At 67.4% G+C, this 457,186-nt stretch carries 428 protein-coding genes, 6 tRNA genes, 3 rRNA genes and 3 pseudogenes (2 of these 440 only partly in view); 289 read left to right on the plus strand and 151 right to left on the minus strand.

What is annotated here, in order from left to right; all coding sequences use genetic code 11:
• The 5 genes from ABV606_RS08760 to groL all read left to right on the plus strand — a co-directional run.
• Positions 1–94 carry the end of a DUF3263 domain-containing protein gene (locus tag ABV606_RS08760; protein ID WP_340309591.1) on the plus strand. The gene continues 194 nt to the left of window position 1, outside the view, so only the last 94 of its 288 coding nucleotides appear in the window; its start codon lies beyond the left edge, outside the window; its stop codon occupies positions 92–94.
• Positions 95–123: 29 nt separating this feature from the next.
• Positions 124–681, plus strand: coding sequence for a LytR C-terminal domain-containing protein (locus ABV606_RS08765; protein WP_353987411.1), 558 nt, complete (start codon positions 124–126; stop codon positions 679–681).
• 185 nt (positions 682–866) lie between these two features.
• Entirely contained in the window at positions 867–1,070 is a 204-nt protein-coding gene (locus tag ABV606_RS08770; protein ID WP_281488536.1) for a cold-shock protein, read from the plus strand.
• A gap of 67 nt (positions 1,071–1,137) precedes the next feature.
• Positions 1,138–2,172, plus strand: coding sequence for a DUF3048 domain-containing protein (locus ABV606_RS08775; protein WP_353987412.1), 1,035 nt, complete (start codon positions 1,138–1,140; stop codon positions 2,170–2,172).
• A 106-nt stretch (positions 2,173–2,278) separates the two neighbouring features.
• Positions 2,279–3,901: a chaperonin GroEL gene (gene groL / locus ABV606_RS08780; RefSeq protein ID WP_281488538.1), complete on the plus strand. Its 1,623-nt coding sequence runs from the start codon at positions 2,279–2,281 to the stop codon at positions 3,899–3,901.
• Between the two features lie 167 nt (positions 3,902–4,068).
• Here the strand turns inward: groL and ABV606_RS08785 are convergent, their stop codons facing one another.
• The 3 genes from ABV606_RS08785 to ABV606_RS08795 all read right to left on the minus strand — a co-directional run bounded on the left by ABV606_RS08785 (position 4,069) and on the right by ABV606_RS08795 (position 6,910).
• Positions 4,069–4,359: a WXG100 family type VII secretion target gene (locus tag ABV606_RS08785; RefSeq protein ID WP_353987413.1), complete on the minus strand. Its 291-nt coding sequence runs from the start codon at positions 4,357–4,359 to the stop codon at positions 4,069–4,071.
• 101 nt (positions 4,360–4,460) lie between these two features.
• Complete coding sequence (locus ABV606_RS08790) at positions 4,461–6,197, minus strand: sensor histidine kinase (protein ID WP_353987414.1); 1,737 nt, start codon at positions 6,195–6,197, stop codon at positions 4,461–4,463.
• Positions 6,198–6,220: 23 nt separating this feature from the next.
• Positions 6,221–6,910 carry a response regulator transcription factor gene (locus tag ABV606_RS08795; RefSeq protein ID WP_281488541.1) on the minus strand — a complete coding sequence of 230 codons (690 nt, stop codon included), beginning with the start codon at positions 6,908–6,910 and terminating at the stop codon, positions 6,221–6,223.
• A 247-nt stretch (positions 6,911–7,157) separates the two neighbouring features.
• On the opposite strand from ABV606_RS08795, the gene ABV606_RS08800 reads away from it, so the two are divergent.
• The 3 genes from ABV606_RS08800 to ABV606_RS08810 are packed head-to-tail and all read left to right on the plus strand — an operon-like array spanning position 7,158 to position 10,108.
• Positions 7,158–8,381: an NAD(P)/FAD-dependent oxidoreductase gene (locus ABV606_RS08800; protein ID WP_281488542.1), complete on the plus strand. Its 1,224-nt coding sequence runs from the start codon at positions 7,158–7,160 to the stop codon at positions 8,379–8,381.
• A complete protein-coding gene (folP, locus tag ABV606_RS08805) occupies positions 8,374–9,312 on the plus strand; it encodes a dihydropteroate synthase (protein ID WP_353987415.1) in 939 nt (312 codons plus the stop codon). Before ABV606_RS08800 ends, folP begins: the two co-directional genes overlap by 8 nt.
• Positions 9,305–10,108 (plus strand): pyrimidine reductase family protein, encoded by an 804-nt coding sequence (locus ABV606_RS08810; RefSeq protein ID WP_353987416.1) that lies wholly within the window; start codon positions 9,305–9,307, stop codon positions 10,106–10,108. The genes folP and ABV606_RS08810 overlap by 8 nt, the downstream gene beginning before the upstream one ends.
• A gap of 523 nt (positions 10,109–10,631) precedes the next feature.
• Here ABV606_RS08810 and ABV606_RS08815 read toward each other — a convergent pair.
• The 3 genes from ABV606_RS08815 to ABV606_RS08825 form a co-directional block, all read right to left on the minus strand.
• Positions 10,632–12,263, minus strand: a complete 1,632-nt coding sequence (locus ABV606_RS08815; protein ID WP_281488545.1) for a DNA repair helicase XPB — start codon at positions 12,261–12,263, stop codon at positions 10,632–10,634.
• A 157-nt stretch (positions 12,264–12,420) separates the two neighbouring features.
• Entirely contained in the window at positions 12,421–14,298 is a 1,878-nt protein-coding gene (locus tag ABV606_RS08820) for a helicase-associated domain-containing protein (protein WP_353987417.1), read from the minus strand.
• Entirely contained in the window at positions 14,285–14,545 is a 261-nt protein-coding gene (locus ABV606_RS08825) for a hypothetical protein (RefSeq protein ID WP_281488548.1), read from the minus strand. The genes ABV606_RS08820 and ABV606_RS08825 overlap by 14 nt, the downstream gene beginning before the upstream one ends.
• 73 nt (positions 14,546–14,618) lie before the next feature.
• Between ABV606_RS08825 and ABV606_RS08830 the strand changes: the two genes are divergently transcribed.
• Together ABV606_RS08830 and ABV606_RS08835 are read left to right on the plus strand one after the other, a co-directional pair.
• Entirely contained in the window at positions 14,619–14,999 is a 381-nt protein-coding gene (locus tag ABV606_RS08830) for a cold-shock protein (protein ID WP_281488549.1), read from the plus strand.
• A complete protein-coding gene (locus ABV606_RS08835; RefSeq protein ID WP_353987418.1) occupies positions 14,992–15,678 on the plus strand; it encodes a DUF3027 domain-containing protein in 687 nt (228 codons plus the stop codon). Before ABV606_RS08830 ends, ABV606_RS08835 begins: the two co-directional genes overlap by 8 nt.
• 125 nt (positions 15,679–15,803) lie before the next feature.
• On the opposite strand, the gene serC is transcribed toward ABV606_RS08835, so the two are convergent.
• Complete coding sequence (gene serC / locus ABV606_RS08840; RefSeq protein WP_353987419.1) at positions 15,804–16,919, minus strand: phosphoserine transaminase; 1,116 nt, start codon at positions 16,917–16,919, stop codon at positions 15,804–15,806.
• A gap of 128 nt (positions 16,920–17,047) precedes the next feature.
• Here serC and ABV606_RS08845 point away from each other — a divergent pair, with 128 nt between their 5' ends.
• From ABV606_RS08845 to ABV606_RS08855, 3 genes are all read left to right on the plus strand, one after another.
• Entirely contained in the window at positions 17,048–17,740 is a 693-nt protein-coding gene (locus tag ABV606_RS08845) for a metal-dependent transcriptional regulator (protein WP_281488552.1), read from the plus strand.
• Positions 17,741–18,118: 378 nt separating this feature from the next.
• Positions 18,119–18,751, plus strand: a complete 633-nt coding sequence (locus ABV606_RS08850) for a C40 family peptidase (RefSeq protein ID WP_353987420.1) — start codon at positions 18,119–18,121, stop codon at positions 18,749–18,751.
• A 376-nt stretch (positions 18,752–19,127) separates the two neighbouring features.
• Positions 19,128–19,625, plus strand: coding sequence for an HNH endonuclease (locus ABV606_RS08855; RefSeq protein ID WP_353987421.1), 498 nt, complete (start codon positions 19,128–19,130; stop codon positions 19,623–19,625).
• A 93-nt stretch (positions 19,626–19,718) separates the two neighbouring features.
• Here the strand turns inward: ABV606_RS08855 and ABV606_RS08860 are convergent, their stop codons facing one another.
• The 3 genes from ABV606_RS08860 to ABV606_RS08870 form a co-directional block, all read right to left on the minus strand.
• Complete coding sequence (locus ABV606_RS08860; RefSeq protein WP_281488555.1) at positions 19,719–20,996, minus strand: TRAP transporter large permease; 1,278 nt, start codon at positions 20,994–20,996, stop codon at positions 19,719–19,721.
• On the minus strand, positions 20,993–21,670 hold the full coding sequence (locus ABV606_RS08865; RefSeq protein WP_353987422.1) for a TRAP transporter small permease: 678 nt from the start codon (positions 21,668–21,670) through the stop codon (positions 20,993–20,995). The genes ABV606_RS08860 and ABV606_RS08865 overlap by 4 nt, the downstream gene beginning before the upstream one ends.
• A gap of 150 nt (positions 21,671–21,820) precedes the next feature.
• On the minus strand, positions 21,821–22,315 hold the full coding sequence (locus ABV606_RS08870; protein ID WP_353987423.1) for an Lrp/AsnC family transcriptional regulator: 495 nt from the start codon (positions 22,313–22,315) through the stop codon (positions 21,821–21,823).
• A 79-nt stretch (positions 22,316–22,394) separates the two neighbouring features.
• On the opposite strand from ABV606_RS08870, the gene ABV606_RS08875 reads away from it, so the two are divergent.
• The 3 genes from ABV606_RS08875 to ABV606_RS08885 all read left to right on the plus strand — a co-directional run bounded on the left by ABV606_RS08875 (position 22,395) and on the right by ABV606_RS08885 (position 28,228).
• Positions 22,395–25,376 carry an aminotransferase gene (locus tag ABV606_RS08875; protein WP_353987424.1) on the plus strand — a complete coding sequence of 994 codons (2,982 nt, stop codon included), beginning with the start codon at positions 22,395–22,397 and terminating at the stop codon, positions 25,374–25,376.
• Positions 25,377–25,564: 188 nt separating this feature from the next.
• A complete protein-coding gene (dctP, locus tag ABV606_RS08880; protein ID WP_281488559.1) occupies positions 25,565–26,584 on the plus strand; it encodes a TRAP transporter substrate-binding protein DctP in 1,020 nt (339 codons plus the stop codon).
• 237 nt (positions 26,585–26,821) lie between these two features.
• Positions 26,822–28,228, plus strand: coding sequence for an NAD(P)/FAD-dependent oxidoreductase (locus ABV606_RS08885; RefSeq protein ID WP_353987425.1), 1,407 nt, complete (start codon positions 26,822–26,824; stop codon positions 28,226–28,228).
• 471 nt (positions 28,229–28,699) lie between these two features.
• Here the strand turns inward: ABV606_RS08885 and ABV606_RS08890 are convergent, their stop codons facing one another.
• Positions 28,700–31,696, minus strand: coding sequence for an FAD-binding and (Fe-S)-binding domain-containing protein (locus tag ABV606_RS08890; RefSeq protein WP_435414919.1), 2,997 nt, complete (start codon positions 31,694–31,696; stop codon positions 28,700–28,702).
• Between the two features lie 40 nt (positions 31,697–31,736).
• Entirely contained in the window at positions 31,737–32,465 is a 729-nt protein-coding gene (locus ABV606_RS08895; RefSeq protein ID WP_353987426.1) for a GntR family transcriptional regulator, read from the minus strand.
• A 168-nt stretch (positions 32,466–32,633) separates the two neighbouring features.
• On the opposite strand from ABV606_RS08895, the gene ABV606_RS08900 reads away from it, so the two are divergent.
• The 3 genes from ABV606_RS08900 to ABV606_RS08910 are packed head-to-tail and all read left to right on the plus strand — an operon-like array spanning position 32,634 to position 35,346.
• Positions 32,634–34,088 carry an APC family permease gene (locus ABV606_RS08900; protein WP_353987427.1) on the plus strand — a complete coding sequence of 485 codons (1,455 nt, stop codon included), beginning with the start codon at positions 32,634–32,636 and terminating at the stop codon, positions 34,086–34,088.
• Positions 34,085–34,732: an urea carboxylase-associated family protein gene (locus ABV606_RS08905; RefSeq protein ID WP_353987428.1), complete on the plus strand. Its 648-nt coding sequence runs from the start codon at positions 34,085–34,087 to the stop codon at positions 34,730–34,732. Before ABV606_RS08900 ends, ABV606_RS08905 begins: the two co-directional genes overlap by 4 nt.
• Positions 34,729–35,346: an isochorismatase family cysteine hydrolase gene (locus ABV606_RS08910; RefSeq protein WP_353987429.1), complete on the plus strand. Its 618-nt coding sequence runs from the start codon at positions 34,729–34,731 to the stop codon at positions 35,344–35,346. Before ABV606_RS08905 ends, ABV606_RS08910 begins: the two co-directional genes overlap by 4 nt.
• A gap of 22 nt (positions 35,347–35,368) precedes the next feature.
• On the opposite strand, the gene ABV606_RS08915 is transcribed toward ABV606_RS08910, so the two are convergent.
• Complete coding sequence (locus tag ABV606_RS08915; RefSeq protein WP_353987430.1) at positions 35,369–36,295, minus strand: LysR family transcriptional regulator; 927 nt, start codon at positions 36,293–36,295, stop codon at positions 35,369–35,371.
• Between the two features lie 83 nt (positions 36,296–36,378).
• Between ABV606_RS08915 and ABV606_RS08920 the strand changes: the two genes are divergently transcribed.
• Positions 36,379–36,450 (plus strand) — tRNA-Arg (locus tag ABV606_RS08920).
• A gap of 148 nt (positions 36,451–36,598) precedes the next feature.
• On the opposite strand, the gene ABV606_RS08925 is transcribed toward ABV606_RS08920, so the two are convergent.
• Positions 36,599–37,225 (minus strand): SDR family NAD(P)-dependent oxidoreductase, encoded by a 627-nt coding sequence (locus ABV606_RS08925; RefSeq protein ID WP_353987431.1) that lies wholly within the window; start codon positions 37,223–37,225, stop codon positions 36,599–36,601.
• 493 nt (positions 37,226–37,718) lie between these two features.
• Between ABV606_RS08925 and ABV606_RS08930 the strand changes: the two genes are divergently transcribed.
• Entirely contained in the window at positions 37,719–38,480 is a 762-nt protein-coding gene (locus ABV606_RS08930) for a hypothetical protein (RefSeq protein WP_353987432.1), read from the plus strand.
• A gap of 18 nt (positions 38,481–38,498) precedes the next feature.
• Here the strand turns inward: ABV606_RS08930 and ABV606_RS08935 are convergent, their stop codons facing one another.
• Both ABV606_RS08935 and ABV606_RS08940 read right to left on the minus strand, forming a co-directional pair.
• Complete coding sequence (locus ABV606_RS08935) at positions 38,499–39,413, minus strand: alpha/beta fold hydrolase (protein WP_353987433.1); 915 nt, start codon at positions 39,411–39,413, stop codon at positions 38,499–38,501.
• Between the two features lie 4 nt (positions 39,414–39,417).
• A complete protein-coding gene (locus tag ABV606_RS08940; RefSeq protein ID WP_353987434.1) occupies positions 39,418–40,551 on the minus strand; it encodes a glycosyltransferase in 1,134 nt (377 codons plus the stop codon).
• A 262-nt stretch (positions 40,552–40,813) separates the two neighbouring features.
• Here ABV606_RS08940 and ABV606_RS08945 point away from each other — a divergent pair, with 262 nt between their 5' ends.
• Positions 40,814–44,725 (plus strand): AAA family ATPase, encoded by a 3,912-nt coding sequence (locus tag ABV606_RS08945; RefSeq protein WP_435415549.1) that lies wholly within the window; start codon positions 40,814–40,816, stop codon positions 44,723–44,725.
• Positions 44,726–45,063: 338 nt separating this feature from the next.
• Here ABV606_RS08945 and mscL read toward each other — a convergent pair whose 3' ends face one another.
• From mscL to ABV606_RS08960, 3 genes are read right to left on the minus strand one after another with little or no spacing between them, the layout of a single operon-like run.
• Positions 45,064–45,495, minus strand: coding sequence for a large conductance mechanosensitive channel protein MscL (gene mscL, locus ABV606_RS08950; RefSeq protein ID WP_281488572.1), 432 nt, complete (start codon positions 45,493–45,495; stop codon positions 45,064–45,066).
• A 38-nt stretch (positions 45,496–45,533) separates the two neighbouring features.
• Positions 45,534–45,827: an FmdB family zinc ribbon protein gene (locus tag ABV606_RS08955; protein ID WP_353987436.1), complete on the minus strand. Its 294-nt coding sequence runs from the start codon at positions 45,825–45,827 to the stop codon at positions 45,534–45,536.
• A gap of 16 nt (positions 45,828–45,843) precedes the next feature.
• Positions 45,844–46,422, minus strand: coding sequence for a 5-formyltetrahydrofolate cyclo-ligase (locus ABV606_RS08960; RefSeq protein ID WP_281488574.1), 579 nt, complete (start codon positions 46,420–46,422; stop codon positions 45,844–45,846).
• A gap of 42 nt (positions 46,423–46,464) precedes the next feature.
• Between ABV606_RS08960 and galU the strand changes: the two genes are divergently transcribed.
• The 4 genes from galU to ABV606_RS08980 all read left to right on the plus strand — a co-directional run bounded on the left by galU (position 46,465) and on the right by ABV606_RS08980 (position 49,531).
• Complete coding sequence (galU, locus tag ABV606_RS08965) at positions 46,465–47,544, plus strand: UTP--glucose-1-phosphate uridylyltransferase GalU (RefSeq protein WP_353987437.1); 1,080 nt, start codon at positions 46,465–46,467, stop codon at positions 47,542–47,544.
• A 109-nt stretch (positions 47,545–47,653) separates the two neighbouring features.
• On the plus strand, positions 47,654–48,307 hold the full coding sequence (locus tag ABV606_RS08970; protein ID WP_353987438.1) for a GNAT family N-acetyltransferase: 654 nt from the start codon (positions 47,654–47,656) through the stop codon (positions 48,305–48,307).
• Between the two features lie 82 nt (positions 48,308–48,389).
• Positions 48,390–49,361 carry a hypothetical protein gene (locus ABV606_RS08975; protein ID WP_353987439.1) on the plus strand — a complete coding sequence of 324 codons (972 nt, stop codon included), beginning with the start codon at positions 48,390–48,392 and terminating at the stop codon, positions 49,359–49,361.
• A 47-nt stretch (positions 49,362–49,408) separates the two neighbouring features.
• On the plus strand, positions 49,409–49,531 hold the full coding sequence (locus ABV606_RS08980) for a hypothetical protein (protein ID WP_281488578.1): 123 nt from the start codon (positions 49,409–49,411) through the stop codon (positions 49,529–49,531).
• 42 nt (positions 49,532–49,573) lie between these two features.
• Here the strand turns inward: ABV606_RS08980 and ABV606_RS08985 are convergent, their stop codons facing one another.
• Entirely contained in the window at positions 49,574–49,984 is a 411-nt protein-coding gene (locus ABV606_RS08985; protein ID WP_281488582.1) for an arsenate reductase ArsC, read from the minus strand.
• Positions 49,985–50,411: 427 nt separating this feature from the next.
• Here ABV606_RS08985 and ABV606_RS08990 point away from each other — a divergent pair, with 427 nt between their 5' ends.
• Complete coding sequence (locus tag ABV606_RS08990) at positions 50,412–50,762, plus strand: metalloregulator ArsR/SmtB family transcription factor (RefSeq protein WP_281488583.1); 351 nt, start codon at positions 50,412–50,414, stop codon at positions 50,760–50,762.
• 2 nt (positions 50,763–50,764) lie between these two features.
• Positions 50,765–51,514: an MIP/aquaporin family protein gene (locus ABV606_RS08995; protein WP_353987440.1), complete on the plus strand. Its 750-nt coding sequence runs from the start codon at positions 50,765–50,767 to the stop codon at positions 51,512–51,514.
• Between the two features lie 109 nt (positions 51,515–51,623).
• Here ABV606_RS08995 and ABV606_RS09000 read toward each other — a convergent pair.
• The 4 genes from ABV606_RS09000 to ABV606_RS09015 all read right to left on the minus strand — a co-directional run bounded on the left by ABV606_RS09000 (position 51,624) and on the right by ABV606_RS09015 (position 53,908).
• A tRNA-Ala gene (locus tag ABV606_RS09000) sits at positions 51,624–51,696 on the minus strand.
• A gap of 128 nt (positions 51,697–51,824) precedes the next feature.
• Positions 51,825–52,403 (minus strand): TetR/AcrR family transcriptional regulator, encoded by a 579-nt coding sequence (locus tag ABV606_RS09005; protein WP_281489381.1) that lies wholly within the window; start codon positions 52,401–52,403, stop codon positions 51,825–51,827.
• Positions 52,396–53,214, minus strand: a complete 819-nt coding sequence (locus tag ABV606_RS09010; protein WP_281489380.1) for an alpha/beta fold hydrolase — start codon at positions 53,212–53,214, stop codon at positions 52,396–52,398. The genes ABV606_RS09005 and ABV606_RS09010 overlap by 8 nt, the downstream gene beginning before the upstream one ends.
• 40 nt (positions 53,215–53,254) lie before the next feature.
• A complete protein-coding gene (locus ABV606_RS09015; protein ID WP_281489379.1) occupies positions 53,255–53,908 on the minus strand; it encodes an IMPACT family protein in 654 nt (217 codons plus the stop codon).
• 148 nt (positions 53,909–54,056) lie between these two features.
• Here ABV606_RS09015 and ABV606_RS09020 point away from each other — a divergent pair, with 148 nt between their 5' ends.
• Complete coding sequence (locus ABV606_RS09020; protein ID WP_281489378.1) at positions 54,057–54,725, plus strand: hypothetical protein; 669 nt, start codon at positions 54,057–54,059, stop codon at positions 54,723–54,725.
• A gap of 114 nt (positions 54,726–54,839) precedes the next feature.
• On the opposite strand, the gene ABV606_RS09025 is transcribed toward ABV606_RS09020, so the two are convergent.
• From ABV606_RS09025 to ABV606_RS09040, 4 genes are all read right to left on the minus strand, one after another.
• Positions 54,840–55,373, minus strand: coding sequence for a sugar O-acetyltransferase (locus ABV606_RS09025; RefSeq protein WP_281489390.1), 534 nt, complete (start codon positions 55,371–55,373; stop codon positions 54,840–54,842).
• A gap of 120 nt (positions 55,374–55,493) precedes the next feature.
• A complete protein-coding gene (locus tag ABV606_RS09030) occupies positions 55,494–56,084 on the minus strand; it encodes an NADPH-dependent FMN reductase (RefSeq protein ID WP_435414928.1) in 591 nt (196 codons plus the stop codon).
• A 119-nt stretch (positions 56,085–56,203) separates the two neighbouring features.
• Positions 56,204–57,475: an MFS transporter gene (locus ABV606_RS09035; RefSeq protein WP_353987441.1), complete on the minus strand. Its 1,272-nt coding sequence runs from the start codon at positions 57,473–57,475 to the stop codon at positions 56,204–56,206.
• 169 nt (positions 57,476–57,644) lie between these two features.
• On the minus strand, positions 57,645–58,610 hold the full coding sequence (locus tag ABV606_RS09040; RefSeq protein WP_353987442.1) for a DUF4349 domain-containing protein: 966 nt from the start codon (positions 58,608–58,610) through the stop codon (positions 57,645–57,647).
• A 110-nt stretch (positions 58,611–58,720) separates the two neighbouring features.
• Between ABV606_RS09040 and ABV606_RS09045 the strand changes: the two genes are divergently transcribed.
• Positions 58,721–59,509 (plus strand): alpha/beta fold hydrolase, encoded by a 789-nt coding sequence (locus tag ABV606_RS09045; protein WP_353987443.1) that lies wholly within the window; start codon positions 58,721–58,723, stop codon positions 59,507–59,509.
• Positions 59,510–59,562: 53 nt separating this feature from the next.
• Here the strand turns inward: ABV606_RS09045 and ABV606_RS09050 are convergent, their stop codons facing one another.
• Positions 59,563–60,771: an MFS transporter gene (locus tag ABV606_RS09050; RefSeq protein WP_353988806.1), complete on the minus strand. Its 1,209-nt coding sequence runs from the start codon at positions 60,769–60,771 to the stop codon at positions 59,563–59,565.
• Positions 60,772–61,168: 397 nt separating this feature from the next.
• On the opposite strand from ABV606_RS09050, the gene nrdH reads away from it, so the two are divergent.
• The 5 genes from nrdH (at position 61,169) to ABV606_RS09075 (ending at position 65,666) form a co-directional block, all read left to right on the plus strand.
• Positions 61,169–61,402, plus strand: a complete 234-nt coding sequence (gene nrdH / locus ABV606_RS09055) for a glutaredoxin-like protein NrdH (protein WP_281489374.1) — start codon at positions 61,169–61,171, stop codon at positions 61,400–61,402.
• 19 nt (positions 61,403–61,421) lie between these two features.
• Entirely contained in the window at positions 61,422–61,838 is a 417-nt protein-coding gene (nrdI, locus tag ABV606_RS09060) for a class Ib ribonucleoside-diphosphate reductase assembly flavoprotein NrdI (RefSeq protein WP_281489373.1), read from the plus strand.
• Positions 61,808–63,970 carry a class 1b ribonucleoside-diphosphate reductase subunit alpha gene (nrdE, locus tag ABV606_RS09065; protein WP_422785390.1) on the plus strand — a complete coding sequence of 721 codons (2,163 nt, stop codon included), beginning with the start codon at positions 61,808–61,810 and terminating at the stop codon, positions 63,968–63,970. Before nrdI ends, nrdE begins: the two co-directional genes overlap by 31 nt.
• An 86-nt stretch (positions 63,971–64,056) precedes the next feature.
• Positions 64,057–65,070, plus strand: coding sequence for a class 1b ribonucleoside-diphosphate reductase subunit beta (nrdF, locus tag ABV606_RS09070; RefSeq protein ID WP_281489387.1), 1,014 nt, complete (start codon positions 64,057–64,059; stop codon positions 65,068–65,070).
• A 101-nt stretch (positions 65,071–65,171) separates the two neighbouring features.
• A complete protein-coding gene (locus tag ABV606_RS09075; RefSeq protein ID WP_353987444.1) occupies positions 65,172–65,666 on the plus strand; it encodes a nucleoside deaminase in 495 nt (164 codons plus the stop codon).
• A 43-nt stretch (positions 65,667–65,709) separates the two neighbouring features.
• Here the strand turns inward: ABV606_RS09075 and ABV606_RS09080 are convergent, their stop codons facing one another.
• A complete protein-coding gene (locus ABV606_RS09080; RefSeq protein ID WP_353987445.1) occupies positions 65,710–66,522 on the minus strand; it encodes a nitrilase-related carbon-nitrogen hydrolase in 813 nt (270 codons plus the stop codon).
• Positions 66,519–67,856, minus strand: coding sequence for a histidinol dehydrogenase (hisD, locus tag ABV606_RS09085; RefSeq protein WP_353987446.1), 1,338 nt, complete (start codon positions 67,854–67,856; stop codon positions 66,519–66,521). Before hisD ends, ABV606_RS09080 begins: the two co-directional genes overlap by 4 nt.
• A gap of 71 nt (positions 67,857–67,927) precedes the next feature.
• Here hisD and ABV606_RS09090 point away from each other — a divergent pair, with 71 nt between their 5' ends.
• A complete protein-coding gene (locus ABV606_RS09090) occupies positions 67,928–68,851 on the plus strand; it encodes a LysR family transcriptional regulator (RefSeq protein WP_281489368.1) in 924 nt (307 codons plus the stop codon).
• A 178-nt stretch (positions 68,852–69,029) separates the two neighbouring features.
• Positions 69,030–70,496 (plus strand): purine-cytosine permease family protein, encoded by a 1,467-nt coding sequence (locus tag ABV606_RS09095; protein ID WP_353987447.1) that lies wholly within the window; start codon positions 69,030–69,032, stop codon positions 70,494–70,496.
• Between the two features lie 89 nt (positions 70,497–70,585).
• On the opposite strand, the gene ABV606_RS09100 is transcribed toward ABV606_RS09095, so the two are convergent.
• The 5 genes from ABV606_RS09100 to ABV606_RS09120 form a co-directional block, all read right to left on the minus strand.
• Positions 70,586–72,232, minus strand: coding sequence for a DUF5671 domain-containing protein (locus ABV606_RS09100; protein ID WP_353987448.1), 1,647 nt, complete (start codon positions 72,230–72,232; stop codon positions 70,586–70,588).
• Positions 72,232–72,753, minus strand: coding sequence for a hypothetical protein (locus tag ABV606_RS09105; RefSeq protein ID WP_353987449.1), 522 nt, complete (start codon positions 72,751–72,753; stop codon positions 72,232–72,234). The genes ABV606_RS09100 and ABV606_RS09105 overlap by 1 nt, the downstream gene beginning before the upstream one ends.
• Before the next feature lie 61 nt (positions 72,754–72,814).
• Positions 72,815–73,420, minus strand: a complete 606-nt coding sequence (locus tag ABV606_RS09110; protein ID WP_353987450.1) for a DNA-3-methyladenine glycosylase I — start codon at positions 73,418–73,420, stop codon at positions 72,815–72,817.
• Complete coding sequence (locus ABV606_RS09115; RefSeq protein ID WP_353987451.1) at positions 73,417–74,058, minus strand: methylated-DNA--[protein]-cysteine S-methyltransferase; 642 nt, start codon at positions 74,056–74,058, stop codon at positions 73,417–73,419. The genes ABV606_RS09110 and ABV606_RS09115 overlap by 4 nt, the downstream gene beginning before the upstream one ends.
• 5 nt (positions 74,059–74,063) lie before the next feature.
• Positions 74,064–74,564 carry an RNA polymerase sigma factor gene (locus tag ABV606_RS09120; protein ID WP_353987452.1) on the minus strand — a complete coding sequence of 167 codons (501 nt, stop codon included), beginning with the start codon at positions 74,562–74,564 and terminating at the stop codon, positions 74,064–74,066.
• 264 nt (positions 74,565–74,828) lie between these two features.
• On the opposite strand from ABV606_RS09120, the gene ABV606_RS09125 reads away from it, so the two are divergent.
• From ABV606_RS09125 to ABV606_RS09150, 6 genes are all read left to right on the plus strand, one after another.
• The gene (locus ABV606_RS09125; RefSeq protein WP_353987453.1) at positions 74,829–75,605 is read left to right on the plus strand and encodes an NUDIX domain-containing protein; all 777 of its coding nucleotides are present in this window, start codon (positions 74,829–74,831) and stop codon (positions 75,603–75,605) included.
• An 82-nt stretch (positions 75,606–75,687) separates the two neighbouring features.
• On the plus strand, positions 75,688–77,115 hold the full coding sequence (locus tag ABV606_RS09130; protein WP_353987454.1) for a phytoene desaturase family protein: 1,428 nt from the start codon (positions 75,688–75,690) through the stop codon (positions 77,113–77,115).
• A gap of 24 nt (positions 77,116–77,139) precedes the next feature.
• The gene (locus tag ABV606_RS09135; protein ID WP_353987455.1) at positions 77,140–78,618 is read left to right on the plus strand and encodes a lipase maturation factor family protein; all 1,479 of its coding nucleotides are present in this window, start codon (positions 77,140–77,142) and stop codon (positions 78,616–78,618) included.
• A 156-nt stretch (positions 78,619–78,774) separates the two neighbouring features.
• Positions 78,775–79,686, plus strand: coding sequence for an ABC transporter substrate-binding protein (locus tag ABV606_RS09140; RefSeq protein ID WP_353987456.1), 912 nt, complete (start codon positions 78,775–78,777; stop codon positions 79,684–79,686).
• A gap of 97 nt (positions 79,687–79,783) precedes the next feature.
• Positions 79,784–80,821 (plus strand): amino acid ABC transporter permease, encoded by a 1,038-nt coding sequence (locus ABV606_RS09145; protein WP_353987457.1) that lies wholly within the window; start codon positions 79,784–79,786, stop codon positions 80,819–80,821.
• 5 nt (positions 80,822–80,826) lie between these two features.
• Positions 80,827–81,639 (plus strand): amino acid ABC transporter ATP-binding protein, encoded by an 813-nt coding sequence (locus tag ABV606_RS09150; RefSeq protein WP_435415552.1) that lies wholly within the window; start codon positions 80,827–80,829, stop codon positions 81,637–81,639.
• A 21-nt stretch (positions 81,640–81,660) separates the two neighbouring features.
• Here ABV606_RS09150 and hrpA read toward each other — a convergent pair whose 3' ends face one another.
• Positions 81,661–85,590 carry an ATP-dependent RNA helicase HrpA gene (gene hrpA, locus ABV606_RS09155; RefSeq protein ID WP_353987458.1) on the minus strand — a complete coding sequence of 1,310 codons (3,930 nt, stop codon included), beginning with the start codon at positions 85,588–85,590 and terminating at the stop codon, positions 81,661–81,663.
• A 113-nt stretch (positions 85,591–85,703) separates the two neighbouring features.
• Here hrpA and nhaA point away from each other — a divergent pair, with 113 nt between their 5' ends.
• Positions 85,704–87,044 (plus strand): Na+/H+ antiporter NhaA, encoded by a 1,341-nt coding sequence (gene nhaA / locus ABV606_RS09160; protein WP_353987459.1) that lies wholly within the window; start codon positions 85,704–85,706, stop codon positions 87,042–87,044.
• A gap of 24 nt (positions 87,045–87,068) precedes the next feature.
• On the opposite strand, the gene ABV606_RS09165 is transcribed toward nhaA, so the two are convergent.
• Positions 87,069–87,518: a VOC family protein gene (locus tag ABV606_RS09165; RefSeq protein ID WP_353987460.1), complete on the minus strand. Its 450-nt coding sequence runs from the start codon at positions 87,516–87,518 to the stop codon at positions 87,069–87,071.
• A 247-nt stretch (positions 87,519–87,765) separates the two neighbouring features.
• Between ABV606_RS09165 and ABV606_RS09170 the strand changes: the two genes are divergently transcribed.
• From ABV606_RS09170 to ABV606_RS09210, 9 genes are all read left to right on the plus strand, one after another.
• Positions 87,766–88,509 carry a GntR family transcriptional regulator gene (locus tag ABV606_RS09170; RefSeq protein WP_353987461.1) on the plus strand — a complete coding sequence of 248 codons (744 nt, stop codon included), beginning with the start codon at positions 87,766–87,768 and terminating at the stop codon, positions 88,507–88,509.
• Positions 88,506–90,008 carry an MmgE/PrpD family protein gene (locus ABV606_RS09175; protein ID WP_353987462.1) on the plus strand — a complete coding sequence of 501 codons (1,503 nt, stop codon included), beginning with the start codon at positions 88,506–88,508 and terminating at the stop codon, positions 90,006–90,008. The genes ABV606_RS09170 and ABV606_RS09175 overlap by 4 nt, the downstream gene beginning before the upstream one ends.
• A complete protein-coding gene (gene prpB / locus ABV606_RS09180) occupies positions 90,008–90,910 on the plus strand; it encodes a methylisocitrate lyase (RefSeq protein ID WP_353987463.1) in 903 nt (300 codons plus the stop codon). Before ABV606_RS09175 ends, prpB begins: the two co-directional genes overlap by 1 nt.
• Positions 90,911–91,038: 128 nt before the next feature.
• Complete coding sequence (locus tag ABV606_RS09185; RefSeq protein WP_281489344.1) at positions 91,039–92,157, plus strand: bifunctional 2-methylcitrate synthase/citrate synthase; 1,119 nt, start codon at positions 91,039–91,041, stop codon at positions 92,155–92,157.
• Positions 92,158–92,161: 4 nt separating this feature from the next.
• Positions 92,162–92,992, plus strand: a complete 831-nt coding sequence (locus ABV606_RS09190) for an aldo/keto reductase (protein ID WP_353987464.1) — start codon at positions 92,162–92,164, stop codon at positions 92,990–92,992.
• On the plus strand, positions 92,989–93,777 hold the full coding sequence (locus ABV606_RS09195; protein ID WP_353987465.1) for a sulfite exporter TauE/SafE family protein: 789 nt from the start codon (positions 92,989–92,991) through the stop codon (positions 93,775–93,777). The genes ABV606_RS09190 and ABV606_RS09195 overlap by 4 nt, the downstream gene beginning before the upstream one ends.
• 49 nt (positions 93,778–93,826) lie before the next feature.
• Positions 93,827–95,782 (plus strand): thioredoxin domain-containing protein, encoded by a 1,956-nt coding sequence (locus ABV606_RS09200; RefSeq protein ID WP_353987466.1) that lies wholly within the window; start codon positions 93,827–93,829, stop codon positions 95,780–95,782.
• A gap of 108 nt (positions 95,783–95,890) precedes the next feature.
• Positions 95,891–96,949: a serine hydrolase domain-containing protein gene (locus tag ABV606_RS09205; RefSeq protein WP_353987467.1), complete on the plus strand. Its 1,059-nt coding sequence runs from the start codon at positions 95,891–95,893 to the stop codon at positions 96,947–96,949.
• An 81-nt stretch (positions 96,950–97,030) separates the two neighbouring features.
• Complete coding sequence (locus tag ABV606_RS09210) at positions 97,031–97,324, plus strand: zf-TFIIB domain-containing protein (RefSeq protein WP_353987468.1); 294 nt, start codon at positions 97,031–97,033, stop codon at positions 97,322–97,324.
• Positions 97,325–97,623: 299 nt separating this feature from the next.
• On the opposite strand, the gene ABV606_RS09215 is transcribed toward ABV606_RS09210, so the two are convergent.
• The gene (locus ABV606_RS09215; RefSeq protein ID WP_353987469.1) at positions 97,624–99,312 is read right to left on the minus strand and encodes a dolichyl-phosphate-mannose--protein mannosyltransferase; all 1,689 of its coding nucleotides are present in this window, start codon (positions 99,310–99,312) and stop codon (positions 97,624–97,626) included.
• Positions 99,313–99,403: 91 nt separating this feature from the next.
• On the opposite strand from ABV606_RS09215, the gene rsmI reads away from it, so the two are divergent.
• The 5 genes from rsmI (at position 99,404) to ABV606_RS09240 (ending at position 104,414) form a co-directional block, all read left to right on the plus strand.
• The gene (gene rsmI / locus ABV606_RS09220) at positions 99,404–100,219 is read left to right on the plus strand and encodes a 16S rRNA (cytidine(1402)-2'-O)-methyltransferase (protein ID WP_353987470.1); all 816 of its coding nucleotides are present in this window, start codon (positions 99,404–99,406) and stop codon (positions 100,217–100,219) included.
• A 109-nt stretch (positions 100,220–100,328) separates the two neighbouring features.
• Positions 100,329–101,903 (plus strand): methionine--tRNA ligase, encoded by a 1,575-nt coding sequence (gene metG / locus ABV606_RS09225; RefSeq protein ID WP_281489337.1) that lies wholly within the window; start codon positions 100,329–100,331, stop codon positions 101,901–101,903.
• A complete protein-coding gene (locus ABV606_RS09230) occupies positions 101,903–102,841 on the plus strand; it encodes a TatD family hydrolase (RefSeq protein ID WP_353987471.1) in 939 nt (312 codons plus the stop codon). The genes metG and ABV606_RS09230 overlap by 1 nt, the downstream gene beginning before the upstream one ends.
• Entirely contained in the window at positions 102,811–103,686 is an 876-nt protein-coding gene (gene rsmA / locus ABV606_RS09235; RefSeq protein WP_353987472.1) for a 16S rRNA (adenine(1518)-N(6)/adenine(1519)-N(6))-dimethyltransferase RsmA, read from the plus strand. The genes ABV606_RS09230 and rsmA overlap by 31 nt, the downstream gene beginning before the upstream one ends.
• A gap of 149 nt (positions 103,687–103,835) precedes the next feature.
• Positions 103,836–104,414 carry a DUF4287 domain-containing protein gene (locus ABV606_RS09240; RefSeq protein ID WP_353987473.1) on the plus strand — a complete coding sequence of 193 codons (579 nt, stop codon included), beginning with the start codon at positions 103,836–103,838 and terminating at the stop codon, positions 104,412–104,414.
• Between the two features lie 81 nt (positions 104,415–104,495).
• On the opposite strand, the gene ABV606_RS09245 is transcribed toward ABV606_RS09240, so the two are convergent.
• Complete coding sequence (locus ABV606_RS09245; RefSeq protein WP_353987474.1) at positions 104,496–105,449, minus strand: LLM class F420-dependent oxidoreductase; 954 nt, start codon at positions 105,447–105,449, stop codon at positions 104,496–104,498.
• Positions 105,450–105,689: 240 nt separating this feature from the next.
• Here ABV606_RS09245 and ABV606_RS09250 point away from each other — a divergent pair, with 240 nt between their 5' ends.
• On the plus strand, positions 105,690–106,628 hold the full coding sequence (locus tag ABV606_RS09250; RefSeq protein WP_281489331.1) for a 4-(cytidine 5'-diphospho)-2-C-methyl-D-erythritol kinase: 939 nt from the start codon (positions 105,690–105,692) through the stop codon (positions 106,626–106,628).
• 186 nt (positions 106,629–106,814) lie between these two features.
• Here the strand turns inward: ABV606_RS09250 and ABV606_RS09255 are convergent, their stop codons facing one another.
• On the minus strand, positions 106,815–107,498 hold the full coding sequence (locus ABV606_RS09255; protein ID WP_353987475.1) for a hypothetical protein: 684 nt from the start codon (positions 107,496–107,498) through the stop codon (positions 106,815–106,817).
• 429 nt (positions 107,499–107,927) lie between these two features.
• On the opposite strand from ABV606_RS09255, the gene ABV606_RS09260 reads away from it, so the two are divergent.
• On the plus strand, positions 107,928–109,787 hold the full coding sequence (locus ABV606_RS09260) for an ABC-F family ATP-binding cassette domain-containing protein (RefSeq protein WP_353987476.1): 1,860 nt from the start codon (positions 107,928–107,930) through the stop codon (positions 109,785–109,787).
• Positions 109,788–109,866: 79 nt separating this feature from the next.
• On the opposite strand, the gene ABV606_RS09265 is transcribed toward ABV606_RS09260, so the two are convergent.
• Both ABV606_RS09265 and ABV606_RS09270 read right to left on the minus strand, forming a co-directional pair.
• Positions 109,867–110,604: a VIT1/CCC1 transporter family protein gene (locus ABV606_RS09265; RefSeq protein ID WP_353987477.1), complete on the minus strand. Its 738-nt coding sequence runs from the start codon at positions 110,602–110,604 to the stop codon at positions 109,867–109,869.
• Between the two features lie 113 nt (positions 110,605–110,717).
• The gene (locus tag ABV606_RS09270) at positions 110,718–111,215 is read right to left on the minus strand and encodes a MarR family winged helix-turn-helix transcriptional regulator (RefSeq protein ID WP_353987478.1); all 498 of its coding nucleotides are present in this window, start codon (positions 111,213–111,215) and stop codon (positions 110,718–110,720) included.
• A 157-nt stretch (positions 111,216–111,372) separates the two neighbouring features.
• Between ABV606_RS09270 and ABV606_RS09275 the strand changes: the two genes are divergently transcribed.
• A tRNA-Gln gene (locus tag ABV606_RS09275) sits at positions 111,373–111,444 on the plus strand.
• Positions 111,445–111,786: 342 nt separating this feature from the next.
• Here the strand turns inward: ABV606_RS09275 and ABV606_RS09280 are convergent.
• A pseudogene (locus tag ABV606_RS09280) lies at positions 111,787–112,146 on the minus strand (biotin/lipoyl-containing protein); the annotation flags it as partial.
• Positions 112,147–112,269: 123 nt separating this feature from the next.
• On the opposite strand from ABV606_RS09280, the gene ABV606_RS09285 reads away from it, so the two are divergent.
• Positions 112,270–113,700 carry an MFS transporter gene (locus ABV606_RS09285; RefSeq protein ID WP_353987479.1) on the plus strand — a complete coding sequence of 477 codons (1,431 nt, stop codon included), beginning with the start codon at positions 112,270–112,272 and terminating at the stop codon, positions 113,698–113,700.
• 402 nt (positions 113,701–114,102) lie between these two features.
• Here ABV606_RS09285 and ABV606_RS09290 read toward each other — a convergent pair whose 3' ends face one another.
• Positions 114,103–114,393: a metal-sensitive transcriptional regulator gene (locus tag ABV606_RS09290; RefSeq protein ID WP_353987480.1), complete on the minus strand. Its 291-nt coding sequence runs from the start codon at positions 114,391–114,393 to the stop codon at positions 114,103–114,105.
• Positions 114,394–114,442: 49 nt separating this feature from the next.
• Positions 114,443–114,769: a hypothetical protein gene (locus ABV606_RS09295; RefSeq protein ID WP_353988842.1), complete on the minus strand. Its 327-nt coding sequence runs from the start codon at positions 114,767–114,769 to the stop codon at positions 114,443–114,445.
• On the opposite strand from ABV606_RS09295, the gene ABV606_RS09300 reads away from it, so the two are divergent.
• Complete coding sequence (locus ABV606_RS09300) at positions 114,698–116,788, plus strand: heavy metal translocating P-type ATPase (RefSeq protein ID WP_353987481.1); 2,091 nt, start codon at positions 114,698–114,700, stop codon at positions 116,786–116,788. The two genes, ABV606_RS09295 and ABV606_RS09300, sit on opposite strands and share 72 nt — an antisense overlap.
• 298 nt (positions 116,789–117,086) lie before the next feature.
• Here ABV606_RS09300 and ABV606_RS09305 read toward each other — a convergent pair whose 3' ends face one another.
• The 9 genes from ABV606_RS09305 to ABV606_RS09355 form a co-directional block, all read right to left on the minus strand.
• A complete protein-coding gene (locus ABV606_RS09305; protein ID WP_353987482.1) occupies positions 117,087–117,389 on the minus strand; it encodes a metal-sensitive transcriptional regulator in 303 nt (100 codons plus the stop codon).
• A gap of 506 nt (positions 117,390–117,895) precedes the next feature.
• Positions 117,896–119,953, minus strand: a complete 2,058-nt coding sequence (locus tag ABV606_RS12150) for an FAD-dependent oxidoreductase (RefSeq protein ID WP_435414946.1) — start codon at positions 119,951–119,953, stop codon at positions 117,896–117,898.
• A gap of 19 nt (positions 119,954–119,972) precedes the next feature.
• Positions 119,973–120,323 carry a metal-sensitive transcriptional regulator gene (locus ABV606_RS09325; protein WP_353987483.1) on the minus strand — a complete coding sequence of 117 codons (351 nt, stop codon included), beginning with the start codon at positions 120,321–120,323 and terminating at the stop codon, positions 119,973–119,975.
• Positions 120,324–120,392: 69 nt separating this feature from the next.
• Entirely contained in the window at positions 120,393–120,668 is a 276-nt protein-coding gene (locus ABV606_RS09330; RefSeq protein ID WP_353987484.1) for a YHS domain-containing protein, read from the minus strand.
• 47 nt (positions 120,669–120,715) lie between these two features.
• On the minus strand, positions 120,716–122,983 hold the full coding sequence (locus tag ABV606_RS09335) for a heavy metal translocating P-type ATPase (RefSeq protein WP_353987485.1): 2,268 nt from the start codon (positions 122,981–122,983) through the stop codon (positions 120,716–120,718).
• 51 nt (positions 122,984–123,034) lie between these two features.
• Complete coding sequence (locus tag ABV606_RS09340; protein ID WP_353987486.1) at positions 123,035–123,991, minus strand: heavy-metal-associated domain-containing protein; 957 nt, start codon at positions 123,989–123,991, stop codon at positions 123,035–123,037.
• Positions 123,988–124,200 (minus strand): heavy-metal-associated domain-containing protein, encoded by a 213-nt coding sequence (locus ABV606_RS09345; protein WP_353987487.1) that lies wholly within the window; start codon positions 124,198–124,200, stop codon positions 123,988–123,990. The genes ABV606_RS09340 and ABV606_RS09345 overlap by 4 nt, the downstream gene beginning before the upstream one ends.
• Positions 124,201–124,745: 545 nt before the next feature.
• Positions 124,746–125,678: an alpha/beta hydrolase family protein gene (locus tag ABV606_RS09350; RefSeq protein ID WP_353987488.1), complete on the minus strand. Its 933-nt coding sequence runs from the start codon at positions 125,676–125,678 to the stop codon at positions 124,746–124,748.
• 39 nt (positions 125,679–125,717) lie between these two features.
• On the minus strand, positions 125,718–126,251 hold the full coding sequence (locus tag ABV606_RS09355; protein ID WP_353987489.1) for a winged helix-turn-helix transcriptional regulator: 534 nt from the start codon (positions 126,249–126,251) through the stop codon (positions 125,718–125,720).
• Between the two features lie 56 nt (positions 126,252–126,307).
• On the opposite strand from ABV606_RS09355, the gene ABV606_RS09360 reads away from it, so the two are divergent.
• Together ABV606_RS09360 and ABV606_RS09365 are read left to right on the plus strand one after the other, a co-directional pair.
• Positions 126,308–127,192 (plus strand): thioesterase family protein, encoded by an 885-nt coding sequence (locus ABV606_RS09360; RefSeq protein ID WP_353987490.1) that lies wholly within the window; start codon positions 126,308–126,310, stop codon positions 127,190–127,192.
• 121 nt (positions 127,193–127,313) lie between these two features.
• Positions 127,314–127,970 (plus strand): 4a-hydroxytetrahydrobiopterin dehydratase, encoded by a 657-nt coding sequence (locus ABV606_RS09365; protein WP_353987491.1) that lies wholly within the window; start codon positions 127,314–127,316, stop codon positions 127,968–127,970.
• A 336-nt stretch (positions 127,971–128,306) separates the two neighbouring features.
• On the opposite strand, the gene ABV606_RS09370 is transcribed toward ABV606_RS09365, so the two are convergent.
• Entirely contained in the window at positions 128,307–128,615 is a 309-nt protein-coding gene (locus ABV606_RS09370; RefSeq protein WP_353988810.1) for a winged helix-turn-helix domain-containing protein, read from the minus strand.
• Between the two features lie 577 nt (positions 128,616–129,192).
• On the minus strand, positions 129,193–130,170 hold the full coding sequence (locus ABV606_RS09375; RefSeq protein WP_353987492.1) for an NAD(P)-dependent alcohol dehydrogenase: 978 nt from the start codon (positions 130,168–130,170) through the stop codon (positions 129,193–129,195).
• Positions 130,171–130,318: 148 nt separating this feature from the next.
• Here ABV606_RS09375 and ABV606_RS09380 point away from each other — a divergent pair, with 148 nt between their 5' ends.
• From ABV606_RS09380 to ABV606_RS09400, 5 genes are all read left to right on the plus strand, one after another.
• Positions 130,319–131,002: a DUF2306 domain-containing protein gene (locus tag ABV606_RS09380; protein WP_353987493.1), complete on the plus strand. Its 684-nt coding sequence runs from the start codon at positions 130,319–130,321 to the stop codon at positions 131,000–131,002.
• Positions 131,003–131,037: 35 nt separating this feature from the next.
• Positions 131,038–132,162, plus strand: coding sequence for a sensor histidine kinase (locus ABV606_RS09385; RefSeq protein WP_353987494.1), 1,125 nt, complete (start codon positions 131,038–131,040; stop codon positions 132,160–132,162).
• Positions 132,159–132,821, plus strand: coding sequence for a response regulator transcription factor (locus ABV606_RS09390; protein ID WP_353987495.1), 663 nt, complete (start codon positions 132,159–132,161; stop codon positions 132,819–132,821). The genes ABV606_RS09385 and ABV606_RS09390 overlap by 4 nt, the downstream gene beginning before the upstream one ends.
• 188 nt (positions 132,822–133,009) lie before the next feature.
• Positions 133,010–134,443 (plus strand): bifunctional UDP-N-acetylglucosamine diphosphorylase/glucosamine-1-phosphate N-acetyltransferase GlmU, encoded by a 1,434-nt coding sequence (gene glmU, locus ABV606_RS09395; RefSeq protein WP_353987496.1) that lies wholly within the window; start codon positions 133,010–133,012, stop codon positions 134,441–134,443.
• A 38-nt stretch (positions 134,444–134,481) separates the two neighbouring features.
• Positions 134,482–135,459 carry a ribose-phosphate diphosphokinase gene (locus tag ABV606_RS09400; protein WP_281489321.1) on the plus strand — a complete coding sequence of 326 codons (978 nt, stop codon included), beginning with the start codon at positions 134,482–134,484 and terminating at the stop codon, positions 135,457–135,459.
• A gap of 254 nt (positions 135,460–135,713) precedes the next feature.
• Here ABV606_RS09400 and gndA read toward each other — a convergent pair whose 3' ends face one another.
• On the minus strand, positions 135,714–137,177 hold the full coding sequence (gene gndA / locus ABV606_RS09405; RefSeq protein ID WP_353987497.1) for an NADP-dependent phosphogluconate dehydrogenase: 1,464 nt from the start codon (positions 137,175–137,177) through the stop codon (positions 135,714–135,716).
• A gap of 239 nt (positions 137,178–137,416) precedes the next feature.
• On the opposite strand from gndA, the gene ABV606_RS09410 reads away from it, so the two are divergent.
• The 4 genes from ABV606_RS09410 (at position 137,417) to ABV606_RS09425 (ending at position 141,408) form a co-directional block, all read left to right on the plus strand.
• Complete coding sequence (locus tag ABV606_RS09410; protein ID WP_353987498.1) at positions 137,417–137,941, plus strand: gluconokinase; 525 nt, start codon at positions 137,417–137,419, stop codon at positions 137,939–137,941.
• A 136-nt stretch (positions 137,942–138,077) separates the two neighbouring features.
• Positions 138,078–139,478, plus strand: a complete 1,401-nt coding sequence (locus ABV606_RS09415; protein WP_353987499.1) for a GntP family permease — start codon at positions 138,078–138,080, stop codon at positions 139,476–139,478.
• Between the two features lie 10 nt (positions 139,479–139,488).
• Complete coding sequence (locus tag ABV606_RS09420; protein ID WP_353987500.1) at positions 139,489–140,262, plus strand: glucose 1-dehydrogenase; 774 nt, start codon at positions 139,489–139,491, stop codon at positions 140,260–140,262.
• Positions 140,263–140,346: 84 nt separating this feature from the next.
• Positions 140,347–141,408, plus strand: a complete 1,062-nt coding sequence (locus ABV606_RS09425; RefSeq protein WP_353987501.1) for an L-idonate 5-dehydrogenase — start codon at positions 140,347–140,349, stop codon at positions 141,406–141,408.
• Positions 141,409–141,470: 62 nt separating this feature from the next.
• On the opposite strand, the gene ABV606_RS09430 is transcribed toward ABV606_RS09425, so the two are convergent.
• Positions 141,471–142,184: a FadR/GntR family transcriptional regulator gene (locus tag ABV606_RS09430; protein WP_281489315.1), complete on the minus strand. Its 714-nt coding sequence runs from the start codon at positions 142,182–142,184 to the stop codon at positions 141,471–141,473.
• Positions 142,185–142,401: 217 nt separating this feature from the next.
• Between ABV606_RS09430 and ABV606_RS09435 the strand changes: the two genes are divergently transcribed.
• From ABV606_RS09435 to ABV606_RS09495, 13 genes are all read left to right on the plus strand, one after another.
• Complete coding sequence (locus tag ABV606_RS09435) at positions 142,402–143,013, plus strand: 50S ribosomal protein L25/general stress protein Ctc (RefSeq protein ID WP_353987502.1); 612 nt, start codon at positions 142,402–142,404, stop codon at positions 143,011–143,013.
• A gap of 56 nt (positions 143,014–143,069) precedes the next feature.
• Positions 143,070–143,660 carry an aminoacyl-tRNA hydrolase gene (gene pth, locus ABV606_RS09440; protein ID WP_353987503.1) on the plus strand — a complete coding sequence of 197 codons (591 nt, stop codon included), beginning with the start codon at positions 143,070–143,072 and terminating at the stop codon, positions 143,658–143,660.
• 80 nt (positions 143,661–143,740) lie between these two features.
• Positions 143,741–147,373 carry a transcription-repair coupling factor gene (mfd, locus tag ABV606_RS09445; protein WP_353987504.1) on the plus strand — a complete coding sequence of 1,211 codons (3,633 nt, stop codon included), beginning with the start codon at positions 143,741–143,743 and terminating at the stop codon, positions 147,371–147,373.
• Positions 147,370–148,050 (plus strand): MazG family protein, encoded by a 681-nt coding sequence (locus tag ABV606_RS09450; RefSeq protein ID WP_353987505.1) that lies wholly within the window; start codon positions 147,370–147,372, stop codon positions 148,048–148,050. The genes mfd and ABV606_RS09450 overlap by 4 nt, the downstream gene beginning before the upstream one ends.
• Positions 148,051–148,413: 363 nt before the next feature.
• Entirely contained in the window at positions 148,414–149,649 is a 1,236-nt protein-coding gene (gene hisS / locus ABV606_RS09455) for a histidine--tRNA ligase (protein ID WP_353987506.1), read from the plus strand.
• 140 nt (positions 149,650–149,789) lie between these two features.
• Complete coding sequence (gene eno, locus ABV606_RS09460) at positions 149,790–151,070, plus strand: phosphopyruvate hydratase (protein WP_353987507.1); 1,281 nt, start codon at positions 149,790–149,792, stop codon at positions 151,068–151,070.
• Between the two features lie 9 nt (positions 151,071–151,079).
• A complete protein-coding gene (locus tag ABV606_RS09465) occupies positions 151,080–151,583 on the plus strand; it encodes an FtsB family cell division protein (protein WP_281489308.1) in 504 nt (167 codons plus the stop codon).
• Complete coding sequence (locus ABV606_RS09470; RefSeq protein ID WP_353987508.1) at positions 151,580–152,086, plus strand: DUF501 domain-containing protein; 507 nt, start codon at positions 151,580–151,582, stop codon at positions 152,084–152,086. The genes ABV606_RS09465 and ABV606_RS09470 overlap by 4 nt, the downstream gene beginning before the upstream one ends.
• A 77-nt stretch (positions 152,087–152,163) precedes the next feature.
• Complete coding sequence (locus ABV606_RS09475) at positions 152,164–153,423, plus strand: S8 family peptidase (protein WP_353987509.1); 1,260 nt, start codon at positions 152,164–152,166, stop codon at positions 153,421–153,423.
• Between the two features lie 37 nt (positions 153,424–153,460).
• Positions 153,461–154,783 carry an NAD(P)/FAD-dependent oxidoreductase gene (locus ABV606_RS09480; RefSeq protein WP_281489305.1) on the plus strand — a complete coding sequence of 441 codons (1,323 nt, stop codon included), beginning with the start codon at positions 153,461–153,463 and terminating at the stop codon, positions 154,781–154,783.
• A gap of 135 nt (positions 154,784–154,918) precedes the next feature.
• Complete coding sequence (locus ABV606_RS09485; RefSeq protein WP_353987510.1) at positions 154,919–155,449, plus strand: flavodoxin family protein; 531 nt, start codon at positions 154,919–154,921, stop codon at positions 155,447–155,449.
• The gene (locus ABV606_RS09490; protein WP_353987511.1) at positions 155,446–155,907 is read left to right on the plus strand and encodes a hypothetical protein; all 462 of its coding nucleotides are present in this window, start codon (positions 155,446–155,448) and stop codon (positions 155,905–155,907) included. The genes ABV606_RS09485 and ABV606_RS09490 overlap by 4 nt, the downstream gene beginning before the upstream one ends.
• A gap of 82 nt (positions 155,908–155,989) precedes the next feature.
• The gene (locus tag ABV606_RS09495; RefSeq protein WP_281489302.1) at positions 155,990–156,412 is read left to right on the plus strand and encodes a pyridoxamine 5'-phosphate oxidase family protein; all 423 of its coding nucleotides are present in this window, start codon (positions 155,990–155,992) and stop codon (positions 156,410–156,412) included.
• Between the two features lie 69 nt (positions 156,413–156,481).
• Here the strand turns inward: ABV606_RS09495 and ABV606_RS09500 are convergent.
• Together ABV606_RS09500 and ABV606_RS09505 are read right to left on the minus strand one after the other, a co-directional pair.
• Positions 156,482–156,554 (minus strand) — tRNA-Leu (locus ABV606_RS09500).
• Positions 156,555–156,566: 12 nt separating this feature from the next.
• Entirely contained in the window at positions 156,567–158,693 is a 2,127-nt protein-coding gene (locus ABV606_RS09505; protein ID WP_353987512.1) for a hypothetical protein, read from the minus strand.
• Positions 158,694–158,927: 234 nt separating this feature from the next.
• Between ABV606_RS09505 and ABV606_RS09510 the strand changes: the two genes are divergently transcribed.
• Together ABV606_RS09510 and ABV606_RS09515 are read left to right on the plus strand one after the other, a co-directional pair.
• A complete protein-coding gene (locus ABV606_RS09510) occupies positions 158,928–159,494 on the plus strand; it encodes a LemA family protein (RefSeq protein ID WP_281489300.1) in 567 nt (188 codons plus the stop codon).
• 15 nt (positions 159,495–159,509) lie between these two features.
• On the plus strand, positions 159,510–160,397 hold the full coding sequence (locus ABV606_RS09515) for a M48 family metalloprotease (RefSeq protein ID WP_281489299.1): 888 nt from the start codon (positions 159,510–159,512) through the stop codon (positions 160,395–160,397).
• Positions 160,398–160,513: 116 nt separating this feature from the next.
• Here the strand turns inward: ABV606_RS09515 and ABV606_RS09520 are convergent, their stop codons facing one another.
• Positions 160,514–161,716, minus strand: a complete 1,203-nt coding sequence (locus ABV606_RS09520) for a winged helix-turn-helix domain-containing protein (RefSeq protein WP_353987513.1) — start codon at positions 161,714–161,716, stop codon at positions 160,514–160,516.
• 62 nt (positions 161,717–161,778) lie between these two features.
• Here ABV606_RS09520 and ABV606_RS09525 point away from each other — a divergent pair, with 62 nt between their 5' ends.
• Entirely contained in the window at positions 161,779–162,918 is a 1,140-nt protein-coding gene (locus ABV606_RS09525; protein WP_281489297.1) for an AI-2E family transporter, read from the plus strand.
• Positions 162,911–164,170, plus strand: coding sequence for a threonine ammonia-lyase (ilvA, locus tag ABV606_RS09530; protein WP_281489296.1), 1,260 nt, complete (start codon positions 162,911–162,913; stop codon positions 164,168–164,170). Before ABV606_RS09525 ends, ilvA begins: the two co-directional genes overlap by 8 nt.
• A gap of 103 nt (positions 164,171–164,273) precedes the next feature.
• Here ilvA and greA read toward each other — a convergent pair whose 3' ends face one another.
• Complete coding sequence (gene greA, locus ABV606_RS09535) at positions 164,274–164,759, minus strand: transcription elongation factor GreA (RefSeq protein WP_281489295.1); 486 nt, start codon at positions 164,757–164,759, stop codon at positions 164,274–164,276.
• A gap of 59 nt (positions 164,760–164,818) precedes the next feature.
• Positions 164,819–165,226 carry a DUF4307 domain-containing protein gene (locus ABV606_RS09540; protein WP_281489294.1) on the minus strand — a complete coding sequence of 136 codons (408 nt, stop codon included), beginning with the start codon at positions 165,224–165,226 and terminating at the stop codon, positions 164,819–164,821.
• Positions 165,227–165,282: 56 nt separating this feature from the next.
• On the opposite strand from ABV606_RS09540, the gene mca reads away from it, so the two are divergent.
• Together mca and ABV606_RS09550 are read left to right on the plus strand one after the other, a co-directional pair.
• Complete coding sequence (gene mca / locus ABV606_RS09545; protein WP_353987514.1) at positions 165,283–166,164, plus strand: mycothiol conjugate amidase Mca; 882 nt, start codon at positions 165,283–165,285, stop codon at positions 166,162–166,164.
• A complete protein-coding gene (locus ABV606_RS09550) occupies positions 166,161–166,451 on the plus strand; it encodes a hypothetical protein (RefSeq protein WP_353987515.1) in 291 nt (96 codons plus the stop codon). Before mca ends, ABV606_RS09550 begins: the two co-directional genes overlap by 4 nt.
• Before the next feature lie 104 nt (positions 166,452–166,555).
• Here the strand turns inward: ABV606_RS09550 and trhA are convergent, their stop codons facing one another.
• Entirely contained in the window at positions 166,556–167,254 is a 699-nt protein-coding gene (trhA, locus tag ABV606_RS09555) for a PAQR family membrane homeostasis protein TrhA (protein ID WP_353987516.1), read from the minus strand.
• Positions 167,255–167,375: 121 nt separating this feature from the next.
• Between trhA and ABV606_RS09560 the strand changes: the two genes are divergently transcribed.
• Positions 167,376–168,161 carry an isoprenyl transferase gene (locus ABV606_RS09560; RefSeq protein WP_281489291.1) on the plus strand — a complete coding sequence of 262 codons (786 nt, stop codon included), beginning with the start codon at positions 167,376–167,378 and terminating at the stop codon, positions 168,159–168,161.
• 252 nt (positions 168,162–168,413) lie between these two features.
• Positions 168,414–169,772, plus strand: a complete 1,359-nt coding sequence (locus tag ABV606_RS09565; RefSeq protein ID WP_353987517.1) for a PhoH family protein — start codon at positions 168,414–168,416, stop codon at positions 169,770–169,772.
• A gap of 175 nt (positions 169,773–169,947) precedes the next feature.
• Here the strand turns inward: ABV606_RS09565 and ABV606_RS09570 are convergent, their stop codons facing one another.
• The 5 genes from ABV606_RS09570 to xseA all read right to left on the minus strand — a co-directional run bounded on the left by ABV606_RS09570 (position 169,948) and on the right by xseA (position 174,318).
• Positions 169,948–171,351, minus strand: coding sequence for a class II fumarate hydratase (locus ABV606_RS09570; protein ID WP_281489289.1), 1,404 nt, complete (start codon positions 171,349–171,351; stop codon positions 169,948–169,950).
• Positions 171,348–172,037, minus strand: a complete 690-nt coding sequence (locus tag ABV606_RS09575; RefSeq protein WP_281489288.1) for a carbonic anhydrase — start codon at positions 172,035–172,037, stop codon at positions 171,348–171,350. The genes ABV606_RS09570 and ABV606_RS09575 overlap by 4 nt, the downstream gene beginning before the upstream one ends.
• Before the next feature lie 167 nt (positions 172,038–172,204).
• Positions 172,205–172,867, minus strand: a complete 663-nt coding sequence (locus tag ABV606_RS09580) for a DUF4245 family protein (protein WP_281489287.1) — start codon at positions 172,865–172,867, stop codon at positions 172,205–172,207.
• A 4-nt stretch (positions 172,868–172,871) separates the two neighbouring features.
• On the minus strand, positions 172,872–173,117 hold the full coding sequence (locus tag ABV606_RS09585; protein ID WP_281489286.1) for an exodeoxyribonuclease VII small subunit: 246 nt from the start codon (positions 173,115–173,117) through the stop codon (positions 172,872–172,874).
• On the minus strand, positions 173,092–174,318 hold the full coding sequence (xseA, locus tag ABV606_RS09590) for an exodeoxyribonuclease VII large subunit (RefSeq protein WP_353987518.1): 1,227 nt from the start codon (positions 174,316–174,318) through the stop codon (positions 173,092–173,094). Before xseA ends, ABV606_RS09585 begins: the two co-directional genes overlap by 26 nt.
• A 36-nt stretch (positions 174,319–174,354) precedes the next feature.
• Between xseA and ABV606_RS09595 the strand changes: the two genes are divergently transcribed.
• Both ABV606_RS09595 and ABV606_RS09600 read left to right on the plus strand, forming a co-directional pair.
• A complete protein-coding gene (locus ABV606_RS09595) occupies positions 174,355–175,449 on the plus strand; it encodes a 4-hydroxy-3-methylbut-2-enyl diphosphate reductase (RefSeq protein WP_281489384.1) in 1,095 nt (364 codons plus the stop codon).
• Positions 175,446–176,075 carry a DUF6264 family protein gene (locus ABV606_RS09600; RefSeq protein WP_353987519.1) on the plus strand — a complete coding sequence of 210 codons (630 nt, stop codon included), beginning with the start codon at positions 175,446–175,448 and terminating at the stop codon, positions 176,073–176,075. Before ABV606_RS09595 ends, ABV606_RS09600 begins: the two co-directional genes overlap by 4 nt.
• Before the next feature lie 94 nt (positions 176,076–176,169).
• On the opposite strand, the gene fbaA is transcribed toward ABV606_RS09600, so the two are convergent.
• Positions 176,170–177,192: a class II fructose-bisphosphate aldolase gene (fbaA, locus tag ABV606_RS09605; RefSeq protein ID WP_281489283.1), complete on the minus strand. Its 1,023-nt coding sequence runs from the start codon at positions 177,190–177,192 to the stop codon at positions 176,170–176,172.
• A gap of 225 nt (positions 177,193–177,417) precedes the next feature.
• Between fbaA and glpX the strand changes: the two genes are divergently transcribed.
• Positions 177,418–178,398, plus strand: a complete 981-nt coding sequence (gene glpX / locus ABV606_RS09610) for a class II fructose-bisphosphatase (RefSeq protein ID WP_281489282.1) — start codon at positions 177,418–177,420, stop codon at positions 178,396–178,398.
• On the opposite strand, the gene rmuC is transcribed toward glpX, so the two are convergent.
• Positions 178,333–179,721, minus strand: coding sequence for a DNA recombination protein RmuC (rmuC, locus tag ABV606_RS09615; RefSeq protein ID WP_353987520.1), 1,389 nt, complete (start codon positions 179,719–179,721; stop codon positions 178,333–178,335). The genes glpX and rmuC overlap by 66 nt on opposite strands.
• Positions 179,722–179,867: 146 nt before the next feature.
• Between rmuC and ABV606_RS09620 the strand changes: the two genes are divergently transcribed.
• Complete coding sequence (locus ABV606_RS09620) at positions 179,868–181,397, plus strand: CoA-acylating methylmalonate-semialdehyde dehydrogenase (RefSeq protein WP_353987521.1); 1,530 nt, start codon at positions 179,868–179,870, stop codon at positions 181,395–181,397.
• Positions 181,398–181,429: 32 nt separating this feature from the next.
• On the opposite strand, the gene ABV606_RS09625 is transcribed toward ABV606_RS09620, so the two are convergent.
• Positions 181,430–182,011 carry a 3'-5' exonuclease gene (locus ABV606_RS09625; protein ID WP_353987522.1) on the minus strand — a complete coding sequence of 194 codons (582 nt, stop codon included), beginning with the start codon at positions 182,009–182,011 and terminating at the stop codon, positions 181,430–181,432.
• Between the two features lie 153 nt (positions 182,012–182,164).
• Between ABV606_RS09625 and ychF the strand changes: the two genes are divergently transcribed.
• From ychF to ABV606_RS09690, 13 genes are all read left to right on the plus strand, one after another.
• Positions 182,165–183,238 (plus strand): redox-regulated ATPase YchF, encoded by a 1,074-nt coding sequence (ychF, locus tag ABV606_RS09630; RefSeq protein ID WP_353987523.1) that lies wholly within the window; start codon positions 182,165–182,167, stop codon positions 183,236–183,238.
• Between the two features lie 72 nt (positions 183,239–183,310).
• Positions 183,311–183,613 carry a hypothetical protein gene (locus ABV606_RS09635; protein WP_353987524.1) on the plus strand — a complete coding sequence of 101 codons (303 nt, stop codon included), beginning with the start codon at positions 183,311–183,313 and terminating at the stop codon, positions 183,611–183,613.
• Positions 183,614–183,754: 141 nt separating this feature from the next.
• Complete coding sequence (locus ABV606_RS09640; RefSeq protein WP_353987525.1) at positions 183,755–184,096, plus strand: hypothetical protein; 342 nt, start codon at positions 183,755–183,757, stop codon at positions 184,094–184,096.
• Between the two features lie 77 nt (positions 184,097–184,173).
• Positions 184,174–184,536, plus strand: a complete 363-nt coding sequence (locus tag ABV606_RS09645) for a zinc ribbon domain-containing protein YjdM (RefSeq protein ID WP_353987526.1) — start codon at positions 184,174–184,176, stop codon at positions 184,534–184,536.
• A gap of 150 nt (positions 184,537–184,686) precedes the next feature.
• Positions 184,687–185,148 carry a phage tail protein gene (locus tag ABV606_RS09650; RefSeq protein ID WP_353987527.1) on the plus strand — a complete coding sequence of 154 codons (462 nt, stop codon included), beginning with the start codon at positions 184,687–184,689 and terminating at the stop codon, positions 185,146–185,148.
• A gap of 104 nt (positions 185,149–185,252) precedes the next feature.
• A complete protein-coding gene (locus tag ABV606_RS09655) occupies positions 185,253–185,840 on the plus strand; it encodes a dihydrofolate reductase family protein (RefSeq protein ID WP_353988811.1) in 588 nt (195 codons plus the stop codon).
• 75 nt (positions 185,841–185,915) lie between these two features.
• Complete coding sequence (locus ABV606_RS09660) at positions 185,916–186,560, plus strand: DUF1345 domain-containing protein (protein WP_353987528.1); 645 nt, start codon at positions 185,916–185,918, stop codon at positions 186,558–186,560.
• Positions 186,561–186,715: 155 nt separating this feature from the next.
• Positions 186,716–187,195 carry a DUF2975 domain-containing protein gene (locus ABV606_RS09665; protein WP_353987529.1) on the plus strand — a complete coding sequence of 160 codons (480 nt, stop codon included), beginning with the start codon at positions 186,716–186,718 and terminating at the stop codon, positions 187,193–187,195.
• Positions 187,195–187,416, plus strand: a complete 222-nt coding sequence (locus tag ABV606_RS09670) for a helix-turn-helix domain-containing protein (protein ID WP_281489395.1) — start codon at positions 187,195–187,197, stop codon at positions 187,414–187,416. Before ABV606_RS09665 ends, ABV606_RS09670 begins: the two co-directional genes overlap by 1 nt.
• Before the next feature lie 47 nt (positions 187,417–187,463).
• Positions 187,464–188,045 carry a GNAT family N-acetyltransferase gene (locus tag ABV606_RS09675; protein ID WP_353987530.1) on the plus strand — a complete coding sequence of 194 codons (582 nt, stop codon included), beginning with the start codon at positions 187,464–187,466 and terminating at the stop codon, positions 188,043–188,045.
• Between the two features lie 91 nt (positions 188,046–188,136).
• Positions 188,137–189,204 (plus strand): mechanosensitive ion channel family protein, encoded by a 1,068-nt coding sequence (locus ABV606_RS09680; protein ID WP_353987531.1) that lies wholly within the window; start codon positions 188,137–188,139, stop codon positions 189,202–189,204.
• Between the two features lie 63 nt (positions 189,205–189,267).
• The gene (locus ABV606_RS09685) at positions 189,268–190,236 is read left to right on the plus strand and encodes a TIGR03885 family FMN-dependent LLM class oxidoreductase (RefSeq protein ID WP_353987532.1); all 969 of its coding nucleotides are present in this window, start codon (positions 189,268–189,270) and stop codon (positions 190,234–190,236) included.
• Positions 190,237–190,364: 128 nt separating this feature from the next.
• Positions 190,365–192,041, plus strand: a complete 1,677-nt coding sequence (locus ABV606_RS09690) for an alpha-amylase family protein (protein ID WP_353987533.1) — start codon at positions 190,365–190,367, stop codon at positions 192,039–192,041.
• 64 nt (positions 192,042–192,105) lie between these two features.
• On the opposite strand, the gene ABV606_RS09695 is transcribed toward ABV606_RS09690, so the two are convergent.
• Positions 192,106–192,540: a cupin domain-containing protein gene (locus ABV606_RS09695; RefSeq protein WP_281489400.1), complete on the minus strand. Its 435-nt coding sequence runs from the start codon at positions 192,538–192,540 to the stop codon at positions 192,106–192,108.
• 46 nt (positions 192,541–192,586) lie between these two features.
• The gene (locus ABV606_RS09700) at positions 192,587–193,435 is read right to left on the minus strand and encodes a fumarylacetoacetate hydrolase family protein (protein WP_353987534.1); all 849 of its coding nucleotides are present in this window, start codon (positions 193,433–193,435) and stop codon (positions 192,587–192,589) included.
• Positions 193,436–193,565: 130 nt separating this feature from the next.
• Between ABV606_RS09700 and ABV606_RS09705 the strand changes: the two genes are divergently transcribed.
• Complete coding sequence (locus ABV606_RS09705; protein WP_281489402.1) at positions 193,566–194,375, plus strand: IclR family transcriptional regulator; 810 nt, start codon at positions 193,566–193,568, stop codon at positions 194,373–194,375.
• Positions 194,376–194,461: 86 nt separating this feature from the next.
• Here ABV606_RS09705 and ABV606_RS09710 read toward each other — a convergent pair whose 3' ends face one another.
• Complete coding sequence (locus ABV606_RS09710; RefSeq protein WP_435415555.1) at positions 194,462–196,771, minus strand: transketolase-like TK C-terminal-containing protein; 2,310 nt, start codon at positions 196,769–196,771, stop codon at positions 194,462–194,464.
• A gap of 161 nt (positions 196,772–196,932) precedes the next feature.
• On the opposite strand from ABV606_RS09710, the gene ABV606_RS09715 reads away from it, so the two are divergent.
• The 5 genes from ABV606_RS09715 (at position 196,933) to ABV606_RS09735 (ending at position 200,644) form a co-directional block, all read left to right on the plus strand.
• Positions 196,933–197,412: an Lrp/AsnC family transcriptional regulator gene (locus ABV606_RS09715; protein ID WP_281489403.1), complete on the plus strand. Its 480-nt coding sequence runs from the start codon at positions 196,933–196,935 to the stop codon at positions 197,410–197,412.
• A gap of 127 nt (positions 197,413–197,539) precedes the next feature.
• Positions 197,540–198,652: an SDR family oxidoreductase gene (locus ABV606_RS09720; RefSeq protein WP_353987536.1), complete on the plus strand. Its 1,113-nt coding sequence runs from the start codon at positions 197,540–197,542 to the stop codon at positions 198,650–198,652.
• A complete protein-coding gene (locus ABV606_RS09725) occupies positions 198,652–199,527 on the plus strand; it encodes a hypothetical protein (protein WP_353987537.1) in 876 nt (291 codons plus the stop codon). The genes ABV606_RS09720 and ABV606_RS09725 overlap by 1 nt, the downstream gene beginning before the upstream one ends.
• A complete protein-coding gene (locus ABV606_RS09730) occupies positions 199,527–199,868 on the plus strand; it encodes a cupin domain-containing protein (RefSeq protein ID WP_353987538.1) in 342 nt (113 codons plus the stop codon). Before ABV606_RS09725 ends, ABV606_RS09730 begins: the two co-directional genes overlap by 1 nt.
• On the plus strand, positions 199,865–200,644 hold the full coding sequence (locus tag ABV606_RS09735) for an SDR family NAD(P)-dependent oxidoreductase (protein ID WP_353987539.1): 780 nt from the start codon (positions 199,865–199,867) through the stop codon (positions 200,642–200,644). Before ABV606_RS09730 ends, ABV606_RS09735 begins: the two co-directional genes overlap by 4 nt.
• Positions 200,645–200,748: 104 nt before the next feature.
• On the opposite strand, the gene ABV606_RS09740 is transcribed toward ABV606_RS09735, so the two are convergent.
• The 4 genes from ABV606_RS09740 to ABV606_RS09755 all read right to left on the minus strand — a co-directional run bounded on the left by ABV606_RS09740 (position 200,749) and on the right by ABV606_RS09755 (position 204,195).
• Positions 200,749–202,362, minus strand: a complete 1,614-nt coding sequence (locus ABV606_RS09740) for an FAD-dependent oxidoreductase (protein WP_353987540.1) — start codon at positions 202,360–202,362, stop codon at positions 200,749–200,751.
• A gap of 4 nt (positions 202,363–202,366) precedes the next feature.
• Positions 202,367–202,708, minus strand: a complete 342-nt coding sequence (locus tag ABV606_RS09745) for a hypothetical protein (protein WP_353987541.1) — start codon at positions 202,706–202,708, stop codon at positions 202,367–202,369.
• Between the two features lie 59 nt (positions 202,709–202,767).
• Positions 202,768–203,313, minus strand: a complete 546-nt coding sequence (locus ABV606_RS09750) for a nuclear transport factor 2 family protein (RefSeq protein WP_353987542.1) — start codon at positions 203,311–203,313, stop codon at positions 202,768–202,770.
• 120 nt (positions 203,314–203,433) lie between these two features.
• Positions 203,434–204,195 (minus strand): IclR family transcriptional regulator, encoded by a 762-nt coding sequence (locus tag ABV606_RS09755; RefSeq protein WP_340309601.1) that lies wholly within the window; start codon positions 204,193–204,195, stop codon positions 203,434–203,436.
• Between the two features lie 84 nt (positions 204,196–204,279).
• Between ABV606_RS09755 and ABV606_RS09760 the strand changes: the two genes are divergently transcribed.
• The 6 genes from ABV606_RS09760 (at position 204,280) to ABV606_RS09785 (ending at position 209,590) form a co-directional block, all read left to right on the plus strand.
• Complete coding sequence (locus ABV606_RS09760) at positions 204,280–204,747, plus strand: cupin domain-containing protein (protein ID WP_353987543.1); 468 nt, start codon at positions 204,280–204,282, stop codon at positions 204,745–204,747.
• Positions 204,748–204,785: 38 nt separating this feature from the next.
• A complete protein-coding gene (dctP, locus tag ABV606_RS09765; RefSeq protein WP_353987544.1) occupies positions 204,786–205,907 on the plus strand; it encodes a TRAP transporter substrate-binding protein DctP in 1,122 nt (373 codons plus the stop codon).
• A gap of 70 nt (positions 205,908–205,977) precedes the next feature.
• The gene (locus tag ABV606_RS09770; RefSeq protein WP_353987545.1) at positions 205,978–206,529 is read left to right on the plus strand and encodes a TRAP transporter small permease; all 552 of its coding nucleotides are present in this window, start codon (positions 205,978–205,980) and stop codon (positions 206,527–206,529) included.
• A complete protein-coding gene (locus ABV606_RS09775) occupies positions 206,519–207,958 on the plus strand; it encodes a TRAP transporter large permease (RefSeq protein ID WP_353987546.1) in 1,440 nt (479 codons plus the stop codon). The genes ABV606_RS09770 and ABV606_RS09775 overlap by 11 nt, the downstream gene beginning before the upstream one ends.
• Positions 207,959–207,960: 2 nt before the next feature.
• Positions 207,961–208,764, plus strand: coding sequence for an SDR family NAD(P)-dependent oxidoreductase (locus ABV606_RS09780; RefSeq protein WP_353987547.1), 804 nt, complete (start codon positions 207,961–207,963; stop codon positions 208,762–208,764).
• Between the two features lie 49 nt (positions 208,765–208,813).
• The gene (locus ABV606_RS09785; protein WP_353987548.1) at positions 208,814–209,590 is read left to right on the plus strand and encodes an SDR family NAD(P)-dependent oxidoreductase; all 777 of its coding nucleotides are present in this window, start codon (positions 208,814–208,816) and stop codon (positions 209,588–209,590) included.
• Positions 209,591–209,632: 42 nt separating this feature from the next.
• Here the strand turns inward: ABV606_RS09785 and ABV606_RS09790 are convergent, their stop codons facing one another.
• Positions 209,633–210,388 carry an alpha/beta hydrolase family protein gene (locus tag ABV606_RS09790; RefSeq protein ID WP_353987549.1) on the minus strand — a complete coding sequence of 252 codons (756 nt, stop codon included), beginning with the start codon at positions 210,386–210,388 and terminating at the stop codon, positions 209,633–209,635.
• The gene (locus tag ABV606_RS09795; RefSeq protein WP_353987550.1) at positions 210,385–210,780 is read right to left on the minus strand and encodes a VOC family protein; all 396 of its coding nucleotides are present in this window, start codon (positions 210,778–210,780) and stop codon (positions 210,385–210,387) included. The genes ABV606_RS09790 and ABV606_RS09795 overlap by 4 nt, the downstream gene beginning before the upstream one ends.
• Positions 210,781–210,961: 181 nt before the next feature.
• Between ABV606_RS09795 and ABV606_RS09800 the strand changes: the two genes are divergently transcribed.
• The 17 genes from ABV606_RS09800 (at position 210,962) to gcvP (ending at position 229,283) form a co-directional block, all read left to right on the plus strand.
• A complete protein-coding gene (locus ABV606_RS09800) occupies positions 210,962–211,519 on the plus strand; it encodes an Hsp20/alpha crystallin family protein (RefSeq protein ID WP_353987551.1) in 558 nt (185 codons plus the stop codon).
• Between the two features lie 163 nt (positions 211,520–211,682).
• Complete coding sequence (locus ABV606_RS09805) at positions 211,683–212,693, plus strand: hypothetical protein (RefSeq protein ID WP_353987552.1); 1,011 nt, start codon at positions 211,683–211,685, stop codon at positions 212,691–212,693.
• A gap of 67 nt (positions 212,694–212,760) precedes the next feature.
• The gene (locus ABV606_RS09810) at positions 212,761–213,258 is read left to right on the plus strand and encodes a hypothetical protein (protein WP_353987553.1); all 498 of its coding nucleotides are present in this window, start codon (positions 212,761–212,763) and stop codon (positions 213,256–213,258) included.
• 278 nt (positions 213,259–213,536) lie between these two features.
• Positions 213,537–214,997 carry a dihydropyrimidinase gene (gene hydA / locus ABV606_RS09815; protein ID WP_353987554.1) on the plus strand — a complete coding sequence of 487 codons (1,461 nt, stop codon included), beginning with the start codon at positions 213,537–213,539 and terminating at the stop codon, positions 214,995–214,997.
• A gap of 100 nt (positions 214,998–215,097) precedes the next feature.
• Positions 215,098–216,099, plus strand: a complete 1,002-nt coding sequence (locus ABV606_RS09820; protein ID WP_353987555.1) for an LLM class flavin-dependent oxidoreductase — start codon at positions 215,098–215,100, stop codon at positions 216,097–216,099.
• Between the two features lie 26 nt (positions 216,100–216,125).
• The gene (locus tag ABV606_RS09825) at positions 216,126–216,923 is read left to right on the plus strand and encodes an IclR family transcriptional regulator (RefSeq protein ID WP_353987556.1); all 798 of its coding nucleotides are present in this window, start codon (positions 216,126–216,128) and stop codon (positions 216,921–216,923) included.
• 281 nt (positions 216,924–217,204) lie between these two features.
• Positions 217,205–218,149, plus strand: a complete 945-nt coding sequence (locus ABV606_RS09830; RefSeq protein WP_353987557.1) for an ABC transporter permease — start codon at positions 217,205–217,207, stop codon at positions 218,147–218,149.
• The gene (locus ABV606_RS09835; protein WP_353987558.1) at positions 218,149–218,961 is read left to right on the plus strand and encodes an ABC transporter ATP-binding protein; all 813 of its coding nucleotides are present in this window, start codon (positions 218,149–218,151) and stop codon (positions 218,959–218,961) included. Before ABV606_RS09830 ends, ABV606_RS09835 begins: the two co-directional genes overlap by 1 nt.
• Positions 218,961–219,773 (plus strand): ABC transporter permease, encoded by an 813-nt coding sequence (locus tag ABV606_RS09840; RefSeq protein WP_281489427.1) that lies wholly within the window; start codon positions 218,961–218,963, stop codon positions 219,771–219,773. Before ABV606_RS09835 ends, ABV606_RS09840 begins: the two co-directional genes overlap by 1 nt.
• A gap of 88 nt (positions 219,774–219,861) precedes the next feature.
• Positions 219,862–221,004 carry an ABC transporter substrate-binding protein gene (locus ABV606_RS09845; protein ID WP_353987559.1) on the plus strand — a complete coding sequence of 381 codons (1,143 nt, stop codon included), beginning with the start codon at positions 219,862–219,864 and terminating at the stop codon, positions 221,002–221,004.
• A gap of 76 nt (positions 221,005–221,080) precedes the next feature.
• On the plus strand, positions 221,081–221,914 hold the full coding sequence (locus ABV606_RS09850; protein ID WP_353987561.1) for a nitrilase-related carbon-nitrogen hydrolase: 834 nt from the start codon (positions 221,081–221,083) through the stop codon (positions 221,912–221,914).
• Positions 221,915–221,928: 14 nt separating this feature from the next.
• The gene (locus ABV606_RS09855) at positions 221,929–222,498 is read left to right on the plus strand and encodes an amino acid synthesis family protein (RefSeq protein ID WP_353987562.1); all 570 of its coding nucleotides are present in this window, start codon (positions 221,929–221,931) and stop codon (positions 222,496–222,498) included.
• Positions 222,495–223,886: an aminotransferase class III-fold pyridoxal phosphate-dependent enzyme gene (locus tag ABV606_RS09860; RefSeq protein ID WP_353987564.1), complete on the plus strand. Its 1,392-nt coding sequence runs from the start codon at positions 222,495–222,497 to the stop codon at positions 223,884–223,886. Before ABV606_RS09855 ends, ABV606_RS09860 begins: the two co-directional genes overlap by 4 nt.
• Before the next feature lie 14 nt (positions 223,887–223,900).
• On the plus strand, positions 223,901–224,728 hold the full coding sequence (locus ABV606_RS09865) for a nitrilase-related carbon-nitrogen hydrolase (RefSeq protein ID WP_353987566.1): 828 nt from the start codon (positions 223,901–223,903) through the stop codon (positions 224,726–224,728).
• 142 nt (positions 224,729–224,870) lie between these two features.
• A complete protein-coding gene (gene gcvT, locus ABV606_RS09870; RefSeq protein WP_353987568.1) occupies positions 224,871–225,983 on the plus strand; it encodes a glycine cleavage system aminomethyltransferase GcvT in 1,113 nt (370 codons plus the stop codon).
• The gene (gene gcvH / locus ABV606_RS09875) at positions 225,980–226,363 is read left to right on the plus strand and encodes a glycine cleavage system protein GcvH (protein WP_353987570.1); all 384 of its coding nucleotides are present in this window, start codon (positions 225,980–225,982) and stop codon (positions 226,361–226,363) included. The genes gcvT and gcvH overlap by 4 nt, the downstream gene beginning before the upstream one ends.
• A 4-nt stretch (positions 226,364–226,367) precedes the next feature.
• A complete protein-coding gene (gene gcvP, locus ABV606_RS09880) occupies positions 226,368–229,283 on the plus strand; it encodes an aminomethyl-transferring glycine dehydrogenase (protein ID WP_353988812.1) in 2,916 nt (971 codons plus the stop codon).
• Between the two features lie 55 nt (positions 229,284–229,338).
• On the opposite strand, the gene ABV606_RS09885 is transcribed toward gcvP, so the two are convergent.
• Positions 229,339–230,151, minus strand: coding sequence for a CPBP family intramembrane glutamic endopeptidase (locus tag ABV606_RS09885; protein WP_353987572.1), 813 nt, complete (start codon positions 230,149–230,151; stop codon positions 229,339–229,341).
• A gap of 252 nt (positions 230,152–230,403) precedes the next feature.
• Between ABV606_RS09885 and ABV606_RS09890 the strand changes: the two genes are divergently transcribed.
• The 3 genes from ABV606_RS09890 to ABV606_RS09900 all read left to right on the plus strand — a co-directional run bounded on the left by ABV606_RS09890 (position 230,404) and on the right by ABV606_RS09900 (position 235,213).
• On the plus strand, positions 230,404–232,269 hold the full coding sequence (locus ABV606_RS09890) for an ABC transporter family substrate-binding protein (RefSeq protein ID WP_353987574.1): 1,866 nt from the start codon (positions 230,404–230,406) through the stop codon (positions 232,267–232,269).
• 201 nt (positions 232,270–232,470) lie between these two features.
• The gene (locus ABV606_RS09895) at positions 232,471–234,009 is read left to right on the plus strand and encodes an ABC transporter permease (RefSeq protein WP_281489437.1); all 1,539 of its coding nucleotides are present in this window, start codon (positions 232,471–232,473) and stop codon (positions 234,007–234,009) included.
• Between the two features lie 61 nt (positions 234,010–234,070).
• On the plus strand, positions 234,071–235,213 hold the full coding sequence (locus ABV606_RS09900; protein WP_281489475.1) for an ABC transporter permease: 1,143 nt from the start codon (positions 234,071–234,073) through the stop codon (positions 235,211–235,213).
• 26 nt (positions 235,214–235,239) lie between these two features.
• On the opposite strand, the gene ABV606_RS09905 is transcribed toward ABV606_RS09900, so the two are convergent.
• Positions 235,240–235,899 carry a PH domain-containing protein gene (locus ABV606_RS09905; RefSeq protein ID WP_353987575.1) on the minus strand — a complete coding sequence of 220 codons (660 nt, stop codon included), beginning with the start codon at positions 235,897–235,899 and terminating at the stop codon, positions 235,240–235,242.
• Positions 235,900–235,946: 47 nt separating this feature from the next.
• Between ABV606_RS09905 and ABV606_RS09910 the strand changes: the two genes are divergently transcribed.
• The 8 genes from ABV606_RS09910 (at position 235,947) to ABV606_RS09945 (ending at position 246,480) form a co-directional block, all read left to right on the plus strand.
• Positions 235,947–237,755 carry an ABC transporter ATP-binding protein gene (locus tag ABV606_RS09910; protein ID WP_353987576.1) on the plus strand — a complete coding sequence of 603 codons (1,809 nt, stop codon included), beginning with the start codon at positions 235,947–235,949 and terminating at the stop codon, positions 237,753–237,755.
• Between the two features lie 97 nt (positions 237,756–237,852).
• Entirely contained in the window at positions 237,853–239,802 is a 1,950-nt protein-coding gene (locus ABV606_RS09915) for an ABC transporter substrate-binding protein (RefSeq protein WP_353987577.1), read from the plus strand.
• Positions 239,803–239,857: 55 nt separating this feature from the next.
• Complete coding sequence (typA, locus tag ABV606_RS09920; RefSeq protein WP_353987579.1) at positions 239,858–241,765, plus strand: translational GTPase TypA; 1,908 nt, start codon at positions 239,858–239,860, stop codon at positions 241,763–241,765.
• 100 nt (positions 241,766–241,865) lie between these two features.
• The gene (locus ABV606_RS09925) at positions 241,866–242,351 is read left to right on the plus strand and encodes a hypothetical protein (protein WP_281489442.1); all 486 of its coding nucleotides are present in this window, start codon (positions 241,866–241,868) and stop codon (positions 242,349–242,351) included.
• Between the two features lie 8 nt (positions 242,352–242,359).
• Entirely contained in the window at positions 242,360–243,556 is a 1,197-nt protein-coding gene (locus ABV606_RS09930) for a PIG-L family deacetylase (RefSeq protein WP_281489443.1), read from the plus strand.
• Positions 243,557–243,596: 40 nt separating this feature from the next.
• Entirely contained in the window at positions 243,597–243,917 is a 321-nt protein-coding gene (fdxA, locus tag ABV606_RS09935; RefSeq protein ID WP_281489444.1) for a ferredoxin, read from the plus strand.
• Entirely contained in the window at positions 243,917–245,107 is a 1,191-nt protein-coding gene (gene dapC / locus ABV606_RS09940) for a succinyldiaminopimelate transaminase (RefSeq protein ID WP_353987581.1), read from the plus strand. The genes fdxA and dapC overlap by 1 nt, the downstream gene beginning before the upstream one ends.
• 74 nt (positions 245,108–245,181) lie before the next feature.
• Positions 245,182–246,480, plus strand: a complete 1,299-nt coding sequence (locus ABV606_RS09945; RefSeq protein ID WP_353987583.1) for a citrate synthase — start codon at positions 245,182–245,184, stop codon at positions 246,478–246,480.
• A gap of 33 nt (positions 246,481–246,513) precedes the next feature.
• On the opposite strand, the gene ABV606_RS09950 is transcribed toward ABV606_RS09945, so the two are convergent.
• On the minus strand, positions 246,514–247,587 hold the full coding sequence (locus ABV606_RS09950) for a DapH/DapD/GlmU-related protein (RefSeq protein WP_353987584.1): 1,074 nt from the start codon (positions 247,585–247,587) through the stop codon (positions 246,514–246,516).
• A 32-nt stretch (positions 247,588–247,619) separates the two neighbouring features.
• On the opposite strand from ABV606_RS09950, the gene dapE reads away from it, so the two are divergent.
• The 3 genes from dapE to ABV606_RS09965 all read left to right on the plus strand — a co-directional run bounded on the left by dapE (position 247,620) and on the right by ABV606_RS09965 (position 250,277).
• Positions 247,620–248,696, plus strand: coding sequence for a succinyl-diaminopimelate desuccinylase (gene dapE / locus ABV606_RS09955; protein ID WP_353987586.1), 1,077 nt, complete (start codon positions 247,620–247,622; stop codon positions 248,694–248,696).
• Positions 248,697–248,827: 131 nt separating this feature from the next.
• Positions 248,828–249,973 (plus strand): hypothetical protein, encoded by a 1,146-nt coding sequence (locus ABV606_RS09960; protein ID WP_353987587.1) that lies wholly within the window; start codon positions 248,828–248,830, stop codon positions 249,971–249,973.
• Positions 249,974–250,106: 133 nt separating this feature from the next.
• On the plus strand, positions 250,107–250,277 hold the full coding sequence (locus tag ABV606_RS09965; protein WP_281489451.1) for a DUF3117 domain-containing protein: 171 nt from the start codon (positions 250,107–250,109) through the stop codon (positions 250,275–250,277).
• A gap of 172 nt (positions 250,278–250,449) precedes the next feature.
• On the opposite strand, the gene ABV606_RS09970 is transcribed toward ABV606_RS09965, so the two are convergent.
• Positions 250,450–251,082, minus strand: a complete 633-nt coding sequence (locus ABV606_RS09970) for an O-methyltransferase (protein WP_353987589.1) — start codon at positions 251,080–251,082, stop codon at positions 250,450–250,452.
• Between the two features lie 64 nt (positions 251,083–251,146).
• Here ABV606_RS09970 and ABV606_RS09975 point away from each other — a divergent pair, with 64 nt between their 5' ends.
• The gene (locus tag ABV606_RS09975; RefSeq protein WP_353987590.1) at positions 251,147–251,515 is read left to right on the plus strand and encodes a sec-independent translocase; all 369 of its coding nucleotides are present in this window, start codon (positions 251,147–251,149) and stop codon (positions 251,513–251,515) included.
• A 90-nt stretch (positions 251,516–251,605) separates the two neighbouring features.
• Here ABV606_RS09975 and ABV606_RS09980 read toward each other — a convergent pair whose 3' ends face one another.
• The 3 genes from ABV606_RS09980 to ABV606_RS09990 are packed head-to-tail and all read right to left on the minus strand — an operon-like array spanning position 251,606 to position 254,632.
• Complete coding sequence (locus ABV606_RS09980) at positions 251,606–252,766, minus strand: Mrp/NBP35 family ATP-binding protein (RefSeq protein WP_353987591.1); 1,161 nt, start codon at positions 252,764–252,766, stop codon at positions 251,606–251,608.
• Positions 252,763–253,287 (minus strand): DUF1003 domain-containing protein, encoded by a 525-nt coding sequence (locus tag ABV606_RS09985; RefSeq protein WP_353988813.1) that lies wholly within the window; start codon positions 253,285–253,287, stop codon positions 252,763–252,765. Before ABV606_RS09985 ends, ABV606_RS09980 begins: the two co-directional genes overlap by 4 nt.
• Positions 253,288–253,315: 28 nt before the next feature.
• Entirely contained in the window at positions 253,316–254,632 is a 1,317-nt protein-coding gene (locus tag ABV606_RS09990) for a magnesium transporter MgtE N-terminal domain-containing protein (protein WP_353987593.1), read from the minus strand.
• A 108-nt stretch (positions 254,633–254,740) separates the two neighbouring features.
• On the opposite strand from ABV606_RS09990, the gene ABV606_RS09995 reads away from it, so the two are divergent.
• Positions 254,741–255,235, plus strand: a complete 495-nt coding sequence (locus tag ABV606_RS09995) for a general stress protein (protein ID WP_353987595.1) — start codon at positions 254,741–254,743, stop codon at positions 255,233–255,235.
• A 16-nt stretch (positions 255,236–255,251) separates the two neighbouring features.
• Here ABV606_RS09995 and ABV606_RS10000 read toward each other — a convergent pair whose 3' ends face one another.
• Together ABV606_RS10000 and ABV606_RS10005 are read right to left on the minus strand one after the other, a co-directional pair.
• Positions 255,252–256,847 carry an aminopeptidase P family protein gene (locus ABV606_RS10000; RefSeq protein WP_353987596.1) on the minus strand — a complete coding sequence of 532 codons (1,596 nt, stop codon included), beginning with the start codon at positions 256,845–256,847 and terminating at the stop codon, positions 255,252–255,254.
• On the minus strand, positions 256,840–257,880 hold the full coding sequence (locus tag ABV606_RS10005; RefSeq protein WP_353987597.1) for an endonuclease/exonuclease/phosphatase family protein: 1,041 nt from the start codon (positions 257,878–257,880) through the stop codon (positions 256,840–256,842). The genes ABV606_RS10000 and ABV606_RS10005 overlap by 8 nt, the downstream gene beginning before the upstream one ends.
• Positions 257,881–257,985: 105 nt before the next feature.
• Between ABV606_RS10005 and ABV606_RS10010 the strand changes: the two genes are divergently transcribed.
• Positions 257,986–258,837 carry a PHP domain-containing protein gene (locus ABV606_RS10010; RefSeq protein WP_353987599.1) on the plus strand — a complete coding sequence of 284 codons (852 nt, stop codon included), beginning with the start codon at positions 257,986–257,988 and terminating at the stop codon, positions 258,835–258,837.
• A 193-nt stretch (positions 258,838–259,030) separates the two neighbouring features.
• Here the strand turns inward: ABV606_RS10010 and ABV606_RS10015 are convergent, their stop codons facing one another.
• Complete coding sequence (locus ABV606_RS10015; RefSeq protein WP_353987600.1) at positions 259,031–260,482, minus strand: DEAD/DEAH box helicase; 1,452 nt, start codon at positions 260,480–260,482, stop codon at positions 259,031–259,033.
• Positions 260,483–260,599: 117 nt separating this feature from the next.
• Between ABV606_RS10015 and ABV606_RS10020 the strand changes: the two genes are divergently transcribed.
• Positions 260,600–261,310 carry a ferritin-like fold-containing protein gene (locus ABV606_RS10020; RefSeq protein WP_353988814.1) on the plus strand — a complete coding sequence of 237 codons (711 nt, stop codon included), beginning with the start codon at positions 260,600–260,602 and terminating at the stop codon, positions 261,308–261,310.
• A gap of 90 nt (positions 261,311–261,400) precedes the next feature.
• Here the strand turns inward: ABV606_RS10020 and ABV606_RS10025 are convergent, their stop codons facing one another.
• The gene (locus ABV606_RS10025) at positions 261,401–261,688 is read right to left on the minus strand and encodes a hypothetical protein (protein WP_281489461.1); all 288 of its coding nucleotides are present in this window, start codon (positions 261,686–261,688) and stop codon (positions 261,401–261,403) included.
• Between the two features lie 10 nt (positions 261,689–261,698).
• Positions 261,699–261,923 carry a DUF3107 domain-containing protein gene (locus ABV606_RS10030; protein ID WP_281489462.1) on the minus strand — a complete coding sequence of 75 codons (225 nt, stop codon included), beginning with the start codon at positions 261,921–261,923 and terminating at the stop codon, positions 261,699–261,701.
• Between the two features lie 111 nt (positions 261,924–262,034).
• On the opposite strand from ABV606_RS10030, the gene ABV606_RS10035 reads away from it, so the two are divergent.
• Both ABV606_RS10035 and ABV606_RS10040 read left to right on the plus strand, forming a co-directional pair.
• Entirely contained in the window at positions 262,035–265,379 is a 3,345-nt protein-coding gene (locus ABV606_RS10035; RefSeq protein ID WP_353987601.1) for an ATP-dependent DNA helicase, read from the plus strand.
• The gene (locus tag ABV606_RS10040) at positions 265,372–268,668 is read left to right on the plus strand and encodes an ATP-dependent helicase (RefSeq protein WP_353987602.1); all 3,297 of its coding nucleotides are present in this window, start codon (positions 265,372–265,374) and stop codon (positions 268,666–268,668) included. The genes ABV606_RS10035 and ABV606_RS10040 overlap by 8 nt, the downstream gene beginning before the upstream one ends.
• A gap of 7 nt (positions 268,669–268,675) precedes the next feature.
• On the opposite strand, the gene ABV606_RS10045 is transcribed toward ABV606_RS10040, so the two are convergent.
• A complete protein-coding gene (locus ABV606_RS10045) occupies positions 268,676–269,674 on the minus strand; it encodes a phosphotransferase (protein WP_281489465.1) in 999 nt (332 codons plus the stop codon).
• 78 nt (positions 269,675–269,752) lie between these two features.
• On the opposite strand from ABV606_RS10045, the gene nudC reads away from it, so the two are divergent.
• Together nudC and ABV606_RS10055 are read left to right on the plus strand one after the other, a co-directional pair.
• Complete coding sequence (nudC, locus tag ABV606_RS10050) at positions 269,753–270,697, plus strand: NAD(+) diphosphatase (RefSeq protein WP_281489466.1); 945 nt, start codon at positions 269,753–269,755, stop codon at positions 270,695–270,697.
• Complete coding sequence (locus tag ABV606_RS10055; protein WP_353987604.1) at positions 270,694–272,439, plus strand: ATP-dependent helicase; 1,746 nt, start codon at positions 270,694–270,696, stop codon at positions 272,437–272,439. Before nudC ends, ABV606_RS10055 begins: the two co-directional genes overlap by 4 nt.
• A 4-nt stretch (positions 272,440–272,443) precedes the next feature.
• On the opposite strand, the pseudogene ABV606_RS10060 reads toward ABV606_RS10055, so the two are convergent.
• Together ABV606_RS10060 and ABV606_RS10065 are read right to left on the minus strand one after the other, a co-directional pair.
• A pseudogene (locus tag ABV606_RS10060) lies at positions 272,444–273,229 on the minus strand (TOMM precursor leader peptide-binding protein); the annotation flags it as partial.
• Positions 273,230–273,368: 139 nt separating this feature from the next.
• Positions 273,369–274,706 (minus strand): zinc-dependent metalloprotease, encoded by a 1,338-nt coding sequence (locus ABV606_RS10065; protein ID WP_281489468.1) that lies wholly within the window; start codon positions 274,704–274,706, stop codon positions 273,369–273,371.
• Between the two features lie 127 nt (positions 274,707–274,833).
• On the opposite strand from ABV606_RS10065, the gene ABV606_RS10070 reads away from it, so the two are divergent.
• From ABV606_RS10070 to ABV606_RS10080, 3 genes are all read left to right on the plus strand, one after another.
• Positions 274,834–275,937: a YlbL family protein gene (locus ABV606_RS10070; protein ID WP_353987605.1), complete on the plus strand. Its 1,104-nt coding sequence runs from the start codon at positions 274,834–274,836 to the stop codon at positions 275,935–275,937.
• Positions 275,938–276,034: 97 nt separating this feature from the next.
• Positions 276,035–278,947: a UPF0182 family membrane protein gene (locus ABV606_RS10075; RefSeq protein WP_353987607.1), complete on the plus strand. Its 2,913-nt coding sequence runs from the start codon at positions 276,035–276,037 to the stop codon at positions 278,945–278,947.
• A gap of 160 nt (positions 278,948–279,107) precedes the next feature.
• Positions 279,108–279,184 (plus strand) — tRNA-Met (locus tag ABV606_RS10080).
• 60 nt (positions 279,185–279,244) lie between these two features.
• On the opposite strand, the gene ABV606_RS10085 is transcribed toward ABV606_RS10080, so the two are convergent.
• The 4 genes from ABV606_RS10085 to ABV606_RS10100 form a co-directional block, all read right to left on the minus strand.
• Positions 279,245–280,465 (minus strand): IS481 family transposase, encoded by a 1,221-nt coding sequence (locus ABV606_RS10085; protein WP_353987608.1) that lies wholly within the window; start codon positions 280,463–280,465, stop codon positions 279,245–279,247.
• A 184-nt stretch (positions 280,466–280,649) separates the two neighbouring features.
• Complete coding sequence (locus ABV606_RS10090) at positions 280,650–281,960, minus strand: wax ester/triacylglycerol synthase domain-containing protein (protein ID WP_353987610.1); 1,311 nt, start codon at positions 281,958–281,960, stop codon at positions 280,650–280,652.
• A 17-nt stretch (positions 281,961–281,977) separates the two neighbouring features.
• Entirely contained in the window at positions 281,978–283,678 is a 1,701-nt protein-coding gene (locus ABV606_RS10095; protein ID WP_281489479.1) for an ABC1 kinase family protein, read from the minus strand.
• 37 nt (positions 283,679–283,715) lie between these two features.
• Positions 283,716–284,288, minus strand: a complete 573-nt coding sequence (locus ABV606_RS10100) for a PadR family transcriptional regulator (protein WP_353987611.1) — start codon at positions 284,286–284,288, stop codon at positions 283,716–283,718.
• A gap of 223 nt (positions 284,289–284,511) precedes the next feature.
• On the opposite strand from ABV606_RS10100, the gene rlmC reads away from it, so the two are divergent.
• The 5 genes from rlmC (at position 284,512) to ABV606_RS10125 (ending at position 292,109) form a co-directional block, all read left to right on the plus strand.
• Entirely contained in the window at positions 284,512–285,651 is a 1,140-nt protein-coding gene (gene rlmC / locus ABV606_RS10105) for a 23S rRNA (uracil(747)-C(5))-methyltransferase RlmC (protein WP_353987613.1), read from the plus strand.
• An 85-nt stretch (positions 285,652–285,736) separates the two neighbouring features.
• Positions 285,737–286,969, plus strand: a complete 1,233-nt coding sequence (locus ABV606_RS10110; RefSeq protein ID WP_353987615.1) for an exonuclease SbcCD subunit D — start codon at positions 285,737–285,739, stop codon at positions 286,967–286,969.
• Positions 286,966–290,247 (plus strand): SMC family ATPase, encoded by a 3,282-nt coding sequence (locus ABV606_RS10115; RefSeq protein WP_353987616.1) that lies wholly within the window; start codon positions 286,966–286,968, stop codon positions 290,245–290,247. The genes ABV606_RS10110 and ABV606_RS10115 overlap by 4 nt, the downstream gene beginning before the upstream one ends.
• Before the next feature lie 21 nt (positions 290,248–290,268).
• The gene (locus ABV606_RS10120) at positions 290,269–290,784 is read left to right on the plus strand and encodes a glutathione peroxidase (RefSeq protein WP_353987618.1); all 516 of its coding nucleotides are present in this window, start codon (positions 290,269–290,271) and stop codon (positions 290,782–290,784) included.
• A gap of 38 nt (positions 290,785–290,822) precedes the next feature.
• On the plus strand, positions 290,823–292,109 hold the full coding sequence (locus ABV606_RS10125) for a M18 family aminopeptidase (protein ID WP_353988815.1): 1,287 nt from the start codon (positions 290,823–290,825) through the stop codon (positions 292,107–292,109).
• Positions 292,110–292,147: 38 nt separating this feature from the next.
• On the opposite strand, the gene ABV606_RS10130 is transcribed toward ABV606_RS10125, so the two are convergent.
• Positions 292,148–293,098 carry an aldo/keto reductase gene (locus ABV606_RS10130; RefSeq protein ID WP_353987620.1) on the minus strand — a complete coding sequence of 317 codons (951 nt, stop codon included), beginning with the start codon at positions 293,096–293,098 and terminating at the stop codon, positions 292,148–292,150.
• A gap of 196 nt (positions 293,099–293,294) precedes the next feature.
• Between ABV606_RS10130 and ABV606_RS10135 the strand changes: the two genes are divergently transcribed.
• The 3 genes from ABV606_RS10135 (at position 293,295) to ABV606_RS10145 (ending at position 296,371) form a co-directional block, all read left to right on the plus strand.
• Positions 293,295–294,443, plus strand: a complete 1,149-nt coding sequence (locus ABV606_RS10135) for an inorganic phosphate transporter (protein ID WP_353987621.1) — start codon at positions 293,295–293,297, stop codon at positions 294,441–294,443.
• Entirely contained in the window at positions 294,440–294,631 is a 192-nt protein-coding gene (locus ABV606_RS10140; protein ID WP_281489487.1) for a hypothetical protein, read from the plus strand. The genes ABV606_RS10135 and ABV606_RS10140 overlap by 4 nt, the downstream gene beginning before the upstream one ends.
• 195 nt (positions 294,632–294,826) lie before the next feature.
• Positions 294,827–296,371: an aspartate ammonia-lyase gene (locus ABV606_RS10145; RefSeq protein ID WP_281489488.1), complete on the plus strand. Its 1,545-nt coding sequence runs from the start codon at positions 294,827–294,829 to the stop codon at positions 296,369–296,371.
• A 161-nt stretch (positions 296,372–296,532) separates the two neighbouring features.
• Here ABV606_RS10145 and ABV606_RS10150 read toward each other — a convergent pair whose 3' ends face one another.
• The 3 genes from ABV606_RS10150 to ABV606_RS10160 all read right to left on the minus strand — a co-directional run bounded on the left by ABV606_RS10150 (position 296,533) and on the right by ABV606_RS10160 (position 298,257).
• Complete coding sequence (locus tag ABV606_RS10150; RefSeq protein WP_281489489.1) at positions 296,533–296,691, minus strand: hypothetical protein; 159 nt, start codon at positions 296,689–296,691, stop codon at positions 296,533–296,535.
• A 149-nt stretch (positions 296,692–296,840) separates the two neighbouring features.
• Positions 296,841–297,725, minus strand: coding sequence for a non-homologous end-joining DNA ligase (ligD, locus tag ABV606_RS10155; protein WP_353987624.1), 885 nt, complete (start codon positions 297,723–297,725; stop codon positions 296,841–296,843).
• Positions 297,726–297,771: 46 nt separating this feature from the next.
• On the minus strand, positions 297,772–298,257 hold the full coding sequence (locus ABV606_RS10160) for a DUF6328 family protein (RefSeq protein WP_281489490.1): 486 nt from the start codon (positions 298,255–298,257) through the stop codon (positions 297,772–297,774).
• 40 nt (positions 298,258–298,297) lie between these two features.
• Here ABV606_RS10160 and ABV606_RS10165 point away from each other — a divergent pair, with 40 nt between their 5' ends.
• From ABV606_RS10165 to ABV606_RS10175, 3 genes are all read left to right on the plus strand, one after another.
• Entirely contained in the window at positions 298,298–299,494 is a 1,197-nt protein-coding gene (locus ABV606_RS10165; RefSeq protein ID WP_353987626.1) for a PrsW family intramembrane metalloprotease, read from the plus strand.
• A 219-nt stretch (positions 299,495–299,713) separates the two neighbouring features.
• Positions 299,714–301,906 (plus strand): HelD family protein, encoded by a 2,193-nt coding sequence (locus tag ABV606_RS10170; RefSeq protein WP_353987627.1) that lies wholly within the window; start codon positions 299,714–299,716, stop codon positions 301,904–301,906.
• 46 nt (positions 301,907–301,952) lie between these two features.
• Positions 301,953–302,867: an NADP-dependent oxidoreductase gene (locus ABV606_RS10175; RefSeq protein WP_353987629.1), complete on the plus strand. Its 915-nt coding sequence runs from the start codon at positions 301,953–301,955 to the stop codon at positions 302,865–302,867.
• Between the two features lie 320 nt (positions 302,868–303,187).
• On the opposite strand, the gene ABV606_RS10180 is transcribed toward ABV606_RS10175, so the two are convergent.
• Together ABV606_RS10180 and ABV606_RS10185 are read right to left on the minus strand one after the other, a co-directional pair.
• On the minus strand, positions 303,188–303,979 hold the full coding sequence (locus tag ABV606_RS10180; protein WP_353987630.1) for an SDR family NAD(P)-dependent oxidoreductase: 792 nt from the start codon (positions 303,977–303,979) through the stop codon (positions 303,188–303,190).
• Positions 303,980–304,050: 71 nt separating this feature from the next.
• The gene (locus tag ABV606_RS10185) at positions 304,051–304,950 is read right to left on the minus strand and encodes an SDR family oxidoreductase (RefSeq protein WP_353987631.1); all 900 of its coding nucleotides are present in this window, start codon (positions 304,948–304,950) and stop codon (positions 304,051–304,053) included.
• Between the two features lie 216 nt (positions 304,951–305,166).
• Between ABV606_RS10185 and rpsO the strand changes: the two genes are divergently transcribed.
• Positions 305,167–305,436: a 30S ribosomal protein S15 gene (gene rpsO / locus ABV606_RS10190; RefSeq protein WP_281489496.1), complete on the plus strand. Its 270-nt coding sequence runs from the start codon at positions 305,167–305,169 to the stop codon at positions 305,434–305,436.
• A gap of 145 nt (positions 305,437–305,581) precedes the next feature.
• Here rpsO and ABV606_RS10195 read toward each other — a convergent pair whose 3' ends face one another.
• Complete coding sequence (locus ABV606_RS10195; RefSeq protein ID WP_281489557.1) at positions 305,582–306,751, minus strand: hypothetical protein; 1,170 nt, start codon at positions 306,749–306,751, stop codon at positions 305,582–305,584.
• Between the two features lie 290 nt (positions 306,752–307,041).
• On the opposite strand from ABV606_RS10195, the gene ABV606_RS10200 reads away from it, so the two are divergent.
• Both ABV606_RS10200 and ABV606_RS10205 read left to right on the plus strand, forming a co-directional pair.
• Positions 307,042–308,169 (plus strand): LLM class flavin-dependent oxidoreductase, encoded by a 1,128-nt coding sequence (locus ABV606_RS10200; RefSeq protein WP_353988816.1) that lies wholly within the window; start codon positions 307,042–307,044, stop codon positions 308,167–308,169.
• 26 nt (positions 308,170–308,195) lie between these two features.
• Complete coding sequence (locus tag ABV606_RS10205) at positions 308,196–308,828, plus strand: FMN reductase (protein WP_281489497.1); 633 nt, start codon at positions 308,196–308,198, stop codon at positions 308,826–308,828.
• Between the two features lie 115 nt (positions 308,829–308,943).
• Here the strand turns inward: ABV606_RS10205 and ABV606_RS10210 are convergent, their stop codons facing one another.
• Positions 308,944–309,150, minus strand: coding sequence for a dodecin family protein (locus ABV606_RS10210; RefSeq protein ID WP_281489498.1), 207 nt, complete (start codon positions 309,148–309,150; stop codon positions 308,944–308,946).
• 487 nt (positions 309,151–309,637) lie between these two features.
• On the opposite strand from ABV606_RS10210, the gene ABV606_RS10215 reads away from it, so the two are divergent.
• Positions 309,638–311,899, plus strand: coding sequence for a polyribonucleotide nucleotidyltransferase (locus ABV606_RS10215; protein ID WP_353987633.1), 2,262 nt, complete (start codon positions 309,638–309,640; stop codon positions 311,897–311,899).
• 220 nt (positions 311,900–312,119) lie between these two features.
• Entirely contained in the window at positions 312,120–312,302 is a 183-nt protein-coding gene (locus ABV606_RS10220; RefSeq protein WP_281489500.1) for a hypothetical protein, read from the plus strand.
• A 63-nt stretch (positions 312,303–312,365) separates the two neighbouring features.
• Here the strand turns inward: ABV606_RS10220 and ABV606_RS10225 are convergent, their stop codons facing one another.
• On the minus strand, positions 312,366–312,953 hold the full coding sequence (locus tag ABV606_RS10225) for a TetR/AcrR family transcriptional regulator (protein WP_353987634.1): 588 nt from the start codon (positions 312,951–312,953) through the stop codon (positions 312,366–312,368).
• A 219-nt stretch (positions 312,954–313,172) separates the two neighbouring features.
• Here ABV606_RS10225 and ABV606_RS10230 point away from each other — a divergent pair, with 219 nt between their 5' ends.
• Both ABV606_RS10230 and ABV606_RS10235 read left to right on the plus strand, forming a co-directional pair.
• Positions 313,173–314,528, plus strand: coding sequence for a M16 family metallopeptidase (locus tag ABV606_RS10230; protein ID WP_353987635.1), 1,356 nt, complete (start codon positions 313,173–313,175; stop codon positions 314,526–314,528).
• Between the two features lie 55 nt (positions 314,529–314,583).
• On the plus strand, positions 314,584–315,186 hold the full coding sequence (locus ABV606_RS10235; RefSeq protein ID WP_281489503.1) for a histidine phosphatase family protein: 603 nt from the start codon (positions 314,584–314,586) through the stop codon (positions 315,184–315,186).
• 31 nt (positions 315,187–315,217) lie between these two features.
• On the opposite strand, the gene ABV606_RS10240 is transcribed toward ABV606_RS10235, so the two are convergent.
• Positions 315,218–315,700, minus strand: a complete 483-nt coding sequence (locus ABV606_RS10240; RefSeq protein WP_340309603.1) for a GNAT family N-acetyltransferase — start codon at positions 315,698–315,700, stop codon at positions 315,218–315,220.
• Positions 315,701–315,740: 40 nt separating this feature from the next.
• Between ABV606_RS10240 and dapB the strand changes: the two genes are divergently transcribed.
• Complete coding sequence (dapB, locus tag ABV606_RS10245) at positions 315,741–316,493, plus strand: 4-hydroxy-tetrahydrodipicolinate reductase (RefSeq protein ID WP_353987637.1); 753 nt, start codon at positions 315,741–315,743, stop codon at positions 316,491–316,493.
• Positions 316,490–316,942, plus strand: a complete 453-nt coding sequence (locus ABV606_RS10250) for a hypothetical protein (protein WP_353987638.1) — start codon at positions 316,490–316,492, stop codon at positions 316,940–316,942. The genes dapB and ABV606_RS10250 overlap by 4 nt, the downstream gene beginning before the upstream one ends.
• Positions 316,943–317,053: 111 nt before the next feature.
• On the opposite strand, the gene ABV606_RS10255 is transcribed toward ABV606_RS10250, so the two are convergent.
• On the minus strand, positions 317,054–317,482 hold the full coding sequence (locus ABV606_RS10255) for an OsmC family peroxiredoxin (RefSeq protein ID WP_281489507.1): 429 nt from the start codon (positions 317,480–317,482) through the stop codon (positions 317,054–317,056).
• A gap of 106 nt (positions 317,483–317,588) precedes the next feature.
• On the opposite strand from ABV606_RS10255, the gene ABV606_RS10260 reads away from it, so the two are divergent.
• Complete coding sequence (locus tag ABV606_RS10260) at positions 317,589–318,440, plus strand: thymidylate synthase (protein WP_353987640.1); 852 nt, start codon at positions 317,589–317,591, stop codon at positions 318,438–318,440.
• 1 nt (position 318,441) lies between these two features.
• Positions 318,442–318,936: a dihydrofolate reductase gene (locus ABV606_RS10265; RefSeq protein ID WP_353987642.1), complete on the plus strand. Its 495-nt coding sequence runs from the start codon at positions 318,442–318,444 to the stop codon at positions 318,934–318,936.
• An 82-nt stretch (positions 318,937–319,018) separates the two neighbouring features.
• Here ABV606_RS10265 and ABV606_RS10270 read toward each other — a convergent pair whose 3' ends face one another.
• Positions 319,019–320,707, minus strand: coding sequence for a SulP family inorganic anion transporter (locus ABV606_RS10270; protein ID WP_353987643.1), 1,689 nt, complete (start codon positions 320,705–320,707; stop codon positions 319,019–319,021).
• On the minus strand, positions 320,704–321,048 hold the full coding sequence (locus ABV606_RS10275) for an ArsR/SmtB family transcription factor (protein WP_353987645.1): 345 nt from the start codon (positions 321,046–321,048) through the stop codon (positions 320,704–320,706). Before ABV606_RS10275 ends, ABV606_RS10270 begins: the two co-directional genes overlap by 4 nt.
• A gap of 137 nt (positions 321,049–321,185) precedes the next feature.
• Here ABV606_RS10275 and ABV606_RS10280 point away from each other — a divergent pair, with 137 nt between their 5' ends.
• The 13 genes from ABV606_RS10280 to dapF all read left to right on the plus strand — a co-directional run bounded on the left by ABV606_RS10280 (position 321,186) and on the right by dapF (position 335,113).
• Positions 321,186–321,854 (plus strand): DedA family protein, encoded by a 669-nt coding sequence (locus tag ABV606_RS10280; RefSeq protein WP_281489512.1) that lies wholly within the window; start codon positions 321,186–321,188, stop codon positions 321,852–321,854.
• Positions 321,855–321,864: 10 nt separating this feature from the next.
• Positions 321,865–322,842, plus strand: coding sequence for a 4-hydroxy-tetrahydrodipicolinate synthase (dapA, locus tag ABV606_RS10285; protein WP_281489513.1), 978 nt, complete (start codon positions 321,865–321,867; stop codon positions 322,840–322,842).
• A gap of 53 nt (positions 322,843–322,895) precedes the next feature.
• Positions 322,896–324,572, plus strand: a complete 1,677-nt coding sequence (locus tag ABV606_RS10290; protein WP_353987646.1) for a ribonuclease J — start codon at positions 322,896–322,898, stop codon at positions 324,570–324,572.
• A 125-nt stretch (positions 324,573–324,697) separates the two neighbouring features.
• Positions 324,698–327,502 (plus strand): FtsK/SpoIIIE family DNA translocase, encoded by a 2,805-nt coding sequence (locus ABV606_RS10295; RefSeq protein ID WP_353987647.1) that lies wholly within the window; start codon positions 324,698–324,700, stop codon positions 327,500–327,502.
• 1 nt (position 327,503) lies between these two features.
• Complete coding sequence (pgsA, locus tag ABV606_RS10300; RefSeq protein ID WP_281489516.1) at positions 327,504–328,142, plus strand: CDP-diacylglycerol--glycerol-3-phosphate 3-phosphatidyltransferase; 639 nt, start codon at positions 327,504–327,506, stop codon at positions 328,140–328,142.
• A 12-nt stretch (positions 328,143–328,154) separates the two neighbouring features.
• Entirely contained in the window at positions 328,155–328,712 is a 558-nt protein-coding gene (locus ABV606_RS10305; protein ID WP_422785394.1) for a CinA family protein, read from the plus strand.
• 163 nt (positions 328,713–328,875) lie between these two features.
• On the plus strand, positions 328,876–329,184 hold the full coding sequence (locus ABV606_RS10310; protein WP_281489517.1) for a helix-turn-helix domain-containing protein: 309 nt from the start codon (positions 328,876–328,878) through the stop codon (positions 329,182–329,184).
• A gap of 23 nt (positions 329,185–329,207) precedes the next feature.
• Positions 329,208–329,435 (plus strand): DUF3046 domain-containing protein, encoded by a 228-nt coding sequence (locus ABV606_RS10315; RefSeq protein ID WP_353987649.1) that lies wholly within the window; start codon positions 329,208–329,210, stop codon positions 329,433–329,435.
• 362 nt (positions 329,436–329,797) lie between these two features.
• Positions 329,798–330,874, plus strand: coding sequence for a recombinase RecA (gene recA, locus ABV606_RS10320; protein WP_281489519.1), 1,077 nt, complete (start codon positions 329,798–329,800; stop codon positions 330,872–330,874).
• A 316-nt stretch (positions 330,875–331,190) separates the two neighbouring features.
• A complete protein-coding gene (locus ABV606_RS10325) occupies positions 331,191–331,670 on the plus strand; it encodes a regulatory protein RecX (RefSeq protein WP_353988817.1) in 480 nt (159 codons plus the stop codon).
• A 101-nt stretch (positions 331,671–331,771) separates the two neighbouring features.
• On the plus strand, positions 331,772–333,313 hold the full coding sequence (miaB, locus tag ABV606_RS10330; protein WP_353987650.1) for a tRNA (N6-isopentenyl adenosine(37)-C2)-methylthiotransferase MiaB: 1,542 nt from the start codon (positions 331,772–331,774) through the stop codon (positions 333,311–333,313).
• A 2-nt stretch (positions 333,314–333,315) separates the two neighbouring features.
• A complete protein-coding gene (gene miaA / locus ABV606_RS10335) occupies positions 333,316–334,221 on the plus strand; it encodes a tRNA (adenosine(37)-N6)-dimethylallyltransferase MiaA (RefSeq protein ID WP_353987651.1) in 906 nt (301 codons plus the stop codon).
• 10 nt (positions 334,222–334,231) lie between these two features.
• Positions 334,232–335,113, plus strand: coding sequence for a diaminopimelate epimerase (gene dapF, locus ABV606_RS10340; RefSeq protein WP_353987652.1), 882 nt, complete (start codon positions 334,232–334,234; stop codon positions 335,111–335,113).
• 124 nt (positions 335,114–335,237) lie between these two features.
• Here dapF and ABV606_RS10345 read toward each other — a convergent pair whose 3' ends face one another.
• Positions 335,238–335,846, minus strand: a complete 609-nt coding sequence (locus ABV606_RS10345; protein ID WP_353987653.1) for a class I SAM-dependent methyltransferase — start codon at positions 335,844–335,846, stop codon at positions 335,238–335,240.
• A 41-nt stretch (positions 335,847–335,887) separates the two neighbouring features.
• Here ABV606_RS10345 and hflX point away from each other — a divergent pair, with 41 nt between their 5' ends.
• A complete protein-coding gene (hflX, locus tag ABV606_RS10350; RefSeq protein ID WP_435415008.1) occupies positions 335,888–337,471 on the plus strand; it encodes a GTPase HflX in 1,584 nt (527 codons plus the stop codon).
• Between the two features lie 74 nt (positions 337,472–337,545).
• Here hflX and lexA read toward each other — a convergent pair whose 3' ends face one another.
• Positions 337,546–338,214, minus strand: a complete 669-nt coding sequence (gene lexA / locus ABV606_RS10355) for a transcriptional repressor LexA (RefSeq protein WP_281489525.1) — start codon at positions 338,212–338,214, stop codon at positions 337,546–337,548.
• A 299-nt stretch (positions 338,215–338,513) separates the two neighbouring features.
• Here lexA and ABV606_RS10360 point away from each other — a divergent pair, with 299 nt between their 5' ends.
• The 9 genes from ABV606_RS10360 to ABV606_RS10400 all read left to right on the plus strand — a co-directional run bounded on the left by ABV606_RS10360 (position 338,514) and on the right by ABV606_RS10400 (position 345,758).
• Positions 338,514–338,864 (plus strand): LysM peptidoglycan-binding domain-containing protein, encoded by a 351-nt coding sequence (locus ABV606_RS10360; protein WP_353987655.1) that lies wholly within the window; start codon positions 338,514–338,516, stop codon positions 338,862–338,864.
• A gap of 52 nt (positions 338,865–338,916) precedes the next feature.
• Entirely contained in the window at positions 338,917–339,993 is a 1,077-nt protein-coding gene (locus ABV606_RS10365; RefSeq protein ID WP_353987657.1) for a histidinol-phosphate transaminase, read from the plus strand.
• Complete coding sequence (hisB, locus tag ABV606_RS10370; RefSeq protein ID WP_353987658.1) at positions 339,990–340,598, plus strand: imidazoleglycerol-phosphate dehydratase HisB; 609 nt, start codon at positions 339,990–339,992, stop codon at positions 340,596–340,598. The genes ABV606_RS10365 and hisB overlap by 4 nt, the downstream gene beginning before the upstream one ends.
• A gap of 2 nt (positions 340,599–340,600) precedes the next feature.
• Positions 340,601–341,233 (plus strand): imidazole glycerol phosphate synthase subunit HisH, encoded by a 633-nt coding sequence (gene hisH, locus ABV606_RS10375; protein WP_353987660.1) that lies wholly within the window; start codon positions 340,601–340,603, stop codon positions 341,231–341,233.
• Positions 341,234–341,334: 101 nt separating this feature from the next.
• On the plus strand, positions 341,335–342,084 hold the full coding sequence (gene priA, locus ABV606_RS10380; protein WP_353987661.1) for a bifunctional 1-(5-phosphoribosyl)-5-((5-phosphoribosylamino)methylideneamino)imidazole-4-carboxamide isomerase/phosphoribosylanthranilate isomerase PriA: 750 nt from the start codon (positions 341,335–341,337) through the stop codon (positions 342,082–342,084).
• Between the two features lie 50 nt (positions 342,085–342,134).
• Complete coding sequence (locus ABV606_RS10385; protein ID WP_353987662.1) at positions 342,135–342,899, plus strand: SseB family protein; 765 nt, start codon at positions 342,135–342,137, stop codon at positions 342,897–342,899.
• Positions 342,900–343,066: 167 nt separating this feature from the next.
• Complete coding sequence (locus ABV606_RS10390; RefSeq protein WP_281489532.1) at positions 343,067–344,083, plus strand: ABC transporter substrate-binding protein; 1,017 nt, start codon at positions 343,067–343,069, stop codon at positions 344,081–344,083.
• A gap of 11 nt (positions 344,084–344,094) precedes the next feature.
• Positions 344,095–344,934 (plus strand): ABC transporter permease, encoded by an 840-nt coding sequence (locus tag ABV606_RS10395; protein WP_353987663.1) that lies wholly within the window; start codon positions 344,095–344,097, stop codon positions 344,932–344,934.
• Positions 344,931–345,758 (plus strand): ABC transporter ATP-binding protein, encoded by an 828-nt coding sequence (locus ABV606_RS10400; protein WP_353987664.1) that lies wholly within the window; start codon positions 344,931–344,933, stop codon positions 345,756–345,758. Before ABV606_RS10395 ends, ABV606_RS10400 begins: the two co-directional genes overlap by 4 nt.
• A 32-nt stretch (positions 345,759–345,790) precedes the next feature.
• Here ABV606_RS10400 and ABV606_RS10405 read toward each other — a convergent pair whose 3' ends face one another.
• Positions 345,791–346,132 carry a DUF1844 domain-containing protein gene (locus ABV606_RS10405; protein ID WP_281489535.1) on the minus strand — a complete coding sequence of 114 codons (342 nt, stop codon included), beginning with the start codon at positions 346,130–346,132 and terminating at the stop codon, positions 345,791–345,793.
• A gap of 239 nt (positions 346,133–346,371) precedes the next feature.
• Here ABV606_RS10405 and infC point away from each other — a divergent pair, with 239 nt between their 5' ends.
• From infC to rplT, 3 genes are read left to right on the plus strand one after another with little or no spacing between them, the layout of a single operon-like run.
• Positions 346,372–346,959, plus strand: coding sequence for a translation initiation factor IF-3 (infC, locus tag ABV606_RS10410; protein ID WP_281489561.1), 588 nt, complete (start codon positions 346,372–346,374; stop codon positions 346,957–346,959).
• Positions 346,952–347,146 carry a 50S ribosomal protein L35 gene (gene rpmI, locus ABV606_RS10415; RefSeq protein WP_281489536.1) on the plus strand — a complete coding sequence of 65 codons (195 nt, stop codon included), beginning with the start codon at positions 346,952–346,954 and terminating at the stop codon, positions 347,144–347,146. Before infC ends, rpmI begins: the two co-directional genes overlap by 8 nt.
• 26 nt (positions 347,147–347,172) lie before the next feature.
• On the plus strand, positions 347,173–347,559 hold the full coding sequence (gene rplT, locus ABV606_RS10420; RefSeq protein WP_281489537.1) for a 50S ribosomal protein L20: 387 nt from the start codon (positions 347,173–347,175) through the stop codon (positions 347,557–347,559).
• 101 nt (positions 347,560–347,660) lie between these two features.
• Here rplT and ABV606_RS10425 read toward each other — a convergent pair whose 3' ends face one another.
• Positions 347,661–347,885: a hypothetical protein gene (locus ABV606_RS10425; RefSeq protein WP_353987666.1), complete on the minus strand. Its 225-nt coding sequence runs from the start codon at positions 347,883–347,885 to the stop codon at positions 347,661–347,663.
• Between the two features lie 181 nt (positions 347,886–348,066).
• Between ABV606_RS10425 and ABV606_RS10430 the strand changes: the two genes are divergently transcribed.
• From ABV606_RS10430 to ABV606_RS10500, 15 genes are all read left to right on the plus strand, one after another.
• Positions 348,067–348,873: a TrmH family RNA methyltransferase gene (locus ABV606_RS10430; protein ID WP_353987668.1), complete on the plus strand. Its 807-nt coding sequence runs from the start codon at positions 348,067–348,069 to the stop codon at positions 348,871–348,873.
• A 263-nt stretch (positions 348,874–349,136) separates the two neighbouring features.
• Entirely contained in the window at positions 349,137–349,874 is a 738-nt protein-coding gene (locus tag ABV606_RS10435) for an amino acid ABC transporter ATP-binding protein (RefSeq protein WP_353987670.1), read from the plus strand.
• Positions 349,875–349,974: 100 nt separating this feature from the next.
• The gene (locus tag ABV606_RS10440; RefSeq protein WP_281489541.1) at positions 349,975–350,850 is read left to right on the plus strand and encodes a glutamate ABC transporter substrate-binding protein; all 876 of its coding nucleotides are present in this window, start codon (positions 349,975–349,977) and stop codon (positions 350,848–350,850) included.
• An 85-nt stretch (positions 350,851–350,935) separates the two neighbouring features.
• Positions 350,936–351,583 (plus strand): amino acid ABC transporter permease, encoded by a 648-nt coding sequence (locus ABV606_RS10445; protein WP_353987672.1) that lies wholly within the window; start codon positions 350,936–350,938, stop codon positions 351,581–351,583.
• On the plus strand, positions 351,580–352,515 hold the full coding sequence (locus tag ABV606_RS10450; RefSeq protein WP_281489543.1) for an amino acid ABC transporter permease: 936 nt from the start codon (positions 351,580–351,582) through the stop codon (positions 352,513–352,515). Before ABV606_RS10445 ends, ABV606_RS10450 begins: the two co-directional genes overlap by 4 nt.
• Before the next feature lie 114 nt (positions 352,516–352,629).
• The gene (gene pheS, locus ABV606_RS10455) at positions 352,630–353,667 is read left to right on the plus strand and encodes a phenylalanine--tRNA ligase subunit alpha (RefSeq protein ID WP_353987674.1); all 1,038 of its coding nucleotides are present in this window, start codon (positions 352,630–352,632) and stop codon (positions 353,665–353,667) included.
• Positions 353,667–356,165, plus strand: a complete 2,499-nt coding sequence (gene pheT / locus ABV606_RS10460; RefSeq protein WP_353987676.1) for a phenylalanine--tRNA ligase subunit beta — start codon at positions 353,667–353,669, stop codon at positions 356,163–356,165. The genes pheS and pheT overlap by 1 nt, the downstream gene beginning before the upstream one ends.
• Positions 356,166–356,772: 607 nt before the next feature.
• Positions 356,773–357,816 carry an N-acetyl-gamma-glutamyl-phosphate reductase gene (gene argC / locus ABV606_RS10465; RefSeq protein ID WP_353987678.1) on the plus strand — a complete coding sequence of 348 codons (1,044 nt, stop codon included), beginning with the start codon at positions 356,773–356,775 and terminating at the stop codon, positions 357,814–357,816.
• Complete coding sequence (gene argJ / locus ABV606_RS10470; RefSeq protein ID WP_281489547.1) at positions 357,813–358,964, plus strand: bifunctional glutamate N-acetyltransferase/amino-acid acetyltransferase ArgJ; 1,152 nt, start codon at positions 357,813–357,815, stop codon at positions 358,962–358,964. Before argC ends, argJ begins: the two co-directional genes overlap by 4 nt.
• Positions 358,961–359,878: an acetylglutamate kinase gene (argB, locus tag ABV606_RS10475; RefSeq protein ID WP_353987680.1), complete on the plus strand. Its 918-nt coding sequence runs from the start codon at positions 358,961–358,963 to the stop codon at positions 359,876–359,878. Before argJ ends, argB begins: the two co-directional genes overlap by 4 nt.
• Positions 359,875–361,116 (plus strand): acetylornithine transaminase, encoded by a 1,242-nt coding sequence (locus ABV606_RS10480; RefSeq protein ID WP_353987682.1) that lies wholly within the window; start codon positions 359,875–359,877, stop codon positions 361,114–361,116. The genes argB and ABV606_RS10480 overlap by 4 nt, the downstream gene beginning before the upstream one ends.
• On the plus strand, positions 361,113–362,054 hold the full coding sequence (argF, locus tag ABV606_RS10485) for an ornithine carbamoyltransferase (protein ID WP_353987684.1): 942 nt from the start codon (positions 361,113–361,115) through the stop codon (positions 362,052–362,054). Before ABV606_RS10480 ends, argF begins: the two co-directional genes overlap by 4 nt.
• 109 nt (positions 362,055–362,163) lie before the next feature.
• The gene (locus ABV606_RS10490; protein ID WP_353987686.1) at positions 362,164–363,363 is read left to right on the plus strand and encodes an argininosuccinate synthase; all 1,200 of its coding nucleotides are present in this window, start codon (positions 362,164–362,166) and stop codon (positions 363,361–363,363) included.
• Positions 363,363–364,772, plus strand: a complete 1,410-nt coding sequence (gene argH, locus ABV606_RS10495) for an argininosuccinate lyase (protein ID WP_281489552.1) — start codon at positions 363,363–363,365, stop codon at positions 364,770–364,772. Before ABV606_RS10490 ends, argH begins: the two co-directional genes overlap by 1 nt.
• Positions 364,769–365,395: a DNA-3-methyladenine glycosylase gene (locus ABV606_RS10500; protein WP_435415019.1), complete on the plus strand. Its 627-nt coding sequence runs from the start codon at positions 364,769–364,771 to the stop codon at positions 365,393–365,395. Before argH ends, ABV606_RS10500 begins: the two co-directional genes overlap by 4 nt.
• Positions 365,396–365,448: 53 nt before the next feature.
• Here ABV606_RS10500 and ABV606_RS10505 read toward each other — a convergent pair whose 3' ends face one another.
• Both ABV606_RS10505 and ABV606_RS10510 read right to left on the minus strand, forming a co-directional pair.
• Positions 365,449–366,030 (minus strand): hypothetical protein, encoded by a 582-nt coding sequence (locus tag ABV606_RS10505; protein ID WP_281489553.1) that lies wholly within the window; start codon positions 366,028–366,030, stop codon positions 365,449–365,451.
• On the minus strand, positions 366,027–366,638 hold the full coding sequence (locus tag ABV606_RS10510; RefSeq protein WP_353987687.1) for a DNA-binding protein: 612 nt from the start codon (positions 366,636–366,638) through the stop codon (positions 366,027–366,029). The genes ABV606_RS10505 and ABV606_RS10510 overlap by 4 nt, the downstream gene beginning before the upstream one ends.
• Positions 366,639–366,814: 176 nt before the next feature.
• On the opposite strand from ABV606_RS10510, the gene tyrS reads away from it, so the two are divergent.
• From tyrS to rrf, 4 genes are all read left to right on the plus strand, one after another.
• Entirely contained in the window at positions 366,815–368,122 is a 1,308-nt protein-coding gene (tyrS, locus tag ABV606_RS10515; RefSeq protein WP_353987688.1) for a tyrosine--tRNA ligase, read from the plus strand.
• A gap of 484 nt (positions 368,123–368,606) precedes the next feature.
• Positions 368,607–370,130 (plus strand): 16S ribosomal RNA (locus ABV606_RS10520).
• Positions 370,131–370,542: 412 nt separating this feature from the next.
• Positions 370,543–373,655, plus strand: a 23S ribosomal RNA gene (locus tag ABV606_RS10525).
• Between the two features lie 128 nt (positions 373,656–373,783).
• Positions 373,784–373,900: ribosomal RNA gene (gene rrf, locus ABV606_RS10530) — 5S ribosomal RNA — on the plus strand.
• The 16S, 23S and 5S rRNA genes sit together here, the layout of an rRNA operon.
• A gap of 138 nt (positions 373,901–374,038) precedes the next feature.
• On the opposite strand, the gene ABV606_RS10535 is transcribed toward rrf, so the two are convergent.
• Positions 374,039–375,124, minus strand: a complete 1,086-nt coding sequence (locus ABV606_RS10535) for a hypothetical protein (protein ID WP_353987689.1) — start codon at positions 375,122–375,124, stop codon at positions 374,039–374,041.
• Positions 375,125–375,130: 6 nt separating this feature from the next.
• Between ABV606_RS10535 and ABV606_RS10540 the strand changes: the two genes are divergently transcribed.
• The 8 genes from ABV606_RS10540 (at position 375,131) to ABV606_RS10575 (ending at position 383,424) form a co-directional block, all read left to right on the plus strand.
• Positions 375,131–375,874 (plus strand): hypothetical protein, encoded by a 744-nt coding sequence (locus tag ABV606_RS10540; RefSeq protein ID WP_353987690.1) that lies wholly within the window; start codon positions 375,131–375,133, stop codon positions 375,872–375,874.
• 112 nt (positions 375,875–375,986) lie between these two features.
• Entirely contained in the window at positions 375,987–376,979 is a 993-nt protein-coding gene (locus tag ABV606_RS10545; RefSeq protein ID WP_353988820.1) for an HAD-IIA family hydrolase, read from the plus strand.
• A 100-nt stretch (positions 376,980–377,079) separates the two neighbouring features.
• Entirely contained in the window at positions 377,080–377,301 is a 222-nt protein-coding gene (locus ABV606_RS10550; protein WP_281488083.1) for a hypothetical protein, read from the plus strand.
• Complete coding sequence (locus ABV606_RS10555; RefSeq protein ID WP_353987691.1) at positions 377,298–378,176, plus strand: TlyA family RNA methyltransferase; 879 nt, start codon at positions 377,298–377,300, stop codon at positions 378,174–378,176. The genes ABV606_RS10550 and ABV606_RS10555 overlap by 4 nt, the downstream gene beginning before the upstream one ends.
• Positions 378,177–378,246: 70 nt before the next feature.
• Positions 378,247–379,269 (plus strand): NAD kinase, encoded by a 1,023-nt coding sequence (locus tag ABV606_RS10560; protein WP_353987692.1) that lies wholly within the window; start codon positions 378,247–378,249, stop codon positions 379,267–379,269.
• Positions 379,266–380,990: a DNA repair protein RecN gene (gene recN, locus ABV606_RS10565; protein WP_353987693.1), complete on the plus strand. Its 1,725-nt coding sequence runs from the start codon at positions 379,266–379,268 to the stop codon at positions 380,988–380,990. Before ABV606_RS10560 ends, recN begins: the two co-directional genes overlap by 4 nt.
• A gap of 125 nt (positions 380,991–381,115) precedes the next feature.
• On the plus strand, positions 381,116–381,373 hold the full coding sequence (locus tag ABV606_RS10570; protein ID WP_353987694.1) for a hypothetical protein: 258 nt from the start codon (positions 381,116–381,118) through the stop codon (positions 381,371–381,373).
• A gap of 287 nt (positions 381,374–381,660) precedes the next feature.
• Positions 381,661–383,424, plus strand: coding sequence for a CTP synthase (locus ABV606_RS10575; RefSeq protein ID WP_353987695.1), 1,764 nt, complete (start codon positions 381,661–381,663; stop codon positions 383,422–383,424).
• Between the two features lie 49 nt (positions 383,425–383,473).
• Here the strand turns inward: ABV606_RS10575 and ABV606_RS10580 are convergent, their stop codons facing one another.
• Both ABV606_RS10580 and ABV606_RS10585 read right to left on the minus strand, forming a co-directional pair.
• Positions 383,474–384,811 (minus strand): M20 family metallo-hydrolase, encoded by a 1,338-nt coding sequence (locus ABV606_RS10580; protein ID WP_353987696.1) that lies wholly within the window; start codon positions 384,809–384,811, stop codon positions 383,474–383,476.
• A 9-nt stretch (positions 384,812–384,820) separates the two neighbouring features.
• The gene (locus tag ABV606_RS10585; protein ID WP_353987697.1) at positions 384,821–385,744 is read right to left on the minus strand and encodes a cyclase family protein; all 924 of its coding nucleotides are present in this window, start codon (positions 385,742–385,744) and stop codon (positions 384,821–384,823) included.
• A 215-nt stretch (positions 385,745–385,959) separates the two neighbouring features.
• On the opposite strand from ABV606_RS10585, the gene ABV606_RS10590 reads away from it, so the two are divergent.
• Together ABV606_RS10590 and xerD are read left to right on the plus strand one after the other, a co-directional pair.
• Positions 385,960–386,781 carry an NUDIX hydrolase gene (locus ABV606_RS10590; RefSeq protein WP_353987698.1) on the plus strand — a complete coding sequence of 274 codons (822 nt, stop codon included), beginning with the start codon at positions 385,960–385,962 and terminating at the stop codon, positions 386,779–386,781.
• 109 nt (positions 386,782–386,890) lie between these two features.
• The gene (gene xerD, locus ABV606_RS10595; RefSeq protein WP_353988821.1) at positions 386,891–387,868 is read left to right on the plus strand and encodes a site-specific tyrosine recombinase XerD; all 978 of its coding nucleotides are present in this window, start codon (positions 386,891–386,893) and stop codon (positions 387,866–387,868) included.
• A 52-nt stretch (positions 387,869–387,920) separates the two neighbouring features.
• Here the strand turns inward: xerD and ABV606_RS10600 are convergent, their stop codons facing one another.
• Entirely contained in the window at positions 387,921–388,979 is a 1,059-nt protein-coding gene (locus tag ABV606_RS10600; RefSeq protein ID WP_353987699.1) for an alpha/beta hydrolase, read from the minus strand.
• Between the two features lie 203 nt (positions 388,980–389,182).
• Here ABV606_RS10600 and ABV606_RS10605 point away from each other — a divergent pair, with 203 nt between their 5' ends.
• From ABV606_RS10605 to ABV606_RS10650, 10 genes and pseudogenes are all read left to right on the plus strand, one after another.
• Positions 389,183–389,800 carry a helix-turn-helix domain-containing protein gene (locus tag ABV606_RS10605; RefSeq protein ID WP_353987700.1) on the plus strand — a complete coding sequence of 206 codons (618 nt, stop codon included), beginning with the start codon at positions 389,183–389,185 and terminating at the stop codon, positions 389,798–389,800.
• Between the two features lie 106 nt (positions 389,801–389,906).
• A complete protein-coding gene (locus ABV606_RS10610) occupies positions 389,907–390,857 on the plus strand; it encodes a ParA family protein (RefSeq protein WP_435415026.1) in 951 nt (316 codons plus the stop codon).
• A gap of 73 nt (positions 390,858–390,930) precedes the next feature.
• Positions 390,931–391,809: a segregation and condensation protein A gene (locus ABV606_RS10615; RefSeq protein WP_435415561.1), complete on the plus strand. Its 879-nt coding sequence runs from the start codon at positions 390,931–390,933 to the stop codon at positions 391,807–391,809.
• The gene (gene scpB / locus ABV606_RS10620) at positions 391,799–392,548 is read left to right on the plus strand and encodes an SMC-Scp complex subunit ScpB (RefSeq protein ID WP_353987702.1); all 750 of its coding nucleotides are present in this window, start codon (positions 391,799–391,801) and stop codon (positions 392,546–392,548) included. The genes ABV606_RS10615 and scpB overlap by 11 nt, the downstream gene beginning before the upstream one ends.
• Positions 392,549–392,742: 194 nt before the next feature.
• Positions 392,743–393,441, plus strand: a pseudogene (locus ABV606_RS10625) (pseudouridine synthase); the annotation flags it as partial.
• 368 nt (positions 393,442–393,809) lie between these two features.
• The gene (locus tag ABV606_RS10630) at positions 393,810–394,901 is read left to right on the plus strand and encodes a prephenate dehydrogenase (RefSeq protein ID WP_353987703.1); all 1,092 of its coding nucleotides are present in this window, start codon (positions 393,810–393,812) and stop codon (positions 394,899–394,901) included.
• A 65-nt stretch (positions 394,902–394,966) separates the two neighbouring features.
• Positions 394,967–395,638, plus strand: a complete 672-nt coding sequence (gene cmk / locus ABV606_RS10635) for a (d)CMP kinase (protein ID WP_353988823.1) — start codon at positions 394,967–394,969, stop codon at positions 395,636–395,638.
• Positions 395,639–395,683: 45 nt separating this feature from the next.
• Positions 395,684–397,336, plus strand: a complete 1,653-nt coding sequence (gene der, locus ABV606_RS10640; RefSeq protein ID WP_353987704.1) for a ribosome biogenesis GTPase Der — start codon at positions 395,684–395,686, stop codon at positions 397,334–397,336.
• A 110-nt stretch (positions 397,337–397,446) separates the two neighbouring features.
• A complete protein-coding gene (locus ABV606_RS10645; RefSeq protein WP_353987705.1) occupies positions 397,447–397,941 on the plus strand; it encodes an NUDIX domain-containing protein in 495 nt (164 codons plus the stop codon).
• Between the two features lie 90 nt (positions 397,942–398,031).
• A tRNA-Pro gene (locus ABV606_RS10650) sits at positions 398,032–398,105 on the plus strand.
• Between the two features lie 63 nt (positions 398,106–398,168).
• Here the strand turns inward: ABV606_RS10650 and ABV606_RS10655 are convergent.
• Positions 398,169–399,389, minus strand: a complete 1,221-nt coding sequence (locus ABV606_RS10655; protein WP_353987608.1) for an IS481 family transposase — start codon at positions 399,387–399,389, stop codon at positions 398,169–398,171.
• Positions 399,390–399,937: 548 nt separating this feature from the next.
• Between ABV606_RS10655 and ABV606_RS10660 the strand changes: the two genes are divergently transcribed.
• From ABV606_RS10660 to ABV606_RS10705, 10 genes are all read left to right on the plus strand, one after another.
• Positions 399,938–401,614: an Eco57I restriction-modification methylase domain-containing protein gene (locus ABV606_RS10660; RefSeq protein ID WP_353987706.1), complete on the plus strand. Its 1,677-nt coding sequence runs from the start codon at positions 399,938–399,940 to the stop codon at positions 401,612–401,614.
• On the plus strand, positions 401,607–402,500 hold the full coding sequence (locus ABV606_RS10665) for a hypothetical protein (RefSeq protein ID WP_353987707.1): 894 nt from the start codon (positions 401,607–401,609) through the stop codon (positions 402,498–402,500). Before ABV606_RS10660 ends, ABV606_RS10665 begins: the two co-directional genes overlap by 8 nt.
• A 103-nt stretch (positions 402,501–402,603) precedes the next feature.
• Positions 402,604–403,764: a DUF262 domain-containing protein gene (locus tag ABV606_RS10670; protein ID WP_353987708.1), complete on the plus strand. Its 1,161-nt coding sequence runs from the start codon at positions 402,604–402,606 to the stop codon at positions 403,762–403,764.
• A gap of 260 nt (positions 403,765–404,024) precedes the next feature.
• Positions 404,025–405,065, plus strand: coding sequence for a hypothetical protein (locus ABV606_RS10675; protein ID WP_353987709.1), 1,041 nt, complete (start codon positions 404,025–404,027; stop codon positions 405,063–405,065).
• A gap of 252 nt (positions 405,066–405,317) precedes the next feature.
• Positions 405,318–406,793 carry an APC family permease gene (locus ABV606_RS10680; RefSeq protein ID WP_353987710.1) on the plus strand — a complete coding sequence of 492 codons (1,476 nt, stop codon included), beginning with the start codon at positions 405,318–405,320 and terminating at the stop codon, positions 406,791–406,793.
• Between the two features lie 131 nt (positions 406,794–406,924).
• Positions 406,925–408,547: a N,N-dimethylformamidase beta subunit family domain-containing protein gene (locus ABV606_RS10685; RefSeq protein ID WP_353987711.1), complete on the plus strand. Its 1,623-nt coding sequence runs from the start codon at positions 406,925–406,927 to the stop codon at positions 408,545–408,547.
• 70 nt (positions 408,548–408,617) lie between these two features.
• Positions 408,618–411,137, plus strand: a complete 2,520-nt coding sequence (locus tag ABV606_RS10690) for a CehA/McbA family metallohydrolase (protein WP_353987712.1) — start codon at positions 408,618–408,620, stop codon at positions 411,135–411,137.
• 15 nt (positions 411,138–411,152) lie between these two features.
• Positions 411,153–412,601, plus strand: a complete 1,449-nt coding sequence (locus ABV606_RS10695; RefSeq protein ID WP_353987713.1) for an amidase — start codon at positions 411,153–411,155, stop codon at positions 412,599–412,601.
• Positions 412,598–412,960, plus strand: a complete 363-nt coding sequence (locus ABV606_RS10700) for a cupin domain-containing protein (RefSeq protein ID WP_353987714.1) — start codon at positions 412,598–412,600, stop codon at positions 412,958–412,960. The genes ABV606_RS10695 and ABV606_RS10700 overlap by 4 nt, the downstream gene beginning before the upstream one ends.
• A 168-nt stretch (positions 412,961–413,128) precedes the next feature.
• Positions 413,129–413,662: a DUF2306 domain-containing protein gene (locus ABV606_RS10705; RefSeq protein ID WP_353987715.1), complete on the plus strand. Its 534-nt coding sequence runs from the start codon at positions 413,129–413,131 to the stop codon at positions 413,660–413,662.
• A gap of 84 nt (positions 413,663–413,746) precedes the next feature.
• Here the strand turns inward: ABV606_RS10705 and ABV606_RS10710 are convergent, their stop codons facing one another.
• Both ABV606_RS10710 and ABV606_RS10715 read right to left on the minus strand, forming a co-directional pair.
• Complete coding sequence (locus ABV606_RS10710) at positions 413,747–414,322, minus strand: helix-turn-helix domain-containing protein (protein ID WP_281488054.1); 576 nt, start codon at positions 414,320–414,322, stop codon at positions 413,747–413,749.
• A gap of 119 nt (positions 414,323–414,441) precedes the next feature.
• A complete protein-coding gene (locus ABV606_RS10715) occupies positions 414,442–414,810 on the minus strand; it encodes a cytoplasmic protein (protein WP_353987716.1) in 369 nt (122 codons plus the stop codon).
• 439 nt (positions 414,811–415,249) lie between these two features.
• On the opposite strand from ABV606_RS10715, the gene ABV606_RS10720 reads away from it, so the two are divergent.
• Complete coding sequence (locus tag ABV606_RS10720; protein ID WP_353987717.1) at positions 415,250–416,590, plus strand: InlB B-repeat-containing protein; 1,341 nt, start codon at positions 415,250–415,252, stop codon at positions 416,588–416,590.
• A gap of 51 nt (positions 416,591–416,641) precedes the next feature.
• On the opposite strand, the gene ABV606_RS10725 is transcribed toward ABV606_RS10720, so the two are convergent.
• From ABV606_RS10725 to ABV606_RS10740, 4 genes are all read right to left on the minus strand, one after another.
• The gene (locus tag ABV606_RS10725) at positions 416,642–417,121 is read right to left on the minus strand and encodes a VOC family protein (protein ID WP_353987718.1); all 480 of its coding nucleotides are present in this window, start codon (positions 417,119–417,121) and stop codon (positions 416,642–416,644) included.
• Between the two features lie 58 nt (positions 417,122–417,179).
• Positions 417,180–418,148, minus strand: coding sequence for a VOC family protein (locus ABV606_RS10730; protein WP_353987719.1), 969 nt, complete (start codon positions 418,146–418,148; stop codon positions 417,180–417,182).
• Positions 418,149–418,242: 94 nt separating this feature from the next.
• Positions 418,243–420,708, minus strand: a complete 2,466-nt coding sequence (locus ABV606_RS10735) for a UvrD-helicase domain-containing protein (protein WP_353987720.1) — start codon at positions 420,706–420,708, stop codon at positions 418,243–418,245.
• Positions 420,709–421,213: 505 nt separating this feature from the next.
• Positions 421,214–421,501 carry a metal-sensitive transcriptional regulator gene (locus ABV606_RS10740; RefSeq protein ID WP_353987721.1) on the minus strand — a complete coding sequence of 96 codons (288 nt, stop codon included), beginning with the start codon at positions 421,499–421,501 and terminating at the stop codon, positions 421,214–421,216.
• A 124-nt stretch (positions 421,502–421,625) separates the two neighbouring features.
• Here ABV606_RS10740 and ABV606_RS10745 point away from each other — a divergent pair, with 124 nt between their 5' ends.
• From ABV606_RS10745 to ABV606_RS10755, 3 genes are all read left to right on the plus strand, one after another.
• A complete protein-coding gene (locus tag ABV606_RS10745) occupies positions 421,626–421,817 on the plus strand; it encodes a hypothetical protein (RefSeq protein ID WP_281488049.1) in 192 nt (63 codons plus the stop codon).
• A 79-nt stretch (positions 421,818–421,896) separates the two neighbouring features.
• Positions 421,897–423,309: an MBL fold metallo-hydrolase gene (locus ABV606_RS10750; protein ID WP_353987722.1), complete on the plus strand. Its 1,413-nt coding sequence runs from the start codon at positions 421,897–421,899 to the stop codon at positions 423,307–423,309.
• A gap of 95 nt (positions 423,310–423,404) precedes the next feature.
• The gene (locus ABV606_RS10755) at positions 423,405–424,076 is read left to right on the plus strand and encodes an NUDIX hydrolase (protein WP_435415037.1); all 672 of its coding nucleotides are present in this window, start codon (positions 423,405–423,407) and stop codon (positions 424,074–424,076) included.
• Positions 424,077–424,099: 23 nt separating this feature from the next.
• On the opposite strand, the gene ABV606_RS10760 is transcribed toward ABV606_RS10755, so the two are convergent.
• Both ABV606_RS10760 and ABV606_RS10765 read right to left on the minus strand, forming a co-directional pair.
• Positions 424,100–424,474: a hypothetical protein gene (locus ABV606_RS10760; protein WP_353987723.1), complete on the minus strand. Its 375-nt coding sequence runs from the start codon at positions 424,472–424,474 to the stop codon at positions 424,100–424,102.
• Positions 424,475–424,531: 57 nt separating this feature from the next.
• Positions 424,532–425,314, minus strand: coding sequence for a nuclease-related domain-containing protein (locus tag ABV606_RS10765; protein ID WP_353987724.1), 783 nt, complete (start codon positions 425,312–425,314; stop codon positions 424,532–424,534).
• 161 nt (positions 425,315–425,475) lie between these two features.
• Between ABV606_RS10765 and ABV606_RS10770 the strand changes: the two genes are divergently transcribed.
• Entirely contained in the window at positions 425,476–426,276 is an 801-nt protein-coding gene (locus tag ABV606_RS10770; RefSeq protein ID WP_353988825.1) for a MerR family transcriptional regulator, read from the plus strand.
• 90 nt (positions 426,277–426,366) lie between these two features.
• Here ABV606_RS10770 and ABV606_RS10775 read toward each other — a convergent pair whose 3' ends face one another.
• Together ABV606_RS10775 and ABV606_RS10780 are read right to left on the minus strand one after the other, a co-directional pair.
• Positions 426,367–427,263, minus strand: coding sequence for a TIGR01777 family oxidoreductase (locus ABV606_RS10775; protein ID WP_353987725.1), 897 nt, complete (start codon positions 427,261–427,263; stop codon positions 426,367–426,369).
• Positions 427,264–427,297: 34 nt separating this feature from the next.
• Positions 427,298–427,792 (minus strand): pyrimidine dimer DNA glycosylase/endonuclease V, encoded by a 495-nt coding sequence (locus tag ABV606_RS10780; RefSeq protein WP_353987726.1) that lies wholly within the window; start codon positions 427,790–427,792, stop codon positions 427,298–427,300.
• Positions 427,793–427,952: 160 nt separating this feature from the next.
• Here ABV606_RS10780 and ABV606_RS10785 point away from each other — a divergent pair, with 160 nt between their 5' ends.
• Entirely contained in the window at positions 427,953–428,111 is a 159-nt protein-coding gene (locus ABV606_RS10785; protein ID WP_281488043.1) for a hypothetical protein, read from the plus strand.
• 86 nt (positions 428,112–428,197) lie between these two features.
• Positions 428,198–428,701, plus strand: a complete 504-nt coding sequence (locus tag ABV606_RS10790) for an SRPBCC family protein (protein ID WP_353987727.1) — start codon at positions 428,198–428,200, stop codon at positions 428,699–428,701.
• Positions 428,702–428,720: 19 nt separating this feature from the next.
• Here ABV606_RS10790 and ABV606_RS10795 read toward each other — a convergent pair whose 3' ends face one another.
• The 8 genes from ABV606_RS10795 to ABV606_RS10830 form a co-directional block, all read right to left on the minus strand.
• The gene (locus ABV606_RS10795) at positions 428,721–429,116 is read right to left on the minus strand and encodes a (deoxy)nucleoside triphosphate pyrophosphohydrolase (RefSeq protein WP_353987728.1); all 396 of its coding nucleotides are present in this window, start codon (positions 429,114–429,116) and stop codon (positions 428,721–428,723) included.
• A gap of 68 nt (positions 429,117–429,184) precedes the next feature.
• Positions 429,185–430,228: an LLM class flavin-dependent oxidoreductase gene (locus ABV606_RS10800; protein WP_353987729.1), complete on the minus strand. Its 1,044-nt coding sequence runs from the start codon at positions 430,226–430,228 to the stop codon at positions 429,185–429,187.
• A 9-nt stretch (positions 430,229–430,237) separates the two neighbouring features.
• Entirely contained in the window at positions 430,238–430,474 is a 237-nt protein-coding gene (locus ABV606_RS10805; RefSeq protein ID WP_281488039.1) for a tautomerase family protein, read from the minus strand.
• 10 nt (positions 430,475–430,484) lie between these two features.
• A complete protein-coding gene (locus ABV606_RS10810) occupies positions 430,485–431,975 on the minus strand; it encodes an aldehyde dehydrogenase (RefSeq protein ID WP_353987730.1) in 1,491 nt (496 codons plus the stop codon).
• Complete coding sequence (locus ABV606_RS10815) at positions 431,972–432,805, minus strand: alpha/beta fold hydrolase (RefSeq protein ID WP_353987731.1); 834 nt, start codon at positions 432,803–432,805, stop codon at positions 431,972–431,974. The genes ABV606_RS10810 and ABV606_RS10815 overlap by 4 nt, the downstream gene beginning before the upstream one ends.
• Before the next feature lie 14 nt (positions 432,806–432,819).
• The gene (locus tag ABV606_RS10820) at positions 432,820–433,371 is read right to left on the minus strand and encodes an amino acid synthesis family protein (protein ID WP_353987732.1); all 552 of its coding nucleotides are present in this window, start codon (positions 433,369–433,371) and stop codon (positions 432,820–432,822) included.
• On the minus strand, positions 433,368–434,042 hold the full coding sequence (locus tag ABV606_RS10825; protein WP_353987733.1) for an amino acid synthesis family protein: 675 nt from the start codon (positions 434,040–434,042) through the stop codon (positions 433,368–433,370). Before ABV606_RS10825 ends, ABV606_RS10820 begins: the two co-directional genes overlap by 4 nt.
• 81 nt (positions 434,043–434,123) lie before the next feature.
• Positions 434,124–434,834: a GntR family transcriptional regulator gene (locus ABV606_RS10830; RefSeq protein ID WP_353987734.1), complete on the minus strand. Its 711-nt coding sequence runs from the start codon at positions 434,832–434,834 to the stop codon at positions 434,124–434,126.
• A 117-nt stretch (positions 434,835–434,951) separates the two neighbouring features.
• Here ABV606_RS10830 and ABV606_RS10835 point away from each other — a divergent pair, with 117 nt between their 5' ends.
• From ABV606_RS10835 to ABV606_RS10845, 3 genes are read left to right on the plus strand one after another with little or no spacing between them, the layout of a single operon-like run.
• Positions 434,952–435,914 carry a flavin reductase gene (locus ABV606_RS10835; protein ID WP_353987735.1) on the plus strand — a complete coding sequence of 321 codons (963 nt, stop codon included), beginning with the start codon at positions 434,952–434,954 and terminating at the stop codon, positions 435,912–435,914.
• Between the two features lie 47 nt (positions 435,915–435,961).
• Positions 435,962–437,380, plus strand: a complete 1,419-nt coding sequence (locus tag ABV606_RS10840) for a purine-cytosine permease family protein (RefSeq protein WP_353987736.1) — start codon at positions 435,962–435,964, stop codon at positions 437,378–437,380.
• Positions 437,377–437,985 (plus strand): cysteine hydrolase family protein, encoded by a 609-nt coding sequence (locus tag ABV606_RS10845; RefSeq protein WP_353987737.1) that lies wholly within the window; start codon positions 437,377–437,379, stop codon positions 437,983–437,985. The genes ABV606_RS10840 and ABV606_RS10845 overlap by 4 nt, the downstream gene beginning before the upstream one ends.
• Here the strand turns inward: ABV606_RS10845 and ABV606_RS10850 are convergent.
• Positions 437,961–439,397 (minus strand): FAD-binding oxidoreductase, encoded by a 1,437-nt coding sequence (locus ABV606_RS10850; protein ID WP_353987738.1) that lies wholly within the window; start codon positions 439,395–439,397, stop codon positions 437,961–437,963. The two genes, ABV606_RS10845 and ABV606_RS10850, sit on opposite strands and share 25 nt — an antisense overlap.
• Before the next feature lie 153 nt (positions 439,398–439,550).
• On the opposite strand from ABV606_RS10850, the gene ABV606_RS10855 reads away from it, so the two are divergent.
• Positions 439,551–440,159, plus strand: coding sequence for a CueP family metal-binding protein (locus ABV606_RS10855; RefSeq protein WP_353987739.1), 609 nt, complete (start codon positions 439,551–439,553; stop codon positions 440,157–440,159).
• Positions 440,160–440,183: 24 nt separating this feature from the next.
• Here ABV606_RS10855 and ABV606_RS10860 read toward each other — a convergent pair whose 3' ends face one another.
• A complete protein-coding gene (locus ABV606_RS10860) occupies positions 440,184–441,167 on the minus strand; it encodes a diaminopimelate dehydrogenase (protein WP_353987740.1) in 984 nt (327 codons plus the stop codon).
• A gap of 122 nt (positions 441,168–441,289) precedes the next feature.
• On the opposite strand from ABV606_RS10860, the gene ABV606_RS10865 reads away from it, so the two are divergent.
• The 4 genes from ABV606_RS10865 to ABV606_RS10880 are packed head-to-tail and all read left to right on the plus strand — an operon-like array spanning position 441,290 to position 445,674.
• The gene (locus ABV606_RS10865) at positions 441,290–442,399 is read left to right on the plus strand and encodes an ABC transporter substrate-binding protein (RefSeq protein ID WP_353987741.1); all 1,110 of its coding nucleotides are present in this window, start codon (positions 441,290–441,292) and stop codon (positions 442,397–442,399) included.
• Positions 442,400–442,407: 8 nt separating this feature from the next.
• Positions 442,408–443,370, plus strand: a complete 963-nt coding sequence (locus tag ABV606_RS10870) for an ABC transporter ATP-binding protein (protein ID WP_353987742.1) — start codon at positions 442,408–442,410, stop codon at positions 443,368–443,370.
• Positions 443,367–444,263, plus strand: coding sequence for an ABC transporter permease (locus ABV606_RS10875; RefSeq protein ID WP_353987743.1), 897 nt, complete (start codon positions 443,367–443,369; stop codon positions 444,261–444,263). The genes ABV606_RS10870 and ABV606_RS10875 overlap by 4 nt, the downstream gene beginning before the upstream one ends.
• A 52-nt stretch (positions 444,264–444,315) precedes the next feature.
• Positions 444,316–445,674 carry an NtaA/DmoA family FMN-dependent monooxygenase gene (locus ABV606_RS10880; RefSeq protein WP_353987744.1) on the plus strand — a complete coding sequence of 453 codons (1,359 nt, stop codon included), beginning with the start codon at positions 444,316–444,318 and terminating at the stop codon, positions 445,672–445,674.
• Positions 445,675–445,812: 138 nt separating this feature from the next.
• On the opposite strand, the gene ABV606_RS10885 is transcribed toward ABV606_RS10880, so the two are convergent.
• Entirely contained in the window at positions 445,813–446,385 is a 573-nt protein-coding gene (locus tag ABV606_RS10885) for a PadR family transcriptional regulator (protein ID WP_353987745.1), read from the minus strand.
• A gap of 155 nt (positions 446,386–446,540) precedes the next feature.
• On the opposite strand from ABV606_RS10885, the gene ABV606_RS10890 reads away from it, so the two are divergent.
• Positions 446,541–447,035, plus strand: a complete 495-nt coding sequence (locus ABV606_RS10890) for a flavin reductase family protein (protein WP_353987746.1) — start codon at positions 446,541–446,543, stop codon at positions 447,033–447,035.
• Between the two features lie 78 nt (positions 447,036–447,113).
• Here the strand turns inward: ABV606_RS10890 and ABV606_RS10895 are convergent, their stop codons facing one another.
• Positions 447,114–447,611 (minus strand): pyridoxamine 5'-phosphate oxidase family protein, encoded by a 498-nt coding sequence (locus ABV606_RS10895; RefSeq protein ID WP_353987747.1) that lies wholly within the window; start codon positions 447,609–447,611, stop codon positions 447,114–447,116.
• A 249-nt stretch (positions 447,612–447,860) separates the two neighbouring features.
• Here ABV606_RS10895 and ABV606_RS10900 point away from each other — a divergent pair, with 249 nt between their 5' ends.
• Positions 447,861–448,271 carry a sensory rhodopsin transducer gene (locus ABV606_RS10900; RefSeq protein ID WP_353987748.1) on the plus strand — a complete coding sequence of 137 codons (411 nt, stop codon included), beginning with the start codon at positions 447,861–447,863 and terminating at the stop codon, positions 448,269–448,271.
• A gap of 91 nt (positions 448,272–448,362) precedes the next feature.
• On the opposite strand, the gene ABV606_RS10905 is transcribed toward ABV606_RS10900, so the two are convergent.
• The 4 genes from ABV606_RS10905 to ABV606_RS10920 form a co-directional block, all read right to left on the minus strand.
• Positions 448,363–448,566, minus strand: a complete 204-nt coding sequence (locus tag ABV606_RS10905; RefSeq protein ID WP_281488020.1) for a cold-shock protein — start codon at positions 448,564–448,566, stop codon at positions 448,363–448,365.
• The gene (locus tag ABV606_RS10910) at positions 448,548–448,910 is read right to left on the minus strand and encodes a hypothetical protein (protein WP_353987749.1); all 363 of its coding nucleotides are present in this window, start codon (positions 448,908–448,910) and stop codon (positions 448,548–448,550) included. Before ABV606_RS10910 ends, ABV606_RS10905 begins: the two co-directional genes overlap by 19 nt.
• Before the next feature lie 21 nt (positions 448,911–448,931).
• Positions 448,932–450,020 (minus strand): fatty acid desaturase family protein, encoded by a 1,089-nt coding sequence (locus tag ABV606_RS10915; RefSeq protein ID WP_435415564.1) that lies wholly within the window; start codon positions 450,018–450,020, stop codon positions 448,932–448,934.
• A gap of 199 nt (positions 450,021–450,219) precedes the next feature.
• On the minus strand, positions 450,220–450,951 hold the full coding sequence (locus ABV606_RS10920) for a hypothetical protein (RefSeq protein ID WP_353987751.1): 732 nt from the start codon (positions 450,949–450,951) through the stop codon (positions 450,220–450,222).
• Between the two features lie 317 nt (positions 450,952–451,268).
• On the opposite strand from ABV606_RS10920, the gene ABV606_RS10925 reads away from it, so the two are divergent.
• The 9 genes from ABV606_RS10925 to ABV606_RS10965 form a co-directional block, all read left to right on the plus strand.
• Positions 451,269–451,757, plus strand: a complete 489-nt coding sequence (locus ABV606_RS10925; protein ID WP_281488018.1) for a VOC family protein — start codon at positions 451,269–451,271, stop codon at positions 451,755–451,757.
• Between the two features lie 54 nt (positions 451,758–451,811).
• Positions 451,812–452,105: a DUF503 domain-containing protein gene (locus tag ABV606_RS10930; protein WP_281488140.1), complete on the plus strand. Its 294-nt coding sequence runs from the start codon at positions 451,812–451,814 to the stop codon at positions 452,103–452,105.
• Positions 452,106–452,186: 81 nt separating this feature from the next.
• Entirely contained in the window at positions 452,187–452,702 is a 516-nt protein-coding gene (locus tag ABV606_RS10935; RefSeq protein WP_353987752.1) for a VOC family protein, read from the plus strand.
• Between the two features lie 154 nt (positions 452,703–452,856).
• Positions 452,857–453,498 (plus strand): hypothetical protein, encoded by a 642-nt coding sequence (locus tag ABV606_RS10940; RefSeq protein WP_353987753.1) that lies wholly within the window; start codon positions 452,857–452,859, stop codon positions 453,496–453,498.
• 115 nt (positions 453,499–453,613) lie between these two features.
• The gene (locus ABV606_RS10945) at positions 453,614–454,255 is read left to right on the plus strand and encodes a copper chaperone PCu(A)C (RefSeq protein WP_353987754.1); all 642 of its coding nucleotides are present in this window, start codon (positions 453,614–453,616) and stop codon (positions 454,253–454,255) included.
• Positions 454,255–455,478 carry a Dyp-type peroxidase gene (locus ABV606_RS10950; RefSeq protein ID WP_353987755.1) on the plus strand — a complete coding sequence of 408 codons (1,224 nt, stop codon included), beginning with the start codon at positions 454,255–454,257 and terminating at the stop codon, positions 455,476–455,478. The genes ABV606_RS10945 and ABV606_RS10950 overlap by 1 nt, the downstream gene beginning before the upstream one ends.
• 290 nt (positions 455,479–455,768) lie before the next feature.
• On the plus strand, positions 455,769–456,308 hold the full coding sequence (locus tag ABV606_RS10955; protein WP_353987756.1) for an FHA domain-containing protein: 540 nt from the start codon (positions 455,769–455,771) through the stop codon (positions 456,306–456,308).
• Positions 456,308–457,018: a transcriptional regulator FtsR gene (gene ftsR, locus ABV606_RS10960; RefSeq protein ID WP_281488013.1), complete on the plus strand. Its 711-nt coding sequence runs from the start codon at positions 456,308–456,310 to the stop codon at positions 457,016–457,018. Before ABV606_RS10955 ends, ftsR begins: the two co-directional genes overlap by 1 nt.
• A gap of 122 nt (positions 457,019–457,140) precedes the next feature.
• Positions 457,141–457,186 carry the 5' end (the start) of a MerR family transcriptional regulator gene (locus ABV606_RS10965; protein ID WP_281488012.1) on the plus strand. 506 nt of this gene lie beyond the right edge of the window, so only the first 46 of its 552 coding nucleotides appear in the window; the start codon lies at positions 457,141–457,143; the stop codon falls past the right edge of the window.

Here is a 457,186-nt window from a genome sequence, read left to right on the forward strand (position 1 = left end):
GGCTGCGGTCAGGTTCGACCCGCAGTTGGTGGGGCGTCTGCATCGTGCACGCGAGCGCCGCCTGCGTGCCCACGCCGAGCGCCGGCTCGGCTGAACCTGCCACGTCCCGACACCGAAAGACCCATGACCCAGTTCCCTCGCGATCGCTTCGATGACCTGCCCCGCGTTGCGCGGGTCGGCGCTCACCGGGCACAGCCGCGCCGCGGCCGCGGTTGGGTCACGTTCGCGTGGTGGGTGCTTGCGGTCATCGCACTCACGCTCGCGGGCCTCTTCGCGCTGTCGCGGCTGAGCGATCAGGTGTCCTTCGAATTCCCCGTCATCGGGCAGACCCAGGCGCCGGCGGAACCCACACCGACGGAACCAGAGGTGCAGCCCGTCACCGACCCGTCCACGCTCGGGCCCGACGTCTCGATCACCGTGCTCAACGGCACCGGCACCACCGGTCTGGCGGGCGCGGTCGGCGACCGGCTGACGGCCGAGGGCTGGCCGATCGGCAGCCGCACCAATGCGGCTCAGACCGATGTCGAGACGACCACCGTCTACTACGGGACGCCCGCCGACGAAGCGCTCGCACGGGGCCTCGTCCTCGCGCTCGGTTTCGGGGATGTGGCGCAGTCGGACGCATTCCCGGGGGCCACGGTGACCATCGTGCTCGGCGCGGATTCGGTTCCTGACGCATAGGCCGCGCGACCGAACTTCTGAAAAATCCTTCTCCTTTACCACAGTCGTCGCTAGCATCTGGTGTTGGTCGCTCTTCCACTGCGCAGTGCTGCGCGCCCGCGCCGCGGAAGACCGCAGATTACTGCGGCGCAACCCGGCACACGCACACGCAGGCGCCGTATCGAACAGCACCAAGGAGTAACAGCATGGCCAATGGAACCGTGAAGTGGTTCAACGCTGAAAAGGGCTACGGTTTCATCACGGTCGACGGCGGGGGACAGGACGTGTTCGTCCACTACTCCGCCATCGACATGAACGGGTACAAGGTGCTCGAAGAGGGCCAGCAGGTCACCTTCGAGGTCGGAACCGGCAGCAAGGGACCGCAGGCAGAATCCGTTCGCATCGCGTGACGAGCTGATCCGAGGCTCGCCCAGACCAACGCCGTCCGGTACGCCGGGCGGCGTTAGTCTTGCCGTCGTGCAAGGATTTCGTCGTCGCGCGAGTCTGCTCGTTCCCACCGTCATCCTCGCGGCGGCGCTCGTGGGCTGCAGCTCCGCTGAACCCGCGGTGGAAGAGCCCGAGCCGACGTGGCACTCCGACTATGAGGCGCCGCCGCCCGTGTCGATCGCGCCGCTGACCGGCGTAGCCGTCGAGGGCTCAGGAGCTGGGGGGCCGTCGCTGGCCGCGAAGATCGACAACCACCCGGCTGCGCGGCCGCAGATCGGACTGGCACAGACCGACATCGTGTTCGAGGAGCTCGTCGAGGGCGGGTTGACCCGCTATGTGGCGGTCTGGCAGTCCCACCTGCCGCCGGTGATCGGGCCAGTGCGCTCGATCCGGCCCATGGACCCCGACATCATCTCTCCGCTCGGCGGCATGGTCGCCTACTCGGGCGGGCAGGAGCGCTTCGTCGCGATGATGAAGCAGGCCCCCGTCTACAACGCCATCCACGGCCAGTCCGACACTGCGTCGACCTTCTACCGCGCAAGCGATCGCCGCGCCCCGCACAATGTGCTCGTCAAGGCGCCCGAACTCGTGGCGCAGCACGCCGAGCTGCCGCCGCCCGCGCAGTACTTCGCGTTCGCTGCCGATGCGGCATCGTCGACCGCCGCCAAGGAAGGCACTCCGACCGCCGGCATCGCGCTGGTGTTCGGCAGTCTCGGGGCGCCTTCCTGGACCTGGGATGCTGCGGCATCCGTTTGGACCCGCTCGATGACGGGCGGCGCTCCCGACACCGACGAGACCGGCGCACCGCTCACCGCTAAGAACGTCGTGGTGGTGCGCGTGCCCGTGACCGTGAGTCAGGACATCCCGAAGACCGAATCCATCGGCTCGGGCGAGGCGTGGGTCTCGAGCGGTGGAGCCACCGTGCATGCCACTTGGCACAAGGGCTCGGCGACGGAGCCCATCCGCCTCATCGATGACCACGGTGTGACCGTGCGGCTCGCCCCGGGCAACACCTGGGTCGAGCTCGTGCCGACCGCCGGCTCCGCCACCTTCACCGCCCCGTAGGCCGCTTGCACTCGCATGTGCTGAGTGCTAAGAATGTGTTGGCACTCCATTGCGTCGAGTGCCAAATCACTGCTTTGGGAACGTCCGGGAGGGACGAGAAACACACATGGCGAAGATCATTGCTTTTGACGAAGAGGCCCGTCGCGGCCTCGAGCGCGGCCTCAACACCCTGGCCGACGCTGTGAAGGTCACGCTCGGCCCCCGCGGTCGCAACGTCGTACTCGAGAAGAAGTGGGGCGCCCCCACCATCACGAACGACGGTGTGTCGATCGCCAAGGAGATCGAGCTCGACGACCCGTACGAGAAGATCGGCGCCGAGCTCGTCAAGGAGGTCGCGAAGAAGACCGACGACGTCGCCGGTGACGGCACCACCACCTCGGTCGTGCTCGCCCAGGCGCTCGTGCGCGAGGGCCTTCGCAACGTGGCCGCCGGTGCCGACCCGATCGCTCTCCGCCGCGGCATCGAGAAGGCCGTTCAGGCCGTCTCCGAAGAGCTGCTCTCCTCGGCCAAGGAGGTCGAGACCAAGGAGGAAATCGCTGCCACCGCTTCGATCTCGGCCGCTGACAGCACCATCGGTGAGCTCATCGCCGAGGCGCTCGACAAGGTCGGCAAGGAGGGTGTGGTCACCGTCGAGGAGTCGAACACCTTCGGCACCGAGCTCGAGCTGACCGAGGGAATGCGGTTCGACAAGGGCTTCCTCTCGGCCTACTTCGTCACCGACCCCGAGCGTCAGGAGACGGTCTTCGAAGACCCGTACATCCTGATCGTCAACTCGAAGATCTCGAACATCAAGGACCTTCTGCCGATCGTCGACAAGGTGATCCAGAGCGGCAAGCAGCTGCTGATCATCGCTGAGGACGTCGACGGTGAGGCGCTTGCGACGCTCGTCGTGAACAAGATCCGCGGCATCTTCAAGTCTGCTGCCGTCAAGGCTCCCGGCTTCGGCGACCGCCGCAAGGCCATGCTTCAGGACATCGCGATCCTCACCGGTGGTCAGGTCATCAGCGAAGAGGTCGGCCTCAAGCTCGAGAACGCCACGCTCGACCTGCTGGGCCGCGCCCGCAAGGTGGTCATCACCAAGGACGAGACCACCATCGTCGAGGGTGCCGGCAACACCGACCAGATCGAGGGGCGCGTCAAGCAGATCCGCCAGGAGATCGAGAACACCGACAGCGACTACGACCGCGAGAAGCTGCAGGAGCGTCTGGCGAAGCTCGCCGGCGGTGTTGCAGTCATCAAGGCCGGTGCCGCCACCGAGGTGGAGCTCAAGGAGCGCAAGCACCGCATTGAGGACGCCGTGCGCAACGCCAAGGCAGCGGTTGAGGAGGGCATCGTCGCCGGTGGTGGCGTCGCGCTCATCCAGGCCGGCCAGAAGGCCTTCGACAACCTCGCGCTCGAGGGCGACGAGGCGACCGGTGCGAACATCGTTCGCGTCGCGATCGACGCGCCGCTGAAGCAGATCGCACTGAACGCCGGTCTCGAGCCGGGCGTCGTGGTCGACAAGGTGCGCAACCTCCCCGTGGGTCAGGGCCTCGACGCCGCGACCGGGCAGTACGGTGACATGCTCGCCGCAGGCATCGCCGACCCGGTGAAGGTGACCCGCTCGGCGCTGCTCAACGCGGCTTCGATCGCCGGTCTGTTCCTCACCACCGAGGCTGTCGTGGCCGACAAGCCGGAGAAGAACGCGGCCCCCATGGGCGGCGACCCGACGGGTGGCATGGACTTCTAGTCCGCATCGTTCGCTCTACGGCGAAACAACGCCTGAGGGGCGGCTCCGCAAGGAGCCGCCCCTCTCGTCGTTCCAGCATCCGTGCCTCGTTCCAGCATCCGTGCCGCGTTTCAGCTTCCGTGCCGCTTGTTCACTGATGGGCGGATGCTGACGTCGCACGCCGCGCGCTACTGGCGGAAGAGCGCGGCGTTCGCGGACTCGGCCTCGGCGTACTGCCGGCCCGCGGCTGCGAGTGCCGCCTGTAGCGCCTGAGCGTTCTGCTCCACCAATTGCTGCGTCTGGCGCCAACCGGCCACCGCCTGCTGAAACGCCGCTGCGGCCTGCCCCGTCCACGACCCGTTCAGCCCGCTCAGCTGGGCCATCAGAGTCGCCGAATCCGCTTGAATCCGTTCGACGACCGCGAGCGCCGACTGCTGGGTCATGAGCACTTCATCGCTGTCCACCTGGAACCGGGACATTGCTTCGCCTCCTCCTGCGGCTGCAGCCGCTGACAGCAAGCCCGGCCGCTCCGAGCTCGCCGCCAGAGACTAGGCAGCGTCACCGACTGGGCGGATCCCTGTCACTCAGGGGAGGAGACGGAAGGCGGAGGCGCGTCGTTGTTGAGGGGTGCTTCGACAGCTTGGGCGCGCTGGCCTCCCGACGCGCTGCCGGGGGCGGCAGCATCCGTTCGTTGGTGTGCTGAAGCCAATGGCAGCCACACCTGGATAGTGGCCCCTCCGCCGGGAGTGTCGACCACATCGACTGTGCCCCCGTGGTTCTTCACGATCGCTGCGACGATGGCCAGGCCGAGGCCGGTCCCACCCGTCTCGCGTGCCCGCGAGGTGTCGGCCCGCCAGAAGCGCTGGAAGATCTTCTCCCGGATCTGAGGCGGGATCCCTTCGCCGTGATCGACGACGGCGAGCATGGCCATGCCGCGCTGCTCATCCACGCGCACGGCGATCTCGATCGGGCTGCCCTCCGGCGTGAAGCGGATCGCATTGCCGATGAGGTTCGTCACCACCTGACGGATCTTGTTCTCCTCGGCCCACACCACGGCCGGTACATCTCCGGGGTCCGGTGTGGCGATCACGGCGCCCACGGCGGCGGGCGGTGCCGGTCGCGGCCTCCGGCGGAGCTTCGCGAGCGTCGCACCCGCGCGCCCGATCGCGCCCGTGGCAGGCGCGGGTGCGGGTACGCCAGGCTGGCCGGCTGCGGCCGGCTGTCGCGGTGCGGGCGGCTCGACCACCACGGTCACCGCACGGTCGGGGGCATAGGCTGCCGTATCGAGGGCCGCGTCGTTGGCGATCGGCACGAGGTCGACAGGCGCGAGCTGCAGCGGCTTCGCCTCGTCGAGCCGCGCGAGCGCGAGCAGGTCTTCGACGAGCTCACCCATGCGCACCGCTTCCTTCTCGATGCGCTCCATCGCCTGTGCGACGTCTTCTGGCGAGCGCAGCGCGCCCATCCGGTACAGCTCTGCGTAGCCGCGCACCGAGACCAGCGGGGTCCGCAGCTCGTGGCTGGCATCGCCGATGAAGCGGCGCATCTGCTCGATGGTTCGTGCCCGGTCCTTGAACGCGCTGTCGATGCGGCTGAGCATGGCGTTCAGCGACCGATTGAGCCGGCCCACTTCGGTGTTCGGAGGCGTAGCCCCGCTGATCCGCTGGTCGAAGTCACCGTCGGCGAAGCGAGCGGCGGTCGCCTCCACCTGCCTCAGCGGCGCGAACGTCGTCGTGACGAGCAGTCGTGTGAGGGCGGCGGCGAGCACCACCACATTGATGCCGAAGAAGAAGAAGATGGCGCCGAACTGCGAGATGATGCCGTTGGTCTCGCGCAGGTTCATGCCCACCACGAAGATCACGTAGTCGGCCGTGAGCTGGGCCGGCACGATGGTCGAGACGACTCGCCACTGCCCGCTGCCGTCGGTGCTTCCCAGGGTGAACGGCGCACCGGATGCCGCCGTGACGCCGCCGAGTGTCAGCCCGCTGACATCGGGGGTCTGCGCGGCCGCGTCGCGGTTGTCGCAGAGCAGCTTGCCGTCAGGGGTGACGATGGCGGTGTAGTACGACTCGGTGATACCAGACGTCGTCTCGCAGCGGAGCGCTCCGCTTGCCGATAGCTCGAACGTCACGCGGGTCTGGAACTGCGTCGAGGAGCTCGTCAGCTTCTTGTCGACCTCGTCGACGAGATACGCGCGCAGCACGCTGATCGTGCCGGTTCCTGCGACGAGCAGTCCGAACGTGACGAGCAGCACAGTGACACCGGTGACCTTGGTGCGCAGCGAGATGCCGCTCCACCACCTGGTGAGCCGGGCGTGCATGGGGATGGGGCGACCCTTCCGGGTCAGGCCTTGACCTTGAGCATGTATCCGAAGCCGCGCTTGGTCTGGATGAGCGGTTCGCTCGAGAACTGGTCGAGCTTGCGGCGCAGGTACGAGATGTAGCTCTCGACGATCCCGGCATCCCCGTTGAAGTCGTATTCCCACACGTGGTCGAGGATCTGCGCCTTCGACAGCACGCGGTTCGGGTTCAGCATCAGATAGCGCAGAAGCTTGAACTCGGTGGGGCTCAACTCCACGGCGGTGTCTCCGACGACCACCTCGTGCGTGTCCTGATCCATGGTGAGCTCGCCGGCACGGATGACGGCCTCTTCGTCGCCCTGCATGGTGCGACGAAGGATCGCCTTGATGCGCGCCACGATCTCATCGAGGCTGAACGGCTTGGTCACGTAGTCATCGCCACCGACGGTGAGTCCCGTGATCTTGTCCTCGGTGTCGTCCTTGGCCGTGAGGAAGAGCACGGGCGAGGTGTACCCCGAGGCGCGAAGGCGCTTCGTCACGCCGAACCCGTTGATGTCCGGCAGCATCACGTCGAGGATGATGAGGTCGGGCTCTTCTTCGATCACGGCAGAGATCGCTTGTGCGCCGTTGGCGACAGCCCGAACGTTGAACCCCGCGAAACGCAGGCTCGTGGTCAGCAGGTCACGGATGTTCGGTTCGTCGTCGACGACGAGAATCTTTGGCCCCTCGGTCATATGCGCCATTCTCTGCGAGTTTCCTGGATTGCCGCTGAGCGTTATCGGAACGCGCCGGATGCGTCAGCCGCATCCGTTCTGTCCACTCTGACCCCGATCGTGCGAACTGACTGCCCTTGAGGTCGACTCCGCTCTCGACAGCGAACATGAGGAGTCATAGAGTCAGCACCAAGCGCCTCGCCGCGAGTGAAGGCGCTGGTCGCGACCCGAGCGGCAGCGACCTCGGTTCGCGCGTGGGGAGCACGGCATGGGAACTGATCGCTTCGTCATCGTGGGAGGCGGTCTCGCCGCCGTGAACGCCGCTGAGACCCTTCGCGACGAGGGGTTCGACGGCGACATCGTCATCATCGGGGCGGAGAAGCACCTGCCCTACGAGCGACCACCGCTCTCGAAGGGGTACTTGCTCGGACAGGAGCCACGCGAGAAGGCGTTCCCGCACTCAGCAGCCTGGTACGCCGAGCACGACGTCGACGTAGTCTCCGAGGCCCGGGCAGTGCGGCTCGACGTCGGCGCGAATCGGCTCACCTTGGCTGACGACGAGAAGGTCTCGTACGACAGACTCCTCATCGCCACCGGCGCAGACCCTCGACGCATCGGGATTCCCGGGGTCCACGCGCGAGGCGTGCACTACCTGCGCTCGATCGACGACAGCGAGCATCTCCGCGACGCCCTCAAATCAGGCGATCACCGAGTGGTGCTGATCGGTTCCGGCTGGATCGGGCTCGAGCTCGCGGCCGCCGCCCGCACGTACGGCAACGAGGTGACGGTGGTCGGTCGCGACAAAGTGCCGCTCGACGGCCCGCTCGGAACGGATCTCGGCACCATGTTCTTGCGACTTCACCAGGAGCACGGCGTGGTCTTCGAGCTGGAGTCCGAGCCGCAGGAGTTCGCCGAGGCCGACGGTCAGGTCACCGGCGTCGTCGTTGACGGACGCACGATTCCGGCGGATGTGGTGATCGTCGGGGTCGGCGTGGTGCCCAATGTGGAGCTTGCCGAGCACGGGGGGATCGAGGTCAAGAACGGCATCGTGGTCGACGAGCACATGCGCACCAGCGATCCCGATGTGTTCGCTGCAGGTGACGTCGCGAGCGCCTACCACCCGGTCATCGGGCAGCACATGCGCAACGAGCACTGGGCCAACGCCATCGACACCGGCAAGACGGCCGCGAAGTCCATGCTCGGCATCCGGGCGTCGCACGACGGCATCCCGTATTTCTTCACCGATCAATACGATCTCGGCATGGAGTACTCGGGGTATCCGCCATTGACGAAGGATGCTGAGGTGATCGTCCGCGGCGATCGCGAGAAGCGCGAGTTCGTCGCGTTCTGGCTTGCTGACGACCGGGTCGTCGCCGGTATGAACGTGAACGTCTGGGACGTCAACGAGCAGGTGCAGGAACTGATCCGCTCAGCGCGCGCAGTCGACCGCACCCGACTGCAGGATCCCTCGGTAGCGCTCGCCGATGTCTGAGCCGGGCGCACTCGTGAGCGTGCCGACCGGCGGGTTCATGCTGCCGGAGCTGCGCGAGCCGGTGCGCATCATCGGTGCACGCCGCTTCGACTTCGACCGGCAGGTCGCCGTGATGGCGATCGTCAACCGTACGCCGGATTCGTTCTACGACCAGGGAGCGAACTTCGCGCTCGACGATGCGGTTCGGGCGTCGCTGCGCGCCGTGGAAGAGGGCGCGGACTGGGTCGACATCGGGGGAGTGCCGTTCGCCCCGGGTGCCCCGCTCGCGGCTGACGACGAGCTCGCGCGCGTGCTGCCGGTGGTCGAGAGGGTGGCCGCGGCATCCGATGTCGTCATCTCGGTCGACACGTTCCACGCCGCGGTTGCGGAACGCGTCATCGCGGCGGGCGCCGCGGTGGTGAACGACACCACCGGAGTCAGCGACCCTGAGATGCTACGGGTCGTCGCCGACAGCGACGCCACGCTCGTCATCGTGCACAGCCTTGCGCGGCCGCGCTCCTGGTTCCCGCGACCGCAGTACGGTGACATCGCTCGCGAGGTGCGCGAGTTCTTGCAGCAGCGGATCGAGGCGGCGCTCGACGCCGGCATCCCCGAGTCGCGCATTGTGATCGACCCCGGGCACGACCTGAACAAGAACACCCTGCACTCGCTCGAACTCACGAGGCGTCTGGGCGAGATCACCGCGATCGGGCTGCCCACCATGGTGGCGCTGTCGAACAAGGACTTCATCGGCGAGACGCTCGACGCGCCCAAGCAGGATCGGCTCGAGGGGTCGCTGGCAGCGGCGGTGCTGTGCATCGCGCATGGCGCGCGCATCGTGCGCGTGCATGAGGTGCACCAGACCGTCGCGGCCGTGCGGATGACCGAGGCTGTGCTCGGGTTTCGCGAGCCCGCCTACCTCAAGCACAACATGGGCGATCGCAATGAGTGACGCCCGACCGGATGCCGGGAGCACCGATGCCGAGCGAGACGACCGCATCTCGCCCCTCGGCGACTCGGGTGCGCCGCTCACCGATGAGCAGTTGCTCGATGCATATCGCGTGGGGGATCGCTCGACCACGTGGCTGCGCGCGAACTTCGTGACGAGCCTCGATGGGGCCGTCACACGTCAGGGGCGCTCGGGCGGGCTCGGCGACGCGGCGGACCGGCGGGTGTTCGCGCTGCTTCGAAGGCTCGCCGACGTGGTCCTCGTCGGTGCAGGCACCGTGCGAGTCGAGGGCTACGCGGGCGAGCTGGTCGACGGGCGTGCAGCGCAGTGGCGTGAGGCGCACGATCTGTCGCGGCATCCGGCCTTCGCGATCGTCTCTCGAGCGCTCGATCTCGATCCGGCCGGGGCTGTGTTCGAGCGCTCGCCCGTGCGGCCCATCATCGTGACGCACAGCGCGGATGCCGCCGACCCCGCGTGGCAGCGTCGGAAAGACGCGCTCGCCGACGTGGCCCACGTGCTCGTCTGCGGCCACGAGGGGCTCGATGCCGCCGAGGTGCGACGGAGCCTCGCTGAGCGGGGGCTGCCGCAGATCCACTGCGAGGGCGGTCCTTCGCTGTTCGGCTCGCTCGTCGCGCAGGGCGCCGTCGACGAACTGTGCCTCACGGTCTCGCCCACCCTCGAAGCCGGCACCGCCGGGCGCATCACCCACTCGGAGGCGGCTCGACCCACCGGCATGCGGCTCGCGAGCGTGCTGCGGGGCGGCGACACCCTGCTGCTGCGCAGCGTGCGCCACGGCTGAACCCGGCATCCGCTCCGCGTGCGGTTGGTGCGGCATCCGCCCCGCGTGCGGCTGAGCCCGTATCCGTCCCGCCGCGCGGCTGCTGAGCCGGCATCCGCCCCGCCGCGCGGCTGCTGAGCGGGGCATCCGTCCCGCGTGACTGCTGCGCCGGGCACCCGCCCCGCGTGACTGCTGCGCCGGGTATCCGTCTCGCCCCGCGGCTGCTGAGCCCGGCATCCGCCCTCCAACCCCACCGAGATGCCAGTTTCTGCTGCAATTTCGGCGAAACAGCAGCAGAAATTGGCATCTCGGCGAAGACAAGAGGGCGCCGGGGAGTCGCGGGAAGAGCGGGGAAGGGGCGGAGAGCGGGGCCGGGGGCGGAGAGCGCGGAGGGCGGAGAGGGGAGAGGCGAGGGGAGAGCGGGGAGGGCGCGGAGAGGGCCCGGAGAGAGCGGGGAGGGCGCGGAGAGGAGCGGGGAAGGGGCGGAGAACGGAGAGGGGGCGGAGAGCGGCGAGGGCGCAGAAAGGTGCCAACGCTCGCGCGGCTAGAGGTCGTGGGCGTCGATGATCTCGTAGCTGTAGCCCTGTTCGGCGAGGAAGCGCTGGCGGTTCTGCGCGTAGTCCTGGTCGACGGTGTCGCGGGCCACGAGGGTGTAGAAGTGCGCCGGCAGTCCGCTCTCCTTCGGCCGCAACAGCCGCCCGAGCCGCTGCGCCTCCTCCTGCCGTGAGCCGAACGACCCCGACACCTGGATGGCGACGGTCGCCTCGGGCAGGTCGACTGAGAAGTTCGCGACCTTCGACACCACGAGCACCTTCAGCTCGCCCTCGCGGAACGCATTGAACAGTCGCTCCCGCTCGTCGACGGGCGTGCTGCCGGTGAGCTGCGGTGCGTCGAGTGCCTCGCCGAGCTCGGCCAGTTGATCGAGGTACTGCCCGATCACCAGGATGCGCTCGCCCTCATGCTTTGCGAGCAACTGCTTCACGACGTCGAGCTTCGCCGGGGTGCTGGCGGCGATGCGGTAGCGATCATCGTCGGCGGATGCCGCGTACTCGAGCCGCTCGTCATCACTCAGGTCGATGCGCACCTCGTGGCAGAGCGCCGGCGAGATGAAGCCCTGGGCCTCGATCTCCTTCCACGGCGCATCGAATCGCTTCGGTCCGATCAGCGAGAACACATCGCCCTCGCGGCCGTCCTCGCGCACGAGCGTCGCGGTGAGCCCGAGTCGGCGGCGCGCCTGTAAGTCGGCGGTGAGCTTGAACACGGGAGCGGGCAGCAGGTGCACCTCGTCGTACACGATGAGTCCCCAGTCCTTGGCATCGAGCAGCGCAAGATGCGCGTAGGCGCCCTTCCGTTTGGCCGTGAGGATCTGATACGTCGCGATGGTCACAGGCCTGATCTGCTTGACCTGCCCTGAGTACTCGCCGATCTCGTCTTCGGTGAGCGAGGTGCGCTTCAGCAGTTCGTCGCGCCATTGCCGGGCCGAGACGGTGTTCGTCACGAGGATGAGCGTCGTCGTATCGGCTTCGGCCATCGCGCCCGCACCGACCAGGGTCTTGCCGGCGCCGCAGGGCAGCACGACCACTCCCGAGCCATGCTGGAAGAAGTTGTCGATGGCTTGCTGCTGGTAGCCGCGCAGCGCCCAGCCGTCTTCAGCAAGGTCGATGTCGTGCGGCGTGCCCGGCGTGTATCCGGCGAGATCCTCCGCGGGCCAGCCGAGCTTGAGCAGCTGCTGCTTCACTTCGCCGCGCGCCCACGGCTGCAGCACGAAGGTGTGCTCGTCGCGTCGCTCGAAGAGCAAGGAGGCGACCGCCTTGGCGCGCGTGACCTCGCGGAGCGCTGCGGCATCCGTTGCGGTCAGCGTCAGCACTCCTTCGGCATCGCGCTCGATGACCAGCCGTCCGTAGCGGTCGATGGTCTCGGCGATGTCGATCGCCACGGTCTGCGGCACGGGGAACTTGCTGTACCGCTCGAGCGTGCCGAGCAGTTGCTCGGCGGTGTGCCCAGCGGCACGCGCGTTCCAGAGTCCGAGGCGCGTAATGCGGTACGTGTGCACGTGCTCAGGGGCGCGTTCGAGCTCTGCGAATACGGCGAGCTCGTGGCGGGCGTCGGCGGCGTCGGGGTGCGCGACTTCGAGCAGCACTGTGCGGTCGCTCTGCACGATCAAGGGGCCGGTCATTGGGCAGCCAGTCTACGCGGCAGGTCCTGCGTACTGCTGCGGTGCTCGACCAGACCGCGACACTACGCGAATCACCACTCGCCACCGCAGCCAGTCCACAATTGCGTAGTCTCGGCGGGGTCAGAGCGCGGGGCGATGGTGCACGGGCCGATGGGGTTCAGGAGCGCTCGGTGACCGCGGTGATGTGCGAGAGCGGCAGAGTGCGCTCGACATCCGCCGTGCGGTCGCGAGCCCGCAGCCGTCCGCCGGCGAGCCCGGTCGGCTGCAGCGCATACTCGACCTCGTCACCGTGGGGCATGCGTACGGTCACCGAGACCTCGGCCTTGGCGCGGATCGCGAGCTCGAGCTGTCGGGCCAGCCACGCCTGCTCGGCCGCATGCGGGCTGCGCGCCTCGCTCTCGCGGAGCCTTGCGATCAGTTCCCCGATGGGGTCGGATGCTGTCGGCTCCACCGCCGAGCCGCGGTGCCGCTCGGGGCGCACCGGCGGTTTGACGAGTTTCTCACCGCGCTCGAACGCCACCGGATAGCGTGCATCGCTCAACGCCCAGTACACCGCCGCGGGGGCGGCCCGGCTGAGCAGTCGGTGCGTGCCGGTCCGCTGCAGCCGCAGTGCCACGAGTGACTGGTCGACCTCTATCGCCGCGAGCAGGGCTGCATCATCGCTCCGCACATATGCGAGCGCGGCCCGGTGCCCTTCACGCTGCTCGGAGGTCTCGCCGACTCGCACCGACCCGTATCGGCGTGCCGTCTCATCGACGAGGTACGCGAGCGGTTGCGGCACGCCGGTGAGCGACAGTCGCTCCAGCGTGGCGCGGATGCTGTCGGCGCTGCCGCCCGCCGCCAGCGCCCGCGTCACGCTCTCGCGATTCACGCGATAGGTCGCCGCGATGCCCGGTGCCACCACGTCGGCGATGGCGCGCAACTCGGCCTCGAGATCGGGGCGCAGCGGACCCGGCGCGATGACGGTCAGGTCGTGCTGCACATAGACGCCCTCGATCGGTGCGGGGAATGCGCTCTCGATCGCACGCGCGGCCGCCTGCGCTCCCTCGAGCGCGAGCGCTGCGGCAGGCCGGGTGAGCATGCCGCCGCCCGAGAAGCCGAGTGCGTCGGCGAGTTCCGCGTCGTGCGCGAGGCGCGTTCTCGTGGGCTTGTCAGCCGCCGGGTACAGCCAGCGCAGATGGGCCAGCGTGCCGATCCTCCACGCCTGGCGCGCGCGCTCGCGCAATCCCTTCCGCGTGGCGGGGCTTTGGCTGTCGAGCCACGTGCCGGCCAGTCGCGCCCAGCGCTCCGGGCCCGACGCTCTCAGCCAGTCGTGCGCCTCGGTCGAGGGCGCCCACCCCGCGGCGGTTCGCTCCACCAGCGCACCCGCGAGAGCGAGCCGACGCAAGAGTTCGATGCGCTCGATCGGCACCGCGGCCGCTTCTGCCAGGCGCTTCGCGTCGGGCAGCGCGATGCCACCGCGAGCCAGGGGGCGGGCGGGTTGCCGGGCGAGCTCCCAGAGCAGTTCGGTGAGCGCGACGACGACGCCCGTGGCTCGCTCGATCGCGAGTCGCTCAGCAGCATCCCGCTCTGCTGCGTTCACGGGTGCGAGCGGAATAGGAGGATGCGGTGCTCGGAGCGCATCGAGAGTCAGCCCGTGCGCGGCGAGGTCTGCCAGTGCGGAGCGCACCGGATCGGGAACGCTGAAATCGCCGCCGTGCCGCTCGACGAGCGCAAGGTCGAGCGCGCGCGCGATCGCGTCGTCGCCGGCCTCGCCTTCGACCGCTGACTCGCCCTCGATCAGTGCCGCTCCTTCAAGCCCTGCCCCGCCACTGCGCTGGGCGACCGCCGCCAGCGCGGCGAGGGCGAAGCGATCGAGGCCGGCGAGTGCCTCCCGCACCGATTCCGGCGTGAGCAGAGCTTCGGCCAGATCGAAGAAGTCGCGGATGCCGGTGGCATCGACGCGGCGCGATGTCAACAGCCCGCGCAGCGCCTCGTCGTCGGAGGCTCTGAGCTGCGCGGCGAGCGTCAGTGCCGACGGGCTAGCGTCCGGCATCCCTCGAGGCCTTGCCGCGCCGCCGCGCGCTGAGGATCAGCAGTGCGACGATGAGCACGAACCCGATCGGAAGCCCGACGTAGGGGATCCATGCGACGATCGGCCAGAAGCCGCTGCCGAGATCGGCGTGCGTGAGCGTGCCGACGATCATGGCGACGAAGCACAGCAGTGCGACTCCGATCACCACCGCGACGAGCGTCGAGAAGACGCGTTCGAGCCGGCTCGGATTGTCGTCGCGCTGTGCCACGAGATCAAGGATAGGCGCAGGGGGCAACGGCTAGGCTTGGTGCTGATTTCCATCACATCAAGGAGTGCCAGAGATGCCTACCGGCAGGGTCAAGTTCTACGACGAGGAGAAGGGCTTCGGCTTCATCGCTTCGGATGACGGCCAGGAGGTCTTTCTGCATGCATCCGCGCTGCCGGCCGGTGTGACCGTGAAGAGCGGCACGCGGCTCGAGTTCGGCATCGCCGATGGCAAGCGGGGCGCTCAGGCGCTCTCCGTCCGAGTGCTCGAGGCGCCTCCAAGCCTGACGAAGATGAAGCGCAAGCCGGCCGACGACATGGCGATCATCGTCGAAGACCTGGTCAAGCTGCTCGACGGCATCGGCGCGGCGCTGCGCCGCGGCCGCTACCCGGAGGGCGCTCAGGCGCACAAGGTCGCAGCGGTGCTGCGTCGGGTTGCGGACGATCTGGATGCGTGACCCGGTCGATATCGCGCGCGCAGCTCTCTTCGAGATCACCCCGCAGGAGACCGTCGGTGGTGTCATCGCCCGCGAAGACGGCGACGATGGCCTGATCACCGTTCGCTTCGCCAATGCCTTGCCCGGCTACCCCGGGTGGCACTGGGAGGTGAGCCTCGCCGCGGTCGGCGACGAGGCACCGACGGTGCTCGAGGCCGAACTGTTGCCTGGCGACAGCGCGCTTCTCGCGCCCGAGTGGGTGCCCTGGTCCGAACGGCTCGAGGAGTGGCGTGCTGCGCAGGCCGCTGCCGAAGAGGCCAAGCAGGCGGATGCTGAGGGTGACGGCCCGCTCGACTCCGACGGTGCCGAGCACGACGATGACCACGACGAGGACGACGACGACTTCGGCGACGACCCGTTCGATGGGGTGGACATCGACGAGCACCACGATGCTCATGGGGACACGGACGACGACGCTGATTCCGATGATGACTCGGATGACGACGACTCGGGCGACTCCGATGACGATTTCGACGACGAGGACGACTCGGACGACGACGAGGACGACTTCGACGACGACGAGGACGACTTCGACGACGACGACGAGGACGACCATGAGGAGGACGACCTCGACGACGAAGACGCCTCTGATGAGGACGACGATGAGTCGGACGATGACGACGACGGCGACGAGGCCTGATCACCCGGGCCCTGGATGACGCGCGTAATCCGACTGTTCAACGATTAGGGAGCGACGTTCCCTCTGTGGGGCGAACTCGGCTTGCTTGCGTCTGACGAACTTCCGCTGAGCCGTGCACCGCGGAGTCAGCCGAGGCGTTCGACGACGTACTCGATGGCGCCGATGAGCGTGCGCACGTCGGCCGGGTCGATCGCGGTGAAGGTTGCGATGCGCAGTTGGTTGCGGCCGAGCTTGCGGTAGGGCTCGGTGTCGACGATGCCGTTGGCGCGCAGCGTCGAGGCGATAGCCGCGGCGTCGATGGCATCGTCGAAGTCGATGGTCACGACCACCTGGGAGCGGTGCTGGGGGTTCGACACGAACGGACGGGCGTAGTCGACCGCATCCGCCCATTCGTACAGCGCGTTCGACGACTCGCGCGTGCGAGCATCCGCCCAGCTCAGACCGCCCTCGGTGTTGATCCAGTCGATCTGGTTCTCCATGAGCAGCAGCGTGGCAAGCGCGGGGGTGTTGAGCGTCTGGTTCTTGCGCGAGTTGTCGACAGCCTGCTGCAGGCTGAGGAACTCGGGAATGTAGCGATCGGATGCCGCGATGCGTTCGATCCGCTCGATCGCCGCCGGCGAGACCAGCGCGAACCAGAGCCCGCCGTCGGAGGCGAAGTTCTTCTGCGGGGCGAAGTAGTAGACGTCGGCCTCGGCCGCGTCGAAGTCGATGCCGCCAGCGGCGCTCGTCGCGTCGATCACGGTGAGCGCGCCGGCATCCGCGTGCACGCGCTTCACCGGTGCCATGACACCCGTCGAGGTCTCGTTGTGGGGCCAGGCGTAGACATCGACGCCCTCGACGATCTCGACCTCGGCGCGCGAGCCCACCTCGGCCTTGACGACGTGCGGTGCTTCCAGCCACGGCGCGGCGGCGGCCTTCGCGAACTTGCTGCTGAACTCGCCGAACGCAAGATTCTCGGCCCGACGCTCGATCAGGCCGAACGCGGCGGCGTCCCAGAACGCGGTCGCCCCGCCATTGCCGAGCACGACCTCGTAGCCCGCCGGCAGACGGAAGAGCTGAGCGAGACCTTCACGCACCCGGCCGACGACGTCCTTGACCGGGGCCTGACGGTGTGAGGTGCCGAGCACATCGGCATTCGCCGTGAGGAAGGCGACTTGGTCGGCCCGCACCTTCGACGGCCCGCAGCCGAAGCGTCCATCGCGGGGGAGGTGTTCTGCCGGAATCTGAAGGGGCGTCGCCATGCAGCGATTCTACGGCGCGCACAAGGCCCGGCCCATCTCACGCCACCTCCGCCGCTGTGCCGTCCGGCCCGGGATGTGGCGCCCGACAACTAGGCTGGATGGCATTGAGGATCGACCGGGGAGGATTGATGACGGATCTCGTCGACACGACTGAGATGTACCTGCGCACGATTCTCGACCTCGAAGAAGAAGGAATCATCCCGCTGCGGGCGCGCATCTCCGAGCGCCTCGGCCATTCGGGGCCGACCGTCTCGCAGACGGTAGCCCGCATGGAGCGGGACGGGCTCGTCGTCGTGCAGGGAGACCGGCACCTGAGCCTGACCGGTGAAGGACGCCAGCGCGCCACGAGCGTGATGCGCAAGCATCGCCTGGCTGAGCGGCTCCTCGCCGATGTGATCGGGCTCGACTGGGCATACGTGCACGATGAGGCCTGCCGCTGGGAGCACGTGATGAGCGAGCAAGTGGAGCGCCGACTGCTCGACCTGCTCGGCAACCCGAGCGAGTCGCCGTACGGGAATCCGATTCCCGCGCTCGATGAATTCGCCGAAGACCCATCGAGCCGGTTCCTGGAGGGCGTGGAGAACCTGCTCTCGCGCGTCGCCGCCCAACCCGAAGCTTCTACCGCAGTGATAAAACGGCTCGGTGAGCCGGTGCAGGTCGACCCCGAACTGCTCCAGCAGTTGTATCAAGCCGGCGTCCGCCCGGGCTCCGAGGCGACGATCGCCGCGTCGGGCACCTATGTCGCCGTGCAGGTGGACGGCTTCGGCCCAGGCCTCGATCTGCCGAACGAGGTCGCGGCCCACATCTACGTCGCACTCTAGAGCGAGCGTTCTGTCTACCCCTTGGTAACGCGGTGTTTCGACCCCCGTTACCTGTGAATCTCCTGCAATTCGTTGCCGTTTCGTTACTTTCTCGGGGTTTCGCCTGTTTTCGGCCAGTCGCCCTCCGCTACGGTGATCAGGTCTTTCGCGCCATTCCCCGGCGAAGGATGTCGGTCTGCGGCGTTTCGTGTTCCCGTCCCGCAGCCCGAGAATCCACCACTCTGAGACGGGCAGTCACGGGCTGACGAAGCGCAGGAGGTCACACTCTTGACGACCAGCACCCGCCGCGCGACCCGAGCGCGAACCACTGAACCCCAGAAGACAACCCGAACCGCAATCACTCGAACGCTCCGTCAGAACATCGCGAGCGTCGCAGTGATGGGACTCGCGGTCCCCGGTCTCTTCGCGACCGCAGTGCTGCCCGCGTACGCCACCACAGTCGACGAGCGGGGCGACACGAGCGCCGCGCGCGTTGTCGAGCACGAGCCGCAGACGCTCGACGTCTCCGAAGCCACTCTCGCGTCGATCTCCGCCACTGATCGCGACGGCTACTCGATCACCCTGCCGCCGCCGCCGCCGCCCGTCGTGACTCGGGCCGCCACCCCTGGCGCGGCCAAGAGCGGGATGTCGGTGGGACAGGCGCTCGCGAACCCGCCGTACCCCAACTTCAGCCTCGACTCGGTCGTCGCGGTCGCCCAGCAGTACATCGGAGTGCCGTACCGCTTCGGAGGCGCCGACCCGTCGGGCTTCGACTGCTCGGGTCTCGTCATGTACGTGTACGCGCAGCACGGCATCTCGCTGCCGCACTCGGTGCGGGCGCAGGCCTCCCTCGGCACTCGCATCTCGCGCGAGGACGCTCGCCCCGGCGACATCGTCGTGCTCGGCGATCTGTCGCACAACGGAATCTGGCTCGGCAACGGCATGATCCTGGACGCGCCGTACGCGGGGAAGACCGTGACGTCGCGCCCGCTCTGGACCGACAACTACTTCATCATCCGCGTGGGCATCTGACACCGTCAGCACAGCCGGCCGTTGTCAGGTGAGGTGCTCGCGCGCCTCGCCTGTCGCTTTGGGGGTGAAGCCCCCTCGAGGTCGTTGAGCGTCGCCCGTGGGGCTTCACGGGCGACGTGCCGTACTCTGGTGCATTGGAGCACTCGAAGCACTTCGGGAGGTCGGATGAACCGGCGAGCGCTGACTCAAACCGTGGGTCGCTGCGCGCGCGGGCTCATACGCCGCGGCAGCTGGACGTGCGTGCGATTGGGCGCGCACTCGACTCGGGCATCGTTCTTGTGACGATGCCCTTTTTTGTTGCCACCGGGTGCCTGGAGAGCTCCGTACAGCATGTCGAATGCCTGCAAGCCGTGCAGGCCGTTTCGAGGGGAGCCTGATGCGCACCTTGGTCCTCAACGCCGGTTATGAGCCGCTGTCTGTCGTGTCGTTCAAGCGCGCGCTGCTCCTGGTCATGAACGAGAAGGCGACTGTGCTCTCGAGTGATGCCGAGCACCCCGTCGTCGGGGCGTCGTGCTCATGGGAGCGACCCTCGGTCATCCTGCTTCGCCGCTATGTGCGTCTACCGCAGGCGCGCTCGGTCGCAGTGTCACGTCGCGGCGTGCTGAGGAGAGATGGACATCGCTGTGCGTACTGCGGAGGCGGCGCCACCACAATCGATCACGTCGTTCCGCGGTCACGAGGGGGCGGCGACAGCTGGGAGAACCTCGTCGCCTGCTGTCTGAAGTGCAACAACGTCAAGGGCGACCGCACACCGGCGGAGATGGGGTGGAGGCTGCGCGTCAACCCGAGGCCGCCCTTCGGCACGTCCTGGCTGATGAGCGGAGTCGAGCGCGCAGAGCCCGACTGGGAAGCGTACCTGGGCACGGCGGCGTAGCGCCGGGAAGCCCGATGCACGCCACCGTAGCGCCAGGAAGCGGGACCCAGGCCGCCGTGCCGGTCGCCATCGCAACCCCGGCCCTTGTCGTCGCTACATGCCGCCTGGCAGCCAGGTGGAGAACGCCGGCACGTAGGTGATCAGCATGAGCAGCCCGACCATCGTCAGGTAGAACGGCAAGAAGGCCTTCACGAGCTCGCCCATGCGCACCCCGGTGATCGCCGTCACCGTGTAGAGCGTGCTGCCGAGCGGCGGGGTGATCGACCCGATCGTCACGTTCAGCACGATGATGATGCCGAAATGCACCGGATCGACGCCCATTCCGACCGCGATCGGCGCGAGCACGGGCGTCATGATGATCATCAGGCTCATCGCATCGACCACGGCGCCGAGCAGCAGGAGCAGCAGATTGATGATGAGCAGCAGGATGAGGGGGTTCTCGGAGATCGACTCGAGCAGTCCGCTCAGCTGCTGCGGCAAGCGCTCGTAGGCCACGATGATGCTGAACACGGCTGCGGCCGCGAGGATCACCATGAGCATGCCCGAGGTGAGCGCGGCATCCACGATGATCTTGGGCAGATCGCGCCAGGTGATCTGCTTGAAGATGAACATCGAGACGATCAGCGCGCAGATGACGAAGATCGCGCTGAGCTCCGTGGGCGTGAACACGCCCATGCGCAGGCCGACGAGCAGCAGCACCGGCATGAGGATCGCGGGGAGCGCCTGCCAGAAGCTCGCAGCCATCTCACCGAGCCGCGCTCGGCGGTCTCGTGCGCGGGGATGGTTGAGCACGCTCGCGAGCACGCGCACCGCGATCGTGAGCGCGACAGCGATCAGCAGTGCCGGCACCACACCGCCCAGGAACAGCTTGCCGATCGAGACGTCAGCGAGCACGCCGTAGAGGATCAGACCGATGCTCGGGGGCAGAATCGGTGAAATGGTGCTCGAGACAACGGTGAGCGCCGACGCATAGGCGTTCGAGTACCCGTGCTTGCGCATGATGGGGACGAGCACCTTCGAGTCGATGGCCGCATCCGCCTGGGCAGATCCCGACATCCCGCCGATGAAGAGGCTGTTGAGCACGTTCACCTGCGCGAGCCCGCCGCGGAAGTGCCCGACCAGTGTCGCGGCGAAGCCCATGAGCCGCTCGGCGATGCCGCCGCCGGCCATGATGCTGCCCGCGAGGATGAACATCGGGATCGCGAGCAGCGGGAACGACTCGAGGCCGCTCGTCATCCGCTGAACGATGACGTTGAGCCCGGTGGGCTCGTTCAGAATGTAGATGAGCGAGATCGCGAGCAGTGCGAGGAATACCGGTACGCGCAGTGCCAAGAGCACGAGCAGCACCGCGAGCAGGATGATGAGGGTCAACGGTCGCTCCCTTCATCGGAATCCGCGGCTTCGGTGGGGCTGCTGGCAGACCGTCTCGGGGTGTCGCCCCGCGTGCGGCCCCCCGCGAGCTCGGAGTCGACTCGGCGTAGCGCCCGGGTATCCGGGTCTTCGATCTCCTCCGACTCGATCGGGCTCGCATAGCGCCGGTAGCGAGGGTCGCGCACGCCGAGCAGCGCCCGCACCAGGAATACCGCCGAGTGCACCATCATGAGCGCGAGACTGATCAGCACGGCGAGTGTCACGAACGATTTCGACATGCCGGTTGCGGGCAGGGCCGTGAAGCGTCCGGTGAGGAAGTACTCGGCGGCCGCCCACAGCAGCACGCCGAGGATCACGAGTGTGATCGCCTCGACGACCACATCGAAGATCGCGATGGTGCGGGGCTTCACCCGGTTCACCAGGAAGTCGATGTTGATGTGCACTCCGCGCCTGGCGACACCGGCAGCAGCCAGATAGACGAGCCAGACCACGCAGATCAGGGCCACTTCTGAGGCGCCGGTGATCGGGCTGTTGAAGCCGTAGCGCATCACTACGTCGGCTGAGATGATGAGTGCCGTGGCGGCGAGCAGCACGCCGGGTACGTACTCTTCGACCACGAGCAGGAGACGCGGGATGCGCCGCTCGCGACGGAACAGGGGATAGGTCTTGGGCACGGGACTTCCTTCACGGCATCGTGATCGCCGGTATCCCTCGCGCGGAGGGTCGGCCGGATCAGCCTGACGGCCGACGCAGGTTAGATGACTCAGAACACCATAGTTGTATCGATTCGAGAATGAGAATCGGCGCTCAGTGTCGTTTTCTGATTATCTCGTGCCCCATTGGAAGCGGTGGGTATGGATTGCGTAGTACTGGAAGGTCTCGGTGCGAGCGACGCCCGAAACCCGCTTCACCTTGCGCGTGATGACGTCGAAGAGCGCGCTGGAGTCTTCGGCGATGACCTCCACGAGCAGGTCGAACGACCCCGAGCTCGCGACCACGTAGATGACATCGTCGATCGCGTCGAGGGCCGCGGCGACCTCGGTGACGTCTCCGTCGCCATTCACCTCGATGCCGATGAGGGCCATGCTGCGGTACCCGAGCTTCAAGGGGTCGGTCACGCCGACGATCTGCAGCACGCCGCGCTCCTGCAGGCGGACGACGCGCCGGCGAGCCCCGCCCGGAGTGAGCCCCACCAGCTCGCCGAGTTCGGCATAGCCGAGGCGGCCATCCTCTTGCAGCGCGGTGATGAGCGTGCGGTCGATGTCGTCGAGGCGCTCGTCACGGGAGCTCTCGGGGGTGTGGGCAGCGCCGTTGTTCATGTGGTTCCCATTTGATTTATCATCGAACTGATGAGTGCTGTCACTTTTCATTACTCATCGCTCCTGTCTTGTACCGAATATGCATCACGCGCGCGATTGGGATGAATTGACCACAGTGTTCGACTTCTTCGAGGGCCGCACGCTCGTACGCCCAGACGTCTCCACGGCCGAGGCTGAGCTGATCGCCGCCGAGCTCTTCGGAGTCTCCGGTGAGGCACGGGAGCTCGGTAGCAATCAGGACCGCAACTTCAAGATCGATAGCCCCGGGCCCCAGGGCGTCATCAGCGTGCTGCTGAAGTTCGACAATAGTGCGTTCTCGGAACAGGAGATTCGAGCGCAACACCAGGTGTTGCAGCGGCTCGCCGAGCGAGGCATGAAGGTGCCGGTTCCGGTCGCGAGTCGCACGGGCGACACCGTCTGCGCGTGGACCACTGAAGACGGCCGCGAATTGCGAGTACGCATGCTCACCTTCATCGAGGGTGCATCACTCGTCGATCAGGGGTACCTCTCGCGCGCGGTCATCGAGCGGCTCGGAGCGCTCTCCGGCACGGTGGTGCACGAGCTCGCCGGCCACCGCGACGAAGCGCTCGAGCGCACGCTGCAGTGGGACCTCCGAAACGCCACTCGGGTCATCGAGCGCTTGCTTCCCGATGTGGCGGACCCCCTGCGCCGCGGCCGCCTCGAAGCGGTCGGCAGCGCGGCATCCGCCCGTCTGGAACTCGTCGACGATCGGTTGCCGGTGCAGGCGATCCACGGAGATCTGACGGACGACAACGTGATCGGCACCCGGGATGCCGCGGGCCGCATCGTGCCCGACGGCATTATCGACTTCGGCGACCTCGCCTACGGCTGGCGCGTGGCCGAACTGGCGGTGACCGTGGCCTCGATCCTGCACCACCGGTCCGACGAGCCCTTGGCGGTCTTCGACGCGGTGCGTGCGTTCGACCGCATCGTGCCGCTGAGCGATGAGGAGATCGGCGCGCTCTGGCCGCTCGTGGTGCTGCGCGGCGCCGTGCTGGTCGTCAGCGGCGAGCACCAGGTGCGCCTGGAGGCCTCGAACGAGTACGCGCTCGAGCGCATGGAGCACGAGTGGACGGTCTTCGAGGCGGCCGCAGGGATCGATTGGGACGAGGCCGAGGCGGCGATCCGAGCGGCGCTTGGTCGTGAGCCGAAGCATCCGCTCGCAGCGGGGCCGTTCCACCCGATGCTGCCGGCGTTGCACTCCGCGGGTCACCGCGTCATCGACCTGAGCGTGACGAGCCCGCTTCTGCACGAGGGCAGATGGCGGCAGCCGGATGCCGAGGAGCATCTCGCTCGCGCTGCGCTCTCCGAGTCGCCTGCCGCCGTGTTCGCCTACGGCCAGCACCGCTTGACGCGAAGCGATCGACCGGCGGCCGCAGAGCCCGCCACATTCGCGCTCGTCACGGAGGTGTTCCTGCGGCAGGAAGCCGTGCTCGAGGCTCCGTTCGACGGAGTGCTCCGAGCGGTCGGGGGCGGTGTCGAGCTGGCCGGTGACGCGGGCGTCGTCCGGATCGAGGGTGACGTCGCTGTCGACGAGACAGCCCTGGCTGACGGCGGAGTCATGGTGGCCAAGGGCCAAGGCTTCGGCACGCTGGCTCCAGTGGATGGCCTCGCGCGGGCGACGATCTCGTGGGCGCGCGCCGACGGCATCCGTGTGCAGGCCTTCGTCGTGCCGAGCAGGGCTGCTGCGTGGGCGCACCTCACGGGCGACCCGGCGGAGCTCCTCGGCATCGACCGGGTGGCAGGGTTCGACCCGGTCGCCGAGCATGAGCGCCGCGAGCGCGTGTTCTCGAGTGCCCAGGAGCGCTACTACGAGCGGCCCCCGCAGATCGAGCGCGGGTGGCGCGAATGGCTGGTCGACACCGACGGCCGGGCGTACCTCGACATGGTGAACAACGTCTCGGGTGTAGGGCACGGGCATCCGCGCCTCGCCGAAGCGGTCAACCGCCAGTTGCTCACGCTCAACACGAACTCGCGATTCCTCTACCGCTCGCTCGCTGATTTCACCGAGCGACTCCTCGAGCACTCGCCCGACCCCTCGCTCGACACCGTGCTGCTCGTCAACAGCGGCACCGAGGCGGTCGACTTGGCGATGCGGCTCGCGCAGCTGCACACCGGGCGGCGCGACATCATGGCGATGCGCGAGGCCTACCACGGCTGGTCGATGGCGGCGGATGCCGTCTCCACCTCGGCGTACGACAACCCGAACGCGCTGCTGAACCGCCCTGACTGGGTGCACGTGACTGACGTGGCGAACACGTACCGCGGGAAGTACCGGGGGGCAGACGCCGGGGAGCGCTACCTCGAAGACTTCCGCGCGCAACTCGCGGAGCTCGACGCCTCGGGCGTGCAGCTCGGAGGTTTCATCTGCGAATCGATCCTGGGCAACGCCGGGGGTGTGCTGCTTCCCGAGGGCTACCTCGACGCCGTGTACCGCGAGATCCGTGCCCGCGGCGGGGTCTGCATCGCCGACGAGGTTCAGGTGGGGTACGGACGTCTGGGCGACCACTTCTGGGGCGTCCAGCAGCAGGGTGTGGTGCCCGATGTGATCGCGATCGCCAAGGCGATGGGCAATGCCTACCCCCTGGGCGCCGTGATCACCCGCCGTGAGATCGCGGAGTCGCTTGCCCGCGAGGGGCACTTCTTCTCGTCGGCCGGAGGCAGCCCGGCGAGCGCCATGGCAGGCCTCGCCGTGCTCGACGTCATGCGCGACGAGGGGCTGCAGCAGAACGCGTCCGAGGTCGGCGCCTACCTGATCGGTGAAGTCGAGCGCCTGGCGCGGCACCAGCCGATGATCGGCGCGGTGCATGGCATGGGGCTCTATGTGGGCATCGAGCTCGTGCGCGATCGCGACACACTCGAGCCTGCCAAGGAGGAGACCGCGCGCATCTGCGAGCGGCTGCTCGAGCTCGGCGTCATCATGCAGGCCACTTCAGAACGGCAGAACGTGCTGAAGGTGAAGCCGCCGCTGTGCCTCGACCGCGAGAGCGTCGACCACTTCGTGGCCATGCTCGACCGGGTGCTCACCGAGGGCTGGTAGATCGCGCGATCCCGGCGCGGGCTGCGCTCGGATTGGTAGGCCAACCGTCTCGGCGCTGCATAAACATCACGATTTGCGTATTTGTCGCTACGAATCGTCATCGAATGTCTCGAAATGGTACTGTTCAGTAATCACAGCCTGTCCCGCGCCGCGTCCATCGGCCGGGCAATCCACCCACAGGAGAATCAATGAAGATGATGAAGCGCGCCGCTGTCGCGGTCTCGCTGGTCGCGGCGGGCGGTCTGCTCGCCGGATGTGCAGCGGGGTCGCCGAGCGGCAACGGTGACGGCGACGCAGCGGAGAGCATGACCATCCGCGTCTCGCACGTCGAGCCCTCCGACAGCATCACGCACAAGGCCCTCGAGGAGGTCGCGGAGCGCGTTTCAGAGCGGACCGACGGCAACCTCGTGCTCGAGATCTACCCCGACGGACAGCTCGGCACGACGACCGACATCCTGGAGCAGTCGGCTTCGGGCGAGACCATCATCGGCTACGTGGATGCCGCCTCGCTCGCCGCCCTCGGCGCGAAGCAGATGGACATCCTCGGCGGTCCGTTCCTCTTCGAGAGCACCGAGCAGGCGCAGACCTTCCACGAGTCCGACATGTTCGCGGGCATGGTGGATGAGCTCGCCGAGAACGCCGACGTGCGCGTGCTGGCGCTCAACTACTTCCTCGGCACTCGCAACATCCTCGGCGCCGACGGCTACCCCGAGCCCAGCGACCTCGAGGGCGTCAAGCTGCGCACGCCGCCGATCGAGACCTGGACCCGCACGTTCGAGCTCGTGGGCGCAGTGCCGACCACGGTCGAGTACACCGAGGCATACAGTGCGCTTGAGCAGGGCGTCGTGAGCGCCGCGGAGAGCGACATCAACTCGTTCCCCTCGACCAAGTGGTACGAGGCCGTCAAGCACCTCACCCTGACGCACCACTTCCAGCTCTTCCTCGGCTTCGCCATGAACGAGCAGGCGTTCCAGGACCTTTCTGACGAGTACCGCCAGGTGCTCATCGAGGAGTTCAGCCAGGGCGGCATCGACAGCACCCAGGTGAACATCGACAACGAGGCCGCGAGCATCGCCCTCCTCGAGGAGAACGGCGTGACCGTGCACGAGGCGAACCTCGCTGCGTACCGCGACGCGACCGCACCGTTCTACGACGGCTACGAAGCGGGCTTCCTCGAGAAGGTCCGCGAAGCCGCCGGCATGAAGTAGACCTTCGGGAGACATCCCTCAGGTCAAGGGCACCCGGTGGTCATTCCGCCGGGTGCCCTTTCCATCTGCACACCTCCTCGCAATACAGTCGGAGCATCATGAACCGCTTCCTCACGTTCGGCTAGCGCAGCCGGCGTATCCGCCCGCCCCGTCGACGGGTGCCACGGATCCGCCGGGACGACCGCCGCGCTGTGCCGCGGCATCCGAACGCATCGATGAGTGAAAGACGAGAAATTCATGACTGATCTGACTGCCCGCCCCCGAGTGAACGGCGATGTGTCGTTCTGGTTCGCCGAGACCGCACCGGGCGCTCGCCGTGAGAGGCTGGATCGCGACTTGCAAGCCGGCGTCGTCTTCGTCGGCGCCGGGTACACGAGCCTCTGGGGTGCGTACTACCTCAAGCAGGCGAAGCCCGAGCTCGACATCGTGATCCTCGAGCGGGAGACCGCAGGGTTCGGAGCTTCGAGCCGCAACGGCGGCTGGCTGTCGTACGGTCTTCCGGGTCAGGCGAGCCGCTACGCGAAGAGCCACGGCAAGCAGAGCGTCGTCGACTTCCAGCGCGAGATCTTCGGGACCATCGACGAGGTGCTTCGTGTGGCCGCTGTCGAGGGGATCGACGCCGATCTCGCGAAGGACGGTGAGATCGCGATCGCGACGAACGCGGCTCAGCGTGCGCGGCTTCGCGCGGAGTTCGAAGGAGCGGCCGAGTGGGGCTTCGGGGCCGACGACCTGCGCTGGGTCGAAGGTCGCGAACTCGACGACTTCGCCCGGCTCGAGGGCGGCACAGCCGGCCTCTGGTCGCCGCACTGCGCTCGCGTGCAACCCGCGAAGCTCGCGCGCGGCCTCGCGGACGCCGTCGAACGCATGGGCGTGCGCATCTACGAGAACACCGGTGTGAGCGAGATCCGGCCGCGCGAGGCCGTGACGGTCGACGGTCACACGGTGCGCGCCGACTACATCGTGCGCGGCACCGAGGGCTTCACGCCGTCGCTCAAGGGTCAGAAGCGCGACTGGCTGCCGAAGCTCAGCAGCATGATCGTGACCGAGCCGCTCGGAGACCGCGTCATCGACGAGATCTTCTGGTCGAGCAGCGTCATGGTGCGCGATGCCGCCCACTTCTTCTGCTACATCCACAAGACCGCGGAGAACCGCATCGCGCTGGGCGGTCCGGGCGTTCCCTACCTCTGGGGTTCACGGACCGACGACCACGGCAAGACGGCGGAGCGCTCAGTGCGCGAACTGCACCAGGCGCTGCTTCGGCTGTTCCCGATGCTCGGCGACGCGCGCATCGACCACACGTGGACGGGAGTGCTCGGCATCCCGCGCGACTGGTCGGCGACGGTGTCGGTCGATCATGAGCAGGGTGTTGCAGTCGCCGGCGGGTACGTCGGAGACGGCGTGAGCAGCACGAACCTCGCGGGTCGCACGCTTCGCGACTTGATCCTGCGCGAAGACACAGAGCTGACGCGGATGCCGTGGGTGAACAAGCGCATCCGCAAGTGGGAGCCCGAGCCGCTTCGCTGGGTGGCGCTGAACGGCATGTACAGCATCTACTCGCTGGCCGATCGGCTCGAGGCCCGCAGCGACTCCGCTCGCACGTCGTTCCTGGCGACCGCCGCGAACATCGTGACCGGCCGGCACTAGGCCGCGCCGCGCTTGTACGGGAGGCCCGGGTCGTTCACGCGACCCGGGCCTTTCCCGTTGGTATGCTCTCTGGCCCGCCGGGCCACGCGCGCACGCCCGCCCACCCAAGCGCTTGCGCCAGCTGCGGACGGTTGCGCCGCATGCTCCTGGCGCAACCGTCTCCAAGTGGCGCAGACGCGGCCGCGCGGAGGCGCGGGCGGATGCCGACGGCAACCGCGCTCGGTCTGGCGGGTGTGCGCGCCACTTCCGCGTTGTCCGCGCCACGTTCTGGTGGCGCGGAAGCGATCAAGTGGCGCGCACATCAGGCCTCGGGGGGATTTCGGGCGGCGCGGATGTCTGGCGGGACGGCTGCCTGCGGGGTGGGCGTCTCGCAGGGCGGATTTCTGGCGGAGCGGATGCCCGGCGCGGCGCGGCGCATGCCCGGCGGGGCGGAGGCCTCGACGAGAGCTGAGAGTGCGGTGGCGGCCGCCGCTACGGCTTCGCGAGGGCGGCGGCGAGCACCTGCGCGAGGTGCTCCCCGTCGCGGTCGGCGAGCTGATCGGCCTGCGTGCGGCACGAGAAGCCGTCGGCGAGCAGCCGGGCCCCGGCGTCCGACCGCAGTGCTGGCAGCATCGCGTTCTCGGCGACCTTCACCGACACGTCGTAGTGCCCCTGCTCCATGCCGAAGTTGCCTGCGAGCCCGCAGCATCCGGCGAGCTCGGTCACCTCGGCGCCGAGCGAGGCAAGCAGCCCGCGATCCGTCGCGTACCCCATCACGGCGTGGTGGTGGCAGTGCGGCTGCGCGACGAAGCGCTCGCCCTCCAGCGACGGAGGCTGCCACGCGGGCTCCTGCTTCGCGCGCTCCGCGAGCAGCTCGGCGAGGGTGACCGTCGCCTTCGCGACGCTGCGCGCTCGCTCGTCGCCCGGCAGCAGCTCAAGCAGGTCGGAGCGCAGCACCGCGGTGCACGAGGGCTCGAGCCCGAGGATCGGCATGCCGGCATCCGCGTACGGGTGCAGTTCCTTGACCAGCGCGGTCAGCTTGCGACGCGCTGCGTCGAGCTGTCCGGTCGTGATCCAGGTGAGTCCGCAGCAGACGGATGCCTGCGGCAGCACCGGGTCGTACCCCGCGTTGCGCAGCACCGCGACCGCAGACTCGGCGATCGCCGGCGAGAAGCAGTCGGAGAACGAGTCGACCCAGAGCAGCACCTTTCGGCCGGTCGCGACGCCCCCGTCGGCGGCACCCGCCGCCACGGCACCCGCCGCCACGGCACTCGCCGCCACGGCACTCGCCGCAGCGACGCCCGGCGACCCGCCCCCCGCGAGGCGAGCGGTGTCGCCCCAGGCGGCCGCCCCGGCATCCGCCCGCAGCTCCTTCGCCCGACTGGTGAAGCGCCCGCCGGCGAACTTCGGGATCGACCGGCGCGTGTCCATGCCGCCGAGCTTGAGCACGAGCCTCTGGATGGGGCGCGGCGACAGCACCGCGTTCACCAGCGGAGCGATCGGCGCGACGAGGCGTGCCCAGCGCGGCAGCCAGCCGAGCACATAGTGCGTGATCGGGCGGACGCGGCCCTTGAACTTGTTGTGCAGCACTTCCGACTTGTAGGCGGCCATGTCGACACCGGCCGGGCAGTCGCTCGAGCAGGCCTTGCACGAGAGGCAGAGCTCAAGCGCGTCGCGCACCTCTTCGGAGCGCCAGGCGTCCTTGACGAAGCTGCCGTTGACCATCTCCTGCAGCACGCGCGCGCGGCCGCGGGTGGAGTCCTTCTCGTCCGCGGTCGCGATGTACGAGGGGCACATGAACCCGCCGGCCGCCGTGTTGTCGACCCGGCACTTGCCGACCCCGACGCAGCGGTGCACCGCGTTCGTGAACGACCCCTTGTCGTGCCCGTAGGCGAACCCGTTGACCCGGGCGATATTGAGCGCGGCCGGCCGCCGAAGGTCGGCGTCGAGCGGATGCGGATCGACCAGCACGCCAGGGTTCAGCACGTTCTCCGGGTCGAAGAGGTGCTTGAACCCCTTGAACGAGGCGATCGCCGCGTCGCTGTACATGTAGGGGAGCAGCTCGCTGCGAGCCCGCCCGTCGCCGTGCTCGCCCGAGAGCGACCCGCCGTACGACGCGATGAGCTTCGCAGCATCCACCATCATCGCTCGCAGCGTGTCGCCGTTCTCGTCGAGCGGGATGTCGAGCCGCACGTGGATGCAGCCGTCGCCGAAGTGCCCGTAGGGCATGCCTTCGATTCCGTAGCCCTCGAGCATCGCGTCGAAGTCGCGCAGGTAGGCGCCGAGCTGCTCGGGCGGCACGGCTGCGTCTTCGAAGCCGGGCCATGCCTGGTTGCCCGACTGGGTGCGCCCGGCGAGCCCGGCCCCATCTTCGCGGATGCGCCAGATCGCCCGCTGCGCCTGGCCGGGAGGCAGCAACGCCGAGTCGACCGCTCCGGATGCCGCGACCAGCCGGCGGGCGCGCTGCTCGGTGTCGCGCTCGTCCTCGCCCGAGAGCTCAACGAGCAGCCAACCCGCCCCATCCGGCAGGGCCTCGACGGCGCCGTCGCCGCGAGCGCGGCGCACCGCGTCGACCAGGCGGGCATCGAGACCCTCGATGGCACCGGGGGAGTGCTCGAGCAGCACGGGCACGGCATCCGCTGCCTCATACATCGACCGGTAGCCGAGCACGACGAGCAGTGGCGCCTTCGGCACGTCGACCAGTCGCACCGTCGCGCCCAGCACGATCGCGCAGGTGCCCTCAGTGCCGACGAGCGCACGCGCGAGGTTGTGACCGCGCTCCGGAAGCAGGTGCTCGAGCCCATACCCCGACACCTGTCGCTCGAACCGTCCGAGCTCGGTGCGGAACGTGGCGAGGTTCGCGCGGGTGAACTCCTCGAGCCCTGGAACGACGCCGAGATCGTCGGATGCCGTGAACCGCCGCCCCATGCCGTCGATCACGTCGAGGTCGATCACATTGTCGGAGGTGCGCCCGAACGAGAGCGAGTGCGCACCGCAGGCGTTGTTGCCGATCATGCCTCCGACCGACGCGCGAGCCCATGTCGACGGGTCTGGGCCGAAGCGGAGGCTGTGCGGAGCAGCTGCGCGTTGCAGCGCTCCCATGATCACCCCGGGCTCGACACGCGCGGTGCGCGCTGTCGGGTCGAGATCCAGGATGCGGTTGAACGCTCGCGAGGTGTCGAGCACGATGCCGGGTCCGATCGAGTTGCCCGCGATCGAGGTGCCGCCGCCGCGCATCGTGAGCGGCGTTCCCGTCTCGCGGGCGATGGCCAGTGACGCGACGATGTCGTCGGCGGTCTCGGGGAACACCACGACGTCGGGCACGACCCGGTAGTTGGATGCGTCGGTCGAGTACTCCGCGCGGCGGCGCTTGGCGTCGTCGACCGTGCCGCGCAGTTCGCGCTGCAGGCGAGCGACGAGATCGCGGCGGGCGCCCTCGGCATCCGTTGCGGCCTCGCCTTTCGAAGGAGTGGGCGCCGTCATCGTCATGAGTAGCATGCTACGCGATCGGATGCCGCGGCTCCAGCGTCTATCGCAGGCGGTCGGCCCAGCCCTCATCGACCGGCTCGCCGGTGCGAGCCGCGACCTGGTGCATGAGCATGGTGCCCGTCGAGGCGAGGTGCTCGCGCATATGGGATGCGGCGGCATCCGCGTCGCCCGAGCGGATCGCCTCGACGATCGGGGTGTGTTGGGCGTGCACGTCCTCGAGTGTGCGTTCGCGGGCGAGCGTCGTCGCACCCCGGGCCTCGGTGCGATTGCGCAAGGTCTCGACCAGATCGGCAGCTTGCTGGTTGCCGGCGAGCTGCAGGATCGCCTCGTGCAGCTCATGGTCGCGTCGCCTGAACTCGGCCTGATCGCCGGATGCGAGTGCCTCGTCGAGAGCCGTGAGCGACTCATCGAGCCGCGCGCGGCCCTTCGCGTCGGTCGCGCGTGCCGCAAGCGCCGTCATGGGCACCTCGACCAGCAGCCGCAGTTCGAACACCTCTCGGATGTCGTCGACGCGCACACCGCGCACGCGGAAGCCCTGGTTGCGCTCGATCTGCAGCATCCCGGCATCCGCGAGCCGCAGCACGGCTTCGCGCACCGGAGTGCGGGAGACACCGTATTGCTCGGCCAGCTGATAGATGGAGTGCGCCGATCCGTGCGCGAGCTCGCCGCTCACGATCGCGTCGCGCAGAAGCTCATGGATGCGGTCTGAGGTGCGTGGGCGAGGCGGCATGCGGCTCCCGTGGTCGAGTTGCGCCGGCGGTTGCGGCACCAGCGGCATGCTACGCGAAACCGAGCGAACGTCGCGGAACGCCGAGTGCTGGCAGCGCGCGACGGCGGCACAGCAGCGACCTCCGCGTCACTCGCGATTAGCGGAACCGATCGCCCGATTCGCGAATGGTGCTCGTCACTTCTGGGAGCGTCGGGCACGATGGCCGCCATGGCAGACCTCAGACCCGCAACGCAGACGTTGCGTCCCAACTCGATCGGCCTCGCCGCGATCGTGTTCCTCATCATCGCGACCGTCGCGCCCATGTCGGGCACGATCGGAGCCCTCCCACTCGCCTTCGGCCTCGGCACGGGGTCCGGCACCGCCGCCGCCTTCGCCGTGGTCGCCGTCGTGCTCGTGCTCTTCACGGTCGGCTACATGGCCATGAGCCGCCACATCGCGAACGCGGGCGGCTTCTACGTGTACATCGGCAAGGGCTTGGGCATGCGGATGGGCAGGGCCGCCGGGTATGTGGCGTTCCTCTCTTACAACGTCTTCCAGGTGGCCATCTGGGGCACCTTCGGTTTCTTCTGCAACATCTTCACCGCCGAGTACTTCGGCTTCGAACTTCCGTGGATCGTCTGGGTGCTCGCCGGCATCGCGATCATGGGCACCCTCGGGTACTTCGACATCGACGTCAGTGCCAAGGTGCTCGGCGTCGCGGTGGTGCTCGAAGTGGCGATCATCCTCGCCATGGACTTCGCGATCCTCTTCCAGGGCGGTGCGAGCGGCATCAATCTCGCCCCGTTCTCGCCGGGTGAGTTCCTGTCGAGCAACACGGCGATCGGCCTGATGTTCGCGTTCCTGCTCTTCATCGGCTTCGAGGCGACGGCGATCTATGCCGAGGAGGCGCGCGAGCCTCGCAAGACCATCCCGCGCGCGGCCATCACCGCGGTGCTCATCATCGCCGGCTTCTACATGCTCACCTCGTGGTCGCTCGCGATGGCGTGGGGCGTCGAGGAGGCGGCCGGCGTCGCGCTCGAAGACCCGGGCAACTTCATCTTCGGAGCTGCCGCGATCTATCTCGGCGAGTGGAGCGTCGCCGTCATGCTCGTGCTCTTCATCGTGAGCACCTTCGCGACGAACCTCGGCTTCCACAATGCGATTGCGCGCTACCAGTTCTCGCTTGCCCGGGATGGCTGGGCGCCGCGTGTGCTCGAACGCATCCACCCCAAGCACCGCTCGCCGTTCATGGGCAGCATCGTGCAGACGATCATCGCCGCCGTGATGGTGCTGGCGTTCTTCGTTGCAGGTGCGCACCCGTATGAGCAGATGTTCACCTGGCTCATCTCGCTGGGTGCGCTCGGTCTCATCGCGCTGATGGCGTTCACCTCGCTCGCCGTCATCGCCTACTTCCGCCGCACCCGGCGTGAGCGCAGCGTGTGGGTCACTGTCATAGCCCCGGCAATCGCTGCGGTGGCGCTCGCCGCTGAAGCGGTGCTGCTGGTCGCGAATTGGGGTCTCCAGACGATGGATGCCGGTGGGCTCGTGCCCTACCTGCCGCTGCTCCTGCTGGCGGCTGCGGCAATCGGGTTCGCCTGGAAGCACGGTGCGGCCCCGGCCTGGGCGGCCGATGAGCGCGGGGATGCTGCAGAGGCGCCGGAGGCCACGGAGGCGGTGCGATGAGTGCACAGGCTGCGCCCGGCGAGGGGCGAGTGACCGGCGTCCCTGAGGTCATCGATATCCCTCCGGCTACGGGCCGCGCGGTGACGCTCGCCGCGGGTGATGTGCTGCGCGTGATCGATGTGGAGGGCAGCCAGGTCGCCGACCTCGTCGTATATGCCGCGAGCGCTCCCCATGACGGCTTCTCGCAGGGCTTCACGCGATTGCTGCTCGATCGTGTCGATGTGCGCCCCGGGGACAGCCTGCTCACAGCCGCCGGCGAGCCGTTGCTCACGCTCGTGGGAGACACGGTCGGTGTGCACGACATCCTCTTCCCGCCGTGCAATCGCATGATGTACGAGCGGGTCTTCGGGATCCCCGGCAAGACGGGATGCCGCGAGCACCTGACCGAGGCCCTCGCGCCGCACGGTATCGGCTTCGACCGGGTCACCGACCCGTTCAACGTCTTCATGAATACGCGCATCGGCGATGACAAGCGGATGACGATCCTGCTGCCCACCAGCCGCGCCGGCGACTACGTCGACCTGCGGGCCGATCAGGACGTGATCGTGGCAGTCTCCGCGTGCGCAGCCGATGCCAACGACTGCAACGCCGGTGAGCTCACCGGAATCCGCCTCGAAGTGACGAGAGGGAAGGGCGCTTCATGACCCCCTGGGAAATCGACCCGGCACGCTCGGCTGTGCTCGTGATCGATATGCAGAGAGACTTCGTCGAGGAGGGGCGCGCGATGGAGGTGCCGGCGGCGCGAGGAGCCATCCCCGGCATCCGTGCCGTCTGCGACGCTGCACGCTCGGCGGGTGCACCGGTCATTTACACCCAACACGTGCTGCTCGACGACTTCGACGTGTCGCCGCTCGAGACGGCGTACAACCCGAAGCTGCGGCAGTTGGGCATGCGCGAGGGGACCGACGGCGTCGAGATCGTCGACGAGCTCGCTCCGATGCCCGGCGAAGTAGTCATCGCCAAGCACCGCTACGACGCCTTCCACAACACCCGGCTCGACTCGGTGCTGCGGTCGATCCGCGGGCTGAACGGCATCGACACGGTGATCATCACGGGCACGCTCACCGAGGTGTGCTGCGAGTCGACGGCGCGCAGCGCATTCATGCGCGACTACAAGGTCGCGTTCGTCTCCGACGCGACGGGTGCGCTGCTCGAGGGAGCTCAGAAAGCAACGGAGGCCGTGGTCGCGACGTTCTTCGGCCGAGTGCTGACTTCGGCGCAGGTGATCGACGAACTGGCGGCTGCGCGCGTCGGCTGAGGCTCACGCCATGCGCCGAGACTCACTTCTCGGGTGCTGGCCGCACTGCGCCCGGCACCACCGCGTGGTGCTCGATGGCGAGCTGGTCGGCGAGATGGCAGAACGCTTCTACCGCAGGGCGGCCGTCGTCGGCCCGGCGTGCCACCGCGACCGACGAGTAGCTGGCGTCGTGGAGCGGCACGAATGTCACGCCCGGATGCCGGTGATACCGCGCCGACGTCGCGGGCACCGTGTCGACCACTCGCAGATAGGCCACCGCCGCGAGACCCTCGCTGATCGACCGCATCTCGGCGCGAGGGCGCCCGGCACCCTGCCATGGGTCGCCACAGGTCCAGAAGCTGCGCCACGGGTCGGGCACTCCGGTTCCGGCGAGCACGAACGGCTGCTCGGCCAGATCCGCGACCGAGATCGCGTCGGCGTCGGCGAGTTCGTGCCGCGCTGGCAGCGCCGCGAGCCGCGGCTCGTCGAAGAGGGGAGTGAACGCGACGTCGTCTCGGTCGCACAGTGGGTGGAGGATCGCCACGTCGACGACCCCGTCGAGCAACTCGTCGAATTGGCGTGTCATCGACAGCTCGTGGAACACGAGCTCAATGCCGGGCGCAGCGCTGCGGTAGGCATCGACGAGCAGCGGAGTGAACTCGCCGGCGCCTGCGCCGAACATGCCCACCCGCAAGACCCCGGAGTGCCCATCGGCGATGGAGCGCACATCCTCCTGCAGCACCGCCAGATTCGCGAGCACCGTGCGCGCGTGCTCCAGGAACCGAGTGCCGGCCTCGGTGGGAGTGGAGCCGGCTGGGGTGCGGTCGAACAGGCGGACTCCGAGCTCGCGCTCGAGTTGCGCGATCTGCTGGCTGAACGCCGACTGCGTGATGTAGGCGGCCTGCGCCGCCCGACCGAAGTGCCGATGCTCGTCCAGCAGCACCGCGTAGCGCAACTGCCTGATCTCCATCACCGCAGCCTAGTGATTCCCGTACTTGCTGCATATGGTCCCGGAACGGCCCGGCGGTGCCTCCACTAGACTCATGCGAGTCCGCCTCTGTAGCTCAATGGAAGAGCAGTTCCGTCCTAAGGAAAGGGTTGGGGGTTCGAGTCCCTCCAGGGGCACTCATGTGATGAGTCGGGACATAGGTCTCGGCTGAGTCGCGACATGTGTCACGTTCAAGAGCCCAGGCCATTGGCTGGGCTCTCGTTGTTGGTCGTTGCGAGTAGGTCAAGTCACAGCCTCAGTCGAGACCGCGGAACTCGCCCCGCACTAGACCCGGGTGGATTCAGCCCCGTCTGTGTCAGCCGGTTCCAGGGTCGAAACCTCCAGCTTCGGGCGGTTGGCCGCGCGGAGTCGGCCGGTGAGCGCACTGCGCAGGCCGCGCGTGATGAGGGTGAACCAGTTGAGCCCGTTGTCCCCTTCTCCGTACAGGTTGACGAGGTCGCCGAACCCTTGCTCCAGGAAGATCGGTAGCGCCATCCGCGAGCCGTGGAAGGTCCCGATGACGTTCGTTCGGACCACCCTGGTGAAGTCATCGATCGGGGTGCTCGCGGTCGGTCCGTAGACTCCGGAGATGCCGGCGTTGTTGACCCAGATGGACAAGCTCCCGCGGGCGCGGGCATGATCTCGTAGCGCTTCCACGTCTGCGAGAACGGTGATGTCGCAGGTCACACCGGTGACGTCGAGGCCTTCGGCTCGCAGGGTGTCGATGGCCGCGTTGACGTGAGTTTCGTCGCGTGAGGACACGACCACGGTGGCGCCGCTTCGACCGAGTACGCGCGCCATCGCTAGGCCAAGGCCGCGGGTGGAGCCGGTGATCACGGCGACCCGGCCTGCGAGCTGAGATCCTCTCGGGTCGACGTCCCCAGCTGACGGCGATGTGGCAATGCCGGACATCGCACCTCCCGCCGCGCAGATCCAAGAATCGTGGCTCGATCGCCCGTATGCCGACCCTAGGCTCGGCGGCCTCCTGGCGTGCAGGACTTTGGGCCCGCAGCAGCGGCGCTCGCCGGCCGATGCGAGGACGTTCTCCTCTCGCGTCTCGGAGTCCGTGCCGCGAGTGCTTCCATCTACGAGGTCGAAGGCCGCGAACGAGAAGCGTCCTCATCCGAACCCGACCCGTCATCGCGCGGCAACCTGCCCGTCACTGCATTCCGCAACCGGTGATCTCGCCCCGCACCAATTCGCGGAATGTCTGCTCGACCTTCGAAGTTCGGCGATTGACAGTGCTTCGGCGCTAGAGGCGTCTGCTTGACAGGCTAATGACATTAGCCATAGTCTCCACGCTGCGGGAGGGAGCCTTCCGCCCAGTGACAGCAGCGCTCGCCATGAGGGGAGCCTGGCGTTCGGCGCGTGGCGCCCGTCGCGAGCAAAGGAGCCGACTGAAGAGATGTCCACCACGATCGCCTCACCGCGTACCCACGACCGTGCCTTGCCCTACACCGTCCGTCGAGTGGTCGCGATGCTGCTCCTTCGCACCGTGCTGTTCGCGCTGTTCCAGGCGATCATCGCTGGGGCTCTCGCTCTCGGCGGCGCCGACGATCCTCTCGCGGCGTCGGCCGCGTGGTGGCCGCTGGCGGCATCCGCTGCGAACCTCGTGAACCTGGGTGTGCTGGCTCGGCTCGCTCGACTGGAGGGCTGCGCCCTGCGCTCCATCTACGTGCCCCAGCGCGCGACCTGGAAGCGCGACGTGCTCACGGCACTCGGCGCGGTCGTCATCGCCGCGCCGGTCTCCATGGCGCCCAACCTGGGGCTGGCCACGCTGCTCTTCGGCGACCCGCAGGTCGCGCTCGACATGTTCGTGCAGCCGCTGCCCCTGTGGGCCGCCATCGCCAGTGTCGTGCTGTTTCCCATCACGATCGCCCTGACTGAACTGCCTACCTACTACTGGTACGTCCAGCCCCGACTGACCGCGCTGGCCGGTTCGGCCTGGGTCGGTGTGATCGCGGCGGCGTTCTTCCACGCAGTGCAGCACGCGGCGCTGCCGTTCATCCTCGACCCTTCCTTCCTGCTGTGGCGAGCGCTGATGTTCCTGCCCTTCGCGCTCCTCGTCGCCCTGGTGATCCGCTGGCGGCCGAGCGTGCTGCCGTATCTCCTGGTGGTCCACTTCGCGATCGATATGCCCGTAGCGCTCATGGTCTTGAGCGCCTGACGCCGCGACTCACCAGCCCTAGCGGCCGCCTTCGGCCTCGACGCGTGGCGAGCCCTGCTCGGCAATGGCGGCAGACAGCCACTCGAGCACCTCTGCGCCGTGCGAATCGAGCAGGGAGATGTGGCCGTCGTCCTGCGTCACGGTGAGGCTCGCGCCCGGCACAGCCGTCGCCAGCCAGCGGGCGGCGTGTGCGGGCACATTGGTGTCGGCCTCGCCGTGCCAGATGCCGAGTGGGCCGCCGGCAGCGGTGGGCCTGAAGCCCCACGGTCCCGCAACCAGTTGCAGATCCCGCAGCGCACCGGCCGTGCCCTGCCGAAGCGCATCCCGCAGGAACGCGGCGAACGGCTCCGCCGCGCCTGGCCGGTCAGCAACGGCGCGGTCGGCCGGCGGCATGCCCTTGCCGGTGGCGGCGATCATCTTTGCCGGGTTCTTGGTGCCCCAGCGCATGAAGGCCAGGCCGGCGCGAGTGAGCCCCGGCATCCTGGTCGACATCGTGATGATGCGGCTCACATCGGGTGAGCGGCCCTCGGTGATGCCCGGCACGTCGGCGGGCCCCACACCCGAGACGATCAACGTCGCTGAGACACGGTCGGCGCACACCATGCGCGCGGCGAGCGCCGAGGCTGCGCCGATCGAATAGCCGCACAACCCGAACCGCTCGATGCCCAGCACTGACGCAGCGTCAGCCACATCGCTGCCCCAATCGAGCAGCGTTCGACCCGCCTGGGGAGTGGAACCGCCGATCCCGGGCCGATCGAGGGCGATGAGCCGGATGCCGGCCGAGCGCGCGTGAGCATCGAGACCGAAGAACCGGGTCTCAAGCTTGCTGCTCGGGGCGCCGTGCGTGTGGAACACCGGATGCCCCTGCGGGTCTCCGAGGTCGAGGTAGGTCAAGAGCCGGCCATCGGGCAGCGTCAGCGTCGCTTCGGTCACGTGCTTAACGTAGCGACCAGAAAGCCTCGATGCGGTCGGCCGCGACTGACGCGCCGCGCTGTCTGCGCAGACGTTCGCCTGTCAGCGCTGCCGCCTGAACCACCGAGGTGTCGCCGAGCATATGGAGCACTGTCGCCCGGATCAGCTCTGGCGCTGCCCTGCGGGGCAGCGTCCGTCCGACACCTGCCGCCTGCACGATGCGACCGACCATCCGCTGGTCTGAGATGAGGTTCATCGGCAGCACCAGCACCGGGATGCCGTGGGCGAGCGCCTTCAGCGTGGTGGAGTGACCGCCATGGCCGATCACGAGATCGACCTCTGGCAGCAGCTCCGCGTGCGGTGCGCGCCCGAGCACCTGCACGCTCGAGCCGCCCCACAGCTCGCTCTCGATCTCGGCGCCCCCTGTCGTGACAATGGCGCGAACGGGGGAGTCGGCGAGCGCCGCGATGATGCGCCGGTACGCGTCGGCCTGGCCGCGGATCCAGGCAGAGCTCAAGCTCACGAGCATGACCGGCATCGCTCCTGCTTCGCGCGGTGCCGGTGGCGCGCCGATCTCGGTCGTCCCCGTCCATTCGAACCGGATCCCCTTGAGATCGCGGCTGAAGTCGCGGCGTGACGCAGGGTCGAGCTCGGGGTCGGTGGCCAGCAGTCGCGCGTCGGCTCTTGCCCAGAGCGAGACTGCCCGAAGGCGAAGCAGCCGGGATGCCAGATCGATGGGGCCGCGCATGAACCACCGCTGCCAGAACGCGCCGAACGAGTGGAAGAGCGCCGCTGTTGGAACGCCGCTGCCCAGCGCTTCGCGCAGCGACGAGAGCATCGCGCAGTCGACCACGACCGCGTCGGGGCGGCGACTGTCGAGCAGCGAGCGCACATCCTCGGCCACGTGCGGGCCGATCGTCAAATGGCGAAGCGCGGCGAGTTGCCCGATCGAGCCGCCCGGATCGGTCAAGTCGTCATGCGCGAGAGCGGCGAGAGGCACTCGCTCGACCGACGCCTCGAGCGCACCGGAGTCGCGCGGCCGCACGCCCGCGAGCGTCACCTCATGCCCCCGACCGGCGAGCTCATTGGCGATCGCCAGCGCCGGTGGCACGTTCCCGCCCGCGTCTGCACTGATCATCAGCACGCGCCTGGGCGACATGCGCACAGTGTAAAGAGAGGCCGCGGAGCCGCACAGGTGTGCCCGGCGTCTTCCACCGCGCTGCGCCGACTCGCTAAACCGCGCAAACCCGTGCTGCCTGCCTGGAAATCGATGGCCTGGCGCTTACAGTGGCTGCGTGTGGCGCGCCGAGAGAACTCCCGATGAACCTGCGGCGGGCGATGCCGCGACGGAGGTCGAACACATGCACCCACGCGACGATGGCCGCGTGCCCGACACGTCAGACGAAGGCGACCGAGAGCCGATGACGGATGCCGGCCGAACCCGAGCGCCGTGGGCGCCGCCGCCTGGCCCCGCGAGTGCCGACTCAGCGCCGCGCCTCGTGGAACCTCACGAGCATGTGAGCGCGCAACCCGTCGGCTTGTCGAGTGACGCTGACGGAGCGCCGTCCGAACTCCAACTCCGCACTGACGAGTTCCTCGACGAACCCGAGCCGCAGCCCACCGAACGCGAACGCTGGCTCCAGCAGCTCGCAGGCCTTGGCGGGCGCAACCCGCTGCTGCACTTCGATGACGCTCCCGGCACCCGCATCGAATTGAGCGTCACGCACCCCGGCGGTCTCGCCCAGTTCATCACCGGGCAGACGACACTGCTCTCCAGCCTCATCCGAGACGAGGTGGCTCTTCGCGGAGCGAAACTCGCCGCCGACGCGATCGTGACGAAGGGCGCAGAGCTCATCGCCGCCCGCGGAATCGACGCCGTTCACCTCGGGATCGCCATCGCCGAGTGGCAGCACCAGGGCGTCGACTATCGCGCACCGGTGCTCATCCGACCCCTCGCCATCCGTCGGCACGGTCGCGACTTCGATGTGCGCCTCCGCGGTGAGGCGGTGCTCAACCCCGCCTTCGCGCGCGCCATGCGCGAGCACTTCGGCATCGTGCTCGACGCCGCGGCCTTCGTGCGCCTTGCACACGACGACGGCACCTTCAAGCCGAACGCCGTGATCGATCGCCTTCGCGGCCTCACCAGCCACCTCGAGTGGTTCAACGTGCGGCCGCGCCTCGTGGTCTCGTGCTTCGTCGAGGTCGCCGAGCCCATGCGCGCGGATGCCGCCGGTCACCACCACCCCGTGCTCGACGCGCTCGCCGGAGACGCCGACGCGCGCAACATCATCGCGGGCTCCCGCGCCTCCTCGGCCATTCTGAGTGCCGACGAGCGCGAACCTGCGACCGATGTGCTGCTGCTCGACGCCGATGCCGAGCAGGAGCAGGTCATCGCCGAGATCGCCGCGGGCAACTCGGTCGTGGTGAAGACGCTCCCCGGCACCGGTGGAACGCAGACCATCGTCAACGCGCTCGGCGAACTCGTGCGTCGTGACAAGCGAGTGCTCGTCGTGAGCCCTCGCCGCGCCACCGTCGACGACATCGCAGCGCGCTTCGACAGCATCGGTCTTCCGGGCGTCGCTGTCGCGCCGCGGAGCCTCCGCCGCGACATCGTCCGCAGCATCAGCCGAAACGAGAAGGCCAGACAGCCGCAGATGAGCGAGGTCGACGAGGCACTGGTGCGCCTGCGCACGGTGCTTCTCGACTATCGCCGTGCGCTCAGCCGGCCCGACCCGGTGCTCGGCATCAGCGTGCTCGACTGCGTCACGGAGCTGAGCCGGCTCGCCCTGCTCCCTGCGCCGCCCTCGACGACCTCTCGACTCAGTCGCCGGGCGGTCGAGCGGCTCGCGGAAGGCCGCCAGCAGGTGGCCGAGACCATGGTGGCCGCGGCATCCCTCGGGGAATTCAAGTACGGTCCGGGCGACTCGCCCTGGTACGGCGCGCAGTTCACAACTGGCGACGAAGCAGCCAGAGCCCACGCGCTGGCCGGGTCGCTGCACCGCGAATCGCTGCCGAGGCTGCTCGACCGCGCCGGCGCGGTGATCGGCGCCACTCGCATGCGACCGTTCGAGAGCATCGCGGAGCTCGGCATCTACCTTCGGCTGCTCACCGATCTGCGCGAGACGCTCGACAAGTTCCAGCCCACGGTGTTCGACCGTCCTCTCACCGAGCTGATCGCCGCTACCGCGCCGCGCCGCGAGGCGCCCGAGATGCCGGGCACCAGCCGGCGCCGGCTCAAGAAGCTCGCTCGTGAGTACCAGCGGCCGGGCGTGTACATCGCCGATCTGCACTCGGCGTTGACCCGCATCCAGCAGCAGCGAGTGCTGTGGCAGCGCTACGTGGCGAGCGGCACCACGCCTGAAGTCCCCACCGGGATCGCCGACCTGCAGGTGGCGTACCAGCAGGTGGTGCAAGACCTCGCGCTCCTCGACGGGCCGCTCGGTTACCGGGAGGGCGACCAGCTCGCCGAACTGCCGCTCGAGCAGTTGCGCGAACGCCTCGAAGAGCTCGCGGCCGAGTCGGATGTGCTCAACAACCTGCAAGAGCGCACCGAGCTCATGACGACGCTGCGCGACCTCGAACTCGACCCGCTCATCGACGACCTCGCCGCTCGCCACGTGCCCGACTCGCAGGTGGCAGCCGAACTCGAGCTCGCGTGGTGGCAGTCCGCGCTCGAGTCGCTGCTCGAGGCCGACCGCGCACTGCTCGGCGCGAACACGCCCGTGCTCGACCGGCTCGAAGCCGACTTCCGTCTGGTCGACGAGGCGCATGCCGCCGGCAGCGCCCAATTGCTCGGGTGGCGTCTCGCCGAGGACTGGAAGCTTGGAATCGCCGACTGGGTCGACGAGGCCGAACTGCTCAAGCGACTGCTGCGCCGCGGCGAGCTCACCGCATTCGACCTGCAGACGAATGCTCCGCATCTGTCTCGCGCGGTCGCCCCCGTGTGGCTGGCGAGCCCGTACGAGGTGCACGACATCGCCGACACGATGCCCTTCGACACCGTGATCCTGGTCGATGCGGGAGCGATCACGCTCGCTGAGGCGATCGGCGCGATCCGCCGCGCCCGCCAGGTCGTCGCGTTCGGCGACCCGGTCACCCAGACACCCGCGCCGTTCACCCTCGCGCTCGAGCAGCAGGGAACAGCGGATGCCGAGGCATCCGTCTCGCAGTCCGGCTCACCGATGCACGCCCAGCACGCCCAGCACGCCGCGGAGGGCGACCTCGACGCACTCGGCAGCGGCGAGTCCGCAACTGACGCCGCGGCCGAATTGCACGCCGATTCCGCGCTGGCACGGCTCGGCCAGGTGCTGCCCACGCTCTCGCTGACGCGCAGCTATCGCGCCGGGGGCGAAGACCTTGCCGAACTGGTGAACCGACGCTTCTACGCCGGGCGCATACAATCGCTGCCCTGGGCCGGAAGCTTCCTCGGGCACGGCAGCCTGACGCTCGACTACCTCGACGACGGCACGGGCCTGCCAGATCCCGACAGCGGAGCGGTCGAGAGCGTCGACGCCGAAGTGGATCACGTGGTCGATCTCGTGCTGCACCACGCCGCCACGAAACCGAACGAGTCGCTCATGGTGATCACCGCGAGCGACCGCCACGCGTGGCGAGTGCAGCAGGCGTTGCTCTCAGCGGTCGCCGAACGCAACGACCTGATCGAGTTCGTGCTCGGCGATCGCCCCGAGCCCTTCCAGGTGCTCACGGTCGAGCAGGCCGTCGCGCAGAGTCGTGACCGCGTGATCTTCTCGATCGGCTACGGGCGCACGCCGCACGGTCGCGTGCTCAGTGACTTCGGCGCACTAGGCGAGCCCGGGGGAGAGCGGCTGCTCGCCATCGCCATGACTCGCGCTCGACGTCACCTGAAGATCGTCACGTGCTTCAAGCCCGATGACATCGAAGAGGGCCGCATGCGCCACGGCGCGATCGCGCTCGCGGAGATCTTGAACGAGGTCAGCGCCCGCTCCGCCGAAGAGCCGCTGCCCGACGACCGTGACCCATTGTTGGTCGACCTCGCGCGCCGGCTCGAGAAGCGCGGACTCACCGTCGCGCTCGGTCACCGCGGAAAGCTGGGGCTGGTCGCCGCGCATGGCGGTCGTTGCATCGCAATCGACACCGACTCCGAACTGCACAAGCACACGCTTCGAGAGTCGCTGCGGCTGCGCCCTGAGATGCTGCGTCGCCTCGGCTGGCACTACGCGCGAGTGCATTCCTTCGAGCTCTTCAGTGATCCGGATGCCGTCGCCGATCGCATCAGCGAGACGGTCGGTGCGCCGGCGCTCCAGCCAGCAGCGCCGACGAGTCAGACGGCCGGCGTCTCTTCGCCGGAATGAACAGCACGAACACGGTCTAAGCGATGCCCGCGCACGATGCTCCTCAATCCGGTGACTCGCCGATGCCTGAGTCGCCGGGCTCGCGACCGGAGTCGGACGACTCCGCGAGCCCCCAAGTCAATCGGTCGCGCAAGCCGAGACGCGTGCGCACGGAACCGCCGCCCGGATCGGACCCGTCGCCACTGCCCGAGCCGTCGCGTCACCGCGACGATGAGAACGACGCTCGCCTGCGCGGTGACAAACCTCCGCACTGGGGTTGAACTGGCGGCATCCGTCGAGGTGCCCGGCCGTCACGCGGACGGACGCTGACTGCGTCGGAGCTGGACGCCGAGTAGCAGTCAGCCCTGCCGGCCGTCCCCGCCGGTGCGGCTTGCGAGCAGGTCGCGGATCTCGGTGAGCAACTGCAGCTCGCTCGGCGGGACCTCTTCGTCGGTCGCGCCGGCCTTGCGCTTGGCATCCGCAGCGGCTTTCAAGTGGTTGATCGGCATGACCAGCACGAAGTACACCACCGCAGCGACGAGGAGGAACTGGATCACCGCTGCGACGACCGCTCCGAAGGCGAGATCGGCGGTGCCGCCGTCGGTGGTCGGGATCGAGACGACCCACATGGTCTTCAGGCTCTCGGCATTGAACAGGGCGCCGATCGCCGGGTTGAAGATGCCCTCGACCAGGGCGTTCACGATAGCGGTGAACGCGGCGCCGATGACAACGGCGACCGCGAGGTCGATCACGTTGCCGCGCATGATGAACTCTTTGAACCCTGCGAACACGTCTCCTCCTTCAGATCGTGCGCGGGGAGCCCGCGCGATCAGCTTGCAGCGCTGGCGCTGCTCGATGCGCCTGAGGCCGACTTCGACGAACTCGAACTCGAGCTCGAGCCCGAGCTCGATCCGGAGTCCGACGACTTCGACGACGAGCCCGTCGTGGCACGAGAGTCGGTGCGGTAGAAGCCCGAGCCGTTGAACGTGACCCCGACAGTGTTGTACAGCTTGCGCAGCCGGCCCTGGCAGCTCGGGCAGACGGTGAGCGAGTCATCCGTCATCGACTGCTGGATGTCGAACGAGTTGGCGCACTCGGTGCAGCGGTACGAGTAGGTGGGCACTGGATTCCTCGGCAGTTCAGAACGTGATGATTTCCGATGGCGTGACGACCCCGTCGACCGCTTGGTCGTGCAACTCGGTCGGCACGCGCTCGACAACCTCGTTGTCGAATACCACAGCATAAGACGGGGGACGCTGATCCATCGATCCGAGCGTCTTGTCGAAGTACCCGCGACCCCAGCCCATGCGCATTCCGGAGCGATCGATCGCGGCGGCGGGCACGATGATGAGATCGACCTCGTTGATCGCCATCGGGCTCAGCACCTCGGTCGTCGGTGCAGGCATGCCGAAGATGTCGGCATCCTCCACCCCGTCGTCGAAGGGCGCCCAATCGAGCAGCCCATCATTGCGCGAGATGGGCAGCAGCACGCGGATGCCGTGCTCCGACGCCCACCGCAGAAACGGCCTCGTGTCGGGCTCGTCGGATGCCGAGAGATAGGCCGACGCGTGCTTCACGCCGAGCCGGGTGCTCAGGTCGATGAGGTTCCGAGTGATCCCAGCGGTCGCCTGCTCGCGTTCGCGGGCGGTCATGATTCGACGCCGCTCACGCAGCTCGGCCCGGAGTGCGCGCTTCGCGTGACTCGGATCTTGCGACATGAACCCGAGTCTATTCGCGGCACCCCCTATACCCTGTACCGCATGGTGTTCCAGATAACGAAAGCCGTGATCCCCGCCGCCGGCCTGGGCACGCGATTCCTGCCCGCCACCAAGGCCATGCCCAAGGAGATGCTGCCCGTCGTCGACAAGCCCGCGATCCAGTACGTGGTCGAGGAAGCGGTTTCTGCCGGACTCCACGATGTGCTCATGATCACGGGCCGCAACAAGAACGCGCTCGAGAACCACTTCGACCGTCAGGGAGAGCTCGAGGCGCGCCTTCAGCACAAGGGCGACACTGAGCGCCTGGCTCAGGTCGAATGGGCGAGTCACCTCGCTGATATGCACTACGTGCGTCAGGGCGACCCGCTGGGGCTTGGTCACGCGGTGCTGCGGGCGAAGATGCACGTCGGTCGCGAGATGTTCGCCGTGCTCCTCGGCGACGACATCATCGACCCTCGCGACGTGCTGCTGAGTCGCATGATCGAGGTGGCGGCGGAGAAGCACGCCACCGTGGTGGCGCTGCTCGAGGTCGACCCATCGGTGGCGCACATGTACGGCGTCGCGACCGTCGAGCCGAGCGACGCCGATGACGTCGTGCGCATCACGGGGCTCGTCGAGAAGCCCCCGGCCGGTACAGCGCCGTCGAACCTCGCTGTGATCGGACGCTATGTGCTTCGCCCAGAGGTCTTCGACGTGCTCGAGCAGACTCCTGCCGGCAAGGGCGGCGAGATCCAATTGACCGATGCTCTCCAGGCCATGTCGACCGCGCCGGATTGGACCGGCGGCGTCTACGGCGTCGTCTTCAGGGGCCGTCGCTACGACACGGGCGACAAGCTCGACTACATCAAGGCGATCGTGCAGCTCGCCGCCGACCGCGATGATCTCGGCGGTGAGTTCCGCTCGTGGCTCAAGGAGTTCACGGGACGAATCGGCGACCGCGTCACCGAGCCGGTCTCCTCGCAGACCGGTGCCATCCCGGTGCAGCGGCTCTCGACCCACACCGGCGCGATCCCCGTGCAACGGAACGGTGGATCACGGCCGGATGCCGGGGGTGCCGCGGCTTCGCCGATCAGCGCCGACGAAGCCGACCAGTCCTCGGTCGAAGCGGCGCTCACGGATTAGGCTTCGACCACCAGGATTCGCCGAACGCGGTCACCGCCGCCAGACCCGTGCGGCGGTGACCGCCGACGCAGGCTTCGAGTGACGGAGGGAACCGGGCACGATGGCCGTGATGCCGCCCCTGGCGCCGACGTTGAGCGACGGAGACATCACCATCCGGCAGATCCGCTTGCGTGACGCGCGGGTGCTCGAGCGCGAGTTGCGGGCGAACCGGCACTGGCTGCGCAAGTGGGAGGCGAGCACGCCCGGCGGTGGCACGGTCGTCGACGCGCGTGCCGGCATCCGATCGCTGCTGTCGAACGCGCGGGCCGGCTCGGGACTGCCATTCGTGGTTGAGTACCGGGGCGAGGTCGTCGGGCAGCTGAACGTGTCGCAGATCACCTACGGGTCGCTGTCGACCGCGACGATCGGCTACTGGGTCGCAGAGCGAGTCGCGGGCCGCGGCATCACTCCCACCGCGGTGGCTCTGGCCACGGATCATTGCTTCGCCTCGGGCATCCACCGGATGGAGATCTGCATCCGGCCCGAGAACGCCGCGAGCCTGCGGGTGGTCGACAAGCTCGGGTTCCGCTATGAGGGGTTGCGGCGGCGCTATATCCACATCGACGGCGATTGGCGTGACCACTTCTGCTTCGCGCTCACGGCCGAAGAAGTGCCCTCGGGTGTGCTGCGCCGCTGGCGCGAGGATCGTGCGCCGGCCGACGCCTCGGCAGTCCCAGAAGCAGATCGCGCCGCGGCGGCGACGCCACTGCCTCGCGGCCTCTGACAGGCTGCGGAACGGCGGCGAACTATCCTCGGTTCCCGCGTGCCGTCACCTTCTCGGGGCGGGCTGGTCGTAGCGTAGGCGCATGGACCAGACCGGCTTCGGCACAGCCGTCATGCTCGCCATCGCGGCGGTGCTGTGGCTCGTGTATCTCATGCCGAGTTGGGTGCGCCGGCGCGAGTATCTCGCAACCGAGCGGAACGCGGTGCGCCTTCAGCAGACCCTTCGAGTGATGGCCGAGACCGCTGAGACTCCGGCGCAGGTGCACACCGAGGCGCAGCTTCGCGACATCGCTGAACAGGAGCGCCAACTTCGTCGCCTCGAGAAGCAGCGGCGTGAGCTTGCGAAGGCGCGCGAGGCCGAAGCGGCGGCGGCTGCCGCGCGAACGCTCTCCTCATTGCAGCCGGATGCCGCCGCATCCGCGGCGCGCCGCCGTTCGCGTGCGACGCGAGCCGTGGTCTCGCTGGTGATGCTTGTGTCGCTGGTCGTCGGTGGCGCGCAGAGTGTCAGCGCTGCCGCTGCCGGTACCCTCTCGGCCGGTGCGCTCCTGGTGCTCGCGGTCTCGACCGGTGTATTCCTCGGAGGAATGGCGGCGCATTCCCGCCTCACCGCGGTGAACCGGGCTCGCACAGCCCGGGCCCGTTCGACGCAGGCCGCGTTCGGCGACCGTCCCGCCCCGCGCGTCTACGACGCGGGCGAGGAATCGGTCGACGAGTCGCTTCGCCCCGCCCGCGAGTGGACCCCCGTGCCGCTGCCGAAGCCCCTATACCTCTCGAAGCCCCAGGTCGAGACCCCCGCCATGGCGGAGCGCGACCTCGTGGCCGAGGTGAAGGCCGAAGTGCGTGCCGCCGTGCAGGCCGAGGTCGAGGCGCAAGTGCGCGCCGAGGCGGAGCAGCGCCAGGCCGACCTCGTCGCGGCGCACGCCGAGCCCGAAGTCGTGCCGATCAACGATGCGGCCCGCAGCCGATTCGCGCGCATGGGCGTGATCGATGACATCGAGCGCCCGGTCACCGACATCGACGCGGCGCTCCGTCGACGTCGCGCGTCGGCCGGCTGACGCCGCACGCAGTTCTCACGCGTCGAAGGTCGGCGTACCGTTGCCGTATGGGCAGCGATGCCGAATACGAGACGGATGCCGGCGACCCGGCGTGCTGGCTCGATCTCGTCTGCCCCGCATGCGGACGGGTGATCGAGGAGTATCCGCACGAGTGCCTCGCCGCGCGCTGAGCCCTGGCAGATGCGGCCGCGCCCAGGAACCCCTGCCGTCTCCTAGACGCCGCTGGGCAGGAGCTCCGACAGAAGCTGCTGAACTCGCTGCTTGATGTCGTCGCGCACTTGACGGACGATCGCGATGTCCTTGCCGGCAGGGTCGGTCAGGTCCCAGTCCTCGTAGCGCTTGCCGGGGAAGATCGGGCAAGTGTCGCCGCAACCCATGGTGATGACGACGTCGGAATCCAGAACTGCCTCGGTGGTGAGGATCTTGGGCGAGTTGTTCGCGATGTCGATGCCCTCTTCCGCCATGGCCTCCACCGCTACCGGGTTGAGCTGCTCCTTCGGCTCAGACCCGGCCGACAGCACTTCCACCCTCCCGTTTGAGAGCTCGCGCATGTACCCGGCGGCCATCTGCGACCGGCCGGCGTTGTGCACGCAGACGAATAGCACGGTAGGTCTGTCAGTCATCTCGTCCTCGTCTCACTCGACCCCAGAAGCATAGACGGCCGTCTATGGAGCGTCGGCGGAACAGGAGCGGAGTTCATGCACCGTTCATCTTGCGGTCTGGGCGCAGAACCGAGCGCGGTTCGGGGCACCGAGCCAGTCCGGCGATCGGAGCGACGCACGTAGGCGCCGCTCTCAGCAACAAGCCGGAGCGGGGGCGGTCAGAGGCGCCGGCGAGCGTGTGATGACCACTCTCGGCTTGCGGCGATTCCTCTTGATCTGTCGCGCTAAGGAGCTGGCAACGAGTTGCGCGTGCTCCTGGCGGTGGATTGCGATCCAAGCATCCGCGTTGATCCCGAACATCGGGGCATCCTCTCCATCGACGGTGATCGATGCTCCGAGTATCCAACGCTATATCGACGTCTGTCAATGCATGAGCTAACATTTTCACGTGGCCGTTCAGAATCTCCTTCCCGTGATCGATGTCGTCGCCTGCTGCGCTCCGCTGACTCGCGAGACGTTGAGCGCGGAGCAGGCCGAGGACCTCGCGCGATCGTTGAAAGCGCTTGCAGATCCTGCCCGTCTGCGGCTGATCTCAATGGTCGCCGCTTCGAAGGACTCCGAAGCGTGCGTCTGCGACCTCACCGAACCGCTCGGCCTCAGCCAGCCGACGGTGTCACACCACTTGAAGGTGCTCACGGATGCCGGGTATCTGACCCGCAGCCAACGCGGCACATGGGCTTACTACCGTCTCGTTCCGGGGGCCCTCGACTCGATCTCGCGGTTGCTGGTCAACGCGTGACGGTGGCGCTGCTCCGTCGACTGTCTTCAGAGTTCCTCGGGAGCGCGCTGCTCACTGCGATCGTGGTCGGTTCCGGCATCGCTGCGCAGACGCTGTCGCCGGCGGATGCCGGGCTGCAACTGCTTGAGAACGCGCTGGCCACGGCGCTGGGGCTGTTCGTGCTGATATCGGTGTTCGCTGGGGTGAGTGGAGCGCACTTCAATCCTGTCGTCTCGCTCGCCGACACGGCGTTCGGGCTCAGGCCGTGGCGCGACACTCTTGCGTACATCCCGGCGCAGACAGCGGGTTGCATCGCCGGGGCGATTCTCGCGAACGCCATGTTCGAAAGGTCGGCCATCGCGTGGAGTGGCAACGACCGGCTCACTGAAGCCCACTTCCTCGCCGAAGTCGTCGCCACGGCGGGTCTCGTGATGGTGATCTTCGCGCTGGCTCGTTCCGGGAAGTCGGCGTTCACCGCTCCCGCGGTGGCGGCGTACATCGGCGCCGCCTATTTCTTCACGAGTTCGACCAGCTTCGCCAATCCCGCCATCACCGTCGGCCGGATGTTCACCGACACGTTCGCGGGGATCGCGCCGGCCTCCGCCCCCGGTTTCATCGGCGCCCAGTTCCTCGGGGGTCTGCTCGGCTATGCGCTGGTCCGGTTCTTGTTTCCGAAGCGCCATCCGCACGAGCAGGTGCAGCGCCGCATCGAAGCGCCCGCCGTATCCAGGCAGGGAAGCGATGCCGAGGAACCGCTGACTGCGCGAGCCTGAATCCCTCACAACTGAAGACCTGACAACAAGAGCCCGGACGATGGCCGGGCTCTTGAACGTGACACATGTCGCGACTCAGCCGAGACCTATGTCCCGACTCATCACACGGTGGACCTAAGGGGATTCGAACCCCTGACCTCCTCGTTGCGAACGAGGCGCGCTACCAACTGCGCCATAGGCCCTTGAACGGAGATCTACGTTACCACCATCGGCTGAGCCGCTCGGCACGCGGCAGCTGAGGGCGCGGCGCAGAGCGCGGTCGTCGAGCGGACCCGGGCGCACGCGCCGCGTACCCTCACTCGCGCTCGTCCTAGCGGCTCGCTCGCGCACCCCACTGGTCGAGCATGTCGTCGAGCCCCGCGACGAGCCGTTCGAAGCTGCGGTCGACGTCGTGCGGCATCCCGAATCCACCGGCCGCTTCGAGGGCGACGAAGCCGTGCAGAGAAGCCCGCACCGCGCGAACGGCGTCGATCGCGTCGTCGCCCGTGAGCCCGTACCCGCTGAGCGCGCCGATCACGATCTCGACGGCGCGCGCGCCCGCGTCGACGGCTGCGGCGTCATCGGCGTCTGCAGCGCGCAGTGTCGCCGAGTACCGGCCGGGATGCCGGCGCGCCCAGTTGCGGTACGCGTTGGCGAGGGCGCGCAGCGCATCACCACGCGCCACCCCGACCGCGGAGGCAGACAGTGCGTCGGCGAGTTGGCCCTTCGCCTGCGCCTCGATGGCGCGGTGCAGTGCGTCGAGCCCGTCGACGTGCTTGTACAGGCTGGGGACTCGCACCGAGAGGCGCGCGGCAAGCGCGGCAAGGGTGATGCGCTCGAGGCCCAGTTCGTCGGCCAGATCTTGGGCAGCGTCGACGACGCGTTGCCGGGTGAGTCCCGCCCTAGGCATGGTCGGTGACGCGATTTGCGAACTCGACGAGCAGTGGCCCCACGAGGTCGGGGCGCTGTGAGTGCGGGTAGTGGCCGGCATCCGGGATCATGGCGACGTCTCCGCGCAGGGCGTCGGCGACCCACGTGGCCTCTTCGTGCGGGGAGGCGAAATCAGGGTCGAGGTCTCCCATGACGACGAGCGTCGGCGTCTTGACCCGGGGGAGCGCCGCCTCGGCCGGTGCGTGACTCGTGAGCATGGTCTGCGAGATCGCCCGGGCATGACCAGGACGACGGATGCCGTTGATCACCGCCGCCGCGTAGGTGGCGAAGTCGCTCGGCTTCGCGCCGGCGTTGAGCTTGGGGTAGTAACTCTTCCAGGTGGCTGCGACGAAGGAAGGGCGGGTGAAGAACCGCATGACCGCCTTGGTGGCTGCGCTCACCTTGCCATCGCGCACGAACGGTCCCAGCAGGGCGAGCGCCGAGACCGACTCGGGGCGCTGAGCAGCCACGAGTGCACCGATCGCCGCGCCCATGGAGTTGCCGACGATGAGGGCGGGCCCGCCGAGCCGGTCGATGAGTGCGGCCACGTCTGCCGCGTTCGCCTCGTCGTCGTAGCTCTCGAAGGTGGTGTCGCTGTCACCGTGCCCCCTGAGGTCGACGGTCGCGACCCGGTAGCCGGCCGCGACCAATTGAGGCGTGAGGTGGCGGTAGCTCGAGCGCAGGTCGGCCATGCCTGGCACGCACACGACGAGGGGGCCTTCGCCCTCGACTTGATACGCGATGCTGCCGCCGGCCGTTTCGAGTCGCTGCAGGGCTGGAGTGTTGGTCATAGCCCAGAGGCTAATGCCATTAGCCTGTGATGCGCAAGCCTCAATCTCCACCCTCTTCGTCGACCCATTCGTTCCCTTGAGGAACGAGGATGCCGCCGCCGCCCGTCGCGGCCGCCACCAGCGAGGCGAGCTCGTCCTCGTCTCCCGCAAGGCTCAGCGTGACTGCGGCTCCATACTGCGCGCCCAGCACGTCGATGTCGCGGGAGCGCAACTCCGCTTCGACCCGTCCGGCATCGGCGTGAGGCAGTTCCAGTGCGAAGCGCGAGCGCAGCACTCGCCGCACGAAGCCCGGCGCGGTGCTCGCCTGTTCGATGGCTGAGCTCACGGCATCCGAGTACGCCCGTGTCAGGCCGCCCGTGCCCAGGAGCACGCCGCCGAAGTACCGTGTGACCACGGCGACGCAGTCGACCAGCGCGGCGCCGGTGAGCGTGTCGAGCATCGGCGCTCCTGCCGTGCCCGACGGCTCGCCGTCGTCGTTGGAGCGTCGCACCTGGTTGGTCTGGTCGGCACCGACCACGAACGCGGTGCAGTGGTGTCTTGCATCGGGGTAGCGCTTTCGCACCCGCTGGATCGCGTCGCGGGCGGCTTCCTCGGTGTCGACGCGCTCCAGCCGCGTGATGAATCGGCTTCGGCGCACTTCGATCTCGGTGTCGACGTGGGCGCCCACGCCTCCTCGCAACGTCCACCCGGCCATGCGTCCATTGTCCGCCATGCGCTCCCGCGGCGATCAGCCTCGCGAATCGTGGGATGCGGCGTGCCGACATCCATGCCGCGCGAGGCTGCATGCCGTCATCCGAGATCCGCGCGACAATGGGAGGGATCGTGAGCAGAAGGGAGTGGCGGTGGCCTGGTTCCCGTGGCGTCGGCGGTTGAAGCGCAACCGGCTGTTCAAGCCCTATGACACCCGGAATCTGCCCGAGCCCGAGCTTCCCACCCTCGAGACGGCGTTCGAGGACGGCTTGCTCCTGGCCGAGTACGCAACCCGCATGGCGGTCAAGAACCGCATCATCGTCGACACGATCCAGGGCGGCGACCACTTCGATATCGATCGGTTCCTGCCGGTCGCGCGCGAGCAGTATCTCGAGATGGCGAGTGAGTCGGAGTTCGCGGCCGACCGCATCGAAGAGGCGGTCAGCAAGGCGAAGCTTCGCGAGGGCGACGCGCGCCACGCGCACGACTATCGCGTCGATGACGTGCGGCCGCTCGCGCTCCGCGCGCGATCGTCGCGCAAGCTCGCCGAGACACTGCGGGAACGCGCCGACGACGAGGAAGCGCTTCGCGACGTGATCGAGCAGGCGAGGGCCGACGCTTGGCGCGACGTGCGGGCCGCACTGAACACCGTGCTCGACTCAGTGGCGGGGATCGTGGCGTGGAACGACGACTACGAAGCGGAGCGCCCCGCCCGAGTTCGACGCCTGGTCGACGAGGATCTCGCGAAGCTGAAGCGCGAGGTGCGGCGCCGCTCGGATGCCAAGCGCGACCCGTTCGCGCGCCACGCGGCGCAGGGGTGACGTCGGCGGTGCTGCCTGGTCGGGCTCAGAGCGCCGGCGCCCAGCACGCCGTACTCAGAACGCCGCGCTCAACACGCACTCAGTGCAAGGCGTCACAGCCCAATCAGTGAGCGCCTAGAGCGACCGCACCACTCGAGCTGGGCTTCCTACAGCGACGACGTTCGCAGGAATGTCGCGCGTGACCACCGACCCCGCACCGATCACCGAGTTGTCGCCGATCGTGACGCCGGCCAGCACGATCGCGCCGCCCCCGATCCAGACGTTGTCCCCGATGGTGATCGGCTCGGCCGATTCCCACCCGGCGGCGCGCACCGCCGGGTCGAGCGGATGCGTGGGCGTCAGCAACTGCACGCTCGGACCGAGCTGACACCGCTCGCCGATGGTGATCGGCGCCACATCGAGCGCGGTGAGGTTGTAGTTCGCGAAGGTGCCGGCACCCACGAAGAGCCTGCTGCCGTAGTCCACATACAGCGGCGGCCGGATCTGGGCCCCCTCGCCGAGTGCACCGAGCAGCGACGCGAGCGTCTCCCTTGCTCGCACGGCATCCGACACGAACTCCTCCGCGTAGCGCCTCGTGAGGGTGATCGCCCGCTGCGTGGCCTCCGCGAACGCCGGCTCGTCGGCGATGTAGTGATCGCCGGCCAGCATCCGTTCGTAGTTGCTGCGCCGGTCGGCGGCATCCGGGAGTATCGCGCTCGAATCGCTCACCGCATCACCGTAACGGGCGCTGCGCGACGTGACGGCGCTGGCCTGCTCGAACGCCCGCCCTCAACCGCGCGGCACAACGGTCAGTACGCGCACGATGAAATCGTAGAACGACTCCATGAACCCCCTGAGGAATGCCTCGGTGCCCTCGTTCGTGATCTCGCCGTCGTCGGTGATCAGCCCCTCGGTCATGTGAATGTACGCCTCAGGCGCGTTCATCTGCGGCGAATCGCAGAACGACAGCACGCTCTTCAGGTTCTGCTGCGCCACAGCGGTTCCGATGAGGCCGGGAGACGCGCCGATGACGGCCGACGGCTTGCGCGCCAGAGCGTTCTCGCCCCACGGCCGGCTCGCCCAGTCGATGGCATTCTTCAGGCCGCCCGGAATCGCGCGGTTGTACTCGGGCGTGACGAAGAGGATCGCGTCTGACTTCGAGATGGCCTGCTTGAACTCGCGAGCCACCGGAGGGTAGTCGGGGTCGTAGTCCTGGCTGTACAACGGCAGTTCGCGAATCGGGATCTCGTGGAACTCGAGCTCCGGTGGCGCCACCTTGAAGAGTGCTCTCGAGAGCCGCCGATTGATCGACGTGCTCGACAGGCTTCCCACGAAGTACCCCACGGTGTACGGCGGTTCGTGTTCGATGATCGACGCCACGATGTTCTCCCTCAGTCCTGTGGATGGGTATCAATCCACCATCCGTTGGGGGCTAGGGGTTTTCCAGGGGAGGATGCCGGGAGTTTGCCGCATCCGACGTGCTTGCGAGTGCCTCCGGCTCAGGGGCGAGGGTCGACGGCGTCGTAGTGCCGGAACGTCGGCTGCAGTCGCATCGCGAGGGCGATCAGCGCGATGATCAGGAGGCCGCCGAGCAGCGGTGGGAACCACAGCACGGTGAGAGCGGTCAACACGCCGATGTACAGATCGCCTACGCGGGGGCCGCCGGCGACGACCACCGTGAAGATGCCCTGGAGCCGGCCCCGCATGTTGTCGGGCACGGCGGTCTGCAGCATCGTCGTGCGGAAGATCGCGCTGACGTTGTCAGTCGCTCCCGACAGGGCCATCATCACGGATGCCGCGACCAGCGCGGTCGCGTCGACTCCTCCGCCGCGGGGCGCACCGCCCTGCATCACCGCGATCGCGACGACGACGCCGAACCCCGCGATGCTCGTGCCGTATCCGGTGATCGCCCACCCGATCGCGATGCCATGGCGGCGGATCGTCCCCAGCCGGCCGGAGACGAGGCTCGACAGCAGCGCGCCCACGGCCCCGGCTGCGGTGAGCACCCCGACCGTGACCGCTCCTCCGCCGATGGCGAGCACCCCCACCGCAGGGAACAGCGCGTGGGGTCGGCCGAACGTCATGGCGATGATGTCGACGATGAACGACATGCGGATGTTCGGTGCATGCCGCAGGAAGCGCAGCCCCTCGCGGATCGACTCGAGCCCGGGCTTGTGCCTCGCGCCCTCGGGCACGACCGCGGGCAACGTCACGATTCCTGCGAAGGCCGCAGTGAAGAGCAGCACGTCGACGGTGTAGGTCCAGGCGAAGCCTGCGGTGGCCACCAGCACACCCGCGAGCGCCGGGCCGACAGTCACCATCACCCCGAACGATGCGCCCTGCAGCGCGGATGCTGCGGGGAGCAGGCGCGCGGGCAGCAGCCGCGGAAGGATCGCCTGGCGAACCGTTCCAATGACCGTTGCGGCCACGGACGTGAGTGCGGTGAGCACGTAGAACGGCCAGATCTCAGTGGTCTCGAGCCACGCGGCGGCGGCGATGCCGGCGGTCGAGAGCCACGCGACGATCGCGCCGATGAGCGCGAGACGTCGCCGATCCATCGCATCGGCGAGCATGCCGCCGTAGAGACCCGCGATGATCATCGGCACGAGCGCCACCGTGCCGACCATGCCCACGGCGAACGTCGACCCGGTCAACTCGTAGATGTGCAGGCCGACCGCCACGACCGTCATCTGGCTGCCGATGCCCGCGATCGCATTCCCCACCCACAGGCGCGCGAACGCCGGGCTCTCTCGCAGCGGCGCGAGATCCATGAGGTGCGTGCGGGCAGAGCGAGAGATGGGTGTGCCTATCGACGAGGAAGCAGCAGTGCGGACCCCGAGCGTAGGTCCCGATCGCCAATCGTATCGGCGGCGCTGCTCGTCGCAGTCGTGCTGGCCAGTGCGTCCTGCTCAGCGGGTCGAGGGGCGGATGCCGACCGCCTCACTCGCCCGCGCGCGACTCGGGTTCGGAATCGGCGGACGCCTCGTGCGGCGCCGGCGCCCGCGGGTCGGCGCGCTGCGCGACAGCATCCTGCGCACCCGCGCTGCGGTCCCGTCTGATTGCCGAGCGCACCACGAGCAGCACGATGAGCGCGATCAGCGCGATGAGCAGTAGCCACGGCAGGGCGACGCCAAGGGCGACAAGAGCCGCCGAGAAGAATGCGACCAGCGCGTTCCATCCGGTCATGAGACCCGACCAGAAATCGTCAGGTCGGGTCGGATCCGACTCCGATGGTGCGATCAACGAGAGTCGTATGGTCGAGAGCGACACCTGATCGCTGTAGTACCGCCGCTGCGCCTGCATGCTCTCGAGTTCCGACTGCCGCTGCGACAGCGCGGTCTCCACCTCGATGAGCGTCTTCGTGTCGGTCGTGCGCTCGAGCATCGCGAGCAGCCGGTCGACAGATGCCTCGAGGGCGGTGATGCGCGCGTCGAGATCGCGTGTCACGAGCGTCACGTCTTCGCTCGACAGCGAAACTTCGCGCGCCTCGCCGAGCGATTTGAGGTCGTCGAGCACCGCATCGAGCTTCGAGGCCGGAACCCGAAGGCTCAGTGTCGCGCTCGCCGGTGAGCCGGGCACCGCGGCGCGTTCGGTTCGCGCGTCGATGCGGCCTCCGGCATCCGTGACGATGTCAGTGGCGTCGGATGCCGCGCGGTCGGGGTCTTCGACGACCACTGTCATGGTTCCTGTCGTGATGACCTCGCGGTCGGCCGCGTCGGGTGCCGGTTTCGCCGGCGCGTCGGAGTCTGAACCGGCCTCGCCGCGGCCGTCTTCCCCGACGAAGTCAGGAGCGGAGGGAACCGGGGCCTCCATGTCGGTCGGGGCCACCGTGCCTGACGGCGCTGTGCAGGCTGTCAGGGTGAGCGCTGCGAAGAGCAGCGCCGCTGCAGCAGCGGTTCTTCTCATACCGCCACGGTAGAGGCGCGGTGCGGTGTGCCACCACCCAACGTTCCGGGGCGGCGGTTCGTCGTCACCTGCCGCTCGGGCGCGTCGGACCCCTGCGATACTGTGCGGACATGAGCTTGTTCGCCCACTGGATGCTGCAGCGGAGGGCGCCGCTCCTGCATGTCGCGGGCGATCGCGGCACCGGTCCGCCGGTGATCCTGGTGCACGGCATCGCGTCGTCGTCGGTCACCTTCGAATTCGTCGTGCCCCTCATCGCTGACGACCATCGGGTCATCAGCATCGACTTGCTGGGGTTCGGCGGTTCGCCCGCACCTGCAGACGCCCAGTACACGATCGAGGAGCACGTCGCCTCCCTCGATCGCACGATTCGTGAGCTGCAGTTGGATGAGCCGTTCGTCTTGGTCGGCCACTCGCTCGGCTGCCTCATCGCTGCAAGGTACGCCGCGACGCGGAAGCGGAATGTGTCGCGTCTGGTGCTGGTCGCTCCGCCGATCTACTTGACCCCGGATGCCGTGCCCGACCCGCTCGAGCGGGCAGCGATGGGCGGCTACATGCGTGCGTACGAGTTCCTTCGCACGAACAAGCAGTTCACCATGCGTGCGGCGGCAGCGCTCGGCCGGCTCACGCCGATCAAGAACGTGCTCGAAGTGACTGAGCAGAACTGGACCGCGTTCGTGCGCTCGCTCGAGCACGTGATCGAATCGCAGACCGCAGTGGCCGACATCGCCGCCGTGGATGCACCCATCCATATCGTGTACGGCACGCTCGACCCATTCCTCACGCCCGCCGGGCTCCGTATCGTCGAGCAGATGCGCCATGTCGAGACGCATCGCGTCGACGCGGTCGACCACGTCATCCGAAAGCGCATGGCGCGGGTCGTCGCCACGGCGATCGGCTGATCGCCAGACGCGCCACTCGGGCCGCGATCATCACAGCGGGGAACGGCGTCCGTTCAACTGGGCTGGACCGGCACCGGCTCAGTGTCCGGGATCGGACCGGCATCCCTGCCACGGAGGTCCGGGTGCCAGCGCACGAAGATCACCGGGAAGAGCACCCCGAGCAGGGCGAACGCTGCGCCGACGATGAACGCTCCCTGAGGGCCTTGCGCATCGATCATGAACCCGGCGAACGCAGAGCCGATCGCCGCCCCGATGAGCTGGCCGGTGCCGACCCAGCCGTACGCCTCGGCGGTGTCGCTGAACTTCACGCTCGACGACACGATGGCGAACATCACCGCGAGGGCAGGCGCCATGCCGAAGCCCGAGATGAGCAGCATGACCGCCAGCCACCAGAAGTCGAGAATGAGCGCGGCAAGGGCCACACCGACGAACACCAGCAGCATGCGCCTGGCGAGCGCCCACGGCCCGATGGGCAAGTGCCCGAATGCCAAGCCGCCGAAGACAGAGCCGATCGACCAGATCGCCAGAATGATGCCCGCTTGCGGGCCACCATGGCCGTATACCGCCACCACGCCGGCTTCGACGCCCGCCGCCGAAGCGATGAGCAGGAAGCCGACGATGGTCGAGAGCAGCACGGGCCGTCTCGCGAGCACCTTGCCGATGGCCCGGCGGGCTCGCGGAATCCGCACTCGACCGACGACCGGTGAGGTGAGGAACCAGATCGTGCCGCCGACCAGGAACACCCCCGCGACCAGAATCGCCACAACGGTCGACACCTGCACCGCGATGAACGTGGTGACGACAGGACCGATGACCCAGATGATCTCCTGCGCCGAGGCGTCGAGCGAGAACAGTGGCGTCAGTTGCCTCGAGTTCACCATCTTCGGGTAGATGGTGCGCACCGCGGATTGGATCGGGGGAGTGCTGAGGCCGCCGATGAACCCGACCAGCATGTACGCCGTGACTGGCAGCACCATCAGGGCGATCACGAGATATGAGGCGAGCGAGACCACCATGGTGAGGGCGACGACGGGACGGATGCCCCATCGCCCCATCCAGCGGCTCGTGAGCGGACCCGCGATCGCCTGGCCGACACTCGTCGCGGCCAGCACCAGGCCGGCTGCACCGTACGAGTCGTGCACGCGCTCGACGTGCAGCAGATAGGCGAGCGCGATCATTCCTGCTGGGAAGCGCGCTGTGAGCTGCGAGGCGATCAGCCGGGCCACTCCCGGCGTGCTCAACACTTCGCGATAGCTCACGATTGCTCAGTCTAGAAGCGGAACGCGACACGCCGGAGGGGCAGATTCGCAGACCTCTGAGCCGCGATCCGTCGGCTTCTTCACGCAGGACATCGAGATGTCGGTGGTTCCCCACAGGATGTGGGGAGAAAGGTGGGGGAAACGCGGCGTTTCCTGTTCAGAGGCCTGTGGACAAGCTGTGCATAATCACATAGTTGTAATTACTGCATGTAGTGATGGGCTCAAATGAGAGCCACTACATGTAGTATTGATTACGTCGAGAGGGCCCTATGCGGGCCGGCTCGGAATCACACGAAAACCGGGGGAGATGCTCCGCTACGAGCATCAGCAGGGGCAGGCCGAGAAGGCCCACGCAGACCGCAGAAACGCAGAGTCGTTGAAACAACAAGGGGAGAAACGAATGGCGATCACCGTCTACACCAAGCCGTCGTGCGTGCAGTGCACTGCAACATACCGTGCGCTCGACAGCAAGGGCATCGAGTATGAAGTGCTCGACGTCTCGACCGACGAGCACGCCCTCGAAGCGGTGAAGTCGCTCGGCTACATGCAGGCTCCCGTGGTCATCACCGAAGACGACCACTGGTCAGGCTTCCGCCCCGACAAGATCAACGAGCTGGCCGCTCGCCTGGCATAACGCGAAAAGGGCGCACGAGTTGGCCGAGCTGGTCTACTTCTCAAGCGTCTCAGGCAACACCGAGCGATTCGTCAGGGCACTGGGGCGGGATGCCGTGCGCATCCCCCTCATGCCTTCTGATGAGCCGCTCACGGTGACCGAGCCCTATGTGCTCGTGCTTCCGACCTATGGCGGAGGGCACCAGCGCGGCGCGGTTCCCAAACAGGTGATCAGATTCCTCAACGATGAGCACAACCGGTCACTGATTCGCGGCGTGATCGCCGCCGGCAACACCAACTTCGGAGCAGCCTTCTGCCTTGCCGGTGACATCGTCGCGGCGAAGTGCCATGTGCCGCTTCTGTACCGAGTCGAGTTGTTCGGCACCCCCGACGACATCGACGCAGTCAACGCTGGATTGGATGAATTTTGGAAACAGCAGTTGCAGACCTCCCGGTAGTGTCCGCTCCCGCGAAGGTCGATGGGCTCGACTACCACGCGCTGAACGCGATGCTCAACCTCTACGACATCGACGGCAAGATCCAGTTCGACAAGGACCGGGAGGCGGCGAAGCAGTACTTCCTGCAGCACGTCAACCAGAACACGGTCTTCTTCCACTCGCTCAAGGAGAAGCTCGACTACCTGGTCGAGAACGAGTACTACGAGAAGGCGGTGCTCGACCGCTACTCGTTCGAGTTCATCGAGAAGCTCTATGACTTCGCGTACTCGAAGAAGTTCCGGTTCAAGACCTTCCTCGGCGCGTTCAAGTACTACACCTCGTACACGCTGAAGACCTTCGACGGAAAGCGCTATCTCGAGCGCTTCGAAGACCGCGTCGTCATGACGGCTCTCGGCCTCGCAGAGGGCGACGAGCAGATGGCGCACAACCTCGTCGACGAGATCATCGAGGGCCGCTTCCAGCCGGCCACGCCGACCTTCCTCAACACGGGCAAGGCGCAGCGCGGCGAGCTCGTGAGCTGCTTCCTGCTGCGCATCGAAGACAACATGGAGTCGATCGCCCGCGGCATCAACTCCTCGCTGCAGCTGTCGAAGCGCGGCGGCGGCGTGGCGCTGCTGCTCTCGAACATCCGCGAGGCGGGTGCGCCGATCAAGCAGATCGAGAACCAGTCCAGCGGCATCATCCCCGTCATGAAGCTGCTCGAAGACTCGTTCAGCTACGCGAACCAGCTCGGTGCGCGACAGGGCGCGGGCGCGGTGTACCTCTCGGCGCACCACCCCGACATCCTTCGCTTCCTCGACACGAAGCGCGAGAACGCCGACGAGAAGATCCGCATCAAGACCCTCTCGCTGGGTGTGGTGATCCCCGACATCACGTTCGAGCTGGCGAAGAACAACGAAGACATGTACCTCTTCTCGCCATACGACGTCGAGAAGGTGTACGGCGTGCCCTTCGGCGACATCTCGGTTTCCGAGAAGTACCGCGAGATGGTCGATGATGCGCGCATCAAGAAGACGAAGATCAACGCTCGCGACTTCTTCCAGACGCTCGCCGAGATCCAGTTCGAGTCCGGTTACCCGTACATCATGTTCGAGGACACGGTGAACCGTGCGAACCCGATCAAGGGTCGCATCAACATGTCGAACCTGTGCTCGGAGATCCTGCAGGTCAACTCGCCGACCACGTACAACGTCGACCTGTCCTATGACCAGATCGGCAAGGACATCTCCTGCAACCTCGGCTCGATGAACATCGCGCTGTCGATGGACTCGCCCGACTTCGCCCGCACGGTCGAGACCGCCATCCGCGGACTGACCGCGGTGTCGGACCAGAGCCACATCTCATCGGTGCGGTCGATCGAAGACGGCAATGACAAGTCGCACGCCATCGGGCTCGGCCAGATGAACCTGCACGGCTACCTCGCGCGCGAGCGCATCTTCTACGGTTCGGAAGAGGGCATCGACTTCACGAACATGTACTTCTACACGGTGCTGTTCCACGCGCTGAAGGCGTCGAACACCATCGCGAAGGAACGGGGAGTCGCGTTCGAGGGCTTCGAGGACTCGAAGTATGCCAGCGGCGAGTTCTTCGACAAGTACATCGACCAGGTTTGGGAGCCGGCTACGGAGCGCGTGCGTGAGCTCTTCGCGAACTCGAGCGCGAAGCTTCCCACGCAGGACGACTGGCGTGAACTGAAGGCGTCGATCCAGCAGTACGGCATCTACAACCAGAACCTGCAGGCCGTGCCGCCGACCGGTTCCATCTCGTACATCAACAACTCGACTTCGTCGATCCACCCGATCGCGTCGAAGATCGAGATCCGCAAGGAAGGCAAGATCGGCCGCGTCTACTACCCGGCGCCGTTCATGACGAACGACAACCTGGAGTACTACCAGGACGCGTACGAGATCGGCTACGAGAAGATCATCGACACCTACGCCGCGGCCACGCAGCATGTCGATCAGGGTCTGTCGCTGACGCTGTTCTTCAAGGACACCGCGACCACGCGCGACATCAACAAGGCCCAGATCTACGCCTGGCGCAAGGGCATCAAGACGATCTACTACATCCGCATGCGTCAGATGGCGCTCGAGGGCACCGAGGTGGAGGGCTGCGTCTCCTGCATGCTCTGAGCTGCAGCATCCGACCAGCCCATCACGGCGCATCCGATACGACGTACTGAACCAGACGTACTGAGAACACAGGACAGATCATGACTATGACTGACAAGGTCAACGCGGCGGCCAACGACCCGGCTCACCAGGGCAAGGTGCGGCTGATCAGCCACGTCAACGCGATCAACTGGAACCGCATCCAGGATGACAAGGACCTCGAGGTGTGGGACCGCCTCACGGCGAACTTCTGGCTGCCCGAGAAGGTGCCGCTCTCGAACGACGTGCAGTCGTGGGCGACGCTCAACGAGGCCGAGAAGAAGATGACCATGCGGGTGTTCACCGGGCTGACGCTGCTCGACACCATTCAGGGCACCGTCGGCGCGGTCAGCCTCATTCCCGATGCATTGACCCCTCACGAGGAAGCGGTGTACACCAACATCGCCTTCATGGAGTCGGTGCACGCGAAGAGCTACTCGTCGATCTTCTCGACCCTCGCGTCGACGCCTGAGATCGACGCGGCGTTCCGCTGGTCGCTCGAGAACGATGCGCTGCAGCGCAAGGCGAACATCATCATGGACTACTACCGTGGCGATGACCCGCACAAGCGCAAGGTCGCCTCGACCATCCTCGAGTCGTTCCTGTTCTACTCGGGCTTCTACCTGCCCATGTACTGGTCGGCGCACGCCAAGCTCACGAACACGGCTGACCTCATCCGCCTGATCATCCGTGACGAGGCCGTGCACGGCTACTACGTCGGGTACAAATACCAGCGCGGGCTCGAGCAGGTCGACGAGGCGAAGCGTGAGGAGCTGAAGGACTACACGTTCAGCCTGCTGTACGACCTGTACGAGAACGAGGTCAAGTACACGCAAGACCTGTACGACGAGGTCGGGCTCACCGAAGACGTCAAGAAGTTCCTGCACTACAACGCGAACAAGGCCCTCATGAACCTCGGCTACGAGCCGATGTTCCCGAAGACCGTCACCGACGTGAACCCGGCGATCCTCTCGGCGCTCTCACCGAACGCCGACGAGAACCATGACTTCTTCTCGGGCTCAGGTTCGTCGTACGTCATCGGCAAGGCCGAGAACACCGAAGACGAGGACTGGGACTTCTAGGCGCTTCGGTCTTCCGATGGGCGCGTGCTCGTTCGACAGTGAGAATTCGACGGGGGTGGTGATCGCTGCCCCCGTCGATCAATTTGAGGGGTGGTCAGCGGATGCCTGATATCAAGTTCGACGACGTCTCCTACCACGAGTCGCTGATGCTGTCGCGCTGTGTCGAACTGGCGCGGGAGGCGCTCGAGTACGGTGACGAGCCGTTCGGTTCGGTGCTGACGGATGCCGAAGGCGCAGTGCTTTTCGAAGACCGCAACCGGATCTCGGGCGGCGATCGCACACGGCATCCGGAGTTCGAGATCGCGCGGTGGGCCGCGGCCAATCTGACTCCCGAGCAACGCGCGACAGCCGTCGTCTACACGTCGGGGGAGCACTGCGCGATGTGCAGCGCTGCTCACGCCTGGGTGGGACTCGGCCGCATCGTCTTCGCCACGAGTACCGCCCAGCTTGGCGAGTGGCGAGCGGCCCTCGGCGCTGCGCCCCCACCCGTCGCGGCGCTGCCGATCAGCGCGGTCGCACCTGGTGTGCCGACGACCGGCCCGGCCGCGGCATTCGCCGACGAGGTGCGCGCGCTGCACGAGGCGTACGCCCGCTAGTCCCACAGTCATCGCCGCGAGATCGACGCGGCGATAACTGGTGTCAGAGTCGGTACAGCTGAGGGCGTCTGTCTCCCAGCGCATCGTTGTAGTCGCTGATTCGGCGGTCGCGATCGATCGCGATCTCGGCGTCGATGCAGTCGTCCGACACCCGTTCGCCCGCTGGCCACCCGTCGGCCCCGATCACGGTGCTGCCCCGGGTCCAATCGTTTCCCCGCTCGACCCCGCTGCGGTCGCAGCACGCGATTGCGACTCGAGACGAGCGAGCTGACGCCATTGCTTGGATCACTTCGGGAGGGTGCTCGCCGTTTGGGCGAGGTACCGGTGGCCAGTTGGTGGGCACGGCGATGATGTCGGCGCCCTGCAATGCCAGCATCCGGGGCAACTCCGGGAACTCCATGTCGTAGCAGATCAGGATGCCGAGCCTCCCGAAAGCTGTGTCGACGACCGGTGGTGGCGCACTGCCGGGCGTAAAGGACTCGTGCTCTACACCCCAGAGGTGCGTCTTGCGATAGACCGTCAATACTCCGCCGCCGTTCACTACGGCCGCGGAGTTGTAGATCGTCTCGCCGTCTGATTCGGCGAAACCGACGACCACGGTCATCTTCCCTGCTGCTGCACTCCAGCGCGCGAACGCAGGGTCATGCGCAGTCATCGCGACAGAGTGCACTTCTTCGGCATCTCGCAAGTAGTAGCCGCTCGTCGCAAGCTCCGGGAGCACAAGCAAGTCGACATCGGCCGCGCTAGCTCTGGCGATGGCCTCATCGATTATCGCCAGATTGGACCGAAGGTCGCCCACCCGAGGGGCGAGTTCATGGCAACGAACGCGCACGTTCGGCAAAACGTCGGCGGTCATCGGTCTACCGACGCCGGCTCGCGCAGGCGTTGCAGACGCATCGCGGCGGTCGCGCTGTGCGCGGCCATCCCTTCTGAATCCGAAATAGTTCGCACCGCGGGCGCGAGCAAGTGCGTCGCCTCGGGCGAGATGCGCTGGTACGTCAAAGGCTTCAGGAAACGCGACACGGAAAGACCCGCGCTGTGCTTCGCGCCGCCGGCGGTGGGAAGCACGTGGTTCGTGCCGGCCATTCCCTTGTCGGAGTATGCAACCGTGCTCCATGGCCCGAGGAAGATCGAGCCATAGTTCGAGAGACGGTCGTGGTACCAGTCGTCGTCCGAGGTGTGCACCTCGAGGTGCTCGGGAGCAAGGTCATCCATCAGCGTGGCAGCGATCTCACGGTTGTTCGCGATAGTGACGGATCCGTAGTCGCGCCACGCAGCTCCGGCGATATCAGCGGTAGCGAGTGTGGACAACTGCCGGTCGATCTCGGCGATGACTTCGCGACCGAGTGACTCAGAGGTCGTTATGAGGGCTGCCGGCGAGTTCGGCCCGTGCTCGGCCTGCCCCAGCAGGTCAGCCGCCACGAGTGCCGCATCGGCAGTCTCGTCTGCGATCACGGCGACTTCTGATGGGCCAGCCAGGAGGTCGATCGCGACCGTGCCGAAAAGCTGTCGCTTCGCCTCAGCCACATATGCGTTGCCCGCGCCGACCAGCATGTCGACTGGGAGATCACCCAGCAGGCCGAACGCCATTGCGGCGAGCGCCTGTACACCTCCCAAGACGAACACTCGATCGACGCCTGAAAGGTGAGCGGCGTAGAGCACCGCGTCGTTGGCGGAGCCGTCCGGTTGTGGCGGGGTGCACGCGATCACGGTCGGAACACCGGCCGTCTTCGCCACGCCAACGGTCATGAACGCGCTGGCGGTCAGAGGAAAGCGGCCAGCTGGCAGGTAGGCACCGACGCGCTTGACTGGTATGTATCTCGCGCCCGCGAACAAGCCCGGGGCGAGTTCTGTCTCGAAATCGGTCAGAGCGCTGCGCTGCTGAGCAGCGAAGTCGCGCGTGCGCTGCGAGCCGAGCTCAATCGCCTCGCGAAGATCAGACGGGAGCCGGCTTCCACTGGACGCGATGATCTCGGGTTCCAGTTCGACGTCCCGGGAGGTCCAACGGTCCAGTTCTGCGGCATAGCGGAGCACGGCGTCGAAGCCTTGACGTTCGATGGTGCTCAGCATTTCCGAGACCTTGGCGATGACGGCCGGATCGCGCTGGGCTGCCGGCGCGCTGACGCGAGGCGTCTTCAGGTGGACGAAGGACCCCTGGAGGGCCTGCAGGACGGCGGGTGTGTAGCGCATTCCGTGAGTCTAGGTACCGCGGAGACCTCGTACAAGACCAGCACAACCTTGGAATCTCATAGGATCAGCCTATGACAATCGCCCAGCTTCGCGCCTTCTTCCTAGCTGCTCGTCTCGGCTCGTTCACCGCGGCGGCGCGCGAATTGGGCGCAACGCAGCCAACGATCTCCGAACTCGTGCGGAAGCTCGAGACGGAGCAGGGTCTCATGCTGTTCGCCCGAGGCGGTCGACGTCTGGTGTTGACCCCGGCCGGAGAGCAACTCTTGCCGTGGGCCCAGCGCGTCGTCGATGGGGTGGACGGCGCGCACGAGTCGCTGCTTGCGCTCCGCGGGCTCACAGGCGGAGTCGCCTCGCTCGGCGTGCTCCGAAACGCTGCGTACTACTTCCTCGCTGACCTCGCGGAACGCTTCCACCGTGACTATCCCGGCGTGCGCACGAGGCTCATCGGCCAGAACTCCTTCGAAGTCGCCGAAGGCGTTCGCTCGGGTGAGCTCGAGGCCGGATTGGTGGTGCTCCCGATCAACGATGATGGGCTCGACGTCACGCCGCTGCTTCGCGACGAGGTGCTGTGGGTCAGTGCTGACAAGAGTCGGTGTGCAGCGCCCATGTCGATGGAGCGGATCGCGGAACGCGAGTTGATCTTGTACGACGCTCACTACGGGTGGAACGATCCCACCCGACGCCAGTTGGCGGAGCGTGCGCAGCTTCACGGACTCCGGCTCGATCCTCTGATTGAAGTCGAGAACGTTGAATCGGCACTCGGGCTGGTGGCCCGGGGGATCGGCGACACCATCGTCTCCAAAGCAGTTACTCTCGGTGCCGCCTTTCCCTCCGATGAAGTGCACACGGCCCCGATGGAAGAGCCGCTCTACGACACCATTGCCCTCGTCAAGCGAGCCAATGCCACGCTGTCGCCCGTGACCGAAGAGCTTGTCCGTCTCGCAACGTCGATGCTCTTGGCTCCCCATCAAGCCGGAGAGGCGGTCAGTCCCTGACCACACCTCGGAACGGCATAGGTAAACCCACTGGCAACCATAGGAATGCATCGGCTTGTGCCTACCAGTACGAGTCGAATACGGTCGGGCATTCAGAGCCGCTCGCTTGAGCGGCTGACCAGACACACCGCGTGCCGCAACGAAGAAGTGTGCCGCGATTGTCCACCGCAGGAGCGAGATGAACGAGAAGATGCCGTCGGTTGAGCAAGTGGCTCCGGTCACTGCCGCGATCGAAACCCGATCCATCGACTGGGTACCGATGAGCGAGCGCACTGGAAAGCCGTGGTCGCTGTTCCCGCTGTGGTTCATGTCGAATGCGAACGTTACGACGCTCGCGACTGGAATGCTCGGGGCGGCTCTCGGTGCCACACTGCTCTCGTCCGTGACGGCGATCATCCTGGGCGTCGCTGTTGGCACAATCTTCACGGCGTTCCACTCGGCGCAGGGGCCGCAGTTGGGTCTCCCGCAGATGATTCAATCCCGAGCGCAGTTCGGCTACCGGGGCGTGATCTTCATCTGCGCGATCGTGGTGTTCAGCCTCGTCGGCTTCAACATGTTCAACCAGATGCTTGGAGCGGAAGCTCTCACCATGACCACTGGGGTCGAGGCTGACGGCCTGTGGTACTTCCTCATCAGCGGCGTGGCGCTCGTGCTCGCGATCTTCGGATATCACTGGATCCATACGACCCAGAAGTGGCTCACGCTGCTCTTCCTCCTGACGTTTGGAGTGTTCACCGTAGCCGCGCTGGCTACCTTCCGTCTCGACGCAGCCCAGCTCTCCTTCGAGGGGTCGAACCTCACCGGCTTCCTCGTGCAGTTTGGTGGCGCGGCGGCCTATGCGCTCGGCTGGGCCCCATACGTCTCGGACTACTCGCGCTACCTGCCTGCGGACACCAAGCCTGCACGTGCTGTGTTCTACACCTACGGCGGGGTATTCGTCGGGGCGACATGGCTCATGGGGCTCGGCGCGTTCATCGCCGCACTCTTCACCAACTCGGCGCCGCTCGAAGGCGTCCGCGATGCCGCAGACGCGATCCTGCCGGGAGCTGGCTACTGGCTTCTGCTCGCGGCGCTGCCGGCGCTGATCGCTGTCATCACCGTGAACATCTATGCCGCGGCTCTCGAGCTGATCACCATTGTCGATTCCGTACGACCACTGAAGCCGACCCGAAGGGCACGCGTGGTGGCAAGCAGTGTGATCGCGGCCTCGGCCTTCATCGGGTCGCTCCTGAGTACGGGCGAGTTCCTCGACAACTTCGGCAGCTTCCTCGTGATCTTGCTCTATGTGCTCGTGCCGTGGACCTCGGTCAACCTCGTCGACTACTTCTTCGTGAGGAAGGGGCACTACTCGATCCGCGACATCTTCACCCCGGCGGGTCTCTACGGCAGTTGGGGATGGCGTGCGCTCGTGGCGTATGCGATCGGCATCGTGGCCATGGTGCCCTTCGTCGTCACCACTTGGTATGTAGGGCCCATCGCCGAGGCGCTCGGAGGGGCAGACCTGGCGCTATTCGTTGGGCTCGCAGCATCCGCGGTGGCCTACATCGTTCTTGCTCGCTCCTTGGACCTCGCCCGTGAGCGCGCCGTCATCGCGGAGCAGGCGGAGACGGGCGAGCCGGTTGCGATGGTGGACCCAGCGGGCTGACCCAGGCGCAGAGTAGCGGTCGGTGCGGGCTGTCCGCACCGACCGCTACCGGTTGCCAGTCGAGACCGCGACGTCGCGGGCCCTTGTCGTCAGCGCTCGTCGCTTCGTACGCGGGTGGCCACGGGGATGACCTCGATCGAGGCGTCGGCGCCGACCACCACAAGCACGTGCTCGCCGACGACGCCTTCCAGGGCCGCCACGAGCTGGGTTGCGTCGGCGAGGATGCCGGGTTCGGGTGAGTCGAGCCGGTTCCAGACCGTGACGCCGGCTCCGGTTGCTGCTCGGATGGCCTCGACCTCGCCGCGCGATGCCCCCGCCGTGACCAGCGTGACGTGGCCGATGGCGCGGCTCACTGGGATCTCTTCCGAGACCGCGGGCCGCGTTCGCCGCCAGACTGTGAAGTGATGTCCGGCGACGAGTCCGGTCGCGAGCAGCAGACCGAACGGCGCGCGGATGCGGTCCAGCAGATTGGCGGGCACCGCTGAGTCGAAGAAGAACTCGAAGATCCGGAAGCCGATCACCAACAGCGCGATGAGCGCGACCACTGCGCTGATGCCGAAGATGACGATCAAGTACACGCGGCGACCGGGTGTCGCAGGATCTGCGCCTCGCCAGAAGAACCACCATGTGGGAGCCCCGACGACGAGCGAGCTGATTCCGCCGAGCAACAGCGTGCGGGTGTCGCTGCCCGCGAGCACCGGGGTCAGCGCACCCAGGGTGGCGTTGACGACCACGCCGATTCCGGATGCCGCGAATGCCAGCGCGACGCCTGAGGCGATGAGCGCCGCGGTGTGCCGCGCAGCCGACGATCGACTTGCCAGGGCTGCTTGGTGATAGACCCAGAGCAGAGCGCCGATGAGGACCGCCGCAATGGCCGGCCCGAGTGGTTCGAGCAACACTCGCAGTGGATCGGTGTGATCGAACGCGAGCCTCAGCAGCACGAACAAGACGAGCGCAGCGCCGCCAAGGGCCAGCACTCCGGCGACGAGAACCCCGAGGGCGATGACGGCGACGTCTGAGAAGGTCGTGCGGAGACGCTCGGCACCCGCGCGTCGCCAATGCCACCACCAGATGACGACGCCGCCCGCCGCCCAGATCGCCGACTGCAGCACCGGGCGCCACCACGGGTCACCGACGGTCATGGCCGACGACCCGAGGATCACCTGGTCGAACAGGCCGCCGAGGGCAGCGATGCCTGCCCCGATCGCGATGCTCAGGCCGAAGGCGAAGCCGATCACGTCGGCGACCCCTGCCAGCCGCGTCGGGCCCTTGAGGGGGTGACGCAGCATCCAACGGTGCCAGCCCCACACCAGCGCCCACACGAGTCCCGTGGCGAACCGTTCACCGCGCCAATCCCCGCTGAGCGACGAGGCCGCGGCATCGAGCAGCGCGGTCGATGAGGTGATCAGGGCGACGGTGGACATGCCCGCGAGGTACAGCCCCCACGCGACCGATGAACGCTCTTGCGGCTCGGCCAGGCGCTTCCACGTGAACACCCAAAGGAGCACAGCGAGCGGGCCGGCGATCAGCGTGAAGGCGAGTGACAGCGCGAGCCCGGAGGGATCGCCGCCCGCGATGACGTCGCGTTCGCCGAGTAGTCGAGCGAGCAGGCCGCTCAGACCGATCGCGGCGGTGGTCACCAGGGCGAACAGCAGGATGTAGACGATGATCCGGCGAACGGTGCCCTGCACCCGACCGGTCACTGAAGCCGGAGCGTACGGCTCAGTCGTGGCCATCAGCGCACCTCCGACCCTGGGCACGCCATGAGTTGCCAGGGGGCCGAGTCGATCAGCCACTCGCCGTCGACCTTCGTCAAGTCGAACACCTCGTCGACCTCGTACTCAGACGGGCCGAACGGGCCGCTCTCGAACGAGGTCACGATCGAGACTTTGACATCGGCTGTCGAACCGCGCTCAGTCGTGGAGACGAGCCTCACGCGGATGCCGTCGGTCGGCGGTTCGCCCCCGAAGTCATCGCAGCGCTCCAGCGCGCTCTCGGTCAAGTACATCGCCGCCTCGGCCTCATCGCCTGAGATGGCGGCAGCGGAGTATCGCTGCACCACGCCCTCGGGTGTCGAAGCGTCGAGATCTTGCGGCTCGCCGCGGGTGAAGACCACGATGAGAGCAATCAGCACGAGCGCTCCGATGATCGACAGCACGATCATCAAGCTGCGGTCTCGCTTCGGCGCCTCGGGCTTCGAGGCATCCTGATCACTAGATCGGGATCCTGAGGAATCGTCTGAAGCGGCTGTGCTCATGGTCACATGATCGCATGCGCGATGCGTCGGCGCGCATCATTCTCTGGGCGGTGCACGCCCGTCATTCTGCGGGCCACACGCCCGAAGTCCCCCGACGGTGGCTCGCGACGAGGTGGGTATCGACGATTCCGATCGCCTCCATGAGCGCGAACATCGTCGTCGGACCGACGAACACGAAGCCCTTCGCGCGCAAGGCCTTGGCGAGGGCGACCGACTCAGGAGACTGGGTCGGTATGTCGGTGAGCACTTCAGGTTCCGGCGTCACCGCCGGTTGGAACGACCACACGAGTTCCGCCAAACCGCCCTCATCGCGAAGCCGGATGGTTGCGGCAGCGTTGCTGATCGTGGCGCGGATCTTGCGCAGATTGCGCACGATGCCGGCATCCGCCATGAGCCGTTCGACCTGGGCGTCCGTGTACTGGGCGACGACCTCGGGGTCGAAGCCGTGGAATGCCGCACGAAACGCCGGTCGCTTGCGAAGGATCGTCACCCACGAGAGTCCCGATTGGAACGCTTCGAGGCTGAGCCGCTCGAACACACCCTGCTCGTCGCGCACCGGCATGCCCCACTCCGTGTCGTAATACTCGCGGAGCAGCGGATCGGTCGCCGCCCACGCCGGCCGGGCGAGCCCGTCGTCGCCGATCACCACCCCGATCGCCGAGGTCACGCCGCTTGCTCCAGTTGCAGCAGCGCGGTCTTCGCTTCGAGCCCGCCGATGTAGCCGCCCAGGCTGCCGTCGGTGCGGAGCACCCGGTGGCACGGAACGACCACCGGCAGCGGGTTCGTGGCGCAAGCCGTGCCGACGGCTCTGACGGCCCCCGGGTTCCCGAGCACAGCGGCGACCTGCTTGTACGACTCGGTGTGCCCGTACGGGATGTGCGGGAGATGCTGCTGCACGAGCGCACGGAACCCGCTCGACAGCGCGTGGTCGAGTCTCACATCGAAGGCCCTGCGCTGCCCTGCGAAGTACTCCTCCAGTTGGCGCGCCACGTCGTCGAGGCGACTCGGCGCACGCAGTACGCGGGGGCTCACGCGCTCCGCGAGGTGTGCGAGCACGGCATCGAAGCCCTCCCGCTCGAAGGCGACCCGCACGAGCCCCCGCTCGGTGGCCGCGAGCAGCAGCGGACCCACCGGCGTATCGATGATGCGGTACGCGACGTCCAGCAAGCCCTGCTCGTCGGCGGCGTCGGCCAGACGAGCGTGCAGCAGTGCGAGCTGCTGAGGGGCGGCATCCGTCGCTCGATGCAGTTCATCGCTCACTTCATCGCGCGGGCGGCTACGAGTGTTCGATTCGGGCGTGGTCATGCGCCTCACCCCTCCTGTTCGTTCCGGTAGCTCCGGCGCAGATTCTTGATGCCATCGGATGCCGCACGCCGCGCCGCGTCGGCGGTGCCGCCCATGAGCTCAGCGATCTCCCGGTACGGCAGTCCCGCGAAATATCGATAGGCGACGGCATGTCGCTGACGCTCGGGCAGGGCGCGCACGGCGCGCCAGACGTCTTGCCGCTCGGCGTCCGAAGTCGCCGCGGCATCCGGCATCCACCCATCCGGAGCTGCATCCGGCAGGTCGCCGAGCGCAACTGCTCGTCGTCCCCGTGCACGGATCTCATCGATGGCCTTGCGCTTCGCGATGGTGACGAGCCACGCCTCCACGTTCGCGTCGTCGGGCAATTCCGGCCACGCTCGCATGGCGGCGATGAACGTCTCGGTCCACGCGTCGTCGGCATCGGCATGACCATCCAGCACGGCACGGCACACGCGAAGCACCATCGCGCCGTGCTCAGCAACGACCTGCTCGAACGGCAGCTTCATGCTGCTGACCGTGCTCTGCGCCGTGGGGAAGTCATCCTGAAGTCCATCGAATACGAAGACGCGCCGACCCGCAGGATTGTGAGATCGCCGATGCAACGAGTGTCGCAGGCCGATGAGGCGGGCGTCGCCGCAGCATGCCCCCGCGCCGTCGATGCGAGCGCGACTAGGTTGGAATGAGCGTGTTGCGGGCCCGCCGTCACGTGGGCGCCGCACCACGGGCAGTGCCTCAGAAACGCGTTGCGTCACGAAGGAGCGTGCGGAGCAATGACCAGACTCGCAGCGACGGTGGTGCTGCTGCGAGACGGCGTGCACGGACTCGAGGTGCTCATGATCGAGCGGCCGCACCGAGGATGGTTCGCCGGCGCGTGGGTGTTCCCGGGAGGGAAGGTCGACCCTGATGACAGGCCTGAGTTCTTGCGCCCGCCCCGCGGAGTCAGCGACGCGCCAGCCGTCGACGCACGAGCTGGCGAAGCCGGCGTCTACGCGCCCGACCGAGCGGGAGACACGCTCGTCGACACTCGGCAGTTCGCGGCGGACGACGCACTTGAAGAAGCGGCCGCGCGCCGTGCCGCAGTGCGCGAGGTGCGCGAGGAGACCGCGCTCGCCGTCGACCCCGCATCGCTGGTCGTCACCGCCCGATGGGAGCCTCCGGCTGATGCGGTGCCGAGGTTCCGCACCTGGTTCTATCTCGCGGAGTCGCCGCACGACGAGATCGCGCTCGCCGAGGCCGAGGCGATCGCCTACCGCTGGTTGACCCCCGCAGCCGCGCTCGATCAGCACGCCGACGGCCGGCTCCTGCTGGTGCAGCCGACGTGGGTGACCCTCCATCGGCTGCGCGAGCACGACACCGTCGCCGAAGCGCTCGCTGCTGCTCGGGTCGCGCAGTTCCGCGACCACTCCACACGCCACACTCCCGACGACACCGTCATGCTGTGGCGCCCCGACGTGGCCTTCGACGACGCCTCGCTGCTGCATGCTGACGGGCCGAGGCATCGGCTCGACATCAGCCGCTTGCCATGGGTGTACACCTGCACTGAGTGATGCAACTGAGTGATGCAACCGAGTGATGCAAAGCGATGCCTGCGACGAAACCGAGTGAAGGACGGATGAAGAGGAGCGCGCGATGACCGATGTGCTCGTGGTCGGCAGTGGCCCGAACGGCTTGGCAGCAGCTGTCACCGCTGCGCGAGCCGGTCTGAGCGTGCACGTCATCGAGGCGGCCGACACCATCGGCGGGGGCACCCGCACGCTCGAGCTCACGCTGCCGGGGTTCCGCCACGACCTCTGCTCGGCCGTGCACCCGGCGGGCCTCGCTTCGCGGTTCTTCAAGTCCATCGGTCTCGATCGCAGCGTCGACTGGATCATCCCCGACGCTTCATACGCCCACCCACTTCCGCACGGGCGTGCGGCAATCGCTTGGCGCGATCTCGAACGCACGGTCGAGAGCCTTGGCCGCGACGGTCCAGCCTGGCGACGCCTGCTGATGCCACTGGTCGCAGACATCAACGGTGTGGTCGACTTCACCGGTTCGCAACTGCTCCGGATGCCGCGGCATCCGGTCACCGCATTCCGCTACGGCCTGCGCAGCCTCGAACAGGGCACACGCCTGTGGAACTCGCGCTTCACCGAACCCGACGCCCCCGCGCTGCTCACGGGCGTCATGGCGCACGCGGCAGGCGGCATGCCCTCGCTCGCCTCCGCGGGAGCGGGCCTGCTGCTCGCCGCGCACGCGCACGCGGGCGGCTGGGGATTCCCCGTCGGCGGGTCGCAAGCGATCGCCGATGCCATGGCGGCCGACATTATCGCCCACGGCGGCACGATCGAGACCGGCCGGCGCATCGACTCGCTGCGCGAGCTGCCGCGGGCCCGCGCGACACTGCTCGACACCTCTCCGCGGCTGCTGCTCACCGGCGACCTGCCGAGCAGTTACCGACGCGCGATCACTCGCTACCGGTACGGGCCCGGGCTCGCCAAGGTCGATTTCGCGTTGAGCGCACCGGTTCCTTGGGCGAACAGCGAGATCGCCGAATCGCCCACGGTGCACCTCGGCGGGCTGCGTCACGAGATGGCCGCGGCCGAGAATGCAGTGGTCAACGGACGGATGCCGGCCAAGCCGTACGTGCTGGTCACCCAGCCGAGCCTGCTCGACCCGTCTCGCGCGCCGGCGGGCCAGCACACGCTCTGGGCGTACACCCATGTGCCGTCGGGCTCGCACTTCGACGCGACGGAGACCATCACCGCGACGATCGAGCGCTACGCGCCCGGGTTCCGCGACGTGATCCTCGCCTCCAGCTCGCAGAGCGCCGCCGAACTCGCCGCGCGCAATCCGAACGACATCGGCGGTGACATCTCCGGTGGCGCGATCACCCTGTGGCAGCTCGCGAAGCGCCCGGTGCTCTCACCGACGCCGTGGCGAACCCCGGTCGACGGCGTCTACCTCTGCTCGGCGGCGACCCCGCCCGGGCCGGCGGTGCACGGCATGAACGGCTGGTACGCCGCGCGGCTCGCGCTGCGCGACCGCTTCGGTCTCGAACCGCCACTCGACGTCTGACTTCCGCGGCGTACCGTGGGCCGCGTGGAGTGGCTCGAGTGGTTCGACGCGCACGACTTCGAGTTCGCGCGGCAGGTGGTGCAGCGGGGCACCGCGGCGCTGTACCTCATCGCGTTCCTCACCACTGTGCAGCAGTTTCCCGCGCTCCTCGGCGAGAAAGGGCTACTGCCCGCGACCGAACTGCTCAAGCATCCGCGGTACCTTCGCTCGCCCACGATCTTCAAGCACTGGCGCTACACCGACCGACGGCTCATCGCCCTGTGCATCGTGGGCATCGCGATCGCGGTCGCCCTCATCGCCGGCTTCCCGCAACTCGGCCCGCCCTGGGTGCCCCTCATCGCCTTTCTCGCGATGTGGGGCATCTACCTCTCGATCTTCTCGATCGGCCAGACGTTCTACGGCTTCGGCTGGGAGATGCTGCTCATCGAGATGGGCTTCACCGTCGCGTTCCTCGGCTCCGACCAGGTGCCCCCTCCCACGACGATCCTGCTGCTCATCTGCTGGCTCGTGTTCCGCCTCGAGTTCGGCGCGGGCATGATCAAGATGCGCGGCGACCGCGCATGGCGGAACCTCACCGCCATGTATTACCACCACGAGACGCAGCCCATGCCCGGGCCGCTCAGCCGGCAGGCACACCTGCTGCCGAAGTGGTTCCACCGCGTCGAGGCGGCCGGGAACCACGCGGTGCAGCTCGTCGTGCCGTTCCTGCTCTTCGTGCCGTATCCCGTCGGCAGCATCGCGGCGGCGCTGATCATCCTCACTCAGTTGTGGCTCGTCTTTACAGGAAACTTCGCGTGGCTGAACTGGGCGACCATCGTGCTCGCCTTCGCCGCCGTCAACGACCGGGCGGTGCACGCGGTGCTGCCCTTCATCCCCACCGACCTCGGCACCGATCCGAGTCGCTTCGACGAGCCCGGGCTCACCGGCCACGCGCCGGTGTGGTGGTTCGTGATCGTCATCGCGGCGACCGTCCTGCTGGTCGTCGTCGCCTACCCACCGCTCATGAACCTCGTCTCCAGGCGTCAGCTGATGAACGCGAGCTTCAATCGTTGGCAGCTCGGCAATGCGTACGGCGCCTTCGGCAGCGTGACCCGCGCGCGCATCGAGTACGTCATCGAGGCGACGAACGATGATCCGTCCGATCCAGGTGCCGAATGGCACGAGTACGAGTTCCTCGGCAAACCCGGAGACGTGCGCCGGATGCCGCCGCAATGGGCGCCGTTCCACCTCCGGCTCGACTGGCTCATGTGGTTCCTGCCGCTCGGGCGAGGCCGCGAACCGTGGTTCGACATGCTGCTCATTCGCTTGCTGGAAGCCGACGAACCCACGCTTCGCCTGCTCCGCAAGGCGCCATTCGGCCGCGAGAAGCCTCGCGCGATCCGCGTGCTCGCCTACCGCTATCGCTTCTCCACTCACGAGCAGTACCGTCGCACCGGGCAGCGCTGGATGCGCGTGCTGGAGGGCGTTCTCGTCAGGCCCATCTCGTTTCACAGCGGCGCGTGAACAGTGATGGATGCCGCTGCACCCGCCGCGACTCGTGATGCACTTGTGAGCCTGGTTCTCCTCCACATGGCCGCAACCCGGGTCTAGACTCACGGCAAAGCGGCTGGGGCCGCTACCGCCGGCGGCCGTGGGGCCGCTCGTCACGAAGGAGTGGCAATGCGTTGGAACCGTGGACTTCTTGCTGGAACGGCGATCGTCGCGCTCGCGCTCACGGGGTGCGCCGGTAACGGGGGAGAGCCGACGCCATCCGGCACGACCGGTCCGGGAGGGAACGGCAACGGCTCGAACGTCGAGGTCGATGACGCCGCGGCAGCGCTGCTGCCGGACGACATCGCGTCGGCTGGGAAGCTCATCATCGGCGTCGATCCCAACTACGCGCCCAATGAGTACAAAGACGAAGCGGGCGCCCCCATCGGGTGGGCGATCGAGTTGACCGACGCGATGGCCGCCAAGCTCGGTCTCACCACTGACTACCGGCCATCCGGCTTCGACCGCATCCTCCCCAGCATCACGGGCGGCAGTTACGACCTCGGCATGTCGTCGTTCACCGACACTGCAGAGCGCGAGCAGCAGGTCGACTTCGTGAACTACTACGAGGCCGGCATTCAATGGGCGCAACCGATCGGCGGCAACGTGAACCCCGACGACGCCTGCGGTCTCACCGTGTCGGTGCAGGCCACCACGTACGAAGAGACGGAGGAACTTCCTGCGAAGTCGAAGGCCTGCGTCGACGCGGGCAAGGAGCCGATCAACATCCTGAAGTTCGAGACGCAGGACGAGGCGACGAACGCGCTGGCCCTCGGCAGGGCGGATGCCATGAGCGCCGACTCTCCCATCACCCAGTACGCGGTGAGCCAGGTCAGCGACAAGATCGAGCTCGCCGGTGACGCGTTCGACGTTGCGCCCTACGGCATGGCGGTCGACAAGGGCAGCGAACTGGCGAAGGCCGTGCAGGCGGCCCTGCAGTCACTCGTCGACGACGGCACGTACGAGAAGATCCTCAAGGAGTGGGGCGTCGAGGCCGGCGGCATCTCAGAGATCACGATCAACGCCGCGACCGCGGGCTGAGGCGATGGCCGCAGACCGTGACCGAGCCGGTGCCTCTCGAGCGCCGGCTCCAACGCCGCCCGAGCCTTCCGCGACGGCTTCGTCGCGTCCGGTCGGAGTGACCGAGGAGTCAGAGGCGATCCGCGCGGTGCGCCTCCGGCATCCCTGGCGCGTACTGGCAGCGATCGTGCTTGTACTGCTGCTCGCTCTCTTCGTGCTCGACGCGGCCAACCGGCCGGCGTTCGGCTGGGCGGCGTTCGCGCAGTACCTCTTCGACCCGCGCATCATGCAGGCGGCGCTGAACACGCTTGCCTTGACCGTGTACTCCATGGTGGCCGGAGTCTTGATCGGCGTGCTGCTGGCGATCATGCGGCTCTCGCCGAACCCGGTGGTGAAGTCGGTGGCGTGGCTCTACCTATGGGTGTTCCGCGGCACACCGGTGTACGTGCAGCTGGTGTTCTGGGGCCTGCTCGCCACCATCTACGCCACCATCGACATCGGCATCCCGTTCACCGCGCCGTGGATCCAGTTCGAGACGCGCGACACGATCGATGTGTTCTGGCTGGCGGTGATCGGACTCGCGCTCAACGAAGCCGCCTACATGGCGGAGATCGTGCGTGCGGGCATCATGTCGGTCGACCAGGGGCAGAACGAGGCGGCGACCGCGCTCGGTATGTCGTGGACGAAGACCATGCGCCGCGTGGTGCTTCCGCAAGCGATGCGCATCATCATCCCTCCCACGGGCAACGAGGTCATCTCGATGCTCAAGACCACATCGCTCGTGGCGGCCGTGCCCTACAGCTTCGACCTGTACGGACGTGCTCGCGACATCTCGGCGGCAACGTTCGACCCGATCCCGCTGCTTCTGGTCGCATCGGCCTGGTATCTCGCGTTCACCTCCGTGCTCATGGTGGGCCAGTACTTCCTCGAGAAGCGGTTCTCGCGCGGCATCGGCATGGAACGACAGACCAGGCGCGGTTCGGATGCCGGGCGATCCGGCGCGGTCACCACCGCGACCGGGCCGGTTCCCGGCGTCACGACCACAGCAGGAGCGTCGAGCGCGTCGGGCTCCGGCTCGGTTGAGACCGACCACAACGAGCCCGAGAGGCGACCGGTCGACCCCGGCCAGACGCCGACAGGGAAGGAGTCTGGGTGACTGCGATGCCGACCTCCGAAGAACGACGAAGCGACCAGGCCGCGTCGCGCGCGCGCACCGGGCTCATGGTTGAGGCGCGCGGCGTCTCCAAGAGCTTCGGCACGAACCAGGTGCTGCGCAGCATCACCCTCGACGTCAAGCGCGGCGAGGTCATGTGCATGATCGGGCCGAGCGGTTCCGGAAAATCGACGTTCCTGCGTTGCATCAACCATCTCGAGAACGTCGACGCCGGCCGACTGCGCGTCGACGGCCGCCTCGTCGGCTACGAGGAGCGCGGTGACAAGCTCTACGAGTTGAAGCCGAAGGTCGCGGCAAGGCAGCGACGCGACATCGGCATGGTCTTCCAGCGGTTCAACCTCTTTCCCCACATGACAGCGCTCGAGAACGTGATCGAGGCGCCGATGCTGGTGAAGGGCGAGCGCAAGGCGGTCGCCGTCGAGCGAGCCAGAACCCTGCTCGAGCGCGTGGGCCTCACCGGTAAGGCCGACGCGTATCCGGCGCACCTGAGCGGTGGCCAGCAGCAGCGCGTGGCGATCGCCCGCGCGCTCGCGATGGAGCCGAAGCTGATGCTCTTCGACGAGCCGACGTCTGCGCTCGACCCCGAGCTCGTGGGCGAAGTGCTCGACGTCATGAAGCAGCTGGCGGCATCCGGCATGACGATGATCGTCGTCACGCACGAGATGGGGTTCGCCCGAGAGGTCGCCGACTCGCTTGTCTTCATGGACGGGGGAGTCGTCGTCGAGTCGGGCGACCCACGCGAGGTGATCGCCAACCCGCAGCACGAGCGCACCAAGGCGTTCCTCGGCAAGGTGCTGTAACAGCGCTTGCCCGCGGGTCTCCTACTTCAGCGCCTTCTGGATGCGCTGCAGTGAGGCGGGTTCGGCGGTGCCGAGCTGCTGGGCGAAGAGGCTGACGCGGAGTTCTTCGAGCAGCCAGCGGACGTGCACGAGATGCGGGGCAGCATCCGGTGCCAGTGGCAGTGTGCCGCCCGCCTTTGTGTAGGCGGCGGTCGCGGCGGCGACCTCGTTCATCCAGCCGCGGTCGCGGGCGATGTCGGTTGCGAGCTTCTCCAGGCGCGAGACGACGGCCTGCAGATAGCGCGGAAGGTGCCGCAGCTGGGCGAGGCCGGTGCGTGACACGAAGCCGGGGAAGATGAGTGCGGCGAGCTGCTCGCGGGCGTCGGCCACCGCGGGCAGCACGCTCATATTCGTGGCCGACTTCAACGCCTTCTCGGCCTCGCGGTGGGCGGCGAGTGTGCGTGCGGTGAGCGAGACGGCGGCGTAGAGATGGTCGACGAGGCCGGCGGAGGCTTCGCGTCGCAGCGCCTCGAACTCCTCGGCGGTGAACAGCATCCTGTTCGGATGCCGCGCACGCAGCGCCTGGTCGAGGCAGGCGTCGAGGCAGTCATCGAGCAGCGCTTGCACGTTCTGGTACGGGCTCGTCGCGAGGGTGAGCTTCTCGTGCTGCGAGAGGTGGTCGCGCACGTACCCGAGCGGCGACGGGATCGTGAGGGCCAGGAGACGGCGGATGCCGCGGGGCAACTCACGCGCCTGATCTTCGGGTGTGGTCAGCAGCGTGATCGATACGCTGCCGCCGCGATCGATGAGCGCGGGATACGCGCGGATCACTCCGCCGCCACTGCGAGTGTCGACGACCTTCGGCAGCTCGCCAAAATCCCACGCGGTGATGCCGTCGCGCTCGATCGAGTTGGGCACCGCTCGCTCGGTGACCGCTGCGACCGAGTCGCGCGCCCGTGACTTCAGCTTCTGCTGCAGCGACTCGAGGCTCTTGCTGCGGGCCAGCACGCGCCCTCGGTCGTCGGTCACCGCGAAGCCGGGCCGCAGGTGCGGAGGCAGCCGGTCGAGGTCGAAGTCGTCGGGGGAGACCGGCGTGAAGGTCTGCCGCTGGATCTCGCGGGCGAGGAACTCGGTGATGCCGGCATCCGACAGGTCGGCACCTGCCGGCACTGCCTCGAGCAGCCGCCGCGCCCAATCGGAGGCGGGCACGACATTGCGGCGGATCGCCTTCGGCAGCGTCTTCAGCAGCGCGGTCACGAGTTCCTCGCGAAGGCCCGGCACGAGCCAGTCGAAACCTTGGGGCTTCACGCGCGACAGCAGCGGCAGCGGTACCTTCACCGTCACGCCATCGTCGTCGGCGCCGGGCTCGAAGCGGTAGCCGATGCCGAGCTTCTGGTCGCCTTGCGTCCACGACGTCGGGTACGCCTGGGAGTCGACGGCGGTATCGGCGGCGAGGTCGTCTTCGGTCATGGTGAGCAGGTTCGGCTGCTCGCGCGATGCGCCGCGCCACCACTTCTCGAAGCCGCGCACCGTCGCGACGTCAGCGGGGATGCGCCGGTCATAGAACTCGAACACCCCTTCGTCGTCGAAGAGGATGTCGCGGCGTCGCGTGCGCTCCTCCAACTGCTCGAGCCGTGAGCGCAGCGCCCGATTCTTGCGGTCGAACTCGAAGAGCTTGCGGTTCAGCCGCGAGACGTCCCAATCGCCCTCGACGAGCCCGTGGCGAATGAACAGCTCGCGGGCATGCTCAGGATCCACGCGGGCGTACTGCGCTCGCCGTCGCTGCACGATCGGCACCCCGTAGAGCGTCGCCCGCTCCCACGCGATCGCAGCCCCCTGCTTCTTCTCCCAGTGCGGCTCCGAATACGTGCGCTTGACGAGGTCGCCCGCGAGTTGCTCGGCCCACGCCGGTTCGATCGCGGCGACGGTGCGCGCGAACAACCGGCTCGTCTCCACGAGTTCGGCTGCCATCACGGCCTGCGGTTGCTTCTTTGAGAGGCCCGAGCCTGGGAAGATGAGGAATCGGTGGTTTCGTGCGCCGACGTAGTCCTTCTTCTGCGCGTCGCGAAGGCCGATGTGGCTCAGCAGACCGGCGAGCAACGAGCGATGGATGGCGTCGGCCGCCACAGGCGCGCGCGTAGGCGCGTCGGCGACGGCAGCGGCGACAGCGGCGACTGCGGCATCCGCGCCGCCCCCCTTCTTCTCCGACTCGACGTGGAGCCCGAGTTGCTTCGCCGCGCGCGTGAGCTGCCGCACGACGTCTTCCCACTCGCGGAACCGCAAGAAGTTGATGAACTCCGCACGGCACAGTCGGCGCAGGGCGCTGCCCGACAGCATCCGCTCCTGCTCCTTGAGGTAGTTCCAGAGGTTGAGCAGCGTGATGAAGTCGCTCGTCGGGTCGGTGAACCGGGCGTGCAACTGGTCGGCCTGCGGGCGCTTCTCGAGCGGGCGCTCACGCGGGTCTTGGATAGACAGCGCCGCGACGATCGCGATCACCTCGCGCGTGTGCCCCTGCCGACCGCTCTCGATCACCATGCGCGCGAAGCGGGGGTCGATGGCGAGTTGCGTGAGCTGTCGGCCCACGCGCGTGATCGCACCGTCTCGGTCGATCGCCCCGAGTTCGCGCAGCAGATCGAGCCCGTCCTTGATGCCGCGCGAGTCGGGCGGCTGCAGGAACGGGAATCGTTCGATCTCGCCGAGACCGAGCGCGATCATCTGCAGGATCACCGCCGCGAGGTTCGTGCGGAGGATCTCCGGTTCAGTGAACTCCGGGCGCCGCTCGTAGTCGGCCTCCGAGTAGAGGCGGATGGCGATGCCATCGCTGGTGCGGCCAGAGCGGCCCGAGCGCTGGTTGGCCGAGGCCTGCGAGATCGGCTCGATCGGGAGCCGCTGCACCTTCGACCGCGGGGAGTACCGCGAGATGCGCGCGGTGCCCGCGTCGATCACGTACTTGATGCCGGGCACCGTGAGGCTCGTCTCGGCGACATTGGTGGCCAGCACGACGCGGCGACGGATGCCGGGAGCCCGTCCCGGCTCGAACACGCGGTGCTGATCGGCTGCGCTCAGCCGCCCGTAGAGGGGCAGCACCTCGGTGCCATCGAGGGGTGAGCGAGGCTGGATCGCGCCGCGGATCGCGTCTTCAGCGTCACGAATCTCGTTCTCGCCGCTGAGGAACACGAGCACATCGCCGGGCTCTTCGCGGACGAGTTCTTCGAGCCCGGCGATGATGCCGTCCATGAGGTCGATCGGCTCGCGTGCGACCGAAGGGCTCGGGTTGCGGCGCTTGGTGCGCTCCGGCTCCGAAGGGCCGTCTGCGAACGCGTCATCGACGTCGTCGCTATCGTCGGTGTCGACGGCATCCGGGTCGAGAGGGCGATAGCGGATCTCGACCGGGTAGGTGCGTCCCGACACCTCGACGATCGGAGCCGGCCTGCCCTCGGCATCCGCGAAGTGCTTCGCGAAGCTCTCGGGATCGATCGTCGCCGAGGTGATGATGACCTTGAGATCGGGCCGCTTGGGGAGGATGCGCTTGAGGTAGCCGAGCAAGAAGTCGATCGTGAGGCTGCGCTCGTGCGCCTCATCGATGATGATCGTGTCGTATCGCTTGAGCAGTCGATCGCGGTGGATCTCGTTGAGCAGGATGCCGTCGGTCATCAGCTTGATGCGAGTCTTGGCCGACACCTGGTCGGTGAATCGCACCTGGTAGCCGACGAGGTCGCCGAGCTCTGAGCCGAGTTCCTCGGCGACGCGTTCGGCGATCGTGCGCGCTGCGATGCGCCTGGGTTGGGTGTGCCCGATCATCGTGCGCCCGAGCTCGAGGCAGATCTTCGGCAACTGCGTGGTCTTGCCCGATCCGGTCGCTCCCGCGACGATGACGACCTGATGATCGGCGATCGCCTTGGCGATGTCGTCGCGCCGCTGGCTGACCGGCAGTTCAGCGGGGTACGAGATCGCGAGGAGCGGGGCAGACATGAGCCCTCCATCCTACGCCGCGGGTCATCTCGCGCACTGCGTGACGTACGCTGGTGGTGGCGCGTCGGGAAGCCTGGTCGACATTTCGTACTGTCGACCGCACCGGAGCCATCGTGACCTCACAGCATTCTCGCCATTCAGCAGAAACCCCGCAGTTCCCTCGCCGTGGGAGCTACGCCGAGGCGGTGCGCATCGGCGCGCTGCTCCGCAAGGAGACCGTCGGCGGCGGTCTGCTGGTGCTCATGGCGGCGATCGCGATCATCTGGGCGAACTCGCCGTGGGCGGAGGGCTACTTCTGGCTGCGCGACCTCGAGTTCGGGTATGAGCCATGGCACTTGCGTCTCAGTCTCGGAGCGTGGGCCGCCGACGGCTTGCTGGCGATCTTCTTCTTCCTGGTCGGGTTGGAGCTCAAGCGCGAACTCGTCGCCGGCGACCTGCGCCGATTCAGCACAGCGATCGTGCCGGTCGTCGCCGCGATCGGCGGCGTCGTGGTACCCGCCGCGTTCTACATCGCGATCGTCGCGCCGGATGCTGAGCTCGCCAAGGGCTGGGCCATTCCCACGGCCACCGACATCGCTTTCGCCGTCGCGGTGCTCGCGATCATCGGCTCGCACCTGCCCAGCGCGCTCCGGATCTTCCTGCTCACGCTTGCCGTCGTCGACGACCTCATGGCGATCGGCATCATCGCGGTCTTCTACACCGAGTCGATCGAGCTGGCTCCGCTCCTCCTCGCGCTGCTCACCATCGCCCTCTACGCGGTGCTGGCGCAGCGCTACCGGCAGTTCTTCCATCTCCGGCCGGTCGCAGCATGGGCGGTGCTGCTCCCAATCGGCGTCGTGGCCTGGGCGTTCGTGCATGCCGCCGGAATCCACGCGACGATCGCGGGAGTGCTGCTGGGCTTCACCATCCCAGTGCTGCACCGCCGCCGCGACGCCGTCGGTGAAGGCGAGCCCGGTCTCGCCGAAGTGTTCGAGCACCGCTTCCGCCCGTTGTCGGCGGGTTTCGCGGTTCCGGTCTTCGCGTTCTTCTCCGCCGGTGTCGCGCTCGGTGGCCCCGAGGGCTTCATCGCCGCGCTGACCGACCCGGTCACGATCGGGATCGTGGCAGGGCTGGTCGTCGGCAAGCCGATCGGCATCGTGCTCGCCACCTGGGTCATCACACGGGCCCGCGGCATCCGTCTGGATCCGGCGCTCAAGTGGATCGACATCACAGGCGTGGGCCTGCTCGCCGGCATCGGATTCACAGTGTCGCTGCTCATCACCGAGCTGAGCTTCCCGGGCGCGAATCCGCACCATGACCACGCCAAGGTCGCGATTCTCGTCGCCTCTTTGATCGCGGCGATCCTCGCGTCGATCCTGCTGTCGATCCGCAATCGTCGCTACCGCCGGATCGCGCTGGAGGAAGCGGTCGACGACGACGGCGACGGCATCCCCGACGTCTACCAGGACCGCTGAGCCGGCGCGCAGCCCCGGGCAGACTCAGCCGTCGCCGTCGCCGGCCTGCTCCTCGAGGAAGGCCTCGGGGCCGACCTCGGCAGCGCGAGGGTCCATCCAGAGGGCGCTGAAGAGGTTGCCGTCGGGGTCCTCGAAGCTGCGCGAGTACATGAACCCCATGTCCTGCGCTTCGCGGTGCTCTCGCCCGCCTGAAGCCATCGCCTTGCTTAGGAGCTGGTCGACCGCCTCGCGCGAGTCGTAGCTGAGAGCCGTCTCGACCTGCAGGCTCTGGCTCGGATCGGCGATCGGCTTGTCGGTGAACGTCGCGAAGAAATCGCGAGTGAGCACCATGAGGTAGATGTGCTCATCGACCACCACGCAAGCCGCGTTCTCGTCGGTGAAGTCGGGGTTGATGCGCCAGCCGAGACCGGTGAAGAAGCTCTTGGCGCGCTCCAGATCGCTGGTGGGCAGGTTGACGAAGATCTGCGTCGCCATGGTGTCTCCTTCGACATCGGGCGCCCGCGATGAGTGCGACGATCTCGCGGGCATCTGGTGGGTTGCTGGAGCTGTGCCGCGCCACCAATGCTTGCAGACCACCAGCGTCATGTCAGCCCCGAGTTCTGTATACAAAGTGGCCGCTAGTGTTGCCGTTTCCACGAGTTTGGCTAGTCTGTGTATACATTCGGCTCGGTTGGCATGGAATTGCACGGGGCGGATGCCGGAACCCAGCGAAGGAGGCGCCATGCGAGCGAGCGACCGCGCCTACCGAACGCTGCGCGACGAGATCGTACGGTGGGAATTGCGGCCCGGCACAGTACTGGCCGAAGTGGAGCAGGCCGCCCGGCTGGGCGTGAGCCGCACGCCCCTTCGTGAGGCGCTCTCCCGGCTCGCCGCCGACGGGCTCGTCGCCGCGCACGCCGGTCGTGGACTCGTTGTCACCGCGATGTCGGCTGACGACATCCGGAACCTCTTCGAGGTGCGGCGAGCGCTCGACGAGCAAGCCGCGAGACTCGCCGCCCAGCGCGCGGATGACGAGGTCTTCAGCGAACTGGAGTCCGCATTCGAACGGGCTCCAGAGCTGCTGCGCGGCGACGACCCGGATCGCGACGCGTATTACGAGTTGGTCGCGCGGTTCGACGCAGCGCTCGACGACGCCGTGCAGAACCCCTATCTCGTCGGCGCGATGAAGCAGCTCCGGACGCATTTGGTGCGAATCCGCCGTCTGGCCATCGACGATCTGCCGAGACTGCGGGCAGGCGCCGCCGAGCACCTCCTCATCGTCCGCGCCATCCGCGCCGGCGATGGCGAACTCGCCGCCCACGCCACCCACGTGCACCTGCACAATGCGCTGCAGCACGCCCTCGCCCACGCCGTACCCCCTGAGACCCCGGCCGCGAAGGATGCAGGCACGGCCCGCGTGCCCGAGCAAGCACCGGCTGGCCCGTATGCAACTGAGCGCCACCGAACCGAGAGGATCGCCCTGTGAAGAACCACGACGTACGCGTCTACCGAAGCGAAGAGCACCTGCCCCGCGAGGAGCAGCTCGCGTGGAAGCTCGCTGAGGTCGCTGCCGAGCAGCTCGATCCCGCGCCCGAGGTGACCGACATGGTCATCAACCGCGTGATCGACAACGCGGCAGTCGCCGTCGCGTCGCTCGGCCGTGCGCCGGTGCTCGCGGCGCGCGATCAGGCGGAGCAGGCCGGCGCCACCCGCGGTCGAGGGGCGACGGTATTCGGCTCCGCTGCGCTGGTGAGCCCCGAGTGGGCCGCATGGGCGAACGGCGTCGCGGTACGCGAACTCGACTACCACGACACCTTCCTCGCCGCCGACTACTCGCACCCTGCCGACAACATCCCCGCGATCCTCGCCGTCGCCCAGCACACGGGCCGCGACGGCGGCGCGCTGCTGCGCGGCATCGTCACCGGCTACGAGCTCCAGGTCGACCTGGTGAGGTCGATCTGCCTGCACAAGCACAAGATCGACCACGTCGCACATCTCGGCCCGTCAGCGGCCGGCGGCATCGGCACACTCCTCGGCCTCGAAGCAGAGACGATCTATCAGGCCATCGGCCAAGCGCTCCACACGACCACCGCGACCAGGCAGTCGCGCAAGGGCGAGATCTCGACCTGGAAGGCGCACGCGCCCGCGTTCGCCGGGAAGATGGCCGTCGAGGCGGTCGACCGCGCCATGCGCGGTCAGACCAGCCCGAGCCCGATCTATGAGGGTGAAGACGGCGTGATCGCGTGGTTGCTTGACGGTCCCGAGGCGCGCTACCAGGTGCCACTTCCTGAACGAGGCGAGCAGCGCCGCGCGATTCTCGACACCTACACCAAGGAGCACTCTGCCGAGTACCAGGCGCAAGCACTGATCGACCTGGCACGACGGCTCGGCAACGCCCGGCCCGAGCTGCGCGACCCGGCGAACATCGAGCGCATCGTGCTGCATACGAGCCACCACACCCACTACGTGATCGGCTCGGGAGCGAACGACCCGCAGAAGTACGACCCCGACGCCAGCCGCGAGACCCTCGACCACTCGATCCCGTACATCTTCGCCGTCGCACTTCAAGACGGCGCCTGGCACCACGTCGCCTCCTACGCCCCCGAGCGTGCTGCCCGCCCCGACACCGTCGAGCTGTGGCGCAAGATCATCACGCAGGAAGACGCGGAATGGACGCGCCGCTACCACTCGACCGACCCTGCCGAGAAGGCGTTCGGCGGCCGAGTCGAGATCGATCTCGTCGACGGCACACGCGTCGTCGACGAGATCGCCGTCGCCGACGCTCATCCGCTCGGCGCACGCCCCTTCGCCCGCGAGCAGTACATCGCGAAGTTCCGGATGCTGGCTGACGGCGTGCTCGCCGACCCCGAGATCGAGCGGTTCCTCGATGCCGCGCAGCGGCTGCCGGAGCTGACAGCATCCGAATTGCTCGAACTCAATGTCATGGGCGACGTGCCCTCGGCCGGTACGAAGGGGATCTTCTGATGCTGTACGCGACCACGAGTGCCGCCGAGAAGCGGGCGGCGTTCCGCGAGCGGCTCGGATCGGGCGAACTGCTGCAGGTGCCAGGAGCGTTCAACCCGCTGAGCGCGCGCCTCATCGAGGAGAAGGGGTTCGACGGCGTCTACATCTCGGGCGCAGTGCTGGCCGCCGACCTGGGTCTGCCCGACATCGGGCTCACCACGCTGAGTGAGGTCGCCGGCCGCAGCACCCAGATCGCTCGCATGACGAACCTGCCCGCGCTCGTCGACGCCGACACAGGATTCGGCGAGCCGATGAACGTCGCGCGCACCGTGCAGGAACTCGAAGACGCCGGCGTCGCCGGGCTGCACATCGAGGACCAGGTGAACCCGAAGCGCTGCGGGCATCTCGACGGCAAGCAGGTCGTGGATGCCGATACGGCCGTCAAGCGCATCCGCGCCGCCGCCGACGCGCGCCGCGACCCGAACCTGCTCATCATGGCCCGCACCGACATCCGCGGGGTCGACGGCATGGACGCGGCGATCGATCGGGCCAAGCGCTTGGTCGACGCTGGTGCCGACGCGGTCTTCCCGGAGGCGATGCGCGACCTCGGCGAGTTCGAGGCGATGTGCGAGTCGCTCGACGTGCCGGTGCTCGCGAACATGACGGAGTTCGGCAAGAGCGAGCTCTTCACGGCCCAGCAGTTGCAGGATGCCGGCATCCGCATCGTCATCTACCCCGTCACGTTGCTGCGAAGCGCCATGGGCGCCGCCGAGCGCACCCTCGATCTGATCGCCGCAGAAGGCACGCAGGCCTCCGCCGTCGCTGACATGCAGACCCGGGCGCGGCTCTATGAACTGCTCGACTACAGCGGCTACAACGCGTTCGACTCGGGCATCTTCAACTTCACTGTGCCCGGCCGCTGACCCGTGGCCCTGCGGCACTGAGCCGCGACCCCATGGCGCCATCGGGTTCACGAAGCACTGAAGCCGCGCGCCACACGGGACGGCCGACCGCAGCAGACTTGAACACACGAGTATCACGAAGGAGTGAGATGAGCGACGACATCCGAAAGGGACTGGCCGGCGTCGTGGTCGACGAGACCGCGATCTCGAAGGTGAACCCAGAGACGAACTCGCTGCTGTACCGGGGCTACCCGGTGCAGGAGCTTGCCGCGAACTGCACGTTCGAGGAGGTCGCCTACCTGCTCTGGCACGGCGAGCTGCCGACGCCGGTGCAGCTGGAGGAGTTCCAGCAGCTCGAGCGCGCGCAGCGGCATCTCGACGCTGCCGTGAAGAACGTCATCGACGAGCTGCCGGTGACCGCGCACCCCATGGATGTGCTCCGCACCGCCGTCAGCGTGATCGGTGCGCGAGACGAGACCGTGCCGTCGATGGCCTCGCCAGACGACCGCGAGGCGAACGTGCGACGGGCCATCACCCTGTTCGCGAAGATTCCGGCGATCGTCGCGTACGACCAGCGCCGTCGCCGCGACGAAGACCTGGTCGAGCCCCGCGAAGACCTCTCGTACTCGGCGAACTTCTTGCACATGACGTTCGGCGAAGTGCCCGAGATGGTCGTGGTCGACGCGTTCGACGTATCCATGATCCTGTACGCCGAGCACTCGTTCAACGCGTCGACGTTCACGGCGCGGGTGGTGACCTCGACGCTGAGCGATCTGTACAGCGCGGTCGTCGCCGCGGTCGGAGCGCTCAAGGGTCCGTTGCACGGCGGCGCGAACGAGGCCGTGATGCACGTGTTCCAGCAGATCGGCACCGCTGACCGGGCCGAACCGTGGCTCGAGAACGCCCTCGCGACCAAGCAGAAGATCATGGGCTTCGGGCACCGCGTGTACAAGAACGGAGACTCGCGCGTGCCGACCATGAAGGCGGCACTCGACACCCTCATCACCCATTTCGATCGGCCCGACCTCGCCGAGCTCTACGACGCCCTCGAGCACGCGATGGTCAGCCGCAAGAACATCAAGCCCAACCTCGACTACCCGTCGGGACCGGCGTACCATCTCATGGGTTTCGATACATTGATGTTCACGCCGCTCTTCGCGGCGAGCCGGGTGACCGGGTGGACAGCGCACATCATCGAACAACTGGAATCGAACGCGCTGATCCGCCCACTGAGTGCCTACACCGGCCAAGACGAAAGGCATGTGTGACCGGATGACCCGCGTTCCCGTCATCAGACTCAACGACGGGAATGCCATCCCGCAAATCGGTTTCGGCGTCTACAAAGTGGATGCCGGCAACGCCGAACGAGTGGTCAGCGAAGCACTCGAAGCGGGCTATCGCCACTTCGACACTGCGGCGCTGTATGGCAACGAGGCTGAGGTCGGCCGGGCGCTGCGCGCGTCCGGAATCCCTCGCGAAGAGCTCTTCGTCACGACGAAGCAGTGGTTTGACCGTCAGGAGCCGGCGGAGGCGGAGCGCGCCATCGCCGAGAGCATGGAGAAGCTCGACCTCGGTTATATCGATCTCTATCTGCTGCACTGGCCGGCCCCGAAGCGCGACCGCTATGTGGGCGCCTGGCAGGCGCTCGAACGGTTCAAGCTCGACGGGCTCACCCGCTCGATCGGCGTGTCGAACTTTCTCGTGCCGCATCTCGAGCGGCTCGCGCGCGAGAGCGCCACTGTGCCCGCGGTGAACCAGATCGAGTTGCATCCGGCGTACCAGCAGCGTGATGTCGTCGCGTACTGCCGGGCGAACGGCATTGCGGTCGAGGCATGGGGCCCGCTCGGGCAGGGCAAGTACGACCTCTTCGGTGAGGAGCCGGTGGTCGTCGCCGCGAAGGCGCACGGCGTGACCCCGGCACAGGTGGTGCTGCGCTGGCACCTGCAACTGGGGAACATCCCGTTGCCGAAGTCGGGCAACCCCTCGCGCATGCGCGAGAACATCGACGTGCTCGGCTTCGACCTCACGCTCGCCGAGATCGACGCGATCACCGCGCTCGAGCGTGGCGGCCGCGGCGGCCCGCACCCCGACGAGCAGAATTGAGCGCGGCAGTGCGCGGCCGCTGGTGGCGGCTGGCGATCGTCGGGCTGCTCGCCGGTTTCTTCTCCGGACTCTTCGGAGTGGGCGGCGGAGTGATCATCGTGCCGTTGCTGCTGATGCTCGCGAACTTCGAGCAGCGGCGAGCAAGCGGCACCTCGCTGACCGCGATCCTGCCGACCGCGATCGCCGGTGCCATCGGGTACGCAGTGCAAGGCGAGGTCGACTGGATCGCAGCGGGATGCCTCGCCGGCGGCGCCATCGTCGGCTCGCTCATCGGCTCCTGGTTGCTGCACAAGGTTCCCCAGGGCGTGCTGCGCTGGCTGTTCATCGTGTTCCTCGTCGCCATGGCGATCCGGATGTTCCTGCTGGTGCCCGACCGCGGCGCGGTGCTCGAACTCGGGGTGGGGACGGTGGTCGCGCTCATCGGGCTGGGGCTTGTCACCGGCATCCTGTCTGGACTTCTCGGTGTCGGGGGAGGCGTGGTCGTCGTGCCGATGCTCATGGTGCTGTTCGGCATGGGCGACCTCGTGGCCAAGGGCACCTCGCTGTTGATGATGATTCCCACCTCGATCACGGGCACGCTCGCGAACGTGCGCCGCGGCAACAGCGACGTGCGTGCGGCGGCGGTGATCGGTCTGCTCGCGGTGCCGGCATCGCTCGGAGGCGTCGCCGTGGCCGCGGCGGTGCCGCCACAACTCGGCGCTGTGCTCTTCGCCGCGCTGCTGGTCTTCACCGCGGTGCAGCTCGCGGTGCGCGCCGTACGCCAACGCCGCCGAGGCCGCGACTGAGCTCAAACCGCACCCGGGGCCGCAGCCCTGCCAAGCGTAGGGTGGGCGCATGGCCGAGCGACTCGCGGATGCGCTGAGCCCGTACCTGCGCGCACACGCTGACAATCCGGTCGACTGGTGGCCCTGGGGCGAGCACGCGTTCGCCGAGGCGGCCCGCCGCGATGTGCCGGTACTGGTCTCGATCGGCTATTCCACGTGCCACTGGTGCCATGTGATGGCTCGCGAGAGCTTCAGCGACCCGATACTCGCCGAGTGGCTCAACGCACGCTTCGTCGCCGTGAAGGTCGACCGCGAGGAGCATCCCGACGTCGACAGCAGCTACCTCGCCGCTGCCTCCGCGTTCACTCGCAACCTCGGGTGGCCCCTCACCGCCTTCGCGACCCCTCGTGGCCGCGTCTTCTTCGCCGGCACGTACTTCCCGCCCTCGCCGGTCGCCGGCCAGCCCTCGTTCCGCCAAGTGCTCGAAGCCGTTGACGAGGCATGGCGTGAGCGCCGCGCCGAGACGAGCCGCATCGCCGATCAGGTGGCGGATGCCGTCGCTTCCGCGTCGATGCCCGCTCCCGGCCCATTGCCCACCGCCTCCGAATTCGACCGAGCCGTCGCGGCGCTGCTTCGCGACGAGGACCGCGAGTTCGGCGGATTCGGCGGTGCTCCCAAGTTCCCGGTGGCGAGCGTGCTGCAGACGCTGCTCGACCGCGCATCGCTCGGAGACCGCACCGCCGGTGACTTGGCAGGGCGCACGCTCGATGCCATGGCGGCATCCGCGCTGCGAGATCCCGTCGAGGGGGGATTCTTTCGGTACGCGACGCTGCGCAATTGGCGAGATCCTCACTACGAGCGGATGCTGACCGATAACGCGCTGCTGCTCACCGCGTACGCGCGCGCCGGCCGTCGCGAGATCGCCGCCGGCATCGCATCCTTCCTCGACGGTGTGCTGCGCGTGCCCGGCGGCTTCGGCGCCGCGCAAGACAGCGAGAGCATCGTCGACGGTCGACGCGTCGAAGGCGGCTACTACCTCAGCACGAACCGCGATCGGCTCGAACCTCCCGCGGTCGACGACAAGGTGCTCACCGGCTGGAACGGCCTGGCGATCGGCGCGCTCGCCGAAGCCGGCTCTCTGCTCGGCGAGCGGAGCTGGGTCGACTGGGCGACGGATGCCGCAGACCTCCTGCTCGAGCGCCACCGCCGCTCCGACGGCACCTTGCTGCGTGCAACGGCGGGGGAGCGCGTGTCGCCCGCGCCCGCGACGCTCGAGGACTACGGCATGCTCGCCGATGGCTTGCTACGTCTCGCCTGCGCCAGCGGTGAAGTGCGCTTCGCGACGGCGGCCCGCGAGTTGCTCGACGCCTGCCTCGTGAGCCATTCGAGCGAGGTCGGCTCTCAGATCGCGGCCGGCGACTCGACTGCCCCGAGTTCCGCCGACGGCGAGCCGAGGGCCGCCGTTCGCGAGCCGAGCCCCGGCCGCGCCGAGCCGGATGCCGCTCCGCCGGTGTTCGTGGCGCCCGGTGACGGTGATCCCGTACTCACCGGCAGCGGCCTCGCCGTAGGCGCTGACCCGAGCGAGGGCGCATACCCCAGCGGCTTGAGCGCCGCGGCATCCGCGTCGTACCTGCTCTTCCTGCTCGACGGTGATCGCCGATGGCTCGAGGCGGCTCAACGGGCGATGGCACCGCTCGGCAAGTTCGCGATCGAGCAGCCGATCGCCTTCGGCACATCGCTCGGCGTCATGAGCGCGCTGGATGCCGGCGCAGTGCAGCTCGTAGTCGTCTCCGACGATCGCGAAGCCCCCCTCGCCGAAGCCGCTCGTCGTTGGCGGCGTTCCGGGGCACTGTCGATCGTGGTGACCGAGGAGCAGGCGAGTGCGTTCGGGGCGGCGGGTTTCGAACTGTTCGCTGCCAAGTCGTTGATCAACGGCGACCCGGCTGCCTACCTATGCCGTGAGTTCGTATGCCGACTGCCAGTCACCGAAACCGCAGAGCTCACCGCCCAACTGGCCGAGTTCTGACGGAGACGAATACAGCCTGCGCTCGCGTGCCCGACGCGCTCGTCGGCTATCGGTTCCTATCGTGGGAGTCGCCGCAGGAGCTGCGGCGACTGAAACCGAGGCGGCATTGTGACCATCAACCCCTCCGCACGCGACGAGCGCGGCGCGGCTGACAGTGACGTCGCCTCGCTCGCTGCCGCGCTCGACGAGTCCGCGCGAGAGAGCGGGCTGCACGGCGCGGTCTCGGTCGATGTGGACGGCGAGTTCGTGCTCGCCGCCGGCTATGGGCTCGCCGATCGCCGGTGCGGTGTTCCGAACACCCCCGACACACGTTTCGCGACCGCGAGTGCCACCAAGTCGTTCACGGCGCTCGCTGTCATGTCGCTCGTGAGCGACGGCACGCTCGGGCTGGATGTGCCGGTACGCAGCATCCTGGGCGAAGATCTGCCCCTGGTCGACGACCGAGTGACGGTCGAGCACCTGCTCACCCACAGATCCGGCATCGGCGATTACATCGACGAATCCGAACTCGGCGACATCGGCGACTATCTGATCACCGTGCCGATGCACGAGCTCTTGACCACCGAGGGTTTCGTGCCGATGCTCGAGGGGCACGAGCAGAAGACGGCTCCAGGTGAACGGTTCGCCTACAACAATGGCGGGTACGTGCTGCTCGCCCTCGTGGCCGAGCGTGCGAGCGGGTCTGCGTTTCACGACCTCGTGACCGAACGCGTCTTCGGCCCTGCAGGGCTCCTGAAGACCTCGTTCCTACGCATCGATGAACTCCCCGGTGATGCCGCGATCGGCTACCTCGGCGTCGACTCCGACCGCACGAACGTGTTCCACCTTCCGATGCGCGGCAACGGCGACGGCGGCGCGTACACGACGGTTGGCGATCTCTCAGTGTTCTGGCGCGCGTTCATCGATGGACGAATCGTGGATGCCGCGACGCGCGACCTCATGATCACTCCGACCCACGTCGGTGGCGAGCTGCGCCTGCGATACGGCACCGGGTTCTGGCTCGACACTGAGGGCCCTGGCCTGGTGCTGGACGGATACGACGCAGGAGTGTCGATCCGGTCACGGTTCGATCCGACCACGCGAATGACGGTGACGATCGTGTCGAACACCTCCGAAGGCGCATGGCCGGTGGTCCGCCGCTACCGCGAGTTCCGTGAGGCGCACTGACATCCGAGCGTCGGCCTGGGCAAAGCGGATCCACAGTTCGGCTTTCTAGTCTGGGACGCCACCGCTCTTCGAGGAGGAACCATGCAGTGCCCCGTAGACCAGTCGACGCTCGTGATGAGCGAACGCAATGGCATCGAGATCGACTATTGCCCGCAATGCCGAGGCGTGTGGCTCGACCGCGGTGAGCTCGACAAGATCATCGATCGCGCTGGCGCGTTCTCGCAGAATGTGCCGCAGCAGGGCATGCCGCAGCAGGGCATGCCGCCCGCGCAGCCGTACAGGGAACAGCCGTACGACGACCGTCGCGGCCATCAGGGCGATCGGTATCCCTACCGCAAGAAGAAGGAGAACTGGCTCAGCGACCTCTTCGACTGAGCCCTCGCTGGGTTCCCGCTGGCCACCGGCGGCTTAGGAGTGACCGGTGGATGAGATCGAGTCCCGGCTACCTGCCTGCTTGCCGCAACGAAATGACGTCGGTGTCGAACCCGTAGAAGTGCACCCCGGCGCTGACACCCCCACGATCCACCGTGATGCAGCGGTCCGTTGTGGCGTCGAGATGACGTTTTCTGCACGAGGAATCGAGATTCGACGACCGAAAACGTCATCTCGGCGGGGGTGCTGTGACGCGCAGGATGCTGCGACGCGAAGGGATGCTGCCGCGCGAGTCGCGCGGCTCAGCGCCAGCCGGGCAGCCAGTAGTGCAGCCTGGTGAACTCCACCCAAACCGGCATCGCGGTCCACAGCGGCCAGAAGAACGCGCTCACCAGTACCGCGAAGACCAGGAAGACCGCGACGACGCCGATGCCGCTCTGTCGCCGCCACGCGGCATCCGTCGAACGTCCGAGCACGAGGCCGAGCACCATCGCGAGCGCGAGCACCAAGAACGGCTCGAACACGATCGTGTAGAACTGGAACACCGTGCGCTCGGGGTAGAGCAGCCACGGCAGATATCCCGCCGCGAGTCCGAGCAGGATCGCGCCCGCCTGGCCACACGGGCTGGTCAGGGCGCGTTCCGGGTCGGCGACGTGGCCCGCGTTGGACAAGCCGCCCAAGCCACCCACGCCGCCCACGCCACTAAGGCGAACGAGCCGTCGTCGAGCGAACAGCAGCACCACGAGTGCGAGCACCGCAGCGACCGACGCCCACCAGATGATCGGGTTCGCAATGCCCGTGATGGCGCTGGCGCACTGGTCGAAACGGCACCCCGCATCGCCCATCCCTGAGGTGCGGTAGTACATGCCCGTGGGTCGAATCAGCAGCAGCCACGTCCACGCGAACGCTTGGTAGCCATGCGGGCGCGTTTCGCCGACGTGGTAGTCGTAGACCGCGCTCTGGTAGTGCCAGAAGCTCTGCCAGTCGAGCGGCACCCATGCGAGCGCTCCGGTCCACGGCTCGCCGACGGCTCCCGCCCAGTGACGGCTATAGCCCCCGTCGGTGACGAACCAGCCGGTGAAGCTGACGAGGTACACCGCTAGAGCCACCGGCACTGTGAGCACGAAGCTCACGGGCCCCTGCTTGAGCACCGTTCCCGACGCCCAGAAGCTGATGCCCGCACGCCGCCGGTCGATGGCGTCGGCGATCAGGGAGCCGACCGCGAAGAAGGCGAGCACGTAGAGGCCTGACCACTTCACCGCCGATGCGGCGCCGAGCAGCACTCCCATGGCGATCAACCAGGGCCGCCACCACAGCGCGGGACCCCACTCCAACCCTCGTTTCGCGTCTTGTCGCGACGCTGCCCACTCCCGCAGCCTTCGCCCTGCCCACCGCCGGTCGAGCAGCCAGCAGATGAACCCCGCGAGCACGAACACGGCGAGCAGTCCGTCGAGCAGCCCGACCCTGCTCATCACGATCGCGTTGCCGTCGATGGCGAGCAGCCCGCCGGCGAGCGCGGTCACCGCAGTCGAGCGGAACATGACGTGCGCGGCAACCATGACCAGCGCGACGAGCACGACCCCCGCAACAGCAGTCGAGAAACGCCAACCGACCGGGTCGGCTGCACCGAACGCCGCGAGGCCGAGCGCGATGATCCACTTTCCCAGCGGCGGGTGCACGACGAAGCTCGCGTCGGTCGAGTAGCCGTTGGGGTCGCCGGCTGCCCAGGCGGCGTTGGCGCCTTCGGGCCACCTCGACTCGTATCCGAGGTTGAAGAGCGTCCAGGCATCCTTCACGTAGTAGGTCTCGTCGAAGACGAGCTCGTGAGGGTGACCAAGATTCCAGAAGCGCAGCACGGACGCCGTCAGCAGCACGAGCGCGGGAGCGCCGACCCGCCAGGCTCGCCGTGCCCCGGCGCTGCGGCCGAGCCACGCGTCGATTCGGCTGCCGTGCGGCGTCGCAGCCGACACCGCTGCTCCACCCGCCGACACGGTGCCATGCTATCCGCGGCCGGGTGCGCATCAGCGGCTGCCGACGACTGCGTGTGCCGATCCGGCCACGGTTCGGTGCTTGGATTGGGGCGTGATCATCCTCGCGGCGACCCCGATCGGCAACCTGGGCGACGCCTCGCGTCGGCTCATCGAGACCCTCGAGCGCGCCGAAGTGATCGCGGCTGAAGACACCCGCACCGCCGCGCATCTGCTGCGCGCGCTGGCGGTCGAGAACCGTCCCAAGCTGCTCGCCCTGCACGAGCACAACGAGCTCGAACGCGCCGCCGAGATCGTGCAGCTCGCCCGCGAGACCGATGTGGTCGTGCTGACGGATGCCGGCATGCCCGCGATCAGCGACCCCGGCTATCCTTTGGTCGCCGAGGCGGCCCGCGCCGGCGTCACCGTCACTGCGATCCCCGGGCCGTCTGCGGTGCTCACCGCGCTCGCAGTGAGCGGGCTGCCCACCGACCGCTTCACCTTCGAAGGGTTCATCCCGCGCAAGGGCCGCGCCCGCTGGTTCGCCGCGCTCGCCACCGAGCAGCGCACCATGGTGTTCTTCGAGTCACCGCACCGTGTCGGCGAGTCATTGCGCGACCTTGCGGCCGCCTTCGGCGCCGAACGCCGGGTCGCGGTGTGCCGCGAGCTGACCAAGCTGCACGAGGAGGTCGTGCGCGGCACCGCAGAAGAAGTGGCACAGCGCTTCGCCGAGGGGGCGCGCGGCGAGTTCTGCATCGTCGTCGAGGGTGCCGCCGAGACGGCGGCCGACGCCGACGCGTCGCTCGAGCAAGTGCTGGAGCTGGTGGCCTCCGGCATCCGCCTCAAGGAAGCATCGGCCGAGGTCGCTGCTGCTACAGGTCTATCGCGGCGCGACCTGTACGAGGCCGCCCTGGCCAGACGCTCCCGCTGAGCCACACCGGACCGAATGCGCGGCAGGGCCCGCAGCACTCCGCCTCACCGGCCAGACGCTCGCGCTGACCCCCGTCATCGCAGCACGCCCGAACCGTAGGATGGGGGGCATGTCTTCTGGCGAGTCCTTCTACATCGCGACGCCGATCTTCTATGTGAACGACGTGCCCCACATCGGGCACGCGTACACCGAGGTCGCCGCCGATGTGCTCGCCCGCTGGCACCGGCAGCGGGGAGACGACACCTGGCTGCTGACCGGCACCGACGAGCACGGCCAGAAGATCCTGCGCACCGCCGTGGCCAACAACACCACCCCGAAGGCGTGGGCCGATGAGCTCGTCGAGAGCGCGTGGAAGCCGCTGCTGAAGACCATCGACATCGCGAACGACGACTTCATCCGCACCACGGAGGAGCGACACGAAGAGGGCGTCAAGCGCTTCATGCAGAAGCTCTACGACGACGGCTTCATCTACCAGGGCGAATTCGAGGGCCACTACTGTGTCGGCTGCGAGGAGTACAAGCAGCCCAGCGACCTGATCGAGGGCACCGGCGAGTACGCGGGGCAGCAGGTGTGCGCCATCCACTCGAAGCCCGTCGAGGTGCTGAAGGAGACCAACTACTTCTTCCGCATGAGCGACTTCGAGAAGCCGCTCCTCGACCTCTACGAGCAGCGACCCGATTTCGTGCAGCCGGAGAGCGTGCGCAACGAGATCGTGCAGTTCGTGAAGCAGGGCCTGCGCGACCTGTCGATCTCGCGCGCGAGCTTCGACTGGGGCATCCAGGTTCCCTGGGACGACAAGCACGTCGTCTACGTGTGGTTCGACGCGCTGCTCAACTACATCACCGCGATCGGGTACGGCGTCGACGACGAGCAGTTCGAGCGGCGCTGGCCGGCCGTGCAGCTCATCGGCAAGGACATCGCGCGGTTCCACGCGGTCATCTGGCCCGCGATGCTCATGGCGGCTGGACTGCCGGTGCCTCAGCGCGTGTTCGGCCACGGCTGGCTGCTGGTCGGCGGCGAGAAGATGTCGAAGTCGAAGCTCACGGGCATCGCGCCGCAGCAGATCACCGACACCTTCGGTTCAGACGCCTTCCGCTACTACTTCATGCGCGCCATCCACTTCGGGCAAGACGGCTCGTTCAGCTGGGAAGACCTCGCCGCCCGCTATCAGGCAGAGCTGGCCAACGGCTTCGGCAATCTGGCCTCCCGCGTCATCGCCATGGTCGGCCGATACTTCGACGGCAAGGTGCCCGCCATCGGCGAGCGCACCCCGGCCGACGATGAGATCCGTCGCATCGCCCAGGAGGCGACGGATGCCGCCGACAAGGCGATCGATCAGTTCATGATCCACGAGGCGCTCGCTGAGATCTGGAAGCTCGTGGATGCGCTCAACGGCTACATCACCGAGCAGGAGCCCTGGGTGCTCGCGAAGAACGAGGAGACCCGCGACCGTCTCGCGACCGTGCTCGCGACTGCGGTGCACGGGCTCGGCGCGCTCGCCGTGCTGCTGTCGCCCGTGATCCCGAACGCGACCCAGAAGCTGTGGTCGGCGCTCGGCGGCGAGGGTGAGGTGCGCGAGGTGCGGATCACCGACGCGCCGCTGTGGTTCGGCAGCGGCACGATCACCCCGCTCGAGGGCACGCTCTTCCCGCGCATCGAGCACGAGGCATCCGGAGCCGCCTGATGGGTCCGAGCAACGTCGAGGGCCGGCAGATCGAGGAGAGCGCCGGCGCGCGGGCCGCGAAGTACGGTCACTTCCCCCCGATGCCCGAACCGCTCACGGTGGGCGTGTACGACAACCACACGCACCTCGATCCCGAGGTGGGCACCACGCAGCCGGGGCCCGAGGGCGAACCGCCGCTCGACTACCTCGAGCAGTTGGATCGCGCGTCGGCGGTCGGTGTGAGGGGCGTCGTGCAGGTCGGCACCGACGTCGAGACCTCGCGGTGGAGCGCCGAGGTCGCAGCTCGAGAGCCGAGGGTGCTGGCCGCGGTGGCGATCCACCCGAACGCGACGCCTGAGCTCGAGGCGGGACGCAAGCTCGACGAGCACATCGAGCAGATCTACGAACTCGCCGGGATGCCGCGCGTGCGCGCCGTCGGAGAGACCGGGCTCGACTACTTCCGCACCGGCGAAGACGGTCGCGACGCGCAGCGCCGTTCGTTCGAGCAGCACATTGACATCGCGAAGCAGCGGGGGATCGCACTGCAGATCCATGACCGCGACGCGCACCGCGACATCGTCGACGTGCTGAAGCGCGTGGGCGCGCCCGAGCGGGTCGTGCTGCACTGCTTCAGCGGAGACGCGGAGTTCGCGCAACTGTGCGTCGACCAGGGCTGGTACCTGTCGTTCGCCGGCACCGTGACGTTCAAGAACGCTCAGAATCTGCGCGACGCGCTCGAGATCACGCCGCGCAGCCGTGTGCTGATCGAGACGGATGCGCCGTACCTCACACCAATGCCGCACCGCGGCAAGCTCAACGGCCCCTACTTGCTCCCGCACACGCTGCGGTTCATGGCCGACTTCCTCGGCACCGACGCGTCGATGCTCGCAGCGCAGATCGCGTCGAACACCGAGCTCGTCTACGGCAGTTGGAGCGACGAACCGGTGCAGGCACGGTGACCCTGCTCGGCCCCGCCGAGATCCGCGATCTCGCCGATCTGCTCGGCCTGCAGCCGACGAAGAAGCTTGGCCAGAACTTCGTGCACGACGCGAACACCGTGCGGCGCATCGTCAGCGCCGCGGGGGTCGCTTCCGGCGAGACGGTGGTGGAGATCGGGCCAGGCCTCGGCTCACTCACGCTCGGGCTGCTCGAGGCCGGGGCATCCGTCGTCGCGGTGGAGATCGACGCGCGACTCGCGGAGCAGTTGCCGATCACCGTCGGCCAGCTCGCGCCGGGGGAGCAAGGGGCCGATCGGCTCACCGTCATCAACGCCGACGCGATGCGCGTCACCGCACTGCCCGGCGAACCCCGCGCGCTCGTCGCCAATCTGCCCTACAACATCTCGGTGCCCGTGCTGCTGCACTTCCTTGAGCACTTCCGTTCGCTCGAGCGCGGTCTCGTGATGGTGCAGGCGGAGGTCGGCTACCGCATCGCCGCCGAGCCGGGTTCGAAGGTGTTCGGAGCGCCCAGCCTCAAAGCCGCCTGGTACGGAAAGTGGAAGACCGCAGGGCTCGTGAGCCGGCACGTGTTCTGGCCGGTGCCGAACGTCGACTCGGTGCTCGTCGGATTCGAACGGCACACTCCTCCGGGCAGCGAGACCGAGCGGCTGGAGACGTTCGCCCTGGTGGATGCCGCGTTCCAGCAGCGCCGCAAGATGCTCCGCCAATCCCTGTCGGGCGTGCTCGGGTCTGCCGCTGCGGCGTCTACCCGGCTCGAGGCCGCTGGGCTTGCGCCGACCTCGCGGGGTGAGGAGCTCGGCATCCGCGAGTTCCTGGCGATCGTTCGCGCGGGGGACGCGGCCTGATTCGGTCGGGCGTTCGGTTGCGCTCACTCAATCTCCGATGAGTGGATGGCTCACTGGCGGGCTGACTGGCTGACTGACTGACTCGGAGCGCGCGGAACGCGAAGAGCGGCAGAGCGCCGCCGCGGATGCCGCGGTGCCACACTTGGGGCATGGCTGCCGTGAACGACCACACCAAGGGCGTCGGCGACGACGCGATGCACCAGGCCACTGGGCGGCATCCGGATGAGTGGTTCAGCGACCTCGATGCGGCCGGCGCCACGAACTGGACCCATTCCGAGATTGCTCGCTGGCTCGTCGACCATCACGGCGTCGATGGCTGGTGGTCGCAGAGCATCACCGTGCGGTACGAGCAGGCGCGCGGCATGCGCCTGCCGGGGCAGCAGGGCGACGGCACGTTCTCGGTGAGCAAGAGCAAGACCGTGCCGGGCGATGCCGAGACCGTGCTCGCCGCGGCGGTCGAGGTGTTCGGGGTGCTGTACGGAGGGCCGCCGGCATCCACGAATCCGACGGCGAACTACCCGACAGCCAGGTGGAAGCTCGACGGCGGTGAGTCAGTGCTGGTGCGGCTCGCGCCGAAGCCGGCAGACAAGGCATCTGCAGGTACGACGTCCGCCGACAAGACCGCTGTGACGCTCACCCATTCGGGCATCGTCTCGGCCGAGCACCTCGAGACGGCCAAACCGGCGCTGGAGTCGGGGCTGGAGCGCTTGCTCGATCGGCTGTCGTAGCGCCTGGGGCCCGCCTGTCGCCCAGAGAAAGTGGGGCTCGGCGAGTGCAGGTCAGTGGTCGCGTGTAGCGAGGCTCGCCGTTCAAAGCCCGAGCTGCGGCGCGAGGGCCTCGAGAGCGGCTAGCGCCGACGCCGGCTCGCTGCGCATCGGCAGCGGCTGGACCGCCACGTGGTCGGCGCCGGCGTCGAAGTGCTTGCGAAGCCTTGCAGCGACGGATGCTGGATCTCGCTGCAGCGCGAGGGCGTCCACGACCGCGTCGGTTCCGCCGTGTTCGAGCGACTGCTCGTCGAACCCCGTGCGCACGAGGTTCGCGCGGTAGTTGTCGAGAGCGAGGTAGCGCTCGACGGCGGGCCGGGCGATCGAGCGCGCGCCGTCGGCATCCGTCGAGATGACGACCTTGTGCTCCGGCGCGAGCAGAGGTCCGGCCCCGAGCTCCTGGCGAGCGAACCGTGTGTGCTCCGGCGTGGTGAAGTACGGGTGCGCGCCGGCTGACCGCTCACCGGCGAGACGCAGCATGCGAGGGCCGAGGGCCGCGAGCATCCGCCGGTGCTTCGGGATGCCGAGCTCGTCGAGCCGGTCGAGGTAGGCGACGATCGCTTGGTACGGCGTGCGGTACTCGCCGGTCGTCTCGGGGTGGCCCGCCCCGATGCCGAGCACGAAGCGGCCGGGAAATCTTGTTTCGATCCGTTGGAACGACTCGGCAACCCGCTCGGCCGGCGAGTTCCAGATGTTGACGACTCCGGTCGCGATCGTCAGACGCTCGGTGGCCTCGAGTGCGCGTTCGACGTCTTCGAGCCCGGCGCCCGGTGAGCCTCCGATCCACAGAGTGCCGAAGCCGAGCCGCTCGAGACGACGGACGAACGCGGGCGGGGTGTCGGCGTGCGAGGTGCGCCACACGCCCCACCTGCCGAGGGGAACACGCGTCGTCGCTGTGCGCTCTGGGTGAGTAGGAGCTTCAGGGAGGGGCAGTGCGGCATCCGAACCGCCGTGGTCGGTTACGTCGGTCAGGGCGCTACCGTCTTCGGCTTCGCGCATTGGTCGTCTCCTTCGTCGATCGAGGCGGTCGATGCGCCAGCGTGCGACAGCCGCCCGAGATGGCGCCGAGCCCGCTTCGCTGCAGCCGGGCCGCGAGCACCATCGAAGCCACTGTGTCACGTCCGACCGCCTCGGCACGAGGCGCAAGGCCGGGCTCGGCGATGGCGGGGAGACGACCCGCGGTGGCCGTCGGCATCCGTGGGTGGCGAGGTGGGTGGGGCGCTCGGCTAGGTTTGAACCATGTCGCACCGCGCTGCCGCCAAGACCAAGGTGCATGTGCGGGCCCCGGGCAAGATCAACGTGTTCCTCAAGGTCGGTCGGCTGCAGGACGACGGGTACCACGATGTCGCGAGCGCGTATCAGGCCGTCTCGCTCTTCGAAGACGTGCGCGCGTACCAGGCCGACGACTTCTCGGTGAGCGTCACAGGGAGCGTCGACCTCGACGGTGTCCCGACGGACGAGACCAACATCGCCGTCCAGGCTGCGAAGCTGCTCGCCCGTGAGACGGGCCATCAAGGCGGAGTGCATCTCGAGATCGAGAAGCATGTGCCGGCTGCGGGCGGCATGGGCGGTGGATCGGCGGATGCCGCGGCTGCACTGCTTGCGTGCGACCACCTCTGGGGCACGGCGCTGCCTCGCGAGCGCATGCTCGAACTCGCTGCAGAGCTCGGCGCCGACGTGCCGTTCGCGCTCACGGGAGGCACTGCGATCGGTACCGGCCGGGGCGACAAACTCAGCCCGGCGCTCGCCCAGGGCCACTCGCATTGGGTGCTGGTTCTTCCCGACTCAGGGTTGTCGACGCCCGAGGTCTACCACGAGCTCGACCGCCACCGGCAGCGCAACGGCTCGACGTTGCTGCCAGTGACCGACAGGCCCGAGGTCGACCCGAAGGTGCTGCAAGCGCTGAGAGCCGGGGACCCTCACATGCTCGCCGAGTCGATGCACAACGACCTCCAGGCAGCCGCGTTGCAGCTTGAGCCTGCACTGATCGACATCCTCGAACTGGGTGAGGCGAACGGCGCACTCACCGGCATCGTCTCGGGATCGGGGCCGACCATTGCATTCCTGGCGGCGGATGTCGACAGCGCCCTCGACCTGCAGGTCGCCCTCAGCGCCGCTCGCCTCGACGTCGTGCGCGTCTCGGGCCCCGTGCACGGCGCCCGCGTGCTCGCCGAGTAGCCCCCGCATCCGCCCGGCAGCCACCCCGCCTCCGCCCGGCAGCCACCCCGCCTCCGCCCGGCAGCCACCCCGCCTCCGCCCAGCCCCCGCATCCGCCGAGCCAGAAACAATTCGCCGAGACTACGCAAATCACCACTGGCCCGGCCGCCGAATGGTGATTTGCGTAGTATCGGCGCGGCCGCGGTACTACTCGACGACGCGACGTCCAGCGAGGCGGCGGCGGATGCGGTCGATTGTCTGTCGCGGCGACCCACGAAGGTCGTCCGCGCTGACATAGATCACGCTCCAGCCTTCATCCTCGATGCGTTCGCGCCGTCCGATGTCCCGTCGGAACTGGGCACGCTCGCGATGCAGATCGCTCTGGTACTCGATGCCCACCTTCCACTCGGCGAAGGCGAGGTCGATCATGGCGACGAAGACGCCGCGCCCATCGCGGAGCACGTAGTTCGGCACGGGTTCAGGCAGGCCCGCTCGTACGATGAGCAGCCGCAGCTCGGTCTCTTTCGGTGAGAGTGATCCATAACGGATCAGCGGCAGCGCTTGTCGCAGTCTGCGGATGCCGCGGCGCCCGATGCGAGAACTGACAGCCCGCGCAAGTTGCTCATGTGAGGCGAGAGGCGTCACCCCGTCATACGGTTCTGTCCCCGTGATGAGAAAGTCGCCGGCCGCCACCAACTCATCGACCGTGAGCAGGCCCGCCAAGTCGCACCAGGTGGCCACCGGTGCCGTGACGCGCACGCCGGCGATCTCGACGAGCACAGCGTCGTCGAGGTGGTGCCCGATGACGCCCGCCGCTCGTGGGTATCCAGAAGTAGTCGGTGCCGCGACGTGAAGCCGGTTGTCGCGCTCCCACCGAGCAGGTAGCGGCATCCCATGGAGGCGCGCGGCGGTTGTGTGGCTCAAGAACTGAGATGGCGGCATCCGTGCCGCATACGCCTGTGCCTGGGTGACAACGGTGACGTCAAGCGAGCGCGGGATTCGTGCGCCGTGGAAAGGCCGGTGCAAGTCCGCGGCGCGAAGACGGCTGTCGGTGACTCCGGCATCCGTCGCCTGCCGCCTTGAGAACGGGCCGTGGCGCAGTGGCGAGGGTAACGGGGTCGGGGCAGGCATCCGCCGATCATCCGCCGTCACATCGTTGCATCGACCCGGCTGTCCACAGGCTCGGCCCGCGAGACTACGCAAATGACGGCTTGGGCCACGTCGAGATGGTCATTTGCGCAGTCTCAGCGCGTGCACGGGGCCCGGATGCGCGAACGCACTCGGCGAACGGCCACCCGCGCTCGACTAGCCTCGAAGATCGTGGCTCACCTCCTTGGCGCTGAAGCGCTCCATCTCGAATTCCCGACCCGAGTCGTGTTCGATTCGGTCACGATCGGGCTCGACGAGGGTGACCGCATCGGCGTCGTCGGGCGCAACGGCGACGGCAAGTCGACGCTGTTGAAACTGCTGGCGGGTCGCATCGAACCGGATGCCGGGCGCGTCACGGTGCGCGGCGGCATCCGCATCGGCATGCTCGACCAGTCCGACACCCTCGACCCGCACCTCACCGTCGGCGAGGCCATCGTCGGCGATCTCGCGGACCACGAATGGGCTGGCGACCCGCGCGCTCGCGACGTCATCTCCGGCCTCGCCAGCGACATCGACTGGGACGCCCGCGTCGGCGATCTTTCTGGAGGCCAGCAGCGCCGAGTCGCGCTCGCAGCGCTGCTCATCGGGGATTGGGACGTGCTCTTCCTCGACGAGCCCACCAACCACCTCGACGTCGAGGGCATCGCGTGGCTTGCCGACCACGTCAACCGCCGCTGGCCCGCGAACCAGGGCGCGCTCGTGGTCGTCACGCACGACCGGTGGTTCCTCGACGCGGTCTCGACCGACACCTGGGAGGTGCACGACCGCATCATCGAGCCCTTCGAAGGCGGGTATGCGGCGTATGTGCTGCAACGTGTCGAACGCGACCGGCAGGCCGCGGCATCCGAAGCTCGACGTCAGAATCTCATGCGCAAGGAGCTCGCCTGGCTGCGTCGCGGTGCGCCCGCGCGCACGAGCAAGCCGAAGTTCCGCATCGACGCGGCCAACGCTCTCATCGCCAACGAACCGCCGCCGCGCGACACCGTCTCGCTGCAGTCCATGGCCATGCAGCGCCTGGGCAAAGACGTCGTCGACGTGCTCGATGCGGGCGTGCGCTACGGAGACCGCGAGGTGCTGCGCGACATCACCTGGCGCATCGCACCGGGGGAGCGCACGGGCATCCTCGGGGTGAACGGCGCCGGCAAGTCGACGCTGCTCGGGCTCATCGACGGCTCGATCGAACCGACGAGCGGACGCGTCAAGCACGGCAAGACGGTGAAGATCGCGACGCTCGACCAGCGTCTGGCGGAGCTTGCCGAAGTGCAGCACGATCCGGTGCGCACGGTCATCGGGCGACTGCGCACCAGCTACGTCGCAGGGGGCAAGGAGCTGACCCCCGGGCAACTCCTCGAGAGGCTCGGGTTCTCGAGCGCGCAACTGAGCACGCCGGTCAAGGACCTCAGCGGGGGTCAGAAGCGCAGGCTGCAGCTCTTGCTGATTCTGCTCGACGAGCCGAACGTGCTCATCCTCGACGAGCCGACCAACGACCTCGACACCGACATGCTCGCGGCCATGGAAGACCTGCTCGACGGGTTCCCCGGAACCCTCATCGTCGTCAGCCACGACCGCTACCTGCTCGAGCGAGTCACCGATCAGCAGTACGGCATCTTCGACCGCACGCTGCGCCACTTGCCGGGCGGGGTCGACGAGTACCTGGCGCTTCGGGCCGGGCGTACCGGCGGCAGCGCGTCGATTCGGCCGACGTCAGACGCACAGGAGCGAGCGGATGCCGGGGGTGCGCGCACAGCCTCCGCCACACCCGCCAGCGCAGCGCCCGCCTTAGCCACCGCATCCTCCCCGACGCTCAGCGGCGCCGAGCGTCGCAACGCGGAGAAGGAGGTCTCTTCGATCGACCGCAAGCTGACGAAGCTCAACGCGGAACTCGAACGGCTGCACGCTGACTTCGCCGCGCATAACCAGAGCGACTACTCGGGCCTCGGTCGGCTGCAGCGGGAGCAGCAGCAACTTGAGCAGCAGATCGAAGAGCTCGAGATGCGCTGGCTCGAGCTCTCGGAATCGCTCGAGGGTTAGCTCGAGGGCGCAGCGGCCTGAGGCGCGGGTTGCGAAGGCGCGCTCAAACCGAGTGCGGGCCGCCAGTCCGACCTGACCGCTAGCCGACGGCCACGCCGAAGAGCAGCCCGATCAGGTAGGTGGCCGCCATGGTCGCCGACCCCATCAGCACGTTCCGCATGATCGCGGGCAGCGCCGGTGCGCCGCCCAGACGCGCGCTGATCAGGCCGGTGAGCAGCAGGCCGATCACGACTGCCGCCGCGGTGGCGATGATCGGGCTGCCGATGGGCAGCAGGATCATCCCGAACGGGATCAGGGCCCCGACGGTGAAGGCCAAGAACGACGACAGCGCAGCGACCCAGGGGTTGGTGAATTCCTGAGGGTCGATGCCGAGCTCGACTTCGGCGTGGGCGGCCAGAGCGTCGTGGGCGGTGAGTTCCTCGGCGACCTGCTGCGCGAGGTCGGCCGAGAGCCCCCGCTGCCGGTACAAGCCGGCGAGCTCTGCCAACTCCTCCTCCGGCATCTCCTTCAGCTCGCGGATCTCCTTGGCGATGAGCGCCTTCTCCGTATCGCGCTGCGTGCTCACCGAGACGTACTCGCCTCCCGCCATCGAGAACGCTCCTGCGGCGACGGCAGCGATGCCGGCGGTCGCGATGGCGGCGATGTTCCCCGGCGCCGCAGCGGCGACACCGACGACGACGCCCGCGACCGACACGATGCCGTCATTGGCGCCGAGCACGCCGGCGCGCAGCCAGTTGAGACGCTGCCCGACGGCCTGGTCGTGCGGTTCATGCAGGTGTGCGATGGCCGCCTCGACCTCTTGGTCGTCGTCACGCATGAGCGTTCCACCTTTCTTGCGAGCGGCCATTGTGTCCGCCTCGGATGCCGTGAGCGACTCTCACGCGATTGGAGCCCGCACGCGCGGCTTCGCCAGCCAGGTCCTGGTGGGTGTCAGTCATCGTCGAAGTCGAGGCTCAACTTGCGGAGCAGGCCGGCGAGCCGCTCCTGCTCCGCGGGGGAGAGTGCCTCAAGCAGTTGGCGCTCTGACACCATCAGAGCGGTGATCGCGGCATCCACACGCTCTCGTCCGAGCGCGGTCATCTGCACCAGCACGCCGCGCCCGTCCCGCGGGTCATGGTGACGTTCGACCAGCCCCCGCGTCACCAATCTGTCGATGCGGTTCGTCATGGTGCCGCTCGATACGAGCGTCTGCAGCAGCAAGGCTTTGGGGCTCAACTGGTAGGGCGCGCCTGCACGGCGCAGCGCCGAAAGCACATCGAATTCCCACAGCTCCAGCTCGGAATCGGAGAACGCGGTCTTGCGCGCCCTGTCGAGGTGGCGAGCGAGGCGCCCGACACGGCTGAGCACCTGCAGCGGCGAGAAGTCGAGATCCGGGCGCTCCCGATCCCACGCGTCGACGATCCGATCGACCTCGTCGTGAGCTGGCATCCCCCCATTATCGTGGTCGGGCGCGTCTTGCCGCCTGTTCCTTCGGCGCAGGCGTGCGGCCTTCTTGCGCGGTGCGGTCGCCGCACTCGAGCGATCGACGTAACCGCACAGCGCAGCCAGCCTGATCTGGCAGACTTGACGGGCGCGTTCTGCGCGGTCCGCCTTGGTGTAACGGCAGCACGACAGCCTTTGGAGCTGTTAGGTCCAGGTTCGAATCCTGGGGGCGGAGCCCAGAGGGATTCTCTTAACTGAAGGCACTGAATAATCGAAACTCATTGCCGGCTAAAGAGCATTCCTGATGCCAAAGTGCTTGAGGTAACCGACCAACACTGAGGTTCGCGTAGATGCCGACATTGCCTTCCTCAGCTCCTCGGCGCACTGAAGTTGAGAGGCCTGCTGGCGCCGCGGCCGACTGATTCAGCGTGCGAGCTCGTCTAGAGACCCAGACCCTCCACGGCCGGGAGCGCGTCGAAGCGTGAGATAGAACGCGCCAAACCCGATCACCAGCACGAACGCCGCTACCCCGAAGATGAGCCGGTGTGCCCATCGTCGCGCCCACGGGCCAAGGTCACGCTCTCGCTGAGGTGGCAGCCTCAGCTTCTATGGCGGCAGCCGGTGCAGGCTCCACCCACGCGTTGGTAGCTGCCACCCGCGCGGCAGGTTCGGGCAGCGCCGGGAGCTCCCCTGCATCGGGGCCGTCGCCGATAATCACGAGCGCGGTGCCTACCTCGACCGTCTCGTCCTCTCGGATGAGGATCGCTTCGATGACACCCGCGAGAGGCGACGGGATCTCGGTGTCGACCTTGTCCGTCAAGACTTCGAGCAGCGGCTCGTCGATCTCAACGCGGTCGCCGGCGCTCTTCAGCCAGCCGGTGACCGTGCCCTCAGTGACACTCTCTCCGAGTGTGGGGAGGATGACCGGCTCGCCCATGTTCTTTGTCTCCCTCGCCATCGTGGCAACGCGGTCTAGCGCCGAAGGCTAGACCCGTACCCCCTATGGGTATAACGTATACCCCGGCCGGGTACGCCGGCAAACGTCTCAGGAGGAAATGACATGTCTACCCACCCACCTACATCGCTAGCGAAGCGGTGGCTCGGCCTGGTGCTAATCGCCACGGCGCAGTTCGTCGTCATCATGGACACTTCGATAATCGGTGTCGCTCTGCCCGAAATTCAACGGGATCTCGGCTTCACGCCAGAGTCCTTGTCATGGGTGTTCAACGCCTATGTGGTCGCCTTCGGCGGGTTGCTCCTGCTAGGAGGTCGACTCTCGGACGTATTTGGCGCTCGCAAGATCTTTGTGCTGGGATGGCTCGTCCTGATCGCGGGATCGATTCTGGCGGGAGCGGCCAGCAACGTCGGACTCGAGATCGCGGGCCGCGCTGTCCAAGGGGCCGGGTCCGCCCTGATCGCGCCAGCAGCTCTTACTCTGCTGATGATGCTCTTCGGCGGCACGTCCGACCTCCCCAAGGCCTTCGCCGTTTACGGTGCAGCGGCGCCCATCGGCGGCACGGCGGGAGTCTTTCTCGGCGGCGTGCTGACCGAGTATGCAAGCTGGCCGTGGGTGTTCTACGTCACCATCCCCATCGCGGTCTTCGTACTCGCGTTCTCCGCAACGGCGCTTCCCCGCACCACCCGAAAGGTGTCCGGGTCGATCGACATCGTCGGCGCCCTCACGGTGACAGTGGGTCTCGCCGCAGTTGTCTATGCCGTTGTTAATGCCCCTGAGGTTGGTTGGCTCGCTGTGCCCACGCTGAGCGTGCTGGCCGCGGGCATCGTTCTGCTTGTGATCTTCTTTATCATCCAGGCACGAAGCCGCAATCCGCTGCTCCGCCTTGGCCTGCTTCGCGCGCCCCTGCTTGGGGCCGCCAACGGTGCGCAGCTCCTGCTGGGTGCGGCATGGGTGTCGATGTGGTTCTTCCTGAACCTGTACCTCCAGCAGGTTCTCGGCGCGACTGCCTTCGCTGCCGGCGCCGCGCTCCTCCCGATGACCGGCCTAGTCGTTCTCGTCATGGTCGCGGTGGCGCCACGGCTTCAGGCGAGATTCGGTGCGAAGTCGCTGATTGTCAGTGGCCTCGTCCTCCTGGCGGCCGGACTCGTGTGGCTTTCGTTCGTTCGCCCCGACGGCAACTACGCAGTCGACGTTCTGCCCGCATCGCTTCTGGCCGCTCTCGGGATGTCGCTGGCATTTGTCCCTTCGCTCGGCACTGCTGTCAACGCGGCACCGCCCGCCGAGACGGGCGTTGCCTCGGGCTTGGTGAGTACCAGCTACCAGATCGGATCCGCCCTCGGACTCGCGGTGCTGACGGCAATCGTTTACGGCATCGCCGGCACGGAGCCCTCCACGGTTGAGCTGACCCAGGGCTACTCTGCAGCCTTCATTGGCGCAGCGATCGTGGCCCTGGCCGGAGCTGTAATCACCGCCTTCGCGATGACTAAGCCGAGGGCATCCACCCCAGTCTCCGACGAATCGATCTCGGTATAGCGCGCCGCAAGAGCCGGATAATGGCGGACCCAATTTAGGCGATCGCCGAGGCGGGGTTTGCCGGATCCATTGTGCAGAGCGATGCATGATGGATCCGGCAATCAGGGCCATCGCCGGGGCAGCGGACTGGCCGGCGATTTCGCTGCTAGCAGTGCGGCGGCTGCGCGTAGTGCCCGGCCGAACCGACCTGCATCACTTCGACAACCGAGCGGCCACCGACGTTCACGGTCGATCCGGTAACGCCGTCGGGAATCACCGACGGCACGAAACCCGGGCAGGTGAGCACGGCCGCACATCATTCCGGTAGACACTCATCTCAGTCTTCACCGCAGTGGAGCCAGCAACAGCCTGGGCTGCGTGAGGATGTCGTGCTGCGTTACGGTGAATGGTTGGTACCTACCGCTAGGAACGCACGAGCCGGGCGATCGCCGCGGACGCCTCACGGACCTTCTCGTCTGCGACGTCCCCGCCCTCGCGGGTAGCCTCGGCGACGCAATGAGACAGGTGGTCATCAAGCAGATGGAGGGCGACGGTCTCGAGCGCCTTCGTCGCCGCAGACACTTGGGTGAGGATATCGATGCAGTACACGTCCTCGTCGACCATGCGCTGGATCCCTCTGACCTGTCCCTCCGCGCGACGCAAACGCTTCAGCAGTTCGTCTTTGTCGTTGACGTAGCCATGAACGTGAGCCATCGGGAATCTCCTAAAGCGGGGGTATTAATAATACCCTGAGGGGGTATTGTTAGCAACAAAGCATTGTCGGTTGTGCATATACCCCCATTGGGTATACGTTGGCCGCATGAATGATGCGCACCGGAACCACGACCCTGAGAACGGTTCCCGCGATCTCACTAACACGCACGACCTTCGTGGGGAAGCCCATGCCAACCATGAGAGTCATGCGGTGGAACATCACTCGGCCCGCGGTCATGACATTCATGCCCCCACACAGGAACGCCACGCGGGCATTGACGACGAAGCGCCGAAGAATGGGTCTGTGCATGAGCGGCGTGACGCTCATGGCGCTTCCGAGCATGCCGGCCATGGTCACGGCGGTCACGGCGGTCACGGCCACGTCGCCCAGTTCCGCCGACTGTTCTGGATCATGCTGGCGTTATCGATCCCGGTGGTTGGATTCAGCCCGATGTTCGCAGACATCGTCGGGTACGAGTTGCCCGAACTCGCGGGCATCAGATGGATCTCGCCAATTCTCGGAACGATCATCTACGTGTGGGGCGGCCGACCGTTCCTGAGTGGTGCGGTCACCGAACTGAGAGCCCGTAAACCCGGGATGATGCTGCTGATCGGCCTCGCGATCACCGTCGGCTTCTTGGCCTCTTGGGGCGCGACCCTTGGCCTTCTCGACCATGAGCTCGACTTCTGGTGGGAACTCGCGCTCCTCATCGTGATCATGCTGCTCGGGCATTGGCTCGAGATGCGTTCTCTAGCACAGACTGCCTCCGCCCTGGACTCGCTCGCTGCCTTGCTGCCGGATGAGGCGGAGCGGATCGATGGCGACGAAATCGTCAAAGTCTCCCCGGCAGAGCTGCGTGTCGAAGACCTCGTGATTGTGCGTCCCGGTGGCCGGGTCCCCGCAGACGGTGAGATCGTGGAAGGCACTGCCGACGTTGACGAGTCGATGGTTACAGGCGAGTCCCGACCGGTGAGCCGAGGGCCCGGAGACCACGTCGTGGCTGGCACGGTATCGACCGACACCGCACTGCGCATCCGCATCACCGCTGTAGGCGACGACACGGCCCTCGCCGGCATCCAGCGGCTGGTCGCAGACGCGCAAGCGTCGTCATCCAAGGCGCAACGGCTTGCGGACCGAGCTGCCGGCTGGCTGTTCTGGTTCGCGCTGGGCGCCGGGGGAGTAACGTTCCTCGTCTGGACGTGGCTCGGGAACTTCGACGCTGGCGTTGTGCGCACCGTTACGGTGCTGGTGATCGCCTGCCCGCATGCGCTTGGACTCGCTATCCCGCTCGTGGTGTCCATCGCGACTGAACGCGCAGCAAAGGGTGGCGTCCTGATCAAGGACCGACTCGCGCTCGAGAGCATGCGCAATGTCACCTCCGTCCTCTTCGATAAGACCGGAACCCTCACCAAGGGCGAGCCGGTTGTCTCTGCGGTCGCCCCCGTCGACGGCTGGAGCGAAGACGACATCGTTAGCCTGGCGGCTGCCGCCGAAGGAGACAGCGAACATCCCCTCGCCAAAGCGATCGTCGGTGCGGCTCACATCCGTGGTCTCCCCGTTCCGCGCGCCTCCGGCTTCGAATCCGCTCCTGCAGAGGGCGTCGTCGCCACGGTCGACGGGCGACGGATCAGCGTTGGCGGCCCGCACCTGCTCGCCCGGGAGGGTGCTGAACCCCTCCCCGGTAGCGAATTATGGAAGAGCGAAGGCGCCATCATCCTGCATGTCCTCGAAGACGGGGCGGTCATCGGGGCGTTGAAACTCGCCGACGAGGTCCGTGCCGAGTCCCGGCAAGCCGTGGACGCACTGCACAACCTCGGGATTGAGGTTGTCATGATCACCGGTGACGCTGAAGCGGTCGCAAACAAGGTGGCGGACGACCTCGGTATTGACCTGGTGCTCGCCGGAGTGCGGCCGGAGAACAAGTCGGCCAAGGTGGCCGAGCTGCAGAAGCAGGGCCGCAAGGTGGCGATGGTCGGAGACGGTGTCAACGACGCCCCCGCCCTTGCCCAAGCCGATGTTGGAATCGCGATCGGCGCTGGAACCGATGTAGCAATCGCCTCAGCGGGTGTCATCCTCGCATCCAGCGACCCCCGCTCAGTGCTGTCGATTATTGAACTCTCCAACGCCAGCTATCGGAAGATGAAGCAAAACCTTTGGTGGGCCACCGGGTACAACCTCATCGCCGTTCCGCTTGCTGCCGGAGTACTTGCGTCGATCGGCTTCGTCCTGCCGATGGCGGTTGGGGCGCTCCTGATGTCGGCCTCAACGATCGTTGTAGCGCTGAACGCCCAACTTCTGCGCCGGCTGGATTTGCGGCCGGAAACGAGCGCCCGCGCCGTGCTTAGCCGGGAGCGCAGCGAACGCCGTCAACTTGTCGGAGCCTCGGTGGGGTAACGGTGAAACAGTGTGAGTGGGCGTGTCTGTTTGATACGTCTCCTGAGGATTGTGCGACCTCACCGAGCCGCTGAGCCACAGCCAGCCGATCGTGTCGCACCCTTCGGAAAATCCTCATCGACGCCGACTCGCCCGCTCGAAGCGGAGTTTCGAAAGCTGCATGCCCAACAAATAGCGCGCCTGTCGACCGTTCGTGAGCTATTGCTGGACGACCCGTTCGAAGCGCGGGTTCAAACTCGGGCTGGATGCCTTGCCGCCCCGGACGAAGCACTAGCGCGACTGGCCGCCGTCTAGCCGGTCAGGAACGAACGAGGCGGGCGATCGCGTCACTGGCTTCTTTGATCTTCAGCTCTGCGTCGGGGCCGCCCAGACGGGCGGCGTCCACCACACAGTGCTTGAGATGGTCATCGAGAAGGCCCAGGGCAACAGCCTGGAGGGCGTTGGTGAGCGCGCTGATCTGTGTGAGGATGTCGATGCAGTATTTCTCCTCATCAACCATCCGATAGACCCCTCGAGCCTGACCTTCGACCCGACGGAGCCGTTGAAGGTACTTTTCCTTGTCCGTGATGTACCCATGCGGCTGCTCGTGCGTGACGGTCATTCCAATTCCTTTGTTCTAGCGACCCAGACGGCCCGGGTGCACACTTGGCGTTCGGGATCGACGCGATGCAACAGCTCGTTGACTGCGCCCCCGACCGTGGATGAAGACCTCAAGATTGCACCCACCGATATCGGCAGGCGAATCCGACTGGAGCGAGGACGCCCGCAGCCAGTGGCACGGAGGTGAAGTTGTATTCGGCCCAGCACGGGCTCTGCTTCATCTTCAGGTAAGCAGCATGTGCCCGCTCGATCACAGGCAGCCCGAGCGTCGATCAGAGTTGACCATGATGACCCCAATGGACGCAGCCGCGAGGTCAGTCGCGGCGCCAATCGGGATGCGGCGTCCCGCTCATGCGTCGACATAGCACCAGGGTATACCCGGTTAGGGTATGCCAGCTAGTCGGCGATGATGCGCGGCGTTGGCGCAGGCGAACACGGTGGGGGAAGCGCGCTGGCCCAAAGCAAGACTGGGCGTTGGGTTCAATCCCTCTGTCCCATGCCCGCGTATCAGTCAGCGTTCCCCGGCGTGAGCCCGGCGAGCAGGTTGAACGCCCCCGTGAGGATATTGAGTGCGACAATGCCGACGACATCGGCGACTTCGCGGTCGCTGTAGCCGTGGGCACGGAGGTTGTCGATTTGCTCGTCGGTGATGGACATCGGCTCTCGATAAACCTGGAGGCCCAGGACAATGATCGCTGCCAAGGAGGCATCGGCAGACGACCCCGCGTGGGCCAATTCGATCCCCTCGTCGCTGATGCCGAGCGAGCGAGCGGCGGCGACGTGCGACTGAAGGCAAAGGCGGCATCCCTGTTGGGCCTGAACGGCGATTGAGATGCGTTCGCTGATCTTTCGATCGAGCTTGGCGCGCCTCATGGAACGGCTGAGTTGCAGGTATCCGCCGAGCACTGCCGGCGAGTGCGCCATCGTGGACACCATGTCGCCAACGTGAGCGTGCCGGCCTACCAGCTCGCCGAGCAGGTCGCGCGAGGCACCCACAGCGGTCTCGGGAGTGAGTCGGGAAAGGCGCGGCATGGTGACTCCTTCGCGTTTCGAAAGTGTTTGTCTAGGACGGGGGCCTGTATCGGGGCTCCGTGAGAACGGCATGCTGGGGCTTGGAGGACGCCGGTGATCGCGCGATCCGTCACATGCTCGTTGGTCAGGCGGTAGAAGACGATCTACCCATTGGCTGCAGGAGACGACGATCCTTGTCGGGCTCGGCGCGCAAGCCGGCGGGCCACCGTGCGAGGTGGTTCGTCGACGATGTCGGCGAGGTGATTCACTGACATCTCTGTCTCCCGTAACGCGAGCATGATCTTCATCCGGACCGGATTGGCAAGATCGCCGAAGACGTCGACGGTGCCGGCCTCTAGGAATAGGCCTCATGGAGGCGCTGTCCCCACTGATACACCGCCCCGACTGCATCAATGCCACTTGCCCGACCACGGCGTCCCCGTGCTCGTGCAATACGATGAATTCTTCGCCGCTACGGTCGATAGGCGTGTCCGGGTATCCGGTGTAGCCCACTCCGGCGATCATCCGTCCGTAGATCATGGCCATGTAGGCGCTGCGGGGCCGGTACGGGCCCGGGTCTTCGCCTCGATCGAGCGAGTGGAGCAACATTCGAGCGGCGTGCGTTCCCTGAGCGGCCCCGTCGTCCCAGTGGTCGATGCGCCAGGTTCCGAGGTGGTGGTCGTGATGGACAGCTACGCCACCCGCCGCGTACACGCCTTCGAGGCCGTGGGCGTGGAGCCGGTCATCAACGTCGACACCTTCGCCTTTGCGCCAGGGCGCGGGTGCGACAGGTGTGGTGCCGAGTGCGATGATAACGAGGTCGACGATCAGGTCGGTTCCGTCGTCGAGAGTGACGACGGTCGCATCTGGTATGGGATGAATCTCGCTGATGACACGGCCGAAGAACGTGCTCACCCGGGACTGGTGATGCGCTGCGATGCGCTCGGCAACGGACCTGCCGAACGTGGCGACACCGGGTATCTTGCTGCGAGCGATGAGGCTGACCTCGTGACCCTGTGCCTGCAGCGCCGACGCGGTCTCGGACGCGGTCAGCCCAGCGCCATAGATCGCGACACGCGCGTTTCTGCCGCATGCGAGGATCGCCTCCCTGAGTTGCATTGCGTCGGCGAGCGAGTGCAGGGCGACTAGAGTTCCAGCCCGCGCGGCCTGTTGCGCGCCCGGGACGTTGGCCTCGAGCCCGCGCGCTTGGCTTCCGGTCGCGACGACGAGCGAGTCGTAGGCGATAGTCGTACCCGAGGCCAGGTGGACCGTTCGGCTCTCGAAATCGACGTGTTCGGCTGTGTCGGCGATGAAGTCGGCTTGCGGCATGGGCAGCCGGATGAGCTCAGGAGAGGATGAGCCGTACGCGACGCCTTTGATGAGCATGCGCGTGTATGGAGTCTCGTCCGTCTGTCCGACGATGGTGGCCTTGATGCCTTCCTGACCGGCAAGGGCGCGGGCGGCGGCGGTGCCTGCCGCTCCGGCGCCGAGTATCACGGCATGGTGTGAGGTCATGTGTTGCGTTCTCCAGTTTCGGGTGGTTGCTGCGGCCATCCGGTTGCTGCTACTGACGTTAGGAGCGCACCAATCTGGCGATCGCGTCGGACGCTTCGGCGATCGTGAGGTTGCTGACCGGCTGGCCGGTAGCGGCGGCCTCGAGGACGCAGCGGCGAAGGTGGTCTTCCAACAGGCCGAGCGCGACGCTTTCGAGGGCCTTGGTGATGGCGGAAATCTGCGTGAGGATGTCGGTGCAGTAACGCTCTTCGTCGATCATTCTGTCAACGCCACGGACCTGACCTTCGAGACGTCTGAGCCGGTTGCGGTACTTGTTCTTATCGGTGATGTATTCGTGGCCCGCCGAGTGGCGCTGACTGGTCGGGCATGCATCAACTTGTGCCTCGGCGGTCGGGGGAAGCATGGTCATCCATTCCGTTCCCGTCATTGGGGGTTCGCGGCTCGCGAGCACGAGCCGCGAACCCCCACGTCCGTGTGGTTATGCCATGTTGGCGGCGTATTTGGCAGGGTCGGCGTCGAAGGCGGGCCCGCATCCGGCGCAGCAGAAGTAGTAGCGCTCGCCCTCGTAATCGCGATACAGGCCAACCGCCTCGGCTGCCGTCTTGCTCACGGGGTTGCCGACCATAACCGGGCAGGTGGTCATGTCGGCACTCGCGCTGGCGCCCATCAGGTTCTCGCGGCCGTTCCCTGCCGCGGGAGGGTTGGCGGCACTGGTGCTGCAACAGCTGGAGGTTGCCTCGAGGTCGTTCGTCATGCTGGTGATTCCCTTCGTGTTTTGGTGATGTGGGGTTGGTCGCGTTATTACGTTGCGACGCTCCTGAACCCGCGCAGGCGCAGGCTGTTGCCGACAACGAAGACGCTGGATAGCGCCATCGCCGCCCCGGCAAGCATGGGGTTGAGCATTCCGAGCGCCGCGACCGGGATCGCTGCGACGTTGTAGGCGAACGCCCAAAACAGGTTGCTCTTGATAGTTCCGAGGGTCTTACGGGAGAGGCGAATCGCGTCGACCGCGCTACGCAGGTCGCCGCGAACCAGAGTGATGTCGGATGCCTCGATGGCGACGTCGGCGCCGGTGCCCATGGCGAGACCCAGGTCCGCCTGGGCCAGAGCGGGGGCGTCGTTGACGCCGTCGCCGATCATCGCGACGGTCTTCCCCTCGCGCTGTAGCCGAGTGACGACGTCGACCTTGTCCTGTGGGAGAACTTCGGCGATGACCTCCTCGATGCCTACTTCGATGGCGATCCGCCGGGCGACGGCTTCGTTGTCACCGGTGAGGAGGATCGGGGTGAGACCAATCTCCTTGAACTGGGCGATCGCGGCGGCGCTGGTCGGCTTCACCGTGTCGGCGACGACGAGGATGCCCCGTGCCTGCCCGTCCCAGGCCACCGCGACGACCGTCTTGCCCTCGCCTTCGGCACGCGCCTTGGTCGAGGCGAGCTCACGGCTCAGCTGCAGGGACCATTCGGCCAGCAGCGAGTCCCGACCCACCACTACGGCGTGGCCATCGACAACGCCCTGAACACCCTTGCCTTCGATGTTCGCGAAGCCCTCAGGCGTCGGCAGTGTTCCGACTTGCTGCGTGGCCCCCTTGGCGATCGCCTGCGCGATCGGGTGCTCCGAGGCATCCTCCAACGCTCCGGCCAGCCGCAACAACTCGGTACGATCGGTGCCGGCCTCGACGACCACGTCAACGAGAGTCATCTTGCCGGTGGTGACGGTGCCGGTCTTGTCCAGAACGACGGTGTCGACCTTGCGAGTGGATTCCAGCACTTCAGGGCCCTTTATGAGCACGCCCATCTGAGCTCCACGTCCGGTACCAACGAGCAGCGCCGTCGGTGTGGCCAGACCTAGCGCGCAGGGGCAAGCGATCACGAGGACCGCTACCGCAGCGGTGAACGCGGCAGCCACGGGGAATCCGGCACCCAGCCAGCCGCCGAGCGCAAGCGTTGCGATCACGATCACGATCGGCACGAACACACCTGAGATCCGGTCAGCGAGGCGCTGAACTTCGGCCTTACCGGTCTGGGCGTCCTCGACGAGCTTGGCCATCTGCGCCAACTGCGTGTCCGCCCCGATCCGGGTCGCACGCACCACGAGCCGGCCGCCGACATTCGTGGTGGCCCCGGTGACGGCATCGCCCTCGGAGACTTCGACCGGCACAGCCTCGCCGGTGAGCATAGAGGCGTCGACTGCGGATGTCCCGGAAGCCACGACACCGTCGGTGGCGATCTTCTCTCCCGGGCGCACGATGAACTCATCACCGACCTGCAGGTCCTCGACGGGAAGTTTCGTCTCGACCCCACCGCGCAGGACCGAAACCTCTTTCGCCCCGAGCTCGAGCAGTGCACGCAAGGCTGCGCCAGCCTGCTTCTTGGACCGCTTCTCGAAGTATCGGCCGGCGAGGATGAACATCGTCACACCGGCGCCCACCTCGAGGTAGATGTTCGCGGCGCCATCGGAGGGGGCCAAGGCGAACTCGAAGGGGTGCGTCATGCCCGGGGTTCCGGCGGTGCCGAAGAACAGCGCATACAGCGACCAGAGAAAAGCCGCGGAGGTACCCATCGAAATGAGGGTGTCCATCGTCGCGGCGCCGTGCTTCAGGTTTGTCCACGCTGCCTTGTGGAACGGCCACGCCGCCCACAAAATCACGGGCGCGGCCAGCGCGAGCGAAGCCCACTGCCAGTAAGTGAACTGCAGCGCGGGGATCATCGCCATGGCGATCACAGGCACCGTAAGCACGACCGAACCGATCAGCCGATGGCGCAGCGACAGCAGCTCCGGGTCCGCGTCGTCCTGGTCACGGGAGGCTGCGCCGTCGTTCTTCCCGCCCTTGGTGGCGGGCATCGCGGCGGTGTATCCGGTCTTTTCGACCTCGGCGATCAACAGCGCCGGGTCGTACCCTTCCGGCACGGTGACCTTCGCTTTCTCGGTCGCGTAGTTCACCGTGGCGGTGACCCCATCGAGCTTGTTCAGCTTCTTCTCGATCCGCATCGCGCAGGAGGCGCAGGTCATCCCGCCGATCTCCAGCTCGACGCCTGTGCCCACACTCGGGGGCGCTGATGTGCTCATCTCTTGTTCCTTCTGTTAGCTGTTAGCTGCAGGACAGGCGCGACCTGACGGTCAGTGCCCCTCCGAATGCGATGCGCTCTCGGCGCCCGTGGTGTGGTCGCTGTGGACGGCGTCGAGAACGAACTCGGCAGTGTGGACCTCGCCGTTGACCTTGAAGTCCAGGTAGAGCAGGTAGCGGCCGGCAGTCGGTGCCTCAGCGGCGAACACGATTTCCGGCCCGGTCGTGTCGTTGGCCTCGGGCGTTTCACCCTCGGCGTGCACATGCAGAAAGCCGAGGTCGCCCTCACGCAACGCAATCAGGTGACCGAACGCACCCAGGTACGGCTCCACGGTGGTGACCGGTTCACCGTCACGAGTGATCGCGATTCGGAGTTCGCTTGACGATCCCGCCACCATTTCTCCGTCCAGTGCAACCGTGAAACCGTCGACCTGATCGACGTGAGTCGGTTGCGGCGCCACGGGAGCGAACTGCCCGGCCACCTGTACGGTGCGACTGAGGGAGAGACCGGATGCCTCGGCATTCGCCGGCGTGAAATCTGCAAACACGCGGTAGCTGCCGGCTGCCGCCCATTCCCATGGCATCGACCATGTGCCCGATGGCTCGTCCAACTCGGGGTGAACGTGACGGAACTGCCTGCCATCCGACCGCACCACGATCAGATGTAGATCCTTATCATGCGCGGTTTTGTACTCCGTGACTGGGGCGCCCGAGGCATCCTGGATCTGGAACTTGATCTCGCCGACTTCACCGACGGCCGCAGGCGCCTCAATCGGCGACAGCAGGTATCCGTGGGCGCCGACAGCGAGGCCCTTCACAGGGTCCGAGGCAGCAGGTGCCGATGCGGTGCCCCCCGAATTGTGACCCTCTTCATGACCGTTCATCTCGCTCCCTTTCGTCCACGCTGCAAGGGCGCTGTCGGGTACGACGGCCCCGGCGATCCCAAACGCACCGCCGAACGCCACCACGAGCCCGAGGCCATAGATGGCAAGACGCGCGCCGGTATTCATGCCGCCCGCACCGCCGAGTAGCCCGCTTCCTCCACAGCGGCGAGAACCCGGGCATCGTCGACCGCATCAGAGCCGGTGACAGTGAGCTTGCCCGTCTGCGCACTCACCTGGACGTCCTCGACCCCAGGGATCTGGCCGACCTCTTCACGGATCGACATTTCGCAGTGCCCGCAGGTCATGCCCGTCACCTGGTAGTCGTTTTTAGCCATCTCGCATCCTCTTTCCGTTCGAATATACCCCTACCGGGTACGCGTAGGAGCGTATACCCGCTGGGGGTACTTTGCAACAGGCAATCTTCCGCTTTCCTGTCAGCAGACGAAGGCTGGCTGGTTCCCCAGTCGCCGCCCGCGCCACAGCTTCGGATCGTTGGGTTGCGCTAGCGTCCGGCGCAGCAGAGCGTCAACCAGTCGAGGGGGCGGTCGAAACTGATCTCGCGCCCGTCGATCCCGAACACCCAACCGCGTCGCGCGCGGTCAACGTGCCACCTGAGTCGCCCGGGTTTAGTGGAGGGTAAGTCCTGTTCGCGGATCTGCCGGCAGTTTCCTCATCCGCGCAATGCGCACCCAGAGCGCCATTTCGAGCGGTCTAGCGGCAGATCGGTCGGACAACGCGGACTTCGGGGTGCCCATGTCTGCGCACACCTGCGTCTGTGACATCCCCTGCGAGAGCGCCAGAGCGACCGCGTCGCGCTTGAATTCGTTCAGACGATGGTGGTCCAGAAGTCAGCCACAGCCTCAGCGCTCCCAGAGGGCCGTCACCGCACGCGGTACCGACGTGGGATGCCGAGAGAACTCCCGTTCAGAACCGAGACGGTCCTGGCTTCCAACCATTCCAAGACGGGGGGCCATAGAGCTTTCCCAGCGCGACGGAAGAATCCCAGGTGGCCAATAGCGGGAACACCACCGTCTTCGGGAGAATAAGTGCGACGTTCCAGACTTGCACTGGGCAAGCGGCTGAACAGCGCATCGATCTGTCGAGGCGTAGCCCAGAGATCGTCAGTGAAGCCGATCGCCAAGACATCGGTGTTCACCTTCGCGGCGCTCTCTGCCGCACCCAAACTCGGGTCGTCGAAGAAGTAGAAGGGCAAACGGGACCATTTACTCCACTCAAGCATTACGGCCCCGGGTATGTCTTCACCTATACCCAGTCGGCGGCCCGGCACCATTCCCATCGCCACGGAAAAGGCCGGTCCGACAACACGCAAAATCAGTCCGACTCGCAATCGTTCCTTCCGGTCCTCAATGGCCCGTGTTACCCCTGCGTGGGAGGCGATAGAGACGAATCCCTGCAAGCCCTTGGTCCCGTTATTAAGAGCCAGCGCCTGGCCTCCAACGCTGTGTCCCACGGCAAAGTGCGGGATCTGGGGGAGGCGCTCAGCCATCCACGCGGCCACAGCCGGGACGTCCTGATACATCCAGTCCCGCATCTTCAGGCCCCGGTTGGCTCTTGGAGTACCCGAGGCGCCGGTGCCACGGTAGTCATATGTTAAAACGGCAAAGCCGTGCCCCACTAGATACTCAGCAAAGCTCGTGTAGAGCCAGGCGCCCACAGCCGTGGCGGGATGGATTGTCACAGCGGCCACAGCTGGCTCAGCGGGCAGCCGCAAAGTCGCCGCCACCGCACCGGCACCAATCACAGGAATGCTGACGCGCTCACCGGTGGCGCTGGCCGTGCGGTTGTCTGCCATGGAGAGCAATGTATGTCAGCTTTGCCAGACTAGGCAGGTTTAGAGTCCCGTCGGATGATCCGAGGGCTGATCCGGAGGCGTGGGGTTCAGTGCAACGGTAATGTCTCCGAGGCTCACCTCGTGTCCATATTCGCATCTAACTTCGGCCCGCACTCTGGCTCCGCAACCGGAATGGCGGAGGGTCACCGGGCCTTCGCCAGCGTCGCTGAGGTACTTGTCCCCCCATTGCATCAGGGCAATAGCGGCTGGTAGGAGGTCCACTCCCATCTGGGTAAGGCGGTATTCGTGCCGGGTGCGGCGGCCCGGCTCTCTGTACGGGTGGCGCTCCAACAGTCCTGAGGCCACGAGTTCCCTCAGCCGCTCGGACGTGACAGCATCAGTGATGCCCACCCTCGCTGCAAAGTCATCAAACCGGCGCGTCCCGTAGTAGGCCTCGCGCATCATGAGGAGGCTCGTGCGCTTGCCCACGACTCCAAGTGCCCGTTCCATCGAACAGGAGCCTTTTCTGACGAAATCTCGCGCGTCGGCGCCTAGCTCGATGCCTTCTACATCGCCCTGCTCATCGCTGCTCATGGCTCAATGCTAAACCTGACTTGACATTGCTATAGTCAGCCTTCTAGTTTCTGGCTATGCCTTCAAATAGTCAGCATCTGGATCTGGCGGGCGTGACCGCTGTCAACCCGAAGGAAGGCGGCGAAGCACGCGCCAGCGGCACACGTGAAGGTGTTTCGCTGGCCTGTCATGGTGGAAGCGGCACGGCGCCTTCAGTTTCATTCGACCCCTCGGCACGGACCTGGGCCGGCATTCAGGGCGGAGTGGCGATCGGGGCCATGCTGGAAGCGGCAGGCGGCTTTCTCAACGGACGTATACCGGTTGCCGCCACTACTCATTTTCACGCCCCGATCAGTCCTGGATCGGCGCAGCTAAGTGTCTCTGTCCAAGCAAAGTCCCGCACCCTTTCCAGCGCCAAGGTAACGCTCAACCAAGCGCGCCCGGGCGCGACCATGACCGCTCTCTTCACGGATCCGGGTTCGAGACCGGAAGCGTTGCATTGGCTGCAGACAGGCCCCACGCAGGAAGAGCTTCGACGGCCGCCGGAGTCCCTCCCTGCCTTCCCGGCACCGGTCGATGTCGTGCCGATCTCCAGACACTTCGATATCCGACCGCTAGGTTCTGGCCGGCCGCTCGCCGGAGGTGCAACGCCGCATCTTCGGGCATGGATCCGCTACGCCGCCGGCAGCCACCCCACCAGCAGCATTCCAGTCGTATTGGATGCGCTTTTCCCCTCCATCTACGCCACAAGAAAGCATCCGCAACCTATGCCGACTGCCGAAATGACAATCCATTTCGCGCAGCCGACCCAGGTGACCGAATGGCTCCTGATCGACCAACGCACGGCATGGTCCTGGCCTGGTCTCTGCGTGGATGACTGCGAGCTCTGGACCTCGGACGGGAACCTCGTTGCGCACGCACGGCAGACCCGCCGAATGCTTGAAGATCGGCCCGCGCGATGAAACCCAACGGCCGGTGCGGGCAGTGCCATCGCCCCGTGGCCAAGCGTTGGGGGGGCTTCCTCCGGAACCCGCTTGCTCGGCGAGCTCACCCTGCAACTTGAAAATCCGGGGTAGAAAAACCATGGCAGCAACCGATGTTTTGAACCGGCAGCAAATCCAAGCAAATCTCATCCAGTTGCCGGAATGGCGGTATGGGCTGGGAGCTTTGCGGACCGTATTCAAGTGCGAATCCTCCGCGGGTGCCTTGAACTTGCTTTCTACCATTGGCGAGCTGGCCGAGGAGTCCGGCCACCACCCCGATGTGGACTGGCGGTACGACACCTTGTTCGTCACGCTCACTTCACACGACGCTGGAGACAGGGTGACGGCGAGAGACGTGGCGCTGGCCCGCTGGATATCGAGGCAGGCCCAAGTCAGTGGTGCCACACCTCTCCCGGCACTCTTGCGCACAGTTGAAATAGCCATCGACACAGATGCCCCGGAAGCTATTTCAGAAGTTTGGCGAACGGCACTGGCCTACAAGAGGCATGAAGACGGAAGCTTGACCGACCCCTATGGCAGAGGCCCGGCCATCTGGTTTCAAGAGTCCCAAAGCCCCAATTTGAATCGGTTCCACTTGGATGTCACGGTTCCCTTCAGCGAAAGCGCCTCGACTCTGGATGCCCTGGCCTCTGTTGGCGCGACTCTCAATGACGAACACGCACCCATGTGGGTGGTCGCTACTGATGCCCAAGGCAACCGGCTGTGCATCAGCACTGAAGCAGGCCGCGACGACTGATTGGGTGAATTCCACTCTGTACAGCCCGAGTCGCGCAGATGGCAGTACCGCCCGTCAGCGTTGCGTTGCCGCTGTCGCCACGGTCGAGGCGGCACAGACGGTGATCTTCACCTTCCGCATGATTCCAGGCCTCAGCGGCCCCCCCGGCAGGAGAATCTTCCTGGTCTGTGGGAAGGGTCCAGAGGAGCAGAGCAAGATTCTTGGCCGCGTCGGGGATTCAAGAGCATCCATCGCCCGTTCTTGAACTGCACGACCGGCGGCGGTGATCCTTTGATCGTGCTGGTCAACGGTGAAGCGCTGATCGGACGATCCAGCCTGTCGACGCTGCGCGGCGTGTCATAGCCCGCCGATCAGCGCGCGAAGCGCTGACAGGTGGGTTTCCAGGGCGGCGCGTCCTGTGGGTGTCAGGCTCAGCCAAGTGCGCGGCCGCTTTCCGACATACCCCTTCTTGGCGTCGATATACCCGACGCTCTCAAGTACCGCGATCTGCTTGCTCAGAACGGAATCACTCACGCTGATGGCGTCTCGGACGACGGAGAACTCTGCGTCGTCTACCCGCGCAAGTGCCGCCATGATGCTCAGCCGAACGGGGGAGTTCAGGTGCTCATCCAAGCCGTGCCGGGGGTGGGTGCCGTCCGTGCTCATCGTGTGGCCCGCATGAAGCTGACGATGATGAGCGGCGTCGCAGTTAGAGCCGCATATGGCAGCCAGATCCACCAGGCACGCGAGTCAATGACTTGTGCGAGTGCGACACCGACACCAAAGAGGCCCGCACTCAGTGCAAAGCCGATCGAGTACCGCCTTGCCCAGCCACGGCTGGAAGCAGTGCGTCTGCGCCCGTGCCATAGCGAGGCGCCCACCAGGCAGCCGCTCAGGAGGGTCGTTGCTGCAATGTCCAGCCAGAGTTCCTCGAGTGGGTACACGTAGACCACAACGAGAAGGTAAGCCGCCAAGAGCGCCGCTATCGTTGCTGCGAATCGGCCGCTGAAGTGGTTGGCGGCGCGAACGATGCGACCTCCGCCGGTGTCGCCGGCGACAGCGGCACGAAGTTGTTCTTGGAGCGGTCCATTTGCGTCTTCGGAACGGTCGTGAGTCATGCTTCCCCTGCTTGTCAAATCGAGTTTCTTGACACTCGCCAGAGGCAAGTACTTTCCATATGGAAACTATATGCCAGCAAGGATGCTGGATGTCAAGCGGCGAGCGGCACTCCGGTTCCGGACGTCTAGCGTGTCGTGATGCGCAGCACGACGTTGCCCTTCTTGCGGCCGGTGTCGACGTAGCGGTGCGCTTCCGAAACGTCAGCGAGGTCGAAGCTGCGGTCGATGACCGCCTGGTAGCGGCCTGACTCGGCGAGGCTGACGATGTGGGCGAGATCCTCGGCACGGTACTTGCCGACGTTCGGGGTCACGAGCTTGCCGCTCTTGCGGCTCTGCCTGCCTGAAGCCAGCAGGGTCTTCAGGTCGCCAACCACCAGCAGCAGCGCGCCGCCCGGGTTGATCAACGAACCGACCCGATCGAATGAGGCGTTGCCGACGCAGTCGACGATGACGTCGTAGGTCTTCTGCTCGCGGGTGAAGTCGTCCCGGGTGTAGTCGATGACTCGGTCCGCCCCGAGCGAGCGCACGAGCTCCGCGTTTGCTCCGCTCGTGACACCGGTGACGTGTGCACCAAGATTCTTCGCGAGTTGCACCATTGCGCTGCCCACGGCGCCCGACGCGCCGTTCACGAGCACGGTGTCACCGGGCTTGACCGCGACCTGGTTCAGGAATCCGCGTGCGGTGATGCCGCCGAACGGAAGGGTCACGGCCTGCTCGAACGTCATATTGGACGGAGCTCGAGTGATAGCAGCATCGCGCGGCACGCACACGTACTCGCCGTGACCGCCGAAACCGCCTCCCATCATGGCGATCACCCTGTCGCCGGGTGCGAATGCCGTCACGTCGGCGCCGACAGCCTCGACGATGCCCGCGGCATCCATACCGAGGATCCGATGGCGCGGACGGAAGAGCCCTAACCCGAACGCGGCGAGCAGGCCGAGCCCCGCAGGCACGTCGCGGCTGCGCGCGCGATGATCGGCGGCGCTCACCGTGCTCGCGTGAACCCTGATCAGCACCTCGTCGGCTTTCGGGGTGGGCTTGCGGGTCGGCTCGACATGGACGACTTCGGGCGGACCGAAGCGGCGGTACACAGCTGCTGTCATAGTGGCGTTCGTTGTCATGGCTCGATGCTCGCGGCTCAGCCGTCACTTGGCATCGGCAATCAGGCCGGATGCGATCAGCCGAAAGTACGGTCTCTGCCTCGTCCCGTCGCCCGATGTCACGGCCCGACAATCCGGCGAGCATCGCAGCATGACGTTGAACTTTGCGCCCAGCCCTCGTGGCATCCGTCGGGCATCTGATCGGGCGGTGCGACACCGTGCATGGCTCGCGGTTACGGGCCTCATCCTGCTCAGCCTCATTCCGGTGATCGCAGGGATGCTCCGGCTCTCTCAACTGACGCTCGGCGCTCCGATCACCCCCGAGAGCGTTCGCTTCGTCGCCTCGCCGGTTCCGGTCATCGCTCATATTCTCGGCGCGACGGTCTACTCCCTGCTCGGCGCCTTCCAGTTCGTGCCCGCGTTGCGGAGCAAGCGGAGCTGGCATCGCGTCGCGGGCTTGGCGCTGATCCCCGCCGGCTTCGTCACGGCGCTCTCGGGTCTATGGATGGCAGTCTTCTACTCGTCCTCGACGGGCGACGGAGGGCTGCTCATGGTGGCCCGGCTCGTGTTCGGTTCCGCCATGGTCGCGAGTCTCGTCGTCGGCGTCTGCGCCCTCATGCGTCGCGACTTCGCCGCACACGGCCCTTGGATGACGCGCGCTTACGCCATCGGCGTCGCCGCCGGGACTCAAGCGCTCATCCTCGGCGCTTGGATCATCTTCATCGGGCCGCTCGACGGCCTCACCAACGCGCTGCTTCACGGCGCAGCGTGGGTGATCAACGCTAGCGCGGCGGAGTTCCTCGTGGTTCGCCGAGCGCGTCGTCCCCTCGCGTGAGCCCCGGCACGCTGATGCGCTCCTATCATGAGCACGTGACGGGTCTCCTGCGCCTTGCGTGGAACGCGCCAGGCGCAGCACCGAGACCGCCTCGGCGGGTGTGGCGCGACTGGGCGGTGCTGCTGCTGGTCGTGGCGGCCGCAGCGCTCGAGGCGGCATTCCGCAGCGACCTCGCTCACCCGCTCACGGCAGCGCTCCTGGCGCTCGCCGCGGCGCCGACCCTGCTGTGGCGACGGACGCGCCCGCTTCTCATGCTGGTGATCAGCTTCTCGGTCATGGCTTCCGCGATGCTGCTGCTCGACGGCGCCGTCCTCTACACCAGCGTGTTCGCCATCCTCAACCTATACGCGTTGGTCAGGTGGGGCAGTGGCCGGGCCCTGATCATCGGCGCAGGCATCATTCTCGGCAATCTCGTCGCTTCCGCCCTCATCGAAAGGTCTCTCGGAGATCTCGTGGGAGAGATCGCGTTCACGGTGATCGTCGTTTCCCTGGGTCTTGCCGTCCGGTTCAGAGCGAGCATCCGGCGGCGAGAGCTCGACCGCGTGAAGGCGCTGGAGCGCGAGATGCTCGCCCGAGATCTGCACGACACCGTTGCCCACCACGTGTCGGCGATCGCGATCCGTGCCCAGGCGGGTTTGGCGACCGCCGCGCTGAATCCCGACGCCGCGACCGACGCCCTCCTGGTGATCGAAGCGGAGGCCTCGAAGACCCTCGCCGAGATGCGCGGAATCGTCGGGGTCCTGCGCCAGGGCACGGAACCCGAACTCGCACCAGGCCGCACGCTCATCGACATCGCGGACCTTGCGAGCGCTGATCACGCTGCGCCACGCGTCGATGTGCAGGTCACGGGCGCGCTTGACAGCATCCCGCCCACTGTCGCCGCGGCTGTGTATCGTCTGGCACAGGAGTCGGTCACCAATGCGCGACGCCACTCGCGGAACGCCACGCTCATCGACGTCAGGGTCGAGGCCGACTCGGGAGGCGTGAGGCTCACCGTGGCGAATGACGGTGACGTGGCGCCCGCGGCCGCGCCCGGCTACGGCATCATAGGGATGATTGAACGCGCCTCACTGCTCGGAGGCACTTGCCATTCCGGTCGTGCGCCGGGTGGGGGGTGGGTCGTCACGGCGGTGCTTCCTCGTGTTGGATGGGCCACATGAGCATCCGCGTCCTCATCGCCGACGACCAAGAGCTCGTGCGCACCGGACTCCGGATGATCCTCGACGCCCAGCCCGATATCGAGGTGGTCGGGGAGGCGGTCGACGGGCTTCAAGCGGTGGCCCTCGCCCGCAGTCTGCGTCCCGACGTATGCCTGTTCGATATTCGGATGCCGGGCCAGGACGGCATCGAGGCCACTCGCGCCGTCGCGGGGTCGGGCGTCGAGCACCCGATGAACGTGGTGATCATCACCACCTTCGATCTCGACGAGTACGTATACGCGGCACTGCGGGCGGGCGCCAAGGGCTTCCTGCTGAAGGACGCCGGCTCGGCCCTGCTCGCTCAGGCCGTGCGTGCCGCGGCCAGCGGTGACGCTCTCATCGCCCCCAACATCACCGTGCGCCTGATCGAGGCCTTCGCCGGAACCGCTCCCGACCGACCGCTGCAGCAGCCAGCCGAGCCCCTCACGGATCGCGAGGAGCAGGTGCTCGCGAACGTCGCACAGGGGCTCAGCAACACTGAGATCGCCGCCAAGATGTACATCACCCTCAGCACCGTGAAGACGCACCTGACGAGCGTGATGAACAAGCTCGGGGCGCGCAACCGGGTCGAGGTCGCCATCTGGGCGCATCAGACGAAGCGCGTACCGGCGCGATCTTGACCGCGCGAGAACGGCACCCGCCTCCAGAACCCGGCTCGGAGCGGCCGCAGAACGACTCACGTTAACCTGGGGGATAGCCTTGCTCAGGCGAATCTGGCGCCGTCGTCAGCAGCGATGGCGCCGGTTCCAGATCGCCCGCCGAGCATCAGTCGGCGACCTCTGACTCCAACGCCACCCACGGAGACCCCATGACAGACAGCAACCTGGCCATCATCGTTCTCGCCGCGGGGCAGGGCACACGCATGAAGTCCGCGCGGCCGAAGGTGCTGCATCAGATCGCCGGCGTGCCGCTGCTCGGGCACGTGCTCGCGACGGCGTGGGCGCTCGAGCCGGCGCACGTGCTGGCGGTCGTGCGTCACGAGCGTGACGCGGTCGCCGGGGCCATCGAAGAGCTCGCGCCGGGAACGACCATCGTCGACCAGGACGAGCTGCCGGGCACCGGGCGCGCTGTCGAGCAGGCTGTCGAGGCGCTCCCCGCCGACTTCGACGGCGATGTCGTGGTCGTCAGCGGTGATGTGCCCCTGCTCGACGCTGAGACGCTCACCGAGCTCATCCGCACGCACCGCGAGGCATCGGCATCCGCCACCGTGCTGTCGGCGATCCTCGACGACGCGACGGGCTATGGCCGCGTCATCCGCGGCGATGACGGCGCCCTCGATCGCATCGTTGAGCAGAAGGATGCCGCGGCCGACGAGCTCGTCGTGACCGAGGTCAACTCCGGCACCTACGTCTTCGGCTGCGGGGCGCTGCGCCGCGTGCTGCCCGGCATCGGCACTGACAACGCGCAGGGCGAGAAGTACCTCACCGACGCCATCGGACTGCTGCGTCGCGAGGGTGGCGCGGTCGCCGCCGTTCCCGTGGCCGAGCCATGGATCGTGGGGGGCGTCAACGACCGCGTGCAACTCGGCGAGGCGGCGCTGCGGCTGAACCAGCTCATCGTGCGCGGATGGCAGCGCGCGGGTGTCACGGTGCACGACCCCGCCACCACGTGGATCGATCTCAAGTCGCGCCTGGCGGAAGACGTCGAGCTGTTGCCGGGCACGCAGATCAAGGGCGCGACGGTCGTCGAGCGCGGCGCTCAGATCGGCCCTGACACAACGCTCGTCGACTGCGAAGTGGGCGCGGATGCCGTCATCAAGCGCACCGACGCGACGCTCGCCGTCATCGGCGCCGGCGCGTCGGTCGGCCCGTTCGCCTATCTGCGACCGGGCACCGAACTCGGGGAGCACGGGAAGATCGGCACCTTCGTCGAGACGAAGAACTCGAAGATCGGCGTCGGCAGCAAGATTCCGCACCTGAGCTACGTGGGCGATACCGAAGTCGGCGTGCAGTCGAACCTCGGCGCGGGCACGATCACCGCGAACTATAACGGCGTCGAGAAGCAGCGCACCGTCGTCGGTTCGCACGTGCGCACGGGGTCGCACAACGTGTTCGTCGCCCCCGTTAGAATCGGTGACGGAGCGTATACGGGAGCGGGAACCGTGGTGCGAAAAGACGTCGCGCCAGGGGAGCTTGCGATCAACGTTGCTCCGCAACGGAACATGGCCGGCTGGGTCGAGGCCAACCGGGCGGGCACCGCGGCTGCCGCAGCCGCGGCTGCGGCGCGGTCTGACGACAGCTAGCTGCAACGCCGGAGGCGCACCGGCAGAAAGCGGGATACGTGTCCGGCATCAAGGTCAGCGGAGAGAAGCGGCTGGTTCTGGTCAGCGGCCGAGCCCACCCCGAGCTCGCTGAAGACATCGCCCGCGAATTGGGCTCCGAACTGGTTCCTACCGACACCCGCACCTTCGCCAATGGCGAGATCTACGCTCGCTTCGATGAGAGCGTGCGAGGCTGCGACGCCTTTGTCATCCAGTCGCACAGCTCGCCGATCAACGAGTGGCTCATGGAGCAGCTCATCATGGTCGACGCCCTCAAGCGCGCCTCGGCGAAGCGCATCACCGTGGTCGCCCCCAGCTACCCCTATTCGAGGCAGGACAAGAAGGGTCGCGGCCGTGAGCCGATCTCGGCCCGCCTCGTCGCCGACCTCTTCAAGGCCGCCGGCGCCGACCGCATCATGAGCGTCGACCTGCACGCCGCGCAGATCCAGGGCTTCTTCGACGGCCCGGTCGATCACCTCTTCGCCATGCCGGTGCTGCTCGATCACTTCAAGAAGAAGCTCGACCCTGAAACGCTGACCGTCGTATCGCCCGACATGGGGCGCGTGCGCGTGGCCGATATGTGGAGCGACAAGCTCGGCGCGCCGCTCGCCATCATCCACAAGCGCCGCGACCCGATGGTGGCGAACCAGGTGTCGGTGCACGAGATCGTGGGCGACGTCTCGGGGCGCGTCTGCTTGCTCGTCGACGACATGATCGACACGGGCCGCACCATCGTCAAGGCGGCCGAGGCGTTGAAGAAGAATGGCGCGCTCGGCGTCGTGGTGGCATGCACCCACGCCATCTTCAGCGACCCCGCCAGCGAGATCCTGCAGAGCGACTTCATCGACGAGGTCGTCGTCACCGACACGCTGCCGTTGCCCGAGCACAAGCGCTGGGATCGCCTCACCGTGCTCTCGATCGCCCCGCTCATCGCTCGCGCCATCCGCGAGGTGTTCGAGGACGGCTCGGTCACCTCGCTCTTCGACGGCGCGGCCTGAGGCCGGAGTCCGGCTCGCGAGCGCCGGACCCGCCCGGACCCTCAAGATCACGTAACCGTCGACTGACGTAGCGCTCGAACTGAGCGGATGTCGGTGCCCACCGTCGGCATCCCGGCATCCCGGCATCCCGGCATCCCCGCCTGCCAGCAGCCGCTCAGTCGTAGCGCCGCGTCTGCTTGGCCGTATCGGCATCCAATGCGCAGACGACGAAGGGGCCCCGCGAAGGGCCCCTCGGTCGATCGTCGCGGTGCGGCTCAATGAGAGTCGGTCTCCTCGACCTCGCTCCGGTCACCCGACCACAGCGTGTGGAAGGTGCCGTCGCGGTCGACGCGCTTGTAGGTGTGAGCGCCGAAGAAGTCGCGCTGCCCCTGCACGAGGGCCGCGGGCAGCCGTTCGGCGCGCAACCCGTCGTAGTAGGCGAGCGACGACGAGAAGGCGGGCGTCGGCACGCCGGCAGCAACCGCGTGGATGACGACGCGCCGCCAGGCTTCCTGCGTGCGAGACACCGCATCGGCGAAGTACGGCGCCGCGACGAGCACCTCGAGGTCGGGATGCTCGGCATACGATTCGGCGATCCGGTTCAGGAACTGCGCGCGGATGATGCAGCCCGCGCGCCAGATCTTCGCGATGTCGCCCTTCTTGATGTCCCAGCCGTATTCGTCGGCACCGGCGATGATCGCGTCGAAGCCCTGCGAGTAGGCGATGATCTTCGAGGCGTACAGCGCCTGACGCACGTCTTCGATGAAGGCGTCGCGGTCGGAGCTCGAGACCGCCGGCGGCGCGCTCGGGCCGGGCAGGTCGGATGCCGCGGCGCGCTGCCGGGGGTGGGCCGAGAGGCTGCGGGCGAACACTGCTTCCGCGATGCCGGAGACCGGCACACCGAGGTCGAGCGAGGTCTGCACCGTCCAGACTCCCGTGCCCTTCGACCCCGCCTGGTCGAGCACGATGTCGATGAAGGGCTTGCCGGTCGCGGCGTCGACCTGACGCAGCACCTCGGCGGTGATCTCGATGAGGTAGCTCTCGAGTTCGCCCTTGTTCCACTCCTCGAAGACGCCGCCGATCTCTGCAGGAGTCATTCCCGCCGCCTTGCGGAGGAGGTCATACGCCTCGGCGATGAGTTGCATGTCGGCGTACTCGATGCCGTTGTGGATCATCTTGACGAAGTGTCCGGCGCCGTCGGTGCCCACGTGGGTCACGCACGGCTCGCCCTCGGCGACAGCGGCGATCGACTTGAGGATCGGCCCGAGGGTGTGCCACGCCTCCTCGGAGCCTCCCGGCATGATCGAGGGCCCGTTCAGGGCGCCCTCTTCTCCGCCCGAGATCCCCGCGCCCACGAAGTTGATGCCGGTCTCGCGCACGGCCTTCTCACGTCGGATGGTGTCGGTGAACAGGGCGTTGCCGCCGTCGACGATGATGTCGCCGGGCTCGAAGACCTCGACCAGCTGGTCGATCACGGCATCCGTCGCCTTGCCCGCCTTGACCATGATGATCGCGGTTCTCGGCGTCGAGAGCGACTGCGCGAACTCCTCGATGGTCTTTGCTGCGATGAAGCCGGCTTCCGGGTGGGCCTCGACGACCTCCTCGGTGCGCGACCAGGTGCGGTTGTAGACGGCGACCTTGTTGCCTTCGCGGCTCGCGAGGTTGCGGGCGAGGTTCGACCCCATGACGGCCAGGCCGACAACGCCGATGTTCGCCTTGGCTTCGGAGGCAGTTGACACGTGGGCTCCTTGAAAGAGGGTGGAAGTGGGGGATGACCGCTCTCCAGGCTACTGGTTCGCGTCGCATCGAGACGGTGCCGCGACAGGTCAGGAGGCCGTCGGTGGAGGTCTCAAGGGGTCGCCCCGATGTAGGCGTACGCACTGCTCTTGAGGACACGCTAAAGTCTGATATTTGAGTTGTTCACCTCGCATACATCAGACGTATTGTCGCGTGTGAGTCGAGAAATCCGGAGAGACGAATGGTCGATCAGTCCACATCGGAGCCGCTGGCGCTCGTGGTCATGGGCGTGCAGGGCAGTGGCAAGTCGACGATCGGTCGTCTGCTGGCGGAGCGGCTCGGTGCGGCCTTCATCGACGGAGACGATCTGCACACTCCGGCTGCCAAGGCGAAGATGGCGTCCGGCGCGCCCCTCGACGACGACGACCGCCGGCCGTGGCTGCAGCTGATTGCGGCCAAGATGGCCGAGTCCGTCGAGGCGGGCGCTCCTATCGTCGTCGCATGCTCGGCCCTGAAACGCAGCTATCGCGACCTCATGCGCGAGCGCGTGCCCTCTCTGGGCTTCGCGCACCTCGACGGTGATAAGCACCTCATCGCGCAGCGCCTGACGCAGCGCGATCACGAGTACATGCCTCCCACCTTGCTCGACTCGCAGTTCCAGACGCTCGAGCCGCTCGGCGACGACGAGAGCGGAACGACCATCTCGCTGGTGCGCAGCCCCGACGAGATCGTCGACGCACTCGCCGAATCCTTCGGCGGCCGCTGACGCCGAACCCGCTCGCACCGCGTTCGGGAGCACCGCTGCGCGCGCCAGAAGCCGACCAGCAGCACCGGACGACACCGAGCCCACTGACCACATCCGACACCCGACCACCTGAACAACCTGCACACGAAGGACGACGATGACCGATCTGGAGATGAACTGGGTGCTCGAAGCGCCCGCGCTATTGGGGATCGCCGCAGCTGGCATAGCGCTCCTGCTGCTGATGATCATGAAGTTCAAGATCCACGCGTTCTTGGCGCTCATCATCGTGAGCCTGCTCACGGCGGTTGCAACCGGCATCCCTGTGACGAGCATCGTCTCGACCCTCACAGGCGGTTTCGGCGGCACGCTCGGTTCAGTGGCGCTACTGGTCGGTCTCGGCGCGATGCTCGGACGGATGCTGGAGACCAGCGGCGGCGCGCAAGTGCTCACCGACGCGCTGATCGCCCGCTTCGGTGAGAAGCGTGCGCCTCTGGCGCTCTCGATCGCCTCGCTCATGTTCGGGTTCCCGATCTTCTTCGACGCGGGTCTCGTCGTCATGCTGCCGATCATCTTCTCGGTGGCGCGCCGCTTGGGCGGATCGTTCCTCGGCTATGCGTTCCCCGCCGCCGTCGCCTTCTCGGTGATGCACATCTTCGTGCCGCCGCACCCCGGGCCCGTCGCCGCCACCGGACTGCTCGGTGCGGATGTCGGCCTGGTGCTCGTGCTCGGCCTCCTGGTCGCGCTGCCCTCGTGGTACTTCGTCGGTCACCTCTTCGGCCGCTGGGTCGGACGTCGCTACCAGATTCCGGTGCCCTCGCTGCTACGCGGCTCGAACGGTGACTTCGCCGAGTTCGCCTCGAAGCCCTCACTCGGTACCGTCGTGTTCCTGCTGCTCCTTCCGCTCGGGCTCATCTTCCTCAACACCGGACTGAACATGCTCGCGACCGCGGGAGTGGTCTCTCTCGAAGACACCTGGGTGCAGGTGCTCCGGCTGATCGGCGAGACCCCGGTCGCGCTGCTCATCACCGTCGTCTTCAGCATGTGGCTGCTGGGCTGGAAGAAGCGCAAGGGCTCGCGTCTCATCGAGACGGTCGTCGACAGCGCCCTGGGTCCCGTGTGCTCGATCATCCTCATCACCGGTGCCGGTGGCATGTACGGTGGCGTCCTCCGGGCGAGCGGCATCGGCGGAGCGATCGCCGACTCGCTCGACGCCGTGGGTCTGCCCGTCATCGTCGCCGGGTTCGTGATCGCCGCGGTGGTGCGCGTCGCCCAGGGGTCAGCGACCGTCGCGCTGACCACTGCCGCAGCCCTCGTGCAGCCGGTGGTCATGGGCAACCCCGACTTCAACGCCGTGGAGCTCGCCGCCATCGTGCTCTCACTCGCCGCCGGCTCGGTGTTCGCGGGGCACGTGAACGACTCGGGATTCTGGCTCGTCAGCCGCTTCTTCGAGATGGACACCAAGACCACTCTGAAGACGTGGACCGTCGGCCAGGCGTTGATCGGCGTCATCGGCTTCGTGCTGTCGTTCGCCATCTACCTGATCGCCTCGACCTTCTAAGGAGCGCGACATGAGCACTTCGCTGTTCGATATCAGCGGCCGCGTGGCGCTGGTCACTGGATCCAGCCGCGGGATCGGCCGTGCGATCGCCGAGGGACTCCTGGATGCCGGAGCAGTCGTCGTGCTCAACGGCCTCGACCCGCAGCGGCTCCTCGACACCCACCGCGAACTCGTCGGCCGCTACGGCGCCGAACGGGTCCACGCGCGGGCGTTCGACGTGACCGACGGGGCGTCCACGGCTGAAGCTGTCGATTGGGTCGAGCGCGAGGTGGGCCCGCTCGACATCCTGGTCAACAACGCCGGCATCCAGCACAGGGTGCCGCTGCTCGAGCTCGAGCAGGCCGACTGGGAACGCGTCGTGAGCACGAACCTCACGAGCGCGTTCCTCGTCGGCCGCGAGGCGGCCCGACACATGATCGCCCGCAGGCGCGGCAAGATCGTCAACATCGCGTCGGTGCAGGCCGACCTGGCACGGCCGACCATCGCCCCGTACACCGCGTCGAAGGGCGGCATCCGCAACCTCACTCGTGCCATGACCGCGGAGTGGGCGCAGCACGGGCTGCAGATCAACGCGATCGCACCCGGCTACATCCACACCGAGATGACCCAGAAGCTGGTCGATGACCCGCAGTTCAACGAGTGGATCCTCGGCCGCACCCCGGCGCATCGCTGGGGGACGACGGCAGACATCGTGGGTCCGCTCCTGTGGCTCGCGAGCGACGCTGCCGGATTCGTCAATGGCCAGGTCGTCTTCGTCGACGGCGGTATGACCGTCGTCGTCTGACGGAGAGCACTCAAGCCGGCCACCGGAGCACTCAAGCGGCCACGCGCGGCCATCGCGCTCGGCGATCGAGACCAAGGAACGACCATGACTACCACCCCCACCACCCCATCGGTCCCCGCCGAGACGCTCGCGGTCGTCGCGCACGCAGCGGGCGATCTTCGTGTCGACTCCGTCCCGGTCGCGGAACCCGCGGCCCACGAGGCGCTGGTCCAGATCGCCTATGGCGGGGTCTGCGGGTCGGATCTGCACTACTGGCAGCACGGCGCCGCGGGCGAGTCGATCCTCAAAGCACCGATGGTGCTCGGCCATGAGGTGGTGGGCACGGTCGTGAGGGCCGCCGCAGACGGCAGCGGCCCCGCATCCGGAACCGCGGTCGCAGTGCACCCGGCCACCCCGGACCCCGGCGACGGCGCACGCTACCCGCACGACCGGCCCAACCTCTCGCCGGGCTGCACCTACCTGGGCTCCGCGGCGCGGTTCCCGCACACCGAGGGTGCGTTCCTGAAGGTTGCCGCACTGCCGGCACGGATGCTTCGCCCCCTTCCGGCGCAGTTGTCGCTGCGCGCGGCGGCGCTCGTCGAACCGGCTTCGGTCGCATGGCACGCCGTGTCGCGAGCGGGCGACCTGGCGGGGAAGCGAGTGCTCGTGATCGGGTCGGGGCCGATCGGATCACTCATCGTCGCAGTGGCGAAACGCGCGGGGGCGGCTGAGATCGTGGCCACCGATGTGCAGGAACTGCCTCGCCGCATCGCCGAGCAGGTCGGCGCCACGCGAACGATCGATGCCGCCGACCAAGCGGGGATCGACGCGGTCGAGGCCGATGTGGTGTTCGAGTCGTCGGGCAACCGGTTCGGGCTCGCCTCGGCCTTCCGCGGCGCGATGCGCGGCGGGCGCGTGGTGATGGTCGGACTGCTGCCCTCGGGAGAGCAGCCGGCGCTCATCTCGCTCGCGATCACGCGGGAGCTCGAGCTGCTCGGCTCGTTCCGGTTCAACGATGAGATCGACGACGTGATCACGGCGCTCGCCGACGGCTCGCTGTACGTGGAGCCGATCGTCACGCACGAGTTCCCAGCCGAGCGCGCGCTCGAAGCGTTCGAGGTGGCGCGCGACGCGTCGCGGTCGGGGAAAGTGCTCCTGGCCTTCTGAGCCGTTCCTGCGGTGCTCGCCGGCAGGGGAGCGGCTGGGGCCGCGGCGACTGGAAGCGGCGGCTAGAAGTACAGGCGAGGCGTCGCGCTCCACACCGACTCGACCTCGGCGATCGTGCGGCGCATGATCAAGTCCATCGCCTCGCGGGCCCGCATCGGGTGTCCGCCCTGAATCGCATCGGCGACATCGACGTGCAACTGGAGCGCGTCCTCGTGAGGGTGCGTGGGCATGAGCCCGAGTTCCGTGCGGCCCGTCAGCACTGCGCCGATCGCCTCGTCGAGCTTCGCGAACATCTCGTTGCCCGAGGCTCGCAGCACGAGACGGTGGTAATGGATGTCGAGCTCGAGGAACGCGTCGAGATCGCCCGCGCGGCCGATCGACCGCATCCGTGCGGCGACGGCCATGAGCTCCGCTGAGATGTCCTGCGGGGCGACACTCGCGGCCAACTCGGCCGCCATGGGTTCTATCGCCGAGCGCAGTTCGGTGAGCGACCGCAGCTGCGCGCCCTGGCCCGAGCCGGCGAGCCTCCACCCGATCAACTGCGGATCGAACACGTTCCACTCAGCCATGGGCAGCACTCGCACGCCCACGCGCTTGACCGACTCCACGAGCCCGATCGACTGCAGCACCCGGATCGCTTCGCGCACGACAGAACGGCTCACCCCGAGCTCCCGCTCGAGCGACTCGGCCCTCATGACCGTGCCTGCGGCGAGCTCTCCCTCCGCGATGCGGCGCCCGAGGCTGTCGACTACGCGGTTGTGGAGGCTCGAGGGCATAGCGGCCAGGATATCGGCGCCCACGCCGATGGCAGGCGCTCCAGGCATCCGGTAGACTCGCGGACGACCTCGGCGAGGGATGCTGTCGGCATCCGTGATCGACGCGGTGAGTGGGCACGAGTCTTCCTCACGCTGTCTTGCGTTCGAGTTGAACAAGCACCGGGCCCCGTCGGGCCCATCATCAGGGCAGTGCGCCCCAACAAGGAGTCAAAGAGAAATGTCTGACGACAACAAGCTCGCAGCGAGCGTTCGCAACTCGTTCGGCAAGGGCGCGGCGCGCAAGATCCGCGCCGCCGGCCGGATCCCCGCGGTCATCTACGGCCACGGCACCGAGCCGCAGCACGTCGAGCTCCCCGGTCACCAGACCATGCTCGCGGTGCGCAAGGCGAACGCCGTGCTCGAGCTCGACATCGAGGGCAAGTCGCAGCTCACGCTCGTCAAGGACGTGCAGCGCGACCCGGTGCGCCAGATCATCGAGCACGTCGACCTCATCGTCGTCAAGAAGGGTGAGCGGGTTCACGTCGAGGTGCCCGTGCACATCCAGGGTGAGTCGTTCAGCGGCACCATCCACGTCACCGAGGTCGCCACGATCCGCCTCGAGGCCGAGGCCACGCACATCCCCGAGAACGTCGTGGTGAACATTCAGGGCGCGGAGGAGGGCACTCAGTTCCTCGCAAAGGACGTCGAGCTGCCCCAGGGTGCCACCCTCATCGACGACCCTGAGCTGCTGCTCGTGCACGTCATGGTTCCCGCTGCGCCTGCAGAAGAGACCGCCGAAGCGGCCGAGGCGCCGGCAGCGGCCGCTCCTGCCGCAGAGGCCTCGGAGTAATCCGCCTCTTCGCAACGCTCTCCGAGCGCCTCTCGAAGCGCTCCGAGCGCATGCGCATGACTGACGAATCGCCATGGCTGATAGCCGGGCTCGGCAACCCCGGGCCCGGCTACGCCGGCAATCGCCACAACGTCGGCCACATGGTCGCCGCCGAACTCGCCTCGCGGGTCGGCGGCGCCTTCCGGTCGCACAAGGCCAACGCGATGGTGGTGGAGGGGCGCGCCGTTCCGGGCGGCCCGAAGCTGATCGTGGCCACCCCGAACACCTTCATGAACGTGTCGGGAACCCCCGTCGCCTCGCTGCTGCGCTTCTTCAAGCTGGCGCCCGAGCGGCTCATCGTCATCCATGACGACCTCGATCTGCCGTTCGACACCGTGCGCCTCAAGCACGGCGGCGGCCACGGCGGGCAGAACGGCTTGCGCGACATCATTCGCGCCGTCGGAACGCCGGAGTTCACACGAGTGCGAGTGGGCATCGGTCGCCCTCCGGGCCGCCAGGCGCCCGCCGACTATGTGCTGAGCGACTTCTCGAGCGTCGAACGGCGCACGCTTCCCAATGTGATCGCAGATGCGGCGGATGCCGTCGAGCACATCACTGCTCGCGGACTCCTCGACGCGCAGCAACGGTTCCACGCGCCCCGCGAGTGACCGCCGGGTTTCGCCCGGGCTCCGTCGTCGCGGCCGTACTCCCCGGCATCCGTTCAAGCGGGCCGACCTAGAATCGACCGGTGATGCTCGAACGGATGATTCCGGCCCTTTCGCATGCCCAGACGTTCGAATCAGCCCTCGGGAGGGCTGAGCGCGATGCTGACTTCTCGCTCGTCGACGGGCTGCGAGCGCCTCTCATCGCGGGCCTGATGCAGCGGCGCGCCGGCAAGGCGCTGCTCGTCATCACGGCGACCAGCAGAGAGGCCGAATCGCTCGCGCGCGGGCTCAACTCCTACCTGCCCGCGGCGACGGTCGTCGAGTTCCCCGCGTGGGAGACGCTGCCCCACGAGAGGCTGAGCCCGAGCGCCGAGACCGTCGGGCTCCGCATCGCCGCGCTGCGCGCCCTCAAGCGGTGGGAAGGCGTGAACGCCGGCACGGGTGAGAGCGACCGGCACCCGTTCGTGCTCGTTGCGTCTGTGCGCGCCGCGCTGCAGCCGCTCGCCCCCGACCTCGCCGCGCTCGAGCCGGTGGAGCTCGCCGCCGGCGGCCGCGGCCACGATCTCACCGCAATCGCCGAGCGCTTGGTCGACCTCGCCTACAGCCGGGTCGACATGGTGACGCGCCGAGGCGAGTTCGCGGTGCGCGGCGGCATTCTCGACGTCTTCGCCCCGACGGCATCGCATCCGGTGCGAATCGACTTCTTCGGCGACGAGGTGGAGCAGATCCGCGAGTTCTCGGTCGCCGACCAACGATCCGCAGCCGAGCCGATCGAGCGAGTCGAGCTGCAGCCGAGCCGTGAACTGCTGCTGACGGGTGCCGTGAAGCAGCGCGCCCGCGAGATGCAGCACGAGTTCCCCAGCATCAGCCAGCTCTTGGCGAAGATCAGCGAGGGCATCCCCGTCGAAGGCATGGAGTCACTTGCGCCCGCGCTCATCGAGAAGCTCGTGCCGATCACCGAGTACCTCCCGGGCGACGCCGCGGTCGCGGTGGTCAGCCCCGAGCGAGTCGCCACGCGCGCTCAGCACCTCGCCGAGACGAACCGCGAGTTCCTCATGGCCGCCTGGGATGCCGCGACCGCCGGCGCAGAGGCTCCGATCGACCTCGCACGAGAACTGCGGTCAGGGCTCGACAGCGGCGACTTCCTGTCGCTCCGCGAGCTGCGCGAGAAGGCAGGGAAGCGCTCGTGGTGGACCTTCAGCGCCTTCGACACGGGGGAGGCCCTCAGCGACGAGGAAGCGGTCGAATCCGCCGGCGACTATGTGCGCGTCGAGGCCACGGCGGTGCCGAGCTTCGCCGGCAACATCGAGGGAGCGGTCGCGCATGTGACCGAGCGCCTGCGCGAAGGATGGAGCATCGCGGTCGCCGCCGAGGGAGTCGGCCTCGTCGAGCGCGCGGCCGATGTGCTCGCCGAGCACGAGCTCGCCGGGCGCATCGTCGACGAGTTCCCAGACGAACCTGAGCCTGGCGTCGCCTACCTCGTTCGTGCCGCGGTCGAGGCGGGTTTCGAGCTGCACGACACTCGACTCGCCGTACTGAGCGAGGCCGAGTTCTACGGCAGGACCGCCGGCTACTCGGGCCGGCAGGTGAAGAAGCTCGCAAGCCGCCGGAAGAACGTCGTCGATCCGCTGCAACTGCGCGCGGGCGACTACGTGGTGCACCAGACGCACGGCATCGGAAAGTTCATCGAACTCACGCAACGCGAGGTCTCGAGCGGCGGCCGGAACGCGGTGAAGTCGACGCGCGAGTACCTCGTGCTCGAGTACGCTCCGTCGAAGCGCGGCCACGCCGGCGACCGGCTGTTCGTGCCGATGGACCAGCTCGACCTGCTCACCCGGTACGTCGGCGGCGAGTCGCCGAGCCTGTCGAAGATGGGTGGCAGCGACTGGTCGGCGGCGAAGAGCAAGGCCCGCAAGGCCGTGCGCGACATCGCGGTGGAGCTCGTGAAGCTCTATTCCGCTCGCATGGCGTCGAAGGGCCACGCCTTCTCGCCCGATACCCCGTGGCAGCGTGAACTGGAAGAGGCGTTCCCCTTCGCCGAGACTCCAGACCAGCTGCAGACCATCGACGAGGTCAAGGCCGACATGGAGCGCTCCGTGCCCATGGACCGACTCCTCTCCGGAGACGTCGGCTACGGCAAGACCGAGGTCGCCGTGCGCGCCGCGTTCAAAGCCATCCAGGACGGCAAGCAGGTGGCGATGGTCGTGCCGACGACACTGCTCGTGAAGCAGCACCTCGAGACGTTCACCGAGCGCTTCGCGGGCTTTCCGGTGCACCTGCGTCCTCTCAGCCGGTTCCAGACCGACAAGGAGGCGAAGGAGACCATCGAGGGGCTCGCCGACGGCTCGGTCGACATGGTCATCGGCACGCATCGCGTCATCAGCGAGGGGGTGCGGTTCAAGGACATCGGGCTCGTCATCATCGATGAGGAGCAGCGCTTCGGCGTCGAGCACAAAGACGCGCTCAAGAAGCTCAAGACCAATGTCGACGTGCTCGCGATGAGTGCGACGCCGATTCCGCGCACGCTCGAGATGGCGGTCACCGGCATCCGCGAGATGTCGACGCTCGCCACACCGCCGGAAGACCGGCATCCGATCCTCACCTTCGTCGGTCCGCGCTCCGACAAGCAGATCGCCGCCGCCATCCGGCGCGAGCTGCTGCGCGAGGGTCAGATCTTCTTCGTGCACAACCGGGTGTCGAGCATCAACCGGGTCGCGGCCGAGATCGCGGAGCTCGTGCCGGAGGCGCGCATCGCAGTCGCGCACGGCAAGCTCAGCGAGTCCCAGCTCGAGCGAGTGATCGACGACTTCTGGGAACGCCGCTTCGATGTGCTCGTCACGACCACGATCGTCGAGACGGGTCTCGATATCGCGAACGCGAACACGCTGATCATCGACCGCGCCGACAAGTACGGGCTGAGTCAGCTGCACCAGCTCCGGGGACGCGTGGGCCGCGGACGCGAGCGCGCCTACGCCTACTTCCTCTACGACGCCGACAAGCCGCTCAGCGAGACGGCGCACGAGCGGCTCTCGACCATCGCGTCGAACAACGAGCTCGGCGCGGGCATGCAGATCGCGATGAAGGACCTCGAGATCCGCGGCGCGGGCAACCTGCTCGGCGGCGAGCAGTCGGGGCACATCGCGGGCGTCGGCTTCGACCTCTACCTGCGCATGATCGGCGAGGCCGTGAGCACCTTCCGCGGTGATGTCGCCGAAGGTCAGACCGAGCTGCGGCTCGAGCTGCCCGTCGAGGCGCACATCCCCGAGGAGTACATCGAGAGCGAGCGGCTGCGTCTCGAGGCGTATCAGAAGCTCGCAACGGCGGCTGCGCCGGCATCCGCTCCCGACGCCATCGACCGAGTCATCGAAGAGCTCGACGATCGCTATGGCGTTCTCCCCGAACCCGTGCAGCGGCTCATCTCGCTCTCCCGTCTGCGCAGGCACGCGCAGCAGGCCGGTCTCGGCGAGGTCGTCGTCATGGGCCAGAACCTCCGCATCGCGCCGGCCGACCTGCCAGACTCCCTGCAGGTGCGGCTGCAGCGCATGTATCCCGGCGCGAAGCACTTCGCCCAGGCGAGGGCCATCAGCATCCCGCTGCCGAAGGCCGGCGGCGCGGTGCTCGCCGACGGTGCCCTGGTCGAGTGGACCGCGAGTCTGCTCGAGGCGATCTTCCCGGTTGAGCGGGCGGATGCCGAGAAGAAGGAAGAGGTGTCATGACACAAGACCGGGTGACACCGCTCGACAGCCTCTTGCTGCAGTTCCCTCGCATGCTCGACCCAGAGGGCGGCTGCGTATGGAACCGGCAGCAGACCCATCGCTCACTCGTGCCCTACCTGATCGAGGAGGTGTACGAGCTCGTCGAGGCGATCGAGACGGGCGACCGCGACGGCATGCTCGAGGAGCTGGGTGATGTGCTGTACCAGCTCGTGTTCCACGCAGAGCTCGCGGCGTCCGAGCCGGGGGAGGGCTTCGACCTGCAAGACGTGGCGCGAGCGGTGACAGACAAGATGGTGCGCCGGCATCCGCATGTGTTCGCCGATGTGTCGGCGCCCACGGTCGAACGGGTGCTCGAGGTCTGGAACGAGGCCAAGTCGGCCGAGAAGCGCGAGCGCCGCAGCGTGCTCGAGGGAGTGCCGCGGGCGCTTCCTGCCCTGGCGCTCGCCGACAAGCTCTTGGGCCGGGCCGCGCGAGTGGGCATCGACCCGGTGCGCTCGCCGTCAGAGCGGCTCGGAACGGATGCCGCGGCACCGACCGCCGAAGCCGAGCTCGGCGACGCGCTGCTCGCCCTCGTCGCGACCGCCCGTGAGCGCGGTCTCGACGCCGAGCAGGTGCTGCGCGATCGCTTGCGCGAGCTCGAGGCGGAGATCGCCGGCGCCGAGTCGCCCACGACCTGAAGGCCGGCGCCTGAACAGTCGACGCCTGAGCAGCCTGTCGTGCGGTCGGCTCCGGGTTCAGGATGAACCGGGAGTCACCCGCCCGGTCAGGGTCCGGGCGGGTGACGTGCAAGCGTGTCGCCGCAACCCGAATGCCAGGCGACACGGCCGGTGAACCGGCGCGGCATGTCCCGTGGATTACCCGATCCGACAGGTGCCGTGAGCGATCGGCGCATGTCCGATCGAGGGAAGACTATCTGGCTGCGGCAGCGATTGGGGCCAATGTTGCGGACGCCACGCCGGTGAGCGCTCCACGGTCGCGCCCGATCCCCGCCCGCTAGGGCGGAATTCGGTCGGCGCTCTTACGGTGCGAGAATACGAGCCGTGGCAACTCAGGTGAACCCTCCCCGCGGCATGCGCGACTTCCTGCCGGCCGACAAGGCCCGTCGCGAACGCGTGCTGGCCGTCATCCGCGCGGTATTCCGCTCGCACGGCTTCGATGAGATCGAGACGCCCGTGGTCGAAGACAGCGAGCGCCTGCATTCGGGTCTCGGAGGCGACAACGAGAAGCTCGCGTTCGGCGTCATGCGCCGCGCCCTCACCACCGATGACCTCCGGGCGGCCGGCGACCCGCTCGAATTGATCGACCTCGGTCTGCGGTTCGACCTCACGGTTCCGCTCGCGCGCTTCTACGCCAGCCACCGGGCAGAGCTGCCGCCGGTGTTCCGCGCGATTCAGATCGCCCCGGTGTGGCGCGCTGAACGCCCGCAGAAGGGCCGCTTCCGCCAGTTCATGCAGTGCGACATCGACATCATCGGCGAGGCAGGCCCGCTCGCCGAGATCGAGTTGCTCTCCGCCGCGGCCGACGCGCTCGACGCGCTCGGGCTCGCGGGATGCTCGTTCCGCGTCAACGATCGCCGCATCCTCGCCGGCATGCTCAACCACTGGGGCGTTCCGGCCGAGCAGCACGAGCGCGCGCTCATCACGATCGACAAGCTCGACAAGATCGGGCCCGAGGGCGTCGCTGCCGAACTCGCGGAGTCGGGAATCGGCGCCGACGGACTGGCAGACGCGCTCACGGCGTCAGGCTGGCAGCTGCTCGACGATCCGCCCGCCTGGCTCGACCGCGACGCGTACGCCGAACTGCTGGCGCTTCGCGACGCGGTGCCCGGCGCCGACATGGTGTTCGATCCCACGCTGGTACGCGGCATGGGGTACTACACGGGCACGATCTACGAGATCGCCCATCCCGCGCTCGGCTACTCGCTCGGCGGCGGCGGCCGCTACGACGGCATGATCGGGCGCTTCCTCGGTTCAGAGGTGCCTGCGGCGGGAATCTCGCTGGGATTCGAGCGCCTGGTCGACCTCGTCGAGCTCGAGGAGGGCGCGCACCAGGCGTCGGTGGCGCTCCTGCACGACGCGGATGCCGCGGCATCCGACCTGGTCGCGCTCAAGCGCGAGCTGCTGCAGTCGGGCCGCGCTCAGCGAGTGCGAGTGGAGCGCCGCCCCAAGAACACGAAGGCGACCCTCGACCGGCTCACGGCGGAGGGCTTCACGCACTTCGCGTTCGTGCGCGCCGACTCGACGCTCGACACGCTCGAGCTGCGGAGCCTGGGCTAGCCGTCGACGCCCTCGGCCGCACGTAGCGCTCGAAGGGCGACGGCTCGACGCGCGCACCCTCGGTAGGATGATCGGCGGACGCGCCACCCGTCTGCCTGAGCCCGAAAGCATCCCGCACGCATTCTGAAGGAGACCATCCCGTGTCGTTGATCGAGGCCGTAGACGCCCGCGAGATCCTTGACTCCCGCGGCAACCCGACCGTCGAGGTCGATGTGCTGCTCAGTGACGGCACCGTCGGCCGTGCCGCCGTGCCGTCGGGCGCCTCCACCGGCGCCTTCGAGGCCTATGAACTGCGAGACGGCGATTCCGAGCGCTACCTCGGCAAGGGCGTGCGGAAGGCCGTCGACGCGGTGCTCGACCAGCTCGGTCCGGCGATCGAGGGCTTCGAAGCCAGCGAGCAGCGGCTGATCGACCAGGCTCTCATCGAGGCCGATGGCAGCGACAACAAGAAGAATGTCGGCGCCAACGCCATCTTGGGCGTCTCGCTCGCCGTGGCGAAGGCCGCCGCTGACAGCGCCGATCTGCCGCTCTTCCGTTACCTCGGCGGGCCCAACGCGCACGTGCTGCCCGTGCCGCAGCTCAACGTCATCAACGGTGGCGCGCACGCCGACACGAACGTCGACATCCAGGAGTTCTTCCTCGTGCCGCTGGGCGCTGAGACGTTCAGCGAATCGCTTCGCTGGGGGGTCGAGACCTACCACGCGCTCAAGGCCGGGCTGAAGTCGAAGGGCTTGACGACCGGGCTCGGCGACGAGGGCGGCTTCGCCCCGGACCTTCCGAGCAACCGCGCCGCGCTCGATCTGCTCATGGAGGCGATCGATACGGCGGGCTTCCGGGCCGGCACCGACATCGCCGTGGGCCTCGACGTCGCCTCGACCGAGTTCTTCCACGACGGCGTCTATCGCTTCGAGGGCAAGGACCTCAGCGCCGCCGACCTCATCGGCTACTACGGACAGTTGCTCGACGACTACCCCCTCGTGACGATCGAGGACCCGCTCGCCGAAGACGACTGGGAAGGCTACGAGCAGCTCACGCGAGAGCTCGGCCGGGCCGTGCAGCTCGTCGGCGACGACCTCTTCGTCACGAACCCCAAGCGTCTCGCGCAAGGCATCGAGCGTCACGTCGCGAACTCGATCCTCGTGAAGGTGAATCAGATCGGTACCCTCACCGAGACGCTGGATGCGGTCGCGCTCGCGCAGCGCAGCGGCTACACCGCCGTGCTGTCGCACCGCTCGGGTGAGACCGAAGACACCACCATCGCCGACCTCGCCGTCGCCACCAATGCCGGCCAGATCAAGACTGGCGCCCCCGCTCGCTCGGAGCGTGTGGCGAAGTACAACCAGCTGCTGCGCATCGAGGAGGAACTGGCGGATGCCGCGGTATTCGCGGGTCGCAGCGCCTTCCCTCGATTCCGCGCTTAGCCTCGACGTATGTCGCGTCGCCCCACCTCCAGACGGTTCTCCGTCTCAGTGCCAGGCGCCGACACGCCGGCGGGAGCGTGGCTGCGCGGCATCCGGCTGCCGGGCTTCGCCGTCAGCATGCTGTTCCTGCTGGTCGCCGCGATCATCGTGCTCGCGCCGAGCCTGCGGCTGCTCATCGAGCAGCAGCAGGATCTCGCGGCGCTGCGTGAAGCGGTCGCGAAGCAGCAGGCAGAGGTCGAGCACCTGGAGGAAGAGCTCGCCCGCTGGGACGACCCGGCATACCTCGAGGCGCAGGCGCGTTCGCGGCTGTACTACGTGTATCCGGGCGAGATCAGCTACCTGGTGATCGATGACGGCCAGACGCCGGTGACCGCCGACGGGCTTCCGATCAGCGACGAGATCCAGACCACCGAGGTCGATTGGCTGCGCATGCTGACCACGTCGATCTTCACCGCAGCCACGACCATCGCCCCGCCGGCCGAGCTCGCCCCGCCGACGCAAGGAGCACCATGACGACCCCGCCGTTCGACCCGCCGACGCCCGACGACATCCGCATCGTGTCGCATCAGCTCGGCAGGCCTACTCGAGACGTGATCGGCATTCCGGCGCGCTGCGCCTGCGGTGCGCCGACCGTCGTCGCGACGAAGCCGCGGCTGAGCGACGGCACGCCCTTCCCGACGCTCTACTACATGAGCCACCCAGCGGCGACGGCTTCGATGTCGCGGCTCGAAGCGAGCGGCATGATGCCCGAACTCACGGCCATGCTCACCGGAGAACTCGGCGAAGCGTATCGACGCGCGCATGAGCAGTACCTCGCCGATCGCGAGTCGATCGAGGTCGTCGAGGAGCTCGACGGCGTGTCAGCGGGCGGAATGCCCGACCGCGTGAAGTGCCTGCACGCCCTCGCCGCGCACTCGCTCGCCGCAGGTCCGGGCGTCAACCCCATCGGCGACCTCGCCCTCGAGCGCGCCGATTGGAGCCCGGCGGTCTGCGAGTGCGTCCCCTACGAGGACTGAGCGGCGTGGAGCGACTCGGCCGAGCCAACAGCACTGCATGGCGTGCACGGCGCCGGATGCCGTCAGGTCGGCCTGGCATGCGCGCCGGCACTCGACGGGTCGCCGCCGCGCTCGTGGCCGCCGCTGCATCCGTCGTGCTGATCGCGCCGCCCGCGCACGCCGATCAGGTGCGAGAGATGGAGTACTGGCTCCATGAGTACGGCATCACGCAGGCCTGGAACACCACGCGCGGCGCGGGTGTCACCATCGCCGTGATCGACTCCGGCATCGACAGTTCGCACCCCGACCTCGCCGGTGCTGTCGTCGGCGGTGCCGACTTCTCAGGGTTCGGCGCGCCCGACGGGCAACGCCCGGTCGGCTCCGGCGGAGGACGCGCTCACGCCACGATGGTGGCCTCGCTGGCGGCAGGTCGGGGCTCGGCCCCGGGCGTCGGGGTGATCGGGGTCGCGCCTCAGGCATCGCTGCTGTCCATCTCTGTGGGCTTCGGAGAAGGCACCCGCAATTCCGACGACCAGATCGCGGATGCCGTGCGCTGGGCCGCCGACAACGGCGCTGATGTCATCAACATGTCGCTCACGCGCAACACGCTCGACTGGCCCACCAGTTGGGACGACGCCTTCCTCTACGCGATGGAGCGTGACGTGGTCATCGTCGCGGCCGCCGGCAATAGGGGCTCCGGCACGGTCGAGGTTGGCGCGCCGGCCACCATGCCGGGAGTGCTGACCGTTGCAGGCCTGAGCCGCTCGGGCACGGCCAGCTTCGATGCGTCTTCGCAGGGCATCACCATCGGCGTGGCGGCCCCTGCGGAAGATCTCGTGGGCGCAGCGCCGGACGGCTCGCACGTCACGTGGCAGGGTTCCAGTGGCGCGACTCCCATCGTCGCCGGGGTCGTCGCGCTGGTCATGGCGGCGCATCCCGAGTTGAGCGCGGGAGCGGTCATCGACCGCATCACTCAGACCGCGAGGGATGCCGGCGCCCCCGGGCCCGATCCGCTCTACGGCAACGGGATCCTCGACGCGGCAGCGGCGGTTCGCGGCACGGTCGAGTCGAGCGGCGTCGAACCCGCTGAGCAGCTGCGCGAGTGGATCCGGCTGCACCGGCGGGCGCCCGTTGAGGAGGAGCCTGCGACCACGCCGCAGCCGGTCGTGCCCGCGCCCGAGGTCGAACCCGCGCCGGTGCCGCAGGCGCGGGGCCCGGTGGGTGAACTGCTCCCGACCGTGAACGAGCTGCGGCTCGTCGGCATCCCACTGCTCGTGCTCGGCGGATTCTCGGCCGCGGCCATCGCGCTGGGAGTGGGTGCAGCCCGGCACGTCAGGAGGCAACGCGCAGGGGAGTAAGCTATTGGGGTCCATTGCGTGAGGAGACGTTGTCAGCGTGCCTAGAATCCTGATCGTCGGCGGAGGTTACGCCGGCTTCTACACCGCGTTCAAGCTCGAGAAGCTGTTGCGTGACGGTGAAGCCGAAGTGGTCATGGTCGATCCCCGGCCATACATGACCTACCAGCCGTTCCTCCCCGAGGTCGCCGCCGGTTCCATCGAGCCCCGACACGCTGTCGTCTCGCAGCGCCGCCACCTCAAGAAGACGCAGGTCATCACGGCCAAGGTCACGAACGTCGACCACGCCACGAAGACCGCGACGATCGAGCCCGAGCACGAGCCGGCCTATGAGCTGCAGTACGACGTCGTTGTCGTCACCGCCGGCGCCGTCTCTCGCACGTTCCCGATCCCCGGTGTCGCCGACGAGGCGATCGGCCTGAAGAACATCGAAGAGGCCGTCGCGATCCGCGACCGCGTGCTCACGAACTTCGACAAGGCCGCACAGCTGCCGCCCGGACCGGAGCGCGACCGCCTGCTCACCTTCGTCGTCGTCGGCGGCGGGTTCGCGGGCATCGAGATCTTCGCCGAGCTGCGCTCGTTCGCGAGCTCCTTGCTCAACCGCTACCCCGAGCTCAACTTCTCCGACACCCACTTCCACCTCATCGAGGCGATGGGCCGCATCATGCCCGAGGTGTCGCTCGAGACGAGCAAGTGGGTCATCAAGAACCTCGACCAGCGCGGCGCGACCATCCACCTCGACACGCAGCTCTCCTCGGCTGTCGGCGGCCGGTGCGAGCTCTCGACCGGCCAGGTCATCGAGACCGACCTCATCGTGTGGACCGCGGGTGTCATGGCGAACCCGCAGATCACGCGGAACACCACCCTCCCTGTGGAGGAGCGCGGCCGCATCCAGACCCGCGCCGACCTTCGCGTGGGCACCAAGGACGAGATCGTTCCGGATGCCTGGGCAGCCGGTGACGTGTCGGCAGTGCCCGACCTGAGCGGCGGTGGCGTCGGCGGCTTCTGCGTGCCGAACGCCCAGCACGCGGTGCGCCAGGGCAAGCTGCTCGCGCGCAACATCGTGGCGGTGCTGCGCGGCGAGGAGCCGCGGGACTACTTCCACAAGAACATGGGCGCCGTCGCCGGACTCGGCATCGGTCACGGAGTCTTCCAGTCCGGCAAGCTGGCCATCAAGGGCTGGATCGCCTGGCTCATGCACCGCGGATACCACGGTCTCGCGATTCCCATGTGGGAGCGCAAGCTGCGGGTGTTCTCGGGCTGGTGGAACAACTTCTGGCTCGGCCGCGACAACGTGTCGCTCGAAGCGGTGCAGCAGCCGCGGGCCGCGTTCGAAGAGTTCGCCTCGCGCCCCAAGGTGTGAACCCGCGCGCCTGAGCGCAACGAGCTTCGAGAGCGTCCGGCGCCCTGCCGGAGCAGCGACGCAGCATGCCGTAGGACCTGAGTCCTAGTGGTTCCTCTCCTCGACCGTGATGATGGTCGCGGAAAGGAGACCGCCATGACCGCTGTCGTGCTCTACGAGTCGATGTTCGGAAACACCAGGCGGATCGCTGAAGCGATCGCCGAGGGACTGGCTCCGGTCACCGCGGTGACCGTCGAGCCGTGCTCGCGAGGCGGGGGAGCGGACGCCGACCTCGTCGTGCTGGGGGCACCGACGCACGCGCACACGCTTCCTCGACCGGAGTCGCGGAAGGAGGCCGCGCGGTGGGCTGACGACCCCGAGCAGCACCTGACGCTCGAGCCGGAGGCGACGGCATCCGGCGTCCGCGAGTGGCTCGAGCAGTTGACGACGCCGCCCGAGGCGTGGGCCGCGTTCGGCACCCGTGTGGACATCCCCCGGATGTTCGCCGGGGATGCGTCGGCCGGCATCCAGCGCAGGCTCCGTCGTCTCGGTTCCGATCCGATCGCCGAATCGGAGTGCTTCGTGGTCACCACGAAGAACACCCTCGTCGACGGCGAACTGGAGCGCGCTCGGGAATGGGGGCGCTCTCTCGGCGAGCACGTCTTCGCTCCACTCGGGGCGGAATGACCTCGACGCGCCCGGCGCGAGTAGCGCTGCTCTGGGTTGAAGGCTTCGTCGCCGTCACGGCCCTCGCCGGGGGCGCGGCGCTCGCGGTCGGCTCGCTCATGCCCGAGCTCGACCTGGTCATCACCCCGCCTGCCGAGTACCTCGACGGCTCGCCGTTCACGAGCTATCTCCTGCCCGGTCTCGCGCTCGGCCTCGTGCTCGGAGGAGTCCACGCGCTCGCCTTCGTGCTGCTGCTCCGACGTCGCCCCGCCGCCCTGTTCGCGGGCGCGGCGGCCGGGTACGCAGCGTTGATCTGGATCTTCGTGCAGATGACCGTGATCCCGTTCAGCGTGTTGCAGGCGGTCTACTTCGCTGCGGGCGCCATCGAACTCGGGCTCGTGCTGCTCGTGCTCGGACTGCTGCCGATCGGCTCCTCACGGCGTCGAAGTGAGCGCAGCGAGAGCAGCGCGAACGCTTGATTGCTGCTCGTGCGCCGGTCGTCCGCCGGTCGTGAGCCATTCCGGCATCGCGCTTCGGGGCGAGCGGCTACACAATGGGCGCATGGACTACGCGGAAGAGCGGCCGCCATCCCGTGCCCTGTCGCCTGAGGAGTGCTGGGAGCGCATCAAGGCCGCACCGTACGGCCGTATCGCTGCGGTCGCAGGCGGACAGCTCGACATCTTTCCGGTGAATCACGGAGTCGACGACGACGGCAGCATCGTGTTCCGCACGGCGGCCGGCACGAAACTGCTTGAACTCACGATCCACCAGCAAGTGGCCTTCGAGATCGACGGCTACACCGACGCCGACGCGTTCAGCGTGGTGGTGAAAGGAACGGCGACCGAGTTCGACAAGCAGCGCGAGGTCTACGCCGCCGAACGGCTCGGCATCACGCCGTGGGCGCCCGAGGAGAAGGATCGCTGGGTGCGGATCATGCCGAGCGAGATCAGCGGCCGAGAGTTCCTGCGCGCGCCGCGAATGTGAGCCGCGACTGTGAGCCGCGACTGTGAGTTCGGTCGGGTTCGCGCCCTCGCGGCGCAAGCTCGACTCCTGTGTCCCGACTGGGATTCGAACCCAGACTGAGGCGATTTTAAGTCGCCTGCCTCTGCCGTTGGGCTACCGGGACTCGCCTGCGAGCCTAGCGGCGGCTCTCTGGCGCCACATACCGCTGCCACAGCCAGGCGGCGAGCACGCACGCCGCGAACCCGACCGGAATCGCGAACGCCGCGACGATCAGCGTTGTCGAACCGGCCATGAGCACGACGGCTGCGAGCAGCACGACCACGAAGGTCGTCACCGCCCATGCCAGGGGCGACCAGGCGAACACGATGCGCCCGGGCAATGCTCTGATCGGCAGCGTCAGCAGCACCGCCGAGCCGAATCCTGCGAGGCAGACCGTAGCGAGGAACTCGCTCAGCGCCGAAGCCCAGAAGCCATCCACTCGCCCCATCGCCGAGTGCGCGATCCACGCGGCGGTGGCGAGTGCCGCCAGCGCGACGAGCTGCGTCAGGGCGATCGCAGCACGCCGTGCGCGCGGGATCTGAAGCGGGATGGTGGTGGCGATCAGCACACCGAGCACGATCGGCGGATGGACGTCGAACATCCTGGAGGCGAGCGTCGCGAGCGCCGCGAGGGCGAGGTACGCGGGCACGAAGCGCTGCCACGTGGCGACGCGAAGCGCGCGCGAGGCGAGGCGTGATGCCAGCGCGACCCCCACGAGATTCAGCACGACGATTCCCGCCCCGATCGCGCCGAGCAGCCGCACATAGCGGGACTCCGGCAGCAGACCGGTCGAGAGGGCTGCCAGGATCGCGGCTCCGAGCACGGCGCCGCCGACCACGATCGCGGGGCGCACGAGCGGACCGTCCTCGCCGGCGGATGCCGCAAGCGGCCGGTTGCGGCCGAAGAACCGCACGCGGGGCCTGCTGCTGCCCGCAGCGAGCAGCATCGCCATGCGCAGGGGCAGCGCGACGAAGACGACGAACACCAGCCCGAGGAACGGGGCGATCGCCCAATTGCCGCGCTCGAAGGCCTCGACCGGTGTCGGAATGTTCCAGCCGAACCCGGTCGGGGTGCCCCAGGTGAGCAGCGGCGGAGTCTCGCCGCGGTCGGGGGCAGGCACGGGCCCGGGGAAGAAAGGATCGGCCGAGGGAGCGGAGGTCGGCCCCTCATCCGGTGACGGCGTCGGATCCACGGCCTCGGGGTCCAACGTCTCCGAGGGCGGCGGCGACGGCGTGCTCGGGAGTGGGGGTTGGGCGCTCGCTGGTGCACGTCCGTAGTGCACCTCGAAGGGCAGGTTCGAAGGGCCGGGATTGCCGGCGGCATCCCATTGCAGCGCGTGCACGAGCCAGGTGCCTCTCGGCACATCGGTTCCCTGGCACGACCACGCGCCGCCTGCCACGAGCGCGGTGCACACCGGGGCGCTCACACCTGATACGAAGACCGAGACCGTCGCGTTGTTCTCTCCGGTGCCCGCATACGTCGTCGGCTGGGTCGTGATGCGCTGACCAGCAGCCGGCGAGGTGACCGTCGGCGCCGGGGGATTGTCGGTGTCGATCGTCAGTGTTCGCGACTGTGGGTGCGACCACCGTGGTGAGGCTCCAGGTGCTCCTTGCTCCACGCTGACGGTGTAGCTGCCGCTGGGAAGCCTGGAGCCATCGCCCGCCATGAGCAGGCAGGTCCAGCTGCCGCCCGAGTCGACCCGTCCGCAGTCGACGGCGGCGCTGGCCGGCCCGGTCGCGGTGGCGCGCACGAGCGCAGACGGGTAGCCGACCCCTTTCACGATACCGATGCCGAGCGCCGGCCCTGAGATGACGGGAGGTCCGAGCACCAGCAGTCGCGTGGTCCACGACTCCAGCGAGTCGCCGTCACGGAACTCGGTCACACGCAATGTCAGTTCGCCGTTGGGCAGCGGCGTCGCGCATGACCAGCGCCCATCGACGGGCGATGCGGATGCCGTGCAGCCCGCTTGCGGCGGCTGCCCCGCCCGCACGATGTCCACGACGATCGTGCTGCCCGCGGTCGCCGTGCCCGAGGCGGTCACCGAGCCGACGGGCAAGAAGCCGTCGGCCGCGGGTGTCGGCGAGAGCGTCACCTCGCCAAGGGCAGTGGCTGCCGAGTCGCCCTGTTCTCCCGGCGATGCCGCGGCAGGAGCGGACAGCGAGAGCGCGATCATCGCCATGAGCGCCACGACCGCCACGCGGGCGACCCGCGTCGCCGTCGCCTCGCGGCGAGCGGTGCGAGGGGCAGCGGACAGGGGGTGCACAGTACGGTCTACCCTAGGCGAGCGTCGACGAATCCAGGCGGCTCTTTCCGGCGCGGGTGCCGTGTCGGAGCGCCGATCGACCGGGGCGCCTGGACTGAACGACGCGCGAGGCGGCGCCACTGCCTCTTGCCCCGTATTCTCGGGCCGTCGGGAGGGTGAGCAAATTTCGGCTCGGGCCTTCGAGAGTGCTCAGAACCCAGCGGATCCAAGGGCTCGCTCCCGTATCATGCCGGTATGGAAACCCTCATCGTCATCGGCGTGATCGTGCTGCTGGTCGTGATCGTCGGCATCTACCTCTGGGCGACGTACAACTCGCTCGTCACGCTCAACGTGCGCGTCGATGAGGCATGGAGCGACATCACCGTGCAGCTCAAGCGCCGCGCGGACCTGATCCCGAACCTCATCGACACCGTGAAGGGATATGCCGCTCATGAGAAAGCCGTCTTCGAGTCGGTGACCCAGGCGCGCGCCGAGACGCTTTCCGCCCACGGGCCGGCCGAGGCATCCGTCGCCGAGAATCACATGCAGCAGGCGCTGAAATCGATCTTCGCGGTCGCCGAGGCGTACCCCCAGTTGCAGGCGAGCCAGAACTTCCTGCAACTGCAGGCCGAACTGGTCGACACCGAAGACAAGATCCAGGCCTCGCGCCGGTTCTACAACGGCGGCGTGCGCGAGCTCAACACCAAGATCAAGCTCTTCCCCAACACGCTGTTCGTTCGGGGGCTGGGCTTCACGGAGCGCGAGTTCTTCGAGGTGGGCGACACCGCCGCGATCGCGGAGCCTCCGCGCGTTCAGTTCTAGTCGGCGGGACGCTGAATGTACCGCGCGATCGCACGGAACAAACGCAATACCGTCTTCATCATCCTGGTCTTCCTGCTGATCATCGGCGGGCTCGGGTTCTTCGCGAACTGGTACTACGGCGATGGCAGTTGGACGATCTTCATCGGAACGATCGTCGGTTCGCTCGCCTACGTGGTGCTGCAGTACTTCGCAGCGGGTCGGCAGGCGGTGGCCATCTCGGGCGGTCGCGAGATCACGAAGGCGGACGAGCCGCGGCTGTATCGCACCGTCGAGAACCTCGCGATCACGAACGGCATGCCCATGCCGAAGGTCTATGTGATCGACGATCCCGCGCCGAACGCGTTCGCCACGGGCCGTGATCCGGAGCACGCCATCGTCGCGGCCACCACCGGGCTGCTCGAGATCATGACCGACTCCGAGCTCGAGGGCGTCATGGCTCACGAGATGGGTCACGTCAAGAACTACGACATCCGCGTCTCGATGATCGTCTTCGGTCTCGTGGTCGTCATCGGTTTCCTCGCCGACATCCTGCTTCGCATGTCGTTCTTCGCCGGGGGCAACCGCAACAACAACAACGCGAACCCGATCATCCTCGTGCTCGGCATCGCCGCGATGCTCATCGCGCCGCTCGTCGCCGGGCTGGTGCAGGCAGCGGTGTCGCGCGAGCGCGAGTACCTGGCCGACGCCACCGGGGCTCTGACCACGCGGCATCCCGAAGCGCTCGCGAGCGCGCTCCACAAGCTGGGGGAGTACGGCAGGCCGATGCGTCGACAGAACACCTCCATGGCGCACATGTGGATCTCAGACCCCACGAAGCCCGGAATCATCGATCGCATGTTCTCGACCCACCCGCCGATTCCCGACCGCATCCGCCGACTTCTCGGCAGCGCAGACCGCTTCTGAGACCGCTTCGCGCCGCCGACGGCTTCTGAGACAGCTCGCGGTTCCGAACGGTTCTGAAACCGGTCTGCGTCGCCGATCGGCCATCACGCTGTGACGAGTGCCGGCTCGGTCAGTCGCTAGCGCAGTGCGGATGCCGCCGCTTCGAGTTCCGCCGAGAGGTCGCCGCGCCCGGAGAACTGCACGCGCTCGAGCCCCTGCCAGCGCATCGCCTGGTCCAGCAGCGGCACGATGCGCTCCACCTCCGCCGTGGCACCCGACTCGCGCCACGCCGACTGCACGAGCAGTGTCTTCCCCTTGCGATCGCTCTTGAGGTCGATGCGCCCCACGAGTCGATCGTCGAGCAGCACCGGCAGCGTGTAGTAGCCGTGCACACGTTTGTGGGCCGGCGTGTAGATCTCGATGCGGTAGTGGAAATCGAAGAGCCGCTCGGCGCGACGCCTGAACCACACGACCGGGTCGAATGGTGAGAGCAGCGCGGCCGCAGTGATCTTGCGCGGCCGTCTCGCGTCGGCGTGAAGGTAGGCGAGGTCGCGCCAGCCGTCCACGGCGACCGGCACCAGCACGCCTCCATCGACGAGCTCGCGGATCGCGGTCATCGTGTCGTCGCGCCGCATGCGGAAGTAATCGGCGAGGTCGGATGCCGTCGCGATGCCGTATGCGCGGGCAGCGCGCTCGACGAGCTGCCGCTTGGCATCGGCTGCCGGAACCTCGAGGTCGAGCACCTCGCGCGGAAGCACTTGGTGCGGCAGCGCATACACGCGCTCGAACCGTTGGCGGCCGGCGGTGGTCACCTCGCCCCGGCGGAACAGATGCTCCATCGCGATCTTCACGTCGGACCACCCCCACCACGGCCCGCGGGAGACGTTCGCGTCGTGCTCGATCTCACTCACGCGAAGGGGGCCCTTCTCGGCAAGCTCATCGAGCAGCCGGTGAGCGAGCGGGCGGTTCGCCTCGAACCACTCCCGCTCCTCTTCGCCGCGGTACCGCTCCATGCGCCAGCGCAGCAGCGGCCACGTCGACACCGGGATCACGGCCGCTTCGTGCGCCACGTACTCCACATGACCCTTGCCGGGCGACAGCGCGAGCTCGTCGAGCAGCGCCCGGTCATACGAACCCAGGCGAGCGAGCGGCGGCAGGTAGTGGCTGCGCTCGAAGACATTCACCGAGTCGAGCTGCAGCAGCCCGAGCTTCTCGATCGTCGATCGAAGACGACGTGCCGTCACAGGCCCGCCCGGCATCAAGCCGAAGCCTTGTGCGGCCACGGCAATGCGCCGGGCGAGAGCAGGCGACACCGAATCGGTCGCGAGGAGGCGAGTCACGTGCCCGATGCTAGCCAGGGCTACCGACATGCTCTCGGGTTGCGCGCCAATACACTGAAGAGGTGGCATTCCGGAAGCGCATCGCGACGACTGAGCGGTCGCGCGCGGAGATCGTGAGCGACTCCCTGCCCATCGGCATGCACATCGCCGGCGCGTGGGCTTGGCGCATCCTCGCGATGCTCGCCGTGCTCGGTGTGGTCGTCTTCCTCGTCATGCAGCTCAGGCTGCTCGTGATCCCGCTCATGGTGGCCGTGCTCATCGCGGCGCTGCTCGTCCCGTTCTGCAACTGGCTGCAGTCGCACCGCTGGCCCAAGGGCCTCGCGGTCGCCGTCTCCGAACTCGGATTGATCGCGGTCGTGGCGGCGTTGGTGTACCTCGTGATCACGCAGGTCGCGGAGGGTGTGCCGTCGCTGCAGACCAAGGCGCTCGAGCGCTACGACGACCTCAAGACCTGGTTGCTCGAGTCGCCGCTGCATCTCACCGAGGCCGACATCAACGGGTATGTGCAGGCGGCGGTCGAGTCCATTCAGCGCGACAGCCAGTTCATCATCTCGGGGGCGACGTCACTCGGGGCGAGCGCCGGGCATTTCATCACCGGCGCACTGCTCGCCCTGTTCGCGACGCTGTTCATGCTGATCGACGGTCGAAGCATCTGGCACTGGGTCGTCAGGGTTTTCCCGCGCCGCGCGCGCCCGGCGATCATGGGCGGAGGCCAGGCCGGCTGGGTCACGCTCACCAACTTCGTGAAGGTGCAGATCTTCGTCGCCTTCGTCGATGCCGTCGGCATCGGCATCGGGGCAGCCATCCTGCAGCTTCCGCTCGTGATCCCGATCGCGGTGGCGGTGTTCCTCGGCTCGTTCGTGCCCATCATCGGTGCCCTCGTCTCGGGCGCGCTGGCCGTGCTCGTGGCGCTCCTCTACTACGACATCTGGATCGCGCTCATCATGCTCGGGATCGTGCTGCTCGTGCAGCAGATCGAGGGGCACGTGCTGCAACCGCTGATCATGGGCTCGGCGGTCAAGGTGCACCCGCTCGCCGTCGTGCTGGCGGTCGCGGGCGGCGGCATGCTCGCCGGCATCCCTGGCACCCTGTTCGCGGTGCCAGTCATCGCGACCCTCAACGTCATCGTGAAGTACATCGCCTCCGGGCAGTGGCGCACGAACCCCCATCCGCAACTGAAGGATGTGATCGCGGATGCATGAGCACGCGGCGCCCGCTGATGCCGCGACGGTCTTCGCCGGGCCTTCGCTCGCCGAGTTCGAGGCGGCCCGTGAAGTCGTCTCGCGGGCGGCCGACCCGACCCCCATGGAGAGCTCGCGCTACCTCGCCGAGGTGCTCGGCCACCCGGTCTCGCTGAAGTGCGAGAACCTGCAGCGCACGGGGTCGTACAAGATCCGCGGCGCGTACAACCGCATGGCGCGGCTGAGCGACGAGGAGCGCGCGAGGGGAGTGGTCGCGGCATCCGCTGGAAACCACGCCCAGGGCGTCGCCTTCGCAGCGCGCGAACTCGGCATCAAGGCGACGATCTTCATGCCCGTCGGCGTCGCCCTGCCGAAGCTGCAGGCGACCCGCGCCTATGGCGCGGAGGTGGTGCTGAGCGGGCACACCGTCGACCAGCCGCTTCGTGCCGCTGCCGAGTTCGCAGCCTCCACCGGCGCCGTGCTGATCCCGCCGTTCGACCACTACGACGTCGTGATGGGGCAGGGCACGCTCGGTCTCGAGATCCTCGATCAGGTACCGGACGTCGCGACCATCGTCGTGCCGATCGGCGGTGGCGGGCTCATCGCCGGCATCGCGAGCGCGGTCAAGCAGCGCGCGGCCGCCGAGGGCAAGCGCATCAAGGTGATCGGCGTGCAGGCTGAGAACGCCGCGCCCTATCCGCTGTCACTCGAACGCGGTGAACCGGTGGACATCGAGATCACTCCCACCATCGCCGATGGCATCGCGGTGTCGAAGCCGGGCGCGCTGAACTTCGAGATCGTGCGCCAGGCCGTCGACGACGTGGTGACCGTCGATGACGACGAGATCGCGAAGGCGCTCCTCGTGCTGATCGAGCGCGCGAAGCTCGTGGTCGAACCCGCGGGTGCCGTGGGCGTGGCGGCGATCCTCAGCGGCAAGATCGACGCGACCGGCCCGACGGTCGCCGTGCTGAGCGGCGGCAACATCGACCCGCTCATGCTCGAGCGCATCGTGAGTCATGGGCTCGCCGCGTCGGAACGGTACCTGAAGCTTCGGATCCCGCTGCCCGACCGCCCAGGACAGCTCGCAAGGACGGCCGAGATCGTCGCCGAGCAGAACGCGAACGTCGTCGAAGTGCTGCACACCAGGCATGGCGGCGGCCTGCAGATCAGCCAGGTCGAACTTGAACTGCACATCGAGACGCGCGGGCCGGAGCACGCCGAGCGGGTGCTCGCGGCCCTGCGGTCTGCGGGCTATTCACCGCGATCGGTGTGACCGCCGCGGCGGATCATTTAGCGATCAGCGATCAGCGATGGCCGTGCGAGCCGAGGCGCCAAGCCTGCAGTCGGCTAACTGCCCGCGGCGCAACGGAGACGCATCAGCCCGCGAAGCTCTCGACCTTCAAGACCTTGACGGTGATCTCTTTGCCATTCGGCGCGATGTAGCTGGTGGTGTCGCCGGCCTTGCGGCCCATGATTGCCGCACCTAGCGGGCTCTGCTCGCTGTACACGTCGAGGTCGCTGTCGCCCGCGATCTCGCGGCTGCCGAGCACGAACGTCGACTCGTCGCCGAGAATCTCAGCGGTGATCAGGGTGCCCGGGGCGACTGTGCCGTCGCTGGCCGGGGGCTCGCCGACCGTCGCAGTGCGAAGCAGCTCGGTCAGCTGACGGATGCGGGCCTCCATCTTGCCCTGCTCGTCCTTGGCCGCGTGATAGCCGCCGTTCTCCTTGAGGTCGCCTTCTTCGCGCGCAGCCTCGATGCGCTTCGCGATCTCGGTGCGGCCTTCGCCGCTGAGCTGCGCGAGCTCTGCACTCAGCCGGTCGTACGCCTCCTGGGTCAGCCAGGTGACCGAAGTGTCAGACATACTGCTCCTCATACGAAATGAGACCGGCCGTTCGGCCGGTCCCTGGTGAATGCCACATTCTACTGCGACCAGCAGTGGTGGATCAACCCTGTCGTCGCCGGCTGCATGACGCGCACCGTCTCGCTGAACGCCCTGACATGCCGGTCGGATGCCGGGATGTCGACGATCTTCCAGCCGACGATGTTCTTCGACTCGCTGAGCGCCTGCACAGCGCACTGCACCGGCGTACCGGGTTCGACGGTCAGCTGCCAGCGCACTTCGACCTCGTTCGCGCTCTCGTCCACCGAGTAGCCGGTCGTCCGCGAGTCGATCTCGGCGCCGGGGGAGAGGAGCCCTGCCCATACGACCCACGCGACGAAGACGAGAGCCACGGCGCCGCCGAAGACCCACAGCATCCGTCGATCCCGTTGCGCCCTTTCGGGCGTTCGGCCGTACCGTTCTTGCAGCCGCGACGCCTGGTCAGTCACGCACACTCCTCGCGATTAGTCTTGAACAAGGCTATTCCGACTGGCTGAGGAGTTCTGTGACCCTGCGATTGCTCGCCATCCACGCGCATCCCGACGACGAGTCGAGCAAGGGCGCGGCGACGAGCGCGTACTATGCGAGCCGCGGAGCGCGGGTCATCGTGGTGAGCTGCACCGGGGGCGAGCGCGGGAGCGTCCTCAACGAGCAGTTGGGCGACCAGGCCAGAGCGCAGGCCGAGCGCGACATGGGCGGGCTGCGCCGGGAGGAGATGCGGGCAGCCCAAGAGGCTCTCGGGATCGAGCACCGATGGCTCGGCTACGAAGACAGCGGGCTGCCGGGACCAGACGAACCGCTTCCGCCCGGATCGTTCGCCACTGTGCCGGTCGAGCTCTCCGCCGAGCCGCTGGTGCGCCTGGTGCGCGAGGTGCGCCCCCACGTGATCGTCAGCTATGACGAGAACGGCGGCTACCCGCATCCGGACCACATCCGCACCCACGAGGTGGCGATGGCGGCGTGGAACCTCTCGGGCGACAGCAGTGCCTACCCCGAGGCGGGCGAGCCCTGGGAGATCAAGAAGTTCTACTACGACCGCGCATTCAATCCTTCGCGCGCTCGCGCGGTGTACGACCTGATGCTCGAGCGCGAGCCGGATTCGCCGCTCACGTCAGAGCTGCACCGCATCATCGAGTGGATCGGCGACCGGGTCGACACGGCCACGACGCGCGTACCGTGCGGCGAGTTCTTCGAGGCGAGGGATGCTGCGCTCCGGGCGCACGCGAGCCAGGTGTCGCCCGAGAGCCCCTTCTTCTTCTGGCCGAACCATCTGCTGCGCGAGGCGTGGCCGACCGAGGACTACGAGCTCGCGCACTCGCGCGTGCACTCCGACCTGCCCGAGACCGACCTGTTCGCGGGCATCGATGACGAGGAGGAGCAGGCATGAGCCCGCTCACTGCGACCGTGCTGTTCGCCGAGGTGCGAGAAGAAGACGTCACTCCGGGTGTGATCGGCTTCCTCGTCACCTTCGCGGTCATGGCGGCCGTCGTCCTGCTCATCGTCGACATGGCGCGCCGAGTGCGTCGCACCAACCAGCGCGCCGAGATCCGTGAGAGGCTCCGCGCCGAGTACGAGGCGGAGCAGGCGGGTGAGGCAGGCTCGCTCGCAGGGGACGATGAGCTCGGCGGTGCGGATGCCGCGGCATCCGACGACGAGCCGCCGACGCGTCCCTAGTACCGAGCTTCAGCGGCTTCAGCGGCTTCAGCGGCTTCAGCGCCTTCAGCGGCTTCAGCGCCCTCAGGGGTGCGCGACTATGGGTCGCGCAGTTGCGCGGTTGCCTACTGGAACAGCGGCGGATGGATCGCGATCAGCAGAATCGCGGTCCAGTGGCAGAGGAACGCCAGCACCGTGAAGATGTGGAAGATCTCGTGGAAGCCGAAGACGCCCGGCACGGGGTTCGGACGCTTCAGCGCGTACACCACGGCACCGACCGAGTACAGCAGACCACCGGCGATGACGAGCACCATCATGGCGACATTCGCGAGCATGAGGTCGTAGAGGTACATGACCGCTGCCCAGCCGAGCAGAAGGTACAGCGGCACGTAGATCCAGCGGGGCGCGTTGAGCCAGAACATGCGGAACCCGATGCCGAGCAGGGCGCCTGTCCATACGGCGACGAGCAGCACGATGCCCTTACCCGGAGGCAGCGCCAGCAGTGCGATGGGCGTGTACGTGCCCGCGATGAGCAGCATGATGTTCGCGTGGTCGATGCGCTTCAGAATGCGCTTCGCCGGCGGCTTCCAATCGAAGCGGTGATACGTCGCTGACAAGCCGAACAGCAGCAGCGATGTCGCGAAGAACACCGCCGATCCCCACTTTGCGGCAGCTCCGTCGGCCAGCACGACGAGTACGACGCCGCAGGCGACGACCACGGGCAGGATGCCGGCGTGGACCCAGCCGCGCCACGTCGGCTTCACCTCCGTCGGTGGTTCCGCGTGATGCTCGACCGAATCGTCGAGCAGGGGGAGCTTGGGCATTTCGGGCCCCTCAACGCGCTCGTCGAGCCCGGAGGGGGAGGTCGATTCCGGTCGCGCCATTTCGCCATGATACGAGCGGTGTGCAACGGCAAGCTGTGAGCGATTCCGATAACGTGGCACCGTGCAGAATCGCAGGTCGGCTGTGGGTCGCGGTTTCCTTTACGGCCTGTACTCCCGCCGCCTCCGCCGGGAACTCGCCGGATTGAGGCTGCCGCGCCACGTCGCGATGATCATCGACGGCAACCGGCGGTGGGCGAAGCAGCGACTGCTCGAGACCGCCGCGCATGGGCACCGCGCCGGCGCCGAGAAGGTGCGCGAATTCCTGTCGTGGTGCGATGAGCTCGGCATCAAGGTGGCGACGCTCTATCTGTTGTCGAGCGACAATCTGTCGCACCGCGATCCCGAGGAACTGCGCCAGCTCTTCGACATCATCGGCGACCTCGCCGACGAGTTGTCGCGCACGCGCGACTGGCGGATCAAGCATGTCGGCCGGGCAGAGGGTCTCCCGACACCCCTGGTCGAGGCGCTCGAGGCGGCCGAGGCTCGCACCGCCGGCAACCGCGGGCTCCACGTGAACCTGGCGGTCGGCTACGGCGGCAGGCGCGAGATCTCGGATGCCGTGCACAGCATCATCGACGAGCACAGCGCTCAGGGGGGCACCCTCGATGACCTCGGCGAACTCCTCACCCCGGAGAACATCGGCGAGCACCTCTACACGAGCGGCCAGCCGGAGCTCGATCTGATCATCCGCACCTCCGGCGAGCAACGGCTGAGCGACTTCATGCTGTGGCAGAGCGCCCACAGCGAGCTGTACTTCATGGAGGCGCTCGGTCCTGACCTGCGCGAGATCGACTTCCTCCGGGCGCTGCGCGACTACGGCGGCCGCGACCGGCGCTACGGGTCGTAGTTCCGGGGCGTCGCGCCGCGGCATCCGGCACGCCTCTCCGCTCGGCGCGCTTGGCGTGCTCGGCTCCGCATCGTGCCGTTCACCTGACCGTCACCGTTCAGCGGTGTGTCGCGCAGGGACGAGCGCGGTCGCGCCACGTAGTTTCAAGCCATCAGGCACCGCGCCTGGTCGGGACGGCCACACGATCGTTCCGCGACCGACGGCCGTCACGAGACTGGATCCGGGTGGATCGCGCCCGGGGATGGAGTGGCCATGGTCGACACCAACACCCCCCAACGGCAGACGGGAACGGCGGGGAAGCCGAACGCCCGTACGACCGAGCGAACCTATGTGCTCGATACTTCGGTGCTGCTGAGCGATCCCGATGCGATGTTCCGCTTCGCGGAGCACGCGGTCGTGCTGCCGGTCGTCGTGATCGCCGAACTCGAGGGCAAGCGGCACGACCCGGAGCTCGGGTACTTCGCCAGGCGCGCCCTGCGTAATCTCGATGAGCTGCGCGTGCAGCACGAACGGCTCGACTTCCCGATTCCGGTCGGCGAGCTCGGCGGTTCGATCCGGGTGGAACTGAACCACTCGAACCAGGCGGTGCTGCCGAGCGGATTGCAGCTCGGCGACAACGACTCGCGCATCCTGGCCGTCGCCATGAACCTCGCCGGAGACGGCCTCGCCGTGACCGTGGTGTCGAAAGACATGCCGATGCGTGTCAAGGCAGCGTCGATCGGGCTCGCCGCCGAGGAGTACCGGGCCGAGCAGGCAGTCGACTCCGGGTGGACGGGGCAGGCGGAACTCTCGCTCAGCGGCGACGAGATGGCCGACCTGTACGAGCACGAACGACTCGAGGTGCCCGCAGCCGCCGAGCTGCCGGCCAACACGGGGCTCGTGCTGCAGTCCGAGCGCGGCTCGGCGCTCGGCCGCGTCGCGCACGGCGGCGCGATCTCGCTCGTGCGAGGTGATCGCGACGTGTTCGGGCTGCACGGACGGTCGGCTGAGCAGCGGCTCGCGATCGACCTGCTGCTCGACCCCGAGATCGGCATCCTCTCCATCGGCGGTCGCGCTGGCACTGGCAAGTCGGCGCTTGCGCTCTGCGCAGGGCTCGAGGCAGTGCTTGAGCGCCAGCAGCACCGCAAGATCATGGTCTTCCGGCCGCTGTACGCGGTCGGGGGGCAAGAACTCGGCTACCTGCCCGGAGACCATGCCGAGAAGATGAACCCGTGGGCACAAGCCGTGTTCGACACGCTCGGGGCGGTGGTCAGCGAGAACGTACTGGATGAGGTCGTGGAGCGCGGCATCCTCGAGGTGCTGCCGCTCACGCACATCCGCGGACGCTCGCTGCACGACGCGTTCGTGATCGTCGACGAGGCGCAATCGCTCGAACGCAACGTGCTGCTGACGATGCTCAGCCGAATCGGGCAGAACTCGCGCGTGGTGCTCACGCACGATGTCGCGCAGCGCGACAACCTGCGCGTCGGGCGCCACGACGGCATCCACTCGGTGATCGAAGCGCTCAAGGGGCACCCGCTCTTCGCACACATCACGCTCACCAGGTCTGAGCGCAGCGCGATCGCCGCCCTCGTCACCGACCTGCTCGAAGGCGGTGCCCCAGCCCGCTGACTCCTGGCACGAGCCGCGAGACTACGCGAATGACCAGCAGCCCCGTTGCGGAGTGCTCATTTGCGTAGTCTCGCGGGCCAGTGGGGGTGAAACGAGACGAGGGGCGGATGCTGTGGCATCCGCCCCTCGTCTGGGGTGAGGTCAGCTGTGGTGTGAGGTCAGCTGGGGTGTGAGGTCAGCTGGGGTGCGTCATGCTCAGCACATCGAGTGCCGAGTCGAGCTGCTCCTCGGTGATCTCGCCGCGCTCGACGAAGCCGAGCTCGATCGTCGCCTCGCGAACGGTGATGCCCTTCGCGACCGAGTGCTTCGCGATCTTCGCGGCGTTCTCGTAGCCGATGATCTTGTTCAGCGGCGTCACGATCGACGGCGACGACTCGGCCATGGCGCGGGCGCGGTCGAGGTTCGCCTCGAGGCCCTTCACGGTCTTGTCAGCGAGCACGCGGCTCGAGTTCGCGAGCAGACGGATCGACTCGAGCAGCGCGGTGCCCATGACCGGGATCGCGACGTTGAGTTCGAACGAACCCGAGGCGCCCGCCCAGGCGATGGTCGCGTCGTTGCCGATGACTCGTGCGCACACCATGAGCACTGCCTCGGGGACGACCGGGTTCACTTTGCCGGGCATGATCGACGAGCCGGGCTGCAGGTCGGGGATGTGCAGCTCGGCGAGGCCGGTGTTCGGTCCCGAGCCCATCCAGCGGAGGTCGTTGTTGATCTTCGTGAGCGAGACCGCGATGGTGCGGAGCGCGCCGGATGCCTCGACCAGGCCGTCGCGAGCACCCTGCGCCTCGAAGTGGTCCTCGGCCTCGGTGATGGGCAGGCCCGAGTTCTCTGCCAGCACCGCGATCACCTTCTGCGGGAAGCCGAGCGGCGTGTTGATGCCGGTGCCGGTCGCCGTGCCACCGAGGGGCACCTCGGCCACGCGGGCGATGGTGCTCTGCACGCGCTCGATGCCCAGTCGCACCTGGCGCGCGTAGCCGCCGAACTCCTGGCCGAGGGTGACCGGAGTGGCGTCCATGAGGTGGGTGCGGCCGGCCTTGACCGCGTCTTTCCAGAGCTCGGCCTTCTCTTCGAAGGACTCTGCGAGGTGCTCGAGCGCGGGAACCAGGTCGCGCAGCAGTGCGTCGGTGACGGCCACGTGCACCGAGGTGGGGAACACGTCGTTCGACGACTGCGAGGCGTTCACGTGGTCGTTCGGGTGCACGGTCGCGCCGGCGATCTCGGTCGCGAGCGTCGACAGCACCTCGTTCATGTTCATGTTCGACGAGGTGCCCGAACCGGTCTGGTAGGTGTCGACCGGGAACTGGTCGTGGTGCGATCCGTTGATGATGGTGTCGGCTGCGGCGACGATCGCCTTCGACACCTCGGGCTTGATGATGCCGAGCTCGCCGTTCACGATCGCGGCGGCCCGCTTCACGCGTGCCAGCGCGACGATCTGGGCGGGCTCGAGCCCGCTGCCCGAGATCGGGAAGTTCTCGACGGCACGCTGGGTCTGTGCGCGATACAGCGCGGAGGCCGGAACCCGGACCTCGCCCATGGTGTCGTGCTCGATGCGGTACTCGGTCTGCGCCGAAGTGCTCACTGCTCTGCTTCCTTCTCCTGCTCAGGGGTTGACGCGTCGATCTCGCCGACGACGAAGTGGGGGACCGCGCGACCCTCGACCAGCCGGTAGTTCACGGCTGCCACGGCCAGCGTACCGGCGGCGACTGCATCGGCGATCAATGGCGATCGCTCGAGCAGTTCGCGCACCGTGTCCTTCAGGTGCTCCCTGCCGACCTCCTGCGCGTCGACGCGTGCGACCGGGAGCGCTGAGTTCTTCGCGACTCGACGTACGGCGGGAACGATCGGGTCGATGAGCTGCGCGATGTGCGGGGGCAGCGGTGCCGCATCCGCACCGGCCGAAGCGATCGCCGCAGCGACCGCGCCGCACTGGTCGTGGCCGAGCACGATGATGAGCGGCACCTTGAGGATCGCGACGGCGTACTCGATCGAGCCGAGCACTGAGTCGCCGAGCACCTGGCCGGCGTTCCTGATGACGAAGAGATCGCCGAGACCGAGGTCGAAGATGATCTCGGCCGCGAGGCGCGAGTCGCTGCAGCCGAAGAGCGCGGCGATGGGCTCCTGCTTGTTGCCGAGCTCGTCACGTCGTTCGGAGTCCTGGTGCGGATGCCGCGGCTTGCCGCTCACGAATCGGTCGTTGCCGCTGAGCAACTCGTTCCATGCTGCTGCCGGCGTCATCGTCGTCTGTGTCGCGGTCTTCGCGGCCATCAGGCTCCTTCGATGTTGGTGTGGGGTCGAACGCTGGTGCTCTGTTGCTTGGTGCTTTGTCGAGCTCTCGGTGCTGGTGCTGGTGCTAGTGCTGGTGCCTGGTGCTGAGTGTGCGGTGCTCCGTGTCAGTGCCGGCCCAGCGACGCGCTGCCGAACCGGCGGGCGTGTCAGCCGCTGAGTTGGCGGCCCGCTTGCTCAGCGATCGCCTTGAACTCGCCGTCTGAAGCCGTGCCGTTCAATACGAGCGGGCCCGAATCGGTCTCGGTCCACATGACGTACTCGAAGTTGCCGGTGTCGCGCTGGCCGCGACGGTCGATCACGGTCCACTCGAGGCCCGCGATCCTCTCGGTGCCGGTGGCGAGCGTCTTGCCGATCGTCGCCGCGAGCCACGTCTCGTCTTCGCCAATGGTCTGTTGCACAGCGATGTAGTCGTCATCGGCGGTGATGAGCCCCAGGTACCAGATGCGCGCGTCGCGGTTGCTGCCCTGCACGAGCTCGGCTCGGTTCGCGCTCCACCCCGGCGGTGTCTCGGGAACGACCAGGGCAGGGGGAGCATCGGGCAGTGCTTCGACCGCGGGCGAGGCCGCAGCCGCGACAGCCTGGTAGTCGACCGATGGGTGATGCGCGACATTCGGTCGCGCAACCACCAGCACGAGGACCAGCACGATGCCGAACGAGGCGAGTGTCGCCGCGATGAGGTTGCGCGGCGTCTGAGCTGCGCGGTGGAGGCGCGACCGCTCTGCCTTGCGCGCGGCAGTCTCCTCGGGGGTCTCCGGCCTGCCGAGCTCGGCGACGATGTTCGGCTGTTGCGGACGCTGCTTGGCGCTCACTGGTTCACTCGGCGGCGCGCGCCGCGTCGAGACGCTCCTTGGCGCCGATCAGCCATTCCTCGCAGCGGTTGGCGAGTGCCTCGCCGCGCTCCCAGAGCGACAGGGACTGCTCGAGCGTGGCGGAGCCCTGCTCGAGTTCGGTGACGACGCGCACGAGCTCGTCGCGCGCATCTTCGTAGCTCAGCTCTGCCACGTCACGGTCGTCGGTTGCCACGCGGTCAATCCTAACGATCGGCGCTGTCAACGGCATCGACGGTCGCGTGCAGCCTGCCGTCGCTCACGGTGACGCGCAGCGCAGTGCCGACCGGGGCCTCGGCGACATGGCGGAGCGCGCGGCCGTCCGGACCCTGCACAATGGCGTAGCCGCGCTCCAGAGTGCGTTTCGGACTGAGCGCTCTGAGATGGGAACGCAGATCGGCCAACTGCTGGGCAGCACGGTCGACGCGATAGTCGATGAGCTCGGTTCCTCGGGCCACCAGCCGGATGAGCTCCTCGGCTCGCGAGTCGACCAGCCAGGTGTGGGATGCGAGGGCCGGTCGTGACCGCAGCTGCCCGATGCGGTCGATCTCGTGGCCGACGAATGAGGTGACGCGCGAACGCATCCTGGCGCGCGCCTGCTGCATGCGCGAGAGCTCCTCGGCGACATCGGGCACGACGCGCTTCGCGGCATCGGTCGGAGTCGACGCGCGCAGATCGGCGACCTCGTCGAGCAGCGGCCGGTCGGCTTCGTGCCCGATCGCCGACACGATCGGCGTCGTCGCTTCCGCCGCTGCCCGCACCACCGTCTCATCGCTGAAGCCGAGCAGGTTCTGGAAGTCGCCTCCGCCGCGGGCCACGATGATGACGTCGACCTCCGGGTCTGCATCGAGTCTCCGGATCGCGGATGCCACCTCGCTCACGCAGCGGTCTCCCTGCACCGCCGCGTGCACGACGCGGAACTGCACGGAGGGCCAGCGGAGGTGGGCATTCCGCAGCACATCCTTCTCGGCATCCGAGTCCTTGCCGGTGATGAGCCCGATGAGGTTCGGCAGGAAGGGGAGCGGGCGCTTGCGGGCCGGGTCGAAGAGACCCTCCGACTGCAATTGCCGCTTCAAGCGTTCGATGCGCTCGAGCAGGTCGCCCAGCCCGACGTGTCGCAATTGCAGCACCTGCATCGTGAGCGAGCCGCCCTTGACCCACCAATTGGGCTTGACGAGTGCGATCACCCGGTCGCCCTGCTTGAAGTCTTCCGTGAGCTTCGCGCGGGTCGACGACCAGAGCGTGAACGAGACCGTCGCATCGGCCTCGAGGTCTTTGAGCTTGCCGTAGACGTTGCCGCCCGAGACGCCCCACTGCGTCAACTCGCCTTCGACCCACGCGGTGCCGAGCCTGTCGATCCAGCCCTTGATCTGGTTCGAGAGGAACCCGACGGACCATGGCTGCTCGAAGGTCGATGGCACTGGTGCGGACAACGGCTCTCCTCATGCGCTCAGGTGCCCATGCCTAGGATGGTGGGCGTGAGCCAGATCACCAACGGCAACGCCGTCAGCCTCGGAACACCGCGGATTCCCGCGGTGCGTAACAGGCTACGCGACGAGCCGGTCGGCGCCCCGAAGCGGGTGCTTCTCGCCGCCCCGCGCGGCTATTGTGCAGGAGTCGATCGAGCGGTCATCGCCGTCGAGAAGGCGCTGGAGCAATACGGTGCGCCGGTGTACGTGCGCAAGCAGATCGTGCACAACATCCACGTCGTGTCGACGCTCGAGCAGCAGGGCGCGATCTTCGTCGACGAGGTCGACGAGGTGCCCGAGGGCGCGAACGTGGTGTTCAGTGCGCACGGCGTCTCACCGATGGTCGTGCAGTCGGCATCCGATCGGGGATTGCATGCCATCGACGCGACGTGCCCCCTCGTGACGAAGGTGCACCGTGAGGCGGTGCGCTTCGCCAAGCAGGACTATGAGATTCTGCTGATCGGGCACGCCGGGCATGAAGAGGTCGAGGGCACGATGGGCCACGCGCCCGAGCGCACGACCCTCGTGAACAACCCTGACGAAGCCGACACCGTCGAGGTCAAGAACCCCGACCACCTGGTGTGGCTGTCGCAGACCACGCTCAGCGTCGACGAGACGATGGAGACGGTTCGCCGTCTGCGGAAGCGCTTCCCGAAGCTGCAGGACCCACCGAGCGATGACATCTGCTACGCGACCCAGAACCGCCAGGTGGCGATCAAGAAGGTCGCCCGCGATGCCGACTTGGTGATCGTGGTCGGCTCGGCCAATAGCTCGAACAGCGTGCGCCTGGTGGAAGTGGCGCTCGACCACGGCGCGAAGGCGGCGTATCGCATCGACTATGCGCACGAGATCCAGCAGGAGTGGCTCGACGGTGTCGCAACCGTGGGTGTCACGAGCGGCGCCTCGGTGCCTGAAGTGCTCGTGCAGGAAGTGCTTCGTGATCTCGCGGATGCCGGCTACGTCGACGTCGAGCCGGTCGTCACCGCTGAGGAAGACCTGATGTTCTCGCTGCCGAAGGAGCTTCGCAAGACGAAGAGCGGCGCGACCGATGAACGCGGTCTCGGCGGCCGCGTACGCGACAAGCAACTCTCGTGAGCGAGCAGCGGTCGGAAGGCAACGAGCCCGACGACGCGGCTCGGCGACCGGAGTTCGGCGCGTTCGCCACTCCTGACGAACAGGCTCGCCGACGGGGCACAGCCGACCAGCATGAGAAGGATGCTGGAGGGCACGCGCGTCCCACTCCGCCCGCGGGCTCGAAGTCAGCGTGGCGCGCGGCCACTCCCGCGAAGCAACCGGCGCCGCCGCTGTCGGGCATGGTGCCTCTCGCACCGAACGAGCGCAGCGAGCGCAACCGCCGAGCGGATCGCTTCGTCGCCTACGTGCTGCTCGCCCTCGGCTTCCTCAACGTAGTGAGTTCTGCGCCCGCCTACCTCGCGCTGCAATCGACGCTGAACATGGCGTACGAACAGCTCGGTGCCGGCCCGTTCGATAACCCGGAACTGGCTTCGGCCATGGGTGTCGCGATCGTCATCGTGCAAGCGGTCATCTGGGTGGCGACCTTCGCGCTCACCCTCACCCGCATCCGTGCCGGGCGTCTCGCCTGGTGGGTGCCTGTCGTCGGCGCATTCGTCGCGTTCATCGCGCTCGCCGTGATGCTGACAGTCGTCATGGCGACGGATGTGCCCTCGATGACGCCAGCACCCTCACCACCCGCCGGATGACGGTATCGGTCACCGGCCGATCGACCGCTCGGAGCGGAGCCAGGGGCCTGGGGCGCGTTCGCTCACGCCCCAGCGCCGGTGGAGGAGTCGTCCGTCAGATCTTCTGGCCGGCTGAACCGAGCTGGCGTGTGGCCTCGGCGACGCGTGCTGCCATGGCCTTCTCGGCGAGCTTGCCCCATGAGCGAGGGTCGTACACCTTCTTGTTGCCCACCTCGCCATCGACCTTGAGCACGCCGTCATAGTTGCGGAACATCGTGTCGGCGATCGAGCGCGTGAACGCGTACTGCGTGTCGGTGTCGATGTTCATCTTGATGACGCCGTTCGCGACCGCCTCGGCGACCTCGGCGTCGCTCGAACCCGAGCCGCCGTGGAACACGAGGTCGAGCGGCTTCGGGCCGGTGCCGTACTTCTCTGCGAGGCCGTCTTGGATCTCCTTGAGGAGCGAGGGACGGAGCTTCACGTTGCCCGGCTTGTAGACGCCGTGGACGTTGCCGAACGTCAGCGCGGCCATGTACCGGCCCTGCTCGCCGAAGCCGAGCGCCTCGACGGTCTCGATCGCGTCGTCGAGGGTGGTGTACAGGTGTTCGTTGATGGCATGGCTGACGCCGTCTTCCTCACCGCCGACGACACCGATCTCGACTTCGAGCACGGCGTTGATCGCGCGGGTGCGCTTCAGCATGTCCTTGGCGATGTCGAGGTTCTCCTTGAGCGGCACCGCGGATCCGTCCCACATGTGGGACTGGAAGATCGGGTTGCGACCGGCGCGCACCTCTTCTTCGGAAGCGGCGATGAGCGGCATGACGAAGCCGTCGAGCGCGTCCTTGGGGCAGTGGTCGGTGTGCAGCGCCACGGTGATCGGGTAGTTCTTCGCGACTTCGGTCACGAACGCGGCGAAGGCCAGCGCGCCTGACGCGCGCGCCTTCACGCTCTGGCCCGCGAAGTAGTCGGCGCCACCGGTCGTCACCTGGATGATGCCGTCGGATTCGGCCTCGGCGAGGCCCTGCAGCGCGGCGTTGATGGTCTGCGACGACGAGACGTTGACGGCCGGGAATGCGAATCCGGTGCGCTTCGCCTTGTCGAGCATCTCCGCGTACTGATCGGGCGTGGCGATAGGCATGGGTTCTCCTTCGGCGTCGAGGGGATGACGCCTTCGAGTCTATTGATGCGCAGCGACAACGCCACGCCGTGGTGCCGACCTTGCCGGAGACGCCCGGATGCCGCCTCGATGCCAGCCCGCCGCCCGCGACCGATCCGGTGGTTCGCTAGGCTGAACGGACGCTGCCTACCACCTGGCGAACGCCAGCCAGCGGCCCCGAGACCGACCCAGCAGGAGGACGCACAGGTGAGCGCTGCTTCATTGGAACAGCCCGATCGCAACTTGGCCCTGGAGCTCGTGAGGGCCACCGAGGCCGCGGCAATCCGCGCCTGGCCCTTCATCGGTCGGGGCGACAAGATCGCCGCCGATGGGGCCGCAGTCGACGCGATGCGCAAGTTCCTCGGGACTGTCGACTTCGACGGGCTCGTCGTCATCGGCGAGGGCGAGAAGGACGAGGCGCCGATGCTCTTCAACGGCGAGCACGTCGGCACCGGCCGCGGGCCCGCATGCGACATCGCGGTCGACCCGATCGACGGGACCTCCCTCACTGCCGCCGGTCGGCAGAACGCGATCTCGATGCTCGCGGTATCCGACCGCGGAACCATGCTCGACGCGTCCGCGGTGTTCTACATGGAGAAGATCGTGACCGGCGCCGAAGGACGAGGCGTGGTCGATATCCGCAAGCCCATCGGCGAGAACCTGCGGGCACTCGCGAAAGCGCAGGGCCGCGACGTGGCCGATCTGAATGTGGCGGTGCTCGACCGTCCGCGGCACGCGCAGTTGATCGACGAGATCCGCAGCGCGGGAGCGGCGACGCTGCTCATGCTCGATGGCGACGTGGCGGGCGGCATCAACGCGGCGCGGTATGGAACGCGCATTGACATGTGCGTCGGGGTGGGCGGCAGCCCCGAGGGCGTCGCGACCGCAGCGGCGATCAAGGCGCTGGGCGGCTTCATTCAGGGTCGGCTGGCTCCCACCGACGACGACGAGAAGCAGCGCGGCATCGATGCCGGCCTGAAGTTCGACCACGTGTACGAGGGTGAGGAACTCGTCCGTGGCGACAACACGTTCTTCGTGGCCACGGGCGTTACCGACGGCGAGCTCGTCGCCGGAGTGCGGCGCAAGGGCCCGGTCATCCACACCGAGAGCGTCGTGCTGCGCTCACGCTCGGGCACGATCCGCCGCATCGGTGCCGACCACCTCGTCTCCAAGTGGCTCGACGAGTGACTCGATTTCGCTGAGTTCATTGAGCTCGGTGAGTTCCGTGAGTTCCGTGAGCTCGCCGGCCGTGAGCCTTCTCGGGGATTCCTGGATCACCGACGCCTCCTCGATCAGCTTCGTCTGGTCGATGCCGGGGAACTGCCGGGCGGTCACGAGTACGCGGGTCTCCAGCGAGTTCGCGAACTTGTTGTAGCTGTCGACGGTGCGCTCGATCGCGCGCCGAAGCCCGTCTGCATGACCGGCGAGGGTGCCGAGTCGCTGGTACAGCGTGTTGCCGAGATCGAAGAGCTTCTTCGCCTCGTCGGTCACGGCCTGCTGCTGCCAGGTGAATGCCACGGTCTTGAGCACCGCCCAGAGGTTGACCGGTGATGCGAGTGCTACGCGTTTGCCGAACGCGTAGTCGAGCAGTGCCGGATCGGCCTCGAGCGCGGCTGAGAGCAGCGACTCGCTGGGGATGAAAGCGATGACGAACTCGGGGCTCGCCGAGAGGCCTTCCCAGTAGGTCTTCTTCGACAGTGCGTCGACGTGGGCGCGCAGCGCTTTCACATGGCGGTCGATGAGTTGCTTGCGGCGGGCGCCTTCCTCGCCAGAAGCGGTGACCGGAATCTGGCTCGCCTCGAGGTAGTGCTCGAGCGGCACCTTCGCGTCGATGGCGATCGCCTTGTGCCCGGGCAGCCGCACGACCATGTCGGGACGGCCGGCTCCGGCATCCGTGGTGATGCTGTGCTGCGTGTCGAAGTCGACGTACTGCGTGAGGCCCGCCGCCTCGACGACGCGCCGCAATTGCGTCTCGCCCCAGACCCCTCGCGTGCTGTTCGAGCGCAGCGCGCTCGCCAGGTATTCCGTCGTCGCGCGCAACTGCTCGTCGGCGAGCTGCGACTGCTTCAGCTGCTCTGACAGCGAGCCGTACTGTTCCGAGCGTTGAGTCTCGAGGTCGGCGACCTTTCGCTGCATGTGCTGCAGCGTGTCGCGCACCGGCGCGAGGGCTTGGAGCACCTTGCTCTCCGCGCGCTCGCGCTCGGCCTGTGCCGCTTGCTCGGCGCGGTGGCGCTCGATGAGCTCACGCTGCTGCTGCTGCAGTTCGGCGACCTGCCGGCTGAGCGCGTCAGCGGTCGCCTGCACGGAGGCGAGCTCGGTCTCGAGCGCTGAGCGGGAGCGTTGCTCCTCGGCGCGCACGGTGGTCAGCTCCACCTCGTGTCGAGCGCGAAGCACGTCGAGATTCTCGCCGCGCGCATCGTCGCCCGCGCGGCGGCGCAGCATGAGCACGGCGAGCAGGCCGCCGAGCACGACACCGATGACAAGGCCGAGGAGCAGTGCGAGAACGTCCATGCCAGCAGTGTCGCAGCGGCATCCGACATTCCTGGCCGACCCGCTGAGGAGCCTGCCTCGGCAAAGACGGAGCTCCAGGAATGCCGTTGCCGACCAGGGGGAAACTCCATCTGCCGCAGCCGCGGCGCGCGCGTATCGTGGGCGCCATGAGCATCCTTGAACGCGAGGACAGCCCTGGCCTCGTCACCACCACCCTTGACCACTGGGTCGCCGGCGCGCCCTTCAGCGGCGAATCGACGCGCACCGCCCGTGTGTACAACCCGGCGCTGGGCACGGTGGCCCGTAACGTGCGGCTCGCGAATGCCGACGACGTCGACGCCGCTGTGCAGGCGGCCCGAACGGCCTTCCCGCAGTGGGCCGGAACGTCGTGGGCCAAGCGCCAGCAGGTGATGTTCGCATTCCGCGAGCTGCTCAACCAGCGCAAGGAAGAGCTCGCCGCGATCCTCACCGCAGAGCACGGCAAGGTGCTCGCCGACGCGCTCGGTGAGGTCGCCCGCGGGCTGGAGGTGGTCGAGTTCGCCTGCGGCATGGCAACGCACGCGAAGGGCGAGTTCAGCGAGAACGTGTCGACAGGCGTCGACGTCTACTCCCTCCGTCAGCCGCTCGGGGTCGTGGGCATCATCAGCCCGTTCAACTTTCCGGCGATGGTGCCGCTGTGGTTCTTCCCGATCGCGATCGCCGCTGGCAACACGGTCGTGCTGAAGCCGAGCGAGAAGGACCCCTCAGCCGCGAACTGGATGGCGTCCCTCATGCGCGAGGCGGGCCTGCCGGACAGCGTGCTCAATGTGGTGCACGGCGACAAGGTCGCAGTCGACGCGCTGCTCCAGCATCCTGACGTCGCGAGCATCTCGTTCGTCGGCTCCACCCCGATCGCCAAGTACATCTACGAGACCGCGTCGGCGCACGGCAAGCGCGTGCAGGCCCTTGGTGGGGCGAAGAACCACATGCTGGTGCTGCCCGACGCTGATCTCGAGCTCACCGCCGATGCCGCCGTGAACGCGGGCTTCGGCTCGGCGGGGGAGCGCTGCATGGCCATCAGCGTCGTCGTGGCGGTGGAGCCGGTCGCCGACGAGCTGATCGAGAAGATCTCCGACCGGATGCGGTCGCTCACCGTCGGCGACGGCACGCGCGGTTGCGATATGGGCCCCCTCATCACCCGCGAGCATCGCGACAAGGTGGCGGCGTACCTCGAAGTCGCGGCTGAAGACGGGGCCGCCGTCGTGGTCGACGGCCGACGCGTCGAGGCCGATGGCGACGCTGACGGATTCTGGCTCGGGCCAACCCTCATCGACAACGTGCCGACCACATCGCGCGTGTACCAGGACGAGATCTTCGGACCGGTGCTCTCCGTGGTCCGTGTCGACTCATACGACGAAGGGCTCGAGCTGATCAACGCGAGCCGCTACGGCAATGGCACAGCGATCTTCACGAACGACGGTGGCGCTGCGAGACGCTTCCAGCGCGAGGTGCAAGTGGGCATGATCGGCATCAACGTCCCGATTCCAGTGCCAGTGGGCCACTTCTCATTCGGAGGGTGGAAGGACTCGCTGTTCGGCAGCGCCAAGGCGTACGGCCCCGAAGCGGTGAACTTCTTCACGCGGGAGAAAGCAGTCACCAGTCGATGGCTCGACCCATCGCACGGCGGCATCAACCTCGGCTTCCCGCAGAACGGCTGAGCCGGCCGCTGTCCGCGCTCGCCGCGCCTTCGTCAGGCGGCGGCCGCCACCATGAGTTGCGAGAGTCGGAGACCCGCCAGTTCGGCAAGGGTCTCCATCGATCCGGCCCCGTGCCGTGCCGCAGCGTGGACGACGATCGATGCGCACGCGAGCGCGTCTTCGAGCGCATCGTGATGGCTGAAGTCTTCGAACCCGGCAGCCATGGCAACCACCGGCAACCGGTACGAGTCGAGGTGATAGGTCTTTCGCGCGAGTTGCAGCGAGCACGCATAACGGAGCAGCGGCACCTCGGCACCGACTGCCGAGCACGCGGCGCCGAGCACCTTCATGTCGAAGCCCGCGTTGTGTGCGACGACGGTGTCGTCGCCGATGAAATCGAGGAGCAGCGGCAACTGGTCGAGCCAGCCTGCGGCTGACGACACATCGGCAGCAGTGATTCCGTGGATGCGGGTGTTCCACTCGGAGAAGACGTCGTACCCCAGGGGCGGCTTGATCAACCAGCCGGCCCGTTCCACGATCTCTCCGTCGCGCACCCGCACCAGTCCCACCGAGCACGCCGAGGCCGAGTGATTGTTCGCGGTTTCGAAGTCGATGGCGGTGAAGTCGAGTGGCACGACCTGATCGTTTCACGCCCCTGCGACACCGGGTGTCCGGCGCACCGGCACCGGCGCATCCCTGCGGCGCAGCATCCTGCTCAGCGATCACAGCCCGGGTGCACGCGTCGCTCCAAGCGGTCGCGCCGCACCCGCACGGTACCCTTGACCTCCGTGGCTCTCACTATCGGCATCGTCGGCCTGCCCAACGTCGGCAAGTCCACCCTCTTCAACGCGCTCACCAAGAACACCGTGCTCGCGGCGAACTATCCGTTCGCCACGATCGAGCCGAACGTGGGCGTGGTGAACCTGCCCGATGAGCGGCTCACCAAGCTCGCCGAGATCTTCGGCAGCGAGCGGATCCTGCCCGCGCCGGTGTCGTTCGTCGACATCGCCGGCATCGTGAAGGGCGCGAGCGAGGGAGAAGGGCTCGGCAACAAGTTCCTCGCGAACATCCGCGAAGCCGACGCGATCGCGCAGGTTATCCGGGGCTTCAGCGACAGCGATGTGGTGCACGTCGACGGCGCGGTCAACCCCGCCAGCGACATGGAGACGATCAACACCGAGCTGATCCTCGCCGACCTGCAGACGCTCGAGAAGGCGATCACGCGCTACGAGAAAGAGGTGCGCGGCAAGAAGCTCGATCCGGTGGTGCTCGACACGGCACAGCGCGCCGTCGAGGAGCTCAATGCCGGGCGACTGCTCTCGGCATCCGGCCTCGACATCGAGCCGATCCGCGAACTCGGTCTGCTCACCGCCAAGCCGGTCATCTTCGTCTTCAATGTCGATGAGGCGGTGCTCACGGATGCCGCGAAGAAGGCTGAACTGGAGGCGCTCGTCGCGCCGGCGAAGGCCGTGTTCCTCGACGCGAAGCTCGAGAGCGAGCTGATCGACCTCGACGACGCGGATGCCGCCGAGCTGCTCGCCTCGACCGGTCAGGACGAGAGCGGGCTCGACCAGCTCGCCCGTGTCGGCTTCGACACCCTGGGCCTGCAGACGTACCTCACCGCCGGGCCGAAGGAGGCCCGCGCCTGGACCATCGGCAAGGGATGGAAGGCACCGCAGGCCGCAGGCGTCATCCACACCGATTTCGAGCGCGGCTTCATCAAGGCCGAGGTGATCTCGTTCGACGACCTCGTCGATGCCGGGTCAGTGGCAGAGGCCCGGGCTCGCGGCAAGGCGCGCATGGAAGGCAAGGACTACGTCATGCAGGACGGCGACGTCGTGGAGTTCAGATTCAACGTGTAGTCCTGTTCGCTTCACTTCTGCCAAAGTGGCGATGTGGAGCTTCGTGAAGCACGACGTTTGAGCCTGTCAGCAATGATGCTGCCAGCGATCGTCATTCTGCTGGTGACGTGGTTGCTCATGTGTCTGGCTCAGAGCCTTCCGACGCTGTGTGCGCTCGCGAATCCGTGTCCTGCGCCCGATGTCCGCGTCGCCCCTGCGTTGCTGTTCGGCGGTCTCATGATCGTGCCGACGTTGGGTTTGATCCTCACTGCTCGGGCCGGGCAGTCGTGGGGGTGGGTGCGCACCCTCTTACACATCGTGCTCGTGGGGCTGGCGGTTGTCGGACTCGGTGCCGTGCTCTTCTCGGGCGGGTTCACTGTCCCGCTCGTGCTCTAGGGTCGCCGATCGAGGGGCTGTGATGCCTATCCGTGACGTAATGCGGTGGAGTTCCGCTTCCTGTTTGACCACTGACGGGTATGGAGACCCGCCCCGAAGAGTCATTGATCTGTTGCCGGGGGCTCCAATAGCGTTCGTTGCATGGAGACCACCGGACGCGATCGACGACCGACTGCCGTAGCAGCCGGAGTGGCGCTCGCATTGGCCGCGTGCGCCGGACTGTCACTCGCCGTCGGCGACGCAATCGGGTTCGTCAGCCCGAGTGCAGAAGCGGGCTTCACTCTCCTGTTCGTCGCCGGTTGGGTACTCCTCATCGCGGCCATAGTCGTTGGCGTCGCCGTTTTGGTGCGTGTCATCCGTGCCGTCGCCTTCGGTCGCCGGCCGCCCCTGTTGGAAACCGCGTTCGTGGTCGCGACGGTCGCCATCATCGCTGCCGTGGTGGTGACCCACCCGCTGATTGGGAGCGGCTCGGGCGCTGGGTAGTGACGAGCGCACTGGATCGGATGGCGGCACAGGCGAATCGTCGACTTGGTACCGTTCTTCGATGGAGTTCCGGTTGGATGTCTGACGTATTGTCTCCTTGCCCTCAGTGCAAGGAGACCTTCACCTATGAGCAAGGCGCGCTTCTCGTGTGCCCGATGTGCGGTCACGAGTGGTCGGCGGATGCCTCCGCTGACGGGGAAGCGGAGGCATCTCGGATAGTGCGCGACTCGGTCGGCAACGTGCTTGTCGACGGTGACACCGTGACCATCTCGAAGGACCTCAAGGTCAAGGGCGCCGGCGGCGGCGTCGTCAAAGTCGGCACGAAGGTGCGCGGCATCCGGCTGATCGACGACGGCGTCGGCGATCACGACATCGACGCGACCGTTCCGGGATTCGGCCGCATGCAACTCAAGTCGAGCGTGGTGAAGAAGGTTCTCTGACGGCCGTGCCGGTGACCGCATCTTCGAGACGGACGGGTGCGAAGGCATCGGCGAAGGGGCCCCACTCGATGACCGGGCATCCGGGCGCTGTGCGATCGGGCAGAGAGGTCTAGCGTTGTAGCGAACGTCCTTCAGAGCCGAGGAGCGCCAATGCCGTATGTCGTCGACTTCGAGAACGTCAGCACGGTCGGCCTCGAATCGTCGCCGTTCGCTGACGCGCTGGCCGGTGTTCGCGCGAACGAGGCGCGGTACTACAGGAACAAGTTCGACCACACGTTCACGACCGAACCTGCGAGCGAATCGCCCGAGATCGTCGAGCGCGTCGCGCACGTTCTCAAGCAGGAGCGGGGCATCGAGATCGGGTCGCCGGCGCTGGAGACCTCCGATTTCGAGGTGGACGGCACGATGATGTCGTACGTCTTCTATGAGTCCGGCCTCTCGATCAATGTCATGTACGGGCTCGAAGATGGGCAGAAGCGCGCCGTTGGGTTCAAGCTCGCCGAGGGCATGGAGGTTCCGGAGGAGCTTGCAGCGTTCAAGTTCGCACGCCAGAAGTCGAAGCTCGCCGGAGTGATTCGCGGGTCGTACTTCGTGATCAAGGGCGAGTACTGACTGTCGAAGCTGGGGCGGCATGCGACCGAGAAGGGACGGGTCGCGGGCGGTCAGGAAGGGAGTGAACAGTGGCGAATGGTGATCCTGTGCAGGGCCAACCACTGATGGTCGACTTCATCACTACGCTCGACGGCTACGCGTCGGGGGAGGGATGGCCGGGGTTCTGGGGGCTCGAAGGCCCCGAGTACCTCGAGTGGCTCGCGGGGCAGGACGACGACGAATACATCACGCTCATGGGCGCCAACACCTATCGGCTGATGCTGAACCTGGGCGAGGATGCCGAGGCATCCCCCGATGCGTACTCGGCCGATGAGGCAGCCAGCCTCACCGGGCTCGCTGCGATGCCGAAGGTCGTGTTCTCGTCGACCCTCCAGCCGCCGCTTGCCTGGCCGAACACCCAGCTCGTGAGTCGGGATGCTGTCGAGGCGGTGGCCGAGATGAAGCGCACCGGCGAGAAGCCTCTGCGAACGCTCGGCAGCCTCACGCTCTGCCGCTCGCTCATGGAAGCGAGGCTCGTTGACCGGTTCCGCGTGGTCATGTTCCCGGTGATCACGGGCCGCACCGGCGAAGAGCGGATCTACGACGGCTACTCCGACTTCCTTCTCGACATGGTCGAGAGCCGGACGTTCGATGGCCGCCTGCAGCTGGTCGAGTACATTCCGACTCGTCTCGACGGGCCGCTGAAGCGCTAGGCAGAGGGCTCACAAGCCGCTCGCGGCCGGATAACTGGCGTCGCGGCATGTACCGCGCGCGCATACGATGCGGATATGGCTGATCTGGCGGCGCATCGGCAGGCGCGGGTGCGCATGTCGATCTCCGTCGCACTCGGCCTCATCGCGGCAGCGCTCCTCTGGTGGGCGTTCGGACCGGCCGTTGCAGTCGTGGGCGGTTGGGGCACCCTCGCGCTCACCAACTCGACCTGGGTGCTCCTCGTCGTCTGGCCGATGGATGCCGCGTCGACGAGTGCTCACGCGACCGCCGAAGACCCGGGGCGACGAGTCGCACGGCTCATCGCGATCATCGGCAGCCTCGTCAGCCTCGTCGCAGTCGGTGTCGTCGTGCTGCAGGCGCGCGTCGCGGCGCCGATGGAGGGGTACCTGCTCGCGGGGATCGCGGCACTCGGCGTCGCGGCATCCTGGGTGCTCATCCAGGTCGACTACATGCTGCGCTACGCCCGCGAGTACTACACCGAGCCCATCGGAGGGATCTCGTTCAACCAACGTGAAAGCCCTGAGTACACCGACTTCGCCTACTTCGCGGTCGGACTCGGCATGACCTACCAGGTGGCCGACACGAACGTGACGGCCAATCGCATCCGTCGCATCGTCATCGCGCAGACCCTCACCGCCTACCTCTTCGGCGCTGTGATCCTCGCCACCGTCATCAATCTGGTCACCAGTCTGGGGCGCTGATCGAGGCGCTACCGGCCATACGAGCGAGTGATGCTCGAACACTCCGGCCGGTGGCAGAGGTGGCTGGGGAGTCGTCTCCGCCGGACTGCCTTCTTACCGAATTTCGATATATGTTTATTGAATACCGACAAGCTCAGCAGGAGCCCAGTGGAAAAATGACGAACCTCGCAATCGTGCTGGCCAAGGTGTTCATCGCGGTGCTGTTCGTGATCGCGGTGGCAGCTCAAGTCGTCGTCGTGCCGATCGCGGCCGCAGAGGCCGCTGAGGCGGGCGATGGCATCGAGTGGATGCACATGCCCTTCCTGGTGCTCGGCATCCTGTTCGTCGCCTGTGCTGAGGTCGTGCTCTGGTGCATCTGGCGACTGCTGTCGATGGTGCGACGCGATGCGATCTTCAGTGCGCGGGCGTTCAAGTTCGTGGACGCGATCATCGTCGCCCTGCTGCTGGCCGGTGCGCTCATCGCGACGGTGCTGCTGGTGCGCAGATTCACCGGCAACGCCGGCCCTCCCGGGCTCTTCCTGCTCGCGTTCGGGGCTGGGATCGCGTGCGCCGCGCTCGCGCTCGTCGTGTTCGTGCTGCGCGGCCTCCTGCTCAAGGCGGCCGATCAGGCGCAGTACCTAACCGAGGTCGTCTGATGGCGATCGTCGTCGACCTCGACGTCGAGCTCGCGAAACGCAAGATGTCGGTCACAGAACTCGCGGATGCCGTCGGCATCACGATCGCGAACATCTCGGTGCTCAAGAACTCCCGAGCCAAAGCCGTACGCTTCACGACATTGGACGCCATCTGTCGCGTACTCGGGTGCCAGCCGGGCGACATCCTCCGCTGGGTGCCCGACGACGAGCCGGCCGGCTGAGGCGCTGCTCCTGGTGCGCCGTCGATCTCCCGACGTACCGTGGAGCGGTGGACATCGAGGTGCACGCAGCCACCCACGACCGGTTCGACGATCTCGCGTTGATGCTCGGCCCGAAGAAGAACGCCGATGCGTCGGTGTGCTGGTGCTTGAGCCACCGCATCCCCGCGAAGCTGAACCAAGCGCTTCGCGGCAGCGAGCGCGGCGGCTTCGTTCGGCAGCTCACACGTCAGCCAGTGGCCCCGGGCGTGCTCGCCTACGTCGACGGTGAAGTCGCGGGCTGGGCGGCGGTCGCGCCTCGCGCCGACCTGCCCATCGCACGCTCTACGAAGATCCCACGCATCGACGACCTTCCCGTCTGGTCGGTGTGGTGCATTCGAGTGCGCCCCGGATTTCGCGGCAGGGGTGTCTCTCACGCCGCGCTCGCCGGAGCCGTCGAGTACGCGCGGTCGAACGGAGCGCCGGCCGTCGAGGGCTATCCGGTCGATAATCGCGGCGCGAAGGTCGACTTGACCATGGCCTTCGTCGGCACACGAGCCACCTTCGAACGAGCGGGCTTCGTCGAAGCGGCGAAGACGGATGCCGTCGCCGGCGGGTTCCCGCGAGTGCTCATGCGCCGCGCGTTCGCGTAGAGCCCGCCGAGTGCATCGGGCTCCGCGCATCGACTAGCCTGGGTGGCCGCCCTCTGGCGTGCAGGGGAGGGCGCACGAACGAGAGGAGACCATGCCGTTCTCAGGCCTCGACCCGTGGCTCAACACCTTGATCGTGATGTCGATCGCGGTCGTCACCGCCGTCGCAGCAGCGATCGCGGCAAGAATCGTCGTCGCAGGCCTTGCCCGGCGGCATCCCGCGCTCCGCGCCGCCTACCAGCGAGTGAGACCGCGCCTGGACCTCTTGCTGCTGCTCATCGCGGTCTGGATCGCAGGCGGCATGACGGCGCCGGCGAAGCAGAGCTGGTGGCCGGCGATCTCGCACGCCTTCTTGATCGCCTGCGTGATCACCGGGGCTTGGTTGCTGGCCGGGCTCGTATCGATCGGGCTCGAACGCCTCACGCATCGCTACACCGCTGTTGTCGGCGCGCAGGGGCGGCGCATGCGCACGCAGCTCACGGTGATCAAGCGGCTCGTCATCGTCATCATCGCCGTGCTGGCGATGGGGGCCGTGCTGTTCAGCTTCCCAGAGGTGCGCGCGATCGGCACGAGCGTGCTCGCATCCGCGGGCATTGTGAGCATCATCGCGGGCCTCGCAGCGCAATCGACCCTCGGCAACCTGATCGCCGGCATCCAACTCGCATTCAGCGACGCAATCCGAGTCGGCGACGTGGTCGTCGTCGAAGACGAATGGGGCACGATCGGCGAGATCACGCTCAGCTATGTCGTCGTGCACGTGTGGGACGAGCGCAGGCTCGTGCTGCCGTGCACCTACTTCACGACCCAACCGTTCGAGTCATGGACGCGACGCTCCGACCTCATCCTCGGCACGATCGAGTTCGACCTCGACTGGCGCGTGCCACTGGAAGCGTTCCGCGAGGAGTTCAACCGCGTGATCGACGCGAGCGAGCTCTGGGATCGCCGCGCCTCGAGCCTCGTGATCACAGACGCGACCGGCGGCCATGTGCGGGTGCGCGCCCTGATCTCGGCCAGGAACTCCGACGAGCAGTGGAGCCTGCGCTGCCTTGTGCGCGAGGCGATGGTCGAATGGGTGCGGCGTGAGCACCCCGAAGCCCTGCCGGTCAGCAGGGTGGAACTCACGGCGACGCCAGCGGTGCGCGCCGAGGAGGCCTCCGCCTGAGAGAGCCCCGACGGTCGGCGGCCGTCGGGTTGCGGTGCTCGCGGCATCCTTCACTCTGGAACCATGACTCGCATCGGGTTCCATGCCTCGCACGAGCAGATCTCCCCGCGCCAGTTGCTGACTGATGTGCAATCAGCAGAACGGGCCGGGTTCGACGCAGCGATGTGCTCCGACCACTTCGCGCCGTGGAGCGAGCGCCAAGGGCACTCGGGCAACGCCTGGGTATGGCTGGCGGCAGCCTTGGCGACGACGTCGTTTCGCATCGGCACGCTCGCGATTCCGGGGGAGCGCTACCACCCCGCGGTGCTCGCGCATCAACTCGCGACCCTCGCTCAGATGTTCCCGGGGCGCACTTGGGCGGCGCTCGGGAGCGGCGAAGCGATGAATGAGCACATCACCGGCAAGGGCTGGCCGCCGAAGCAGCAGCGCGAACGGCGCCTTGAGCAATCGGTCGATGTGATCAAGCGCTTGCTCGCGGGCGAGGAGGTCACCCGCGAGGGGACGGATGTCGGCGTGAAGGTCGACCGGGCAAAGCTCTGGGATCTGCCCGACGAGGTTCCCCCGCTCATCGCGCCGGCGATCTCTCCCGAATCAGCTGCCCGGGCCGCATCCTGGGCGGACGGGCTCATCACGGTCAGCCAGCCAGTGGACACGCTGCGGCGAGTCATCGACGCATACCGGGATGCCGGCGGGCGCGGGCCCGTGGCCCTGCAGGTGCATCTGTCGTGGGCGCCGACGCGGCATGAGGCCGAAGCGATCGCGTTCGATCAGTGGCGCAGCAACGTCTTCGCCGAACCGGTTCCGTCGGACACCGATTCGACGGCAGCCTTCGACGCGATGGCGCAGCACGTCGGCATGGGGGCGGTGCATGAAGTGGTGCGCATCTCGGAGTCGACCGGTGAGCATGTGCACTGGCTCGTCGAGTATGCGGAGCTCGGCTTCGACACCCTGTACCTGCATCACGTCGGTCAACAGCAGCAGGCGTTCATCGAGACGTTCGCCGAGCACGTGCTGCCTGCGTTGCAGAGCTGAAGCGGCGCGGCTTTGACTCTGGGCGCTCGCCGACGCCGAGCGCTGAAGTGACGACCCGAACGATCGCGACCCGAACGATCGCGAACCGGACGATTTCGAACCGAACAACGAGGAGACGAGCACCCGACATGCGCGTGACCCAGACCAGCGACCTGTGGTGGAAGAGCGCCATCATCTACTGCCTCGACATCGAGACGTACCTCGACACCAATGGCGATGGCGTCGGCGACCTCGGCGGCCTCGCCCGGCGCATCGACTATCTCGCGGAACTCGGCGTCAACTGCCTGTGGCTCATGCCCTTCTATCCGAGCCCAGATCGCGACGACGGGTACGACGTGATGGATTTCTATGGTGTCGACCAGCGCCTCGGCAACCACGGTGAGTTCGTGGAGGTCGTGCGCACCGCGCATGATCGCGGCATCCGAGTCATCATCGATCTGATCGTCAATCACACGTCTGACCAGCATCCGTGGTTCAAGGAGTCACGGAAGAGCCGCGACAACCCGTACCGCGACTTCTACGTCTGGCGGGCCACTGAGCCGCCTGACACGAGCGAACAGGTCGTCTTCCCAGATCAGGAGGATTCGATCTGGACGAAGGACGATCGCACAGGCGAGTGGTACCTGCACCACTTCTACAGCCACCAGCCGGACCTCAACGTCGCGAACCCAGCTGTTCGAGACGAGATACTCCGCACCATCGGGTTCTGGCTCGAGCTCGGGGTCGACGGGTTCCGCGTCGACGCAGTGCCGTTCTTCACTCACGACATCGAGACCGAGTCAGGCGACACGGTGCCCGCGAACCCGCACGAGTTGCTGAAGGAGGTGCGCTCCTTCCTCGGCCGCCGCAAGGGAGGCACGATGCTGCTCGGCGAGGTGAATCTGCCGCACGATCAGCAGTACGAGTACTTCGGCAAGGATGCGGGCGACGAGCTCACGATGATGTTCGACTTCATCGGCATGCAGGCCACGTATCTCTCGCTCGCGCGAGGTGAGGCAGCGCCGCTGGTGAACGCGCTGCTCGCCCGCCCCGAGGTGCACCCGACGTGCCAGTGGGCGAACTTCTTACGGAACCACGACGAGCTGACGCTCGACAAGCTCACCGACGAGGAGCGGCAAGAGGTGTTCGACGCGTTCGGCCCTGATCCCGCGATGCAGGTGTTCGGGCGGGGGCTGAAGCGGCGGCTGCCCACGATGCTCGGCGGTGACCCTCGCCGAATCCGCATGGCCTATAGCCTCATGTTCTCGCTGCCGGGCACCCCGACGATCTATTACGGCGAAGAGATCGGAATGGGAGAGGACCTCGAGGCGGAGGGGCGCATGGCTGTGCGCACTCCGATGCAATGGAGCGCCGGCCCGAACGGTGGCTTCTCGACGGCGCCCTCCCGGAAGCTGATCCAGCGCCCGGTGCCCGACGGCTATGGACCGCCCCACGTGAATGCCGCCGACCAGCGCCACGATCGCGACTCGCTCTGGACATTCATGCGCACGCTCATCGGAGCCCGACGCCGCTGCGCAGAACTCGGCTGGGGCGAGTTCTCGGTGATCGAGCAGCCGAATCCGGCTGTACTCGCGCATCGGTGCGACCTCGATGGGTCGAGCGTGATCGCGGTGCACAACTTCGCGGCCGAACCTGCGGTCGTCACGCTCGAACTCGACGGAGATCCTGAAGCCGAACTGGAGATCTCCGACCTGCTGGAACGCGACGGTCTGACACCGGCAGAGGGCCGACTCGAACTCGCGCTCGAGGGGTACGGCTACAAGTGGCTCCGCGTCCGCCGGGAAGGTGAGCTGGCCGTTCCGTGAGCGCAGCGAACGTCGGGCGAAAGAACGCCTGCGGTCCTCGCTCAGCGGTCAGCGCCAGGCGACCTCAGTCGACCCACTCGATGTCGATATCGGCGACGTCTTGGTTCTCGAGGTTGACCACGATGTTGTCGGGGGTGCGGGTGGTCATCCAGATGAGCTCTTCGCTGTGGCTGAGGTTGCCTTCGATGTGGGGCACGAACGGCGGCACATAGACGAAGTCGCCTTCGCTCATGTAGACGATGTTCTCGTAGCGGTCGCCGAAGCGGATGAACCCATTGCCTTTGAACACGTACCCGCCGGTCTCGGCCTCGCCGTGGTGGTGGGGGTCGGAGATCTCGCCGGGGCCGGTGTAGACCTTGCCGAACCAGAGGTTCTCGACCTCGGTGTTCTCGACGCTGACGCCGGAGATGCGGCGGGCGTTGAGGGTCTGGCCGGGTGCTTCGGGCAGTTGGTCCTTGCGCTGCACCGAGAGCTTCTTGAGTGCTTGCTGTTCAGGCATTGGTGACTCCATTTCTTGGGCGTCCGGGTGGGTTTGCAGGGGGCAGTCAGCGCTCGCCGACGACCGGGTTCGAGAGCACCCCGAGGCCATCGACTTCGACCTCGACGACATCGCCGTGCTTGAGGAACAACTTCGGCTCGCGACCGTCGCCCACACCGCCGGGGGTGCCCGTCGCGATCACGTCGCCGGCGTTCAGTTGCGTCCACTCTGAGCAGTAGGCGATCAGGGCTGCGACGTCGAACACCAGCTGATCGAGTGACGACTGCTGCACCGTCTCGCCATTCACCCGCGTGCTGATTCGGCGGTTGCCGAGTGGTCCTGTCTCGTCTGCGGTGACGATCGCGGGCCCGAGGCTTCCGCTTCGCGGAAAGTTCTTGCCCGGGCCGAACTGGTGAGTGTGGCGCTGATAGTCGCGCATCGAGCCGTCGTTCATCATCGTGTAGCCGAGCACGTGCTGCATTGCGTCTTCGGGCGCGATGTTGCGGCCGCCCTTGCCGATCACAACCGCGAGCTCGCCCTCGTAATCGAACTGGTCGCTGGCTCGGGGTGCGACGAGCGGCGCTCCGCCTCCCACGAGCGAGTCGTTGAATCGGGTGAACACCACGGGCTTCTCGGGCATTGGGCGGTTCATCTCCCGCACGTGGTCCGCGTAGTTCAAGCCGATGCAGATGATCTTCTCGGCATCCGTCACTGGTGGCAGGAAGAGGATCTCACCGACGGCGACGACCGACGCGCCGCGGGCGTCGTCCAGCACGCGCTCAAGGTCGCCCTCACGAAGCACCTGCCCGAGGGTGCGGTCGCGCGCGGCACTCGCGGAGCAGACGAGGCGCACCCCATCGCCCTCGAGCACGCCCCAGCAGGGGCGCCCGTCGTACTCGAACGAGGCGAGCTTCATCGCTTCTCCCTATTACGTGACCCGCCTGATGCGTGCTGGTCGGTGAACAAGACTGCGGGCAGACCCGGTTGAACGTCAGTCTCCAGCCGGTCTCCCGGAACATGGAAGCACGCGCGGGTATTGTCCCGGTATGAGGGACAACGCGGATGCCGCCACCGCACATGCCTCACGCTTGACCGGCGTCGAGGTCGGTCTGCGGGTATTCGAACTACTCGTCGCCCGCGATCGCATCACCGTGGGAGAGGTGGCGCGCACCCTCGGGATCAGCAGGTCGTCGGCGCACCGCCACCTCGCCACATTGGAGAGCCGAGGCTACGCGTCGCTCTCGTCGACCGGGCGGGGGTACATCGCCGGGCCGGCGCTCTTCGAGCTCGCCGGCATCCGGGGTGTCGATCGCGCCACGAAGGCCCGGTACCGGCCGGTGCTGCAAGACGCGCATGACGCGACCGATGGCGAGGCCGTGCACATCGCAGTGCTCGTCGGCGACCAGGTGCTGGCTGTCGACGGCCGCCGTTCTCAGTTCGAAGACGACATCGGTCCGCGGGTGGGCATGACGGCCACGGCGCATGCGATGGCCGCAGGCAAGCTGCTGCTCGCCGCGTGCAACGATCAGCAAGTCGCCGCGATCCTTCCGAACGACCCATTGCCCACGCGAGCGCCGGCGACGATCCGTTCCAGGCGCGAGCTGTTCGCCGACCTCGAGCGCATCCGCAAGCGCGGCTTCGCGATCACGCATGGAGAGTCGGAGCCCGGCGTGAACTCGGTGGCAGTGCCGCTCGACGGCAGCTCGTGGCGCGATCGTTCGGCGCTGGTCGTCTCCGTACCGCTCACGCGCGGTTCCGAGGAACGCCTGCTCGCCTTGGCGCGAGCCGCGTCCGAAGTGGTGGCGCGACACCGAGACGCAGGCACCGTGCAGCCCTGGCAGTTCCACCGCCCCTGAGTTGGCGTCCCCTGGGCTCGAACTGCTCGCGTGAGAGCCGCGGCCCGTGCGGGCTGGACCGCCTTCGTCTCGGCACCGAGCGTCGATCAGAGCCGAACAAGATCGAGAGCCGCCCCGGCGATGTCTGCGGCCCCGATGCCATGCCATGCGTACACCGAGTCGAGATCACCGGACTGTCCGAACTTCGACACCCCGAGATGCCTCGCCTCGCTCTTCGCCACCGAGCCGAGGAACGCAAGGGTGTGCGGATGCCCATCGAGCACCGTCACCAGCGGTGCCGGCACAGCAGCGGGGAACAGTTGCTCGATGATCCAGCTCGGCGCGTCGTCGAGCCCTGCTCGGGCCTGGGCCGCGCGGAACAGCTTGTCGGCGCTGGTCACGACGACGACCTCGGCTCGGATGCCGGACAGCAGCAGCATCGATGCGGCCTCCAGGGCTTCGGGCACCATCGCGCCCATCGCCGCAATGCGCACGTGCGGATCGGCCGCAGGGCGGAGCACATACCCCCCGGCAACCACGTGCTTTCGGCGCTGGGCCCGCCCGGCAGCATCAGTCGGCAGCTCTGCGAGCGCCTGGTCGACGGGGCGGGTCGACAATCTCAGATAGGTGGACGTCCCGTCCTGCCTGCCGAGACGACTGATCGCATCGAGCAGCAGCCATTCGACTTCGATCGCGAACGCCGGCTCGACGCTCACGCATTCCGGCTGCTCGAGCCCGATCGACGGGGTCTTGATCGACTGGTGCGCGCCGCCCTCTGGCGCGAGTGTGACACCTGACGGCGTACCGACGAGGATCGACTGGCCGCCCGCGTAGATGCCGTATGACCAGGGCTCGAGAGCGCGCTCGACGAACGGGTCGTAGATCGTTCCGATCGGAATCAGCGGCTGGCCGTCGCGACTCCATGTCGCGCCGAGCTCTCCGAGCAGGCTCACGAGATTGACTTCAGCGATACCCAGTTCGATGTGCTGCCCCTCCGGCGCCTCGCGCCAGTGCAGCATCGTCTGGCCATCGCCGTCGAACCAGTCCTTCCGAGGGGCGGGGGCCCACACGCCGACCTTGTTGATCCAGCCCGCGAGGTTCGTGCTCGAGCTCACGTCGGGGCTCACGGTCACCACACGACGCGCGAGCTCGGGCGCGCTACGCGACAGGTCGAGCAGCGCGCGCCCGAGCGCCGCCTGGGTCGCGGCGGTGCCTCGTGGAGTGTGGCCGAAGTCGACCGGCGGCTCGAACGGTGTGGCCGCCGCTTCCGGGTCGGTGCGGTGCAACCGGGTCGCGACTTCAGCGCTGAGTCGGCCTGCAGCGCTCGACGTGTCGAATCTCGACCACGGAGAGTCGGCATCCTCGCCGAGTTCAACCGCGAACTGCCGGTACTCCTCCTCGGTGAGCAGCGCTGAGTGATTCTGGGGATGACCCGCCGTCGGAAGCAGATAGCCCTTCACGGTGTACGCGAGGATCACCGTCGGAACTGTGTCATCGATCCGCTCGAAGGCTCGGCGGAGTGCGACGAAGTCGTGACCCCCGAGATTGCCGATCGCGCTCGTGAGGGCTGCATCATCGAGACCGTCGATGAGGGCGTGGATAGCCTCAGCATGCGGCCCCATGCCGGGCAGTTTGGCTCGTAGCTCGGTCGCGGGCAGGCGAAGCATCCGCTGGTATTCGGCATTCGACATGGCGATGATCCGTTCGCGCAGGCGCTCGCCGCCCGGTCGTGCGAACAATGCCTCGAGCTCCTCGCCGAACTTCACGGTCAGCACTTGCCAGCCGGCGGCTGCGAACACGCGCTCGAAGCGCTCTGCCGCGATCTGCGGAACGATGCGGTCGAGCGACTGGCGATTGATGTCGACGATCCAGACCACTTCGCCGAGTTCGCGCACCATCGGATCGAAGACCGCCTCCCACACGGCGCCCTCGTCGAGTTCAGCGTCACCGACGAGCGAGTAATGGCGCACGCGGGTGTGCGAGCCAGTGAAGCGCTCCGTCTGTCGCTTGGCGATCGCTGCCCAGATGGGGGCTGTCGCCCCGATGCCGACCGAGCCGGTTGAGAAGTCGGCCGGCACGGGATCCTTCCGACGGCTGGGGTAGCTCTGCAAGCCACCGAACTGCCGCAGGGTCTCGAGCTGAGGCGCCTCGAGCTGGCCGAGGAGGTAGCTGATGGCGTGCATCACAGGGCTCGCGTGCGGCTTCACAGATACGCGATCGCCGCGTCGGAGGTGCTCGAACCAGAGGGCGGCCATGATCGTCGCGATCGAGGCAGAGGACGCCTGATGGCCACCCACCTTGAGCCCTGAAGGATTGGGACGGCGACGATTGGCGTGGTGGACGATCGAGGTAGCCAGCCAGATCACGCGACGCTCAATGCAGCGCAGGGTCGAGGTGAGTTCGTCGTTCGCCGTCATGGCGGCGGGCGACGCCAGTGTCGCGTGGTCGATCACGGTAGCTCCTTCATTGCAGATTGCGTTGATTGCACTCCAGCGATCAGTCAAAGCGCAAGCTAGGCTCCGATGACTGATCATTTTGCTCAGTTCGCTCAGGTGAGGTCGTCCAAGGAGGTAGCAGAATGGTGAGTCCCGACAGCGGGATGAGCGACCGTGCGGATCGGATAGACCGTCGGCTGCTGGCGGCGATGCTCCGTCATCCCTTGGCCTCGCAATCCGGGCTCGCGGATGCCGTCGGCGTCTCGCGGAACACTGTGCGCGCCCGCTTGGAGCGTTACTGGCGAGGCCGCGGTCTTCGTGGTCTCGACCGGGCGGTCGACCCGGCGTTCCTCGGCTTCCCGCTGCGCGCGTTCGTCTTCACCACCGTCGAGCAGCGACGGCTCGCCAGCGTGTCCACGGCGCTCGCCGACATTCCTGAAGTGCTCGAGGTCAATGGCATCTCCGGCGATGTCGACCTCATCGTCGACGTGGTGGCGCGTGATGCCGACGACCTGTATCGGGTCGCCGGTGCGATCCTCGGCATCCCGGGCGTCGAACGCACGAGCACTGCGCTGGTCATGCGCCCGCTGGTGCCGTACCGGGTGAAGCAGTTGCTCGACTAGGGAACTGCCGCGGCATCCCGCACTCCGGGAAGATCAGCACTCAATCCCGATAGGCGGGAGGGCGCATGTAACCTGCTTGCACTCGAACACCCGGCGCTGACGCCGGACCGCGCTATGGAGGCGAAGCTTGACTGAGATCCGAGATGCACTGGTCGTCGGCGTGAGCGGCATCGCGGGAAGCGCGGTGGCGAACCACCTGCACCGCGAGGGGGTGCCGGTCGTGGGTCTTTCGCGAGGGCGAGTGCACGGTCTCACGGATGTCGACCAGCGTCGCGCCGATCTCGAAGACCGCGCCTCGATCGCCGAGGCGCTCGGCGACAGGTCGCCCTCGCACGTGTACATCACGGTGTGGAAGCGGCACAATACCGAGGCCGAGAACATCCGCGTCAATGGGCTCATGATCCGGAACCTCATGGACGTGCTCGGAGAGCGCGGGGGAGTGGAGCACGTTTCGCTGCTGACCGGTCTCAAGCACTACATCGGGTCGCCGAATCAGCAGGGCGAGATCGCTCCGTCATCCGACACCCCGTTCGACGAGCGCGCGCCGCGCCTGCCAGTCGAGAACTTCTACTATGCGCAAGAGGATGCCGTCTTCGACGCTGCCGAGCGCCAGGGCTTCACCTGGAGCGTCCACCGCTCCCACACCATCGTCGGGGCCTCCGTCGGGAACGCGATGAATATGTTCCTCACCATCGCCGTCTACGCCGCGATCTGCCGGGAGTTGGGCAAGCCCTTCATCTTCCCCGGTTCGGAAGTCCGCTGGAACGCACTCGGCGACGTGACGGACTCGCGGATCCTTGCTGCCCAGATGATCTGGGCGAGCACCACGCCAGCGGCGCGCAACGAGGCCTTCAATACCGTGAACGGCGACTTCTTCCGCTGGCGTACTATGTGGCCGCGCATCGCAGAGATGCTCGGCGTCGAGCCGGAGGGGTTCAACGGTGAAGTCCGGCCGATGCAGACGCTCCTCGCCGACGCGGCCCCGATCTGGAAGCGCATCGCCGATAAGCACAACCTGATCGAAGACGACCTCGATCGTGTCGCCTCTCCGTGGCATACCGACGGAGACCTCGGGCGCAAGATCGAGATCCACGCCGACTCGGGCAAAGCCCGCGAGCTCGGCTTCACAGATTTCGTGCGCAGTGAACGGAGCTTTCGCGATCTGTTCGCGCATTACTCAGCAGCCGGGGTCATCCCCCCGGTTCCGGTGACCGGTACCCCACTGTGGAGGGAATTCTGATGGCAGCAACTCATGACGCGCCCAGCGGCGGCATCGAGCGGAGGTTCCCCATCGAGCGTGGGCAACGACGAGTGGTCGTCCTCGACTCCTCGACCCACGCCCCGTTCCACGCGAAGGAAGCCGATGCACGGCCCGGCGATGAGATCATCGTGAACGCCTCGTACGCAGGCGTCTATTGCGCGGTGCTCGTGAACGAGGCGAAGCCGCTCGGCGCGATCGGGGTCGACTGCGCCATCGGCAAGGACGGCGCCGGCATCCAAGGCCTGTGGTACTTCGAGGCGCTCGGCATCCCGGCGGCCGCGGCCGACATCATGTCGGTCGAACTCGGCAATGGCGACACGCTCTGGAACGACGGAGTGATCTCGCGCGTCAACGGAGTGGCGACGCAGTTGGGCATCGAGCCCGGTATGACGGTGAAGCGTGCAGCCGAGCTCATGCTCGACAAGCCTGCTGAACTGCCGGCCCCCGATTACATCGCGCGCAAGGTGCACTTCGAGACGCCCGAGGGCAGGCAGATCGTCTCAATGAACTCGATCATCGATGCCCTTCCGGAAGACACCGACCGCAACGTGCTGTGCACAGCCGGTCACACGGGTCGCAGTGTGATCGACTACATCTGCGATCACCGTCCCTACGGCTTCATCTGCTCCGACGGCGGATTCGGTCGGAACGAGTCGGGCACGGCGGCGCTTGAGCCGACCGCCGCTGCTGGCATACCCGGGGCCTCAGTCTCGGTGCAGACCGCCCGCATGGGGGATGGACTGTCGACCTACCAGGATGGCGTCATCAGCGCCGCGAACAAGCTCGCGCTCGAACTCGGTGTGAAGATCGGGATGCCGGCGAAAGAGGCCGCACGCATCCTGGTGGAGCGCTGATGGAGATCGTCTCGGTCCAGCTCGAGGAAGACGTCATCCTCCCACCGGTGACGGGTGTGCGCGCCGACTCGGATGACCTGGCGATCGGCACGCAGGAGTTCGCGCCCGGCCAGACCATGCAGCACCACTATCACCGCACGTACCGTGAAGTGGTGGTGGTGCAGTCAGGTCGCATCACCTTGGAGATCGACGACCAGGCCCTGGTGCTCGGCCCCGGCGACAAGTGCGTGATCGCGATCGGCTCGGTGCACGGCGTGCGCAATGACACCGATGAGCCGGCTGTGCTCACGTACCTCAAGGTGCCCTTCGACCCCGACGACACCATTCCGGTGGAACGATGAGCGGGCAGGCGCGTCGTGTCGCGCTCATCGCGGGCGGCACAGCGGGCATCGGACTCGGCGCTGCTCGTGCGCTCGCGGCGCAGGGCGTCGACGTCGTCGTCGGCGGACGGGACGCTGAGCGGGCGAACGCCGCGGCTCGAAGCCTTGACGGGCCGGGCGAGGTGGTCGGCACAGTGCTCGACTCGACCGACCAGGCCAGCATCGATGCTGCGGTCCGCCTCGCCGTCGAGCGATTCGGCCGGCTCGACGTGATCGTCCACTCTGTCGGCGCCGCGCCCTCGGGCACGTTCGATGAGTGGGACGACGCGCCGTGGCGCGACGCGTTCGAGCAGAAGGTGCTCGGAGCGAAGCGGCTGATGAGCGGTGCGCTGCGAGAGCTTCGCAAGAGCGACTCGGGCCGCATCGTGCTTGTGGCCGGTTCAGCGGGCAAGGAGCCGGGAGCCGCGATGGCGGTCGCGGGCACCATGAATGGGGCGCTCATCTCGCTCACCCGCGCCGCTGCGACGCAACTCGCTCCGGAAGGCATCACCGTCAACGCGGTCTCGCCGGGTCCCACCGCGACCGGACGGTGGGAGCGGCTCGTCGAGATGCACGCCGAGCGCACGGCGACGGATGCCGATACCGCGCGCGCCGCGATGTCCGAGGCGTTTCCGCAGGGCCGCCCAGCCGAGGTCGCGGAGGTGGCCGCCGCGATCGCGTTCCTCGCCTCGCCTGAGGCATCCTTCGTCACCGGGACGAACATGACGGTCGACGGCGGTCAATCGCGCAGCATCTGACCCGGCAGCTCGCAGCAGAGGAACGGCGGCTCCATATGGAGCCGCCGTTCGCGTATGAGCGACCGGGCTGCCGGGGGTCGTCAACTCGGCAGCCCGGTCGAGTCTCAGCTGGAGGCGATCGACTTGCCCGCCCGGTACGCCATCGTCATGCCAGGCCCGAGGGTGGCGCCGGCACCCGGGTAGCCGCCGCTCGCGGGATGCGCGCTGGTGTTGCCGACGGCGTAGAGGCCGTCGATGACCTGGTTGTTCCAATCGAGCACGCGGGCATCGGCATCCGTCGCCAGTCCGCCGCATGTGCCGAACCCGCCCGGGATCGCCGCGAACGCGAACAACGGGTATTCCGAGAGGGGCGCGAGCGCCGGGTTGGGGAGGCCCCGCGTGCTGTCGCCCCAGTAGCGGTCATAGGCGCTGGCGCCGCGTGAGTAGTCGAGGTCTTCGCCCGTGGCGGCGAACCGGTTGAACCGGTCGAGCGTTGCTCGCAGGGCGTCCGCGGGCATCTCGAGCCGCTCTGCCAGTTCGGCCGCTGAGTCTCCGCTCACAAGCCACTCGGGGAGGGGCTGGTCGAGCCGGAAGTCGAAGAGCCCGTAGCGACGCACGTAGTCGGCGTCGACGATCACCCACGCGGGCAGGTGCGCGGGCGCGTGGTCGCGCGGCTCATAGGCGTGCATGGCGCGGGTGAGGTCGTTGTAGTTCTGCGATTCGTTCACGAACCGGTTGCCCTGCCGGTCGACGATGATCGAGCCCGGCCCCTGTCGCTCGAAGCGCAGCAGCGTCGCGTTCGGCGCGCCGTCCATCTTCTCGTGCGGCAATTGGGCGTAGGGCGCCCACCAGGCCTCATGCATGTTCCGCAGCGTCGCTCCGATCGCGGCACCCGCGCGGATGCCGTCGCCGGTGTTGTGCGGGGGGCTGCACCTCGCGATGAACGGCGCGCCGATGAACTGCTTGAGCATGTCGTCGTTCCACTCGAAACCGCCCGTGGCGAGCACGACCCCATCGCGTGCGGAGACCTCTAGGTCTCCCACACGCACGCCGGTCACGCGTTCGCCTTCCCGAAGCAGTGACGCGAACGGTGCCTCCGTCACGAGTGTCACACCGAGGCGCGCGAGAGCGGCCACCAGCGATGAGACCACGGCGAGCCCACGAGACGTGAGACCGCGCTCTTTGCGGGCTTTCAGCTCGTCCCACGGGAACCGGGTGAACGCGCCCCAGGCCTCATACTCCTCCATGGTGAAGGGCAAGCGGGGGTCGGGACGCACTGCGGCTCGCAGTTCGCCGAGCGCGGTGCTGTCGAACAGTTGCGGGTCGAGCGAGCGCCCTCCCTTGCTCGAACCCGCGAGATCCTGCCGGTAATCGGGGTAGTTGAGCACCGAGTTGAACTTGAGCCCGTGCTCGGCGACGAACTCGATCATGTCGGGGCCGGTGTCGACGACAGCCTCAAGCAGTTCCTCCGGGTGCCTGCCTTTCGTGAGCGCCTTCAGGTACCGCAGTGCGTCCTCGCGCGAGTCGGTGCCACCGCCACGCAACATCGGACCATTCGCGGCGATCCAGAGGGTGCCGCCGGAAATGGCCGATGTGCCCCCGAGGTATTGCGACTTCTCAAGCACGCACACCGACTTGCCGGCCGCCGCGGCGGTTAGGGCCGCGGTCAGGCCGATCGCGCCGGATCCCGCGACGACGACGTCGTACCCGTCGAGCAGTTCCCCGTTCCAGACCCGCACGGCGTCAGGCCCCGGTCACGCGGTCGCTGATGCGGTTGTAGACGATGCTCCACTTCTCAGCCTCGAGGTATTCGCTGAGCGCCATACCGCTGCGGGCGTCGGCGAGTTGCATGGCCGCGACGTTCGGGTCGCCTTCGATCTCATACACCGCGACGTAGCCGAACTTCGCCTCAGGCGCAGGCTGATCCCGGTGCAAGGGCACCTCGCCGTTCCGGTGCAGGGTTGCAGCGGTGAAGGCGGGCAGCGCGGTCACATCGCGAAGGTGCGTCTCGATGTACCAGCGCTCGAACTCCTCTTCGTGCCCGGGAGTGCAATTGGTCTGGACCAGCAGGATGGCGTCGTACACGGTGGTTCTCCTTCGAATTTGGGCGTGGTGGTGCGAAGCGGCGATCGGTGGAGCGGGGTTCAGGCGAGCTCGTCGAGCCAGCGGTCGCCTGGCAGCCACTCGTCGCGCACCGGGGGCATGAAGTTCGTGTGCACGGGCTCGCGCTCGCCGACCAGCGGGTCGATGCGCAAGCGCGTCATACGCAGGTGGCTGATGCGCCAGCCGCTTTCGGTGAGGGTGTATTCCTCCGAGTAGTGGCCGTAGCCACGGATGCCGCGCTGGCCCGGCACAGAGACACCGCGATACGCCAGGGCGTCGGGCTCCCACTCCAGGTAGTCGGTCATCGACCAGATACCGCGGGCGGTGCTCTCGTCGAGCACCTCGATCTCGGGCATGTACCCGGCGTGCACCGTGGGCACCTCCGCGAGGTTCGTGCGGATGCTGGTGATGAACGCGTCGGCACCGTCGCCGCCGGCCCAGAGGCCCTCGAACGTGCAGTCGGCGGTGAAGCACGAGCGGAGTTTCTCCCACTGCTTCGTGTCGATCAGGCGGAAGTACCGCGCTTTGAGACGCTTGATGTCCTCGACGGCGCGCAGTTCGGCGATCGCGCGGGCGATTTCTTCCATGGGTTCCCCTCCTTGGAAATCCGACGGGATGAGTGTGCCCGCAGCATGGGAAGCGAACAACCGATTCCCGTCTTGCGGGACGCTGGGCAGGGGCCGTCGCCGACTGACGGTCCGACTAGGTCAGTGCAAGAGGGCGCGTTCGATGCTCCGAGCGGATCGCCGCAATTCCTCAAGCCACGACCGTTCCACCGGAGTCATCTTCGAGTGCGAGAGCGGGGGCATGCGAGTTGTCGGCGCCGTGATCGTGAGCGAGCACAGCACCGGCCCGACCGGTCGGCGAATGGGCACGGCCAGCGCGTAGATGCCGTCCTCGGTCTCATTGATGTTCCGCGCGAAGCCCAGGCTGCGGGTCTGGGCGATCACCGACTGCAGCGAGGCCTGAAGCGGGTGCGCCGCGCTCCCGAGTGCTTCGGCGACCGTCGGCTCGAGCGCGTCGAACTCGTGCTGAGGCAACGAGGCGAGCAGCATCTTGCCTGCTGCGGCTGCGCCGGCGGGAACCTGCAATCCGACACGACTCGACACGCGCACGAGCTTCGTCGACTCCACCGCGGCGACGAACTCCACGAGGCTTCCGCGCAGCGTTGCGATGTGCACCGTCTCGGCCGTGACGCTGCCCAAAGCTCGCAGATGAGGTTGCGCGACTTCCACGCAGTGAGCGATCGAGTCGTCGATCGTGCGCTGCTGACCGACCGGCACGCCTGTGAAGCCGCGGTCGTCGTCCCGGCTGACGAAGCCGGCTACTTCGAGGGTCGCGAGTATTCGATGCGCTGTGGATGTCGACAGCTCGTTCGCGCGCGCGATGTCGGACATGGTCGACTGCGGGTGCTCGTAGACGTGACGGAGCACCCGGAGTGCCTGCTGGACTGACTTGATGGTTTCGATCGGCCCAGATTAGCTTCCCATGATGCGGGAAGCAATCGCGATGTTGTCCGTGGCGTGGGAATCTCTTCCGCACAGGATGGCGAGGTGGCCATCCGAAGGGAGCGACACAAGCACATGCAAGACATCGACATCGCCACGCTCGCACCGCTCGTGCGGCGCCCTGACCCGACCGGGAGCGATACCGAGCAGACCGAAGGGCTCCTTCGGCTCGAAGGCGTGGGTCCGCGCACCACTCCCGCTAAGAAGCTGTTCTTCCAGACCGCCATCAACGAGCCCGGCACGCGTTCGCTTCCGCATCACCACGGAGAAGCCGAGACGGCGGGCTATGTCGCCGAAGGCCACGGCCGCATCTACTACGGCGAGGGCTACTCGCAATACGTCGACATGCTCCCTGGCGACTTCGCATGGATCCCGCCGTACATGCCGCACATCGAGGCGAACATGAGCCCGACCGAGCGCCTCGTATGGATGACGGCCCGAACCCCCGACAACATCGTCGTCAACCTTGACGATGTCGACGACAGCACGCTCGACGGCTTCGAGCGGGCCTGACCTGCAATTACAAACCAATGAAGACTCGAGGAGGAGTTTTGAGAACACACCGCACTCTCGCCGCAATCGGTGGGCTCGTGGCCGCAACGGCCATGCTCGCCGGCTGCACCAGTGGCGCCGGCAACGGCGACGCCAACGGCGACAATGGCTCGACCGGTGAGACCGTCAATCTGCAGCTCGCCACCTATCTCGGTCCTGCAGCTCCGCCCGCAGTCGCCATCCAGTGGGCGGCCGACGAGTTGAAGGAGCGCAGCAATGGCGAGATCAACATCGAGATCTTCTTCGCCGAGGCTCTGCTGAAGGGGCCTGACGTCATTCCCGGCGTCGCGCAGAATCGCGCCGACATGGGCGTCGCGACCATGTCGTACAACCCGGGTGAGCTTCCGCTGACCCAGGCGATCTCGGTGCCGTTCCAGAACTCCGATCCCGCCGCCCTCACCGCGGCGATTGACGAGCTCTTCGACAACAACGAGGACTTCAAAGCGGAGTGGGAGCGCACCCAGACCAAGCAGCTCTCGTTCATCGGCGGTCCCACCGGCATAGTCTCGTCGAGCGAAGAGATCACCGGCGTCGACTGGTTCAAGGGCAAGAATGTCCGCGCGACGAGCTACACCGCCAACGCACTCCAGGCGGTCGGCGCGAACCCGGTCGGCATCACGCTCGGAGAGATCTACGAGGGCATGGAACGCGGAACCATCGACGGCTACGCCTCGATGCTGATGGACACCATCACCTCGGCAAGCCTTCAGGAGGTGTCGCCCTTCGTGGTCGACACCGGCATCGGCACCTACGCCGGCAACGTCGTGGTGATCAATCCGACCGTGTGGGATGGCCTCTCCGACGAGCACAAGAGCCTGTTCGAGGAGGTCTTCGCGGAGTTCCAGGACGAGTACCTGAGCATCTTCTCGGGCATCGAGGACGAGACCTGCGACGCCCTGATCGCCGAGGGCGGCGGAACATCCGTCTGGCCCGCCTCGGAGACTGATAAGTGGAAGAGCGCTGTGGGTGATTCCGTGCTCAACGACTGGAAGCAGAAGAGCGCTTCGGCCGGTGTGGGCGCTGACGCGGTCGACGCCTTCTGGGAGCAGTACCAGGACGCCCTCGAGGCGAACCAGAGCGCTGACTCCAAGAACGGCATGGAGCGCTGCGCCGAGCGCTGATCCGTCCTGAGTCGACTGCGGGAAGGCCGAACTGAGCCTTCCCGCAGTCGACATTGACAAAGGAAAGAACATGCCATTCTTCACCAAGTACGTCACGAACGTGATGGGGTTCGCGGCGGGGGTCGTCATCCTCGCCCTCACCTTCATCACGGTCGTCGACGTCACCCTTCGCAAGACCGGCGGCAGCCTGCCCGGCGCCGTCGAGTGGAGCGAGGTGCTCCTCGTCTTCGCGGTGTTCCTCGCCTTCGGCTCCGCCCAGGTGACCGGCGACCATGTGTCGACGTCGGTGCTGACGTCGCGACTCGGACCGAATTCTCGACGGCTGCTGCGCGGCGTGGCGGCCATCATCGGAATCGCCGCGGTGGTCGTCATGATCGTCGTGGCCACCCAATCAGCCATGAACTCGATCGCGGTAGGCGAGTACCGCTTCGGCATCGCGCAAGTGCCGATCTGGCCGGCACGCGTGATCATCGTGGTGGGACTCGTGGTGTTCCTGTTCGAATACGTCCGCACTACAGTCCGCCAATTCCGCGATCCCATGGACGAAGGCGCGATGAACTCCGAACTGCGCATGGCGGAAGCTGCGCTCGAGGCCGAAGAGGTGAACCGCAATGAGTCCTGAGACCATCACCATCGCGCTGGTCGCGCTGGGCATCCTGCTGATCTTCATCCTCGCTGAGCAGCCGATCTGGATCGGCCTGGCCGCCTCCGGCGCGCTCGGGCTGGTGCTGCTGAACGGCATTGATGTCGCCTCGAACACCATCGGCCTCGCGCCATTCACCTCAACGGCCGTCTACACGCTCGTGATCATCCCGCTCTTCGTCGCAATGGGCGTGTTCGCCGCCAGAGCGGGCATAGCCGACGACATCTTCATCATTGCCGAGCGAGTCTCGAGACGGATCCCGGGCAACCTGGGTGTCGCCACGATCCTCGCCTGTGGTGGCTTCGCTGCGGTGACCGGCTCGTCGGTGGCGACCGCCGCCACCTTCGGGCGCGTGGCAGTCAGCCGTATGGCTGCTCGCGGATACCGTCCGGATGCCGCGGCCGCTCTCGTGGCGATGGGCGGCACGCTCGGCGTGCTCATCCCGCCGAGCGTCGTGCTCGTGGTCTATGCGTCGCTGACGGGATCGTCGATCGGCAAGCTGCTGCTCGCAGCCGTGCTGCCCGGTCTGACCACGATGGCCGTGTACATCATCTTCGTGATCGTGCTCTACAAGCGTGGCTTCTTCGACCCGCAGCGGCTCTCGAAGAAGGTGGCGGCAGCCGAGCGGCGGGCCGTCGCAGTGGGCGCCACTGTCGGTGCAGGGGGAACCGGTGTCACCACCGCAACGCTCGACGCGCCCTTGCGCAACGCAGTCCGTCCCGAGAAGCCCGTGGTGACCCGCAAGAACATCGTCGGCGCGTTCTACGTGGCGCTGCTCTTCGCGATCGTGATCGGCGGCATGTACCTCGGCTGGTTCACCGCCACTGAGGCCGGAGCGATCGCGGCCTTCGTCGCGCTCATCATCGTCGTCGTGCGGCTCTCGCGCGGCGGGTTCAAGGCGACCCTGGTCGGGCTGAAAGACTCGATCATCGAGTCCGCCAGCCTCGGAACGATGATCTTCGCGCTGCTCGCGGGTGGGGGCATCTTCTCCTTCTTCCTGCTGAAGACCGGTATACCGAGCGTGCTCGCACGACAGGTGGTCGACTGGGGGCTGCCGGCCTGGGCGATCGTGGTCATCGCGTTGATCGTGATGGTCATCCTCGGCATGTTCCTCGACGGCTTCTCGATCATGATCATCGTGATCCCGCTGCTCTGGCCAGTGCTCGACGCGGTCGGCGTCGACGCCATCTGGTTCGGCATCCTCACGGTCAAGGCGGTGGAGATCGGGCTCGTCACACCGCCGTTCGGCCTCAACGTCTACGTGGTGAGCTCGGCCGCACCAGGTGTAAAGCCCGAGAAGGTGTTCGCTGCGGTGATGCCCTTCGTGCTTGCCGAGTTCGTCGTGATCGCACTGCTCATGCTGTTCCCGCAGATCGTGTCGTTCCTGCCGAGCCTGGCGGCGATCTGACGATGACCTCGCCCCGAGTCGCCGCGTCAGCGACACCGTGGTCGCCTTCGAACCCGTGGGCCGATCTTCAGGGAGGGCTGTGCGTCATCACCGGCGCCGGCGGCGGTCTCGGACGCGGCATTGTGCGAATGATGGTCGACGTCGGTGCGAGCGTGCTCGCCACCGACGTCGACCGCGACGCTCTGGAGGAGTTGCAGAGCGAGATCGCGAGCGACCGACTGCACACACAGCAAGTGGATGTGTCGGACGCTGCAGACTTCGCCGCCTGTGAAGACCGCGTGCGCGCCATCGGCCTGCCGCTCGCGCTGTGGGTCAACAACGCCGGCGTAATACTGCGAAAGCCTGCCGAGCACGTCATCGACGCCGACTGGGACCGGGTCTTCGACATCAACGCGCGCTCCGTGCTCGTTGGTTCACAGACCGCGTACCGCTTGTTCGTCCAGCAGGGAAGAGGCGGTTCGATCGTGAACCTGGCCTCGGTGGTGGCCTGGAAGACGATGGAGGGCCGGGTGCTCTACGGCACCTCCAAAGCAGCGGTGGTGCAGTTGACCCGTCAGCTCGCCGTCGAGTGGGGGCGGCACGGCATCCGAGTGAATGCCATCGCTCCGGGCATCGTGTTGACGCCGATCTCGCACCTCTGGAGCGCCAGCGACGACGAGCGTCAGGCGACCATCGATCAGACGCCGCTTCGGCGACTCGGCGAGATCGACGACATCGCCAGGGGAGTACTGATGCTCGCCAGCGGGCTCACCGGCTACGTCACCGGTCAGACGCTGGTCATCGACGGCGGTCTTACCCTCGGATAGTGCGAGATCAAAGGGGAGTGCAATCGTGAATGGCAAGGCTGGAGGAAGCTTGACGCCCAGCGAAGAGAAGCTCAAAGGCTCGGTGGCGGTGGTCACCGGCGGCGAAGGGGGCATCGGCAGCGCCATCGTCGATATGTTCGCGGCCTCGGGGGCAACAGTGGTGTCGGTGGACGCCCTGTCAGAGCCTCGTGCCGATTCCCCGGTCAGGCGTCACGCCGGGGCGCATTACGAGAACGTCGACATCACCCACGAAGCGGCAGTCGCTCGCCTCTTCCAGGAGGTGCGCAACGCTCACGGGCCCGTCGACATCCTGGTCAATTGTGCGGGGATCGTCGGCCCCGCCAAGCAGGCCCATGAGCTGGACGAGGCGGAGTTCGACCTGCTGTTCCAGGTGAACGTCAAGGGCACGTGGCTCGTCACGAAGCATGCTCTGCCGCAGATGATTGCTCTCGGGCGGGGGAGCATCGTCAACTTCTCCTCGATCGCGGGCGTCGTGGGCGGTACCTCGGCGCAAGCGCTCTACCACGCGAGCAAGGGCGCGATCCGAGCGATGAGCAAGGCCGACGCCGTCGCCTACGCGCCGCACGGCATCCGAGTGAACGCCGTCCTGCCCGGTTCCATCGACACGCCCATGAGTCGTGAGACAGCGGCCAAGTTCCCCGGCGGCGCCGAAGCGCACTCGGCGGCGATCATCGGCAAGCATCCCTTGGGTCGCCGTGGAACTCCGGCAGAGATCGCAGCGGGGGTGCTGTACCTCGCATCCAGCGACGCGAGCTTCGTGACCGGGGCTGAGCTCGCGATCGACGGCGGTTACACCGCGCAGTAGCTCGCCACGTCGCGCTGACGCGGGGCGCGTGTTGCACCTCGCTCAGTCGCGCGCCGCGAGCACCTGCTCGACGAACGCGAGCACACTGTCAGTGACGAGGCCTTCCACCCGCTCGGCGTTCCACCCAGACGACTTGCGGGTCGCGAACGAGTGGTCGCCGTCGGGAACCTCAATCACCCGGATGCGTTCGGCTTCGCGAGACTCCGCGGCCACAAGCTCCGCGCTGCCGAACGTGTCGCGACCGCCCTGCAGCACGAGCACCGGCACCACTGGCTGCAGCAGCTCGCTGAGGCGCGACTTCTCCGGTGCGCCGGGCGGGTGCAATGGGAACGCCAGGCACACCACACCGGCGGCACCCGTCTGCGTGGCAGTCCGGCAGGCGACTCTTGCCCCTGCGCTGCGCCCGCCGCAGAGCAGCGGCATCCCGTCAGCCAGCTCGGAGACCACCGGCGACGTCTGCAGCCAGGCGGCGTCGAGCGCTGCTGGGCGCGACCCGATGCGCTTCCCGGCCACCCTCCACGGCTGCTCGTATCGCGCCACCGTCACACCTCGATGAGGAAGGCGACTGGCGAGAGCGGCGAGGTCGCGAGCTTCGATGCCGCCGCCCGCGCCGTGACCGAGCCAGAGTACCGCTCGTTGTTCCGGTGCAATGTCGATCGTGAGGCGCGAGAGGCCATGCTCCGTGGGGATCTCGACGACTGTTCTCTCCCGCCCGCCGATCGCTTCACCGGGGTGCGAGTCGGCAGGGAGCTCTGTTCGAAGGTCGACGCCGGGCTCTTCGGCGGCTCGCGCCGTCACTTGGCGTTCTCGTCGCGCTGATGGATGCCGAACACATTGCCCTCTGTGTCGAGGTAGTACCCCTGCCAGGCCATGCCGGTGATCGCCTGCTTCGGCAGCGCCACTTCGCCGCCCGCGTCCATGATTCGGCGCTCAGCCGAGTCGTAGTCGTCGACACCCATGGTCAAGACTGCGCCGTTCACCGCAGCCCCGGGGCCCGCACCAGGAGCTCCGCGCTGCAGAATCGCGCCGTTGATGCCCGGGCTGCCGTCCGCGCCGGTGATCGCGCCGAGATAGGGCACGCCCGCGACGGGGGTCCAATCTTCGAATGTCCACCCGAACGCTGCTTCATAGAACGCTTGCGCGCGCTGCACGTCGTCGGCATGGATCTCGAAGTGAATCGGTCTGTCCACGCTGCTCTCCTCCTCTTCACTGGTTCACCGCCATCCTTCCCGCCGATGGCTCCGCCTGCACCCCGCGAGTGCGCGAATCGCCTGGGAATCCGGCCAGCGGCCCCTTGCGGGCAGCCTGCGCAGACCTAGCCTGCAGGTGAGTCCGGTCCGCAGCCGGGCGCTTTCTCTGGGAGGAGTTCTCATGGCTCGCAACATCGTGAGGTACAACCCGTTCGCAGAGCTCGATGCGTTGCAGCGGCAGTTCTTCGGCGATGACTTCTTCACCGCCGTTCGGGGAAGCAATATTCCGACCACCGACGTCTACATGGACGGCGATCGACGCTTAGTGGTTGAAGCGCACCTGCCGAATTTCGGCCCCGACGACATCAACATCGATCTCGACGAGGGCGCACTGGTGATCCAGGCCGAGAAGCGGGAGCACGAGGAGGACAAGTCGAAGAAGTACATGGTGCGGGAGAGCAGCAGCAGCTTCTACCGCCGCATCATGCTTCCCGAACGCGCCGATCAAGGGTCGATCGACGCGCACTTCGAGAACGGCGTGCTGAAGGTGACCGTGCCCTTCAAAGAACTGCCGACGCCTCGCAAGATCAGCATCACCTCAGGAGCGTCAGCGGGGTCGAGCGGGTCGACGGACACCGCACAGGGCACCGGCGGAAGCTCCGGCTACAATTCCGGCTCCATGCCGGCCGGTGCGCCCGGCGACGCCGACGAACCGCAGTCCAACATGGGAGGCGCCTGAAGTCGCACGCCGCTGCAGACACCTGAGAGTAGCCGAGCGGATGCCGCAGCCCGAGAGCGGCGTCCGCTCGCAGTTCCAGCGCCAGGCAGGATCAGCCCGAGTAGTGAACGCGCCTGCCAACACGAGAGCCTGTTCATCAACAGGCCCAGAGAGCAAGTCCGACATGACAGTCAGCACCGGCATCCTCGCGCCGGGGTCGATGAGCCTCGTGACGACCATCGACGAACGATTCCAGTCATTCGATATCGCGCTGCCCGAACCGGATGCCGGGGCGTCTACTCCGGGCGCCCAGGTCTCGAGCTCGGCACCCGCATCCACAACAGGTGCTCGGAAGCCCCTCCGCGCATCGAGCCGACGCCCGCCCTCCGCGAGCGCCGGGGTCGCCAACGAACTCGCGGATCGGCGGTTCCGATCGCTCGTGCGGGCGCTATCGCCGATGGTGCTGCAGGTGAGCGGCCCCTCGGCCGCCCGCATCTACGTGCCCCGGCACGATGAGTTCCCGCCGAGGCCACCGCAAGGGTTCGACGCCGTCCTGCCTCGGGAGCTGCAGCCTCAAGTGATCGATTTCGCCGAGTCGATCGGCGCCGACCTCGAGACAATCCAGACACCGCCGATCGGCGATGCCGGACTGGAATCCGCCGAGGAGTTGCTCGATCCGGTCGAGTACGTCGATCGGCTGGGAGCGCTCGCTCGCAGCGGTGTCAGCATCGCCGCGCATCACGCGCTCGCGACTCAGGAGGCGCCGATGCAGACGAGCCTTATCAACGAAGACGATCACACTCCTCGACCCGCGTATTGGGCGGCGCTCCTCTGGCGCAGGCTCATGGGCACCGCGGTGCTCGACTCGGGCTTGCACACCATTGAGGGCCTGCATGTCTACGCTCACGCGCTTCGCGGGCTGCCGGAAGGTGTGGCGGCGCTGGTCGTCAACACCAGCCCGACCATCACACGCAGGCTCGCAGTGCCGATCGATTGCGTGCGGTACACCCTCCGCGCCGATGTCTCGGAGGGAGGAGCGCTGCGTCTGAACGGCCGGTTGCTGAGCCTGAGCAGCGAGGGCTCGCTGCCAAGGCTCACGGGCCTGCCCACTCGCCGGGGTCCACTGATCTTCACGCCGCGCTCGATCACGTTCCTCGCCTGCCCCGATGCCAAACGGGCGCCATCATCGAGGTGAGCCCAGCGCGGGGCATCCCGTGTCGAGCGAGCTCTCGTGTGTGATGCTGAGAGCACGGGGGAGAGTGATGAAGCCGATCGCGAGGCTGCTCGGCAGCCGCAGAATCATGCGACTGTCAGTGCCCTTCTTCCGCGCGGGTCTCGGATTCCTCTTCTGCGGGCGAATCGCGATGATCGAGCACCAGAGCGAGGAAGACGGCCAGGTCCACCGCACCGTGCTCGAGGTGATCGGCTCCGATGCCCCGGGCTCCGTCCTGGTGGTGGCCGGCCCGGGAACCGATTCCCACTGGTGCGAGCACCTCGCAGCTGAGCCGAAATGCTGGATCAGTGTCGGCTTGCAGTACCGGCGCCCGGCGCGAGCCGAAGTCCTCGGCCACCAGGAGAGCCGAGCGCTGCTCGCCGGCCACGCGGCGCGCTACTCGGGCCTTCGGGAGGTCGACCGCCAGGCCTCCGCCGTTGAACGAGGCGGATCTGGCCATGAACCGCGCGTAGTGCGGCTCAGTTGGCAAGCGACGGTACGAACAGGCGCCCCCGCGATCGCCCCGGTGCTCACGCCCGGCGGGTGATTCGCGAGAATAGTCTGGGCGCGCTCGATCACCGTGCTGCCGGGGCCCTGTTCAGCTTTGGGCCGTCGCCAGAGGCCGTAGTTCAAGATTTCTCGCGTCACCGCTGTACCAACGCGAGCGCGTGCAATATCGTGTTGGTACGCTCAGTGAACCAGCTATCCGCTCAGTGAAACGGCTAGCGATCATTGCTAGGTTCGCCGAGCCCCTTGTGCTGGCCCTGCGAGGCCGGCGCCGCGGCTGGTCGACCAGCCACGCAACGACGCGGATTGGAGCAATGGATGACGCGACTGCTGCTGCGCGGAGGTGAAGTGATCACCTCCAACGAACGGTATCTCGCCGACGTGCTCATCGTCGACGGAACCATCGAGGCGATCGGCCGACCTGGCCAGTGGGACATCGACGACGCCGACGAGACTGTCGACGCCGACGGCTGCCTCCTGCTCCCGGGCGGAGTCGACACGCACACGCACCTCGAGTACGTGGTCGCGAGCGGCAAGACCCGCACCGCCGACGACTTCCAGAGCGGCACGATCGCCGCCGCCTGCGGTGGCACGACCACCATCGTCGACTTCGTGCGTCCCCCGCAAGGCGTAGGGGTGTACGACGCCTTCCAGCAGCGCCGAGCAGCGGCGGCGGCCTCCTGTGTCGTCGACTTCGGCTTCCACCCGATCGTGCCCGCGACCGCCGGCGATGACGACTCCTTCGACCAGCTGGTGCGACTCGCGCGCGAGGAGGGTGCGACCAGCTGGAAGTTCTTCATGGCGTACCCGGGCTCGATGGTCGATGACGACGTGCTCATCCGCGGATTCCGGCTCGCCCGCGAGAACGGTGTGCTGCCCATGGTGCACGCCGAGAACGGGCACATGGTCGCCGACGCGATCGCCTCGCTCATCGAGGACGAGCGCTTCGAAGAGCACAACCACCTGTTCGGGCACCCGGCCTCCGCCGAGCAGGAAGCGGTCAACCGCGCCATCATGCTCGCCGAGCACGCCGAGAGCCCGCTCTTCATCGTGCACGTCTCGGCGTCGGATGCCGCAGCGGAGATCGCGCGGCACCAGGCTCGTGGTGTCGAGGTCATGGCGGAGACCTGCCCCCAGTACCTGGTCACGGGGTACGAGGACTACCGCGATCTGGGGTTCGGGGCCGCGGGGTACATCTGCTCGCCTCCCATCCGCGAGCGCGCCAATCAGGAGCGGCTCTGGCACGCCGTCGAACAGGGCACCATCTCGACGATCGGCACCGACCACGCAGCGTTCACACTCGCTCAGCCCGAGGGACTGCCGCCGCAGAAGGCAGTCGGACGCGGCCACTTCCCGTCGGTCCCCAACGGGGTGCCGGGCGTCGAGGAACGCCTCATGGTCATGTACGAGACCGGTGTGATGAGCGGTCGGCTCTCCATCCACGAGTTCGTCGATCTCACCGCCACGCGGCCGGCACAGCTCTTCGGCCTGGCGCCGCGCAAGGGTTCGATCGCGCCCGGAGCGGATGCCGACATCGTGGTCTGGGATCCGAATGCGTCGCGCACCCTCGGCGTCGACACGCTGCACAGTCGCTCCGACTACTCGCTCTACGAGGGCATGACGGTCTCCGGCTCGCCGAGACTCGTCTTCTCGCGGGGCGAGCTCATCGCCCGTGACGGCGAGCCGGTCGAGCCGCGCCCCGGTCGCGGGGAGTATCTGCCACGGCAACGGTTCGGCACTGAGGCAAGCGGTTGGAGAGCCGCGCACGCCGTCGGCTGAAACCCCGCAAGTCTCGCACTCGCACCGAGTGCTCCATCGAACTGCTTCATCGAACACCGCACCATCGCACACGACAAGTTAGGACGCTCCACTCATGCGCATGCCCCTCGGGATCCACCTCGGCGAACGCTTCACCCTCGATGAGACCTGGGCGGCCGCCGACATCGCCGAAGAGTACGGTTTCGACTCGCTCTGGGTCGCCGAAGGCCGTCTCACCCGCGATGCGATCGGCATCATGGCGCTGCTCGCCGACCGCACGAAGAACGTGCGCATCGGCTCGGGCGTCGTGAACAACAAGACGCGCAATGCAGCGCTCATGGCCGTGACGTTCAAGACGCTCGACGAGATCGCACCGGGCCGGATCATCCTCGGACTCGGCGCCTGGTGGGAGCCGCTCGCGACGAAGGTCGGTGAGCCGCTGCGCAAACCCGTCGCGTCGATGCGCGAGTACATCACGGTGCTGCAGTCGTTCTTCCGCAACGAGGAAGTGACGTTCGACGGCGAATTCGTGCATATGGACGGCGTGCGATTCGACCGCATGTACGCCGAGAACGTCGCCGTCGACATCCCGATCTACGCGGGGGCGGTCGGACCGCGGATGCTGGAGCTCGCCGGCGAGATCATGGACGGCGTCTACCTCGACTTCCTCCTGCCGGTGTCATACGTCGACTTCGCCAATGAAGCGATCGGCAAGGGTCTCGCGAAGCGCACCGACGGCAAGGACGCCATCGACATCACCCAGACCATCGCCGTGGCGGTCGACGACGACGACCCGCGCCAGGCGATCGACGCCTGCAAGAACTTCCTCACGATGTACCTCATGCAGCAGCCGCACATCGCAGAGCACGCCGGGGTCGACCCCGAGCTGGTCCAGCGCATTCAAGAGGTGGCCGGCTGGCCCGCGACGCCCGAAGACATCAAGCGCGCCATGGTCCTGCTGCCCGACGAGGCCGTGCACCGGGTGAGCGCGGCCGGTTCGAGCGCGCAGGTCGCGGCGAAGCTCGAGGAGTACCACGCCGCCGGCGTGCGGGTGCCGGTGCTGAACCCGCTCGGCGAGCGCAAGCTCGACACGATCGCGAGCTTGGCTCGCATCTTCAAGTAGTCTCGCCGAAGGAAAGGAGCAGCATCGTGGCAGGCGACCTCGGTCTCGTGCAGAAGACCGTGCACATCGTGCGCATCATCGCGTCGAATGCGCAGGGCATCGGTCTTTCAGATCTCTCGCGTGACTCAGGGATCTCGAAGGCGACCTGCCACCGCATCCTCTCCGCGCTCGAGCGAGAGGGGTGGCTGGTCTCCGACGCAGAAACCCGACGCGTGCGCCTCTCGCTCGACCTGGCCTTCATGATCGACGGGCTGCGCACCGACGGCTCTGTGCTCGAGTACACGAAAGAGGTGCTGCGCGAGCTCACGGAGGCGACTCGCGAGACCTCCGGGCTCGACCGGCTCTCGGGCGCCTCAGTCGTGGTGCTCGCGCAGGTGCCAGGCCCGCACATCATCGGTCATGCGCCCCGCCCGGTGCCCCGAACGCTGAACGCCTGGCGCACATCGACCGGCCGAGCGCTGCTCGCCTGGAACGACGCGGAGCCGCTCAAGGAGACCATCGAAGCCGATCTGAGCACGCCGCCTGCGACCCGGTTCCACTCCTTCGACGAAGTGCGCGCCGAACTCGAGCAGGTGCGGATCCGCGGCTACGCGTACACGCGCGACGAACTCGAAGACGGATTGACCGCTGTGGCGGCGCCAGTGCGTGTGGGCGACCAAGTGCCGTACGCGGTCTGGATCAGCGGCCCGAGCTATCGCGTCACCGAGGATGTGCTCCCAGTGGTCGCGGAATCGGTGATGGATGCTGCGAACCGCCTCGGACGGCTGCTCTCGACCGGAAGCGGCGTCTCGCTCGGCATGACGAATCCGGTGTTCGCCGGCTGATCGTCAGCCGCCACGCTGTACCGCGGACCACCCGGCGTTCGTGCGCCACAGCACGCCTGTGGGGCAGGAGCTCGACCGAGTCCGGCCGTTTCGCACGCTCTCCACAGGCGCTGCCCGGGCTTTCGCGCCAGGGTCTACGACGCCTTGGTGAACGCCTGACGGCACCTGCCCGAACGCGACGGAAACACAAGTTCGAAAAATTTCCGGCCTGCCGTAGACGTATCACTGAATGAACCGCTATTTTACTGAGTGAACCAACACCAATGAAGGATGAGGTTGCAGTGGCGTTGAGAGAATCACTCGCATACGCGGAGACGCCGACCCGCGCAGTCGCCACCAACGCGGCGAAGGCGAAGCAGCGCCAGCCGCGCCGTGTGAGCAGACAGATCGCCCGCAGCGCTGCGGTCGTCGTCGGAATCCTCGTCGGAGCAGTGGCGCTCTGGGAGGGCTACAAGGCGATGGGCCAGCTCACGGGAGACGTGATCCCGTTCACGAGCATTCCGCTGCCCGTGTCGTCGTCGGACTACGCGATGCCGCACACCTGGGTCATCTTCGACGCACTCATGCAGCCGGCGAACGCGGGCGCCACCCAGTCGCTGCTGCTGTACTACCTCGACCAGACCAGCGTGACGCTCCGCGAAGCAGGCTATGGCCTCGTCATCGGAGCCCTCATCGGCGTGGTGCTCGCGGTCGCGCTGCGCGAGGTGCAGTTCCTCACTCGCGGCGTGCTGCCCTGGCTCGTGATCTCCCAGACCATCCCGCTCGTGGCGCTCGCACCGATCATCGTGGTCTGGGCGGGCAGCGCCGGGATGCCGAGCTGGATCGCCGTCACCGTCATCGCCGCGTACCTCGCGTTCTTCCCGGTGACCGTGAACATGCTCACCGGACTGAACGCCATCGACCCGATCCATGACGAGTTCATGCAGTCGATCAACGCTCCGCGGTGGTTCACGCTGCTGTTCGTCCGGTTCCCAACGGCGCTCCCGAACCTCTTCACCGGGTTGCGACTCGCCGCGACCGCGTCGGTGATCGGCGCAATCGTCGGTGAACTCTCCGCCGGCACCGGGCTCGGCATCGGCCGCGCGATCCTCACGGCCGCCTACTACTACTCCAACGCCCCAGAAAACCTATTCGCCGCGGTGCTGATCGCCTCGCTCGCCGGTGTCGTATTCGTGCAGGTGATCACGATCGTCGAGGCGATCGCGCTCAGGAAGAGGACCAACTGATGACTATCAACACCCCGGTCACCGATGCCCGGCCCGCGATCTCCCTGCGGAACGTCACGAAGACCTTCGACGCGGGCGGCGGACTCGTGCACGCGCTGGACGACATCGATCTCGACATCGCGCCAGGAGCGTTCGTCTCGCTCCTCGGACCGTCGGGCTGCGGAAAGAGCACCCTGCTTCGCGTCATCGGCGACCTGGTCAAGCCGACCGAGGGCGTCGTCGAGGTCAACGGGCGCAGCGCGGACGCCGCGCGAAAGGCCCGCGAGTACGGCATGGCCTTCCAGGCGCCCGGCCTCATGGACTGGCGCACCATCCGTCGCAACATCGAGTTGCCCCTGCAGGTGCAGGGCGTGCCGCGCAACGAGCGCCGCGCCCGCGCCGAGGAGATGCTCGAACTCGTGCGACTCACCGGCTTCGAGAACCACCGGCCCCGTCAGCTCTCGGGCGGCATGCAGCAGCGCGTCGCGATCGCGCGTGCGCTCGCGTTCCAGCCGAAGCTGCTCCTCATGGACGAGCCGCTGGGCGCGCTCGACGAGATGAACCGCGAGTACCTGCAGCGCGAGCTGCTCCGCATCTGGCGCAGCACAGGAACGACCATCGTGTTCGTCACGCACAGCGTGTCGGAGGCGGTGTTCCTCTCGACCGAGGTCGTCGTCATGTCGCCGCGTCCGGGACGCATCGCCGACCGCATCCCGATCGACCTGCCCTACCCGCGGACCGACGAGACCCGCATGACCGAGGAGTTCTACCACGCGGAGTCCCGGGTTCGCACAGCGCTGCACTCCGTGCTCGAACCGGTGCAGGTGGGCTGATGACTCAGCTCAGCGTCGCCGCACCCGTGCGGCTCAGCATCCGCGGCAACGTCGTTCGGGCGGTGTACCCGGCGGTGCTCGTGGGTGCGGTCATCCTGATCGCGTGGGAGCTGGCCGTGCACCTGTTCAACATCCAGCCGTACCTGCTGCCCGCTCCCAGCGCGATCGTCGCGGAGTTCGGGAAGAGCTTCTCGACGATCGCATCCGCAGCACAGATCACCACGATCGCCGTCATCGGTGGCGCGCTGCTCGGCGCGGCGACCGGGGTCATCGCGGCCTTCATCGTCGCGCTGTTCGAGAAGTTCGCGAACACAGTGCTCGTGCTCGTCGCGATCCTCAGCTGCGCGCCCGTGGTCGCGCTCGCCCCGATCTTCAACGCCTGGTTCGGCGCGACGAGCCTGATGTCGAAGATCGCGGTGGCCGCGATCATGGTGTTCTTCCCCGTCATGGTCGCCACCACCAAGGGCCTGCTCTCGGTGCACCCGCTGCACCGAGAGCTCATGGAGTCGCTCTCCGCGAGCCGGTTCCAGCTCATGGTGTGGGTCCGCATTCCCGGCGCGGTGCCGTCGCTCTTCGATGGCATGCGCGTGGGCGCGACGCTCTCGGTGATCGGCATCATCGTCGCCGAGTACTTCGGCGGCACGGCGAACGCGCTGGGCGTGCTGATCGCCAACAGCGCCGCGCTGTCGCAGTTCCCCCTCACGTGGGCCGCGGTCGCCGCCGCAAGCCTGCTCGGGCTCGTCGTCTACGGGGCCGTCATGCTCATCGAACGGCTCGTGGCGCCCTGGCGCTTCACGCCGGCCAGCCGATAGCACCGGCATCCGTCGCACGACGAACCCACCCCGCAAGTCCCTTCACCCCGCAAGACCCTTCACCCCACCAATCAACCCAGGAGAACCAATGCGATTCACCACTCTTGCGAAGCGCGCCGCGGCACTCGCTGTCGGTACGGCGCTCTTCGCATCACTGGCCGCCTGCAGCGGCATGGACAGCAACAACTCGGCCGCGCCGGTCAACGAAGACTGTGAGCAGACCGACAAGGTCACCGTCGTACTGCAGTGGGTGACCCAGGCCCAGTTCGCCGGCTACTTCGCCGCGCAGGACCAGGGCTTCTACGCCGACCAGTGCCTCGACGTGACGGTGCAGGAGGGCGGCACCAACGTTGTTCCCCAGCAGGTGCTGGCCTCGGGCAACGCACAGTTCGCGGTGAGCCACGTCACCAAGAGCATGGCCTCGCGCCAGGAGGGCGCCGACGTCGTGAACATCGGCCAGGTCTTCCAACGCGGCGCGTACCTGCAGGTCGCCTGGGCCGACTCGGGCATCGAGAGCCTCGAAGACCTCAAGGGCACCACGATGGGCAGCTGGGGCGGCGGCAACGACCTCACCCTGTTCTCGGCGCTTCGCGCATCCGGAGTCGAGCCGACGACCGACCTCAACATCGTGCAGCAGCCCTTCGACATGGCCATGCTGCTGAACCGCGAGGCCGACAGCGTGCAGGCGAAGACCTACAACGAGTTCGCGCAGCTGCTCGAGACGGCCAACCCCGCCACCGGCGAGCTCTACCAGCCGGAGGACTTCAGCGTGCTCAACCTGCAGGACCTGGGCTTCCAGAGCCTCGAAGACGGCATCTACGCCCGTGGCGAGTGGCTCGCCGAAGACGGCAACGAAGACATCGCCACGCGGTTCCTCGCTGCCAGCTACGAGGGCTGGATCTACTGCCGCGACAACGCCGATGCCTGTGTCGACCTGGTCGTGTCGAAGGGATCCGCCCTTGGCAAGAGCCACCAGGCCTGGATGATGAACGAGGTCAACGCGCTGATCTGGCCGAGCCCCGAGGGAATCGGGCACCTCGACGCGGCCGAGTGGGACAAGACCATCGAGATCGCCATGGCCGGCGAGGTGCTGAACTCGGCACCGGACGCCGACGCCTACCGCACCGACCTCAGTGAGGCCGCACTCGAGATCCTCAACGACAAGGGCCTCGACGTGACCGGTGAGAACTGGAAGCCCGCCAGGGTCGGGCTCAACGAGGGCGGCAAGTAAGCCGCCCTCGGGTGCCCGCCGGTCACGCGGCCGGCGGGCACCCGCCCCAGCCACCCCCTGCGAATCGGAGAGAGACATGACAACGAGCACCGCGTTCACCATCGCGTGTGCCCAGACCGACCCGGTGATCGGCGACCTGAACGCCAATCGCGAAATGACGGTCGCAGCGATTCACGAGGCCGCCGATGGCGGTGCGAAGCTCGTGGTGCTCCCCGAGTGCGCGACGGGCGGCTGGGCCTTCACCGGCATGGACGAGTCACTCGCGGCCGCCGAGAGCGTCGACGACGGCCCGACCATCGCCGCATGGAAGGCCGCTGCGCGCGAGCGCGAGATCTGGGTCTGCGGCGGCTTCGGCGAACTGGCCGACGACACCGTCTACAACAGCGCCGTGCTCATCAGCCCCAACGGCGTCGAATCGGTCTACCGCAAGGTGCACCTCTGGAACACCGAGAACAACGCCTTCACGCCCGGCAACCTCGGGTTCCCAGTCGTCGACACCCCGCTCGGCCGAATCGGCATGATCATCTGCTACGACGCCTGGTTCCCCGAGAGCATGCGAAGCTGCGCACTGCAGGGCGCCGATCTCGTGCTGGCGCCGAGCGACTGGGTGCCGAACCCCGGCCAGCAGGCGATGCCCTCGCTCGCCAACATGATGACGATCGCCGGCGCCCACTCGAACCAGGTCTACGTCGCCGCAGCGAGCAGGGTCGGCGTCGAGCGCGGCCAGCGCTTCATCGGTGAGAGCGTCATCGCGGGACACGACGGCTGGCTGCTCGCCGGACCCGCAGCCGCCCACGAGGCGATCATCTTCGCGGAGATCGACCCGATCGGGTCGCGCCAGGAGCGCCGCGACAACATCTTCAACCGTCCTCTCGGCGATCGTCGCCCCGAGGCATACGCGCAAGGCTAGTAAGGAGCAGTGCAGTGAGCATCACAGTGCGCAAGATCGTGCGGCATAGGGAAGAGACTGTGCGGGAGATGGGCCAGGACCTCACCTCGACGCACGTCGTGGCGTGGGTGGCCGCCGTCATCGAGAACCCGTACCCGGAGGGGTACGTGCAAGACCTCGTGACCACGGCCGACGAGATCGGTCAGGAGATCGGTGCGCTGCTCGGACCCTCCGTCGTCGAACTGCTCGGCGAGCCTGTCGAGGCATTCGGCAAGGCGGCGCTCGTAGGTCTTGACGGTGAGGTCGAGCACGGCTCGGCGCTCATCCACAATCTGCGCTTCGGCAACGAGTTCCGTGACGCCGCAGGCGGCACCGAGCTGCTGCCCGCCGCCGAAAAAGTCGGCGCGACCGGGAGTGCGATTGATGTGCCGATCAAACACAAGCTCGACGCGAAGACCCGTTCGCACCACCAGACGATCACCATCGTGATCCCTGATGCGCCCCGTCCGCGCGAGATCGTCGTCGCCTGCGTCGCGAGCAACGCCGGCCGCCCGCTGGCTCGCCTCGCCACGTTCGGCGCCGAGGTCGCAGAGGTCTCGGCATGACCCTCATCGGCGAGCCGGCCACCGCGTCCAGCAACAGCACGTGGAGCACCGAGCGCATCATCGAATCGGATATGCGCTACGTCATCCGCTCGTGGTCGCAGCAGGGCAAGCCCGCCCAGGCCGCCATCGCTCGCGGCGAGGGCAGCTGGTTCTGGGACACGGACGGGAAGAAGTACCTCGACTTCCAGTCGCAGCTCGTGAACATGAACCTCGGCCACCAGCACCCCCGCCTGGTCGAGGCGATCGTGCGCCAGGTTCGTGAGATGGCGTACATGGGCCCCGGGTTCGCCGTTCAGGTGCGCGCGGAACTCGGCGAGCTGATCGCCGAGATCGCCCCCGGCGACCTGAGCATGAGCTTCTTCACCACCGGCGGCGCCGAGGCGAACGAGAACGCGGTGCGCCTCGCGCAGCACGTCACCGGGCGACCGAAGGTCATGGCGCGGTACCGCTCGTACCACGGAGCGACGGCCGGGGCGCTCAGCCTCACCGGCGACCCGCGGCACCACCACAACGGGCCCGGCGTGCCCGGCGTCGTGCGGTTCCACGACCCGTACACCTACCGCACGCCCTCGGGCCAGGAGCCCGAGAACTGCCCGGTGTGCCAGGGAGCGCCCCACCTCGAAGAGGTGCTGCAGTACGAGGACCCGAACACGATCGCGGCGATCATCGTCGAAACCGTGACCGGCACCAACGGCCTCATCGTGCCGCCCGACGGGTACCTGCAGTCCGTGCGCGAGGTCGCCGACAAGTACGGCATCTTCCTGATCACCGACGAGGTCATGGCCGGCTACGGTCGCACCGGCGAATGGTTCGCCTTCAACCACTGGGGCATCGTTCCCGACATCGTGACGAGCGCCAAGGGCCTCAACTCGGGATACGTGCCGCTCGGTGCGATGACCGTCGGCGATCGCGCCCGTCAGTGGCTCAACCAGAACAAGTTCTGGGGCGGCCAGACGTACGCCGGTCACCCGCTCGCCTGCGCGAGCGCGCTCGAGTCGCTCAAGATCATGCAGGACGAGCACATCCTCGAGAACGTGCGCACGCAGGGCGCCCGGCTCGACGCCGGTCTCCGCAAGCTCGCCGAGCGCCACCAGATCATGGGCGATGTCAGAGGCAAGGGGCTCTTCTACGGCGTCGAGTTCGTCACCGACCGCGCGACCCGCGAACCGCTCGTGCCGTTCGGTGCTGCCGGCGCGGCCGCGGCGCCGATGCAGCGCATGGTCGCCGAGGCCTGGGAGAAGGGCCTCTATCTGAGCGCGAACAACAATGTGCTGCGGTTGACCCCGCCCCTGATCATCACCGAAGACGAGATCGACTTCGCTCTCGAGATTCTCGATGATGTCATCGGTGCGGCGAACGCGCGAGTGCACGGTCCCGCATCGCAGTGAGTGAAAGGAATGCTGTGAAAGCCGCAGCCGTACAACTGACCGTCGGCCACACCCGTGAGGAGGCCATCGACCTCGCCGAGGAACTGATCCGCGAGGCCGCCGGCCAAGGCGCGAGCCTCGTGGTGCTGCCGGAACTCTTCGCTGTGCCCTTCGTGCAGCCCGAGCCCGACCCCGAATACTTCGTCTACGCAGAAGGCCTCGAGGACGGCCCGTCGAACTCGATGGTGCGCCGCGTCTCGGATGAACTCGGCATCACGATCGTCTCCTCGATCTTCGAGGGCCGCTCGACGCCAGGCGTGTACGGAAACACGGCCGCCACGTATGTCAAGGGCGAGCTCAAGCAGGTGTACCGCAAGTCGCACCTGCCGTTCTCGAACGGCTTCCCGGAGAAGTACTACTTCCGCCCTGGTGATGAAGCCCCGTCGGCCGTCGACACCACGGTCGGCCGGGTGGGCACCATCATCTGCTACGAACGCCACTTCCCAGAGCTCGGCCGCGCGGTCGCCCTCGACGGCGGCATCGTGCTGAGCGTCCCGGTCGCGTGCGCGAGCGCACCCATGAAAGAGGTGTTCCAGCTCGAACTGCGCGCCCAAGCGGTCGCCAACGGGTTCTACGTCGTGTGCGCTAACCGCTCGGGACTCGAGATCGTGAAGGACTACTTCGGCACCAGCGCCGTGTACGGCCCGAACGGCGAAGTGCTCGACCAGATCGACGACGGCGCCGGCATCGCCATCGCCGAGATCGATCCCGAACTGGTGGCGCGCACGCGCCGCACTCGTCCCTTCCTGCGCGATCGGCGACCGGACATGTACCCGTCGCTCGTGCTCGACGCGGCGAGCTGAGCCGCGCCGGCCGGCTTCGCGACCAACGGAGAGGCCGGTGCATATCGACGGGCGGATGCCGCAGACACGACTCTGCGGCATCCGCCCGCTCTCTCGCTAGGCTGTGCGCGAGTCCCATCGACGGGACGGAGCAGGAGCCGCAATGTCCGAGCTGTCTCGCAGCCCGCTGCACGCGCTGCACGAGGCCGCCGGTGCCCAGTTCACCGAGTTCGCCGGGTGGAGCATGCCGCTCCGGTTCGGCTCTGAGCTCGCCGAGCATCGGGCGGTGCGCGAGACGGCCGGCATCTTCGACCTCTCTCACATGGGCCAACTGCGGGCGGTCGGTCCGGATGCCGGGCGCATGCTCGATCACGCACTCGCCGGCCGCATCTCGCAGCTCGAGCCCGGCAGAGCGAAGTACACGCTGCTGCTCGCACCTGACGGCGGCATCCTCGACGATCTCATCGTCTATGCCCAGGCCGCTGATGACTTCCTCATCGTCGCGAACGCGTCAAACCGCGGCACCGTCTCTGCCGAGCTGTCCCAACGCGCGCGAGACTTCGAAGTCGTCGTCCGCGACGAGTCCGAAGACGCCGCCCTCATCGCCGTGCAGGGGCCGGCTTCACGCGCCGTGCTCGGAGCCGTCACCGGGCTCGATGCGGCGCGGCTCGACGACCTGCGCTCGTACCGGGCGGCATCCATTCCGTTCGGCGATGGCGAGCTCTTCGCGGCTCGCACGGGCTACACGGGCGAAGACGGCTTCGAACTGTACATGCCGGCCGAAGACGCCGAGAGAGTCTGGACGGCCATCACGGATGCCGGTGAACCGCTCGGGCTGGTGCGCTGCGGTCTCGCGGCCCGCGACAGCCTGCGCCTTGAGGCGGGGATGCCGCTTTACGGGCACGAGCTCACTCGCGAGGTGCTGCCGCAGCAGGCCGGGCTCGATCGAGTCGTCGCACTCGACAAGCCCGGGGGATTCGTGGGCGACGAGGCCGTGCGAAAGGGGCCGCCGGAAGGCGCTCGCGTGCTCGTCGGGCTGCACGTCGAGGGGCGGCGGGCCGCCCGTGCCGGTTCCCCGGTGCGCCACGGCGACCGCGAGATCGGAGAAGTCACCTCCGGAATGCTCTCGCCGACGCTCGGCATGGCGATCGCGCTCGCCTATGTCGACCCGCGGTTCGCGGTGACAGGCACGAACCTTGAAGTCGGCATTCGCTCCTCGCTCGCCGCAGCCTCCGTGTGCGAGCTCCCGTTCTACCGCAGAAAGGCCGCAGCATGAGCAACCCCGATGACCTGCGCTACACCGCTCAGCACGAGTGGCTCCGCATCGAGGGCGACGAGGTGACGATCGGCATCACCGACTACGCCGCCGAGCAACTGGGCGATGTCGTCTTCGTCGAGCTTCCCGAGATCGGCGCACGCGTCGAGCGCGGGGCGGTCGTCGCCGAGGTCGAGTCGACGAAGTCGGTGGGCGAGGTGTACGCCCCGGCCGCGGGCGAGGTCGTCGCCCGTCATGACGACGTCGTCGACGCGCCTGAGAGCATCAACGGCGACGCATTCGAGGCGTGGCTCTTCAGATTGCGAGTGGACGATCCTGCCTCGCTCGAAGGCTCCGGGCTGCTTGACCGAAAGCAGTACCTCGCGCAATTGGGCGGCTGAACGCATGGCGGTGCCCTTCGAAGACCGTCACATCGGCATCGACCCCGACGCCGAACGCCGGATGCTGCACGCCGTCCGCTACGACTCGGTGCAGGCGCTCATGGACGCCGCGGTGCCTGCCTCGATTCGAAGCGCACCGTCCCGGTCGCACATCCCAGCGGGCACCGAGAGCGAGGTGCTCGCCGAGCTGCGGCTGCTCGCCGAGCACAACACCGTGCGACGCTCGCTCATCGGCCTCGGCTACTACGGCACCGTCACCCCTGCCGTGATCCAGCGCAACGTGCTCGAGAACCCCTCCTGGTACACCGCCTACACGCCCTACCAGCCCGAGATCTCCCAGGGCCGCCTCGAGGCGCTGCTGAACTTCCAGACCATGGTCGCCGACCTCACGGGCCTCGCGATCGCGAACGCCTCCATGCTCGATGAGGCCACCGCAGTCGCCGAGGGCATGCTGCTCGCGCGCCGTGCCTCGAAGACGGCCAGCGATGTCTTCGTGGTGGATGCCGACGCGCTGCCGCAGACAACGGCCGTGCTGAAGACGAGGGCAGCGCCGGTCGGCATCCGGCTGGTCGAACTCGACCTCGCCGCGACCGACGCCGACGACCTGCCCGAGGCGTTCGGAGTGTTCGTGCAATACCCCGGCGCATCCGGGCGAGTGTGGAACCCCGCCGACATCATCGCGAACGTGCAGTCCCGAGGCGCGCTCGCGGTCGTTGCGGCCGACCTGCTCGCGCTGACGATGCTCACATCGCCGGGAGAGCTCGGTGCCGACATCGCGGTCGGCGCGACGCAGCGCTTCGGCGTGCCGATGGGGTTCGGCGGTCCGCATGCCGGCTACATGGCCGTGCGAGCCGGGCTCGAGCGTCAGCTGCCCGGCCGCCTGGTCGGAGTATCGCGCGACGCCGACGGCGACCCCGCCTATCGACTCAGCCTGCAGGTGCGCGAGCAGCACATCCGACGCGAGAAGGCCACCTCGAACATCTGCACCTCGCAAGTGCTGCTCGCCGTCATGGCATCGTCATACGCGGTGTATCACGGTCCTGACGGCCTGCGAGGCATCGCCGAGGCGGTTCATCGGCAGGCGACAGGGATCGCCGCGAGGCTCGCAAAGGCCGGGCACGAAGTGGTGCACGACGCGTTCTTCGACACGCTGCGCGTTCGAGTGCCCGGCCGTGCCCGCGCGATCACGGCGGCAGCGTTGGAGCGAGACCTGCTGCTGCTCGAGGTCGACGACGACACGGTCGGCATGAGCTTCGACGAACACACCCTCGAACGGTTGCCAGGCAGCGATGTCGAGGCGGCGCTCGCCGAGGTGTTCGACCTCGACGAAGGCTGGGCCATCGCGCTCGACAGCGCGATCCCCGAGGGTCTGCGCCGCACGAGCGAGTACCTCACGCATCCCGTCTTCTCATCGCATCGGAGCGAGACCGCGCTCATGCGCTATCTCAAGCGGCTTGCCGATAAGGACTACGCGCTCGACCGGGGCATGATTCCGCTCGGCTCCTGCACCATGAAGCTCAACGCCGCCACCGAGATGGCAGCGATCAGCTGGCCCGAGTTCGCCGGCCTGCACCCGTTCGCGCCTGTCGCCGACGTCGAAGGCTCGCTCATCCTCACCAGCCACCTCGAGCAATGGCTTGCGATGCTGACCGGCTACGACACCGTGTCGCTGCAGCCCAATGCCGGCAGTCAGGGCGAGCTTGCCGGGTTGCTCGCGATCCGGGGCTACCACCGCTCGCGCGGCGATGAGCAGCGCGACGTGTGCCTCATCCCGTCGAGCGCCCACGGCACCAACGCCGCCTCAGCGGTGCTGGCCGGCATGCGCGTGGTGGTCGTCGCCTGCGATGAGCTCGGCAACGTCGACCTCGCCGACGTGCGGGCGAAGATCGCCGAGCATGTCGAGCGCCTCGCAGTGCTCATGGTGACCTACCCCTCCACGCACGGGGTGTACGAGCACGACATCAGGGAGATCGCGGATGCCGTGCACGAAGCGGGCGGGCAGGTGTACGTCGACGGGGCGAACCTCAACGCGCTGCTCGGCCATGCGCGCTTCGGCGACTTCGGCGGCGATGTCTCGCACCTCAACCTGCACAAGACGTTCTGCATCCCGCACGGGGGTGGGGGCCCTGGAGTGGGCCCGGTCGCTGCGAAGGCGCACCTTGCGCGCTTCTTGCCGGGGCACCCTCTGGCGCAGAGCGCACAGCATCCGGCCTTCGACATGCGCACCGGAACGGTCGGCGCGTTCCGGCACGGAGCAGGGCCTGTGTCGGCCGCCCCCTATGGAAGCCCTTCGATACTGCCGATCAGCTGGGCGTATGTGCGATTGATGGGCACCGAGGGCCTCGCCCGGGCGACCGGCGCAGCCGTGCTCGCAGCGAACTACATCGCCTCGCGACTGCGACATGAGTATCCGATCCTCTACACCGGCGAGCACGGCCTCGTCGCGCACGAGTGCATCCTCGACCTTCGGCCGCTGCGGGTGGCGACGGGCATCACCAACGACGATGTGGCGAAGCGGCTGATCGACTACGGCTTCCACGCTCCGACCATGTCGTTCCCGGTCGCCGGAACGCTCATGGTCGAGCCGACCGAGAGCGAAGACCTCGCGGAGCTCGACCGCTTCATCGACGCGATGCTCAGGATCAAGCGGGAGGCTGAGCGCGTGGGTTCGGGGGAGTGGCCGCGCGACGACAACCCGCTGGTGAACGCGCCCCACACGGCATCCGCTCTGCTCCGCGAAGACTGGCGGCACCCGTACTCGCGCGAAGAAGCCGCGTACCCGGCCCAGTTCGACCGCAGCGGGGAAGTGCGAGCGAACGCTGTGCAGTCGAAGTACTGGCCCCCGGTGCGTCGGGTCGACCAGGCGTGGGGCGACCGCAACCTTCAGTGCGCCTGTCCGCCGCCAGAAGCGTTCGCCTGAGGCGTTCGCTCCCGCAGTCAGGGAAGGAGTCGCCGACGCCTGAAACGGCGATGCGTCAGGAAGGAAGACCGAACAGGTCGGGGAAGGTCGCGGCGGCCCACGGATAGCCGATGAAGATCGCGGCATCGAGCAGCACATGGGCGATCACGAACGGCAGCAGCCGCCCGGTGCGCTGGTAGAGCCACCCGAAGAGCAGTCCCATGGCGAAGTTGCCGATGAAGGCGCCGAAGCCCTGGTACACGTGGTACGTCGCCCTGAGCGTCGCGCTCGTGAACACGATCGCCCACGAGCCCCAGCCGAGGTCCCGCAATCGGGCGAAGAGGTACCCGATCGCGATCACCTCCTCGACCACGCCCGCCTTCACAGCGGCAAGCACCAGCACCGGCACCGTCCACCAGTGCTGATCCAGCGCGGTGGGAACCACGGTCGTCGTGAGCCCGAGGGCCTTGCCGCCCAGATACACGAACAATCCCGGCACGCCGATGGCGAGTGCGAGCCCCGCACCGCTGATGGAGTCCCGCATCGGATGGCGGGGATCGATGCCCAGTCGGCCGAGCCGCGGTCGCGTCGATGACCAGAGCAGCAGCACGACGAGTGCGACCGGCACGAGGTCGAAGACGATGCCGAGCACCTGATAGATGAGGTCGAAGACTTCGCGATCGCTCAGCGAGCGGTTGATCGTGGCCGTCTGCCCCGACAGCGGTGTCGGCAGCGTGAGCCGGTAGGCGATCGACACCACGGCATATACCGCCGAGGCGCCGAGTGAGAGGCCCAGCACGATCAGCAGCTCGGCCCAGATCCGTCGTCGGCTGGATGCTGTGGTGTCGGCCTCGAAGGCGCGGATGCCGTGCCGCGAGCGTTCTTTCATCGCTTTGATGCTACGGGGCCGCGACGTGATGCTTCCATGCGCCACCGGTAATGGTTCTGCACGATTCGTGCAGAACTCGGCGATTCTCACAGGGATTCGCGGTGGCAGCGCACAAAATTCCTGAATCGGTTTCCACTCCATAACGTTTGAGTCATACGGTGTGGCGTTGGTGGTCCGATCTGTCTAGGGTCGGAGCCGAGCACGCAGCGGCGCGATTGTGCAATGCGCGTGCATACCTGCACAGGAGGAAAATTGAGATTCACGCGCATCGCGACGGCGGGGGCCGTCGTCGCCGCTGGAGCTCTCGTCCTCAGCGGCTGCACGCAGCCGTATGAGTCCGAGGTCGTCGAAGGCACCGAGATCACCATCGCCTACAACGAGAGCTTCTTCCACTTCAACGATGACAGTGGCGCCGGCAACAACACCGCGAACGGCAACGTCAAGTACATGGTCGACACCATGTTCTACTACTACGACGACGAGCCGAAGGTCGTCCGGAACACCGATTTCGGAACGTACGAGAAGACCAGCGATGACCCGCTGACCGTCGAGTACGAGATTAACGAAGGCGTGGTCTGGTCCGACGGCGTTCCCGTGAGCGGTGCCGACCTCCTGCTGCAGTGGGCGGCGATGTCGGGCAATGTCGAATCGGATGTCGCATTCGCGCCCGCCACCACCTCCGGACTGAGCCTGGTGACGGAGATCCCGGAGATCTCCGATCGTGGCATCACCCTCGTCTATGACGAGCCCTTCGTCGACTGGGAGCTCGCCTTCGATGTCGGCGTCTCTGCGCACGGCACCTACGCGCTCGCCTTCCCGGAGGAGTACGCCGACGTCCAGTCCGCTTGGGACGCCTACTCGGCATCCGGCGAGGAAGACGACTTCAAGTCGTACAGCGACGCCGCCAAGGCATTCGCCGAGGACGCCACGGATGCCGTCGTGACCGCGATCCAGGACGGCGACACCGCGACGATCGGTGCCCTCGCCAAGGCTTGGAACGAGGACTACGCCTACACGACGATGCCCGACAACCCGGCGAAGTTCCTGTCGAACGGTCCCTACGTGATCGACGAGATCGCTGAGGACGACTACATCACCCTCGCCGCGAACCCCCTGTTCACCTGGGGCCCGTCGCCGCACTTCGAGAAGATCACGATCCGCACGATCGCCGACTCGACCGCGGCTCTGCAGGCGCTGCAGAACGGTGAGCTCGATGTGTGGACCGGTCAGCCGACCGCTGACACCCTCGAGATCGCCAAGGGCATCGACGGCGCGCAGATCGAGCAGCGCCAGGAGGCCTCGTACGAGCACCTCGACCTGACGTTCAACAACGGCGGTCCCTTCGACCCGGCCACGTACGGCGGCGACAAGGACAAGGCCCAGAAGGTGCGCGAGGCGTTCCTGCTGACCGTGCCGCGTCAGGAAATCGTCGACAAGATCATCAAGCCGCTCGACCCTGAGGCCGAGGTCCGCAACTCGCAGATGATCATCCCGGGTGTCGAGGGCTACGACAAGATGGTCGAGGAGAACGGCTCCGCGACCTACGCCGAGGTCGACATCGAGAAGGCCAAGTCGCTGCTCGCAGAGGCCGGCGTCACCACGCCGATCGACGTGAAGTTCTGGTACCCGGAGGGCAACGTCCGCCGTGGCCAGGAGTTCGAGCTCATCGCAGCATCGGCTGCGCTCGCGGGCTTCAACGTCATCGACGACAGTGAGCCGAACTGGGAGTTCACCGACCCGTCGATCCACGCGATCAACCCGCACGACGTCGCGATCTTCGCGTGGCAGTCGGAGAGCCTGGCGATCTCCGGATCCGACCAGATCTTCGGCACCTACACCGACCCGCTGCTCAAGGGCGGCAACTACAACGGGTACTCGAACCCGGCGGTCGATGAGGGGCTCAAGGAGCTCGAGACGCTCACCGAGCCCGAGGACCAGCTCGCGGCGCAGATCAAGATCGAGCAGGCGCTGTGGGGCGACGCCTACGGCCTGACGATCTTCCAGTTCCCGGGTCTGCTCGTGTGGAGCGCCAACGTCGAGGGCGTATCGGCTATGCCGCTGAGCCCGACGTACCTGTGGAACTTCTGGGAGTGGACGCCGACCAAGGCCGGCGCGTAACCCCAGGCGCACGGGGCGCCCGCCCCGTGCGTTCCACCCGCGGGGGTTCCGGAATCGATTCCGGGACCCCCGCGTGCGTGAGCGTCGACGTGTGATTCCGTCGACGCGACGCTGACCCGGCGCGGCGCGGACGCTCCTGCAGCCGGGCCCTTGATACTCTGCGGCGACAACGAGGTTCGCCGAACGACCGAGAGGTGTCGTGTGCTGTCATTCGTGGTGAGGCGGCTGCTGGCCACCGTGCTGGTGCTCGTAGCGGCGTCATTCGTGGTGTACAACCTGACGGCCAACTACGGCGATCCGCTTGCCGATCTGAAGGGCAGCAAAGCGCCGAACCGGCAGGAGCTGATCGATCAGCGCATCGAGATGCTGAACCTGAACGAGCCGTCGATCGTGCGGTACGTGTACTGGCTCGGCGGGGCAGCGAAGTGCCTCATCGGCCAGTGCGACCTCGGCCAGTCGTACATCAGGGGCAACCAGCCGGTCACCGAGGCGCTCGCCTCGGCCGCCGGCTCCACCATTCAGCTGATCACTGTCTCGACGATCGTCGCGATCGTGTTCGGCGTGGCGGTCGGCATGATCACCGCGCTCCGCCAGTACAGCGGATTCGACTACACGGTCACGTTCTTCACCTTCGTGCTCTACTCGCTCCCCGTGTTCTGGGTCGCCGTGCTCCTCAAGGAGTTCGGCGCCATACGGTTCAACGACTTCATGGCGAATCCCGCGATTCCATGGTGGGGCTACGCCATCGTGGGTCTCATATTCGGCGTCACCCTCATGAGCATCGTGGGCGGCCCCTCGCGAACGCGGCTGCTCTCGTTCGGCATCGGCGCGGTGGCGAGCGTCGGCATCCTGCTGGTCCTCGTGCTCACCGGATGGTTCCAACGACCGACCGTCGGGATCATCGGCATCCTCATCACGGGCGCCGCCATCACCGTGGTGGTGAGCCTGCTGTCGACCGGTCTGAAGAATCGTCGCGCGCTCATGGCGGCGGGCGCCACCGTGGTCGTCTGGGCTGCGCTCTGGCAGCCGCTGCAGTTCCTCTTCTTCTACGTGCCGCAGTACTGGGTGCTCCTGGTGCTCGCGATCGTCGCGATCGGCATCGGCGTGCTCTCGGGCATGGTCTTCGGTCGCGACGACAAGCGCGAGCTCGCGCGCACGGCCGCGATCGTCTCAGTGCTGACCTACCTCGTCGTTGTGGTCGACCGGGTGCTGCTCGTGTTCCCCGACTACACGCAGCGCATCCCCCTCAAGAACGGCATCATCGCCACGATCGGCGCGACCACGCCGGGTCTGCGCGGCGACATCTGGTTCCAGATGCTCGACAGCTTCGCGCACCTCCTGCTGCCGACCATCGCACTGACGCTCATCTCGTTCGCGGCCTACACGCGGTACGCCCGTTCGAGCCTGCTCGAGGTCATGAACCTCGACTATGTGCGCACGGCGCGCGCCAAGGGGCTCACCGAGCGCACGGTGATCATGCGCCACGCATTCCGCAACGCGATGATCCCCATCGCGACCATCGTCGCGCTCGACATCGGAGCGCTCATCGGCGGCGCGGTCATCACCGAAGAGGTCTTCGCGTGGCAGGGCATGGGGCAGCTCTTCGTCCAAGGGCTCGACCACACCGACGTGAACCTGGTGATGGGCTTCTTCCTGCTCACCGGCGTGGTCGCCGTCATCTTCAACATCCTCGCCGACATCGTGTATGCGGCCCTCGACCCACGGATCCGGGTGAGCTGACATGGCCAGAACCGACCGCACGCAAACCCCTCTCGGCGCAGGAACGGGCGCGACCGGCGCCATGCCGGGCGAACTCGGCGTCGAGGAGCGCGAACTCACCATCGAGCAGCGCCAGACCGCCGGCCTCAGCCAGGGCGCCATCATCCGCCGCCGCTTCTTCCGCCACCGCGCGGCCATGATCGCGCTCGCGGTGCTGATCATCCTGATCGTGTTCTCGTTCAGCTCCGTCGGCACCGTCATCGGCGGCACAGGGCGGCTCGCCGTCAACGCAGAAGGCATCCTCGCGCCCAATGGCTGGCGCGTGCCGGGCTGGTGGGACAAGGACTGGTACACGACCTACGGGCAGCTGAACCCGGGCGGTGCCCCGACCTGGGTGCTGCCATTCAACTTCGGCGAGTTCCCCTTCGGGCAGGACACCCTCGGGAAAGACATCTTCGCCCGCGTGATGCGCGGCATGCAGCAATCGCTCACGGTGATGTTCATCGTCGGCATCGTGTCGACGGTCTTCGGCATCGTGATCGGAGCCGTCTCGGGCTTCTTCCGCGGGTGGGTCGACTCGATCCTGATGCGCTTCACCGACGTGGTCATCATCGTGCCGATCATCGTGCTCGGCGCGATCCTGGGGCGCATCTTCGGCGGCAACGCCATCGTCCTGGGGCTGTTCCTCGGCATCATCTCGTGGCCCGGCATGGCCAGGCTCGTGCGAGGCGAGTTCCTCGGACTCCGCGAGCGCGAGTTCGTCGACGCCGCGCGGGTGGCGGGGGCGAGTTCGACCCGCATCATCTTCAAGCACATCCTCCCGAACGCGGTCGGCGTCATCATCGTCAACGCCACGCTCCTGATGAGTGCCGCGATCCTCATCGAGACGTCGCTCAGCTACCTCGGATTCGGCATCCAAGCGCCCGATGTCTCGCTCGGGCAGATCATCTCCGAGTACAAGGAGGCCTTCCGCACGAGGCCTTGGCTCTTCTGGTGGCCGGGCCTCTTCATCGTGGTGATCGCCCTGTGCATCAACTTCGTCGGCGACGGACTGCGCGACGCGTTCGACCCGCGTCAGAAGCGCATCCCGCGCCGCAACCGCCGGCGGTTCTTCGGCCTGGGCCGCACCAGCATCGCGGGCGGCACCGGCACGGCGGTCGGTACCAGCATCACCGACAAGCCGGTCGCCGATCCGGTGACCCGACCCAAGAAAGACACGCAGTGACGCCCGCCTCGGCGACGCAATGGCGGCTAGAGCGCAAGCACGATGACGCTCGCGATCAGAAGCACGACCAGCGCCACCGCCGTTCCGGCGTGCCAACGAGTGGAGTGCTCGGTGAGAGCGGTCGAGTCGCGGATGCCGTCGGCATCCGTCTCGAGCAGTCGCTCCCAGCGGCGGCGGACCACGAGCGCGGCGTGCCCCGAATCGGAGCGCGGTGCGTCGGCAGGTCGCACCGAGTCGCCGTGGTAGCTCGACTTCGGCAGGTGGCGGAGCTCGCCGCGGTTGGTGCTGATCGCCCCGAGCAGGCCCGGCGCGGGAGCCGACCACACGCTCACGCGCCGTTCGGCAGTCACGAGCGTGAGCGCGTATTGGGTCTCGACATCCGTGAGCGCACCCCACGGCACGACCTCCGTGCGCAGTACATTCCGCACCGTCAGCCCCTGATCGTCGACTGTGATGCTCGGGGCCCAGAACGCCGCCCAGGCGAGCACTCCGAGGAACGCCAACGGCACGATGTTCCACAGTTCCTCGCCGCTGCCGATCACGATGCCCACCGCGCCGACCGCGACCAAGGCGATGACCGCGATCGCGATCACCCGCCCTACGCGCGAGACGATCGTGACGCGATCCCCGTCCGTCCGCCCCTGCTGCATGCCTCCATGCTCCCACGCGACGGCAGCGGGCGGCATCCGGGACAGGCGAGGGAGACCACCATGGCTGAAGGGCGAGAGACGACGTGAACGCAACCGCGGTGACGAGCGACACACCGATCCTCGAGGTGCGCGACCTCGACGTCGAGTTCTGGGTCGATGGGCAGTGGATCCCGGCGGCCGAAGACATCACGTACACGCTGAACCCCGGCGAAGTGCTTGCGATCGTCGGTGAATCGGGCTCCGGCAAGTCGACCAGCTCGATGGCGCTGCTCGGCCTGCTGCCAGACAACGGGCGGGCCAGCGGCAGCGTCAAGCTCGAGGGCGAAGAGCTGATCGGAGCACCAGCGCCGCGCCTTCGGAAGATCCGGGGCGACAAGATCGCCGTCATCTTCCAGGAGCCCATGACGGCCCTGAACCCGGTGTATCGGGTCGGGTACCAGATCGTGGAGGCACTGCAGACCCACAACCCGGGCATGACCAAGGCGCAGGCCCGCACGCGCGCGCTCGAACTGCTGGGTCTCGTCGAGATGCCCGACCCGCAGAAGGCCTACGACTCCTACCCGCATCAGCTCTCGGGCGGTCAGCGACAGCGCGCCATGATCGCGCAGTCGATCTCCTGCGACCCAACGCTGCTCGTCGCCGATGAGCCGACCACCGCACTCGACGTCACGGTCCAGGCCGAGATTCTCGACCTGCTGCGCAACCTCCATCGCAGGTTGAACAGCGCCATCATCCTCATCACCCACGACATGGGCGTCGTGGCAGACCTCGCCGACCGGGTGATCGTCATGAAGGACGGGAAGACGGTCGAGCGCGGCGACATCGTCGAGGTGTTCCGCAACCCGCAGCATCCGTACACCCAGCAGTTGCTCGCCTCGGTGCCGCATCTGGGCCAGGGGACGATGGGCGCGAGCGCGGGCGCCGGCACAGCCGAAGCGCTCACCGCGCCTGGTACGGGTGCCGCCACTGCCGCCGGCATGGCAGTCAGCGTCGAGGAGGTCTCCGCCGGCGCGGCAGCCCCCGCGCAGGTGAGCGAACTCGGCGACGCGCCCGTGCGCGAAGCAGCGAGGCCCAGGCCGGAGCCGTTCCTGGTCGCCCAGAACATCTCTATCGAATACCCCAAGCTCGGCCGGGTGCCTGCGTTCCGTGCGGTCGATGATGTGAGCTTCGAGATGCGACCCCGAGAGGTGCTCGGGGTCGTGGGGGAGTCTGGCTCAGGCAAGACCACCATCGGCCGGGCGCTCGTGGGGCTGCTCCCGATCGTGGAGGGGACGCTGACGATCGGCGGCCAGAGCATGACCGGCGCCACCGCGAAGCAGTTGCGCGCCGTGCGCCGCTCGATCGGCATCGTGTTCCAAGACCCTGGCTCGTCGCTCAACCCGCGGTTCCCGATCGGTGAGAGCATCGCCGAACCGCTCCTGCTCAGCGGAGAGTTCTCACGCGCCCAGATGAGCGCGAGGGTCGAAGAACTGCTCGATCAGGTCGAGCTGCCGAGATCGTTCCGCAACCGGTACCCGCACGAGCTGTCGGGCGGGCAGCGTCAGCGGGTCGGCATCGCACGCGGGCTGGCGCTGCATCCGGCGCTGCTCGTGGCCGACGAGCCGACGTCCGCGCTCGATGTATCCGTGCAGGCGCGAGTGCTGGAGCTCTTGCAGGAGCTGCAGCAGGAACTCGGCTTCGCCTGCCTCTTCATCAGTCACGACCTCGGGGTCGTCGACCTGCTGGCTGACAGGATCCTCGTCATGCACCGTGGCAAGATTGTGGAGCAGGGCACCAAGGATCAGATTCTTCGGAGCCCTCGCGAGGACTACACGCGCCGGCTCATCTCCGCGGTACCGCTGCCCGACCCGATCGAGCAGCGGAAGCGGCGCGAGGAGCGCGCCGCGGGCTGAGCGCGCTGAGCGGGCTGAGCGCGCTGAGCCCCGGGCCGGTCCCAGCAGGCCGGCAGACGGCGGCGATGACGGCAAGCGATCGACGGAGCATCAAGGAATGACGCAGCGACGAACCGGCGCCGCTCGTCGGGCGGCCGCCGGGGCGGCTTCATTCTTGATCGCGGTGGCCGCGCTGGTGGGATGCACGCCGCAGGAGCGTCTCGTCGACGGCTCGACGGTCGTGGTCGAGCTGCCCGACAGGCTCAGCTCCGTCAACGCCGGCACCGGGCACGGGTCCACGCCCGCGAACCTCGCGGTCGCAGCGGCCACCGGCGGTGCCTTCGCCATCGCGCTGCCCGACGGGACGATCGAGCGGGACGAGTCGTTCGGCCGGATGGAGATCGTCTCCGATGACCCCTTCGCCGTGCGCTACGTGCTCGATGAGCGGGCGACATGGTCCGATGGCGTTCCGGTGACCGCCGCCGACCTTCTGCTCGAGTGGGCCGCCAACTCCGGTGCGGTCAACGAGCGGGGCCTCGACCGTGCCGACGCCATCGATTCCGAGAGCGGCGAGCCACTGCCCGGCCTCGAGGATGACGCGGTGTTCTTCGATCCAGCGCCGAACTCGCCGCTGCGGCAGGCCTCGCGCACTCCGCAACTGGTCGACGACGATGACAGGGCGTTCACCCTCATCTGGGACGAGCCCTTCGCCGATTGGGAGTTCGCTCTCGCGCCGAGCGTTCCGGCGCACGTGGTCGCGCACCTTGCGCTCGATGCCGAGATCGCGACGACGGATGCCGCTGCAGCGGCCGCGCAGCGCGTGGCAGACGCGATCCTCGCCGTCGCTGCGCCCGCTGTCGCCGAGCCGCCCGCCGATGACTCCGACGCGTCCGGCGCGTCCGACGCATCCGACGCATCCGACGATGACGTCGCGGGGAAGCGCGGTACCGACGACGCCTCCGCGGAGCTCGCCTCCATCGCGCGCGCCTGGAACACCGGGTTCGATCTGCGCGGCGATGGCGGCACCTCGGATGCGGATCCGATCTTCGTCTCGAGCGGCCCGTATCGCGTGTCGTCGGTTTCCGGCGGCGTGGCGACCCTGGTGGCGAATCGCGAGTACCGGGGTGACCGTCGCCCCGGTGTCGAGACCATCGAATTGCGCGCCGCGGGCGATCCGCTCGAATCGGTGCACGCGCTCGGCGCCGGCGAGGTCGACGTCATCGCCCCAGCCCCGAGCCGCGAGATCCTCGACGCGCTCGACGCCCTCGACGGCGTGGAGGTCGTGACGGGGCTCGATGGAATGTTCGAGCACCTCGACTTCCGATTCGCCAAGAGCCGCAACGGTGACATCGAGCGTCCCGAACTGCGGCGCGCGATCCTGTCGCTGTTGTCGTCGAAATCCTTGCTCGACGCGAAGGACTCCGGTGCGCCACCGGGCGCCGTGCAGCGCGACTCGTTCGTGCTCGCGCCGGGTCAGCGAGGATACGACGCCGCTGTGGACGGCACCGCAGAGGCGCGTCCAGAGCCCCAGAAGGCCTCCCGGGTGAAGCGCGAACTCGCGGATGCCGGCATCGTCGACCCGGAGCTGTGCGTGCTGTTCGACCCTGCGAACCCGCGCCGATCAGCGGAGTTCGAGCATGTGCGTGCAACGCTGTCGCCGGCCGGCATCCGAGTCACCGACTGCTCCGACCCTGACTGGATCGAGGTGATCGGCGACCCGGGCGTGTGGGATGCGGCGCTCTTCGGCTGGCGTGCGACGAACCCCGGCGTCACCGGGCTCAGCACGCGATTGCATTCCACCGAGGGCGCCAGCAACTTCTCGTACTACGCCGACGACGAGGTCGACCGCCTGCTCGGGGAACTGCATGCGGCGACCGACGACGGCGACCGGCGCGACCTGCTGGTAGCCATCGACGAGCGGCTCTGGGACGACGCCTACGGTGTGCCGCTCTACCAGTATCCGGCGCTCGTCGCGCACACGGATGCCGTGAGCGGCGTGACGCCCTCGCCGCTGCCGCAGGGGCTGCTCTGGAACGCCTGGCAGTGGATGCCCGGCTCGGCACGATAAAATCGCAGATCGCGGGCATCCCCGCCGCTTTCCCCGATCTTGAGGACACCCTCGCATGGCAATCGCCACCCGCTCAGATCTGCGCAATGTCGCGATCGTCGCCCACGTCGACCACGGCAAGACGACCCTTGTCGACGCAATGCTCCGGCAGACCAACTCATTCGACGCTCACGCCGCTGTCGACGATCGGGTGATGGACTCGGGCGACCTCGAGCGCGAGAAGGGCATCACCATCCTCGCCAAGAACACGGCGATCACCTACCGCGGCGAGCACTCGGGCGGCGATCCGATCACCATCAACGTGATCGACACGCCGGGCCACGCCGACTTCGGCGGTGAGGTCGAGCGAGGCCTCAGCATGGTCGACGGCGTCGTGCTGCTCGTCGACTCCAGCGAGGGACCGCTGCCCCAGACCCGTTTCGTGCTGCGCAAGGCGCTCGAGGCGAAGCTGCCCGTGATCCTCGTCGTCAACAAGACCGATCGCCCCGACGCGCGCATCGACGCGGTCGTCGGTGAGGCCACCGACCTGCTCCTCGGCCTCGCGAGCGACATCGCCGAAGACCACCCCGACCTCGACCTCGATGCTGTGCTCGACGTGCCCGTGGTCTACGCCTCGGGCAAGGCAGGGCGGGCGAGCACCGAGCGGCCCGCAGACGGGTCGCTGCCGGCGAGCGACGATCTCGAACCGCTGTTCGGCGCCATCCTCGAGCACATCCCTGCGCCCACCTACGACGATGAGCACCCGCTGCAAGCCTGGGTGACGAACCTCGACTCCTCGCCGTTCCTCGGCCGCCTCGCCCTGCTGCGGGTGTTCAATGGCACCATCCGCAAGGGCCAGACCGTCGCATGGGTGCGGCACAACGGCGACGTCGCGAACGTTCGCATCACCGAACTGCTGAAGACGCAGGCGCTCGACCGCTACCCCGCCGAGAGCGCGGGCCCGGGCGAGATCGTCGCCGTCGCCGGTATCGACGACATCACCATCGGCGAGACCCTCGCGGACGCCGACGATGTGCGGCCCCTGCCGAGCATCACGGTCGACGACCCCGCCATCTCGATGACGATCGGCACGAACACCTCGCCCCTCATGGGCAAGGTGAAGGGTCACAAGCTCACCGCGCGCATGGTGAAGGACCGTCTCGACCGTGAGCTCATCGGCAACGTGTCGCTCCGCATCGTCGACGTCGGCCGGCCGGATGCCTGGGAGGTGCAGGGCCGCGGGGAACTCGCGCTCGCGATCCTCGTCGAGCAGATGCGGCGCGAGGGCTTCGAGCTCACGGTCGGCAAGCCCCAGGTCGTGACGAAGACCGTCGACGGCCGGGTGCACGAGCCCTTCGAGCACCTCACGATCGATGCCCCCGAAGAGCACCTCGGGGCGATCACCCAGCTGCTGGCGGCCCGCAAGGGCCGGATGGAGGGCATGGCCAACCATGGCACCGGTTGGGTGCGCATGGAGTTCATCGTGCCCTCGCGAGGCCTGATCGGCTTCCGTAGCGAATTCATGACCATCACCCGGGGAACCGGTATCGCGAACGCCATCTCGCACGGCTACGGTCCATGGGCGGGCACAATCACGACGCGCAACAACGGCTCGATCGTGGCCGACCGCGCCGGCGTGGCGACACCGTTCGCGATGATGGCGCTGCAGGAGCGCATGACCTTCTTCGTGAACCCCACCGAGGAGGTCTACGAGGGCATGGTCGTCGGCGAGAACTCGCGCGGCGAAGACATGGACGTCAACATCACCAAGGAGAAGAAGCTCACCAACATGCGCTCGTCGACCGCTGACGAGCTCGAGAAGCTCACGCCTCCGCGCCAGCTCTCGCTCGAGGAATGCCTCGAGTTCGCGCGTGAGGACGAGTGCGTCGAGGTGACCCCCGAGAAGATCCGCATCCGCAAGGTCGAGCTCGACGCGACGGCCCGTGCGCGTGCAACGTCGCGCGCGAAGCGCCAGGAGGCGTGACGCTGCGGCATCCGTCGCTATGATTCGAGCGGATCGCCCCAGCGGCGACCGCAGTTTCCTGGCCGACCGAACCGCGGCGGCATGTCACCGAGGAGTTGTCTTGTCACGTCACCGTCCGCGCAGCGCCGTTGCTGCCGTCGCGCTCGCCGTGCTGCTCGCCCCCGCGCTCGCGGGGTGCTTCCAGAACCCTGTCGACGCCATCGTCGAGCGAGGGGTGGAGGAAGCGATCAAGGGCGCCACGGGCGTCGAGGTCGATGTGACGGGCGACGGCTCGTCAGTGCCCTCTGACTGGCCGACCGCCGTGCCGCTGCCTGATGGTTCGGTCTCTGACGGAGCCTCCATCACCACCGGCGGCTCGACGACGTGGACGGTCACCCTGCGGCCCCAGGGCGATGTGCCGACAGTGTTCGCCCAGGCGAGGGAGGCGCTGAAGGGTGCCGGCTTCGAGGAGACGTTCGTGACTGAGGCGCCCAACGACGCCTCCGGCATCTTCGGCGACGGCACGTACACCGTGCTGCTGACGGTGGCCGACAGCAGCGGCGGGACGGAATCCGTGTACGTAGTCTCCGAGGGCACAGGACAGTAACGCGCGCAATGATCCCGCGCGTGCACGAGGAGGCGCCCTTCAAGGGCCGGGTGCTGTTCGTGCACGCGCACCCGGACGACGAGACCATCTCATCGGGCGGCATGCTCGCCGCGCTCAGCGAGCAGGGCGTGCAAGTGAGCCTGCTCACCCTCACCAGGGGAGAACTCGGGGAGGTCATTCCCGAGGAGCTGCGGCACCTGCAGGGGTCGCCCGACCTCGCACCGCGCCGCGAGGCCGAGCTGCGAGCGGCGCTGCAGGCGCTCGGAGTCAGCGACCACCGCTACCTGGGCGAGCGCGACGCGCGGTGGGCCGACCTGCCACCCCGACGGTACGAGGACTCGGGCATGAGGTGGGCGGAGCCGGGTCGCGCTGAGCCGCTCGACGCGGTCTCGGCATCGTCGCTGTGCGGCGCTCCGCTCGCGGAGGTCGCGACCGACATCGCTGCCGCCATCGCGGCGTTGCAACCGGATGCGGTGGTGAGCTACGACGCCGATGGCGGCTACGGCCACCCCGATCACGTGCGAGCGCATCAGGCTTCACGGCTCGCGGCGGATGCCGCGGGCGTGCCGTTCTGGGTGATCGAGCCGGCTCGCGGCGAAGCGCCCGCAGCCGACGGCTTCGCGCAGCCGGTGCCGGATGACGCGGTGCCGATCGACGCTCGAGGGGTGCGGGAGCGTGTCACAGCCGCGCTGCACGCGCATCGCACCCAGTTGCAGCCGGTGGACGGCGGGTTCGCGCTGTCGAATGGAACCCGCATCCCCATGCCCGACATCGAGTACGTGCGCCCGCTCGACCCCGCCGACCCGCCCGCGGTCGTCGCCCGCTCCAAGTCTCCGAAGGCCGCCCCGCCCGCAGCGCTCGCCGCAGGGGCGCTCACGGTCTTCGGCGGCCTGCTCATCGGCGCGGTCATGGGCGCACTCGGAACGGCCGCCCACCAGGCGGTCCCGCCGTGGGGGATCGCCCTCTCGCTCGTCATGGTCGCCTCCGTGCTCGCCGCGCTTCGCGCGTTGAACGAGACCCGGCTCGCCGCGGTGGCGGCATCCGTGGGTCTCATGGTCGTCATCGTGATGCTCGCGACTCCCGGCGCCGGCGGCTCGGCGTTCATCCCGGCCACTCCTGCCGGGTACGCGTGGACGTTCGGCCCGGCGGTCGTCGCGTTCATCGCGCTCGCCTGGCCTCGGTTGGGGCGCAGCACCCGCGAGTAGGATGGTTCTTCGAGCCTCGAGCAGAAGGACCTTCCGCACCATGACCTACGTCATCGCCCTTCCCTGTGTCGATGTCAAGGACCGCGCTTGCGTCGATGAATGTCCCGTCGACTGCATCTACGAGGGCGACCGGATGCTGTACATCCACCCCGACGAGTGCGTCGACTGCGGCGCCTGCGAGCCCGTCTGCCCTGTCGAGGCGATCTACTACGAAGACGATCTGCCCGAGGAGTGGTCCGACTACTACAAGGCCAATGTGGAGTTCTTCGACGAGATCGGCTCTCCCGGTGGCGCGGCCAAGGTTGGAGTCATCAATGCCGACCACCCGGTCGTCGCGGCGCTGCCCCCGCAGGCCGGCTGATGCGGTCGCTCGACCTCCCCGACTTCCCCTGGGATCGAATCGAACCCATCAAGCAGCGCGCCGCCCGGCATGAGGACGGTCTGATCGACCTCTCGGTGGGCTCTCCCGTCGACGAGACGCCCGCGGTGATCCGCGAGGCGCTGCGAGAGGCGACCGACGCCCACGCCTACCCCGCCACAGCGGGAAGTGAAGAGTTGCGACAGGCGATCATCGACTGGTTCGCGCGTCGCCGTGGTGTCACTGGCCTCGAGCATCGCAATGTGCTGCCGACGATCGGGTCGAAGGAGTTCATCGCGACCGCTCCGCTCATGCTCGGTGCGCGGCCTGGCGATGCGGTGGTGGTGCCGGTGACGGCGTACCCCACCTATGAGATCGGCGCGCGGTTGGCCGGTGCCGAGACCGTGCGGAGCGACGACCCGGCCGAGTGGCCCGCGAACACCCGCGTCGTGTGGGTGAACAGCCCGGGCAACCCCGATGGGCGGGTGCTGGGGATGGACCAGCTGCGCGCTGCTGTGCTGCGCGCCCGGGAGCTCGGGGCGGTCATCATCTCAGACGAGTGCTACGCCGAACTCAACTGGCAAGGGGCGGATGCCGCGGACCGACCGGCCAGCGACGGCGACGGCGACGGCGACGGCGACTCGGCACCGACCCCCAGCATCCTCGACCCACGCGTGCTCGGCGGCAGCCGGCTCGACACGCTCGCCGTGTACTCGCTGAGCAAGCAGTCGAACCTCGCCGGCTACCGTGCGGGACTGGTCGCCGGCTGCGGACGGCGCATCGCGCAATTGCTCGAAGCACGCAAGCATGCGGGCCTCATGCCTCCCGCGCCGGTGCAGCACGCCATGGCCGTGGCGCTCGGCGACGACGCGCACGTGGCGGAGCAGCGGGAACGGTACCGCGCGCGCCGTGAGCTGCTGAAGCCCGCGCTCGAAGCGGCGGGTTTCCGCATCGATCACTCGGCGGCGGGCTTGTACCTCTGGGCCACCGAGGGCCGTCCAGCGATCGAGACGCTCGACAGGCTCGCGGGCATCGGCATCCTCGCGGCCCCCGGCACGTTCTACGGCGACCCCGAGTCGCAGCACGTGCGGTTCGCGCTCACCGCGAGCGACGATCGCATGGCGCTCGCAGCGGAGAGACTCGCCCGATTCCCGAGCGGCGAGGCGATCCGCTCGTCAGCAGCAGCGATTTAGACGCTCCATACAGCAGAACTGGCGAACGCTTGGCGGTTGCGACAGTGGTTGTTGGCGTCCCCTAGGCTGTAAACGTGACTGGACTTGCCGACATCTCGCAGAAGGCCACGCTCGAATTCCCGGGGGGTACAGCGGAGTTCCCGATCGTCGACTCGGTCGACGGTGCATCGAGCATCGACATCGCGACGCTCACGAAGCAGACGGGCTACACCGCGCTCGACCAGGGATTCGTGAACACCGCGGCGACGAAGAGCGCGATCACCTACATCGATGGCGATGCCGGCATCCTGCGCTACCGCGGTTACGCGATCGAGGAGGTCGCACAGCATTCGACCTTCCTCGAAGTGGCGTATCTGCTGATCTACGGCGAGCTGCCGAGCACTGATGAGCTCGCGGCGTTCGACGAGCGCATCCGTCGTCACACCCTCCTGCACGAAGACCTCAAGCGATTCTTCGACGCACTGCCTCACACGGCCCACCCCATGTCGGTGCTCTCGAGTGCGGTGTCCGCTCTCTCGACGTACTACGAGAACGAGCTGAGCGTGCGCGACCACGATCAGATCGAGGCCGCCACTGTGCGGTTGCTGGCGAAGCTGCCGGTCATCGCCGCGTACGCGCACAAGAAGAGCCTCGGTCAGGCGTTCCTGTACCCCGACAACGCGCTGAGCTTCGTCGACAACTTCCTGAAGCTCAACTTCGGCACCATGGCCGAGCCCTACGAGATCAACCCGATCGTGAGCAAGGCGCTCGACCGGCTGCTGATCCTGCACGCCGACCATGAGCAGAACGCCTCCACCTCGACGGTGAGGCTCGTCGGCTCCACCGAGGCCAACATGTTCTCGTCGATCTCGGCCGGCATCAACGCGCTGTACGGGCCGCTGCACGGCGGTGCCAACGAGGCGGTGCTCAACATGCTCGGCGAGATCCGCGACTCGGGCCAGACGGTGAAGCAGTTCATCGAGCGCGTGAAGAACAAGGAAGAGGGCGTGCGCCTGATGGGCTTCGGCCACCGGGTGTACAAGAGCTTCGACCCGCGCGCCAAGCTCGTGAAGGAGAGCGCTGAAGAGGTGCTCGCCGCGCTCGGGGTGAACGACCCGCTGCTCGAACTCGCGATGGAGCTCGAAGAGGCCGCCCTCGCCGACGACTACTTCGTGGAGCGCAAGCTCTACCCGAACGTCGACTTCTACACCGGCGTCATCTACAAGGCCATGGGCTTCCCGACCCGCATGTTCACGGTGCTGTTCGCGATCGGGCGCCTTCCCGGCTGGATCGCGCACTGGCGCGAGGCGAACGCCGACAAGTCAACGCGCATCGGACGCCCGCAGCAGCTCTACGTGGGCGCCCCCGCCCGCGGCTGGCCCACCGACCGCTGACCGCCGGCCCAGGGGAGGGGTGGAGGAACGCGGCTAGTGCAGGGCGGGGTTGAGGGCGATGCCCTGGCCCGAGCGGGGGAGCACCTCGACGGCTCCGGTGAGTGAGTTCCGGCGGAAGAGCAGGTTCGGCACCCCCGAGACCTCGATCGCCTTGACGCTGCGGATGCCGTCACCGACGCTTGACGCGCCTTGCCCAATCCGAGCGCCTGCGCCTGCGCCTGCGCCTGCGCCTGCGCCTGCGCCTGCGCCCTCGCCTGCGCCTGCGCCCTCGCCGCCGCCAGAGCGCTCGCCTTCCGCGCCCGCGGCATCCTGACCCAGGAGCACCACCTTGGTTCCCGCGGTGATGTAGAGCCCTGCCTCGACGACGCAGTCATCGCCGATCGAGATGCCGACGCCGGAGTTCGCGCCCAGCAGGGCTCGCTTGCCGATCGACACGCGCTGCGCGCCCCCGCCCGAGAGCGTGCCCATGATCGACGCACCGCCGCCGATATCGCTGCCCGAGCCGACCACGACACCTTGTGAGATGCGGCCCTCGACCATGGACGAGCCCAGCGTCCCCGCGTTGAAGTTCACGAACCCCTCGTGCATGACGGTCGTTCCGGGCGCGAGGTGCGCCCCCAGGCGCACCCGGTTCGCGTCGGCGATGCGCACCCCGGGCGGGGTCACATAGTCGAGCAGGCGCGGGAACCGGTCGAGACTCGTCACCGAGATGCCCGCCCGCTGGAGCGGCATCCGGAGCATTGCGAAGTCGTCGGCCGCAACGGGGCCCGCCGTCGTCCATGCAACCACGGGCATCTTGCCGAAGATGCCGTCGAGGTTGATGCTGTTGGGCTCCACGAGCAGATGGCTGAGCAGGTGCAGTCGCAGGTACACGTCGGCGGTCGAGACGGGTTGCGCCTGCAGTTCGCTCTCGACATCGATGTAGTCGATGCGCACACGCCGCCGCGGGTCATCGCCCAGGTGCTCCATGAACCGGGCCGGCGGAAGGTGCGGATCGACGTTCGACGGCCGCCGGCCGAGCCTCGGCGACGGGAACCACGCGTCGAGCACGGTGCCATCGGCTGCGATCGTGGCAAGACCCTGGCCCCAGGCGAATGGCGTGCTCATGCGATAACGCTACCGGTCGTTACACTCGGGCTATGCGCGACCTCGACCCGGCAGCGACCTCGGTCGAGCTCACGCGGCGCATGTGCGACATCCAGTCGGTCTCCGGCGGGGAGCGCGAGCTCGCCGACGCGATCGAGCGAGCGCTGGCCCCGTTCGCTCACCTCGAAGTGCTCCGCGACGGTGACGCGATCGTCGCTCGCACGAACCTCGGCCGGGGGAGCCGGGTCGTGATCGCCGGCCACATCGACACCGTTCCCGTGAACGAGAACCTGCCGACGCGATTCGAAGAGCACGACGGACGCGACTATCTCTGGGGTCGCGGCACGGTCGATATGAAGGCGGGGTGCGCGGTGCACCTCAAACTCGCCGCCGAGCTCGTCTCGCCCGCCGTCGATGTGACATGGATCTGGTACGACCACGAAGAGGTCTCCGCGGCGCTGAACGGGCTCGGGCGCCTCGCCGATCGGCATCCGGAGCTCCTCCGTGGCGACTTCGCCGTGCTCGGCGAGCCGACCGCCGCCGAGGTCGAGGGCGGCTGCAATGGCACCCTCCGCGTCGTGCTCCGAACCAGAGGCGTGCGCGCCCACTCCGCCCGCGCCTGGGTCGGCCGCAACGCCATCCACGGGTTGGCCGACGCCCTTCGGCTCCTCGCCGAGTACGAGCCGGCCTCGGTGGAGGTCGACGGTCTGGTGTACCGCGAGAGCCTGAGCGCGGTAGGCATCGCGGGCGGGATCGCGGGCAATGTGGTGCCGGATGCCGCGGAGCTCGCCATCAACTACCGCTTCGCGCCCGACAAGTCAGCGCGAGAAGCCGAGCAGCACCTCCGCGAACTGTTCCAGGGCTACGACCTCACCGTCGACGATGCGGCCGAGGGTGCACGCCCAGGGCTCGACCACCCGCTCGCTGAGCGGTTCCTCGCCGCGGTGAACGCCACCGCCAAGCCGAAGTACGGTTGGACGGACGTGGCGCGCTTCTCGGCGCTCGGCATCCCGGCGGTCAACTACGGACCGGGCGATCCGCTCAAGGCTCACGCCGACGACGAGCGGGTGGCGGTCGATGAGATCGTGTCGTGCGAGCGGGGACTCCGCACATGGCTGAGCGGGAGCTGACCGAACCCGCGAGCGGTCGCCGCCCGCTGAGCGCAGCGCGACTGCCCCTGCCGCGGCGAGCGGCGTTCTCGCGACCATCGCCCCGAACGAGAGGCCGGGCGACACGCCGACCACTGCCGTGGTGGGCGTGGGTGCTGCTGATCTTCGCAGCCTCGCGCGTGGTGACGACCGGCATCCTGCTCGCCTTCGCCGCCATCCAGCCCGCCAACCCGTGGACGGCGGCGTCGCCCGGCTACCTCGAGTTCGCGAACCTCTGGGACGGCCGCTGGTATCAGCTCGTCGCCCACTACGGCTACCCGGCGGAGCTGCCGCTCACCGACGACGGTCACGTCGCTGAGAACGCCTGGGCGTTCATGCCCGTGTACCCCTTCACAGTGCGGGCGGTGATGTTCGTGACGGGGGCCGGCTGGGAACTGGCGGCGGTCGCCGTATCGGTGGTCTTCGCAGCGGCCGGATGCCTGGTGCTCCACCGGCTCATGGTTCGCGCCCTCGGCGATCACAGCGTCGCGCTCGTCGCCGTCGCGGTCTTCTGCTTCGGACCGCTCTCGCCGATTCTGCAGGTCGCGTACGCGGAGTCGATGCACGTGTTCTTCCTGGGGCTCGGCCTCCTGCTCGTGCTCGAGCGGCGCTACCTTGTTCTGCTGCCGGTGATCGTGATCATGGCATTCACGCGACCGAGCGGGCTTGCGTTCGCGATGTTCCTCGTACTGCACGTCGCATGGCGCTGGTGGCGCGCACGTCGAGGCGAAGAATCGTTCGAACGCCGGGAACGCTGGTCTGCCATTGCCGCGGTGCTCACGAGCGGCGCAGCGGGACTCGCATGGCCGGGCATCGTGTGGGCGGCCACCGGATCGTTCAACGGATATGTCGAGACCGAGCTCGCCTGGCGCGCCGCCTACATCGGCTACCAGCACCTCGTGCCGTTCACCGCTTGGGTGCAGTCCGCCCTCTGGTGGGTGGGGTGGCCGCTGGGTGTGGCGGTGCTCGTGCTCGTGGTGGCTGTCTTCGCGCTGGTCATGCTGGCGCCCCAGGTGCGGCGGCTGGGCGTCGATCTGCGGCTCTGGATCGCCTCGTACGGGGTGTACCTGCTGGCGGTGTTCTTCCCGCAGTCGAGCACCTTCCGGCTGTTGCTGCCGATGTTCCCGTTGGTGGGTGCGATCGCCGTGCCGCGCTCGAGGCTCTGGCGCGCCGCCGTGATCATCGCCGGAGTGGTCGGTCAGGTCGCGTGGGTGCACCTCTGCTGGTGGATCGACGGGCTGGATTGGACGCCGCCCTGAGTCCGCCGCACGCGGCCCCGTGAGCCCGCCGCACGCGGCCCCGTGAGCCGGCGGTCGCGATAAGAGTGCAGAGATTTTCGCGTCTGAGAACTGTCTGGGATAATTGAGGCACAACTAGGAGAGGGGACTGCTCATGGCTGCCATGAAGCCGCGGACCGGAGACGGACCAATGGAGGCTGTGAAGGAGGGTCGCCTCATCATCGTGCGGGTTCCGCTCGAAGGGGGCGGGCGTCTGGTCGTCTCGGTCAACGACGCTGAGGCGAAGGAGCTTCACGACGCGCTCGCGAACGTGATCCAGGGCTGACGGCGACGTCAGCGCTTCACGCTCGTGCGGCCCCGCGACTTCGGTTGCGCGGGCCGCACAGTCGTTTCCGAGGTGGAAAGCGTCTCCGCCCAGGGGGGAAGCGTCTCCCGGGCAGACCAAGCGTTTTCAAAGTGGAAGCGCTTCTGGGGTCAGAAAACTCGGGGCCGCCGGATCAGCGTGCGATGCGCGTGAGCTGCAGCAGTCCGTCGCCGACCGGCGAGACCGCGGTGACGACGGCCGGAGAGTCGGTGAGCTCTCGCAGCAGTGAGCGGAAGTCGGCCACGGTCTCATCCCGCTGCGCCGGGTCTGCCACGCGACCCCGCCACAGTGCGTGCGCGACCACCACCGTGCCGCCGACACGCGCGAGTCGCAGACCGTGCTCCACGTATTCGATGACCGATGCGGCATCCGCGTCGATGAAGACCAGGTCGTATGACGACTCGTTCATGCGGGGCAGCACATCGCGTGCGCGTCCGGTGATGAGCCGCGCGCGGCCTGCTGCGATGCCGGCATCCGTGAAGGAGCGCCGGGCGTTCTGCTGGTGGTCGAGTTCGGTGTCGATCGAGGTGAGCGTCGCCTCGGGCGCTCCGCGGAACAGCCACAGGCCGCTGACTCCGAGACCGGTGCCGACTTCGATGATGTTGCGGGCACCGGATGCCGCGGCCAGCAGCGCGAGTTGAGCGCCCGTGGCGGGGCTCACCGCCTCCACACCGTGCTCGAGGGAGTTCTGGCGCGCCTGCGCGATCTCGGCCGGTTCGGTCACGAGATCCTCGACGTACTTCCAGCTCAGCTCTTTGTCTGACACAGCGCTCCTCTGATCCCCTCCAAGGGTAGGCGTAGGGTCAGGGTTTCCCGGCTATTCTGGGCGGGTGTTCGGTCTGACGTTCGAGAAGCTGCTGCTGATCGGAGTTCTGGCCGTCTTCGTGCTGGGGCCCGAGCGGCTGCCGCACTACGCGTCGAAGTTCGCGCAGTTCATCAAACAGCTGAAGGCGATGGCCGACGGTGCCAAGTCGCGCATGCGCGAGGAGATGGGCCCAGAGTTCGACGACGTCGACTGGAAGAAGCTCGACCCGCGACAGTACGACCCGCGGCGCATCATTCGCGAGGCGTTGACCGATGAGCCGGAGGCTGTGGCAGCGCCGGTCGTGGCGCCGACCATCCGCGAGTCGGCGTACGCGCAGCGTCAGCGTCTGCTGCGCGAGGGCCGTCCCGCGCCGTTCGACGACGAAGCGACCTGACCCCCTTGCCTTTCGGCGGCCTGAACCGCCCACCTCGTACGGTGCTCGGGATGCCGACACTCCGGGTCAGCGACGCGGATCTCGGCTGAATCAGCCCGCGGAGAACGGCAGGCTACGGCCACGCAGCGAGCGCCCCATCGAGGCGATCCGCTCGGCGAGGGCTTGCAGCGCGACGCCTGCCGGGTCGGCCGCTCCGGATGCGCCAGCATCCGTACCCTCCGGCTCTTCAGCGACGATCGGCCGACCGACGTCGCCGCCCTCGCGAAGCGCGACGCTGAGCGGCACACGAGCGAGCAGCGGAACCTCGAGCCGACGCGCCGTCTCGTCGCCGCCGCCTGCGCCGAAGAGCTCGAGCACCGTGCCGTCGGGCTGCGCGAGGCCGGCCATGTTCTCGACCACACCGATCACGCGCTGACCGGTCTGCCGGGCGACGAGTCCCGATCGCACCGCGACATCGGCAGCGGCCGGTTGCGGCGTCGTCACCACGAGCACTTCCGCGTGCGGCAGCAATTGCCCCACCGAGATGGCGACGTCCCCCGTGCCGGGCGGCAGATCGAGCAGGAGCACGTCGAGGTCGCCGAAGAACACGTCGGTGAGGAACTGCTGCACCGTGCGGTGCAGCATGGGCCCGCGCCACGCGACCGCGGTCTCGGTCGCCGACTCGACGAACATGCCGATCGAGATCGTCTTCACGTCGAAGGCGACCGGCGGCAGGATCAGCTCGCCCACCCTGGTCGGCTTCGAATCTTCTATGCCCAGCAGCGCCGGGATCGAGAAGCCGAACACGTCTGCGTCGATCAGCCCGACACGAAGCCCCTTGGCTGCGAGCGCCACGGCGAGGTTCGCCGTCACGGTCGACTTGCCGACGCCCCCCTTGCCGCTCGTGACCGCGATCACGCGCGTGAGCGAATCCGGTGAGAACTGCGACGCGGACGGCTTCCCGCCGCGCAGCCGCTCCGTGAGCCGCTGCCGCTGCTCCGGCGTCATCACGCCGACATCGACCGTCACATCGCGCACTCCGGGAACGGATGCCGCGGCATCCGTTGTCTGCTGCTCGATGCTCCTCGCTGCGGGGCATCCCGCGATGGTGAGCCTGAGCGCCACGTTCGCGTGCCCGTCCACGACGGTGACGTCGCCGATCATGTCGAGCTCGGTGATCGGCCGTCGGATCTCGGGGTCGATCACGCGGCCGAGCGCCTGTCGGACCGCCTGTTCGAGGCGCTCTTCGCCGGTGGGCTGCGGGAGCGTCACGGACGCTCAGCCGGGCCTGCGCCCCGGCCGGTGCCTCCGGCATCCGCGCCAGAATCTGACGAGTCGCTGCTGCGCTCGAGCTCTTCGAGCAGCGCGCGAAGCTCGGCGCGGATGAACTCCTTCGACGCCATGTCCTTCACCGCGAGCCGCAGCGCGACGACTTCGCGTGCCAGATACTCGGTATCGGCGAGGTTGCGCTCTGCGCGCTGGCGGTCCTGCTCGATCTGCACGCGGTCACGGTCGTCCTGACGGTTCTGTGCCAGCAGGATGAGCGGAGCCGCGTACGAGGCCTGCAGCGACAGCGCGAGGGTGAGCACGGTGAAGCCGTAGACCTGCGAGTCGAAGCGCCACTGCTCCGGCGCGGTCATGTTCCACACGAGCCACGCTCCGCAGAAGAGCGTCATCGCGATCAGGAAGGCCGGAGTGCCCATCCCGCGGGCAACCGCTTCGGTGAAGCGACCGAACCGGTCGCTGCTGCGGAAGACCACGAGCGGCTGGCGCATGCCCTTCGGCGTGTGCATGCGGGCGTCGTCGCGAGCGCGACGTTCGTCATCGGCGAGCCGTGCCACGAGCATTCCTCCTTCCCTGAAGCTGCAGACCGCGTTTCACCGCACGCGACGCGGGTTCGTCGGGACCGGCGCTGCGCCAGTCCTCGGGCAGGAGGTAGTCGAGCACGTCATCGATGGTCACCACCCCGACGAGGCGATGGCTGTCGTCGACCACGGGCACCGAGACGAGGTCATAGCTCGCGAGGATGCGGCTGACCTCGGCCGCGCTCGTATCGGCGCGCACGGGCTCCAGGTCATGGTCGAGCAGCGTACCGAGGCGTTCGCCCGGCGGGTAGCGCAGCATCCGCTGGAAATGCACGATGCCGAGGAACCGGCCGGTGGGAGGCTCATACGGTGGGAGCGTGACGCACACCGAGGTCGCGAGCGCCGTGTGCAGTTCGTGGCGACGGATCAGGGCCAGTGCCTCAGCGACGGTCGCGTCGGCCGAGACGATGATGGGCCCCGTGGTCATGAGCCCGCCTGCGGTGTCGGCGTCGTATGCGAGGAGCATGCGCACGTCATCGGCTTCGTCAGGCTCCATGAGCCCGAGCAGGGCCTCGCCGCGCTCACCCGGAAGCTGCGCGATGAGGTCGGCCGCATCATCCGGCTGCATGTGATCGAGCACATCGGCCGCGCGCTTGTCGTCGAGCACGTTGAGGATCTCGACCTGGTCGGTCTCGGGCATCTCTTCGAGCGCGTCGGCCAGCCGGTCGTCGGGCAGCTCCTCGGCGACCTCGTGGCGTCGCTCGGGCGGAAGGTCGAGCAGCGTGGTGGCAAGATCGGCCGGGCGGAGATCGACGTAGGTGGCGATGAGCTGCTCGGCGCTCTGGGGCTCGCCGGGAGTCGCGCGCTCACGCACTTCGTCCCAGTCCACGAGCAGCGACGCGCCCTTGCCGAACGGTGCGGGGGAGGTGCGGGGCCGTCGTACGAAGAGCTGATCGACCTCCCACTCGCCAGGAGCAGTCTGCGAGATAGCGACGTCTTCGATGGTGGCCTCGCCGCTGCCGTCGCGCAGGGTCACCGTGCGGCCGAGCATCTCGGCGATGACGCGCACCTCGCCGCCGCGCTGCTCGAAGCGGCGGAGGTTGACGAGGCCGGTCGTGATGATCTGTCCCGACCCGATGCTCGTCACGCGGCCGATCTTCATGAATACCCTGCGCTTGCCCGGCACCTCGACGATGAGACCCACGACCGAAGGCGGGTCGTCCTGCCGATACACCACGAGCACATCGCGCACCCGGCCGACCTTGTCGCCGGCAGGGTCGAACACCGCAACGCCCGCGAGGCGCGCGACGAAGACCCGGGCAGTTGTGTTCACGGCACCAAGGGTAGTCGTTCGCCCTTGCGTGACCCGGGTGCGCCGCACACCCCATGCGGCCCGAGAACCCGCAGGTCACGGCCGGGGCTTCGATGCCAGAATGGTGGCGTGACGAACCCGAGCATGTTTTCGAGGCGCGGCGCGCTCGAGCCGCGTGTTCCGCGAGGCGACGTGCTCGGCACGTATGAGACCTACGCCGAGGCCCAGCAGGTGATCGGCAGGCTCGCGCACTCCGACTTCGACGTCAAACGCCTGTCGATCGTGGGCAATGACCTGAAGACCGTCGAGCGGGTCACCGGCAAACTCACGTATGGCCGCACCGCGCTCGCCGGAGCGCTCAGCGGCGCGTGGTTCGGCCTCTTCATGGGGCTCGTGTTCTTCATCTTCTCGCCGACACCGAACCCGTCAGTAGTGTTCTCGGCGGTGCTCATCGGGGCCGGCTTCGGGATGCTGTTCAGCCTCGCGAGCTACGCCGTGAGTCGCCGCCGCCGCGACTTCACCTCGACCCACCAGGTGATCGCATCGAACTACCAGATCGTCGTGGACCCTGCGCTGACCGCGCAGGCGCAGGCGCTGCTCGGGCAGACTCCGTCGCAGGAGTGATCCCGGCGCCGGCAGCTCAGCTCGCTGAGCGGGCGATCCACGCCTCGACCTCGTCAGCGGTGCGCGGGATGGCGCGTGAGAGGTTCTCTGCGCCGTTCGCGGTGACGAGGATGTCGTCTTCGATGCGCACGCCGATGCCGCGGTACTCCTCGGGCACGGTCAGATCGTCGGGCTGGAAGTAGAGGCCCGGCTCGATGGTGAACACCATGCCGGCTTCCACGATGCCGTCGTGGTAGAAGTCGCGTCGCGCCTGTGCGCAATCATGCACGTCGATGCCCAGGTGGTGGCTCGTGCCGTGCACCATGTAGCGGCGGTGGTACTGCGCCTCAGGCTCCAACGACTCGGCCGCGGTAACGGGCAGCAGACCCCATTCGGCGGTCTTGCGCGCGATCACCTGCATGGCGGCGGCGTGCACCTCGCGGAACCGGATGCCGGGGCGCACCGCGGCGAACGCGGCATCCGCGGCCTCGAGCACGGCGTCGTACACGCGGCGCTGCACGTCGTTGAAGCGACCCGAAGCCGGCAGGGTTCGCGTGATGTCGGCGGTGTACAGGCTGTCGAGTTCGACGCCGGCGTCGATGAGCACGAGGTCGCCTGGCAGCACCGGCCCGTCGTTGCGCACCCAGTGCAGGATGCAGGCGTGCGCGCCCGCGGCGGCGATGGTGTCGTAGCCGACGGTGTTCCCCTCGATGCGCGCGCGCCGGTTGAAGGTGCCTTCGACGACCCGCTCGCCTCGGGGGTGCGAGACGATCTCTGGCAGCGCAGCCACCACATCGTCGAAGCCCGTGTGGGTGGCTTCGATCGCTTCGCGCATCTGCGCGATCTCATAGGCGTCCTTCACCAGGCGCAACTCGCTCAGATCGCGAGCGAGTTCGGCATCGGCCGAGTGCCAGGCGGTGACCGATTCGTCGAGTGCCGATGCCGCGTCCTGACGCCGAACCTCGACCGGTACGCTTGTGCCGCTCGCCTCGGTGACCTCACGCGCAAGCGCGGCCGATACCTCTTCTCGTCTCAGCGCGTCGATGCGTCGGGTGAGTGCGGGGTCCGCCTCGCGCACCACGAGCACATCTGTGCCGCCGTCGCCGGTTCGCAGTCCGCCGAGCACCGCGTCGAGCTCCTCGAGTGAGCCGGTCGGCAGGGCGAGATCGGCCGCCACATGCTCGAGCGACGGCCTGGCGCCGGTCCAGAACTCGCCGATCGCGGGGTTCGCGTAGAACTCGTCGCTGCCGCGACCGGCTGAGGGGCGCAGGTACAGCCGCGGGGTGTGACCTTCGGGGGAGGGCTCGAGCACCAGCACTGAACCGGGCACGGTGTCACTGCCCCAGCCGGTGAGGTGCGAGAACGCGGAATGCGCCCGATACGGGTAGTCCGTGTCGTTCGAGCGCTGCTTGCTGTCGCCGGCCGGGATGACGATGGTCTTCTCGGGGTGCAGGGCAGAGATGCGCAGCCGACGAGCGGCGGCATACGGCGCTTGCTCGCGGGGTGCCGGCATGACCACGGGGCGTTCGGCCCAGCCGCTCGAGATGTGCTGCCTGAAGGCGTCGGAGGCGGGCGTGGTCGACCGGTTCTCATTCGCCGGCGCTTCTGCCGCGGTGGTGCGCTGTTCAGCCATGCTGCCCATTCTCCATGTCGGCGCTCGTGCGCGACAGCGTGGCCACGACCGGCCGGTGGTCGCTGCCGGCGTTGTCGAGCTCGGTGATGACTCGCATCGAGGTGGTGCGCCATGTATCGGTGGCCATGATGTGGTCGATGGGCGCGCCGAGGGGAGCGGGCAGCCAGGTGGGCCAGGTGCCGAGCGCGGCGTGGCCCGTCGCGGCTGCGGCGTCGCGGCATCCGCCGAGGTCTGTTCCATCGCCTGCGAGCGAGGTCATGTGGTCGATCGTGGCGTTGAAGTCACCGGCGAGCACCACATCGCCAGTGCACAGTTCCGCGAGCCAGACCAGGTCGTCGCGCCAGTTGTCCATCTGCCCCGTGATTGGAGCCACCGCGTGCACGGCGACGATCGTCGGCCCGTCGCCCTCGACGGGAGTCGCGACGACGGTCGGCAGCACGCCGGTTGTCCGTGCTGCTGCGTCGAAGGTGTAGGCGCCGAGCCGCGGCGCGATGAGCAGCGTCGTCGAGCGTGCCTTGGCGACCTGGTCGTAGGCGATCGTGTGCACCCACATCGGGTTGCCGGCCTCGCGCAGGCGCAGAGCGATCTCGATGCCGGTCTCCTCCGTCGTCTCCGGCAGGGAGATGACGTCGGCGCCCACCTCCGTCGCGAGGTCGGCGATCGCCTCCGCCCCCGGCTCGTCGCCGAGGGTGTTCCAGGCGAGCACTGTGATGTCGTCCGGGCTGTCGGCTCCCGGGCCGTCCTGACCCACGCCGAACCCGCGCGTGACGAGTACTGCGGTGTTCACGAGCGCGAAGACCACCAGCACCGCGATGAGCGAGCGGAAGAAGCCGCGCGCGGGCCGGATGAGCACGGCGAGCAGCACCAGCAGCGCGATGCCGATGACCGAGGCGGCGATTCCGAGCCCACGCATCGACGCCGCCTGCGCGACCAGGTATGCCTGCTCCAGGCCGAACAGCTGCGGCCAGGCGACGGCGACCGCCCCGACCAGTGCGGCCAGGGTGAGAAGGGCGGCGAGGAAACGAGCGAACATCGGATGCCGACCCTACCGGCTGCGACTGCACGGCTCATGACTGCGCCGCGCCGCGAGGCTGCGGTACGGCATCCACCTGCAGACCCCGCGGCCTAGCATGGGAAGATGCCCGACCGGATCGACCTGCACACGCACAGCAGCGTGTCGGACGGCACGGAATCGCCGGCCGAGCTCATCGCCGCGGGCGTCGCCGCGGGGCTCACGGCCATGGCGATCACGGATCACGACTCCACGGCAGGCTGGCAGCAGGCGTTCGCGGCAGCTCGAGGGACAGGCCTGATGGTCATCCCGGGCATGGAGCTCAGCACGCGCGTCGGGCACTCGAGCGTGCACGTGCTCGGCTATCTCTTCGACCCGGCGCACCAGCAACTCGTCGAGGAGACGGCGCGCATCCGGGAGGGCCGGCTCCGCCGCGCTGAACGCATGGTCGAGCGCATCTCGGCCGACTTCCCGCTCACGTGGCCCGAGGTGCTCGCCGGTTCGCCGAAGGGCGCGACGATTGGGCGTCCCCACATCGCCGATGCTCTGGTCGCCAAGGGGCTCGTGACCGACCGGGGCGCAGCATTCGAGTCGATCCTGCACTGGAGCGGCGGCTACTACGAACCGCACTACGCGCCCTCGCCCGAAGACGGCATTCGCATGATCGCGGAGGCCGGCGGTGTTCCGGTGCTCGCCCATCCTGCGACGCACGGGCGCTCCGGCGTGCTGCCGGAGCAGGAGCTCGAGCGCCTCATCGACGCCGGGCTTGCGGGCCTCGAGATCGGGCATCGAGAGAACACGGATGCCGGCAAGCGCCGTCTCCGCGACTACGCCGCCGCCTACGACCTCATCGTCACCGGTTCCAGCGACTACCACGGCACCGGCAAGCCGAACCGCCTGGGGGAGAACACCACCGATCGGTCTCAGCTCGAGCGGATACTTGCGCTCGGGACCGGCTCCGTTCCGTTCCGAGGCTGAGCTCACGGCGATGCCTCGCAGCGCGCCATGTGCGCGCGGTGACACAGAGTGGGAGCGCGGTGTCAGGGAGCGCGGTGTCAGGCAGCGCGGTGTCGGGCAGCGCTGTGTCACGCAGCGCTGCGTCATCGGCGCTCGGCGCCACAGAGCACGTGCGCGTCTCCGGACAAGACGCGCACGCTGAAGCTCAGGGTGACTAGGCGGCCGGCGGCGGTGTCGCCGAGCCACCCGCGGGGCGTCGCTGACGCGAGCGACGGCGACGACCGGGGCCATTGCCGTCGTGTGTGCCGCTGCCCTCGGGGCGAGAGGCGCCCTCGGTGGCCGAGGGCTCGCCGGCGGTCGCCGCGGAGGAGTGGGTGCGGCGACGGCGATTCCGCTTCGGGTGGTCGCTCGTGCCCGGGGTGGAGCCCCCGGCATCCGTCGTCTGCTCCTTCGCAGGGCGCTCGACGTGCGGCGCTGCCGGCGTCTTCTTGATGCGGCCCTTCGCGTCGGACGGGATGTCGAGGTCGGAGAAGAGGTGCGGCGACGACGAGTAGGTCTCGACCGGCTCTGGCACGCCCATTTCGAGCGCACGGTTGATCAGGGCCCACTTGTGCAGGTCGTCCCAGTCGACGAAGGTCACCGCGATGCCGGTCTTCCCGGCGCGGCCGGTTCGACCCACGCGGTGAAGGTACGCCTTCTCGTCTTCGGGCACTGTGTGGTTGATCACGTGCGTCACGTCGTCGACATCGATGCCACGGGCGGCGACGTCGGTCGCGATGAGCACGTCTTTCTTGCCCGCCTTGAACGATGCCATGGAGCGCTCGCGCGCCTCCTGGCTCATGTCGCCGTGCACAGCGGCGGCTTTGAACCCGCGATCGGTGAGCTCGTCGACGAGCTTCGACGCGGCACGCTTCGTGCGAGTGAACACCACGGTCTTGCCGCGGCCCTCCGCCTGCAGGATGCGTGCGATCACCTCGTCTTTGTCGAGCGAGTGCGCCCGATACACGACGTGGCGGATGTTCGCCTGGGTCAGTCCCTCATCGGGGTCGTTGGCCCTGATGTGGATCGGCTTGTTCATGAAGCGGCGCGCGAGCGCCACCACGGGGCCGGGCATGGTCGCGCTGAACAGCATCGTGTGGCGCGTCGGCGATGTCTGCGCGAAGAGCTTCTCGACATCGGGGAGGAAGCCGAGGTCGAGCATCTTGTCGGCCTCGTCGAGCACCATGACTCTGACGTCCTTGAGCGACAGCAGGCGCTGGCCGGCGAGGTCGAGCAGTCGTCCGGGCGTGCCGACGACGATCTGCGCTCCGGCCTTGAGCTGGGCGACCTGGCCTTCGTACGCCTTTCCGCCGTAGATGGCGACGACGCTCGTCGAACGGTTCGAAGTGGCCAGCTCGAGGTCTTCGCTCACCTGCACGGCGAGTTCGCGCGTGGGCACGACGACGAGCGCCTGCACGCCGGGCTCGGGGTCGAGACCGAGGCGCTGCACGAGCGGAAGGCCGAAGCCGAAGGTCTTGCCAGTGCCGGTCTTGGCCTGGCCGATGATGTCCTGCCCCGAGAGCGCCAGCGGAATGGTCTGCGTCTGGATCGGGAAGGGCTCGATGATGCCCTTGGAAGCGAGTGCGTCGACCATGTCCTGGTCGATCGTGAGGTCTGTGAAGGTCAAATTCTGCCTGTCATGTCAAATTGAACGCCGGCTCAGTTTAGCGTCGCCGGCTGTGAACCGGCCGGTGACGGGCGGTACACGCCCGATCATCGCGACCGCCGTATGCTGATCGGCGTGATGAAGTGGTTGGGTCGCGCTCGATTGCGTGTGCCCGCGCCCACCGTCAAGCCCCGTTCGGCCGTTTCGAATGCCGCGCGCGTCGAACTGGCGGAGCTGGCCCCCGACACCCTCGAATTCCTCGCTGATGCCGCCGTGCTGCAGCTCGCGCACTTCGAGACCCTATCGAGGGCGGTGCTCGCCGCGCCAGACACGGCCGCGAAGAGCTCTCTCGGCCGCACCGCGAGTCAGGCGCTCGACAAGCATCACGACCTCGTCGAAGAGCTGCGGCGCCGCGGTGCCGATCCCGAGGCCGCGATGGAGCGCGCAGCCGCGCACATCCAAGAGTTCCGTGCGCACGTGCAGGGCTCGGACTGGTTCGAGGTGCTCATGGTGGCGTACATCACGGCGACGTTCCTCGATGACTTCTTCCTGAGCGTCGCCCAGGGGCTCCCGGATGCCGACACTGCGAAGATCGTGTCGGTGCTCGCCCGCGACTCCGCGGAACACGGCTTGTTCGTCCAGCTGAGTGCTGGCATCCAGCGCGACCCGCAATTGGCGTCGAGGCTCGCGATGTGGGGTAGGCGCCTGATCGGCGACACCATCCTGCTGGCGCGCAAGTCCTTGGCGTTCTCCGGCACGCCCGCTGACGAGGCCCATATCGAGCCGGTGTTCACCGAGCTGATCGCGGCGCACACCCGCCGGATGGACGCGCTCGGCCTGACCGCCTGAGGCCGATCTCGTCGGCGCGTTCGGCAGTCCTGGTGGACGCGCGAACCTGAACTGCTTGTCGACCCGCGCTGATTGTCGACCGTGCTGAGTTCAGATGCCCAGCTTCTGGCGCATGCGCTCGTCGGAGGCGCGCCTTGCGCGCGGCAGCAACACCGCCGCGAGGAAGGCGGCAATGGTGCAGCCGACCAGGGAGATGGTCCAGATCCAGCCGCCGTCGAAGGTGAAGCCTCCCCAGAGCAGGGCGACCCACAGTGCGCACGCCACCACCGCGGTTCCCAGCGGCAGCAGCATCAGGCCATATGCGCGGCGGCCGGGAATGATGTAGCGCACGATCAGCCCGATGCCCGCCGCGATCACGGCGACGAAGAGCAGTTCCATCGAGCCGGAGTCAGGCGACGAAGCCGACGCGACGCGCCTCTTCTGAGCCCACCTCGATATACGCGAACGACGCGGTGGGCACGAGGTAGACCCGGCCCTTCTCGTCGGCGAGCCGGAAGAACGCCGCACCCTTTTCGAGCGCGTCCGCGACGGTCTGCTCGATCTCAGCCGCCGTTTGCGACGACTCGAAGCTCAATTCCCGCGGGCTGTTGGCAATACCGATGCGAATGTCCACCCGCCCAGACTACGACAGACGGATGTCGTGGGCCCGCTCCGATGAACGGTGCTTCGGCGGCGTGGCGAGGCCGGCCCGGCGATGTCGGTGTCCGCCACTACCGTTGTCGCCATGGCAGTCAGCGGCTTCATCGGTCCCGGTTCTGAGACCGGCGCCCCGGGGGAGGGGCTGGGCGATCCGGCCGACCGCTACGCCGGCTCTGCGGGTGGGCAGGCACCGTCCGCACTGCACACCACTCGCCTCGATGCGGCCGAGCTCGACAAGACGCAGCTCGACGAGACCCAGACCGCGGTGCTCCGCCTCGACCCGGGTGTTCCAGCCCTCGTGCTCGGTGCCCCAGGGGCGGGCAAGACCACCACTGCCATCGAACTGATCGCCCAACGTGTCGCTGACGGCACGTGCTCGCCCGACGAGGTGGTCATGCTGACCGCGTCGCGTACCGGCGCGACCCGCCTTCGCAGCCAAGTGGCGCGGCGCATCGGCCGCGCGACCAACGGCCCTCTGGTGCGCACGGTGAACTCGCTCGCGTTCGAAGTCCTCAGCTACGCCTCGGCGATGAGGGGCGCGCCGCCGCCATCGCTCCTGACGGGCGGCGAGCAAGACCAACTGCTGCGCGAACTGCTGGCCGGCCACGCTGAAGACGGCGGCGGACCGGAGTGGCCAGAGCACCTCGGCCCGGAGGTGCGGGCGCTGCGCGGCTTCCGTACTGAACTGCGCGAGCTGCTGGTGCGTGCCACCGAGCACGACATCGACTTCAGCGAGCTGCGGCGGCTCGGCCGGCTTCATGGCGTGCAGGAGTGGGAGGCCAGCGCAGCCGTCGCCGAAGAGCAGTTGCTCCTTGCCGGGCAACTGCGCGAGGGGTCGCTCGATGTGGCTCAGCTTGCCGTGTATGCCGAAGCCGCAATCGGGCGGGGCGAGATGCCGGAGAGCGTCGCGCGCCTCCGCCTCGTCGTAGTCGACGACGTTCAGGAGGCGACCGAGTCATTCCTGCGAGTGCTGACAGCCTTGCATCGCGCGGGGAAGACGCTGGTCGGATTCGGCGACCCCGACGTCGCGACGAGCGCCTTCCGTGGCGCTTCAGGCGACGCCGTGGCCTTGTTCGCCACTCGGCTCGGCATCACGCCCTCTGAAACGCTCACCCTCCGCTATTCGCACCGTCAACCCGCGGCGTTGCGAGCCTTCACTGCTGCCGTGACCGACCGCATCGGAGTCGCGGCCACCGCCGCGAGCCGCCGCAGGCTCCTTCCCGGCGCGGCCGACGCCGAGAGCGTCGCTGACACTCACGGGGCGAGTGCGGAGCGAAGCGCGGAGGGCGCCGAAGCGGTTGCCGACCGACCGCCGACGGTCGAGAGGATTCAAGCCGGCAGCGCGGCCCGGGAGCTCGCTGCGATCGCCCGCCGCCTTCGCGAACGTCACCTCATCGACGGTGTGCCGCTTCGCGAACTCGCGGTGATTGTCAGGTCGGGGGCGCAGCTCGCCGCCATCGTGCGCGCGCTCGCACTGGCCGAAGTGCCCGCGCGCACCTCACTCGCTGCGAAGCCGGTGCGCGATGACCTTGCTGCCTACCACTTGATGAGCATCGTCGACCTCGGGATCGAGCGGCGGGCGCTTGACGCCGACATCGCGGCGGAACTCTTGCTGGGCCCCTTCGGCAGACTCGATCGGCTCGGCCTTCGGCGCCTTCGGCTCGCGCTGCGAGCTGAGGAGTTCCGCACGGGCGGCACACGCAGCGCCGACGAACTGCTGGTCGACGCGCTCGGAGCGCCGGGCGGGCTCGCCACCATCGACCACCAAGTGGGCCGCGCTGCGGCATCCTTCGGAGCGACCCTCGCACGGTTGCGAGCGATGCACGCCGAAGGGGCGACCGTCGAGGAACTGCTGTGGGAGGTGTGGGAGCGCAGCCGACTCGCCGATGATTGGCGGAGACAGGCGCTGGGTGGCGGGCCTTCAGCCACCGAGGCGAACCGCAATCTCGATGGTGTGCTCGCAGTGTTCACGGCGGCCCGCCGATTCGTGGAGCGCAGGCCCGGGTACGGAGCGGCAGAGTTCTTGGCTGAGATGCTCGATGCCGAGGTGCCAGAAGACACGCTCGCTCCGCAGCAGGCCGACGACGCAGTGCTCGTCACCACGCCGAACGGAGCGGCCGGACTCGAGTTCGACATGGTCGTGGTCGCGGGCCTCCAGGAGAATGTCTGGCCCGATCTCCGGCTGCGCGGCTCTCTCCTGCGACCCGATGCGCTTGTGCGCGCAGCCGCGGCGCCCCAGGCGGGAGTCCCAATGGGCGATGTGGTGCGACCAGCTGACGGCGCGGACATCCTCGACGAACGTCGGCAGGTGCTGCACGACGAGCTCAGGCTCTTCGCTCTCGCAGTCAGCCGCGCGCGCCGACGGGTCGTGCTCACCTGTGTCGACAATGACGACACGCAGGGGAGCATCTTCTGCTCCCTGGCCCCTGCCGGCACGCCGGTCACTGACGACTCCGGCCTCGGCGAACCGCCTCTGAGCGTCCGCGGGATGACGGGACGACTGCGACGCGTGCTCACCTCCTCGCGGAGTTCGGGTCGCGATCTCGACGAGGCGGCTTCGGCATTGGCGGTGCTCGCCGCGGAGGCGGTGCCCGGGGCTGACCCTGACGACTGGCATGGCGTGGTCGCACCGTCGAGTGAGGCGGCGCTCTTCGCCGACCGCGATCATGTGCCTGTCTCACCGTCGCGGCTCGAGCTCATCGAGCGCTCGCCGCTGGACTGGTTCGTCCAAGAAGTGGCCGGCTCCGAGCCGAGCAACGCGATGGCGATCGGCACGGTGCTCCACAGCGTCATGGAGCACGCAGCATCCGCCGACCCTCAGGAGTTGATGCAAGCGCTCGACGAGAACTGGAAGGATCTCGCCTTCGAATCGGAATGGTTGGCGGCTCACGAGTACCGTCGCGCACAGAGGCTCATCGTGGGATTAGCCGAGTACCTGAGCGACTGCGACCAGTCGGGCCGGACTGTCATCGCCCGCGAGGGCCGGTTCACGGTCGATGTCGGCCGCGCGCGGATCCGCGGCTCGATCGACCGGGTCGAGCGCGATGCGGACGGGGCGGTCACGATCATCGACCTGAAGGCCGGTGCGCCGATCACCTCGCAGCGCGAGATCGATGACCACGGTCAGCTATGGGCCTACCAGCTGGCCTACGCGTCGGGTTGCTTCGACGAGATCCTGCCGGCGCCGCACCGCTCTGGCGGCGCCAAGCTCGTGTTCATCAGGGAGGGGAAGGGTGGCAAGGCGTATCGAGAAGCGGTGCAGGGCGAGCCCGCTTCCGAGCAGCTCGATGCCTTCCGCCGCCGCGTTCTGGCAGCGGTTGAGGCGATGGCCGCTGCGGAGTTCAGCGGAAGCACCGTCGTCGACAGATTCGGACGAGGCGATCTCGCGTCGATGCGCCTGCATCGCGTGAAGGCGGTGAGCAGTGACTGACACCGGTCAGGTTCGAGACAGTGCTGTCCCGCACGGCGCGCAATGGATCGAAAGCGATGCTGCCGCACGTCGGGTGAGCGCATTCGATGTCGCGGATGCCATCGGCCAATATCCGCCCACCGAACAGCAGCGTGCCGTGATCGAAGCACCGCTGCAGCCGGCGCTGGTGGTCGCAGGAGCCGGGAGCGGCAAGACCGAGACCATGGCCAACCGGGTGCTGTGGCTCATCGCGAACGGGCTGGTTCGCCCGCAGGAGGTGCTCGGCCTCACCTTCACCCGCAAGGCCGCCGGGGAGCTCGGTCACCGGGTGCGGCAGCGCATCGATCAGCTAGCCGCCGCCGGACTGGCATCGGCTTCGGTCGACGAGTTCGACATGCCCGCCGTGTCGACGTACAACTCCTTCGCCAGCGGAATCTTTCGGGAGCACGCGCTGCTGCTCGGGCGCGAGAGCGACGGTGCGCTTCTCGGTGAAGCGGCGGCCTGGCAGCTCGCGAGGAATATCGTCATACGCAGTGACGACCGACGTCTCGGCGAGCTCGGGAAATCGGCTGACCAGCTGACGGCCGCCATGCTCACCCTGAGCCAGGCGATGGCGGAGCATCTGGCAGACCCCGCCGAAGTCCGTGCCTTCGCGAGCCGCTTCGCCGAGATCGCGGAACTGCCCACCGGTTCGCGCGGCGCGTTCAAAGACGTCATAGAACTCGCGTCGAGCGTCGGCACGCTGCCCGTGCTGCTGGATCTCGTGGAGTCGTACCAGCAAGTCAAACGCGAGCGCGGCCTCATCGAGTTCTCCGACCAAGTGGCGCTCGCGCTCACCGCTGTGGAACGGATGCCGCGGATCGCGGACGACATGCGAACGCGCTACCGAGTGGTGCTCCTCGATGAGTACCAAGACACCTCCGTCGTGCAGACCCGATTGCTCGCGGCGCTGTTCAAGAATCACCCCGTGATGGCCGTGGGTGACCCCAACCAGGCGATCTACGGCTGGCGCGGAGCCAGCGCAGCGAATCTCCAGGACTTCGCCGAGCAGTTCGGCGCCGAAGCGGGGCAGCAGTACTCACTGAGCACCAGTTGGCGCAACGGAACCGCCATCCTGGGCGCGGCAAACACGCTCGTCAAGTCCTTCGCCCGCGGGCGCGTGCCGGTCGCGACCCTGCAGGCGCGCGACGGCGCGAGTTCCCATCCCGTCGACTCCACGTTCACGCAGACCATCGCCGAGGAGGCCGACGAGCTCGCACTCTGGACGAAACAACGCCTCGCCGAGGGCACAGCGGAAGGACCGGCCACGGCGGCGATCCTTCTGCGAACGCGCAGTTCACAGGAGTTCATCGTCGAAGCGCTCCGACGCCACGGTGTGCCGTACCACGTGCTCGGCGTCGGAGGATTGCTGTCCGAGCCGGAGGTCGCAGACGTCGTGAGCGCATTGAGCGTCATTCACGACCCCAGCGCCGGCTCCGAGCTCGTGAGGCTGCTCGCCGGCTCCCGTTGGCGTATCGGCCCAGCCGACCTGTTCGCGCTCAAGGAGCTCGCGGGTTGGTTGCGCGATCGCGACCTTGCGCAACAGCTGCTGAGTGACGAGGTCAAGGCCGCGTTCCGCTCCTCGGTTGCTTCCGGTGAGAGCGGTTCCATAGTGGAGGCGCTCGACTTCGTCGGCCGCACGCGCTCCGATCACTCGCAGCTGGCGCGGTTCAGCGCAGTTGGGCTCGAACGATTGCGCGAGGCCGCGGCGCTCTTCGCTCGGCTTCGCTCGCGAGCGTCCGCCGACCTGCTGGAACTCGTCGTCGCGGTGGAGCACGAACTCATGCTCGACATCGAGCTCGAGGCGAATGACTCGGCAACCGCGGGCCGGGCGGCCATGGAAGCCTTCAGCGACGCACTGACGGGCTATCTCGCAATCGATGAGCGAGCGAGCCTCGGCGGCTTCCTGAGTTGGCTCCGCGAAGCCGAATGGCGGGAGCGTTTGACGGTTCGCCCCGAGGATCCGGAGCCCGGCATGGTGCAGGTGTTGACCATGCACGCGTCCAAAGGCCTGGAGTGGGACGCAGTCGCCGTGCCGCGCATGGTCGAGCAGGAGATGCCGGCTGCGTCTCGAGAAGGCACGAACGGCTGGCTCGGCTTTGGGCGGCTGCCGTTCGACTTCCGCGGCGACGCGGGCGACCTGCCTCGTTTCGAGTGGAGCGGCGCCGAGACGCTCAAGGAGGTGAAAGCCGCGCGCGATCAGTTCAAGACGGCTGTCCGCGACCACCAGATCGCGGAGGAGCGCCGTCTCGCCTATGTGGCGGTCACTCGCGCTCGGCATCGACTGCTCCTCACGGGGTCGTACTGGTCCAGCCAGACGACGCCGCGCGCGCCCGGAACGTTCTTCCAGGAACTCGTCGCGGCGGGCATCCTGGCCGATCCTCCCGAGCGGGAGTCCGACGAGAATCCGCTTGGCGACCGCCTGGAGACATTTCAGTGGCCGCGCGATCCACTGGGTGCCCGCCGGGGGCGCGTGGAAGCAGCGGCGACCCGGGTGCGAGCAGCGCGTGCGAGCCTTGAAGGTCGAGAGCTCGCCGATGGGCTGGCGGATGCCGGCAGTTGGGGACCGGAGCTGCGGCTGCTGCTCGAGGAGCGCCGTCGAAGGCTCGGCGCGCCGAGGTTGAAGGCCGTTCCCGACCGCGTTCCCGCGTCGCGCTTCAAGGACTTCGTCTCGGATCCGCACGCAGTCGCCGCAGAACTGCTTCGCCCCATGCCGGAGCGTCCGTATCAGGCGACTCGACTCGGCACACTGTTCCACCAGTGGGTCGAGCAGCGCCACGGCGTGCGAGGCTCGAGTGAGACACTCGACAGCTCGGGTGACTACGCATCGCTGTCGTTCGATGTGGACGCGCTGGAGCACCAGCCCGGGCCAGGCGGCGGGTACGACGAGGCCGAACTCGTCCGTTTGCAGCGCATCTTCGAGCGCTCGGCCTGGGGCGACCGTGCGCCGATCGAGGTGGAGCGCGAGATCCACCTGGTGCTCGACGGGCAGGTCATCGTGTGCAAGATCGACGCCGTCTATGAGCAGCCCGATGGCACCTACCAGGTGGTCGACTGGAAGACAGGCAAGGCTCCGCGCGACGCCGCCGACTTGGAGCGCCGGCAGTTGCAGCTCGCGCTGTACCGACTCGCCTATGCGAAGTGGCGCGACATCGACCTCTCTTGCATCAGTGCCGCCTTCTACTACGTCAGCGACGACCGGGTCATCGAGCCCGAGCGCATCTTCGACGAGGAGGAACTGGCGCGGCTGTGGCGCGAGGCGGCGAGCTGAGCCGGCGTCAGCCCGCGTTCCGAGCGCGCTCGGCCTGGTCGAGCAGCGCCTCGACCTCCGAGACCGTCGGAATGGGCTGTGTCGAGGGCCCGATCGGATTCATCACGTCGGCCTGCACGTGGTCGACGAGCGTCGACAGCATCTGCACGGCATCGTCCACGACCTCGGTGCTGCGCGAATCGGTGCCGTGCAGCAGCCAGCGAGCCACGTCGAGTTCGGCGTACAGCGCCGCCCGGTGCCGCACCTGGCGGTCGGCTCCCGCTGTAGCGGCGGTGTACGCGTCGACCGCGGCCTCGGCGACGCCCGTGCCTCGCGCGGCGAGCAGCCAGGCCAGGTCGAGTGCGGGATCAGCCACCCGCAACGCGTGCCAGGAGATGATGCTCGACACGGTGTCGCCCGAGAAACGCAACGCCCGCGATGAGAGCGCTCCGTGCACGACCGTCGGCTGGAACTGCCAGAGCGACTGGTCCTCGGTCGCCTTGCCCCAACGGTCGAGCAGCATGGCTGGCACGAGCCCGGTGGCGGCGGCTCGATCGACCACACTGACCGCCGACCGCAAGCACTCGATCGGTTCCTGCACCGGAAGCCCCGCCTCTGCCACGAAACTCGTGGGCAGAGCGTGCACGGCGGCGATAGCGCGTGCGGCGGCCTCGGCATCCGGAACGTGGAAGGCCGTCAGCGGTTTCGCTGTGCCGGCAGCGCACTCGTACACGACTGCGCGTGTGCCATCGACCGGCGCCTGCCCGAGCACTCGCGGCACATCGAAGGGAAGACGCGAGCGAACCCCTTGGCTCAGCGCGGCGAGCGCCAGAAGTTCCAGCGACTGCTCGGATTCGGCATGTGGGTGTCGCGGTACCCGCACCACTCGTTCGCCCGCGTCGGTGTGCAGCAGGGCCGAGGCGAAATCATCACTGGCACCCCACTCGACCGCACCGGCGCGGTTCACCTCGAGTCCGGGCACTGCCGCTGTAGCGACCGCGGCTAGAGTGAGATGGGTTCTGGCCATGCTCAACAGGGTAGGTCGCTCGGCCCGGTGGCCCGTCCCACGCCACGCCAATTCGACGACGCGGATCAGGATCACAGCATGACGCAATCGGTCTCACAGCGATTGCCCTTCGTGCGCTCCGAAGTCGACCGCGACCATGCGGCGCGATTCGACCAGGACCTCGTCGACCGGTTGTGGAACGACCCCAGTGCTCGAGTGCTGGTGGTCATGGACGGGCAGGCGCCCATTCAGGGCGCTGCGGCCCTGCGTCTGCTGCCGACTTCCGCGGTGCCGAGGATCGAACCGGTCGTCTACCTTGGCCGCACCCGCGCTGCGACACCCACCGAGCCGGTGGGCACTCCCGTGCTCGGCGTCTCGCTCAGCGGTGACCCCCACGCCGGGGTCGCTGCTCGGCTCGAGGTCGAGTGGGGGGCGCTGCGTTCGATCGCTCATTTGTTGAGCCCCCGTGATCTCAACCTGTTCACCGAAGCGGTCGCGATCTTCAATTGGCATGGGGCCCACGAGTTCTCACCGCGCTCGGGTCAGCCGACGACGGTGACCATGGGCGGCTGGGTACGAGTCGATCCGACGAACTCCGAGCACTTCCCGCGCACCGACCCGGCGGTGATCGTCGCGGTCACCGATCGCGATGACCGGTTGCTGCTCGGCAGCAATGCGATGTGGGAGCACAACCGCTATTCGCTGCTCGCCGGCTTCGTCGAACCCGGCGAGTCGCTCGAAGCGGCGGTGGAACGCGAGGTCTTCGAAGAGACCGGCGTACTGGTGACCGAACCCATGTACCTGGGCAGCCAGCCTTGGCCCTTCCCGGCGTCGCTCATGCTCGGGTTCACTGCGCGCGTGCACGACGATTGGAACGGTGCGACGGTCCCCGACGGTGAAGAGATCCTGGATCTTCGCTGGTTCAGTCGCGACGAACTCACGGCGGCCCTGCCGCAGTTGCTGCTTCCCGGTCCTTCCTCGATCTCCCGTGCACTCATCGAGCACTGGTACGGCGCGCAGATCGAAGACGGTTCTCGCCCGTGACGAGCGCGCGCCTCACCTCGGCCGACGATGTGCTGCGCGGCCTCGACGACGAGCAGCGACTCGCCGCTCGTGCGCTGCTCGGACCGGTGTGCGTGCTCGCCGGGGCGGGCACGGGCAAGACCCGAGCCATCACGCACCGCATCGCGTACGGCGTGGCCAGTGGGGTGTATTCGCCCTCGAGGGTCATGGCGCTGACCTTCACCAATCGTGCCGCGGGCGAGCTGCGTTCGCGGCTTCGCGCACTCGGCGCCACCGGGGTCGCGGCGCGAACATTCCACTCCGGCGCGCTGGCTCAGCTCAACTACTTCTGGCCCCAGTTCATCGGCGGAAGCATGCCACGCATCATCGACAGCAAGGCGCGCCTTCTCGCGCATGCTGCTGACTCGGTCAACATCAGGATCGACACGGCCGCGCTCCGCGACATCGCCGGCGAGATCGAATGGCGCAAGGTGCGCCGGATGCCGATGGCCGACTACGAGGGCGTGCTCGCGTCACGTCCGGTGTCGGCGCACCTTGCGACGCAGACCGTGCTCGACCTGCATCTGGCGTACGAGCGGCTGAAAGACGAGCGACGGCTCATGGACTTCGAGGACGTGCTGCTCGTGACCTCGGGTCTGCTCGAGAGCGAGCCGCGTGCATTGGCGCATGTGCATGAGCAGTACCGCTTCTTCGTCGTCGACGAGTACCAGGATGTGTCGCCCCTCCAGCACGACCTGCTGCAACTGTGGCTGGGCGATCGTGACGACGTCTGCGTCGTGGGTGACGCCAGCCAGACGATCTACTCCTTCGCTGGCGCCTCGAGCGACTACCTGCTCGGCTTCGGCTCCCGCTACCCGGATGCGACGATCGTCAAGCTCGAGCGCAACTACCGGTCGACGCCAGCCATCATCGAGGCGGCGAATCGGCTGATGCGCGGTCGGCCGGGGGCGCTCGAACTGCACCCCGCAGAGCGCGCCGCGCAGGCAGCATCCAGTGGGAGCTCCGACCTCGAGATCGATGAGTTCCGCAACGACCACGCGGAAGCGCACGCCATCGCTGCGCGGATCACCGCGCTCATCGAAGCCGGTGAGCGCGCGGATGCGATCGCCGTGCTGATGCGCACCAATGCGCAGTCGGCCGTCATCGAATCGGCGCTCGCCGCAGCGGGAATCAGCGTGCGCACGCACGGCTCCACGCGGTTCTTCGACCTGCCAGAGGTCAAACGCGCCGTGCTCGAACTGCGCGGTTACGCGCTGTCGCGCCCGGCGGGGCCGCTGTTCAAGCATGTGAGCGACGTGCTGCGCCCGCTTGGCTGGTCACAGCATCCGCCGGAGGAACCGGGCGCCGCCCGCGACCGCTGGGAAGCGCTGAACGCGATCATGGGGCTCGCCGACGACGCCCCTGAGGGCACGACGCTCGACGACTTCGTCGCCGACCTGCTCGAGCGCCAGGCGGCTCAGCATGAGCCCGGACTCGCCGCCGTCACACTCGCGACCCTGCACAGCGCCAAGGGGCTCGAGTGGGACCACGTGTACCTCGTCGGCGCGGCCGAGGGGCTGCTGCCGATCAGTCACGCTCGCGATGAGCGTGGCGTGGAGGAGGAACGGCGGTTGTTCTACGTGGGGGTCACGCGCGCGCGGCGCTCGCTGCGGATCTCCTGGGCTCGCGACGGGCAGCATAGATCGGGGTCACGCTCGCCGAGCCGCTTCCTCCAAGATCTGCGCAGCCGCATTCCGGATGCCGCTCTATCAGACGCTCGCTGACCGAGCCCGTCGCCACCTCCACCAGGTACTGCACCGCTGTTGAAGGTGTGTCGGTCGCTCCCGCGGCTTGCTCGGCACGGTCGCGCCAGCGCTCGACGACCCTGGTGGTCAGGGCGACGGCCTCAGCGGTCACGAGCGGTGTCGCCGTGCGGCTCGCGCGCCCCCAGAGTTGGCTCGCGATCGCTGGCCAAGCGGCGTCGGCATCCGATCGATGGCGATCCAGGCAGTAAAGGCACGGCGTGGCGCCCGGCACCACGAGCGGACCGACGCTGGCGTACTCGGAGCCGAAGACGACCGGCAGATGCGGCACGTCGTCGCGCAGCCACCGACCGTGCTCGAGCGGAGGAATCACATGCTCGGCAACGACGATCGCGAGTTCGGGTGATCGAACCGCCGCTGTGGACGCCGACTCGCGCACCTGACCTTCCCCGCGGGCCTGCGGCCGCTCGACCGTCACCTCGCAGCCCTGGGCGATCAGCAGTTCGGCAAGCCGGTCGCGTGCCGCGACAGGTCCCGCGCCGACCACTCGCAATGCGGGGCTCGGCCGAGGACGCGCCATCAAGGGCTCGAGTCGCAGCAGCAGATCGTCGAGCAGCGCGTCGTCCCCACCGTGCGATCGCGCCACGATGGCGAGGCCGCCTCGGCTCGCGCCGCCCTCGAGTGCCGCGATGAGGCGTTCTTCAACCGGTTTCGGGTCGTCGAGCACGAGCGCCGCCCGTTCGGTGCCGAACTGGAGCGCGGTCGGGGAGCGCCACACGGGGGAGTAACGAGGATCGATTCGCAGGATCATGCCGGGATGATGCCCGGCCGTCCCCGTTCCGCGCAGAATCCATCCACGGATGACGGCCCCTCCGCAGCGCCACCGGGCAGCCGAGAGGACGGCCGTCGCCACGCGCCGGGCCGTGAACCACGAGGGTCCGCCCAGCGGCTCACGCCTCGTGCGGGCGATCCCCGGAGTCGTCGTTGAGCAGGTCCTCGATGGCCTGGTCGATGGCGTCGCGCTCGGGCTCGGTCTCCGAGAGCCGCGCGATGAGCCCTGCCGGGTCGTCGATGTCCTCGCTCGTCGGCATGATGTCGGGGTGCGCCCAGAGTTCGTCGCGGCGCTCGGGGCCAACCGCCGCTGTCACGGCGTTCCACATGGCGAGGGCCTCGCGCAGCCTGCGTGGCCGCAGCTCCAGCCCAACCAGCGCACCGAAGGCCGACTCCGCCGGCCCGCCGGTCGCTCGACGCCGACGCACGGTCTCAGCGATGGCGGCGGCCTTCGGCAGTCGACTCGTTGCAGCGGTCGTCACCACATCGACCCAGCCCTCGATGAGCGCGAGGGTGGTTTCGAGGCGCGCGAGGGCGGCCGTCTGCTCCTCCGTCTTCGGCGGGATGAGAGCACCGCTCGAGAGCATCTCGCGCAGTTGCTCCGGGTTGCTCGGGTCGATCTCTTCGGCGAGATCTTCGAGGTGTCCCGCATCGATGCGGATGCCGCGCGCGTAGTCGGCGATCGAGCTGATCACATGCAGTCGCAGCCACTTGGCGTGACGAAACAGGCGGGCGTGCGCGAGTTCCCGAGTGGCGAGATAGAGCGCGATCTCCTCCTCGGGGATGTCGAGACCCGCACCGAAGCCCTTCACGTTCTGGGGAACCAGGGCCGCGGTCTGCTCATCGAGCAGAGGGATGCCGATGTCGCCGCCCGAGACCACTTCTGTCGAGAGTTGGCCGACGACCTGCCCGAGTTGCATGGCGAAGAGCGTGCCGCCGACATTCCGCATGAGGCGGCTCGCACCGGCGAGCATCGAGGCGAACTCGTCGGGCGCCTGCTCGTTGAGCACTCGGGTCAAGGCCTCTGAGATGGAGGTGGCCACCGGCTCGGTCATCTGCTGCCACACCTGCATGGTGGCCTTCACCCATTCGGCGCGGCTGATGAGCTTCGGCGTGGTCGGGAGCTCGCCGACATCCGTCGCCTCGTCGAGCCAGAGGCCGGCGACATGCAGCGCCTGCTCGAGGCGCGCGCGCTCCTCGGGGAGCGTCACGACCGCGCTCCGCGTAGCGAGGTTGCTCGCCTGCTCCTCGGCGAGGGACCAGTTCACGCCTTCGTCACCGGCGGACTGCATCGAGGCCTGCAACTGCCGCATCAATTGAGCGAGCAGCGCAGGGTCGGCCGGCAATCCCGCGGCGCCGGCGAGCTTGGCCGGGTCGAAGTCGGGATCGCCTTGAAGAAAGGCACGGAGCAACTCGCGGAACTCCTCGCTCGGGTCGTTCCGGGGATCATCGGCCATGCCTCTACGCTAGCCGCTGCACCTGGGCGGCGCCCGCGCAATTGCTTCGCTCATTGTCATAGGCTGAGTGCTCGCGGCTGTGCGCCCGCGGCGCCCGCCGCGGCCGGCCGCTCGAGCCGAGGACAGCGTGGCACTCTTCACCGATCGAACCGATTCTGAGCGCGCCCGCTCGCGTTCCGGATGGTTCGGCTGGACCGTGCTCGGCATCGGGATGGTCAGCGCGGCCGTGCTGTCGATGCTTCCCGCCCCGTACGTGATCGAGCGTCCCGGTCCGGTGTTCGACACCCTCGGCGTGGTCGAGACCCCGGCGGGCGATGTGCCGTTGATCGAGATCCCCGATGAGCCGACGTACCCGACCGAGGGTGCTCTCTCACTGTTGACCGTCAGCGTGGTGGGCACTCGCGAACGACCGCCGAGCTGGATCGAACTGGTGCCAGCCTGGTTCGACCCCACTCGCTCGGTCGTGCCGGTCGATTCGGTGTTCCCCGAGGGGCTGTCCCGCGAGCAGTCCGCCGAGCGAAGCCGCATCGAGATGGAGAACTCGCAGCGCGAGGCCATCGCTGCGGCACTGACCGAACTGGGCTACCGCTTCTCGAGCGTGCTCACGATCGCCGAGGTCATCCCGGGCGGCCCCGCCGACGGAAAGCTACAGGCCGGCGACGTGGTCGTGAGCTTCAACGACGAGACCTTCACCGATGTCACCGGCCTGCGTGCCGCGATCGCAGACAACGGCACCGACCGCGCGGGCGAGATGGTCGTGCGGCGCAACGGTGTCGAGCAGCGGGTCGAGCTTCGCCCCGAGCTCAGCGACTCCGAGCCCGCGGCTCCGATGGTCGGGGTGTATGTCGGAAGCGAGTACGAGTTCCCCTTCGAGGTCGACATCCAGCTCGAGAATGTCGGCGGTCCCAGCGCCGGCATGATGTTCGCCCTCGGCATCATCGACAAGCTCACCCCGGGGGCGCTCAACGGCGGCGAAGCCGTGGCGGGAACCGGAACCATCTCCGCCACCGGCGCTGTCGGGCCGATCGGCGGCATCCGTCAGAAGATGTATGGAGCCAGGGATGCCGGAGCCGAATGGTTCCTCGCGCCGTCGGCGAACTGCGACGAGGTCACCGGGAACGAGCCCCACGGTTTGTCGGTGTTCCGAGTCGACACGCTCGATGATGCGCTCGACGCGCTGCGTGGTATCGCCTCGGGGGATGTCGCCGGCCTGCCGGTGTGCACTGGCTGAACTGTCGGTCAGCCGTGATGCGGCGTCGATAGGATGGGGAGCCACCCGAGTGTCGCAGTTCGCTAAACCGCAGTAAACCGCAGCCTGGAGCGCCGTCTTGACGTCAACAGCATCCCCACCCGCCAACAAATCACGCCGGACGATCGCGATCACTGCCGGTGTGCTCGCCGCGCTGGTGGTGTTGTTCTTCGCGTTCTCCGGCCTCTACACCGACGTGCTCTGGTACAACCAGCTCGGCTTCCTCCCGGTGCTCACCACCGAGTGGATAGCGACCGCCGTGATGTTCGCGATCGGCTTCCTGGGAATGGCGCTGCCTGTCTGGGTGAGCATTCAGATCGCCTTCCGCTGGCGCCCTGTGTACGCGAAGCTCAACGCCCAGCTCGACCGCTATCAGCAACTCATCGAGCCGCTCCGGCGTCTCGCGATGTGGGTCGTGCCGGTCGTATTCGGCATCTTCGCGGGCCTCGCCGCCGCCAGCCGCTGGCAGGTGGCCCTGCAGTGGCTGCACCGCACGCCGTTCGGCGAGACGGATCCGCAGTTCGGTCTCGACATCGGCTTCTACATCTTCGACCTGCCCTTCTACCACGGCGTGGTCGGCTTCGCCTCGGCGGCAGTGCTGATCTCGGCGCTCGCGGCGCTCGCCACGAGCTACCTCTACGGAGGCATCCGTGTGAGCGGTCGCGAGGTGCGCATCTCCCGCACGGCTCGGGTCCAGCTCGCCGTCACGGGCGCTGTCTACCTGGCCCTGCAGGGCCTGAGCCTGTGGCTCGACCAGTACGCCACGCTCTCCAGCCCCTCCACGGGCTACCTGCAGACCGGCGCCGGCTTCACCGAAGTGAACGCCATCATTCCCGGCCGAGCCATTCTCGCGATCATCGCGGGGCTCGTCGCCGTGTTGTTCATCGTCACCGCGGTGATCGGCCGGTGGCGACTTCCCATCGTGGGCACTGCGCTGCTCATCGTGGCGAGCCTCGTGGTCGGGGTCGGCTACCCCTTCGTCATGCAGCGCTTCCAGGTCGACCCGAACGAGCGTGTCGTCGAGGCCGAGTACATCCAGCGCAACATCGACGCGACCCGGGCCGCGTACGGCGTCTCCGATGTGCAGGAGGTTCGCTACAACGCAGTGACGGATGCTGAGCCCGGCGCCTTGCGCACCGACGCTCAGACCACCGCGAACATCCGCATCATCGACCCGGCGCTCGTCAGCGATGCGTTCGGGCAGTTGCAGCAGTTCCGCAACTACTACGATTTCGCCAACCACCTCGACGTCGACCGCTACGAGATCGACGGCAAGGTGACCGACACCGTCATCGCGGTGCGTGAGCTCAACCAGCGCGGTCTGTCGGAGTCGAACTGGTACAACGACACGGTCGTCTACACCCACGGCTATGGAGTGGTCGCCGCCTACGGCAACCAGCGCTCGGTCGATGGGCAGCCCGTGTTCCTCGAGGCCGACATCCCCTCGACCGGTGCCCTGGGCGACTACGAGCCGCGGGTGTACTTCGGCGAGCAGTCGCCGCTGTACTCGATTGTCGGCGCGCCCGAGGGCAGTGCTCCCGTCGAGTTCGACTTCCCGGCCGGCGGTGCCGATGAGGAGAGTTCGCAGGACGCGAACACCACGTTCAAGGGCGACGGCGGTCCGAAGCTCGACAACTTCTTCAACCAGCTCGTGTACGCGATCAAGTTCCAGTCGGAGCAGATCGTGTTCTCCGACGCGGTGAACTCCGAGTCTCAGATCCTCTACGATCGCAACCCCCGCGACCGCGTGAAGAAGGTCGCGCCGTATCTGACTCTCGACAATGACGCGTATCCGGCCGTGGTCGACGACCGGCTGGTCTGGATCGTCGACGGCTACACCACGAGCGCGTCGTATCCGTACTCGCGGGTGGAGCAGCTCTCCGATGTGATCGCCGACACGAACACACCGCGTCCCGTGGTCGCGTTCGACGACATCAACTACATCCGCAACTCGGTGAAGGCGACCGTCGACGCGTATGACGGCAGCGTGACCCTGTATGCCTGGGATGAGGAGGATCCGCTGCTGCAGACCTGGCAGAAGATCTTCCCCTCGTCGCTGCATCCGATCACCGATATGAGCGCCGACCTGATGGCGCACGTGCGCTACCCGGCCGACCTGTTCAAGGTGCAGCGCTCGATCCTCGGCACCTATCACGTGACCGACCCGACCACGTTCTTCTCGAACAACGACGCGTGGGTCGCGCCGAACGAGCCGACGGCCACGGGGCAGAACCCCCCGCTGCAGCCGCCGTACTACCTGACCATGCAGATGCCGGGGGAGGATTCGCCCGCGTTCTCCCTCTACTCGACGTTCATCCCGCGAGGCACGGCCGAGTCGACTCGTAACGTGCTCTTCGGCTACCTCTCTGTGAACGCGGATGCCGGGTCGACACCGGGCGAGATCTCGGAGAATTACGGCAAGCTCACCCTGCTCAACCTGCCCAAGCAGAACACGGTGCCCGGCCCAGGTCAGGTGCAGGCGAACTTCAACGCCGACCCGACCGTGTCGCGAGAGCTCAACCTGCTGCGACAGGGCGAGACCGAGGTGCTCAGCGGAAACCTGCTGACCTTGCCCGTCGGCGGCGGATTGCTCTATGTGCAGCCGGTCTACGTGAAGTCGAAGACCGAGACGGCGTACCCGCTGCTGCAGAAGGTGCTGGTCGCCTTCGGTGACGGCATCGCCTTCGAAGACACGCTCGACGCGGCGCTGGATGCCCTGTTCGGCGGCGACTCAGGCGCCCCCGCCGGTGACAGCGATGTGCCTGCTGAGCCGACGACCCCCGGCACGCCGACCGAGCCCGGCACGCCTGCCGAGCCCGGCACGCCGACACAGCCGAGCACTGAGCTCGACCAGGCGCTGCAAGACGCGGCTCAGGCCCTCCGCGACCGTGAGGCCGCCTACGCGAGCAACGATCTCGTTGCTGCGGCCCAGGCCGATCAGCGGCTGCAGGACGCGCTGGAGCGTGCGATCGCCGCGTCCGGCGATCAGTAGTCGGAGTCGCGGCGCCGCAAGCAGCGGGCCCACGTGTGAAGGGCGGATGCCGGGGGTGACCTCCGGCATCCGCCCTTCGTCGTCATCGACGAGCTCGCGCGTGCGACGCGTCTGCTCGATTCGACGCCCGGGAGACGCTCTGGTAAGCTCGTAATCACGACGCGGGGTGGAGCAGCTCGGTAGCTCGCTGGGCTCATAACCCAGAGGTCGTAGGTTCAAATCCTGCCCCCGCAACCATGTGATGTCTCAAGACATCGTGAACGCTCCGAACCCACAATTTTGGGTTCGGAGCGTTTGTCATTTCGCTGTCGCCGGCCGGGCTGGTCCTTTGGGTTTGCCGGTGGGCTGGTAGTCGCGGTTCGGGTCGAGGGTGAGCTCGCGGAGGAGTTCGCCGGTGGCGGCGTTCACGACCCGGATTTCGAGGTCCTGGATGAGCAGGATGACGTGGGTTCGGGCGTGGGTTCGGCCGATGCCGATGTGGTGCAGGTTGCCGTTGTGGCGGAGGGTGACGACGCCGGAGTCGTCGATGCGGTCGCGACGGATCCGGTCGTGCGTGTCGGCGCTGCGGTCACGATTCGGGGTCGCTTTCGGCCGTGCCCGGTAAGCCGCGGCCGGGGTTGCCTGGTGCGGCAGGGAGCGGTGCGGCCGGTGCTGGTTGTAGGTGTGGAGGAATGCATCGATCAGCTGCTGCAGTTCGGGCAGGGTCGCCGGCTGCGCGGGCTGAGCGGTGAGCCATTTCTTCATCGTCTGCTGGAAGCGTTCAACCTTGCCTTGCGTGGTGGGGCTGTTGGGGCGGCCGTTCTTCTGGGTGATGCCGCGGCGTCGCAGCTCGGCTTCGAGGGCGGTGCGGCCGCCGCGGCGGTGCTGGCTGGCGAGCCTGACGGTGTAGACGAGGCCGTTGTCGGTCAGTGTTGACGCGGGGTAGCCGTGCAGGTCGGCTGCGGCGGTGAAGGTGTCGAGGACGATTCTCGAGGTGATCGTCTGGTGCGCGGAGGCGTGGAGGACGTAGCGGGAGTGGTCGTCGAGCCAGGTGATGATCGCGGTGTCCTCGCCCGGGGCGCCATCGGGCTCGGTGAGCCGGTAGTGGGTGAAGTCGGACTGCCAGCACTCGTTCGGCAGCTCCGCTGCGAATCGCAGGTAGGAGGACTTCGGCCGCTTCTTCGGTTCGGGGATGACTCGGCCGGCGCGGGTGAGGATCCGGTTGATCGTCGCCCGGGACAGCATGACGTGGTGGTGGTGTTCCAGGTGCCAGGCGATCGTGTCCGCGCCGGCATCAAGGCCTGCCGTCGACAGGGTCGACCGTAGCCGCAGTACGAGGTCGCTCACCTCGGGCGGGGTCTGCGTGGGGCTGCGATGCGGCCGTTTCGAGCGGGGCTGGAAGGCGGTGTCGCCTTCTTCGCGCCACCGCTTCACGAGGGTGCTCACCCATCCGGTGGAAACCCCGTAGGTGCGGGCGACTTCGGCTTGGGAGCGACCTTCGACAACGACAGCGGTGATGACCAGACGGGCTCGCGACACCGCTGATTCTGGCGTGCCGGAGCGTTCACTATGTCTTGAGACATGCGTTCACGATGTCCTGAGCCAGCACACTGCCCCCGCAACCAATGTGATGTCTCAGGACATCCCGGACAGCCGGACTCGCTAAGCGCGGGTTCGGCTGTTTTGTTTCCCCCGTGCGTTGCCCGTGCTGAGCCCGCTGCAGTCAATCCTTCGGAGCCTGGGCGAGGCCGGTGATCCGCGCGAATTCCTCTTGCAGACCCGCCGCCACTCGTCGAGCATCCACGCCAGCTGCATCGCCGTGGATCGAGCACATGAGACGACCGGCGTACGAAAGCGCCGATACGCCCACCCTCACGTTCCCCTGCAGGGTTGTCACGGGCCAGATCCGCTCCAGCGGAGCACCGCCGAGGGAGAGGGAATCCCGTGGGCCGGGCACGTTCGTGACGAATAGTGCGACCATGCGCTGGTGCCGGGCGAAACGCGCGAAAATGCGTGCGGTCAACGGCATCCGCGTGATCTCGAGGGTTCCACGCGACCTGGCGTCGGTCTTCCTGGCCCGTGTGAGCCCCGCGACCTCGCTGAGTCGGACTTCGGTCGCTGCTTCCGCCATCGGCAAGGGCACGACCATGACGCCGACCGCGTTTCCCGAGCCGCCTCGATCTGGGAGAGCGACTGGAACGCTGACCGGGAGCGTTGCAGGAGGATCCTCACCCGTGTCGAGGAGTGCGCTCCGAACACCGGCGCCCACTGCGGCTAGAAGCGCGTCGTTCAGTGTGGCGCCCACCGAAGCGGCTCCTTGAGCGAGAGGCTGCAACTCCACGTCGGCGAACGCGATCGTGCGGATGGCTCCGAGCGGCCCGAGTAGGGAAGTGCGAGGCACGGCCGTGCGGAACATCGCGGCGGTGCGTTGCACCGCCGAGACAAGCGTCTTGAGCTTCGCTCGCGCGGCACGGCGTGATGGAGAGTTGCCGAGTGCGGGGCCCGGCTGCGGCGGATGCATCACCTCGCGGTTGCTGGTCGCCGGTGTCGGGTCGAGCAGGGCTTGCGCGAGCCGCACGGCGGCGATTCCGTCTGCCATCGCATGGTGGATGCGGACCACGATTCCCGACCGGCTCGGCGCGACGCCGGGAGCGACCAGCACTTCCCACAGCGGGTGGTCCGTGGCGAGCGGTTCGACGATCAGCGCGGCGCACAAGCGCTCAAAACCGGGCAGGCCCTCAACGGGGTCGACTTCGCGCACGTGCCGAACGAGATCGAGCGTCGCCGGCTCCCACACCAGCCTCGAACGGCGCCGAGCAACCCGCTGCGCCATCCGCGGCACTGCACGCAGGCGTTCGCTGAGCAGTCGTCGGAGCGCGGCCATGTCCACCGTGCCATCAGTGCTCGCCGGTCCACCCGGTGCGAGCACGCCGGCCATGAGGAACGCATTCACTTGGTCAGGCGCGTCGATGGCGATGTTCGACGCGTCGGCGGCGCTGAGCGGCTCGAACGCCTCCCGTTGCGACCTAGCCATCATCTGCACCGCAAGCGCTAGTCCGAGCGGCGCCGTCTCACGAGCCCGGCAGTGACGGCGTGCAACAGTGGCGGCACGGACACGAGCATCAGCACCGAGCCGAGGACATCGTCGTCGTCATTGCGCAGCAGGATGCCTCCGACGAACAGCCCCGCGAAGAGCACGGCCGAGACGAGTCGGCGCCCCATGCGCTCCAGCGCGCGAACCCGCTGCTCGAGGCGCGGCACCTCGATCGCGAGCCGACCCTCCTCCAACCGGTCCGTCAGGGAGTCGATCCGGCGGGGGAGCGAGGCCAGCGTCCGGGCTGCGTCGAGCGCGTCCGATGCGATCTGCCGCACCGCTCCGCCCCCCTCCTCCCGCAGCAAGCGGGCAGCGTAGGGTTCGACAGCGCTCCAGATGTTGAATGTCGGATCGAGCCCGCTGCACATTCCTGACGTGAGCGACATCGCTCGGATGATGAGCAGGAAGTTCTCCGGCAGCTGGAACGGCAGTGAGCGCATGGTGTCGCCGAATTCGATCGCGAATCTCCGGAGTTCGCGCTCGTCGACCTGTCTGAGCTCAGCGAATCCCATGCCGCCGAAGCGTGCGAACAGCGCCGTCAGGGCCTGCTCCAACTGCCTGGTCTCGGCCCCGGGCAGCAGCACCCCCAGGGCGCGGATGCTCTCGACGAGTTGCCGGCCGTCTCGCGCGGCCACTGCGATGAGGAACCGTTGCAGGCCCTGCCGCAACGAGTCGGAGACCTCGCCCATCATTCCGAAGTCGATGAAGGTGAGGGTCCAGCGACGGCCCTCGACGTCGGGTCCGCCCGGCACCGGTGTGACGAAGAGGTTCCCCGGGTGCGGATCGGCGTGGAAGAAGCCGTCGATGAAGAGTTGGTCGAGCATCACAGGCGCGAAGTCCCTCGCTACCGCAGACGGGTCGATGCCGGCGGCGCGCAGTGCCTCGACATCGTTGATCTTGATGGCGGTGACGTCCTGCAGCGTGAGCACGCGCCGGGTGCTGCGCTCCCAAGCGATGGCGGGCACCTGGACTCGCTCGTCGTCCGCGAATGCGGCAGCGAAACGCTCGGCGTTCTGTGCCTCGTGGAGGTAGTCGACCTCCTCCAGACTGGTCTTTGCGAACTCTTCCACGAGCCGCGGAGCGTCAACGTGGCTCGACACCAGCCGCACCCGCTGCAGCCACCCTGCCACCTTGCGCAACGCCGCGAGATCGACCGCGATGATCGCCTCGATACCGGGTCGCTGCACCTTCACGACCGCGTCGCTGAAGCCGGTGTCGTCAGCCGCAGCTGCCGTCAGGCGAGCGCGATGCGCTTGCCCGAGGGAGGCTGCGGCGAGCGGTGTCGGATCGAAGTAGGCGTAGGCGCGCTCGAGCGGCAGCCCCAGCTCGGCTTCTGCCAGAGCTCGTATGGCTTCGAATTCCTCCGGAGGCACCTCGTCTTGAAGCCCCTCGAGCTCCTTGGTGATCTCGGGAGGAAGCACATCCAGTCGAGACGACATGAATTGGCCGACCTTGATCATGAGGCCGCCGAGCGCCACGGCGAGCACCCTGAAGTTCCGAGCGATTCGCCGAAGCCGAGCTTGGCGTCCGCGAGCGGCGGGGCCGCGCAATCCGATCCGCGGCAGAACGAGCTCGAACCACCAGGCCTCGATCATGTACCGCAAGGCGAACCGCAGGAGCCGCCGGTAGCGGGCGCGCATCTGCCTCACGTCGGCCATCGGAACTCCTTGACGCCGACGGGTGCGCGGCGCGCGGTCAGTCTTGGGCGAGGATCGAGTACAGCCTACGCCGGGCCTCATCGAGCACGGCGACCGCTTGGTTCACCTGCTCGGGCGTGCCGTGGCGCGCTACTTGCGCGGCGGCCTGCGCGAGTTTGGAACCCGCTCGCGGAATAGCGGCGCCATGCGTCGCGTGCCCCATGCCCGACATCATCCATGGCGCCGAATCGTTCGCGTCCTCGGCCACCGCGCGCCCCGCCTCGGTCAGCGAGTACGTCTTCCTGCCGTCGGCTTCCGCCGCCGTCACCAGGCCCTCATCGGCGAGCAGCTGCAGGGCTGGATACACCGAACCGGGACTCGGCTTCCACATGCCGTGGCTGCGCTTCTCGATCTCGTTGATCACCTGGTAGCCGTGCATCGGCTGCTCCGCCAGCAGCGAAAGGATCGCCGCACGAACGTCACCGCGCCCCATGCGAGTGCCGACGCGCTCCTCGAACGCATCGCGGAACTGCTCCATCGCCTCCCAGAGTCCGCTGCCGCCTCCGGCTCGGCCTCCTCCTGGGGTGCGACGGCGGCCGCCGAAGCGGTCTCCCGGATATGAACGGTCCATGGCAACCTCCCAGGCGTCGTGTCGCCTTAGCGATAGCAAACGATATATCGGCTACTCGCGGCAGGGGAGTGGCGCGAAGGGGCTCTCGACGTAGTCGCGGCAGACGATCGGACTGCTCTCAGCCTTCGTCGACGATCGGGCCCGGCCCGGTCGCGATCAGTGTCGGCTCGCTTCTACGGCGCCAAGGTTCCTACCTCTCGTTCCCGCGTAGACTTGCCGCGCCATGCAGTGCGCCTATTTCGATGCGGCCGTGTGCGGCTCCTGCACGCTGATGGGCCAGTCGTACGACGAGCAGTTGGCCGGCAAGGACCGACACGCCCGCCACTTGCTCGCCGCGCACCGGACGATCGAGTGGATGCCGCCGGTCGCCAGTCGTGAGACGGGATTCCGCAACAAGGCGAAGATGGTCGTCGGTGGCAGCCAGCAGCATCCCACCCTCGGAATCCTCGACGCTGGCGGCGCCGGAGTCGATTTGCGCGATTGCGGCATCTTGCAGCCCGGACTGCGAGCGGCATTCCCTGCGCTCGCCGAGTTCATCGGGCTGGCGAAGCTCGAGCCGTACAGCGTGCCTCGTCGCCGCGGCGAGCTGAAGAACCTCATCCTCACGGAGTCGCCCGCCGGCGAACTGCTGCTGCGCTTCGTGCTGCGTACGACGGAGGCGCTGCCGCGCATCCGCAAGCATCTCCCGGCACTGCTCGAACGGATGCCGCAGCTGCGGGTCGCCTCGGCGAACCTGTTGCCGGAGCACAAGGCGGTCGTCGAGGGCGCTGAGGAGATTCCGCTGACCGAGCAGCAGACGCTCACGATGGAGGTCAACGGCATCCGCATGATGCTCCGTCCGCAGAGCTTCTTCCAGACGAACACGGAGATCGCCGCCGCCCTGTACCGCCAGGCGCGCGAGTGGGTCGACGAAGTCGGCCCGTCGTCGGTGTGGGATCTGTACTGCGGTGTCGGGGGGTTCGCGCTCCATTCCGCCCTCATGGATGCGAACTCGGGAGCGCCGGGCCGCGAAGTCGTCGGTGTCGAAGCGAGCGCCGAGGCGATCGAGAGCGCCCGCTTGGCAGCGCGCAGTATGCCGGGTCTGCGATTCGTCACCAGTGATGCCACCGCGTTCGCCGTCGAGCACAGCGGCGCACCCGACCTCGTGATCGTGAACCCGCCTCGTCGCGGCATCGGTTCGACGCTCGCCGAATGGCTCGAGGGGAGTGGTGTGCGACACGTCGTGTACTCGAGCTGCAACGCGCAGAGCCTCGCCAAGGACCTCGAGCGGATGCCGTCGCTGCTGCCGGTCCGCGCACGCGTGCTCGACATGTTCCCGCACACCGGGCACTACGAAGTCATCACCCTGCTCGAGCGACGCTGAACCGCCGCCGGTCGGCTGTAGTATCGATCGAGCGGCTCCGGGGTGCTGACCCTGGGATGTCGGTGCCGGCGGTTAGCGTTGCTGCATGCGCATCCTGCACACTTCCGATTGGCATATCGGTCGCAGCTTTCACGGCAACTCGACGCTGCCCGCGATCGCTCAGGTGCTCGATGCGCTCGTGCAGCACGTGCGGTCCCAGCAGGTCGATGTCGTGGCGGTCGCGGGCGACGTGTTCGACACCACGACCCCTTCGGTCGAGGCGTACGAGACGCTGAGTCAGGCTCTCGCCCGATTGCGCGACGCCGGTGCACGGGTCGTGCTCACAAGTGGTAACCACGACTCGGCGACCAGGCTCGGCTTCCAATCGCAGTTCGCCGCGCTCGGGGGTATCCACGTCATCACGCGGGCCGACCGAGCCGACCGGCCCGTCACGATCGACGATGAGCATGGCCCCGTGCACTTCTACGGCATCCCGTATACCGAGCCGATCCTGCTGCGCCGCGAGTTCCCGGATTGCGCAGCGCGCTCCCACGCCAAAGCGCTCGACTTCCTGATGCAGCGGGTGCGACGCGACCTGAGCGAACGGGGTGGTCGCTCAGTCGCGCTGGCTCACTGCTTCGCCGTGGCCTTTCGTCACGACGAGCAAGACGCGGCTGAGTCAATCGGCCGAGCGGATGCTGGCAGTGCAAGCGCGGTCCGCCGAAGCGAGGAGCAGACCGTCGGACTCGAGCGAGACATCACTTCCGGCGGCCTCGACCTTGTGCCCGTCCAGGTGTTCGACGGCCCTGACTATGTGGCTCTCGGTCACCTGCATGGGCGGTCCACGCTGAGCCCGAGGGTCCGATACTCCGGTGCGCCGCTGCATTACTCGTTCAGCGAGGGCTTCAAACCTCGCGGCGCCTGGCTTGTCGAGCTCGGAGCGGCAGGGCTGCAAGAAGTGACCTGGCTCGATCTCCCGGTGCCGCGCCGGTTGAGCACGTTGGAAGCGTCGCTCGACGAGCTGATGCAGGGCCCCGAGTACGCCGATCACGAGGGAGATTGGGTCAGCGCGGTGCTCACCGACGAGGTGCGGCCGATCGACGCGATGCGCAAGCTGCAGCAGCGGTTCCCGCACTGCGCGCGAGTTGACCACCGTCCTGCGCGCATCGCGCCCGACGACGCTCGTCGCTACGGCGACCGAGTGCAGGCGAAGTCCGATCCAGAGCTCATCGACGGCTTCTTGCGCCATGTGCGCAATGGTGTGGGCGCCACCGACTTCGAACTCGAAGTGCTCAACGACGTGCTCGAGAGCCTCACCGCGCGGGAGGCGACGGCATGAAGATCGAACGCCTGCGCCTGGCCGGTTTCGGCCCATACAAGACCGAGCAGGTCGTCGACTTCTCGCACTTCGCAGACGACGGCATCTTCCTCATCTCGGGAAAGACCGGAGCGGGCAAGTCCAGTCTGCTCGATGCCATCTGCTTCGCGCTCTACGACGGGGTACCGCGCTATGAGGGCACGAAGCCGAGGCTCCGTAGCGACCATTGCGCTGCTGACGATCACACGATCGTTGAGCTGGAGTTCACCATTCACGGTGACCGCTACCGGGTCACGCGCTCACCTGAGTACGAGCGTCCTCGCAAGCGCGGAGGCGGGACCACCACGCAGGCCGCAACCGCCACGCTGGAACAGCTCCGCGATGGGGTATGGACAGGGATCGCCGCGAAACCTCGCGACGTCGGCATCAGACTGGGCGAGCTGATCGGGCTCTCCCGCGAGCAGTTCCTTCAGGTCATCCTGCTCGCCCAGAACCGTTTCCAGGAGTTCTTGCTCGCGAAGAGCAGTGACCGGTTGGCATTGCTCCGCACGCTGTTCGGCACTCGACGCTTCCAACAGCTCGAGGCCGAGTTGCAGAGCCTTCGCGCAGCAGCGAAGGCAGCGGTGGATGAATCCGAGTCGAGCGTCGAGCACAGGCGCGAAGAGCTTGCCGCTCTGCTGGAGCGAGCCGGATGGGTCGAAGAACGTTCTGCCGACGCAGGTTCCGGAGCCACGTGCGAAGACGCGGATTCCGGCCCGGCGGAGGTGCTTGAGGCCAGCGTCGCCCGGGTTCAGGCACCGGAGGCCGACGGCGAGCGGGCCGACGGCGAAACGGCGGACGGCGAGACGGTGGACCTCGAGGCGGCGGACGTCGCAACTCTGTGGTTCACGATGGCCATCGAGTGGTTCGAAGAACGCGCGGCGGAAGCGGCAGCAGCGCTTGCTCGGCATTCGGTCGCGGTCGAAGAGGCCGAGCGGCACCGCGACGCGGAACTGACGCTCGCCGAGCGCCAGCTCCGGCGAGCAGCGGCGGAGTCGGCGCTGCTCAAGCTCGAAGCGCTGGCCGACCGCACTGATGAGTCGCGCGCGCTCGTCGAGCGCGCCGAGCGCGCGGCCGGCGTGTGGCCGACGCTGATCGCTCACGCAGACGCGGCTTCCGGTTGGGCGGCTGCCGGCGACGGCGCCGCCGAAGCGCTCCGGGGCTTGGGCGATGTCGTCGAAGAATTGCTCCGCGCCTTGCAGAGACCCGAAGCCGCTGCCACCGCCGCGGCGGTGCTCTCTGGTGATCACGACGCACTCGCGCCGTTCCTCGACCTGATCATCGCCGACAAGGGCGCCCTCGAGTCGGCAGCCGCCGATGAGCGCCGCCTGCCAGAGCTGGCAGAGGCGGCGGCTGCCGCTGAACTGCGTCGCGAGCGCCTCGACCAGGAGCTCGAGCAGCTCGAAGAACGGGCTCGGTCGCTGCCCGCGCGCATCGACGTCATCCGTCACGAACTCCACGCTCACCAGCTCCTCGCTGCCGAGATCGACAACGCGCTCGCCGACTTGGAGCGCCTTGGAGAGACCCGGGAAGCGGCCCGAGCGGTTCAGCGTCTGGAGCCTGAACTCGCGAGTGCCGTCGAGCAGGAACTCAGCGCGTCCAGACGGCACGGCGAGGCAGCACAGCGACTCACCGCGCTGCGCGAAGCCCGGTACCGGGGGTACGCCGCCGAGCTGGCCGCCCAGCTCGAATCCGGCGCTCCCTGCGTCGTGTGCGGATCGAACGAGCACCCTGCTCCCGCTGCGCCGAGCGATGACGCCGTCTCGCAACACGACATCGACCAGGCCACTGAGCAGCTTGACCGCGAACGAGCCGCGCTCGATGAGACGGCAGCCGTCGTTCATGCGAGTCGCGAAGCGCTTGCGGCAGCGAGAGCACGGCTAGGCCGATTCCTCGACCTTGCCGATCCGCTCGCGAGTGTCGACGAGGCGATCGCCTCCGCCGAGCAGCGAGCCAAGGCCTCGCGTCTTGCAGCGCAGATGGTGACGACGCAGAGCACTGCCCTCGATTCGCTCCTGAACGAACTCGCGCAGGCTCAGGAGCGCGCGGCCGATGCTCGCGAGCACCGCACAGCCGCGGTCGCCGCCGAGGAGGCGGCGCTCCGGAGCCATGACGACATGGCCGCAGCGATCGAGAGCCGGCGCGGAGACCACGCCTCCATCGCAGAACGCATGCACGCCCTTGTGTCCGGTGCGGATGCGGTCAAGAGGGTGCGCGATGCGGCTGCCACGCTTGCCGAGCGCAAGACGGTGCTCGATCGTGCAGCGAGGGCACTCCAAGAGGGTCTCCAGGCCCACGGCTTCGCTGAAGCGGACGAAGTGCGAGAAGCGAGGCTCGAGCCGTCCGAACTGGAGAAGACCCGCGCGCGCATCAAGGCGCATGACGACGAGGTCGTCCGCCATCGCGCGACGCTCGACGATCCCCAACTCCGCGATCTGCCAACCGAACCGGCAGACCCAGCACGCGCCGAGTCCTCACTGGCGGTCGCTCGCGCCGCAAGAGATGGTGCCGTCGCAGCGCAAAGCGCACGCGCCGAACAACTCACTCAAGCGCGACGGCTCACCGACGAAGCGTTGGAGGCGCTCGAACGCACGCGCGTCGCTCGAGAGCGCTATGAAGGGATACTCCAGCTCGCGAACACCGTGAAGGGCGATGAACCCAACACCCGGAAGATGAGTTTGGAAGCGTACGTGCTCGCCGCCGAGCTCGAGGCCATCGTCGACGCCGCGAACTCGCGTCTCCGGGTCATGACCGACGCGCGGTACTCGCTGGTGCACGATGACGAGGTGCAGTATCGGCGAGCAGCCTCTGGGCTGGGGCTCGCGATCTTGGATCAGCACACCGGTGTGGCGCGGGCCACTCATTCACTGTCTGGCGGCGAGACATTCCTTGCCTCGCTCGCGCTCGCGCTCGGCCTCGCAGAAGTCGTCACCTCACGCGCAGGGGGTATCACGCTCGACACCCTGTTCATCGACGAGGGGTTCGGCTCTCTCGACGCCGCCACGCTCGAGACAGCCATGAGCACGCTCCACGGGTTGCGCGCAGGCGGCCGCACAATCGGGCTCATCAGTCACGTCGAGGCGATGCGTGAACAGATCCCGGCGACGTTGCGCATCAACGTCACTCCTCACGGCTGGAGCGTGCTCGACCAGCCGGACGCTGTCCCACCCGTCCACGACCCCGGCGCGACCGGGCGGCATTCAGCAACCGGCCGCCCCTCCGGCGAACCACCCGGCCAGCCCGAGGCAGATGCGGCCTGACCCCTTGGGTACGCTCGAGGCATGAGCGTTGTCACCGTGCCCTTCGACGTCCCCATCCGCAAGTCCGACGGCTCGCACATCACGCTCGAGGAGCACCGCGGGAAGGTGCTGCTCATCGTCAACGTGGCCTCTGAATGCGGCAACACGCCGCAGTATGAGGGCCTCGAACAGCTGCAACGCGAATACGGGGAGCGCGGACTTCAAGTGCTCGCCTTCCCGTGCAACCAATTCGGCGAGCAGGAACCCGGCACCGACGAGCAGATCCAAGAGTTCTGCCGCACCGAGTTCGGCGTCAGCTTCCCCGTGTTCAGCAAGATCGACGTCAACGGCGATAACCGGCATCCGCTGTACGCGGCGCTCACGGGCGCGCCTGATGCAGCGGGGACGGCTGGCGACGTCCAGTGGAACTTCGAGAAGTTCCTGGTCGGCGCCGACGGCACGGTTGCAGCGCGAGTGCGCCCAAAGGTGCAACCGACTGACCCGGAGTTCGTCTCGGTGCTCGAGACCGTCCTGGGCGGAGAAGAGCCACCCGCGTGAGCGCCGCGAATGCGGCGGGACATCACCGCAAGAACGACATGCGCGACCTTGCGGTGGCCTATGCCGATGACCTCGCCGCGTTCATCGAGGCGTCTCCCTCGTCGTACCACGCCGCCGCCGAAGTCGCGAGGCGGCTTGAGGCAGCCGGGTTCGTGCGGCTGCTCGAGCACGAAGATTGGAGCGCGCAGGCGGCGCGGATCGCGTCGGCACCCGGCGCGGTGGTGATCCGGGACGGCGCCGTCATCGCGTGGCGCACCCCCGAGACTGTGGACCCGGTGGCGCCGTTCCGCATCATCGGTGCTCACACCGACTCGCCCGGGTTCAAGCTGAAACCGAACCCCAGCAACGCGCGGCACGGCTGGCTGCAGGCGGGTGTCGAAGTCTACGGCGGGCCGCTTCTCAATTCCTGGCTCGACCGCGAACTCGAATTGGCGGGAAGGATCGTCACCCGTGGCGGTGCCGAGCACCTGGTGCGCACCGGGCCGTTGCTGCGTATTCCGCAGCTCGCGATCCATCTCGATCGGGATGCGAATCAGGCATTGACCCTCGACCGGCAGCGTCATGTGCAGCCCGTGTGGGGCACGGGTAGCGAGGGTGACCTGTTGGAGCGCTTCGCGCGCTCAGTCGGCGTGCTCCGCGATGATGTCGTCGGGTTCGACCTGCTCACTGCCGACACCGCGCACCCCGCCAGGTTCGGAGCGGAGGGCGAGCTGTTCGCGGCCGGCCGACTCGACAACCTGGTGTCCGTTCACGCCGGTGTGCGGGCGCTCCTCGAAGAGCATTCGGGCCTGGATCACATCAGCGTGCTCGCAGCCTTCGACCATGAGGAGCTCGGGTCTGAGAGCCGTTCGGGTGCGAGCGGACCCTTCCTCGATGACGTGCTCACGCGCATCGTGCTTCTGCGAGGAGGGGGAAGCGAAGAGCGCGCGCGGGCGCTCGCCGGCTCGTGGTGCCTGTCGGCCGACACCGGCCACGCGGTGCACCCCAACTACGCCGAGAAGCACGACCCTGACAATCAGCCGCGCGCCGGCGGCGGCCCGTTGCTGAAGCTCAACGCGAATCAGCGCTACGCCAGCGACGCCCACGGCACCGCGCTCTGGGCGCGAGTGTGCGAAGCGGCGGGTGTCAAGTACCAGGAATTCGTGTCGAACAACGGGGTGCCGTGCGGTTCGACCATCGGGCCGCTGACGGCAACGAGGCTCGGCATCCGCACGGTCGACGTCGGTGCGCCCTTGTTGTCGATGCACTCCGCTCGCGAACTGTGCCACGTCGACGACGCAGCGGCGCTCTGCAGTGCGCTCGCGGCCTTCGCCGCCGGCGCCTGACAGCGCCAGCGCCTGATCTCGGCGCCGGCGCAGCGACCTCAGGCTGCTGCGATGCCCTCCGACACCGAGTCAAGGCGTGCCAGTGCATCGGCCGGGAGTTCGAGAGTCGCTCCGCGCAGTACGGCGTCGAGCTGCCCGACGTGGCGTGCGCTGGCGATCGGCGCCGCCACCGCCGGCTTCGAACGAAGCCATGCGAGAGCGACGGCGGTCGGCTCCGCATCGACCGACGCTGCGACCTCGACCAGGGTGTCGATCACGCCGAAGGTGCGGTCGTTCATGTACTTGGCCGTCTGCCTCGCGCGATCAGCGCCCTCGACATCGGCGGCGTTGCGGTACTTACCCGTCAGCAGGCCGGCGGCCAGGCTGAAGTAGGGCAGCACGCCGAGACCGTGTCGCTCGGCGAGCGGCGCGTAGCTCGACTCGAACGGCTCGCGCGCGAGCAGGTTGTAGTGCGGCTGCAGCGCGATCGGCTTGACGAACGAGTGCTGCTCGGCCACATCGAACCACTCATCGATTCGCTCGGGAGTGAAGTTCGACAGTGCGATGTGGCGCACCTTGCCGGCCTTGACCAGGGCGTCGAACGCGCCCGCGGCTTCGACGAGCGGAACCGACGGGTCGTCGTAGTGGGCGTAGTAGAGGTCGATGTAGTCGGTGCCGAGGCGTGCGAGCGACGCGTCGGCGGCCTTGGCGATGTTGTCGGGAGCCAGTCCCTTGAACTGCGGATGCGTGCTGACCTTCGTCGCGACCTGCAGCGCGTCTCGCGAGCCCCGCGACTTCAGCCACTTGCCGATCACGGTCTCCGACTCGCCACCGGTGTTGCCGGGCGCCCAGTGCGAGTAGCCGTCCGCAGAATCGACCATGGTTCCGCCGGCCGCAGTGAACGCGTCGAGCACGGCGAACGAAGTCTCCTCGTCGCTGGTCCACCCGAAGGTGTTCCCGCCGAGCACCAGAGGGAAGATCTCAAGGTCGGAGCGTCCGAGCAGGGGCATGACTGGGTTCCTTTCGGGTGCGATCGCCGGTCATCGGCGCGTTCCCGAGTATCCCAGGCGCCCCTGAACGACGTGCATCGCGTGCCGTCGGCCGGTACGCCTCAACACCGACGCGAGCCGACGTCGGGGCAGCTTGAAACGAGGAAGATCGATTCCGGCATCCTTCGGTCGCCCGACGCTCTTATGATCGTTCCCGGTGGAACTCTCCCTCGTCGTCGTGCTGGTCATCGGGCTGGCGCTCTTCTTCGACTTCACAAACGGCTTCCACGACACAGCCAACGCAATGGCGACGCCCATCGCCACGGGGGCGCTCAAACCGAAGCTCGCGGTGGCGCTGGCGGCAGTGCTCAACCTCGTCGGGGCGTTCCTGTCGACCGAGGTGGCGAAGACGATCTCCGGCGGGCTCATCCGCGAAGGCGATGGGGGAGTGCTCATCACTCCTGAGATGATCTTCGCCGGACTGATCGGCGCGATCGTCTGGAACATGATCACCTGGCTGCTGGGGCTGCCCTCGAGCTCATCGCACGCGCTGTTCGGCGGCCTCATCGGCGCCGCGGTCGTGGGCGTGGGCTTCCACGCGATCGATGCAGGCGTGCTGCTCTCGAAGATCGTGCTCCCAGCGTTCTTCGCGCCCGTGATCGCCGGCGTCATCGCGTTCATCGCCACCAAGCTCGCCTACCGTGTGGCAGGACGAGGCAGCCTGGAAGGCTACAAGCGCGGACAGATCTTCACCTCATCGCTCGTGGCGCTCGCACACGGCACCAATGACGCTCAGAAGACGATGGGCGTCATCACGCTCACCTTGATCGCCACCGGCGCGCAAGCAGCCGGTACCGGGCCCGAGTTCTGGGTTATCGCCACCTGCGCACTGGCGATCGCGCTGGGCACCTACACGGGCGGGTGGCGCATCATCCGCACGCTCGGCACCGGGATCACGCAGGTGACTCCACCTCAGGGCTTCGCTGCTGAAGCCTCCACCACGGCAACGATCCTGGCCTCGTCGCACCTGGGTTTCGCGCTCTCCACCACTCAGGTGGCGTCCGGCTCTGTGATCGGCTCGGGTCTGGGACGCGACCGGAAAGCCGTTCGCTGGCGTGTCGCGGGCCGGATCGCCATCGCGTGGCTCATCACGCTGCCCGCTTCCGCCTGCGTGGCGGGGCTTGCCGAGCTCGTGGCGAGAATGGGAACGATCGGGATCGTTCTCGACGCTCTGGCGGGCGTCGGGCTCATTCTCACCATGTACCTCATCTCGCGACGCAACGCGGTCGGTCACGAGAATGTCAACCTTCGTCCGGTGCCTGTCTCGCCCGTTCCCGAGGCGAACATCGTCGAGGAGGCGCGGTGATCGATTGGGCTGCGTTCTTCGTGGTCGCGGCGGCATCATTGCTGGGCGCCTGCGCCGTGGTCGTGCTCTTCGCGCTCGGCGTGCGCAACGCAGCCCGCCGACCGTGGCTCGCGCGCACCTGCTGGGTGCTGTGCGGAGCCGCTGTGCTCTTCGGCATCTACCTCATCGTGCCGGCACTGCACGCCTGACGGCTCGCGGCATCCGACGGGTCCTTCGAGCGCTCGAGCAGCACAACGGCTGCCCGGCTGCGGAAGCCCTATACGGTCCGTACAACGCCCTCCGGGGCGTTTGTACCGGGTGGATAATGACTCCCGGGTGGCGAAGGGGCAGAGTGGAGGGACGCGCTACTGCGTCCGGTTTCACTGTCAAAGGAGATCGCATTGATGACCTCGGCCTCGCAGCCCTTCGACGAGCCGTCCCTGGAGCCTGATGAGAGCCTGGTGAAGACGACCGGACCCGAGCGCGCCACCGAGCGGCTGCACGACCCGGCCGGGCCGACTCGGACCGACCGTGACTCGCTCGGCGAGCTGCAGATCCCCGCCGATGTGTACTGGGGCGTCCACACCGCCCGCGCGTTGCAGAACTTCCCCATCACGCGTCGAGCCATCAGCAACCACCCCAACCTCATCAAGGCGCTCGCCATGGTGAAGCAGGCGGCCGCCCGCGCGAACAAGGAGATCGGGGTGCTCGAGCCTGCGAAGGCCGACATCATCGACCAGGTCTGTGAAGAGATCATCGGCGGTGCCCTGCACGACCAGTTCGTCGTCGGCGTCATTCAGGGCGGTGCGGGCACCAGCACCAACATGTGCGCCAACGAGATCATCACCAACCGCGCACTTGAGCTCATGGGCCACGGCCGCGGCGAGTACCAGTACCTCAACCCGAACGACGACGTCAACCGCAGCCAGAGCACCAACGACGTCTACCCGACCGCGATCAAGCTCGCGATGATCTTCTCGCTGCAGCGGATGCTGCACGAGCACGAGCTGCTCATCGCCTCGTTCGCCGCGAAGGGCGAAGAGTTCCGCAGTGTGCTCAAGGTCGGCCGCACACAGCTGCAGGATGCCGTGCCCATGACGCTCGGCCAGGAGTTCCGCGGCTTCGCCACCACGCTCACCGAGGACCGCGACCGCCTGCGCGAGGTCATCCCGTTCCTGCTCGAGTTCAACCTCGGCGCGACGGCGATCGGCACCGGCATCACGGCCGACCCGCGTTATGCGGAGACGGTGCGCAAGCACCTCGCCGACATCACGGGCCTGCCTGTGAAGACCGCGACCGACCTGGTCGAGGCGACGAGCGACACCGGCGTCTTCATGACGCTCTCCGGCACGCTCAAGCGCTCGGCGGCGAAGCTCTCGAAGATCTGCAACGACCTGCGTCTGCTCTCCAGCGGCCCGCAGGCGGGGCTTGGTGAGATCAACCTGCCCAAGATGCAGGCCGGCTCATCGATCATGCCGGGCAAGGTCAACCCGGTGATCCCCGAGGTGGTGAACCAGGTGGCGTTCTCGGTCATCGGCGCCGACGCGACCGTCACCGCGGCCTCCGAGGCCGGCCAGTTGCAGCTCAACGCCTTCGAACCGGTGATCGCCGCGAGCATCATGCAGTCTCTGGCCTGGATGGCGAACGCGTGCCACACGCTGCGCCTGAACTGCGTCGACGGCATCACCGCGAACGTCGATCGACTCGCCCTGCAGGTGGGGTCGAGCGTCGGCGTCGTCACCGCGCTCACCCCGTACATCGGTTACGCCGCGGCGGCGGCCCTCGCCAACCAGGCGCTCACCACGAACGCCTCGATCGCCGACCTGGTGGTGGAAGCCGGTTTGATGGAAGCCGAGGAGGTCGCCCGTGTGCTCCAGCCCGAGCGGCTCAGCGGCATCATGCCCGTGACGGGTGTGCTCGATCTTCCTCAGGACGACGCGCAGCGCTGAGAACCAGCGTCGCGGCATTCACCGCTGGATCTCCAGCGCTGAGGCTGCGTGTCGGTGGGGCCGTCTCCAGTCACCGGCCACACCGACACGCACGAACGCCCCGGACCGCCAGAAGCGGTTCCGGGGCGTTCATTTTCGTTTTCGTCAGGCGCCGTTCGCTGTCACAGCGGTCGGGCGTCGTCATCGCCGCCCTCATCCTCCGGCTCTTCGGCCTCGATCTTCTCATCGGGGTCGATAGTGGGCGGAGCAGTTGGCTCGGCCGGCTCCTCCGAGAGGTCGACCTCGCGCTGCTCGTCGGCGCTGATGTCGTATTCCTTCACGTGTTCACCTTCCTCGATGCGACGGCGGCGGCTGCCGGCCGTAGCTGCACGCTACCCCGAGCGTGTGGCGTCGGCATCCGCTCGGCGTTGGTGATCACGAGCAGTTCGGCCGCGGATGCCGACGGCGCGCGCCGTGCGGCACCGGAGCGTCAGGGGAGGTTCGCGAGCAGGTCGCCTTCTCGCTCGACGCGCTCGAGCACTTCGCGGAACTCGAGCTGCTTGAGGTCCGGGTCGTCGAGCTCCTCCCAAGTGCGGGGCGCGGCGACCCAAGGGCGCGCGCGTCCACGGAGCGAGTACGGCGACACGGTCGTCTTGCTCGCGCGATTCTGGCTCCAATCGACGAACACCCGACCCTCGCGCTTGGCCTTGCGGATGTTGGAGACCACCAGGTCTGGTCGCTCGGCCTCCAACTGCTCGGCCACTTCGTGCGCGAGGTCGGTGAGTTCGTCACTCGTGCGACTGCCATCCGCGGCGGCATAGAGGTGAATGCCCTTGCTGCCGCTCGTGACTGGGAAGGGATCGAAACCCCGGTCGGCCAGTCGCTCCCGCAGCAGTTTCGCGACCATCACGCAGTGCGAGATGTCGGCGCCCTCGCCCGGGTCGAGATCCAGCACGAGACGATCGGGCGAGAGCGGATGCCGGTCACCGAACCGCCACTGCGGCACATGCACCTCGAGCGCGCCGATCTGCCCGAGCCACAGCAGCGTGGGCAGATCGTTCACCAGGGGATAGTCGTTGCTGTGGTCCTGGTGCTGCTGCGTGCCCCGTGCAACCCACTCGGGTGTCGAACGGTCGAGGTTCTTCTGGAAGAACGATTCACCCGGCGCCTCGGCGGTGCCCACGCCATGCGGCCAGCGCTTACGGGTCGCCGGCCGATCGACAAGGTGCGGCAGCATCACCGGCGCGATCGCCTCGAGGTACTCGAGGACCTCCCGCTTGGTGGTGCCGGTGGAGGGGTACAGCACTTTGTCGAGACTCGTGAACCGGAGAGATCTGCCGTCGACATCGACGGTCTGCTCGCGCGCCGCAGCCATGCCGACACAGTACGTCGGTCACGACCGCGGCGCCCGGCGGCGGCGCTCAGTCGCGCTGCGCTCGCCGCAGCCTGGTGATCCAGGGCAGCAGCAGCCAGGCGACAAGCACGAGAAGGAGCATTCCTCCCGCGGCGATCATCGCCGCTGTGCGGTTCGTCACCAAGTCGACGACGAGCAGCACCGTCCCGATCAGCACCAGGGAGATGAGCGCGAGCACGGTCTTCAGCGCGAAGTTCGCGAATCTCACGATCATCGGCTTGGCGCGCTGGCGGAAGAGCGCTCGGTGCATGCTCACAGGGGCGAGCGCGAGCACCGTGCTCGCAATCGCGGCGATCAGTACCCCCAAGTAGAGATACCGGTCGAATGCGTCGAGTTCCGCGAAGCGGGGTTGAAAGGCAAGGGTGAGCAGGAACCCGGCGAAGATCTGCGTGCCGGTCTGGGTGACGCGCAACTCCTGCAGGATCTCGTTCCAGTTGCGGTCGATGCGCTCGGGCTCGGTCTCATGGGGCAGTGGGCTCCGGCTCTCATCCATGGGCAGATAGTAGCCGGACGAAAATCACTACGCTGGAGGGGTGGATCCCGCGGTCGAACCGGTGCGCAGCGCGCCGTTCGACGTGCGCCAGGGAGCCAACGGGGTCGCGCAACCGGTCCTCGCGCAGAGGCCGCAATCGCACCCGTGGCTCATCGCAGCCGGTGTCATCGGCGTGCTCATCGGCGGGGTGGCCCTGCTGATCGTGTTCAGCTATCTCGCCGCGGTGTTCGGCGTCGCGGGCCTCATGTCGGCGTCCCTGCTGGCGCTCGTCCCGCTCGTGATCGTGGTGCTCGCGGTGCGCTGGATCGACCGCTGGGAGCCCGAGCCCAAGCTCGCACAACTGTTCGCCTTCCTCTGGGGCGCAGGCGTCTCAGTGCTCATCGCTCTGCTGATCGACAGCGAGGTCCAGAACGTCATCGCCGGAATCGGAGGAGACGACGGCCGGTTCGAGTTCTTCCAGGCGACCGTGCAGGCGCCCATCGTCGAAGAGGTCGCGAAGGGCCTCGGCGTGCTGCTGGTGTTCGTGTTCGCCCGCCGCCACTTCGACGGCCCCGTCGATGGGGTCGTGTACGCGGCGCTCACGGCGGCCGGGTTCGCCTTCACCGAGAACATCCAGTACTTCGGTGTCGTCATGGTCGAGGGCGACGGCCTTGCCGATGTCGCCGCTACGTTCTTCATGCGCGGCTTCATGTCTCCATTCGCGCACGTGATGTTCACCGCGCTCGCCGGGTTCGCCATCGGCTTCGCCGCCAGCAAGTCGAGAAGCATCCTGAGCGGAATCGGGGGCTTCCTCGTCGGACTCGTGCCCGCGGTGCTGCTGCACGCCTTCTGGAACGGTGCGCTCTACTTCGTCTGGGACTTCTTCGGCTACTACGCCCTGGTGCAGGTTCCCCTGTTCCTCATCGGCGTAGGGCTCGTGCTCTATCTGCGCAAGCAGGAGCGCAATGTGACCCTCGCCCGTCTCTCCGAGTACGCGGATGCCGGATGGTTCAATCCGGCCGAGATCGTGGTGCTCGCAACGCCGGCGGGCCGTCGACGCGCGCAGACCTGGGCCAGCGGGTACGGGCTGGCGCGCCAGATGAAGGACTACATCGGGTACTCGACCAAGCTCGCGTTCACGCGCCAGCGACTGCTCGCCGAGGGCGACACGAAGGCACTCAGGCAGCGCGAGGCGATGCTCCTCCGGGCTGTCGTGGCGTCACGCCGCGCATTGCAGGCGCCGGCCTACCGGCGCTGACCCGACACCGCTCACTCGGCACTGACCCGCTGGCACTCAGCCCAGACAGCACTCAACCCCGGTGTTCGCGGCACTGCCTGCGAATCTCCCGGGGTCGAGTTGGTATCTAAATCATGTGCGATCCCGTGCGGTTTGGCAAGGGTTTTCTGAAACAGACGAACCGCTGACAGGGGCCCGGATGCCGATAGAATTGTCGTCCTTCCCGAAACCGAGGTGTGTGTGACCAACCGCGAACTCGAGCGCGAACGCGACTACGTCGCAGCCCTGTACCAGCGCCTCGATGCGGTGCGCAACGAGGCCGAGAACGCCCTGTCGGAAGTGCTCAGGCAGACTCCCGGCGGCACGCATCAGCACCGCTCGGAACGCGACGCGTTCGCGAGGGTCTATGGCGACCGCATCGCGCAGTTGCGCGAGGTCGATGAGCGGCTGGCCTTCGGCAAGCTGACAACTGAGTCTGGCGCTGAACGCTATATCGGCCGCATCGGCCTGCGCGACGATGACCGCGAGCCCGTGCTGCTCGACTGGAGAGCGCCGCAGGCCAGCGCCTTCTACCAGGCGACCGCCGCTCATCCGCTCGGCATGCGGGCGCGCCGGCATCTCATGTTGAAGGGCCGCACAGTTCAATCGATCACCGACGATGTCTTCGACGAAGACCTGCTCGACGAGACCGCCGGAGGCGATTCGGCGCTGCTTGCTGCCTTGACGGCGCAGCGCACTGGTCGCATGCACGACATCGTCGCGACCATCCAGGCGGAGCAGGACCGCATCATCCGAAGCGCGGATCGCGGCGTGCTTGTCGTGCAGGGCGGACCAGGCACAGGCAAGACGGCCGTTGCGCTCCATCGCGCCGCCTATCTGCTCTACGAGCACCGGGAACGACTCGCCCGCAGCGGTGTTCTCATCGTCGGACCGTCGCGCAGCTTCCTGAGCTACATCGAGCAGGTGCTGCCGTCGCTCGGCGAGACGGGCGTCGTGCTCTCGAGCGTGGGTCAGCTCTACCCGGGTATCGAAGCGCGGCATGACGATGCGCCCGAAGTCGCTGCGCTGAAGGGCTCGCACGAGATGGCAGACCTGCTCCGTAGGGCTGTCAAGAGCCGCCAGGTCGTGCCGCGCGAGCCGCAAGACATCGACGTCAATGGCGAACGGCTCACGGTCGCTCCGGAGCTGATCGAGCGGGCGATGCGCGAAGCATGGGCCACCAGGCGTCCGCATAACGTCGCCAGGGTCACGTTCAACATCGCGGCTCTCAAAGCCCTCGCGAACCAGCTCGCGGCTCAACTGCGAGCGCGAGGCAACGTCGTCGACGAGGGCGACATGCCGCTGCTCTTCGAAGACCTGCGCACCGCGCACGATGTGAAGGTGGTGCTCAACACGGCGTGGTTGCCGCTCACACCCTTGAAGCTGATCGAAGACCTCTACGCGCGCCCGAACTGGCTGGCGAGCATCACGCAGCGCTGGTCGCCGGAGAAGCGCGCGCTGCTGCGCCGGCCGCGCGGATCCCAACTCACCATCTCCGATATCGCGTTGCTCGATGAAGCGGCCGAACTCCTGGGTGAAGCCGACGTCAAAGCGGGAGCCGAGCGGCGAGCCGCTGAAGAGCAGCGCCGACGCGACCTCGAGAACGCGGAGCAGGCCATCCGCAACATGGGCGTCGAGGGTCGCGTGTCTGCTGAGGCGCTCGCCGAGGGCTTCGCCGACGCGCCTGCCCGGATGACCGCCGCGGAACGGGCGCTGGTCGACCGCACCTGGACCTACGGGCACATCGTTGTCGATGAGGCGCAGGAACTCTCGCCCATGCAATGGCGGATGCTCAAGCGGCGATGCCCCATGCGGAGCTTCACGATCGTCGGCGATATCGCGCAGGCGGCGTCGGCCGCCGCGGCATCCGATTGGCGCACCGCACTGCGCTCGCTCACCGACGACTTCCGCGTCGAGCAGCTGACCGTGAACTACCGCACGCCACGCCAGATCATCGAGCTCGCGGACCGTTTCGCCACAGCCCAGGGCCTGCCCGTGACGCCGTCTCGCGCGGTTCGCGACGCTGAGCACGAGGTGCTCCGCAGCACCGGCCCGCTCGTCGAATCGGTGCTCGATGCGGTAGCAGCAGACCGCGCCATTGACTCGGCGGGGACTTTGGCGGTGATCGCCGACGAGTCGCTGCTCGCGGAGTTGCATTCGGCCCTGCGCGCAAGGTTCGGACCGCTGGTCGCGCCCGATACCGAGTCGCTCCAGCATCCGATCGCCGTGCTGACACCCGCTGCGGCGAAGGGCCTCGAGTTCGACGCGGTCGTTCTCGCCGAGCCTCGACGCATCCTCCGGGCGAGCACGCGCGGCGCCGCGTCACTGTATGTCGCGATGACGCGCCCGACGCAACGGCTCCGGATAGTCTCGGAAGAGACATCGCCCCTCTGAGGTGAGCGCGGGCGAGTCGCACCCCGAGTGGATCGGAGGCCGACGGATGCCGAGAGCAGTGCGGTTCCACGAGTACGGCGGACCGGAGGTGCTCGCCCTCGATGAGGTGGAGCTTCCCGCAGTGGGCCGCTCGCAGGTGCGCATTCGGGTCGAGGCCGCGGGCCTCAACCCGGCTGACTCGAAGGTGCGGCGAGGGGAGTTCCTGCCGTCGCTCCCGAAATCGCTGCCGTCCGGCATCGGGTTCGAGGCCGCCGGCGTGGTCGATGCAGTCGGTGAGGACGTCACAGGCTTCTCGCCCGGAGACGAGGTGTTCGGCCTGGTGCGGCTCGGCGGGGTGGCGGACTTCGCGATCGCCCCCGCGACCTCGATCGCGCGAAAGCCGGCAGAGCTCGACTGGCCTCGTGCCGGCGGGCTTGCATCGGTCGGACAGACGGCGCTGGACATCGTCGCATCGCAGCAGGTCACGCCTGGGATGACGGCGCTGGTCAGCGCGGCTGCCGGGGGAGTGGGCTCCATGGTCGCTCAGCTCGCGATGCTCGCCGGGGCGCGTGTGATCGGCACCGCGAGCGCCGGCAACGTCGAGTATCTCGAGGAGCTCGGAATCCTTCCGATCGCCTACGGCCCAGGGCTCGCCGAGCGCCTGCTCGAGACGGCCGACGACATCGACGTGGTGTTCGACCACGCGGGCGAGGAGACCGTCCGTGCTGCGCTGGCTCTCGGCGTGGATGCTGCCCGGATCAACACCATCGCCGCAGACGCTCAGGCCCTCGGTGTGCGCGGTGTCGGGCAGCAGCGCGCTGATCCTGCAGGGCTTGAGCTACTCGCCCACCAGGTCGCCGACGGGCAGCTGACTCTGCGCATCGACTCAGCGCATGGGCTCGATGACGCTCAGGCCGCGTATCGCCGGCTCGACTCGCGCCACGCTCGGGGCAAGGTTGTCATCGTGCCGACCTTGGCCTGACCCGCGAGTGAAGAACCACGCGTCGGGCGCATTCCAAACGAGACACGCCATGTTCTCTGGCCCTCGAAATGGGGGTCAGTGGCGTGGGTGAAGCTGAGTAGCGTGACACTCACAGATCCGCTGGGGGGCGGTCACAGCGTTCAGGGGGACGGGAGCGCTGACCTGGGGCGGGGGCCGGAATCGGCCCCCGCTTCGCGGTTCACGCGGCTCACGGTGGAGGTCCCGGGTCGGCTCGCCAGGCCGCTTCTGAAGCCGGGATCACGTCTCGCGAATCACGCCCCAACACCTGACCGCAGCCAGATCCCCTAGGTGAACCGCGTTCAGCGGGGGTGCAGTGAGCCGGCAGCGCTGAGCCGGGCCGGCAATACTCTGACGAGCGCGGCCACGGCCTTGTACCGCAGCGATGGCGTGCACGTCATCCGCCCGGCATCCGCGGCCCGCAATGCGGCACGCACCACCCGGTCGGCCTTCAGCCAGAGCCACCGCGGCACAGTGTCGTCGCGCACGCGCATGCGCTCGTGGAACTCGGTGCGGACGAAACCGGGCTGCACCACCGTGACCGTGACGCCGGCGCGGCGATACTCGACGTGCGCCCAGCGGCTGAAGCTGATGACCCAGGCCTTGGCGGCACCGTAGCTGTCGCGGGGCGTGAGTCCCGCGATGCTCGCGACATTGATGATCGTGCCGTGGCGGGTGGGCAGCATGGCGCCCAGCGCGGCATGCGAGAGTCGCATGGGCGCCGTGACGAGCAGGTCGAGCAGCGCTTGCTGGTCGCCGAGCGATGTGCGGTCGAACGCTCCTCGCACGCCCATGCCGGCGTTGTTGACCAGCACCTCCACTGGACGGTCGGATGCTTGGAGCCGCTGTGCAACGGCGTCAACTCCGTCGCGCGAGGCGAGGTCGGCGACGAGCACCTCCGGTCGCCCGCCGCGGCCACGCAGCTCCGCCGCGACCGCTTCGAGTCGCGAGGAGTCCCGTGCGACGAGCACGACATCGAAGCCGCGATCAGTGAGTTGGCGTGCGAATTCAAGGCCGAGGCCCGCACTAGCGCCTGTCACCAGGGCCACGGGCCGTGTCGAACCCGGGCTCGCTGACTTTCGGAGGAGCGCCATGCGATCACGCTACCGACTCGTTGATGACGCCCACGACCGCGTCGATTCCGGCACCGGTCTGCGCTCTTGGGCTAGAGCGGTTTGCCGCCCGTGACCGGCAGGATCGCGCCGCTCGTGTAGCTCGCATGGTCGGACGCGAGGTACACGTAGGCGCCCGCGAGCTCGGCCGGTTGGCCGGCGCGCCCGAGTGGCGTGTCCTGACCGAAGGATTCGAGTTTCTCGTCCCACCCCGTGGAGGGGATGAGCGGCGTCCAGATAGGGCCGGGTGCCACGGCGTTGACGCGGATGCCCTTCGGTCCGAGATCCTCCGCCATCACCCTCGTGAATCCCACGAGCGCGAACTTCGTCATGGCGTAGTCGAAGATCGATGGGCTCGGGTTGAATCCCTGAATCGACGCCGTCACGATGATCGAGGCGCCGGGTTGCAGATGCTTGAGCGCCTCGCGCACCATGAAGACGGGAGCGAACACATTCGTTCGCATCACTCGCTCGAAATCCGCGGTCGGCACCGTGTCGATCCCGTCCCGATTGCGCTGGTATCCGGCGTTGAGCACCAGGGTGTCGAGCCCGCCCAGACGCTCCACCGTCTGCGTCACGATGGAGGAGCAGAACGCCTCGTCCTGCAGGTCGCCGGGCAGCAGCAAGGCAGTGCGACCGGCTTCTTCGATGAGGCGACCCGTGTCTTCGGCGTCGCGCTGCTCGTCGGGCAGGTAAGAGATCGCAACATCGGCTCCCTCTCGGGCGAATGCGATCGCGACCGCTCGTCCGATTCCGGAGTCGCCGCCCGTGATGAGCGCTCTGCGCCCTGTCAGCATTCCGCTGCCGCGATAGCTCTCCTCACCGTGGTCGGGACGCGGATCCATCGCCTCGGTCGAGCCGGGCGGCGTCTGCTGCTGCTTTGCGAAGCCGCTTTCGTAGTAGGCGTGGCGAGGGTCTTTGCCGCCGTGGTGCTGATTCGTCGACTGCTCCATCGTCTGCTCCTTGCGTGCTGGTTCTTGCTCGGACGTCACAGCCCACCGTGGCCCGCTCTGGTGGCACCGAGAAGGCGGCGGATGCCGATGCACAGCGGATCCGGAGGCGCGGCGAGTGCGCTAAACTCTCTGGGTTGCCGTTTGATCGGCCGCGGATAAAGAGAGCCACTCCATCGGGGAGCCGGCGCCGCGCAACAAGCAGGAAGGGGATCACCTATGGCACTGGATGCAGCGACCAAGAAGGCGATCATCGAAGAGTACGCGACCCACCCCGGTGACACCGGATCCCCTGAGGTCCAGGTCGCAGTGCTGTCCAAGCGCATTTCCGACCTCACCGAGCACCTGAAGCACCACAAGCACGACCACCACTCGCGTCGTGGCCTGCTGCTGCTCGTCGGTCAGCGTCGTCGTCTGCTCGGCTACCTCGCCGACGTCGACATCAACCGCTACCGCAGCTTGATCGAGCGTCTCGGCCTGCGCCGCTGACACCTTCTTGAAGAAGAGGCCGTCGCCCATCGGGCGACGGCCTCTTTTCGTTCGGTGGCTCGGAGACCGCATGCCGGGACGGCACCCGGCGCTGGCCTCGCGGCGACGATCAGAGATGACCGTCGCTCCAAGCTCCAGTGCGCCGTCAGAACGGGTATCTGAGCATCGCGGCCACCGGTGACCCGTTCGGCAAGTCTTCCGCGCGCGCCGCGATGACGCGGCCGCTCGCGCGGAGCACCCGGCATGCGATGTCGTCGAGCACGCTCAGCCGCGGCGCACCGCCGTGCGCACCGGCATCCGTGACCATGAGCTCGCTCGCGTCCTCCCCGACTTCAGCGTTCTCGCCCGCACCCTCATCGACGTGGAGGGCGCCGTCGCTGTCGATCCAACCCTCGACCACGGCTTCGATGTCGAACATCAGCTCCTCGACCGCGCCCGCCGCCGCCGCTTTTGCGACATGGCCGAGGTCTCCCGTGGCGCAGTCGCGGTCGCGGTACTGCTCGTATCGTTGGCGCCATTCCTCGAGCTGCTGGCGGTGCAACTCATCGAGCACGATCCTGGCTCGCTCGGTGAGGTCGGCTCCCGTGAGTGACTCAGGGTTCGGCTCGATGCTCCGCTCCAGCAGATGGGGGTAGGTATTGACGCTGCGGTAGGCCGACTCGAACTTCGGGCTCGCCGAGAGGATGAGCGGCAACTCTGAGCCGTTGACCCGCTCGAGCACAGCGTCTTGCACAATGCGGGCGAAGCGCTGCTGCTCCGTGCGGTCGCCATTGGCGCCCTGGGCGCGCTGGCGGTCGAACCTGCCCTCGTTGACGGCGATCTCGAGCACCGTGTGAAGGTCGTCCGGCAGGTCGAGCTCGAGCTTCCGAGTGGGTTCCTCCCGCGAGATGCCGTAGAGCTGCACATCGCCCTCGGTGAGGGCGAGCACGTAGGCGGCATTGGCGAAGGTGGTCGCGCGCAGTAGCGCGCCGATGTCGAAGCGGTCGCCGATCGATAGGCGCTCAGGCAGGCGGTTCACCAATCGGAATGCGCGCAGCACGCCCGCTCCGGCGAACACCGCGAGCGTATGCGCCTGCCGCCGCCAGAACTCGCTGTCCGATTCGAGCTCGGAGAGCGGCGCGATGATCTGTTCGACGACATCCTTATCCACACCGGATGCCGCGAGCCGACGCTTCGCCTGGTCCACCGTGCTGCGGAACAGCACCCTCGTATTGTCGGTCTCGCGGGGCATCGGTGAACTGGGCAGATACATCGAGACCAGAGGCTGGTCTCGGTGGTTCGTCAGGTCGCGCAGATCGGCGGCTGAGGGAAGCACTGGGAGCAATGGATCCTCCTTGTCGGCGTACCGGATCGGCGCGCCTTTGTCGGGGCGTCGCGAGGCCCTGCGGTGTCCGAGGAAGGGCGCGGCATCGCGACCAGTGCCTTCACGCTACGTCGCCGCTTCGCGCTCCGGTAGCGCCCTCGTCGCATCCTTTTGGGCCTCGGTGGGAATACTCAGGCGGAGGTCGCTGTTTGGCCTAATGTTCATGCGAATGCATAGAATCTCACCAGGACCGACCAGACGATCGCGCCACCAGGGTGCGTGAGGAGCACGAACCGATGCACATGCAATTCGGCATTTTCAGCGTGGGCGACATCACCCAGGACCCCACCACCGGCATCACGCCCACGGAGACCGAGCGGTTGCAGAACCTGCTCACGATCGCCCAGCACGCCGAAGCGGTCGGCCTCGACGTCTTCGCGATGGGGGAGCACCACAACCCGCCGTTCTTCCCGTCGAGTCCGGTCGCGATCAACAGCTGGCTGGCGGCGAAGACGGAACGCATCATCCTCTCGACGGCCACCACGCTGATCACCACCAACGACCCGGTGCGGCTGGCCGAGGACTACGCGATGCTGCAGCATCTCTCGGGCGGTCGCATGGACCTCACCCTGGGCCGCGGCAACACCGGCCCCGTGTACCCCTGGTTCGGTGAAGACATCCGGCAGGGCATCCCGCTCGCGATCGAGAAGTATGGACTGCTCTATCGCCTCTGGCGTGAGGAGTTCGTCGACTGGGAGGGCAAGTTCCGCACCCCGCTTCAGGGCTTCCAGTCAACGCCTCGCCCGCTCGACGGCGTTCCGCCCTTCGTCTGGCACGGCAGCATCCGCAGTCCCGAGATCGCAGAGCAGGCCGCCTACTACGGCGACGGCTTCTTCGCGAACCACATCTTCTGGCCCGCTTCGCACACCGCCAAGATGGTCGGGTTCTACCGGCAGCGCTTCGAGCACTACGGCCACGGCACGGCTGACCAGGCGATCGTCGGTCTCGGCGGCCAGGTGTTCATGCGCAAGAACTCTCAAGACGCGGTGCGCGAGTTCCGCCCCTACTTCGACAATGCCCCGGTGTACGGTCACGGGCCGAGCCTCGAGGAGTTCACCGCCCAGACACCGTTGACCGTCGGCAGCCCCCAGCAGGTGATCGACCGCACGCTCGGGTTCCGCGACTACGTCGGCGACTACCAGCGGCAGCTGTTCCTGATGGACCACGCGGGTCTTCCGTTGAAGACGGTGCTCGAGCAGCTCGACATCCTGGGCGAAGAGGTCGTGCCGGTGCTGCGCAGGGAGTTCGCCAAGAACCGGCCCTCGCACGTGCCCGACGCACCCACTCACGCCGCTCGCGTGCAGGCGGCGCTCAAGGCCGAGCAGGTCGACGCGAGCGCGGGCGTCACGACGGCCGCATCCGCAGAGTGAGCGACGTGAGCGAAGGAGACCCGCGAATGAACACCCCCAAACGAATCGCCGTCATCTCTGCCGGCCTCGGCAAACCATCGTCGACCCGCATGCTCGCCGATCGACTCGCGCTGGAAAGCGCCGACGTCCTGCGAGAGCGGGGCGTGGAGGTGGAGACATCCACGCATGAGCTCCGCGACATCGCGAGCGACATCACGAACAACATGCTCACTGGCTTCCCGAGCGAGAAGCTCGAGGCGGTCATCGCAGACGTGACCGGCGCTGACGGCCTCATCGTGGTGAGCCCCGTCTTCAGCGCGAGCTACAGCGGGCTGTTCAAGTCGTTCTTCGATGTGCTCGATCCAGCCTCGCTCGCCGGGATGCCGGTGCTCATCGGTGCCACTGCGGGCACGGCCAGGCACTCGCTGGTGCTCGACCACGCGCTTCGCCCGCTGTTCAGCTACCTGCGCGCGATCGTCCTGCCAACCGGAGTGTTCGCCGCGACCGACGACTGGGGTGAGGCGGGCGCCGGAGGGCAGAGCGCCCTCACCGATCGCATCGCCCGCGCCGCTGGCGAGCTGGCGCCTCTCGTCGAGGCGTCGGAGCGTTCGTCCGCGCCGCGCGATCCTTTCGGATTCGATTCGGTGCTGAGCCCGGTCGGCGGCTTCCAGCCCAACTGAGGCCGAGGGAACTCGGCCGCACTTCGGACGCCTCGCATGGGAACGGCCGCCGAGCTGCACAGGTGCTCGGCGGCCGCCCCCGTCCGCCGCTCGGCGGATCGGAGTTCGTCCGTGCTCAGGAGTCGAGCACGAACGTGACCTCCAGCACGACTTGCCACGAGGTGATGACGCCATCCGAGATCTTCACCGTGTGGTCCTTGACCCACGCGCCCTCGATATTCCGCAAGGTCTCATTCGCGCGCTCGATCCCGCTGCGGACGGCGTCCTCGAAGCTCACGGTCGACCGGCTGGTAATGGTTGTGACACGGGCGATGCTTGACATGGTTCCTCCTTGCTCGGCCCCCGGTTCGCTTGCCCCCTTCAACAGTCAACGCCCGCCCCGAGCGGCTGACCAGGCTTGCGCTCGGGCATGCTGCACGCTACTGACGCGAGTCGTGCTCCCGCTCGTCGGAACCCTCGGTGCTAGAATCGCGACGGTCGCTCCCGTTCGAACGGGCGACCGGCGGCTCGTCCGAGGCGCCACAACTCAATAACGAGCTCGAGGTTCATCCGCCAAGGCGGTGAGCCTCACCGGAGCAGGCCGGCTCGAAGCTGGTCCACGGTGGTGATGGGCGGTGCGGATGCTGCGGCATCCGGGTACCGAGCGTTTCTACTGTTGACCAGAGCAGACACCCGGCGACCTGATTCTTCGAATCGATCCGTCGAGTCCCTTCCTGCCCGCTCCTGCTCCCGCGTTCGTCGCCGTGCCCGTCCGGGCGCGGCCGGAAGATGCCGCGCAGGCGCGCGGCAAGCAAAGGAGAGAGACCTCGATGGAAGGTCCCGAGATCAAGTTCGCCGAGGCCGTGCTCGACAACGGCAAGTTCGGCACCCGCACGGTCCGGTTCGAGGCCGGCCGTCTTGCGCAGCAGGCGCAGGGCGCAGTCGCCGCGTACCTCGACGAAGACACCATGCTGCTGAGCGCGACCAGCGCCAGCAAGCAGCCCAAGGAGAACTTCGACTTCTTCCCGCTGACGGTCGACGTCGAGGAGCGCTCGTACGCCGCGGGCAAGATCCCCGGCTCGTTCTTCCGTCGTGAGGGCCGCCCCTCGACCGAGGCGATCCTCGTCTGCCGGCTCATCGACCGCCCGCTGCGCCCCTCGTTCGTCGAGGGTCTGCGCAACGAGGTGCAGATCGTCATCACGGTGCTGAGCATCGCGCCCGACGAGTTCTACGACGCGCTGGCCATCAACGCGGCCTCCGCCTCGACGCAGATCTCGGGCCTGCCCTTCAGCGGCCCGATCGCGGGTGTGCGGCTCGCCCTCATCGGCGACCAGTGGGTCGCGTTCCCGAAGCACTCCCAGCTTGCCGAGGCGGTATTCGACCTCGTCGTCGCGGGTCGAGTCGTCACCGACAAGAACGGCAACGAAGACGTCGCGATCATGATGGTCGAGGCTGAAGCGACCGAGGGCAGCTGGAACCTCATCCAGGCGGGCGCGAAGCGGCCCGACGAGGATGTCGTGGCCGAGGGCCTCGAGGCCGCGAAGCCGTTCATCAAGCAGCTCGTCAAGGCGCAGGAGGAGCTTGCGGCCCAGAGCGCGAAGGCTGTGCAGGAGTACCCGGTGTTCCTGCCGTACGCCGATGAGGTGTACGCCGCAGTCGAGCAGCTGGCCGAGGCCGAACTCCGCGAGATCTACCAGATCGCCGACAAGCAGACCCGGCAGAACTCTGACGACGAGCTCAAGGCGCGCGTGAAGGATGCCGTGGCCGCCAAGGTCCAGGCGGGCGAGCTGCCCGAGTCGGCCAATGCGCAGGTGAGTGCCGCCTACAAGTCGGTCACCAAGAAGGTCGTGCGCGGCCGCATCCTGTCGGAAGGCGTGCGCATCGACGGCCGCGGGCTCGCCGACATCCGTGCGCTCGACGCCGAAGTGCAGGTCATTCCCCGCGTGCACGGCAGCGCGATCTTCCAGCGCGGTGAGACGCAGATCCTCGGCGTCACGACGCTGAACATGCTGAAGATGGAGCAGCAGATCGACTCGCTGAGCCCGGTCACGCACAAGCGCTACCTGCACCACTACAACTTCCCGCCCTACTCGACCGGAGAGACCGGCCGTGTCGGCAGCCCGAAGCGTCGCGAGATCGGCCACGGCTTCCTCGCCGAGCGCGCGATCGTGCCCGTGCTGCCCAGCCGCGAGGAGTTCCCGTACGCGATTCGTCAGGTCTCCGAGGCGCTGAGCTCGAACGGCTCGACCTCGATGGGCTCCGTCTGCGCCTCGACGCTGTCGCTGCTGAACGCCGGTGTGCCGCTCAAGGCTCCGGTCGCCGGCATCGCGATGGGTCTGGTCACTGACGAGGTCGACGGCGAGACGCGCTACGCCGCGCTCACCGACATCCTCGGTGCCGAAGACGCGCTCGGTGACATGGACTTCAAGGTCGCCGGCACGAACGACTTCATCACGGCGATCCAGCTCGACACCAAGCTCGACGGCATCCCGGCTTCGGTTCTGGCCGGCGCGCTGACCCAGGCGAAGCAGGCTCGTACTGCGATCCTCAACGTCATCAACCAGGCGATCGACGCGCCTGACGAGATGGCGCCGACCGCGCCGCGCGTCATCAGCGTGCAGATCCCGGTCGACAAGATCGGCGAGCTGATCGGCCCCAAGGGCAAGACCATCAACGCCATCCAGGACGAGACCGGCGCCGAGATCTCGATCGAGGAAGACGGCACCGTGTATATCGGCGCCACCGACGGCCCCTCTGCCGAGGCGGCCCGTGCCCAGGTGAACGCCATCGCCAACCCGACGAACCCCGAGGTCGGCGAGCAGTTCCTCGGCACGGTCGTGAAGATCGCGACCTTCGGCGCGTTCGTCTCGCTGCTTCCCGGCAAGGACGGCCTGCTGCACATCTCCGAGGTGCGCAAGCTCGCCGGCGGCAAGCGCGTCGAGAACGTCGAAGACGTGCTCGGCGTCGGCCAGAAGATCCTTGTCGAGATCACCAAGGTCGACGACCGCGGCAAGCTCTCGCTCGCCCCGGTGCTGAACGACGAGGCGGATGCCGCCTCTTCCGACGCGGCGCAGCCCGCGGCGGCTGAGTGAAGCTGACCGCCAGCCCCAGCGCGGCTCGCTGAGCCGCAGGCTCCGAGGGCACGAGGGCCCGTTCCCCTTCCGGGAGCGGGCCCTCGCCCATGCGGACAGTCCTCGGCGATCTCCCGGATGCGAGTGCCGATCCGCGGTCCGTCGGCGTGTCGCGAGTCTCAACCTCGAGTCGAGGGTGAAACTACCGCAAAGCGAAGAGGACGCAGGAGAAGGGGGCACCATGGGCAGGCACGTCGCATACCGTTCGCCATGGTGGTCGTCGGCACGTCACCGCGGGCCTGGATCCATCGAGCGCGCGCTGGTGCGGGGGCGCCAGTCGTTCGTGCTCGGCACCGCGGCGGCGATGCTGCTCTTCGTCTTCTTCTACAGCACACCCTCGTTACCCGAGCGCGTCGGCGCATAGAGCCGATTGCGGAGAAGGCACCCGTTTCCGGGTGCCTTTCGTGTCTTCGTTCGCCCGCGCGCGTCAGCGTTCGGCGAGCACGCGCTCCAGGGCACGCTGCAGGGCGGCGGCCGCGGCGATCGAGTCGCCCGCGTACCCGCCCGACATCGCGCCGTCCCACGCGAGCAGCAGTTCGTCAGCGCCGTCGCCGGAGAGCGGGTGCCCGCACTCCTGCAGTCGGTTCTGCAGGAATTCGCTGAACCAATCGCGATGCGCGGCGACGAGCAGTCTCACGGGGTGGCCCGGCTCGTGAAACTCGGCCGCTGCGTTCACGAACGGACTGCCGCGGAACTCCTGCTCGACGATCACACTGCCCGCCCAGGCGAACAGGCTTCGCAGCGCGTCCGCAGGAGAGGCGTGCTCGTCGGCGATGCGCTGACAGTACTCGCGCATGACCGCTGAGCGCTGCTCGATGTAGCTGAGCACGAGACGCTCCTTGGAGCCGTAGTGCTTGTAGAACGTCGCCTTCGTTACGCCTGATTCGGCGATGAGACGGTCGATGCCAACGCTGCGGATTCCCTCCGAGTAGAACAGCGCGTCAGCGGTATCGAGAATGCGCGACTTGGCCCCGGAGACACGCCGGGCGATCCTCGGGGGGGCCTCGATCGCCACGGCGTGCTCCTTGTGAGTGCATGTGCGAGGTACCGCACGACTCGTTGCTGTGCGCCCGGGGTGCAGGGGAGGTCCGGACGCGGGTCATGAATGACCCTCGAATACCATACATGAATGAGGACAGACAGACACATCTGTCTACCCTCCTTGGCGTACCCCAATGCAGGGGTGGAACCATCGGTCCATCGCTGCTCAGAGGCATGGCATATGGTGGATTCAATGAACAGCGCCGTGGCTCTTCCACTTGACAGCGCCGACCTCACGATCAGTGCCGCCGGTGGTTCCCTGGTACGAAGAACGGTGCTTCCCAGTGGCATCCGGGTGCTGAGCGAGCGGATGCCTGGCGCCGCCAGCGCGAGCGTGGGCTTCTGGGTCGCGGTCGGTTCCCGCGACGAGCAGCCGGCCACCTATGGCTCCACGCATTTCCTCGAGCACCTGCTCTTCAAAGGCACCGACTCGCGGAGTGCGCTCGACATCGCGGTCGCCTTCGACGAGGTCGGGGGAGAGCACAACGCTCTCACCGCCAAGGAGCACACCTGCTACTACGCCAAGGTGCGCGATCGTGATCTGCTCATGGCCGTGAGCGTGCTCGCCGATATGTTCGCCAACTCCCGCATCGATCCCGAAGACTTCGAGACCGAGCGCGGCGTCATCCTCGAAGAACTGGCCATGGCCGACGATGATCCTGCCGATGTCGCGGCCGAGCGATTCTTCGAGACCGTCTTCGGAGATCACGACCTCGGTCGTCCGATCGGGGGCACGGTCTCCAGCATCCGCGGTGTCACCCGCGATGAGGTATGGCATCACTATCGCAAGAATTACCGAGCGCAAGACCTGGTGATCACCGTCGCCGGCGCGGTCGACCACGACGAGCTCGTGGCGGCGGTGGAGGTCGCGCTCACCGCCGCGGGCTGGAACCTTGACGAAGAGGCCGTTCCGGTGGAGAGGAGAGTCGGCTCCCAGGCGACGATTGTGAGCGGCAACCGGCTCTCGGTGACCCCTCGCACCACAGAGCAGGCGAATGTGTTCCTCGGTGTGCCCGGCTTCGCGGCAAGTGCCGATGAGCGATGGCCGCTCGCCGTGCTCACCAACGTGCTCGGTGGCGGTATGTCGAGCCGATTGTTCCAAGAGATTCGCGAGCGTCGCGGTCTTGCCTATTCAGTGCACTCATTCGCCTCCAGCTATTCGGATGCCGGCGTCTTCGGCATGTACGCGGGGTGCACGCCTGCGCGCCTCGGCGACGTCGCTCAGTTGATGCAGGCCGAGTTCATGCGAATGGCAGACGACGGCATCACCCGTGACGAACTGCGACGGGCGAAGGGCCAGTTGGCCGGCGCCGCCGCCCTGGCGCTCGAGGACTCCGACGCGCGCATGAGCCGCCTGGGCCGAGCCGAGCTCACGATGGGCGAGTTCATCGACCTCGATGAGTCGTTGCGCCGACTCGAGCAGGTCACAGTTGAACGGGTGCTCGACGTCGCGCGAACGCTCGCGGCCGCCCCGCTCGCCATTGCCGCTGTCGGGCCGGTTGAAGCGGCATCCGTGGCGCCGCTGATCAACGCGAGCGCTGCCGCGTGACGCGCGGCCAACAAGGGCGAGCCGCCTCGAATCGCGGGACTCTGGGGGAGACACGATGACGCGATACCTGTACTTGGTGCGCCACGGCGAACAGGTCGACGCCGAGCACGGCCTCCCCGACGGCCCGTTGAGCGGTCGGGGTGTGCGTCAGGCGCAGGCGATCGCTACGCGGCTCGGCGGCGTACCGTTCGAGGGTGCGTGGACCTCGCCCCTGCAACGCGCGCAAGAGACCGCCCGCATCATGACCGAGCGTCTCCCAGCGCTCGAGCCAGAGCCTTCGGCATTGCTCATGGACTGCGTGCCGTCAGGGCCGACCCCCGAGATGCATCCCTCGTTCGAGTCCTTCTATGGGGGAGTGACGCCGGAGGAGATCGCGGCGGGCGAGGCACAGATGGCGGATGCCGTGGCCGAGTGGCTCCGCCCCGCCCGCGACGACCGGCACGACCTGCTGATCACCCACAACTTCGTGATCGCGTGGTTCGTGCGCGAAGCGCTCGATGCGCCGACCTGGCGCTGGATGGGTCTCAACCAGGCGCACTGCGGGTTGACCATCATCCGCGTGCGGTCGGCCAAGCCGCCGCAGTTGGTGGTGCACAACGACCTGGGGCACCTTCCGACCGAGCTGCGCACGGGAATGCCCGACGAGCAGCCCTTCTAGGACCAGCACCCCTTCTAGGCGTTCACCGAGGTTAGAGCCTCTTGAGGAACCAGTTCGTGGCGTTCGGGTTGTCGTTGTAGGGCGGGATGGATTCGTACCCTGCCGAGCGGTACAGGGCGTTGGCGGCGTGCAGGCTCGCATTCGTGTCGAGCACGAGTTCCTGCGCACCGAAGGCCCTGGCGCGCCGCTCGAGCTCGTCGAGCAGCGCTCGGCCGATGCGCTGTCCGCGAGTGTGGGGCTCGAGCCAGATGTGCTTGACCTCGTAGCGAACGGCATCCGAGGGTGACTCCAGCAACCGGATGCCGCCGCAGCCGACATCGCCGGGTTCGCCCTCGATCGTCTCGCCCTCGACGATCAGGAAGACGCCGCGGGGAGGCACGAAGTCGTCGGCATTCGGACGGTTGACGCGGTACTCGCCTAGTTCGGCGGGGAACCCGGCAGCCCGTGAGGCGAAGTATTCGTCCAGCAGCCGCGCAGCCGAGGGCTCTTCGATGGTCGCTTCTCGGAAGGTCACCACAGAATCACACTACGGGCGCGACACTACGATTGCTCGCATGACGACTTCAGTCGCGGTGATCGGCGCGAACGGCCGAATGGGTTCGCTCGCCTGCCGCCTCATCGAGCAGAGCGACGACTTCCGCCTCGCGGCCGGCATCGGCTCATCCGGCGACCTCAGCGAGATGCTGGAGGCCGACCTCGCGATCGACTTCACGGTGCCCGAGGTGTCGCCTGCCGTCGTCGAGTACGCGGTCGCGCACGGGGTTCCGATCCTCGTGGGCACGAGCGGCTGGTCGGCCGAGCGCGTCGAGGAACTCGAGACGACGATCGGCGGCAAGTTCTCGGTCGGCGTCATCATCGTGCCGAACTTCTCGCTCGGCAGCGTGCTCGCGACGAGGCTCGCGGTCACCGCGGCCAGGTTCTTCGACTCCGTGGAGATCATCGAGGCCCACCACGAGCACAAGATCGATTCCCCGTCGGGAACCGCAGTGCGCACGGCCGAACTCATCACCGAGGCGCGCGGCGCACGCGGGCCGGTCGATGCGCCGTTCGCTGATCAGCCCGCGCGGGGCCAGCAGGTCGCCGGCGTGCCCGTGCACAGTCTTCGGATGCATGGAGTGGCGGCTCGGCAGCAGGTCATCCTCGGCGGGGCGGGCGAGCAGTTGATGATCCAGCACGACACGCTCTCGGCATCCGCGTACGAGGCCGGGATCATGCTGGCGCTGCGGGCGCTGCCGAAGACCCGCGGTGTGGTGGTCGGGCTCGACCGGCTCCTGGGGCTTGACGACGAGGGAGCCTCGCCCTCATGACGCGTGCCGGCGTCGTCGCGATGTCGCTGCTGCTCGTGCTGTACCTGGCGTTCACCATGCAGTACGCGGTGATCATGATCACCGACGGCCACCCGATCCTCATCGTGCTCGGGGTCGCTCTCGCGGTGCTGCCGCTGCTCGGCGCCTGGGGCCTGTTCGTCGAGGTCCGGTTCATGCTGCGCGCTCAGCGCCTTGCGCGCCGGCTGGAGCGCGAGGGAGCGCTCCCCGCCGACGCCGTGCCGCTGCAGCCGAGCGGACGGCCCGACCGAGCGGCCGCCGACGCGCTGTTCCCGAAGTTCCGTGAGGCGGTCGAGGCGGAGCCCGACTCCTGGCGCGCGTGGTTCAGGCTCGGCATCGTCTACGACGCAGCGGGCGACCGCAAGCGTGCGCGGCACGCCACGCGCCGGGCGATCGAACTCGCGCGAGCCGAGGGCGCACCGGCCCGCTGACGGTGCCCCTTCCGCTGCTTCGGCCGGCCGGACGCGAACAGAAACGACGGGCGGCATCCCTGGTCGGATGCCGCCCCTCGTCATTCGCGGACGATGCCGCCGTGCGACGCTCTACGCCAGGCTCGCCTCGAGCGTGATCTTCACGCCGGCGAGCGCCCGCGAGACCGGGCAACCCTTCTTGGCCTCTTCCGCGATGCGCTGGAAGTCGGACTCATCGATGTTCGGCACCTTGGCGCTGACGAGCAGGTGGCTACCGGTGATGCCCTCTTCGCCGCCGCCGAACGTGACCGCCGCGGTCACCTGCAGGCTCTCGGGGGGAGTGCCGTTCTCGGCGAGCATGTTCGAGAACGCCATCGAGAAGCACGCGCTGTGCGCTCCCGCGATCAGTTCCTCGGGCGTCGACATGCCGGTCTCGCCGTCGGCGCGCGCCTTCCACGTCATTGGGAACTCGCCGGCATCCGACGTGTCGAGCGAAGTCGTTCCCTTGCCACTCATCAGATCGCCGAACCACAGGGTCGTGGCTTCACTGGTCACAGCCATCACGGCCTCCTCTACGCTGGGGACCTCCAGCCTATGGCCGGGCCCGGCTGAATGGCAGGGGACGGCATGCCGGGGGATTCCGATGCGGGCCAGGTAGCCTCGTCCCATGGCGTCGAGCGTTCCGCACTCCCTCCAGCACTCCGGGCTTCCGCAGGCACCCGTGCGCACCCCGTACGAAGACCTCTTGCGCGACACCCTTGAGCACGGCACGCCGAAGACGGACCGCACCGGCACCGGAACGCGTAGCGTGTTCGGACGCCAGCTGCGCTTCGACCTCGGCGAGGGGTTCCCGCTCATCACCACGAAGCGCGTTCACTTCAAGTCGATCGCCTATGAGCTGCTGTGGTTCCTGCGCGGAGACAGCAATGTGCGTTGGCTCCAGGAGCACGGCGTGAGCATCTGGGACGAATGGGCGAATGCCGAGGGCGAGCTCGGGCCCGTCTACGGCGTGCAGTGGCGCTCCTGGCCGACGCCGAGCGGCGAGCAGCTCGACCAGATCACCCAGGTGATCGACGACATCAAGCGCACCCCCGACTCGCGCCGGCTGATCGTGTCGGCGTGGAACCCGGCCGACATCCCGAGCATGGCGCTCGCGCCCTGCCACGCGCTCTTCCAGTTCTACGTCGCCGACGGCAAGCTGTCGTGCCAGCTGTACCAGCGCAGCGCCGACCTCTTCCTCGGCGTGCCGTTCAACATCGCGAGCTACGCACTGCTCACTCACATGGTCGCGGCGCAGACCGGCCTGCAGGTCGGCGATTTCGTGTGGACGGGCGGCGACTGCCACATCTACGACAACCACGTCGCACAAGTGACCGAGCAGCTCACGCGCGACCCGTACCCGTATCCGACGCTGCGCATCGCAGCCGAGCGTCCGAGCATCTTCGACTACGAGTACGACGACTTCGTGATCGAGGGCTACCAGCACCACCCGGCGATCCGCGCCGCCGTCGCCGTCTGACATGCTCGGGCTCATCTGGGCGCAAGCGCGTGGTCGTGTGATCGGCGCGCAGGGCACCATGCCGTGGCACCTGCCGGAAGACCTGGCGCACTTCCGCCGCACCACGATGGGTTCGCCGGTGATCATGGGTCGCCGCACGTGGGAATCGTTCCCCGAGAAATTCCGACCTCTCCCAGGGCGTCGGAACATCGTCGTGACCCGCCGAACCGACTGGGCGGATGCCGGTGCAGAGCGCGCTGATTCGCTCGACGCGGCGATCGCGCTCGCCGGCGAGCAGCCGACGGTGTGGGTCATCGGCGGGGGACAGCTGTACCGAGACGCGATCGGGCTGGCCGATCGGCTCGTGGTCACCGAGCTCGACCTCGAGGTGGAGGGCGACACGCTCGCGCCCGAGATCGGTGCGGAGTGGGCCCTGCAGCATCGCGAGCCGGATGCGGGATGGCACACCGCGGCGAACGGCATCCGGTACCGCTTCTGCACGTACGAGCGCGCCTGACGACGCCCGACGCCCGACGACGACGACGACGCCCGACGCCTCACGCCTGACGCCCCGCGAGCACAGGCGAGCCCGCGAGTGCCTACTTCGAGTGCCGCTCCGCGACGATGCGCCGGGCCTCGGCGATCGCCTCAGGAGTGGTCGAGAACACGTGGCCCTTGTCCCGCAGTTGCGGCGCCACCCCGAGCGTCTGCAATGTGCGGCTGTGCTCCGGGTGGGTGCCAGAGACGAGCACGGTGATGCCCTTCCGCTCGAGCTTCGTGATCACGTCGTCGAGGATCTTCGCGCCTGTGGCGTCGAGGGTCGTCACGCGCGACATCCGCAGGATCACCACGTCGACATCGGCCACTTCGCTGAGCTCGAGCAGGAACCGGTGCGCCGCACCGAAGAAGAGCGGGCCGTCGAAGCGGTAGGCGACGATGTGCTCATCCAGCAGCGGGCTGAGCTCGGGCGGCCTCGGACCGGCATCCTGCTCGAGCGGCACCTGCTCCACTCGTGCCGCCCGTGCGACGCTGCGCAGCGCGAGCAGCGCTGCCACGATCACCCCGGCGACGACCGCGGCCACGAGGTCGACGAGCACGGTGATGGCGAGCGTCAGCACGAGCACCACGGCGTCCGCGCGCGTCGACTTGAGCAGGGCCTTGATCGACCCGACGCCGACCATCTGCACGCAGGTCGCGACCAGCACGCCTGCGAGCGCCGCCAAGGGGATCTTCGCGACGAGCGCAGAGCCGACGAACACCATGCCTGCGAGCACGAGCGAATGCGCCACGGCCGCAGTGCGGGATCGCGCGCCGGCGCGCACATTCACGGCCGTGCGGGCGATGGCGGCCGTCGCAGGCACGCCGCCGAAGAACGGCACAGCGATGTTCGCCAAGCCCTGTCCGAACAGTTCACGATCGGGGTGGTGTCGCTCGTTCACGCTCATCGAGTCGGCGACGGTCGCGCTGAGCAGGCTCTCGAGGGCGGCCAGCGCAGCGACCGCCAATGCCGATGGCAGCAGGGCGGCGATGCGTGAGGCATCGATGAAGTCGGCGGTCGGAAGGGGAAGCCCCGCCGGGATCGCGCCGATGCGCGCGAGGTCGAGGTGGGCCAATTCTGCGACGAGGGTCGCGACAGCGATCGCGATGAGCGAGAACGGCACGATCGGCTTGAGGCGGGCGCCGATGAGGATCACCGCGGCGACAACGAGCGCCATGACCAGAGGCGCCCACTGCGGCGACTGGAACCACTGCAGCACCGCATCGCCGGCGATCGCCAGCACCTGGTGCGAGTCACCGCCCTTCACGCCGAGCAGGTTCGGCACCTGCTGCAGCACGATCACCACGGCGATGCCGGCCGTGAACCCCTCGACGAGTGAGGTCGGCAGCATCCGCACGTAGCCGCCCACGCCCGAGAGCGACAGCATCACGAGCATCACTCCTGCCATGAGGCCGACGAGCAGCACCCCGCCGGCTCCGTGCTGGTGCACCACTGGCAGCAGCACCACGGTCATCGCGCCGGTCGGGCCCGAGATCTGCAGGTTGCTGCCGCCGAACACCGACGCCACGATTCCCGCGATGATCGCCGTTGTCATCCCCGCCGCGGCGCCGAGGCCCGATGCCTCGCCGAACGCCAGTGCGAGTGGGAGCGCCACGATCGCGACGGTCATCCCTGCGACGAGGTCGCGCAGCGGCGCCTTTCGGGCGTAGGCCAGGTCGGATGCCGCCGGCAGCAGTGCGCGCACGTGCCGCCACGCGCGTCCCCAGCCGCTCGCCGTTCGCGTGCTCATCGGCCTCCTCCTTCGAGACTCGTGAGCAGTGCTTGGTCGTGTCGCAAGTTCGCGACGATCATGGCGCGGGCGATCGTGAGGATCTGCTCCATCCGGGGATCGCGAAGCGAGTAGACGATCGTGGTGCCTTCACGGCGGGTCGAGACGACCCCGGCTTTGCGAAGCACCCGCAGGTGCTGCGAGAGGTGTGAGGGCTCGGCTCCGAGCGTGTCGGCCAGTTCGCCGGCCGACCGCTCCTCATGGCTCAGCAGTTCGAGCACTCGGATGCGTGCGGGGTGGGCAAGCGACTTGAAGAGCTCGGCCTTCACCTCGGCGACGGGCAGCGCGGAATGTTCGACCATCCAGTTATTGTACTAGTTGATACTTCTATCAACAAGGCGCGCACGGGTGGTGCGGGCCCCGTCGCGTTCGGTGTCAGCAGCAGTGCCGGCCGCCACGCCTCAGCAGATTCGCCACGGCAGCCGTCTACGATCGAGCGATGCCTTGGCTCCTCGCGAACACCGATCCAACGCCCGGCGGGCTCACCGCCTTCGTGCTAGACCTCACTGCCGCGCTCGGCGAAGCGGGCGTCGCCATCCTGGTGTTCCTCGAGACGGTCTTCCCGCCGATCCCGAGCGAGATCATCCTGTCGCTCGCCGGCTACCTCGCGAACACCGGTGAGATGAACCTCTGGCTCGCGGTGATCGCGGCCACGATGGGCAGCGTCGCGGGAGCGCTCGCGCTGTACTGGATCGGCCGCCTGTACGGCGAGGAACGAGCGATCCGCACGCTCGCAATGCTGCCGCTCGTCTACCGCGACGACTTCGAGAAGGCCGCGGCGTGGTTCCACCGCCATGGCCGCAGCGCGGTGTTCTTCGGCCGGTTCATCCCGATCGTTCGAAGCCTCATCTCGCTGCCGGCCGGCGCCGCGCGGATGCCGCTACCCCAGTTCGCGCTGTACACCGCGGCCGGTTCAGGCCTCTGGAACCTCGCGCTCATCGGCTTCGGATGGCTGCTCGGCACACAGCATCACCTCGTCGAGGAGTACATGCAGTACATCGACTACGTGGTCTACGCGGTGATCGCCGGGCTCGTCGTCGCGCTGGTGATCCGGTGGGCCCTGCGCCGCCGTCGCGACCGCGTCTCGGGCCCCTCGGCAGACCGATAACCTGGTACGCGTGACTCACATCGACAATCCCTTCGGCCAGGTGCTGGTCGCCCTCGTCACTCCGATGACGGCAGACGGCGAAGTGGATTGGAACGACGTCGAGAAGCTCATGAACGATGTCATCGAGCAGGGCGCCGATGGCATTGTCGTCACCGGCACCACCGGCGAGACGTCGACCCTGACGGATGCCGAGAAGCTGCGCCTCGTCGAGGTGGGCAAGTCCGTCGCCGGCGGCCGCGCGAAGATCATCACGGGCGGCGGTTCGAACGAGACAGCGCACGCGATCGAGCTCTACCGTGCGAGCGAGAAGGCCGGCGCCGACGGCGTGATGATCGTGACGCCGTACTACAACAAGCCGACACAGGCCGGCATCCTCACGCACTTCCGGCTCATCGCCGATTCGACCGACCTGCCGGTCATCCTCTACGACATCCCGGGCCGCACGGGCGTCCCCATCAAGTACGAGACGATCCTCCGCATCGCCAAGCACCCGAACGTGCTCGCGATCAAAGACGCCAAGGGCGACTTCAGCGAGGTGAGCCGCGTGCTGAACCAGACCGACCTCATGTACTTCTCCGGCGATGACGCGAATGTTCTGCCGCACCTGGCGATCGGCGCGACGGGGCTCATCGGTGTCACCGCGAACATCGCTGCCCGCCCGTATCGACACATCGTGGATGCCGTTAACGCCGGCGATCTGCGCACCGCGACCGCCGCGCACAAGGCCCTCGAGCCGCTCGTCCGTGCGACCATGACGCATGTGCCGGGCACCGTGGCGGCGAAGTACATCCTCCATGGCCTCGGCCGCATCAGCACGCCGCGTGTGCGACTGCCGCTCGTGGGGCCGGAGGAGTGGGAGGCCACGCTCATCGAAGACGACCTCACGCTCGTCGGCGAACTCGCGGGCGTCGACTTCGACAACTTCAGGCCCGACAGCAACGCTGCTGCGGGCGGTGCCCTTCCCAAGGTCGCCGGAACCACACGCTGAGACTTCGACCGGGGGCTCACGGCCCCGAAACACAGAGAACGCAGGGGGCCGCAGTGCCAGCCACAGAACTTCAGCCGCCCGCCCTTCAACCAGGCACGCTCCGGGTCATCCCGCTCGGCGGACTGGGCGAGGTCGGCCGCAACATGACCGTCTACGAGCTCAACGGCAAGCTCCTCATTGTCGACGTCGGCGTACTCTTCCCCGAAGAGCACCAACCCGGCGTCGACCTCATCCTCCCCGACATCGCGCCCATCCGGGAGCGGCTGGATGACATCGTCGGCATTGTGCTGACACACGGCCACGAAGACCACATCGGTGCCGTTCCGTACCTGCTGCGGCTCAAGAACGACATCCCGCTGCTCGGCTCGACCCTCACGCTGGCGCTCGTCGAGGCAAAGCTCAAAGAGCACCGCATCAAGCCGTACACGCTCACCGTCCGCGAGGGCCAACGCGAGCATCTCGGGCCCTTCGGCCTCGAATTCGTCGCGGTGAATCATTCCATCCCGGATGCGCTCGCAGTGGCCATCCGCACGGAGGCCGGCATGGTGCTGCACACCGGCGACTTCAAGATGGACCAGTTGCCCCTCGACGATCGGCTCACCGACCTGCGTGCATTCGCCCGCTTGGGCGAAGAGGGCGTCGACCTCTTCCTTCCGGATTCGACCAACGCCGATATCCCGGGCTTCACCCCGCTGGAGAAAGACATCGGCCCCGTGCTCGAAGCGGTCATCGCCAAGGCGCCGCGCCGGGTGATCGTCGCGAGCTTCGCGTCGCACGTGCATCGTGTGCAGCAGGTGCTCGACGCCGCTGCTGCCAACGGTCGACGCGTCGCGCTCATCGGTCGGTCCATGGTGCGCAACATGGGGATCGCAGCTGACCTCGGCTTCCTGAAGGTGCCAGAGGGCGTGCTGATCGACTTCAAGAAGGCGGGCGATGTGCCCGACGATCGCATCGTCTACATGAGCACCGGTTCCCAGGGCGAGCCCATGGCGGTGCTCTCGCGCATGGCCAACGGCGACCATCAGATCGAGGTCGGCGAGGGCGACACCGTCATCCTCGCCTCGAGTCTCATCCCGGGCAACGAGAACGCCGTGTACCGGGTGATCGACAACCTCACTCGCCTCGGCGTGAAGGTCGTGCACAAGGCGAACGCGAAGGTCCACGTCTCGGGCCATGCAGCGGCTGGCGAGTTGCTCTACTGCTACAACATCCTGAAGCCTCGAAACGTGCTCCCGGTGCACGGCGAGTTCCGGCACCTCACGGCCAACGCCCAGTTGGCGATCGAGACCGGCATCCCGGCGGAGAACACGTTCATCGCCGAGAACGGCAGCGTGCTCGACCTGCGTGATGGCGTCGTGCGCATGGTGGGGCAACTGGATCTCGGCTACGTGTATGTCGACGGTTCGAGCGTCGGCACGATCACGGATGCCGACCTCAAGGATCGGCGCATCCTCGCCGAAGAGGGCTTCATCTCCATCTTCGTGGCGATCGACCCGCAGAATGGCAGGGCGATCGTCGGACCCGAGCTCCACTCGCGCGGCTTCGCGGAGGACGACTCCGTGTTCGACTCAGTGAGACCGAAGATCGTGAAGGCCCTGAGCGAGGCGGCCGAGAACGGCGTACGCGACCAGCATTCGTATCAGCAGGTCGTGCGGCGCACAGTCGGCCGTTGGGTCAACACGCAGCACCGTCGGCGTCCAATGATCGTGCCGGTGGTCATCGAGGCCTGATTGGGCTGCAGGGGCGGCCGACTCGTGGAGGCGGCGCGTGATCCGGCGTGCTGCACCGGTCTCGAATCGCGCACACGCCCACCCCCTTCACACCCGCTGACGGCCGCCGCGACTACCGTGAAACCATGGCTTCGAACACCAAGGCGAATTCGCGTGCGCGCGCGACTTCCGCGCGCGGCAGCAACACGCGCCAGGTGACCAAGGCCACCAAACGGCTGCCGGCGGCAGCGCCCGTGGCGGAGCGGCGACCAGGGCTCCTGTCCCGCGCCTGGATGGGCCTGGCTCATCTGACTGGCGGTGCGTTCCGCGTCTTCGGCAACGAGAGCTTGGAGAAGGAAGCGCGGCGAGACGGCGTGCCGTTCCTTCTCATCGTGTTGGCCGTCGCCGGGGCGGTCATCGAGTGGTTCAACCCCACCGACCCCGTGGCCATCGCGCTCGACGCCTGGACCTTCGGCGGGCTGCTCGGTCGACTCGCTTTCGCGCTGCCCGTCATCATGGTCCTCTTCGCCGCGTGGTTGTTCCGCCATCCGGCGAGTGTGCACGATAACACGCGCATCGCGATCGGACTGAGCCTGCTGCTCATCACGATCAGCGCGCTCTGCCATGTGTATGGCGGTCAGCCCGTGCCAAGCGATGGCGTGGTCGATCTCGCCAGAGGCGGAGGTGTCGTGGGCTGGGTCGTCGCGGCGCCTCTCATCTCGCTCGGCACCGAGTGGCTCGCCGTGCCCCTCATCGTCATCGTCATGGTGCTCTCGCTCTTCATCATCACGAAGACGCCGCCGAATCGGGTCGGTGCTCGATTGCGCGAGCTCTACAGCTACCTCTTCGGCGCCGATCTCCCCTCGCAGGAGCAGGCATCCGGCGGCGTGACTTCCGACGACAGCGGCGAAGACGACGAGCAACTGCCCTGGTGGCGCCGGAACAAGACCCGTCGCGAAGAGGATCCGGCATTCGACAGCCCCGTGGTGTCGGGCGATACCGAGATCATCGCCTCGACCGGGCGCGCTCGTGCGGCCGGCGCTGCTGCGCCCGCCGACGAACCCTTCGACCTCGACCTGTTCGACGAGCTCACGCGCGCCGAAGAGGCGGTGCAGCGCTTCACCGGAGAGGTCGAACCGGCTGCAACCGGCATCCGCGATGACGGGGCGGCGGCCGAGCAGGCTCCGGCCGGTGAGCGTCCGGGCGCGCGGGCGATGCTCGATGACGAGCCGGCGGATGCCGCACCCTTGACCGAAGACTCCGGCACCGACCCGTTCGTCGACCCGGTGACCGCGCCTGCCGAAGCGCCGGCGACGCCCTCGACTCCGTACCGGCTTCCTCCCGCCTCGGCGCTGGCGGCCGGCACACCGCCGAAGGCGCGCAGTGCCGCCAATGACACCGTCATCGCGGCGCTCACTGAGGTGCTGACGCAGTTCAACGTCGACGCGAAGGTGACCGGGTTCAGCCGGGGGCCCTCGATCACCCGGTACGAACTCGAGCTCGGCCCCGGCGTCAAGGTCGAGCGGGTGACGGCCCTCTCGAAGAACATCGCCTACGCGGTGGCGAGCAACGAGGTCAACATCCTCTCGCCGATCCCGGGCAAGAGCGCGATCGGCGTCGAGATCCCGAACACCGACCGTGAGATCGTCTCGCTCGGCGACGTCCTGCGGTCGAATGCCGCAGCGAAGAGCACGCATCCGATGACGATCGGCCTCGGCAAAGACGTCGAGGGAGGCTTCGTGGTCGCCAACCTCGCCAAGATGCCGCACCTGCTCGTCGCCGGATCGACGGGCTCGGGCAAGTCGAGCTTCGTCAACTCGATGATCACCTCGCTGCTCATGCGGGCGAAGCCGTCTGAGGTTCGCATGGTGCTGGTCGACCCGAAGCGGGTCGAGCTCTCGATCTACGCGGGTGTTCCCCACCTCATCACGCCGATCATCACGAACCCCAAGAAGGCGGCCGAGGCGCTGCAATGGGTCGTGAAAGAGATGGACATGCGCTACGACGATCTGGCGAGCTTCGGCTTCCGCCATATCGACGACTTCAACCGCGCTGTCGTCAACAACGAGATCGTGCTGCCCCCGGGCAGCGAACGCGTGCTGCGGCCTTACCCGTACCTGCTCGTGGTCGTCGACGAGCTGGCCGATCTCATGATGGTCGCGCCGCGCGACGTCGAGGACTCGATCGTGCGGATCACCCAGCTCGCCCGCGCCTCCGGCATCCATCTGGTGCTCGCGACACAACGTCCCTCTGTCGACGTCGTCACCGGTCTCATCAAGGCGAATGTGCCGTCCCGGCTCGCCTTCGCGGTGTCGAGCATGACCGACTCCCGCGTGATCCTCGACCAGCCGGGCGCCGACAAGCTCATCGGCCAGGGCGACGGGCTGTTCCTCCCCATGGGCGCGTCGAAGCCTATCCGCGTGCAGGGCGCCTGGGTGCAAGAGCGCGAGATCGCCGCAGTGGTGCAGCACGTCACCTCGCAGGCTCGCCCCGAATACCGGGCCGATGTGGCGGTGGCCGCTGAAAAGAAGCAGATCGACGCAGACATCGGTGACGACCTGGAGCTGCTCCTCGCCGCTGCTGAACTCGTCGTCAGCACTCAGTTCGGATCGACCTCGATGCTGCAGCGCAAGCTGCGCGTCGGCTTCGCGAAGGCGGGCCGCCTCATGGATCTGCTCGAGAGCCGCGAGATCGTCGGCCCCTCCGAAGGCTCGAAGGCGCGCGACGTGCTCGTCACGGTCGAGCAGCTGCCGTCGGTGCTCGCTCGTCTGCGAGGCGAAGAGCCGCCCGCGGCCGCGAGCACCGCCGGCGCAGCGAACGGCTCCTCCAGTTCCGCCGCACCCGACGACGACCCGTACGGCGGCGACCCTGTCGACGAGATGACCCGCGGGTACCCCGAAGACGAGTCCGAGGGTGACGAGGATGCCTGGCAGCTGACCGGGCGCGATTGACATGACGAACCGAGGCGACGCCGGGGCGCAGGCGCTTCCGCCCAGCAATTGGAACGCACCCAACATCATCACGGTGGTGCGCATCTGCTTCATTCCGGCGATGCTGTGGCTGCTGATCGCGGATGCCGGAAGAGACGACACCGCCCGCTGGGTCGCTGCGGCACTCTTCATCGTCGCGATCGCCACCGACGGCATCGACGGCGCGATCGCGCGCCGATACAACCTCATCACCGACCTGGGCAAGCTCCTCGATCCGATCGCAGACAAGGGGCTGACAGGTGCGGCTCTGGTCGGGCTGGCGATGCTCGGGGAACTGCCGTGGTGGGTCGTCGCGATCGTTCTCGTCCGGGAGCTCGGCATCACCCTGTGGCGGCTCGTCGAATTGCGGCGAGGGCTCGTGATCCCGGCGTCGCGCGGCGGAAAGATCAAGACGGTGAGTCAGGGCATCGCCATCTCGCTGGCCATGCTCCCGCTGTGGATCGTGCTGGGGGAGTGGGTGCACTGGCTCAACGGCGTCACCATGACCGTAGCGGTGGTGCTCACCCTCGCGTCGGGCCTCGACTATCTCGTGCGGGGCTGGAACGAGAACCGTGGCGCTGCCGGCGACGGAGCAGGCGGTCTTGAAAGGAACGATGAGTGAACGGATGCCGGCATGAGTGACGCACCTTCCTGGACACCCGGCACCGCGGCACCCTCGTCGCCCTCCATCGACCCCTCGGTCGCCGAACTCGCTTCGCCCGACACTGCTGCGCTCATGGCCGAGCTCAGCGCTCGCGGGCTCACCCTCGGCGTGGCCGAGTCGCTCACCGGCGGGCTGCTGACCGCGGAGCTGGTCCGTCCGCCGGGTGCTTCAGCGGTCGTCAACGGCGGCATCGTCGCGTACCAGACCGAGCTCAAGCGTGACCTGCTCGGAGTCGACGGCGAGCTGCTCGAGCGCGAAGGCCCCGTCCATGCCGAAGTGGCCCGGCAGATGGCGGATCGCGTGCGCAGGGCGGTCGCGATCGACGGTCGGCCCGCCGATCTCGGGATCGCCACCACCGGCGTGGCCGGGCCCGACCCCCAGGGCGATGCAGAGGTCGGCACGGTATTCATCGGCGTCGCGGTCGGTGACACCGTTGAGGCGATCCGGCTCGAGCTCGACGGCGGACGCGACCGCATCCGAGCCCGCACCGTGAGTGAGGCGATCGCGGCGCTCGCGACTCGGTTGTGACGCTTCCTCCCGGATCGGGTCAGGGAATATGCGGCCCAGTGATCACGTTGTTCTCTCAAGCACGTCCCAGTGAGAGTGATTAGAGTTTGAGCAAACGGGTTGTAGTCTGGCAGACCCGCCGCAGACTGGCAGTGATGAGCGAACACGAAGGAGGAGGAGTCCGATGATCTTGGTGCGTCATGAGATCGGCGACGTTCTTCGCGACTTCCGCCTGCAGAAGGGCCGCACGCTGCGACAGGTGGCGAGCAAGGCCAGCGTGGCGCTCGGGTACTTGAGCGAGGTGGAGCGCGGCCAGAAGGAAGCGAGCTCCGAGATCCTCGCGTCGGTTGCCGAAGCCCTCGACACACCGATCTCGGTCATCATGCGCGAGGTGGGCGACCGGCTCGCCGTCGTCGAAGGCCTCGCGCGTGTTCCTGACAGCATTCCCGACGACATCGTCGCCGAGTTCGACGACTCGCTCGCCGTCCGCTGACGTCGGTCGCTGGCAACGGGCGAGTGCGTCGTTCTGAGTTCTGGGTCGCCGTCGATGACGAGTTCGGCCCCCACGGCCGAGTTCTGACACGCGACTTGACTCTGCTTGCGCTCGGCGGCGTCACCGCCGAGCAGGCGCTCGACCGGGGATTCGCCCCGCGTGAGGTGTGGCTCGCACTCGCGCGCGAGAACGACGTGCCGCCCGGGCGATGGCACGGCGTCGGTCAGCGCGAGCCCAAGCGGGCGCGCTGACTTCTCGCGCCCGCCGCGAAAATGGGCGATGCAGCTCGCAGCTGGGTCGGCGCTGACGCGCTGGCGTGGTCCTTGGCGTGTGAAGCGAAGCGGTCGGATGCCGGAGTTCCCGCTCGCGACACGCCGCGCGCCACTCGAACAACTGTTCGAAACTGAGTAGTCTCCTCAACAGGCGTACCTCGAACGTGACTGAGGGTCCGGCTGGATCGCCCCCGACGAATGTCGGTGGTCCCTTCTAGATTCGCAATCGACATCGACGACCGCCGTAAACAGCCTTGTCGGGAGGCTGTGGGCCTTGTATCACCGGCCGACAGTGGATCGACAGCCTATAGGCAGCAGCCACCATCTCAGAGGAGACAGCAATGCCATCAGCATCCGACCGCGAAAAGGCGCTCGAAGCGGCACTCGCCCAGATCGACCGGCAATTCGGCAAGGGCAGCGTCATGCGGCTCGGCAGCGAAGAGCGGGCTCCGGTCGCAGTCATCCCCACAGGCTCGATCGCGCTCGATGTCGCGCTCGGCATCGGTGGACTGCCGCGAGGCCGGATCATCGAGATCTACGGGCCCGAGTCATCGGGTAAGACGACGCTCACGCTCCACGCGATCGCCAACGCTCAACGCAACGGCGGTATCGCAGCCTTCATCGACGCCGAGCATGCCCTCGACCCCGAGTATGCGAAGAAGCTCGGCGTTGACATCGACTCATTGCTCGTCTCACAGCCCGACACCGGAGAGCAGGCGCTCGAGATCGCCGACATGCTGGTGCGTTCGGGATCGATCGACCTCATCGTCATCGACTCGGTCGCGGCCCTCGTGCCCCGGGCCGAGATCGAGGGCGAGATGGGCGACGCGCACGTCGGGCTCCAGGCACGCCTCATGTCGCAGGCGCTGCGCAAGCTGACGGGTGGCCTCAACTCCACTGGTACGACGATGATCTTCATCAACCAGCTGCGTGAGAAGGTCGGTGTCTTCTTCGGCAGCCCTGAGACGACATCCGGCGGTAAGGCCCTGAAGTTCTACGCTTCGGTGCGCCTCGACATCCGCCGCATCGAGACGCTGAAAGACGGCAGCGAAGCGGTCGGCAACCGCACTCGCGTCAAGGTGGTCAAGAACAAGATGGCGCCGCCCTTCAAGCAAGCCGAGTTCGACATCCTCTACGGCGTCGGCATCTCTCGTGAGGGCAGCCTGCTCGACTTCGGCGTGGAGCACGGCATCGTGCGAAAGTCGGGCGCCTGGTACACCTATGAGGGCGACCAGCTCGGACAGGGCAAAGAGAACTCGCGCAACTTCCTGTTGCAGAACCCCGACATCGCCGCCGAGATCGAGCGCAAGATCCTCGTCAAGCTCGGTGTCGGCGCCGAAGCGAAGGCGGCGGCCGCCGCTGAAGGCGGCAAGGTCGACTCCATCGAGACGAAGATCGCGGCGCGCAAGGGCGCTTGAGCCTGTGTCGCCGACCACCGAGCGTGACGGCCTTGCCCCGGTCATCGATCTGGCCGCGGCAAGGCCGGCTCGGCACCGCATCGTGCACGAGGAGCGCACCCCCGCGCCACTCGTTTCTCTGCACCCTGGAGCCGACGCGTCAATGCAGCGTCACCCCGCTTCGGCCCAGCGTCGGCGTCTCGAGCAAGCGACCGCCGAACTCGCTGCCATGCTCGACTCGCCGGTCGAACTCGATGGAGTACGGCCAGAGTCGTTGACCTCTGGATCAGCGCCGGTATCCGAAGCTGAGCATCGTGCGCGCATCGAGAACATCAGCATGGCCGCGCTCACTCGCCGAGACGTCTCGAGAGCCGAGCTCATCGGGCGCCTCATCGAGCGTGAGGTCGATCCAGAAGACGCCGAAGCCGAGGCCGACCGCCTCGAGCGTGTTGGTCTCATCGACGATGCGGCGTTCGCCGAGCGCCTTGTCGAGCGACTTCGCCGGAGAAAGGGCATAGCCGGTGCGGCCCTTCGCGCCGAACTCCGATCTCGCAAGCTCGCAGACGAGGCGATCGAGCATGCGCTTGACGCAGTCGATCGCGACGACGATCGCGCGTTTGCGATCGAACTGGCGCAGAAGCGAGCACGGTCCCTCGGGCGGCTGGAACGCGACGTTGCCGAACGTCGGCTGGCTGCGTTCCTCATGCGCAAAGGGTACAGCGGAAGCATCGTGCGTGAAGCGGTGTCTGCCGTGCTCGGTCGCGGCCGTGACGCTTCGCGCTCTCATGGTGGAGTGCGGTTCCGCAGCGAGGAGTGAACGCGCTGGTGAGGAGCCCTCGGGAACACATCTGGCCCGCTCGTCGCTCGGGATTTCCAGCTGCATGTGCGATACCTGGCCAGTCGTAGACTTGCCTGATCATGAGCAAGACCGCCCTGCGCCCTGGCAAAGCAGCCCGTCCCCGCACGTATGAGGTCCGCACCTACGGGTGCCAGATGAACGTGCACGACTCCGAGCGGCTCAGCGGATCGCTCGAAGCGGCAGGATATGTCCGGGCCGATGGCCACCAGGCCGATGTGGTCGTGATCAATACCTGTGCCGTGCGAGAGAACGCCGACAACAAGCTCTACGGCAACCTCGGCCACCTTGCCGGCGTGAAGCGCGAGCACGAGGGCATGCAGATCGCCGTCGGCGGCTGCCTGGCCCAGAAGGACAAGAACGTCATCCTCGAGAAGGCTCCGTGGGTCGACGTGGTCTTCGGCACGCATAACATGGGCTCGCTGCCCGCTCTGCTCGAGCGAGCCCGCCACAACGACGAGGCCCAGATCGAGATCCTCGAATCCCTCGAGGTGTTCCCGTCGACGCTCCCGACCCGCCGCGACTCGGCCTACAGCGCCTGGGTCTCGATCTCTGTCGGCTGCAACAACACCTGCACCTTCTGCATCGTTCCGTCACTGCGCGGCAAAGAGAAGGACCGCCGTCCCGGCGACGTGCTCGCTGAGATCCAGGCGGTCGTCGACGACGGCGCCATCGAGGTCACCTTGCTCGGGCAGAACGTGAACTCCTACGGCGTCGAGTTCGGCGACCGTCAGGCGTTCAGCAAACTCCTGCGGGCGACCGGATCGATCGAAGGGCTTGAACGCGTCCGTTTCACCAGTCCGCACCCGGCCGCCTTCACCGACGACGTGATCGACGCGATGGCCGAGACGCCGAACGTGATGCCGCAGTTGCACATGCCATTGCAGTCGGGGTCCGACCGGGTGCTTCGCGCCATGAGGCGCAGCTATCGCTCCGAACGGTTCCTCGGCATCCTCGACCGTGTCCGAGCGAAGATCCCGTACGCGGCCATCAGCACTGACATCATCGTGGGCTTCCCCGGCGAGACTGAAGAGGACTTCCAAGAGACACTTCGCGTGGTCGAAGCCGCTCGCTTCGCGTCAGCCTTCACCTTCCAGTACTCCATCCGCCCGGGAACTCCTGCCGCGACCATGGACGACCAGGTGCCGAAGGAGGTCGTGCAGGAGCGCTATGAACGCCTGATCGCCCTGCAGGAGCGCATCAGCCTCGCAGAGAACCAGGCGCAGGTGGGGCGTACGGTCCAGGTGCTGGTCGCCACCGGCGAGGGCAAGAAGGATGCCGAGACCCACCGGCTCTCCGGGCGGGCAGAAGACAGCCGGCTCGTCCACTTCAACGTGCCGGCCGGGAGCGAGCAGCCCCGCCCCGGCGATGTGGTGACGCTCGACATCACGCAGGCAGCGCCGTTCCACCTCATCGCCGACAGCGATCAGCCCCTTCGTGTGCGCCGCACACGGGCCGGCGACGCTTGGGATCGCGCGCAGGCGGAATCCTGCGGGACTCCGTCGCCCTCGGCGTCGGGCACCCCAGGTTCGGTCTCGCTCGGAATGCCGTCATTGCGCGTCGCCACGCTTCCCATCTACGACCTCGCCGACGAGCAGCGCTGACGATGCTGGCCATCGTCGGCGCCACCGGCACCGGCAAGTCCGCCCTCTCTCTCGATCTGGCGGAGCGACTCGCGGAAGAAGGCCGGCCCGCTGAGATCGTGAACGCCGATGCCATGCAGCTGTACCGGGGCATGGACATCGGCACTGCCAAAGTTCCGCCTGCCGAACGCCGCGGCATCCCGCATCACCTCTTCGACGTGCTCGACCCCGCCGACGAGGCGAGCGTGGCCTGGTTCCAGCAAGAGGCACGCGCCGCGGTCGAACAGATCGCAGACCGCGGTGCCGTGCCGATCCTGGTCGGCGGCAGCGGGCTCTACGTCTCGGCAGTGTTGTTCGACCTCCGGTTCCCCGGCACGGATCCCGCGGTTCGGGCGCGTCTCGAACGCGAGCTCGAAGACCGAGGGCCGGGCGAACTGCATCGGCGACTCAGGGAGCTCGATCCGGCATCCGCCCGCACGATCGATGCCCAGAACGGCCGCCGGATCGTCCGCGCGCTGGAGGTGATCGAGCTCACAGGCGCTCCCTTCGATGCGGGGCTCCCAGAACAGCCCACCTACTGGCGACCGGCGCAGATCATCGGGCTCGACCTGCCGCGCGCGCAACTCGTGGAACGTCTTGACCGCCGAGCAGCCGAGATGTGGAGTGATGGGATCGTCGAAGAGGTGCGCTCGCTGCTCGCCGACGGTGTGCGGTTCGGCCAGACGGCGGGGCGAGCGATCGGCTATGCGCAGGCCATCGCGCAACTGCGTGGAGAGCTTGACCAGGAATCCGCTATCGAGCAGACCGCAGCGCTGACCCGTAGGTATGCCCGTCGCCAGGTCAGTTGGTTCCGTCGCTACCACGATGCGCGATGGCTCTCAGCAGATCAGCCCGGACTCGTAGACGAAGCGCTCGCCCGCGCCGCCTAGCATTGACCCGATGGGCACGCTGCATTTCACCAAGGGCCACGGCACGGGCAACGACTTCATCCTGTTCGCCGACCCAGGCGGAGAGCAGAGCCTGAGTGCCGAGCAACTTGCCATGCTCGCCGATCGGCATTTCGGAATCGGCGCTGACGGCATCATCCGCGCTGTGCGCTCTCGCAACCTCCTGGATGGCGCAGCATCGCTGGAAGAGGACCCTGACGCCGAGTGGTTCATGGACTACTACAACGCCGACGGAAGCGTCGCAGAGATGTGCGGCAACGGCATCCGCGTCTTCACCCGGTATCTGCTCGATGAAGGGCTCGTGACTCTGGAGCCCGGCGAGACCCTTCCGATCGGCACTCGTGCGGGGGTGCGCGATGTGCAGGCGAACCGCACCGGCTTCCAGGTCGACCTCGGTCATTGGCGTCTGACCGGCGCCGAGCCACTGGTGCGCGCCCGCAACCTGCCGGTGGCCCGCCCGGGACTCGGGCTCGAGGTGGGCACGCCTCATGTGGTCGTGGCCCTCGCCGGCGACGACGAACTCGACTCGCTCGACCTCGGCACGGCGCCACAACTCGACCCTGTGCCGGTCTCGGGCGCGAACATCGAGTTCGTCGTGCCGGCAGATCCGCTGATCAAAGACGGCATCGGCCGCATCCGCATGCGGGTGCACGAGCGCGGAGTGGGAGAGACCTTGAGTTGCGGCACCGGCGCCGCCGCGGCCGCACTGGCGACACGACACTGGGCCGGCGCGGGCGCCCCTGACCATTGGCGGGTGTCAGTGCCCGGCGGCACGGTCGCGGTGCGGGCGTTCCGCGCGGAAGAGGGCGAGCGAGTCGCGCTGAGCGGACCTGCCGAACTCGTGTTCAAGGGCGAGTTCGCGATCCCCGACTGATGCGGATTGCGCTTCGGCGAAGCGCTCGGGCTATAGTGGCGCGGTGATCATCTGACGCGCGGACGACCCGGAGCAGCGCAGCCCTGCTCGGCCACCGTTCTTCGGCGGCCGCTCCTCGATCGGCTCAGCGCCGTCGTCCGCGAAGCACCCGGAATCCCTTGTTCGTCGAGGCACGCACGAATGTGAACTCGTCGGGGAACCTGCCCTGAAGCCAGCGCTGGAGCGAATCCGCTCCAAGGTTCTTCGCGACCACGAGCCAGGCCTCGGTGTCGTGGTCGAGCCGCGGCAGCCAGCGTTCCAGCATGGCGTGCAATTCGTTCTTGCCGACGCGGATCGGAGGATTCGACCACACCGTCATGAAGCGGATGTCGTCGGGCACCTGATCCGGCGTGGCCGCCGTGATGTTCGTCAGCCCTAGGGACTCGGCGTTGCGGCGCAGGAGGTCGAGGGCCCGCTCGTTCACGTCGACCGCCCAGACCGTCGCATGCGGCGACTCGGTCGCGAGCGTGAGCGCGATCGGACCCCAACCGCAGCCGAGATCGAGGAGGTTGCCTCCGGGCGGGGGAGCAGGAGTGTTCGCGAGCAGCACCTGCGTTCCGACGTCGATGCGTTCGGGACTGAACACCCCAGACGCCGTGGTCACCTCGACCTCCCGCCCGGCGATGCGAACGCGCAATTGGCGCAATTTCGCATCGCTAGCGGGCATTTCTGAGAAGTAATGCTCCGTGACCATTCGAAAAACCTACCGAAAACGAAAGGACTAGGGTTAAGCCGATGACTGAAGCTGAACACGGCATGCCTGTCGATGACGACCGAGCGGCCGACCAGCAGATGGATGCCGGGGCCGCCGTCTCCACCGATGACGCCGTGAGCCGCGTGCTCGCGGCAGACACCACTCGCGCGGCGGGGTACACCAGGTTCTCGGGCGCGCTCGCTCCGGCGCTTGATGAGCCCGACACTTCCGCGTCCGCCGAGACCGCCCCAGGCGACGGCGAGCAGTTCGACCGCGAGGAACGTGCCGCACTCCGCCGCGTCGCGGGTCTCTCGACCGAACTCGAAGATGTCACCGAAGTCGAGTACCGCCAGTTGCGGCTCGAGAACGTCGTGCTCATCGGGGTCTACTCCTCGGGGAGCCTGCAGGATGCCGAGAACTCGCTGCGCGAGCTCGCCGCGCTGGCCGAGACCGCCGGCGCCGTCGTGCTCGACGGCCTGCTGCAGCGGCGTCCGCATCCGGATCCGAGCACGTACTTCGGCAGCGGCAAGGCGCGCGAGCTCGCAGACATCGTGCGGACTCTCGGGGCTGACACGGTGATCGCCGACACGGAGCTCGCACCCAGTCAGCGCCGCGCGCTTGAAGACGTCGTGAAGGTGAAGGTGATCGACCGCACGGCAGTGATCCTCGATATCTTCAGCCAGCACGCCAAGAGCCGGGAGGGCAAGGCGCAGGTCGAGCTCGCCCAGCTCGAGTACCTGCTTCCGCGTCTGCGTGGTTGGGGCGAGTCGATGAGCCGCCAGGCCGGTGGCCAGGTCGGCGCTGCGGGTGCCGGCATGGGCAGCCGCGGCCCGGGTGAGACGAAGATCGAGCTCGACCGGCGACGCATCCACCAGCGCATGGCGAAGCTGCGCAAGCAGATCAAGGCCTTCGCGCCGTCTCGTGAGACGAAGCGGGCGAACAGGCACCGTCACCACGTGCCGAGCGTCGCGATCGCGGGCTACACGAACGCCGGCAAGTCGAGCCTGCTCAACCGCATCACCCACGCGGGTGTGCTGGTCGAGAACGCGCTCTTCGCAACGCTCGATCCAACGGTTCGTCGAACGCAGACGCCGGATGGGCGGGCCTACACGCTTGCCGACACGGTCGGGTTCGTGCGGAACCTGCCGCACCAGCTGGTCGAGGCGTTCCGCTCGACGCTCGAAGAGGTGAAGGACGCCGACGTGATCGTGCACGTCGTCGACGCCTCGCACCCCGACCCTGCCGGTCAGCTCGCCTCGGTGCGCGACGTCATCGGTGAGGTGGATGCTCGCGACATCCCCGAGATCGTGGCATTCAACAAGGCCGACCTTGTGAGCGACGATGACCGACTGGTGCTGCGAGGGCTGGAACCGACCGGGATCTTCGTCTCCGCACGCACGGGTGAGGGCGTCGAAGAGCTGCAGCAGCGGATCGCAGACCTCTTGCCTGCGCCCGAGGTCGAGGTCGAGCTGCTGGTGCCGTACGACCGCGGCGACGTCATCTCTCGCCTGCACGTGCAGGGGCGTGTGCTGAAGACCGACTATCTATCGTCGGGCACGCGCGTCAAGGCACTCGTGCACCCTTCCGGCCTCGACGCGGTGCAGGAGTTCGCGGTCAAGATGTGAACCGCGGCGTCCGCGGGCGGTGTCTGAGCGCCCGCGGACGGTTCGGCGGGTGAGTGCCTGCGGGGTAGCGACCGTCACACGGTGCGGAGCACGGCGACGACCTTGCCCAGCACTTCGGCGTAGTCGCCGAGAATCGGTTCGAAGTTGCTGTTGCGAGGAAGCAGCCACGTGTGGCCGTCGCGCTGGCGGAAGACCTTCACGGTCGCCTCGTCGTCGAGCATGGCCGCCACGATGTCGCCGTTCTCGGCGGTCGGCTGCTGACGCACCACGACCCAGTCGCCGTCGCAGATGGCGGCATCGATCATCGAGTCGCCGACGACCTTGAGAATGAAGAGGTCGCCCTTGCCCACCAGCTGGCGAGGAAGAGGGAAGACCTCTTCGATCTGCTGCTCAGCAGTGATCGGGATGCCGGCGGCGATGCGCCCGACCATGGGGACCATCGCAGCGTCGCCCACGACAGCGGTCTCGCCCGCGGCATCCTCGCCCGGCAGGTCGATGAGCACTTCGAGGGCGCGGGGGCGGTTGGGGTCGCGGCGCAGATAACCGCTCAGTTCCAGTTGGTTCAGCTGGTGCGTGACGCTCGAGAGCGAGGCGAGGCCGACTGCGTCACCGATCTCGCGCATGCTCGGCGGGTAGCCCCGAGTGGTCACGGAGCGCTGGATCGCCTCGAGGATGGCGCGCTGCTTGTCGCTGAGACTCTTCCTCCGGCGAGTGCCCCGGCCCGGCTCCGTCATGTCGCCCATCGTCCCCTCCTGGTGCGCGACGGCGCCCGCCGTCTCGAATGTCAGTGGTCGTCTGTTGACTACTCCTGACTCTCGAAACTGTATCCGCCCACAGGGGCGGAAACAAACATTTCTTCGAACGTGTCTCGCGGGCTTCCGCGTGATCTCGCGGAACAAGGAGTGGTTGACAGTCTCAAGATTCGAAAGTATGTTCGGAACACAGGTTCGCATCCGATGCCCGCCGGCCCGCGGCGTCGGGTGCGAACCCGACCGGAACGGCCGATCGGGTTCCCGCGGCACCGTACGGAAGAGGAGAAGAGATGTCTGCATCGCACCGCACCATCGCACCGCGCACCACCGCACCCCGTCTGCGGCTGACTCGTCGCGGGCGCGCGGTCTTCACCACATTGGCAGCGATTCCAGCGGTCGCAGGCGCCCTCGTCATCGGCCTGCAGGGCGGAGCGGCGACTGCAGGCGACACCGCGAGCGGTGTGACGTTCTCGACCGTCACGGTCGAGGCGGGCGAGTCGCTCTGGAGCATCGCTGAACGCATCGCTCCCAGCTCAGACCCCCGCGACGTCATCTACGAGATCGCGCGGCTCAACCAGCTCGAGAGCACCGACGTGCAGCCGGGTCAGCAGTTGGCGATGCCCCTGGCCTACGCCCGCTGATCCGCCCTCGCTGCTCGAAGCTGCGGCGGCACCCGCTGGCTACACTGACCCGGTGACCACCCTCGACGATCTGCCCATCCGCGACGACCTGCGCGGCAAGAAGCCGTACGGCGCACCCCAGAAGCCGGTGCGCGTCGCGCTCAACGTCAACGAGAACACCCATCCGGTACCCGAGACGGTTGCTCAGGACATTGTCGACCGGGTCGCGCAGGCTGTGCGCACCGTCAACCGGTATCCCGACCGCGAGTTCACTGTCCTCCGCGAGAAGCTCGCCGCATACCTGGGTCATGGCATCACGCGCGAGCAGATCTGGGCGGCGAACGGCTCGAACGAGGTGCTGCAGCAGTTCATGCAAGCGTTCGGTGGTCCCGGTCGTACCGTGCTCGGCTTCCCGCCGACCTACTCGATGCACTCGATCATCGCGGAGGGCACCGGTACCCACTGGGTCACTGCCCCGCGCGACGCCGACTTCGAGCTGAGCCCCGAAACGGTGGAGCGCGGTATCCGCGCCACGAAGCCCGACATCGTCTTTATCTGCTCGCCCAATAACCCCACCGGCACACCGGTATCGCTCGAGACCATCGAAGCCGCCTACAGCGCGTTCGACGGGATGCTGCTGGTCGACGAGGCGTACGCCGAGTTCGCGCCCACCGGTTCGCCCACCGCGTTGGCGTTGCTGGAAGGGCGTCCGCGCCTCGCCGTCTCGCGCACCCTGAGCAAGGCCTTCGCATTCGCCGGCGCTCGAGTCGGGTACCTCGCCGCCGACCCCGCAGTGACCGACGCGCTGCGACTGGTGCGACTCCCGTACCATCTCTCCGCCCTCACCCAAGCGGCAGCGGGCGCTGCGCTCGACCACGCCGACCTGATGCTCGCAATGGTCGACGACATCAAGGCCCAGCGCGACCGCATCGTCGCCGAACTTCCCAAACTCGGCTATCGGCCTTACCGCAGCTGGTCGAACTTCGTGCTCTTCGGCGGAGTCGCCGACCCGCACGATGTGTTCTTGCGGCTGCTCGCCGACGACATCCTGATTCGCGATCTCGGGATTCCCGGTCACCTGCGCGTGAGCGCTGGCACGGAGGCCGAGACCACGGCCTTCCTCGAGGCGCTCGCTAGGATCGAGGCATGACCCCCCAGCCCCGTGTCGCTTCCATTTCGCGCGAGACCAGCGAGTCGAGCGTCGAGCTCGAACTCGACCTCGATGGCACGGGAGCGTCCTCGATCGACACCGGTGTGCCGTTCTACGACCACATGCTCACCGCGCTGTCGAAGCACTCGCTCATCGACCTCACGATCCGCGCCAAGGGCGACACTCACATCGACGTGCACCACACCGTCGAAGACACCGCCATCGTGCTGGGACAGGCGCTGAAGCAGGCCCTCGGCGACAAGGCGGGCATCTCCCGCTACGGCGACGCGCTCGTGCCCCTCGACGAGGCGCTCGCTCAGGCGGTGGTCGACGTCTCCGGCCGCCCGTACCTCGTGCACAGCGGTGAGCCCGACGGTTTTGAGCTGCACCTCATCGGAGGTCACTTCACCGGTTCCATGGTGCGTCACGTGTTCGAGGCGATCACGTTCAACGCGGGCCTCACCGTGCACGTGCGACTCATCGAGGGCCGCGACCCGCACCACATCGCCGAAGCCGAGTTCAAGGCCTTCGCTCGGGCGCTGCGCACCGCCATCACCCGTGACGAGAAGGTCACCGGCATCCCCTCGACCAAGGGCGCTCTCTGATCATGACCGGTCCTTCCGTCGTCGTGCTCGACTACGGGTCAGGCAACATCCACTCGGCCGCCAAAGCGGTTGAAGCCGCCGGCGCGCGCGTCGAAGTGACCGCCGCACGCGATCGGGTGATCGCGGCCGACGGTCTGGTCGTGCCTGGGGTCGGCGCGTTCTCGGCGGTGATGGAGCAGCTCGACGCCGTGCGCGCCCACGAACTTATCGGCCGTCGATTGAGCGGTGGCCGGGGAGTGCTCGGCATCTGCGTCGGCATGCAGGTGCTGTTCGAACACGGTGTGGAGCGCGGAATCGACACCGCAGGCATGGGGGAGTGGCCCGGATCCGTGACGCGCCTGCGGGCCGATGTGCTGCCCCACATGGGGTGGAACACGGTCGAGGCAGCACCAGACTCGCGACTCTTCGACGGCATCCGTGATGAGCGCTTCTACTTCGTGCACTCCTATGCGGCGCACGAGTGGACGCTGCAGGCCGACCCGCAGTTCCCACAACCTCGCCTCACCTGGGCTAGGCACGGCGAGCGGTTCCTCGCGGCGGTCGAGAACGGGCCGCTCATGGCGACGCAGTTCCACCCCGAGAAGTCGGGTCAGCCGGGCATCCGTCTGCTGCGCAACTGGCTCGCGACCCTCTGATCCAGCACCGCATGGGATTCGCGAGTAGCATCATTCGTCGGCCGTCACGCCACCGCGCACTCGCGCGGACGGGCGATCGATCGCCCCGACACGAGGAAGACATGAGCGAGTTCAGCACTTCTCCCGTATTGACCCTGCTGCCGGCCATCGACGTCGTCGACGGCAAGGCGGTGCGTCTGCTGCAGGGCGAGGCGGGCAGTGAGACCGACTACGGCGACCCCGTGTCCGCAGCCGAGTCATGGGCCGAGCAGGGCGCGGAGTGGATCCACCTCGTCGACCTCGATGCAGCGTTCGGTCGTGGGCACAACCGCGGAGTGATCAAGCGCATCATCAAGAACCTGCCGCGCGAGGTGCACGTGGAGCTCTCGGGCGGCATCCGTGACGATGAGGGCGTCGAGGCGGCGCTCGCCACTGGTGCACGCCGGTTGAACCTCGGCACCGCCGCACTCGAGAACCCCGAATGGGCGGCGCACGTCATCGCCGAGTACGGCGAGGCGATCGCGATCGGTCTCGATGTGCGCGGCACGACGCTCGCCACGCGGGGCTGGACGCAGGAGGGCGGCGATCTCTGGGCGGTCATGGCCCGTCTCGAAGAGGCCGGCTGCAGCCGCTACGTCGTGACCGACGTCACCAAGGACGGTACACTGCGTGGCCCGAACCTCGACCTGCTGCGCGAGGTGCTCGAGCGCACCGACAAGCCCGTCATCGCGTCGGGCGGGGTGTCGAACCTCGACGACATCGCTGCACTTCGCGACCTCGTACCCCTCGGGCTCGAGGGCGCCATCATCGGCAAGGCGCTCTACGCCGGCGCATTCACCCTCGCGGAGGCGCTCGACGTCGCCGGCGTCTGAGCCCAGCGACCGGCGAACGAGCAGCGTCAAGCGGTAGGCGAGGAGCAGACATGGGGCACGCGGATTCAGCTGGCGTTCCCTGGGAGGGGCGCGAATTTCAGGCGAACCCGCACGCTAACGACGACGGTCGCGCCCCCCGGGAGCTCGACGCGGCGCTGCGCGGGTTCCGAGAAGGCACTGCGGGGGCGGATGCCGTCGTCGACGCCGTGCGCTCCGTGCGCCTGCTCGTACCCCTCGTGGCCGAGCTCGGCGAGGCGGGCGAGAACGAGCACGGCCAGCTCATCGACAAGAGCCAGGAGCTCTCGATCGTGACCGTGGCCGGCCCCGATGGGCGGAACGTCATGCCGGTGTTCAGCAGCGTCGACGCGATGCAGCGCTGGAACGCCGCGGCCAGGCCGATCCCGGTCGATGGCCAGCGCGTCGCGCTCGCTGCCGCGTCAGAGCAGACCGACCTGGTGATCATCGACCCGGGTTCCGAGCACGAGTTCGTCGTGCGCAGACCGGCGCTCTGGGCGATCGCGCAGGGCGCGGGCTGGCGTCCCGCCTACGACGACCCTGACGTGATCGCCTGCTTCTCGGCATCCGTCGCCGATGAACCTGCCGTGCAGCGCGTCGAGATCTCGTCGGGTGACCCCGACCACCGACTGCAGGGCCCCGAGGTCCTTGTGCGCCTCACTCTCGCGCCGGGTCTCGACCAGCAGGCGCTCTCTGCGGTGCTGTCGCGATTGCAGCAGCGCTGGGCTACCGAGACGGTCATCGCAGAGCGGGTCGACTCGATGACGGTCAAGCTCGCCGCAGGACCGTCGCCCGCCTGAGACCCGTTCGGTCGAGGCGAGAGCGGCTCATGCGACCTGACGCTCCACTGCACGGGCCGCCGCCCCGCGCTCGGCTGGTGCGCCGGCGCTCATCAGTGGTGCGCCGGAGCGAGTAAACTCTTGGGGGTTTCTGCGTCGGTTCTGCGGCGCGCCAAGGAAGGAACATCGTGTCTCTCGGTCTTGCATCCCGTCGCTTCGCACCGCGAATGGCGGCAGTCGCCGCGGTCGCCGCTGTCGGCCTCGCCCTCACCGGATGCGCTGCCGGCAGCACCGATTCGCAGCAGGGCGAAGAAACCGAGTCCACGGCGATCCGCATGGCGACGCAGCCCTGGATCGGCTACGGCCCGTGGGCGATCGCCGACGAGCAGGGGTACTTCGACGACCGCGGCCTCGACGTGACGCTCACGAGCTTCGACGGCGACGCCGAGGTGAACGCGGCGCTCGCCTCCGGTCAGGCCGACGTGGCCAATGTCGCGAGCCACACCGCCCTGCAGTTCGTCGAGAACGGTGTGGACGTCTCGATCATCCTGCTCATGGATGCCGCGACCACCGCCGACGCCATCATCGCGAGCGGCGACATCACCACCATCGCCGATCTGAAGGGTCAGAAGGTCGCGTACGAAGAGGGCGCGACAAGCGACCTGCTCCTGAACTACGCGCTCGCCGAGAACGGCATGAGCATCGACGACATCGAGCGGGTGCCAATGGGCGCGAGCGAAGCCGGTGCCGCGCTGATCGGCAACCGTGTGCCGGTCGCGGTCACCTACGAGCCGTACATCACCGAGGCCCTCGCTCAGTCCGACTCTGTGCACGTGCTGTACACGGCCGCCGAGCGCGAGGGTCTCATCAGCGACGTGCTCGTCGTGCGCAACGATGTGCTCGAGCAGAAGCCGGAGGCGCTTCGCAGCTTGCTCGCCGCGTGGGACGACGCCATCGGCTTCTACAACGACAACACCGACGAGGGCCGCGCCATCATCGCGACCGCGGTCGGTGCAGCACCTGAGGAGCTGACCACGGCGTTCGACGGCGTCGAGTTCTTCACCCTCGACGACAACGCCGAACTGCTCGACGGCGCGTACCTCGACGAGGCGCTCCCGGCGATCATCGAGGCCGGCAAGGTCGCGAAGATCCTCGACGGCAGCGCGAAGCCCTCCGACGTCGTCGACTCAAGCCTGCTGAAGTAGCGAAGCGCGCGGTGGCCTCCGAGACGCCCGTCGTCGCCTCCCCGGCGGCCGCTTCACCCCGTCGGCGCCGGCGCCGCGTGGGGGAGCGGCTGAGTGCGCGTCGGTACGCCGCGACCGCGGTCGCGACCTTCGTGGTGCTCATCGCCGTGTGGTGGGCGGCCACCGCGTTCGGACTCGTCGACCCGCTGTTCCTGCCCGGGCCGGATGCCGTGGTCGCGAAGCTCATCGCGCAAGCCCAGAACGGGCAGCTCTGGAGCGATATCGCGGTCAGTGTCTACCGCATCTTCGTGGGCTTCCTGCTCGCGACGGTGATGGCCCTTCCGCTCGGCGTGCTCATGGGGGCCAACGCCCATGCCGAAGCCGCCTTGGAACCGCTCATCGACTTCGTGCGGTACATGCCGGTCGTCGCCTTCGTGCCGCTCACGATCCTCTGGGTGGGCACCGACGACGCCCAGAAGTTCCTCATCATCTGGATCGGCACCTTCTTCCAGCAAGTCCTGCTCATCGCGGATGCCGTTCGTCAGGTGCCGGTGTCGTTCGTGCAGCTCGGTGAGACCCTCGGCATGGGACGTGCCGGCATCCTCATGCGGATCGTCTTCCCGTCGGCGCTGCCCCGCATCTGGGATGCCATGCGCATCTGTCTCGGCTGGGCGTGGACCTGGCTCGTGGTCGCAGAGCTCGTCGCGGCCACGAGTGGCATGGGATACCGCATCATGACCGCGCAGCGCTTCTTCGCGACCGACACCATCATCGGCTACGTGCTCGTGCTCGGCCTCCTCGGTCTCGTCTTCGACCAGGTCATGCGCGCGGCTGGGCGACGCATGTTCCGTCACCAGAGGGCTGCCTCATGACCGACTCCATCGATCGCAGCGCAGCACCCGCCGGCGCCGCACCTGCCAGCGGCGGTGCCGTCTCAGCTAGAACGCCGAAGATCGCCATCGACGACGTCACCCGCCGGTTCGGTGAGGTCACAGCGCTGCAGCAGGTGAACCTCTCGGTGGCCGAGAACGAGTTCGTCTCCTTGGTCGGCACCTCCGGATGCGGCAAGAGCACGCTGCTGTCGATCATCGCCGGTCTCGACGCGCCTGATGAGGGCACGGTAACGGTTTCCGGACGAGGCGTGACGGGGCCGGGCCGAGATCGCGGCGTCGTGTTCCAGCGCGCCACGCTGCTGCCCTGGCTCACCGCGCAGGGCAACGTCGAGTTCGCGCTGCGCGGCGAGCGGCTGAGTCAGGCCGAGCGCCGCGATGCCGCGCGTGAGGTGCTCGCGCAGGTGGGGCTCGAGGGGTTCGAGGGCGCCTACCCGAGTGAGCTCTCGGGCGGTATGCAGCAGCGGGTCGCGCTCGCTCGCTCACTGTCGTACCGCCCCGACATCCTGCTCATGGATGAGCCGTTCGGCGCACTCGATGCGCTGACGCGAGCCGATATGCAGCGGCTGCTCATCGCCGTGTGGGAGCGGCATCGCATCACGGTGGTCTTCGTCACCCATGACATCGAAGAGGCCGTGCTCATCTCAGACCGCGTGGTGGTGATGAGCCCGCGGCCCGGGCGCATTCGAGCCGAGGTGCCGATCGCGCTCGACCGGCCGCGCGGCGAGCACTCGCGAGAGGCGCCGGAGTTCCGCGCGCACGCCCACGACATCCTCGCGATGATCCACGAGCGCGCGGCTCAGTAGGGCCGACCGAAGCGGCAACGCCGCCCGATGCGTCAGCTGACGGGGCCGGTGTACTTCTCGCCCGGACCCTTGCCGTGCTCGTCGGGGAACGGCGACGCCTCGCGGAAGGCCAGTTGCACCGAGCGCAGTCCGTCGCGCAGCGGTCGTGCGTGCTGGTCGCCCAGATCAGGGGCGGATGCCGTGACCAGACCGGCGAGGGCGTTGATGAGCTTGCGGGCCTCATCGAGGTCGAGCGTCTCGTTGCCCCGTTCGGTGAGGCCGCATTTCACGGCCGCGGCGCTCAGCAGGTGCACCGCGACGGTGTTGATCACCTCGACCGCCGGCACCTCCGCGATGTCGCGGATCTGCTCGTGATCGGTCTCGTGCTCGCTCATCGGGTGTTTCCTCTGCTATTCTTGTGCGGGCTCCGGGGCTTCCCCGGTACGAAAAGTGGAGATTCTCCCACCCGCGTTGACCGACATCAAGGTTACCGGGTAGTTGCACCCCGCCGATGCGCTTGCGTGAACGGCAGCTTGAAGGGTGCAAGCGCTCACGCGCGTGGACTTCCTCGTTTCGTCGCCTCCCGGCATCCGCCCGGGGGTGGCCAGAATCATCGCAGACCGAGGAGACACGTATCAGCGATCCCAGAATCAACGACCGAATCCGCGTACCCGAGGTCCGCCTGGTCGGTCCGGGCGGCGAACAGGTCGGTGTCGTCAAGCTCGAGGTAGCACTGCGCCTCGCGCAGGAGGCCGATCTGGATTTGGTCGAGGTTGCACCGAACTCGAAGCCGCCCGTGGCCAAGATCATGGACTACGGCAAGTTCAAGTACGAGGCCGCGCAGAAGGCCAAGGAAGCGCGGCGCAACCAGGCGAACACGATCCTCAAGGAGGTTCGGTTCCGCCTCAAGATCGACAAGCACGACTACGAGACCAAGCGCAAGCGCGCTGAAGGCTTCTTGAAGGCGGGAGACAAGGTCAAGGCCATGATCCTCTTCCGCGGTCGTGAACAGTCTCGCCCCGAGCAGGGCGTGCGGCTGCTGCAGAAGTTTGCCGAAGATGTCGCGGAGTTCGGTTCGGTCGAGTCGAACCCCACCATCGACGGCCGGAACATGGTCATGGTCATCGGCCCGCACAAGAACAAGTCGGAAGCCAAGGCCGAGGCCAATGCGAAGCGTGCCGAGAAGAAGGCACACAACACAACTGAGGAAGAGAATGCCTAAGCAGAAGACGCACTCCGGTGCCAAGAAGCGGTTCAAGCTCACCGGCACCGGCAAGGTCAAGAAGCAGCAGGCCGGAATGCGCCACAACCTCGAGGTCAAGGGCTCCGACCGCAAGCGCCGCCTGAACCAGGACGAGCTCGTGGCACCCGCGGACGTCAAGGCGATCAAGAAGCTTCTCGGCAAGTAAGCCGCGAGTAAGGAAGACACAGAGAAATGGCAAGAGTCAAGCGGGCAGTCAACGCCCACAAGAAGCGTCGCGTCATCCTTGAGCGTGCCGAGGGCTACCGCGGTCAGCGTTCGCGCCTCTACCGCAAGGCCAAGGAGCAGGTCACTCACTCGCTCGTCTACGCGTACCGCGACCGTCGTGCCCGCAAGGGCGACTTCCGTCGCCTGTGGATCCAGCGCATCAACGCCGCCTCGCGTGCGAACGGCCTCACCTACAACCGCTTCATCCAGGGCCTCAACCTGGCGGGCGTCGAGGTCGACCGTCGCATCCTCGCCGACCTCGCGGTGAACAACCCCGAGACCTTCGCGGCACTCGTTGAGACCGCCAAGCAGGCCCTTCCCGCCGACACGTCGGCTCCGAAGGAAGCCGCCTGAGTCGAGGTCTCACCTCGCCGAACGGTGTGAAATGAGCAACGCCCCCGGAACCCCGGGGGCGTTGCTCATTTCTGCGTCGGTTCTCGGTGTGCTCAGCCTTCTCAGCGCGAGCCGTTCTCGGTCGGCAGGTTGAGATCGTCGGGGTCGACTTCGACGTCGCCCTGATCATCCGGCCCGCCGGTGCCGGGTGCCACGCGCACGTCGTCTTTGATGTCGTCGTCGAGCGCGTCGGGCACAGAATTCGCCTGCTTGGCCTCGGTCTCATCCTCGCTCGACGGGCTGTATGCGGTGTCGCGCGCGAGCTGCTCTTCTTCGTCTCGTCCCATGTCGGCCTCCATGCCGCACACAGTACGCGCGCTGGAGCTTGGAGCGAAGGTCATTTCTGACCTTCGCCGCGACGCCAGCGCCGGGTGCCGTCTCGGCACCCAGGCCGCCGTCTCGGCACCCGGGTCGGCGCTGGAGCGCTTGGAGCGAAGGTGGGATTTCCCCCGCCGCTAGACTTCGGGAATGATCGACAACCCTCGTTCACCGCGTGTGCGCGCGGTCGCGAAGCTGTCGAAGGGGCGCGCGAGGCGAGAGACCGGCCTGTTCCTCATCGAAGGCCCGCAATCGGTCGCCGAGGCGCTCGCCTATCACGCGGAGCGGCTCCTCGAGCTGTATGCCACTGATGCGGCGCTCGACCGGCATCCGCACATCATCGAGGCCGCTGTCGCGGCCGGCATCGACGTCGAAGAGACGAGCGAGCAGGTGCTGGCAGCGATGGCTGACACGGTGACGCCCCAGGGGCTCGTCGCGGTGTGCCGTCAACTCGAGCAGTCGGTCGACGAGGTGCTCGAGGCGGGACCGCGGCTCGTCGCACTGCTGCACGAGATCCGCGACCCTGGCAACGCTGGAACCATCATCAGAGCCGCGGATGCCGCCGACGCCGACGCGGTGATCTTCACGGGCGACAGCGTCGACATCTACAACCCCAAGGTCGTGCGTTCCACGACGGGTTCGCTGTTCCACCTGCCGGTGATCGCCGAGCAGGACCTCACCGAGGTCATTTCGAGACTGAGCTCGGCAGGCCTTCAGGTGATCGCGGCGGATGTGAAGGGCGGCGACCTGCTCCAGGCGCGCGAGGCCGGCGTCCTCGCCAAGCCCACGGCGTGGCTCTTCGGCAACGAGGCGCACGGCCTCTCGGATTCGACACTCGCTCTGGCCGGCTCGGCGCTCAAAGTGCCCCTCTACGGTCGAGCCGAGTCGATGAACCTCGCCACGGCCGCCTCGGTCTGCCTCTACGAGAGTGCCTTCGCCTTGCGCACTGGCTCGTAGAGCGAAGACGCCTCATCGTCGTCGCCGCGACGCCAGCGCGAACGCACGTCTCGGCGTTCGAACACGGTGAGCCGCGTCACCACTAAGTCACAATTTCGAATCACCCCGCGCGCTGGAGCTTGGAGCGACGATCATTTCTGATCGTCGCCGCGACGCCAGCGCGAACGCCGTCTCGGCGTTCGAGCACGGTGAGCCGCGTCACCACTAAGTCACAATTTCGAATCACCCTCGCCTCTCCGCCCCCTTCGCATCACTATGTGCCCATGGACCCACTCGTCGTTATCGACAAGGTGAACAAGCACTACGGCGACCTGCACGTGCTGAAAGACATCTCGACGACGGTCGGTCGCGGCGAGGTCGTCGTCGTGATCGGCCCGAGCGGTTCGGGTAAGTCGACGCTCTGCCGCGCGATCAACCGCCTCGAGACCATCGACAGCGGCACCATCACGATCGACGGCAAGACCCTGCCCGAAGAAGGTCGGGGCCTGGCCAAGTTGCGGGCCGATGTCGGCATGGTCTTCCAGTCGTTCAACCTGTTCGCCCATAAGTCCGTGCTCGAGAACGTGACCCTCGGTCCGCGCCGTGTGCGCGGGGTGAGCAAGGCGGATGCCGACAAGCGCGCCATGGAACTCCTCGACCGCGTTGGAGTCGCCAACCAGGCCAAGAAGATGCCCTCGCAGCTCTCGGGCGGCCAGCAGCAGCGCGTGGCGATCGCCCGTTCGCTGGCCATGGACCCGAAGCTCATCCTGCTCGATGAGCCGACCTCGGCCCTTGACCCCGAGATGATCAACGAGGTGCTCGACGTCATGGTCACCCTCGCCCACGAGGGCATGACGATGGTCGTGGTGACACACGAGATGGGCTTCGCGCGCAAGGCCGCGAACCGCGTGCTCTTCATGGCCGACGGAGAGATCGTCGAGCAGGCGGAGCCGGAGCAGTTCTTCACCAATCCGCAATCGCCGCGCGCCAAGGACTTCCTGTCGAAGATCCTCACCCATTGAACGGCCGCAAGACGCCGCCCGCTGAACCCCACCTACTACCCGCTGACCCGAATCACTCACTTCGCCCGCACAGCGGGCGAGCACCGAAAGGGAGGCACCAATGAGACGAACCAGCAAGCGACTCATGATCGGGGCGATCGCCGCCGCGAGCATGGTCGCGCTCGCCGGCTGCACTGATTCCGGAGCTCCGGCGCCCGAGCCGACGGTCAATGAGGAGGCCACCTTCGAGCCGGGCACCACCATGGCCAAGCTCGCGGATGCCGGAAGCATCACGATCGGCACCAAGTTCGACCAGCCGCTCTTCGGTCTCGTCGGCCCCGACGGCAAGCCTGTGGGCTTCGATGTCGAGATCGGCAAGATGATCGCCGGAGCGCTCGGCATCTCGCCCGACAACATCAAGTGGGAAGAGACGGTCTCGGCGAACCGTGAGCCGTTCATCGAGAACGGCCAGGTCGACATCGTGGTCGCCACGTACACCATCAACGACACCCGCAAGGAAGTCGTCGACTTCGCGGGCCCCTATTACACGGCGGGTCAAGACCTCCTGGTGCTCGCGGGCAACCCCGACGGCATCAAGGGGCCGGAGGACCTCGCCGACAAGAAGGTCTGCACGGTGACCGGTTCAACGTCGGAGCGGAACATCTCCGAGTACCCGAACGCGGGCATCATCGCCGCAGCGACCTACTCGGCATGCCTCGAGCCGCTGCGCAGCGGTGAAGCGGCGGCCGTCACGACCGACAACGTGATCCTCGCTGGACTCGCCGACCAGAACCCCGGTGAGTTCGAGGTGGTCGGGAACCCCTTCACCTCGGAGCCGTACGGCATCGGCTTGAAGAAGGGCGACGACCAGTTCCGTGAGTTCATCAACGACGTGCTGCAGAAGTCCTTCGACGACGGCAGTTGGAAGGCCGCCTGGGAGGCCACTGCGGGCAAGGTGCTCGCCACGCCCGAGCCGCCGAAGATCGACCGCTACTGATCCCGGCCGCGAGTGCGGCGGGCGTGACGCGCCCGCCGCACCGTGACCGCTGACAGCATCCGATCGACGAAGGGGGTTTCCGCGCGTGGACGCGATCATCGAGAACCTGCCGCTGTTCCTCAGGGGCTTCTGGGGCACGCTGCAGCTGCTCATCGTCTCGGGCATCGGTGCGTTCATCATCGGCGTGATCCTCGCCGCGATGCGCATCTCGCCCGTCGCGTCGCTCCGGGCGTTCGCGACGGTGTACACGGAACTCTTGCGGAACATCCCGCTCACGCTCGTTCTGTTCTTCACCGCGAACGTGCTTCCGTACTTGGACTTCAAGCCCGGGTACATGACGCTCGCGATGATCGGGCTGACGGCCTATACGTCACCGTTCGTGGCCGAAGCCGTGCGTTCAGGTGTGAACGGCGTACCCGTCGGTCAGGCGGAGGCCGCACGCAGCATCGGGCTGACGTTCGGGCAGGTGCTCACCCTCGTGGTGATGCCGCAGGCGCTGCGCATGGTGGTGCCGCCGCTGATCAACGTCTTCATCGCGCTCACCAAGAACACCTCGGTGGCCGGTGGCTTCTTCGTATTCGAGCTGTTCCAGACCGCACAGCAGTTGACGAACCTCCGCGGCGACCGGGTGGTCGCGATCCTGCTGGGCGTCGCGTTCTTCTATCTGATCATCACCGTGCCGCTCGGCCTCATCGCCGGGCAGGTCGAGAAGCGAGTGGCGGTGCTGCGATGACCATGGTCCTGTACGACGCCCCGGGTCCGAAGGCCCGGCGGCGCTCCCTCCTCATCTCGATCGTGGGAGCGATCGCGATCGCGGGTGGGCTCGCCGCGCTCATCTGGGCCCTTGGTGCTGAGCGCGTATCGGCCAACGGCGCGGTGCAGCCGGGGATGTGGGACGGCAGCCGCTGGGACATCTTCAACGACCTCGCCGTGTGGCGGTCGATCGGCGAGGGAGCCGCGGCGACGTTGCGCATGGCGGCGGTCGCGGCGGTCTTCGCGCTCATCATCGGCGTACTGTTCTCGTTCGGTCGTGCGGCGCGCAGCCGATGGGTGCGGATTCCCGTGACCATCGTGCTCGAGTTCTTCCGCGGCATGCCGGTGCTGCTGATGATGCTGTTCATCCTGCTGGTGTTCGCCACCGGGTCGTACTGGGCCGGCGTCGCGGCGCTCGCCGTGTACAACGGCGCGATCATCGGCGAAGCGCTGCGAGCCGGCATCCAATCTCTGCCGAAGGGCCAGCGCGAGGCCGGGCTCTCGATCGGGCTCACGGTGCTGCAGACCCGGTTCATGATCGAGTTCCCGCAGGCCTTCCGGCAGATGCTGCCGATCATTCTCGCCCAGATGGTCGTGCTGCTGAAGGACACATCGCTCGCCTACATCGTCGGGTACCCCGAACTCTTGCGCGTCGGCGTCAACTACCTGTCGAACTTCTTCGGCAACCGGTACTTCTTCTCCCTGTTCTTCGTCGTGCTCGTGATCTATCTCGCGATGAACCTGTTGCTCTCGTGGGTCGCCCGGTTCGTGGCGCGCAAGACGGGTCCGAAGGCGGGCAAGCTCATTGCTGCCGGCGTCGACGATGCGGGGCGTATCCCAGGGGCGTCTGGAACCCGCGCGATCACGCTGCCGGGTGCGCATGGGGGAACGATAGATCGGCGGGAGCGGTAGGGGTCGGGTGTCAGCGTCTTCCGAGCGCCGGGACGGCGCTCGGCGCTGGCGTCGCGGCGAAGGCCAGAAATGGCCTTCGCTCCAAGCTCCAGCGCGCAAGTAGACTCGACTGCTGTGTCAGACGCCACCCCCATCACCGAGTCGGCGGTCGCCGACGCGGTCGCAGCCGCGACGATCGCGATCAGCGATGCCGCCGATTCGACCGCACTGAAAGCGGCTCGTGCCGCGCATGTCGCTGAGGGCTCGCCCCTCGCACGGCTGAACGGCGCACTGCGCGACGTGCCCGCGGATCAGCGACCGGCGCTCGGCAAGCTCGTCGGCCAGGCCCGAGGCCGGGTCAACCAGTTGTTCCTCGCTCGTGAGGCCGAGCTCTCCGCCGCTGAGGAGACCGCTCGCCTCGCCGCCGAGGCCGTCGATGTGACGGCGCTCGGGGGTCGTTGGAGCGCGGGCGCCCGGCATCCGCTCAACCTGCTGATGGAGGAGATGAGCGACATCTTCGTCGGCATGGGATGGGAGGTCGCGGAGGGACCGGAACTCGAGAACGAGTGGTTCAACTTCGATGCCCTGAACTTCGACGAGGACCACCCCGCCCGCGCGATGCAGGACACGTTCTTCGTGGAGCCGGCCGACTCGCACCTGGTGCTGCGCACCCACACCTCGCCGGTGCAGATCCGTTCGCTGCTCGATCGTCCGCTTCCGGTGTACGTCGTCGCGCCCGGTCGCACGTTCCGCACCGATGAGCTCGACGCGACCCACACTCCGGTGTTCCACCAGATCGAGGGCATCGCCATCGACAAGGGCCTCACCATGGCGCACCTGCGCGGCACGCTCGAGCACCTCGCCCGCGCGATGTTCGGCGACGAGGCGAAGATCCGCCTGCGACCGAACTACTTCCCATTCACCGAGCCGAGCGCCGAGATGGACGTCTGGCAGCCGAACGCCAAGGGCGGACCGCGCTGGATCGAATGGGGCGGCTGCGGCATGGTCAACCGGAACGTGCTGCGGGCCTGCGGCATCGACCCGGAGGAGTACCAGGGCTTCGCCTTCGGCATGGGCATCGAGCGCACGCTGCTCTTCCGCAACGAGGGAGACATGCGCGACATGATCGAGGGCGATGTCCGCTTCTCGAAGCAGTACGGGATGGTGGTCTGATGCGCGTTCCAGTGTCGTGGCTCCGCGAGGTGGTGGAGATCCCCGCCGAGGCGACGCCCGAAGACATCCAGGCCGCGCTCGTGCGGGTCGGGCTCGAAGAGGAAGCGGTGCACCGCAGCGAGATCGAGGGCCCCATCGTGGTCGGCCGCGTCGTCTCGTTCGTCGACGAACCACAATCGAACGGCAAGACCATCCGCTGGTGCCAGGTCGATGTGGGGGAGGGCGAGCCCCGCGGCATCGTCTGCGGCGCCCAGAACTTCTTCGAGGGCGACCTCGTCGTCGTGACGCTGCCCGGTGCGGTGCTTCCTGGGCCCTTCCCGATCTCCGCGCGCAAGACCTACGGGCACGTGAGCGACGGCATGATCGCCTCGGTGCGCGAACTCGGCATCGGCGACGACCACGACGGCATCCTTCGGCTGTCGACGCTCGGCATCGACGCGGAGCCCGGCACAGACGCGCTGCCCCTGCTCGGACTCGGCGACTCCGCCTTCGAGATCAACGTCACGCCCGACCGAGGCTACGCGCTGTCGATGCGGGGAGTGGGCCGCGAGTACTCCAACTCGACCGGCGCTCGATTCGACGACCCCGCCGAGCGTGCGGCCCTGCGTGAACTCATCGACGCACCGATCGCCGAGGAGTTCCCCGTGCGCGTCGACGATCGCGCACCCATCCGCGGCAACGCGGGGTGCTCGGTCTTCGTCGCCCGAGTCGTGCGCGGCATCGACCCGACGCGGCCGACCCCGTCGTGGATGGTCGCGCGTCTCGCGCTCGCCGGTGTGCGCTCGCTCTCGCTTCCGATCGACATCACCAACTACGTCATGTTCGAGCTCGGTCAGCCGATCCACGGCTACGACCTCGCGAAGCTCACGGGCGGCATCACGGTGCGCCGCGCGCAGCCGGGCGAGCGGCTGACGACGCTCGACGGTGCAGATCGCGCGCTCCACCCCGAAGACCTGCTCATCACCGACGACTCGGGACCGATCGGGCTCGCAGGCGTCATGGGTGGTGCCACGACCGAGATGACCGGCTCCACGACCGACGTGCTCATCGAGGCCGCCAATTTCGACCCGGTCTCCATCGCCCGCACCGCCCGCCGGCACAAGCTGCCGAGCGAGGCGTCGAAGCGCTTCGAACGTGGTGTCGATCCCGAGGTGGCGGATGCCGCAGCAGCGCGGGTCGCGCAGCTGCTCGTCGAGCTGGCCGGCGGCACGCTCGATGTGCTCGGCTCACGGTTCTCCGAGGCGAAGCCCGCCCACTCGACGCTCTTGCGGGCAGGGTTCGTGAACGACCTCACCGGTGCCGACTACACGGATGCCGAGACGCGCGCAGCGCTCGAAGCGATCGGTGCGACGGTGCGCGAGGTCGACGGCGGCCTCGAGGTCACCGCGCCGAGCTGGCGGCCCGACCTCGACGACGAGCCGACGCTCGCGGAGGAGGTCGCCCGCATCGTCGGGTACGACCGCATCCCGTCGACGCTGCCCGTCGCTCCTCCCGGGCGCGGGCTCACCCGCCAACAGCGCTTGCGCCGCGCGGCCGCTCAGATGCTCGCAGCCAACGGGCTCGCCGAAGTGCAGGTGTACCCGTTCCTGTCGAAAGCCGCGCATGAGCGGTTCAGCGGTGACGCCCCGGCCGTTCGCCTCGCGAACCCGCTCGACGGCGAAGCTCCGCTGCTGCGCCGCAGCCTGCTGCCCGGTCTGCTCGACACCGCGCATCGCAACCGCTCGCGCGGGCTGATCGATCTCGCTTTGTTCGAGGTCGGCACCGTGTTCCTCCCCGAGCAGGGTGTTCGCTACGGCAGCGAGGCGCTGCCGTCGGGCACCAGTTACCCGGGCGATGCCACCATCGCGGCGCTCGAATCGAGCATCCCGCCCCAGGCCCGGCATATCGCGGCGCTGTTCACGGGTGACCGGGTGCTGCGGCATCCCGCGCAGCCCGCTGTTGCCGCCTCGCTGGTCGACGCGCTCGACGCCGCCCGGCAGGTGGCTGCGGCCGTCGGTGCGACGCTCCGCGTCGAGCAGGGCAACCACCCCGCGCTGCACCCCGGACGCACCGCCGAGCTCTACCTCGGCGACACGGTCGTCGGGCTCGCCGGCGAACTGCTGCCCGCGATCGCGGACGAGCTCGACCTGCCTCGCGTGGTGCCGGTCATGGAACTCGACCTCGACGCGCTCATCGCCGGTACGGCGCCAGAGGTGACGGTGACGCCGTTCTCGTCGTACCCGGCGGCGACGCAAGACCTGTCGCTGGTCGTCGACCGGAGCGTGCCTGCGGGTGACGTGCTCGCTGCCGTCGTCGAGGGCGCCGGTGACCTGCTTGAGCACGCCGACCTCGTCGACGACTACCGGGGCGCCGGCATGGCCGACGACCAGAAGTCGCTCACGTTCGCACTGCGCTTCCGCGCACCAGACCGCACGCTGACCGCCGCCGAGGCGACCGAGGCGAAGCTCGCCGGGGTGGCAGTGGCCGCCGAGCGCTTCGGAGCGACGCTCCGCGAGTAGCGCACCGCCGGGCCCGGCCTGGCCGGGGCGCCTCGTCGCGCGTTCTCGCGAGGGTTTGCGTCGAGCGCGAGGGTTGCATCCCGCGCGGCTGCAGCAAACCCTCGCAAGAGCCACGAGCACGGACGAGGCCCCCGGCATCCGTCTCGCTGCACCGCCGGGCCCGGCCGGGACCCTCGCCGCGCGTTCTCGCGAGGGTTTGCGTCGTGCGCGAGGGTTTCACCCCGCGCGGCTGCAGCAAACCCTCGCGAGAGCCACGAGCACGGGGGAGGCCCCCGGCATCCGTCTCGCTGCATCGGCGTGCCGGGGCACCTTGCCGCGTGTTCTCGCGAGGGTTTGCGTCGAGCGCGAGGGTTTCACCGCGCGCGGCTGCAGCAAACCCTTGCGAGAGCCACGAGCACGGGCGACGATCGCGACGATTCGGCTCCGCGCCAGGCCGCGCGATACAGTGGTGCCGTGGGTCTCACGCGCATCTCCGCCGTCCGGCGCAACCGCCGTCGCGTGTTCCGCGTGCGCCGAATCTCGGCGACGCCGCTGCGCTGACTCGTCGGTGCCGGCCGCGTCGCCGCCCCGGCCTGAGTCCGCCCATTTCCCACTTAAGGTAGAAGACATGCCTCTTTCTGTCGCCGTTGCCGGAGCCAGCGGCTACGCGGGGGGAGAGTTGCTGCGCCTGCTCGCAACCCACCCCGACGTCGAGATCACCACCGTCACCGCGCACTCGAACGCAGGGCAGCGCCTCGGCGCCGTGCAGCCCCACCTGCGCTCGCTCGCGCACCTCGAACTCGTCGACACCACCCCGGAGAACCTCTCGGGGCACGACGTGGTGTTCGTCGCGCTGCCGCACGGCAAGTCCGGCGAGCTCACCGCTCACCTCGACGACACGCTCGTGATCGACTGCGGGGCCGACCACCGCCTCACCGATGAGGCCGCATGGGCGAAGTTCTACGGCGGCGAGTACTTCGGGGCCTGGGAGTACGGATTGCCCGAGCTGCTCCGCGCCGACGGCACCCGGCAGCGCGACCGCCTCGCCGGCGCCAACCGCATCGCGGTGCCCGGCTGCAACGTCACCGCCATCACGCTGGGGCTGCAGCCCGGCATCCGCTCCAACGTCATCCGTGCCGACGATCTCGTCTCCGTGCTCGCGGTCGGCACGTCGGGAGCCGGTAAGAGCCTCAAGACGCACCTGCTCGCGAGCGAGATCCACGGCTCCGCCGCCCCCTATGCGGTGGGCGGCGTGCACCGGCACACCCCCGAGATCGTGCAGAACCTCGAAGTCTCCGGCGGCGAGGGCGTGACCATCTCGTTCACCCCGGTGCTCGTTCCGATGAGCCGCGGCATCCTCGCGACGTCGACCGCGACCCTCGAGCCCGGAGCGAGCGCCGCCGATGTGCGCGCCGCCTGGGAGCTCGCCTACGCGAACGAGCCCTTCGTGCACGTGCTGCCCGAGGGGCACTTCCCGAAGACCGCCGATGTGCTCGGCTCGAACATGACGCTGATCGGTCTGGCGGTCGACGAGGCCGCCGATCGGGTGGTCGTCATCTCGGCGATCGACAATCTGGTCAAGGGCACCGCCGGCGCCGCCGTGCAGTCGATGAACATCGCCGCAGGGCTGCCGGAGCAGGCGGGCCTCACCGTGAACGGAGTCGCCCCATGACCGTCACCGCACCCAAGGGCTTCAGCGCCGCCGGCGTCACCGCAGGGCTCAAGAAGTCGGGCCGACCCGATCTCTCGCTCGTCGTCAACACCGGACCGAAGAAGGCCGCTGCGGCCGTCTTCACCAGCAATCGCGCGCAGGCGAATCCGGTGATCTGGTCGAAGCAGGCCATCAGCGACGGCGTGGTCGAGGCGGTTGTGCTCAACTCGGGCGGGGCGAACTGCTTCACCGGCGCCCAGGGCTTCCAGACCGCGCACGCAACCGCGGAGGCCGTCGCCGAGCACCTCGGCGTCTCCGCCGGTGACGTGCTCGTCTGCTCGACCGGGCTGATCGGCGAGCAGCTCGACCGTGAGAAGGTGCTGGCGGGAGTGGCAGCGGCATCCGAAGCTCTTTCGAGCGACGGTGGGCACAACGCGGCCGTCGCGATCATGACCACTGACACGGTGCCCAAGACCGTGCTCATCGAGCGCGATGGCTGGAGCATCGGCGGCATGGCGAAGGGCGCGGGAATGCTGGCACCCGGGCTCGCGACCATGCTCGTGGTCATTACGACGGATGTCGACCTCGACTCGTCGGCGCTCGACGCCGCGCTCCGCGAGGCCACCCGTGTGAGCTTCGATCGACTCGACTCCGACGGCTGCATGTCGACCAACGACCAGGTCACGCTCATGGCGTCGGCCGCCTCGGGCGTCACCCCCGCCATCGACGAGTTCACCGCAGCGCTCACCGAAGCCTGCAGTGACCTCGCCCGCCAACTGCAAGCGGATGCCGAGGGCGCGAGTCACGACATCGCGATCGAGGTCGTCGGTGCCGCCAGCGAAGACGACGCCGTCGAGGTCGGCCGTGCTGTGGCGCGCAACAACCTCTTTAAGGCGGCCGTGTTCGGCAACGACCCCAACTGGGGCCGCGTGCTCGCCGCGATCGGCACGACCAGTGCCGACTTCGACCCGTACCAGGTCGATGTGAGCATGAACGGCGTGCGGGTGTGCCACGCCGGCGAGCCTGACCAGCCGCGCGACCTCGTCGACCTCACCCAGCGCTCCGTGCACGTGCTCATCGATCTTCGAAACGGCGACGCCGAAGCGACGGTGCTCACCAACGACCTCACGCACGACTACGTGCACGAGAACAGCGCGTACAGCTCATGAACGACGCAGCAGGCACCAGCGCGGCTTCGCACAGCCCGGCCGCTGACGCGGCGGCGAAAGCCTCGACGCTCATCGAGTCGCTGCCCTGGCTGAAGCGGTTCCACGACGAGATCATCGTCGTGAAGTTCGGCGGCAACGCCATGGTCGACCGCGAGCTGCAGCGCGCATTCGCCGAAGACATGGTCTATCTGCGCTACGCCGGTATCAAGCCGGTCGTTGTGCACGGCGGTGGGCCGCAGATCTCCGCGATGCTCGAGCGCCTCGGCATCCCGAGCGAGTTCAAGGGCGGCTACCGGGTCACCTCGCGCGAGGCCATGGAGGTCGTGCGCATGGTGCTCACCGGCCAGGTCAGCCGCGAACTCGTGAGCCTCATCAATGAGCACGGTCCGCTCGCCTCAGCGATCTCGGGCGAGGATGCCGGTCTCTTCCGCGGGCGCAAGCGCGCCGCCGTGGTCGACGGCGAACCCGTTGACATCGGGCAGGTGGGCGATGTGGTCGAAGTCAACCCGGCGAGCGTGCTCTCGACCCTCGCTGCGGGGCGCATCCCGGTCATCTCCTCGATCGCGCCCGATGCGGAACACCCGGGCGACTCTCTCAACGTGAACGCCGACTCCGCTGCTGCAGCGCTCGCGGTGGCGCTCGGGGCCGCGAAACTCGTCGTGCTCACCGATGTGGCTGGCCTGTACAGCGATTGGCCCAACCGCGACTCGCTCGTCTCGGTGATCGATGCCGATCAGCTCCGGCAACTCATGCCGAGCCTCGAATCGGGCATGATCCCGAAGATGACCGCGTGCCTCGAAGCCGTCGACGGCGGCGTTCCGAAGGCGGCCATCATCGACGGCCGGCAGCCGCACTCGATCCTGCTCGAGATCTTCACGCAGCAGGGGATTGGAACCGAGGTGGTACCCGCGTGACCGAGAACGCAGGCCAGACCAGCATCACGAACGACGCCGACGCAGCCGAGACCACACCGCTCGAGCAGACGCGCCGCCGCTACACCGACGTCATGATGGGCTCGGCGCCGCCGCCGCTTCGCAAGCTCGTGCGCGGAGAAGGCTGCCACGTGTGGGATGCCGACGGCAACCGCTACCTCGACTTCCTCTCGGGCATCGCCGTCAACGCCCTCGGCCACGCGCACCCGGTGCTCGTCGAGACCATCTCGAAGCAGGCCGCAGCGGTCGCCCACATCTCCAACTACTTCGCCTCCGAGCCTCAGTTGGCGCTCGCCGAGCGGCTTCAGCGCCTCACCGGCGCGGGCGCTCAAGGCCGGGTGTACTTCGGCAACTCGGGCGCCGAGGCCAATGAGGCCGCCATCAAGCTCGCGCGACGGCATCGCCCCGAGGGCACGCTCGTCGCGCTGCACAACGGATTTCACGGCCGCACGGTCGGTGCCCTCTCCATCACCGGCAAGCCGATGCTGCGCGAGCCGTTCGAGCCGCTGCTGCCAGGAGTCGAGCACATCGAACCGACGGTGATGGCGCTCGAATCGGCCTTCGACGCGAAGCAGCCGGTCTCGGCCGTGTTCCTCGAGCCCATCCAGGGCGAGGCGGGCGTGGTGCCGCTCAGCGACGAGTTCGTCCAGGCAGCTCGTCGCCTCACCACCGAACACGGCGCCCTGCTGATCGTCGATGAGATCCAGACCGGTGCCGGGCGCACCGGCGACTGGTTCGCGTATCAGCACCACGGCATCGTGCCCGATGTCGTCACATTGGCGAAGGGCATCGGCGGGGGAGTGCCCATCGGAGCCATGGTCACGTTCGGCGAAGCCTCCGAGCTCTTCAAGGTCGGCCAGCACGGCAGCACCTTCGGCGGCAACCCTCTCGCGACCGCGGTGGGCGACGCGGTGCTCGCTGAGATCGAGCGCGCCGGCCTCGTCGAGAACGCGCGGCGCCGAGGCGAGCAGTTGCGTGAGGCTGTGCTCCGCATCCAGCATCCGATGGTCAGCGAGGTGCGAGGCCGGGGTCTGCTGCTTGGCGTTGCGCTCGCGGCCCCGCACGCGACCGCCGTCGCGAACCGCGCCCTCGAACTCGGGCTCATCGTCAACGCGGCCAATGACACGAGCGTGCGCCTCGCGCCGCCACTGATCGTCGGCGATGCCGAGCTCGAAGAGTTCACGCGACTGTTCACCCGAGCCCTGGAGGCGGCAGCATGACCCGGCACTTCCTGCGCGATGACGACCTCAGCCCCGAGGAGCAGCGCGAGGTGCTTGACCTCGCGATCGAGCTCAAGCGCGACCGGTACGGCACGCGCCCCCTCGAGGGTCCCCAGACGGTTGCGGTGATCTTCGACAAGTCGTCGACGCGCACGCGAGTGAGCTTCGCGGTCGGCATCGGCGAGCTCGGCGGCCACCCGCTCATCATCTCGACCGCCAGCAGTCAGCTCGGGGGCAAGGAGACGCCCTCCGACACGGCGCGTGTGCTCGAGCGCATGGTGTCGGCGATCGTGTGGCGCACGTACGCCCAGTCCGGGCTCGTCGAGATGGCCGAGGGCACCCAGATCCCGGTCGTCAATGCGTTGAGCGACGACTTCCACCCTTGCCAGCTGCTGGCCGACCTGCTCACGATCCGCGAGCACAAGGGCTCGCTCGAGGGGCTGACCGTGACGTTCCTCGGCGACGGGGCGAGCAATATGGCGCAGTCGTACCTGCTGGCCTGCGCGACCGCCGGCATGCACGTGCGCGTCGCGGCCCCGGCCGACTACTCACCGGCACAGGATGTCGTGGCGGATGCCGAGGCCATCGCCTCGCGCACCGGCGGCTCGGTCGCGGTGCTCACCGACCCTCGCGCCGCGGTGACCGGCGCCGACGTGGTGGTGACCGACACGTGGGTGTCGATGGGCAAGGAGTCGGAGACTGAGCAGCGGGTCGCCACTTTCGGCGGCTACCAGGTCGACCAGGAGCTCATGGGGCTCGCCGACGCCGACGCGATCTTCATGCACTGCCTCCCCGCCGACCGCGGCTTCGAGGTGGCGCCCGAGGTCATCGACGGAGAGCAGAGCGTGATCTGGGATGAGGCGGAGAACCGACTCCACGCCCAGAAGGCGCTGCTCGTGTGGCTGCTGGAGCGCAACCGGGCGGCAGTGGCGGCATAACGAGACGTCGCCGGTCGCGCACGCGGTCGGCGAAGAGGCGGCAGCCGTCGGAGCGGGCTCCCGGCATCCGCTTCATACACTTGACAGAGAACTAGAACAAGGAGTTTCCATGGCAGAACGCGTCGTGCTCGCCTACTCTGGCGGCCTCGACACCTCGGTCGGCATCGGCTGGCTGAAAGACGCGACCGGCAAGGAGGTCGTCGCGATGGCGATCGACGTCGGTCAGGGTGGCGAGAACATGGAAGACATCCGCCAGCGCGCGCTCGACTGCGGTGCTGTGGAGTCGGTCGTCGTCGACGCGAAGGACGAGTTCGCGAACGACTATCTGGTTCCGGCGCTGAAGGCCAACGCGCTGTACCAGAAGCGCTACCCGCTCGTCTCGGCGCTCAGCCGTCCGCTCATCGCGAAGTACCTCGTGAAGACGGCGAACGAGCTCGGCGCGAATTCGGTGGCCCACGGCTGCACGGGCAAGGGCAACGACCAGGTGCGCTTCGAAGCCGCCGTCGCCGCGCTCGGTCCGGAGCTCACGAGCATCGCACCGGTGCGCGACCTCGCCCTGACCCGCGACAAGGCGATCGTGTACGCGCAGGAGCACAACCTGCCGATCGAGCAGTCGAAGAAGAGCCCCTACTCGATCGACAAGAACGTGTGGGGTCGCGCGGTCGAGACCGGGTTCCTCGAGGACCCGTGGAACCCGCCGATCGAGGACATCTACGAGTACACGCAAGACCCGTCGATCATCCGCGACGCCGACGAGGTCACCATCACCTTCGAGCAGGGTGTGCCCGTGGCCATCGACGGCGAGCGCAAGACTCCGCTCGAGATGGTCGTCGCGATGAACGAACTCGCCGGCCGCCACGGCGTCGGCCGGATCGACATCGTCGAAGACCGGTTGGTCGGCATCAAGAGCCGCGAGGTCTACGAGGCGCCCGCCGCGATCGCGCTGATCGAGGCGCACGAGGAGCTCGAGAACGTGACGCTCGAGCGCGACCAGAACCGGTTCAAGCGCACGCTCGAGTCGAAGTGGGCCGAGCTCGTGTACGACGGCCTCTGGTTCTCGGGTCTCAAGCGTTCGATCGACGCGTTCATCGACGACACCCAGCAGTACGTCTCGGGCGACATCCGGCTGAAGCTGCAGGGAGGCCGCGCGGTGGTCACCGGTCGTCGCTCTGAGCAGAGCCTCTACGACTTCAGCCTCGCCACCTACGACACGGGCGACACCTTCGACCAGTCGCTCGCCAAGGGCTTCATCGAGCTGTGGTCGCTTCCGAGCCGCATCTCGGCACGGCGCGAACTCGCGGGCGACTGATGAGCGGCGGCGGCTCGACCAACGAGGGTGCGCTGTGGGGTGCGCGATTCGCGTCGGGCCCGTCGCCCGAACTCGCTGCACTGAGCAGGTCGACGCATTTCGACTGGCAGCTCTACCCGTATGACATCGCCGGGTCGCGAGCGCACGCCAAGGCGCTCGCGGCCGCCGGCTACCTCGACGACGCCGAGCTGGAGCGCATGCTCGACGGGCTCGACCGGCTTGAAGCTGCGGTCGACGCGGGGCAGATCGTTCCGGGCGAGGGCGACGAAGACGTGCACGGAGCGCTTGAGACGGCGCTCATCGGCATCGTCGGCCCCGAACTCGGTGGCAAGCTCCGCGCCGGGCGCAGCCGCAACGATCAGATCGCCACGCTCGTGCGGTTGTACCTGCTCGACCACTCCCGGCGGATCACCCGCCTGGTCATCGACCTCATCGATGCTCTGGCATCGCAGGCGGATGCCGCCGGCGACGCCGTCATGCCCGGTCGCACCCACCTGCAGCACGCGCAGCCCGTGCTGCTCGCCCACCAGCTGCTGGCGCACGCGTGGCCGCTCGTGCGCGACCTCGAGCGTCTCCGCGACTGGTCGGCGCGCGCATCGCTCTCGCCGTACGGAGCCGGCGCCCTCGCAGGCAGCTCGCTCGGGCTCGACCCTCAGCTGGTCGCGCGCGAGCTCGGACTGACGGGCGTCAGTGAGAACTCGATCGACGCGACCGCATCGCGTGACGTGGTCGCCGAGTTCGCGTTCGTCGCCGCGCAGCTGGGCGTCGACCTGTCGCGCCTCTCCGAGGAGATCATCCTCTGGGCGACTCGCGAATTCGGATTCGTGAAGCTCGACGACGGGTACTCGACCGGCTCGAGCATCATGCCGCAGAAGAAGAACCCTGATATCGCAGAGCTCGCTCGAGGCAAGGCCGGGCGCCTCATCGGCAACCTCACCGGCCTGTTGGCGACGTTGAAGGGCCTGCCGCTCGCCTACAACCGCGACCTGCAGGAAGACAAGGAGCCGGTGTTCGACTCGGTCGAGACGCTCGAAGTGCTGCTGCCCGCGTTCACCGGCATGGTCGCGACGCTCCGCTTCGACACCGAGCGGATGGCTGAGCTCGCACCGCAGGGCTTCTCGCTCGCGACCGATGTCGCCGAGTGGCTCGTGAAGCAGCGGGTGCCCTTCCGCGAAGCGCACGAGATCAGCGGCGCCTTGGTGCGCTTCTGCGAGGAGCGCGGACTCGAGCTGCACGAGCCGAGCGACGACGACTACGCCGCGATCGATGCTCGACTCACCGGGGGAGTGCGCGAGGTGCTGAGCGTCTCTGGTGCCGTCGCCAGCCGCGCCGGGGTCGGTGGAACAGCGCCCGCGCGAGTGGCGGAGCAATTGGCGCAGCTCACAGAGCGGGTGCGCGCCCTGGCGTGACCGACACGGCCGAGCTTCAGCGCGGAGCGGGCGGGTTCGACCGCTCGCTCCTGCTGGCGCCCGCGGTCGAAGTCGCTCCACTCCTGCTCGGGGCGATCATCCGCAAGGGGGAGGTGGCCGTACGGGTCACCGAGGTCGAGGCGTACATGGGGTCGATCGACCCCGGCTCCCACGCGTTCCGTGGACGAACGAACCGCAACCAGGTCATGTTCGGCGAGCCCGGGCACCTCTACACGTACTTCACGTACGGCATGCACACCTGCGCGAATGTCGTCTGCGCCCCTGAGGGAACCGCGTCCGGACTGCTGCTGCGCGCGGGCGAGGTGATCGAGGGCGAGGATGCCGCTCGCGCGCGGCGCCCGAAGGCCGCCTCCCATGCGGGGCTCGCGCGCGGGCCGGGAAACTTCGCGCAGGCGCTCGGTATCACGCTCGACGACGGCGGCTGCGACCTCGCGGTCGGGCCGGTCACGCTCCACGTGGACGAGCCGGCATCCGAATACCTGACAGGCCCGCGCACTGGAGTATCGGGCGCCGGGGGCACTCACGAGTATCCGTGGCGCTTCTGGCTGCCCGGCGACCCGACGGTGTCGCCCTACCGTGCCGCCGTGTCGCGCAAGCGTTGAACCGAGGCCGCCGGTTCAGACGCTGCCCGCTGCGCTGCGGATAGAGGGCGCGCTCACGGCATGATGGCCGGAATGGCCAACGGCGCCGCGCACGCGACGGCCCAGATGAAGCTGGTGAGGGTGCCGATGATGAACCGCTCACGCGCTTCGGGATGCTGGAACTCCGAGTAGCGGGCGAGGCCCTTGACCGCGACGACCACCGCGATGCCGCCGAACTGCCCGGCGAGCACGCTACCGACGAGCGCGAACCGCTCCAGGAAGCCGATGGTCGTCCCGCCGCGCAGCACTTCGCGAGGCGCGTGCGCATCATCGCCGACGATGATGCCGCCATGCTCGCCCGGCCGGCTGTCGACGGTGGCGAAGCGGAGCACCAGCCCGACGACGGGGTTGCCGCCCACGACCGCGAGCGCGGTGAGCAGGATGCCGGCCACCACGAGGTACAGCGGATGCGCGCCGTGCAAGCCACCCAGCAGCGACCACACGATCCACGTCGCGACCACCGCGACCGCCACGACGGCGAGGCGTTGCCGGTCGCGCCGACTCGCGAACGCCACCATGACGACAGCGCCGACGAGGGTGAGCATCGCGATCGCCGCGGCGGCCATGGCCTGCGCAGCGGTGACGTAGGTGATCATGCGGCTCCTTGCGACTGGTCGACGTCGAGCCTATCCATCGCTTCGAGCTGGTCCGCCAGCGCAGGCAGCGCGGCCCTCTCGACCCGCCACGCGGCGGCGATGGCGCGCTGGCTCACGGCCTGGGGAGTGATGCCGAGCTCTTGCGCCGCCTGCGCCTGCGTCGTACCACCCGCGAGCAGATCTACGACCTCCCATCCCTCGGCGGTGCGTCGCGAACGCACGACGAGCAGCAGGTCGATGAGCGCTTCGAGACCTGGAACGTCCGTGGTGGCGTCTCGCAGCGCAAACCGCGTCTGCTTCGCTTTCGAGCGTTCGACGGCCGCGCGCGCCGCGACGAACGCGGCTCCGGATGCCGAGCGCACCGAACCGCCGTCGAGACCGGAAACGCCCCCTACGCCGCACCCGATGTTCCACTCGCCGCTTCGACTCAGCTCGAGCACGATGTCGAGCGCCGTTGCCCCTCGTTGCGTCACGAGCTGCAACTCGTCACCCGCCGTGCGCTCTGCCGGCAGCAGCAGGTCGTCGCGACGGTTCAAACGACCCAGGGCGATCGAGACGCGGTCGCTTCCTTTGCGGCTGCCGACTTGGTCGGCGGTGATGACGAACACGATGCCTCCTGACACCAAGCGTGACGGCTTGATCCGATCGACACAAGGTTAGAGCATTGATGCCCCACGATCAAGCATCCAGGCTTTCAAGCTGTTCGATCGAGTACGGCCTGGCCTCCCGTCTCGCAGGCGCCGTGGCGCCAGGCCGCAGCGGGCCCGCTGGTACCGTGGTAGCCGTGTCCGCCGCATCCGAGAGCCTTGAAAGTCAGCGCAACGACCCCAGTTTTCCCGACCTCTGGTCGGAACTGGAGTGGCGCGGGCTCGTGCACGTGTCGACCGACCCGGAGGCGCTGGCCAAGCTTCTCGCAGGACCTCCGATCACCTACTACTGCGGCTTCGACCCCACCGCGCCCAGCCTGCACCTCGGCAACCTCGTGCAGTTGCTGCTGCTTCGGCGCATCCAACTGGCGGGCCACCGGCCCCTCGGTCTCGTCGGCGGATCCACGGGACTCATCGGCGATCCGCGGCCGACCGCAGAGCGTACGCTCAATACGCGCGAGACGGTCGCCGAGTGGGTGTCGCGCCTCGAGGCACAGGTCTCGCGCTTCCTGAGCTTCGAGGGCGAGAACGCGGCCCGGCTGGTGAACAACCTCGACTGGACGGCGCCCCTCAGTGCGATCGACTTCCTCAGGGACGTCGGCAAGTACTTCCGCGTCGGCACCATGCTCAAGAAGGACGCGGTCGCGGCTCGGCTCAACAGCGATGCCGGTATCAGTTACACCGAGTTCAGCTACCAGATCCTGCAGGGCATGGATTTCCTCGAGCTGTACCGCAGCTACGAGTGCGTGCTGCAGACCGGCGGCAGCGATCAATGGGGCAATCTCACCAGTGGCACTGACCTCATCCACAAGGCCGAAGGCGTCAGCGTCCACGCGATCGGCACGCCGCTCATCACCAACAGCGACGGCACGAAGTTCGGCAAGAGCGAGGGCAATGCCATCTGGCTGGATGCCGAGATGTGCAGCCCGTACCGCTTCTACCAGTTCTGGCTCAACACCGACGACGCCGATGTCATCGACCGGCTGAAGGTCTTCACGTTCCTCACCCGGAGCGAGATCGAAGCGCTCGCAGTGGCGGTCTCCGATGCGCCCTTCAAACGCGAGGCGCAGCGCCGGCTCGCGTGGGAGGTGACGACTCTCGTCCACGGACAGGCAGCGACTGAGGCGGCGATCGCGGCGTCTGCGGCTCTGTTCGGTCAGGGCGAGCTCGGTGAGCTGCCGGCCGAGACGCTCGAGGCGGCGCTGGGCGAGCTCACGACAGTGCATGCCGCGACGGATGCCGGAGTGCCCCAGTTGCTCGTCGAGACCGGCCTCACCTCGAGCCTCAGCGAAGCGCGCCGCGCCATCGCGCAGGGCGGCGTGTACTTGAACAACGCGAAGGTGACCGACGACACCGCGGTGCTTGGCGGGAGCCTGCTGCACGGGCGATTCGCCGTCCTGCGTCGAGGCAAGAAGACTCTCGCCGGTGTCATAGCCGCGCGGTGATGCTCGCTCGGCCGCGGACCACTGATTCCGCGTGATTCCGGGCGACACGCCCGGGGTGCGCGGCGATTTGCGGGTGCGCGAAAAGCCCGCGTAAAGTAATCACTTGTCACCCCAAAGGTGCGGCAGAGCGGAAGCGCTCGCCGGCCTCAAGCGGGACACCATCCACTCGAAACTCGCGTCTTGCAAGACGTTGAATCGAAGTCTTAGGATGGTCATCCACTCAACATCGAGTCTCTCTCCTCCGAGTATTCATCTCGGCGAGAGAACGTCGTGCGAGTGATAAGATAAGGAAGTTGCCCTGTTTGCGGCCCTGGGAGGGGTCGGGCGGGGTGTCCGGTTCTTGAGAACTCAACAGTGTGCACATGTCAAATGCCAAATAACCTCGGCATTGATTGGGCGATTTCGGTTGCCTGGTTGGTGTTTGAGATTCCTTTGGATTGATTGGATTGTCAGCATTGACAGTCTTTCAGTCAGCATCAAATTTTTTACGGAGAGTTTGATCCTGGCTCAGGACGAACGCTGGCGGCGTGCTTAACACATGCAAGTCGAACGATGAAGCTGGGTGCTTGCACCTGGTGGATTAGTGGCGAACGGGTGAGTAACACGTGAGTAACCTGCCCCTGACTCTGGGATAAGCGCTGGAAACGGCGTCTAATACCGGATACGACCCATGAAGGCATCTTCTGTGGGTGGAAAGATTTATCGGTTGGGGATGGACTCGCGGCCTATCAGCTTGTTGGTGAGGTAACGGCTCACCAAGGCGACGACGGGTAGCCGGCCTGAGAGGGTGACCGGCCACACTGGGACTGAGACACGGCCCAGACTCCTACGGGAGGCAGCAGTGGGGAATATTGCACAATGGGCGAAAGCCTGATGCAGCAACGCCGCGTGGGGGATGACGGCCTTCGGGTTGTAAACCTCTTTTAGTAGGGAAGAAGCGAAAGTGACGGTACCTGCAGAAAAAGCACCGGCTAACTACGTGCCAGCAGCCGCGGTAATACGTAGGGTGCGAGCGTTGTCCGGAATTATTGGGCGTAAAGAGCTCGTAGGCGGTTTGTCGCGTCTGCTGTGAAACCTGGAGGCTCAACCTCCAGCCTGCAGTGGGTACGGGCAGACTTGAGTGCGGTAGGGGAGATTGGAATTCCTGGTGTAGCGGTGGAATGCGCAGATATCAGGAGGAACACCGATGGCGAAGGCAGATCTCTGGGCCGTAACTGACGCTGAGGAGCGAAAGCATGGGGAGCGAACAGGATTAGATACCCTGGTAGTCCATGCCGTAAACGTTGGGAACTAGATGTAGGGACCTTTCCACGGTTTCTGTGTCGCAGCTAACGCATTAAGTTCCCCGCCTGGGGAGTACGGCCGCAAGGCTAAAACTCAAAGGAATTGACGGGGGCCCGCACAAGCGGCGGAGCATGCGGATTAATTCGATGCAACGCGAAGAACCTTACCAAGGCTTGACATACACCGGAAACGGCCAGAGATGGTCGCCCCGCAAGGTCGGTGTACAGGTGGTGCATGGTTGTCGTCAGCTCGTGTCGTGAGATGTTCGGTTAAGTCCGGCAACGAGCGCAACCCTCGTCCTATGTTGCCAGCACGTAATGGTGGGAACTCATGGGATACTGCCGGGGTCAACTCGGAGGAAGGTGGGGATGACGTCAAATCATCATGCCCCTTATGTCTTGGGCTTCACGCATGCTACAATGGCCGGTACAAAGGGCTGCGATGTCGTAAGGCGGAGCGAATCCCAAAAAGCCGGTCTCAGTTCGGATTGAGGTCTGCAACTCGACCTCATGAAGTCGGAGTCGCTAGTAATCGCAGATCAGCAACGCTGCGGTGAATACGTTCCCGGGCCTTGTACACACCGCCCGTCAAGTCATGAAAGTCGGTAACACCCGAAGCCAGTGGCCCAACCGTAAGGGGGGAGCTGTCGAAGGTGGGATCGGTGATTAGGACTAAGTCGTAACAAGGTAGCCGTACCGGAAGGTGCGGCTGGATCACCTCCTTTCTAAGGAGCACTCGTCACCGTTTGGTGGCGTAGGTATCCCAGATCAAGGACGAATGTTCCTTGCTGGGTGCTCATGGGTGGAACATTTGACAAGAGCTGGCCGGTTCGGCTGGTGTTCAGTACGCCCTTCGGGGTTGGAACGGCACTGGTTCGGATGGGTTGGGTCGGGTGCGCACTGTTGGGTCCTGAGGGACCGGGCCGGCGCCGCTGCGGAAACGTGGTGGGGTGGGACTGGATCCTTCGGACCCGTTTCGGGTTCCCACTGTGGTGGGGCTTGGGCGGGTGCCGATCGTTTATTGAGAACTACACAGTGGACGCGAGCATCTTGCCAGTGTCACTTCGGTGATGCTGGTGAATTGTGGTCTCACCATCCAACACTTCTGGTGTTGTGGTGGTGTTTCATCTCATGTGATTTCAAGTTGCTAAGAGCGAACGGTGGATGCCTTGGCATCTGGAGCCGAAGAAGGACGTCGTAATCTGCGATAAGCCTCGGGGAGCTGATAAACGAGCTGTGATCCGAGGATTTCCGAATGGGGAAACCCCGCCAGGCGTTTGTGCGACCTGGTGACTCCCGCCTGAATGTATAGGGCGGGTAGAGGGAACGCGGGGAAGTGAAACATCTCAGTACCCGCAGGAAGAGAAAACAACAGTGATTCCGTCAGTAGTGGCGAGCGAACGCGGAACAGGCTAAACCGAGCCATGTGTGATACCCGGCAGGGGTTGCATGGTCGGGGTTGTGGGACCTTACAGGGTGATCTGCCGGTCACCCGCAGTGACGGAGCCGTATAGACGAACAGGTTTGAATGCCTGGTCGAAGAGGGTGCGAACCCCGTAGTCGAAATGCGGTGACGGCTGGTGAGTGTTCCCAAGTAGCACGGGGCCCGAGAAATCCCGTGTGAATCTGCCAGGACCACCTGGTAAGCCTAAATACTCCCAGATGACCGATAGCGGACAAGTACCGTGAGGGAAAGGTGAAAAGTACCCCGGGAGGGGAGTGAAATAGTACCTGAAACCGTTTGCTTACAAACCGTCGGAGCCGACTTGTATCGGTGACGGCGTGCCTTTTGAAGAATGAGCCTGCGAGTTAGCGGCACGTGGCGAGGTTAACCCGTGAGGGGGAGCCGGAGCGAAAGCGAGTCTGAACAGGGCGTTCAGTCGCGTGTCCTAGACCCGAAGCGAAGTGATCTATCCATGGCCAGGTTGAAGCGTGTGTAAGAGCGCGTGGAGGACCGAACCCACCTAGGTTGAAAACTGGGGGGATGAGCTGTGGATAGGGGTGAAAGGCCAATCAAACTTCGTGATAGCTGGTTCTCTCCGAAATGCATTTAGGTGCAGCGTTGCGTGTTTCTTGCCGGAGGTAGAGCTACTGGATGGCCGATGGGCCCTACAAGGTTACTGACGTCAGCCAAACTCCGAATGCCGGTAAGTGAGAGCGCAGCAGTGAGACGGTGGGGGATAAGCTTCATCGTCGAGAGGGAAACAACCCAGACTACCAACTAAGGCCCCTAAGCGTGTGCTAAGTGGGAAAGGATGTGGAGTTGCTCAGACAACCAGGAGGTTGGCTTAGAAGCAGCCACCCTTGAAAGAGTGCGTAATAGCTCACTGGTCAAGTGATTCCGCGCCGACAATGTAACGGGGCTCAAGCACACCGCCGAAGTTGTAGCATTCGCATTATTGGTAAGCCTTCGTGGTTCAGCCGTGCGGATGGGTAGGAGAGCGTCGTGTGGCGGGTGAAGCGGCGGAGTGATCCAGCCGTGGACGCCACACGAGTGAGAATGCAGGCATGAGTAGCGAAAGACGGGTGAGAACCCCGTCCTCCGGAAGACCAAGGGTTCCAGGGTCAAGTTAATCTGCCCTGGGTGAGTCGGGACCTAAGGCGAGGCCGACAGGCGTAGTCGATGGACAACGGGTTGATATTCCCGTACCGGCGAAGAACCGTCCCAACCAACCCAGCAATGCTAAGCGCCCGAACCCGCATAGTGAAGCCCTTCGGGGTGGATCGTGCGGGGGAGCGCGTGACCCGAGCTGGCGCGGTTAGCGTATTAACAGGTGTGACGCAGGAAGGTAGCCGTACCGGGCGATGGTTGTCCCGGGGTAAGGATGTAGGGCGAACGATAGGCAAATCCGTCGTTCATATGCCTGAGATCTGACGCATACCCCTCACGGGGGAATTCGGTGATCCTATGCTGCCAAGAAAAGCATCGACGCGAGGTTCCAGCCGCCCGTACCCCAAACCGACACAGGTGGTCAGGTAGAGAATACCAAGGAGATCGAGAGAATCATGGTTAAGGAACTCGGCAAAATGCCCCCGTAACTTCGGGAGAAGGGGGGCCTGAAGCGTGACGGGACTTGCTCCCTGAGCGTGTGATGGCCGCAGAGACCAGTGGGAAGCGACTGTTTACTAAAAACACAGGTCCGTGCGAAGAAGCAATTCGAGGTATACGGACTGACGCCTGCCCGGTGCTGGAAGGTTAAGAGGAGCGGTCAGCGTAAGCGAAGCTGTGAATTTAAGCCCCAGTAAACGGCGGTGGTAACTATAACCATCCTAAGGTAGCGAAATTCCTTGTCGGGTAAGTTCCGACCTGCACGAATGGCGTAACGACTTCCCAGCTGTCTCAACCATGAACTCGGCGAAATTGCAGTACGAGTAAAGATGCTCGTTACGCGCAGCAGGACGGAAAGACCCCGTGACCTTTACTACAGCTTGGTATTGGTGTTCGGTGTGGCTTGTGTAGGATAGGTGGGAGACTATGAAGCGGGCACGCCAGTGTTCGTGGAGTCATTGTTGAAATACCACTCTGGTCACTCTGGATATCTAACTTCGAACCGTGATCCGGTTCAGGGACAGTGCCTGGTGGGTAGTTTAACTGGGGCGGTTGCCTCCCAAAAAGTAACGGAGGCGCCCAAAGGTTCCCTCAACCTGGTTGGCAATCAGGTGGCGAGTGTAAGTGCACAAGGGAGCTTGACTGTGAGACTGACAGGTCGAGCAGGGACGAAAGTCGGGACTAGTGATCCGGCAGTGGCTTGTGGAAGCGCTGTCGCTCAACGGATAAAAGGTACCTCGGGGATAACAGGCTGATCTTGCCCAAGAGTCCATATCGACGGCATGGTTTGGCACCTCGATGTCGGCTCGTCGCATCCTGGGGCTGGAGTAGGTCCCAAGGGTTGGGCTGTTCGCCCATTAAAGCGGTACGCGAGCTGGGTTTAGAACGTCGTGAGACAGTTCGGTCCCTATCCGCTGCGCGCGTTGGAAATTTGAGAAGAGCTATCCCTAGTACGAGAGGACCGGGATGGACGAACCTCTGGTGTGTCAGTTGTTCTGCCAAGAGCACCGCTGATTAGCTACGTTCGGGACGGATAACCGCTGAAAGCATCTAAGCGGGAAGCCGGCTTCAAGATGAGATTTCCATCCCCTTCGGGGGGAGAGGCTCCCAGCCAGACGACTGGGTTGATAGGCCGGATGTGGAAGCGAGGACTAACGACTCGTGGAGCTGACCGGTACTAATACGCCAATGACTTGACAACACACCCCACCCTTCTGGGTGGGAGATGACTCGCGTCCACTTTGTGGTTCCCGATACACGGTCGGAACCACACACCCCCACCACACCAGTGGTGGAGGCCTGTGTTTTGTAACCGAAGATCGATACTGTTACGGCGGCCATAGCGAAGGGGAAACGCCCGGTCACATTCCGAACCCGGAAGCTAAGACCTTCTGCGCCGATGGTACTGCAAGGGCGACCTTGTGGGAGAGTAGGACACCGCCGGACCTCATTCCGGAACTGGCCACCCCGTTGGGGTGGCCAGCTCTGTTTAACCCGAAGATTCGAAGAGCGGTTCAACCCGCGGATTCAAAGGATCGCCGGGTACCGTGGTCAGCGGCTCGACGAAGCCCGGCCTGAACGAATTCAACAAGGAGTCACGCGGTGAGCGATGCCGAGGAGCGCCCGAAACGACCGGGCGAGACGCCGAATGGGCGACGGTCCGACGCGGGCCGCCCACCTCGTGGTCGTCCCGGCGCTGCACGTGGCGAGGGCGGCCGTCGCGGATCGGCCGACGGCGCCGCTGGGCGAGGGCGCCCGGCATCCGGAGAGGGGTCCGGGCGGCATGACGGCGGCTTCAAGCCCCGTGGCGACAGCGACAGACAGCGACGAGACGACGAGCGTCCACGCCGCGACGGCGACTACCGCCCGCGTCGCGAAGGTGAGTACCGCCCTCGACGTGACGATGACCGTCCACGTCGTGCTGACGACCGCCCTCGTCGCGAGGGCGAGTGGAAGCCGCGCCGCGAAGGCGACGGTCCACGACGGGGCGGCGAGTTCCGCCCGCGCCGCGATGACGAGCGTCCGCGACGTGACGGAGAATCGCGACCACGTCGCGAAGGTGAGTGGAAACCCCGCCGCGAAGACGACCGGCCTCGCCGTTCGGGCGACACCGGTCATCGCCGCGACGGTGACTGGAAGCCCCGTCGCGAGGGTGATCGCTCGCGCCGCGATGGCGAGTTCAGGCCGCGCCGCGACGATAGCGGTGCCCGCCGAGGCGGCAATTCGCGACCGCGCCGCGAGACCGACGGCGCCGGTCGCGACAGCGGGTGGAAGCCCCGCCGTGACGGTGACAGTTCCAGCCGCGGTGGCGACTGGAAGCCTCGTCGGGACGATGATCGTCCGCGGCGCGAGGGCGAGTGGAAGCCGCGCGGTGGCGACAGGCCGTATCGCGGCGGCGAACGTGACGGCGCGCGCGGCGGAGGTCCGCGGTCGTACCGCGAGGGCTCGGACCGCGGTTACGACCGCGGGGCGAGGGGCGGGCAGGGCCCGCGGCGCGACGGCGACTTCCGTGAGCGCGAAGAGCGCAGCATCCGTCCTCCTCAGGCTGAACGGGCACGGCGTAACGAACCGAAGATCCCCGACGATGTCACCGCCAAGGAGCTCGACCGAATTGCGCGCAACCAGCTGAAGACGCTGACCGCTGAGAACGCCGACCTCGTCGCGCGGCACTTGGTGATGGTTGCGCGCCTCATCGAGAGCGATCCCGAACTCGCGCACCGTCACGCCGAGGCGGCGGCGAACAAGGCGGGCCGCATCGGAGTAGCGCGCGAGACGCTCGCGATCACCGCGTACACGGTGGGCGACTTCGCGCTCGCGCTGCGTGAACTGCGCACCTACCGGCGGATCACGGGTCGAAACGATCACCTGCCGATGATGGTCGACAGCGAACGCGGCCTTGAGCGGCCGGATCGTGCCCTCGAGCTCGGTCGTTCGGTGCCGAGGAACGAGTTGCCGGTTCCTGTTCGTGTCGAACTCGCGATCGCGATGTCGGGCGCGCGACTCGACCAGGGTCGCCCCGATGAGGCGCTCGGTGAGCTGCAGATTCCTGAGCTCGACCCGAACACGGCCTACTCGTACAGCCCCGCGCTCTTCGACGCGTATGCCGTCGTGCTCGAAGAGCTCGGGCGCAATGACGAGGCCGCGGAGTGGTTCGCGCGCTCGGAGCGCGCGCAAGAGGCGCTGGAGAGCGCCCGGCATCCTGAAGGCGACGAAGGGATCGACGAGGTCATTGAGATTCTGGAAGAAGAAGTCGAGTACGACGAAGACGGCGGCGACGCCGGCTCCGGAACAGCGCGACTCGGTGGCGAGAGCGGCGACGTCTCGGCAAGCCTCGATGAACTCGGCGGGGAAGAGATCGTCGGTGACGAGCCCGTCGACGACGAGCTCGGTGACGGCGACGGAGAGCCGGCGCACGACTGACCCTGCGTCCCGCGAAGCCGCCCTGAGGTCGCAAGGACCGCAGGACCGACTGCTTCCGGCATCGAATGCGCGCGCGGCCGACGCCAAGACTCCGCTCGACGGTGCGGAGTTGATGCTTGCCGACCTCGACGGTGTGGTGTACCGCGGCGACGTCGCGCTTCCATATGCCGTGGAGAGCATACGGCGAGCAGCGTCGACTGTCCGGGTCGCCTACCTCACCAACAACGCTGCACGCACGCCGAGCACGGTCGCGAATCAACTGCGCGAGTTCGGGCTCGAATTGGCAGACGACGACGTGGTGACCTCACCGCAGGCCGCTGTGCGAGCGCTCGCTGAACTCGTGCCGCCGCCCGCCACCGTGCTGGTGGTCGGTGGTGAGGGCCTCACTGCCCAGGTCGAGTCCGCTGGCTACACCGTCACCCGCTCGGCCGACGATCGGCCCTCAGCGGTGATCCAAGGGTTCCACCCGGACGTCGGCTGGCGACAGCTCGCCGAAGCGTCGTTCGCGCTGCAGAGCGTCGACGGCGCCCCGGGCATCCCGTGGGTGTCGACGAACAGCGACTGGACCATTCCGTTGCAGCGCGGCATCGCTCCAGGGAACGGGTCGCTCGTCTCCGCCGTGCACCTCGCGGTCGGGCGGCTCCCGGTGACCGCGGGCAAGCCCGAGCCGGCGATCTATGAGACCGCGCTCGATCGCTATGGCACGCGCAACGCCGTGTTCGTCGGTGACCGCCTCGACACCGACATCCGCGGCGCGAACCGCGTCGGCATCGACTCGGTCCTCGTGCTCACCGGCGTCGATGGCGCGAAGCAGCTGCTCGCCGCTGGGAAGGGCGATCGCCCCACCTATATAGTCGACGACCTCAGAGCGCTCCACGAACCGTATCCGCCGGTCATCATCGACGGTGACGGTGCGGTGACCGTGGGCGCGGCATCGGTGATCATGCGCCGTAACCGCGTTGAAGTGCTCGCCGACGATGGAGAGCCCATCGACCTGCTGCGGGCAGCATCCCGAGCGATCTGGGAGACCGGCCTTGCGATCTACGGCATCGATGTTCCGGATGCCGTGTTCCGCCGACTCGGCATCGAGCCTCCGTCGCGCTGACGTTCTGGGTCGAACCGCGGCACGGGTGCTTGGAGCCGCTGTGGCTTCGACCGGCTCGCTCCGCAGTGGCGGCTCAGCGAGCGGGGATTACGCTGTGGGCATGGATCAGGGGAGCGATGCCGCGGTGAAAGAACCGGTGGGTTCGAATGCCGGGCAGGAATTCGTGGCCGATACGGCGCGCGACGAGGCCCTCGCCGAGGAGTTGCTCTCGCGCGTCGCATTGATCGAGGACCAGCCGCTCGAGCAGCGCGCTGAGGCGTACACGCAGCTCTTCGAGGAGCTCAAGTCGGCACTCGAGGCCGGCGACCTTCCTCGCGCATGACCGATGCACCGGCCGACTCAGGGAGCTCGGCCGCTGTCGCCGGCGAGCTCCGCCGGCTGGACGCGGCACTCGCCGAGCGTGGTCTCGCCCGCTCGCGCAGCCACGCCGCCGCCCTCATCGCGGATGGCCTCGTGTTCGTGGACGAACGGCCGGTCACCAAGGCGTCTGCGAAGGTCGCCCCGAGCCAGTCGCTGCGCGTCGAAGGCGCCGACCACTATGTGAGTCGCGCCGCGCACAAGCTGCTCGCCGCTCTCGACGGCTTCGACATCGACCCCGCAGGACGACTCGCGCTCGACGTGGGAGCTTCGACCGGCGGCTTCACGCAGGTGCTGCTCGAGCGCGGCGCACGCAAGGTCATCGCCCTCGACGTCGGGCATGGGCAGTTGGCAGGGCCGATCCGGGCAGACTCTCGGGTGACGGTGATCGAGGGCTTCAATGCGCGAGAGCTCTCTCGCGACAACCTGGCGCAGGCGGTCGAGCAGTCGGCGTCGCGCGCTTCCGGCTCGCCGGCATCCGAGCCTTTCGAACTGCCTACGCTCGTCGTCGGCGACCTGAGCTTCATCTCTTTGACGCTCGTGCTTCCTGCGCTGGTTGCGACCTGCGGCCCGGACGCCGACTACGTCTTGCTGATCAAGCCGCAGTTCGAGGTGGGCCGCGGCGGCGTGCGGGAGGGCATCGTGCGCGACGCAGGTTTGAGGCGCGAAGCGATCAGCGCGGTCTTGTGGGCGGCGCATGAGGCGGGGCTCGCCACGGCGGGGCTCGTGCCCTCCCCGATCGCGGGCGGGTCGGGGAATCGCGAGTATCTGGCCTGGTTCAACCGGGTTCACGGGGCGCTTCCGACAGAATGGGATGAGCGGATCGAGGCGATGCTCTGAACGAGCTTGCACCCAGCGGAGAAGCGCATCGCTGGCGCTCGACCGCATTGCTCGACACGAGGAGGCCCATGTGACCACGACGCGGTACTTCCTCGTGGTCGCGCACACCGGGCGTGAAGAATCTCTTGAGTCTGGCGTCGCCGTGTGCCGACAGCTCACAGAGGCCGGCACAGTGCCAGTGCTCTCCAGCGACGAGCACGCAGAGATGATCGCCGTCGCACCGGATCTCGAGCGCATGCGCGTGCTCGGGCGCGACGTCGAGGTCGACGACCTCGAGCTCACCATCGTGCTCGGCGGCGATGGCACGATCCTGCGGGCCGCAGAGCTCACACGCGGAGGCGCGGCGCCCCTGCTCGGCGTGAACATGGGGCACGTCGGGTTCCTCGCCGAGAGCGAGCGCAACGAGCTCACCGCGACCGTCTCACGCGCACTCGCTCGCGACTACGAGGTCGAAGAGCGCATGACCCTGAAGGTCGAGGTCGAAGCTGACGGAGCGGTCGTCTATGAGACCTGGGCGCTCAACGAGGCGACCGTCGAGAAGCGAAGCCGAGAGCGGATGCTAGAGGTCGCCATCGAGGTCGACGCTCGCCCCCTGTCGACCTTCGGCTGCGACGGTGTGGTCATGTCGACCCCGACCGGCTCGACGGCCTATGCCTTCTCAGGCGGTGGCCCCGTCGTGTGGCCGAATATCGACGCCATGCTCCTCGTGCCGCTGAGCGCGCACGCACTGTTCGCGAGGCCGCTCGTCGTCGCCCCCGAATCGGTGCTCGCGATCGAGGTGCTCGCGCGCTCTGAGAACGGCGGCGTGCTCTGGTGCGATGGCCGGCGTGCCCGCGACCTCGAATCCGGAGCCCGCGTCACTGCCACCCGATCAGAGGTGCCCGTGCGGCTCGCCCGGCTCGACCCGGCGCCGTTCACCGACCGCCTCGTGCGCAAGTTCCAGCTTCCCGTGCACGGTTGGCGAGGACCGGCCCGCGAGCACGTCGCGCCCGGCGAGCGGTCTGGCGCCAGCGCTGAGCAGCGAGCCACTGAGCAACGAGCGACTGAGCAGCGAGCGGCAGAGCGGGGTGCGGAGCGGGGGAGCGGCGCGTGATCGAAGAGATCACCATTCGCGACCTCGGCGTCATCGAGCAGGCCACCCTGCCGCTCGGCCCGGGGTTCACCGCCCTCACCGGCGAGACCGGCGCAGGCAAGACCATGGTCGTGACCGCGCTCGGACTGCTGCTCGGCCAGCGGGCCGAGAGCGGCGTCGTGCGGGCGGGAGCGTCGCAGGCGGTCGCCGAAGGACACTGGCTGCTTCCGGAGCAGCACGCTGTGCTCGACCGAGCGAAGGATGCCGGCGGTTCCACCGACCCGGCCGGCAGCAACGAGGCGGGAGCCGCCGTCGAGGCGCTGCTCATGTCGCGCTCGGTATCGGCCGAGGGGCGCAGCCGCGCCTGGGTGGGCGGCCGCTCAGCCCCGGCAGGGCTGCTCGCGGAGCTCGGCGAGCAGCTCGTCGTGGTGCACGGGCAATCCGACCAGCTGCGCTTGCGGTCCCAACAGGCCCAGCGCGACGCGCTCGACCGCTTCGCGGGTGCCGCGCTCGCCGAGGCGCTCGGCCGCTATCGAGAGCGGTACGACCGCTGGCAACGGCGCCGTACCGAGCTCGACGAACTCGTCACCGAGCGCGATGATCGGCGCCGCGAAGCCGAAGAGCTCCGCGCCGCCATCGATGAGATCGAGGCGGTATCGCCTCGCACAGGTGAAGACGCGGCCCTCGCCGAGCAGGCCGAGCGGCTGACGAACCTTGAAGAGCTGCGGGCTGCGGCATCCGCCGCGCATGAGGCGATCGCGACCGAACGGCTCGACGACGGTGTCGACGCGATCGGCATGGTCGAGCAGGCCCGCCGCGCGGTCGAGCGCGTCGCAACGCACGACGCGGCGCTCGCGCCGATCGGCGAACTGCTCGCCGGGGTCTCGTTCCAACTCGCCGAGGCGGCCACGCAGCTCGCCGGCTACCTCGATGGCCTCGACCTCGAAGCGTCTGGCGAACTCGATGCGGTGCAGGAACGCCGCGCCGCGCTCGCCTCCCTGACTCGCCGCTATGGCGAATCGATCGACGAGGTGCTGGCGTACTTCGACCGGGCGGGTCTGCGCCTGCTCGAGCTCGACGGCGACGACGACCGCATCGAGGCGCTGACCGCAGAGGTGCAGGCGGATGCCGAGGCGCTCGACGCGCTCGCCTCCGAGGTCACCGCGCACCGCCGCGAAGCCGGCGCCGCACTCGCCGACCGGGTCAGCGAGGAGCTCGCTGCGCTCGCCATGCCCGATGCCCGTCTGGTGGTCGAGGTAGACGAGCGCGAGGAGTTCGCGGCGCACGGCCGCGACGCAGTCTCGATCCTCCTGCAGCCGCACCGCGGCGCCGACCCGCGTCCGCTCGGCAAGGGCGCCTCCGGCGGAGAGCTCTCGCGCGTGATGCTCGCGATCGAGGTGGTGATCGCCTCGAGTGACCCGGTGCCGACCTTCGTCTTCGATGAGGTCGACGCGGGCGTCGGGGGAGCGAGTGCCATCGAGATCGGCAAGCGCCTTGCGAGGCTCGCGCAGACCGCGCAGGTGATCGTCGTCACCCACTTGGCGCAGGTCGCGGCATTCGCGAACAACCACCTTCGCGTGGTCAAGGAGCACGGTGAGGTCACGGCCTCGAGCGTGCAGCAGCTCGAGGGTGACGCGCGGCTCGAGGAGATGGCGCGGTTGCTCAGCGGCCTGAGCGACTCGGAGAGTGCGTTGGCGCACGCTCGCGAACTGCTCGACGCGGCATCCGCTGCGGTCACGTAGGCGTTGGTCATGTAGGCCTCGGTTACGTCGGGATCGGTCACGTGGGGATCGGTCACGTGGGGATTGGCCGCATGTCCAACGACCTGTTGCCGCGCAACCGGCGCGCGTACGGTGCAGGTATGGCTATGTCTGAGGAATCACGTGCACAGGCACTGAACACCGAGGTCGCGCGATACGTGAGCCAGGGCTGGACGGTCGAGTCCGCATCGATCGGGCAGGCGGTGCTCTCGAGGAACAAGCGGATCGGCTGGTTCTGGAACACGGTGCTGGTGTTCGTCACCGGCGGGCTGTGGCTCATCTACGTCATCTACCGCGCCCTGAACCGCATCAAGGAGACGATGGTCGTCACCGTCGATGCCTACGGTCGCGTCTTCACCCGCTGAAGCGCCACGCCCGACCCCTCGCCTCAACTCGCCCCCGGCGGCTGTCTTCCCGACGCCGGCCAGAGTTGCCGACGCGGGCTAGAGGAGCCGACGTGGGCCAGAGAAGCAACTCTGGCCCTCGCGTGCAAGTCTGGCCGGGATGGGGGATCTCGCGGCAAGAGGAGTGCGCTGGACAGCATGCTCCCGCCGGCCACCACGGCGGTCCGTCGCGCGGCTGAGCGAATCCGGCATCCGCCGCGCCGGATTCCCAGCGGCAGGAACGTCAGCGTCGGTTACGATGTAAACCCGTGGTGGACAATCAGGGCGCGACCGTAACCAAGCACATTTTCGTCACGGGCGGGGTCGTCTCCTCACTCGGCAAGGGGCTCACCGCAGCAAGCCTCGGCAATCTGCTCACCTCACGCGGACTCCGCGTCGTGATGCAGAAGCTCGACCCGTATCTCAACGTCGATCCGGGCACCATGAACCCGTTCCAGCACGGTGAAGTGTTCGTGACGGATGACGGGGCCGAGACCGACCTCGACATCGGCCACTACGAGCGCTTCCTCGACATCAACCTCAGTCAGGCCGCGAACGTCACCACCGGCCAGATCTACTCGCAGGTGATCGCACGCGAACGGCGCGGCGAGTACCTCGGCGACACCGTGCAGGTCATCCCGCACATCACTGACGAGATCAAGCGCCGCATGCGCCTGCAGGCCTCCGAAGAGCCGCAGCCAGACGTCATCATCACCGAGATCGGCGGCACCGTCGGCGATATCGAGTCGCAGCCGTTCCTCGAGTCGGCGCGTCAGGTGCGTCACGAACTCGGCCGCAAGAACGTGTTCTTCGTGCACGTCTCGCTCGTGCCGTTCATGGGTGCGTCAGGCGAGCAGAAGACCAAGCCCACGCAGCACTCCGTGGCCACGCTCCGTTCGATCGGTATCCAGCCCGACGCGCTCGTGCTGCGCAGCGACCGGCCCGTCACCGAGAGCAACCGGCGCAAGATCGCCCTCATGTGCGACGTCGAAGAGGCCGCGGTGGTCAACGCCATCGACATGCCGAGCATCTACGACATCCCGACGATGCTGCACGAGCAGGGCCTCGACGACTACATCATCGACCAGCTCGGCCTCGAAGCGACCGAGCTGCGCTGGGAGGGCTGGCAGCGCGTGCTCGACGCGGTGCACGACCCCAAGCGCGAGGTGACCATCGGCCTCGTCGGCAAGTACATCGACCTGCCCGACGCCTACCTCTCGGTCACCGAGGCGTTGCGCGCCGGCGGCTTCGCCCACCAGGCGAAGGTGAAGATCAAGTGGATCCCGTCCGACGCCTGCGAGACGCCGGAGGGCGCGGCGCGCGAACTCGGCGACATTGACGGCATGTGCGTGCCGGGAGGCTTCGGCATCCGCGGTATCGAAGGCAAGCTCGGAGCGCTGAAGTTCGCGCGTGAGAACGGCATCCCGACCCTCGGCCTCTGCCTCGGCCTGCAGTGCATGGTGATCGAGTACGCCCGCAACATGGCGTCGCTGCCTGGAGCCTCGTCGACCGAGTTCGACCCCGACACCGAGTTCCCGGTGATCGCGACCATGGCCGAGCAGGTGGACATCATCGCCGAGGGCGACCTGGGCGGCACCATGCGCCTCGGCCTCTACACCGCCGCGCTTGCACCCGGATCGCTGGCCGCAGAGCTCTACGGCGCCGACTCGGTCGAGGAGCGGCACCGTCACCGCTACGAGGTGAACAACGCGTACCGCGACCGCATCGCCGAGGCCGGCCTGCAGTTCTCGGGCACGCTCCCCGACGGCTCGCTCGTCGAGTTCGTCGAGTTGCCGCGAGACGTGCACCCCTTCTACATCGCGACGCAGGCGCACCCCGAGCTTCGTTCGCGCCCCAACCGCGCGCACCCGCTCTTCCGCGGACTCGTCGACGCTGCGATCGAGCGCCAGGAGGCCAGCCGCCTGTTCGAGGTCGCTGAGACCGCCGAGACCGGCGATTCCGGTGAAGCGGCAGGCGAGAGCGAAGGTGCGGATGCCGCAAGCTCGGTCGTGACCGGCGCAGCGGTTTCCTAGCCCGCCGTCGGCTGGCGGGGGCTCGCTCGGAAGCGAACCCGCCGGCCGCTCAGCCCGCGCGGTCGAGCTCGCCGGAGTTCGCCAACGCTAGCGCAGTGTCGGCGAAGACCTGCGCGGTGGCGACGACCGACTCCCACGGTGCGAACTCGTCCTCGCAGTGCGAGCGCCCATCGCGCGTCTGCGTGAACAGCATGGCGGTGGGGCCGGCACCCGCGAGATGAACGCTGTCGTGCCCGATCGTGCCGACGGTGTGCTGCCAGCGGATGCCGCGGGCGTCGGCGGCGCGCTCCAGCATCCGTTGAATGCGCTCGTCGAATGCGGGGCTGCGCATCGACCAGAAGCGGTCGATCTCGACGCCGACTCCCTCCTCACCTGCGATGCGGCGGAAGAGTGCTTCCAGCTCGTCGAGCCGGCGGTCGAGGGTCTCGTCGTCGCGGGCGCGAACATCGAGGCTGAACTCGGCCTCGTGGGCGATCACGTTGGTCGAGCCCGGTTCGACGCGCATGCGGCCGACCGTCGTCTTGAACGCGCCGACAGCCACGGCGGCGTCGCGCGCCGCCACGATCATGCGGGCGGCCGCGACGACGGACTCGTGCCGGCCGCCCGGGCCCGGACCTCCTGCGTGCCCACCCGTGCCGGTCACCCGCACCATGCTCCAGCGCACCGGCTCGACCCGAGGCACGATTCCGACGAGCGCCCCTGACTGCTCGAGCTGCGGTCCCTGCTCGATATGCGCTTCGAGCGACGCGAAGAAGTCGCCGACTCTGTGCTCGGGCTCGCCGAGATAGCCGATGCGCTCGAGGGCGTCGTCGAGGCGGATGCCGTCGGCATCCGTTCGCGAGTGCGCGTACGCGGCGTCCCACTGACCCGTGATCACGCCCGTGCCGAGCATCGCCGGCGGAAAGCGCGCCCCCTCCTCGCCCATCCAGTTCACGACCACGACCGGTCGCAGCGTGCGAGCGTCGGCATCGTTCATGGCCGCAACCGTCTCGAGCGCGATCGCCACCCCGAGGATGCCGTCGAAGCGGCCGCCGGGCACGACAGTGTCGAGGTGCGAGCCGATCAGCACCGGCAGCGCAGCGTCATCGGTGCCGGGTCGGCGGGCCGTCATGTTGCCCACGTCGTCGAATCGCACCTCGAGCCCCAACTCGCGCGCGGTCTCGGTGAACCGGTCGCGCGCGGCCTTGTCAGCATCGGATGCGGCAGGGCGCGACACTCCGCCTTGGGGTGTACCGCCCACGTCGGGGGAGGCGAACGCGTCGAGATACGTGCGCAGACGTTCGGGGTCGATGCGCAACGAGCCGGCATCGGAAGACGAAGACGATGCGGAAGCCGCAGCCGCAGCCGAGGACGAAGACGAAGACGAAGGCGTGGGAGTAGCGGACACGGCGCGCTCCTACTCCGCTCGAAGCGGCATCGCGATGCAGCGGATCGGCGACGCCGAGGCGCCGCGCAGCTTGAGCGGCAGCCCGATGAACGCGAACTCCGAGACGCCCGCCGCCGAGAGCTCCTCGCAGTTGAGCACCTCGATGATCGGCACCCCGGCCTCGTTGAACAGGTACATGTGCACGGGAATCCACGTCGACTCGTTCTGTGCGGGCAATTGCTCGATCGCGACATTGTCGGCGCCGACGATCATCGCCCCCTGTTCGACGAGCCACTTCGCGCCGTCGAGGTTGAGGCCAGGCTCGTCGGTGAGGAACGCCGCGGCATCCGGCCACTCGCGGTAGCGTCCCGTGCGGATGATCACCACGTCGCCGGTCTGCACCGTCACGCCCTGGCGCTCTGCGGCGGCTTGCAGGTCGTCGGGGCCGATGCCGTACGAGGGCTCGAGCTGCTCGACGCCCTTCAGCGCGGCGATGTCGAGCATCACGCCTCGCGCGATGATCGGCGGGATGGTGTCGACGCCGCACTTGTTCCAGGTGCGGTTCCCGAAGTGCTCGTGCGCGTGGTACCCGTTGAAGATCTCGCCGTGGCAGCCGAAGTGGTTGAGCGCGTCGATGTGCGTGCCGCTGTGGGTGTACATCGCGATCGCGTCGCCCGTGTAGCTCGTGAGCTTGTTGGCGTCGTCGTCGAGGCCCAGCGGGTTCGTGACCACATCGCCGGCCGGGTCGTGCGTCTTGTAGATCTGATACGCGGGGTCGCCGAGCGCGCTCCAGGTCGGCATCCCGACGAAGTACTCGCACGAGAGATCGAACACGCGCGATCCGTCGACGCGGGCCAGCACGTTGACGCGCGACTCGGGCGTGATGTGGTTGAGGGCGCCGATCTCGTCGTCGGCACCCCAAGGGCTCTGTGCAACGGTGAACTGGTGGGCCATGACGTGCCTCCCTGTCGGGCGCGCCGAGCGGCGATGCACAGCTGCGTGCGGTCTTCCGGCGCGGGTAGCGAACGGATGATGACCGGAGCCCACGGCGTGAGACCGGCCGATGGTGGGTCCATGATCGACCCGCGATGGGCGGTGGTCAAGGGATGGGCTCGATGGCGCCGTTTCCCCACCGCGCCGAGCGCGCCTACTCGCGCTACTCTCGGGGAATGGCTGATCGAGCGGACTCGACTGGCAGGGGGCCCACGGGAGCTGAAGCCTCTGCGCGTGAAGAGGGCACAGCATCCTTCGATGAGTCGCAGGTTGCGGAAGAGTCCGCGGCGCCTGGAACTGAGCCCGAGGGCACCCGCGCAGACGACGGAGTGCTGGTCGCCGACGCCTCGGCAGAGCCGCTGATCGCCGACGAGGCGTGGCCGGTCGAGGTCGTCGAGCACGAGCGCCCGTTCGAGGGCATGGTCTGGAACATCGACCGCGACCGTTTCATGTACCGCGATAGCGCGCTCGTGCGCGAGTACATGGCGCATCCGGGAGCCGTCGCGGTGCTCGCAATGGACGAGCACGATCGCGTGCTGCTGGTGCAGCAGTACCGGCACGCGGCGCGCGCTCGACTGTGGGAATTGCCCGCCGGTCTGCTCGACGTCCACGGCGAAGACCCGCTCGAGGCGGCCAAGCGCGAACTGGCCGAAGAGGTCGACCACGAGGCCGCCCATTGGGAGCCGCTCATCTCGAGCCTGCCGAGCCCCGGCGGCAGCAATGAGGCGATCACCGTCTACCTCGCGACGGGGCTGAGCGAGACCAGCGAAGCGTTCGATCGAGAGCACGAAGAAGCCGATCTCACGGTGCGTTGGGTGCCGCTCGACGAAGCCGTGCAGGCGGTGCTCGAGGGCCGGGTGCGGAACGGCATCCTGCAGACCGCGTTGCTCGCTGCGCAGGCGCGCGGATTGGGCCGCGGTCGTTTCAGCGGTGGCGACGGTCGCGATGGCGGCGATCGAGGGGCAGAGGGCTTCGGCGGCGATGCAGGGCGCGTCTGACGCGGTCGAGGAGCGCGCAGCATCCGCTGGGCCTCAACCTGCGTCCGAGCCTGAACCTGCAGCTGAACCCGCGCCTGAACCCGCAAGCGCACCCGCACGTGTGACTCCGCTGAGCCGCGCGATCGAACGGTACCTGCGCCACATCACGATCGAGCGCGGTCTCTCGGCGAACACCGTCGCCGCGTACCGGCGCGACCTCGGCAGCTATGCAGCGCACCTGGCTCGCGCGGGCATCGACGAACCGCGCGCGATCGCGGCATCCGATATCTCGGAGTTCGCGCAGTGGCTGCGCACGCGAGCCGAGGCTCCGTTGAGCGCGTCGTCGCTGGCGCGAGTGCTCTCGTCGGTGCGCGGCCTGCATCGCTTTCTGCTCGACGAGGGCCTGGTCGACGAGGATGTCGCGGCTGACACGCGCCCGCCGAAGCTGCCCTCGCGCCTGCCCAAGGCCATCAGCTTGGGCGAGGTCGAGGCGCTGCTCGCCGCGGTCAGCGGTGATGATGTGCGCGACCTTCGCGACCGGGCGCTGCTCGAGTTGCTCTACGCCACCGGCGCCCGGGTCTCGGAGGCCGTGGCGCTGAATGTCGACGACGTGATCGAACTCAGGGGTGCTGCGGGCTCGGGCGGAGGTGGCACCGGTGACGAGGATGACGACGGCGGCCACCGTACGACCGGCACGGTCGACGTGGTGCGGCTCCTCGGTAAGGGCGACAAGCAGCGCATCGTGCCGCTCGGCAGCTACGCGCGCGACGCGCTGGAGGCGTATCTCGTGCGCGCGCGTCCGTCGCTCTCGGAACGCGGGCGGTCAACGCCGGCGCTGTTCCTCGGCATGCGCGGGCAGCGGTTGAGCCGGCAGAACGTGTGGTTGATCATCCAGCGCGCGGCGGAGGTCGCCGGCATCAGCTCAGCCGTGTCGCCCCACACACTGCGGCACTCGTTCGCCACGCACCTGCTCGAGCGGGGCGCCGATGTGCGCGTCGTGCAGGAGCTGCTCGGGCACTCCAACGTCGCCACGACGCAGATCTACACGATGGTGACCGCCGACACACTGCGCGACATGTACACGTCGGCGCACCCCCGCGCCCGCTGACCGAGCCGCCTTGCGCATCGCCCGCGAGCGCCCCTCAAGCCGGGCGCTCAGTTCAGGCGCCGAGGGTCTCGGCCGACCAGTCCGCGACGCGCGCGAGCAGCTCGGCATCCACGGGGCGCTTGACGTCCTTGCGGTAGTCGGCGATCGACGGCTCACCTTCTTGCGTGCGCAGGATGTGGCTCAGCTTCGGCATCGCGACCGTCTCGACCGGCCCCGCCACGCAGTCGCGGATGACCTCGAGGTCGCCAACCGGCGTCTGCAGATCCTTCTCACCGGTGATCGCGAGCACCGGCACCGTGATCTTCGAGTACGACAGGCTCGGGTCGTGCGCGACGAACTCGCGCATCCACTTCGCGTTGAGCTTGCGCCCCTCGATGCGCATCACATCGGCGGTGCTCGCGCCGATCTTCTCGTGCGTCTTGCGCGACTTCTCGACCAGGTCGGTGCGCATGAGCTTGAGCACGAACCGCACCCAGCCCGGCAGGCTCGGCGCGATCTTGGCCGCCTGCCACGCGAGCAGCGTCTTGCCCGGCTGCGCCGACGCGCTGAGCAGCACGACACCGCGCAGTTTCTGGGCAGTGCCCTCACCGAGCAGCGCATCGATGGATGCCGGAGCGGATGCTGCAGCGGATGCCGCCACCTCGTCGCTCGCGCTCGCTCCGCCAGTGGCGCCGTTCGCCGCGGCCGCCGGTACCGCGCACCGAGTGGCGACCGGCCAACCTGCCGCGAGCTCGCCGGCGACGAGCGCGCCCTCGCTGTGGCCCACGACGATCACGCGGTCGGCGTCGACCTCGGGAGCGTTGCGGAGCGCGTCGAGGGCGGCAGCGGCATCCGTCACGCCCTCATAGAAGCCGGCGCTGAGGAACTCACCGCCCGAAGCTCCGACGCCGCGCTTGTCGTAGCGCAGGGTCGCGATGCCGCGCTCGCGCAGCGCTTCGGCGAGCTGGCGGGTGATGTCGAGCGGGAGTTGCTTGATGCTCGAGTCGCGGTCGACCGGGCCCGAGCCGGGGATGATCAGCGCGGCCGGGTGCGGAGCGTCGCCCGCAGGGAGCGCGAGGGTTCCCTCGAAGCGAGTTCCGTTCGAGTCGAAGGTGATAGTGCGGTCGGCCACGGGTGGTCCTTTCGATTGCTGAGGCTCTGCGCTCTTGAACGCTCTGGGCTCTTGAATGCTCTGGGGTTACGGTTGTTATCGCTAGTGAGACTATTATCACTATTGATAACGTGTTGCGCAAGCCGGACATGGTGAGCGCGGCCAGAGGCGTGCGAAGCAGGGCTCGGCGCGCTTCTGGAGCGCAGTGAAGTGGAGGAGCTGTCATGGAAGAGTCGCGAGCGAAGGCGGCGAGTGCGATGTCGGCCACCGAGGTGCTGTCGCACCCCGTGCGGCTGCGAGTCGTGCAGGCGCTGCTCGGCGGGCGCTCGCTGACCACGGCCGAGCTTCGCGAAGAACTCGGCGATGTGGCGCCGGCGACCCTCTACCGGCAGATCGCCGCGCTCGCCGCGGGGGGAGTGCTCGCGGTGGTCGCCGAGCAGCAGGTGCGCGGCGCGACCGAGCGCACCTACGCGCTGGTCGAAGAAGCGGCATCCGTCGACGCGGAACGCGCGCGCGAGCTCTCGGTAGACGATCACCGGCGCCTGTTCGCGACCTTCGTCGCCGGACTGCTCGCCGACTACGACCGCTACCTCGACACCGGTGCCGAGCGTGGCGACCTCGATCTCGAGCGCGATCTCGTCGGCTACCGCCAGCGCGCGATGATGCTGACCGATGACGAGCTCGTCGCGATGCTCCGCGAGCTCAGCGAGGTGGTCGCCCGTTACGACGCGCTCGCCGCGGGCGGCGAGTCGGGTGCGGAGAGTGCGACGGATGCCGCGACCTCCGCCCCCGGCATCCGCACGCGCCGCTACTTCTCCACGATCGTCATGCCCGCCCGCTGAGGCGGCCCCACGCCCCTCACCAACCTTCGACCACGGGTTGAGGTGACTTAGCGGAGCGGGCCGTGTGCTGTCAAGGGTCGCGAAACCCCGCCGTTAGGCTCGTTTCATGACTGCTCCGCGCGATACCTCAGCCGTCCTGCCAGACGTCGCCGAGACGTCGCCCGCCCGTTTGAGCAACTCGAAGAACAGCAACTCCAACAACTCTGACAAGTCCGCCGGAAAGCTCGGCCCGACTGGCAAGCCCCTGCGCGACTTTCCCGAGCCGCCTCACCTGAAGAGCCACGGCCCTGCCCGCATCATCGCCCTCTGCAATCAGAAGGGCGGCGTCGGCAAGACCACGACGACCATCAACCTCGGCGCGTCGCTCGCCGCGTACGGTCGCCGCGTGCTTGCGGTCGACTTCGACCCGCAGGGCGCGCTCTCTGCCGGACTCGGCGTGCAGACCCACGATGTGCCGAACATCTACGACCTGCTCATCGGCAACCTCAAAGACGCGAAGCAGGCGATCGTCGAGACCGGCGTGCCCGACCTGCACGTGATCCCCGCGAACATCGATCTCTCGGCGGCCGAGGTGCACCTGGTGAACGAGGTCGCGCGCGAGCAGATCCTCGCCCGGGTGCTGCGCCAGGTCGCGGATGACTACGACGTCATCCTCATCGACTGCCAGCCGTCGCTGGGCCTGCTCACCGTGAACGCGCTCACCGCCGCGCACGGCGTGCTCATCCCGCTCGAGGCCGAGTACTTCGCCCTCCGCGGGGTGGCCCTGCTCATCGAGACCATCGACAAGGTGCGCGACCGGCTCAACCCCGCGATCGAGCTCGACGGCATCCTCACCACCATGTTCGACTCGCGCACGCTCCACGCCCGCGAGGTGCTCGAGCGCGTGGTCGAGGCCTTCGACGAGAAGGTGCTCGAGACGGTCATCGGCCGCACCGTGAAGTTCCCCGACGCGAGCGTCGCCGGCGCACCGATCACCGAGTTCGCGCCCGAGCATGCCGCGGCGAAGGCCTACAAGCAGCTCGCGCGAGAGTTGATCTTCCGTGGCGCAGCCGCCTAGCGCGGCTGAGCACGCCACGACCGAGACGGATGCCGCTACGCCCGGCTCGGCGACATCGTCGACCGATGCGGCGGTGCGGGTCGTCGAGGCTGACGCACCGGCATCCGTCAGCCCAGCATCCGTCAGCGCCGTCGAACCGGATGCCGTCGAACAAGATGCCGCGACCTCCGCATCCGGATTCCGCCTCACCCTCAACAACTTCAGCGGACCGTTCGATCTGCTGCTCTCGCTCATCACCAAGCACGAGCTCGACATCACCGAGGTGTCGCTCAGCAAGGTGACCGACGAGTTCATCGCGTACCTCAAGGGGCTCGACACCGACGAAGAGCTCAACGAGGCGAGCGAGTTCCTCGTCGTTGCGGCCACGCTGCTCGACCTCAAGGTGGCAGGGCTCCTGCCGCAGGGCGAGCTCGTCGACGCCGAAGACGTCGCGCTGCTCGAGGCACGCGACCTGCTCTTCGCGCGTCTGCTGCAGTACCGCGCGTTCAAAGAGGCCGCGCAGTGGTTCGAGCAGCACTTCGAGGCCGAGGGGCACCGCAAGTACCGCTCGGTGCGGCTCGAGGAGAAGTTCCGCAAGCAGACACCCGAGCTCAAGTGGACGCTCAGCCTCGATGACTTCGCCGCCCTCGCGCTACTCGCGCTCACGCCGCGCGAGATCCCGACTGTCGGCCTCGACCACCTGCATGCACCGCTCGTGAGCATCCGCGAGCAGGCTGCGACCGTCGTCACGCTGCTGCGCAGCGCCGGCGCGCTGAGCTTCCGCGAGCTGATCGCGGGCGTCGAGCAGCGCGGGGTCGTCGTGGCGCGGTTCATCGCGGTGCTCGAGCTCTACCGGCACGCGTCGATCTCGTTCGAGCAACTCGAACCGCTCGGTGAATTGACCATCAGGTGGACTGCGGAACACTGGTCTGAGGAACAACTCGCCAACCTTGGGGCCGACTATGACAATTGACAGCGATCGAACGGATGCCGCAGCCGCCGACGCCGCGCCCGTGACCGACGCGACGGTCGACCCCGCCGAGGCCGCAACCCACGTCGGTGCGTCGGCAGCAGAGCCCAGTGGTACCGCCGCCGCGCCGGCAACCGACGCCCCCGCCCTCTTCGAGGGCGACCTCGAACGCGTGCTCGAGGCGATCCTCATGGTCGCCGACGAGCCGCAGAGCGTCGTGTCGCTCGCTTCGGCGCTCGGTCGTCCAGTGCGTGAGGTGCGCGAGGCGATCGCGAGGCTGAAGTCCGACTACGACGGCGAGGCATCGGAGGATGGCGCCCCCGGCATCCGTCGCGGATTCGAACTGCGCGAGGTCGCGGGCGGTTGGCGCATCTATGTGCGCAGCGAGTACGACGACGCCGTGCGCGGGTTCGTGCTGACGCAGACGCCGACGAAGCTGTCGCAGGCGGCGCTTGAGACGCTCGCGGTGATCGCATACAAGCAGCCGATCTCGCGCGGACAGGTCGCCGCGATCCGCGCCGTGAACGTCGACTCGGTCGTGCGCACCCTGCTCGGCCGCGGACTCATCACTGAGGCGTTCACGGATGCCGAGACCGGCGCGATCCACTACGCCACCACCGACCTGATGCTGCAGCAGCTCGGCATCAACTCGATCGACGAACTGCCGCCCATCTCGCCGCTGCTCGACGACGGGGCCGAGGGCTTTCAGGAACGTAATGGGTTCGAGGAGCGCGCCAGCTGATGCGCCGCGATGACGAGCGCGCCCGGGCGAACGAGCAGGGGCACGCGCACGAGCACAGGCACGAGCCGGATCACCAGCGAGAGCTGGAGCGCGGTCGAGGGAACGTTGAAGACGCGTCTGGGTTCCCAGACGCGCAATCAGTCGGCAACAGTGCAGGCGACAGTGCCCCGCAAGGCGAGCGCCTGCAAAAGGTGATGGCCGCCGCTGGCGTCGCCTCGCGTCGCGTGTGCGAGCAATACATCGCCGAGGGTCGGGTCGCCGTCAACGGCGAGATCGTGATGGAGCCCGGCCGCCGCGTCGACCCCGCCACCGATCGCGTCACGCTCGACGGCACCGCGCTGCAGCTCGACACCACCAAGCGCTACCTCATGCTCAACAAGCCCGTCGGCGTCGTCAGCTCGATGAGCGACGAGCAGGGCCGCCCCGACCTCACCCGCTTCACCGCGGGCTACGAGGAGCGCCTCTTCAACGTCGGTCGCCTCGACCAGGCCACCAGCGGACTGCTCGTGCTCACCAACGACGGCGAGCTCGCGCACGTGCTCGCGCACCCGTCGTTCGGCGTCACCAAGACCTACGTCGCCCGCGTCGCCGGCGAGGTGAGCCCCGCCACCATCAAGCGGCTGCTCGACGGCATCGAGCTCGACGATGGCCCGATCGCGGCCGACAAGGCGCGAGTGCTGGCTGGATCCACGCGCGGCGAGAGCCTCGTCGAACTCACCCTGCACTCGGGCCGCAATCGCATCGTGCGACGGATGCTGGATGCCGTCGGCCACCCGGTCAAGGCCCTCGTTCGGCGGCAATTCGGCCCGCTGCACCTTGGCACCCTGCGCGAGGGGCAGCTGCGCGAGTTGAACAAAGCCGAGCTCGGCGCGCTGCTCACGCTCGCGCGCGACCCGGAGACGGCGGCGCGGCGCGAACGACGCGCGGCGCGGAACCGTCCGAAGCAGAAGCCGGGCAAGGTCGACAAACGGCGCGATAGCGGAGGCGAGCGTCGCGAAGCCGGACGTGAGCGAGGCGGCATGGGGGAGCGCCGCGACGGCACCAGGCGCGACGGCAAACCCGACACCAAGTCAGGCGGCCGGGAATCTGCGAAAGTGAAGTCCGCGAAGCGGCAGGCATCCGCTGGTGGTCGTCAATCAAAGTCGGCACAGCCACTCACAGGCGAGTCACGTACCGGCCAGTCCGGCACCGGCGGCCAGGGCCGCACCGGCCAAGCCCGCACATCGCAGCCCCGCAGCAACCAGAAACGAGGAAGACAGCAGTGAGCGAACGGCGCCTCAACGAACAGGTGCGCATCGTCGGCAGCGGCCTGCTCGGCGCGAGCATCGGCCTCGGGCTGCGCGACCACGGGGTCGACGTGATCGTTGCGGATGTGTCGCCGTCGGCGCAGCAGCTCGCGATCGACTATGGCGCCGGCCGCGCACCTGCCGACGGCGACGATCCGGCGCTCATCGTCGTCGCAGTTCCGCCGGATGTCACCGCCCAGGTGGTTGCCGCCGAGCTCGCCGCCTACCCGAACGCGCTCGTCACCGACGTCGCGAGCGTCAAGCTCGGCCCGCTCGAGCAGCTGCGCGCCATGGGCGCCGACCTCAGCCGCTACCTCGGCACGCACCCCATGGCCGGGCGCGAGCGCGGCGGCCCCATCGCCGCTCGCGCCGACCTGTTCCTCGGCCGCCCGTGGGTGCTCGCCGGCCACGACGACATCACCTACAAGCGCGCCGCCGCGATCGAAGACATGATCCTCGACCTCGGCGCCGTGCCGATCGAGCTCACCGCCGAGACCCACGACGAAGCCGTCGCGCTCGTCTCGCACGCGCCGCAGGTGGTCGCCTCGCTCATGGCCGCCCGCCTCGTCGACGGACCGGATGCCGCGCTCGGCCTCACCGGGCAGGGCCTGCGCGACGTCACCCGCATCGCTGCGAGCGACCCGGGCCTCTGGGTGCAGATCCTCGGTGCGAACGCTCGCCCGGTGGCCGAGGTGCTGCGCGGGCTGCGCGACGACCTCGACGCGGTCATCACCGCACTCGACGAACCGGATGCCGGCGGCTCGCGCCGCGCGATCGCCGAGGCCATTGCGGTCGGCAACACCGGGGTCGCCCGCATCCCGGGCAAGCACGGGCAAGATCGCCGCTTCGCCCAGCTGGTGGTCATGGTCGACGACCGTCCCGGACAGCTCGCGAAGCTGCTCACCGAGGTGGGCGAGGTCGGCGTGAACCTCGAAGACCTCAGGCTCGAGCACTCGCCCGGCGCGCAGATCGGCCTCGCCGAGCTCGCGGTGCTGCCCGAGGCCGAGCACAAGCTCGTCAGCGAGCTCGAAGCGCGGGGATGGCGCATCGCGGCGGTGTCGGCATGAGCGCACGGCATGAGCCTCAGCAACATGACGCCGACGCGCAGACGCAGCCCGCGGCATCCGCCCCCATGATCGTCGCGATCGATGGTCCGGCCGGCAGCGGCAAGTCGTCGGTGAGCAAGGCCGCCGCCCGCGAGCTCGGGTTCGCGTACCAAGACACCGGCGCCGCGTACCGCGCGTTCGCCTGGTACTGCGTTGAAAGTGGCGTCGACGTGTACAACCTTGACGACGTCACCGACGCGGTGCCAGCCTTCGACTATGCGATCGGCACCGACCCCGACCGCTACTACGTGCGGGTCGGCCGGCATGACGTGACCGACGACATCCGTGAACCGCGCATCTCGGCGGTGGTGAGCGCAATCGCGCGCGTGCCAGCGGTGCGCGAGCGGCTGACGGCGATCTTCCGCGACATCATGGCGACGACCGAGCGGCCGGGCATCATCACCGAGGGCCGCGACATCACCACGGTCGTCGCGCCCGAGGCGCCCGCTCGCATTCTGTTGACGGCAGATGAAGACGTTAGAATGTCGAGGCGTTCGGCGGAGCTCGCGGGCACGCAGCCCGAGCACCTCGTCGCCGAACAACTCGGCGCGAGAGACCGGCTCGACTCGCAGGTGGTCGATTTCATGTCGGCCGCCGACGGAGTGGTCACGATTGACTCGACCCACCTGACCTTCGACGAGACCGTGCGCGCTGTCACCGACCTGGTGCGCGCCACGATGGCGACCGACCGCAACTGACCGCCCGCACGAGCGCGGCGGCGGGGCCCACGAACAGGACCACCCATGACTGCTGACCACGACACCCCGCGCGACGACTCCGCCACCGGGCGCGGCTTCGACGCCGCCGACCTGACCGCAGACAGCGCTGCCGACGCGACTGAGTTCGACGGCGCGCAATTCGACGGCGCCCAGCACGACGCCGCCGAGTTCGACGACAGCGCCTTCGCGTCCGACGCGGATGACGAGGCCTTCGCCGAGCGTGTCGCCAGCATCGATGAGGCGGATGCCGAGGCCCGCACCCGCTCGCTGCGCGCTGGCCTCGACGAGTACGAGCTCGAAGACGAAGACCTCGACCTGCTGGAGGGCGTCACGGTCGGCGAAGACGGCATCATCACGATGCCTGCGCTGCCGGTGCTCGCGATCGTGGGCCGCCCGAACGTGGGCAAGTCGGCGCTGGTGAACCGCATCATCGGCCGCCGCGAGGCCGTGGTCGAAGACGTGCCGGGCGTCACCCGCGACCGGGTGTCGTACAAGGCCGAGTGGAACGGGCGCCGCTTCACCGTGGTCGACACCGGCGGCTGGGAGCCCGACGCCAAGGGCATCAACGCCTCGGTGGCGGCGCAGGCGGAGGTCGCGGTCGACCTCGCCGACGCGGTGCTGTTCGTCGTCGACGTGAACGTCGGCGCGACTGCCACCGACGAGCACGTGGTGCGGATGCTGCGCTCCGCCAAGAAGCCCGTGCTGCTCGTTGCGAACAAGGCCGACGACCCCCGGCAGGACTTCGAAGCGTCGGCGCTGTGGAGCCTCGGGCTGGGGGAGCCGTGGCCGGTCTCCGCGCTGCACAGCCGCGGCGTCGCCGACCTTCTCGACAAGGTGCTGAAGGTGCTGCCCGAGGTGTCGAAGGTGGCGAAGGAGGAGTACGGCGGGCCCAGGCGCGTTGCGATCCTCGGCCGCCCGAACGTCGGCAAGTCGAGTCTGCTCAACAAGGCTGCGGGCGAAGAGCGCGTGGTCGTGAACGAGCTCGCGGGCACCACCCGCGACCCGGTGGACGAGCAGGTCGAGCTCGGCGGGCGCATCTGGCGCTTCGTCGACACCGCCGGCATCCGTCGTCGCGTGCACCTGCAGAGGGGCGCCGACTTCTACGCCACTCTGCGCACGAGCGCCGCGCTTGAGAAGGCCGAGGTCGCGGTAGTGATCATCGACGTGACCGAGCCGATCAGCGAGCAGGATGTGCGCATCATCGACCTCGTGCTCGAATCGGGTCGCGCACTGGTGCTCGCCTTCAACAAGTGGGATCTGCTCGACGACGAGCGCCGCCGCTACCTCGAGCGCGAGATCGAGCAAGACCTCGGGCACGTGTCGTGGGCGCCGCGCGTCAACATTTCGGCGCGCACCGGCCGCCACCTCGAGAAGCTCGTGCCCGCCCTCGAGCTTGCGCTTGACTCGTGGGATACCCGCATCCCGACCGGCAAGTTCAACGCGTTCCTCGCCGAGCTCACCGCGGCGAACCCGCACCCGGTGCGCGGCGGCAAGCAGCCGCGCATCCTCTTCGGCACGCAGGCGTCGACCCGCCCGCCGACGTTCGTGCTGTTCACCACCGGCTTCCTCGACCCCGGCTACCGCCGCTACATCCAGCGCAAGCTGCGCGAGCTGTGGGGCTTCGAGGGCACGCCCATCGTGGTGAACATGCGCGTGCGCGAGAAGCGCAAGCGCTAGCGGGGCTGGCTGTCGGTCGTCTGCGCTGAACGGATGCTGCGGCTGGGGGAGTCGCGTAACGCACCGCCGTAGCTCGCTGTCCGCACAGCCGAGTGCGGCAGACTGAGACGATGACTCAGCAGCAGGTTCCGCCGCCCCTCGGGCCGCGTGACCCGGCGGACGCCTGGGTGACCGGACCCGACGGCCGCCGCTTCTGGGGCCGCTTCGGCGCGGCCGGACTGCTCGCCCTCGACCCCGCGCGAGGCATTCTGCTGCAACACCGCGCCACCTGGAGCCACTTCGGCGACACCTGGGGCCTGCCCGGCGGCGCCCGCCACGAACACGAGTCGGCGTACGAGGCGGCCCTTCGCGAAGCGGAGGAAGAAGCAGGCGTGCCCGCGGATGCCGTGCGCCCCCTCTTCGAGACCGTGCTCGACCTCGGTTTCTGGTCGTATACGACGGTCGCCGTCACCGTCGAGCACCCCTTCGAAGCACGCATCACCGACCTCGAGAGCCAAGCCCTCCGCTGGGTGCCCACCACGGATGTCGGAAGCCTGCCCCTGCACCCCGGCTTCGCCGCCGCGTGGCCCGCGCTCCACGAGCGCCTCGGCCGCGAGGTGCCCTAGTTCCTTGTCACCCGCGGCCCTCGACAGTGCGCGAGTCGACTTAGGAACCGCGCTACTATAGACAGGTTGCTCTGAGCGTGCTTGGGGCTTCGGGCTGTGGCGCAGCTTGGTAGCGCACTTGACTGGGGGTCAAGGGGTCGCAGGTTCAAATCCTGTCAGCCCGACCGTGTGATGTCTCAAGACATCGTGAACGCTCCGAACCCACAATTTTGGGTTCGGAGCGTTTGTCATTTCGCTGTCGCCGGCCGGGCTGGTCCTTTGGGTTTGCCGGTGGGCTGGTAGTCGCGGTTCGGGTCGAGGGTGAGCTCGCGGAGGAGTTCGCCGGTGGCGGCGTTCACGACCCGGATTTCGAGGTCCTGGATGAGCAGGATGACGTGGGTTCGGGCGTGGGTTCGGCCGATGCCGATGTGGTGCAGGTTGCCGTTGTGGCGGAGGGTGACGACGCCGGAGTCGTCGATGCGGTCGCGACGGATCCGGTCGTGCGTGTCGGCGCTGCGGTCACGATTCGGGGTCGCTTTCGGCCGTGCCCGGTAAGCCGCGGCCGGGGTTGCCTGGTGCGGCAGGGAGCGGTGCGGCCGGTGCTGGTTGTAGGTGTGGAGGAATGCATCGATCAGCTGCTGCAGTTCGGGCAGGGTCGCCGGCTGCGCGGGCTGAGCGGTGAGCCATTTCTTCATCGTCTGCTGGAAGCGTTCAACCTTGCCTTGCGTGGTGGGGCTGTTGGGGCGGCCGTTCTTCTGGGTGATGCCGCGGCGTCGCAGCTCGGCTTCGAGGGCGGTGCGGCCGCCGCGGCGGTGCTGGCTGGCGAGCCTGACGGTGTAGACGAGGCCGTTGTCGGTCAGTGTTGACGCGGGGTAGCCGTGCAGGTCGGCTGCGGCGGTGAAGGTGTCGAGGACGATTCTCGAGGTGATCGTCTGGTGCGCGGAGGCGTGGAGGACGTAGCGGGAGTGGTCGTCGAGCCAGGTGATGATCGCGGTGTCCTCGCCCGGGGCGCCATCGGGCTCGGTGAGCCGGTAGTGGGTGAAGTCGGACTGCCAGCACTCGTTCGGCAGCTCCGCTGCGAATCGCAGGTAGGAGGACTTCGGCCGCTTCTTCGGTTCGGGGATGACTCGGCCGGCGCGGGTGAGGATCCGGTTGATCGTCGCCCGGGACAGCATGACGTGGTGGTGGTGTTCCAGGTGCCAGGCGATCGTGTCCGCGCCGGCATCAAGGCCTGCCGTCGACAGGGTCGACCGTAGCCGCAGTACGAGGTCGCTCACCTCGGGCGGGGTCTGCGTGGGGCTGCGATGCGGCCGTTTCGAGCGGGGCTGGAAGGCGGTGTCGCCTTCTTCGCGCCACCGCTTCACGAGGGTGCTCACCCATCCGGTGGAAACCCCGTAGGTGCGGGCGACTTCGGCTTGGGAGCGACCTTCGACAACGACAGCGGTGATGACCAGACGGGCTCGCGACACCGCTGATTCTGGCGTGCCGGAGCGTTCACTATGTCTTGAGACATGCGTTCACGATGTCCTGAGCCAGCACACTGTCAGCCCGACCATGTGTGATGTCTCAGGACATCGGCGACACCCGAACCCACGTTTGTGAGGGTTCGGGGGTTTCTGTTTTCGTGGGCTTCAGGGTTCTTGGCTGGTATTCAGGGTCGGTCGATGGTTTTTCGAGCAGTCCACCGGTAATGGCGTTCACGAGCTACGTCGCGTTCGGCCACCGTCAGTTGCACGGCGAGCTGAGCTATCCCAACCGTCGAATACGAAGTAGGCGATTGCGACCGCAGTACCCGACCGGCGACCGCTGAGCTGATAGACCAAAGTGTCTTGAAGACTCGGGCGAAACGGATGCCGGCTTGGTGGGCGTTCCGCCAAGTCTGCTAGTGCTGATGAAGGACTTCAGCCCGCTAAGCGATGTCAGTGGTTGAAGCGATGATCGTAAGTAATTCCCTCCGTTGTCGGCTCGCCTCGCGCCGACAACCGAGCGGAGCGCCGACAATGGAAAGGTGGCGACCGTGACGTACTCCGAAGACACGGCCGTGCTGCGCAAGGCCCGTGGTGCCTTTTTCACTCCGCCCGCGATCGCTCGCCATATTGCTGACTGGGCAATCCGTTCCGCTTCGGATCGCGTGCTGGAGCCATCAGCAGGTGATGCGGAGTTCATGCTTGCAGCGGTGGCGCGGCTCCGCGGCCTCAACCACCGCGATTTGTCCCCCGTTGTCGATGGCGTTGAAATACATGACTACAGCGCGTGTGTAGGGCGTCAACGCGTCCTCGAAGCCGGCGGTACGCCGCGCATCACGGTTAGCGACTTTTTTCTCGTCGAGCCCTCCCCTGAATACGACGCCGTGATCGGAAACCCGCCGTACATCAGATATCAGGACTTCACAGGCGAAGCGCGCGTACGGTCGCGCGCCGCCGCGCTTCGGGCCGGGGTGGCGCTGACTGGACTAGCCTCAAGTTGGGCCGCGTTCGCCGTACATTCGGCTCTTTTTCTGAAGAAGGGCGGTCGCCTGGGCCTAGTCCTTCCCGCCGAATTGTTGTCGGTGAACTATGCGGCACCTGTTCGACAGTTCTTGTTTGACAACTTCAAGACCGTAGATCTAGTGCTCTTCGACGAGCAAGTCTTTCCCGAAGCTGAGGCTGACGTCGTTTTGCTGCAGGCGGATGGATTCGGTCAGGGGCCGGCTAGTCATGCCACATTCAGACAGTCGCGCAACGCGGGGACGCTCGGGACCGTGTCGGCTGCGACAAGATGGACTCCGCTTGACCCCGCGGACAAGTGGACCGGTAGCATTGTCAATCCGAACGCCGTCGAGCCTCTGCAGTCTCTGAAAGTGCGCGGGGCTTTCACCGATCTTGAAGTATGGGGAGCCACGACCCTAGGCATCGTCACAGGTAACAACAAGTTCTTCACACTGTCCCCGGAGCGCGCGAAGAATTTGGGCCTTGAGGACCATGAACTTCTCAGTGTGTCTCCTCCCGGGAGTGCGCACTTGCGAGGACTGTCGCTGAGCAGGCCGATGCTGAATCGCCTTGGACGCGAAGGCCGGGCGACGTACCTATTCAAGCCCGGCGCCGAGCTCTCCCAAGCGGCACAGAAGTACGTCAAGAGCGGAGAACACGCTGGTGTCAACGCGGCATATAAATGCCGGATGCGCAAGGTTTGGTACCAGGTGCCGATCCTTGAGCCAGCGGATCTCTTGCTCACGTGCATGAACGCGGACACGCCCCGGCTGACGACAAACGCCGCTCGAGCTCGCCATCTCAACTCCGTGCATGGCGTGTATCTAAGTGCTGATGTTCGGATGCTAGGACGAGACCTTCTACCGATTGCAAGTCTGAACTCGATCACACTGCTCAACGCGGAGATGGTGGGACGCACATACGGCGGAGGGATTCTCAAGATTGAACCACGGGAAGCCGACCGCTGGGCGATGCCGTCTCCGGCGCTCGTGAAGCAGCAGGAGGCACAACTTCGCGCCCTGAAACCCTCGGTGGCTCGCCTCCTTAAAGTTGGTCGGCTCCTTGATGCCGTCGCGCTCGTGGACGACGTGCTGCTCATTGGGTCCGGACTTGTGCCAGACGTAGAGGTGCAGTGGGTGAGAAACGCGCAGAGGTTCCTCTCGCGGCGGCGGACATCCCGGGGGACGAGCTCGGGCGGTGTCCGAATGAGAGCGATGTATGACTAGAAGCGATTCCTTCTCGCCGTATGACCTAGAGCTTGCCAATGCCCTGCAGTCCGACCCGTGGGTGCACCGACGTCTTGAAGAACCTCGGTATGCGCCGGACTACTCCTTGCTCGAGCGATTGCTGACGATCCCGATCGGCGCCGGCAAAGGGGGCACCAGCGGCTCTCTTGCCAACGGCGTTGATTCCTGGCTGGCACACGAGCTTCGAAGGTGCGGTTTCGGTGAGGACGAAGTCTGGCCCCGCGCTCAGCGTCCCCGAATTGTGCCCCGCGATATCGCCGCCATGCTGGAGCGACTGCCCGCAGGCTTGCGCACGGCTGTGAACGAGCGACTTCTGCATATGCCGTCGGTCGCCCCCACGGACGCACGCGTCCTCGGGCGTGCGTACGAGAAGCAGGTTGACGTTGTCATCTCACGTTGGGATCGCGGGCCGGAACTCTTGTTGAGCACTAAGACGCAGGTCTCATCGTTCGGAAAGAACCTTAGCAATCGTTTCGAGGAGGCCTACGGTGATGCGGGCAATCTCCGAAGCCGCTATCCGCTGGCCGCGGTCGGATTCTTCTTCGTGCAGCGCTCGACGATTCTCGTTGAAGAGCCGGACGCTTTCGAACGAGCAATCGACATGATGCGCAAGTTGCGAGACCCACTCGGTCTCAACGGGTACACAGCTACCGGGATGGCTCTCGCTTCGTGGGACGAGGAAGAGCGTCGCGCGCGAATCGAGCTCGATCGCGTGCCCGAGGACGTGCGCCCTGAGCAGTTCATGACCAAGATGGTCGCGCAGGTTCTCGCTGCTACACCCGTCTCCCATCATGTGAAGGTGCGAAGCCTGATCGAACGCCGCGCGATTCCTGTCCGTGAGGATGACGAAATAGCGCCGGGCTAATAGCCCGCTTTGCCCGAGCCCTGTGCCAAGATGTCGTCTGTGCGTGCACGAGGCGCGTAGGAAAATCTACAAGGCTGGGCCATCGAACGGTCAGGGGGGGCATGTGAAGCTGCAGCGCTCGGATCCCGAGATCGATACGCTCGTCTCGCGGATTCAAAAGAACGAGCTTGACCTCCAGCCCGAGTTCCAACGCGGCGAGATTTGGGACCTTAAGCGTCGGCAGCGGCTTATCGATACTGTGCTCAGGCGATGGTACGTGCCGGCTGTTCACATTGTGGAGACGGCAGCAGGGGAAGTCGTTCTCGACGGTCAGCAAAGGCTCGCAGCCATCCGTTCCTTCTATGACGATGAATTCGCAATCGACGGCGACATTGAGCCACGGAACGAACGCATCGTCGAGCTAGATGGTCGGAAGTACTCCCAGCTCGATGCGGCCACGCAACGAGCGATCGGCCGCTTCGTAATTCCAGTAATCACGCTGAGGGACTACGATCCCGAGGAGCCAAACGAACTCTTCTTCAGGCTGAACCAGTCGTACAACCTGACGCCCCCTGAAAAACGCAACGCCTTGCATGGAACCGCGAGGAACCAGGTAAAGAGCCTGGTCCGTGAGTTCGAGGCCAGCGGCCTACTGGCACCGAAAGCTGTCGGCTTCAATAACAATCGCCTTGCGTACGACGACATCGTTTCGCGCGCATGCGTGTCTCTTCAGCTCGACACCCTGCGCAAGCACATCAACAACGCGGTCGTGGAAGAGATCTACCGGCAGCGAGAGGGCTTCGCTGGCAAGGTAGTTGGGGTACTCGAGCGCGGCGGAGATGCTCTTCTTCGGCAAATTCGTAATTCGCCTAATCGAGTCAAATTCAACAAAGGAACTCTGCAGACCTGGTTAATCTATTCCTCGTGGGCTCCTCCCCAGGCCGGCCCGCTTCCGGAGAGGCTGCTAGCTGAGTTCGAAGCGCAGCGATTGGCGGTTAGACGCGGCGACTCCGACGCGTTGTCGCTTCCACGCTCCGTGCGCAACATCCTGGGCCTGTATGACGACCGAGCCTCCTATCGCGTAACAGACGTCAGCTCGGTCCTCATCCGAGACCTCGCCATCCATATCTTCTCGAACGTTGCTTTCGGAACCCCGGTGGGTTCTATGACGGCAGATTTGATACACGATCTCGAGACCGACGAGAGCAGCCCGCAGCAGCGCGTCGCGGAGTATATTGAACACTCTCAATGGGGGAGCGGCTTTCTTGAAAGCGCTCTGCGATGAGAGAAATTGAGCAGCAGGCAATCTGGTCCAAGCTGATTGCAGCACGCCGAGTTACGACACCGATGCGAGTGCGGTTCGGTTCAGGCTCGATCGATTTGAACCGACCGTGCATCGCCATCGGCGGTAGAAATGGAGCCGGTAAGACTCGCGCATTGAGAGCGATCGCTGACCAACTCGGGCCCCGCGGCGCCTTCCTAGATCTGCACCACCTGATCGAGCATGCTCACATTCTGTATCGCTCGAGACAAGATCTGGGAGAGATGGCAGATGAATCGGGTTTCGCTGAGCCATCGTCCGAGCGCATTGACCACCTCAAGAAAATCATCGGGCGCGCATATGACTCAGTCGAGTGGTCCTCTCTCGACCTGGTGCCGGCCGAAGACTCAGTAGCCGACGTATTCAAGTGGCGCGGAGATCAAGCCACGGTTCCGTACTTCCGAGTGTCGCACCGCGGGAGGCGATACACGAGCCCGGAGATGGGCCTGGGAGAGTTCTCCATCCATTTCCTGTTCTGGATTCTCGAACAGTATGCGGATCAAGCCGACCTCACATTGCTGCTCGATGAGCCCGATGCATTTCTTCCCCCGCGTGGGGTTAGGAGCCTCCTCGCGTCGCTGCAAGACTTCTGTCTTCGAAACAAGTGGACTTTAGTCCTGTCCACTCATTCGGAGGAGATGATCGACGCGGCTATCGAACACGAGGCTTTCGTCTTGCTCCGGGTCGACGATCGGGGCGTGACGGAAATCGTTGACACGGCAACGGCGCCTGAAGTGGCAGCCGAAGTGCTTCCAGGACTGCCGATGGACCGCGTCCTGTTCGTAGAGGATGAAGTCGCCGCAATCGTGCTGTCGGCGGCCATTCGCGCAGTCGATGCTAGGTTGCTCAGTCAGGTCGAGATTGTCTGGGGCAACGGCCAGGGCTATATGCGTGAGCTTCTCAAGCGCCTGCCGCGTCGGCCGGCGCCGAGAATCCGGTTCGGTTTCGTGTTCGATGGTGATCAGAGGGCAGTGCCTCTCGACACGGGTGCAGGCTGGCCAGTGGCCTACCTGCCGACAGATCGCGAACCAGATGACGTGCTTCGGTCCGTGAAGTCTGAACTGCTCGAGCATGCTGCCTCATTCGGCACAACGCCAAAACAGATGTCTGTCTTCTTCGACACTATCGAAGGTGAGAACTCCCACGACTGGGTGATCAAAGTCGGCGACAGATACGAGCGTCGAAGGGTACTCCCAACTTTGGCTGCGATCTGGGCCGACGGTCACGGCGAAGAGTGTAGGGCTCTGGTCGAAGAGCTCTCTTGATGAAGCACCCTGGCACGTGATCTCCACTGAGTGAGTACAACTCGGCCGGTTGACCAGCGGTGCCCGCGGCGCGCGAACCGCAGTTAAGCAAGTTCCCGAAGATCATGCGAGCAGGCTCGGGTCGCGCTTCGGGCGCAGAGATGCGCGGAAGGCAACGAGTGTGGCGACGCGATTAGTCCCGCTTCTTGGACTTTTCTGCCGCACACTCTAAAGTGCATAGTGAACAAGTTCTTGAGCCGAAGGGGTCTCGTAATGTCCGTTGAGACGCAACGCAGCGTCAACACCTCGCTGGCGCGGGGTGCGATGAGTCTGCCCGAACTCGTCTTCACCGCACTCGCGACGCTTGCGCCGCTTACGCTCGTCGCGGCGGTCATGCCGCTGCACTTCCTCGTGGGCGGCGCGGCCGTTCCAGGCGGGTACATCGTCGCAGCCGCGGTGATGGCGCTGTTCGCGGTGGGGCTGAACACGATGCTGAAGTACGCCCGCAGCGCCGGTGCGTTCTACCTCATCATCGCGAAGGGGCTCGGCAAGGAGACGGGCACAGCATCCGCGATGCTCGCTGTGCTGGCCTACAACGCGCTTCAGGTCTCGACGTACGGCGCCATCGGCGTCTACGCGGCCGACAGCATCGCCCGCTGGACCGGCGTCACCCTGCCGTGGTGGTTCTACGGTCTCGTCGTGCTCGCGATCGTCGGCTTCTTCGGCATCCGCGGCATCACCGCGAGCGCCCGCGTGCTCGCCACCGTGCTGGTGCTCGAGATCCTCGCGCTCGTCGTGCTCGCGATCGCCGTGATCGCCTCTGACAAGTCGGGCCCGGTGCCGGTCGAGGCGCTCAACCCCGGCCTCATCCTGCGCCCCGAGAGCGCCGCGATGTTCGCGCTGATCTTCGGTGCGTTCATGGGCTTCGAGTCGACCGCGATCTACTCCGAAGAGGTCAAGGGCGGCGCCCGCACCGTGCGCCGCGCCACCTACATCGTCGTCGCGTTCATCGGGCTCTTCTACGGCTTCATGGCACTCGTCGTGCTCACCGCATACGGCTTCGACGGCATCGACGCGGCCGCGGCTGACGACCCGGTGGGCCTCGTCGTGCAGCTCTTCGCCGTGTTCACCAACCCGGTGGTCTACGAGGTGATGAACATCCTGCTCATCCTCAGCGCGTTCGCCGCACTGCTTGCCCTGCACAACGCGTCGAACCGCTACGTGTTCACGCTCGGCCGCGAGGGAATCATCCCGCGCGTCTTCGCCCACACCGGTGCCAAGACCTCGTCGCCGTGGGTCGCCGGCATGCTGCAGTCGGCCGTCGCCCTCGCGGTGCTGCTGTTCTGCATCTTCGGCAACGTCGACCCCTACACCGGGCTGCTGCTGCTCGGCAGCGCGATCGGGTTCCTCGCGATCATCCTGCTCTGGGCGCTCTGCTCGCTCTCGGTGCTGCGCTACCTGCGCCGCACCCACCCCGACGAGGGACTGTGGCGCACCACCATCGCGCCGGCGCTCGCGTTCATCGGCCTCGTCGCGGCCACGGTCGCGGTCATCGTGAACTTCGACCTGTACTCGGGTGGCGACCCGGTCACCAACATCGTGGTGTTCACGCTGACGATCCTCGCCGCCGTCGGGGGCATCGCCCGAGCGCTTTACCTCAAGCGCAACAAGCCCGAGGTATATGCGGTGCTCGCAACGCAGTCGGCCGACGACGAGGAAGAGCCGCAGCCGCAGGTCGCGACCTCCTAACCGCGGCGCATCATCCCCGGCGTGGGCCGAACCCCTTCAAGATCGGCCCACGCCGGCCAACCTCTCGCACCTCGTAGGGCCAGCCCGCGGCATCCGCGTCGCTCGCCCGCCTCTCGCACCACTGGAGAACCATGTCGACCGACACCAAGCTGATGGCACCCGCCGCTTGGTCGCCGCGCGGGTGGCCCTCCGAGCGCCCGTTCACCACCGACAGCCCCGAGGCCTGGGTGTACACGCCCCGGTACTCGTACCTGCCGGGTGAGACGGTCGACCTGCACATCAGCACCACGGCGAGCGAGTTCGAGCTCGAGGTCATCAGAGACGGTGCGCAGCCCGAGGTCGTGCATCGCGCGCACGGACTCTCAGGCATGCGGCAGGAGACGCCGGCGGATGCCTACGCCGTCGGCTGCGGGTGGGAGCCGACCCATCGCTGGAGCATCCCAGGCGACGCCCGCGCGGGCTTCTACCTGATCATCGTGCGCAACCACACGCCCACCGGCGAGGTGTGGGAGCGCGAGCACTTCATCATCGTCAAGCACGCGGCCACCCACCGGGCACCGATCGCGTTGATCCTGACGACCGGCACGCTCAACGCCTACAACGACTGGGGAGGCGCCAACCAGTACCGCGGCATCGGCGACGACCCGCGCAATGAGATCGGCTCACCGCTGTCGTCGACGCAGCGACCGATCGCACGCGGGATGCTGCGCAAGCCGCCCGGCGTGCCGCAAGAGTTCCACTCGCACACCCCGCCGATCGGCGCAGCGCCGCAATACCCGGCCTACGAGTGGGCGCGACTCAACGGGTACAGCCGCCATCACGCTGACGCGTTCTGGGCCACCTATGAGCGCGACTTCGTGATCTGGGCCGAGCGCCAAGGCTACGAGCTCGACTACCTCACGCAAATCGATCTGCACGAAGATCAGACCGCGCTCGACGCCTACGACTGTGCGGTCGTCGTCGGACACGACGAGTACTGGTCGTGGCAGATGCGCGATGTGATCGACGCGTTCGTCGAGCGCGGCGGCGGATTCGCCCGGTTCGCCGGCAACTACCAGTGGCAGGTGCGGCTCAGCGACGACGGCACCACGCAGTACTGCTACCGGCTGCCGGCGCTGGATCCGGCATCCGACACCACACCCCACCTGACCACCACGGTGTGGGAGGCCCGCAGCGTCGGCCGCCCAGGCGCGGCCACGGTCGGACTCAACGGTCTCGGCGGCACGCTCACCCGCTACGGGGTCGCCGCGCCCCGATCCTCCGGCGGGTTCACGGTGTACCGCCCTGACCACTGGGCGTTCGCCGGCACCGACCTCTATTACGGCGACCTGCTCGGCGGCGCACCCGCGTTCCTCGCCACCTTCGAGGTCGACGGGGTCGAGTACTCCTTCCGTCGCGGGCTGCCGTTCCCGACCTTCGAAGACGGCGCCCCCGAAACGCTCGAGATCCTCGCGATCTGCCCCGCCGTGAAGGGGGAGGAAGACCGCTTCAACGGCACACTGCCGCTGGGCAGCTCCGACAGCGGCATCCAAGAACTCTTCGAAGCGCTCGGTGACGAACTGCCCGACTATGTGCGCGAGAACCAATCGCGCGGCTCGGGCATGATCGCCACCTTCACCCGCGGCGCAGGCGAGGTGTTCAACGGCGGCTCAACCCAGTGGCCGCACGCGCTGAGCACCGGCGACCCGTTCGTCTCACAGGTCGTGCGCAACGTGCTCGACCGCTTCACCGGGCGGACCACGAAAGCGATCTGACTGCGCTCCGATTGACGCTGGCGCTTGCGTGACAGGCAAGAACCACCACGAACCAGAGAGAACCACCACTGTGCACACCACCACCGTCGAGTACGAGCCGATCGACCTCACGCCGGTCTTCACCGCACCGGCCGACATCATGGAAGACCCGCACGAGATCACGCTCGGCCAGCGCACCCTGCACGGTCTGCCGTTCTCATTCGGAACCCCGGATGCCGCCTTCGCCATCGCGGCGCCTGGCGGTGCGCCCGTCACGGTTGCCGTGAGCGACGAGGCCCGCTGGCTGGTATTCGCCCACGCCGTGCTCGAGCCCCACCTCTTCGAGGGCGGCTCGATCGGTGAGACTGTCGGCGCATACCGGGTGGTCTTCGACGACGGCGAGAGCGTCGACGTGCCGCTACGGCAGCGCTTCGAGATCGGCCCCACCCCGCGCAAGTGGTCGGGCCGCGCGCTGCCACTCGACTGGGGGCAGACCCCGTTCCTCGCCGTGAACGACGCCGAGCACGAGCTCATGGACCGCACCTGCGGTCGCTACGACGAAGCCGGCGCGCGCCTGGTCGAGATCGAAGACCCGCAATCCCGCGTGCCCTACGTGCTGCCGTACCGCTTCTACCTGTGGGCCTGGCAGAACCCGCGCCCCGACGCCCGCATCGAACGCATCGAACTGCGCGGCGAACGCCACACCATCGTGCTCGGCGCGCTCACCCGCAGCGTGCTCGACGAAGAGCCGCTCATCCGCGAGGTCGCCCGCGAGACCCTCTTCACCTTCGCCGACGGTGAGGCCGACGAGACCGTCTCGATCGAGGTCGACCGCGGCAGCAGCACCTATCTCTACAAGATCGCGCGCTCGCAGCCGCACCCCGGGCTCGACGTGAGCAGTTGGGGCGGCACCCGCGAGCGCGACGACATCGGCTACGCCCGCATCGCCGCCGCACCATCGGCCACCGTCACGGTGCGCCGCGGCGCCGAGGTGCTCGGCTCGTTCCGGTGGCGCGACCTCGTCGAGCACGGTGAGCTCGCCGTCTCGGCATCCGTCACCGCGAAGCTGCCCTCGGCAGACCGAAGCTGGGTCACCGGCGAGGTGCGCGACGCCGACACGGGCGAGCTCGTGGCATGCCGCATCCGCTTCGAGTCGGCCGACGGCATCCCGTTCGCGCCCTATGCGCACCACGCGCACATCAACTCCGACGGCGGCACCTGGAACCTCGACATCGGGGGAGACGTGCGCCTCGGCGCGCACACTTACGCGTTCATCGACGGCCGCTTCGAAGGCTGGCTGCCCGACGGTGAGGTGGCCGTCGAACTGGCACGCGGGTTCACCTACCGCCCGGTGCGCCGCACCATCACGGTCGGCCCCGACTCCACCCGGTTCACGCTCGAGGTGCAGCGCGAGTTCGACCCGCTGGCCCGCGGCTACGCCGGTGGCGACACCCACGTGCACTTCGTGTCGACCAAGGGCGCCGAGCTCGAGGCGCGCGCCGAAGACCTCGAAGTGGTGAACCTGCTGCAGACCCAGTGGGGCCACCTCTTCACCAGCACCGAAGAGTTCTCGGGCCGCCCCGAGCAGTCACCCGACGGCCGCACCATCGTGTTCACCGGGCAGGAGAACCGCACCAACATGCTCGGGCACATCAACCTGCTCGGCATCCGCGAACCGATCTTCCCCTGGTGCACCGGCGGCTCAGAAGAGGCCGACCTCGGAGGCGGACTCGAGACCACGCTCTCGCGCTGGGCCGACGAGTGCCACGCCCAGGGCGGCACCGTCGTGCTCGCTCACTTCCCAGTGCCCTACGGCGAGACCGCGGCGCTGCTCGCGACCGGCCGGCTCGACGCGGTGGAGACCATCGCGTTCGACCACTACAACATGAACGAGTACTACCGGTACCTCAACGCCGGATTCCGGATGCCGCTCGCCGCGGGCACCGACAAGATGACCGCCGAGGTGCCGATCGGCATGATGCGCACCTATGCCGCCGTCGACGACCCGTCGCAGGTCGACTACTGGGCGTGGTCACGCGGCATCAAGAGCGGCAACACCATGGTCACCAGCGGCCCGCTGCTGTGGCTCACCGCCGACGGGGCGCCGATCGGGTCGGTGGTGCAGACAGCATCCGGTTCGACCGTGCAGCTCGCGATCGAACTCGAGACGGTGTTCCCGGTCAGCGAGATCGAGGTGATCGTCGACGGGCGCATCGAGGCGCGTCTGCCGGTGCCCGAGGGCGCGACGCGTCACCAGGTCGAGCACGCGATCACGGTGCATGAGGACTCGTGGGTCGCGGTGCGCTGCTTCGGCAGGGATGCCGCCAAGCACCACGACAACTGGGAGCGCCCCGTCTTCGCGCACACCTCACCCATCTACTTCGCCACCGCGGGGGAGTACGCCAAGACCGACGAGGGCACGCTGCGCAACATGCTCTCGATCGTCGAGGGCGCCCGCCGCTACGTCACCGAGCGCGCCCGCACCAACTGGGCAGGCAGCGCGACCCAGCGCCACGGGCAGGCCGACCACATGGCCTGGCTCGTCGAACCGTTCGACGAGGCCACCCGCGCACTGCACGACCGGCTCGCCGCCGCCGGCTTCGAAGCTTGAGAAAGGAACCACCCATTGTCTGATCTGTCTGATCTGTCTGATCGATCACTCGTCTACCTCTCGGCGACCGAGGCGCTGCAGCGATTCCGCGACGGATCACTGCTGCCCTCCGAGCTCATGGCGGCGCTGCTCGCCCGCATCGACGAGGTCAACCCCGGCCTGAACGCGTTCACCGCGGTGTACGCCGACGAGGCCATGGCCGGTGCGCGCCTCGCCGATGAGCGGTGGCGTCAGGGCACCGCGCGCCCGCTCGAGGGCATCGCGCTCGCGGTAAAAGACAATGTGCCGATCGCCGGGCACACCGTGACCTACGGCTCGAAGCTCTACGCCGACAACGTGGTCTCCGACACGCACCCGGGCGTTGCACGGATGCTCGAGGCCGGCGCCGTCGTCATCGGCCGCACCGTCATGCCCGAGTTCGGCGAGGCCGGCAACTGCTACACCCCGCTGTGGGGCGTCACCCGCAACCCGTGGAACCGCGAGTACGGCCCCGGCGGGTCGTCGTCGGGCGCGGGCGTGACGCTCGCCGCCAGCATGACCACGATCGCCGACGGGTCAGACATCGGCGGATCGATCCGCATTCCGGCATCCTGCTGCGGTGTGTACGGGTACAAGGCACCATTCGGCCGCAACCCGAACGACCTGCCCAACACCTTCGACCCCTACATGCACTACGGCCCCCTCGCACGCACCGTTGAAGACGTGTGCCTGATGCAGAGCATCATCGCCGGCCGGCATCCCGACGACATCAGCACCGTCAACGAGACCGTCGACTACACGGCCCTCGCTGATGTGAAGGGCTGGAAGATCGCGTACTCGGTTGACCTCGGATATTTCCCGGTTGACACCGAGGTGCGCGACAACCTGCTCTCGCTCGTCGAGGGCCTGCGTGCCCTCGGCGCCACCGTCGAAGAGGTCGAGCTTGACTGGGGCACGGAGGTGTTCGACGCCTGGCTCGCCACGAACTCCAGCCGCGGTTCGGCGGCTCGGTTCGTGCACGACTTCGAGCGCGACGTCGACCAGTTGGCCGACTACACCGCCGACATGATCGCGCACGGCAAGTCGCTCACCCCCGACGACCTCACCGCCGCGCTCGAGGTGCACGTTGCGATGTATGGGCGGATGGGGCGGATGCTGGAGGAGTACGACGCGTTCCTCTGCCCGACCACCGCACTGCCGTCGGTCGGCGCCGACCGCTCGCCGCTCGACCTCGCGATCGAGATCAACGGCGAGATCGTGCCGGAGAAGATCGCCGAGGCGTGGTTCATGACCTACCCGTTCAACATGCTGAGCCAGCTGCCGGTGCTGAGCATTCCGAGCGGGATGTCGTCGATCGGCGTGCCGACCGGCGTGCAGGTCGTGGGTCCCGCGTTCGACGACATGAAGGTGATGTCGGTCGCGCGGGCTGTGGAGCAGCACGTGTACAAGACCGATTTCTCGCAACTGGAGGTGGGTGCGCGATGAGCGTGGACCAGATTGTTACCCTTTCGCCGACCGCGCTGGAGGGCTCGGTGCCTGACCCGGCGTCGTACGACGACGTCAGCGACGGCTGGATCGAGACGGAGTACCGCGCCGACTTCGGTAACCCTGCCGTTGAAGGCGGCTATTGGACCGGCTCGGCCGGCAGCGTCGCGTTCGAGTCGTGGCCGTACACCGAGCTGTGCGTCGTGCTTCGCGGCCGCGTCGCGGTGGAGGATGCGTCCGGCGCTCGCCGTGAGTTCGGCGCGGGGGAGTCGTTCGTGATTCCGCAGGGGTTCAAGGGTGTCTGGCACACGCTTGAAGAGACTGAGAAAGTGTTCATGGGGGTGCAGCGGGCGCAGTAGCGCTCGGCGCACTCGACTCGAGGCCACGCGGGCTCGAAGCCGGCCGTTCCGACGGGAGCGGCCGGCTTCCCGTTGTTGTCGCGCCAGAGATAAGACCGACACCAAGTGGCTGCTTCGGGTTCAGATGGTATGCACAGCCCACGCTCAGAAAAGTTGTAGGCTCCGGTGGTGCTCGATCGTTGGGACCCGCTGATCCTTATCCATGCCGTAGCGGCCACTTATGCGCTCGGCTTCGGCGTCGTTCAGATCTTTCGGCGCCGCAAGGGCGACCGGCCTCACCGCATCGTCGGCTGGACGTGGGTGGTCGCGATGGCGCTGGTCATCACCACCTCGTTCGGCATCCGCACGATCAACGGCGGGTTCGGGTGGCTTCACGCCCTCTCGCTCTTTACCGCGTTCACGGTGACCATGGGCATCGTCGCGGCGCGACGTCACCGGGTGAAGTCGCACCGATCGTTCCTGCTCGGCAGCTACTTCGGGCTGCTCGGCGCATTGATCGGCGTCGTGGCGGTGCCTGATCGCCGCATCCCCGACACAGCAGTGCATCACCCTTGGCTCGTCGCCGCGTTCATCGCGGCGATCGCCTTGACCGCTGCGGCGTCGGTGTGGGGCATCGTGAACCTGCCAGCGCGTGGGCCGAAGAAGGCGGCCGGCCAGGTGTCTGAGTCGACGGCGGAGAACTCTGAGGCGCTGCCGCGCTAGTCGAGGCCCGCACCGTCATGGCGGAACCGCAGCTTCACGCTGCTGCTCGGCCGGGCTGCTTGAGCTCGTGAGTGTGGCGCGCGCCTACTCGCCGGTCGCGGGCGTCAAGAACCAGAGCACCGTCGCACCGTCTTTGGGTGACGCTGTCCAGTGGTGCGACTCTTTCCCGTCGAAGGTGAGCGAGTCTCCCTTGGCCAGCACCCACTGCTGATCTTGGATCTCCATCGTCAGCTCGCCGTCGAGCACATGCACGAAGTGCACGTTCGAGTTGACGGTGTAGTCCTGCGAGTTCCCCTTGGCGCCGGGCTCGATGATCGCGTGGATCGCCTGCACACGCGATTCCTGGCGCGGAGTGAGTAGCTTCTCGAGGGATCCCTCGGTGGCCGACGACAGCTTCGGCGCGTTCTCGAGCTTCACGTGCGCGGCATCCGTGCGCGAGAGCAGGGCGCCCGCGTCGATGTTGAGCGCGTTGCAGAGGTTGATGAGGGTCGCGACGCTGGGCGAGGTCAGGTCGCGCTCGAGCCGGCTGATGAACCCCTCAGTGAGCCCGCAAGCATCCGCGACCTGCTTGATCGTCATGTGCTTCGCGAGCCGTGCCCCGCGCAGTCGTGAACCGATGCGAGCACGCTCGGGATACTGCTCTACCGCAACGACTCGCATATGTTCGGGCCCCGTTTCTCGCGCTTCTCTCCACAGTATCGGAGGGCGAGTGCGGTCTCGGCGGTCTACGAGTGAACGGGCGAAGTGCGTTCGAACGCCACGGCCGACCTGTCACGAGGTCATAGCGGAGGAGGGTCGGTGGGGCCGAGTGCGTGATCGCCGGCGTGCGCATCGTTCGCGGCATCCGCACTGTCGCGCTCCTTCAGTTCCACGAAGAACGCGTGTGTGTCGGTGGAGCCGATGTTTGCTCCGGAGTGGTCTTGCGCGTCGAGCCAGCGCACCTGAAACGCGTCCAGATGGAGATCGCGAGTGCGCTCGCCTTGCCTCAAGCGGCGGTCGAAGTCGGAGAGCGTGATCATCACCGAATCCGGGTGACTGTGAGTCACTGTCGCGTCGCCTGGGCGGTCGAAGTACTCGAGCACCCTCACGCGCGCGTTCTCGAAGACCACTCGGTACAGCTCCGGGTTGACGTCAATCGGATCAGGCATCGTCGACCTCCAGCGAGAAGCAAACCTCGCGTCGGCGCAATCGTAAGTCCGGCGTCGGGCACACGTTAGAGCTCTGTGGCGACTCATCGGCAGCAGAGGAGCGGCTGATTGAGGCCGGCCTACCCGGTTCGGTCCGGGGCCATGTGGCTGGGTGCGCGATCACATCGAATCGACGCATTCCGGGGCACGTCGCGACCTGAAAAAGGTTCGCGTACCGATATGCTGCGAAACGTCGTTTGCGCGCCGGTGACCGCGACCCCTCCCGAGGGTGGCGGAGCGTTGCGTTGACCGCCTTACCCTGACCCGGCACCACCCGACTCCTGGAGCACTCGTGCGCCCCTTCGCACTGACCCGCAAACCCGCCCGCGCTGCGACGTCCATCTCGCTCGCCGCAATCATCTCCTGTGCCCTGGTTGTGGCAGGAGCACCATCCGCAGCCATGGCCGCAGATGTGCCAGTCACGACGGATGCCGAGCTGGCCACGGCGCTGAACACCGCGCCCGACGGCGACGTCGTTGTCGTCAATGCCGATTTCGCGCTCGGCGCTGCGGCAACGGTGGCGAATTCGATCACGCTCGATCTGAATGGACACGCGATCTCTGTGGCGGGTCTTACTGTCGCCGCCGGCAAGGCATTCACGATTCGCGACACCGCTGGCGGTGGCGCCCTCAGCGCTACCGCAGGCTTTGCGGCCGGCATCACAACCCATGGCGCCACCCTCACCATTGAGAGCGGCACGATCACGGCCACCGCAGGGCACGGTGCCGGCATCGGTGGTGGCGACGGCCAGGACTGCGGCACCATCAACATCACCGGCGGCACCGTGACCGCCACTGGCAACTCTGATGGTCCGGGCATCGGCTCGGGCTGGGCATCCAACGGTCCCTGCACGATCTCGATCTCGGGTGGCCAGGTCACTGCCGTCGGCGGCAACCTCTCATCGGGCATCGGCAGCGGTTGGTATGCGCCTGCCCCTGCGACCGTGTCGATCACGGGCGGAACCGTGGTCGCGACCGGCAGTGCGAATTCAGCGGCGATCGGCGGCAGCGAAGGCAGCAACGGCGGCACCGTCACGATCGGGGATGATGCAACGGTGACGGTGAACTCGACGAACGGCCGGGCCTTCGGCGGGGGAGTCGGCGGCGGCTTCGGCACGGTCACGATCGGTGGCACCGTCATCGTGCCGGCATCCGCATCCATGATCGTTCCCGCGGGCGGGGCGGTCACGGTGACTCCGACCGGCTCGATCACGGGCGACGGGGCACTCGGTGGCGCAGGGACGCTCGCCAACAGCGGGACTCTCACCGTGGCGTCGATCGACAGCGTCGAGAACGGCGGCACGCTCGCCGTCGCGGGCAACAACTACGTCGTGACGTTCGACTCGAACCACGTCGATGCGGCACCGGCATCGACCGCACAGCGCGTCTATGCGGCGTCGCTCGATGCTGCACTGCTCGCGCTGCCCGCGCCGACGCTGACCGGGCGCACGTTGACCGGATGGAACACGCTCGCCGACGGCACCGGCACCGCGTTCACGAGTACGACCTCGATCAGCGGTGACCTCACCGTCTTCGCCGTGTGGAACAACCCCACGCCACCGGTGACGCCTGCTCCGCCGGCTGGCGGCGGAGCGGCTGTTCCGGCCGCAGACAGCGGCACCGGGCGCACCCTCCCGCCGACCGGTGTCGACGCCAGCCTCGGCTGGCTCGCGCTCGCGCTGCTCGGGCTCGGAGCCGCAGCTGGCGTCGTCTCGCGGCGCCGCGCGCGTACGCAGGGATAGTCCGTACGGCGCTGGGCGGCGGCGATAACCGCCGCGGCCCAGCCCGCCACCTCACGGAAAGCTGACGCGCCCGTCGTCGCCGATCGTCCAGCCAGGGTTGTGCGCGATCTCCCAGAGCACGCCGTTGGGGTCTTCGACCTGCGCGTGGAAGATGCCACCGTAGTCGCCGGGCTGTGGCTGCTTGCGCACCGTTCCTCCGCAGGCTGCCATCGCTTCCACGAGTCGGATCACGGCGTCTCGGCTCTCAACGTTGTGCGCGAGGGTCACACCTGACACGGGCGCGGGACGCGGTAGCCCGAGGTCTTGGGCGAACTTGTCTTCGCGGAAGAAGCCGAGCATCAGTCCAGGTGCCAGCTGGAAGAACACGATCTCGTCGGCGACATCGAGGGTCGGCGTCCATCCGAGGCCCTTGATGTAGAAGGCGCGAACGGCGTCCAGGTCGTGGGTCGACAGGGTGATGAAGTGCAGGCGTTGCTCCATCAAAGGCGCCGACTCCTTCGAGGTCGACGCAGCAGCATCCGCCTGATCCATGCCCGAAGCGTAACCGCAACTTGGCCGCGCCGACCCTCACAGCGTCGTCGCGGTGCCGTCACTCGACGGTGAGATGCACCTCGTTGCCCCACGGGTCTGCGACTACGACGCCGCGCTCGGTCTGCTCGAACGGTAGACCGGCCATCTGCAAGCGCTCGACGACTGCGTCGAGCTCGGATGCCGCGGGCAGCACCACGGTGAACTGACCGAGTCCGAGCCCTTCAGGTCGGGCTCCCGCGCCGGCGCTGCCCCACGTGTTGGCCGCGACGTGGTGGTGGTAGCCGCCGGCCGACATGAAGAGGGCGCTGTTCACCTCTGCGGTCGCTGCGAAGCCGAGTGTGTCGACGTAGAACTCCCGGGCCTGGTCGATGTCGCCCACCTTGAGGTGCACGTGGCCCATCGTCGCGTCTCCCGCGGAGGCGCCGCCGAGGTGCTCCTGAATGAAGGCGTTGGCATCGAGCGGCGCGCTGCCCATCACCACTTGCCCTTCTTGCCACACCCACTCGTCGCGCGGCGTATCGATGTAGAGCTCGACGCCGTTGCCCTCCGGGTCTGCGAAGTAGAAGGCTTCGCTCACGCTGTGATCCGACGCGCCCTGAAAGAGCCCCGGATACTGGGTGGCCACACGTACGAGCGCTTCGGCGAGCGCCGGGCCGTCGGGGAACACGATCGCCGAGTGATAGAGCCCGGCATCCGTCGGCGACGGCGGGTCGCCCCCGCCCGTGGTGAGGCGGATCACTTCTTCACCGTCGACCCCGAGCACCATCGCGTCGGCGATCTCGCTCAGCACTTCGAGCCCCACGCCGTTCTCGCCGTAGTACGCAGCCATCGCGGCCACGTCGCGCACCTTCAACTCGACCGCGCCCATGCGGGTGTCGGCGTGCAGCGCGCTCTGCGGAGCCTCATCTTGCGCTCCAGTGGCGTTCGCCGACACAGTGACGACCGCGACCACCGCCCCAGCGACCATCACAGCGACAAGAGCGATGACGCCCCAGATCCAAGAACGCGTGCGGAGGGAAGACGACATGGTGCTCTTCAACGGCGGTAAAGCGCTTGGTATTCCGGGTGCCGTTGGTCTCTGGTTGAAGGCCAGCGGGCGGATCACGCCGACAACCACTTCCTCATAATGAGGCGTCAGCGCGAACAGCATCCTCCCGCATGGTGGCTCGGCACCGTGGGAAGTTCGAGCAGCCGAAAAAGCGCCCATGCCGACTTGTGCGGAGCACCATTGCCCCGTCGGCGCACTCACTGCACTTGATCAGTGGAATCTCCTCGGCAATCGCAGTGACGTAGGGCAGCCGTTTGTCTTCAATGAGTTCGATGAGAAATGGCGATTCCCGCCCAGCGACCGTGATGAGAGTCACTGACCGTCGCGCGCGGGTCAGCGCGACGTAGAACAGGCGACGTTCCTCGGCATGTCGAAACGACTCGCCGACAGGCATGGCGAGCTTCAACGCGGGGTCGTTCGCGATGCGGCTCGGAAAGGCGGCGCCGTCCCGGGTGAGACTGGGAATGATGACGTAGTCGGCCTCGAGCCCCTTTGACGAGTGCACCGTAGAGAAACGAACGTCGAGGTGGTTCCACTGCTTCGCGGCACCTCGCGGCATGAGCGACTGCTGATGGCGGTACCTGCCCAAGATGAAGACGCTTGCCTTTCCGCCGCCGCCAGCGGGTGCGATGCCAGACCCGATTCGGTCATTGAGCTCTGCGAGGTGCTTGCGGATCACTGTGTACACGTGGGCATCGCTGTCCGCGGCGATAGCGATCAAGGACGGCGGATATTCCTCGGCGTTTGACATGACCTGCTTAGGCAACTGGGCTTGGTTCTTCATCACAAACCCACTGGAGGCGTCGCAGATCGATTGTGGGCACCGGAACGTGCGCTGAAGCTGCAGCGTCTCGCCCTCACCGAACCATGTGTGGAAACCGGTCATCAAAGAGACATCGGCACCGGCGAACTGGTTGATGCTCTGCCAGTCGTCGCCCACCGCGAAGAGATACGAGCCCGGCTTCGACGTGAGCGCCCGCATGAGTCTCGCGCGAGCGACGCTCGCATCCTGCATCTCATCGACCATGACCAGCTCGAACGGGCTATCCCAACGTCCCGCCTCGATGTGGTCCGCCGCGAGGTTCAGCATGTCTTCGAAGTCAATTGCGTCGTGCTGGTTGAGCTCCTCCTCCCAGCGATCGCGGATGCGTTTGTACAGGGCCAGAAAGCGTTCATGGCGGTGTCGTCGCCTCCTTCCGGTTTCGGAGTGCGCCCGGGCCAGCAGGTCGTCCAGGCTCAGACGGTTGCTCTTCGCGTGCGCCATGAACGACCTGAACGTGGTCACAAGCCGCTCGTTCTCGATCGGGGGAGCGCCATGGACCGGACGATCGGGGTTGGGGTCGAGTTCGATGCCGCGCGAGGTCAGTTCGCGGCTGAGCTTCTCGAAGACCTCGCCGGTGCGGATCTCGTGCATCTCTGTCTCGATGAGCTGGGTGCCATAGCGAGCGTGAGTGACGCGCGCCCACTCCATCTTCTCCCTGTAGCCCTTGAACGTCGCGGGCGGGACACCGTCTTCGTCGATCGCAAGGTGCTCGTGGTATACGGCTATGTCGGGGTAGTAGAAGTCTGGTGTGTACTGCCTGTGGTCGGGGTCGGTGGTGTCATGCTCATAGCGCCGCTCATAGTCGTAAGCGACGCCGTGATAGAACAGCCAATCGGCGATCTGGCGTTCACCGTGTGACTCGACGATCTCGCCGTTCAGGGTGCGGAACCCGCGGCGCCGGCTCTTCGGGTCCCACCAATCTGGTTCAGGGTCGTCATCACCTTCGACGGGAATGTCGGCGCTGAATACCAGCCGAAAGAGATCCCAGTCCTGGCGGAACACTGGGTCGTTGTCGCGGAGGTGGTCAACGATCTCCGCGACCTTCCGAACGTCCCCACCGGCGTGCCCGAGCCAGGGCGCAAGGCTCGGCTTGCGCCCAGTCGCTTGGCCAATGATGGCCAGCCCAAGCGCGTGAAACGTCCGCGCCATGACGCGATCGGCGGACAGCCCCAGGGGTGTCAGGCGTTCATCGATGCGCTGCTGCAACTCGTCGGCCGCCGAGCTGTTGAAGGCGAGAAGCAGGATGCGCTCGGCTGAAACGATTCCGCGGTGTAACGCGTACCCGGCTTTCGCGATCATGGTCGAGGTCTTCCCGGAACCAGCCGCAGCGACAAGCTGCACCCGGTTGTCGAAGGTGACCACGGCGCGGGCCTGTTCAGAAGTCAGCGGCGACTTCTCGACCCGGTCGAAGAAGCTGCGGTACTCCTCCAACTCGCTCGAGAGGAACCGGTCGTTCCAAGTGGCGACGTACTGCTGTAGATCGGCAGACCACAGCTCGAGCGCTTGCAGCACATCGCCCGGCTGCTCGGCGCGGTGCTCGGCCAACTCTGGCGCGCTCGCGAGTCGCGACGGATCTTGCGGCTTGTGCATCTCCCAAGCCCGTGAGAACTCGCGCGTGATCCAACCCTTGTCACGGTGATGCGCTTTGGCATCGTCAAAGAACCCGCGAGCCCAATCAAGGATCTCGGCCGCCAGCGCATCGAAGTCGGTCCTCATCCTCGCCATTAGCAGCTCATGCTTAGCCCGGATGAGCTCGGCATTGACCCGATCCCGGATGCTGCGCGCGACACCCGCCGACAGCCCTCCAAGCCGCGTTGGAATCGGTGAGTCCCAGGCGAGTGCCGATGAAAGCAAGCCGTTCTCGACGCGCAATTCGCTGAGTTCAGGCAGCAGAACTGTGCTGGTTCCTGACGCTCGTGTCAGCCGGACCGCGTCGTCGACTAGTTCGAGGTTCCAGTCGCTATCGCGCGCAATTCTCGCTCGCCATCCCGAGGGCGCCCACGATATCGACATCGATGCCCCCGATCGACCGCTTTCGCCGACGATACCAAGCGCGCCAACGCATGGGGGCGAAACGCCGGGTGGGCGGCGGCGCTCCTTCGCAGAACTGTGAGGGACTTGTCGCTTGTCGCGATCAGTCGGCGGCTTGAGCGGGAGCGTCGCATTCGACAGCGGATTTCGGACTCGTGCCCGGAGGCCTGGGCCGGACTGAGCGGGTGCGCTATGCCAGCGACAGGAAGAGCTTCTCGAGCTCCTCGGGGTTGGTCTTCGACTCGTCGCCCGAGTCGGTGAGGCATTCGCGCAGCGCGGTGGAGATCACGAGGAACCCGGCGCGGTCGACGGCCTTCGACACCGCTGACAGCTGCTGCACGACGTCGCGGCAGTGGGTGTCGCTCTCGACGGCGGCGATCACCGCGGCGAGTTGACCGTGCGCGCGGCGCAGACGGTTGACGATCTTCCGCTTGGCTTCGGGGTCGTATTCGGCGTGCGTTGTGAGGTTCTCGGTCATCACGGCGCCCCTCTCAGGTCGAGTTGACATTCATGATACCCCATGGGGTATTATTTCCAGCACGGATTGATACCCCCGGGGGTATCTCCGACATTGTTGAGACAGAGAGATTGGAAACGGCTTCATGTGCCGAGCGACGAAGTGCAACACCTGTGGCAAGACCACCTGGACCGGATGCGGTGAGCACATCCAAGACGTGAAGCGTCAGGTTCCGGCATCCCAGTGGTGCAACGGCCAGCACTCGCGCGCCGAGGTGGAAGCGGCTGCCCAGGGAGCGCGCGGCGGCGGGTTCCTCGCGCGCCTGTTCGGCCGCTGACGGCATCCGCACCGCATCCGACGAACACCCGCCCGCGCAAACCCGCCCAAACCAACCCGAGAAACCCGAGGAACGCACCATGCTGCTGGAACGCATCTATGACGAAGACCTCGCCCAAGCGAGCTATCTGATCGGCTGCCAGGCGCGCGGCGAGGCGATCGTCATCGACCCGCGCCGTGACATCCGCGTCTACTCCGACGTCGCGAAGAAGCACGGCATGACGATCACCGCGGTCACCGAGACCCACATCCACGCCGACTACCTCTCGGGCACGCGCGAACTGGCCGCAGCCACCGGCGCGACAATGTACGTCTCTGATGAGGGTGGCCCAGAGTGGACCTACGGCGAGGCATTCGACGAGGCCGTGCGCATGCGCGACGGCGACACGATCCGTCTCGGCAACGTGACGATCACCGCGGCGCACACTCCGGGCCACACCCCGGAGCACCTGTCGTTCCTCGTGACTGACGGCGCGCAGGCGAGCGAACCCGGCTTCATGATCACCGGCGACTTCGTGTTCGTCGGCGACGTGGGCCGCCCCGACCTGCTCGACGAGGCAGCCGGCGGCATCGACACCCGCTTCGCCGGCGCTAAGCAATTGTTCGCCAGCCTGCGCAACCGCTTCCTGACCCTGCCCGACTATGTGCAGGTGCTGCCCGGCCACGGTGCGGGCAGTGCGTGCGGCAAGGCGCTCGGCGCGATCGACTCGACCACCGTCGGCTACGAGCGCGCGTTCGCGTGGTGGGGCAAGTACCTCGAGGCGGGGGATGAGCAGGGCTTCATCGATGAGCTGCTCAACGGGCAGCCCGACGCTCACGCCTACTTCGCGCGCATGAAGGTGCAGAACCGGATCGGGCCCGCTGTGCTCGGCGAGCTGACCGACCTCGTCGAATACAGCGCTGACGAGGTGCGTGCTGAGCTCGAAGCAGACGCGGTGATCTTCATCGACACCCGCTCGCATTCCGCAGTGCACACCGGCACGGTTCCAGGCTCGCTCAACATTCCCGGTACCGCCAAGGCCGCGACATACGGAGCTTGGGCGATCAACCCGGATGCCGAGCAGCGCCCCCTGATCGCGCTCGCCACCGACCGCGACGAAGCCGAAGAACTGCGCGCTCACCTCATGCGCGTGGGCATCGACACCGTGACCGGTTTCATCCCCTCGCTCGACGGGCTCGACCTGATCGCGCCGCGCACCGTGTCTCCCGAGGAACTCGACGAGTTCGACCATGCCTTGCTGCTCGACGTGCGCAGCAAGGCCGAATACGCGGCCGGGCATCTACCCGGTGCTGAGCAGTTGAGCGCGGGTCGCGCCCTGTGGAACCTCGATCGCTTGCCGTCCGAGGGGACCATCGTCAGTTACTGCCGCAGCGGCCTGCGCAACAGCGTGGTCGCGAGCGCACTGCGTCGCGCGGGGTTCGACGTCGTTGAGCTGGAGGGCTCGTACCTCGGGTGGGTCGCGGCGCAGTCAGCGGGGCGAGCAGCGGCGTAGCCGGCGGCCTGGCCGGTGCCCGGAGCTGGCGCGGTGCGTCAGAGTCCGTCGGTTCAGTGGGTCCACCGCCGATAGCGGCCCCGTAGGCTGGCGAGGTGGCGACCGGGATCGGACAAGCGCGACGCGACCTCGAGTCGCTGTGCGCCCGCGGGGTGGACTGGGCGCTTGATCCTTCCCGGTTCGGCGTCGACGCGGCATCCGCTCGTCGTTCCGGAGTGCTGGTGCTGTTCGGGGTGCTCGATCGCGAACCCGCCGACAGCGACGGTCCCGTGCCCGCTGATCTCGATGTGCTGCTGCAGCGGCGATCGGCGACCATGCGCCACCACGCGAGCCAGATCTCGTTCCCTGGTGGGGGAGTTGACCCGACGGATGCCGACATCACCGCGACTGCGCTGCGTGAAGCCGTCGAGGAGACCGGCCTCGAGCCCTCGGGCGTCGACGTGCTCGGCACGCTGCCCGAGCTGCCGCTGTCGGTGAGCAGCAACCTCGTCACGCCGGTGCTCGCATGGTGGACTCGTCCTTCGCAGGTGGCTGCGGTCGATCACCGCGAGACAGTCGATGTGTTCCGGATTCCTGTGGCCGACCTGCTCGACCCCGCGAACCGGCTCACCGCGGTGCGACGGCGCGGCGCGCAGACATTCCGTTCACCGGCGTTCGACGTCGAGGGGCGCCTCGTGTGGGGATTCACCGGCATCGTGCTGTCGAGGCTGTTCGACGAGCTGGGGTGGACCGTTCCATGGGAGACCTCGCGCACGACCGAGGTGTGAGCGTCGTCTCAGCCGAGAGTCCGTCAGCCGAGCGCGATGAGCAGTGCGAGCACGGCGAGCACGAGCGCGACCGGCGTCATCACCGCCCGCTCGACCCGCGAGCGCGAGATGGCGTTCATCACGACGCCCAGCGCGAGGAATCCGAAGACCACCCACATGGCGACTTGCGCGAACCCATCGGGCAAGACATCGACGACGTCGGCGCGCGCGAGCGCGATCACCGCGATGAACCCGTAGACCAGGATCGACACTGCTGAGCCGACGCGGTATCCAGTGGGCAGAACGCCTGCGTGCTGGCCACCCCAGGCGGCGCGCCCCCACGGTGCGCCGAGCGCGAGCGCGGCTTGAAAGAGCGTGAGCAGCCCGATGACCGCGACGAACGCCACTGCGAGAAACATGAGCAAAGCATAGCGATCAGCGAACGCCTCACTTCGCGGGGTGGTTCGCGCCGCTGCTCAGGCGAACCAGGGGATGAAGAGCGCCGCGACGATGGCGCCGACGAATCCGAACGCCCACAGAGCGCGCACGAGCGCGGCACGGCTCACCTCGGAGCGAAGCTCGTCGAACGCCGAGAAGTCCGGCATCGCCGGCGGGGCGGCGCTGCTCCACAGAGCGGGCGCGGATGCCGCGGCCGCCAGTCGCTCGACCACATGCGGCTCCAGCACTCGCCGCTGCTTCTTCAACCACCGTGCCAGGCGAGTCGCACCCAGTACTTTCACGTGTTCCGGCTGCTGCTTGATCGTGATCGAGCGGGCACCCACGACGACCACGAGCGCGCGGGCGGTGACGGGCTCGCCCACGGCTGCTGTGAGGAGACGACTCGCACGGCGAGCCTCGTGCTGAGCGTTTCGCAGGTGGTCGGTCTTCTGACCGTTCACGAGCAGCCGCCGAGCGCCGACCCACACCCGTGCTCCACGGTGCGCCTTCGTGTTGATGGTGAACACGCCACCTGGCCCGATCACGACGTGGTCGATGTCACTACCGGCCTCGCCGACCGGCACCGAGTGCATCACGCGCCATTCGGCTCCGAGCACTGCGAGACACTGGGCCACTTCGAGTTCGCCCAGGGCGCCTGTGAACCACGACCGTGCCTCACCACGCAGCGGGTTGCTTCCAACGAAGCGACCGATGCGCGATCTTGGCCGCACTGACTGCTGCAGCCGTAGACACTCGGCCACGACGCCCGAGGCCGGCAGGCGGTCTGCCAATGAAGCGGTGAACTCGATCGGTTCTCGCATGGGCTCATCGTGTCAGTCGTGAGGCTCTGTTGGGCCGCCCAGTTCGTGGGGGCTCTCCGCCGAGACCCCGCAGGCGCTTGACCTTGACGCAACGTCAAGCTCTAACGTGTTGAATGATGGACGAGCCTGGTGCGAATCACTGGCGGGAGGAGGCGGCATCCGTGGACTGGTCGATCCAAGAGGTGGCCCGTATGGCAGGCACAACGAGCCGGGCGCTCCGGCACTATGACGACCTCGGGTTGCTTCGGCCCAGCCGAATCGGCAGTAACGGGTACCGCTACTACGACCGAGCCTCGCTCGTGCGGCTGCAGCGGATCCTGTTGATGCGCGAGCTCGGGCTCGGCCTCTCAACGATCGGCGAGGTGCTCGACCAGCAAACCGATGAAGCATCGGCGCTCACAGCGCATATCGAGTGGCTGCGGCTCGAGCAAGAGCGCATCAGCCGACAGATCGCGTCGATCGAGCGCACCCTGGTGGCCCTGGGCGGCGACGCAGCAAGCACCCACAAGAGCGTCGACAACGACGATGAAGGAGCACTGACCATGAACGACATGTTCGACGGGTTCGATCACACGCAGTATCGCGAGGAGGTTGAACAGCGCTGGGGAAAGGATGCCTACAAGCGCAGCGCCGATTGGTGGGAGTCGAAGACTGAAGCGGAGCGCTCCAACTGGCAGCAGCGAGCTCAGTCGCTCGGGGCGGCGTGGCTTGCGCTCGCCGAAGCGAAGGCAGACCCGCACGGTGCAGAAGCGCAGGACGCGGCGGCTCGCCATGTCGATTGGCTGCGCGGTATTCCCGGCACTCCCGCCGAGCGCGGAGACGCCGCGACCGTGCGCGCGTATGTCGAGGGTCTAGCCGAGATGTATGTCGCCGACGAGCGGTTTGCCGCCAACTATGGCGGAGCGGAGGGCGCTGCGTTCGTGCGTGCGGCGCTGCTGCACTACGTGGCGACGGCGCTCTGACGACGACTCGACCTTGCAGCGGCTGCGGCGCTCCGGTCGACTAGGCCGAGCTGACCGAGCGTGCGGTGGAGCCGTCACTGAAGGAGCGCTTCAGGCGAGCGCCGAGGCGACCGCTTCCTCGACCGTGTGATGCGCGAACCGGAAACCCGATCCGGTGAGCACGCCCGGCTCGACTCGCGCGTCGCTCGTGAGCAGCGAGTCGACGGCGTCCCGACCGAGCACCAGGCGCATCGCCCAAGCGGGCGCCGGCACGAGGAACGGACGGTGCATGCGACGCGCGAGGGCGCGCCCGATGTCGTTCGCGGTGGCGGCAGTGGGCGCGGCGAGGTTGACCGGGCCCTCGATTTCGCGCTCGATGACGTGCTTGATCGCGTTCACCTCGTCGCGCAGCGAGATCCACGGCCAGTACTGAGTGCCTCGGCCGATCGGGCCGCCGAGCCCGAACCGGGTGAGCGCGATCAGGGGCTTCAGCACGCCATCGCGGTGCAGCACCGGCGAGGTACGCAGCAGCGCCACCCGGGTGCTGTTGGCCGCGCGCATCGCTTCCGCCTCCCACTCCACACAGAGCCGAGCGAGAAAGGTCTCGCCGGCCGGGGATGACTCGGTGAGCAGCCGCCCTGGTGCCGAGCCGTAGAAGCCGACGGCAGAGCCCGACAGCAACGCGGGCGCATCGGCGCCGAGCGAGCGCAACGCGTCGGCCACGGCTCCAACGGCCTGAAGCCGCGATCGGCGCAGCGCGTCGCGGTACTTCGGCGTCCACGGCATCCTGCCGACACTGGCACCGTTGAGCACCACGACCGCCTTGGCGCCCTCGAGCGCTCGGGGGTCGAGCGATGCGCCGGGGGTGAGCCATTCCACCTCGTCCGACGCGCGGCTCGCTCTGCGCACGAGTCGAACCGCTTCGACGCCATCGAGCTGCAGCGAGCGCACGAGCGCCCGGCCGATGAGCCCCGAAGCGCCCGCCACCACCACACGACTGCCCGCCATGGCACCATCCTGCTCGCTACGGTTCATCGATGCCTCAGGTCTCGTCTCCGCCGGTGCTGCCGGCGCTGCCACCCGCACCCGGCTGGCTCGCCGACGCGGGGGAGACGCGCTCCCAGGGCTCGATCGGCCCCTCGATCACTGTGAAGAGCGGGTGCGTTCGTGGCCGCTCTTCACGCAAGCGGTCGGCGTCGTGCGGGCTGCGCAGGGTGAGCTTCTCGGTCAGGCGCTGCCACTCGTACTCGACCTGCCCGGAGGACACGGTCAACGGCGGCACACCGGTGCCGGGGCGCTCGATCTTGGCCGCATCGAAGCGGTACCCGCGGCGCTGCGCCTCCTCGGCGACGCCAGAGAGATACGCGCCGACTGCGGCGAGGGGGTCACCCGCGGCCTTGAAGCGTTCGAGCTGCGGATGCCGCACGTACCCGCGCGTGCGGCCGGCGAGCACCGCCTGTGCGAGCAGCGCCTCGCGCCAGCAGGCCAGCAGCCCCGCACGGTCGAGGTGCTCGGGGTGCAGCGACCAGAGCCTCACGAGGCCTCGCGCCCTGCTTGATCGGTCGTCATTTCGCCTCGCCTTCGCACGGCAATCGTATGCGGCTCGCGGCACCCGATCGGCCAGCTCGCGACTCACGCAACGGCCGCAAGTCACCCGACCGTCGCACGCAAGCCCGAGCCGGGGTACCGTGCAGGGCATGTGGTGGACCGTGATCGTGATCTTGCTCATCCTCTGGCTGGTGCTGTCGGTTCTCGGCTTCGTGCTCAAGGGCTTGTTGTGGCTCGCCGTGCTGGGCATCGTGCTCTTCCTCGGCACGCTCGTGTTCGGGTTCTTCCGCAGCCGCTCGCGCACGTGACCAGGCGTTCGCGAACCTTCTCCCGACGGGCGCGCTGGTAAGGGCGCTCTGGCGTGTCGCAGCCCGGGCAGTGAAGGATATGCCGCATGACTGTGACCGCCTTCGACAAAGATGTCGACTCTCTGACCTTGACCTTCGTCGTCGAGCTGCCGATCGGGATGGAGCGTGCCTGGCAGTTCTGGGCAGACCCTCGCACGCTCGAGCGCTGGTGGGGGCCGCCGAGCTGGCCGGCTACCGTCACGCAGCATGACTTCGTACCGGGTGGCAGCACCCGGTACTTCATGACTGGCCCCGACGGTGACACCTCCCACGGGTGGTGGACGATCACCGAGCTCGAACCTCCTCGCCTCCTCGCGTTCGAAGACGGCTTCTCGGATGTCGACGGCACGCCGATCGCCGAGATGCCGACCACCCGGGCCAGAGTGACGTTCGAACCGCTCGAGGCGGGCACACGCATGACCATCGCGAGCACGTGCGCCTCACGCGAGCAGCTCGATCAACTGATCCAAATGGGCGTCGAAGAGGGCATGACGCAGGCCCTCTCACAGCTCGACGCGCTCATCGACGAAGAGGTCGCCCGCGAAGACTGAGCTCAGCCGAGGAGCGAGCTCAGCCGCGGTCGGCGAGCCGTGCGACCGCCGGCATATCGGGCGCGGCCCAGTCGAGCGTGCGCAATTCGGATGCCGGAAGCCACAGCATCCGATCATGGTCCGTGCTCTGCGCCGGCAGCGCGCCGTCGGTGACGACCGCGTAGCACGCGAGGTCGATCGGGCGCCTGCCCGGCCCCACCTCGGTCACGCTGCGGTCGATGAGCGGGCCCACCTCGATCGATACCCCGAGCTCTTCAGCGATCTCGCGTTGCAGCGCCGCGCGCGGATCTTCGCCCGCTTCGACCTTGCCGCCCGGGAACTCCCACTTCCCGGCGTCGGGTTTGTGCGCGGCGCGACGGCAGGCCAGAAGGCGGCCATCGGCATCCGCGAACACTGCAGCGACGACGTGGAGCACGAGGGCAACGCTACCGGGCACCGGTCGGTCGAATTCACGACCGGTGCCCGGGGCTGCTCCTGGCACCGCTACTGGAACGCGGGCACCACGTGCTCGATGAACAGTTCGAGCGAACGCTTCTTCTGCTCGTGGGTGAGGCTGTTGTCGCTCCAGAAGCTGAACTCCGTCACGCCGAGCGCCTCGTAGTGCTTGAGCCGCTCGATCACCTCGGCCGGGGTGCCGATCATCGCCGTGCGGTGGAGCGACTCGGGGCGGAAGTCCGGGCGCTCGGCGAACTTCTCCTCGGGACTCGGCTCGAGGAAGCCGTTCGCCGGCGTCGTCTTGTTGCTGAACCACGCGTCGAAGGTGCGGTAGAAGCGGTTGATGCCTTCTGCTGCCGGGCGCCAACCGTCCGGATCGTCCTCGGCGTGCACGAACGTGTGCCGCAGCACCATCAGGTCGGGGCGGCGTTCGATCTCCGGGTGAGCGGCGACCGCGGTCTCGAACTTGTTGACCAGGTCTTCGACCTCCTCGTCGCCCTTCATGAGCGGCGTCACCATGACATGGCAGCCGTTCGCCACGGCGAAGTCGTGTGACGCGGGGTCGCGTGCGGCAATCCACATCGGCAGGTCGGGTTGCACTGGCTTCGGCACGCTGGTCGAGGTCGGGAACTGCCAGAGCTCGCCGTCGTGGGCATAGTCGCCCTTCCAGAGTTCGCGGATCGCCGGAACGATCTCGCGCAGATGCTTGCCCCCATCGGTGGCGGGAAGGCCGCCGGCCATGCGGTCGAACTCGAACTGGTAGGCGCCGCGCGCCAGCCCCAGCTCTGCCCGACCGCCGCTGATCACATCGAGCAGGGCTGTCTCGCCCGCCGCCCGGATCGGGTTCCAGAACGGGGCGATGATCGTGCCGGCACCGAGTCGGATGCGGCTGGTGCGGGCAGCGAGGTAGGCGAGCTGCGGCATCGGGTTCGGCGAGATGGTGTACTCCATCGAGTGGTGCTCACCGATCCAGACGGTGCCGAACCCGCCTTCCTCGGCCAAGAGGGTCAGCTCGGTGAGGTTCTCGAACGCCTCCTCGTAGGAGACGGTCTCGTCCCACCGCTCCATGTGCACGAATAGCGAGAAGCGCATGGCTGACTCCTACTCCTGCCCGGCGTTCGCCGACGCGGCGGTCGACGCGCTCGCGGCGCCATTGCGTTCGGCGATGGTGACGTTGTTGCGCGCCCAGTGCTCGTGGTCGACCTCGCGAATGATGACGGTGATGTTCTCGGGCGCGGCGTCGACCGTGGTCTCGGCGGCGTTGTGCAGGGCATCGATCAGCGCGCGGAGCTGTTCCGGGCTTCGGCCCCTGGCGAGCGATACGTCGATGAGTGGCATGGCGTTCTCCTTATCCGCGCATGACGAAGGGGTCGGCGACCGGTCCTTCGTCGGTGTTGATCCAGATGCTCTTCAGCCTGGTGTACTCGTTCATGGACTCGAGCCCGTGCTCGATGCCCACGCCCGAACTCTTGAACCCTTGCCGGGGCGACATGGGCGACATGGCCCGATAGGTGTTGACCCAGATCGTGCCGGCGTCGAGACGCCGGGCGACTCGGTGCGCCCGCGCCAGGTTCTGGGTCCAGACACCGGCGGCGAGACCGTACTCGGTGTCGTTTGCAAGGCCGATGAGCTCGTCTTCGTGCTCGAACGGCATGATGGCCGCCACGGGCCCGAAGATCTCCTCCCGCACCACGCGCATCGAGTTGTCGACATCGGTCAGCACGGTGGGCGAGTAGAAGTAGCCGGGCAGCGACACATCGGGGCGTCCTCCACCGGTGTGCACCGTGGCGCCTTCCTCGGCCCCGAGCCTCACGTAGGAGTCGACTTTCTCGAGCTGGTCGGCGAACGCCAGGGGACCGAGCTCCGTGTCGTCGGCGAGCGGGTCGCCGATCCTGATGGAGTTGGCGCGCGCTGTGACGCGCTCCAGCAGTTCGTCGTACACCGCGCGGTGCGCGAACACGCGGCTCCCCGCAATGCAGGTCTGACCGGCGGCGGCGTAGATGCCGGCGATGACGCCCATGGCAGCGTTGGCGACATCAGCATCCTCGAACACGATGTTCGGGCTCTTGCCGCCCAGCTCCAGGGTGCACCCGATGAACCGGCTGGCGGCTTCGGCGGCGATGCGCGCGCCGGTGGCCGTCGAGCCGGTGAACGAGATCTTCGCCAGCAGCGGATGGCTCACAAGCGCCGCGCCGGCCTCAGATCCGAAGCCCGTGACGACGTTGAACGCACCGTCGGGGAATCCTGCCTCCGTGGCCAGCTCGGCCAGCAGCAGAATCGTGCGCGAGGTGTGCTCGCTGGGCTTGACGACCACGGTGTTGCCCGCGGCGAGCGCCGGCGCGATCTTCGACGTCGTCAGCGTGAGCGGCGAGTTCCACGGTGTGATCGCACCGACCACTCCGAGCGGCTCGCGCTGCGTGTAGTTGAGGATCGCGAGGGATGTCGTCGGGATCTGTGAACCCTGAACCTTGTCGGCGAGCCCCGCGTAGTAGTAGTAATACTCCGGCAGCGCCGCGAGCTGCCCTCGCATCTCGCGCAGCAGCTTGCCGTTGTCGAGGCTTTCGTATCGTGCGAGATCATCCGCGCGCTCGCCGATGAGATCGCCCAGCCGACGCAGCAGGTGCCCGCGCTTGGTGGCACTGAGACCGCTCCAGCCGGGCGAGTCGAACGCCTCGTGTGCGGCTCGCACCGCGCGGCCGACGTCTTCGGCGCTGCCGCGCGCCGCCTCGTACAACGGCTCGAGCGTCGCCGGGTTGCCGCTGGCGAAATAGGCGCCGTCGGCGGGGGCCACGTATTGGCCGCCGATGTAGTGCTGCAGTCTGGGCAGTTGGTCGGTCACGATGCGGCTCCTTCTGCACGTGGCGTTGCGGCCGGGCTTGCGGTGCTCGCCAGTTCGGCGACGGTGATGAAGTCGGCGATCGCACGTGCCAGCGACCCTGGATTCTCGACGGGCAGCATGTGCCGCGCCCCCGGTACGATCTCGACGCGGGTGCCGGGGATCGCGAGCGCCAGGCGGTATGACATCTCCGGCGTCGAGCCGGGGTCGTGCTCTCCTGTGACGGCGAGCACCGGCATCCGAATGCCCGACAACTCGGTCGCGATCTCCTGGTCGGCATGAGCGAAGACCGAGTATGCGTGCAGATACGACTCCTCGTCGTTCGCCAGCAGCACTCGCTCCGTCTCCGCGATCGTCTCGGCGCTGACGGGGGTGCCTTCCGGGAACCACCGCTCCAGGGATGCTTGGACGCTCTCGGCGAAGTGCCGCTCCGCGTTGCGCAGACGCCCCTCGACGGCCGCGCGTTCGTCGGGAGTGCGGCGGCATACCCCGCTCACGCACGTCAGGGTCGTCACCCGCTCAGGGGCGTGCCGAGCGAGGTGCTGGGCGATGAGCGCGCCGAGCGAGAACCCGACGAGGTGCACGGGCGTCTCCGGCATCCGCGAGAGCACATCGTCGGCCAATTGGCCGAGCGTCTGCGGTTCGCGAAGCGGCGGGCGCTCGCCGTGGCCGGGCAGATCGAGTGAGACGACCTCGTGGTCGGCCATCGCGGCATGGCCGGAGAGCGCCCCGCGCAGGGGGCGCCACATTGTGCGGTCGAGCCCCACACCGTGAAGCAGCACGAGCGGCGCGGGCTCGGCCCTTGTGGGGGAGGAGATCGTGACGGTGGTCATGCGCGTGGCCGTGCTCACTGCTCGGTCGAGAGAGGTGCGAGCCGTTGCTGCGGACGTCCCTGAGCGGCGGCCACGAGCCCGACGACGATCTCGTGCGGGTGCGGTGCGTCGGGGATGCGCACCTCGACGCTCTGGTGGTGGGAGCGGATGGTCGCGTCGGTGATGTGCTTGAGCGGCACGTCGAACACGGCGCCGGCGGTGGCGCGCTTCTCGACTGCGGGCAGCAATGTGGTCGCCCGCGCCGCGGTGCGGAAATGGTCACCGAACTTGAGGGTGTGGATCAGCGCTGAGCCGTGCTCGATCTCACCATCGGTTCCGACGATCGCGGCCTTGCCGTAGGCCTCGACCGGTGAGTCGAGCGCCTCCACGACGCGAGGTGCGAGCAGCGCTCCGAGCTCGGATGCGGTGCGCTCGATGCCGTCGCTGAGATCGTCCACGAATCCGTGACCGTGCCAGGGGTTGTCGATCACCGCCGCCACCACCGCGATGCGCGCGGCGGGTTCGACCGGTCGCCCGCCCTCGGCGACGACCTCCTCGACGATCGTGATGATCTTGCGGATGTTCACAGGGCGATTCCCTTCAGGATGTCGGAGGTGACGGGCAAGTCGGTCGCCCGATCGCCGATCCGGGCATGCGGTCGCGGTCCGGTCGACGCCGCGGCGATCACGGCGATCTCGTCGGTGTGAGGTGCGTCCCGCAGCGGCACGTCAAGGCTCTGATAGTGGCTGCGCGTCGACGCGGCGGTCTTGTGCCAGAGCGGAACACGGATGCTGCCACCGGGGGCCGCGCGCCCGTCGGCGAAGCAGAGGATCGACGTGCCTTCGAGCGCCTCGCGCACGAGGTTGCCGAAGTACGGGGTGTGGATGAGTGCACCCGCATGCTCGAGCTCGCCGTCGAGGCCGACCACGGCGGCCTTGCCGAAGGCCTCGACCCGCTGTGCGCCTCCCAAGGCATCAAGCAGCCGGTCCGTCAGCAGCTTCGCGAGCACCGGCGCGATTCGTACCGTCTCGGGTTGGAGGTCGAACTCAGTCGAAGTGCCGATCCAGGGGTTGGCGATGACCGCCACCGCGCTGGCTCGAAGAATCAGCGCCGGCTCGCCGCCGGCGCTCGGAAGCTCCTCGGTCGAGGTGATGATCGAGCGGAGCCCGATGAGCGCACCGATCTCCTCGAACTCACGCAGCGTCGAACGCTCGAAGAGCTCGAAGCTACGCGGAGCGAGAGTGTCGGTGGCGGTCATGCATCGGTTCCTTTCGGGTAGGGCGGAGGCGGACCCCAGCCCGGCGGTGAGCTGGGGTGCGAGCGAGCGCGGCGGCGGTGATCAGGCATCCGGCCGTGCGTGCGATGTCGCTTCTTCCGCTGCGAATGCACGGAAGACGGCGGCGCTCGAGGCATCGACGTGCGATCGCATCGCCACTTCGGCTCCCACGTGGTCCTTCGCCTCGATGGCGGCGACCACGCGCTCATGCTCGTGCAGCGACGATCCCAGCCGGCCCGGCTGCCCGATCGAGCGGGTGACGAGCCGGTGATAGGCCAACTGATTCATGAGCCGGTCGTAGTGCTCTTCGAGCTTCTGATTGGCCGAGCCCGCGATGAGGATCGCGTGGAACTCATGCACGAGCGACGCGTAGCGCTCCCCATCACCCTGCCGTACGGCTTCAGCGGATGCCTCGAGATTCCGCTGCAGCGCGGCGACTTCGGGCACATCGCCGCGTCGCGCGAGCAGCCCGGCGGCAAGGCCCTCGAGCCCGCCCTTCAACTCGAACAGTTCCACGATCTCGCGGCGGGTCGGCTGTCGCACGAAGGTGCCGACGCGAGGCCGGATCTCGACCAGCCCCTCGTTCTCGAGCTGCTTGAGTGCCTCGCGAATCGGTGTGCGGCTGACCTCGAACTCCTCGGCGAGGAAGAGCTCGGGCAGCAGCGCCCCGGGTGGATACTCGCCGCCGAGAACGAGCGCGCGCAACCGGTCGAGCAACGGCGCCTGTTCGGGCAGCGGCGACTCAATCGTGGCGGCGTTCACGGTCTCTTGCATGCCAACAACGTAGCTTGCATGCAACAGCGCGTCAACAACCGCCGCTGAATATCGGCATTTTCGCCAATTTGCACGGAGCGCTTGACGGAGACCGGCGTCGTCGCTACGTTCTGTTGCATGCAAACGATCAAAGAATCGGTGACTGTCGCCTGGGCCGCCGCCTGGGATCGCGGCGAAGTCGACGCTCTCGATGCCGTGCTGCACCCCGACTACCGTCGGGAGAGCGCGAACCGGGGAACCATCACCGACCTTGCGACGCTCAAACGCGACATCCTCGAGGTGCGTGAGGCGTTCCCAGACCTCGTGACGACGCTTGACAAGGTCATTGTCGACGGCGACGATCTGGCGATCTTCTGGAGCACGACCGGCACTTTCAGTCGTCCGCTCGGGGGAGTGCCGGCGACCGGACGACGCGTGCGCACGACCGGGTCGAATCACGCCACGGTTCGCGATGGCGTCATCGTTCGCGAGCGCGTCACGTGGGACCAGAGCGAATTGCTCCTCGACCTCGGAGTGCCCTCCCTCCGATCTGCATTCGAGACGGACGCGGATGAGGTCGTCGTCGACGACCTCTCGGGCGCGCTCGGGCTCGATGCGCTCAAGGGCTTCAATCGTCAGTTCATCACCGGGGTGACGGTGGTCACGACCACCGACGCCGACGGCACGCCCCGGGGGCTCGCCGCGAACTCGTATGCCTCCGTCTCATTGGAGCCGCCTCTGGTGCTGGTCTGCGTGCAGAAGACCTCGTCGACCTATCCGGCGTTGTTCGCCTCCAGTCACCTCGGCATCAACATCCTGAGCAATGCCCAACGTGGCACCGTCGCGACCTTCGCCTCGAAGGAACCCGATAAGTTCGCGCACCTCGATTGGCACGCCGCCCCGAACGGCAGCCCGCTCATCGAGGGGTCGTCGGCCTCCATCGAGGCCGAGATCAAGGAACGACTACAGGCCAAGACGCACACGGTGTTCATCGCCAAGGTCACCCACGCCGAACTCGGCGACGCGGTGCCGATGATCTACAAGGCGGGTCGCTTCTTCGACGGCGAGCACTTGCAGGAACTCGAAGCCGCACCCGTCTGAACTCACCACCTCCTTGCCCACGCCCCACCCTCACCTCAGGAGATTCGATGACGAACCACCAGCCTGACCAACCCGGCACACCGATCTACGGGTCATCCGTGCTGCGCACCGAGCCCTTCGCCACCGAAGAGATCCCCACGACCGAGCGCCATGGCCACCCGCGCCAGCAGTTCACCCTCTGGTTCGCCGCGAACATGGTGCTCGCGGTGCTCGTCTCGGGATTCTTCTCGTCGCTGTTCGGCCTGTCGGTCATCCAGGGACTCACCGCGGTTGCCGCAGGAACCCTCGTCGGCGCGATTGTGATGGGCCTGCTCGCGGGCATCGGCACCAAGCTCGGCGTGCCTCAGCAGGTGCAGGGTCGCGGCCCGATGGGCTACTTCGCGAACTTCGTGCCCATCGCCCTGCTCACGATCATCTCGGCGATCGGCTGGACCGCCGTGAACACCGTGTTCGCCGTGATTGCGCTGCAGACCCTGATCGAGGTGCCGTTCTGGCTCGCTGCGGCGGTGATCTTCGCCGTGCAGGCGGTCTTCGCGATCTGGGGTCACAACCTCATCCACATGATCAACAAGGTCGCCACGGTGGTGCTCGCGATCCTCTTCGCAGTGATCACGGTGCTGTCCTTCCAGAAGGTCGACTTCGCAGTGGGGGTGAATCCCGAGGCTCCCTTCTACATGGGGGATGTCGCGGGGTGGCTGACGTTCGCCGGCTTCTTCTTCGCCTATGTCATGACCTGGACGCCGTTCGCCTCCGACTTCTCCCGCTACCTCTCGCCGAAGACCTCGCACACCAAGGTGATGGCCTATACGGCCGGCGGCTCGTTCGCCGCGATGATGTGGCTCGGAGGCATCGGAGTGCTCGTGTCGAGCTTCGCCGGCGAGCTCGACGCCATCCCGGCGCTCGCTGAGCTCACCGGCACGTGGGCGCCCGTTGCCATGTGGACCGTGGTGCTCTCGACGCTCCCTGTGAGCGCGATGAACCTGTACGGCGGCTCGCTCTCGCTGCTCACCATCCGCATCCCGGTGAACCGGATTGTCGGGGTCATCGTGATCGCGGCTGCGAGCCTCGGGGTGACGTTGCTCATGCAGACGAACCCTTACGGCAGCTTCTATGACTTCTTGCTGATCCTGGCGTACCTCGTCGTTCCGTTCAGCACGATCCTCCTGCTCGATTACTATCTGCGGATGCGCAAGCTCGGCAGGGTCGCGGTCGACCAGCTCTTCGACACCCGGCGCGGCATCGAGTGGGGCTTCGTCGCCTGGGTGCTCGCCTGTGCCTTCTCGTCGCTGTTCTGGGCCTCGACGCTCTACACCGGCCCCCTTTCGGGCGTGTTCGCCGACTTGGGTGACGTGTCGTACCTGGCGGGTGCCATCGCCGCGGTCGTCGCGTACCTGGCGCTTCGTCCACTGCCCGCGCTGTCGAGCCTGTTCGGCCCGAAGGACACCGAGCTGGAGTACGCGAATTGATCCACCCCGCGTCGACCGAATCGACGGCGCTGGTCGTCGTCGACATGCAGCGAGTGTTCGCGTCACCCGATAGCGAATGGCACGTGCGCGGCTATGAGGGGGCGGCCGCGCATGTGACCCGCCTGGTCGCGCAGTTCTCAGGCCCTGTGGTCTGGACGAAGTTCGTCCGCGATCCCGACGAGCGGGGAAGCTGGGGCGCCTACTACGATCGCTGGTCCGGATGCCGCGAAGAGCCGGACTCGCAGGCGTGGGATCTTACCCTTCCCACCGCCGAGAGCCACGAGGTGCTCGTGCTCCCCACGTTCTCGAAGTGGGGAGCGGAGCTCGCCGCGCTCACTGGCGACGCCGACCAGCTCATCGTGTGCGGTGTCGCGACCGATTGCTGTGTGCTCTCGACGGTGCTCGGCGCGGTCGACGCGGGGAAGGCCGTCACTGTGGTGACCGACGCGTGCGCGGGGATCACCGACACAGCGCACGAGCAAGCGATCGCGCTGATGCAGTTGCTGTCTCCGATGGTCACGCTCGCGACGACGGCCCAGCTGGTCGGTGGCAGCGCTCAGCGTCGGGGAGCCGAGTTCGCTCAGGCGAGCGCTGAATCGCCGTAGTGCATGAGGTCGCCCGGGTCATAGTGCGCCTTGGCCCGGGCGAGCCGGGCGCGCACCGCAGGTGACCAGCTGTGCAGGTGCGACGTGACGCCGTTGAGGCGACCGCGGAAGTTCACCATGGTGTAGCCATTGCCGTACGGTTCCATCGCCTCGAGGAGCCGTTCGAGCGCACCCCTGACATTCGGCGCGTCGGTTGGGGTGAGCGCGCCGACCGCCATGAGTGAGAACGCGGCGTCGCGACCGGTGATCGCATCGTGCCCGCTCGTCGACCCACGGACCGCGACTGCTGTGGAGTGCGCGAGCGCTCCGCCCATGAGCCGCACCTCGGCCATGAGCAGCGGCGTGTTCGTGCCGGCTCCCACTCGCTGCAGCAGGGCGGCCTGCGCCTCCGGGCCGAACTCGCGCAACAGCATGCCGGCGTCTTCGAACGGCAGGGGATCCTGCGGGTCCATGTGCACCGCGTCCAGTTCGAGCATCGTCGTCGAGGTCACGGTGTCCATGATCGGGTTCGATACCGCCCGCATGGGCGCGAGCAGGGCATCGGCATCCTCCGTCGTGGACTCGCACGCGAATCGCAGGTGCGCCACGAACTGCTTGCGCAGCGGCATTGGCACGCCCGGCATGTCGGGAACCCTGAGCAGAGCGACCGACGCGGATGCCTGCAGGGGGAGCGCCGCGGTCCACTCCGAGAATGCGGAGAGCACCTCAGCAGCATCCGCACCCGGGTACATGATGCCGCCCGCCATGATGGCCCCGATCGGCAGCAGGTCGAACGTCATCGAGGTGACGATGCCGAGGTTGCCCTTCCCGCCGCGCAGCAGTTCGAAGAGCTCAGGATCGCTCTCGGCGTTCACGGTGTGGAGGCCACCGTCGACGGTCACCAGCTCGCACTCGCGCACCCGGTCTGCCGCGAAGCCGTACGCTCGGCCGAGCACCGGCAGACCGCCTCCGAGCGTGTATCCGACGACGCCGACGTCGCCGGTCGAGCCTGACAATCCGAAGAGGCCGTGCATGGCCGAGCGCTCGTGCACGCTCTTCCACTTGACGCCGGCGCCGACGGTTGCGGTGCGGTCGATCGGTTTGATCTGCACCTCTTGCATGCGGCTCGTGTTGATGAGCATCCCGCCGTACATGGTCTCGGCGTGCCCGTGACCGGTCGCCTGCACGGCGATCGGTAGGGCCCGGTCGCGAGCCCAGTTCACCGCGGCCACGACCTCGCGTCCATTGGTCGGGAAGACCACCACATCCGGTTCGTGCTTCGTCGCCAGGTTGAAGCAGCTGACCGCAGCGGCGTAGTCCGGATCGTCGGGACGCACCAGAGGGTAGGTGAGCGCCCTCTGCAGTTCGGCGGCCGAGTTGATATCCCGCATGGCGGCACCTGCCTCATCGCTCGCGTCGACGGCCTGGTTCACTCGGGCGGGTGGATGCCGGCCCCGGCGCTTTGCAGGGAGTATGCGCCTCGCGATGAACCCGGTCAAGAGGCATCCGCGCGTGCTGGCCGACATGGGCACGCGCGGCTGAGAGCCGCCCCAGACTGGGCCGCGCTCGCTCGCTAGATTCGAGGCGTGCGAGAGACATTGCGTGCCGGTTCCAAAGTCCTGATCACGGCAGCGGTGGCTGCTCTGGCGCTCGCCGGGTGCTCACCGACCTCGGCCGGCAACTCCGAGTCGGGCCGCGATGGCGAGGCGCACAGCATCCTTGCCGAGCACGGTCTCGACGGACTCGACCCGGTATCGCTCGTCGACGAGCTCGATCGGATGCCGCTCGCCGACCGCCCCGACGACCTCGTCGTCTCGGTGCGCCCCGACATGCTGCTCGTCGGCTCCCCGGCGAACATGGACGAGGCAGAACCGATCGCGTTGCTAGACGACCAGTTCTATCTCTCGATGGCACCGTTCGTCGACGTCACGCACGCCTGCACCTTCCACAGCCTCACCACGTGCGTCGGTGAACTGCAGAACGAAGACATCACCGTGCGGATCACCGACGAGGCGACCGGCGAGGTGCTGCTCGACGAGAGCACGCGCACCTTCGACAACGGCTTCATCGGCTACTGGCTGCCCGCCGACCGGGTGCTCACGGTCCACGTCGAGCACGACGGCCGCATCGGCACGACCGAGGTCTCGACTGGAGCCGACGATCCGACGTGCCTGACGACGCTGCAGCTCGCCTGATCGCCGCTGGAGGCGGCGGTCGGTCTAGAGCAGTTCGGCGCGCAGTTCCTCGGGGGAGCGGGGCGACAGCAGCCCGGGCGGCACGTCGAATACGGTCTTGGCTCCGTGCTGACCCGCCGCGGCCAGTCGGTGCACCGCACGCGCATACGCGACCAGCACGCTCGAGGTGAACTCGGGGTTGCTGTCGAGGGCGAGGCGGTACTCGACCACCTGCGAGTGCTCGGCGCTGGTGTTGCCGCTCCGGATCACGAAGCCGCCGTGCGGCATTGCCGCGTGGTCGCGTGCGAGCTCCTCGGGAGAGATGAAGTGCACGGTGGTGTCGTAGTCGGCGAAGTAGTCGGGCATGGTGACGATCGCCTCGCGCACTGCCTCGGCATCCGCGCCATCTTCGAGCACCACAAAGCACTCGCGGGTGTGCTTCTCACGGGTCGACAATGCGGGACGGATGCCGCTGCGCACCTGCTCGATCGCTGCCTTTACGGGCAGGGTGTACTGCACGCCCCCGGCGACACCGTCGAGGCGGCGGATCGCGTCGGAGTGGCCCTGGCTGAGGCCCCGGCCCCAGAACGTGTAGGTCTCGCCGTCTGGGAGCACCGCCTCGCCGAACACGCGATTCAGCGAGAACAGACCCGGATCCCAGCCCGCCGAGATCAAGGCGGTCGTGCCGGCCTCGGCCGCGGCAGCGTCGACGGCCGCGAAGTGCTCGGGGATGCGCGCGTGAGTGTCGTAGCTGTCGACGATGTTGAACGACGCCGCGAGCTCGGGGCTCTGCACGGGGAGGTCGCTCTTCGACCCGCCGCACAGCACCAGCACATCGATGGTGTCGCGGTGGTCCGCGAGAGCGCTCCAGGGGAAGACCGCTGTGCCGGCTGCCGCGCTCACTGTCTGGGGATCCCGTCGCGTGAATACGCCGACGAGCTCCATGTCGGAGTTCTTCGCGATGGCGGCTTCGACGCCGCGCCCCAGGTTGCCGTACCCCGCTATGCCGATTCGAATCTTGTCGTTCATCGTCGTCTATCGTTTCACGCCCAGCGTGTCGCGAAAAAAGCCCAACTAGTTCAACTTTGAATATGTTACGTTGAACTAGCCATCCAATGACGGACCAGGCCTAGGAAGGAACTTGCACTCTCGTGATCAATCTCCTTGAAGGCGCACGGCGACGCGGTCTCATCGCGGCCGGGGCGCTCACCGCAGCACTCACCCTCACCGCTTGCGCAGGCGGCCCCGCTCCCGGTTCCGATCCGGTCGATGAGAATGTGCTCATCGACCAGGCGGCCTGTGAGCGCAACGCCGACGTTGGCACCATCACCTATATCTCCGGCTACGGCTACTCGGCGAGCGCGGGGCAGCTCGACGTGTTCCTCGCCGAAGAGTTGGGCTACTTCGATGCGCTGTGTCTCGACGTCGAGATCAACGCCTCGGGTGCCAACGGGCAGCAGCTCGTCTCCTCGGGGCAGGCGCAGTTCACCGCGCTGGGCTCGGCATCCGACGTCATGCTGGCCGCCGCCAATAGCCGCAACCTCACGGCCATCGCGACCTATGGCAGCGTCTCGCCCTTCTCAATCTTCGCCAACGAGAAGATCAAGAGCCTCAAGGACCTCGAGGGCGGCACGCTGGGCTACTTCATCAACCTGACGCCCACCGCGTCGAAGATGCTCGACCAGGCGGGCGTCGACGTGTCGAAGGTCGAGCTGGTGAAGATGACCAACTACGACCCCACTGTCGTGCCGCGGGGCCAGGTCGACGCGATCGTCGGCTACGCCTCGAACCAGCCCCAGACGCTCAAGGCGATGGGGGAGCCGTTCAACGAGTTCCTGCCCGACGACCTCGGCGTGCAGGGCACCTACAACGTCATGGAGGTGAACAGCGAGTTCCTCGAGAAGAACCGTGAGGTCGTTGCCGACTTCATGCGGGCCACGCTCAAGGCGCTCGACTTCTGCCTCACCGACAAGGACGAGTGCATCGACATGATCAGCGAGCTCGCCGCTGAGAACAACCAGGGCGAGGCTTTCCCGCGCGACCAGCAGGAGCGCACGTGGGGCGTCGAGTCGACATGGGTTCGCAGCAACCCTGACCTTCCGCCGGGTGTGCAGACCGAGGAGCAGTGGCAGTCGGAGTACGAGCTGGTGCAGGAGTACGGCGGGCTCACCGACCTGCCTGCCCTCAGCGAGATGATGGACACCGAACTCGTCGCCGGCCTGTACGACGACAACGGCGAGCTCATCTGGCCGGGCGAGTGAGCAACTCCATGCCCGCGCAACAACAGCACGACCAGCAGCGTCTCGCGCACGAGGCGATGCCGCTCGACGAGGGCGGGCCCACCCGGGCCCCCCTCGCCGGGGCGGGAGCCGGTTTGCAAACGGCCACGGAAGCAGCAGTGCAGGCGGCCGCGCGTACCGGCGGAGTGCGCATCAGCAATGTCTCCAAGAGCTTCGGCACCGACGAATCGCGCACGCTCGTGCTCGACGGCATCGACCTCAGTGTCGGCATGGGCGAGTTCGTCTCGGTCATCGGACCGAGCGGATGCGGCAAGTCGACGCTCCTCAAGGTGATCGCAGGGCTCACGGACGCCGACGGCGGTGAAGTGACCGTCGATGGCAACCCCGTGAGCGCCGCCACCAAGAACAAGATGATCGGCCTCGTGCCGCAGTCGCCTGCCCTCATGCCATGGCGCACGGTGCTCGACAATGTAACGCTGCCGATGTCGGTCAACCGCGGCGCCAACGGCGGCCGGTCGATGCGCGACCCGGTCGAGCTGCTCGAATCGTTCGGGCTCGGCCACGCGATCGACAAGTATCCGGCACAGCTCTCCGGCGGCATGCAGCAGCGCGTCGCCATCGCTCGCGCCTTCGTGTTCGACCCGAGCGTGCTCCTGATGGACGAGCCCTTCTCGGCACTCGACGAGATGAACCGCGATCAGCAGCGCATGGGCCTGCTCGACTTCTGGCAGTCGAACCGCAAGGCCGTGATCTTCATCACCCACTCGGTGCCCGAGGCGATCATGCTCTCCGACCGCATCGTCGTGATGGCTGCGCATCCGGGGCGCATCGCCGAGATCATCGATGTCGACCTGCCGCGTCCGCGGAGCGTCGACGACTACGCGACCGACGAGTTCCGTGATCTCGAAGGCATCGTGCGCGCGAAGCTTCGCGCCGTCATGGAGCCCGGCGCCGCAGACGCGGCGGCGGGCGGAACGGGGGAGACGCGATGACCGAGGTTCGCGCGCGGGGCGCCCAGTTGACCGCGACGGAGGCCACGGCGACCGTCGGTACCGCGAGCGCTGCGCCGAGCGGTCGCCGCAAGCCCCGGCATCCCGGCCGCCACGTGCCCGCGTCGAGGCGCTGGTACAAGTGGCGCATCTGGCTGCCGCCCGCCATCACCTTCGTGCTCGTCGCGATCGTGTGGCAGTTGCTGGCGCTGGCCAACCCCTACGTCATCCCCACCATCGACGCGATCGTGGCAAGTCTGCTGCGCGATCCGCAGATGTACTGGGTCAACATGCTCGTGACCCTGCAAGAGGTGGTGATCGGTGCCACTGCCGGCATCCTCGTCGGATTCCTCATCGCCGTGGTCATGGCCGAGTTCGAGATCATGGAGCGCGCCGTGATGCCGCTCTTCGTCGTGATCATGGTCACGCCGATCGTCGCGATCGCGCCCGCGCTCGTCGTGGCCTTCGGCTTCGGCATGATGCCGAAGTACATCGTCACGGCTCTCGTGGTGTTCTTCCCGATGCTGGTCAACTCGCTCGCAGGCCTGCGCGACGTCGATCAACGCACGCTCGATGTGATGCGCACGCTGCATGCGAGCCGCTGGGAGATCTTCCGCGATCTGCGCTTCCCCGGGAGCATGCCCTTCGTGTTCGCCGGGCTGCGCGTGGCGCTGCCGCTCGCGATCGTCGGCGCGGCAGTGGCCGAGTTCGTGGCCGCCGGGCAGCAGGCCGGTCTCGGCTCGCTCGTGACGATCGCCGCCGCACAGGCCAACCTGCCGGTGACGTGGGCCAGCATCGTGCTGCTCTGCGTGCTCGGCGTGCTGATCGTCTCCCTCCTCGCACTGGTTCGCAACCGCGTGCTCTGGTGGAGCGACGGGGAGACCGTCGCCCGCTGACCTGCTGCCGCATCGCGTCGGCAGCGTTCTCTCCCACACAAGGAGCAAAGAAATGAAAATGCTTCGCTTTGGTCTCTTCGAGAACGCCCAGGCGAACGACTCCGGAACGGCCACCTGGCGGCATCCGGCGAACGAGCGCGACCACTTCGAATCGCTCGACTACTGGGTCAAGATCGCGCGCATGTGCGAAGACGCCCGCCTCGACTTCCTCTTCCTCGCCGACGCGTGGGGCTGGTCGGAGGTCGACGGCGAGCGGTTGCCGATCAGCTCTGAGGAGGGGCTCGACTTGCCGCGCCTCGACCCGGCCATCGTCGCGGCCGCGCTCGTGGCAGCAACCACGCGCCTCGGGCTCGTCGTGACTGGCTCGACGCTGCTGGAGCAGCCGTACTCATTCGCCCGCCGCATGGCGACCCTCGACCACATCTCGAAGGGCCGGGTCGGCTGGAACGTCGTCACGACGGGCACGGCCGAGACAGCGGTCGAGGCGTTCGGGATGCCCATGGTCGCGCATGACAAGCGCTATGACATGGCTGACGACTTCATGGAGGTCGTCTACAAGCTGTGGGAAGGATGCTGGGAGCCCGACGCGCTCGAACGCGATAAGGCTGGGCGGTACGCCGATCCGGCCAAGGTGCACCGCATCGAGCACGAAGGGCCCTTCTTCCGCTCGCGCGGCTACGGGAACACCTCCTACTCGCCGCAGGGCACGCCCGTGCTGTTCCAGGCCGGCTCTTCCGACCGGGGCCGAAAGTTCGGTGGTACCCACGGGGAGTGCATCTTCCTCGGCGGGTCGCCGTCGAAGCTCCCCGATCAGGTGCGGGCCATCCGGGCCGAGGCCGTCGCGGCGGGGCGCTCCGCCGACTCAGTGAAGATCATGTCGGCCTTCTCGTGCGTCGTCGGCGCCACTCGCGAGGAAGCCCAGCGAAAGTTCGAGCTGATTCTCGAATCGCAGCGGCCCGAGGTGGCGGTGGCGTCGTACGCCATGTTCACGGGCCTCGACCTGTCGTCGTACGCTCCGGACACGCCGATGACGGAGTTGCACACCGAGATGTCGCAGACTCAGGTGCAGCGCTTCGCCGGGCTCACGGTCGGCGACGTGCTGAAGGACTGGCACGCGTACGGCGTCAGAGGAAAGCCGGTGGTCGGCACGGCCGAAGACGTCGCCGACGCGATGTGCGAGCTGGCGGAGCGCGCTGACCTCGACGGGTTCCTGCTCACTCCGGTGGTGCAGCCCATGTCGACGGTCGACTTCGTCGAGCAGGTGCTGCCGATCCTCCGCGAGCGCGGTGTCGCCGCCCAGGACTACCAGGGCGAGAGCCTGCGCGAGCGCCTGGTGGGCACGCCCTCGCCGGTGCTGCGTGATGACCATCCGGGCGCCGCGTACAGGGCGCAACTCGCAGCAGCTCGGTAGTGCACTGACGGCATCCGGCTGGCTGGGGTGTCACACACTCGGCCGGTCGGATGGCGTCGCCGGTCGGCCGGCGTCAGCACGCCGCGCGCTGCCGCAGGTGGCATGTGGTCTTCTGCGGAGCGGCGGCGCCCGGTGCGCTCAGGCGGTCTCGCCGGCGAAACGGTACTCGCCCGCCTCGAGTCGACCGCGCAGCTGACGCGCCCACTCCTGCTCGCCGCGCAGACGCGCCGTCGAGTACTCGAAGAACTCGCGCACGTATTTCGGCGTGGAGCTCGAGCGCTCCACATCGTCGATCTCGTAGGCGTTGCTCTTGATGCGCGCGTCGATCTCATGGATGCGATGCTCCAGGGCCTCGATCACCTCGCCCCGCTTGAGCGCGTACATGAACGAGGTCGTGGCCATGATGGGCTTGATGTCGAAGGTCTCGACCGTCCAGAGGGCGCGGCGCAGCATCCGCATGAACTCGACCTCGCCCTCCGGCGTGAGTTCATAGGTGGTGCGCTCGGGGCGGTTGCCCTCGATCTCTACGCCCGCCTCGCTGATGTAGCCGTCCTTCTTCAACGAACGCAATGCGTTGTAGATCGAGCCGGGTTGGATGTTCGCCCACTCGTCGACATGCCAGGTCAGCAGTTCTCTGCGCAGGAAGTAGCCATGCACCGGCTGAAACTGGTACACGGCGCCGAGCACGACGAGGCGTGTGGTGGACGACATGGCTCTCATCGTATGGGGAGCCGAGCCGACTCAGATGCTTGCGCGCCGCCCGGCACGTTAGTAGCGTTGTGATTAATCAAACTTGAATATCAACGCTGGTGACGTCGCTCAGGCGAGAGGCGCATCATCGAGGATGTATGGAAGAGGAAGAAGCCATGCCAGTACAGGCGCACGCCACGTTGGATCAGCTGGCCCTCCGCGAAGCGTTCTCGCTGTATCCGACGGGTGTCGTGGCTCTCTGCGCGCTTCGTGAAGGAGCGCCCGTCGGCATCGCCGTGAACTCGTTCACCTCGATCTCGCTCGACCCGCCGCTCGTGGCCGTCAGCATCGCCCGCACCTCGACCACCTGGCCTCTGCTCGCCGACCGCCGCCTCGGGCTGAGCGTGCTCAGCGCGGAGCACGGAGGTCTCGCGCGAGCGCTGGCGTCGCGCAGCGGCGACCGCTTCGCCAACGTTCAGTGGCGCGCGACGGATGCCGGAGCGGTGCTCATCGACGGTGCCGCCCTCTGGCTCGAGTGCGACCCCTGGGCTCGGTATGACGGCGGTGACCACCAAGTCGTGCTGCTGCGGGTGGAGCACGCCGAGACGTTCCCAGACGTCGCGCCCCTCGTGTTCCACCAGAGTCGCTTCCGCGCGCTCGACGAGGCGTGAACGTGCCCCGGGGGTGAATCGTCGCCGTCCCCGGCAGTGAATCGTCGCCGTCGGAGCGCCTGTGGCTGAGCTCGCTCGCTACATGCGCACAGTGCCGGTGTCGCCCATGTCAGGCGACTGGGGCTGCAGCAGTCCCTTCACGAACTCGTACGCCTTGGCGACAAGCGGTCGGTCGGTGTCCCAGTAGTTGACGACGCTCGCGTCGACCCGGATCAATGCGACGCGAGGGTCGTCTCGTCCCTGCTCGAACCATGACTCAGCCCACGGGTTCCAGAGTCGGTCGATCTCCGCTTGGTCGCGGCTCACGGTCGCTGTGCCGGTGATCGACAGATATCCCTTGTCGCTCGAGATCGCCACGTTCACGCGCGGGTTCGAACGCAGTTCTTGAGTCTTCTCGCTCGGATCTTCGGTGAAGAACCAGAGGATGCCGTTGAACTCGTCCTCGATGAGCGCGACCGGCCTGCTCCGCGGCTCACCGGCCGCGGTGATCGTCGTGAGGCTCGCGATGCGCGCATCGGCCGTGATGTCGCGGATGATCTCGAGTTCGTCGTCGTGCGTCTTCTCTTCATGCGTCATTCCGCCAGCCTTACGCGGCGGACGAGCGCTCGGCAGTACGGCCCGGTCGGAATCACCTGTGCGTCGTCATGCCGACGCGGCTCGCGCTGCGCTCGGTAGTGGCGGGGCGACGGCGCTCGGTGCACCGTTGAGGAGCGCGCCGTGAGCGGCCCGAGCGTGTGAGCGTGTGAGCGGCCAAGAGGCCCTGGATGCCGATCCGCCGCACCGGGCACAGAAGGCGCAGTGCAGCGAAGGAAGTACGGAGAGGGAGTGAACCCTGTGGCGGAAGCGCACGAGACAGCCGATCAGCGCAACGCGATCGGACGCACCGAATGGGTGATCGCGGAGGGGCACATCCCCTCTGGCGGCACCGGCGGATCGCCGGCGCTCGAGAGTCACGAGACGGCCTGCATCCTCAACGCTTCGGACTCTCCCGCGAACGTGGAGATCACCATCTACTTCAGCGACCGCGAACCCGCTGGGCCGTACCGGCTCACCGTGCAACCGCGACGCACACTGCACCAGCGCTTCAATGACCTGAGCGATCCCGAGGACGTGCCACGCGATACCGACTATGCGGCCGTGATCCGCAGTGACGTGCCCGTCGTCGTGCAGCACACGCGGTTGGACTCGCGTCAATCGGCGCTCGCACTGCTGTCGACTGTCGCGTGGGCGGGGTGAGCGCGCAAGGCGAAGCGGCGTGCGGGACGCGTCATCAGAGACGCCCCGCACGCCGCAGGAGATGTGGTGCCTCGGCACCACATCATTCAGCTCAGATGGAGCGGATCTTCTCCGCCTGAAGCCCCTTGGGGCCCCGTGCCGTCTCGAACTCGACGCGCTGGTTTTCCTCGAGGCTGCGGTAGCCGTTGCTCTCGATCGCACTGAAGTGCGCGAACACGTCGGCGCTGCCGTCGTCAGGGGTGATGAAGCCGAAGCCCTTTTCCGCGTTGAACCATTTCACGGTGCCAGTGGCCATGATGTTTTCTTTCTTGTTGTTGAGTCGAGCCGCGACTGCGGCCCGTTCGGCCGCGCCGCGGGGGCGCAGACGTGCGTGGGGATGCGCTCGGCATCCGATGAGACAGCGACGAGGCGCTGCTCGAGCAGGCATTCCAGCGACCGGATGCCGTGATCCTGTGCGCCGGAGGCCGTCGGCGCCGCGATGACGCAGCTCGAACGGCGAGTGGCCGGGGTCGTGAAGGGCGCGGCGGCACGAAGAGCCGTGCGCGACGACGCCGAGCACTGGCCATGTGCGGCGGAGGGTGATGCGATGAAGATACTGCGTCGATTCCTATTGAGATTCGCGCCTTCGTTGGCGCTCATCGAAAGTCTGTGGTGACAGCCTCACACCCGGCGGAACCGATTGACCATGGGACAGTCGAACGGATCACGTGCGGCGAGGCCGACCCGATTCAAGTACTCGATGACGATCGCGTACGAGCGAATCAGATTCGTCTCAGTGTAGGGCACGCCCAGCGTTTGGCAACGCTCGCGCACGATTGTGCGTGCTCGCGCGAGGTGCGGCCGGGGCATATTGGGGAACAAGTGGTGCTCGACCTGGTAGTTCAGGCCGCCCATGAGCGCCGAAGCCCACCAGCCGCCGCTGATGTTTCTCGAGGTGCGCACCTGCTTGCTGAAGAAGTCGAGCTTCTCGTCGGCTCCGATGATCGGCATGCCCTTGTGGTTGGGCGCGAACGAGGCGCCCATGTAGACGCCGAAGACCGCGAGTTGCACACCGAGGAAGGCAAAGGCCATGCCGAGCGGGAGGCTCGCGAAGATCACGGTGAGGTACAGCGCGAACCGAACCGCGATCGCAGTGAGCTCGACCCACCGGCCCTTCACCGGCCCGCGCGCGAACAGGGTTCGGACGGAGCGGTAGTGCAGGTTCAAGCCTTCGAGCAGCAGCAGCGGGAAGAACAGGTAGCCCTGCTTGCGCGTGATCAGGGCGATGATGCCGCGTTGCCTGGCGGCATCCTGCTCGATGAACGAGATGGTGTCGAACTCGATGTCGGGGTCCTTGCCCACCTTGTTCGGGTTCGCGTGGTGCCTCGTGTGCTTGTTCATCCACCACGCGTAGCTCATGCCGACGACGAAGGTCGCGAGGAACCGTCCGAGCCGATCGTTCGCCGGGCCCGAATGCAGCACCTGGCGGTGCGAGGCCTCATGAGCGAGGAAGGCGAACTGGGTGAAGATCACGCCGAGGGCCCCGGCGATGAGCAGCTGGAGCCAGCTGTCGCCGAGCAGCACGAAGCCGAAGCCCGCGCCGACGAGCGCGGCCGTCAGTCCGAGCCCGAGCATCGCGTAGAACCGGTGCGTGCGGCGAAGCAGTCCTGATTCCTTGATCACGCGCGAGACGGCGGTGTACGACTGCGTGATGTTCTGACGGTCGGTCTTGGGGGTGGTGCCGCGCACGGCTCCGAGGGTCGAGGTCAGACCAGGGGTGGAATGAGTGGTGGAGATGAGAAACCCAATGAATCGGCGGCCAGAGCCGCAGCGGCGAGAGCCGCACGTACGCCAAAGGCAGAACGCCGATCGCTGGTTCCGAGCCTAACCCCGCTTGCCGTGAGGGGGCTGGCAGTTCGCCTTCTCGGTGGTTCGCCGGGCGCAGCCCGCCATTGGTTCAGCCGAGCAGTCAGCCGAGCCAGGTCACCGGCACGATCGCGGTGAGCACCGCCGCGATCGCGAAGATGCCGCTGCCGAACGCGATGAGCGTCCACTGCGTGCGCCGGCGCTTGACGACCGCCGCGACACCGAGCAGGAACAGCGTGATGGCCATGAGCGTGGTGTTGAGCTCGAGACGGTCGGAGTAGGCGTTGTAGAGGTCGCCCTCTTCGATCATCGCGGCGCTGGCGCTGTCCTGCTCCTGCCAGGCGCCGAAGCGGGCGGCGAAGTACTCTTCCGAGTCGAACGGCCCGACGTAGCCGTCGGCCGCATCCTGCTCCTGCGACCAGATCATGGCTGCGTCGAGCACTTCATCGACCGAGACGAAGTGCAGAGTGTCGAACTTCGTTGACGCGGCTGCGGCGATCGCCGGGTCGGGGTTCTCCATGTCGACCGTGAGCTCGGTGAGCCGCGCGAAGGTCTGCACGTCCTGCACGAAGAGCTGGTTCGCCTCGAGGTAGAGCGACTCCGCCTCGGTCTGCGCGCTCTGGCCCTTCGCATACGACGAGTCCGTCATACCGCCGTAGAGGGCGGCCTGAAAGGTCGCCCAGGCGGTGAACACCGATGCGACGCCCAGCAGGATCACGATCACCAACTCGGTGTTGCCGAAGAGGTCGGCGAGCCTGAAGCCGCGATCGGGCCCCTCCGACGCGGACGGCTGCGCGGCTTCTGGGGTGGTCTGAGTGGTGTCGAGCGTCGTCACTCGTGCTCCTGAGCTGTTCGGGAACGCGTCACCTCGCTGTCGAGCGATCGCGATCGACGACATGAGCGGGCGTGCGGGTGCGGGGGATGATCGGGGCGCCGCGGGTGCGGCGAGAGTACGGTACTGCGCCGGATGCCGTCAGCGGTGTCGTCGGCGCGGAACTTCCCGCGTTTTGGGGGGTGCGGTCTCCGACGTACGCGGAAGTCTGGCGCGAGCCTCGCGGAGCGCACAGAATGGCGGCGCCGGCCGTGCCCTGCGGTGCCTTGGCGAGGGCTGTCGGCGCGAACACTATTTCCCAAGGAGTCTTGGAGGACGCCATGGCGCAGCTCAACGCTTATCTGCAGTTTCGCGACAATGCGCGTGAGGCGATCACGTTCTACCAGTCGGTCTTCGGCGGCGATCTGACGCTCAGCACCTTCGGCGAGTTCGGTATCACTGACGACCCTGCGCACTCGAACATGGTCATGCACGCGCAGTTGATGGCCCCGGGAGGGCTCGCCCTCATGGCTGCCGATACGCCCCCGGGCATGGACTACAACGGCGGTTCGAGCATCTCGCTCTCTCTCAGCGGCCCGGCCGGCGACGATGCACTGCTCAGGGGCTACTGGGAGAAGCTGCTCGAGGGCGGAGAAGTCCGAGAACCGCTTGCCCAGGCGCCGTGGGGCGACAGCTTCGGCATGCTGCGCGACCGTTTCGGCATCAACTGGATGGTCAATATCGCCGGGGCGGGGGAGGGCGCCGCGGGTTCCGGCATGGGCGAGAGCGTCGCCGAACCCGGCGGCGAGGCGTCCGGCGCGGCCGACTGAGGTGTGCGCCTCTCGCCCGATGCTGGTGCGCAATGCCATCCTGAGGCCATGGGCATGTGGGTCGGGTGGATCGAGTTCGACATCCTGCTCGGCGATGTGCATTCGCTGAAGGAGAAGCGCTCCTACGTGCGGCCCCTGATCGCCGATCTCCGCCGCAAGTTCCAGCTCTCGGCATCCGAAGTCGACCATCTCGATCTGCACCGCCGTGTGGCGGTCGGAGTCTGCGCCGCCTCATCGGCGAGGCAGCACCTGGTCGAGTTGATCGATGACGTCGAGCGGTACGTCGCCAACCGTCCAGAGATCGACCTGTTGGCGAGCCGCCGCGGCTATCACCACTCCGAGGACTGAGCTGCCTCGAAGACCGAGCGCTGGGAGAGGAAGAGGCGCAAGGCCGTTCGGCTCTGGTGCCGCGGACGGCCGGAGAGCACGATGAACGCCATGCAGAAGATCACGCCGTGCCTGTGGTTCAACGAAGAAGCCGAGCAAGCAGCGATGTTCTATTGCTCGGTATTCAGGGAGGGGCGCGTGCTCTCGGTGTCGCGCTACGGACCGGACGACCGGATGCCGGAGGGCACCGCTCTCGTGGTCGAGTTCGAGCTCGCGGGGCAGCGGTTCCAGGCGCTCAACGGTGGTACCGACTTCCCATTCACCGAGGCGATCTCTCTCTCGATCGAAACAGCCGACCAGGCTGAGACCGACTACTACTGGGAAGCGCTCACCGCCGGCGGAGGAGCTCCCGGCCCGTGCGGCTGGTTGAAGGACCGGTTCGGGCTCTCATGGCAGGTCGTGCCGAAGGCATATGTCGACTTGATCTCGACGAGCGACTCCGCGGCCGTCGCTCGTATCAACGCGGCCCTGTACACGATGCAGAAGATCGTCATCGCCGACCTCGTCGCGGCTCGCGACGGCGAAGCAGCCGGCGACGCGGTCGGCGACCCTCGCTGAAGTGACCTGGTCGTTCGGCCCGTGAGCGCATGCCGTGCTCGCTCGCTCTCGGGTGCGCCGACGCTAGACTGAGCCGCAACTGCAGTGCTGCGGGGGCGCACGACTGCAGCGCTCCGGAGCTCTGCGACATCGGGCGACGACAAAGGCAGGGCCGGTGAACATCAGCCGACACGCGCGACTGGGTCGCGGGCTGCTTGCCGCCACGCTCGCCGTGCTCACCGCCGCGCTCTCACACGGCATCGCCGATGGTGCGGCTCCCAGTGTTCTCGCGCTCGTGCTCGGTCTCGCGGGAGCGGCGCTCGTCTCCGTTCCCCTGGCCGGTCGCAAGCTCAGCTGGGCCGCGCTCGTCGCCGCGGTGGTGCTGAGCCAGGCGATCTTCCACGGCCTCTTCACGCTGTTCGGGCCGCAGCACAGCTACGTCGCCGGTTCGGCAGCGCGGGCGTCCACTCAGAACCACGCTCATCACCTGGTGACGCTCGCTGATCTCGGCGCAACGCAGGGAGCGGCTGTCAGCGCCGTCGACGCCCACGCGGGGCATGACGACGCCGTCATGTGGGTCGCGCACCTCGCTGCCGCCGTGGTCACGGTGCTCGCGCTGCGGCATGGCGAGTCGACTCTGTGGCGCCTGTTCGAACTCGCACTCGGCTGGCGGGTCGAGCGGATGTCGCAGCCGCTGCGACCGATCCGCCTCTCGCCGGCGCGCCTGCTCACATCGTTCACCGCTCCGCTCCGCCCCGTCTCCGTCACGATCGGTGGCGCCGCTCGCTATCGCGGGCCTCCCGTGATGTCTGTCTGATCAGACCGACCATCACGATTTCGCGCGCCGCTGACGCGTTCGACGCCGCCTGAGCCGGCGCGACGCCGCCTGCGGCAGCGCGATGCCGCCCGTCGGGCGGCCGAAGGAGCAACCCTTGAACACGAACACGAACACGAACACCCTCGCCCATGGCATCCTCGATACGCACGAGAAGCCGAGCATCGCTCGCGCCCGTCGGAGCCGCTCGGTACTCGCCGCGGCGGCTCTGGCGATCGCCGCCGGCCTCTCGCTCGCATCGTGCGCCCCTCAGGCCGGCGCACGAGGCACGGAAGCGGAGAAGATCGAACTCCATGACGTCTGGGCCAAGGCTGCCCTGCAGGCCGACGGCATGACCGGCATCTTCGCCGAGGCGGTCAATGCCTCCGACTCGCTCGTCACGGTCACCGGTGTCGAGAGCACGGTTGCCGGTGTCGCCGAACTGCACGAGATCGTCATCGACGATCGCGGGGCGAGCGTCATGCGCGAGAAGCAGGACGGCTTCGAGATCCCGGCGAACGGCACGCGCACCTTTGCGCCGGGAGGTGACCATCTCATGCTCATGCAACTCGAGCGAGACCTGAAGCCGGGGGAGAGCGTGGCGTTCACGTTGCGTTTCGCCGACGGGTCGAGCAGCGATCACGTGGCGATCGTGAAGGAGTACGCGGGCGCGAACGAGAACTACGGCGACCACGACCACGACGGCGATCACGATCACGGCCACGACGGCGATCACGATCACGGCGGCGAGGACCACTGATGCCCGCCGAGCGCATCACCGACTCCCGGACGCGGAGCGAGCGGGGCGTCTCGCGGCGGCACCTTCTCGCGGGAGGCGTCGCCGCGGCTGCCGGTGCCGCAGTGGCGCTCGGCGGCGATCGTGCCGCTCGGGCCATGGTCGCCGCGTCCGAGTCGGGCAGAGCGGATGTCGCTGGTTCTTCCATCGCTCCGTTCTTCGGGGCGCACCAAGCCGGAATCGCGACGCCGCCGCAGGCGCACGCGGTGTTCATCGCGTTCGATTTGCGCGATGACGTCGATCGTGACGGCATCCGCCGCCTGCTCGTGCTGCTCACCGACGATGCGGCCAGGTTGACCGCCGGGCGGCCGCCGCTCGGCGACCAGGAGCCCGAGTTGGCCGAGCACCCGGCGAATCTCACCGTCACCTTCGGGTTCGGACCGCGACTCGTCGAGCGTGTCGACCCCGGCAAGGTTCCTTCCTGGCTGGGGCCGCTGCCATCGTTCGGGATCGACCGGCTCGAAGCGCGGTGGAGCGATGGCGATCTCATGCTGCAGCTCGCGAGCGACGACCCGGTCACGCTAGCGCACGCACTGCGGATGCTGCGAAAAGACGCGCGCGCGTTCACCACGGTGCGATGGGTGCAACCGGGCTTCCGGCGCGCACACGGAACCGAACGACCGGGTGCGACCATGCGCAACCTCTTCGGGCAGCTCGATGGCACCGTGAACCCTCAGCCGGGCTCAGACGACTTCGACCGTCTGGTGTGGGTCGACGATGCCGGCTGGCTCAGCGCAGGAACGAGTCTCGTGCTGAGGCGCATTGCCATGGATCTGGATGCCTGGGACGAACTCGACCGGCCGGCGCGAGAGCAATCAGTGGGGCGCACGCTCGCCACAGGGGCGCCGCTGACCGGAGCCGACGAGCACGACGAGCCAGATCTCACGGCGACGAATGCGATCGGGCTGCCGGCCATTCCCGCGTTCGCTCACATTCGTCGGGCTCGCACCGGCGACGTTCGAGAGAGGATCTTCCGCCGGGCCTACAACTACGAGACTCCGGAGGGTTCGGCAGGGCTGCTCTTCGGCTCATTCCAAGCCGATCCCGAGCGGCAGTTCGTGCCCATCCAGCGGCGGCTCGACGAACTCGACCTGCTCAATGTGTGGACCACGCCGATCGGATCGGCGGTCTTCGCCGTGCCTCCTGGCTGCGCTGAAGGCGGGTTCATCGGCGAGTCGATGTTCTGAGCTCGACGGATGCTGCGACAGCTCTGGGGCGGCCCTGCCACCGCCCCAGAGCGACGCCTTCCATTCGCCCCGGCCGTTCCCCTAGGCTGGTCGTTCACGATCGCTGCTGCGTGCTTCGCAGGGAAGCCCGTAGTGCGAACGTGCGCTGCGGCATCCGTGACCCGGACGACGCAGCGACGCTTGGAGCTGGCGCTGCCGTGACGTTCAGGAAACGACCGTCGCGCTTGGTTCCTGCGCTCGGCTTCGAGCGCGACAATGCTTCGATACGCTGGTTACAGGAGGGGTTCACGATGGCTGACGCCGGATTCGACGATCGCACTGACGATGGTCGTGAGCGCGCGTCCAAGGAACCCGACGCCGCGCCGCAGAAGTCTGAGCCGCCCGCCGATACGGTCGCGCGTGACAACGAGACGACCGCGACGTTCAACCACGACTTCGGTGCACTGCTCTCTGCGATGGAGGCGGGGGTCTCCACCGAGGAGCAGGAGGCGCTCCGGGCGCTTCCCTCAGGCTCTGCTCTGCTCATCGTTCGCCGCGGACCGAATGTCGGTGCTCGGTTCCTGCTCGATGCCGATGTGACCACCGCCGGTCGTCACCCCGACGCCGACATCTTCCTCGACGACGTCACGGTGTCGCGCAAGCACGCGGATTTCGTGCGCGTCGGAACCAAGTTCGAGGTGCGCGATCTCGGCTCCCTCAACGGCACGTACTACAACGGCCAGCGTGTCGACTCGGCGACGCTCGTCGATGGCGGCGAGGTGCAGGTCGGCAAGTACCGGCTGACGTTCTATGCGTCGCGCCTCGACCTGACCAGCCCGGCGGCCCGCTAGTGGCGCGCTCTGCGGCCGCGCGAGTCGCGGCAGCACCGGCCCCTACCCGCGCGCAGTTCAGCATCGGCCAAGTCCTCGCACGACTGAACCCCGACTTCCCCGAACTCACGCCGTCGAAGCTGCGCTTCCTCGAGGAGCGGGGGCTCGTGTCGCCCGCACGCACCGAATCGGGGTACCGCAAGTTCTCGCAGGCCGATCTCGAGCGGCTGCGGCTGATTCTCTCGATGCAGCGCGACCACTACCTGCCGTTGAAGGTGATCCGCAGCTACCTCGACGAACTGGATGCCGGCCGCCAGCCCGAGTTCCCCGGGCGCCCCGATGTGGCGCTGCCCTCCATGCTCATCGCCGAGCGCAGGTTCACCCGCGAGGAGCTCGTGCGAGAAGCGGGTGCGACGCCCATGCTGCTCGGCGACGCGATCTCAGCCTCGCTCATCGCCCCGAGCGACCTCTTCAACGAAGAGGCGCTGAGCGTGCTGCGCGCACTGGTCGAGCTGCAGCGGAGCGGCATCGAGCCGCGGCATCTCCGTACGTTCCGGGCGGCGGCCGAGCGAGAGCTCGGTCTCATCGAGAGCGCCCTCGTTCCGATCGCCAAGCGGAACGATGCCTCCAGCCGCGCCAAGGCGGCCGAGCTCGCGCGAGAGATCGCGGCTCAATTGGAGGTGGTCAGGGGTAGCCTGATCAGGACGGCGCTCACCCGGATGGACGGATAAGCGACCGGGCGTTCGACACGCCGCATCGTTTTTCACGACCGAGGCCGAGATGGGCGAGGGGTTCGATACGGTGGGATCACTCCCGCGAAGTATCAACTTCAACATGAAGGTTAGGAAGTGCCATGAGCGAACTCAGCCGTAGCGAGGAACAGCGCTACGACCTCGGAC

Source organism: Ruicaihuangia caeni (assembly GCF_040536845.1).
Taxonomy (GTDB): Bacteria; Actinomycetota; Actinomycetes; order Actinomycetales; family Microbacteriaceae; genus Ruicaihuangia; species Ruicaihuangia caeni.

What these genes read in the sequence shown, in the direction of transcription:
- ABV606_RS08765 (WP_353987411.1), top strand. Translation starts at nt 124, where the DNA reads ATGACCCAGTTCCCTCGCGATCGCTTCGATGACCTGCCCCGCGTTGCG.
- ABV606_RS08770 (WP_281488536.1), top strand. Translation starts at nt 867, where the DNA reads ATGGCCAATGGAACCGTGAAGTGGTTCAACGCTGAAAAGGGCTACGGT.
- groL (WP_281488538.1), top strand. Translation starts at nt 2,279, where the DNA reads ATGGCGAAGATCATTGCTTTTGACGAAGAGGCCCGTCGCGGCCTCGAG.
- ABV606_RS08785 (WP_353987413.1), bottom strand. Translation starts at nt 4,359, where the DNA reads ATGTCCCGGTTCCAGGTGGACAGCGATGAAGTGCTCATGACCCAGCAG.
- ABV606_RS08790 (WP_353987414.1), bottom strand. Translation starts at nt 6,197, where the DNA reads ATGCACGCCCGGCTCACCAGGTGGTGGAGCGGCATCTCGCTGCGCACC.
- ABV606_RS08795 (WP_281488541.1), bottom strand. Translation starts at nt 6,910, where the DNA reads ATGACCGAGGGGCCAAAGATTCTCGTCGTCGACGACGAACCGAACATC.
- ABV606_RS08800 (WP_281488542.1), top strand. Translation starts at nt 7,158, where the DNA reads ATGGGAACTGATCGCTTCGTCATCGTGGGAGGCGGTCTCGCCGCCGTG.
- folP (WP_353987415.1), top strand. Translation starts at nt 8,374, where the DNA reads ATGTCTGAGCCGGGCGCACTCGTGAGCGTGCCGACCGGCGGGTTCATG.
- ABV606_RS08810 (WP_353987416.1), top strand. Translation starts at nt 9,305, where the DNA reads ATGAGTGACGCCCGACCGGATGCCGGGAGCACCGATGCCGAGCGAGAC.
- ABV606_RS08815 (WP_281488545.1), bottom strand. Translation starts at nt 12,263, where the DNA reads ATGACCGGCCCCTTGATCGTGCAGAGCGACCGCACAGTGCTGCTCGAA.
- ABV606_RS08820 (WP_353987417.1), bottom strand. Translation starts at nt 14,298, where the DNA reads ATGCCGGACGCTAGCCCGTCGGCACTGACGCTCGCCGCGCAGCTCAGA.
- ABV606_RS08830 (WP_281488549.1), top strand. Translation starts at nt 14,619, where the DNA reads ATGCCTACCGGCAGGGTCAAGTTCTACGACGAGGAGAAGGGCTTCGGC.
- ABV606_RS08835 (WP_353987418.1), top strand. Translation starts at nt 14,992, where the DNA reads ATGCGTGACCCGGTCGATATCGCGCGCGCAGCTCTCTTCGAGATCACC.
- serC (WP_353987419.1), bottom strand. Translation starts at nt 16,919, where the DNA reads ATGGCGACGCCCCTTCAGATTCCGGCAGAACACCTCCCCCGCGATGGA.
- ABV606_RS08845 (WP_281488552.1), top strand. Translation starts at nt 17,048, where the DNA reads ATGACGGATCTCGTCGACACGACTGAGATGTACCTGCGCACGATTCTC.
- ABV606_RS08850 (WP_353987420.1), top strand. Translation starts at nt 18,119, where the DNA reads ATGGGACTCGCGGTCCCCGGTCTCTTCGCGACCGCAGTGCTGCCCGCG.
- ABV606_RS08855 (WP_353987421.1), top strand. Translation starts at nt 19,128, where the DNA reads ATGCGCACCTTGGTCCTCAACGCCGGTTATGAGCCGCTGTCTGTCGTG.
- ABV606_RS08870 (WP_353987423.1), bottom strand. Translation starts at nt 22,315, where the DNA reads ATGAACAACGGCGCTGCCCACACCCCCGAGAGCTCCCGTGACGAGCGC.
- ABV606_RS08875 (WP_353987424.1), top strand. Translation starts at nt 22,395, where the DNA reads ATGCATCACGCGCGCGATTGGGATGAATTGACCACAGTGTTCGACTTC.
- dctP (WP_281488559.1), top strand. Translation starts at nt 25,565, where the DNA reads ATGAAGATGATGAAGCGCGCCGCTGTCGCGGTCTCGCTGGTCGCGGCG.
- ABV606_RS08885 (WP_353987425.1), top strand. Translation starts at nt 26,822, where the DNA reads ATGACTGATCTGACTGCCCGCCCCCGAGTGAACGGCGATGTGTCGTTC.
- ABV606_RS08890 (WP_435414919.1), bottom strand. Translation starts at nt 31,696, where the DNA reads ATGACGATGACGGCGCCCACTCCTTCGAAAGGCGAGGCCGCAACGGAT.
- ABV606_RS08900 (WP_353987427.1), top strand. Translation starts at nt 32,634, where the DNA reads ATGGCAGACCTCAGACCCGCAACGCAGACGTTGCGTCCCAACTCGATC.
- ABV606_RS08905 (WP_353987428.1), top strand. Translation starts at nt 34,085, where the DNA reads ATGAGTGCACAGGCTGCGCCCGGCGAGGGGCGAGTGACCGGCGTCCCT.
- ABV606_RS08910 (WP_353987429.1), top strand. Translation starts at nt 34,729, where the DNA reads ATGACCCCCTGGGAAATCGACCCGGCACGCTCGGCTGTGCTCGTGATC.
- ABV606_RS08915 (WP_353987430.1), bottom strand. Translation starts at nt 36,295, where the DNA reads ATGGAGATCAGGCAGTTGCGCTACGCGGTGCTGCTGGACGAGCATCGG.
- ABV606_RS08925 (WP_353987431.1), bottom strand. Translation starts at nt 37,225, where the DNA reads ATGTCCGGCATTGCCACATCGCCGTCAGCTGGGGACGTCGACCCGAGA.
- ABV606_RS08930 (WP_353987432.1), top strand. Translation starts at nt 37,719, where the DNA reads ATGTCCACCACGATCGCCTCACCGCGTACCCACGACCGTGCCTTGCCC.
- ABV606_RS08940 (WP_353987434.1), bottom strand. Translation starts at nt 40,551, where the DNA reads ATGTCGCCCAGGCGCGTGCTGATGATCAGTGCAGACGCGGGCGGGAAC.
- ABV606_RS08945 (WP_435415549.1), top strand. Translation starts at nt 40,814, where the DNA reads ATGACGGATGCCGGCCGAACCCGAGCGCCGTGGGCGCCGCCGCCTGGC.
- ABV606_RS08960 (WP_281488574.1), bottom strand. Translation starts at nt 46,422, where the DNA reads ATGTCGCAAGATCCGAGTCACGCGAAGCGCGCACTCCGGGCCGAGCTG.
- galU (WP_353987437.1), top strand. Translation starts at nt 46,465, where the DNA reads ATGGTGTTCCAGATAACGAAAGCCGTGATCCCCGCCGCCGGCCTGGGC.
- ABV606_RS08970 (WP_353987438.1), top strand. Translation starts at nt 47,654, where the DNA reads ATGCCGCCCCTGGCGCCGACGTTGAGCGACGGAGACATCACCATCCGG.
- ABV606_RS08975 (WP_353987439.1), top strand. Translation starts at nt 48,390, where the DNA reads ATGGACCAGACCGGCTTCGGCACAGCCGTCATGCTCGCCATCGCGGCG.
- ABV606_RS08980 (WP_281488578.1), top strand. Translation starts at nt 49,409, where the DNA reads ATGGGCAGCGATGCCGAATACGAGACGGATGCCGGCGACCCGGCGTGC.
- ABV606_RS08985 (WP_281488582.1), bottom strand. Translation starts at nt 49,984, where the DNA reads ATGACTGACAGACCTACCGTGCTATTCGTCTGCGTGCACAACGCCGGC.
- ABV606_RS09005 (WP_281489381.1), bottom strand. Translation starts at nt 52,403, where the DNA reads ATGCCTAGGGCGGGACTCACCCGGCAACGCGTCGTCGACGCTGCCCAA.
- ABV606_RS09010 (WP_281489380.1), bottom strand. Translation starts at nt 53,214, where the DNA reads ATGACCAACACTCCAGCCCTGCAGCGACTCGAAACGGCCGGCGGCAGC.
- ABV606_RS09015 (WP_281489379.1), bottom strand. Translation starts at nt 53,908, where the DNA reads ATGGCCGGGTGGACGTTGCGAGGAGGCGTGGGCGCCCACGTCGACACC.
- ABV606_RS09025 (WP_281489390.1), bottom strand. Translation starts at nt 55,373, where the DNA reads ATGCTGGCCGGCGATCACTACATCGCCGACGAGCCGGCGTTCGCGGAG.
- ABV606_RS09035 (WP_353987441.1), bottom strand. Translation starts at nt 57,475, where the DNA reads ATGGATCTCGCGCCGCTGCGAGAGAGCCCGGCGTTCGCGCGCCTGTGG.
- ABV606_RS09040 (WP_353987442.1), bottom strand. Translation starts at nt 58,610, where the DNA reads ATGAGAAGAACCGCTGCTGCAGCGGCGCTGCTCTTCGCAGCGCTCACC.
- ABV606_RS09045 (WP_353987443.1), top strand. Translation starts at nt 58,721, where the DNA reads ATGAGCTTGTTCGCCCACTGGATGCTGCAGCGGAGGGCGCCGCTCCTG.
- nrdH (WP_281489374.1), top strand. Translation starts at nt 61,169, where the DNA reads ATGGCGATCACCGTCTACACCAAGCCGTCGTGCGTGCAGTGCACTGCA.
- nrdF (WP_281489387.1), top strand. Translation starts at nt 64,057, where the DNA reads ATGACTGACAAGGTCAACGCGGCGGCCAACGACCCGGCTCACCAGGGC.
- ABV606_RS09075 (WP_353987444.1), top strand. Translation starts at nt 65,172, where the DNA reads ATGCCTGATATCAAGTTCGACGACGTCTCCTACCACGAGTCGCTGATG.
- ABV606_RS09080 (WP_353987445.1), bottom strand. Translation starts at nt 66,522, where the DNA reads ATGACCGCCGACGTTTTGCCGAACGTGCGCGTTCGTTGCCATGAACTC.
- hisD (WP_353987446.1), bottom strand. Translation starts at nt 67,856, where the DNA reads ATGCGCTACACACCCGCCGTCCTGCAGGCCCTCCAGGGGTCCTTCGTC.
- ABV606_RS09090 (WP_281489368.1), top strand. Translation starts at nt 67,928, where the DNA reads ATGACAATCGCCCAGCTTCGCGCCTTCTTCCTAGCTGCTCGTCTCGGC.
- ABV606_RS09095 (WP_353987447.1), top strand. Translation starts at nt 69,030, where the DNA reads ATGAACGAGAAGATGCCGTCGGTTGAGCAAGTGGCTCCGGTCACTGCC.
- ABV606_RS09100 (WP_353987448.1), bottom strand. Translation starts at nt 72,232, where the DNA reads ATGGCCACGACTGAGCCGTACGCTCCGGCTTCAGTGACCGGTCGGGTG.
- ABV606_RS09105 (WP_353987449.1), bottom strand. Translation starts at nt 72,753, where the DNA reads ATGAGCACAGCCGCTTCAGACGATTCCTCAGGATCCCGATCTAGTGAT.
- ABV606_RS09115 (WP_353987451.1), bottom strand. Translation starts at nt 74,058, where the DNA reads ATGACCACGCCCGAATCGAACACTCGTAGCCGCCCGCGCGATGAAGTG.
- ABV606_RS09120 (WP_353987452.1), bottom strand. Translation starts at nt 74,564, where the DNA reads ATGAAGCTGCCGTTCGAGCAGGTCGTTGCTGAGCACGGCGCGATGGTG.
- ABV606_RS09125 (WP_353987453.1), top strand. Translation starts at nt 74,829, where the DNA reads ATGACCAGACTCGCAGCGACGGTGGTGCTGCTGCGAGACGGCGTGCAC.
- ABV606_RS09130 (WP_353987454.1), top strand. Translation starts at nt 75,688, where the DNA reads ATGACCGATGTGCTCGTGGTCGGCAGTGGCCCGAACGGCTTGGCAGCA.
- ABV606_RS09140 (WP_353987456.1), top strand. Translation starts at nt 78,775, where the DNA reads ATGCGTTGGAACCGTGGACTTCTTGCTGGAACGGCGATCGTCGCGCTC.
- ABV606_RS09150 (WP_435415552.1), top strand. Translation starts at nt 80,827, where the DNA reads ATGCCGACCTCCGAAGAACGACGAAGCGACCAGGCCGCGTCGCGCGCG.
- hrpA (WP_353987458.1), bottom strand. Translation starts at nt 85,590, where the DNA reads ATGTCTGCCCCGCTCCTCGCGATCTCGTACCCCGCTGAACTGCCGGTC.
- ABV606_RS09165 (WP_353987460.1), bottom strand. Translation starts at nt 87,518, where the DNA reads ATGGCGACGCAGATCTTCGTCAACCTGCCCACCAGCGATCTGGAGCGC.
- ABV606_RS09170 (WP_353987461.1), top strand. Translation starts at nt 87,766, where the DNA reads ATGCGAGCGAGCGACCGCGCCTACCGAACGCTGCGCGACGAGATCGTA.
- prpB (WP_353987463.1), top strand. Translation starts at nt 90,008, where the DNA reads ATGCTGTACGCGACCACGAGTGCCGCCGAGAAGCGGGCGGCGTTCCGC.
- ABV606_RS09185 (WP_281489344.1), top strand. Translation starts at nt 91,039, where the DNA reads ATGAGCGACGACATCCGAAAGGGACTGGCCGGCGTCGTGGTCGACGAG.
- ABV606_RS09190 (WP_353987464.1), top strand. Translation starts at nt 92,162, where the DNA reads ATGACCCGCGTTCCCGTCATCAGACTCAACGACGGGAATGCCATCCCG.
- ABV606_RS09200 (WP_353987466.1), top strand. Translation starts at nt 93,827, where the DNA reads ATGGCCGAGCGACTCGCGGATGCGCTGAGCCCGTACCTGCGCGCACAC.
- ABV606_RS09210 (WP_353987468.1), top strand. Translation starts at nt 97,031, where the DNA reads ATGCAGTGCCCCGTAGACCAGTCGACGCTCGTGATGAGCGAACGCAAT.
- metG (WP_281489337.1), top strand. Translation starts at nt 100,329, where the DNA reads ATGTCTTCTGGCGAGTCCTTCTACATCGCGACGCCGATCTTCTATGTG.
- ABV606_RS09230 (WP_353987471.1), top strand. Translation starts at nt 101,903, where the DNA reads ATGGGTCCGAGCAACGTCGAGGGCCGGCAGATCGAGGAGAGCGCCGGC.
- ABV606_RS09240 (WP_353987473.1), top strand. Translation starts at nt 103,836, where the DNA reads ATGGCTGCCGTGAACGACCACACCAAGGGCGTCGGCGACGACGCGATG.
- ABV606_RS09245 (WP_353987474.1), bottom strand. Translation starts at nt 105,449, where the DNA reads ATGCGCGAAGCCGAAGACGGTAGCGCCCTGACCGACGTAACCGACCAC.
- ABV606_RS09250 (WP_281489331.1), top strand. Translation starts at nt 105,690, where the DNA reads ATGTCGCACCGCGCTGCCGCCAAGACCAAGGTGCATGTGCGGGCCCCG.
- ABV606_RS09255 (WP_353987475.1), bottom strand. Translation starts at nt 107,498, where the DNA reads ATGCCGCTACCTGCTCGGTGGGAGCGCGACAACCGGCTTCACGTCGCG.
- ABV606_RS09265 (WP_353987477.1), bottom strand. Translation starts at nt 110,604, where the DNA reads ATGCGTGACGACGACCAAGAGGTCGAGGCGGCCATCGCACACCTGCAT.
- ABV606_RS09270 (WP_353987478.1), bottom strand. Translation starts at nt 111,215, where the DNA reads ATGCCAGCTCACGACGAGGTCGATCGGATCGTCGACGCGTGGGATCGG.
- ABV606_RS09285 (WP_353987479.1), top strand. Translation starts at nt 112,270, where the DNA reads ATGTCTACCCACCCACCTACATCGCTAGCGAAGCGGTGGCTCGGCCTG.
- ABV606_RS09290 (WP_353987480.1), bottom strand. Translation starts at nt 114,393, where the DNA reads ATGGCTCACGTTCATGGCTACGTCAACGACAAAGACGAACTGCTGAAG.
- ABV606_RS09305 (WP_353987482.1), bottom strand. Translation starts at nt 117,389, where the DNA reads ATGACCGTCACGCACGAGCAGCCGCATGGGTACATCACGGACAAGGAA.
- ABV606_RS12150 (WP_435414946.1), bottom strand. Translation starts at nt 119,953, where the DNA reads ATGGCCGCAGCAACCACCCGAAACTGGAGAACGCAACACATGACCTCA.
- ABV606_RS09325 (WP_353987483.1), bottom strand. Translation starts at nt 120,323, where the DNA reads ATGACCATGCTTCCCCCGACCGCCGAGGCACAAGTTGATGCATGCCCG.
- ABV606_RS09330 (WP_353987484.1), bottom strand. Translation starts at nt 120,668, where the DNA reads ATGACGAACGACCTCGAGGCAACCTCCAGCTGTTGCAGCACCAGTGCC.
- ABV606_RS09335 (WP_353987485.1), bottom strand. Translation starts at nt 122,983, where the DNA reads ATGAGCACATCAGCGCCCCCGAGTGTGGGCACAGGCGTCGAGCTGGAG.
- ABV606_RS09340 (WP_353987486.1), bottom strand. Translation starts at nt 123,991, where the DNA reads ATGAATACCGGCGCGCGTCTTGCCATCTATGGCCTCGGGCTCGTGGTG.
- ABV606_RS09345 (WP_353987487.1), bottom strand. Translation starts at nt 124,200, where the DNA reads ATGGCTAAAAACGACTACCAGGTGACGGGCATGACCTGCGGGCACTGC.
- ABV606_RS09350 (WP_353987488.1), bottom strand. Translation starts at nt 125,678, where the DNA reads ATGGCAGACAACCGCACGGCCAGCGCCACCGGTGAGCGCGTCAGCATT.
- ABV606_RS09355 (WP_353987489.1), bottom strand. Translation starts at nt 126,251, where the DNA reads ATGAGCAGCGATGAGCAGGGCGATGTAGAAGGCATCGAGCTAGGCGCC.
- ABV606_RS09360 (WP_353987490.1), top strand. Translation starts at nt 126,308, where the DNA reads ATGCCTTCAAATAGTCAGCATCTGGATCTGGCGGGCGTGACCGCTGTC.
- ABV606_RS09365 (WP_353987491.1), top strand. Translation starts at nt 127,314, where the DNA reads ATGGCAGCAACCGATGTTTTGAACCGGCAGCAAATCCAAGCAAATCTC.
- ABV606_RS09370 (WP_353988810.1), bottom strand. Translation starts at nt 128,615, where the DNA reads ATGAGCACGGACGGCACCCACCCCCGGCACGGCTTGGATGAGCACCTG.
- ABV606_RS09375 (WP_353987492.1), bottom strand. Translation starts at nt 130,170, where the DNA reads ATGACAGCAGCTGTGTACCGCCGCTTCGGTCCGCCCGAAGTCGTCCAT.
- ABV606_RS09380 (WP_353987493.1), top strand. Translation starts at nt 130,319, where the DNA reads ATGACGTTGAACTTTGCGCCCAGCCCTCGTGGCATCCGTCGGGCATCT.
- ABV606_RS09390 (WP_353987495.1), top strand. Translation starts at nt 132,159, where the DNA reads ATGAGCATCCGCGTCCTCATCGCCGACGACCAAGAGCTCGTGCGCACC.
- glmU (WP_353987496.1), top strand. Translation starts at nt 133,010, where the DNA reads ATGACAGACAGCAACCTGGCCATCATCGTTCTCGCCGCGGGGCAGGGC.
- ABV606_RS09410 (WP_353987498.1), top strand. Translation starts at nt 137,417, where the DNA reads ATGGTCGATCAGTCCACATCGGAGCCGCTGGCGCTCGTGGTCATGGGC.
- ABV606_RS09415 (WP_353987499.1), top strand. Translation starts at nt 138,078, where the DNA reads ATGACCGATCTGGAGATGAACTGGGTGCTCGAAGCGCCCGCGCTATTG.
- ABV606_RS09420 (WP_353987500.1), top strand. Translation starts at nt 139,489, where the DNA reads ATGAGCACTTCGCTGTTCGATATCAGCGGCCGCGTGGCGCTGGTCACT.
- ABV606_RS09425 (WP_353987501.1), top strand. Translation starts at nt 140,347, where the DNA reads ATGACTACCACCCCCACCACCCCATCGGTCCCCGCCGAGACGCTCGCG.
- ABV606_RS09430 (WP_281489315.1), bottom strand. Translation starts at nt 142,184, where the DNA reads ATGCCCTCGAGCCTCCACAACCGCGTAGTCGACAGCCTCGGGCGCCGC.
- ABV606_RS09435 (WP_353987502.1), top strand. Translation starts at nt 142,402, where the DNA reads ATGTCTGACGACAACAAGCTCGCAGCGAGCGTTCGCAACTCGTTCGGC.
- pth (WP_353987503.1), top strand. Translation starts at nt 143,070, where the DNA reads ATGACTGACGAATCGCCATGGCTGATAGCCGGGCTCGGCAACCCCGGG.
- ABV606_RS09450 (WP_353987505.1), top strand. Translation starts at nt 147,370, where the DNA reads ATGACACAAGACCGGGTGACACCGCTCGACAGCCTCTTGCTGCAGTTC.
- ABV606_RS09465 (WP_281489308.1), top strand. Translation starts at nt 151,080, where the DNA reads ATGTCGCGTCGCCCCACCTCCAGACGGTTCTCCGTCTCAGTGCCAGGC.
- ABV606_RS09470 (WP_353987508.1), top strand. Translation starts at nt 151,580, where the DNA reads ATGACGACCCCGCCGTTCGACCCGCCGACGCCCGACGACATCCGCATC.
- ABV606_RS09475 (WP_353987509.1), top strand. Translation starts at nt 152,164, where the DNA reads ATGCGCGCCGGCACTCGACGGGTCGCCGCCGCGCTCGTGGCCGCCGCT.
- ABV606_RS09485 (WP_353987510.1), top strand. Translation starts at nt 154,919, where the DNA reads ATGACCGCTGTCGTGCTCTACGAGTCGATGTTCGGAAACACCAGGCGG.
- ABV606_RS09490 (WP_353987511.1), top strand. Translation starts at nt 155,446, where the DNA reads ATGACCTCGACGCGCCCGGCGCGAGTAGCGCTGCTCTGGGTTGAAGGC.
- ABV606_RS09495 (WP_281489302.1), top strand. Translation starts at nt 155,990, where the DNA reads ATGGACTACGCGGAAGAGCGGCCGCCATCCCGTGCCCTGTCGCCTGAG.
- ABV606_RS09510 (WP_281489300.1), top strand. Translation starts at nt 158,928, where the DNA reads ATGGAAACCCTCATCGTCATCGGCGTGATCGTGCTGCTGGTCGTGATC.
- ABV606_RS09515 (WP_281489299.1), top strand. Translation starts at nt 159,510, where the DNA reads ATGTACCGCGCGATCGCACGGAACAAACGCAATACCGTCTTCATCATC.
- ilvA (WP_281489296.1), top strand. Translation starts at nt 162,911, where the DNA reads ATGCATGAGCACGCGGCGCCCGCTGATGCCGCGACGGTCTTCGCCGGG.
- greA (WP_281489295.1), bottom strand. Translation starts at nt 164,759, where the DNA reads ATGTCTGACACTTCGGTCACCTGGCTGACCCAGGAGGCGTACGACCGG.
- ABV606_RS09550 (WP_353987515.1), top strand. Translation starts at nt 166,161, where the DNA reads ATGAGCCCGCTCACTGCGACCGTGCTGTTCGCCGAGGTGCGAGAAGAA.
- trhA (WP_353987516.1), bottom strand. Translation starts at nt 167,254, where the DNA reads ATGCCCAAGCTCCCCCTGCTCGACGATTCGGTCGAGCATCACGCGGAA.
- ABV606_RS09565 (WP_353987517.1), top strand. Translation starts at nt 168,414, where the DNA reads ATGGTCGACACCAACACCCCCCAACGGCAGACGGGAACGGCGGGGAAG.
- ABV606_RS09575 (WP_281489288.1), bottom strand. Translation starts at nt 172,037, where the DNA reads ATGGCCGCGAAGACCGCGACACAGACGACGATGACGCCGGCAGCAGCA.
- ABV606_RS09585 (WP_281489286.1), bottom strand. Translation starts at nt 173,117, where the DNA reads ATGCCGTTGACAGCGCCGATCGTTAGGATTGACCGCGTGGCAACCGAC.
- ABV606_RS09595 (WP_281489384.1), top strand. Translation starts at nt 174,355, where the DNA reads ATGGTGGGCGTGAGCCAGATCACCAACGGCAACGCCGTCAGCCTCGGA.
- fbaA (WP_281489283.1), bottom strand. Translation starts at nt 177,192, where the DNA reads ATGCCTATCGCCACGCCCGATCAGTACGCGGAGATGCTCGACAAGGCG.
- rmuC (WP_353987520.1), bottom strand. Translation starts at nt 179,721, where the DNA reads ATGGACGTTCTCGCACTGCTCCTCGGCCTTGTCATCGGTGTCGTGCTC.
- ABV606_RS09620 (WP_353987521.1), top strand. Translation starts at nt 179,868, where the DNA reads ATGAGCATCCTTGAACGCGAGGACAGCCCTGGCCTCGTCACCACCACC.
- ABV606_RS09635 (WP_353987524.1), top strand. Translation starts at nt 183,311, where the DNA reads ATGATGCTGCCAGCGATCGTCATTCTGCTGGTGACGTGGTTGCTCATG.
- ABV606_RS09640 (WP_353987525.1), top strand. Translation starts at nt 183,755, where the DNA reads ATGGAGACCACCGGACGCGATCGACGACCGACTGCCGTAGCAGCCGGA.
- ABV606_RS09645 (WP_353987526.1), top strand. Translation starts at nt 184,174, where the DNA reads ATGTCTGACGTATTGTCTCCTTGCCCTCAGTGCAAGGAGACCTTCACC.
- ABV606_RS09650 (WP_353987527.1), top strand. Translation starts at nt 184,687, where the DNA reads ATGCCGTATGTCGTCGACTTCGAGAACGTCAGCACGGTCGGCCTCGAA.
- ABV606_RS09655 (WP_353988811.1), top strand. Translation starts at nt 185,253, where the DNA reads ATGGTCGACTTCATCACTACGCTCGACGGCTACGCGTCGGGGGAGGGA.
- ABV606_RS09660 (WP_353987528.1), top strand. Translation starts at nt 185,916, where the DNA reads ATGGCTGATCTGGCGGCGCATCGGCAGGCGCGGGTGCGCATGTCGATC.
- ABV606_RS09665 (WP_353987529.1), top strand. Translation starts at nt 186,716, where the DNA reads ATGACGAACCTCGCAATCGTGCTGGCCAAGGTGTTCATCGCGGTGCTG.
- ABV606_RS09670 (WP_281489395.1), top strand. Translation starts at nt 187,195, where the DNA reads ATGGCGATCGTCGTCGACCTCGACGTCGAGCTCGCGAAACGCAAGATG.
- ABV606_RS09680 (WP_353987531.1), top strand. Translation starts at nt 188,137, where the DNA reads ATGCCGTTCTCAGGCCTCGACCCGTGGCTCAACACCTTGATCGTGATG.
- ABV606_RS09685 (WP_353987532.1), top strand. Translation starts at nt 189,268, where the DNA reads ATGACTCGCATCGGGTTCCATGCCTCGCACGAGCAGATCTCCCCGCGC.
- ABV606_RS09690 (WP_353987533.1), top strand. Translation starts at nt 190,365, where the DNA reads ATGCGCGTGACCCAGACCAGCGACCTGTGGTGGAAGAGCGCCATCATC.
- ABV606_RS09695 (WP_281489400.1), bottom strand. Translation starts at nt 192,540, where the DNA reads ATGCCTGAACAGCAAGCACTCAAGAAGCTCTCGGTGCAGCGCAAGGAC.
- ABV606_RS09700 (WP_353987534.1), bottom strand. Translation starts at nt 193,435, where the DNA reads ATGAAGCTCGCCTCGTTCGAGTACGACGGGCGCCCCTGCTGGGGCGTG.
- ABV606_RS09705 (WP_281489402.1), top strand. Translation starts at nt 193,566, where the DNA reads ATGAGGGACAACGCGGATGCCGCCACCGCACATGCCTCACGCTTGACC.
- ABV606_RS09710 (WP_435415555.1), bottom strand. Translation starts at nt 196,771, where the DNA reads ATGACGGCGAACGACGAACTCACCTCGACCCTGCGCTGCATTGAGCGT.
- ABV606_RS09715 (WP_281489403.1), top strand. Translation starts at nt 196,933, where the DNA reads ATGGTGAGTCCCGACAGCGGGATGAGCGACCGTGCGGATCGGATAGAC.
- ABV606_RS09725 (WP_353987537.1), top strand. Translation starts at nt 198,652, where the DNA reads ATGGCAGCAACTCATGACGCGCCCAGCGGCGGCATCGAGCGGAGGTTC.
- ABV606_RS09730 (WP_353987538.1), top strand. Translation starts at nt 199,527, where the DNA reads ATGGAGATCGTCTCGGTCCAGCTCGAGGAAGACGTCATCCTCCCACCG.
- ABV606_RS09735 (WP_353987539.1), top strand. Translation starts at nt 199,865, where the DNA reads ATGAGCGGGCAGGCGCGTCGTGTCGCGCTCATCGCGGGCGGCACAGCG.
- ABV606_RS09750 (WP_353987542.1), bottom strand. Translation starts at nt 203,313, where the DNA reads ATGGAAGAAATCGCCCGCGCGATCGCCGAACTGCGCGCCGTCGAGGAC.
- ABV606_RS09770 (WP_353987545.1), top strand. Translation starts at nt 205,978, where the DNA reads ATGCCATTCTTCACCAAGTACGTCACGAACGTGATGGGGTTCGCGGCG.
- ABV606_RS09775 (WP_353987546.1), top strand. Translation starts at nt 206,519, where the DNA reads ATGAGTCCTGAGACCATCACCATCGCGCTGGTCGCGCTGGGCATCCTG.
- ABV606_RS09780 (WP_353987547.1), top strand. Translation starts at nt 207,961, where the DNA reads ATGACCTCGCCCCGAGTCGCCGCGTCAGCGACACCGTGGTCGCCTTCG.
- ABV606_RS09800 (WP_353987551.1), top strand. Translation starts at nt 210,962, where the DNA reads ATGGCTCGCAACATCGTGAGGTACAACCCGTTCGCAGAGCTCGATGCG.
- ABV606_RS09805 (WP_353987552.1), top strand. Translation starts at nt 211,683, where the DNA reads ATGACAGTCAGCACCGGCATCCTCGCGCCGGGGTCGATGAGCCTCGTG.
- ABV606_RS09810 (WP_353987553.1), top strand. Translation starts at nt 212,761, where the DNA reads ATGAAGCCGATCGCGAGGCTGCTCGGCAGCCGCAGAATCATGCGACTG.
- hydA (WP_353987554.1), top strand. Translation starts at nt 213,537, where the DNA reads ATGACGCGACTGCTGCTGCGCGGAGGTGAAGTGATCACCTCCAACGAA.
- ABV606_RS09820 (WP_353987555.1), top strand. Translation starts at nt 215,098, where the DNA reads ATGCCCCTCGGGATCCACCTCGGCGAACGCTTCACCCTCGATGAGACC.
- ABV606_RS09835 (WP_353987558.1), top strand. Translation starts at nt 218,149, where the DNA reads ATGACTATCAACACCCCGGTCACCGATGCCCGGCCCGCGATCTCCCTG.
- ABV606_RS09840 (WP_281489427.1), top strand. Translation starts at nt 218,961, where the DNA reads ATGACTCAGCTCAGCGTCGCCGCACCCGTGCGGCTCAGCATCCGCGGC.
- ABV606_RS09845 (WP_353987559.1), top strand. Translation starts at nt 219,862, where the DNA reads ATGCGATTCACCACTCTTGCGAAGCGCGCCGCGGCACTCGCTGTCGGT.
- ABV606_RS09850 (WP_353987561.1), top strand. Translation starts at nt 221,081, where the DNA reads ATGACAACGAGCACCGCGTTCACCATCGCGTGTGCCCAGACCGACCCG.
- ABV606_RS09860 (WP_353987564.1), top strand. Translation starts at nt 222,495, where the DNA reads ATGACCCTCATCGGCGAGCCGGCCACCGCGTCCAGCAACAGCACGTGG.
- gcvT (WP_353987568.1), top strand. Translation starts at nt 224,871, where the DNA reads ATGTCCGAGCTGTCTCGCAGCCCGCTGCACGCGCTGCACGAGGCCGCC.
- gcvH (WP_353987570.1), top strand. Translation starts at nt 225,980, where the DNA reads ATGAGCAACCCCGATGACCTGCGCTACACCGCTCAGCACGAGTGGCTC.
- gcvP (WP_353988812.1), top strand. Translation starts at nt 226,368, where the DNA reads ATGGCGGTGCCCTTCGAAGACCGTCACATCGGCATCGACCCCGACGCC.
- ABV606_RS09885 (WP_353987572.1), bottom strand. Translation starts at nt 230,151, where the DNA reads ATGAAAGAACGCTCGCGGCACGGCATCCGCGCCTTCGAGGCCGACACC.
- ABV606_RS09900 (WP_281489475.1), top strand. Translation starts at nt 234,071, where the DNA reads ATGCCGGGCGAACTCGGCGTCGAGGAGCGCGAACTCACCATCGAGCAG.
- ABV606_RS09905 (WP_353987575.1), bottom strand. Translation starts at nt 235,899, where the DNA reads ATGCCGCCCGCTGCCGTCGCGTGGGAGCATGGAGGCATGCAGCAGGGG.
- ABV606_RS09915 (WP_353987577.1), top strand. Translation starts at nt 237,853, where the DNA reads ATGACGCAGCGACGAACCGGCGCCGCTCGTCGGGCGGCCGCCGGGGCG.
- typA (WP_353987579.1), top strand. Translation starts at nt 239,858, where the DNA reads ATGGCAATCGCCACCCGCTCAGATCTGCGCAATGTCGCGATCGTCGCC.
- ABV606_RS09930 (WP_281489443.1), top strand. Translation starts at nt 242,360, where the DNA reads ATGATCCCGCGCGTGCACGAGGAGGCGCCCTTCAAGGGCCGGGTGCTG.
- fdxA (WP_281489444.1), top strand. Translation starts at nt 243,597, where the DNA reads ATGACCTACGTCATCGCCCTTCCCTGTGTCGATGTCAAGGACCGCGCT.
- dapC (WP_353987581.1), top strand. Translation starts at nt 243,917, where the DNA reads ATGCGGTCGCTCGACCTCCCCGACTTCCCCTGGGATCGAATCGAACCC.
- ABV606_RS09950 (WP_353987584.1), bottom strand. Translation starts at nt 247,587, where the DNA reads ATGAGCACGCCATTCGCCTGGGGCCAGGGTCTTGCCACGATCGCAGCC.
- dapE (WP_353987586.1), top strand. Translation starts at nt 247,620, where the DNA reads ATGCGCGACCTCGACCCGGCAGCGACCTCGGTCGAGCTCACGCGGCGC.
- ABV606_RS09965 (WP_281489451.1), top strand. Translation starts at nt 250,107, where the DNA reads ATGGCTGCCATGAAGCCGCGGACCGGAGACGGACCAATGGAGGCTGTG.
- ABV606_RS09985 (WP_353988813.1), bottom strand. Translation starts at nt 253,287, where the DNA reads ATGCACACGCCGAAGGGCATGCGCCAGCCGCTCGTGGTCTTCCGCAGC.
- ABV606_RS10000 (WP_353987596.1), bottom strand. Translation starts at nt 256,847, where the DNA reads ATGGCTGAACAGCGCACCACCGCGGCAGAAGCGCCGGCGAATGAGAAC.
- ABV606_RS10005 (WP_353987597.1), bottom strand. Translation starts at nt 257,880, where the DNA reads ATGTTCGCTCGTTTCCTCGCCGCCCTTCTCACCCTGGCCGCACTGGTC.
- ABV606_RS10010 (WP_353987599.1), top strand. Translation starts at nt 257,986, where the DNA reads ATGCCCGACCGGATCGACCTGCACACGCACAGCAGCGTGTCGGACGGC.
- ABV606_RS10020 (WP_353988814.1), top strand. Translation starts at nt 260,600, where the DNA reads ATGAAGTGGTTGGGTCGCGCTCGATTGCGTGTGCCCGCGCCCACCGTC.
- ABV606_RS10025 (WP_281489461.1), bottom strand. Translation starts at nt 261,688, where the DNA reads ATGGAACTGCTCTTCGTCGCCGTGATCGCGGCGGGCATCGGGCTGATC.
- ABV606_RS10035 (WP_353987601.1), top strand. Translation starts at nt 262,035, where the DNA reads ATGGCAGTCAGCGGCTTCATCGGTCCCGGTTCTGAGACCGGCGCCCCG.
- ABV606_RS10045 (WP_281489465.1), bottom strand. Translation starts at nt 269,674, where the DNA reads ATGGCCAGAACCCATCTCACTCTAGCCGCGGTCGCTACAGCGGCAGTG.
- nudC (WP_281489466.1), top strand. Translation starts at nt 269,753, where the DNA reads ATGACGCAATCGGTCTCACAGCGATTGCCCTTCGTGCGCTCCGAAGTC.
- ABV606_RS10065 (WP_281489468.1), bottom strand. Translation starts at nt 274,706, where the DNA reads ATGGCCGATGATCCCCGGAACGACCCGAGCGAGGAGTTCCGCGAGTTG.
- ABV606_RS10090 (WP_353987610.1), bottom strand. Translation starts at nt 281,960, where the DNA reads ATGGCTAGGTCGCAACGGGAGGCGTTCGAGCCGCTCAGCGCCGCCGAC.
- ABV606_RS10095 (WP_281489479.1), bottom strand. Translation starts at nt 283,678, where the DNA reads ATGGCCGACGTGAGGCAGATGCGCGCCCGCTACCGGCGGCTCCTGCGG.
- ABV606_RS10100 (WP_353987611.1), bottom strand. Translation starts at nt 284,288, where the DNA reads ATGGACCGTTCATATCCGGGAGACCGCTTCGGCGGCCGCCGTCGCACC.
- rlmC (WP_353987613.1), top strand. Translation starts at nt 284,512, where the DNA reads ATGCAGTGCGCCTATTTCGATGCGGCCGTGTGCGGCTCCTGCACGCTG.
- ABV606_RS10110 (WP_353987615.1), top strand. Translation starts at nt 285,737, where the DNA reads ATGCGCATCCTGCACACTTCCGATTGGCATATCGGTCGCAGCTTTCAC.
- ABV606_RS10115 (WP_353987616.1), top strand. Translation starts at nt 286,966, where the DNA reads ATGAAGATCGAACGCCTGCGCCTGGCCGGTTTCGGCCCATACAAGACC.
- ABV606_RS10120 (WP_353987618.1), top strand. Translation starts at nt 290,269, where the DNA reads ATGAGCGTTGTCACCGTGCCCTTCGACGTCCCCATCCGCAAGTCCGAC.
- ABV606_RS10125 (WP_353988815.1), top strand. Translation starts at nt 290,823, where the DNA reads ATGCGCGACCTTGCGGTGGCCTATGCCGATGACCTCGCCGCGTTCATC.
- ABV606_RS10130 (WP_353987620.1), bottom strand. Translation starts at nt 293,098, where the DNA reads ATGCCCCTGCTCGGACGCTCCGACCTTGAGATCTTCCCTCTGGTGCTC.
- ABV606_RS10145 (WP_281489488.1), top strand. Translation starts at nt 294,827, where the DNA reads ATGACCTCGGCCTCGCAGCCCTTCGACGAGCCGTCCCTGGAGCCTGAT.
- ligD (WP_353987624.1), bottom strand. Translation starts at nt 297,725, where the DNA reads ATGGCTGCGGCGCGCGAGCAGACCGTCGATGTCGACGGCAGATCTCTC.
- ABV606_RS10160 (WP_281489490.1), bottom strand. Translation starts at nt 298,257, where the DNA reads ATGGATGAGAGCCGGAGCCCACTGCCCCATGAGACCGAGCCCGAGCGC.
- ABV606_RS10175 (WP_353987629.1), top strand. Translation starts at nt 301,953, where the DNA reads ATGCCGAGAGCAGTGCGGTTCCACGAGTACGGCGGACCGGAGGTGCTC.
- ABV606_RS10180 (WP_353987630.1), bottom strand. Translation starts at nt 303,979, where the DNA reads ATGGCGCTCCTCCGAAAGTCAGCGAGCCCGGGTTCGACACGGCCCGTG.
- ABV606_RS10185 (WP_353987631.1), bottom strand. Translation starts at nt 304,950, where the DNA reads ATGGAGCAGTCGACGAATCAGCACCACGGCGGCAAAGACCCTCGCCAC.
- rpsO (WP_281489496.1), top strand. Translation starts at nt 305,167, where the DNA reads ATGGCACTGGATGCAGCGACCAAGAAGGCGATCATCGAAGAGTACGCG.
- ABV606_RS10200 (WP_353988816.1), top strand. Translation starts at nt 307,042, where the DNA reads ATGCAATTCGGCATTTTCAGCGTGGGCGACATCACCCAGGACCCCACC.
- ABV606_RS10205 (WP_281489497.1), top strand. Translation starts at nt 308,196, where the DNA reads ATGAACACCCCCAAACGAATCGCCGTCATCTCTGCCGGCCTCGGCAAA.
- ABV606_RS10210 (WP_281489498.1), bottom strand. Translation starts at nt 309,150, where the DNA reads ATGTCAAGCATCGCCCGTGTCACAACCATTACCAGCCGGTCGACCGTG.
- ABV606_RS10215 (WP_353987633.1), top strand. Translation starts at nt 309,638, where the DNA reads ATGGAAGGTCCCGAGATCAAGTTCGCCGAGGCCGTGCTCGACAACGGC.
- ABV606_RS10220 (WP_281489500.1), top strand. Translation starts at nt 312,120, where the DNA reads ATGGGCAGGCACGTCGCATACCGTTCGCCATGGTGGTCGTCGGCACGT.
- ABV606_RS10230 (WP_353987635.1), top strand. Translation starts at nt 313,173, where the DNA reads ATGAACAGCGCCGTGGCTCTTCCACTTGACAGCGCCGACCTCACGATC.
- ABV606_RS10235 (WP_281489503.1), top strand. Translation starts at nt 314,584, where the DNA reads ATGACGCGATACCTGTACTTGGTGCGCCACGGCGAACAGGTCGACGCC.
- dapB (WP_353987637.1), top strand. Translation starts at nt 315,741, where the DNA reads ATGACGACTTCAGTCGCGGTGATCGGCGCGAACGGCCGAATGGGTTCG.
- ABV606_RS10250 (WP_353987638.1), top strand. Translation starts at nt 316,490, where the DNA reads ATGACGCGTGCCGGCGTCGTCGCGATGTCGCTGCTGCTCGTGCTGTAC.
- ABV606_RS10255 (WP_281489507.1), bottom strand. Translation starts at nt 317,482, where the DNA reads ATGGCTGTGACCAGTGAAGCCACGACCCTGTGGTTCGGCGATCTGATG.
- ABV606_RS10260 (WP_353987640.1), top strand. Translation starts at nt 317,589, where the DNA reads ATGGCGTCGAGCGTTCCGCACTCCCTCCAGCACTCCGGGCTTCCGCAG.
- ABV606_RS10265 (WP_353987642.1), top strand. Translation starts at nt 318,442, where the DNA reads ATGCTCGGGCTCATCTGGGCGCAAGCGCGTGGTCGTGTGATCGGCGCG.
- ABV606_RS10270 (WP_353987643.1), bottom strand. Translation starts at nt 320,707, where the DNA reads ATGAGCACGCGAACGGCGAGCGGCTGGGGACGCGCGTGGCGGCACGTG.
- ABV606_RS10275 (WP_353987645.1), bottom strand. Translation starts at nt 321,048, where the DNA reads ATGGTCGAACATTCCGCGCTGCCCGTCGCCGAGGTGAAGGCCGAGCTC.
- ABV606_RS10280 (WP_281489512.1), top strand. Translation starts at nt 321,186, where the DNA reads ATGCCTTGGCTCCTCGCGAACACCGATCCAACGCCCGGCGGGCTCACC.
- ABV606_RS10295 (WP_353987647.1), top strand. Translation starts at nt 324,698, where the DNA reads ATGGCTTCGAACACCAAGGCGAATTCGCGTGCGCGCGCGACTTCCGCG.
- pgsA (WP_281489516.1), top strand. Translation starts at nt 327,504, where the DNA reads ATGACGAACCGAGGCGACGCCGGGGCGCAGGCGCTTCCGCCCAGCAAT.
- ABV606_RS10305 (WP_422785394.1), top strand. Translation starts at nt 328,155, where the DNA reads ATGAGTGACGCACCTTCCTGGACACCCGGCACCGCGGCACCCTCGTCG.
- ABV606_RS10310 (WP_281489517.1), top strand. Translation starts at nt 328,876, where the DNA reads ATGATCTTGGTGCGTCATGAGATCGGCGACGTTCTTCGCGACTTCCGC.
- recA (WP_281489519.1), top strand. Translation starts at nt 329,798, where the DNA reads ATGCCATCAGCATCCGACCGCGAAAAGGCGCTCGAAGCGGCACTCGCC.
- ABV606_RS10325 (WP_353988817.1), top strand. Translation starts at nt 331,191, where the DNA reads ATGGCCGCGCTCACTCGCCGAGACGTCTCGAGAGCCGAGCTCATCGGG.
- miaB (WP_353987650.1), top strand. Translation starts at nt 331,772, where the DNA reads ATGAGCAAGACCGCCCTGCGCCCTGGCAAAGCAGCCCGTCCCCGCACG.
- miaA (WP_353987651.1), top strand. Translation starts at nt 333,316, where the DNA reads ATGCTGGCCATCGTCGGCGCCACCGGCACCGGCAAGTCCGCCCTCTCT.
- dapF (WP_353987652.1), top strand. Translation starts at nt 334,232, where the DNA reads ATGGGCACGCTGCATTTCACCAAGGGCCACGGCACGGGCAACGACTTC.
- ABV606_RS10345 (WP_353987653.1), bottom strand. Translation starts at nt 335,846, where the DNA reads ATGGTCACGGAGCATTACTTCTCAGAAATGCCCGCTAGCGATGCGAAA.
- hflX (WP_435415008.1), top strand. Translation starts at nt 335,888, where the DNA reads ATGACTGAAGCTGAACACGGCATGCCTGTCGATGACGACCGAGCGGCC.
- lexA (WP_281489525.1), bottom strand. Translation starts at nt 338,214, where the DNA reads ATGGGCGACATGACGGAGCCGGGCCGGGGCACTCGCCGGAGGAAGAGT.
- ABV606_RS10360 (WP_353987655.1), top strand. Translation starts at nt 338,514, where the DNA reads ATGTCTGCATCGCACCGCACCATCGCACCGCGCACCACCGCACCCCGT.
- hisB (WP_353987658.1), top strand. Translation starts at nt 339,990, where the DNA reads ATGACCCCCCAGCCCCGTGTCGCTTCCATTTCGCGCGAGACCAGCGAG.
- hisH (WP_353987660.1), top strand. Translation starts at nt 340,601, where the DNA reads ATGACCGGTCCTTCCGTCGTCGTGCTCGACTACGGGTCAGGCAACATC.
- priA (WP_353987661.1), top strand. Translation starts at nt 341,335, where the DNA reads ATGAGCGAGTTCAGCACTTCTCCCGTATTGACCCTGCTGCCGGCCATC.
- ABV606_RS10385 (WP_353987662.1), top strand. Translation starts at nt 342,135, where the DNA reads ATGGGGCACGCGGATTCAGCTGGCGTTCCCTGGGAGGGGCGCGAATTT.
- ABV606_RS10400 (WP_353987664.1), top strand. Translation starts at nt 344,931, where the DNA reads ATGACCGACTCCATCGATCGCAGCGCAGCACCCGCCGGCGCCGCACCT.
- ABV606_RS10405 (WP_281489535.1), bottom strand. Translation starts at nt 346,132, where the DNA reads ATGAGCGAGCACGAGACCGATCACGAGCAGATCCGCGACATCGCGGAG.
- rpmI (WP_281489536.1), top strand. Translation starts at nt 346,952, where the DNA reads ATGCCTAAGCAGAAGACGCACTCCGGTGCCAAGAAGCGGTTCAAGCTC.
- rplT (WP_281489537.1), top strand. Translation starts at nt 347,173, where the DNA reads ATGGCAAGAGTCAAGCGGGCAGTCAACGCCCACAAGAAGCGTCGCGTC.
- ABV606_RS10425 (WP_353987666.1), bottom strand. Translation starts at nt 347,885, where the DNA reads ATGGGACGAGACGAAGAAGAGCAGCTCGCGCGCGACACCGCATACAGC.
- ABV606_RS10430 (WP_353987668.1), top strand. Translation starts at nt 348,067, where the DNA reads ATGATCGACAACCCTCGTTCACCGCGTGTGCGCGCGGTCGCGAAGCTG.
- ABV606_RS10435 (WP_353987670.1), top strand. Translation starts at nt 349,137, where the DNA reads ATGGACCCACTCGTCGTTATCGACAAGGTGAACAAGCACTACGGCGAC.
- ABV606_RS10440 (WP_281489541.1), top strand. Translation starts at nt 349,975, where the DNA reads ATGAGACGAACCAGCAAGCGACTCATGATCGGGGCGATCGCCGCCGCG.
- ABV606_RS10450 (WP_281489543.1), top strand. Translation starts at nt 351,580, where the DNA reads ATGACCATGGTCCTGTACGACGCCCCGGGTCCGAAGGCCCGGCGGCGC.
- pheT (WP_353987676.1), top strand. Translation starts at nt 353,667, where the DNA reads ATGCGCGTTCCAGTGTCGTGGCTCCGCGAGGTGGTGGAGATCCCCGCC.
- argC (WP_353987678.1), top strand. Translation starts at nt 356,773, where the DNA reads ATGCCTCTTTCTGTCGCCGTTGCCGGAGCCAGCGGCTACGCGGGGGGA.
- argJ (WP_281489547.1), top strand. Translation starts at nt 357,813, where the DNA reads ATGACCGTCACCGCACCCAAGGGCTTCAGCGCCGCCGGCGTCACCGCA.
- argB (WP_353987680.1), top strand. Translation starts at nt 358,961, where the DNA reads ATGAACGACGCAGCAGGCACCAGCGCGGCTTCGCACAGCCCGGCCGCT.
- argF (WP_353987684.1), top strand. Translation starts at nt 361,113, where the DNA reads ATGACCCGGCACTTCCTGCGCGATGACGACCTCAGCCCCGAGGAGCAG.
- ABV606_RS10490 (WP_353987686.1), top strand. Translation starts at nt 362,164, where the DNA reads ATGGCAGAACGCGTCGTGCTCGCCTACTCTGGCGGCCTCGACACCTCG.
- argH (WP_281489552.1), top strand. Translation starts at nt 363,363, where the DNA reads ATGAGCGGCGGCGGCTCGACCAACGAGGGTGCGCTGTGGGGTGCGCGA.
- ABV606_RS10505 (WP_281489553.1), bottom strand. Translation starts at nt 366,030, where the DNA reads ATGATCACCTACGTCACCGCTGCGCAGGCCATGGCCGCCGCGGCGATC.
- ABV606_RS10540 (WP_353987690.1), top strand. Translation starts at nt 375,131, where the DNA reads ATGGTTGCGCGCCTCATCGAGAGCGATCCCGAACTCGCGCACCGTCAC.
- ABV606_RS10545 (WP_353988820.1), top strand. Translation starts at nt 375,987, where the DNA reads ATGCTTGCCGACCTCGACGGTGTGGTGTACCGCGGCGACGTCGCGCTT.
- ABV606_RS10550 (WP_281488083.1), top strand. Translation starts at nt 377,080, where the DNA reads ATGGATCAGGGGAGCGATGCCGCGGTGAAAGAACCGGTGGGTTCGAAT.
- ABV606_RS10555 (WP_353987691.1), top strand. Translation starts at nt 377,298, where the DNA reads ATGACCGATGCACCGGCCGACTCAGGGAGCTCGGCCGCTGTCGCCGGC.
- ABV606_RS10570 (WP_353987694.1), top strand. Translation starts at nt 381,116, where the DNA reads ATGTCTGAGGAATCACGTGCACAGGCACTGAACACCGAGGTCGCGCGA.
- ABV606_RS10585 (WP_353987697.1), bottom strand. Translation starts at nt 385,744, where the DNA reads ATGGCCCACCAGTTCACCGTTGCACAGAGCCCTTGGGGTGCCGACGAC.
- ABV606_RS10590 (WP_353987698.1), top strand. Translation starts at nt 385,960, where the DNA reads ATGGCTGATCGAGCGGACTCGACTGGCAGGGGGCCCACGGGAGCTGAA.
- ABV606_RS10605 (WP_353987700.1), top strand. Translation starts at nt 389,183, where the DNA reads ATGGAAGAGTCGCGAGCGAAGGCGGCGAGTGCGATGTCGGCCACCGAG.
- ABV606_RS10610 (WP_435415026.1), top strand. Translation starts at nt 389,907, where the DNA reads ATGACTGCTCCGCGCGATACCTCAGCCGTCCTGCCAGACGTCGCCGAG.
- scpB (WP_353987702.1), top strand. Translation starts at nt 391,799, where the DNA reads ATGACAATTGACAGCGATCGAACGGATGCCGCAGCCGCCGACGCCGCG.
- cmk (WP_353988823.1), top strand. Translation starts at nt 394,967, where the DNA reads ATGATCGTCGCGATCGATGGTCCGGCCGGCAGCGGCAAGTCGTCGGTG.
- der (WP_353987704.1), top strand. Translation starts at nt 395,684, where the DNA reads ATGACTGCTGACCACGACACCCCGCGCGACGACTCCGCCACCGGGCGC.
- ABV606_RS10645 (WP_353987705.1), top strand. Translation starts at nt 397,447, where the DNA reads ATGACTCAGCAGCAGGTTCCGCCGCCCCTCGGGCCGCGTGACCCGGCG.
- ABV606_RS10665 (WP_353987707.1), top strand. Translation starts at nt 401,607, where the DNA reads ATGACTAGAAGCGATTCCTTCTCGCCGTATGACCTAGAGCTTGCCAAT.
- ABV606_RS10675 (WP_353987709.1), top strand. Translation starts at nt 404,025, where the DNA reads ATGGCAGATGAATCGGGTTTCGCTGAGCCATCGTCCGAGCGCATTGAC.
- ABV606_RS10680 (WP_353987710.1), top strand. Translation starts at nt 405,318, where the DNA reads ATGTCCGTTGAGACGCAACGCAGCGTCAACACCTCGCTGGCGCGGGGT.
- ABV606_RS10685 (WP_353987711.1), top strand. Translation starts at nt 406,925, where the DNA reads ATGTCGACCGACACCAAGCTGATGGCACCCGCCGCTTGGTCGCCGCGC.
- ABV606_RS10700 (WP_353987714.1), top strand. Translation starts at nt 412,598, where the DNA reads ATGAGCGTGGACCAGATTGTTACCCTTTCGCCGACCGCGCTGGAGGGC.
- ABV606_RS10710 (WP_281488054.1), bottom strand. Translation starts at nt 414,322, where the DNA reads ATGCGAGTCGTTGCGGTAGAGCAGTATCCCGAGCGTGCTCGCATCGGT.
- ABV606_RS10715 (WP_353987716.1), bottom strand. Translation starts at nt 414,810, where the DNA reads ATGCCTGATCCGATTGACGTCAACCCGGAGCTGTACCGAGTGGTCTTC.
- ABV606_RS10720 (WP_353987717.1), top strand. Translation starts at nt 415,250, where the DNA reads ATGGCCGCAGATGTGCCAGTCACGACGGATGCCGAGCTGGCCACGGCG.
- ABV606_RS10725 (WP_353987718.1), bottom strand. Translation starts at nt 417,121, where the DNA reads ATGGATCAGGCGGATGCTGCTGCGTCGACCTCGAAGGAGTCGGCGCCT.
- ABV606_RS10730 (WP_353987719.1), bottom strand. Translation starts at nt 418,148, where the DNA reads ATGTCGTCTTCCCTCCGCACGCGTTCTTGGATCTGGGGCGTCATCGCT.
- ABV606_RS10735 (WP_353987720.1), bottom strand. Translation starts at nt 420,708, where the DNA reads ATGAGGACCGACTTCGATGCGCTGGCGGCCGAGATCCTTGATTGGGCT.
- ABV606_RS10740 (WP_353987721.1), bottom strand. Translation starts at nt 421,501, where the DNA reads ATGACCGAGAACCTCACAACGCACGCCGAATACGACCCCGAAGCCAAG.
- ABV606_RS10745 (WP_281488049.1), top strand. Translation starts at nt 421,626, where the DNA reads ATGTGCCGAGCGACGAAGTGCAACACCTGTGGCAAGACCACCTGGACC.
- ABV606_RS10750 (WP_353987722.1), top strand. Translation starts at nt 421,897, where the DNA reads ATGCTGCTGGAACGCATCTATGACGAAGACCTCGCCCAAGCGAGCTAT.
- ABV606_RS10760 (WP_353987723.1), bottom strand. Translation starts at nt 424,474, where the DNA reads ATGTTTCTCGCAGTGGCGTTCGTCGCGGTCATCGGGCTGCTCACGCTC.
- ABV606_RS10765 (WP_353987724.1), bottom strand. Translation starts at nt 425,314, where the DNA reads ATGCGAGAACCGATCGAGTTCACCGCTTCATTGGCAGACCGCCTGCCG.
- ABV606_RS10775 (WP_353987725.1), bottom strand. Translation starts at nt 427,263, where the DNA reads ATGGCGGGCAGTCGTGTGGTGGTGGCGGGCGCTTCGGGGCTCATCGGC.
- ABV606_RS10785 (WP_281488043.1), top strand. Translation starts at nt 427,953, where the DNA reads ATGTGGTGGACCGTGATCGTGATCTTGCTCATCCTCTGGCTGGTGCTG.
- ABV606_RS10790 (WP_353987727.1), top strand. Translation starts at nt 428,198, where the DNA reads ATGACTGTGACCGCCTTCGACAAAGATGTCGACTCTCTGACCTTGACC.
- ABV606_RS10800 (WP_353987729.1), bottom strand. Translation starts at nt 430,228, where the DNA reads ATGCGCTTCTCGCTATTCGTGCACATGGAGCGGTGGGACGAGACCGTC.
- ABV606_RS10805 (WP_281488039.1), bottom strand. Translation starts at nt 430,474, where the DNA reads ATGCCACTCATCGACGTATCGCTCGCCAGGGGCCGAAGCCCGGAACAG.
- ABV606_RS10815 (WP_353987731.1), bottom strand. Translation starts at nt 432,805, where the DNA reads ATGACCACCGTCACGATCTCCTCCCCCACAAGGGCCGAGCCCGCGCCG.
- ABV606_RS10825 (WP_353987733.1), bottom strand. Translation starts at nt 434,042, where the DNA reads ATGACCGCCACCGACACTCTCGCTCCGCGTAGCTTCGAGCTCTTCGAG.
- ABV606_RS10830 (WP_353987734.1), bottom strand. Translation starts at nt 434,834, where the DNA reads ATGCAAGAGACCGTGAACGCCGCCACGATTGAGTCGCCGCTGCCCGAA.
- ABV606_RS10835 (WP_353987735.1), top strand. Translation starts at nt 434,952, where the DNA reads ATGCAAACGATCAAAGAATCGGTGACTGTCGCCTGGGCCGCCGCCTGG.
- ABV606_RS10840 (WP_353987736.1), top strand. Translation starts at nt 435,962, where the DNA reads ATGACGAACCACCAGCCTGACCAACCCGGCACACCGATCTACGGGTCA.
- ABV606_RS10860 (WP_353987740.1), bottom strand. Translation starts at nt 441,167, where the DNA reads ATGAACGACAAGATTCGAATCGGCATAGCGGGGTACGGCAACCTGGGG.
- ABV606_RS10870 (WP_353987742.1), top strand. Translation starts at nt 442,408, where the DNA reads ATGCCCGCGCAACAACAGCACGACCAGCAGCGTCTCGCGCACGAGGCG.
- ABV606_RS10875 (WP_353987743.1), top strand. Translation starts at nt 443,367, where the DNA reads ATGACCGAGGTTCGCGCGCGGGGCGCCCAGTTGACCGCGACGGAGGCC.
- ABV606_RS10880 (WP_353987744.1), top strand. Translation starts at nt 444,316, where the DNA reads ATGAAAATGCTTCGCTTTGGTCTCTTCGAGAACGCCCAGGCGAACGAC.
- ABV606_RS10885 (WP_353987745.1), bottom strand. Translation starts at nt 446,385, where the DNA reads ATGTCGTCCACCACACGCCTCGTCGTGCTCGGCGCCGTGTACCAGTTT.
- ABV606_RS10890 (WP_353987746.1), top strand. Translation starts at nt 446,541, where the DNA reads ATGCCAGTACAGGCGCACGCCACGTTGGATCAGCTGGCCCTCCGCGAA.
- ABV606_RS10895 (WP_353987747.1), bottom strand. Translation starts at nt 447,611, where the DNA reads ATGACGCATGAAGAGAAGACGCACGACGACGAACTCGAGATCATCCGC.
- ABV606_RS10905 (WP_281488020.1), bottom strand. Translation starts at nt 448,566, where the DNA reads ATGGCCACTGGCACCGTGAAATGGTTCAACGCGGAAAAGGGCTTCGGC.
- ABV606_RS10910 (WP_353987749.1), bottom strand. Translation starts at nt 448,910, where the DNA reads ATGAGCGCCAACGAAGGCGCGAATCTCAATAGGAATCGACGCAGTATC.
- ABV606_RS10925 (WP_281488018.1), top strand. Translation starts at nt 451,269, where the DNA reads ATGGCGCAGCTCAACGCTTATCTGCAGTTTCGCGACAATGCGCGTGAG.
- ABV606_RS10930 (WP_281488140.1), top strand. Translation starts at nt 451,812, where the DNA reads ATGTGGGTCGGGTGGATCGAGTTCGACATCCTGCTCGGCGATGTGCAT.
- ABV606_RS10935 (WP_353987752.1), top strand. Translation starts at nt 452,187, where the DNA reads ATGAACGCCATGCAGAAGATCACGCCGTGCCTGTGGTTCAACGAAGAA.
- ABV606_RS10950 (WP_353987755.1), top strand. Translation starts at nt 454,255, where the DNA reads ATGCCCGCCGAGCGCATCACCGACTCCCGGACGCGGAGCGAGCGGGGC.
- ABV606_RS10955 (WP_353987756.1), top strand. Translation starts at nt 455,769, where the DNA reads ATGGCTGACGCCGGATTCGACGATCGCACTGACGATGGTCGTGAGCGC.